Source organism: Novosphingobium sp. CF614 (assembly GCF_900113255.1).
Lineage (GTDB): Bacteria > Pseudomonadota > Alphaproteobacteria > Sphingomonadales > Sphingomonadaceae > Novosphingobium.
The window spans coordinates 57,672-465,515 of sequence record NZ_FOOR01000002.1; the positions used below are offsets into that span (position 1 = coordinate 57,672).

Consider the following 407,844-nt stretch of genomic DNA (forward strand, 5'->3'; position numbering starts at 1 on the left):
TATGACATGAGGCGCTTGCAGGCCGTGGTAAATGCACCCATCACCGATTGGGCGCGGCTGCGACTGGGCGCGGATTATCAGAAGGCCCGAGGCTACCTGCACAACGTCTCCGGGATCGGCCCCGAGCACTTCGCGGACACAGACTACATCGCGCTGCGCGGCAGCCTGGTGCTCGATCTCTCGCCCAACCTCGAGAACTACACGATCGTCAGCTACCTGCACTCGGACAACAACGGCAATCCCGGGCAGATCTTCCGGGCGAATCCGCTCGACGTGAGGCTCGCCGCGGCGGCCAGGCCACAGATCGCCCGCCTCCTTGCGAGCGGCAACCCCTGGCAGATCGAGCAGAAGCTCATCAATCCGGAAGTGAAGACCAAGTCGTTCCAGGCCATCAATACGACGACGCTGACCGTGAGCGACAGCCTCACCGTCAAGAACATCTTTTCCTATGCGACTTTCATCCAGGACGTGCGGCAGGACGCCTATGCGACGAACTTCATCATCCCTGGAACACAGGCCTATATATCGACCGGCTTCGCTTTCGCTCCCGACGGCTATCACACCAACGATCAGAACAATCTGACCGAGGAATTGCAGCTTCAGGGCCTGGGGGCGGACGGCAAGCTGAACTACCAGGTGGGCTTCTACTACGAACAGAGCACACCAGGCAGCGAAGTCGCCTCGGCCTCTCCAGGCGCTTTCGCCGAGTGCCTCATCAGTGGCTTCACGTCGCTCGAGACGTCACGCTGCCGCAGGGGCCGATCGACCCCGCAGTACGGCTCGATCAAGTTCGTCAACATGGCGACCTATGCCCAGGCGACTTACGCCCTGACCGAGCAGATCAAGACGACTGCCGGCATCCGCTACACCTATGACCGTTCATGGGGCAAATCGCGCGGCTACATCTACACCTATTCCCCGACGACACCCGGCACGTTCGTCGCGCCCACGTTGACCAGCTGCGGCGTCGGCTATGCCCTGCCGGATTGCACCTTCTCGGCGAAGACATCGAGCAAGAAGCCCACCTGGACGCTGAACCTGCAATACAATCCGAGCGACGACGCGATGGTCTATGCGACCTATTCGCGCGGCTATCGCCAGGGCGCCGTGACGCCATTTTCCGTCGCCGGCATCCCGACGTTCGATCCCGAGAAGGTCGACAACTATGAGATCGGCGCCAAGCTGAGCTTCCACGGCCCCATTTCCGGCAATCTCAACTTGGCCGGCTTCTATGCGAAGCTGGCCAATCAGCAGCTCCAGGTCGGACTGCAGAACGCATCCACCGGGCAGAATGCATCGTCGATCTACAACGCAGGCAAGTCGCGCATCTATGGCGTTGAAGCCGACGGCACGATCCGGTTCGGCAATGCGATCCGGGTGGACGGCTCGCTTGCCTATATCAACAGCAAGCTGCAATCGATCGACCTGCCGACTTCGTTCCCCGGCTTCGACGTCGTCTTCGCCGCGGCGGTAGCGGGCGACGAACTGCCGTTCACTCCGAAGTGGGGCGGCAACGTCAGCACCACGTTCACGGCGCTCGACGATGCTCTCGGCAAGCTGGAGCTGAGCGCGACCTATCGCTACAATTCATCTTATGCCACGGCCGCATCGAACGCGAGCGCCCTGCCCATCCGCGCGACACCGGTGAAGCAAGTAGACCTCAACGTCGACTGGTACGACGTGGGCGGTGCCCCGGTCGATCTTTCGCTGTTTGCGACCAACCTCACGAACCAGTTCACCCGAGGGATTGTCGTGCCGCTGATCGGCGTTCTCGGCTATGATCCGCAGTACGTCGGGCGGCCGCGGATGTACGGCGCACGGGTTCGCTACAGGTTCGGCAAGTGAGCCAGGACGAGCGGGCATGACACGAGCGCCCGCCTCTCAACGCTTGCTGCCCCGGTGCCGATCGTGCCCGGGCAGCAAGCGCAATTCCGGCGGAGTTTGCACCTGGCGCCGCGAGCGCCGCCATCGCATCGCTTCATGTTATCGCGCCCTGCGATCGGGTGGATGAAATTTACGAGGCTGTCGGAAATACGAATGAACAAGGGAGTGGGAGATGCTGGACACGCAGCGCACGAATGACGCCGATGCGCTTGGCGCGAACACGTCGCACGGCCCACCCGTGATGCGGATATCCGCCGCCAGCTGGTACGCACTGCTGATGCTCGGCCTTATCAATTGCTTCGCCTATACGGACCGCATCGGGCTTTCGATCCTGATGGAGCTCATCAAGCACGACCTGCATCTGTCAGACGCGCAGCTCGGCATCGTGTCGGGCCTGGCCTTCACGCTGTTCAACGTCATCCTTGGCATACCGCTCGCCTGGGTCGCCGATCGCTACTCGCGCGTGAAACTGATCTCCATATGTCTTGCGCTATGGAGCGGGATGACCGCCTTGAGCGGTCTGGCACAGAGCTATGCCCAGCTCTTCCTCACCCGCGTCGGCGTCGGCATCGGGGAAGCCGGCTGCCACCCACCGGCCCATTCGCTGATCGGCGACATCTTCCCGCGCGAGAAGCGAGCGCTCGGCGTCGGTCTGTTCAATGCGGGCGCCGCCGTCGGGGTCGCGGGCGGCATGGCGCTCATCGGCCTGCTCGGCGAACGCTTCGGCTGGCGCGGGGCGATGCAGATAGTCGGCCTGATGGGCCTGCCGCTGGCGCTGCTGACACTCTTCACGCTGCGAGAACCACCCCGACCGGCACTGCACAAGGAGAATGCGGAAAGTGCGCTCCGGTCCGTGAGCGCGCTGCTGCGTCGCCCCTCCTTCCTGCACCTGGTGCTTGCGCTGTCGATCGCACTGGTCGGCACCCAGGGTTTCTCGGTTTGGGCGCCGACCTTCCTCATGCGAAGTTTCGGCATGGGTATGGTCGAAGTGGGCGCATGGATCGGAGGCATCACCGCCGCCTTCGCCGTGTTCGGTACGGTGTTCGGCGGTGTCATCATCGCGTGGCTGTTCCCTCGGGATGCCCGGTGGGAGGTGTGGCTGCCGGCCGGGATGGTGACGATATGCGCACCGCTGTTCTTCCTGATGGTCCTGGCGCCGAAAGCGTGGATCGTGCTGCTGTTGAAGGCTTTCAACACGTTCTTCGGCGCGATCGGATCGAGCGTCGCGATGACAGCGGTTCAGTCTTTCGCGGAGCCGCACCGACGGGCGACGGCGGTGGCGATCGCGCTGCTGGTCACGTCGTTGCTCGGAACCGGTGCGGGCCCCTACCTGATCGGGCTCGCCAGTACGATGCTCGAGCCGACGTTCGGCAAGGAAAGCCTTCGATATGCGCTCCTGGTCACGCCAGCGATGCTCGTCTGGTCGATCGTCCATTACATGATCGCCCTGCGCACGGCAGTAAGGGACCGCGTGAACTGAGATCGAGGTACGCCGATACTGATGAAATTGCGGACAGATTGCGGGGATTGCCCGAGATAGACTTGGCGATGGCGCCTTCTGCGATGTAGATGGTCGGCCCGCTGGCGCCAACAGTCATGCGCACCAGGAGTGATGGTGGACAAATCTTCAGCAAATGACCCGAAGTCTCGGAACGCCGGACCTGGCAAGTCCTCGACAAGCGCCGACCCGGGGCGTCGTCCCGGTGGAAAGATGCGCCGGACCGAAAAGGTTTCCGAAGTGATCGCCCGCGAGATCGTCCGGGACAGCCGGGGTTTCCCCCCCGGCACGATGCTGCCGCCCGAAGCCAAGCTGCTCGAGCGGTATCGCGTCAGCAGGCAGTCGCTGCGCGAAGCGCTGCGGATGCTTGAGGTTCAGGGTCTGGTCGTCATCCGGCCCGGCCCGGGCGGCGGGCCGATGATCGCCGAGGCGGATAGCTGGCATTTCGGCCGCATGGCCTCGCTTTATTTCCATCTGGCCGGCGCGACCTACCGGGACACGCTCGAGGCCCGGCTCATCCTCGAGCCGATGGTCTGCGGCATCATCGCCCAGAAGCAAGATCCTGAGCATATCCAGGCCCTGAAGAATTATCTCGAGTCCTCGAAGACCACGATGGAAGGCAAAGTGCCGCCATCGTCCTTCGAAATCTCGAAGGAGCAGGAAACCGTCCTCGAATTCCATGCCATGCTGATGACCATGGTTGGCAATCCGGTGATTACCCTGCTCGCGCGGTCGATCCAGGACCTGCGCGTCGATCCTACGGGCAATCACGCGGGACATCTGGAAGGCGACATCCTGCTCGTTCACGACATGATCGCCCGCGCCATCATCGAAGGGCGATCGGCGCAGGCCGAGCAACTCATGCGCGAACACATCCAGGAATTTATCCAGTATGAGCTGGATAACGACCCAGCTTATCTGGAGCAGACCGTCTCCTGGCGCTGATCCGCAAACCGGCTGATCTGTCCTTCCAAGCAGGAAAGCTGGCCATGTTGATCTGGTATTCGAAGCACCGGGCTACCATCAATTCCCGGCATAGTTTCCTATCCCGCGACAGGCAGGCCGTGCCTCAACGAGAGATATTGTCGGATCTGCTTTTCGTCGTCGATGAAGCGCCGATCGGCCGAAAACCTTGCCTTGACCGACTCGGGAACGGAGGAGTCCTCGGCAAGGACGAGGACCGGTACGGACTGATGTTCCGCGCCGATCAAATCGATGATTGCCTGCCGCGGCCGCGGAAACTCGATATAGGTGATCGCCAGTTTCTCTCGCAGTTCCGGGAAGAACCCCAGCATTCCCTCGACTGAAACGGAATCGCCGCAATAGAACGGGCCGAGCCCCGCGTTCACAAAACCGGGTTTCATCAGGAAAAGCTGATCTCTCACATCGATCTCCACTGTCGTCAGAATGATCTGCGCAGACGCTGCCAGCCGATGACGACGCCCGTCACACTGAACGCAAAGCCCACCAGCATCAGCACAAGGACAAGGCTTTCCCGCAGCAGGGGACGATTCGCCAGCCCGGGGAAATTGAACGTATGCAGCCCGTAATATATCCAGGCATAGACTTTGCGGCTGCCGTCCATCACCGTGAGCATGCGCCCATCCGCGCTGTCGACGCAGATATCGGGCCGGACGCCTGCCGGATCGGTCAACAACATCGCCGTGGCCGGCCATCCTTCGGCAAGCGCATAGATATTCGAAGGCGATACGCCCAGCGCCCGGATCCCGCCACCCGCCGGCCAGGCCGAACGGGCACCCTGTTCGGCAAGTTGCAGCAACGCGGCTTCCGAAAGGGGGCGGCCATGCGAGGTAACGCGCATCAAGCTTCCATCCGCGCGCCAGGCCGTTGCCGCAGGCTGTCCAGCAATGACCGAGAAGTCGATTTCCCGGGCCTGACCCATTCCTTGCAGATCCCTGGCATCAAGTCCGACCAGTCCCCGGGCGAGCGGAAGGCCCGCGTAGCGTGCCAGTTCATCGGCGGTCGGCTGTCCGCGCGAGAACAGGCGGCCATGGTCCATCGAAAGCCAGCCGCTCAAAATCCACGTCAGCACGAAGATACTGGCAAACAGGCCCAAAAGATGATGCCAGCGCATCCACTTGAGACGATAGAACGTCAACGACGGCTTGCGCTGCTTCTGCGCGGCCAGGGTACGGACGATGCCGAGAACGGTTCCCGCGATCGCCACCAGCATGGCGACGAGCGAGAGATACCACACGGTCCTGTCCCAGGCGGTGAAATTCGAACGCACCGGCGTAAAGTAGACCCAGTGAAGCACCGCGCCGGCCCAGTTCCAGGCCCGGTCCGTTGCCGTCGTGCGTTGTACCAGTTCGCCGGTCACTGCCGACAGATAGTACTGCGTGCCCGGCCGGTCTCCTGCATCGATACGATGGAACGGGCGCAGCGGATCGAAGCGATTGTGCACGATCCATTGATCGTAGTCGAAGGCAGGGGTCGTCCGCGTCCCTTGTCCGATCGCCTGCCTGGCGATCGCCGATGCCTCTGACGGCGAAAGCCGCCGCAGGCGTTGGCCCGTTCGCGCATCGATGGCGACGACACCCTGCCCGGACGATACGATGTACGCGGGCGCGTTGCCGCGCTGCACGAGCCGCAAACCGTCCGTGCTGTCGCCCACTTTCGCCGCCGCCTGAGCCGGGGAAATCCCGACGGCCGCAAGATCGATCGGCGCTTCCAGCCTGAGCTGTTCCGGGCGCGAGAGCGAAGGGAACGGCTTGAACAGAAGCACCGCGCCGCTGGCGAACCACATGGCGAACACCAGGCATGTCGCGATCCCCAGCCAGCGATGGAACCAGGCGATCTGCTTGACCGCCTGGTTCCATCGCCGTGCCTTAGAAGCGACCAAGGAAACTTACCTCGATACGGCGAGGCTCACCCAGGACAACCTGGGTGGGATAATAGATATCCGCCCACTGCACGAAGGTCTGGTTCCATACATTGTTGACGCGTCCGGTGACCGAGATATTCGGCGACACCTCATAAGTCGCATAGACGATACCGGTCGCATAGGACTTCAGGACAAGATCGTTGGCCGTATTGCCATAGCGCTTGCCGACGTATTTGACCCCGCCGCCCATTTCCAGCGGAAGTCCGCCGACGTTGCGGTAGGAGGTCCAGACGTTGCCGACCCAGGCAGGGACATTGGGCGGCGTGTTGCCGGTCGCGGCGATGCCGTAGTTGGGATCGACGAAATCGCCGTACTCGGCATCGACGTAAGTGCCGCTCGCGATGAGGGTCCAGTCGTTGGTGACTTTGAACTGGCCCGAAAGCTCCACACCTTTCGAGGTCTGGCTTCCGACATTGCTGAGCGTGTCCGTGCCGACGAGAGTCAGGATGTTCTTGCGCTTGATGTCATAGGCACTGAGCGTGAGCGACCCGCGCCCATCCATCAGGTCTGCCTTCAGGCCGCTCTCGACTTGATGGGAAGAGCTGAGACCGAAGTTCTGGCTGGCGTTGACCAGAAAGATGTTCGAACCCACGGGATCCTTGCCGGTGCTGTACGATACATAGGCCGTGACCATTGGCGCCAGATCGTAGACCAGCCCCGCACGCCAGTTGAACAGCTTGTAGGTGCGCTTGAAGCTGCTGCCAGCGTTGAAGCTGCCGTCCACGTTATAGTTTTCGCGGGTCAGATAGAGATTTTCCGCCCGCAGGCCCGTGACCAGTTTCAATGACGGGGTCAGGCTCAGCACGTCCTCCGCGAACAGTGCAGCCTGATCCCAGCGGGTCGGACTGACGCGCTTCGCGATGGGCCCGAACAACCCTGGATCGGGGTTGCTCGGGTCCACGCTGTCGCCATCCGGGAACCCGCGGGAACGGATGAAGTCCAGATGGCTGTAATCGACGCCTGCAACGATTTTGTTTTGCAACCCGAAGAGCTGGCTGTCGAATGTCGCACTGAACTGATCGCCGATCAGATCCTGATTATGGAAGACGAAGAACCGATCCCGATCGATCAGCTTGGTCGTGCTGTTGTAGGAATAGACCTCGGCATTGACCCACTGGCGTTCGGCGTGGAACCAGTAGGCGGTATTGGACAACGTCAGGTTGTCCGACACTTTCCAGTTCAGCACCAGCTTCGGCCACACCTGCCAGCTCTTGTCGCGGCTGTCGGAGACGTTGTAATTGACGAAGCGCATCGCCCGGTCGACCACCATACCGCTCGAGGACGAGAGGATGCCCGGGATCGGATCGGTCGCATCGGCAGCCGGGACCAGCGGCGTGCCGAAATAGTTCGACAGATTGTCCTTCAGGTAATCGACGCTGAATTCGAGCGAGAAGTCCTTGGTCGGCTGGTAGAGCAGCGCCCCTGTGGCGTTGAGCGAATTGGAACCTGCGTCCTTCACGTAACCGTCGGTGGTGTGATAGCTGGCATCGAGCCGCAACGCGACATCGTCGCTCAGCACCTTGTTGCCGCCGAAGCCGGCGCTGACGGTGTTGAACGTCGCATAGGAGCCCAACGCCTGGAAGCTGTCGCCGGTGAAATCAGGATGCTTGTTGACGATGTTGACGGCGCCGCCGATCGCGCCCTGGCCGTACAGGACCGATGCGGGGCCCTTCAACACATCGATGCTGGCAATGTTGAAAGTGTTGCCCGGCCGGTTAATCATGTTGGCGGGGCCGAGATAGAGCCCGTTGTGCAGGATGGTAATCTGCTCGCCGGTGAAGCCGCGCATGGAGAAAAGCGACGGGTCGCCGGGCGAACCGCCCGATGTAACGCCGGGCAGGCTGACCGTGGCTTCCTCGACCGTGCGGAAACCACGGGTCAGGATTTCGTTGGAATCGATCTGATCGATCGTCGCCGGCGTTTCGCGCACAGACAGGCCCAGGCGGCTGCCGGTGGGAAGGGCGGCATCGAGCTTACGCAGCTTCCAGCCGGTGACGGTGATGGTGGAACCGTCCTCGGCTTCATCTTCTTTTGCCGAGGCGCTCTGGGCATGGACCTGGAGCGGAAAGAGGTAGGCGGCGGCGACCAACGACGACCCGACGGCCCAGCGGGAAATATTATTGCGCATACTTCAACCCCCTTGGTGATCGAATATCCCGTCCCGCGTTTGTCTTTATTTGTATAGTCAAATGAAAGTTGACGAGCTTTGGCAAGTGCGTCAAGAGGGTGTCGCGAAATTTTTTTGCGGTTGCGAAGGCGCGTGGGAAATTTCCTGGCGCGCCGTTGCAGGCAGTGGATTTCTATAGATATTTTCTCCCATCGCAGCGCAGGCGGTAATGGAGGCAACGATCGCTACGAAGAGGGTCAGGGAATCTGCCATCGGGCCGATCGAGGCCGCCGCGATTCCGCCGCTGGATGGCGAAGGACCGCTTTGGTTGCAGATTCGCAGGTCGATGGCGCTGGCCATTTTGAATGGCGACTGGCCAGCGGGAACCCGCCTGCCCTCCGAACTTTTCCTGACCAACCACTATGCGACGGCGCGCATGACGGTGAACAAGGCGATCCAGAGCCTTGCCACCGAAGGCTTGGTGGAACGCCGCCCGAAGATCGGCACGATCGTCACCGGCCGCGCACGCGAGCGCCCCGTACTCGAGATCTGGGATGCCGCCAATGCCGTGCGCCGCGATGGCGGGCATTACGGCTATCGGCTGCTAAGTTGCGGCATGGTGCCCGAAGGTTCGCCCATCCGCGCCGAACATGGCCTGGAGGCGCACGCACCAGCGATCCAGATGCTGTGCCTGCACCTTTCCAACGGCAAGCCGTTTCAACTTGAAGAACGGCTGGTCAATGTCGATGCCGCGCCCAGGATCACCTGCCAGCCGCTGGAGGACGTAAGCCCGGGCCAATGGCTGCTTGCCCATGTGCCATGGACGGAGGCCAAGCACCGCATCACGGCGCGCGGCGCCACGCCCATGGTCGCCGAGCATCTGGCGCTTGAGGAAGGGGAAGCCTGTCTGGTCGTCGAACGGCGCACCTGGAACGAGGATGTTCCCGTCACCTTCGGCCGCTTCTGGTATCCGGGGGACGATCACTGCCTCGAAGGCCGCTTCCGCCCTTCCTGGTGAGATCAGCCCATCGCTGCGACAGCGGCGGCGTGAAAGCCGCAAGCGTCGCCCTGGATTGCCAGTGCGGCAGCTACAGGAGTGAGGTTTCGTTTGACTTGGGTCCGTTATAGGATAGGGGGGTATGCTATGTCGCACCTCAGCAAGGATAACGATGCCCTCGTCATGCGCGTGCGCCGGCTTGTCGGGCAACTGCAGGCCGTCGAGCGCGCCCTGGTCGCGGGTGAGGATTGTTCGACGACGCTGCATCTCACCGCCGCCGCGCGCGGAGCCCTCAACGGGCTCATCGACGAACTTATCGAATCGCACGTGAGAACGCATGTCGCAGCGCCCGATCTTGAGCCGGAAGAACGTGAGCGGGGCGTCGAAGCTCTGATCGCCGCCATCCGCCGCTATGCCAAGTAGAAAGACCCCGCATGGCAACCCAGCCGGAAATTGACCGCTTCGTGCACGATCACGATTTCCTGGGCGCATCGCACGACGAGAATGCCCGCCGCACCCTCTGGGTCGTCGCGCTGACGGCCGTCATGATGGTGGGCGAGATCGTGGCCGGCTATGTCACCGGATCGATGGCGTTGCTGGCGGACGGCTTCCACATGGCGACCCATGCCGGAGCATTGAGCGTTGCCGCGACTGCCTATGCCTATGCCCGTCGCCACGCGCACAATCCCGCCTTCAGCTTCGGCACCGGCAAGGTCGGCGATCTCGCCGGCTTCGCCTCGGCCTTGGTGCTGGCATTGATTGCGCTCGGGATCGGCGTCGAATCCTTCCTGCGCTTGTTCAATCCGATCACCGTGGCTTTTGGCGAGGCGACGGTGATCGCGGTCATCGGCCTCGCCGTGAACATCGCCAGCGCGCTACTGCTGTCGGGCCATCATCATGCGCACGACCACGATCACAGCGACGGGCATCATCACGGACATGGGCATCACGGACATGGGCACGGCGACAACAATCTCCGCTCGGCCTATCTGCATGTGCTGGCCGATGCCCTGACGTCGGTGCTGGCCATCGCCGCGCTTCTGGCCGGCCGCTATCTGGGCTGGGTCTGGCTCGATCCAGTCATGGGCATGGTTGGCGGCATCGTCATTGCGCGCTGGTCGTGGTCCCTGATGAAGGATACCGCCTTCGTTCTTCTGGACCGCACCGACCCGCATATTGCCCAGGAGGTGCGCGAGGTTATCGAAGGGCCGGGCGATGCGCGCATCACCGATCTCCACATCTGGCGCGTCGGCCCTGACGCTCATGCTGCGATCATCGGCGTGGCGGCAGCGGACATCTCGATAAGCGCGATCGAACTGCGCGATCGTCTGATACCCGTGCACGAGTTGAGGCACGTTACGATAGAGCGATATTGAGACGATAGAGTGATACTGAGGCAGGGAATTTGGCCTTGATGCGGGTTCGGCACCACGCAATTCCGTGCCCATCCGCGTTCATACCCGCAGATCGCCGCCTCTCGAAACCTCCCCTCCCGCGCGATTGACGATGGCGGCAACGTGCAGCCAGGCGACGGAGTAGCCGTCAAGCGGTCCGCCCGGCCATCAGGCAGTCGACGAAGCCAACGGCCGCCGGTTCGAACCGCGCAACCCGATCTCGAGCGAAATCGTGACGCGCGCGGCCTTCGCACGAAGACATGTGAATTCCGGCGATCGACCTCCCCGGCTCCCAGCCCGTACACCGAACCCGATCGCCACCCCCTCCTCCCGATCAGGCGTTTGAAACTTTCTCGTGGGGAGTCGGGCACCTCGCGGTGTCTCAGGGTAGAAGCAAGGCCCCCGGCATCCGCTTCGCACACCCCGCAACGGCCTCAGCCCGCACCTGAGCCAATATGAAATGGATAGACGTGACGTTTCTCGTGAACGCCCTGCCGAACATCGCGGCCAACTCGATGGCCTGGGCCGTTAAGACTTCCGCATCGGGCTTCACGCCCACGATCAGCAAGACCCGGTCAGCATAATGCCCGCTTCGCACCCCTGACCTGGACTGCACGAATGGACATCAAGGAATCGGGTTCGCGCCGGCGAACGGCGCTGCCGAATATCGTCCGCTGGCAGGCAGTCATGCTCGGCAGCGCGCTCTGCCTGGGTGGTTGCGCGACAGCACCGCCGATCCGGCCGGCTTCGGTCGAGTTGCCGGCGGCCTATGACGCCGCCGGTTCTGCCCTCCCGGCGGCCACGCTCGACCGCTGGTGGATGCTGTACGACGATGCGCAATTGCAGGAACTGATCGACAGTGCACTGGAACGCGGCTTCTCGGTGCGCGAAGCCTTCGCACGGCTGACCGAAGCGCGAGCCACGCGCGCCTCCGCACTCTCGCGCTTCGGCCTGCAAGGCAATGCTCAGCTCACGGGTGAAATCCGCAAGACCGACAATCTCTCGACCAGCAATCTCGACATCTCCGGCATCCCGGGTCTCGAATCGCTTACCAGTCTCTTTGCGCCAAGCATGACGAAGACCGCCGGCGCGTCCCTGCCGATCAGCTGGGAACTGGACCTGTTCGGTCGTCGCGGCGTGAGCAGGGACGTGGCGGATGCGGACCTCGCCGCCGCGCGGTTCAACTATGAGAGCGTTCGCGCCATGCTTGCCGCCGACGTCGCGCGGGGCCTGTTCGAGGCACGCGGCTTGGCCGCGCAGCTCGACGATGCGCACGCCCATGAGCGGATACAACGCCGGCTGTCCGAACTTGTCCGCATGCGTGCGGAACGCGGGCTCGCGGCGACTTCCGAAATAGACCGGGTGGAAAGCGATCTGGCGCAGGCGCAAGCGCAGGCCGCCGACCTCGCAGGTGCCCTGGACGCGAGCCGGCGCGCGCTGCTGGTGCTGATCGGATCGGGCACAGCACCGATCGGGAGCCTGCCCATCGCCGCGACCGAAACGCGCATGCCGCAGGTGCCGCAAAGCCTTCCCGGCGATCTGCTGGTCCGGCGACCGGACATACGCGAGGCAGAAGCCCGCCTCGCCGCGCAATCCGGCAATGTGCGCCTTGCCGAGTTGGCTTTCTATCCGACGATCACGCCCCAGGTGACGCTCGGCTACAATACTCAGACGGGCGGCCTCGCGAGCACGGCGGTGTTCGGCGCGATCGGCGGCAACATCCTCTTGCCGATATTCGATCGCGGACGCCTCAAGGCCGAACTGGGAGGCGCAAGCGCACGAGCCGAACAGGCGGTGCTTGCCTATGAGCGCATCGTCCATACCGCCTATTCCGAAGTGGACCAGGCCCTCACGCGCCTTGCCGCCGATCGCCAGCGTGTCGGCACGCTCGAAGCAGGGCTCGCCCGCGCGCAGCGTGCCTACGATGCCGCCCTCCTGCGATATCGGCGAGGCCTGTCCGATCTGCAGGAGGTGCTCGACGCCGAACGAACCTTCCGTTCGGCCCGGACCGCACTCACCAGCGCGCGGGTCGATGCCCTGCAGCGCTCGGTCCAGACTTTCCAGGCACTCGGCGGCGGCTGGGCCGCAGAGCAAACGCCGCAACAATCCGGGATATGACCATGAAGACCCACCTGTCGCAAACGGTGCTCTTGCTCGCCTTCGCGCTTTCGGCCTGTTCCGGCGACACCTCAAGCACGAAACCCAAGGACACGGAGAAACTGGCGAACCCGCGCGCGGTCTCTGTCGCCCAGGTCGAGATGCGCCAAATCGGTGGAGCCCTGACCGCTTCGGGCCTCCTCGTACCGTATGAGGAAGCCGCGGTGGGATCGGAGTTGTCCGGCTTCCGGATCGCCGCGGTCATGGTCGATGAAGGCGCGGTCGTGCGTAAGGGGGAACCCCTCGCCCGCCTCGATCCGACCTTGATCGAAGCGAAGATCGCACAGGCCCGCGCGCAGCTGGCCCAGGCCAGGGTCCAGGCGGGCCAAGCCCAGGCCGAAGCGGGGCGCGTGCGAGGCCTCGATGGGTCTGGAGTCCTTTCCGACGAACAGATTGCGACCAGGCGCGCGCAGGCGGACAGCGCCGGGGCCGCGGCCACGGCGGCCGAAGCCCAGCTCAAGGATCTTCTCACGCAGCGGATGCTGATGACGATCCGCGCACCGGTCGGCGGGATCGTGCTGGAGCGTGCTGCACGTCCCGGCGCGGTAGCGAACGGAAGCGGCGATCCCCTGTTCCGGATCGCGCGGGACCGCCGCATAGAACTCGATGCCGAGATTCCCGAAGATGCGCTGATTGCGATCGGTCCCGGTACGAAGGCGCGCGTGTCGTTACCCTCGGGCATACAACTCGACGGCATGGTCCGCCGCGTATCGCCGCGCGTGGATTCCGGGACAAAGCTTGGCCGCGCGCGTATCAGCCTGCCGATCGATCCCCAGGTTCGCACTGGCGGCTTCGCCCGCGCGGAGTTTCAAAAGTTGCCTCGCATGGCCGCCGCCGTTCCGGAAAGCGCCCTGCAGTTCGAAGCCGGCGGCAGTACGGTGATGGTGATCGGTGCCGACAATCGCGCGCATTCGCTGGCGGTTCGCACGGGTGAGCGCGCCGATGGATGGGTCGAATTGCTTGACGGGCCGCCGCCGGGCACGCGCGTCGCGCTGGGCGGAGCGGCCTTCCTGCTTGACGGGGATCGGGTCGAACCGGTCAAGCCGGCGACGGGCAAATAGTCGATGCGCATTTCCGCATGGGCCATCCGCAATCCAATTCCGGTCAGCGTCCTCTTCATCCTGCTGCTGCTGGCCGGCGTGGGCGGCTATCTCACCCTGCCCGTCAAGCTGCTTCCGGACGTGTCTTTCCCGAGCGTCGAGGTGTCGGTGACGCTGAACGGCGCCGCGCCCAGCGAAGTGGAAACGCAGATCACCCGCGAGGTCGAAGCCGCAGTGTCCAACATCGCGGGGGTCGACCATGTGCAGTCGACCATCACGCTGGGCAAGTCGAGCACCACGATCGACTTCGACATCGGGGAAGATCCGCAGCGGGCGAGCGATGAGGTCCGGGCCGCTATCGAACGCATTCGTGACGCGCTGCCGCGCGAGATCGAAGAACCCGTGGTGTCCCGGCTCGAATTCGAGAGCGAACCGGTCGTCGTCTACGCCGTGTCCGCACCCACCATGTCCGATGTGGAACTGAGCTGGTTCGTCGACGAGATCGTGACCAAGCGCCTGACGGCGGCCAAGGGCGTCGGACAAGTGCGGCGACTGGGCGGCGTCGATCGCGAAATCAACGTGACGCTCGACCCCCAGAAAATCGCCGCGCTGGACCTGACCGTCCCTGCGATCAACAATGCCCTGCGCAGCTTCAACGTGGACGTGCCCGGCGGCAGCGTCGACGTGGGAGGACGCACGCAGACCGTGCGCGTCCTCGGTGCCGCCGACACGGTGGAAAAGCTGCGGGAAACGGTCATTCCCACCGGTGACGGGCGCCAGATCCGGCTTGGTAACGTCGCCACCGTGACCAGCGGAGCCGCCGAGCGAACCCAGCTTGCGCAGTTGGAGAACCAGCCGGTCGTCGCGTTCCAGGTCATGAAGACCAAAGCCGCCTCGGACGTGGCGGTGGAGGACGAGATGACGAAAGCGGTGGCCGAGATCCAGGCCGAGCATCGCGACATCGCGTTTCGCAAGCTGCTGTCGGGCGCCCAGAGCACGCGCGAAAGCTACTATGCCACGGTAGGCAGCCTGATCGAGGGCATGCTGCTGGCGGCAGTCATCGTCTTCATGTTCCTGCGCGAATGGCGCAGCACGATCATTGCCGCGATCGCCATGCCGATCTCGCTCATCCCGACCTTCGCGGCCATGGCCGCCCTGGGATTCAGCCTGAACATCATCACCCTGCTCGCGCTGACGCTGGTGATCGGCGTGCTCGTCGACGATGCCATCGTCGAGATCGAGAATATCGAGAAGCGCATCGAGGCGGGCGAAACGCCATATCAGGCGGCCTTGGAAGGCGCGGACGCGATCGGTCTGGCGGTCATCGCGACGACCATGGCGATCGTGGTCGTCTTCATGCCGGTATCGTTCATGCCGGGCATGACCGGGCGCTTCTTCCGCGAGTTCGGTCTCACGGTCGCCATATCCGTGCTGTCCTCTCTCCTGGTCGCGCGCCTGCTTACGCCGCTGCTGGCGGCCTACTTCCTGAAGAGCAGGGCAAAGCCTCACCCCCGCAAGCCTTTTGGCGGCCCCTACCGGCGGGCGGTGGAATGGGCACTGGCCCATCGCTGGCTGTCGCTGGGCGGCGGGGCCGCGCTGTTCGCCGCATCGCTGTGGCTGGCGACCACGCTGCCGACGGGCTTCACGCCCGAACGCGACAGTGGAACCTTCGATATCCAGGTCGAGGGTCCCCCCGGCGCAAAGCTCGAGGAGATGCGCCGTGCGACAGCAATACTTACCGAAACGCTTCATAGGCAGGCCGACGTAGACCTCGTCTTCACCTCCATCGGCAGCGGCGGCAGCGTTGGGTCTGGAACTGTCACGGTACTGCTCAAGAAGGATCGGGCACACACCACGCAGGAGTTCCAGGCTGCAATCCGGCCTTTGCTGCTCAAGATCCCGGACCTTCGCCTGAGCTATGGCGCCGGTGGCAACGGCGGCTCGGTCGTCCAGGTCATCCTGTCCGGGGAAGACGGCAATGCGCTCGCGGGCGCCGCGCTCGCCCTCGAACGCCAGATGCGCGCGCTGCCCGAGCTTGCCAATGTCCACCAGCTCGCGCCGCGGCCAGCCGCTGAACTGGTAGTGCGGCCCAGGCCCGACGAAGCGGCCCGGCTTGGCGTTACGGCGGAAGCGCTCGCGGCGATCATCCGCGTTTCAACCATGGGCGACGTCGATGCCAACACCGCCAAGTTCAACGACGGCGAGCAGCGGCTTGCCGTGCGGGTGCGGCTGCCCGACAGTGCTCGGGGCGATCTCGACACGATCGCCAACCTTCGTGTGCCGCTCGCAAGCGGTGAAGCGGTCCCGCTCTCAGCGGTAGCGTCATTGAGCTTCGAGCCCGGCGTCACCCGCATCGAAAGGTTCGATCGCGAACGCCGCGTCACCGTCCAGGCGGAACTGAACGGCGTGTCGATCGGCCAGGCATTGGCGAAGATCGACAGCCTGCCAATCCTCCAGCAGCTTCCCGATGGCATCACCCGCCCTGCCTTCGGGCAATCCGCGGACATGGCGGAACTGTTCGGCGGGTTCATCGGCGCCATCGTCGCGGGCGTTGCCCTGATATTCGCGGTTCTGGTGCTGCTGTTCCGCAGCTTCTTCAAGCCGATCACGATTCTCGCGGCGCTGCCACTCTCGCTGGCTGGGGCTTTCGGGGGCCTCGCGCTTGGCGGCGCCGCCCTCAATCTGCCGGCATTGATCGGCCTGCTCATGCTCATGGGACTGGCCGCCAAGAACTCGATCCTGCTCGTCGAACATGCCATCGAATCCGAACGTGCCGGCGTCAGCCAGCACGACGCGCTGATCGAGGCCTGCCGCGATCGGGCGCGCCCGATCATCATGACGACCTTTGCCATGGCTGCCGGGATGGTCCCGACAGTACTGGGTCTGGGTGAAGGGTCCGAGTTCCGCGTGCCGATGGCACTGGCCGTCATCGGCGGGCTGATCTCGTCGACGGCTTTGTCGCTGGTGCTCGTGCCCGTCGTCTACGAGGTCATCGACGACCTTGAAAGGCGGATACGGCCGCGCCTGGCCCGTCTGGTCACCGCCGTGGAAGGCCCGGTGCGGACAAGGCCCGGCTGATCCACCATGACGGGCGCTTGAGGAGATGCCTTTACGGCGAACGCCGAAACAAGATGCAATGGCGGCTCGGGACTTGCCGCCGGTTTCGGTCAATCCGGCCGGTAGGCGCGGGACCGCCTTCGAAGTACGCGTAACAGGATTTACCGGTTCACGGTATTATGAAGTATCTGTTTTTCAAGGAAAATATGGTGCCGCAGAAGGGACTCGAACCCCCGACCCCAACATTACGAATGTCGTGCTCTACCAGCTGAGCTACTGCGGCGTGCCGGCTGTCCTGCAGGTGCAATACGGACGGTGGGCGGGGGCGGCCTTTACCGGGGGGTGGGGGCTAGTGCAAGGGCCTTTGCTGCGCAGGCGCGGATTCGAATGCCTGGCGCACGTCTTTCCGGCCGGTTTCAGCGAGCCTCGGCGATGAGCTTCGATGCATCGGGGCTGCTCCAGTCGTTGCCGCCGGTGTAGCGCCATACTTCCTTGCCCTGGTTGTCGAACAGCACTGTTACCGGCAGGTTGCCGCCGTAGCGGAAGCCAAGGTCGCCCTTTTCGTCGAGCCAAGGTTCGATGTGGTCGAGCTTTCGGCGGCGCAGGATCTCCACCACCTTGTCGGCCTGACCCATGTCCTGCGAAATCGGCAGCACGGTGATGCCAAGCTCGTTTTCCCTGGCGATCAAGGCATCCAGCGTGGGCATCTCGGCGATGCAAGGCGCGCACCAGGTGGCCCAGAGGTTTATCAACAGCGGCTTGCCCTTGAACGAAGCGAGGTCGAGGGTTTCCCCTGTGTTGTCGACCAGGATGGTCGCCGGCAACAGTTCGCCCTTGTGCGAACGGTCGAGCTTGCCGGCATTGCCGTCCGGCCCGGCCTGCTCGCCTCGAGGCGCGGTTTGGGAAGCCTGCGGTTGCGCGTCCTCACCGCTTTGCCTATCGCAGCCGCCCAGCAGGGCCGATGCTCCCGCCAGCGAACACAGGACGAGCGACTTGAGCGATTTGGAAGACAGCAAGGCGGGGGGCTCCAACCAGATGTGGGGCGGACGGTTCGCGGCTGGACCGTCTGCGATCATGCGCGAGATAAATGCCTCGATCCCCTTCGACAAGGCACTGTGGCGGCAGGACATCGCCGCCAGCAAGGCACATGTCGCGATGCTGGGCGCCTGCGGCATCGTTTCGAGCGAGGACGCGGTGACGATCCGCGACGGGCTCGACCAGGTCGCCGCCGAGTACGAGGTGAACGGAGTGCCCGAGAACTGGGATCTCGAGGACATCCACATGACCACCGAATCGCGCCTGGCCGAACTGATCGGCCCGGCGGCCGGGCGCCTGCATACCGCACGCTCGCGCAACGACCAGGTGGCGACCGACTTCCGGCTTTGGGTCCGCGACGCGATCGACCAGGCCGACACCGGGCTGGAAGCACTCCAGGTCGCACTTGTCACGCGCGCCGGTGAACATGCCGATTCGATCATGCCCGGCTTCACCCACTTGCAAACCGCGCAGCCGGTCACGCTTGGCCACCACCTGATGGCCTATTACGAGATGATCGCGCGTGACCGTTCGCGGTTCGCCGATGCCCGGAAGCGTATGAACAGGAGCCCGCTCGGCTCGGCGGCGCTGGCCGGCACCGGCTTTCCGATCGACCGCGAGATGACCGCTCAGGCGCTCGGCTTCGACGCGCCGACCGCCAACAGCCTGGACGCCGTGTCCGACCGCGACTTCGCGCTCGACTACCTGATGGCCGCGAGCCAGTGCTCGCTGCACCTCTCGCGGCTGGCAGAGGAATTCATCATCTGGGCGAGCCAGCCTTTCGGGTTCGTGGCCCTGCCGGACAGCCTTTCCACCGGCAGTTCGATCATGCCGCAGAAGAAGAACCCCGACGCGGCGGAACTGGTACGCGGCCACGCCGGACGCATCGCCGGCTGCCTGACCGGGCTGATGATTACCATGAAGGGCTTGCCGCTGGCCTATTCGAAGGACATGCAGGACGACAAGCCGCCGGTCTTCGAAGCCGCGAGCCTGCTCGCCCTGTCGATCGCGGCGATGGCCGGCATGGTCGGCGAAACGCGCTTTCGCACCGATCGCATGCGCGCCGCCGCCGAACTGGGCTTCGCCACCGCCACCGACCTGGCCGACTGGCTGGTGCGCGAGGGCGACATCCCCTTCCGCGAGGCGCATCACATCACCGGCGCCGCGGTGAAGCTGGCCGAGAGCCGGGGCATGGCGCTCGACCAGTTGCCGTTGGAGGATCTCAAGGCCATCGACAGCCGCATCGACGAGCGGGTATTCAAGGCCCTCTCGGTCGAGGCATCGGTCGCCGCGCGCAAGAGCCACGGCGGCACCGCGCCCGAGCAGGTGCGCCTGCGCGTGGCCGAAGCCCGCGCCGCGCTGGGTATGGAGTGATGGACATGCGCAAGGTTTCCGCCCTGGTCCTGCTTGTGGCGCTCGCCGCCTGCGGCCAGCGCTCGGCGCTGGAGTTGAAACCGGGCCAGCAACTGCCGCCCGCGCCCTATGGCCGCGCGGACAAGCCGGGCCCGGCCGAACTGCTCGAACCGCCCACGCAGGCCATTCCCGAACGCAGCGTCGAGCTGCGCACCCGCTCCGAGCAGCGCGAGGACGATCCGTTCGATCTCCCGCCTCCCGAGCCGCCAGAACCCGAACACGACTGACAGGCTTGCCATGGATCATTTCGAATTGAAGAACGGCGAACTTTGCGCCGAACAGGTGCCGCTGGCCGAAATCGCCCGCGAGGTCGGCACGCCCGTCTATGTCTATTCGCGCGCAACGCTCAGCCGTCATGCCAGGGTCTTTCGAGAAGCGCTTTCGGCGCTGCCCAAGGTGCACATCGCCTTCGCCGTGAAGTCCAACCCGAACCTTGCCGTGCTGCGGCTGCTGGCCAAGGAAGGATACGGCGCCGACGTCGTTTCGGAAGGCGAGATGAACCGCGCGCTTGCCGCCGGGATCGCGCCGAAGGACGTCGTGTTCTCGGGCGTCGGCAAGACTCGCGCCGAACTGATCGCGGCGGTGCGCGCCGGGATCGGCCAGTTCAACCTGGAAAGCGAGGAGGAAGGCGTCGAACTCGCCGGGATCGCCGCCGCCCTGGGCAAGACCGCCGCCTGCGCACTGCGCGTCAATCCCGATGTCGATGCGCGCACGCATGCCAAGATCTCCACCGGCAAGGCGGAGAACAAGTTCGGCGTGTCCCATGACCGGGCTTCCGGCATCTATGCCCGGCTCTCGGCCTTGCCGGGCCTGGATATGCGCGGCCTTGCCGTGCACATCGGCAGCCAGATCGGCGACCTCGAACCCTCGCGGCAGGCTTTCCTCAAGATGGGCGCGCTGATGAATGCCTTGCGCGTGCAGGGCTTCAAGGTCACGCACATGGACCTAGGCGGCGGCCTTGGCGTACCTTACAAAGCGGGCGAGCAGCTGCCCACCCCCGCCGACTACGGCGCCATGGTGACCGAAGTCGCGCTCGGCTGGGGCGTCACGCTGATGTTCGAGCCGGGGCGCGTCATCACCGGCAACTCGGGCGTACTGGTGACCGAAGTGGTGCGCGTGAAGCGCGGGGCGGGCCATCCCTGGGTGGTGGTCGACGCGGCGATGAACGACCTTGCCCGGCCGGCAATGTACGATGCCTGGCACGATTTCGTGGCGGTGAAGCCAAGCGGCGAAACCATGATCGCCAACATCGTTGGCCCGATCTGCGAGAGTTCCGACACTTTCGCCCTGGCCCGAGAGATCGATGCGGTCAGGGTCGGGGATCTTGCCGTTTTCCGTACCGCCGGCGCCTATGGCGCGACGATGGCCAACACCTACAACTCGCGCGCGCTGGTGCCCGAGGTGATGGTCGATGGCGACAAGTGGGCCGTGGTCGCCAGCCGCATAGAACCGGCGACGATCCTTGCCGCCGAACAAGTGCCCGAATGGCTGGATTGAGCGACGGGGGAGGCTGAGCGTCATGATCGATCACCTTCCCTTGTTCCACCGCATCGCCGGCCGGCCGGTCGTGGTGCTGGGTTCGGGCGAAGCGGCAGAGGCCAGGCGGCGGTTGGTCGCACGCGCTGGCGGATCGGTGATCGGCGATCTGGGCGAAGGCATCGAGCGCGGCGCGCGGTTCGCTTTCATCACCCACGAGGATGATGCGGCGGCGGAAAGCGACGCGATCCGCGCGCGCGGCGCCGGTCTTCTGGTCAATGTCACGGACCGGCCGGGCCTGTGCGATTTCACCGTTCCTTCGATTCTCGATCGCTCGCCGGTTCTGGTTGCGATCGGCACTGGCGGCGTCTCGGCGGGGCTGGCCAAGCAGCTGCGCCTGCGGCTGGAACAGATCGTGCCGCAGTCGCTCGGCGCGCTGGCCACGGCGCTCGGCACGGCGCGCGAGGCCTTGCGCGCGCGTTTCCCCGATGCCGGAAATCGCCGGCGCGCGCTCGACGCCGCGCTTGCGCAAGGGGGACCGCTCGATCCGCTGGCACCCGGCGGCGCGGACCGCATGGAGGACTGGCTGGCCGGCGCGAGCACCATCGCCGGAGAAACGATCGAGATCGTCCTGCGCAGCGACGACCCGGAAGACCTGACCTTGCGCGAGGCCCGCTTGCTGGGAACCGCCGATCTTGTCGCGTTCGAGACCGGGGTCGCGCCGCAAATCCTCGATCGCGTCCGCGCTGACGCGAAGCGAGTGACTATTGCCCCCGCGCAAGTCCCGCCTGCCGGCGATGGCCTTGTGATCCTGCTGCGTGCGTCCGATTGCCCGTGTTAACCACGACGTATTTGTTGCATCCATGCCACTATCCAGCGTGAAATAGGCTCCGGCAAGGTGCGCCTTCCGCTCATTACAATATTTTAATTGAGGAGAAACTGCTGATTGAGGCAAGTTTTCGAATGCTCTTGGTGTTCGAATTGCTGCTTTGAGGGTCGTGGACGTGTCGGAAAACAAGGGGCCCAAACTGCCCGGGATCGATCGCACGGCCTTGCCCGATCTCGATGTGCTCACCGGTGTCTTCGGTAGTCTTAACGATGTTCGCCGCCGCGATGCCGACGATGACAATCACGCCGAGCTGATGCCCTGCCTCTATCCCTTCGTTTTCCCGGATTGAAACGCCGCAGATGCGGATCCACGATGCGCTGGTGACGCTCCGCCGTGGCAGTGCGGAATGGGAACGGGGACAGATGGCCCTGGCGAACGGGCTCACCACCTGGCGAGCCGATCGCACGGTTGCGCCGGTGCTCGCCGCGCTGGAACGCTTCGGTGACGGAACCGCGCTGGAACAGTGTCCGCCGCTGGCCCGGCTGTTCAGTGCCGAGAGCACGCACGCGATGGATATCGCCGGCAGCTTCGTCGCCGCCGGGCTGCCCGGTCTCGCCGCGCACCCGCTGGGCCAGATGCCGCTGCTTCACAGCAATCGGGATGCGGCACCCGCGCTGGTGCTGGCCAGTTCCGGCCGGGCAAGCCTGATGCTTGCCGTCTATGACGGGGCGGCGCTGGAAAAGCTGCCCGCGCCCAAGACCGCGAAGTTCGTGCCGCGAGAAACCTGGATTCATGTGCTTGCCGGTTCGGGAACGGCGGATCACATTCTGCTTCGCGAAGAGCAAGGGAACCGCGCGATCCTGCAATCCGGCAGGCTCGCTCTCGACCCCAGCCTGGTGCTTTACCGCTACGGCCCGCGCGAGTCCCTGCAGGTGCGCCGCGCCAGCGGGGGCCTGGTGCTACTGCGGTTGCAGCGTCAACTCGTTGAGCAGGAGCCCGCGCGCGAGTACCGCCTGCCCGACGGCATCCTGCTCCACCAGGCGGCGGCGCGGACGCGGGATACGCGCTGGGAACTGGCCCTGGCCCTGCTCGGCCGCATGGAACGCAAGGACGCGGTCGCCCGCATGGCTCGGATCGCCGCCGGCGAGGCGGAACAGTCCGTAGGTGAAGGTGCGCGCTGGCAGGCGGTGCGCGAAGTTCTCGCGCTCGATACCGGTGCTGGCCTGCAATTGCTGCAACGGCTGGCGGATCGCGCAGATGATCCGCTGTCGGGACCGGCCGTGGCCCTGCGCGCCTCATTGCTTGAAACATGGCCGGAACTGGAAGGAGCGGCGGCGTGGCCCGGGTAATCGCGGTGCGCGATCCGACACCGGCCTCGCTGGAAGAATGCATCGAGGCGCTCTCCACCTGGGGGTTCGATCCGGCCGAGGAGGAGAGCCTGTCGCACGCGGCGAACTGGCTGAAACGGCTGGGCAACAATACCCGGTTCCTGGGTGATGCGCTTGTCGACATGCTCGCCGGGCGCGGGCCGGCGGCCATGGACGCGCCGATGATGCAGGCCAGCGGCGGCAACCGCATCATGCTTGCCCCGCCCGGTCGCGGCAAGTTCATCATCAGCGCGGAGATCTGGCCTTCGATCGACGAACATGCCCTGCGCGCGAGCGGGCCGGAAGCCGTCGGCTATGGGATCGTTCGCGATCATAACTTCGACTTCCTCACCTTGGGCTATTTCGGGCCCGGCATCGCGGTGGACGATTACGAGTACGACTACCAATCGGTGACCGGGTGGCGCGGCGAGCCGGTGATGTTGCGCCCACTCGGCCGCTCCCGGCTGGAACCAGGGCGCCTGGTCCACTACCGCGCCCACCACGACATCCTTTGCCTGCACCCGCCCGAATCGCTTTCGGCAACGCTGACGCTGTCGCATACCCACGCGGTTCACGGCTGGCTGGACCACTATGTATTCGAACGCAGGAAAGGCAGTGCGGGGGCTTTCCGCGTCGCCGAAGCGCTGGGCCACGGCCCAAGCGAAACCTTCCTGCGCATCGCCGTGGCCCTGGGGGGCGAGGAGGCGAGCGACCTTGCCCGCCAATTCGGCAGGCACCACCCCAGCGATCGCATGCGCCTCACCGCCTGGCGCGCGCTCGCCGGCGTGGCCGCGAACGACGCGGCCCGCGACGAAGTCTGGCGCGAAGCGGAAGGATCGGGCAGCCGCCTGGTCAGCCAGGCAGCCAAACGGGCGCGCGGAGATCCCGCGTTCGCGGCGAAATCGCCTCGCACCGGCTCGGCGGGCGCCAATGCCGTGCCGGCGCTCACGCCGTCGGCGGGCGGCGTCGATAGCTGAGCGCTTCCGCAACATGGATGCGCCCCACCGCTTCCGACCCCGCCAGGTCGGCGATCGTGCGCGCCACCCGCAGGATCCGCGTATAACCCCGCGCCGAGAGCCGCATCGCCTCCGCCGCTTGCAGCAGCAGCTTGCGTCCGGCCTCGTCCGGCGTGGCATGCGCTTCCAGCGCGTCGCCATCCAGTTCCGCATTGGTGCGAAGCGGCGTGCCTTCGAGCCGCGCCGTCTGGACCCTGCGGGCGCGCGCCACTCTTGCGGAAACTTCGGCGCTGCCCTCCGCCGTGGGCGGCAGAGCGAGATCGGCGGCGCGTACCGGGTCGACCTCGACATGCAGGTCGATACGGTCGAGCAGCGGACCCGAAACCTTGCTCTGGTAGTCGGCGGCGCACTTCGGCGCGCGTGAGCATGCCAGCGTCGGATCGCCGAGGTGCCCGCAGCGGCAGGGGTTCATAGCACAAATTAACTGTACCCGCGCCGGGTAGGTGACGTGGGCACTGGCGCGGGCGACAGTCACTTCGCCGGTCTCCAGCGGCTGCCGCAGCGAATCGAGCACCTGGCGCTGAAATTCGGGCAGCTCGTCAAGAAACAGCACGCCCAGGTGCGCCATCGAGACTTCGCCGGGCCGCACTTTCAAGCCGCCGCCCGTCAGCGCCGCAATCGAGGCCGAGTGATGCGGCGCGCGATAAGGGCGAGCGCGGCTGATCCGCCCGTTCTCCAGCGCGCCCGCGACCGAGGCGACCATGGAAACTTCCAGCGCTTCGGCCGGGGTCAGTTCGGGCAGGACCCCGGGCAGGCAGGCGGCGAGCAGCGACTTGCCCGCACCCGGGGGACCGACCATCAGCAGGTTGTGCGCCCCGGCCGCGGCGATTTCCAGCGCGCGCCGCGCCGTTTCCTGGCCTTTCACCTGCTTCAGGTCCGGCCCGCGCTGAGGCGGATCGGCACGGCCGGGTTCGGGCGGCGGCAGCACCTGCGTGCCTTTCAAGTGGTTGAGCAGGCTGATGAGGTTGGGCGCGGCGATCACCGGGACGCCTCCGGCCCCGCCGCTTACCCAGCTCGCCTCCGAACCCTGGGCGGCGGGGCAGATCAGGCCCTTTTCGGCTTCGTGCGCGTGAAGCGCGGCAAGCAGCACGCCGGGCGACGGGATCACGCGCCCGTCGAGGGCGAGTTCGCCCACCGCCACGAAGTCCGCCATCTGCTCGGCATCGACGATCCCCATGGCGGCGAGCAGCGCCAGCGCGATCGGCAAGTCGTAATGCGATCCTTCCTTGGGCAGGTCCGCCGGTGAGAGATTGATGGTGATGCGTTTGGGCGGCAGCGCCAGGCCCATCGCGGTAAGCGCGGCCGAAACGCGTTGCCGGCTTTCGCCCACCGCCTTGTCCGGCAGGCCGACGAGCGCGAAAACCGGCATTCCGGGGGCGACCTGGCACTGCACTTCGACCGTGCGCGCCTCCAGCCCGAGATAGGCTACGGTCGAAACCAGCGCGACCATGGAACCCCCTTTTCGCAAGAATTACAGCACGCAAGTCTCGCTCTATTACCGCATTGTGTCGCAGGCGAAGGCAGCTAATTCATCCCTTACAACGTTTTAACTGCATTCCTCATCACTTGGGTAAGAGCATCGGCCGCATTTTCAGGGCATGCGCTCGTCCACTGCATTCCTCGCGTTTTTGAGCCTGATCGCCGTGTCCCCCCTGTCGGCGCAGACCATCGATTACGAGGCCGTCGAAGTGGATGCCGACCGTTTCGTCGGCGGTGGCGAGCGCACCCTCCCGCTCCAGTTGACGTCGGTGCCTTCCGCGGCGATCCCGGCGAGCCTTTCCGCCTACGGGCCCTTCCGCGTGCTCGACGAAGGCAGCGCGGCCCTGGTCGACGTCACCGACGGCGGCAGCCCGGCGCAGTTCGCCGCGATGCTGCGCGACCACCCGGGCATCGCCACGATCGAAATGATCGAATGCCCGGGCACCGAGGATGACCTCGCCAATCTCCGGCTTGGCCGCATGATCCGCGAAAGAGGCATCGCCACCCATGTCCCGGCGGGCGGCTCGGTGCGCTCGGGCGGGGTCGAGCTGTTCCTGGCCGGCGCACACCGCTCCGCCGATCCCGGCGCCGAGTTCGCGGTTCACTCTTGGATGGACAATACCGGCCTTGAACCCGGCGACTATTCCACGAATGCGCCCGAGAACCGGCGCTATATCGACTACTACCGGCAGATGGGCATGAGCCCGATCGAAGCCGAGGCTTTCTATGCCATGACCAACTCGGTTCCGTTCGAATCGGCCAAGTGGTTCGGCACCGGCGTGATGGGGTTGTGGGTCGAACTGGACCGCGATGCGACCGGAAACATGGCGCCGCGGACGGCCCCGGCGATGGCTCGGTCCTTGACTCCAGACCCCCGCTCCAGTAACGGCGCGCGTCTGTGATCGGTCGTCCCGTGCGGGCGGCCTTTTTGTTCGGGCCTTTCGGGGCCGCATGGAATTTCGAGGACTGACATGAAGCGCACTTTCCAGCCCAGCCGCCTTGTCCGCGCCCGCCGTCACGGCTTCCGCGCCCGCTTGGCGACCGCCGGTGGCCGCAAGGTGCTTCGCGCCCGCCGCGCTCGCGGCCGCAAGAAGCTTTCGGCGTAATCGGTCGGCAGCGGCAAGGGCACCCGCCCCTGCCCCGACCACATCCCGACAAATCAAGCACGGCACCGGCTCACGCCCCTGCCCCCGGCCTCCCATGAACTGTTGGCACTGGGAGCCGGAACAGGGGCGCGGGCCGGTGCCGTCTTGCGTCCCGCCGGCGGGAGAATCCGGTGATTCCGGTTCCGCCGCATCGGCAATCGCGATAGACCCTTGCGCCATGCCCGCCCCCTACACCGTTCTGACCCGCCGCTCGGACTTTCTCGCCGCCAATCGCGGCCTGCGAGTCGCGCGGCCGGGGTTCGTCCTGCTGGCAAATGCCAATCGGGGGCAAGGGCGGCGCGCCGGCATCACCGTCACCAAGAAGATCGGCAACGCCGTCGTGCGCAACCGCATGAAACGCCGCTTCCGCGCCCTGCTGCGCGAGGTGCTGCCCGCGCATGGTCTTGCCGATACCGACCACGTGCTGATCGGACGCGAAACCGGTGTGGAGCGCGAGTTCTCGTTGCTGCGGGAAGAACTGGTGGCGGCGCTTGCCCGCGCCGGCGCGGGCAAGGGTGATCCCGCCCGGCGCAAAGGCGCACCGCGCAAAGGAAAGCGGTGATTGAGAAGGTTTCTCGCCTTTCTCGTCTCGATGCCCAGCCTGCTGCTGATCGGTGTGGCGCGGGCCTGGCAGCTCGGTCCCTCCGTGATCCTGCCGCCGACCTGCCGCTATACGCCGTCCTGCTCGCAGTATGCGATCGAGGCGGTGAGAAGGCACGGTGCGATTAAGGGTGGATGCCTGGCGATATGGCGTCTATTGCGCTGCCAGCCGTGGGGGGGGCACGGTCATGACCCCGTACCGGATTAACGAGATCATGGACGGCCCGGCGCGCCGTCGCTGACGCGAATACGACAGGAAGTGCCTTCGTGGATAACCAGCGCAACATCATCCTCGCGGTCCTGCTGACCGCGCTTGTCCTCTTTGGGTGGGAAACCGGAGTCGGCTATTTCTACCCGCAGGCCAACAAGCCGGCCCAGGTTGAGCAGGCCAGCGGGGCGCAGAAGACGGCGAGCCCGATCAAACCGACACGCGAAGGTGGCCTGCGCGACGCGTCCGAGGTCGCGCTCGAGCAGCAGGATCTCAAGACCGCGCTGAGCCATGGCGGCCGCGTGCCGGTGGCGGCGCCGGGACTGTCGGGCTCGATCAACCTTACCGGTGCGCTGATCGATGACCTCGTCATCAACCGCCACCGCGAGACGGTGGAGAAGAATTCCGGCCCGGTGCGCATCTATTCGCCCGTCGGCACCCCCGCGCAGCAGTTCGCGCAGTTCGGCTGGGTTGGCGAGGGTGTTACCACGCCCAATGCCAATACCGTCTGGGCCGTGCCGGGCGGAGCCAGGCTGACGCCGTCGACGCCGGTTACCCTGACATGGAACAATGGCGCCGGCCAGACTTTCGCGATCACGCTCAAGATCGATGGCGACTACATGATAACCGCCGATCAGAGCCTGGAGAACAAGGGCCCCGCGCCGGTCACCGTCCAGCCCTTCGGCCTCGTCAACCGTACCGACGAGACCGCCAGCCTAGACAGTTTCAATGTTCATTCCGGCCCGATCGGTGCCTTCGACGGTTCGGTCAGTTTCGGCACCAATTACAGCGACGTCGTCGATGCCAAGACCGTCAAGGAAGATGGCAATGCCGACTGGATCGGCTTTACCGACGTTTACTGGATGTCCGCCCTCGCCCCTGTCGGAGCCAGGGCCCAGGGCACTTTCCGTTCGCTGGACGAGCATCTCTTCCGCGCCGATCTCGTCTATGACCAGGTGGTCGTCCAGCCGGGCCGGAAGCTCACGCGCGAAACCAGGCTGTTCGCCGGTGCCAAGGAACATGAAGTGCTCGACGCCTATGAAAAGCAGGGCATCGCCAACTTCGGCCTCGCGATCGACTGGGGCTGGTTCCGCTGGTTCGAGAAGCCGATCTTCTGGCTGCTGGTTAAACTGTTCTCGCTCACCAGCAACTTCGGCGTGGCGATCATCCTGCTCACCCTGATCGTGCGCGGCATCATGTTCCCGGTCGCGCAGCGCGGCTTTGCCAGCATGGCGGCGATGCGCGCGATCCAGCCGAAGATGAAGGCCATCCAGGACCGCTACAAGGACGACAAGGAGAAGCAGCAGCGGGAGATCATGGCGCTCTACAAGAAGGAAGGCGTGAACCCGCTTTCGGGCTGCCTGCCGATGTTCCTTCAGATCCCGGTCTTCTTCGCGCTCTACAAGACCCTGATCCTGGCGATCGAGATGCGTCACCAGCCCTTCGTGCTGTGGATCAAGGATCTGTCCGCACCCGATCCGCTGCATATCCTCAACTTGTTCGGCCTGCTGCCGTTCGACCCGCCGGGATTCCTGGCGATCGGCATCCTGGCACTGCTGCTGGGCGTGACGATGTATTTCCAGTTCAAGCTCAACCCGGCGCAGATGGACCCGACCCAGCAGCAGATCTTCGCGCTCATGCCCTGGTTCATGATGTTCGTGATGGCGCCGTTCGCTTCGGGCCTGCTGGTCTACTGGATCACCTCGAACATCCTGACCATCGCGCAGCAGAAGTATCTCTACAGCCGTCATCCGCAATTGAAGGCACAGGCCGAAAAGGAAGCGCAAGACAAGACACGCACCCTCGACCGAGAGAAGAGCAAGGCCTGACGTGGAAGAAACGCCGGACGATCAGACCGAACGCGCGCGCAAGCTTTTCGCTGGACCGGTGGCTTTCCTCAAGAGCGCGCCCGCGCTCAAGTTCCTGCCGGAACCGGACGTGCCGGAGATCGCCTTCTGCGGGCGTTCCAACGTCGGCAAGTCCTCGCTGCTCAACGCGCTCACCGGCAGGAAGACGATCGCGCGCACTTCGGTTACGCCGGGGCGCACGCAGGAGCTGAACTTCTTCGATGTCGGCGATCCGCTGCGGTTCCGCCTGGTCGACATGCCCGGATACGGTTTCGCCAAGGCCCCGCCCGCCGTCGTCGAGAAGTGGCGGAGACTGGTGCGCGACTTTCTGCGCGGCCGCGTCGTGCTCAAGCGCACGCTGCTGCTGGTGGACAGCCGCCACGGCGTGAAGCCGGTCGATGCCGAGATGATGAAGATGCTCGACGAGGCGGCCGTGGGCTACCGCGTCGTCCTTACCAAGGCGGACAAGATCAAGGCGAGCGAGCTGGAGCAGGTTCATGCCGCGACCCTGGCCGAAGCGCGAAAGCATTCCGCGGCTTTTCCTGAGGTGTTTGTCACGAGTTCGGAAAAGGGAATGGGTATAGAAGAACTGCGCACGGCCGTGATTGGCGACGTGGAACTATAAAGCCGGCCCCCGCGCATCCGGAAAATCCACGCATTTTCGCCATTATGACGATTGCGTGACACAATCGGCTCGAATAAGGGCACGCGCCGGGAGGGTGCCAAGGAAGGGGGGACATCTCGCCAATGCGACAGATTGCCGTTCTTCCCTATCGCACCCTGGGCGCGGCCGTGGATGCGCCGATCCAGATCCTGCTGATTACCTCGCGCCAGACGCGCCGGTGGGTCATTCCCAAGGGCGGGCTCATGAAAGGCCTGCCGCCTCACGCCGCCGCCGCGATCGAGGCGGAGGAGGAGGCCGGCGTGCTCGGCGCCGCCTGCCCCACGCCGCTGGGCTCCTACCGCTACCGCAAGCGCCGCAGTTCCGGCGCTTCGGTGTGGGTGGACGTGGACGTGTTTCCGTTCGCGGTGACCGAGGAGCTTGAAACCTGGGACGAGCAGCACCAGCGCGAGCGCCGCTGGTTCTCGCTCGCCGAGGCCGCCCGCGCGGTTGATGAGGAAGACTTGCGCGCGCTTATTCGCAGTTTCGGCGCGCGCGAATTTCGCGCCGCCGCCAGTCCCGCCCGCCTGATTGGGGCGATGGCCGACAAGATGGCCGACAAGACAGGGGTCAATACGATGTTCGCCTGGTTCCAGAAGCTCATGCCGGTGCAGGGCAATTTCTTCGACCTGTTCGAAAGGCAAGCCGCGACGCTGGTCGCCGGGGCGGACGCGCTGGCGCGGCTTGCGCAGGGCGGTGCCGGACGCGCGCAGCACATCCGCGAGATCGAGGAACGCGAACACGACGCCGACGATATCACCCGCGAAGTGCTCCAGACCGTGCGCCGCAGCTTCCTTACCCCTTTCGACCGCTCGGCGATCACCAGCCTGATCTCGACGATGGACGACGCCATCGACGAGATGCAGCAGACCGCCGGGGCCGCCGATCTCTACGAGGTCGTGGAGTTCGAGCCGGAAATGCGCGACATGGCCGCGATCATCGTCGATGCCGCACGCCTGACCGCGGAGGCCATGCCGCTGCTGCGCCGGATCGCCGAGAACGGCCACCGCCTGCATGAACTGACCGAGCGGCTGGTACGCATGGAAGGCCATGCCGATGAAATCCACGCACGGGGCCTCAAGCGCGTGTTCAAAGCGAGCGCCGGAAGGGACCCGCTGCACTTCGTCGTCCGGCAGGAGATGTTCAAGCGGCTCGAACGCGTGGTCGACCGTTTCGAGGATCTTGCGAACGAGATCGACGGTCTCGTCATCGATCACGCCTGATCGGGCCCGGCCATGGATCATAGTCTTGCCTTGCCGCTTCTGGCGGGCCTTGTCGTGCTGGCGCTGGCGTTCGATTTCCTGAACGGCCTGCACGACGCCGCCAATGCCATCGCCACCGTGGTCGCGACGCGGCTGCTCTCTCCGGTCATGGCGGTGCTGTTTGCCGCCGCCGGCAACTTCGCGGCCTACTGGTTCGTCGGCCTCCACGTCGCCGAGACGGTGGGCAAGGGCATCATCGACAAGGATGCGGTCACCCCCGCGGTGGTGTTCGGCGCCCTGGTGGGGGCGATGTTCTGGAACGTCGTCACCTGGGTGAAAGGCATTCCCTCCAGTTCCAGCCACGCGCTGATCGGCGGTCTGCTGGGCGCCGGCATGGCCCATGGCGGCTTCGGCGTGGTGGAAAGTTCGGGCACGAACAAGACCGTGATCGCGATCTTCCTGTCGCCGATGATCGGCTTCGGCATCGCCATGCTGCTGATGCTGCTGACGAGCTGGCTGTTCAAGGGCATCTCCCCGCGCCACTCGAACCGGACCTTCCAAGGCCTGCACCTTGTTTCCAGCGCAGCCTACTCGATCAGCCACGGCGGCAACGACGCGCAAAAGACAATGGGCGTCATCGCCGTGCTGCTCTATTCGACCGGACACCTTTCCGGCGGCTTCCACGTGCCCGGATGGGTCGTGCTGTCCTGCTACACCGCGATCGCGCTGGGCACGCTCTCCGGCGGATGGAAAATCATCAGGACGATGGGCTCGAAGCTCACCAAGCTCAACCACCATTCCGGCTTCTGCGCCTCCACGGCGGGCTCGGTCGTGGTGTTCGGGGCGAGCGCGCTGGGCATCCCGGTCTCGACCACCCATGCGATCACCGGCTCGGTTGTGGGCACCGGTGCCGCCCGCCGTGCCAGCGCGGTGCGCTGGTCGGTGGCAAGCCGGGTGATCGTCGCCTGGTTCATCACCATTCCCGCCAGCGCCGCCGTGGGCGCACTGTTCTATGCGCTGACGTTGCTGTTCTGATTCGCGCGTTCATTCTCGACAGGACGCGCGGGAACCACTAGGTCCAGCCCGATCCCAGGTTTCCGGAAGCGAGACTCTACCTCTCTTCGTCGTGGCGAGGCGGTCACGCCGCCGAAGCGATCCAGGGCCGCGGCCACAACGCCCTGGATCGCCGCGCCGCCTTCGGCGGCTCGCATTGGCGAAAGGAGAAGGCTATGAATTCCGATCGATGGAACTTGTCATAACGCCAGAGGGACCCCCGCCCGTGAAGCTCATCATCGGCAACAAGAACTATTCAAGCTGGTCGCTGCGCGGCTGGCTGGCCTGCAAGCAGTCCGGCCTCCATTTCGACGAGATCACCGTCCCGCTCTATGGCGAGGACTGGGAGGACACCAAGCACAGCTCCGACGATCTTGCCCCCTCGCATGGCAAGGTGCCCATCCTGTGGGACGGCGATGCCGTGGTGTGGGACAGCCTGGCCATCATCGAATACCTGGCCGACAAGGTCGGGCGTGATCGTTTCTGGCCCAAGGCCGACGATGCCCGTGCGATGGCGCGCTCGATGGTGGCGGAAATGCATTCCAGCTACCTGGCGCTGCGCCGTTCGTGCCCGATGAACATCCGCGCGCGGGTCGCGGGGGCAAGGCTCGACGAGGAAATACGGGCCGACATCGTGCGCATCCTCACGCTCTGGGCCGAGGCGCGAGCCCGTTTCGGCAAGGGCGGGCCGTTCCTGTTCGGAACTTTCAGCGCCGCCGACGTGATCTACGCCCCCGTTGTCAGCCGCTTCCTGACTTACAGCATCAGCGTTCCCGGTTTCGCGCAGGCCTACATGCAGGCGGTCTGGGAGCACGAATGGATGCAGCAGTGGATCGCCGCCGCCGAGGCCGAGGACTGGGTGATCGAGCAGTTCGAAATGCCGATGGCCTGACATGATGCTTCGCGGGATCGTCCTGCTGCTTGGCATGCTCGCGGGCTTGTGGTCCGCGCCGGCATTCGCCTGGGGGGCCTATGGCCACCGCACCGTCGCCGCGATCGCGATGGAGAACGTCTCCCCGCGCACCCGCACGCGCATCGGCGGCCTGCTGCGCGCCGAGCGCGACCTGGTGACCCCCGCGTGCCCGGTGAAAAGCCTGGAAGACGCCTCGGTCTGGCCGGACTGCATTCGCGGCGAAGGCTGGCGCTGGGCCTACACGTTCCCCTGGCACTACCAGAACATCCGCGTCTGCGCGCCGTTCGACATCAAGGCGAACTGCGCCAACGGCAGCTGCGTCAGCGCGCAGATCGAGCGCAATGCCCGGCTGCTCGCGGACCGGCGCCTGCCCGTCGGCGAGCGCCTGGAAGCACTGGCTTTCCTCGTCCATTTGATTGGTGACCTGCATCAGCCGCTGCATGTGGGCGAGAACGAGGATCTGGGCGGCAACAAGGTCAAGGCCGACTACGGCATCGCGCCGGGCGGCAATCTCCACGCGATCTGGGACGGGGCGCAGGCCGAGCGTGCCATTTCCTCCGCGCGGCCTTCGTTGGCACGCCGCTACAGCGCCGCCGAGAAAACCCGGCTCGCTACCGGCACGGTGGAGGACTGGGCGCGCGAATCGTGGCAGGTCTCGCGCGACTTCCTCTACCCCGCGGCCTTCGGAAAGCTGCCCTGCGGCAAGAAGGAAGCAGACAAGATCGTCTGGACCGAAGCGGCGATCGAGCAGGCGATCCCCATCGTCGACGAACGCGTCGAACGGGCGGGGCTGCGGCTCGCAAGGATGCTGGACGAGGCGCTGGGATAATACGCTGTTCGTCGCCACTAACCTACCGCATCCGCGCGGTCGGATAAGGCGTGCCGTCCTTGCGGAAATAGCCGTCGCCATCGAACTGCATGTCGATGTCCGAATAGGCGCCGGTGCCGTCGCGGTTGCCGGCGCTGATGGCTACGAAGCTGCAATCGACGTCGCTCTCGTTAATCAGCTGGTGGCCGTTGGTAACGCCCTTGGGCCATGCGCAGACGTCGCCGGACCTGAGCACGATTCGCCCCGTATCCTCGACCAGCACGGCTTCGCCGGTCAGCATTATCAGCAGTTCGTCCTCGTGATCGTGCCAGTGGCGCTGGCTGGACCAGGCGCCTGGTTTCAGGACGACATGGCTCGCCCCCATCTCCGTCAGCCCGCCGGCAGGTGCGAGACGGCGCCACCAGCGGCCCGCCACGGGCTCATGGAATGGTGCCGGATAGCCGGTGGCGTTGGATTGCGGAATCGCTTCAAGGTCGAGCTTGGGCATGGTCGTTTCTCCGGCAAACTATGGTCTTCGCGCTATGGTTTTCGGGGGCGGCTTGTGCGATGGCACACGATATGTCCCAGACCGCGCCTCTGACTTCAAGCGTCACCGAGCTTGCCGAAGCCCTGATCGCGTGCCCGAGCGTAACCCCCGCGACAGGCATGGTGTTCGATTGCCTTGAGGAACAGCTTACGCCGCTCGGCTTCGACGTGGCTCGCTTCGTCGCCGGCGAGGCGCCCGATGGCCCGGTGGAAAATCTCCTTGCCGTGCGCCGCGGCCCGGTCGGTTCGCGCCACTTCGCCTTCGCCGGCCATCTCGACGTGGTGCCGCCGGGAGAAGGCTGGACCACCGCGCCGTTCCTGCCGCAACGGCGGGGAGAGCTTCTCTATGGCCGGGGCGCGGTCGACATGAAGGGTTCGATTGCCGCGATGATCGCCGCCGCCCGGGACATTCCGAAGGAGGCCGGCACGATCAGCTTCGTCATCACCGGCGACGAGGAAGGACCGGCACGCTTCGGCACCCTCGCCCTCATCGACCTGATGCGCAAGCGCGGCGAGATCCCGGACCTGTGCCTGGTCGGCGAGCCGACTTCGGTGCACCGGCTCGGCGATACGGTGAAGATCGGTCGCCGCGGCTCGATCAATGTGTTCCTCGATGTCGAGGGCGTGCAGGGCCACGTCGCCTATCCGCACCTGGCCGACAACCCGATCACCCGCCTGGTGGCGATGCTGGCCGAATTGAAGGCGATGGCGCTCGATGCAGGGACCGACTGGTTCCAGCCGTCCAATCTCGAAGTGACCGACCTTACGGTCGGCAATCCGGCGCACAATGTCATCCCGGCCAAGGCGAGCGCGCGCATCTCGATCCGCTTCAACGACCTGCACACCGGCGCCGAGCTGGGCGAGCGGGTTTCCGCGATTGCCGAACGGCACGGCGGCACCGCGCGGGCCCTGGTTTCCGGCGAGGCCTTCCTGACCCAGCCCGGCGCGTTCTCTGCCATCCTGGCCGAGGCGATACGGGGCGAAGCCGGCATCGAGCCCGAGCTTTCGACCAGCGGCGGCACTTCGGACGCACGCTTCCTCAAGGATCTCTGCCCGGTGATCGAGTTCGGCCTGTGCAATGCGACCATGCACAAGGGCGACGAGGCAGTGGCGATCGAGGACCTGGAGGCGCTGGCCCGGATATATCGCCGGGTTGCCGAAGCCGCTCTGAAAGCTGGACAATAGCCCCGCCGCTTGCAAGTCTAGGCGGGACGCGCCGGTATCGATGGCGGCAAGGGGACAAGCGCGAATGACCGACCTGGTGGAAACCGACGGACCTGCCCGGACAGGGCACGCGGGCTTGCAATGGTGGATTCTGATCGGCTTCGCCACTGGGCTGATCTGCGGTCTGCTTGCCTATACGTTCGCGAACGATGCACCCTGGGTACAGGCGCTCATCAGCTATGTCACGATCCCGATCGGCCAAGTCTTCCTGCGCCTGCTGTTCATGCTCGTGATACCGCTGCTGTTTTCCGCATTGGTCATCGGCATCGCCGAGATGGGCGAGATCCGCGCGTTACGCAAAGTCGGCGTCGCGACGCTGGTCTATACCTTCATCGTCTCAGGCATCGCGGTCGTGCTGAGCCTGCTGATCGTCGACACGCTGCGGCCGGGGGACGGTGTCGATCGCCAGGCGGCCCAGGAACTGCTGGCGAAAAGCGCCGATGCCGCGGGCAGCATCGTCCAGTCGTCCGCGAACGCCAAGACCGGTGTCGAGGCGGTACTCGGGCTGATCCCGTCGAACGTCGTCACCGCCATGAGCAACAACGACATCCTGGCGGTGATGTTCTTCGCGCTGTTCTTCGGCATCGGCCTGCTGATCGTTTCGACACCGCGCACGGCCGTGCTCAAACAGACGATCGAGGGCGTGTTCGAAGTGGCGATGAAGTTGATCGGCATCGTCATCAAGATGGCGCCGCTGGCGATCTTCTGCTTCATGTTCAACCTTGCCGCGCAGTTCGGGTGGGACTTGCTGTTCAAGCTCGCGGCCTATGTCGGCGTCGTCCTGCTGGCGCTGGCGGTGCAGATGTTCGGGGTGTTTCCCGCGCTGCTCGTCTTCGTCGCGCGCAAGAACCCCATCGCCTTCTTCCGCGAGACGCGCGAGGCCAGCGTGATGGCCTTTTCCACCGCCAGCTCCAACGCGACGCTGCCGACCGCCCTGCGCGTCGCGGACGAAGAGCTGAAGCTGCCGGGCCGCATCGCCCGCTTCGTGCTGACCATCGGCGCCACTGCCAACCAGAACGGCACCGCCATGTTCGAAGGCGTCACGGTGCTGTTTCTGGCGCAGTTCTTCGGGGTTGAACTCGATCTCAGCCAGCAGCTCTTCGTAATGCTGATCTGCATCCTTGCCGGCATCGGCACCGCGGGGGTTCCCGCCGGTTCGCTGCCGGTCATTGCCCTGATCCTGGGCGGCGTTGGCGTGCCCCCCGAAGGAATCGGACTGATCGTCGGCGTCGACCGGTTCCTCGACATGTGCCGCACCACGCTGAACGTCGTGGGCGATCTCGTCTGCGCGACAGTCATTTCCGCGTTGAGCCAAGAACAGCGTGACGGCATCGAGGACACGGCGAACGATGTTTGAGGGATGCCGCCAAGGGGCCGCGCGGACCTTGGCGAGCAATTCGCCGCCATCCTGGGCCCTCGTGGGCCTCGTTCTTAGTGCCGGATGCCTTAATTCGCCAGTTTCACCGGTACGAACGGCCCCATCCCGCAGCCGGCGCCGCGCTGGTAGCTGCCGCCGTACTGCTGTAGCGGATAAATGATGTCCGTCCGGCACAGCTGCGACAGCGAGGTCGCGTAAGTAAAGGTATCGGCCGCTTTCAGCCCGCCGCAAGTGTTGGGCAGGGTGACGCGCCAGGCCTTGCTGCCGACCGGACCGATGAAGTCGATCGTCCGGTCGTCACGGATGCGGGTGCTGGAGAACTGATTGATCTGCAGGCAGTCCTGCGCCGGCCCGATCGCTTCGGCGGCCGGAGCAACGGGCGGCGTCTCGCCGGGCGCTCCCCCGGTGCAGGCGGCAAGCGCAAGCGGGGCGGTGAACAATGCGGCCTGACGGATGATCTTCACGGCAACCTCCTCCTTTTTCCCGGCGAATCGGCGGCAGGAAAATTACCGGCCTTCCTTCAGGCGGAGGCTCCGGTCCCTGGCCCTGGACTTTGTCTTTTCGCCGGTGCGTGGAGTATCTTAGGCTTATGGCCGCACAGATCAACCACCGGGCAGCGCCAGCACTCGGGCGTACGCGCCTTGCAGATGTAGCGCCCGTGCAGGATCAGCCAGTGGTGCGCTCCGACGCGAAACGGGCCCGGGACTTTCTTTTCGAGCTGCTTTTCGACGGCAAGCGGCGTCTTGCCCCTGGCAAGGCCGGTACGGTTGCCGACACGGAAGATATGCGTGTCGACCGCGAAGGTTTCGGCCCCGAAGGCGCAGTTCATCACGACGTTGGCGGTCTTGCGCCCGACCCCGGGCAGTTCGACCAGCGCATCGCGATCGGCAGGGACCTCTCCGCCATGGTCGCGCACGAGGATTTCGGAGAGGGCGATGACGTTCCTGGCCTTGGCGTTGAACAGGCCGATGGTCTTGATGTGCGCCTTCAGCCCCTCTTCCCCCAGGCTCAGCATCTGTTCTGGCGTCTTCACCGCGCGAAACAGCGCCCGCGTCGCCTTGTTGACGCCTACGTCGGTCGCCTGCGCCGACAGCACCACGGCGACGAGAAGCTGATAGGTATTGCCGAACTCCAGCTCGGTCTCGGGCGCGGGATTGAGTTCGGCGAGCCGGCGGAAGAATTCAAAGATATGGTCCTTCCTCAAAGCCCCAGCACCTCGGGCATGGTGTAGCGGCCCGGCTGCTTGTCCAGCAGCCACTGCGCGGCCTTGATCGCGCCCTTCGCGAAGATTCCGCGGTTCTCGGCAATGTGGGAGAGAGCCAGGCGCTCGTCATCGGCAAGGAAGTGGACGGTATGTTCGCCCGCCACGGTGCCGCCGCGCAAAGCCGCGAAGCCGATCGTGCCAACCTCGCGCTTGCCGGTGATGCCGTCCCGGCCCCGCACGGCGTTCTCGCCCAGGTCCGCGCCGCGCCCTTGCGCCGCCGCCGCGCCAAGCAGCAGCGCCGTACCCGAAGGCGCGTCCACTTTCATGCGGTGATGGGTCTCGACGATCTCGATATCCCAGTCCTCGCCGAGCCGGCTGGCCGCCTCGCGCACGAGATGGGCGAGCAAGGTGACGCCGAGCGAGGTGTTGCCGGTCTGGAGCACGGCAATGGTCTCGGCCGCACTGTCGATCAGCCAGTGATGACGTTCCTCGAGCCCGGTGGTCCCGATGACGATCGGCACGCCCGCCGCCATGGCGGCATCGAGATTGCCTTCAAGCGCGCTCGGGCTGGAGAAGTCGATCAGGACATCGCAGACCCCGGCCAAGACCGCGACGTCACCGCCCCGGCCAACGCCGCCGGCAAGGTCTTCACCCATTCCCGCAACGGCCGCCTGCAGAGCCTGCCCCATGCGCCCCATGTTGCCGATGATTCCGATTCTGGCCATTGCTTATCCCTTCAATGGCCCGCTTCATGGTCGCGATACCCGCGTTGCGCAATATCATGACGACCGGAAACGCGTGGGTCCCGGCCATAATCGCGGCTTCGCCTCGCGCTCCCCGTTCAAACCGTTATGACGGATTGGACCAAGCGCGCCTCGATCGGCGACTGGAGGTGGTAGCCTTGGAAGAGATCGCATCCCAGCGTCATGAGCAAGCGCCGCTGCTCTTCGGTTTCGACACCCTCGGCGACGATGTTCAGCCGCAGCGCACGCGCCAGGCGAATGATCGCGTCGATCAACGCCACCGCCTCTTCGCTATGTTGCAGGTTGCGGATGAACGAACGGTCGATCTTGATCTTGTCGACCGAAAAGCGCTTCAGCGCCCCGAGGTTGGAATAACCGGTTCCGAAATCGTCGAGCGTGATACCGAAGCCCATGGCCTTCAGTTTGGCGATGTTTTCGAACGGCACCCCGGCATCGTTGAGAAGCGACGTCTCGGTTATTTCGAACTCATAGCGGCTTGGACTCACGCCATGACGCTGGACGAGATCGGCGACCGTCGCGGCGAAATCCGGCGATCGAAGCTGCAGCGGCGAAACGTTGATGGCGATGCACAGATCCTGCCAGTCAGCGGTTTCTGAAAAGACCATTTCCATCACGAACTTGCCCAGTTCGACGATCAGGCCCGCGTCCTCGCAAAGCGGGATGAACATGGCGGGCGACAAAGGACCGATTTCGTCGTGATCCCATCGCAGCAGCGCCTCGAGACAGACCGTGCGACCGTCGACATCCTTTTCGGGCTGATACACCATGTACATCGAACGGTCGTGCAGGGCCTGCCTGAGGTCCCGCTCCATCGCGACACGCTTGCGCTGCGCCGCATCCATCTCCGGTTCGAAGAAGGTCATGCGATTGCGCCCGGCCTGCTTGGATCGGTAGAGCGCGATATCGGCCTGGCGCAAGGCCTCGGCCGGTTCACACCGAGGATCGGCAATGACCGTCACCCCGATGGAACAGCCGATATCCGCCAGGCCCGCGTCCAGATGGAAGGTGTTCTCGAACTGCCGGAGCACGCGTTCCGCCAATCGCGACGCGCTCCGCGGCGAACTTTCCGATTGCAAGATGACGAATTCGTCCCCGCCAAGCCGGGCAACCGTATCGTTGTGCCGCAAGATGGTTTGCAAGCAAGTGCCCACCTGCCGGATCAGTTCATCGCCAGCGGGATGCCCGAGAGTGTCGTTCACTTCCTTGAACCGATCGAGATCCAGGCAGTGCACGGCAACCACGCCGCCATGTCGCTGGGAGTGGATGAGCATCTGAGTCAGGCGCTCGAACATCAGCGCGCGATTGGGAAGCCCGGTCAAGGGATCGTGCAGCGCGACGTGGCGAGCCCGTGCCTCGCTGGCGATCAGGTCCCGGGTGAGTTCGCTGCTCCTGCGCAGCACGATCCAGGCGAGCGAGGCGAAGAAGGCCACTATCGTGACCAGAATGAACGGCAGGCGCTCCGCGATTTCCCGCGACGGTGCCAACGGCTGCCATGTCAGGCATGCCGCCGGGCGGCCCGAATGGTCGCGCAGGGGCGCGGAAGCAAGGCTCGCGGGAGCCCCGCAGCCCGCCAGGACCCCCAGGCCGGTAAGATGATGCATCCCTGAAAACCGCGCCAGCATGGGTTTGTCTACCGCGATGTCGGCGATGAGGAAGCCTTTGCCGGACCGGGATGGGGCCGTGATTCGCAGCCACGTCCGCTGGTCCTCGACGAAAGTGGAAATGCCTCGCCGGGCAATGGCCTGCGCATCGAACCACGCACGGACATCCTTCGATCCCGTCACGGTTTCCAGCGGAGCCTCGACACTTTGCCTTGTCAACGCCCGATTCCCCCCGCGGACTGCGTTTTCCGTCTGGTCCGAGGCAAGCAGCGAGACGAACAGGGCCTGGAACTCCTTGGACTGCTTGTCCCAGCTCTCCGTCACGATCATGCGTTCATAGGCACGGGCCACCTCGCCGATCTGTCCCGCCATGTAGATGATGGCGAAGCACAGAAGAGCCAGCGCCCCCACGATGAGCGAGATCACGAGCCGGAACATGCGAATTCGGCGCTTGTCCGTATGGCTCATTGCTTCGGAACTCACGACTTGACAGTGCCCATGACAAGATCCCTCGGCGTTGCACGCCCCCCGCGCGGGTACAACACTCCCTTTCCCAGTCGGCATGGTAGCACAGGCAGTCTTGCCAGGTTGCTAATATGAACCAGGTGAAACGATGCTGCGCCTGTTGAGCGTTTCCCAGCCGCGTCGACTTGGCACGGCCAGCCAATCCGGGCATTGATCGGGCATGACCCACGCGAACATCGTCGTACTGACCGGGGCGGGCGTTTCCGCCGAAAGCGGTATCGACACCTTTCGCGATGCCGGAGGGCTGTGGGAACGGCACCGCGTCGAAGACGTGGCGACGCCCGAAGCCTTCGAGCGCGACCCTGATCTGGTCCTGCGCTTCTATGACATGCGGCGCGAAGCGATACAGGCCAAGCAGCCGAATGCCGCGCACTTCGCGCTGGCGAAGCTGGAGAGGGCATGGCCGGGCGACGTCCTGATCGTTACCCAGAACATCGACGACTTGCACGAACGCGCGGGCGCGCGCCGGGTGCTCCACATGCACGGCGAGCATCTCAATGCCTGGTGCACCGCTTGCGATGCACGCCCACGCTGGACGGGGCCGCTGATCGGGCGCCCGCCATGCCCGGAATGCGGGGAGAGAATGCTCAGGCCCGATGTCGTCTGGTTCGGCGAGATTCCCTATCGCATGGACGAGATCTTCGCCGCGCTGCGCGAGGCGCACATGTTCGTCTCGATCGGCACTTCGGGCGCGGTCTATCCCGCAGCGGGTTTCGTGCGCACCGCGCGCGATCTTGGCGCGGCCACGCTCGAACTCAATCTGGAGCCGAGCCAGGGCACGCTGTGGTTCGATGAAGCGCGCCACGGCCCCGCGACCCAGGTGGTGCCGGCGTGGGTGGAGGAAATGCTGGCCCAGGCGGGCGAATGAGAAACATGCGAACGGCGCTGGCGGCGAAATGGGAAACGACATTGCCGTGAACCCGGATTCTCCGCCCGGCCAAATCGGGGAATATCAAACGGTGGAACCCGGCTTTCCGCCACATCCCCTGCAATCCTGGTCCCTGGCGATTCGCAGGGCGCGCATCGAGGGCGCCAGCCCGTCGATCAGGTGCAAGGTGCCGAACTGCGGGTCGCCGAAAGCCGCGCGGCCGGCGAGCAGGACGCGAATCGCATGCATGGCGGCGAAAGTACCGACCATGCCCGCCATCGCGCCCAGCACGCCATCGCCGGCGCAAGTATCGCAATCCTGGGCATCGAAGGCGTCGCCCACGAAACAGCGGTAGCAGGACTCGCCCGGCAGATGTCCGGCGAAGTTGGCAACCTGGCCCTGGAACCGGCCGATCGCGGCGCTGGTCAGCGGTATGTCGAGCTTTACACAGGAATCTGACACCGCCAGCCGAGTCGCGAAGTTGTCACACCCGTCCAATACGAGACTCGCGCCGGAGAGGACCTGAGCAGCGTTGTCACCCCCCACTCGCGCGACGACTGCATCGACCCTAAGGCCAAGATCAAAACGCCGCACCCACTCGGCCGCCGTTTCCGCCTTGGGCTGGCCGACATCAGACGGCGTGTAAATCGTCTGGCGCTGGAGGTTGCTGACGTCGACGACGTCATCGTCCACCAGCGTCAGTCGTCCTATGCCGGCTGCGGCCAGGTATTGCAGTGCAGGACTGCCGATCCCGCCGCAGCCGACAAGCACCACATGCGCGTCGGCCAGCGCGACTTGCCCTGCCCCGCCCAGTTCGGGAAGGACGATGTGCCGCGCGAAGCGCGCGAGCCGCTCGGAAGGGAGGCTCACGCCGCGCCCGTATCCTCGGGCAAGCGTTCCCTGATGAAGCCATGCAGGCCAAACCACCATTGGGTGGCGATCACCCCGCCTTTTGCCGGCTGCAACATGCCCAGCATCATGAACAGCGCCAACGGCACCAGGATCGCGACCATCGCCAGCGGCCCCAGTTCGAAATCCAGCGAGAGCGCGATAATCAGCGGCGCCATCAGGTGGCCGGTGACGAGGATCGCAATATAGGCCGGGAAGTCGTCAGCCTGCTGCGGACTGAGATCCAACGTGCAGACCGGACAGCGATCGAGCGGTTTGAGCCATTTGCGAAACAGGCGGCCCTCGCCGCAACGCGGGCATTTGCCACGCATGCCCCGCAGGGCGGCTTGGGCGAAAGTGGCTGGAATCATGGCTGCTCACCTACAGCAACCGGGCCGGTCGGTGAAGCCGCAAAAGGTTGATGCGCAAGACACCCGGGACGTCGGGGGGGTGGGGGACGGCGGGTGCCTTGCGCATCTGAGTGAACCGGGGGGAACTCAGTCCATTGCGGCGTAAACCCGGTTGCGGCTGCCGTTCTTGGCTTCTCCGAGCGCGGCATCGGCCCGGCGGACAGCATCGCCGAATTGAGCGAAAGTGCGTACCGGCGCGAGGCCGCAGGAGAAAGTCACCGGCCAGCCCTGGGCGCTCAAGCTTTCGTCGAGAGCGACCGACGCACGCAGGCGTTCCATAATCATGCGGGCTTCATCGAGCACTGTGTTCGGCAGGAGAACCGCGAACTCCTCGTCCTCGCGGCGCGCTACCACGTCGCTGCGGCGCAGCCCATCCTCCAGACGCCTGGCGATCGACTTGAGCAGCTGTTCGGCGGCGGCCTGCCCGAACTGGTCATTGATGAGCTGGAAATGATCGATGCCGATCAGCACCAGCACCGCGTTATGCTCACCTTGCAGCACTTCTTCCGCCGAATCGAGAAAACCCTGATTGTTGCGGATACCCGTGAGCGGATCGCACTCGACGGGTCTGGTCGGTTCACGCTCGCGCTCAACCCTGCCGGTCGATTCTTTCGCGGCCGTATCTTTCGCAAACACGGTGACGCCGTCGAGCAGGTCGTTGCCGCCGCGCGGGATCGCCTGGAGCATGGTCGCGGCTCTGGCGACGGGGGACAACAGCCCGTGAATGGCAGCCAGGCCAATGCCGGTTGCGACCAGCGTAGCCGCAAGCAGCATGACAAGCGTGGCCACCTGCCATTCGCCGGTAATAGCCTGGAAGGCGATACTGGCGATGAGTGGAACGTGAATGGCCGCAAGGCAGACCAGCAACAATCGTCGCTCGTAACTGCGCGGAAAAAGAAAGGCGGCGACATTGTAAAAACGCATCGAGGAGCCTCATCGTGACACGGACGCGAACGAACGTGCGGAACTTACGACAAGGCTAGTCAGTAGCATGTCACCAAGCTGCGATATTGGTCGAATGCGACAGAATATGCCGATGCATACGTTTTAATTCAGCATGAGATCGCGGTATTGCTGAAAATGGCAGGGCAGAACCGCCGCTCAACAGGGTGCGAGTGAGTCTTGATGGTTAATAGAATATAACTTTGCTTCTGCGTTTGAATACGCGAAGCATGCCGTTGCAGCAAAGGAGCGAGGGCTTGTTGTCACAGCGGTTCGTCAGGCGGGGTCGACCGCGCGTCGTTGGACGCATGCAGGCCCAAGCGCGCCAGATGGAGCGCCTTGTTCAAAAGCCTGTGGATGACCGCAGGAAATCCCGGGGATGGATCAGCTTTCGAGTTGCCGCAACAGCGAACGCACGTCGCCGTCCATGTCCGCATCGCGCGTGCGCAGTTCCTCGATCAGGCGCACCGCGTGGATGACCGTCGAATGATCGCGCCCACCGAACTTGCGGCCGATTTCGGGATAGGATCGCGGGGTCAGGACCTTGGCGAGGTACATCGCCACCTGGCGCGGACGCACGACCGCGCGGGCGCGGCGCTTGGAACTCATTTCGGTCCGGTCGATCCGGTAGAACTGGCAGACCGTGCGCTGGATCTCGTCGATGGTGATGCGCCTGCGATTGGCCGAAAGGATATCGGTAAGCTGTTCCTCGGCCAATTGCAGCGAAACGGTCTGACCGGTAAGCTGGGCATAGGCGATCAGCTTGTTGAGGCCGCCCACCAGCTCGCGCACATTGCGATTGATAGTGCGCGCAAGGAATTCGATGACGTCGGCGGGCACCTCGATCGAAGCGAAGCGCGTAAGGCGGTTTTCCAGGATCGAGCGGCGCAGTTCGATGTCCGCCGGCAGGATATCGGCGACAAGGCCCATCGACAGGCGCGAGAGCAGGCGCGGCTCGACCCCGTCGAGCGCCTGGGGCGCGCGGTCGGCGGCGAACACCAGCCGTTTGCCTTCGGCAAGCAGCGCGTCGATCGTATAGAGCAGCTCTTCCTGTGCCGACGCCTTGCCGATGATGAACTGAATGTCGTCCACCAGCAGCAAGTCGAAGCCGCGCAGGCGCGATTTGAACTCGATCATCTGATTCTGGCGCAGTGCCTGGACGAACTCGACCATGAAACGCTCGGCCGAACAGTAGAAGATCCGGGCGTGCGGGTGATTGGCAAGATAGGCGTGGCCGATCGCATGGAGCAGGTGGGTCTTGCCCTGGCCTGTGGCCGCCTTGAGGTATAGCGGCGAAAACTGCGGCGCCTCGGTGGCGGCCACCCGCTGCGCCGCGTTGAACGCCAGCACGTTCGCGGTGCCTGTTACGAAAGTCGCGAAAGTCTGCGAGGCATCGATCCCGGCCGGCCCCTGGCCGAGCGAGGCGAACGATTCGCCCGCCAGCGCGGCCGAGAGCGAATCGGCGGTGCCATGTGCCGAATCATTGGCCGGCGCGCTGCTCGGACGGCCACCGCTGCCCAGGCGCAGTTCAGGCAGTTGGCGGCGGCCGGGATGGACGAGGATGCGCACGTGGCGCACGTCGGGACGCGCGATCTTCCAGGCCAGCGAGAGACGATCGGCGAAGCGGTCCGTCACCCAGTTGGCCGAGAATTCGGTCGGCAGGTAGAGATCGAGCGTGCCCGTCTCCTTGCAATAGTTGCCCGGCTGGATCGGTTTGATCCACTGACTATGCGCCTGGTGCCCCAAGTCCTTGCGCAAGCCTTGGCTGATGTCCGCCCAGTCGGCCGCCAGATTCACGGCTTCCTGATCCTCTTCCATCGCCACTCGCACCGCCTTAGACTTTCTGTTTGCCAGATGATTTGCGCCCTGACCCGATGAAGAACCCGACACCAGCATTAACTCCTCTGGCTCGTGTGACCCCAAGCGCCCGCATCGAAACCGGTTTCAATCGAAACGCGAGCAAAACGAGACGCGGGCAAAAACGCCCCTCAACCGCAAACGCAGGTTTGCGGTTGTTGTTTCATCTGCTTTCGTTGTTTCCCCGGCCAGTTCCGCAACGGCCGGCACCCCTTGTAGGAAGCTGTTTGCCCGACAGGCAATATGGGGCGGGACAAATAAAAAAATTTTTGGCGGTTGACTCACGCATGAGTGCCCAATTTCCGTCACGAAAATGTTTTATACTTAAAAATCAGTGTCTTCTGCGACGCGGTGCGGCGAATCGCAGCGATTCCGGGCACTTGCCCCATGGCGTGTTGCAGCGCAGCTAAAAAAGGGAACGGAGCCGGAGATCATCTCTCCGGCTCCGTTCCCTTTTCGTCCTCAAGGCAGGCGCCGAACGCCCGCCCGGAAGGACCGACTCGGCGGCTGATTCAGAGCGAGGCGACGCGCTTGGTCAGGCGCGACATCTTGCGCGCGGCCGTATTCTTGTGGAGCACGCCGCGGGCAACGCCGCGCGCCAGCTCGGGCTGGGCTGCCTGGAGAGCCTCGGCAGCAGCGGTCTTGTCGCCACCCGCGATCGCGGCTTCCACTTTCTTGACGAAAGTGCGGATGCGGCTGACGCGGTTGATATTGATCTCCGCCCGGCGCTCGTTGCGGCGGATGCGCTTGCGGGCTTGCGGCGTATTGGCCATGAATATTCCTCTGTCTGGCCGCCCTGCGGCCCATTGCCTGATCGAATCTCGGGTGGCGAGCGGACTCGCCGGAAAGCGCGCCCCTTAGCGGTGGACCCGCCTCGCGTCAACCCGCCGGAGACGCCGCAAACCGCCTATTTCTGGCATTTGCGGCACCAGAAGGTGCTGCGTCCGCCCTGCACCAAGCGCAGCACCGGGGCGCCGCAACGACAGGGCTCCCCTTCTCGCCCGTAAACCTGCCAGGCGGCGGCGAAATAGCCGAGTTCGCCCGAGGGCTGCGCATAGTCGCGGATGGTCGATCCACCCGCCGCGATCGATTCGGTAAGTACCGCGCGGATCGCCGGGACCAGGCGGGCGAGCGCGGCGGCACCGACGCGCCCGGCTTCCTTGTCAGGGCGTATCCCGGCACGGAACAGTGCCTCGCACACGTAGATGTTGCCCAGCCCGGCGATCACGGACTGGTCGAGCAGCATCTGCTTGATCGGGGCCACACGCCCGGCAAGCGCAAGCGCAAGCTGCCGCGGGCTCAGCGCCTCGCCCAGCGGCTCGGGACCGAGGTTCGCGAAAGGCCCCCAGGAATCGAGCGCGGCAGTGGCGACCAGGTCCACCGAACCGAACCGCCGCGCGTCGTTGAGCGCCAGCACGTGGCCCGCGTCGGTCTCGATCACCAGGTGGTCGTGCTTCTCCGGCCGCTCCGGCTCGATCCGCCAGCGCCCGGACATGCCGAGGTGGAAGACCATGGTCCGTTCGCGGTCGGTATGGATCAGACCATACTTGGCGCGCCGCCCCATCGCAGTGACGCGCGCGCCGGTGAGCGCCTGAACGAGATCGGGGGGAAATGGACGGCGCAAGTCCGGCCGATTGACCGAGACGCGCGCGATCCGCCGGCCTTCGAGAAAGCGGGTGAGGCCCCGCACGGTGGTTTCGACTTCGGGAAGTTCGGGCATCGGCCACTGCGTTAGCGGGATTGCCGTGCCGAGTCATGGCCGAACCGATCCAGCGCATCCAGGCTGCCGGGACCATGCGTCCGGGATCCGTTCGATCGCCCCGGCTTTACTCTACTCAATTGGTCGACAATAGGCCTCGCTTCACCTCAACATCATTGTCTATCAAAAAAGTTGAGATAATCCGGAGGTGTCGGGACCGTGATCCGGGTCGACCGAGCTGTTACGCGATCAGGAGTCTGGTTTATGGCCGGCGACACAGCCGCTAGTGTGGTAGAGTTAAGCCAGGCCGTCATCCCAGGGCCGTTTCTGGGCCCCAAACAGGCTGCCGGTTTGGACCCGGCACTTGAACGCCGGGCAGCAAGCCCGGCAATGCCCGGCGTATCTGGGCCCAGCGTATCTGGGATGATGGATTTCTGAAACCTTGCAGGCACTTGACTGATGGCCATCAGTCAAACCTCTTCTCGACCGTCGGCGACACCCGATGGAACCCTTTCTCGTGACGAAATTTCCAGTTCTACCCAGTTTCTACAAAGATCCAGTTGGACACCACGCGGAGACAACACCATGCTGAGACGCCGCCAGTTCATTGCCGCCACCGGCGCTTTCATTCTGGCCGCCTGCTCCGGCCAAGGGGGTGACGGCAAGGCCGGAACCGTGGAAATAACCAACGTCAGCTACGATCCGACCCGCGAACTCTACGAAGCGATCAACCCGGCATTCGCGGCCTATTGGAAACAGAAGACGGGGCAGACCGTCAGCTTCCGGATGAGCCACGGCGGCTCGGGCAAGCAGAGCCGCGCGATCATCGACGGGCTCGATGCCGACGTGGCGACCCTCGCGTTGGCCTATGACATCGATGCGATCGCCGACAAGGGCAAGCTCCTGCCGGCCGACTGGCAAAAGGCGCTGCCCGACAACAGCGCGCCCTATACTTCCACCATCGTTTTCCTGGTGCGCAAGGGCAACCCGAAGGGTATCAAGGATTGGGGCGATCTGGTGAAGCCGGGCGTCGAAGTCATCACCCCCAATCCCAAGACCAGCGGCGGCGCGCGCTGGAACTTCCTTGCCGCCTGGGCCTACGGACGCAAGCAAGGCGGTTCGGACGCGGCAGCCGAAGCCTATGTGAAGAACCTCTTCGGCCACGTCCCCGTGCTGGACAGCGGGGCGCGCGGCTCCACCACGACTTTCGTCGAACGCGGCATCGGCGACGTGCTGCTGGCCTGGGAAAACGAGGCGCTGCTGGCCGAGAAGGAACTCGGCAAGGGCAACTTCCAGATCGTCGTCCCTTCGATCTCGATCCTCGCCGAACCCTCGGTCGCGGTCATCAGCGCGAATGCGAAGAAGCACCACGTGGAGGAAGCAGCCAAGGCCTACCTGGATTTCCTCTACACGCCGGAAGCGCAAGTCGCGATCGCCCGCAACTTCTACCGCCCGCGCGACCCCAAGATCGCCGAGCAGTTCAAGGCGACGTTCCCGCCGATCCCGATGGTCACCGTCGACAAGGATTTCGGTGGCTGGAAGGCGGCCCAGAAGAAGTTCTTCGATGACGGCGGCGTGTTTGACCGCATCTACGCCCAGAAATGATCCGTCCTTCCTTCTCCTCCAGTCGAGCAGGCCACTGCAGATGCCATCACATAGTCCGTCCACGATAAAGAGGCCGCCCGGAAGCTGGCGACAACCTTCCGTCCTCCCCGGCTTCCGGCTGACCTTCGGGCTCAGCGTGACCTGGCTTACCCTCATCGTCCTCATCCCGCTCGCCACCATCTTCATGAAGTCGGCGGGAATGGGGTGGCACGAGTTCGTCCAGGTCGGCCTCTCCAACCGCGCGCTGGCGGCCTATCGGCTGAGCTTCGGCACGGCGGCGGTGGCCGGGCTGGTCAATGCCGTGTTCGGCCTGCTGGTGGCCTGGGTACTGGTTCGTTACACTTTCCCCGGCCACAAGGTCGTGAGCGCCCTCGTCGATCTGCCTTTCGCGCTGCCCACGGCGGTGGCGGGCATCGCCCTGACCGCGATCTACGCGCCTAACGGCTGGATCGGACAGTACCTTGAGCCGCTGGGCATCAAGGTCGCCTTCACGCCGCTCGGCATCATCGTGGCGCTGGTGTTCATCGGCCTGCCCTTCGTGGTGCGCTCGGTCGAGCCGGTGCTGGCGGACCTGGGCAAGGACGTGGAGGAAGCCGCTGCCACGCTTGGCGCGAGCCGCCTGCAAACCTTCAACCGGGTGATCTTTCCCGCGATCTTTCCAGCCCTGCTAACCGGTTTCGCGCTCGCCTTCGCGCGCGGGGTGGGCGAATACGGATCGGTGATCTTCATTTCCGGCAACATGCCGGGACGCACTGAAATCGCGCCGCTGCTGATCGTCACCCAGCTTGAGCAATACGCCTACAACGGCGCCACCGCGATCGCGACGGTGATGATGCTGGCCTCGTTCGGCGTGCTCCTCGCGCTCAACCTGCTGCAGGCGGCGCGCCGCCGGAGGTACGGGGCATGACCAGACGGCGCACCACCACGGAAGGCACCGCCGCCCGCCGCCTCCTCATCGCGCTGGCGCTGGCCTTCCTCGGCTTCTTCCTTCTGCTCCCGCTCATCGCGGTGTTCAGCGAGGCATTGAAGCAGGGCATCGGCCCTTTCCTCGACGCGGTCACTTCCGACGACGCATTGTCCGCGATCCGTCTGACCTTGCTGGTCGCCGCGATCAGCGTGCCGGTCAACATGGTCTTCGGCGTCGCCGCGAGCTGGGCGATCACCAAGTTCCAGTTCCCGGGCAAGAGCCTGCTCATCACGCTCATCGACCTGCCGTTCTCGGTCTCGCCGGTCGTCTCGGGCCTGATCTTCGTGCTGCTGTTCGGCGCACACGGATGGTTCGGCCCGTGGCTGGCGGAGCACGACGTCAAGATCATCTTCGCGGTGCCGGGGATCGTGCTGGCGACGGTGTTCATCACTTTCCCGTTCATCGCCCGTGAACTGATCCCGCTGATGATGGAGCAGGGCAAGGACGACGAGGAAGCCGCCATTTCGCTGGGTGCCAGCGGCTGGCAGACCTTCTGGCACGTCACCCTGCCCAACATTCGCTGGGGCCTGCTTTACGGCGTCCTGCTCTGCAACGCGCGCGCCATGGGCGAGTTCGGGGCGGTCTCGGTGGTTTCCGGCCATATCCGGGGCGAAACCAACACGATGCCGCTGCATGTGGAGATTCTCTACAACGAATACGACTTCGTCGGCGCCTTCGCCGTCGCCTCGCTCCTCGCCTGCCTCGCACTGGTGACGCTTGTCGCCAAGACCGTGCTGGAATGGCGGTTCGATATTCACGGGAGTGCCAAGCATTGATCCGAATTCAGAACATCACCAAGCGCTTCGGCGACTACTTGGCACTCGAGGGCATCGACCTGGAGATCGAGCCTGGCGAGTTCATCGCCCTGCTCGGCCCCTCGGGCTCGGGCAAGACCACGCTGCTGCGAATCATCGCCGGCCTGGAATTTCAGGACAGCGGCCAGGTGTTCTTCAACGGTGACGACGTCTCCGAACGCGGCGTCGGCGAGCGGCATGTGGGCTTCGTGTTCCAGCAATACGCGCTGTTCCGCCACATGACCGTGGCCGAGAACGTCGCCTTCGGCCTCTCGGTGCGCAGGAAGGACCGACCGTCCAAGGCGGACATTCGCGCCCGCGCCGAGCATCTGCTGCGGCTTGTCCAACTGGATGGGCTGGGACACCGCTATCCCGGGCAGCTGTCCGGGGGTCAGCGCCAGCGTGTCGCGCTCGCCCGCGCGCTCGCCATCGAGCCCCGCCTGCTGCTGCTGGACGAGCCCTTCGGCGCGCTCGACGCCAAAGTGCGCAAGGACCTGCGCCGCTGGCTGCGCGACCTGCACAAGCAGATGGGGCTGACCTCGATCTTCGTCACCCACGACCAGGAGGAAGCGCTCGAACTCGCCGACCGGGTGGTGGTGATGGATCACGGCCGGATCGACCAGGTCGGCACGCCCGAGCAGGTCTACATGGAACCGGCCACACCATTCGTATCGCACTTCGTGGGCGAGACGAACCTGCTGCCTTCAGGCATCCATGTGCGTCCCCATGACATCGAGATCGTGGCCGACGGCGGCCTGCCGGTCATGATCGACAACGTCTTTCGCAAGGGGGGCGTCTGGCGCATCGAAGGCACCATCGCGCAGCACGACCAGGTGGTGGAGATCGATCTCGACGCATCGCTCGTCGCCCCCGCACCAGGTGAAACCGTGCAGATCCGGCCGCGCCGGGTCCGCAATTTCCAGGAATGAGGATTATCCCCATGAACGTTTCCCGCTCCCATCCCTCGCTGCCGCCGGACGCGGCGAAAATCATCGAGGAAAGCATCGCCAGCGTGCGCGAAGCCCTTTCCAGCCTGCGCTACGGCAACATCTCGCTCACGGTTCACGAAGGCCGTGTCGTCCAGATCGACGTGACGGAAAAGAAACGGTTCAAACCGAGCTGATCCCTCGCATCAACGTTCGTCACCACCTTTCACGCGTCAACCGGACCACTGGAGACCACGTGACCCTTCCCAAGAGGATTACCGATGATCTCCCGTGCCATACTGCTGGCCGGCGCCTCCAGCGCCGCGCTGTTCACCGTGCCCGCGCTCGCGCGCGAGGCCGTTTCCGTTAAATCCGCCTCCACCGAATCCGAAAGCACCGCGCCGCAGCAGCACACTTCGGCCGGCACCGGCGCCGACGATACCGGCGATACCATCTTCGTCACCGCCCGACACCGGACCGAATCGAGCCAGGAGGTTCCACTGGCGATTTCCGTGGTCGGGGGCGATCACATCGACGCCACCGGCTCATTCAATGTCGGCCGCCTGCAGCAGCTTACGCCCACGCTCCAGTTCTATTCATCGAACCCGCGCAATACCGCCGTCAACATCCGCGGCATCGGCGTTCCGTTCGGCCTGACCAACGACGGCATAGAGCAAGGTGTCGGCATCTATGTCGACGACGTCTATTACTCGCGCGTCGCCTCGGCCACATTCGACTTCCTCGATGTCGCCCAGATCGAGGTACTGCGCGGGCCGCAAGGCACCCTCTATGGAAAGAACACCACGGCCGGCGCGATCAACATCACCACGCGCCAGCCTACCGACACCTTCGAGGGCCGCGCCGAAGTCTCGGTCGGCAATCTCGGGTTCAAGCAGGCCAAGGCTGCGGTCTCCGGCCCGCTCTCCGACAGGCTTTCGGCACGCATCGCCATGTCCGCGACGAACCGCCACGGGACCATCCACAACGTCACGACCGACCGCCAGATCAACGAGCAGGACAACCTGGGCCTGCGCGCGCAAGTGCTCTGGAAGCCCACCGACAGCCTCAAGGTGACTCTGGCGGGTGACTATTCCTACCAGAACCCGGAGTGCTGCGGCACGGTCTATGTCCGCACCGGGCTCACCCAGCGTGCACTCAACCGGCAATACGCAGCCCTGGCGGCCGCGCAAGGATACGCCGTGCCAAGCACCGACCCGTACGATCGCCTGACCGACCTCGACGCCTCGCTGAACGCCAGGAACAAGATGGGCGGGACCTCGCTGCGCGCGGTCCTCGATACCGCGGCGGGAACGCTGACTTCGGTCACCGCTTGGCGCTTCTGGGATTGGAAGCCGGCGAACGACCGGGATTTCACCGGGCTGCCGATCACCACGCTGTCGCAGAACCCGTCGAAGCAGGATCAGTACACGCAGGAACTGCGCTTCAACCATGAAGGCGACAAGCTGGGCTTCGTCTTCGGCGCCTTCGGGTTCTACCAGAAGGTCGTCACCACCGGCACCCAGCGGCAGGGGACGGCGGCAAGCGCCTGGCTACTGAACCCGTCCAGCGCGCTGTCGAAGGACCCCGCCGTGCTTGACGGCCTGACGGCCGCGAACGACATCCGCCTCAAGAACACCAGCGCCGCCCTGTTCGGGCAGGTCAGCTGGAAAGTCACCGACCGGCTGACCATCCAGCCCGGCGCGCGGCTGAACTATGACAAGAAGGACGGCTACTACAATTCGGTGGTGACCAACGGCGCGGGACAGCCCGTCACTTTCGCCAGCACCGATCCACGCATCGTCGCCCAGCGCGGCGTGCTGGCACCGCAGTTCTTCACGGCGCGCTTCAGCGACTGGAACTTCAGCTACGACCTCAACGTCAGCTACAAGGTCCGGCCCGGCGTGCTGCTCTACGCGACTTACGCGAAGAGCTTCAAGTCGGGAGGAGTCAATCTCAACGGCCTGCCGGCCGACGCTTCCGGCGCGCCGCTGCTGGCCGCCGCCACGGTGAAGCCGGAATCGGTCGATCATTACGAAGCGGGCATCAAGACCGAGTTCTGGGACGGCAAGGCGATCCTGAACATCTCCGCCTTCCGCACCGAGATCGCCGATTACCAGGCGCTGGTCACCAATGGCCAGCTCGGCGTGCTGCGCGGCTATCTGGCCAATGCCGACAAGGTGCGCACGCAAGGTGCCGAATGGGATTTCTCGGTGCGGCCGAGCGAACGCTTCAACGCCTATGTCAACGGCGCCTATACCGACGCCACCTACCGCAAGTTCGTCGACGCGCCGTGCCCGCCGGAACTGTCTGGCGGCACCACGGTGACCGCCGGCCAAACCGCGAGCGCGCCCGGCACGCCGGGCGGCTTCAGCCCGGAATCGTGCGATATCTCCGGCCAGCGCTTGCCGGGCGTTTCGAAGTGGTCGCTGTCCTGGGGGGCGGAAGGCAATGTCCCTGCGGCACTGCTGGGGCAGGACGGGCAAGTCTACCTTGGCGTGGACGGCAATTACCGTTCGCGCTTCTCGTCCAACCCGTCGCCTTCCGACTATACCTGGATCAGGGGCTATGCCCTCACCAACGTGCGGCTCGGCTTCCGGACGGACAAGGGCTTCGACGTATTCGGCTGGGTGCGAAACGCCTTCGACATGGACTATTTCGAGCAGCTTCAGGTCCCCAGCGGCAACACCGGCCTGATCGTAGGCAATCCCGGCGATCCGAGAACCTGGGGCTTCACCATCAAGGCCGAGTTCTGAAGCGGGACAGCGGGACGTGGTCAGCCGTGAGAACGCCGGCGACGTGGCGGCGGCTCAAGCGCAGGGCTTGCCTTGTACCAGGTCTCTTCGATCGGAACTCTTGTTCCCTCCTTCCCTTCGTCGCCCGCGAACCGCCGAAGGCAGTGCAGCAACCCAGGGTGTCGGCCAGGGCGGTGTGGCGCCGCCCTGGCTTGCTTCGGCAACTTCGCCGCCTCGCGGGCGACGAAGGGAATAGCGCGAAGAGGCCTGGTATCAACCGCCCTCTGGAACGACACACCGCCCTGGCGAATGCCGGGAGCGCTGCGTCATCGACACCGCCTTGCGTCAGGCCTCCAGCGGTCCCGGATCAAGTCCGCGAAGCAGGGTCCATCGAACGGGCCACTGCTATTACTTTCCCGATTCCCGGCTCGCCGGATGATTCCATCCAGCTCGAAATCACCCTAGGCCCCGACCAGTCCCTTGATCGCGCTCTCGAACAGAGCGCGGCCGTCGGTGCCGCCGTGGGCCGTCTCGATGGCCCGTTCGGGGTGCGGCATCATGCCCAGCACATTGCCCGCCGCGTTGAGCACGCCGGCGATCTGGCGGGCCGAGCCGTTGACGTTCTCGGCATAGCGGAACGCCACCCGGCCCTCCCCTTCCAGGCGGTCCAGCGTATCCGCGTCGGCGTAATAGTTGCCGTCATGGTGCGCCACGGGGATGCGGATCACTTGTCCCGCCTCGTACCCGCCGGTGAAGAGTGACTGGGTGTTCTCCACGATGAGCGGCGCGTCGCGGCAGACGAAGCGGATGCCCGAATTGCGCAGCAGCGCGCCCGGCAGCAGGCCGCTTTCCGTCAGCACCTGGAAGCCGTTGCACACGCCCAGCACCGGCACGCCCTGCTCGGCCGCCGCGATCACCGCCCGCATCACCGGCGAGCGCGAGGCGATGGCGCCGCAGCGCAGATAGTCGCCGTAGGAAAAGCCGCCGGGCAGCGCGATGAAGTCCAGCCCTGCCGGAAGATCGGCATCGCCGTGCCACACCCGGTACGGCGCGGTGCCGGAAATCGCCTCCAGCGCGACCGCCATGTCACGGTCGCAGTTGGAGCCCGGGAAGGTGATGACGGCGGATCGGAAGGCCATCAGGCGGCCACCTTTTCGATCCGGTAATTCTCGATCACCATGTTGGCGAGCAGCTTGCGGCACATGTCGTCGAGCGCCTCGTCGGTGACGCTGTCCGCCACGTCGAGTTCGAACAGCCGGCCGGCGCGCACGTCGTTGACGCCGGCAAAACCGAGTCCTTCGAGCGAATGGTGAATCGCCCGCCCCTGCGGATCGAGAACACCGGGCTTGAGGCTGACGTGGACGCGGACTTTCATCGCAGGGCCTTTCGCTGGTCGCGGGCAGATTCGTTCGATGCGCCTATGACTCCGCAGGCGCGCCGGAGCAAGCCGTGCTATGGGCGGCGCTGTCGATCCGGGCAAGCATTGGCCCAAACGGAGTTTTGCATGACCATTTCCTTCGCCGGCCAGGTTGCCATCGTCACCGGTGCGGGCAATGGCCTGGGCCGCGCCTATGCCCTGGAACTGGCGCGGCGCGGCGCGAAAGTCGTTGTCAACGACCTGGGCGCCGCGCGCGACGGCACCGGCCATTCGGACGCCGCATGCGCGGTGGTGGAGGAAATCCGCGCGGGCGGCGGCCAGGCCATGGCCGACGGCGGCGACGTCTCCGACCATATGCAAATGGAAGCGATGGTCGCGCGCGCGCTCGAGGCCTGGGGCGGCGTCCACGTGCTTATCAACAATGCCGGAATCCTGCGCGATCGCACGTTCGCCAAGATGGACCCGGCCGATTTCGAACTGGTCCTGCGCGTTCACCTGCTCGGCACCGCCTTCGCGACCAAAGCGGTGTGGAACACGATGCGCGAACAGAACTATGGCCGCGTGCTGATGACCACCTCCTCCACGGGCCTGGGCGGCAATTTCGGCCAGGCCAACTACGGCGCGGCCAAGGCGGGCGTATTGGGGCTCGCCCGCACGCTGCGGCTCGAAGGCGCCAGGCACGACATCCGCGTCAACTGCATCGCTCCCACCGCCGGCACCCGGATGACCGCCGACATCTTTCCGGAGGAAGCCTATAAAGCCTTCGAGCCGGACAACGTCGTGCCGGCAGCCGTCTATCTGGTTTCGCGGGATGCCCCCACCGACGCGATCGTCGCGGCGGGCGGCGGCGTGTTCCAGAGCGCCTTCGTCACCATGAACCAAGGCGTCCTGCTTCCCGAAGGCGAACGCAGCGCCGAAGGCTTCGCCGCCGCCTGGAACCGCATCCGCGACCGCCGGGGCGACCACGTCCTCGAAAATGGCATGGAGCAATCGCATCATGCGCTTTCGATGCTGAACCGAGCGCGCGGCTGACCCGATCCCCTCAATCTTCAACTATCTTCAGCAGCTTGCGCTCCAACGGGCTGAGCACGCCCGCGAGTTCGTGCCCGCGCCGCAGCACCTGGCCGGCCTCGCCGAACAGCGTCCACATGCCCTGGCGCGAGCGCAGGGCCGGGCGCTTTTCGATGCGCGCCTGCGGTCGCTCCGCGGCGCGCCGGAAAGCGCTGAACTGGGCAGCGTCCCTGCCGAAATCCATGGCATAATCACGCCACAGCCCGGCGGCGACCATGCGACCGTAGAGATCAAGGATACGCTGGAGTTCGATCCGGTCGAAACCGATCTGCGAGGGTGCCCGCCCCGGAAAGGCGACGACACCGCCTGGAAGGGATCCGCCGGCGATCGGACCCGCCGCCATTCAGGTCAAAGACCCTTGCAAGCCGGCTCGCTCGGCTTTTCAACCGCACGCTCCGACGCTTCGTGGCTGGCGTCGACCAGCGCCTGGACTTGCGCACGCAGCGCCGCGACCTGCTCCTCCAGTTCGTCCACGCGCTGGTTGCCGACCGGCTCACACGGTTCCTTGCAGGGCGTGCCATAGGGCATGAAGTCCTTCGCCCAGGTCTCGGCCTTGACCAGTGTCGAGCGTGCCTTGACGCCGATCATCGTCGCCCCCTCGGGCACGTCCTCGGTCACGACCGCGCTGGCGCCGATCCGCGCGCGCCTGCCGATGGTGACCGGGCCGATGATCTGCGCGCCGGAACCGACGATGACATTATCGAGCAGGGTCGGGTGACGCTTGCCGCCAACGCCGTTGGTCGGGTTCGAACCGCCCAGCGTCACGCACTGGTAGATGGTCACGTTGTCCCCGATCTGGGCCGTTTCGCCGATCACGGTGAAGCCGTGGTCGATGAAGAAGTTCTTCCCGATCGTTGCCCCCGGGTGGATGTCGATCGCGGTAAGGAAGCGCGAAAAGTGGTTGACCATGCGCGCCAGGAAAAACAGCCGCGCCCTGAACAGGCCATGCGCGATCCTGTGCCAGAACAGCGCCCATACGCCGGGATAGAGCAGCACTTCCCAACGCGAACGCGGCGCCGGGTCACGCGCGACGACGGAATCCAGATAGCGGACAAGATTACCCAGCATCGCCCGTAACTCCCATCAATCGACCCGCGTTGCAACCATTCGGCCTGTCATGGCGCAAGCGCGGCCCGCATTCCTCCTTAGAAGTCGCCGCCTTTAGTCTCAATCAACGCGTCGCGCCAGATCGCCATTGTCGGCGCCTGCTTCCGCTCCAGGCTGAGCCGGTCGATCGCGGCGACCAGACGTTCGACGCCCAGATGGCTACGTTCGCATCGTCCTACAAGATATTGGGTTGCGGATTGGTCAAGAACCAGCCCGCGCATTTCGGCATGGACTTCCATCAGCGCCGCAAGCATCTCGTCATCGGGTTCGCCGATCTCCAGTTCCAGCGCCGCGCCCAGCCGCGAGGCGAGATCGGGCAGGCGGATATGCCACTGCCCCTCGCCCGTGCCGCGCTTGTCGCCGGTCACGATCAACAAGGGCCGGCCCGTTTCCTGCGCACGGTTCCAGCGGTGAAACAGCGCGTCCTCATCGACGCCCCGCGCATCGTCGACGGCATCGCCCAGCCCGGTCTGGACGAACCACCGGGCCAGCAGCGACTTGCCCGAGCGCGGCGGACCGGTGAGCACGGCGGTGTGGAACGGCCATCGGCCCGGCTCCATCAGCGCGTCGAGCACGGCGGTATTGGCATTGCCGACGACGATGCGTGGCGGACTGTCGCTCGCGGAGGACAGCGGAAGGGCGATCTGCCTCACGGCTCGATGCCCCTAGCGACTGATTTTCAGCGCGCCGCCGCCGCTCGAAACCTTCCAGCCCTGCGCGCGAAGGGCAGCGGCAAGGCGTTCCGATCCACCCGCAACAGTCACGCGCATCACCGAAGTGCCGCCGATCGCCAGGCTTACGGTCGCCGCGCCTTGCACCCCCGGCGTGCCGCGCACCGCTGCCAGCGCCGCATCGACAGCGGCGGCATCGGGTGTCGCGAACTGGACCGAAACGATCTCGGTCGCCCCGGCGGTGACATTTTCCGGCTGGATGGTGGGTGCGGCCGGCGGGGCCGTGCCGGGCCGCATGCCATCGTCCTGCGGCATCAGCGCGGTCCGCAGCTGCTCGAAGGCACGATCAAGCGTGACGCGACCGCTGTTGAGCGTCGGATCAGGCTGGAGCAGCCCTTGCGCCAGCGCGTCGCGGTACAGCCCGTCCACCCGCAGCACGGCCTGGTCCAGCATCTTGGGCAGGTCCTGCTCGCTGTTCGCCGTCATCGTGAAACTGCCGAGGAACTTGTCGTCAAGGCCGTAGCGCGCCGTGAATGTTCCCTTGATCGGCCCCCCCGGCCATTGCCGCTCCAGCCGCGCGACCGGAACGACCACCTCGGCGGCGTCAAACTGCCCGAGCACGGTGCGCCACCACAGGCGGCTGCGGCGACCGGGCTGGCCAGCGGTGAGGATCAGCGATTCGCCGCCCGCGCCGACCGGCCTTACATAGTCCACCGGGCTTGCCGCGGCCTGGAATTCCGCCCATGCCCGCTGCCAGGGCCCGCGCACTTCGAACACTTGCCCCACGCCAGCCGAGTAGAGCACCGGGATCACCAGCATCGGCACCGAACGCGGGCCGGTTCCCGCCGAACTGCCGACATACTGCCCGGCCTTGCTCTTGTCGAAGATCACGCCCAGCCGGCCAATGTAGCGATGCGGGCCAACCTGTTCCCGTTCGATCACCACCGAGGAAACCATCGCGTCGATCGATTCGGCCGGCATGTCGGGCCCGCCGAGTTTCTTCCAGGCCTGCTGCTCGGCCAGTTTCCAACCCTCGATCCGGGCTTCGGCGCCGCTCTTGCCGGAGACGTCCACCTCTATGCCGTTGACCTGGATATCCTCGGAATTGGCGAGCGGCGCGATGCCGCGATCACCCTCGATCTGCGCCACGAGACGGGCGCCGCCGATGCCCGCGAGCGCCAGCACGGCCGCGGCCGCCAGCATCGCCGCCGCGCGCTTGCCCTGCCCTTTGCGGACAGGCCGCAGGAATTTGGGGGAGATCGTGATCGCCATTGTCGAAACCGGGGGCCTTTTGCCCAAACGGCGATGGAAATCCAAGAAGTAAAGCGCTAGGCGGCGCGAATGTCCGACGATAACCTTCCGAAGAGCTACAGCTACGAGCAGGCCGGCGTCTCGATCGCGGCCGGAAACGCGCTGGTCAAGGCCATCGCACCGCTGGCGAAAGCAACGGCCCGCCCCGGCGCGGACGCCGAGCTTGGCGGCTTCGGCGGCTTCTTCGATCCGCGCGCGGCGGGCTACAAGGATCCGCTGCTAGTCGCCGCGAACGATGGCGTGGGCACCAAGGTCAAGCTCGCCCTCGATCATGACCGGCACGACCGGATCGGCATCGACCTGGTGGCCATGTGCGTCAACGATCTGATCGTGCAGGGTGCCGAACCGCTGTTCTTCCTCGACTACTTCGCCACCGGCAAGCTGGAAAACGGCGTCGCGGAGCGGGTCGTGGCCGGCATTGCCGAAGGTTGCCGCATGTCGGGCTGCGCGCTGATCGGCGGTGAGACCGCGGAAATGCCCGGCATGTACGCGGCGGGTGACTACGACCTCGCGGGTTTCTGCGTCGGCGCCGTGGAGCGCGGCGAGCAACTGACCGGAGACAAAGTGGCGACGGGCGACGTGCTGCTGGGCCTGGCATCATCGGGCGTGCATTCGAACGGCTATTCGCTGGTGCGGCGCCTGGCGGCGGACAAGGGCTGGAAGCTCGATCGTCCGGCGCTGTTCGACCAGGAAGCGCTGCTGATCGACCTGCTGATCGCGCCCACCCGCATCTATGTGAAAAGCCTGCTGCCGTTCATCCGGGCCGGGCGGATTCACGCCCTGGCCCATGTGACCGGCGGCGGCCTGCTGGAAAACGTGCCGCGGGTATTGCCGGCCGGGCTGCACGCCCGGATCGACGCCGGCGCCTGGCCCCAGCCGCGCCTTATGGCCTTCCTCCAGGCGCAGGGCCATATCGAGCCGGCCGAGATGGCGCGCACGTTCAACTGCGGCATCGGCATGGTGCTGGCGGTTCCCGCCGACGATGCCGGCGCGCTCCAGGCCGACCTGGAAGCGGCCGGGGAGACCGTCTTCGTCATCGGCGCGATCGAGCCGGGCGACAAAGGCTGCACGGTTCAGGGCTCGGCCGAAGTCTGGAGTGCGCGGGAAGGCTGGGAAGCCACGCACCTCGCCTAGAGCCAGATTTCGCCCGGAGGAGTAAGCGATGCTGAACCGAATTCAGCATGATGAAGCAAGGACCCGGAAAGCATGAACCGCGCCAAGGTCGCCGTCCTGATTTCCGGCAGCGGCACCAACATGGCGGCGCTGCTCTATGCCAGCCGGGCGAAGGACTGCCCTTACGAGATCGTTCTCGTCGCCGCCAACGACCCCGCGGCGAAAGGCCTCCAACTCGCCGAAGCCGAAGGCGTCGCGACTTTCGCGCTCAGCCACAAGGGCATGGCTCGGGCCGAACATGACGCGGCGATGGATGCCGCGATCCGCGGTTCAGGCGCGCAGTGGGTGGCGCTGGCCGGCTACATGCGCATCCTGACGTCCGGGTTCGTGGCCGAATGGGAAGGCCGCATGGTCAACATCCACCCTTCCCTGCTGCCCAAATATACCGGATTGCACACGCACCAGCGCGCGATCGAGGCGGGCGACAGCCATGGCGGCGTTACCGTCCACCTCGTCACCGCCGCGCTGGACGATGGCCCGATCCTTGGCCAGACGCCCGTGGCCATCCTGCCGGGCGACACGCCCGAAACGCTCGCCGCGCGGGTATTGATCGCCGAACACCAGCTCTATTCGCGCTGCCTGGCCGAACTGGTCACGCGCGAATCGCGTCCGGAGTGGCTGCTCGGACAAGTCCGGATACGCGCCCTGGCCCTGCCCGAGGCCGATGAGATTCTCAGCCACGGCATGCCGTGCTTCGGCATCGTGAAAGGCAAGAAGTTCGCGTATTTCTCCGCCGATCACCACGGTGACGGCCGCGTCGCGCTGCTCGTCAAGATCAGCGGCGCGGACGAACAGGTGATGCTGATCGAACAGGACGAGGAGCGCCATTTCCGCCCCGCCTACTTCGGCGACGGCTGGATCGGCATCCGCCTTGACCTTGGCGACAACGACTGGGAGTCGATTGGCGACCGGCTCGCCCGCTCGTGGCGGGCGGTGGCGCCAAAGAAACTCACCGCGCTGATGAACGCGGCCGACGAATTCTGATCCGTCAGGTCCTGCCCCAAGTTCATGCCCCGGTTCACGCCGGCGTGCGCCGCGCCTCGCGAATCACGGCACCGAGCCGGTCGAGCAAAGCAAGCCGCTCCCTCTTGAGTTCCTCCACGCGCATATCGGAAGCAGCTTCAAGCTGAGCCTCGATCCGCATGATAACGTGGTTGACCTCTTTGTACCGGTCGGCAAGCGCCGAGAAATGTCCCTTCGTCTTGAGCCGATGCAACAGGTCAAGATCGTCCGGAAATTCGACGGCAAGATCGTGGGGCTTATGCGACATCCCGGCTCCCTCTCGGCTGCAATGCACCCAGTCCTAGGCGCCGCGCGCCCACGGCGCCTTGCGCGAAATCAACCCCGCACCGGCCGGATCAGATTTCCGAGTAATCCACCATCGGCCGGCTTTCACGGGTGCCGCGGTAAAGCTTGTCCGGCTCCTTGGGATCGCCGGCAATCATCACGTAGTCATCATGGACTTCCACCAAAGTGCCGACGAAGGGAAAGCCCACCAGGCTGCCGTTGACGCGGTAGCTGACAATATCGCCGATCTTGAAAGCCTTCTCGTCGAAGTTGAATTCGAACGGACAAGCCTCGCCTGCCTCACCCATGCCTTGCATCGCAGTTCTCCTTTGGGGGTAAACTACCGCAATGGCCCAGCCTCGATCAAATGCAAATGACTCAAGCCCTGGCCTCGACCGGTTCAGTGCCCTGCGAAATCAATCAGGCCGCGCTGCGGACTGGGGGCAATGTCCTTCGTCCGCCTTGTCTTCAGCTGGGGAGCAACGTGCGGTGGCCTGGACGCCGGAGGAGGAAGCCGCAACGGCATCGCCTTTGGCAGGCGCCACGCCGTTTCGGTCCCCACCGACGGTTTCCGCATCGAATACGCGGTGCGAATCGCATCCTGCCAGGACGAGGCCGAATGCAAGCGGAGCCGTTCCGGTCATCCGCCGCATCCGAATGCTGACCGGCGACTTGCCCCGCCTTGCCGAGGCGATCATTGCCGTGCGGCAGCCTTGGTCGCCGCGGAGCCGGGCGAAGCTTGCTGCTTGTCCCTATGCGCCGCATGCGATGTCAGCACCGCGCCGGCAAAGGAAATCGTGGCGGCAACAAGAAACGTCCAGCGGATCATGGTCAGGCCCCTTTCGGAAAGCCGGATATGCCACGGGCAGAACCATCACCACACCAGCATTCGGCTATCGGAGCAATTTCTAGGACCATCAACGATTCGCGGCAAAGGAAAAGGCCGCCAAATCCGGCGGCCTTCCTCATTGTTACCAATAATTAATCGGCAATCAGCCGACGATTTCTTCCGGCTTGAAGAAATAGGCGATCTCGATCGCGGCATTTTCCTCCGAGTCCGAACCGTGGACCGAGTTGGCCTCGATGGATTCCGCGTAAGTCTTGCGGATGGTGCCTTCGTCGGCGTTCTCGGGGTTGGTGGCGCCCATCACGTCGCGGTTGCGCTTCACGGCGTCCTCGCCCTCAAGCACCTGGACCACGACCGGGCCCGAAATCATGAACGCGACAAGGTCGTTAAAGAACGGACGTTCCTTGTGGACCGCGTAGAAGCCCTCGGCCTGCTCCTTGCTCATGTGGATGCGCTTGGAGGCAACGACGCGCAGGCCGGCCTCTTCCAGCATCCTGGTCACGGCGCCGGTCAGGTTGCGGCGGGTGGCGTCGGGCTTGATGATCGAAAAGGTGCGGGTAACCGCCATGTCGGGTTCCTTGCTGAATTGCGGGCGAAATCAGGGACGAAATCGAGGAGTTGTAATCGTTCGCGCGGGGCCCCTAGCCGGGTTTGCGGGGCGCCGCAAGAATAGGTTCATCCCGCCTTCACCCAGCGCCCGCCCTCTTGCTTCCAATATTCCTGTTCAATGCCCTGCCGCCCGCGCAGGTCGCGCCAGACCCGGCGCGCTTCCTGCACGGTGGCATCGTCGAACAAGTAGAACGTGCGCGCGAAAGGCTGCTCCCCCTCGCGCCACACCCCGTCGGCAAGGGCAAGGTAGGTGGCCCGGTTGGCGGGCCGGGGGACTTCGGACAGGAGAATCGGCTGGCGATCCTCCTGTCCCTCGCCGGCATGGCCGTTGGCCAGGAACGTCTCGCCCCCGAGCGACCAGAGCGCGCGGGAAATACGGTCTCGCTGCGGCGCGTCGGCGGACACCACCAGCAGCCGCCTGCCTTCGGCAAGCGTCTTGCGCGCGATCAGCGGCAAAACCGCTTCCGCAGGATCGCGGCTGAGCTGATAGAACAGCACGCGCACCTACCGCGCGCCCGTCAAGCCTCGAGCGCGTCGCGCACGAAGCGGTCGAGCAAACGCACGCCGAACCCGGTCGCACCCTTGTCCCAGGTCGCGCCCGGCTTGTCGGCCCACACGGTGCCGGCGATATCGAGGTGCGCCCAGGGCGTATCGTTCTCGATGAAGCGCTTGAGGAACTGCGCGGCGGTGATCGAACCGCCGAAACGGCCGCCGACGTTCTTCATGTCGGCGATCGGGCTTTCGAGCTGCTTGTCGTAGGCGGTGCCCATCGGGAAACGCCAGAGCCGGTCGCCGGTGGCCTCGCCGGCGGCGGACAACGCCGCCGCGAGTTCATCGCTGTTCGAAAACAGGCCGGCATATTCGTGCGCGAGCGCGGCGATGATCGCGCCGGTCAGCGTCGCGAGATCGACGATCCGGGTCGGAGAGTATTCGCGCTGTACCCAGGTAAGCGCGTCGCACAAGACCAGGCGGCCCTCGGCATCGGTGTTGATGACCTCTATGGTCTGGCCGGAAAGCGAGGTCACCACGTCACCCGGGCGCTGGGCATTGCCGTCGGGCATGTTCTCCACGAGACCGCAGACGCCCACCACGTTGGCCTTGGCCTTGCGCAGCGCGAGCGCGAGCATGGTGCCGGCCACCGCGCCGGCCCCGCCCATGTCCCACTTCATGTCCTCCATCCCCGCAGGCGGCTTCAGGCTGATGCCGCCGGTATCGAAGGTCACCCCCTTGCCGACGAAGGCGACCGGCTTGCCGCCCTCCGCGCCGCCGCTCCATTCCATCACCAGCAGCCGTGCCGGACGCACCGAGCCTTTGGCGACGCCGAGCAGCGATCCCATGCCGAGCGCGGCCATTTCGTCATCGTCCAGTACCCGGATCTTCAGGCCGGTGCCGTCCATCTTCTCCCGGCAACGCGCGACGAACGTCTCGGGATAGATGGTATTGGCCGGTTCGGTAACGAGTTCGCGCGTGAACGCCACGCCGGTCGCCACCGCCTGCTCGATTTCCCACAGTGCCTCGGTCCCTTCGGGCGCGCCGACCACCAATATCCGGTCAAGGCTTGGCTTCTTGTCATCGGTCAGCTTGGTACGATAGACGTCATGCCGCCATGAACGCAGCACCGCGCCCAGCAACGCGCCGCCGGCTTCCTCGGCGGAGAGGCCCGCACCGGTAAGGTCCAGCGTCAGTTCGGCCTCGCCCGAAACCAGGTATTTCGCCACGATCGCCGCGCCGGCCTTCTCGATCGCGCCGCTGCGGTCCTTGGCATCCGCCGCGCCGATCCCCGCGAGCGCGATGCGCACGACCTTGCCATCCCGTTCGGCAAACCCTTCGAACATCTGCCCGCCCTTGCCCGAAAAGCGCGCCATCTTCGCAGCCTCGGCCAGGACCGGCTCGAGATCGGCGGGCACCGCGTCCTGATTGACGAGACGGGCAACAAGACGCGCGGGTGAGGGAGCCGACGCGTCGAGGAACTGGATCTGCATGGAATCTCCTGGAATTTCGCGGTGGAGCGCCGAACTTGTGCGCTTCACCGCATGACTGGATTGCAGTTAGGCACAGGCGATGCGATAGGCAAGCCATGGTCCCCGCCGCGCAGAACCTGCCGCAAGCCTCGGAGCGTTTCCACATCAAGCGGAAACGCTCTTCATCTTTGGCGATCGCATTTTCCGAACCCTCGACCGTAAACGACCGGGTTGAAGATGCTCCAACCCGCCGCTTGCGCTCCGCTTCACTGGGTATTCTCGCCCTGGGGATCGTGACTGGCGCGGCGCCTTACGCCGCGTGGGCACAGGATCTTTCGCGCCCGGTGGACACCGCTCCGCTGGAAGGACAACCACCCGCCCCGCCATCCACCTCCGCCGACGAAGAACATATCGCCTTCGTCGCCGATACCGTCGATTACGATCAGAATGCCGAACAGGTTACGGCGAACGGCAATGTGATCCTGCGCCGCCAGCTGCAGTCGGTACGCGCGGACACGGTCACGTGGAACCGCAAGAGCGGCCAGATCGTCGCCAGCGGCAATGTCCGCCTCGTCGACGATGACGGCAACCAGCTCTACACGGATCGCGTCGAGCTGACCGACGAGCTCAAGACCGGCATGATGGAGAACCTGCTGCTGGTCCTGCGCGAAGGCGGCAGGCTGGCAGCGATGAAGGGCGAACGCATCGCCAACGGCGACGTCGTCCTCAGCCACGCGGCCTATACCGGATGCAGCGTGGTCGACAGCGACGGCTGCCCCAAGAAGCCGACCTGGCGCGTCGTCGCGAAGCAGGTGATCTACAGCGATGCGCAAAAGCGCGTGCGCTTCAAGGCCGCCCGGCTCGAGCTGTTCGGCGCGCTGCAGGTGCCGTTGCTGGGACTGACAGTCAGCACCGATGGCCGCGCGGTATCCGGGTTCCTGGTTCCCGACTTGCGTTCAAGCCCATCCAACGGCATCGAGATACGCCAGTCCTACTACTGGAAAATCGCCGAGAACCGCGACCTGACCGGCAGCCTGTCCGCCTATACGAAGGCAGCACCGATGGCGTCGGTCGAATACCGTGCCCTCACCGACAAGGGTGCCTACCAGATCACCGGTTACGCCACAGCGAGCAACAGGATACCGATCTTCGGTTCCGGCTCGGCGCCCGCGGCCGGCAGCCAGAACGCCTTTCGCGGCTACGTCTTCGCCAACGGCAGGTTTCAGCTCGACGACAACTGGAGCGTGACCGCCTCGATCCGGCGCGCGACCGATCGCACTTTCCTGCGCCGCTACGACATCAACCGCGACGACCGCCTGCGTTCGATGATCGATATCGAGCGGATCGACCAGGACAGCTATTTCTCGTTCGCCGGTTACGCCACGCAGACCATGCAGGCCGGCCGCGACCAGGGGCTGATCCCGGTCGCGCTGCCGGTGCTCGACTATCGCCGGCGCTTCGACGACCCGGTGCTGGGCGGCAAGATCGAAACGCAGTTCAACACGCTCGGCATCAGCCGCAGCGCCGGACAGGACACCCAGCGCGCGTTCGCCAGCACGCAATGGACGCTGCGCAAGATCACCGGTCTCGGACAGGAAGTGATCCTGACGGGGCTTGCCCGGGGCGACGTCTATCATTCGGACCAGAACGCCGCGACGAGCACCGTGATCTACCGCGGCGATCCGGGCTGGCAAACCCGCGCGATCGCGCTTGCGGCGATCGACGTGAAGTGGCCGCTGGTCGGCGAGGCATTCGGCGGCACCCAGGTGCTGACGCCGCGCGTCCAGCTGGTGGCCAGCCCGACGGTGCGGAACCTGGAGGTTCCGAACGAGGATTCGCGCGCGATCGAGCTGGAAACCGGCAACCTCTTCGCGCTCAACCGCTTTCCGGGCTACGATCGCATCGAGGATGGCGTCCGCTTCACTTACGGCTTCGACTGGCAGTTCGAGCGCCCGCGCTGGCGGATCAAGACCACCATCGGCCAATCCATCCGCCTGAGCAACAAGCCCTCCCTGCTGCCCGAAGGGACCGGACTCACCAACCGGACGTCCGACATCGTCGGCCGCACCGAAGTGCGCTACCGCGACTTCATCAACGTGATTCACCGCTTCCGCATCGACAAGGACAGTCTGGCGGTACGGCGCAACGAGTTCGACGCGGTCATCGGCAACACCAACACCTACTTCGAGATGGGCTACACCAAGCTCAACCGGGACATCTCCAGCGAGATCGAGGATTTGCAGGATCGCGAGGAAATCCGCGCCGCCGGCCGTATCGCTTTCGCGAACTACTGGTCGGTGTTCGGCTCCGCGGTGGTCAACCTGACCGACCGCACCGAAGATCCGACATACGGCTCCGACGGTTTCCAGCCCCTGCGCACGCGCCTGGGCGCCGCCTACGAGGATGACTGCCTGGAAATCGCCGTCACCTGGCGCCGCGACTACGAGGCGACCGGCGACGCCCGGAGGGGCGACTCCTTCCAGATCCGCTTCAGCCTCAAGAATATCGGCGTGAGGTAAGGATTTGGCATCGTGCCTGGCGCCGGCGCGCCGATCCGGGGATTGCCCTGGGCCTGGCTTCTCGCGCCCGTTGGCAGCCCGGTGCAAAGCCGCTATCGGGTGCGCTCATTTTCGGTTAAGCCGCAGCACGGCAGGAGCCTGGGACGGATGCGGCAAGCGACTGCGACACGGTTCCTGCCCATGAATGATCCGGCCGGGCCGGTTGAAGACGGGATTGAGATCACGGTGCAAGCAGTCAATCGCAGCAGGTTCATCAGGCGCGCGTTCATCTCCATCGGCAGCCTGGCGGCGCTGGCGGGCGGTCTCGCTGCTCCAGCGACGCTGGCCCAACAGGCCCCACAGGGCGAGATCGTCATTCCGGACGACGTCAAGATCTTCGGCAACGACAATCCCAACATCCGCCGGGCCACGGCAGTGGTGAACGGCGCCGTCATCACCGGCACCGATGTGGACCAGCGCCTCGCGCTGATCGTCGCGGCCAATCAGAGCAAGATCGGCGACGACGAGATGAAGCGCCTGCGGTTGCAGGTGCTGCGCAACCTGATCGACGAAACGCTGCAGATCCAGGAGGCCAAGGCTTCCGATGTAGAGGTGAGCCAGGCGGAGGTCGACCAGTCCTATGCCCGCGTCGCCGCGCAGAACTTCAACCAGAACACGGAAGCGATGGATGCTTATCTCAAGCGGGTCGGCTCCTCGCCGGATTCGCTCAAGCGGCAGATTCGCGGCGAGCTTTCGTGGCAGCGGCTGCTTCAACGCAATGTCGCGCCCTTCATCAACATCTCGGATGACGAGGTGAACGAGATGCTGGCGCGGCTCAAGGCCGCCAAGGGCACCGACGAGTATCGCCTGGGTGAAATCTACCTCTCGGCAACACCCGATGCGCGCCAGCAGGTTCACGACAACGCTTCGCAGATCGTCCAGCAATTGCGCCAGGGCGGCAGCTTCGTCGCCTATGCCCGCCAGTATTCGCAGGCTTCGACCGCGGCGGTGGGCGGCGACCTGGGGTGGATTCGCCTGGCCCAGCTTCCCAGCGAACTGGCGACAGTGGCGCGCGAAATGCAAACCGGCCAGCTGGTAGGTCCGATCGAAGTGCCCGGCGGCTTCGACATCCTCTACCTGATCGACAAGCGCCAGGTCCTCACCGCGGACCCGCGCGACGCCGTCCTCGCGCTCAAGCAGATCTCGATCTCGTTCCCCAAGGGTACGACCGAGGCCCAGGCGGGAGAGCGGGCCGAAGCCTTCGCCACCACCATCAAGACCGCAAAGGGCTGCGGCGACGTGGACAAAGTGGCCGCCGGGATCGGCGCGCAAGTCGTGGCCAACGATCAGGTCAAGGCTCGCGACCTGCCTCCCCAGATCCAGAACTCGATCCTTCAGCTCTCCCCCGGCGAGACCTTGGCGCCGTTCGGTTCGCTCGAGGACGGCGTGCGTATCCTCATGCTGTGCGGCCGTGACGATCCGCAGGCCGACAGCGGTCCGAGCTTCGAGCAGCTCCAGGCGCAGATGGAGGACGACCGCGTGAACAAGCGCGCGCAAATGTACTTGCGCGACCTTCGGCGTGACGCGGTCATCGAATACAACTGATCGACTTGGGGGCGGCTGAGATCGTGTCGGCCCCGCTTGCCGTTTCACTCGGCGATCCGGCCGGCGTCGGCCCCGAACTGATCGCCGAGGCCTGGCTGCGCAGGGGCGAAGCCGGCCTTGCGCCGTTCTGCGTCGTGGGCGGCGCCACCGTGCTGATCCACGCGGCAGGCTCGCGCGGCGTTGAACTCGACGTCAGGCAAGTCCGATCGCTTGCCGAGGCAGGCGAAGCGTTCGGCGCGGCCCTGCCGGTGATCGACTTCGAGCACGATTGCCCGCCCTCCCTGGGATCGCCCAGCCGCGAAGGTGCCCGCCTGGCGCTCCATTCGCTGACCCGGGCGACGAGCCTGGCGCTGTCGGGCGAGGCCAGCGGGGTGGTCACCGGGCCGATCGCCAAATCGAAGCTCGCCGCCGAGGGCTTCACCCAGCCCGGGCAGACCGAATTCCTCGCCGATGCCTGCGGCTTGCCGCATGAGGATGCGGTGATGATGCTGGCCGGCCCATCGCTGCGCACCGTCCCGCTCACTGTCCATGAACCGCTCGCCGCCGTGCCCGGCCTCATCACGCGCGCTCTGATCGAGCACAAGGCCCGCATCGTCGCGCGGGCTCTCGCGCGCGATTTCGGCCTGCCCGATCCGCGCATCGCCGTGACCGGCCTCAACCCCCACGCCGGCGAGGATGGCCGCATGGGACGCGAGGATATCGCCGTGATCGCCCCCGCCATCGCCGCGCTACGGGCAGAGGGGCTTTCCATCACCGGCCCCCATCCCGCCGATGCCCTTTTCGCCGCGCGTGAGCGAAATCGTTACGATGTGGCCTTGTGCATGTACCATGACCAGGCGCTGATCCCCATCAAGACGCTGGACTTCGACCAGGGCGTGAACGTCACGCTTGGCCTGCCGATCGTGCGCACCTCGCCCGATCACGGCACCGCCTTCGCCATTGCCGGCAAGGGCCTGGCGAGCGCCGGGGCCATGATCGCCGCGCTGCGCATGGCGGGCGAATGCGCCGGCAGGCGAACTGCCAGCGAGGCCGGGTGAGCACCGGCACGCCCCCTCTCCCGCCCCTGCGTGAGGTCATCGCGAAGCATGGCCTTTCCGCCAGCAAGGCGCTCGGCCAGAATTTCCTGTTCGACGAGCAATTGCTTGGCCGGATCGCCGCGATCCCCGGCCCGTTGGACGGGGCCGACGTGCTGGAAATCGGCCCTGGCCCCGGCGGCTTGACGCGTGCCTTGCTACGCGTCGGCGCCAAAGTCACCGCGATCGAAATGGATCGCCGTTGCCTGCCCGCGCTCGCCGAAGTCGAGGCTGCCTTTCCGGGCAGGCTCAAAGTGATCGAGGGCGATGCGATGAAGATCGCCCCCGCCTCGCTGTTCGGCGGTCCCTATCATGTCGTCGCCAACCTGCCGTACAATGTCGGCACGGCGCTGTTCATCGGCTGGCTCGCGGGAGAGGGCTGGCCGCCTCAGTGGCGCTCGCTGACACTGATGTTTCAGGAGGAAGTCGCGCGGCGCATCGTCGCCACGCCGAATACGTCCGCCTACGGCCGCCTTGCCGTGCTGGCGCAGTGGCGTGGGCAGGCGAAGCTGGCGATGAAAGTCCACCGCAGCGCGTTCACCCCGCCCCCAAAGGTCATGTCGGCGATCGTCCATGTCGTGCCGGGCGAAGCGCCGCCGGGCGTATCCATGCGCGTGCTCGAGCGGGTGACCGAGGCCGCCTTTGGCCAGCGCCGCAAGATGCTGCGCCAGAGCATCAAGGGCGTGCCCGGTGCGCTGGAAGCACTCGAGACACTCGGCATCGATTCCCAGCGCCGCGCCGAGACGCTCTCGATCGAGGAATTCACCAGCCTAGCAAGGATTCTGAGCTGACCTGCGGCCCGCACCCGCCTCGTCATCGATGGGGGATCAGGAATCCATCATCCAGAACAGGGCCCAGGCGAGGCCGGTCGCGGCGAGAAACAGCGCCCACGACCAGTAGAAGTCGTGACCCTGGATGAAAGTGTGCTCGATGGCCAGCATGCCGCCACGCGACCCGTTCGACCCCAGAATGCCCGAAACGATCCAGGTCAGGAGGAAGCCTGGTATCAGCGCCTTGATGAAAGCCATAAGATTTGCCCGCCCTGGTGTTTCCCCGGCGGAGCTTTTCGCATTTCCTGGTTAATTTCGCGTTAGTCGCCCACGCTATTCCGCGATTTCCGGAGGGATGCCGCCACCTCTCGCCGCGTTGCTGCTTGTGGAAAAACACGTGGATGACTGGTGGACAGGCTGTCGGAAACCTCGCCGCCGCTTGTCGACACAAAGAAGGGGAGCACAACGGCTCCCCCTCCTTCATACGATCGGCGATGCTGTTACGCCCCCCGCTTAAACCGGCGGCACCGGCTGCGGCGGCGCGTCCGGATCTTCCTCATGGACTTCGATCAAGCCCCGGCCGACATGGCTGCGGCTGCGGCTGTAGAGATGGTAGACCACCAGCCCGATCAGTGCCCAGCCGAAGAACAGGGCGATCGTTTCGATCGACAGGCTGAAGAACAGATAGATGCAGCCCAGGATCGCCAGCGGCGCCGTAACCATGATCGCGGGAGTGCGGAACGGCCGGACCCGGTTCGGATCGGTTCGCCGCAGCACCAGCACGGCGATCGAAACGGCCGCGAACGCGAACAGCGTGCCGGAGTTTGAAACGTCAGCCAGCAGCCCTACCGGGAAGAACGCGGCGAACAGCGCCACGAACACGCCCGTGAGCATCGTGATGATATGAGGGGTGTGGAATTTCGGATGCACTTTCGAAAACATCTCGGGCAACAGGCCGTCGCGGCTCATCACGAAGAAGATACGGGTCTGGCCGAACATCATCATCAGAATGACCGAAGGCAGCGCGATGATCGCCGCGGCGCCGACAAGCCACCCGACGAAAGGCCAGCCGACCTGCTTGAGCGTCCATGCCAGTGCCTCCTTCGAGCAGACCACGGCATTTTCATGGATCGCCGCGCAGGCCTGCGACAGCGCGGGCGTGCCGGGCGACAGCACTTCGCCCCCCGAACCGTAGACCGGTTGCGCGCCGACCGTCCCGATCACACCGGCGGCGACGAGCATGTAGAAGATCGTGCAGATGGCAAGGCTGCCGATCAGGCCGATCGGCATGTTGCGCTGCGGATTGGTGGTCTCCTCCGCCGCGGTCGAGACCGCGTCGAAGCCGACGTAGGCGAAGAAGATCGAAGCCGCGGCGCCCGAAATGCCGGCAAAGCCCAGCGGCGCGAAAGGTGTGAACTGCCCGGTCCGGAGCACTGGAAGCGTCAGGATGACGAACATCGACAGCGCGAGGATCTTGATCGCGACCAGCACCGCGTTGACGCTCGCGCTTTCCTTGGTGCCCTTCACCAGCAGCGCCGTCACCAGCGCCGCGATCAGCATCGCCGGCAAATTGATGATGCCGCCGTCGAACGGCCCGCGCACGAGCGCATGGGGGACGTTTATATCGAAGCTCGTATTGAGCCAGCCGATGAAATAGCCCGACCAGCCGACCGACACGGCGCCCGCCGCGATCGCGTATTCCAGGATCAGCGCCCAGCCGACCATCCACGCGACCAGTTCACCCATCACCGCGTAGCTGTAGGTATAGGCCGAGCCCGAAACCGGCACCATCGCCGCCATTTCGGCATAGCACAAGGCCGCCACCGCGCAGACGAAGCCGGCGATCACGAAGGAGAGCATCATGCCCGGCCCCGCTTTCTGCGCGGCTTCGGCGGTGAGGACGAAAATACCCGTGCCGATCACCGCGCCGATCCCCAGCATGGTGAGTTGGAAGGCTCCGAGCGAGCGATGGAGTGATTTTTTCTCGGCCGTCGCCAGAATGGCATCAAGCGGCTTTACGCGTCCGAACATGCGTGGACCCCCGGATTTATGGATCACGCGACGCTAACGACATGCGAAGGCTTGGCAAGAGCGAAGAGCAGGCGGTTCCCCAGCTTTGTCGATCCCCGCGCGCTGGGGTTTGCCCCGGTCGGGCGGCGGCGCTACAAGCCCTGCCATGTCCACGACCTTTCAACTCGATACCGCGACCAGTCGCGCCAACCCCACGCCCGCGCCGATGAAGCGGTTGACCATTCCCGCGATCCAGCGCCGCAAGTTCGAGGGCAAGACCGAGGAACCGCTGGTCATGCTCACCGCCTATACGGCGCGCCAGGCGCAACTGCTCGATCCGCACTGCGATATATTGCTCGTCGGGGATTCGCTCGGCCAAGTGATCTATGGGCTGCCTTCGACCCTGCCGGTGACGCTGGAGATGATGATCGCCCACGGCGCCGCCGTGGTGCGCGGCTCCTATCACTCGGTGGTCATCGTGGACATGCCGTTCGGTGCCTACGAGGCGAGCCCGCAGCAGGCCTTCGCGGCGGCGAGCCGGGTCATGGCCGAAACGGGGTGCGCCGGGGTCAAGCTCGAAGGCGGCCAGGCCATGGCCGAAACGATCGCCTTCCTGACCCAGCGCGGCATTCCCGTCATGGCCCACGTCGGGCTGACGCCGCAGGCGGTGAACGCGCTGGGCGGCTATGGCGCGCGGGGCAGGAGCCAGGAGGAACACGCCAAGATCATCGCCGACGGCCAGGCCATCGCCGATGCCGGGGCCTTCGCCGTGGTGGTCGAAGGCGTGATCGAACCGATCGCCATCGCCATGACGCAGAGCGTCGAAATCCCGGTGATCGGCATCGGCGCTTCGGCCCGGTGCGATGGTCAGGTGCTCGTCACCGAGGACATGCTCGGCATGTTCGAGCGCGTTCCCCGCTTCGTGAAGCGCTATGCCGACATTGCCGGAATGATCTCGGAAACGGCGGCGAAATATGCCGAGGAGGTGCGGAGCCGCACGTTCCCCGGGCCGGAACAGACATATCAGCCGAAATAGGCCGCTCGCCGCCGATCGCGCCCAGTTCCGTCGCCCCGTTCAGCCCCGCCGCCTCGCCCGTAGCTGCTCGCGCGCTTCGGCGATCAGCGGGGTATTGCCCACCAATGTCTGCGCCTTGTCCAGCAGCGCGCCTGCTTCCGCACGCCGGATACCAAGCGCGACATAGCTATAGGCCAGCGCCTGCGTAGCCAGCGGACTGGCGCGCTGCAGGCGATAGGCCGCCAGCGCGCTGTCCCGCGCCGCCTCGAAATCGCCCTCGCTGGCCTGGACCATCGCCAGGTCGGAAAGCAGCTGCACGTCGCGTCCGTCGCCATTGTCGCGAAGCCACGAGAGGATCGCCTGCGCACGCACCGCGTCACCGGTGCCGATCGCCAGCCAGGCGGCGGCACGCAAGGCAGGGCGACTGGTCGGGTTCTGAAGCAGGTAGCCCTCGACGAGTTCCTCGCCGCCCCTCAAGTCACCGGCCATCGCAAAGGCTTCGAAACGGCGCCTGAACAAGCTTTCGGGCATCCGGATCTCCGCCGCCGCCGCATAGCGCGCCTGAGCCGCCCGCGCATTGCCCAGCGCGAGCTGGACGTCGCCGGCCAGGGCCTGGGCGTCATAGAAACCGGGATCGGTGCCGCGCGCGGCTTCGGCCTGTGCCTGCGCGGCGGCGCCCTGTCCGCCGGCGAGCAATGCGCCGATCGCGCCCTGGCCGGGCACCACCCGCAGCGGCGGCACTTGCGCGTGCGCCGCGCGGTCGAGCAGTTCACCGGCACGCTGGCGCTCGCCCAGCGCCTCGTAGCTGCGCGCGACCACGGTCAACAGGTAGGGCGAGGCATCGTCGTGGGCGAGGTCCCCGGAAAAGCGCAAGGCGACGTAGCGGTACTCGCCGCCCAGGTAGATGGCGCGGGCGAGCAGGTCCTTGGCCTGGCGGCAATCGGGCTTGGCGCGCAGCACGGCTTCCAGCGCCTCGGCCGCCGCCGAGGGATTGCCCGCAGCGATCTCGACGACGCCGCGCAGCATCTGGACGCCCGCTTCCCGATCGAGCTTGCCGCCGGTGCGCGCCAGCAGCCCGCGCGCGAGTTCGTAATTGCCTGCGCGCGCCGCGATCACTGCCTGGAGATAGTAGGCACGCGGGTTCTTGGGGCTTAGTTCGAGCACCCGCCGGGTCACCGTCAGCGCCTCGCTCGCCCGGCCCAGTTCGCCGAGCGTCGCGGCATATTCGAGCAGGACCGAAACGTCCTTGGGATCGCGCATGATCGCCTGCTCGAACCACGGGATCGCGGCCATCAGGCCATAGCGATCGCGCACCAGCTGCCCGCCGAATTCGAGCGCGCGCACGTTGTCCGGCTCAAGCGCCAGCGCATGTTCGGCCGCCGCGATCGCCAATCCGTGCTCGCCGCCCGCGTAGCGCAGGCGCCCGATCTCGACCCACAGCGAGGCGTCCCGGGGGATCAATGCCAGCGCCTTGTCGTAAGCGCGGCCCGAAGCCGGCAGGTTGCCGTCGAGCCGTTCGAGCAGCCCCAGCGCGCGCCAGCCCTCGGCCGCGCTCGCGCGTGAGAAGTCGCCCGACGCCAGCCATTCGCGCGCGCGTTCGCGGTCATCCTGAGCGAGGTAGGCCTGCCCCATGAACGCGGCGACCTGGTTGCGCGCCGTGCCGCTTTCGAGCGCGGCGCGCAGCTTCATTTCGCCGTCGATGCCGTCCCCGCGCGCCAGCGCCGCGCGCGCCTCGCCGATCAGGGTCTTGCCGATCAGGGCCTCGCCTTGCGGACGCTGCCCGACGACGGGACTGGAGAGCAGCGCAAGCGGCAAGGCCAGGGCCGCCAAGGCCAGCCATCCCCTACGCCGCCCGGTCTCCCCCCGCCGGAAGGGATCAGGATTGCAGGTCGTACTGCTTGAGCAGGTCATAGAGCGTGGGCCGGCTGATTCCGAGCATCTTCGCCGTGCTCGAGATATTGCCCTCGCTGCGGGCAAGCGCGTGACGGATGACCTTGCGATCCGCCTGTTCGCGCGCGGTCTTGAGGTTGAGCGCGTTGATTACTTGCTCGTCCGGCTCGGCAAGGTCGAGGTCGGCGGCGCAGATGAGCTTCTCGTCGGCCATGATGACCGCGCGCTTCACCCGGTTTTCCAGCTCACGCACGTTGCCCGGCCAGCTCCAGGCGTCGATCGCGGCGAGCGCGTCGGAGGCGAAGCCGCGCACGCGCGGGTTCATTTCCTTGGCGTAGCGGTTGAGGAAAGCCTTCGCGAGCAGGGTGGCGTCGCCCGGCCGTTCGGCAAGACTGGGAATCTTCACGACAATCTCGGCAAGACGATAATACAGATCCTCGCGGAAGCGCCCGTCCGCGATCATCGCTTCAAGATCCTGATGGGTGGCGCATACGATCCGGGTATCGACGGCGATCGATTCGCGCGATCCCACGCGCTCGATCACCCGTTCCTGCAGGAAGCGCAGCAGCTTGACCTGGAGCTGGAGCGGAATGTCGCCCACTTCGTCCAGGAACAAAGTACCGCTGCCGGCCTGCTCGATCTTGCCCGGCGTGGTCTTGACCGCCCCCGTGAAGGCGCCCTTCTCGTGCCCGAACAGCTCGCTTTCGAGCAAGTTCTCGGGGATCGCCGCGCAATTGATGGCAACGAACGCCCCCTTGGCCCGGTCGCTGGCATCATGCAGCCCGCGCGCCAGCAGTTCCTTGCCGGTGCCGCTGGCGCCCAGCAGCATGACCGAGACATTGGTGTTGGCGACACGCTCGATGGTGCGCGCGACGCGGATCATCTCCGGCGCGGCGGTAATCATCCGGCCGAGCACTTTCTCGTCCTTCTCGATCTTGGCGGCGAGGCGGCGGTTTTCGTCCTCCAGCTTGTGAAGCTGCAGCGCCCGCCGCACGATCAGGCCCAGCGCATCGATGTCGACCGGCTTCTGGTAGAAATCGTAGGCTCCGCGCGCGATGGCCTGGAGAGCGCTTTCACGCGCGCCATGACCGCTGGCGACGATGACCTTGGTATCGGCCTTGAGCGCCATGATCTCGTCAAGCACCGCGAAACCTTCGCTGGTGCCGTCCGGGTCGGGCGGCAGGCCGAGATCGAGCGTCACCACGTCGGGCATTTCCGAGCGCAGCAGGGCCAGCGCGCTGGCGCGGTCGCCGGCCACCAGCACTTCGAAATCCTCGTAAGCCCATTTGAGCTGCGCCTGGAGGCCGGCATCGTCCTCGACGATGAGCAGCTTGGGAAGCGCCTTGGGCCGGGTCTCAATCATCACGCTACCCTCTGATCCTGACTTGCGATGTTCTGGAGGATGTCACTGGCCGCCGCGAGCGGGACTTGCACGACGAAGCGCGAGCCCAGGCCTTCGCGCGATTCCACTTCCAGCCGCCCGCGCATCGCCCGCACCAGTTCGCGGGCTTCGAAGGCGCCGATGCCGAAGCCCCCGCTCTTGGTCGAGACGAACGGCTTGAACAGCCGGTTTCGGACGAATTCGGCGCTCATGCCGCAGCCGGAATCGAGCACTTCGAAGCGGGCGTTGAGTCCGTCGATCGACACCGAGACGAAGACCGGATTTTCGGGGCGGCTGGCGTCTATGCCGTTCTGCACGAGATGGACCAGTACCTGTTCCAGCGAATGGCGATTGGCAGTAACCGTCACGTTCCGCGTTTCGGCCAGGACCACTTGCGGATTGCCGCCGAAACGCTCCATGACGGTGGCCAGCACCGCGGCCGCCGGAACCTGTTCCAGCTTGTCGACCGCCCCGGTGCCGTAGCGGGAGAGGCGCGCGATCAGCGCATTCAGCTTTTCGGAGGAATTGCGCAGCGTGACAAGCATGTCGGCACGGAATTCAGGCTTGTCGGCATGCAGTTCGGCATTGCGCGCGAGCAGGCTGAACTGGCTGGCGAGATTCTTGATGTCATGCATCACGAAGGCGATGCGGCGGTGGAAATCCTCGAAGCGGCTCGATTCGGCAAGCGCTTCCTGGCTCGCGTTCTCGGCAAGGTAACTTGCGACCTGCTGGCCGATCACGCGCAGGAGATCGAAGTCCTCCCAGTCGAACTTGCGCACCAGTTGCGGCCGGGCCAGCACCACCATGCCCACCAGCCGCTCGTAATGGACGAGCGGGATCAGGGCCCAGGCCCGGGTATCCTCGATCAGCCAAGCCGGGATCTCGATGTCCACCGCCAGCGCGACGACACCGGCGCGCGCTTCGTCGAGATCGGCGATGAAGCCGGTACGCTCGAAATAGCCCAGCGCGCGCTGCGGGACGGCAATCGCGGGGACTTCTATCTCCAGCCAGTTCCAGCGCGACGCAAGCGTGAGCTCGCCCTGCTCGCCCGGGGTCAGCAGCAATCCGGAAGGACTGTCGAACACGTCGGCGACGGATTGCACCACGCGCTCGCCCAGCGGCAATGCCGCCTGCCCGCCGCTGCCGATGGTGCGGGTGAAGCGGAGCCACTCTTCGCGGTAGTCATAGCGATGCTGGAAGAAATGCTTGGCGAGCGTCACCTTGAGCCAGCCCCGCACGCGGCGCGAAGGCAGCACCACGAGCGCCACGGCGCTCGCGAGCGTCAGGAACGCCAGCTCGATCAGGCGCGCAAAGTCGCCTCCGGCATAGGAAAGCCACTGCGCCACCGCCACCATCGCCACCAGGTAGAAGCCGATGACCAGCAGCGAGAAGGTCTGGAACGTCACCGCTCGCGACGGGCGCAGGCGCAGGGCATCGCCGTTCCTGGTGGCGGCAAGCGCGAAGCAGCCCGTCAGCACGATCACCGCAAGCCCCCGCAAGGCGGCGATCTCCACCGGCCAACGCGCGGCCAGGTAGGCGATGGTGTAGAGATTGAGATCGAACGCCCAGAGCACGGCCAGCCCGCTCGCAGGCCAGCGCAACCCGGGCCGTGTCTCGCGCGGGGCGCCGGCATAGAGGTTATGGACCAGCACCAGCCCGCCCACGGTCACCAGCAGGCGGAACATCACATTGAATTCGAACGCCACGTGCGCGACGTCGCGATCGAACCCGGTGCGCGGCAGCCCATAATCGACACCCAGGTGCAGCAGTTCGACGCAGGCGAGCGCAACGATCACCGGCCTGATCGGGGCCACGCTGGCGTGGCGGCCATCACTCGCGAAAAGGCGAAAGATCACGAAGAGCCAGGCGAGATTACGGGCGCTCTCCGCCACCGCTGGCAGCACCGTGCCGGAATCCGAGGCCGATGCGGAAGCAACCGCCAGGCACCAACCCGCGGTGACGAACAAGGCGACCAGGATCGCCGCGCCGGCGCCGTCGAAGCGCGCGCGGCGCGGCCAGAGCCAGATCGCCAGGCTGGCCAGGGCGATCGCTCCTGTCAGATCGAACATGACGCCGATCGTGATCCACAGACCCGCACCGCCCGCCATCAGCGCGCGCCCTCGCTCCACAGAACGACACGGAGCGTCTGCAGGATGATGAGGAAATCGAGGAAAGGCGTGTAGTTCTTGGCGTAGTAGAGATCGTATTCGAGCTTCTGGCGCGAATCGTCGATCGAAGCGCCGTAGGGGTAGTTGATCTGCGCCCAGCCGGTAATGCCCGGCTTCACCATGTGCCGCTCGGCGTAATAGGGCAGCTGCTCTTCCAGGTCGGCGACGAATTCCGGACGCTCGGGCCGGGGGCCGACGAAGCTCATCTCGCCCTTGAGCACGGTCCAGGCCTGGGGGAGCTCGTCTATCCGGACCTTGCGGATGAACTTGCCGACGCGGGTGATGCGCGGATCGTCCTTGGACGCCCACTGCGCGCCGGCCACTTCGGCATCGGTGCGCATCGAGCGCAGTTTCACGACGTCGAAGTTCTGGCCGAACAGCCCGACCCGCGACTGGCGGTAGAAGGCCGGGCCCTTGCTGTCGATCTTCACCAGCAATGCGAACAGCAGGATCACCGGCGCCGTGACCAGCAGCAGCAGCGCGCTGGCGGCGATGTCGAACAGGCGCTTGGCCGCGCTCGAAATGGCGCGGCCCGCGGAGAAGCCGTCGGAGAAGATCAGCCAGCTGGGATTGACGGTATCCAGGTCGACACGGCCGGTCTCGCGCTCGAGAAAGCTGGAGAACTCGTTGACGTGGACGCCGGCGGTCTTGATCCGCAGCAGATCCTTGAGCGGCAGCGCATTGCGCCGCTCCTCCAGTGCCAGGACCACCTCGCTCACGCCCAGGTTCTCGACATAGCGCGTGAGGTTGTGGATCGCCGCGCGGGCGATGGCTTCCTCGACGACCGGCCGCGCCTCGCTCATCGAGATGTAGCCGACGATGGCGAATCCCGCCTCCGGTCGCTCCCCCAGCACGCGAAGACGCTGCGCCCGGTTGCCCGCGCCCAGCACCAGCACCCGGCGGCGAAACGCGGAAGTGCCGAGAAAACCGCCCAGCAGCAGGCGATTGAGTATCAGCAGCACGATCGCGAAGGCCATCGAATAGGCCAGCGTCGAGCGCCAGAAGTTCTGCCCGCCGACCAGGAAGTCCACGAAGGCAAGCGCGATCACCCCCAGCGAGATCGCCACCAGCAGCCGGGCGGCGGCGAAGCGCATCGAGCGCAGCGATTCGGCCCCGTAGACCCCGACCGAGACCATCGAGAGCACGATCACCGCCGCGAAGGCCGCGTGCGAGCCGAGCCGGCTGGCCAGTTCACCCGAATCGATGCCGATCTGCCCGGCGCGCAGCCGCCACGACATCTCGTTGGCCCCGGCCAGCAGCAACAAGTCCACCAGCCCCAGCAGCACGACCGCATGCGGAATGTAATGTTTGAACAGACGAATCATCGTCGAATTAAGCCGTCCTTCGAGGGCCGTTGCCGGCTCGGAAGGCCTGCCTAGGCCAAAGGCGTAAAATGTCGGTAAATCTGACAGGACATTCCGCAAGGAAAGGAATAGCCGGCAAAATCGCAAGGCAGCGCCGCGCCAGGGTGTCGGCGTGGTTTACACACGCGGGATTCGCGCCCGGCCGCGATCATTCCCGGCGCGGACGCTCGGCGAGGCCTTCCGGCGATGGCGGCGAGCCGCCGGCCGCCCGCGCTGCCGGCTACTTCGCCATCAGTCGCAGCGCGGTGAGCACCAGTGCCCGCGAACCCGAGGCGATCACCTTGTCCGCCTCCGGCGCCCAGAACGGACTGTGCAGCGAAGGCAACGAAGGGCCCCCCGCTTTGGCGGCGGCGATCTTCTCCACCGGCGAACCGCCGACCCAGAAGATCACCGATTTGATGCGATCTTCATCCGCGCGGCGAAATTCACCGAAATCTTCTCCGCCCATGACCGGGGGAACAATGGTGGCCCGGTCCTGACCCATCTTCTCCTTGAGCGCGGCGATGGCCTCCTCCGTGAATTCAGGTGAGTTCCAGGTGGCCCGCGTGTGCGGTTCAAGGACGGTAACCTCGGGCATCAGGTTCTCCGGCACGCCGGAAGCGATGGCCTCGCCCCGCGCGATGCGCTTGATGCCGTCTATCAGTTTCGCGCGCGTCTCGTCGGAATAGCTGCGCACGGTCAGTTCCAGCTTGGCGTGGTCCGAGATGATGTTGTGCTTGGTCCCGGCGTGAAACGATCCAACCGTCACCACCACCGGATCGAGCGGCGAAATCTCGCGGCTGGACAATGTCTGCAGCTTCATCACGATCGCGCTGGCAAGCACGATCGGGTCCTTGGTGGTCTGCGGATAGGCCCCGTGGCCGCCCACGCCCTTCACCAGCAGGTCGAGGCTGTCGACATTGGCCAGGGCCCAGCCCTTGGCGGCCCCCACCACGCCCGAGGGCAGCTCGGGCGTATCGTGGAAGGCCAGCGCGTAGTCCGGCTTGGGAAAGCGCGCATAGAGCCCGTCCTTGAGCATCTCGCGAGCGCCCAGCCCCACTTCCTCGGCCGGCTGCCCGATCATCACCAGGGTGCCCGACCATTCGGCCTTGCGCGCCGCCATGAGCCGCGCGGTCTCGATCCAGGCGGTCATGTGGGTATCGTGGCCGCAGGCGTGCATGATCCCGCTTTCGACGCCGGCGGTGGAAACCCCGCGCTGCTTCGAGGCATAGGCCAGCCCGGTCTGCTCGGCCACCGGCAAGCCGTCCATGTCGGCACGGATCAGCACGGTGGGGCCGGGTCCGTTCCTCAGGACCGCGACGATACCGGTCCTGCCCACCTTCTCGGTCACTTCGAAACCAGCCGCCCGCGCGGCCTGCGCCATGATCCCCGCGCTGCGCACTTCCTGGAAGCTGAGTTCCGGATGCGCGTGGAGATCGCGGTAGATGCCCATCAAGCCGGGCATGTCGGCCGCGATTGCGGCGGCGAGGGGATCGCTGGCGGGTTGCGCGATGGCGGCCGACGGACTGGCGAAAAGCGCCGCGGCGGCGGCAAGCAGCAGGGTTTTCATGCCGCCAGCCTATGAGCACCATCACCTGCCGGCAAGTGCCTCGAGAATCCCGGGCCAGATGCGAACGAGCCGTCATGCTTGCGCAGGCCGAGGCCAGCCACTAAAGCGACGGCACGGAATTTCGAGCCCCTTATCCGCGGAGAATAAGTAATGGCGACCGCGCCGCAAAATCCTGCCCTGCCCCTGTTCTACAAAGACCTCATCCCGCTCAATTCGCAGCAGCACGCGAACTGGAAAACGCGCTCCACCGACAAGGCGACTTGGCTGATCGGGGTCAACTCGGTGCCGCTGACGGTGGAGGAATTCCCGCAGGCACAGCGCAATTTCCCGATCGTCTTCACTTCCGGCGACGAGCCGATCCCGCTGGTGCTGATGGGCATGAACGAAGGCGTGAACGTCTTCGTCGACGCGGATGGGGCCGTGAACACGCCGGTTTACATCCCGGCCTATGCCCGCCGCTATCCCTTCATGCTGGCCAAGCTGCGCCCGGATGCCGAGGAACTTTCGCTGTGCGTCGATCCGACCAGCGATCTGGTCGGCGATATCGAAGAGGGCGAGGCCCTGTTCGCCGGCGCCGAACCGACCGACGCGACGAAGAACATGCTCAAGTTTTGCGAGAACTTCGAGATCGCGGGCACCAAGACCGGCAATTTCATGGCGGAGCTCAAGAAGCACAACCTGCTGATGGACGGCGAACTCAATATCGACACCGGCAACGGCCAGCCGCCGTTCAATTACCGCGGGTTCCAGATGGTCGACGAAACGAAGCTGCGCGAAATGCGCGGCGATATCCTGCGCCAGTGGAACCAGAACGGACTGTTGCCGCTGATCTATGCCCACTTGTTCTCGCTCGACCTCGTGCGGGACATCTTCGGCCGGCAGATGGCCCAGGGCAAGATGCCAGCCGTTTCCCTAAATTCCTGATTTAAAAGAAACTTTATCAAATCTGGGCGGAGGTTATGGCACTTTTGTCACACCCCCGCCCAATTCGTCAGACACTGCAAAGCCGCGCTGGACAAATCGCGCATATTTTGCGTCAATGAATCTCTTGAATATCGCCACGGGCTTGCGTATGTTGGCAATGCCTGATCGGCGCTACCCTCATGGCCCGGTCAGGTCGGTGCACATCGTGCACCTCCTCCCTGAACCTTGGCCACCTCGCGCATTGCGCGAGGTGGTTTTTTAATGGCACCGTCGCCGGGCGTCACCCTGCCGGAACCCGGCGTGAAAGCCGATCACCGGCAGGCGATGTGAGGAAACGGGCGTTCGCTGCCCGGCGTTGACGCCACGATTCCCGGAAGTCGAAGCAATCCAGGGCAGCACTGCATTCAGCGGCCCACAAAGACGAAACGAGGGGGAAGCAAGAGTTCCGATCAACGGAATTCGGTATCAGAATCGAGCGGGGACGGCGCGGATTCCCAAAAGCGTACTCGGCGGCACGCGCGCGTCTTCACGCCCGGCGCGAGCCGGGATCGAAGGGCCTACGACAGCAGGAAGAAACCGAGCGCCGCCCAGCAGCCCATGCACAGCACAATCGCGACGATCAAACCGCGCGCATCATGCTCCGTCTGGCCATCACCAGACCGCTGCCCAGACCGCTGCGACGCATAGACGGTGCCGGCCACCATTCCCCGGTCGAGGTCAATGGCTCCATCCGGGCCATGTTCGAGCCCGATCATATTCTTGTCAGCGACCTTCATTTTGCATCCTCGCTTCCTCGGATACGGTCATGAAGCCCGGGAACCCTTCCCGGCTATCCATTCCATACCCGCGGGCGCGCACCTCTTGGCGTCGCGCCCCAGTCCCTTGCTGGCGCCAGTGTAACAGAATCTACGGAATCTGGCCAGAACCGCTATCTTGCTTTCATAATTTTAATTGCACGCCGTGAATTGCATGATAATTATGAAATTGAGGTGTATATTTACAAGGTTGAGCACATAACGATCGCCTCATACCTGGCGATTTTTGCACCGCACAAGACTCGTCATCGCTGGAATCTTGTCGATAAAATGGCCACCCTCGCTATGACGAGAGCATTCTCGCCGCAGGGCAGCAATCGGGATCGCAGACGATTGTCGCGCACGCGGCCGCGAAGCGCGATCGCCTCTTTTCCCCCATTTCAGCGGGAACAAGCGATGCGGGAAAACGCGATTCGATCCTTCAACCCGGCCCGCCCGTGCAGGGGGCGGCAGGCGCGGACTTGCTGAGCCCAGGCGAGGGTCCTAGGCTGGCGGGCATGAACGGCAAACCGCAACTCAAGATCAAGGTCCAGATCCATTGCGGGGACGAGATCGCCATGGGCCCCGGCAAGGCGGACCTGCTGGAGGCGATCCGCGAACACGGATCGATCTCGGCCGCCGGCAGGGCGATGGACATGAGCTACCGCCGCGCCTGGCTGCTTGTCGATGCCATGAACCGGTGCTGGGACGCCCCACTGGTCCATACCTCGCCCGGTCGCGCCCAGGGTAGCGGCGCAAGGCTCACGGAGATGGGAGAACAGGTTCTGGCGCACTACCGCGCATTGCTGAAAACCCTGCATGGCGCGGCGCAGGACGAGCATCACGCGGTGCTGGCGCAACTGCTCCTTCCCCAACCGCGCGCAAGCCAGAAAGCCTGAGCCCGCCAGTCTTGCCTCGTCGCAGCGTGGCGCGATGCAAGATCATGCATAGGCGCTTTTCATCCGCGCCCTCTCCATATACAGGTGAATACAATATCCACCCGGGGAATACCGAATGCGCAAAGCCCTCGCTCTTTTCGTCACTTTGCTGGCCATGCTGGCCGCGCCGATCACGCTGGCGGCCGCGCGGAAGGAAGCGCCGCTGGTTCTCGCCGCCGCCAGCCTCCAGGAATCCATGAGCGCGGCCGCCAATGCCTGGGCCGCGAAGGGGCATCCGCGCCCGCGCGTGTCCTTCGCCGGATCCTCCGCGCTGGCCCGGCAGATCGAGGCCGGAGCGCCGGCCGATCTCTTCGTCTCCGCCGATGAGCCGTGGATGGACGAAGTGGAAGGCAAGAAGCTGCTGCGCACGGGGACCCGGATATCGTTCCTGCGCAACACGCTGGTCCTGATCGCGCCGCGCGGAAGCGCTGTAAAACTGACGATCCGCCCCGGCATGCCGCTTGCCGCGGCGCTGGGGCCCGGCCGTCTCGCCATAGCGGACCCGGGCGGCGTACCCGCAGGCATCTACGCCAGGCAGGCCCTGACCAGGCTGGGCGTGTGGAATTCGGTGCAGGACAAGCTCGCGCCGGCCGAGAACGTGCGCGCCGCGCTGGCGCTGGTCAGCCGCGGCGCGGCACCGCTCGGCGTTGTCTACGGCACTGATGCCAGGGCCGATCCGGGCGTCAGGGTCCTGGGCATCTTCCCGCAGGCCAGCCATGATCCGATCACGTATCCGGTGGCCCTGCTCGCGTCCTCGCGCAATCCGGAAGCGGAGGGATTCCGCCGCTTCCTGATTTCCAGCGAAGGCAAGGCGGTGTTCCGCCGCTTCGGCTTCGGCACCAGATAGGCCGCGCGTGCGGGGGCTTTCGCCGGACGAATGGGAGGTCCTGACGCTCTCGCTCAAAGTCAGCGGGGTCGCCATCGTCGCGGTATTGCCGCTGGCCTTCGTGCTCGCCTGGATTCTCGCCCGGTGGCGGTTTCCAGGCAAAGTGCTGCTGGATGCCCTGGTGCACCTGCCGCTGGTGCTCCCGCCGGTGGTGACGGGCTGGCTACTGCTGCTGGCGTTCGGCACCAACGCCCCGCTCGGCCGCTTTTTCCAGCAGACCATCGGCCTCACCTTCCTGTTCCGCTGGACCGGGGCCGCGCTGGCGGCCGCCGTCATGGCGCTGCCGCTGATGGTCCGCGCGATGCGGCTATCCCTCGAAGCGGTCGACCGGCGTCTGGAGAGCGCCGCGCGCACCCTGGGCGCCGGCCCCTGGCACAGGTTCGTGACGGTGACCCTGCCGCTGACCGCACCGGGCATCCTCGCCGCGCTCGTCCTCGGGCTCGCCCGTTCGATCGGCGAGTTCGGCGCGACGATAACTTTCGCCTCGAACATTCCGGGCGAGACGCAGACACTGCCGCTGGCGATCTACAGCGCGTTGCAGCGTCCCGGATCGGACTTGCAGGTGGCGCGACTGGCAGTGCTTTCGGTGTTGCTTTCGGTCGGCGCGCTGGTCCTCTCCGAATGGCTCGCCCGGCGCAGCGGCCATGGAAAGGGTCGCCATGTCCTTTGATATCGACGTGACGATGACGCGTGGAAGCACGCGCATGGCCCACGAATTCACCACCGGACCGGGCCTGACCGCGCTATTCGGCCCTTCGGGCGCCGGCAAGACCAGCCTGCTCGACGCCGTCGCGGGCCTCGTCCGCCCGATCGAAGGACGCATCGCCGTTTCGGGAACGGTTCTGTTCGACCGCTCGCGGCGGGTCGATCTCAAGCCCGAGCAGCGGCAGTGCGGCTATGTCTTCCAGGATCTGCGCCTGTTCCCGCACCTCACCGCGCGCGACAACCTGCTGTATGGCTGGAAGCTGGCGAAACCCGAACACCGCTGGCTCTCGCTGGACATGGCGCTCGATTTTCTCGGCATCGGCCACCTGCTCGATCGCATGCCCGCCACGCTGTCGGGCGGCGAGGCGCAACGCGTCGCGATCGGGCGCGCGCTGTTGTCGGGGCCGCGCTTCCTGCTGATGGACGAACCGCTCGCCTCGGTCGACGCCGATCGGCGCGAGGAAATCCTGGGCCTGATCGAGCGCATCCGCGACGAACTGGAACTACCGATCCTTTACGTCAGCCACGACCGGGCCGAAGTCGAACGCCTGGCCCACCGGATCATTCCGATCGAACCCGGCACGTGATGCCAGCCTGCTCGAAATAGCGACACGGACACGGCAGAGGTGATAATGCGCCAAACCGCATGGCAGGAAGCAGTCATGACCAACTGCAAAGTTGGTGCGGGCGGTCGGACTCGAACCGACATGGATTTCTCCGGCGGATTTTGAGTCCGCTGCGTCTACCATTTCGCCACGCCCGCAACGTGGACTTCGCTACTTAGCAGGTCCTCAACACTTCTTCCTGGCACTCCCCATGGAACCGTCAAGAACCAACCCAAACTCAGTCGTTCGCGTCCGCCATGCCGCAAAGAGGCACGCAAGCTCCAGGCGGCCCGCTTAGCGGCACCGCCCTCCGCGCTCAAGTCAATCCTTGAGCGCGCCTGCCAGGATCTTGTGCAGGCGCGAATGCAGCGAATCGTTGCCGGCCAGGATCTCCGCATCGCAATAAGGCAACGAACGGCCCTTCCAGTCGGACACGAAGCCTCCGGCCTCGCGCACCAGCAGGCAGCCCGCCGCCGTGTCCCAGGGCTTGAGCCCGGCTTCCCAGAAGCCTTCGTAGCGGCCGGCGGCAACCCAGGCGAGGTCGAGCGCGGCCGAGCCGAAGCGGCGGATACCGGCGACCTGCGGGGCGAGCGCATGATAGATCCGGCTCCACTGCCCCACATCGCCGTGTCCCGCGAAAGGAATGCCGGTGGCGATCAGGCTCTCGTCCAGATGGCGGCGCGAGGAAACCCGCAGCCGGCGATCCTGCAGCCAGGCCCCGCGCGATTTTTCCGCCCAGAAGCTGTCGTCGGTGACTGGCTGGTAGACCAGCCCGGCGATGACATCTCCCCAGCCCTTGCCGTCCAGGCGCGGCTCCTGGACCGCGATCGAGATGGCGAAGTGGGGGATGCCGTGCAGGAAGTTGGTGGTTCCATCGAGCGGATCGACGATGAAGCGCGGCTTGGCCGGATCGCCCTCGATCTCGCCGCCTTCCTCGAACAGGAAGCCCCAGTCGGGCCGCGCCGCGCGCAGCTCGTCCCAGATCGTGCGCTCGGAAGTCTGATCGGCCTTCGAAACGAAATCCGAGGGACCCTTGCGGCTCACCTGCAGGTGCTCGATTTCCCCGAAATCGCGACGCAGGCGGCCACCGGCCTTGCGGGCGGCTTTTTCCATGACGCGGATGAGACCGGAAATTGCGGCCATGGCGTTCTACTTTGCTCCTGGAAACCGGCCTGGGCCGGGCTTGCTCATCGACCGGTCGGCGGCGTTTTGCCGGCGGTGCCGGATGGGCCCTGTTCCGGATGATAGCCGCAGATCCGCACCATCACGCTGAGCAGTTCGCTGGGATTGTCGCGATGGATCTTGCCGGGATTCTCGGCGATCACCTTGTCCATGGAATCGGTGATCTTGCCTAGCGAATTGTTGTAGAGGCACCCCACCAGCGCGCCCTTGACCGGCTGCTCCACCTTGTCCGACTGCAGGCCGCTAATCAGGACCTTGAGGTAGAGCATGGCGTCTTCCACCTGGGACTTGTCGGTGGTGGGCGCCGGCTTGGGGGGAGCCTTGGCCGGCGTGGCCGCGAATGCGCTGCCCGCACCCAGCACCAGCGCCGCCGAAGCCATGATCGTCGCGATATGTCGCATCAGTCTGCCTTTCTGACGTAAGTCTTTTCGTAAACGTCGACAACGATGCGGGTGCCGCTTTCGATGTGCGGCGGAACCATCACGCGCACGCCGTTGTCGAGCACGGCGGGTTTGTAGCTCGAAGAGGCCGTCTGCCCCTTCACCACCGCATCGGCTTCGACAATGGTGGCTTCGACCTGTTCGGGCAACTCGACGGAGATGGGGCGTTCTTCCCACAGTTCGAGCAGAACCTGCATGCCGTCCTGCAGGAACGCGGCGGCATCGCCGAGCAGGTCGGCCGGCAGCGTGATCTGCTCGTAGGTCTCGGTGTCCATGAACACCAGGTCGTCACCCTCGGCATAGAGGAACTGGAAGTCCTTGGTATCGAGGCGCACCTTCTCGACAGTGTCGGCGCTGCGGAAGCGCACGTTGGTCTTGCGGCCATCGATCAGGTTCTTCATTTCCACCTGCATGAAGGCACCGCCCTTGCCGGGCTGGGTGTGCTGCGTCTTCGCGACTTTCCAGATGCCGTTTTCGTATTCAAGGATGTTGCCGGGACGAATGTCGACGCCGCTGATCTTCATGGGTTCGTGCCTTCGATGGGAAAGAACTTGTAGCCAAAGTGCTTGTTGACAGGATCGGTGCCGGCCTTCCGGCCAAGCGACCCAGAAAGCCTGCGCCCTTAGACGAGCCTCGCGGCTGTGGCAATTGCTTCGCGCCGATGCTAGCCCATGGCCATGAGCCACCGTCGTTCACCGCGCTCCATCGCCCGCGCGATCGCTTTCGCCCTGGCCTTTGCCGTGGGTTCGCCCGCCACGGCGCTCGCCGCGCGGGAGGCGCCGCCCCCACCCGTTCCTGGCGGCAAGATCGGCACTCTCGCGCTTGGCCGCTATGCCTGCGAGTTGCCGGGCGATGCCGGCGGCCCGGCCGGCAAGCCGATGCCCGACTTCAATTTCCGCATCGCCAATGCGTCGAGCTACAAGGCTGGCGGAATCCGCGGCAGCTATCTTTATACCGATGATCGCGTCATCATGACCGGCGGCAAGCTGAAGGGCCTCAGGCTGCACCGCATTTCCGAAGGTTTCCTGCGCCAGATCGCCGAGGACGGCAGCGACGGCGAGATGCGCTGCGTGCTGATCTCGCGCAAATGAGGCGCGCGTCCCGCCGCGGCGCGCTCATCCTCCCCCGACACGCGGCAGGACGATTACTTCCGCGGCCGGAGAGAGAACCCGCGACCAGTCGGTCTCGATAACGCCATCGACCGCGAAGTGCACGCGCGGCTGCGCGATCGCGGCGAAACCGGGCGCCAGGGTATCGAGTTTCTCGACAAGATCGAACAGGTTGTGCGCTTCCAGCGCCAAGCGATCAGTGCGGAAGAACTCCTTGTCGAACGGCGGCATCACCATGATGCGCACGCGCTTTCACCCTTGCGGATGAAGCGCGGCGTGGACCCGGTCGGGCGCCATCGGCAGATCGCGCAGGCGCTTGCCGGTAGCCCCGTGGATGGCGTTGGCGACGGCGGCCAGCGGCGGCACGATCGGCACTTCGCCCACACCCTTCACGCCGTAGGGGTGATCGGGATTGGGAACCTCGACCATGACCGTGTCGATCATCGGGACGTCGGAGGCGACCGGCATGCGGTAATCCAGGAACCCCGCGTTATCCAACCTGCCGCTCGCGCCGTAGACATAGGCCTCGTTCAGCGCCCAGCCGATGCCCTGCACCGCGCCGCCCTGGATCTGGCCTTCCACGTAGTCGGGGTGGATGGCGGTGCCGACATCCTGGATCGCGGTGTAGCGCACGATCCTGACGTGCCCGGTTTCCGGATCGACCTCCACATCGCAGATGTGGGCACCGAAACCGGGCAGCCAGCCGGCCGCGTTGATGGCCGAAAGCGCCGCGATCGGACCGCCCGAATGCGATGCGCGCGCGGCGATCTGGCCGGCGGTCGCCCGCGTTCCGGCTTTTTCGCCGGCGATGCAGACCGCTTCGCCGTCACTCCACTCGACGCTGCCCGCCGGCACGTTCCATTGCCGCGCCGCACGCTCGCACAGCGTCCGGCGGACCGCCTGCGCGGCCTCGACGACGGCCTTGCCGGTGGCGAAAGTGGTGCGGCTGCCGCCCGTCACCATCGACACGCCGATCGAAGCGGTATCGGCGACGATGCAGCGCACCTGCTGGTAGGGCACGTCCAGCACTTCCGCCGCCATGATCGCCATCGCGGCGCGGCTGCCGCCGATGTCCGGGCTTCCGGTCGCGACCGTGAAAGTGCCGTCCTCGGCCAGGCTGACGACCACGGTCGAAGGCCCGCCGTAGTTGCCCCAGTAGCCGCCGGCGATGCCGCGCCCCTGGTTGGGGCCGAGCGGCGCCGACCAGTGCGGGTGCGCCTTGGCGGCTTCCAGGCATTCGATCCAGCCGATCCGGCCCCAGGGCACGCCCGAGGTCTGGGGATCGCCCTGCGCCGCCGCGTTCCTCAGCCGCAGTTCGAGCGGATCGATGCCCAGCTTGCCGGCCAGTTCGTCGATCGCGCTTTCGACCGCGAAGTTGACTTGCGGCGCGCCCGGCGCGCGATAGGCCTTGGCGGCGGGGCGGTTGCACAGCACTTCGGTGCCGATGACGCGGGTATTGGCGATGCGATAATGCCCGATCGCGGAAGCCACGCCGGCCGCCGCGTCGATCGCCGGAAAGGCGCCGGAGTGGTACTTGAACTCGACATAGGCGGCCTTGAACAGGCCCTGGGCATCGGCGCCGATGCGCACCTCGATGATCGCGCCCGGCGCCGGGCCGGAGGCGCGGAACACCTCGTCGCGGGTCATCGCCAGGCGCACCGGCCGGCCCGACTTGCGCGAGAGGATCATCGCCACCGGCTCCAGGTAGACGGTGGTCTTGCCGCCGAAGCCGCCGCCGATCTCAAGCGGCATGACGCGGATGTCCGCTTGCGGGATCGCCAGCACCGAGGCGGTGAGCGCGCGCACCGCGAAGTGCCCCTGGGTCGAACACCAGATCTGCGCCTGCCCATCCGCGTTCCACGAGGCGACGCAAGCATGCGGTTCGATGTAGCCTTGGTGGACCGGCTCCATCGTGTAGCGCCCCGAAACGGTGAACGCGGCATTCGCCAGCGCGGCATCGACATCGCCGAAGCCCATCTCCAGCCGCATCGAGGCGTTGGAGGGCTTTTCCGGCCGGGGCTCCACCCCTTTGGTGAACATGTCCGCGTGAAGCAGCGGCGCGCCTTCGGCCAGCGCTTCCTCGAGCCCGAGCACGAACGGCAGCTCCTCGTACTCGACCGCGATCAGCGACAGCGCTTCACGGGCGATCTCCGGCGTCGTCGCGGCGACAGCGGCCACCGCGTGGCCTTCGTAAAGCACTTTGTCGAACGCGAGGCAGTTGCGCGCGACATGGATGATGTCAGAGGCCCCCTCGCCCACGTGCATGACCAGCGATTGCAGGGTCGGGAAATCGCGGCCCGTCGCCACCGCCTTGACGCCGGCGAGCGCTTCCGCCTTCCGGGTATCGATCGAGGCGATCCGGGCGTGGGGATGCGGGCTCCTGAGGATCGCGCCCCAGAGCATGCCAGGCGCCTTGAAATCGGGCCCGTAGAGCGCTTTGCCGGTAACTTTGTCGACCCCGTCCGGGCGCACCGGCCGCGTGCCGACGTGGCGAAACTGCTTGATCGTCACGGGCGCGTTCATGCGGGCGTCCTTTCCTGGCGAAGCTGCGCCCCGGCATCCATCACCGCGCGCACGATCTTGTCATATCCGGTGCAGCGGCACAGGTTGCCGGCCAGCCAGTAGCGCACCTCGGTCTCGGTGGGGTCCGGATTGCGATCGAGCAGCGCCTTGGCGGCGACGATGAAGCCCGGCGTACAGAATCCGCATTGCAGCGCGGCGTGTTCGAGGAACTTCTGCTGCACCGGATGCAGCACCGATCCTTCGGCGACACCCTCTATGGTCCGGACGGCGCGCCCTTCGGCCTCGGCGGCGAAGACCAGGCAGGAGCAGACCATCTCGCCATCGAGCACCACCGTGCAGGCCCCGCAGTCACCCGAACCGCAGCCTTCCTTGGAGCCGGTCAGGCCCAGGCTATCGCGCAAGGCATCGAGCAGCGAGGCGGCGGGATCGCAGAGGAACTCGGCGGCGTCGCCGTTGACGGTGGTGGAAACGTGAATACGGCTCATCGGCTGATACCTCGAACGGCTTGGGCCCGACCGGCGGCGATCAGGGCGGCGCGGCGGGCCAGCACGCCGGCCATGGCCTTGCGGTAGGAGACGGTGCCGCGCTTGTCGTCGATCGGGTTGCTGGCGGCCTGCACCGCCCGCGACATCGCGGCCAGCACATCGTCGTCCAGCCGCGATCCGACCAGCGCCGCGCCCGCTTCCTCCACCAGCATGACCGTCGGCCCGACCGCGCCGAGCACCACGCGCGCCGCCATGCAGGTGCCCGCCGCGTCGAGCACGAGGCAAACGCCGGTGCCGACCACGGCGATATCCATCTCGGTGCGCGGGGTGGCGCGCAAGTAGGCATCGCCCCCGCCTTCGCGCGGGACCGGCAGGCGGAATTCGACCACGAACTCACCGGGCCCGAGCGAGGTGCGCCCCGGCGCCACCGGAACCGCCTCCACCGGAACCTGGCGCACGCCGCCGGGCCCGGCGATCACGCAAGTCGCCCCGGCCGCCACCAGCGCGGGGACGCTGTCGGCCGCCGGCGAGGCGTTGCAAAGGTTGCCGGCCATCGTCGCGCGGTTGCGGACCTGCACCGAGCCGATCAGGTTCGCCGCCTCGACCACGCCGGGCCAGGCCGCCGAAAACGCCGCATCCCCCTTGAGCGCGGAGCACGGAGTCGCCGCGCCGATGACGAACACATCGCCCTCGCGCCGCACGCCGGACATGCCCTCGATACGCTTGAGGTCGATGACGGCACCCGGAGCGATGCGGCCCGAACGCATCTGCACGATCAGGTCGGTTCCTCCCCCCAGCGGCAGCGCCGAGGGATCGGCGGCGAGCAGGGCGATCGCCCCGGTTATGGTATCGGGTGCATGGTAGGCTGGTGACGGCATTGCGCTTTCCCGCCGGCCGATCCGGCCCCTGGAAGGTTGGACCTCCCCGGGGATTCGTCAACCGCCTTTGAGGTGTGTTGATATTTGGCCCGTGCGAAACCGTTAACCCCGGCCTGACCGATGCCGGGCCCCGGGAACGAGGCTCAATCTCCGTGCTTCGCCGTTGCAGGTCGACGAAGGGAAGGCATCGTGGGCCCGGCCCCGGCGGCGACAATCGAGGCGACAATCGAACTGCCCTTGCGCGCGGATTGCGGTATGCTCCGCCCGAATTCGCGCCCTGGTCCCCATTGACGCGAAGAAGGGAGATCTGCGATGCCGTTGGAACCCTATCAGATCCTCACCAATTCCCTGATGGCGATGCGGCCGGGCAGCGACGACTGGGGCGGCGTTCTCCACGAACTCGAAGCGATCTGGCGGCAGCGCTATCCCAAGCGAAGCCTGGACTCCTGGAATCCCGCCACAAGGACGGGCAAGCGGGCCGCTTCCGATCTCGTCTGGGTAAGCCTCAACGAATTCGGCATGCTGGACAAGCATGGCATCGCCTACCTTTTCGACATCGTCGGCGAACGCCTGGTCGGCGCCTACATGGTGAGCCAGGGCAAGAACCCGGTTTCCCGCAAGGGCGAGCCGGACGATCGGCTCAAAGGGCATCCGCTCCACGATTCGTCGCTGTTCGACCGCGGCCACACCATCGCCCACACGCTGGGCGGCGGCTGCGACATCAACGTCGTGGCGCAGAACAGCACCGTGAACCGCAGCGGGCGCCGAAGCATGGCGACCGGCTTCCGCACGCTGGAGCGGCGGGCCGTGGAAACGCCGGGTTCGCTCTATTTCGTCCACTGGCTCTATACCGGCGCGACCGGAGGCGAACAGGTTCCCACCGGCGTCGAGCAGGGCCTGCTGCTGCCCCGCCAGGCCCCCGAAGTCTACCGCTTCGACAACTGACCATGACCGGCGGCGCCGGTGGACGAATGGCGGCGAGCCTGCCCGCCGCGGTTCACGTTCGGTGCATTCCTGCTTCATCGCGGCCTCCCTGAAGATCGAGGAAGAACTTGCCATAACGGACATCATGTAGGAAAGAGAAAAACCAAATCGGTTTTACAAAGAGGCTCCCGTGATTAACCGCATCCGCGACATCCGCCTGCAGAAGGGCCTGACGCTGGCCGATGTCGCCGCCACCTGCCAGCCGCCGACGACCGCGCAGACGATCGGCCGGCTCGAAACCGGGATGCGCAATCTCTCGCTCACATGGATGAACCGGATCGCCGCCGCGCTGGAAGTGGAGCCCGAACTGCTCCTGCGCAGCGAGGGGGGCGAACCGCCCCGGATCGTGGCGGTGCTGGGCGAACAGGGCGCCGAGGCCGCGCGCGGCGATATCGAACCGGTGCTGCCCAGCGCGCTTTCCACCGGCGCCCCGTGGCTGGTGCTGGTGGTCGAGGCGTCCTGCGGCGAATACCGCGCCGGCGACCAGGTCTGGCTGCGCCAATACCCGCCCGAGGACGCCGCCCGACTGGTGAACCGCGACGTGTTCGCCCCGCGCCCCGCCGGCCGCTTCGCGTTCGGCCGGCTCCTCGATCAGGAGGAGGGACAGATCGTCCTGCTGCCCCCCGCCAGCGGCCAACGGCGGATTGCGGTGGAACATCCCCCGTGGCTGGCCGTTGCCGAGATGCTTGTCAGGAAACTCTAAAGGGCGCTACGACCGATCCTGCCCATGCGCATCCTCTCGATCGCCACGCTCTTCCCGAATCCGGTGAAGCCTTCCTTCGGTGTCTTCGTCGGCAATCAGATGCGCGCCGTCGTGGCGCGCGGCGATATCGAACTGACGATGGTCAGCCCGATCGGCATGCCTCCCTGGCCGTTTTCAACCCGCCCCCCTTATGCCCGCCTGCGCGACATTCCCGAAGTCAGCGAGGCGGTGGGCATCAAGGTATATTATCCGCGCTTCACGCTGTTCCCGAAGATCGGCGGCGATTCCAATCCGGGGCGCATCGCCGGCGCGGTGCTGCCCCTGGTGCGCGAACTGCACAAGGAGAAGCCGTTCGATCTTGTCGACGCGCAGTTCTTCTTCCCCGACGGGCCCGCCGCCGCGATCGTCGCGCGCGCGCTGGGCCTGCCGCTGACGATCAAGTCGCGCGGGGCGGACATCCATTTCTGGGGACAGCGCCCGCGCGCGCTGGAGCAGATGAAGGAGGCGGCCGGGCAGGCCGCCGGCCTGCTGGCGGTCAGCCAGGCGCTGCGCCAGGACATGATCGACCTGGGCATGCCGGCCGAGCGCATCGGCGTGCATTACACCGGGCTGGACCGCGAGAAGTTCCACCCGGTCGAGCGCGGGGCCGCCCGCGCCCTGGTCTCGGCAATGCCTAACCTCGGCATCTGGCCCGAAGGGCCGCTGCTGGTCACTCCGGGCGCGCTGATCCCGCGCAAGAGCCAGCGCCTGGTGATCGAGGCGCTGGCCCACTTGCCCGACGCCCGGCTCGCGCTGGCCGGCGTGGGCGAGGACGAGGCGAACCTCCGGGCCCTGGCGAAGCGCCTGGGCCTGTCCGAGCGCGTCCACTTCCTGGGCCTGGTGGGGCACGACCTCCTGCCCCACGTGCTCTGCGCCGCCGACGTGCTGGTGCTCCCCTCGGCGAGCGAGGGCCTGGCCAACGTCTGGATCGAAGGCCTGGCCTGCGGCACGCCGATCGTCATCCCCGACATCGGCGGCGCGCGCGAAATCGTGCGGGACGAGACCGCCGGCCGGATCGCCCCGCGCACCCCCCAGGGCATCGCCGACGCGGTGGCCCAGATCCTCGCCGCCCCTCCCAGCCAGGTCGAGGTGGCCGAAAACGTCAGCCGCTTCAGCTGGGGCGTCAACGCGCAGAACATCGTGCGCTTCTGGAAAGACGTGCTGGACGGCAATCCGGTGCACGTAGGGGAACCGCCCGCCCTCGCCGAAGCCGCCGAAACCTGATTCCAAGTCTCTGTGAGCGAGACTCGTCTCCTCCTTCTCTTCCCCTGCGCCGCCAGGACGGTCGCCGGGACGTCAGGGCACGCGCGCGTCCAGTTCGGCCAGCCAGACCGCCGCGCTGGCGTCCGAAGGCGCGCGCCAGTCCCCGCGCGGGCTGAGCGCGCCGCTGGAGGAGACTTTGGGGCCGTTGGGAATCGCCGAACGCTTGAACTGGCTGAAGGTGAAGAAGCGCCGCAAGAACTTCTCCAGCCAGTCGCGGATCGTCGCAAGGTCGTATTCGTTCTTGCGGCTTTCCGGAAAGCCGGCCGGCCAGCCGCCCCGCGCCGCCTCGCGCCAGGCGTGCCAGGCAAGGAAGGCGACTTTCGAGGGCTTCTGTCCGAAGCGCATCACGTGGTGCAGGAAGAAGTCGTTGAGTTCGTAGGGGCCGATCTTCGCCTCGGTGCTCTGGATCGCCCCGTCGGCGCCGGCCGGCACCAGTTCCGGCGAGATTTCGGTATCCAGGATCGCGAACAGGATCGTGCCCGTCGCCTCGTCGAAACCCCCGGTCGTCGCGCACCAGCGGATCAGGTACTGGATCAGCGTCTTGGGTACGCCGGCGTTGACCGCGTAGTGGCTCATCTGGTCCCCCACGCCGTAAGTGCACCAGCCCAGCGCCAACTCGGACAAGTCGCCGGTGCCGATCACGAAGCCGCCGTGCTGGCTGGCGAGGCGGAACAGGTAGTCGGTGCGCAGGCCGGCCTGGACGTTCTCGAACGTGACGTCGTAGACCGGCTCGCCGCCTTCCTTCCCTTTGGCAGCGAAGGCATGGCCGATGTCTTCCAGCATCCGCGTGGCGGCGGGGCGGATGTCGATCTCCTCCGCCGTGACGCCCACTGCCCGCATCAGCTTCCAGGCGTTGGACCTGGTGCCGTCGCTGGTGCCGAAGCCGGGCATCGTATAGCCGCGGATGAAGCCGCGCGGCAGGCCGAGCCGGTCGCAGGCCTTGGCGGCGACGATCAGCGCATGGGTGGAATCGAGCCCGCCCGAAACGCCGATCACCATCGAGCACGCGCCCGTCGATTCGAGCCGCCGCATCACGCCGTCGACCTGGATGTTGAACGCCTCGTAGCAATCGGCGTCCAGCTTGTCGGCGCGGTCGGGCACGAAGGGGAAGCGGCTGACCGGGCGCACCAGGCCGATGTCGCCGCCGTGCGGCGCATGGCGGAACGGCACGGAACGGAACGTCTCCTCCGGGCGCCCGGCGGCCTCCGCCGCATCGTTGAACGTGGGGATGCGCAGCCGGTCCATGACGATCCGCTCGCAATCGATATCGGCCACGCAGAGTTCGGGGTTCAGCGAAAAACGCGCGGATTCGGCAAGCAGGTCGCCCAGTTCGTAGATCACCCCCTGCCCGTCCCAGGCCAGGTCCGTGGTGCTCTCGCCATGGCCCGCCGCGCAGTAGACGTAGGCCGAGGCGGTGCGCGCCGATTGCGAGCGGCACAGCATGTGCCGCTCGTCCGACTTGCCGATGACGATGTTGGAGGCCGAAAGGTTGCACAGGATGGTCGCCCCGGCCAGCGCCCCCAGCGAGGACGGCGGCGTCGCGGCCCAGAAATCCTCGCAGATCTCGATGAAGAAGCGGAAATGCGGCAGGACTTCGGAGGCGAAGACCAGATCGGTGCCGAACGGCACGTCCTGCCCGTTCACGCGAATCGCCTGGCTCCGGATCGCCTTGCCGCTGGCGAACCAGCGCTTTTCGTAGAACTCGCGGTAATTGGGCAGGTAGGACTTGGGCACCACGCCCAGCAGCCGGCCGTGGGCCACGGCCAGCGCGCAGTTGTAGAGCCGCCCCTTGCGCATCAGCGCGGCGCCGACCAGCAGCACCGGCGAAAGTTCGGCGCTGGCCTTGACGATATCGGCGATCGCGCCTTCCACCGCCTCGATCATCGCCGCCTGCAAGTGCAGGTCGTCGATCGCGTAGGATGACAGGCACAGTTCGGGGAAGACCAGCAGGTCCACATGCGCCGCGTGGGCCCGCCGCGCCTCGGCCAGAACGGCGTCGCGGTTGAAGGCGACATCGGCCGTGCGTACTTTCGGCGTGGACGTGGCGACCCGCACGAATCCGTGCTCGTGCATGGCGTGGAAGGGGTGGCTGCGCGCTTCGCTCATAGGGCCACATTCCCTGACAGGAACGCGCGCCGCTGGCAATCTGCGCCGAGCGAATCCTCTTGCCCGCCGCGCATGTCACCCTAAATGCGAATGCCATGCGCAGCCTTGAAGACATCCGCGAAGAGTACGAATTCCTCGACGGCGACGAACGCTATCGCCTGCTCATCGAGCTGGGCCGCGAATTGGACGCGATGCCGGACGCGCTCAAGACCGACGCCACCAAAGTGCGCGGCTGCTCCGCCAGCGTCTGGGTCTACCCCACCGCGCGCGAGGACGGCACCCTGCACTTCCTGGCCGACAGTAACGCGGCGATCACCAAGGGTATCGTCGCCCTGGTGATTTCCGCCGTGCAGGACAAACCCGCCGCGACAGTCGCGCAGACCGACATCGCCGCCGCGCTCGAACCATTCGCGCTGAAGAAGCAGCTTTCGTCCAACCGCACGCAGGGCGTGCCCAACATGATCGCGCTGATCCGCGAAACCGCCGCGCGCTATGCCGCCGCCTAGAGCAAACAGCCCGAAATCCGAATCGAGACCCGCTCACCCTGAGCCTGTCGAAGGGTGTCGGACCCGGCGCCGCGCCAGCGTTTTTCGACGGCGCCGGGGCGAGCGGAGGTCGGGCAGATTTCCAGCACGGCGCGTTATGCCCAATCCCATCGATCGGGACTCGCGTTCTCCTTGCTTTCGTCGTTGCGAGCCGCCGAAGGACAGGGGATGGGCTTGGCGCGGCCCATTCAGCGCAGCCCGGCATCGGCCGTGAAAAAGATTAGCCGCCCGGTCTGGCTCGCGGCGGGGATCGTCTTCACCGTGCTCGGCACGATCGGCATTTTCCTGCCGGTCATGCCGACGGTGGTGTTCTACCTGCTGGCCGCCTCGTGCTTTTCAGGGAGCCACCCGGAATGGGCCGAGCGGATCTACCAGCATCCCACCCACGGCCACCACTTGCGCGAATGGCGCGATCGGCGGGCGATCAGCCGCAAGGGCAAGCTGGCGGCGATCCTGGCGATGGGCCTGAGCGTGCCGTTCACCTACTTCACCCTCGGCTGGCCCTGGGTGCTGATCCCGGCCGCGGTGCTGGCGATCGTCGGGCCCTGGATATGGACGCGCAACGAGTAGACGACGCGCCTGCGAGGGAGAAACGAGCCTCGCTTCAAGCGACCCGGAATCAATCCCCCACCGCGTCCCGCAGCACCGCGATCCCCGCCTTGCGCTGTTCACGCAGTTCGCGCTTGAGCGCCGCCGGGTCGCGGGCCACGACGAAGCCGAAGCTCACGCCGCCTTCCTTGCCGATCGTGGCGTGGTGGAGCCGGTGGGCCTGCACCAGTCGCCGGGCGTAGCCGCGCCTGGGCACCCAGCGGAAATAGCGCTGGTGGACCAGCCCGTCGTGGATCAGCGTATAGATCACCCCGTAGATCAATACGCCAAGCCCGATCCACGTCCCCGGCTCCCACGCCCGCTCGCCCATCGCCAGCGGCGATCCCAGCGCGAACATCGCGATGCTCAGGGCCGCGCCGACCAGCGCGTAGCGATCGTTCCGCTCCAGGATCTTGCCGTGCGGCTCGTGGTGGTCGCGGTGCCAGGCCCAGCCGAACCCGTGCATCACGTACTTGTGGCTCGACCAGGCCACGAATTCCATCGCCGCGACCGTGGCGAGGAAGACGAGCATGGCGGCAAGCGGCGGCATGGGACCTTCCATAACACCGCGCGCGGCGCGCGGCTATCGCGGCAGCAGCGGACCCACCGGGCGTGTCGCGGCGGCGCGGACGAGGCATTCCGCCGTCTCGCGCGGCCGGCTCAGGAACGGCGAGTGGGAGGCGTCGATCACCAGCGGCTCCACCCCCAGCCGATGGGCCATGTACTCGCGCTGCCGGGGCCGGGCGACACGGTCCTGCAGGCAATGGACATAGCTGCGCGGCGGATCGGTTCGCCAGAAGCGCGGCAGGTTCACGATCTCCTGGAGGAAGCCGATCGGCATCGGCGTCAGCCGCTCGAACGCCCAGCGCGCGCTGTCCTCGTCGCAGTCATGGTAGAACATGGCCCAGGTCTTCGCGAAATCGACGCATTCCATGGCCCCCTGGGCGTTGATGGCGATGGCGCTTTCGGTCCCGGAATCGTCGGCGGCCATCTGCGTGCCGCCGCTCTCGTCGGTTTCGAAGACCGGGCTGTCGCGCCCCGCCTCGATCAGCGACTTGCCTTCGACCGGCGGCAGGCCCGCAAGGTAGACGAGGTGCCCGATCCGCTCGGGCACGGCGTCGGCGGCAAGGGTTATGTCGTAGCCGCCGGCCGAATGGCCGACCAGCACGTCGCCCGGTTCGATCACCTCGACCAGCGCCTGTCGCCGCGTGGCAAGGGTCACTTCTTCCTCGGCGCGCGTGGCGTGCCCGGGCAGATCGATGGCGATCGCCTGGTGGCCGAGCGCCCGCAATTCGGGAATCACGCGTTCCCAGCACCAGGCACCGTGGAGCCCGCCATGAACCAGCACGAACCGCATCCATCTTCCCCTATCGATCGCCGGCCGTCGCGCCGGCATTGCGGGCGAAGTGTGCAGGCGAACATGCCCGAATGCAATGGGGGGACGGAGGGGGGACCAGGGGGGTATGGCGGGGGTACAAGCGGGGGACGACAGGGGTACAGGGGGAATGCGGGTGCAGGCCAGCCCCGCCCAAAGGCAGGACATGCCTGCACCCGACTTGTGCCTATCGTGCTTCCCCTCCCTTCGGGTCGCGGCGGGAAGCTACTGCCTTCGGCTTGCGACTCTTAGTTACAAATGCCGACAGAACTGTGACCGATGAGTCTTCTGGCGTTCATCTTCAAACTCATATTCATGAATGCACGGGATCACCCCCGCTCGTCGAAACAAGGATCGAAAACATGCCTGCCTTTACCAAGCCCGCCCCCAGGTTCGCCCCCAAGTCCACTTTCGCCAAGATCATCGCCCCGGCCCTTGCCGCCGTGCTCGCGCTTGGCGCCGTCGCCCCGGCCCAGGCCGCCACGCCCTATGAGCGGCAGCATCACGAACAGACCGACCGCCATGGCGGCGACCATCACCAGGCAGGCCGCCACACCGCCTCGCGCGGGGCGATGATCCGTTCGGACATCAACGACTTGCGCCGCGACATAGACCGCGCCTCCGCCCGCCGCATGATCTCCCAGCGCGAGGCCGCCGGCCTGCGCCGCGACACCGCCGGGATCCAGCACCTCTATGCCGACTATGCCCGCGGCGGCCTTAACGGACGGGAACTGCAATCGTTGCAGCGCAAGATCGACCGCGTGCGCGGCGCGCTCCACATGGAACGGCACGATCGCGACAACCGCCCTTCCCAAAGCGGGCATCGCCGCTGAGGGCCGGCGCGGTCGCTGAACGCGGCAGCCCGATAGCCGCAAAGACGCGCTCGTGCCGCTTGAAATGCGGGACGGGCGCGCCTAATCGCCTCTCATCATGACCACGAAACCGCGCACGCTCTACCAGAAGATCTGGGACGCTCACGTCGTCGACCAGCGCGACGACGGGACTTGCCTCGTCTATATCGACCGGCATCTCGTCCACGAAGTGACCAGCCCGCAGGCCTTCGAGGGCCTGCGGGCCGCCGGCCGCACCGTGCGCCGCCCGGATCTCACGCTCGCGGTTCCCGACCACAACCTGCCGACCACCGCGCGCAAGGACGCCCAGGGCCATGTCCTGCCGATCGCGGACCTGGAAAGCGCGACCCAGCTGGCCGCGCTCAGGACGAACGCGCCCGAGTTCGGCATCCGCTACATCGACGCGACCGACCGCGAGCAAGGCATCGTCCACGTCGTCGGCCCGGAACAGGGTTTCTCGCTGCCCGGCGCCACGATCGTCTGCGGCGACAGCCACACCGCCTGCCACGGCGGCGTCGGCGCGCTGGCCTTCGGCATCGGCACCACCGAGGTCGAGCACGTGCTGGCGACGCAGACGCTGCTGCTCAAGCAGAGCCGGACCATGGAAGTGCGCGTGGAGGGCAAGCTGGGCGCCGGCGTCACCCCCAAGGACGTGATCCTGCACGTGATCGGCGTGATCGGCACTGCCGGCGGCACCGGCCACGTGATCGAATATCGCGGCAACGTGTTCCGGGAAATGTCGGTCGAGGGCCGCCTGACGGTGTGCAACATGTCGATCGAAGGCGGCGCCCGCGCCGGCCTCGTCGCGCCCGACGAAACGACTTTCGCCTATCTCCAGGGCCGCCCCTATGCGCCCGCCGGCGCGGACTGGGACAAGGCCGTGGCCTGGTGGAAGAGCCTGGCGACCGACGAGGGCGCCACCTTCGACAAGTCCGTCGCGATCCGCGCCGAGGATATCCAGCCGACCGTGACCTGGGGCACCAGCCCGGAAGACGTTTCCGCGATCGGCGGTCTCGTCCCCGCGCCGGAAGACTTCGCCGATGCCTCCAAGCGCGATGCCGTCAAGGTCAGCCTCGAATACATGGGGCTGGCGCCGGGCACCAGGCTGACCGAAGTCGAAGTGCAGAACGTCTTCATCGGATCGTGCACCAACAGCCGGATCGAGGACATCCGCGCCGCCGCGCAAGTGCTGAAGGGCCGCCACAAGGCGGCCGGCGTCAAGTGGGCGATCGTCGTCCCCGGCTCGGGCCTGGTCAAGGCGCAGGCCGAGGCCGAAGGGCTGGACAAGGTCATCATCGAGGCGGGCCTGGAATGGCGCGAGCCGGGCTGCTCGGCCTGCCTCGCCATGAACCCCGACAAGGTCCCCCCCGGCGAACGCTGCGCCTCCACCAGCAATCGCAACTTCACCGGCCGCCAGGGCCCCGGTTCGCGGACTCACCTGATGAGCCCGGCCATGGCGGCGGCGGCGGCGGTGACGGGGCGGCTGACAGACGTGCGCGAACTGGTAGGATAGGAAACATGTCCGACGAACCCGACAACTCGCTGGCCACCCGGGCCGCCATCGCCGCCGGCGCCGCCGCGATCGGCTCGGCCGCGATCGCCGCCGCGCTGCTCTTCGTGAAGCGCCGCAGGAACCGCGCCAACGAAAAGCCGCCCCACCCCGAACAGGCGCCGGAAACGGACTGAGGAGGCCGATTGATGGAACCGATCGCACACGTCGCCGGCCGCGCCATTCCGTTCGGGCGCAAGAACGTCGATACCGACGTCATCATCCCGGCGCACTGGCTCAAGACCATCACGCGCGAAGGGCTCGGCAAGGGCGCGTTCGAAGCGGTCAAGAAGGAGCCCGGCAACGTCTTCGCCGATCCCGAATACGCCGGCGCGCCGATCCTGATCGCGGGCGACAACTTCGGCTGCGGCTCCAGCCGCGAGCATGCGGCCTGGGCGCTGCTGGACATGGGCATCACCTGCGTGATCGCGCCAAGCTTCTCCGACATCTTTTCCGGCAACGCCTTCAAGAACGGCATTCTCACCGTCGCGCTGCCGCAGCAGGCGATCGACCGGCTGCTGGAAGTGGCGAAGACCGATCCCGTCGACATCGACCTTGAGACGCAGACCGTCACCACCCGCTTCCAGGACCGCTTCGCCTTCGAAATCGATCCCTTCCGCAAGCACTGCCTGCTGAACGGCCTCGACGAAGTGGGCCTGACCATGGCCCAGGGCGAAACCATCAGCGCGCACGAGGCGAAGACCAGGGCCGAACTGCCGTTTCTGGCGCGCACGCCGGCCAGCGTGGACTGACCTTCCCCTTCCCTTCGTGGATTGCGGGCGGCGATCCACGGCATGTGCGAACCGCTCTGGATTGCTTCGCCGTCTGCGGCGGCTCGCAATGACGAAGGCAGGGAGAACTTAGCGTTCCGATCAATGAGATTGAGTCGAACAAAGCGGCAGGGCTTGCGGCACAAGCGCGTGCCTCAATCTCGCGGCGGCCACCGGCGGCGTGCATGAAGCACACGCAGGATGCGCACTGCCTGCTCGGAGACATCATAGACGAGCAGATAGTTGCGATGGACGATCAACTCGCGCGTGCCCGCCATGCGCCCTGGGCGACCGAGCGCCGGGTGCGAAAGGAGATTTCGCGCCTTGCGCGTGAACATTTCGTCGAGCGCCAGAGCCGCGACGGGGTTCTCATTCGCGATGTGCTCGCGCGCGTCGCGGCGATCCTGGCGTGCTTCCACTGTCCAGAAAAGCTTCACGCTTGACCAGGGATCCTATGCCGCATCTTCTCCCGCCATGCCTCGGCTTCGGCCTCCACCTCATCGTCAGGGACTAAATGGCCCGCATTGGCCGAATCCAGGCCAATCTGGACCTGACGACGGAACCAGCCATCATGCTCGGCCGCTTCTCGCTGGCCGGCGACATAATCGCGCATAAAATCACGGATAAGTTGCGCGCCCGTGCGGTCGTGGGCCTTGGCGGCTTGGGCAAACGCGCCTTTTAGGGCTTCGTCGACTCGAAATGTGAAGGTTGCCTCGCCCATGCGAATGCACTCCTGTGTTACACCGGGAGTGCATTGTAGCACGCTTTCCGCTTACCCCAAAAGGCTCGATCGCGATCGTCTGTGTGTGTCTGCGGAGAATAGCCTTCGAACTGCGTCCAATCAGGTGTCAGGCCTTGGATTCGGCATGGCGACCTCTCCTCAAGCGGCGTCCTGCAACGGGCGCACGGCTGGCTGCACGTGCTGGCGTGCGCGCCAAAGATCGTAGTTTGCCTGCATGGCAAGCCACGCGCGCGCCGTGCTCGCGCCTGCTTGTTCGAGCCGCAGCGCCAGATCGGGGCTGATTGCGGCCTTGCCGTTCAACACGCGCGAAAGGGCGACCCGCGACATCGCGAGCCGACTGGCAGCCTCGGTAACGGACAGGTTCAGCACCGCGATGACTTCATCACGAAGCAGTTCGCCGGGATGGGGAGGGTTGTGCATCATTGTCATGGCCTCAATGGTAGTCCTGATAATCGACGAGTTCGGCGTCGGTGCCGACAAAGCGGAACGTGACGCGCCAGTTGCCATTGACCCAGACCGACCATAGAAGGTCTCAAGCCCTTGTGCGGAATCCGATTATCATGCCCGCCTGTATCTCGTAACTGCCTACGACCTCCTGCCTGGGATGACGACAATCAGGTGGATCGCGGGCCATCGGCGCTTGGCGCCTGCCCGTCCCCCCTTCCATGCACCGCCACCATAAGAAAACCTGCCCCCGCAAGAGCGATTGCCCGGGGCCGGCGGACGAATCGGGATTGAACCGGATCAACGCGCGCCGTATCGGCAGTGATGGAAAAGCAGGACCCGGACTGCCCGGGATATTCATTCGAGGATTTTCGATGACGAGTTTCCAGGACCGCGAGCGCGGCGAAGAAGCCAAGTACGCACACGACGCCGACATCCAGTTCCGCATCCAGGCCCGCCGCAACCGCCTGCTGGGCGAATGGGCGGCCGGGCGCATGAAACTCTCGCCGGCCGAGACCGAAGCCTATGCCAAATCGGTGGTCCAGGCCGATTTCGAGGAATCCGGCGAAGAAGACGTGATCCGCAAGCTGCTGGGCGACCTCATCGGCGCCGGCGTCGAGACCACCGAGGCCGAAGTGCGCACCGCGCTCGAGGCCAAGCAGGTCGAGGCGCGCCGCGCCTTCCTCGGCGAAGCCTGACACAACCCCGGGCCCGGCACCCCCGGGCCCGATACGAACCGGAGACCGGCCATGGCGATGTCCGCCAGCGAGATCGAATCGCTTATCCGCGGGGCGCTGCCCGATGCGCAAGTGACCATCACCGACCTTGCCGGGGACGGCGATCACTACGCGGCGCACGTCGTATCCTCCACCTTCGCCGGAAAACCGCGCGTGGCCCAGCACAAGATGGTCTACGAAGCGCTCGGCGGCCGCATGGGCGGCGCGCTCCATGCCTTGCAACTGACCACCGCCATTCCCAACTGAGGTCTGGAACACGCAAGAGGCCCCCCAACATGTCCGACGTCAACGCCCGCATCGGCGAAATTGTAAACAGCAACGACATCGTCCTGTTCATGAAGGGAACCCCGCTGTTCCCGCAGTGCGGCTTCTCCAGCCGCGCCATCGCCATCCTCGAGCATCTGGGCGTGCCCTATGAGAGCGTGGACGTGCTGCAGGACATGGAAATCCGCCAGGGCATCAAGTCGTTTTCCGACTGGCCGACGATCCCGCAGCTCTACATCAAGGGCGAGTTCGTGGGCGGCAGCGACATCATGATGGAAATGTACGAAGCGGGCGAGTTGCACCAGCTCCTGACCCAGGCGGGCATCGCCGCCCAGGGCTGAACGCCCGGCGCGTTTCCACCCGGCGCATCGCGCCCGGAATCCGCTCCATACCCAATCTCAGTGATCGGAACTCTCGCTTCCCTTTCGCTTGGTCATTGCGGGCGCGGCAATCCGAGGCGGAGCCAAACCGCCCTGGATTGCCGCGCCCGCAATTGACGAAAGGGGAAAACGAGTCTCCGCCCGGGAGGCCCGGTATCAACCCCGCTCACCCTGAGCTTGTCGAAGGATGAACGGGTCTCAGAATGTTCGGGAGGGTTTGCTCGGGGAGGCGGGGCCGGGAGACTTGTCGGCCCCGCCTCTGTCGAGACTGCTTTGGGGTACGTGATTGGTATAAGCACAAGCCGTGCCAAATAATATTTTCCCTGAATTTCCGTCCTTTCCTGGCACGATTTGTCCGCTCGCGAATGCGTGGATGTAAAGCATTCCGACAGGGGCTTGCCGCGATCGGCATTTCTTTTCCGCTTGCCTGCCGGCGGCTGGCGCGCGAAAGCCCGGCGATGCACGCGACCGCTCCTTCAGACCAGCCGATACCCGCGCATGGCCCCGCCGTGGTCCCCGCCGCGACCGTCGTGATCTTTCGCCGGCCCGCGGATGGCGGCGCTCCCGAACTGCTGATGGTCCAGCGCGCGCGGGAAATGCGCTTTGCCGGCGGGGCCGCCGTGTTCCCCGGTGGCCGCGTGGACCCCAGCGACCGCGAACTCGCGCGGCGGCTGATGCCGGATGAAGCGGAAGAGATCGCCGCCGCCCGCATCGCGGGAATTCGCGAAACGCTGGAGGAGACCGGGCTGATGATCGCCACGCGCGCGCCGATCAGCGCGGGGGAAGCGGCGGAGGCGCGGCGCATGCTGCTGGAGAGCGGCAGCCTGGCGCCCGTGCTGCGGCACTTCGGCTGGGAACTGGCGCCAGAGGCCCTGACGCTTTACGCGCACTGGTGCCCCTTGCGCGACAAGGCCTTCGACACGCGTTTCTTCGTGACCGATCTGGGCACCGGCGCGGTCGAAGTGACGATCGACGAGACCGAGAACACGCGCCTGTTCTGGACCAGCGCGGCCAGCGCGCTCGAAATGGCGCGCCGCGGTGAGATCAGCGTGATCTTCCCCACCCATCGCAACCTTGAACGGCTGGCGCAGTTCTCCTGCTTCGCCGACGCGCTGGCCGACATCGCCGCGCACCCGGTATCCCGCATCCATCCCCACCTTGAGCAGCGCCTGGACGAGGAATGGCTGGTGATCGCCGACGGCCACGGCTATCCGGTCGTGGGGCAGCCCAAGGCGACTTCCAAGCGCGGCTGAGCGCACGAGGTGGGGGGCGGGACGGCGGCGCGCCAACGGTCCTTCGACAAGCTCAGGACGAGCGGGGGCAGCGCCTATTTTCGGTTCTCGCGCCCGACGTGTTCAGCGGTATCCGGGTGTTCAGAACTCCGACCAGTCGGAATTGTCGACAACCTGCATCGCGGCGGCGGCCGGCATCGAGCCGCCCCGGGCGGCCCGGCCCGGGCGCGCGGCGCGCGCGGGGGCGAAGGGCACGACGGTTTCGTCGCCGATCCGGAAGCCGCCGACCAGCGCCGCAAGGGCATCCGCCTCGCTCGCCAGGCTGCGCGCCGCCGCCGTCGATTCCTCGACCATCGCCGCGTTCTGCTGGGTCACCACGTCCATCTTGCCTATCGTCTCGTTGGTTTGGCGCAGCTTGTTCGACTGGTCGGACGAGGCGGCGCTGATATGGGTCACCACCTGGGTGGCGGTATCGATGCGGCCGATGATCGACGTCAGCGCATCGCCGGTCTTGCGCACCATGTCCACGCCCGAAGCGACTTGCGCGGAACTGGTCTCGATCAGCGCGCGAATGTCCCTGGCCGCGTCGGCGGAGCGCTGGGCCAAGCCGCGCACCTCGTTGGCGACGACCGCGAAACCCTTGCCCGCATCGCCCGCGCGCGCCGCCTCGACACCCGCATTGAGCGCCAGCAGGTTGGTCTGGAAGGCGATCGAATCGATCACCGAAATGATCTGGCCGATTTCGGCGGTCGATTTCTCGATCTGCTCCATCGCCGAAACCGCCTGGCCAACCACTTCGCCGCCGCGCCGTGCCTCGCTTACCGCGGCATCGACGCCCAGGTGCGCCTCGGCCGCGCTCTGCGCGGTATCGCGCAGCGCCGCGGTGAGAACACTGACCGCGGCCGCGGCCTGGCCCAGTTCGCTGGCATGATGCTCGGTGCGCTGGGCCAGGTCGTCGGAAGCCTGGCTGATCTCCATCGAACCGGTGCGGATCGCGTGGGTCGAACGCGAGACCGACTGCATCGCGTCGCGCAGGCGCGCGGCAGTGGCATTGAAATCCTGCTCCAGCCGCCGATAGGCCGCGCCCAGCGCGGGCAGCGCCACCGTCAGGTCGCCATCGGCCATCGCGCGAAGCCGGTCGCCGACCAGCTCGATCATCTCGCGCGCCTCTTCGTCGCCGCGTTCCTTGTCGCGCAGCGCGTCGCGCAGCCGGGCGGCGGCGCGGGCCAGTTCGCCCACCTCGTCCTCGCGGTCCAGATATTCGATCGGCTCTTCGAAGCGGCCGCTTTCGATCGCGCCGATCGCCGTGCGCAGCGAATTCAGTTCGTCGCCGATGCTGTTGCGGATGGCGCGGGCCAGCAGATAGGATACCAGCCCCACCAGGCCGGCAAGCCCCACGGTCAACGCCATGACCCACTTGGACAGGCTCTGCTGCGTCGCCGCGATCGCTTCGCTGCGCGCTATCACGGGTTCGCGAATCTTCTCGATGCTGTCATCGACGTCGTTGCCGATGGCGGTGACGCGGTCCAGCGCCGCCTTGTCGGTCCCGCCCTGCGCGAAGGCCGCTTCGGCCGCGGCGAGATAGTCCCTGGTCTTGCCGCCGACGATATCGACCTGCGCGATTTCCTCCACGGCCGCACGGCTGCGCGTATTCGCGATCGAAGTCCCGAAGTCCTTCGCGTTGCTCTGCCAGCCTTCCCTGGTTTCGTCCGTTCCGAATACCGCGTTGCGGAACACGTCCCGTTCAAGCGAGGCGAAATCCTTTTCAAGAAGCGCCGCGTAAAGCGCCTCCTGCGAGGTCGCCTCGTCAAGCGTGAGCATCCGCAGCGACAACAGCGAGCCAATCACGACGGTGGCCACAAGGCACAGCGCCAGGACCACCGCCGCCACCGATTGCAAGGCAAGCCGGCGGGTGATCGATTGACGGCGCAGCCAGCTGGTGCCCTGCGCGGACGCGAAAGCCATGGACGTTTTACCCTTTCCTCCAGAATGCGTCGGAGATCACGGCGCAAACCGTTCTCCGCAGTCCGCGAGGATAGGTGCGGCTTCCTGAATTTCGGACTCTCGCATCGTTAAGCGATTGCCCTGAGGCGAATGGTAAATTCTGGCCGGGCCGGCCCCCGGTCCGGCTCATGCCGGCGAGCCCGCTTCCGGCGGCTATGCGGCCTTCGCGGCCGCCGCGAATCGCCGGGCCAGCACCGCGCAGACCATCAGCTGGATCTGGTGAAAGAACATCAGCGGCAGGATCACCGCGCCCACCTGCGTCGGCGCGAACAGCACGCCGGCAAGCGGCACGCCGGTGGCCAGGCTCTTCTTGGAGCCGCAGAACAGCAGGACGATGCGATCCTCCCGGGCAAAGCCCAGCGCCTTGCCGATCAGGACCGCCGCGATCATCACCGCCGCCAGCACCGCCAGCGAGAGCGCGGCGATCAGGCCGAGCTCGCCGGGGGTGACCCGGCCCCACAGCCCTTCCAGCACCGCCGCCCCGAACGCGGCATAGACCACCAGCAGGATCGATCCCCGGTCCACGTAGCCAAGGACCTGCTTGTGCCGCGTCACGAAGCCGCCGATCCACGGCCGCAGGAAGTGGCCGGCCAGGAACGGCAGCAGCAGCTGCACCGCGATCGCCACCACCGGATCGGTCGAAAACCCGCTCTGCCTGCCGGTAATCAACAGCGCCGTAAGCAGCGGCGTGGCGAAAATGCCCGCCAGGTTCGAGAACGAGGCGCTGCACACCGCGGCGGCGACGTTGCCCCCGGCGATCGCGGTGAACGCGATCGAGGACTGCACCGTCGAGGGCAGCAGGGTGAGGAACAGCACGCCCGTCGCCAGCGCCGGATCGAGGCCCGGGATCGCCTGCACGCCAAGGCCGATCAGCGGGAACAGCACGAAGGTCAGCGCCATGGTCGTCACGTGCAGCTTCCAGGCCCGCGCGCCATCGACGATCGCCTGGCGCGAGAGCTTGGCACCGTGCAGGAAGAACAGCAGCGCGATCCCCGCATCGGCGATCCCGCCGGCGATGTCCGCCCAGATTCCGCGCGCCGGCAGGATCGAGGCAAGGCCGACGGTGCCGACCAGCAGCAGCAGGTAAGGATCGATGTTCAACCGCGCGAGCAACCGGTTCACGGCCGCAGCCACTTGTGCTCGCGATACCATTGCGCGGTGGACCTGAAGCCCTCGCGCGTTTCGATCCGCGGCGCCCAGATGGCGGCGGGCACCGCCGCCTCGGGCGAGGCCACCCAGTCCGGATGGCTGTAGTAAGCCGCGCGGTCCATCGTCATCTTGGCCTTGGTGCCGCGAAAGAAGCCGTCCAGCCGCGCCGCCCATTCCAGCGCCCCGCGCGACAGTCCCAGGACTTTCGGGCGCTTGCCCACCGCCCCGCCGATCGCCCGGGCGGCCTCATGGTGATCCCATCCCCCGGGCCTGCCGTCGTCCGGTTCGAACATGCGGCCCGAAACCGCATCCCCGCCGGAAACCAGCGCGACGAGCAGCCGGGCAAGATCCTCGACATGGATCATCGAGGCGCGGCCCTCGCGCGGGACGGGGACCACCCCCCAGCGCGCGGCGCGGAACAGCTCGAACATCTCCTTGTCATGCGGCCCATAGATCGCCGGCGGCCGCACGATCGTCCAGTCGAGCGGGCTTGCCATCAGCAGCTTTTCCGCGCGCGCCTTCGACGCGCCATAGGCGGACAGTTCCGGCTCGCGCGCGGAAAGCGACGAGACATGGACGAAGCGGGGTATGCCCTTGGCGATCGCCGTCTCGATCAGGTTGAGCGTGCCGGTGACGTTGCCTTGCTCGAAGCCCGCGGGATCGGGGGCGTTGATGACCCCGGCCACGTGGATGGTCGCTTCCACCCCGCGCGTCAGTTCGGAAAGCGAGGCGGTGTCCGCCAGTTCGCCCCGCACCCATCGCACGTGCTCTCGCGCCGGCTGCTCGCGGCGGGTCAGCGCCCGCACCGCATAGCCGGCAGCCAGCACCGCATCGAGCGTGGCCTGCCCGACGAAGCCGGTGGCGCCGGTGAGCGCCACGGTGGGACGGTCGGTTTCGATCACGGCGTAAGGCCTTTCATCACGAGCTGGTCGCGGTGAACCACCGAGGAACGCGGCGCGTAGCCGAGCACGGCGGCCTGATCGCTCGAATGGAGGCCCCGGATCGCGGCGCATTCGGCCGCGTCGTATTCAGACAGGCCATGCGCGAGCACCCGGCCCTGCTCATCGTGGATCGCCACGGGATCGCCGCGTTCGAACACGCCTTCCACCATCGATATCCCCTTGGCGAGCAGGCTGGATCCGCGCGACAGCGCCGCGGCGGCCCCGGCGTCGACCACCAGCGTGCCCTTGAGCCTGAGCCGCCCGCCCAGCCAGGCCCGCTTGGACCCGCCGCGCACGCCGGCCTTGCGGCGCGGCAGGAACAGCGTGCCGACGCCGTCCCCGATACCACCCTGCATGCCCTGCCCGGCGATCCGGGCCACCGGCCGATCGTGCTGGCCATTGCCGATCACCAGGCAGATGCCCGCCAGTTCGGCGATCTCGGCCGCCTGGAGCTTGGAAACCATCCCGCCCGAACCCATGCCGGAGTTCGATTCCGCGCTGGCCATGGCATGGACTTGCGCCGTCACGCCCTCGACCACGGGGATCATCCGCGCACCCGCTTCCCGGGGATGGCGATCATAGAGCCCGTCGATGTCGGACAGCAGCATGACCGCGCTCGCCTGCGCCGCCTGGGCCACGCGCGCGGCAAGCCGGTCGTTGTCGCCGAAGCGGATTTCCTGGGTGGCCACCGAATCGTTCTCATTGACAACCGGCACCGCGCCGGCATCGAGCAGCCGCGTCAGCGTGGCGGTGACGTTGAGGTAGCGGCGCCGATCCTCCAGGTCATCGAGCGTAAGCAGCATCTGCGCGGCGATCAGTCCGTGGCTGCCCAGCAGTTCCGCCCACAGGCCCGAAAGCGCGATCTGGCCGACGGCGGCGGCGGCCTGCGCATCGGCAAGCGATCCGCGCCCGCCCTTGTCCAGCCCCAGGGTCGCCGCCCCGAGCGCGATCGCGCCCGAGGACACCACGATCACCCGCTGCCCGCGCGCGCGCGCCTCGGCGATCTCGGCCACCAGCCCGGCAAGCCACTCGCGCCGCACCCCTTCCTTGCCGACCAGCAGCGCCGAGCCGACCTTGAGCACAAGGAGCGGGCACTGGGCCTTGTCGGCAAGATCGGAAAGACGGGTGATCGGCATGGGAACGCCAGCCTCTAGGAGAAATGCCGGCCGGTGGGAAGCGGGGTGTGGCGGGGCTTCGACAAGCTCAGCCCGAGCGGGATCGGGGGATGGCGGCCAGCGCATCGCGCCCGCAACTCAGATCGGCGACCAGGGTCTTTCGTCCGCCTCTTCGCGCTCGCCTTCGGGCCGTTCCGTCACTGTCGCGGCGGGGAGGTATTCGATCACCGCGTCCAGCAGCCTGGACATGCCCTTGCCGGTGGCGCCGGAGATCGGGAACACTTCGTCCGCGCCGGCCTTGAGCAGTTCCCTGGCATAGTCCGCCGCCAGCGCATCGTCGACGAGATCGATCTTGTTGAGGGCGACCAGGCGCGGCTTGTCCGCCAGGCCTTCGCCATAGGCTTCCAGTTCCTCCTCGACGATGCGCATCGCCTCGACCGGATCGGTGCTGGAGATGTCGATGAGGTGGACGAGCACGCGGCAGCGCTCGATGTGGCCGAGGAACCGGTCGCCAACGCCGGCGCCGTCGGCCGCGCCCGCGATCAGGCCGGGAATGTCGGCGAGCACGAACTCACGGTCCTTGTGGCTGACCACGCCGAGCTGCGGGCGCAGCGTGGTGAAGGCGTAGTCGCCCACTTTGGCCTTGGTGTTCGACAGCGTGTTGATGAAAGTGGACTTGCCCGCGTTGGGCATGCCGACAAGACCGACGTCGGCAAGCAGCTTGAGCCGCAGCCAGACCCACATCTCCTGCGCCGGGATCCCCGGCTGGTGCTGGCGCGGCGCCCGGTTGGTGCTGGTCTTGTAGCTGGCGTTGCCCCGCCCGCCCATGCCGCCTTCGAGCAGGACCACGCGCTGACCGGCCTCCACCAGATCGGCCAGCACCGTCTCGCGGTCCTCGTCATCGATGACCTGGGTGCCCACCGGCACCTTGACGACAAGGTCCTTGCCCGCCGCGCCGTTGCGGTTCTTGCCCATGCCGTGGCCGCCGCGCGGGGCCTTGAAGTGCTGGGTATAGCGAAAGTCGATCAGGGTATTGAGCCCCGCCACCGCTTCGAACACCACGTCACCGCCCTTGCCGCCGTTGCCGCCGTCGGGCCCGCCGTACTCGACGTATTTCTCGCGCCGGAACGACACGGCGCCGGGCCCGCCGGCGCCGGAGCGGATGTAGATCTTGGCCTGGTCGAGAAAGTGCATGGAATGTCTGTCCGACGGTTGGATGCGGCGCCTGCTGGTCCGCCAAAACGCGAACGGCCGCAGCAGTGTGCGGCCGGCCGGCGGGAATATCAATTACTGGTGGAGCCGAGGGGGATCGAACCCCTGACCTCGTCATTGCGAACGACGCGCTCTCCCAGCTGAGCTACGGCCCCGTTCCAGTATCGTCACGCCGCGGTCCCGCCGCTTTGCGAGGCGCCCCCTTAGCGAAGAGAGCCCCGCCATGAAAGAGCTAAAATGCGCAAAGCGAAGATTAGAGCATAGAACCCGGCCTTACTGCACATAGCCCTCCCGCCGCGCCATGGTCTGCTGTTCGGAGGGACGCACCGTGATAAACCCGCCGCCATAGCGCGCCTGCCAGGCGGCAAGATCGGCGCGGTACTGCTCGTAACTGTCGAAGAACGCCTTGAACGGCGCTTCCATCTTGGCAAGGCCGGAGAACGAGTAAGCCTCGAACTGGCTGGGATCGACGGTCTGGAGTTCGATGGTAAGCTCCATCGCCGCCTGGCAGAAGCCGGTATCGACCGGCGGCAGCGAGAAGAAATTATAGACCTGGGTCTGGTAGCTCTCGAACGCGACAACCGCCGCCCGGCCGGTGTGCTGGGTCCTGAAGCTGCGGTCGATTTCCTTGTACGCGGAATCGAGCGGCTTGGCGTAAAACGCCAGGAAGCGCTTGTACCCCGCGAGAATCGGGGCGTACTGCGGCTCCACGCAGTTGAGCGCGGCGACGTTGTAGGCCGAACGCAGGTTCCATACCGCCTGCGAGGTGGAAATCCCGGTGTTGACCGTATGACGCACGCCATCCTGGGTGACCGGCGGAATGGTCATTTCCGGCGGCGCGCCCATCGGCGGGGCCGGCATCGGCGGGATGACGACCACCGGCGGCGGCGGCGGGGGCGGCGGCTTGGTCGCGCAGCCCGACAGCACCGCCATCATCAGGGTCATGGCCGAACCCGCCAGCAGCGGTAGCCCGCGACCAAGGCCTTTGAATTTGAGGTTTTCCACCCGTCAACTTCTCCAATCTCAGCGCCCGAACCCTACCCTCCGCCGGCCACAAAGGAAATGCCCGGTGCGACGAAACGCACCGGGCATCCTAACCAGTTGATTCTTAGGCTGTGGATTACCCGCGCACGGTTCCCGCGCGGGTGAAATCTCAGTCGCGCTGGCCCAGGAAGCTCAGCAGGAACTGGAACATGTTGATGAAGTCCAGGTAGAGGCTGAGCGCGCCGAGCACCACCGCCTTGCCGACGAATTCGGTGCCGCGCAGCTGGTAGTACTGGTTCTTGAGCATCTGCGTGTCATAGGCGGTGAGACCCGCGAAGATCAGCACGCCCAGGACCGAAATCACCAGTTGCAGCACCGTCGAGCCGACGAAGATATTGATGAGCATCGCCACCAGGATGCCGACCAGGCCCATCAGCAGGAACGTGCCGAAGCCCGACAGATCCTTCTTGGTGGTGTAGCCGTAGAGGCTCAGGCCCGCGAAGGCCGCCGAAGTCGCGAAGAAGGTCGTCGCGATCGAGCTTGCGGTGAAGACCAGGAAGATCGTCGAGAGCGACAGGCCCATGATGACCGCGAAGCCCCAATAGAGCATCTGCAGCGTCGAGGTCTGCATGCGGTTGGCGCCGTAGCTCATCGCGAACACGAACCCGAGCGGGGCCAGCATGACCAGCCACTTGAGCGGCGAGTACATCATCTGCTCGGCCATGCCCGACCGCGCGAAGAGCAGCGCGACGATGCCCGAAAGCAGCACGCCCGAGGCCATGTAGTTGTAGATCGACAGCATGTGACGGCGCAGCCCCATGTCATACGAGACTTGGCCGGCAGTGCGTCCGTCAAGGCTCGGAGACGCACCGAAGCCCGGACGGGGCTGGGGGTCGTTCCAATTCGCCATTTCAAACTCCCTTTCGCGGGGCATCTTCCGCACAACGCGGACCCCGCACAGACGCAATATCGGCGTGAGCGGTTAAAGTTTCAAGAAAAACCGGACCGGAACAATTGTGTCAAAATGTATGCCGCCGCCGAAAGCCCGTTCCAGGCGGGCGCCCCTGTCCGATTCGGTTGATCGGAAGGCCTGCTTCCCACCGCTTCGACCCTCGCGAGCCGCCCAGCAACGTGCACGGGGAAAGAATTGCGAGACCGTCAGCCCTTGCGCGCCGCCGCCGCCATTTCGGCATTGCGGTCGCGCGAGGCGGCCATCGCCTTGGCGACGACTTTGGCCAGCGCCCCCTCGGCATCGAGCACGTCGAGCCCGGCGCGGGTGGAGCCGCCGGGGCTGGCGACTTTGTCGGCCAGCTCGCCCGGCGAGAATTCCGATGTCCCGGCCAGCAGCGCCGCCCCTTCGACCATGGCGAGCGCGAGGCGCCGCGACTGCCCCTCATCGAGCCCGAGCGCGACGGCGCCGGAGGCCAGCGAATCGATGAAGCGATAGACGAAAGCCGGCCCGCAGCCGGCAAGCGCGGTGACCGCGTCGAAGAGATGTTCTCCCGCCAGCCATTCGGGCGTGCCGAGCGGCGCCATCAGCGCGGTGACGGCGGCGCGGCCGGTCTCGTCAAGGCCGCGCGCGTCAAGCGCGATCGGCGACTTGCCGATGGCGGCGGCCAGATTGGGCATGATCCGCACGATCGCGCCGGCCCGGGGAAAACGCGCGGCGAGGCTGGCGAACTCCACGCCCGCGAGAATGGAGAAAAGCACCGTCTCGCGCCCCGCAAGCGCGGCGAGCGCCGGTGCGACATCGTCCAGCCCTTGCGGCTTGATCCCCAGCAGGATCGCATCGAACCGCCCCGTCGGCAGTTCGCGCAGCAGGGTCACGCCCTCCGGCAACCCGGTGCGACAGGGATCGACCACGGTGAAGCGCGAAGCGGGAATGCCGCCGGCGAGCCAGCCGGACAGCATCGCCCCCGCCATGTTGCCGCAGCCGACGAGCAGGATGTTCTGAAAGCGGTTCATGACGCGCCGCTTAGACCAAATTCCATGGATCGAAAATCTTGCCCCCTCATTCTTCCCCTTGTTTCGTCATTGCCGCACCGCCTGCGGCGGCTCGCAATGACGAAAGGAGAAGACGAGTCTCACTTGAAGAAACTTGATATCGGGCCGGCGCACGCACGCTGCCAAGGGCAAGCCCGCGGCGGCGTCAAGCTTCCCCGGCGGCGTCCACCAGCGCGGCGGCCAGCGCCTCGGCCGGGGTCTTGTCGCCCCACAGGATGAACTGGAACACCGGGTAGAAGCGGTCGCATTCCTCGATCGCGGCCTCTACCACCAGCTGCGCCTGCCCGGGGCCGAGCAGGCCATCCTCGCCCAGCATCAGCCCGTGGCGGTAAAGCACCACGCCGCCGTTCGACCAGACATCGAAATGGCCCAGCCAGAGCTGCTCGTTTATCAGCGCCAGCGCCTCGAACATCGCCGCGCGCTTGCCGTCGGCAACGCGGATGTCGGGCAGGCAGAGGAGTTGCAGCACCCGGTCCTCCGCGCGCCAGATCGCCTGGAACTGGTACGTGGCCCAGGCCCCCTTCACTTCGGCGGAAATCTCGTCCTCGCCGGAATATTCGAAAGGCCAGTCGTGCGCTTCGAACAGCGACGCCAGCATTTCCACGGGGGCGGAGTCCTCTTCCCGGTCGATATCGTTCTGAACCGTCCTCATAAATTCCGACATAAGCCCTTCCGCGAATTCACCCGCATGGATGCTGTGCCAGGGCAGGAAAGCACAATGCCGGCAACCGCGATCACCTGCGCATAACTGCACAAGGCTGTTAACAGCGTGTGGATAAGACTAATCGAAACTTAATCGGCCGGCAAAACCGGCGCCGCCGCCCGGCTAATTCTTCGGCAAGGCGTCAACCACCTGGCCGGCCGGACTCGTCCACGGCAGTGCGTCGTCGATCCCGGCCTTCTTCAGATCCACGATGAACTGGTTGGCGGCCTTCTGGGTTTCGAACGGGCCGGCGAGCACGCGGTTGGTGCGGCCCATGTCGCTCACATAGGCTTGCCGCCCCTTGAACAACGCCGGCGCCTGCTTCGCGCGGCGGCGCCAGTCGAAGGCGATCGCGTCCTTGTCCCGCCCGACGCCAATCTGCACCCAGATGCGGCTGGGATGCGCGGGAGGCGCCGGCTTCTTGGGCTTGGGCTTTTCCACCGGCTTCCTTTCCTCGACCTTGGGTTCCGGTTTCGGTTCGGGGCGGGCCGGCTCGATCTTGCTGATGTCGACCGCGCCGGGGACCGGCGCCGCCTGTGTCGCCGGCTTGCCGAAGTCGGCGAATATCTCCGCGAGCGACGGCTGCGCCGGCCCCGGGACGGCCGGTGCGGGAATCGCGGAGGAAGGCGGTGCGGCGGACGTGCTTTCAGCGATGGGCTGGACGACGGGCGCGGAGGAAACGGCCGTCGGCGTTGGCGGCGATGCAGGCGCGGGTGTCGGCGCAGGCGCAGCCGACACCGCCGGACCGCCGCCCTGCGTGGCCGGCAGACTGGCGAGATCGAAGCCCGGCGCGGGAGCCTTGGCGGGGGCCTTGACGGGGGACGCAGGCGGCGCCTGGGTAGCCGCCTGGACCGGCGCGGGCGGGGTGGTGGCCGCTCCGGCAGAAGCCAGCGCAACCTTCTGCGACGGGGCGGGCGCAGGCGCGGGTTGGGCGGCCGCGGGCGAAAGCGCTGTGCTTCGCGCGATCGGCGGCAATTCACCGGTGCTTTCGATCGCGGGCCTGGGTTCCGGCGGGACCACCCGGTCAGGATCGGCCGACGCCGACGGCGTCTTGCGCGACGAGCCGGTACGGGTCGCTTCGCCGGCTTGCGCCCCGGCGGCGCGGGCCGTGTTCGACGCGATCCTCGTCCTGCTCGAAGGCTTCTTGTCCTTGGCCCCTCGCCCCCCATCGAGCGGCTCGCCCTTGGGAACCAGGCCGGAGTCCGCCGCGGCGACGCGCGGCGGGGCATAAGCCGCTATGCGCGCATCGTCGCGGCCGATTTCGGAAGCACGCGGAAACCGGCCGAGATTGGCGGCGGCGGCCTGCTGCGCCTTGGTCAGGCGCGGCATGTAGCGCAAATAGGGCGCAATGCTTTCCGCCAGTTGCGGGGGCAGGATCGTCTCCGCGACATCGACCGCCTGCTTGGCGTCCCCGCCGATCGCAAGCGCGAAGGCCCGCGCGCGCCAACCCGGCTTGTCCTGCTTGCGCAGCAGCGGCATCAGCGTCGCTTCCGCCGACTTCTGGTCCCCGGCCATCGCCTGGCTGAGCGCGAGCCGCAGGCGCGCCTCGTCGTTCTCGCCCGCCGCCATCGCCGCCGCATAATAGCGCTGCGCCGTCGCGTTGTCGCCCACGAGGTCATAGGCGAGGCCGCGATCAGCGGCGATCCGCGCCGGAGCCGCGCCGGCCTTCTCGGCGGCGTCGAAGTAGGGGATGGCGCTGACCGGATCGCCGGTCATGACGTAAGCCCCGGCCAGCCCCGCCTTGACCCGGGGATTGTCGGGGGAAATCTTGTCCGCCCGGCGGTAGAAGCCGATTGCCGCATCGAAATCGCCAAGACCGCGCGCCGCTTCGCCCGCGTCGATCAAGGCCGTTATATCGCGCGGATCACGCCCGAGCCGGGCAAGCGCGGCATTGAGGCGCTGGCTCTCGATACTGGGCAAGGACTGGACCACGGGCCGGGAAACCACCGGCGCGCCTTGCGCCAGGGCCAGGCCCGGCCAGCCAAGGCAGTAGCCCGCCGCCGCTCCCGCCACCAACCGCCAAAGCTTGAGCTCGACCCGCAAGACCCCGGACATCCCTGCCAAACGACAGGCGCGTGCCGCCTGTCCAAAACACCGTGCCAAAACACCGCGCCAAAACACGGCAACCGGCCGGCCGCCGATGAAGCCGCTATCGGATGCCGCCGATGAACCTCATGCGAACGGCCCGGGGCCCTTGGCGGCGGATCGCCGCCCGCATGCGGCGGTCCGCCGCGCGTGCGTTCCGGCCGCCTACTGGTTGTTCTGCCTGCCGAGGAAGCGCGGAATGCTGATGGAAGCGCCATCGCCGTCCTCGCTCTCGGGCGATGGGTCGCTCGCGCCCGGCTTGGGGCGGGAAAGACTGGTCATCCGCTCGAACAGGGTGCTGCCACCGCCCGGCGGCTTCGGACGCGCCGAGAGGTCGGCCGGCTGGGCGCCGCGCGGCGCGCTGGCCTGTCCGCCGTCGAGCAGCAGTTCGTCCTGCCTCCGCGTCGGCGCGAAGGAAGCCGTTTGCGGGAACGCCGTTTCGGGCTGCGCCTCTTGCGCGGCGCCAAGCTCGAGCGGCTCGGCGCGCGAGCCGGCCAGGCCGGAGAGGCTGGCATAGTTGCCCGATCCGGCCCCGTCTTCCTCCGGCCCCTCTATTTCATCGCCCGCGCCCAGTTCCAGCTCGGCGGTCGGCCGATAAGGTTCCGGCGCCGACGCCGCGATGGGCTGGGGCTCGCGGCGCTCGAACGGTTCCGGCGCCGGAGGCGTTTCGGTGTACCTGGGCGCGGCAGGCGCTGCGGATGCCTGCATCCCCGGGCGCACCGGCCCTCGCGAGGCGCCGAGATTCATCGGGCGCGAAGCGATCTCGGCCTGCTCAGCGCTCTGCTCGATGCCGGTGGCGACCACCGAGACGCGGATCTTGCCCTGCAGGTCCGGATTGAAGGCGGAACCCCAGATGATGTTCGCGTCGCTGTCCACCAGTTCGCGGATGTGGTTGGCGGCTTCGTCGACTTCGAGCAGCTTCATGTCGTCGCCGCCGATGATCGAGATGATGACGCCCTTCGCGCCCTGCATCGAGACGCCGTCGAGCAGCGGATTGGCGATGGCGCGTTCCGCTGCCTCCAGCGCGCGGTTCGGGCCTTCGCCCTGCCCGGTGCCCATCATCGCCTTGCCCATTTCGCCCATCACCGATCGCACGTCGGCGAAATCCAGGTTGATAAGGCCGGGCATGACCATCAGGTCGGTGATCGAACGCACGCCCTGCTGCAGCACTTCGTCGGCAAGCTGGAAAGCCTCCTTGAAAGTGGTCTCCGCCTTGGCGACGAGGAACAGGTTCTGGTTGGGGATGACGATCAGCGTATCGACATGCTTCTGCAGTTCCTCGATGCCGGCATCGGCGGAACGCATGCGGCGCGTGCCTTCGAACAGGAACGGCTTGGTCACGACGCCGACGGTCAGCACGCCCTTTTCGCGCGCGGCCCGGGCGATGATCGGCGCCGCGCCGGTGCCGGTGCCGCCGCCCATGCCGGCCGCGATGAAGACCATGTGCACGCCTTCCAGGATGCGGTCGATCTCGGCAATGGTTTCTTCCGCCGCTGCGCGGCCGACTTCGGGGCGCGAACCGGCGCCGAGGCCCTGGGTGATGTCGGGCCCGAGCTGGATCCGCGTCTCGGCGATCGAATTGTTGAGCGCCTGCGCGTCGGTATTGGCGACGACGAAGTCCACGCCCTCGATCTGGGCTTCGATCATGTTGCCGATCGCGTTGCCGCCGGCGCCGCCGACTCCGATCACGACGATCCGCGGACGAAGCTCCTCGATCGCTGGCGGTCCGATGTTAATGCTCATTTCGCTCTCCTGGCAGACGCGCTGGCAACCGCCTGGCAACCGCGCGCGCGAAGAAATTTCCTTGACCGGCTTGATTGCACGCTTCGACTCGTGGAGGCAAAGCGTCATAAACCTTTGTCCACAGCCAAAGCCGCCAGCCAAGGGGTTTCTTCGACACCCGCTGTCCAGACCGTGAACCGGTCAAAAATACTCTTTCAGCGCCTGATAGACGCGGCCGACCATGCCCAGCCCGCTCAAGCGGACGGTGTTCTGCCCGCTCCGGCTCATCGCGCGAATGTCGACCGGATCGGCGGCAGCATATAGCACGAGACCGACCAATGTGGAAAATCCGGGCTTCACATGCGCCTCCGCCAGTCCCGTAAGATGCGGCACGCGGCCGATGCGCACCGGCTTGCCGATCGCCGCCTGGGCATAGTCGGCCAGGCCGACCAGTTCCGCGCCGCCGCCGGTGAACACCACCTGCTTGCCGCGCTGGCCGTTGAAACGCATCAGCTTGAGCGCCTTGTTGACTTCTTCCATCAGCATGCCGAGCTGGCCGGTGATGACGCCGATCAGTTCCGCGCGCGGGATGCGGTTCTTGTCGTCGGCATGACGCGCGATCGGGCCCGAGCCCTCCTCGCCCGGGGCGTTGACCGGAATCATCTCGCGGTGGTCGTGCGGGCTGGCGATCGCCGAGCCGTTGACGCACTTGAGCCGCTCCGCCTGGAACCGCCGGATGCCGAAGGCCGAGGCGACGGCATCGGTGATGTCGGCCGAGCCCATCGGAATCGCCACCATGTCGGTCAGCATGCCGTGCGAATAGACCGCGACATTGGTGACTTCGGCCCCGAATTCGACCAGCGCCACGCCGAGGTCGCGTTCCTCGGGCGAAAGGCAGGCGTGGCCCGCCGCGATCGGGGAGCCCACGACCGCCTCGACCTCAAGATGCGCGCACTGCACCGCCTCGGTAAGATTGCGGATCGGTGCCCCGTCGGCCAGCATGACGTGAATGTCGACGCCCAGCCGCTCGGCATGCAGCCCCTTGGGATTGGCGACGCCGTGGGCACCGTCGAGCCGGTACTGCGCGGGCTGGGCGTGGAGCACCATGCGCCCGTCCGGCTGGATCACGTCGCGCGCGGAGACGAGCAGCTGGTCGATGTCCTCCCGCTCGATGCGCCGCCCGCCGATCTCGGCATCGAACTGGTCGATGCGGCTGGCAAGGCCCGCGCCGGAGCAGCCGATCCAGACTTTCTGCACGGCGGTATCGGCCATCTTCTCCGCCCGGTCGATGGCATCGCGCACCGCGTAGGTGGCGGCGGCCATGTCCGTCACATAGCCGCGCTTGATCCCCTGGCTGGCGCGGTGGCCCGAGCCGAGCACGACCATGTCGCCCATCTCGTTGATCCCCGCGACGATCGCGGAGATCCGGAACGATCCGATATTGACCGCGCCGAACACGCGGGTGATCCGGGGGGCTGCCATTACCGTTCCTCCGCCATCATGGATTCTCGCTTCCCGCCGCATGCGCGACGGCGCCGGCCTTGAGCGCCAGCTCCTCGCCTTCCTCGTCGGGCACGCGCAGATAGATGCGGTCCCGGGCGCGCATGTCGAAAGCGGTGACTTTGCCGCCGAGCAGGCGATTGGTGCCGTCGAGCCGCGCGAACGTGACGAGCGCGCTGGCCGATTCCCGATCGCCCTCGGGCAGGGCGAGCACCTGCCCGGTCTGGAACGTCAGGTTCCAGCGCCGGTTGCCGATCCACTCCGCCTCCGCCACGCGCGGCTTGAGCGCCGGGGCCGCCTCCAGCAGGTGCGAGAGCGCCACCACCTGCTGCCCGGCGCCGAGGCCCGAGACTATGAGCTTGCCCGCCGCCTGCTTGCGGCTGATGACTTCCAGCTCGTGCCCGGTCTCGTCGATCAGCACGAAGCGATCGGCCTTGCGCAGCACCGCGTGCGGATCGCGCTCCACGATGTCGATGACGAGCGTGTCGGGCAACTGGCGCGAAACGCGGGCATCCTTGACCCAGGACAGTTCGAGCAGTTCGGCGCGCAGCCGTTCGAGATCGACCAGCGGCATGGCCCGGTCGCGCTCGGCCAGGGCCTTTTCGTAGACCTTGAGCTCGTTGATGTTCTTGACCCCGCGCACCTCGACGCGCTTGACCTCGAAGCCGGCCTCGGCGGCGATCTGGGTCAGCTGATAGCTCGCCATGGTCGGCAGCCCGGCCATCGAGGCGACCACCCAGGCGAGCACCGCCGCGCCGCCCAGTATCGCGGCAAGGAAGATCCGGTGCAGCTGTTCTTCCGAAAACGGCAGCCAGCCCATGGCCATGTCGACCACGGAACCGGTGCGCGCCTGGGCCTGGCGGACCTTGACCTTGGTGCCGTGGGCCGCCGCGGCCTTGCGCGCGGTCTTGGCCTTGCGCCGGATCGTCGTGCTCATTTGGCTCGCCCCCCTGCCCCGCGCGCGTCTTCAAGCGCCTCGACGATGATCGCCTCGACAAGATCGGGATAGTCCATGCCGCAGGCGCGCGCCTGCTCGGGCACGAGGCTGAGCCGCGTCATGCCGGGCTGGGTGTTCACCTCTAGCAGGAACAGGCCCTCCACGCCTTGGCTATCGTCCCAGCGGAAGTCCGAACGGCTGGTGCCCTTGCAGCCGAGGAGCTGGTGCGCCCGCAAGGCCAGGTCCTTGCAGGCGGCGGTGATCTCGTCCGGGATCTCGGCAGGGCAGACATGCTCGGTCATGCCGTCGGTGTACTTGGAATCGAAATCGTAGAAGCCCGACTTGGGCTTGAGTTCGGTGACCAGCAAGGCCCGGTCGCCGATCACGGCGGTGGTCAGTTCGCGGCCGCGAATATAGGGTTCCGCCAGCAGGCGATCGAATTCCTGCCACGGCCCCTTGGCGTCGCGGCCGATCGGATTGCCGTAGTTGCCTTCCGCGGTGACGATCGCCACCCCCACCGAAGAGCCTTCGTTGACCGGCTTGAGCACATAGGGGCGCGGCAGCGGATCACGCTCGAACAGCGTCTCGGTCTCGACGATGCGGCCGCCCGGCATCGGGATGCCGTGGGGCACCAGCGCCTGCTTGGTCAGTTCCTTGTCGATCGCGATGACCGAAGTGGCCAGCCCCGAATGGGTGTAGACCAGCCCCATCAGGTCCATCATGCCCTGCACCGTGCCATCCTCGCCCGGCGCGCCGTGCAGGGCGTTGAACACGACGTCGGGCGCCGCCTCGGCAAGGCGCTGCGCGACATCGCGGCCCATGTCGATGCGCGTGACCGTGTGGCCCTTGCCCTCCAGCGCCTCGGCCACGCCTTCGCCGCTCATCAGCGAGACCGGCCGCTCGTTCGACCAGCCGCCCATCAGGACCGCGACGTGGAGTTTGGGGAGGGTCACTTGGGGATACCTACTCTTTGAATTTCCCATTCGAGCTCGACGCCCGAGGTTTGCTTCACGCGCCGGCGCACTTCCTCGCCCAGCGCCTCGATCTCGGCGCTGCTGGCCTCACCGGTGTTGATGAGGAAGTTGGTGTGTTTCTCGCTGACTTGCGCGCCGCCCATGGCGAGCCCCCGGCAGCCCGCCTGGTCGACAAGCTGCCAGGCCTTGTGGCCCGCCGGATTCTTGAAAGTCGAGCCGCCGGTCCGCGAGCGCAGCGGCTGCGAGGCTTCGCGGCTTGCCGAGATGCGGTCCATCTCGGCCTGGATCGCTTCGGGATCGCCGGGCCGCCCCCGAAAGCGCGCGGCGACGACGATCGCCCCTTCGGGCAGCTCGGAATGGCGATACCTGTAGCCGAGGTCGGCATTGCCCAGCACGACCAACTCGCCCGATCGCAGCACCACGTCGCATGTCGTAAGGATGTCCTTGACCTCACCCCCATAGGCGCCGCCGTTCATCCGCACGAAACCGCCCACGGTGCCGGGGATCGAGCGCAGGAATTCAAGCCCGGCAACGCCGCTGTCCCGCGCGGTGGAGGAGACCAGGATGCCCGAGGCCCCGCCGCCGCAATCGAGCGTGACCGCATCGGTGCGCGTCACTTTGGCGAAGGCCTTGCCGAGCCGCACCACCACGCCCGGCACGCCGCCGTCGCGCACGATCATGTTCGATCCCAAGCCCAGCGCCATGACCGGAACCGAAGGATCGAGGCCGCGCAGGAAGGCTTGCAGGTCGCCGATGTCCTTTGGTTCGAACAGCCACTCGGCCGCTCCGCCGGACTTGAACCAGACCAGCGGGGCCAAAGGGGCGCCGGGGGTGAGCTTGCCCCTGACCCCGTTCGTGTCGAGCGAAGTCGAGACACGAACGGAGCCGGGCTCGATTTCCGGCGTCACGCAGCCCTCCTCGCCAGAATCGCGTCAGCCAGCCCGGCCGCCCACCTGGTGATGTCCCCCGCGCCCAGGCACACGACCATGTCGCCGGGCTGCGCGCTGCCCGCAAGCGCGTCCGCCAGCGCATCGGGCCCGGCGACGACTTGGGCCGAGCGATGCCCGCGCGCTTTCATGCCTTCGACCATGACGTCGGAATTCACGCCTTCGATCGGCTGCTCGCCCGCCGGATAGACCGGGGCGGCATAGACCACGTCGGCATCGTTGAAGGCAGCCTGGAAGTCCTCCATGTGATCGCGCAGGCGGGTGTAGCGGTGCGGCTGGACCACCGCGATGACGCGGCCCTTCACGCCCTCTCGCGCGGCGGCGAGAACGGCGCGGATCTCCACCGGGTGGTGGCCGTAGTCGTCGATGATGGTGACCCCGCCGACTTCGCCGACTTTGGTGAAGCGGCGCTTGACCCCTCCGAACTTGGCGAACCCGGTCTGGATCACCGCGTCGCCGCAGCCCATCTCGACCGCGACGCCCACGGCGGCCAGCGCGTTCTGGACATTGTGGCGGCCCGGCATCGGCAGTTCGATCCCCGCGATCCGGCGGAAGCTGCCGTCACGCTGGCGCAGCGCCACGTCGAAGCGGTTTCCGCCCGGAACCGGGGTCACGTTCTCCCCGCGAATGTCCGCCTGCGCGGAAAAGCCGTAAGTCACGACGCGGCGATCGCGCACCTTGGGGATCACCGCCTGCACTTCGGGATGATCGATGCACAGCAGCGCCGCGCCGTAGAACGGCACGTTCTCGATGAACTCGACGAAGGCATCCTTGACCCGGTCGAACGAGCCGTAGTGATCGAGATGCTCGGGATCGATGTTCGTCACCACCGCGATGGTGCCGTCGAGCCGCAGGAACGAGCCATCGCTCTCGTCCGCCTCCACCACCATCCAGTCGGATTCGCCCAGCCGCGCGTTGGAACCATAAGCGTTGATGATGCCGCCGTTGATGACGGTCGGGTCGATCCCGCCGGCGTCGAGCAGCGCGGCGACCATCGATGTCGTGGTGGTCTTGCCGTGGGTGCCGGCCACCGCGACGGTATTCTTGAGCCGCATCAGCTCGGCCAGCATCTCGGCGCGGCGCACCACCGGGATGCGGTGCTCCAGCGCATGGACCACTTCCGGATTGTCACGCTTCACGGCGGTCGAAGTGACGACCACGGCCGCCCCTTCCGCGTTTTGCGCGGCATGGCCGATCATGACCTTGATCCCGCGTCCGCGCAGGCCCTCTACCACATAGCCTTCGGCGATGTCGGAACCCTGCACCGAATAGCCGAGGTTGTGCATGACCTCGGCAATGCCCGACATGCCGATGCCGCCGATGCCGACGAAATGGATCGTGCCGATGTCCGTGCCGACACCTTTCATCGGACGCTTCCGCGCGCCAGCTCCGAGACCAGATCCGGCGCCCGTTCCCGGGCCAGCGCTTCGCCGCCCTTGGCAGGCGCGGCCTGCTTTTCCATGCGGATCACATCCATGATCGGTGCCCCGCCGAAGCTCTCGACAAGATCGGCAAGGTCGCTCGCGGCGTTGGGATAGCCGCAGTTCCAGGCGCCGTGCGCGGCATTGGCGAGCGTTTCGGGATGCTGCGCCATGGCCTGGATCTGCTTGGCGAGCGCGGTGGCGGTAAAGTTTTCCTGCCGGATCGCCCGCGCGCCGCCCGCCGCCACGATCTCACGGGTGTTCGCCGCCTGGTGATCGTCGGTGGCGATGGGCAGCGGGACGAGAATGGCGGGACGGCCCACGGCGGTCAGTTCGGCGATCGTCGAGGCTCCCGCGCGGCCGATGAACAGGTGCGCGCCGGCAAGCCGTTCGGCCATGTTCTCGAAATACGTGGCAAGCTCGGCGGGGATGCCGTGGCCGGCATAGCGCGCGCGCACCGCCTCTATATCCTCGGCGCGGGACTGCTGGATGACCTGCAGGCGCGAACGCAGCGCCGGCGGCAGCATGGCGAGACCGTCCGGCACCACTTCCGAAAGCACCCGCGCGCCCTGGCTTCCCCCGGTGACGAGGATACGCAGGAGGCTTTCACCGGTGAATTCGGGGAACGGCTGGTCGCGCAGCGCCAGGACGTCGGCCCGTACCGGATTGCCGACCAGGGTGACCTTGGCCTCATGCCTGGGATCGAGCCGATCGACCTGCGCGAACGCAGTGGCGATGGCGTCCACCTTGCCCGCGAAGTAGCGGTTGACCCGGCCCAGCACCGCGTTCTGTTCGTGCAGGACCGTCGGTATCCGGGCGGACGCGGCCGCCAGCAGCGTCGGCAGCGCTGGATAGCCGCCGAAACCGACCACGGCGGACGGCTCGAAGCTTTCGAACAGGCGCAGCGCCATGCGCCGCCCCTCCAGCACGCCTTTCGCGCCCTTGAGCCAGCCGAGCGGGTTCAGCCCGGCGATGCGCCCGGGCGGCAGCACGTGCGCGGTCAGGAACGCGGGCTTGCCGGGGATCGCGGCGCCGCGCCGGTCGGTCACCAGCGCGACATGATGGCCGCGCGCGTTGAGCTCGACCGCGAGCGCGAAGGCGGGAATAAGGTGTCCGCCGGTCCCGCCGGCGGCGAGGACATAGTGGCGGGAAACCAGGCTCATTGACTCTCTCCAACGGCGCGCAGCGAAAACTTCTCGCGCTGGATGAACGGATTGCGGCGCGTGATCGCCAGCAGCAGGCCCATGCACAGGCACATCGCAACGGTCGATGAACCGCCGTAGCTGATGAGCGGCAGGGTCATGCCCTTGGACGGGAACAGCTGCAGGTTGACAAGGATGTTGATGAAGGCCTGGCCCCCGAACTGCGCGGCGAAGCCCGAGGCGGCCAGGACGGTGAAAAGGTCTTCCTCTTCCACCAGGCGCAGGATCACGCGGATCAGGATCGTCAGATAGACAATGACGATCGCCATGCAGGCCAGCAGTCCGAATTCCTCGCCGACGACCGAGAAGATGTAGTCCGTATGCGCCTCGGGAAGCGCCAGCTTGCGCGTGCCCATCCAGAAGCCCAGGCCGGTCCACCCCCCGTTGAGCAAAGTGCGCTGGGCAAGGTCCACCTGATCGAACGCGGTGCCCCCGAACAGGAAGTTGTCGATGCGGTTCCGGCCGTTGTCGTAAGTGAAGTACATCAGGACCAGCCCGGCGATGCCCATGCCAAAGAACATGCCGATGCGCCTGATGTCTATCCCCGAAAGCAGGATCAGCACCAGGAACGTGCCCGAAAACAGCATGGTCGAGCCGAAGTCGGGCTGCAGCATCAGCAGCAGGCCCAGCACGCCCATCAGGCCGAAGCACAGCCCCACCACGGGAATCCGCGGATCCCGCGCGCGCCACGAAAGGATCCAGGCGAGCAGGATGGGAAAGCCGCACTTGAGGAATTCCGATGGTTGCAGCGAAATGCCCAGATGCAGCCAGCGCCGCGCGCCGTTCACTTCCGAACCGACGAACGGCACCAGCACCAATGCCGCGAACATCGCCCCCCCCAGCACGATGCCCAGCCTCCTGGCGCCGTCCTTGCCCAGGGTGGAGGCCCAGAACATCGCGCACAGACCCAGGATCTGCCAGCGCAGATGCAGGGAAAAGAAGTAGAGATCCGGCAGCTTTTCCTTCGCGGTCGACAGCCGCCGCGCGCTGGCCGGGGAACCCGCCGCCACCGCCACCGCGCCGATCGCCATCAGGATCAGCACCAGGACCAGGGTGGCGCGATCGATTTCCTGCCACCAGATCGCCAGCTGGCCGCGCCGGTTGCGGTTGTAGCGGGTGCTCCCGGCGCCGGGGCTCGGGGCGATGCTGGCCATCAGGCGCCCTCCCCGGCCTGGTCGTCGGGGGCGAGCAGCGCCTCGACGATCTGGCGAAAGGCCTGGCCGCGCGCTTCGTAGTCCCGGAACTGGTCGAAGCTGGCGCAGGCCGGCGAAAGCATGACGATGTCGCCCGGCTTCGCCGCCGCCATCGCCTCCCGGATCGCCTCGGCCATCATCTCGGAGCGATGGACGCGCGTGTGGGGCGCCAGGATTTCGGCGAAGCGGGGCCCGGCGTCACCGATGGTATAGGCAGCGGCGATATTGCCGAAGTAGGGCGCGCATTCGTCCAGGTCGTCGCCCTTGGGCAGGCCGCCCAGGATCCAGTGCACGCGGGGCTCCGGGCTGGGCGGAAAGGCGGCGAGCGCCGGAGCGGCCGATGCCGGGTTGGTCGCCTTGCTGTCATTGATGTAGATGACGCCGTTCGCCTCGGCTACGCGTTCCATGCGGTGGGGCAGGCCGCGAAAGTTGCGCAGCGCCTTCTTCCACTGCGCCTTCCTGATCCCCAGCGCCTCGAGAATGGCGACCGAGACCGCCGCGTTCTGCAGATTGTGCGGCCCTTGCAGCGAGGGCCATTCCTTCTGCAATTCGGCAAGCTCGCTGCCGTCGACGAGGCGGACCAGGCCGGGTGCCCGGCGCGACGCCTCGATGCGGGCGATGGCGCGGGTCTCGCGATCGCCGGTGCCGAACACCGCGCTGCGTTCCTTGCCCTGCATCTCGAACAGCCGCGACTTGGCGGCGGCGTAGCCTTCGAAGCCGCCGTACCGGTCGAGATGGTCGGGCGTGATATTGAGCAGCGCGGCGACCTCGCAATCCAGGGTGCGCGTCAGATCGATCTGGTAGCTCGACAGCTCGAGCACATAGACGCCGCCTTCCGGCAGCGGATCGGTGCTCAGGACCGGCACCCCGATATTTCCGCCTACCCGAGCGGGCACGCCGGCGCTTTCCAGCACATGGTGGACGAGCGAGGTCGTGGTGGACTTGCCGTTCGTCCCGGTGATGCCGACGACGCGGTGGGGAGGCAGGCTCTCGCGGGCGATCGCGAAGAGCTCGATATCGCCGATCACCGGGACGCCGGCGCGCGCGGCCGCCTCGGCAATGGGATGCTGGTTGAGGGGAATGCCGGGCGAGACGACGACGCCGGCGTAGCCGGCAAGATCGGCCGCGACCGGATCGGCCAGTTCGACCTTGCCGCAATCGACCCATTCGCACAGGCCCTGCCTGGGCTCGTCGCGGCTGTCCCAGGCCAGGACGTGCGCCCCGCTCGCCACCAGCGTCGCGACCACGGCCTGCCCCGATCGGGCAAGGCCAAGGACCGCGTAACGCTTGCCGGCGAAGGCGGGGGAGACGATCACACGCCGGTCCCTATCGCAGTTTCAGCGTGGCCAGGCCGATCACGGCCAGGACCAGCGAGATGATCCAGAAGCGGATGACAACGGTCGATTCCTTCCAGCCGAGCTGCTCGAAATGATGGTGGATCGGCGCCATGCGAAACACCCGGCGCCCGGTCCGCTTGAACCAGAACACCTGAATGATGACCGAAGCCGCCTCCAGCACGAAAAGGCCGCCGACCACCGCCAGCACGATCTCGTGGTGCGCGGCGACGGCGATGGCGCCCAGTGCGCCGCCCAGCGCAAGGCTGCCGGTGTCGCCCATGAACACGGCGGCGGGCGGCGCGTTGAACCACAGGAATGCCAGGCACGCGCCCATGATCCCGGCGCAGAAGATCGCCAGCTCGCCCGCGCGCGGCACGTGCGGGATGCCGAGATAGGTGGCGAAGTCGACGCGGCCCGCGAGATAGCAGATGATCGCGAAAGTGCCGGCGGCGATAATCACCGGCATGGTCGCCAGACCGTCAAGCCCGTCGGTAAGGTTCACCGCGTTGCCCGCCCCGACGATCACGAAGGCGGCGAAGACGTAGTAGAACGGCCCCAGCGGGATGTACCGGCCCGACAGGAACGGGACGTAGAGGTTGGTATTGAGCTGCGAGACGATGATCCACGCGGCAACCCCCGCCACCACGAATTCCATCAGCAGGCGCACGCGGCCGGGCACGCCCTTGTGGCTGCTTTTGGAGACCTTGTCGTAATCGTCCATGAAGCCGATCGCCCCGAAGCCGACGGTCACCGCGATGCAGGCCCAGACGAACGGATTGCTCATGTCCATGTAGAGCAGCATCGAGCAGATCAGCGCGGTCAGGATCATCAGCCCGCCCATCGTCGGCGTGCCGCGCTTGGCGAAATGGCTCTGCGGGCCGTCGTCGCGGATCGGCTGGCCCTTGCCCTGGCGCACCCGCAGCATGTTGATGAACTTCGGGCCAATCACCAGGCCGATCAGCAAGGCCGTCATCAGCGCCGCGCCAGAGCGGAACGACTGGTAACGGAAGAGGTTGGAAAGACCCTCGAATTTCAACCATTCGGCAATGAGATACAACATCTTCCGGGGGCGTCCCCTTACCCTTCCTGCTTGCTTAGCATCGTCACGAGGGAAGCCAGACCCACCGAATTCGAACCCTTGACCAGGATGGCGTCATCCCGCTCCAGCCCGAATGCACGCAGGGTATCCATGGCATCCCGCACATTCGGGCAATGCGCGAAGGCCACCGTTTTGCCAAGCGAGTTGGGGTCCGATTTCCCCAGTTCGCGGGCGAGCGCGGCCATTTCCTCGCCGACCAGGACAGCATAGTCGACCCCGGCCTCGCGGACCGGCGCCGCCAGGGCGGCGTGATAGTCCGGACCGTGGCTGCCAAGTTCCTTCATCGCCCCAAGCACGGCGATGCGCCGGCGCGCCGGCGTCCGGCCGAGCTGCGCCAGCGTGGCGCGCATCGAGGCGGGATTGGCGTTGTAGCTTTCGTCGATCAGCAGCGCCTTGCGCTGGCCGCTGGCGTCGGGCTCGCCGCCGGGCACGTCGATCTCCAATCGCGCGCCGCGCCCCGGCAGGCCGCCCATCTCGGCCAGCGCGACGCCCGCCGCGCCAAGGTCGCCCTTGACCGCGCGCACCGCGGCCATCACCGCCAGCGAGTTCATCACCTGGTGCTCGCCGGGCGCCGCCACCGTGTAGCACACGCGCCGGTCGCCCATGTCGACGGTCACCAGCGAGCCACCGCCGATCGCGGCGACGGTATCCAGCAAGCGCACGTCGGCATCCTTCGCCTTTCCGAACGAGACCACGGCGGCGCCGCATTCCAGCGCGGCTTCCTTCAGGCGATTGAAGTGCGCGCTGTCGGCCGGGATCACGGCCGTGCCGCCGGGCTCGAGGCCCTGGAAGATCTCCGCCTTGGCGTCGGCGATGGCTTCCTCGGATCCCAGCATCTCGATGTGGGCGGGGGCGATGGTGGTGATGACGGCGACGTGCGGACGCACCTGGCGGGTCAGCGCGGCGATCTCTCCGGCATGGTTCATGCCCATCTCGAACACCGCGAAGCGCGCGCGGCTCGGCGTGCGGGACAGGCTGAGCGGCACCCCGACATGGTTGTTGTAGCTCTTGACCGAACGATGCGCGTCGCCCCGGCTGGTGCGATCGAGCGCGGCGAAGATCATCTCCTTGACGCCGGTCTTGCCCACCGAGCCGGTGACGCCGATCACCGGCCCCCGCGTGCGCAAGCGCGCGGCGGCGCCGAGCCGCACCAGCGCGTTCAGGGTGTCGTCGACCAACACGTGGGGACCATCGACCGGCCGATCGACCACGACCGCCGCCGCGCCTTTGGCGAAAGCCATCTCGACGAAGCGGTGGCCGTCGGTGCTTTCGCCCTTCAGCGCGAAGAACAGGTCGCCGGGCTGCACGTCGCGGCTGTCGATCTCGACGCCCGAAACCGCGAATTCGGCATTGGCGGTGCCCTTCATGACACGGGCGAGGCTGACCGCATCCCACAGGACGTGCGGGTTCTCCTCGGCCGCTTCGACAGGCCAGTCAAGAATGCGGACTGCTGCGTTCATCGTCATGTTCCTCTCAGCGTGCCAGCCATTTCCCTGGCCACGGTGACATCGTCGAATGGCAGCACGCGCACGGCGTCGCCGCTGCCGATGATCTGCCCCTGTTCGTGCCCCTTGCCGGCGATCAGGACGATGTCCTTCGCCCCGGCTTCGGCGATGGCGGCGCCGATGGCCTCGCGCCGGTCGCCGATTTCCCGCACGCGCGCCGAATCGGCGACGCCGATGCCGGCAAGCACCATGGCGCGGATCGCCGCCGGATCTTCCCCGCGCGGGTTGTCGTCGGTGACGATCGCGAGGTCCGCACCCTCGCTCGCCACCCGGCCCATTTCCGGGCGCTTGCCGCGATCGCGGTCGCCGCCCGCGCCGAACACCGCGATCAGCCGCCCCTGGACATGCGGGCGCAGCGCGGCGATGGCGGCTTCCAGCGCGTCCGGCGTATGCGCATAGTCGACATAGACCGGCGCGCCCACCGGCGAAATCGCCGCGCGTTCCAGCCGCCCCCGCACCGTCACCAGCCGCTTCATCGCATCGAAGGTCGCGTCCGCATCGCCGCCGGTCGCCAGCACCAGCCCGGCGGCGACGAGCGCGTTGGCCGCCTGGTAGGCGCCGATCAACGGCAAGTCGATGATCCGCGCCTTGCCGGCATGCTCGATCTCCAGCCTTTGCCCGAGCCCGCCCGGCTTACGGCCCAGGAGGCGGATGTCCTCCCCCGTCGCGCCCACCGTGAACAGCTTCAGGCCGCGCGCCCGGGCATGCTCTACCGCGCTGTCCGACCAGGCATCGTCGGCCCAGATCACCGCGGTGCCGCCGTCGGCCACCACTTCGCCGAACAGGCGCATCTTCGCGGCGAAGTAATCGTCCATGTCGGCGTGATAGTCGAGATGATCGCGCGAGAGGTTGGTGAAGGCCGCCGCCGCCACGCGCGGGCCCTCGATCCTGAACTGCGAAAGGCCGTGGCTGGAAGCCTCGTAGGCGACATGCGTCACGCCCTCTCGTGCAAGGCCGGTAAGATTGGCCAGGAACGTCACGATATCGGGCGTCGTCAGCCCGGTGGAGACGCTTTCATCGCTGGTGGTGACGCCCAGCGTGCCGATCGAAGCGGCGCGCTGCCCGGCCATGCGCCAGATCTGGCGGGTCAGCTCGACGGTGGAAGTCTTGCCGTTGGTGCCGGTGACCGCGACCAGCATTTCCGGAACCGGCGTGTAGAAGGGCGCGGCAACGCGGGCGAAGAGGCGGCGCGGCTCGGGATCGGCCAGGTGGACGGCGCCCTCCACTTTCGCCTCCGGCCGCGCAACGATGGCAACCGCACCCGCCTCGATCGCGGCGGCGATGAAATCCTCGCCGTTGAACCGCGCGCCCGGGAAGGCGCCGAACACGGTGCCGGGCGCGACCTTGCGGTGATCGATGGCGAAACCGGTGACATTGGCGTCCGGGCCGGCGAAGGGCAGGCCGGCGGCAGCGCAAAGGGCGGAAAGTTTCATTCGCCTTCGGCTCCCTGCGGGATCAGTGGCTTGAGATCGGAAATGTCGATGTCGCGCGTCTCGTCGGGCATGATGCCCAGCAGCGGGCCGATGCGCGGAACGACGCGGCTGACGACCGGCGCGGCGTTGAACGCGGCGGTGCGCTGAAAGGAGGTCGCCTCGGTGCCCTGCGGTTCATCCATCATGGCGATGACGACGTAGCGCGGCCGGTCCATGGGGAAGGCGGCGGCGAAAGTCGAGATCAGCGAATGGTGGCGATAGCCGCCCACGCCCGGTTTTTCCGCGCTGCCCGTCTTTCCGCCGACGCGAAAGCCCGGTGCCTCCGCCCTGCGACCGGTGCCGTAGGACACGATCATGCGCAGCAGCTGGCGGATGCGGGCGCTGGTGGAAGCCTTGAACACGCGCCGCCCGGCCGGAACTTCCGAGGGATCGAGCTTCCTGAGCGTGGCCGGACGCCAGATTCCGCCGTTGACCATCGCCGCATAGGCCGATGCCAGATGCAGCGGCGTCACCGCGATGCCGTGGCCGTAGGACACCGTCATCGTGCGCAGGCGCGGCCATTCGCCGCTCGGCCAGAGCGGGAAACCGCGCGCGGGCAGCTCGATATAGGGCCGCTCGTTCATTCCCAGCGCTTCCATCGTCTGCTTCAGCCGCGCGCCACCCAGTTCATCCGCGATCTGCGCGGTAACCACGTTTGAAGAGTGGATCAGCGTTTCCGGCACGTTGAGCGATGCCCCGAAGCTGTGGCTGTCATGGATGGTGAAGCCGGCGATATGCAGCGGCGTGGCGGGCCAGCGGCGGCCGAGATCGGTGATCGTTCCCGCATCGAGCGCCGCGGCGATGGTGATCGGCTTGAACGCCGAACCCAGTTCGTAGACCTGGTTGGTCACGCGGTTGAAGCCATGGGGCACGTCGCCGGCGCGGGCCTGCGCGTCCGAAATGGTCATGTCGCCGGGCTCGACGTGATTGGGATCGAACGAAGGCAGCGAGGCCAGCGCCAGCACTTCGCCCGTATCCACGTCAAGGATCAGCCCCGCCGCGCCCTTCGCCCGGCTGAGCGCCATGCCCCTGGCCAGTTCGTCCTCCAGCGCGCTCTGCACCCGGAAGTCGATCGACAGCACGGCCGGATGCGTGCGGCCCTCCGCGCTGATGAGCTGCGTGTCGAAGGCCTGTTCCATGCCCACCTGGCCTTTGCCGTAGCTGTCGACATAGCCCAGGACATGCGCCGCCATCGAACCCTGGGGGTAATAGCGCGTCGTCTCGCGCGGGAATTCGAGCGCCGGTTCGCCCAGCGCGTGAATCTTGTTGGCCTCCTCCGGAAGGATCGACCGGCGCAGGTAACCCGGCTGGCCCGCGACCAGCTTGGCGATCAGTTCCCGGCGATCGAGTTCCGGGAATATGCGCAGGAGCCCGTCGGCCACTTCCTTCGGAGAATGGATCAGCGGCGAGCCTTCCGTCATCGCCTTGGGATTGTACCACAGCGAATAAACGCGAAAGTCGCGGGCCAGCGGCACCCCGTTGCGGTCCACGATCTCGCCCCGGTCCGGGATCAGCGCATTGCCCAGTTCATCGCGGTGCGGCCCGGCGCCGGTCACGCCCAGATAGCCGATACGCGCGAGCGCGCCCGCCCCGACCAGCGCGAAGACGCCCAGCACCCACAGGGTCCGCAGCTTGGCGACCAGCAGCGAACGCTGCCGGACATTGACCAGCTTGCGCCGACCGGCGGAGGCCGCCGTCGGAATCGCCCCGATGGGAAACGCCGGGGCGTTCACTGCGCGCCGGCCTCCGCCACTTCGATGCGGGCCAGCCGCTTGCCCAGCGCGGCGGCATCGCGCACGAGTTCCGCGCGCTCGGGATCACGGCCCTTCGGAGCCTTCGCGGCGGGCTCGGCCGGAGCGGCCGGCGCGGCGGTGGCCCCGGTCACCGGAGAAACCATCGCCAGCAGCGAGGAGCCGGTGTCCGGGGAGACGGGTTTTTCGGCATTGGCATAGCGGATCGGCTCCGGCGCGCCGGGGCCCGCCGCCGTGCCCAGCGCCGCGAGCTGCCGTTCGCCCTCGATATATTGCCCGGCCCCGGGCGCCTTGTAGCCGAACTCCAGGTCGTTCAGCTGCTTGAGCGCCTGCTGGTTGGACCGGGTCTGGAACTCGGTCTGCAGGAAATCGATGTCCTGCTGCACCCAGACCGTCCGTTTCTCGGCGTCGCGGACCTGGCTCTTCACGGCGTTGACCCGCAGCGTCAGCGCGATCGTCAGCGCGCCGCAGATCATCAGCACGGAAATCCAGCCGATCGAGCGGATGCGGTCGCTGGTGAGGTTCATGCGGCACTCCTGTGAAACGTTCGGGCGGGGGCTTCGGTGCGCACGGCGCTGCGCAAGGTGGCGGAACGGGACCGCGGATTCGCGGTCAGTTCGGCCTCGCCGGGACGCACGCCCTTGGCGACTTGCGCGAATGTCGGGGCGGCCCCGGCGGCGATTTGCGGCAGATGGCGCGAGGTGGACCGGCCGGCACCGCTGGCATCGCGCAGGAAGTGCTTGACCCTGCGATCCTCCAGGCTGTGGAAAGCGACCACGGCCAGCCGGCCGCCGGGGCGCAGCAAGGCCTCGGCGGCGGCCAGCCCGGCGTCGAGTTCGTCGAGTTCGCCGTTCACATGGATGCGGATCGCCTGGAAGCTGCGCGTCGCCGGGTCCTTGGGTGCGCCCGGGCGATGGCCCAGCGCCTTGCGCACCACGCGCGCCAGTTCGCCGGTGGTGGTCAGCGGCCGCGCGGCGACGATGGCGCGGGCGACGCGGCGCGACTGGCGCTCTTCCCCGTAGAGGTAGAGCACGTCGGCGATCTCGGCTTCGTCGGCTTGGTTGACGAAGTCGGCGGCGGAAGGGCCTTCCCGGCTCATGCGCATGTCGAGCGGGCCGTCCGCCGCGAAGGCGAAGCCGCGCGCGGCCTGGTCGAGCTGCATCGAGGAGACGCCGATGTCCATGACCACGCCGTCGACCCGGTCGATCCCGGCCTCCGCCAGTCCCTCGGCCATCTCCGAAAAGCGGCGCGGATGGAGCACCAGGCGCGGCGGATCGCTTTCCAGCTCCGGCCACTTCCCCGGATTTCCCCGGATCGCGGCGATGGCATCGGGATCGCGATCGAACGCGTGGACGGTCGCCCCGGCATCCAGCAGCCGGCGGGTATAGCCGCCCGCCCCCAGCGTCGCATCGACGATGAGGTCGCCGCCCTGGGGGTTCAGGGCGGCGACCACCTCCTGGAGGAGCACGGGAACATGCGGAACGGCGGCGTTCATTTCTTCTTCGCCCTGGCCAGTTCGGCATCGGCGAACGAGCAGCAGGTGGCGATGACGCCCTCCATCTCGGGGTCGTCCGCGAGTTTGTAGAGCTCTTCCGGATTCCAGATCGTGAAGAACCTGCCGACGCCCTGGAAATAGAGCTGGTCCTGGATATTGGCGAGGCTGGCCAGCGCTTCGGGCATGACGAAACGGCCGCTGGTATCGAACGGCGTGGGCGTGAAGGTATAGAGCTGCATGGCCCGCTTGTCGCGGTTGAACGGGCGCTGGGCGGCGTCGGCGCGGGCCTGCTCGGCGTCGAGCTGGGCTTCGAAGTCGGCGACCCGCGAAAGACCGAAGCCGACCAGGCATTTCCATTCGGAATGCTTGGCCAGGCAGATCACGTCCTTGCCGCTCGATTCGCGCACGGTGGTGCGCAGCGCGTTGGGCAGCACGAAGCGGTTCTTGTCGCGTAGAAGCGAAAAGCCCTGCCCGCTGTAAATATGTGGCTGCCCCGCCATGCCGCCCCGTTTCACCCCTAAGGTATCCGTCTCGAGAATGACCAACCCCGCCCCAGCCGCGCACCCGCGCGGCTGGGCTCCGCGCCCACGCGGGACACGGCGAGACTCAGCCATTTCGATTGGCTCCATCCATATAACGGGAAATGCGGGGAACAAAGGGAATTATAGGGATTTGCGGGAATTAATCCACAATTCTGGTCAGATAACGGGAACATCCGGGAACCGTTCGTCACTCGCCCGGTATCCTGATTCAGAATATTAATATTTTTATTTCAATTAGTTATGACGGAATCGCAGGGGATTCCCGAATATCCCCGCCATGGCCTTTCCGGGCAGTCGGACCGGGATGCGGCCACACCCGGCAATCGGTGTAAAAACCCGCGCATTTTCGCAGTGCGGCGCCGGAAACCGCCGCGACTCGCGCTTGTCCCGCGCAGCGGCTGGCCAGTGGATCATCGCTTCCCCGATTTTCCCCGGCTGATGCCAAATCCCATGGATCGGAACTCTTGTTCCCTCCTCCCTTCGAAGGACTTGGCACGAGAGCCTCACAGGTTCCATCGACGCCGTTGTCATGCCCCACGACCACCGGGGGACCACCGGGGGACCAGGGGGGGGGGGGGGGGGCGGGGGGGGGGCACGGGGGGGTCCAGGCGGAACCCGGGCGTGCCCTTAAGGCCGCTCGGTTCCACTGTCGCTGGGGGTCGGCGTGGGGCTGGGATCGGCGGCCGGAACGACGCCGATGTCGGCAAGCGGATCGGTGGCCGGCTTCTGGGGCCTGGCGTCGACGGCGACCACGTCGTGGATCGGGTCCTGGGTATCGGTCAGCTTGGCGCGGTCCATGATGATGTTGGCCAGCCCGACGATCAGCAGCATCGCGCAGAGTCCGAACAGCCCCACTTGCAGGCGATGCACCGCCTGCGCGCGCAGCTCGCGCGCGCCCGGCGCCGCAAAGTGGCGAACGGTGGTGACCGGCTCGACCATGCCGGGGATCACCTGGGGCGGAATGTGTCCTGCCATCGGCAAGACGTTTACCTCAGCTTGCGAGCCAAGGGAAGACCGGCAATCCCTTCGCCTCCAGCCAGGCGGCGTTGTAGAGCGAGGAGAGATAGCGAAAGCCGGTGTCGCACAGGATCGTCGCCACTCGCGATCCGGGCCCCAGCCGCTTGCCCAGCATCACCGCGCCGGCGACGTTGATGCCCGAGGACAGCCCCAGGCACAGTCCTTCCTCGGCAAGCAGGCGGCGCACCCATTCCAGCCCTTCCTCGTCAGAGACGCGGAACTGGGTGTCGATCGGGGCGCCTTCGAGATTGGCGGTGATGCGCCCCTGCCCGATCCCTTCCGCGACGGAAGTGCCCTCCGCCTTGAGCTCGCCATGGGCATAGTAGTTGTAGAGCGCGGCGCCGTGCGGATCGGTGAGCGCGATCGTCACCTTCTCGTCGAAGGCCTTCAGGCCCAGCCCGGTGCCGGCGATGGTGCCGCCGGTGCCGGCCGCGCAGGTGAAGCCGTCGATCCGGCCTTCCATCTGCGCCCACAGTTCCGGCGCGGTGCTTTCGATGTGGGCCTTGCGGTTGGCGATGTTGTCGAACTGGTTGGCCCAGACCGCGCCCTCGGTCTCCTCGGCCAGGCGGCGCGAGGTGTGGACGAAGTGCCCGGGGTTGGAGAACGGCGCCGCCGGCACCAGCACCAGTTCGGCCCCGAGCGCGCGCAGCGTGTCCATCTTCTCGCGCGATTGCGTCTCGGGCATCACGATCACGGTCTGGTAGCCCAGCGCATTGGCCACCAGCGCCAGGCCGATCCCGGTATTGCCCGCCGTGCCTTCGACGATGGTGCCGCCGGGCTTCAGCAGCCCCCGGCCTTCGGCGTCGCGCACGATCCACAGCGCCGCCCGGTCCTTCACCGAGGCGCCGGGATTGGCGAATTCGCACTTGCCCCAGATTTCGCAGCCGGCCGCCGCGCTGGGCCCCTTGAGCAGGACCAGCGGCGTATTGCCGATAAGATCGAGCGTGGAGCGCTTGGGCGCCGGGGCGATCGTCGATGCTGTCATGGCCGCGAGAGTTACGAAGCGGGAACGCAAGGCGCAAACGAATTGCGCCTTACCCATCCCAAATCAATCTTCCAGCGCCGATCAGTCTTCCTGCGCGATGGTGACCTTGCAGCCTTCCAGGGCGGCAGTCACCGGCACCTGGCAGGACAGGCGCGAATATTCGTTGCGGTGGCCCGAACTGTCGAGCAGGTCGTTCTCGTCCTCGCTCATCGGCGGCAGCTTGTCCATGTAGGCGGGATCGATGTGGACATGGCAGGTCGCGCAGGAGCAGCAGCCGCCGCACAGCGCCAGCAGTTCGTCGAAGCCGTTGTCACGGATGGCTTCCATCAGGGTGCGGCCTTCGCTGGCCTCGACGTTCGATTCCTCACCCGAATGATTGACGACGATGATCTGCGGCATTGTTTCCGAATCCCCTTTGATGCGCGGAGCATTGCAAATACGGCGGGCACATGCAGTGGTATGCGCGTTTGTCGCAGGCTGCTAAAGGCTGCGCCCCGCTTTTGCAAGGCAGTCGAATCCATGGGCCTGACCACCGATCAACTTAAATCCGGGCTCGACGCGATCGCCGGTCGGGAGCCGGCCATCGCCCGCGCGCTGGAGATCGCCGGCTACCCCGAGCCGCGTATCCGCCCCACCGGCTATGCGACGCTGCTGCGCACGATCGTGGGCCAGCAGGTGAGCGTCGCGGCGGCGGCATCGGTATGGAGCCGGCTGGAAGCGCTGCTGGGCGAGGGCCTGCCGCCCGAAACCCTGCTCGCCGCCGATTTCGAGGCGCTGCGCGGCTGCGGCCTGTCACGTCAGAAGCAAGGCTATGCGCGCAGCCTGTGCGAACTGGTCGCGGCCGGCGCGCTGGACTTCGACGCCCTGCCCCGCGACGACGAGGAAGCCATCGCCCAGCTCGTCCAGATCAAGGGCATCGGCCGCTGGTCGGCGGAGATCTACCTGCTCTTCGCCGAAGGCCGGGCAGACATCTGGCCGGCCGGAGACCTTGCCGTGCAGGCCGGTCTCCACCGGATCCTGGGCCTGGAGGCCCGCCCGGACGAGAAGCAGACCCGCGCCCTGGCCGAACGCTGGCGCCCCCACCGCGGCGCGGCGGCGATCTTCACCTGGCACTGCTACAACAACCCGGCGCTGTGAACCGGCCGCCGCCGCGTGACGCCGGAACCGGCGCGGCGCGGGGCCGAAAGCCATCGCGGGAGGGATTGCCGCCGCAACGCCGCCCCAGCGGAATGCGCGCCTGGAGAATGCCCGCCCGGCCGGGTTGCTAGAGACGCTCCAGCACCGGCACCAGCTCGTCGAAGTGGTCGATCACCGCCGCCGCGCCCAGTTCGCGTGGCGGCAGGTCGCTGAAGCCGAAGCTCACCGCCACGCAAGGGATGCCCGCCGCCGCCGCCGCGCGCGTATCGTAAGTGGTGTCGCCGATATAGGCGGCCCGCCCGCCGCCGCCGCGCGCGATCATCAGTTGCAGCAGGTCCGGCTTCGGCTTCCCCCTGCCCGGCCCCAGCGTATCGCCGCCGATGATCGCGCAGAACCGATCCGAAAGGCCCAGTTCGGCGAAAATCTTCACCGCGAAACGCTCCAGCTTGTTGGTGACGACCGCGATCCTCGCCCCGCGCGCGGCAAGCTGGTCAAGCATCGCCTCGCCGCCCGGGAACAGCCGCGTCTCGGCGGAAATGTTGCGTTCGTAGAACGCCAGCAAGGCCGCGTGCAATTGCTCGAAGCGGGCCTCGTCCGGCAGGCCGCCGGTCGCCTCGAACGCCCTGGTCAGCATCTTGCGCGCGCCCCCGCCCACCATGGCGCGCACCTGCGACGCGGGCACGCCGCGGCGTCCGTCCAGCCCCAGCGCGTGGTTGACGGCGTGGGCCAGGTCGCGGTGGCTGTCCAGCAGGGTTCCGTCGAGATCGAACCCGACGATGTCGAAAGGAAACGCTGTCATGCCCGGCCCAGTGGCGGCTTGGAGTGGAATCCGCAACAATTTGCTGGCACATGGAACGCATGACCCCTGCCGATACCCCGCTTGCCATCGTCGTCCTCGCCGCCGGCAAAGGCACCCGCATGAAAAGTAACCTGCACAAGGTGCTCCACCCGATCGCCGGGCGGCCGATGCTCGAACACCTGCTGGAAAGCGCGCGGGAACTCGCGCCCGAACGCCAGGTCGTGGTTGCCGGGCACGGGCGCGAGCAGCTGGAGGCGGCGCTGGGCGCGCGCGCGGTGATCGCGGTGCAGGAACCCCAGCTCGGCACCGGCCACGCGGTCCAGCAGGCCGAGGGCGCCCTGGCCGGGTTCGCGGGCGACGTGCTCATCCTCTACGGCGACGTGCCGTTCGTCCGCGCCGCGACCATGCGCGCGATGATCGACCGGCTCCATGCGCCGGACGCGCCCGCCGTCGTCGTGCTCGGCTTCACGCCGGAAGACCCGCTGCAATACGGCCGCGTGCTGGCGCATGACGATGGGCGGATCGCGATGATGGTCGAATACAAGGACGCCAGCGAGGAACAGCGCGCCTGCCGCCTGTGCAATTCGGGGCTGATGGCGGTCAAGTCGGCGGATCTGTTCGCGCTGCTCGCCCAGCTCGGCAACGACAATTCCCAGGGCGAGTACTACCTGGTCGACATCGTCAACATCGCCACGCTCGAAGGGCGGCCATGCGCGGTGATCGTGACCGACGATCCCGACGAAGTGGGCGGCATCAACAGCCGCAGCGAACTCGCCGAGGCCGAGGCACGCTGGCAGCGCCAGCGGCGCATCGCGGCAATGGCGGACGGCGCCACGCTGATCGCGCCGGAAACCGTGTTCTTCGCCTGGGACACCCGGCTGGGACGCGACGTCACGATCGAGCCGAACGTGGTGTTCGGCCCCGGGGTGCAAGTTGCCGACAATGTCACGATCCACGCATTCTCCCACCTCGAAGGCGCGACGCTGGAAAGCGGCACTTCGATCGGACCCTATGCGCGCCTGCGCCCCGGCGCCGTGCTCAAGCAGGGCTCGCGCATCGGCAACTTCGTGGAAATGAAGAACGCGGTGCTTGGCGAAGGGGCCAAGGCCAATCACCTCACCTACCTGGGCGATGCGGAAATCGGCGCCGGCGCGAACATCGGCGCGGGCACCATCACCTGCAACTACGACGGCTATTTCAAGCACCGGACGGTGATCGGCGAGCGTGCCTTCATCGGCTCCAACAGCGCGCTTGTCGCCCCCGTGAAGATCGGTGCCGACGCCATCGTCGCGGCGGGCAGCGCCGTCACCCGCGATGTCGCCGACGGCGAGCTCCGGCTGGTGCGCGGCGAGCAGCTCGTCAAGCCGGGCTGGGCCGACCGCTTCCACGACGCGATGAAAAAGAAGAAGGCGGAGCAGAAGAAATAGGGTTCGGCTTCATGCCGGCCTTCGCCGGCCTTGTCCTTCAGCGCCTCCCTCGCTCAGCGGCGCAGGCCTGCGGCTGACATCAAATCTCTCGGGGCGAGGCGGCGAAGCCATGACGAAGGAAGAAGGCGGGGGAAACCTGGTATTCGCGTCCGGTAGAGTCATCCGGGGCCGAAGGGGTGCCGGGCGATCCCGCTACGAGCCGATCGCCAGCTTGCGGGCGATGTAGCCGAGTTCGCTCTTCGCCACTTCACTGTTCGGATCGTATTCCTGCGACTTCCGGAACAGCCGTTCCGCCTCTTCGAAGGCGCCCATTTCGATCCGGTTGTAGCCCATCCCGCGCAGCGCCCGCGCCGCGATCGCGGCATCGGGACCGGCCTTGTCCTTGTCTACCACGTCCCAGGCATGGGCGAACAGATCGTAGCTCTTGCGCCATTCCCGCCGCGATTTGAAGAGTTCGGCGTATTCATTGGCATAGTGCGCGTTGTCCGGCGCCATCTCGGTCGCCAGCCTGAGTTCGGGTTCGGCCAGGTCGCCCCGCCCCAGGTCGATCAGCGCGAAGCCCTTGCCGAAATGCGCGTCGCAGACGCAGGGATCGAGCGCGATCGCTTCGGCGGCCTTCCCGGCCTTGGTCCCCGAACCCAGGCACAGCCGGGGCCGCCGATCGCCCGCGTACCGGGCGTCGCTGGCGGCGATCACCCGGTCGAACGCTTCGATCGCCTGATTCGGCTTGCCGGCCCGGATGAAATCGAACCCGGTGCTGACCTGCGCGCGCGCTTCGGCATCGAGACCGGCGACCGGGCCGGCGAGCGATGCGCTGCCCTTGTCGTCCGCCATTGCCGGCGCGGTGATCGCCGATATTCCCGCAATGGCCTGCAAAATGGCCAGCCGAGGCAACGGTCGTTTCAAGCCTTTCTCTCCCGTCTTGTAAAAGACAGGTTCGAAGCTATCCCAATCGGGCCGTTTCACAAACCTGAAACGAAGTTGTTCCAGCTTCCCCAGACTCAGCGGAGAGCCCTAAATGCCCAACAGCCCCTGGAGCCATGCACGCAGTTCCTCCATCGCCGACGATGTCGATTTCGAGATCAAGGGCCAGGAACTGCAGTTCATCGAGATCGAGCTCGACCCCGGCGAAAGCGCCGTCGCCGAGGCCGGCGCGATGGTGTGGAAGGATTCCGACATCGACATGACCACCGTTTTCGGTGACGGTTCGGGCGATCAGGGCGGCGGCTTCATGGGCAAGCTGCTGGGCGCCGGCAAGCGGCTGGTGACGGGCGAGAGCCTGTTCACCACCGTGTTCACGCATCGCGGCCAGGGCAAGGCCCGCGTCGCCTTCGCCGCGCCGGTGCCGGGCGTCATCCTGCCGATCAAGCTGGACGACCTTGGCGGGCGGCTGATCTGCCAGAAGGACGCCTTCCTCTGCGCGGCCCGCGGCGTCTCGATCGGCATCCAGTTCCAGCAGCGGATCATGACCGGCCTGTTCGGCGGCGAGGGCTTCATCATGCAGAAGCTGGAAGGCGATGGCTGGGTCTTCGTGCAGATGGGCGGCACCGTGATCGAGCGCGAGCTTCGCCCCGGCGAGGAACTGCATGTCGATACCGGCTGCGTCGCCGCCTTCACGCCCGGCGTCGATTTCGACGTGATCCGCGCGGGTTCGGTCAAGTCCATGATCTTCGGCGGCGAAGGCGTGTTCTTCGCCCGGCTGCGCGGGCCCGGCAAGGTGTGGATCCAGTCGCTGCCCTTCTCGCGCCTGGCCGGCCGCATGCTCGCGGCGGCCGGATCGCGCGGCGGCCAGAGCCGCGGCGAGGGTTCGGTGCTGGGCGGGCTCGGCAATCTGCTCGACGGCGATTGAACTCCGCTTGTGCTTGATATCAGTATGTGATATCAAGATATCATGACACGCATCCTGGCAGACCTTCCGGACGAGGACATCCGCTGGCTGGACGCGCGCGCCGCCGAACTCGGCAAGTCGCGCGCGTCGGTGCTGCGTGAGGCGGTGAGCACATATCGCGCCGAATCCTCCAAGGATTGGATCGATCGCGGCTTCGGATTGTGGAAAGATCGAACCGATATCGGGGATGCCGTCGAGTGGCAGCGACGCGAACGCGCGGGCTCGACGCGGCCTTGGGACTATGATTACGAGGAAGTGCGCAGTGAATTCCCGGACCTGTTCGACGAGCAGGATGACCGAGAACACGAACATTATCGCAAGGTCATGGGCGAGGATGCATTCGCCCCCCGTCAGCCGAGACCGGATGACCTTCAGCGGTGACTACGATCGCGTTTGACGCCAATATCGTCATCGACGCACTCTTGGGAATACCGGCCGCACGGACCGAACTGCGCCGCGCGGCCTCGGGTGGGCGACGCGTCTGGATCAGCCGAATGGCCTGGATCGAAGTAATGTCCAAGGGAGAAGGCAAAGCGCTGCAGGAAACCGAAGCGTTCCTCTCGGGCTTCGCCATCGACGAGATCGACGAGGAGATTTCGACTCGCGCCGCCGGCCTCAGGCGTGAACGGCCGCGCCTGCGTTCGCCCGACGCGATCATTCTCGCCAGCGCGCTCGTGCGCGGCCGCATCCTCGTCACCCGCAACACCAAGGATTTCCCGGCGGCCATGCCGGGCATCCGCGTGCCCTACACTCTTCCTACTCCCTAACGCCCAACCCTCTAACGAAAGCGCGTCATTCATGTGCGGAATCATCGGCATCGTCGGCAAGGAAGACGTCGCGGACAGGCTGGTAGACGGCCTCCGGCGCATGGAGTACCGCGGGTATGACAGCGCCGGGGTGTGCACCGTGCACGATGGCCAACTGGTGCGCCGCCGCGCCGAAGGCAAGCTGCTCAACCTCATCAAGGAACTCGTGCGGGATCCGGCCCCCGGCCTCACCGGCATTGCCCACACCCGCTGGGCCACCCACGGCGCGCCGACCGCCGCCAATGCCCACCCCCACGCGACCGCCGAGCTGGCGCTGGTGCACAACGGCATCATCGAGAACTTCAAGCCGCTCCGCGAAGGGCTGGAAGCGCGCGGCCGCACGTTCGAAAGCCAGACCGACACCGAAGTGGTCGCCCACCTCGTTTCCGAGCGGGTCGAGGCGGGGCTCTCGCCACAGGATGCGGTCAAGGCCGTGCTGCCCCTGCTGCGCGGCGCCTTCGCGCTCGCCATCGCCTTTCGCCGGTTCCCCGACATGCTGATCGGCGCCCGCCTGGGCTCGCCGCTGGTGGTCGGCTATGGCGAGGGCGAGACCTACCTCGGCTCGGACGCCCTGGCGCTTGCGCCGCTGACGCAGCGGATCACCTACCTCGAGGAAGGCGACTGGGTGGTCATCACCAGGGCCGGGGCGCAGATCTTCGATGCCGACAACCGCCCGGTGGAACGCGAGGTGGTAACCTCGGGAGCCTCCGCCGTGGCGATCGAGAAGGGCAACTACCGGCACTTCATGCAGAAGGAGATCTTCGAGCAGCCGACGGTGGTGGCCCAGACCCTGCGCAGCTATATCCGCCAGGTGGACCAGTCGGTGGCGCTGCCGCAGATCGACTTCGACTTGTCCGCGATCAGCCGCATCACCATCGTCGCCTGCGGCACCAGCTACTACGCCGGCATGGTCGCCAAGTACTGGATCGAGGCATTCGCCCGGCTGCCGGTCGACATCGATGTCGCCAGCGAGTTCCGCTACCGCGATCCCGTGCTCGAACCGGGCGGCCTGGCGCTGTTCATCTCGCAATCGGGCGAGACCGCCGACACGCTGGCGGCGCTGCGCCACTGCAAGGCGGCGGGACAGACCATCGCCGTCGTCGTCAACGTGCCCACCAGCACCATGGCGCGCGAGGCGGACCTGCTGCTGCCGACTCACGCCGGGCCGGAGATCGGCGTCGCCTCCACCAAGGCCTTCACCTGCCAGCTCGCGGTGCTGGCGGCACTGGCCGCGCACCTTGCCGTCAGGCGCGGACGGATGGACCGGGCGGAAGAGACCGCCGTCGTCCACCAGCTCGTCGAGACGCCGGCCTGCCTCAACGCCGCGCTCTCTCACGACGAGGAGATCGCCGCCATGGCGCATCTCATCGCGCCGGCCCGCGACGTGCTCTACCTCGGCCGGGGTCCGGACTATCCGCTGGCCCTGGAAGGCGCGCTGAAGCTGAAGGAGATCAGCTATATCCATGCCGAGGGCTATGCCTCGGGCGAGATGAAGCACGGCCCCATCGCGCTGATCGACGAAGCGGTGCCGGTGATCGTGCTCGCCCCGTCCGGGCCGCTCTTCGAAAAGACCGTGAGCAACATGCAGGAAGTGCGCGCGCGCGGCGGCAAAGTGGTGCTGATCTCCGACGCCGAGGGCATTGCCGAAGCCGGCGAAGGCTGCATCGCCACGATCGAGATGCCCAAGGTCCACCCGCTGATCGCGCCGCTGGTCTATGCGGTGCCGGTGCAGCTGCTTGCCTACCACGTCGCCTGCGTGAAAGGCACCGACGTGGATCAGCCGCGCAACCTGGCCAAGAGCGTCACCGTCGAATAACCGCCCCTCCGGCAAGGAAACAACGGCCCGAAAACAACCGCAAGACCTTTACCGGGTAATAACTCTTCGTGCGGTATTCTAGCAGGTGTGAACGCAAGGTCGCTTCAAAACAAAGTCCTTCCCAAGGAACTTCCCATCCTCGCCGTGCTTGGCCTGTCCAGCCCCGCCGGAGGGGACTGGGCGCGCCTGCGCGGCCTTCAATATTCGAGCCTGGGCAGCGCCGCTTCGATCCGCCTGGCCACGCAAGGCGCGGCCGTGCTGGCCACCGCGGCACTGTTGCAGCGTCAGATCCATGTCGCGGCGATCCTCGGCTGGGCCGCCATGGTGGCCGCCACGCTGTGGCAGAATTTCCGTATCGACCGATCGCTCGCCGATGCCGACCAGCGCCGGATGTCGCGCCACGAAGTCCAGACGCTGATGGTCGGCGCGGTGGTCAACGGCCTGGCCTGGGCGATGCCGCTGGGCTGCTTCGGCCTTTTCATCGCGCCCCAGGCCCAGATCAAGATATGGACCGTGCTGGCGATGCTGATGACCGCATCGGCGATCCTGCTGCCCGCCGTGCCGATGAGCACGCTGCTGTTCGCCGGCATCGTCGGCGGTTCCGCGGCGGTCTATTTCCTGTTCGCGGGCATCTACGACATGGCCGGCATCGTGCTGGCCTTCACCGCCACCATCTTCATCGGCGCGATCGAGGGCGGGCGGCGCTATATCGCCACCAAGATCGCCGAGGCCGGCATGCTCGAAAAGGACGAGGTCGTCTCGCTGCTGCTGCGCGAATTCGAGGAAGGCGAGGCCGACTGGCTGTGGCGGACCGACACCGCGCGGCGGGTACGTTCCGTCTCGCCGCGCTTCGCCTATGCCCTGGGGCGCGATGCCGCCGAGGCGGAAGGCATGCCCTTCATCCAGCTGATCGCCGGAGCTGCCTGGGAAAGCGAGCAGCTGCCCTCCAGCCTGCACGACCTTGCCGAGCGCCTGAAGCGCCGCGAGTATTTCTCCAACCTGCTGGTGCGCGTGACGGTCGGCGGCGAGGCGCGCTGGTGGGAGCTTTCGGGCGCCCCCCGGTTCGACGAGCACGGCGTGTTCGACGGGTTTCGCGGCGTCGGCTCGGACGTTACCGAGGCGCGCGAGAATTCCGACAAGATCGCCTGGCTCGCCCGCTACGACACGCTGACCGGGCTGCCCAACCGCATGATGCTGACCGAGGCGCTGGGCGATGCCCTGGCTTACGCGGAGCAATGGCGCTCGCGCTGCGCCTTCCTGATGATCGACCTCGACCGCTTCAAGGCCGTCAACGACACGCTCGGCCATGTCGTCGGCGACCAGTTGCTGGCGCGCGTTTCCGATCGCCTCAAGGAACTGATGAGCGAGAACGAGCTGTGCGGCCGCCTGGGCGGCGACGAGTTCGCCGTCGTGATCCGCGACGCTTCCGATCTCGGGCGCGTCGACCGCGTCGCCCAGCAAGTGATCGCGCGCCTTTCGCAGCCTTATGAAATCGACCACCACACGCTCTACGTCGGCGCCTCGATCGGCTCGGCGATCGGCCCGCGCGACGGCTCCACCGTCGAAACGCTGATGCGCAGCGCCGACCTGGCGCTCTACCGTTCCAAGGATGCCGGCGGCAACGCCCACTTCACTTACGAACCGGCGCTGCACGCGCATGCCGAGGAACGGCGCATGCTGGAATTCTCGCTGCGCCGCGCGCTCGATCGCAACGAGTTCTCGCTTGCCTATCAGCCGGTGGTCGATGCCCAGAGCGAGGCCATCGTCGGCTTCGAAGCCCTGCTGCGCTGGAACTGCGCCGAGCAGGGCCCGGTCACTCCGGCCAAGTTCATCCCGCTGGCCGAGGACACCCGCCTGATGGTGCCGATCGGCGAATGGGTGCTGCAGACGGCCTGCCGCGAAGCGAAGAACTGGCCCGAGCACGTGCGCGTCGCGGTCAACGTCTCGGGCGAACAGCTGCTCGATCCCAATTTCGCCGCCAGCATCGTCGGCGCGCTGTCGCAAAGCGGCCTCTCGCCGCGCCGCCTCGAGATCGAGGTGACCGAGAGCATCTTCCTGCGCGATGCCGGCCTTGCCCGGGCGGCGCTCGAACAGATCATGGGGCTGGGCTGCGGCGTGGCGCTCGACGATTTCGGCACCGGCTATTCCTCGCTCGGCTACCTGCGCAAGCTGCGCTTCTCGACCATCAAGGTCGACCGCTCGTTCGTGCACGGCGCCGCGACCGGCAACCCGGAAAGCCTGGCGATCATCCGCGCGGTCGTGGCCATGGCCGAAAGCCTCGGCATGTCGACGACCGCCGAGGGCGCCGAAACCGAGAAGGAAGTCGAAGTGATCCGCAAGCTCGGCTGCCGCCGGATCCAGGGCTACTTCTTCGGCCGCCCGATGCCGGCGAAGGAAGCCGAGGCGCTGTTTCGCAGTCCCCTCTACCTGGCCAGGCAGAACGTGGCATAGGCCGCACCGGCCGTCCGCGCGCGGGCGCAGCCGTCGAAGCAGTCCAGGGCGGGCGTCGAACCGTGCTGGCCAAGACCACCCGGCCGACGACACGCTTCGGCTGATTTCCCGGGCGCCGCGTCAAAATGGCGGGAACCAGGCGTCACGCGGTCTTTTTGACGGCTTGTCACAACCGGGAAAACGCATTTGTCCGCGACATCGTCCGACACGAAGGTAACAGCAGCGGCGGGAACAGCAGCGGCAATTCGCTACGATGCCATTTCCATCGCCCGGGTCATTTGCATTCTGGGTGTCGTCTATGTCCATGCCTGGACGGGCCTGGACGGGAACGCGCTGCAACTGGCGCGCGGGACCCCGCAGGAGAACTTGCGCTGGGTCCTGATGGAGGCCTTCGGGCGCAGCGCCGTGCCCCTGCTCGGGCTGGTATCCGGGTGGCTGGTGGCGGGGTCGGCCCGCACGCGCGACTGGCGGCGCCACGTCGCCCGCAAGGCACGGACGATCCTTGTGCCGATGGTCCTGTGGAACGCGCTGGCGCTGGCGCTGGTATGCGGAACCGCGTGGCTTTTCCGGCTTCCGGCGCCGACCCCGCACTCGCTGGGATGGGTGATCGAGGAAATCTTCATTCTCACCCGCAATCCGGACGTCGATGTGCAGATGCCCTTCCTGCGCGACCTGTTCCTTTGCATGGTCGCGGCGCCGCTGCTGGTGCGCATGCCCAATCGGATGCTGGGCGTAGTGATCGCGCTGGCGGCGGCGTGCCAGATCCTGGGCGCGGGGCCGCCGGTGCTCATGCGCCCCGCCACGCTCATGTTCTTCACGCTCGGGATCGCCGCGCACCGGGGCGGCGTGGCCGAGCGAACGGCAACCTGGCCGCTGCCGCTTGCCGCGGTGCCCTTCGCGGTGCTGATGCCGGTGCAGCTGTGGCTGGCGCTATCGGCGGACGCGCCGCGCGCCGGCGCCTGGGTGTCGGGACTGGACCTGCTGGTGCGGATCGCCGCCTCGCTGTGTTTCTGGCGCGTTTCGTGGGCGCTGGCACGGTCTTCGGCACGCGGCGCCTTGTTGAAGATCGAGCCTTTCGTCTTCCTGCTGTTCTGTTCCCATCTGATCCTGATCTGGCTGGGCGGCCCGCTGCTCGGCCAGGTGTTCGGCAAACTCGGCGCGCCGGGCTATCCTGCTTACCTGCTGGTGCAGCCGCTGCTGGTCCTGGCCTGCGTCATCGCGCTGGGTTCCTTGCTGCAACGGGCGGCACCGGGACTGGCCGGGGTGTTGAGCGGCGGGCGCCTGAAGCCGCGAGCCGAACGGCGCGGGCAGCACGGGAAGCGCCTTCCGGCCCTTGATCCGCACCGCGCCTGACGGCGCGCGGATCGCGGGCCCCTGGTCCCGACGGAATCTTCACGATTTTCGCACGCTGTGGCGCGATGGGCACGAAGGTGCGGGATGGCAGCGGTGCTGGCCGGAACGGGTCGGCAACCCGCCGCAGCAGCAACGGAATGGAATCGGCGGCGATTCTGCCGCCTGCCTGGAAAATGCCCGTCAAGAATAGACGCTGCGAATAGGTGAAGCATAAATGCTACACTTGTGACCCAATCCACGGCGAATTCCAAAATAGGTGTTGCCCCATAGGCGATTGCCCTCAAGTAATGCCCACAACCTGGGCACTAACCCGGCCCGGGCACACCTGTGGCGGGCGTTTTCAGGATCGGCATCCCGGCTTGACCGGAAGGATTTTGCCCCGCGCTTGGACTTAACGGCGTCTGGGGGACAAAAGATGCATTCGATCACAACTTCGCGTCAATCGTTGCAGCGCGCCCTGCTGCTTGGTTCGGTGGCCGGCCTCGCACTCGGCTCGGCACAGGCGCGCGCGCAGGCCTATGGCCCCGAGGTGCCGCCGACCGGCGCTTACCTGGAGGCCCAGTCCGGCAGTTCCGGCGGCAACCTGATCGCCATCCCGGCTTACCAGACGGCCAAAGTCACCCCCGATCCGCAGATCGTCGTCGCCGATCCGGGCGATTCCGATACCAGCCTCGATCCCACCGGCATCAACGGCGTCGGCCAGATGGTGACCGATATCGGCGGCGGCTTCATCGGCCTGTGCACCGCCACCCTCATCAACCCGCGCACGGTCGTCTTCGCCGCACACTGCGTCAACGACGAGGCGGCGACCGACTACGGCGCCGCGAGCGGCGGCACCCCGATCGGCTTCGGCTTTGCCGCCGACACCTTTTCCGGCGTCGGCAACTGGTACTTCGGCGGCTACCAGACCGACACCGCCGGCGCCTTCTACAACGCCAACTACGTCGCCTACAATCCGGGCTCGCTGGAGCCCGCGGCGGCCCAGTTCCTCTACAGCGACGTCGCCCTCGCCTCGCTCGACACGCCTGCCGCCGACATCCCGACCTGGGCGATGCTGTTCTCGCCGCTGCCCGATCCGGGCACGATCGGCGCCGACGGCACCGGCTATCACGTCGGGATCACCGGCTATGGCCGCAGCGGCAGCGCCACTACCGGTTCGGCCTTCGGCATCGACTTCCGCCGCCGTTCGGCCGAGAACATGATCGGCGCGCTCGCCAGCCTCGACCAGTTCGAAGATTTCCTGTTCGGCCCGGGCGCCGGGGTAAACCCGCAGAACCTTTACTGGATCGACTTCGACGATCCGCTGCGCGGCACCGCCCAGGCCAGCCCCTTCGACTTCAACGCCTGGCGCGACAATGCCACGCCCAACGAAGGCACCACCGCCAGCGGCGATTCCGGCGGTCCGCTGATCCTTGACGATACCTACGACGTCAAGGTCATCCTGGGCGTGCTCTCGGGCGGCTATACCCGCTTCTTCTTCGGGCAGCCCGCCAATGGCTACGGCACCGCCAGCTTTTACCAGCCGCTGTACCTCTACTGGGACTGGATCGCGGCCAACAACCCCTACCACTATGCCTCCGCGAAGGCCGGCAACGGCGCCTGGGAGGATCCCCAGCACTGGACCTCGACGCTCGATCCCAACTACATGGTGATCGACGCTGACGGCAACCTCGTCAACGGCGTACCGACCACGCCCGGCGAAGGCGCGACCGGCAACAGCGGCACGTTCGGACAGGCCTGCTTCCAGACCACGGCGTTCAGCGATTGCTACGACATGGCGACCGGCACCGAGACGGTCACCGGCGATCCGATCGGCACCGCGACCAACGACAAGGCCGTCGGCACGCTCGCCGGCTTCGACGCCGTGCGCGAGGCCCAGGCCTCAAGCGAAGGCGCTGCCACGCTGCCCTCAGCCACGCTTGCCAACGGGCTGCCCGGCGCCACCGGCTTCGTGCCGGACAACGACGACGGCGACCGCACTTCCGCCACGCCGCCGCGCTACTTCGACATCACCCTCTCGGCCGCCGGGATCACCACGCTTGCGAGCGCAGTCACGATCGACCGCTTCACCATGACCGGGCCCAGCGCCGCGCTCGACATTGCCGCCGGCGGCTCGCTCACCAGCCTGATGTCGATCAACCAGTACGCGGGCATGGTCCGCGTCAACGGCAGCCTGTCCACCAACGGCGACTACTTCCTGCTCAGCGGCGGGCTGCAGGGCAGCGGCACCATCAACACCCCGTACTTCACCAACCTGGCCGGCGTGATCGCGCCGGGCGGCATCGGCACGATCGGCACGCTGACCTTCAACGGCAACCTGATCCTGTCCTCGGGCAGCACCTACCTCGCCGATATCGGCGCGGGCGGCACCTCCGACCTGATCCGGGTCCAGGCGACCACGTTCGATGAGGGCGAAGGCGACGGCGACGGCGAGGTGATTGGCACCGCGCTGACCCCGGTCGACGGGATCGCGAGCCTGGGCGGCACGGTCGCCCTCGGCGTCGTTCCCGGCGCGATGGTGCGCGATGGCGACGCGTTCAGCATCCTGACCGCCGAGGGCGGGATCGAGGGCGAGTTCGACACCGCGACCCCGATCAGCGCGATCCTCACGCCGGTGCTGAGCTATGACGCCGGCACCGTCACCGCGGTCCTCGAGGCGGGTCTCTATGCCGACGTCGTCGCCCCGGGATCGCCGGTGCAGAACGCCTTTGCCCAGTTGCTCGACCAGAACCGCGTGCAATACGGCACTTACGCCGGGCTTTATGGCCCGCTGGACCTGCTCTCGGTCGCCGGGGTGCAGGGCACGCTGGAAAGCTTCGCCCCGCGCGAACAGCCGCTGCTGCAATCGATGGGCACCGCGGCGCTGGAAACCAACAACCGCTTCATCCGCGACCGCCTCGCCATGATCGTCGACGGGTCGCAAGGCGGCACCCTCTCCTATTACGGCAACCCTGGCAGGGCCATGGCGGCGGCCGGGACCAGCAGCGGCGGAGGAACCGACAGCGCATCGATGGCCGCGGCGAACACGGGCACGCCCTCGGCGACGGTCGAGAATGCGCTGCCCGAGGATCTCAGCGCCTTCATCGCCGGCGGCTATATCGACGGCAAAAGCGATGGCGCGCCGACCGCGGTGCCCTATGCCGGCGACAAGTTCCACGGCTACTACATGGCCGCCGGCCTCGAGAAGAGCTTCGACGACAGCGGCTCCATCGGCATGGCGCTGTCCTATACGATGATGAAGGGCCAGCCGGGATTCGCCGGCCGGTCGGTCAAGGGCAACCTGTTCCAGCTCAGCCTCTACGGCGCCAAGCGCTTCAAGGGCGGCATCGGCCTCGACGCGCAGATCAACGCCGGCAGCTACGATCTCAAGACCGCGCGCACCGTCTCGGTCGGCGAAACCAGCTGGGACTTGCAGGCGCAGGACACGCCCTTCACCCTCACCGCGGAAGTGGGCGCGAGCGCGCTGACAAGCCTCGCCCCGGCGATCACAGTAACCCCGCGCATCGCCCTGCGCTACTCCGACATCCAGTTCACCCGCACCAAGGAGAGCGGCGGCGGCCCGGCACTGCAGTACGAGATGGACGACTACGAGAGCCTGCAGGGCCGTGCCAGCTTGCGCATCGAAGGCACGGGCAAGATCCGCCCCCACCTGATCGGCACGTTCGTCCACGATTTCGAGGACAAGCCCGGCTTCTTCGGCGCCAACTTCGTCGGCGGCACGGGACCGGACGCCCTGTTCGCGCTGCCGGGCAGCGACCGCGACTGGGCCGAAGTCGGCGTGGGCCTGACCACTACCGGAAAGGTCGCCTTCTCGCTCAACGCCGAGACCGTCATCTGGCGCTCCGACCTGAGCTACCAGTCCTACCGCGGGGCGATCACGATCTCGTTCTGATTTGCAGGATGGCCCCCCCCCGCGCCGATCGACCGAGCGGCGCGGGGGGGCATCATCTTGAAAGGAAGAGGTGGTTCATACCAAGTCTCTTTGAGTGAGACTCATCTCCCCCTTCGGCGGCTCGCAATTGACGAAGGCAACGGGAACAAGGGGGTCCGATCAATGAGACTTGGTTTGATCCGGTATCTTGCCGACAATGAGGTTGTCGCGCCAGGCGCCGCTGCCGTCCAGGCCGATGGCTCCGGCCTCAACACGCCTCGGCATCGGCGTAAGTCGGGATGTCGTTCAGCTTGGCCATGTACTGCCGCAGTTCGTTGAACGGCGCGTGGATCTTGCGCAAGGTGCGGACCGGGCCGCCGCCTTCGACGTAGTGGCGGCTGTGCTGGATCGACATGTTGTCCCAGATCACCAGATCACCGGTGCGCCAATGGTGCTCGATAATCAGTTCGGGCTTGTAGATATGCGCGAACAGCCGGTCGAGCAGCGCGTCGCTCTCGGCCTTGGGCAGGCCGATGATCTCGCGTGTCTGCTGTTCGCATACATAGAGCATCGTCTGCCCGGTACGCGGATGCCGCATTGCGACCGGGGTGATCGTTTCGTGCGGGCGCGCCCAATCCGGCTGGATCAGATCGGCCTCGTAACCGGTGTTGCCCCGCCCCTGCCGGCCGCTTTCGTGGCGCGCGGTAAGCCCCTCGAGGCGTTCCTTGAGATCGTCGGGAAGCGCCGCCCAGGAATGGACGGTGTTGACGAAAGTGGTCGGCGCGGCCCCCGGCTCGACTTCGACTCCGTATAGCGAAGGCGTCTGGAACGGCAGCTCGGACCAATGCATGTCGACATGGTAGAGCAGGCGGCCATAAGGCGCGCCGCCGTCTTCCTCCTTGTTCGAGACATAGCCGAAGCCTTCGGTGTTGATGCCCGCCAGCTTCGACATGTCCCCGCCATAATGCAGGGCCTCGATCACCCGGTGCTGGGTGGCGACATCGACGTCCACGTCGCGGAACACCAGGACGCCGGCCTCGTCGAAGGCCCGGCACATCTGCGGCCAGGCATCGGCGCCGATCTCCTCCTTGAAATCGATGCCCTGGATCTCGGCGCCCACGGTCGGGCTCAGCTTGCGGATTTGAAGTTGTGTCATGGCGTCACTCCTCGCCCGGGCATCGCGCCCGGGCCCTGATCGATTGTGCTGGCGGTTGTACTGGCGCTCAGGCGGCCATCGCCTGCATGCGGGCGATGGCTTCGCCGACGGTGTGCGAGAAGCTGACCGGGGGCAGTTCTTCCGCCCGGACCGGCGTAGCCATTTCCTCGACGCTCGGTCCGACGCGATCGGCGATCGTCTGCAGCATATCGAGATCGAAGCCATAGAGCCTGGCGGCGTTGAGCGAGGTCATCGCCCGCACTTCGTCTTCGGGAAGATCGTGGAACAGCAGCCGCACCGCCAGCTTGTTGTGCGGGAAGCTGCCCTCGTGGTGCGGATAGTCGCTGCCCCACAGGATCCGGTCGACGCCGATGTCGTGGCGGGCGCCAAGGTCCTTGCGCACCAGCAGCGAGGGCGCGATGTACATGTTGCTGCGCCAGTGTTCGGACGGCAGCCTGGTCATGCCTTCGACCGCCCGGTGATAGAGCGGGTAAGCGATGGTGCCTTGCTGGCGGCCCATGATTACCGAGCCGTCCAGCCGCTTGAGCTCGTCGGGGATCCAGGCGCAGCCGGTCTCGGTGATGATGAACCGCAAGTCGGCAAAACGCTCGAACACGCCGCCGATCATAAGGTGCGAAAGGGTGCGCTGGATGAACATCGCCGTTTCATAGACGCCCACCGCGATCGCGGCGGGGCCGGTCTGCTCGGTTTCCGGCGGGCCGACGCTGGCCGAATGGCGATGCACCGGCATCCCGTAGTCGACGCAGGCCTTCCAGAACGGATCGAGCCGGCGCTCGTAGAGATTGACGATGCTGAGCTGATGATCCGACGGAACGATGATTCCGGCCAGGCCCTGTTCGCGCGCCCATTTTACTTCGGCGATGGCGTCGTCAAGGTCGTTGAGGAAAACCTGCGCAAGCCCGGCGCGGCGCCCCGGAGCCTTCCTGCAGAAATCGACCAGCCAGCGGTTGTGCGCCTGCACGCCGGCCCACAGCCGGCGATAGTCCGCAGCATTGGTGGGGGACGGAGCGGTAACCGCGCCCGAAGGATAGAACGGGGGAACCGTGTTCGGATAGATCACCTCGGCGACCGTGCCCTGGCCTTCGAGGATCGTCACCCGTTCCTCGCTCTCCCAGTTATAGGGCGAGGAAGCCGAGGAAACGCCGATGCGCAGCCCTTCATCGTCGGTATCGGCAAGCTCCTTGTCGAAATCGGCCCAGGGGTCATGGAAATCCCTGGCCCAATCCTCGAACTCCTGGTGGAATTCGCTGGCGAGGTAAGGCTTGTAATCGCGGATGCTGGCTCCGGCATGGCCGTCGGAGTTGATGAGAACATAGTTGCGGGACTTGAATCGGGCACTGTCCATAAGGCTATCCTCCGAGCAGACGGGCGGCGGAAAATCGGAAAGCCAGATCGGCGATCCGCGATCGTTCGCACCACTTCGGCGGGACTGTCCGCCCCGCTCCTTGCATAGTGTATGCTATATTTCGGCACTCAAAATTGATGCCGGTCAAAATTGCCGGCGCGGATTTCCTGTAGGCATGGCGCCCATGCGGACCGAAGAGCCAGATGCAGCCGATCAACGGCGCATGCTCCGAAGCCATGATTGGAGGATTGCAGCATGACACACCTGGAGGTCCGGGAGCTTTCCCCGGAATTCGGCGTCGAAGTCCTGGGTTTCGACCCGAAGGCACCGCTCGACGACGCGACCCGCGAACAGCTTCGCGACCTGTTCGACACCAGGCGCCTGCTGCTGTTCCGCGATATCGACCTTTCGCACGAAGAGCAGGCCCGGCTGTGCACCATGCTGATCCGCAAGGGCGAGGCCGAAACCATCGAAGCGATGGGTTCGCGCGAATCGTTCATCTCCAACAAGCTCGACGATGGCATCGCGCCGTTCGGCCGGTTGCAGTTCCATGGGGACACGATGTGGGCAGACAAACCCTACCAGGTGCTTTCGCTGTACGGCACCGATGTCCAGCAGCCCGCCGCGCCGACGATCTTCGTCGATGCCGTCGGCGCCTGGAAGACCCTGCCCGAGGATCTGCGCCGCCGGGCCGAAGGCCGCGAAGTGCTGCAGACGGCGGGCGCCGTGCGGCGCGGCAACATGTCCGGGGTTCTGCTCACCGAAGTGGAGAACCCGCCATCGACCGTCACCCGCATCAATTACACGCACCCGCGCACCGGCGAGACCGTTCTCCATATCTGCGAACAGATGACGCGGAACGTCCTGGGCATGTCGGACGCGGAAAGCGAGGATCTGCTCACCAGCCTGTTCGCGCATCTCTACCAGCCCGAACGGCAGGTCGGGCATGACTGGCGCGAGGGCGACCTGGTGGTGTTCGACAACATCGCGCTTCAACACTCACGCGCGCGGGTGTCGAAGGAGGGGCCGGCGCGGACCTTGCGCAAGGTCGCCAGCCCGATGCCCAGGCTGCGCCCCGACCAGTTGCCCCGCTGGAAGGCGGAAGCGGCCTGAGCAGCCGGGTGCCCGCGGCGATCCTTGCCAGGGCACGGCCTCCACGGACCGGCATCCCGCAGGCGCGCCGGACCTGCGCATGACATCGCGCCCCGGGGCGCGAAAAGAGGATTTTGAAATGAAAGTCATCGATATCGATCCGGAACTTCTGCGTCGCTACGCGGAAGCGTCGATCCACGCCGGGAACGAGGCATGGACTCACATGGAGGCCGAATTCGTCGGCAATGTCGACGGGCTGATGGAAACCCTGGTCGACAAGGAACCGCTGGCCTACACCATCGTCCCGCAGATCTTTCCGGACGGCAGCGTCAAGTCGCCGATCAGCAGCACCTTCGCGGGTGTCCGCGAATGCTACGTCTTCGTCCGCGGGCGCAGCGACCTTCTGAACGTCGAGCTGGTCAACGAGATCCGCGGCGGCTGGTACGACTTCCAGGTCGGCGTCAATACCGGCCGCGTCCGGGGTCAGGACAAGATCACCAACAGCGTCACCATCGGCGTCTTCCCGGTTTCCAGCGGCAAGGGCATCACCGGGGAACTGGTATGGGTGATGACGCCGCGCGAACGGCTCGGCACCGGTCCGGCGCCGACCACGCCGGCGCTCGAGGGCTTCGACGGGCGCCGCCAGCTCCTGGCACTGCACAAGCAGTTCCTCGACGGCTACCGCGCCAATGACGTCGAAGCCATCGTCGCGACGATGAACGACGGCGTGCAGGCCAATATCCGCGACTACGTCAACGACACCGGCACGCTGATCGGCATCGAGAGCAAGGAGGATTACCGCGCCTACCTGAAGGCGTTCTTCGCCCGGTTCGAAGTCCTGAAGGTCGACCATCTGCAGCGCCTGAGCGAAGACTGGTACTTGTTCGCCGAGACCCGCATGGAACTGCGCGAACGCAGCGGCCAGCGGCGCGAGTTCGGCATTCACACGGCCGAATTCTTCGTACCCGCGAAGGACAACCGCATCATCGTGCAGACCGGCCACGGCACCGACCTGCCCTGAAGGCACTGGAATGGCCGTTCCGCTGAGTTCGGGAGCTGCCTTGAAACTACGAGGGACTTCACGAGCCGGATAATACCCGGTCTCGTGGAGAGAGACTCAGCTTTTCCCTTCTACCAAATCTGATTGATCGGAACTCCTGTTCCCTTGCTTTCGTCATTGCCGCGCCGCCTTCGGTGGCTCGCAATGACGAAGGGAACAGGAGTTCCGATCGGTGACTTGGTACAAGGCCGGGAATACCGCGGATCGGTGGCGGAAAGGCGCGCGCTGCCTATGAAGGAGAAGTGCCGGTCGGCGGGGTCAGCCTCAGGTGCAGCGCCGTCAGGCCGTGGATGATAAAGCTCTCGTCATACGTCAGGTCGGCCACGCCATTGGGATGCCGATCGCGGTCAATGTCGATATTGGAGGTCGACGCCAGGAGTTTCTCCATGATGATCCGCACTTCGGCGCGCGCCAGCGGGGCTCCGGCACAGGTGTGCTTGCCGCGCCCGAAAGCCACGTGTTCGGCGATCTTGGGGCGACCGATCCTCAGCTCGTTCGGGTTTTCCCAGCGGCGCGGATCGCGGTTGGCCCCGGCAATGGCGATCATGATCTTCGATCCCGCCGGGATATGGACGCCGCCCACCGTGGCGTCCTTGCGCGCGAGCCGGCCCTCCTGCTTGGTCGATCCTTCGAGGCGCAGCACCTCCTCGAGGAACGCCGGGATCAGCGTGAGGTCAGCGCGCAGCCGGTCCTGCAGCTCGGGCTGGGCGATAAGGAACTTGACCGCGGTTCCCAGCAGCTTGGCACTGGTATCCTGGCCCGCGCCGAACATGAACATGCCGAGCTGGACGAGATCGTGCGCCTCGGGGATCGTGCCGTCGTTATACTTGGCAAAGGCGAATTCGGTAAGGATGTCGTCCTGCGGATTGGCGCGCCGGTCGGCGATATAGCCCCAGAAGTACTTGGCCATGATCGTGAAGGGGCTGTGCGCCGGATCGCCCGTCACCTTGCCGTCGATGCTGCCCGGCGGGGGCGCCGCGGCGATGGCGTCCATGAAGACCTTGCGGTCCTCCATCGGCACCCCCAGCAGATCCGCCACCACCATCGTCACGAACGGCGTGGCGATCTCGCTCATCAGCTCAACCTTGCCCTCGGCGACCGCCTTGCCCACCATCTCGCCGCAATAGCGGTTGATGAATTCCTCGCTCGCCTTCAGGCGCGACGGGACGAACAGCGTATTTATGAGCGCACGCAATTTGGTGTGGCGATCATCGTCCATGTTGGAAACCAGGTCCCAGCCGACGAAGTGCTGGCGGTGGGCGGCGATCTGGTCGTTGATATCGGGGCCGTCGGGGGTGAAGGGCAGCGGCGAGCCGGCACCTTGCAGGTTGATGATTGCCGAGAAGGCATCATGGTTGCGCATGATGGCCAGCGCCTCTTCGAAGCCGGTGACGACATAGTAGTCCTGCCCTTCCGGCTTGTAGATCGGGCCCTTCTCACGGACCGCGTCGAAATAGCCGTAAGGATTCCTCAGGACCTCGTAGTCCGTGTAGTAGTCGCGCTCAGCCAGTGCCTGCATGTCCCTGCTCCGATTGCATCGTCCGGTTTGTCAATTGGCTTGCCATCAAGGCCATGCTGCTGCTTTCACTGCAACGATGAACGCAAGGACGACACCAGATCCGGATTTGTGCGATACCATGTCGCATAGTCTGTCGGGAGAGTGCGGGTCAAGCCCGAAGGACGCGCGCGCGGTGCGTTCGGGCACTGCGCTGCGCGAGGCGCTGTTGCGGCTGCTCGAACGCCGGGCATTCGAACAGATCACGGTGCGCGACATCTGCGCCGAGGCGGGCGTCCATTATGCGACGTTCTTCCGCCACCACGCCAGCAAGGAAGCGCTGCTCGACCATGTCGCCGCCGACCAGATGGCGCGGCTGGTCGAACTGACCATGCCGATCAAGGAATCGGGCGATGATCGCCGCGCGATCCTGGTGCTTTGCCGCTATGTCGAGGACCACCGAGTGCTCTGGTCGGTCCTGCTCAACGGCGGCGCCGGCGCGACCATGCGCGCGGAGTGGCTGCGCTATACACGGCAGGTCACGGGCGCGGCGAATCCGGACAGCTGGCTGCCGAGCGAGCTGGGCACGATTTGCACGACCAGCCTGATCGTGGAAACGATCTCCTGGTGGCTACGACAGGAAAAAGACGCCTGGCCGCCCGATCCCATTGCCGACATCATCCATCGCCTCGTAACAACCTCCATCGCGTCGCGAGGCCCGATCGAAAGATAGCGGGAATCCAATCAGCGATCTAACGATCTCAATTAGTGTCTATTTCTGATATGATTCGCATGTCGGCCCATCAATGGTGCCCACATCAAGCAAAAGAAGCGGCGAGACCAAGCGCCGCACCGAAGTCGTCCGCATCTTTCCGAACGAGGCCGCGATCACGCCCTCATCGGCGCCATCCCCGTGGAACAGGGCGACGAATGGGCAAAGGAAAAGCTATAGACACAACCGTCATTCTCCGGCTCCTCGGACTGATCCATGAGCCGACTTCGGGCGCAATTCGCGCTTGCCTGGGCACAGTCAGTCCGGCTGGCAGGATGCTGCGACCCATCCTCGCACGGGCGCGTCGAATTGAAACAGGCTGCCGGCCAATGGCTGTCCAGCGAGCGCGTTCGAGTCGAGGCCGATCCGAGCAGTGGTCACGAAGGCGGTGGTGAGGTCAGGACCTCCGAACGCAAGCTTGGTCACCCGTGCGCAAGGTAGCGCAACGTGCAGCATGACCTCGCCCTGTGGCGAATAGCGGCGCACCCCCCATCCGTCCCACAGCCCCACCCACAGGCAGCCCTCGGCATCGGTGACCACGCCATCAGGATAGCCTTCGGCCGCGTTCAGTTCGATGAAGGGTTCGCCGCGTTCGAGCATCGGGTCTTCGCCGGGATCGAAGCGCCAGATGCGCCGCGAGCCTGAGTCGGCAACGTAGAGAACCTTGCCGTCGGGACTGAACGCGGGCCCATTGGTAACCACCGCCCGCAACGCGGTGGGTCGGATCTGGGTGCCGACAAATCGGAAGATCGATCCGGTGGGAAGATTCTCCTCATCGTCCATCGTGCCGAACCACAGGACTCCGTCGGGACTGAGCGTGCCGTCGTTGATGCGATTGTGGCGAGGCATATCCACTTCGGCCAAGGTTTCGCCGGGTCCGGTGCCGTCCAGGCGGTACAGGCGATGGCCATCACCGACCACAGCCGTACCGTTTGCCGCCGGCACGATAAATCCCGGCTTCCCTCCGGCATTCACCGATTCCCCCGTGCCGGTCGCGGGATCGAAACGATGAATATGACCCTGCTTGATGTCGACGAAGCGAAGCGACTGGTCGGCGGCGAACCATACCGGTCCTTCGCCGAGCAGGCATTCCAATCGCCAGGCGACTTCGGGCACGATGCTCATGGCGCGGACAGCCTTTCGGCGATGTCGGCCTGCGGCAGCGGGTTCCAGTCGAACGCCGGTCCCGAGGCCCTGGTGGCGACCTGCAGCGACGCTTCGATCAGCCTCAGCGGCGCCAGATCCGCATCGCTGCTCCCGCGGTCGATCAGGTCCGCGAATGCCCGGTAGAGGTACGAGTATTCGGCACGGTCGAAATCGGTCGCGCCGCCTTCCACTTCAAGCCGGTGGCCCCCGCACCCCAGCACCAACGAACCTTGCGTGGTCTCGACCGCAATATCCCAGCGCGGCTCTCCCGCGTGAAGGAAATCGAGGCTCGCCCGGCCGGGCGCACCGGCATAGTCGAGCATGATCTCGGCGGCGACCGGCGCCTGCCTGCCGGCCGGCACCGTCAGGTGCGCGGCGGCTATTCTCAGCGGGCCCGGAAGAATGGCCGTCACGATGGAGAAGGCATTGATCGCCGGATCGAATACGCCAAATCCGCCCTCGGCAAGCAGCCAGTCCTGGCCCGGGTGCCAGCAGCGGATGTCTTCGTGCCAGGTGATCGAAAGCCCGGTGACCTGACGATCCGCCAGCCAGTCGCGGGCGAGCGTGACTCCGCCTGCCATGCGCGAATGCCAGGCCGCGTAGAGCGTGACTCCGGCCTTGTCGGCCTGTTCGATCAATCCTTGCGCTTCGGCACTCGTGGTCGCCGGCGGCTTTTCGAGCATAACGTGCCACCCGGCAGCGATCGCGCGCCGGGCAAGGTCGGCGCGTACGCCGGGCGGAGTGCAGATCGCCACCGCATCGAGCGCCGGGCCATGCGATGCCAGCACGTCGATCGACGCAAAGGCAGGAACGTCGGGCAGGGCATGGACCGGATCGACCGTCGCCACCAGGTCGAACCGGCCGTCGGCCAGGATCGCCGGCAGGTGTTGGTCGCGTGCAATTTTACCCAGTCCGATGATCGCGATCCGGTTCTGTCCTTGCCTTGTCATCCCGGCACCTCTATTTATCATATAAATTGGCGATAACGATCATCTGGCGGCTTGGCAATCCGCGCCGGGATAGAAGAGGACACGAATGACCAGAAGCTCACCTGATGCAAGTCGGCGGCTGCGCAGTCGCGCCTGGTTCGACGAGCCGGGGAATCCGGACATGACGGCGCTCTACATCGAACGCTATCTCAATTTCGGATTGAGCCTCGAAGAACTGCAGTCGGACCGTCCGATCATCGGCATCGCCCAGACCGGCAGTGACCTGTCGCCCTGCAACCGCCACCACCTTGTCCTGGCCGAGCGCGTGCGCGACGGCATTCGTGAAGCCGGCGGGATCGCGATCGAATTTCCGACTCATCCCATCCAGGAAACCGGCAAGCGTCCGACCGCCGGGCTCGACCGCAACCTCTCGTACCTCAGCCTGGTCGAAGTGCTGTTCGGCTATCCGATTGACGGCGTGGTGCTGACCATCGGCTGCGACAAGACTACGCCCGCCGCGCTGATGGCGGCTGCCACCGTCGATATCCCGGCAATCGCGCTGTCGGTCGGGCCGATGCTCAATGGCTGGCACGAAGGCAAGCGGGTCGGCTCCGGGACGATCGTGTGGCACGCGCGCCAGTTGCTGGCGGCCGGAGAAATCGATCAGAAGGGCTTCATCGAGATGGTCGCCTCCTCGGCCCCCTCGACCGGATACTGCAACACCATGGGCACGGCGACGACGATGAATTCGCTGACCGAAGCGCTGGGCATGTCGCTGCCCGGTTCGGCGGCGATTCCCGCGCCTTACCGCGACCGCCAGCAGTGCGCCTGGGAAACCGGGCGGACCATCGTCGAAATGGTTTGGGCCGACCGCAAACCGTCGGACATTCTCACCCGTCCTGCCTTCCTCAACGCGATTCGGGTCAATTCGGCAATCGGCGGCTCGACCAACGCGCCGATCCATCTCAACGCCATCGCCCGCCACGCCGGGGTCGAACTGACGCTCGCCGACTGGGAGCAGCACGGCCGCGATATTCCGCTGCTGGTCAACCTCCAACCGGCCGGCGAATACCTGGGCGAGGATTATTATCGCGCGGGCGGTGTTCCGGCGGTGATGGGTGAACTGCTGCGCGCCGGGCTGCTCGACGGTGATGCCCTGACCGCGAGCGGAGCAACGGTGCGCGACAACGTGAACCCGTGCGCGACGCGCGACCGCGAGGTAATCCGTCCCATGTCCGATCCGCTCAGGCAAGCTGCCGGGATCACCGTGCTCTCGGGTAACCTGTTCGACGCGGCGGTGATGAAACTCTCGGTGATTTCGGACGATTTTGCAGCGCGTTATCTGTCCGATCCGGAGCAGCCCCGCGCGTTCGAAGGCAAGGTCGTGGTATTTGATGGCCCAGAGGACTATCACGCACGGATCGACGATCCGGCGACCGGGATCGACGCCAGTACGATCCTGGTGATGCGCGGCACCGGGCCGATCGGCTATCCGGGCAGCGCCGAAGTGGTCAACATGCGCCCACCCGCCGGATTGATCCGTTCGGGAATCCACGATCTGCCGTGCATCGGTGATGGCCGCCAGTCGGGCACCTCCGGAAGCCCCTCCATCCTGAATGCCTCGCCCGAGGCGGCGGCGGGCGGCGGTCTGGCGCTGCTGCGCGATGGGGATCGTGTGCGCGTCGATCTCGGTGCGCGACGGGTCGATGTGCTGATCGATGAGGCCGAACTGGCGGCACGGCGCGAGGCGCTGGCGGAATCGGGCTTTTCCCTCCCTCCATCACAGACGCCGTGGCAGGAACTGCATCGCCAGACTGTCGGTCAGCTCGCCACCGGCGCAGTGATCGAATCCGCGGTCAAGTACCAGCGCATCGCCCACATCGGCCTGCCCCGCGACAGCCATTGACCTGCGGGGCCACGCCCGTGGTCGTTACCCGTCGACCAAATCGAGCACATTATCGATCAGCAGCGCCGCGCAGGCGCGTGCGCGCTCCGGGTCGCGCGCCTCGATCGCATCGGCGACGTCGCGGTGCTCGGCAATGCTGGCGGTATGGCCCTTGATCCGGTTGGTGAAGCGGATCGAAGTGGTCAGCGCGGTGGCGACGACTCTGGAGAATTGAAGGAAGAAGGGATTGCCCGAGGCGGACAGGATCGCCAGGTGAAAGGCGATGTCGGCGGCGAGCGGATCGTCCTCGCCGCGCTCGGCGGCGCGCATCCGCTCGAGTTCGCGGTAGACCGTATCGATCGCGGCCCCGTCGCGAGCGGTGGCGGCGAGTGCGGCGGCCTCCGGCTCAATCCCGCGTCGCAGCTGGGTGAAGTGCCGCAGTACCTCGATCGAAAACTTGCGTTCGAGCAACCAGCGCAGCACATCGGGGTCGAACAGGTTCCACGCCTGGAACGGCTGGACCCTGGTGCCCTGCCGCGGCTTGGCCTGGACCAGCCCCTTGGCGGTGAGCATCTTCACCGCCTCGCGCGTCACCGAGCGGCTGACTCCGTAGGCGCGGGCGATCTCGGCCTCGGTGGGGAAGGGACGCATGTCATAGCGGCCAGTCACGATTGCCTTGCCCAGCGCGTCCAGCATGCCCTGCGTCAGGTTGCGCTTGGCGTCGCCCGCCTGCCCCTCAAGCTCAATAGCCGTGCTTTCCATCGCTCCCCTTTGCAGCATCGTTATGCCTCTGTCACTCACGCCCTAATTTGCCCGACTGGACATTGTCAATTTATCATATAAATCGTGCTGTTCTAAAGCCGGGGTGCATGACGGGAGTTTTGGGGTGAGCGGATTGGCAACAATCGACGTGGTCGTCGTCGCAATATACGCGCTTGCGATTTTCGCGCTGGCGCAATTCGTGTCGCGGGAAAAACCCGGGCACGAAAAGAACACGTCGGACTATTTCCTCGCCTCGCGCAACCTGCCGTGGTGGGCGATCGGCGCCTCGCTGATTGCGGCCAACATCTCGGCCGAACAGATCGTCGGCATGTCGGGCTCGGGCTATGCGATCGGCCTCGCGATCGCCTCCTACGAATGGATGGCGGCGGCAACCTTGCTGATCGTCGGCAAATGGTTCCTGCCGATCTTCCTCGAAAACGGCATCAGTACCATGCCGCAGTTCCTTGAGCAGCGCTTCGGAACCACGATCCGCACCGTGATGGCACTGTTCTGGCTGGCGCTTTACGTTTTCGTCAACCTCACGTCGATCATCTGGCTGGGTTCGATCGCGGTGACCAAGGTGGCCGGGATCAACCAGGACGTGGCGCTGACGGTGCTTGGGCTGTTCGCCCTGCTCTACCAGTTGCGCGGCGGACTCAAGGCGGTGGCGCTGACCGACATCGTCCAGGTCTCGTTGCTGGTCATGGGAGGTCTCATCATCGCCGCGCTGACGCTCGACAAGATCGGCGCGGGCGGGGGAATCGCGGCGGGCTTCGCAACGCTGGTGCACCGCGCGCCCGACCATTTCCACATGATCCTCAAGGCTGGCGATCCGCACTACAAGGACCTGCCGGGGCTGTCTGTGCTGATCGGCGGAATGTGGATCGCCAATCTCTCATACTGGGGCTTCAACCAGTACATCATCCAGCGCGCGCTGGCCGCCAAGAGCATCGGCGAGGCGCAGAAGGGCATAGTCTTCGCCGCCTTCCTCAAGCTGGTCATGCCGATCATCATTGTCCTTCCGGGGATCGCCGCGGTGGTGCTGGCCCCCGGTCTCGCCAAGCCCGACGAGGCCTACCCGACGATGATGGAGCTGCTGCCACCCGGACTGCTGGGCCTGGTCTTCGCCGCGCTGGTCGCCGCGATCATCGCCTCGACCGCGTCCAAAATCAATTCGATCGCGACGATCTTCACGCTCGACGTCTATGCCAAGTTCCGCAAGGGCGCGCCGCTTGGCGAGCGGCACCTGGTGCGCGTCGGCCGGATCGCGGCAAGCGTCGCCATTGTCATCGCCATCCTGACCGCGCGCCCGCTGCTGGGCAGCCTCGACCAGGCGTTCCAGTATATCCAGGAGTTCTCCGGCTTCGTCACGCCGGGCATCACCATCATCTTCCTGCTCGGCCTGTTCTGGCCGCGCGCGACCGAAGCCGGCGCGCTCGCCGGCGCGCTCGCCTCGGTGATTCTCAGCCTGCTGTTCTGGTGGCCCGCCGCCTGGGGCGGCAGCACCGTGCTCAACGAGGTGCCGTTCATGGACCGGATGGGCCTGGTCTTCCTCGCCTCACTGGCCCTGGCAGTGGTCGTTTCGCTCGCACGGCCCGCGCCGGCCGCCAGCAATCGGATCGTGATGGCCGGCGTCTCGTTCCACACCACCCGCGGTTTCAACCTCTCCGCGATCGGGGTGGTGGTGATCCTCGCGGCGCTTTACACCTGGTTCTGGTGATGACCGACTCCTTCCTTGCGGTCGACTGGGGCACCACCAACCGCCGCGTCTACCGGATCGAGCAGGGCATCGTTCGCAGCAACGTGCGTGACGACAGGGGCATCGTTGCCGTCCCGGCCGGCACTTTCGCGGACGAGATCGCACTGCTGCGCGCACGGCACGGCGACCTGCCGATGCTGCTCGCCGGGATGATCGGATCGAACCGTGGCTGGCACGATGCGGGTTATGTTTCCGCTCCGGCACGTCTGGAAGATCTCGCTGGCGGGCTCAAGCGGATCGACGCGCGCACGGCAATCGTTCCTGGCGTGTCGCGGATCGAGGGCGCTCGCGGCGAGGTCATGCGCGGCGAGGAGGTGCAATTGCTTGGCGCTGCGGCCGCCGGGCTGGTTCCGCCCGACGCGCAACTTTGCCAGCCGGGCACGCATTGCAAGTGGGCGCGGCTCGAACGCGGCGCGCTCACCGATTTTGTCACCGCGATGACCGGCGAGATGTTCGCGCTGCTCAAGGCTCATGCCCTGATCGGGCAGGAAATGACCGGCGTCGTGCATGCCGGTCATGCCTTCCGCGAAGGCGTCGGGGAGTCGCGGCGCAACGACCTGCTCGCGTCGCTGTTCTCGGTGCGTCCCGCAGCCTTGCTCAACCTGCGCCCGTGCGAGGAAATCGCGTCCTTTGTCAGCGGCCTGCTGATCGGTGCGGATTGTCGCGCCCATGCGGCGCGCGGGCCGGTGCACCTCCTTGCAGATCCCGCCCTCGGCGCGCTCTATTCCGCCGCGCTCATGGAACTGGGCAGCCAAGCAGTAATGATCGACAGTCACGATGCCTTCGTCGCGGGGATCGTGCGCATCCGGGAGTTGAGCCGATGACCCTTGCATTCGCCGATGCCTTTACGCGCTGCCCGCTGGTCGCGATCCTGCGGGGCGTAAGGCCCACCGAAGTTGAGGCCATCGGCGAAACGCTCGTCGATGCCGGCTTCACGATCATCGAGGTGCCGCTCAATTCGCCCGATCCCTTCGACAGCATCGAAAGGCTGGCGCGGCGGCTGGAAGGCCGCGCGTTGGTGGGCGCGGGCACGGTGCTTACAGTGGGCGACGTGGCGCGGCTGCGCGATGCCGGCGGAGGAATCGCGATTTCGCCCAACACCGACGTCGCGGTCATCGCCGCTAGCGTCGCGGCCGGACTGGTCTCGATGCCCGGCTATTTCACTCCCTCGGAGGCATTCGCGGCGTTCAATGCCGGAGCGAGCGCGCTCAAGCTGTTCCCGGCCGAAGCCGCCAGCCCCGCCGTGCTCAAGGCGCAACGCGCGGTGCTGCCCAAGGCCTTGCCGGTGCTGGCCGTGGGCGGAATCGTGCCCGAGGGCATGGCGCCTTGGCTGGCAGCCGGCGCGAACGGCTTCGGGCTTGGCTCAGCGCTCTACAAGCCCAGGATGCCTGCTGCCGATGTCAGCGCGGCGGCGCGGGGCTTCATCGCGGCGCTGGAGAAGGGATGATTGCCTTCGTTGCGGGCCGATAGTCGCGCTCGAGGAACTGCACCACCGGCAGTACCTCATGGCGACGGAGGCTGAACCAGGCAGCGTTTTCCCAGTTCGTTCCCGTGCCCCAGCGGGTCTTGCACTTGGTCGATAGCCAGTCGGGCGCCCAGTAGTTGACCCCGATCCCGCCGTTGTCGACCACGGTCTGGGTCAGCGCGATCATATAGTCGCGCTGGCCTTCGGGAGTCGCCGGATATTGCGGGAGCAGCACCGAAGGATCGCCCAGCAGGTTGGGCGATGAATCGGCTCCTTCGAAGGTGAAGGGGTAGGCCGTCTCCACGACCATGACCTGCGCTTGGTAGCGCGCGCCAACCCGCGCGATCGTCGCGCCGAGTTGGGCAAGGCTTTCGACCGACCACTTGCGATAATAGCTGATGCCGATGATGTCGTAGTCGAGCACGCCGGCCACGGTCGCATCATCGAACCACGGCTCGACATTCTCGGGCTGGGCGATGTGGAGCATGACCTTGGGCCTGATCGCCGAAAGCCGGCCGGCATCGCGCACGGCCTTGACCCCCGCATTGAGCAGCGCGGCATTGCGCTTCCAGTCGATCGGCTGCTCCTTCCTGCCGCCCATCAGTTCCGGGTTGGTCTCGTTGCCAACCTGCACCATCTCGGGCATCAGCCCTTCGCCGTCGAGCTTGCGCAGCGTATCGAAGGTGAACTGATAGAGCGCCTTTGCCTGCTGGTCGGTATCCATCCCGGCCCAGGCGGCGGGAACCAGCTGCTTTTCGCCATCCGCCCAATCGTCCGAATAGTGAAAGTCGAGCAGCACCTGCAGCCCGGCCGAACGGGCGCGGCGAATGGTTTTCTCGACATCGGCAAGGTTGCTGTAGTTCGTCCAGGTGGGGTTGTTCCACAGCCGCACCCGCACCAGATTGCCGCCCGCCTGCTTGAGCACGGTGAAAGGATCGGTGCGTTTGCCGTGGCTGCGATAGATCGCGCCGCAATCCTCCATCTCGTTCGCGAACGACAGGTCGGCGCCAAGATAGAGGCCATCGGCACGGCCATTGCCGGACTGGGTCCCATGGCTGGCGACGGGTGCAGCCGCGAGAACGGCGGCTAATGGCAGGGCAAGGGCGCGCAGGTTCATAATCACCGATCCTTGACGACGGTCATGCCAGGACGAAAAGGGCTGTCGTTGCCGGTTTCAGGCCCGGTGCGTCGACCCGCACCGTCACCGTGCCCGGGCCCGCCTCCGACTGGACGATAAGCTGCGCGAGCCCGTTGAACAGCGCAGTGGGCTGCGGGCCGGTGCCCTTGGCGAGCGGATCGCCGTTGCCGGTTGCGATCAGACGACCGGGCCCGTCGAGGCTGACCGAAAACGGCAGGTTGGCCGTCGGCACCTCGAGCCCCTTGGCATCGCGAGCGCTCACGGTCAGCACGGCCGCATCGCGCCCGTCGGCGAGCAGGCGCTTGCGATCCACACCAAGCGCAAGCGCGGCCGGCGCGCCGGTCGTACGGCGCCGCGCATTCGCCACCAATCGCCCGCCGCGCCAGCCCTTGGCGCTGATCTCGCCCGGCTCGTACGGTACTTGCCAGGCCAGGTGACGGTTAAGCACCACGGCCTTGCGTCCCTGCGACACGCCATTCGCGAACAGTTCCACCGCATCGCAGTTGGAATGGACCCAGACCTCGACCGGCTGCCCCTCGCGCCCGGCCCAGTTCCAGTGTGGAAAAAGATGGATGAGCGGCTCCTCGCGCCGCCACCAGGCGCGGTAGTACCAGAAGTTGTCCTTGGGAAAGCCGCAGATATCGGCGGCGCCGAAATAGCTCGACACGCTCGGCCATTCGGGGAACGGCGTGGGCTCGCCGTGGTAATCGAAGCCGGTCCAGATAAAGCCGCCGGCGATGTAGGGCGCATCGGCAACGATGGTCCACCATTCCTCGGCGGTGGTCGCCCACCATGGATGCTCGGTATCGTAGGCGCGCAGCACATGCGCGGCGTTGTCATTGAAATAGGCGCCCCGGGTGGAAACGGTCGAGCCCGTCTCGGTCCCGATCACCGGCCGGTCGGGGAAGCGCCTATGCCAGTCGGGGATCTGGCTGGTGCGGTAGTTGAAGCCGACCACATCGACTGCCTCGACCGCGCCCTTGTCGAAACTGTTGTCGAAGGCCTGGGTGATGGCGCGGGTCGGATCGCGCCTGCGGACCGCGTCGGCCAGATGCTGCGAGATCAGCTTGCCACGTTCGGTGCCCTGCTGCGGCTCCTCGTTGCCGATCGACCACAGGATCACGCTCGGATGGTTGCGATCGCGCCGTACGATGCGATCAAGCTCGTCGATCCCTTGTTCCGAAGTGGTGTTGAGCCGCAGCTCGTCGATCACCATCATGCCCATCTCGTCGCAGGCATCGAGAAAGGTGCTGGACGGCGGATTGTGCGCGACGCGCCAGGCGTTGGCCCCCATCTCCTGCATCCGCGCTATCCGCCAGCGTTCGAGCGCGGGCGGGATCGCGGTTCCGGTTCCGGCGTGGTCATGATGATTGCACACGCCGAGCAGCTTCACCGGCACGCCGTTGAGCAGCATGCCGCGTTCAGGGTCGAAGCGCACGTCGCGCACACCGAAGCGCGTCGCGACCGAGTCGAGCAAGCCGTCGGGGCCATGCAACTCGCTCACCAGCACGTAGAGCGCCGGGGTGGTCGGCGACCATAGACGCGGCGCGGCGATGGCGCCTGTGGTTTCGAGCCGCGCCTCGGCGCCAGGTTCGATCGCAGCGGTGCACGGCGGCAACAGCGCTACCGTTCGCCCCTCGGCATCGCGCACTGACTGGCGCAGCTCTACTTTGGCCGGCCCGGTGCCGGTGTTGCTGACGCTCGCGCAGACCTTCAGATTTGCCGCACCGCCGCCGGGCGTCGCGATCGCCTGCACGCTCCATGGCGCGATGTGCACCTGCGAGGCAACCACAAGATGCACGTCCCGATAGATCCCCGCGCCTTCGTAGAACCAGCCCTCGCCGAGCGAGACTTCGACCCGCAGCGCAAGCTGGTCCGGACTGCCATCGGTGTTGAGAAAGTCGGTCACATCGACAACGAACGGAGCGTAGCCGGACGTTTCCTCGGCAACGATGTAGCCGTTGACCATCACCAGCGTGTCGCGGAATACGCCGTCGAACTCGAGCCAGACGCGGCCTGCGGGCCGGTTTTTGGGGAGCTCGAGCTTGCGGCGATACCAGCCCACGCTATTTTCGGGAAAGGCGCGGCCGATGGCGCGAAATCCATGCGCGGCGGCGGCATCGCGCTGATCCTCGGGAGGCGGCGAGCGCGGCGGCGCGAATGGTAGGCTGTATGCCCAGTCATGCGGTACGCGGATTTCCGTCCAGCCCGATTCATCGAATCCGCTCTGTGCCGCGGTTACCGTGCCTGCCTTGGCATAAGTCCGCTGGTCTTTGCCAAAGCCGAAATCAAGGGCGGTGTCAGCGGCATGGCCGAGATGGAAACGCCACCCCCGGTCAAGCAGCAGGCGCATGCGGGCAGGCGAGGCTTCGGATGCCAACACCTTGTCGGCCCGCAGCGCGACTGAGCCCGCGCCCGCAGCCACTGCGCTGTTCTTGAGCAGCGTGCGCCTATCCAATTCGAAGCCGATCATACCATTCACCCGAGACATCCATTCTTATCGTATAATTATGGCAGACTCGGCACCGCATGCAAGTCCGGCTGACTTGCCCACGGGCTTCCGAGCGGGATTACCTGCAAAATTCAAAAATATATATATTTATCAGTGTCATAAAAATAGAACGAGCGCCGCTCGCTCCGCATGGGCAATTCGGCTTGACGCTTGAAGGCTGTCGCCATATTAAATATGATAAATAACGATCGGACTACCAGGGAGGGATCGATGCGACTTGGCGCCTTTGCCGCAATCTCATTCACCAGCGTGCTTGCCATTGCGGCGGCGAGCGTGCCGGTCCATGCGCAATCTACCGAAACGTCGGTGAGCGACGGCAGCGATGCCGATGTCATCACCGTCACCGGCATCCGCGCCTCGCTGCGCGACGCCCTGCAAGCCAAGCGCGCGTCGGCCAATGTCGTCGAGACGATTTCCTCCAAGGACATCGGCGCGCTTCCGGATGTCACCATCGCCGACGAGCTGGCGCGCCTGCCGGGCGTCACCGCCACGCGCGATCGCGGCAATGCCAGCCAGGCGGTGGTGCGCGGCCTGGGGCCGCGTCTCGTGCTGGGGCTGGTCAACGGGCGCGAAGTCGCCTCGTCCGAGCCGGACCGCAATGTGCGCTGGGAGATATATCCCTCGGAAATCGTCTCGGCGGTCACGGTCTACAAGTCGCAATCGGCCGACCTGATTGCCGGCGGCGTCGCCGCGACGATCGACATCCAGACCAACCACCCGCTCGACTACTCGGGCCCGGCGCTGACCGTGCGCGGCGGTGCGCTCTACAACGATGGCGGCAAGGACATCCCCAACTATTCGGGCTGGGGCATGCGCGGCAGCGCGCAGTATGTCGCCAAGCTCTCCGATACGCTGGGGCTGCTGGTTGGCGGTACTTATCAGAAGCAGAAGAACGGGTATCCCTCGTTCCAGGGCTGGGGCTACAACACCCCCGATACCGGCAACCCGCCGACCCTGGACGGAAATCCGATCAACGCGCCGTGGGGAGCGCAGACCGAAGTCAAGGCACTGACGGAAACCCGCTGGAGCGCCACCGGCGCGCTGCAGTGGAAGCCCGACGACCGCTGGGATGTAAATCTCGATTTCCTCTATTCGAACGTCAAGATCGACGAGCACCAGTTCCAGCAGTGGTATGGCCGCTCCAACGGATGGGGCGACTGGGGCGGCACGATCGGTGCGCCCGGCGACATCTACCAGAATGGCAGCTACACGCTGATAGGCAGTGACATCGTCGCCGCCGATCTCAACAACTATTCCTCGGTGACCAATGTCCTTGCCCGCTACACCGAGGACAAGAGCCTGCTCGCGACCGGGTTCAACGCCAAGTACAGCGACGATGACTGGACCGTAAAGTTCGACGGGTCCTATTCGCGCGCGCGCCGCCACAACATCTGGCAGGCGGTGACGACCGAAACCTATCCGGCGAGCACCAGCTTCTCCACCGGCGCGGGCCATGCACCGTCGGTCACGACCAGCAACGATCCGGCCGATCCCGCCGCGCAAACCGTTCCCAGCTATTACCCGGGCCTCAGCGATGGCCCGCAGTATCTGAACGATACGCTCGGCGCGGGTCAGATCGACATCTATCACAACCTGGCGGACGGCTTCTTCACCGGCTTTGGCGCGGGCCTGCGCTATTCCAACCGAGTCAAGAGCTTCCATGCATCCACTTCCTCGGTATCGACCAACACCGGGTCGGGGGTTTACATTCCCTCGATCATGCTGAGCGGATTCAGCGTCAACGGCAGCGGCGGCTTCATCGCGCCCAATCTTCTCTACGGCAGCTTCGAGGACATTGCGGCCTATGCCCTGACCTTTGGCACGCCCGCCGAAGATCCCTCGCGGTACTGGCGGGTGCGCGAGGACGATTTCGAAGGTTATATCAAGGCCGATTTCGCCGGCAGCATGGGGGCGGTTCCGTTCACCGGCAACCTGGGCGTCCGGTTCGTCTCGGTCGATACCCATTCCTATGCGAACCAGGGCCTGACCTATTGGGACGGTACGCAAAACGTCACGAGCTATTCGCCAGTCGTGGCATACGCCCATTATTTCCGGGCACTGCCCAGCCTCAACGTCAATTTTGACCTGACCGAGCAGGTGAAGCTGCGCGCCGGGGTAGCGCGGGTGATCTCGCGCCCGCCGCTCGACGAACTGCGCGCCTCGCGATCGCTGTCCTATTATCCGCCCAGCTACCTTGCCGGCTCCGGCGGCAACCCGAACCTCAAACCGTTCATGGCGACCCAGGGCGACCTCTCGCTCGAATGGTATTTCGGCAAGGACGCGCTGCTGGCGGTCGCGGGCTACTACAAGAAGGTCGATACCAACATCGGCTACACCTCGTTCCCCCAAGAGATCAACGGCACCACCTATACGATCACCGGGCCGGCCAATGGCCCGGGCGGACACATCCTGGGCGCTGAGGCGACCTTCCAGATGCCGTTCTCGTTCATTCCGGGGCTGGAAAACTTCGGCGTCTATTCGAATGTCGCGCTGGTCGATTCGAATATCAAGGAACTGGCGCCCGCCAGCAATCCGTTCAACGCGGTGGGTCTTGCCAAGTTCACCGGCGAGGTGGACCTATGGTATTCGCACGCCGGCCTCGACGCACGCGTCGCATTGAAGCACCACACCCCGTTCACCGTGATCTACGGCTGGGACGCCTCGCAACTCACCCGGCTTGAATCCGAAACCACTCTGGGCGCGAGTATTTCCTACGAAGTGGTCAAGAACGTCACCGTGCGACTGCAGGCCAACAACCTCACCAACCAGGCCGCGCGCTTCTATTGGAACAACGACCCACAACAGCTTGCCCGCTTCGAGAAATATGGGCGAAGCTATCTGATGGACCTCACCATCAAGTATTGATCGTCAAGCACAGGAAGGGGCGCGGTTACGTATCGCGATCCCTTCCGCGGACAGGCCGGCATGTCGCACGGCTTGTAGGCCTTCAGACGCGGCTTGGCGCCGCGAATCGCTATATCTGTCAAAGGTATAGACGGGGCCTTTCCGTGACGTGGCCCCAGGTTGGGGGCCACGAGCATTTCTGAACCCGTTAATCCCGCAAAGTGGCCCCAAGTTTGGGAGCTGTCCCGGAATTTCACGCGATCCAATGGCCCGGACAAAGCAAAAAAATACCGCGGATTTCAGCGGGTTGCAAAGCCCCGCATGGACGTCGGTGGATGGTAGGATGGAGCGGGTAGCGGGAATCGAACCCGCATAGCCAGCTTGGAAGGCTGGAGCTTTACCACTAAGCTATACCCGCTCGTTCCGGCGCGAGGGCCGGGGCTTGATTGGCCTGGCCGCCGCTTGCCACGAATTTCGCCGCTTCGTCAACGGCTGTCTTTGGGCGCTCTTGCGAAGGGTGTGATCGGTCGTCATGCGGCTAGAGGGAATCGTCCTATTCTCTCGCAAGTGCAGCGATGATAGCATCGCCGGCGAGCTGATGAGGATTCTCACGACCATGAACGCATCACGGACACGCACTGCGATGGAAACCCCGGCGGCGGCGCGGCGGCGCACGCCGCTTGACCTGCTGATGAATTCGGGGCTGGGCAAGCTCCTGCGCGGGATCGGCGTGGCGCCGCGGCAGAACAGCGGGGAGAGCCTGCTCGACCTGGCCGACGCGCTGCTTTCGCTGCGCGGGCGCGCCTCCGGGCCGGCGCTCGCCTCGGCCTTCTTCGATCTCTACGAGGCCAGCGACCTGGCCGCGCGGCAGGACTTCCTGGGCAAAGTGCACGACATGCATCCGGCCGACGCGGAGGCGATCGACAAGGCCATCGCCAAGTGGAACGCGAAGCGCGACGAGGGTGCCGCGCTGGCGCTCAACGCCGCCAGCGAATCGCCGAGCGCGCGGCTGATAAACCAGCTCAACCTGGCGCCCCAGGGCACCCAGCGCCTGATCGGCATGCGCGAGGACCTGCTGGCGGCCAGCGCGACGCCTGGCCTCGCCGCGCTCGACCGGGAGCTGGAGAGCGCCTTCACCGCGTGGTTCAACGCCGGCTTCCTCGAACTGCGCGGGATCGGCTGGGATTCGCCCGCCGCGCTGCTGGAACGCATCATCCGCTACGAAGCGGTGCACGAGATTCACGGCTGGGACGATTTGCGCAGCCGCGTGGAGCCGATCGACCGGCGCTGCTACGGTTTCTTCCACCCGCAGATGCGCGACGATCCGCTGATCTTCGTCGAAGTGGCGCTGACGCCGGAACTGCCGGGCGCGATCCACCAGATCATCGCCGAGGGCCGCCAGCCGATCGACCCGCGCGAGGCCACCTGCGCGATCTTCTATTCGATCAGCAACTGCCAGGTGGGGCTGAAGGGCATTCCCTTCGGCAATCACCTTATCAAGCGCGTGGTGGGGCTGCTGAAGGAAGAACTGCCGCACCTCAAGACCTTCGCCACGCTTTCGCCGGTGCCGGGCTTCGCCAAGTGGCTGGCGAAGGAGCAGGAGCCGGGCGCCAGGATGCCCGGCGCCAAGGACTTGCGGATGCTTGCCGCGCGCTACCTCGTCACCGCCAAGGGCAAGGGCAACCAGCCGATGGATTCGGTGGCGCGCTTCCACCTGGGCAACGGCGCGCGGCTGGAGGCGGTCCACGCCAATGCCGACCTTTCGCCCAACGGGCAGAAGCAGTCGCACGGGGTCATGGTCAATTACCTCTACGACCTTGCCGACATCGAGGCGAACCTCTTCGCGCTTACCGAGCTCGGCGCCGTCGCCACGTCGAAGACGGTCCAGGCGCTCGTCGACGAGGGCGATGGCAACGGCAGGAAAGGCGGCGGGAGGAAGGCGGGGGCCGCCAAGGACGCGGTGCCCGCCTGAGCATCGATCGCCGATTCGTCATCCGGCGTCCCCCGGCTCGCCCCGGGACCGCCGCCGGTCCGGTGACTCCGGTGACAGGGCGCGGTCAGTGCCCTTCGAACGCCATCAGGGCGTGGACGGCGAGGCCGGCCGCGCGCAGGCGGGCGGCGCCGCCGAGGTCTGGCAGGTCGATCACGAACAGCGATTGCGAGACCGACCCGCCGGCGCTGCGCAGCAGCTCTACGGCGGCGAGCGCGGTGCCGCCGGTGGCGATGAGATCGTCGACCAGCACTGCCCGCGCGCCTTGCGGCACCGCGCCCGGATCGACCTCCAGCGTATCGGTGCCGTATTCCAGCGCATAGTCGATCGCCAGCACCGGGACCGGCAGCTTGCCGGGCTTGCGCACCGGCACGAAAGGCAGTCCGAGCCGGGCGGCGACGGCGGCGCCGAAGATGAAGCCGCGCGCCTCGATGCCCGCGATCAGCTCTGCCCCGGCGTCGCGCGCGCGGTCGGCCAGCAGGGCGGTGGCGGCGGCGAAGCCCGGACCGTCGCCGATCAGCGTGGTCACGTCGCGAAACAGGATGCCCGGCTTGGGAAAGTCCGGAATCGTGCGGATGAGGAGCTTGAGATCGTCGGCGGTCACGTTCGTCTCATCATCCAGGCGTCATCCCGGACTTGCTCCGGGACCGGTGGCGGTGTCCACGCGGGCGGCCCCTAGGCAGGGCTGCGCCGAACGGGCGCCACCGGTCCCGGCATTGGCCGGGAGGACGATGACCTCAATGCTTCTTGCCGGCCCAGATGTTGCGGTACGACATGTAGCCCAGGATCGTGGCGAAGAGCAGGAAGCCCAGCACCGCCCAGCCGGTCTGCTTGCGCTTCTCCAGCGAAGGTTCGGCGGTCCAGATCAGGAACGCGGAGACGTCCTTGGACATCTGGTCGACGGTGGCCTTGGTGCCGTCACCGTAAGTGACCTGGCCTTCGCTGGTCAGCGGCGGCGCCATCGCCAGGTTCAGGTTGGCGAAGTACGGGTTGTAATGCAGGCCGTTGGGGGTCTTCGCGTCCGGGAATTCCTTCAGCAGCGCGGCTGGCTGCGCCTGGAAGCCGGTCAGCAGCGAATAGACATAGGCCGCGCCATCGTGCCGGGCCTTGGTCATCAGCGACAGGTCGGGCGGAACCGCATTGTTGTTGGCGGCGCGCGCGGCGATGTCATTCGCGAAAGGCTTGGGGAAATAGTCGGTCGGCGTGCCCGGGCGCATGTTCGCCTCACCGGTGTTCGGGTCGGTGCCGGCGACCTGGAAGCCCGCCGCGATCGCCTTCACTTCGGCTTCGCTGTAGCCCAGCTGCGCGAGGTCGCGGAAGGCGACGTGGCTGAGCGAGTGGCAGGCCGAGCAGACTTCCTTGTAGACCTGGAAGCCGCGCTGCAGCTGCTGCCTGTCGAACTTGCCGAACGCGCCGTCGCTGGCGAAGCGGACGTGCTTGGGCAGGAGGTGGAACTCGTGTTCGACGGTTACCGCGGGCGGCTCGGTGATCTGCGTATACGCGCCCTTGCCGAAGGACCAGGCCAGGGCCGCCGTGAAGAACAGCCCGACGAGGATCGAGAGAATGCGTGCCATGTCTTTCGTCTTTCGTTCCAGCTGTTTATCGAGCGGTGGGAGCGAGCTGCGCCGCTTCGTCCTTGCCGAGAACGGCCTCGGTGATGGAGTAAGGCAGCGGCAGCGGCTTCTCGATCGCCGAGACGACCGGCAGGATGATGAGGAAGTGCGCGAAGTAGTAGAGCGCGGCGAGCTGGCTCATCATCACGTAGGGTTCCGCAGCCGGCGCGCCGCCGCAGTAGAACAGCACCAGCATCGCCGGGATCAGGCCGAACCAGAAGAACTTCTTGTAGGTCGGGCGGTATGAGCCGGAACGGACCGGCGACTTGTCCAGCCAGGGCAGGAAGAACCACACCAGGATCGCGCCGAACATGGCGAGCACGCCCATCAGCTTGGCCGGGATGAAGAAGAAGTCCTGGGTGAAGGCGCGCAGCACCGCGTAGAACGGCCAGAAGTACCATTCGGGAACGATGTGCGCCGGCGTGCTCATCGGGTTGGCCGGAATGTAGTTGTCCGGGTGGCCCAGCGCGTTCGGGAAGAAGAACAGCATCATGCAGAACAGGAACCCGAAGGCGCCTACTGCCCAGCCGTCCTTGGCGATGTAATAAGGATAGAAGGGAACCGTGTCGCTCTCGCTCTTCACCTCGACCCCGGTCGGGTTCGACGATCCCGGGATGTGCAGCGCCCAGATGTGCAGGATCACCACGCCCACGATCACGAACGGCAGCAGGTAGTGCAGCGAGAAGAAGCGGTTGAGCGCGGCATTGTCCGGCGCGAAGCCGCCGAGCAGCCACTGCTGGAGCGGCTCGCCGACGAACGGGATGGCCGAGAACAGGCCGGTGATGACCTTGGCGCCCCAGAAGCTCATCTGGCCCCAGGGAAGCACGTAGCCCATGAAGGCGGTGGCCATCATCAGCAGGAAGATCACGACGCCCAGCAGCCACACCATCTCGCGCGGGGCCTTGTAGGAGCCGTAGTAGAAGCCGCGGAAGATGTGGATGTAGATGACGACGAAGAACGCCGAGGCGCCGTTGGCGTGCGCGTAGCGCATCAGCCAGCCCCAGTTCACGTCGCGCACGGTCATCTCGACGGTATCGAACGCCACCGCCGTGTTGGCCGCGTAGTGCATGGCCATGACGATGCCGGTGACGATCTGGATGACCAGGCAGATCAGCGCCAGGAAACCGAAGTTCCAGAAATAGTTGAGGTTGCGGGGAACGGGATAGCCCGAACCGACCGAGTTGTAGACGAGGCGCGGCAGGGGCAGCTTCTCGTCCATCCACTTCATGAAGGGGTGGCTCGGCTGGTATTCATTGGCCCAGGGAAAGCTCATGATCGTGATCCTCTCGCTTGGCTTCAGCCGATCTTCACGACGGTATCGGAGGCGAACTCGTATTCCGGAACCTCGAGGTTCTTGGGCGCGGGGCCCTTGCGGATACGGGCGGCGGTATCGTAGGAGGAACCGTGGCAAGGGCAGAAATAGCCGCCGAACTCGCCCTTGGCCTCACCCTCGCCGGCGCCCAGCGGCACGCAGCCCAGGTGGGTGCACACGCCCATGGTGATGAGCCAGTTTTCCTTGCCCTCCTTGGTGCGCTCGCCCAGCGTCTGGGGATCGCGCAGGGTGGCGGCATCGACGGCATTCGCCTCCGCGATTTCCTTCGGCGTCAGGTTGCGCACGAAGACCGGCTGCTTGCGGAACACCGCCTTGATCGCCTGGCCCGGCTTGATCGAGGAGATGTCCACCTCGGTCGAAGAAGCCGCGAGAACGTCGGCGGAGGCCGACATCTGGCTGACCAGGGGGATGACAACCCCAACGCCAGCGACACCCGCCGCGCTTACCGCGGCGATATTGATGAAATCGCGCCGCCGCACGCCATCTTCTTCTGCCATGTTAGCCCTTGCCTTGCTCTACGACTGTCTTGCTTTCGACAACCCACTGCCGGGGGACCGGCAGCAGGCCAAACTGCTGACCAATGCTACGCCTGGTTCCCCCTGGAACGGTGCCCGGACCGGGCGCGCCCCGGGCCGATACCGACTTGGCGCGCCTGATATACGCGAAAGCCGGCCCTGCCAACCGCCTTTTTGGCCTATCCTCAGGAGAGCGGGAAAGCACGGGGATTCGGGCGATCCGGCCGGGATGAATCGCGCAAAATCGATAGGATGCCCTTCCGCGCCGTTGCGGATCGGACACGCCGTGCTTCAAGCTTCCGTCATCCCGGGCTCGCCCCGGGGACTGGTGGCGGAACGGCTTGTCCGGAGGCCCGTTTTCGACTCGATCGGTAAGTCCTCCCGCGCCGGACTTGGATTAGTTCATAACCTATTTGGTTACATTTGTCAAGATTAAAAGTCCAGCCGCACCACGTCATCCCGCTCCCAACCCGATGACCGAAATCTGGCGGCCATAGGCGGCCTCGCCGCGATGGGTGGCGCGGCGGAAGGAGAAGAAGCGGTCGGGCACGGCGTAAGTATCGAGGCCCAGGCGCTCGACCCTGGCGACGCCCGCCGCCGCGAGCCGGGCGGCGACATAGCCTTCGAGGTCGAACTGGTGATGGCCCGCGCGACCGGCGGCGAAGAAGCGGGCATTGCCGGAATCCCGCGCGCCCAGCCGGTCGAAAAAGGCCTGGTCGACTTCGTAGGAGGCCTGGGCGATGCAGGGCCCGATGGCCGCGACGATGCGTTCCGGCCGCGCGCCGAGCCTGGCCATCGCCGCGATGGTGCTGTCAGTCACGCCGCCGACCGCGCCTTTCCACCCGGCATGCGCGGCGCCGACGACGCCCGCCTCGCGGTCGGCCAGCAGCACCGGCGCGCAGTCCGCGGTGAGCACGCCGAGCAGCAGCCCCGGCCGATCGGTGACGAGCGCATCGGCATGCGGGCGCTCGCTTTCGGACCAGGGATCGGCGCCCACCGCGACGCAATCGGGCGAGTGGACCTGGTAGACCGTCACCAGCCGCGCGCCCGCCAGCACGGCGGCGGCGGCACGGGCGCGATTCTCGGCGATCAGCGCGGGATCGTCGCCCGATCCGTGGCCGACGTTGAGCCCGGCCACCTCGCCCCGGCTCACCCCGCCCCGACGCCCGAGGAACCCGTGCGGCAAGCCTTCCAGCAGGGCCGCGCGGTTGACCTCGACCGCTTCAGCCAAGGCTCTTGGTCACCTGCTCGAGCACGTCGCGCGAAAGCGCGGGCTCGGCGGCGATCCGCTCCAGCTCGGCGCGCATCAGCACCGCGCGGGCCGGCTCGATCCGCCGCCAGCGGCCCAGCGAAGGCACGAAGCGCGCGGCGGTCTGCGGGTTGATCGGGTCGAGCCGGCGAATCAGGTCGCCGATCAGCCGATAGCCCTCGCCGCCCGCGTCGTGGAACGCCACGGGGTTCATCGCCGCGGCCATGTAGAGCGCGCGCGCGCGGTTGGGATTGCTCATCGTGAAGTCGCCATGCCCGGCCAGCGCGCGGACATGCTCCAGCACGTGCGGATGGAACGCGCCGGCCTGCAGCGAGAACCACTTGTCGATCACCAGCGCGTTGCCCTGGTAGCGCTGGTGGAAGTCCGCCAGCGCCTCCGCCCGCTCCGGCACGTCCAGGCTGGCGAGGACCATCAGCGCCCCCTGGCGGTCGGTCATGTTGTCGGCCGCGTGGTACTGCGCGATCGCGCGCCGCGCGCCTTCGCCCGCATCCCCGGCGGCGATGTAGTTCAGCGCCTGGGTCTTGATCTTGCGCGCGCCCCGCGCCGCCGCGTCGCGCCCATAAGCCACGCCCACCGCACGGTCGTGCAGGGCCGCCAGCGCCGCCGCGCATTCGCGGCCGAGCCAGGCCTTGAGCGCCTCGCGCTCGGCATGGATCGCGCCCGGATCGGCGACCAGCAGCTGCTCGGCAAGGTAGCTTTCGGCCGGCAGGATCATCAGCTCGCCGCGCATCAGGTCGTCAAGCGCGGGATCGGCGAGGACCGCCGCGAAAGCCGCGCCGATCGCCGCGCGCCCCGCGCCCCGCTCCGCCTCCGACAGCCCGCCGCCGACCGCCGCGACGAGGTGCTGGACGACCAGGTTCTGCATCGCCTCGTAGCGGGCGAAGGGATCGTCGTCATGGGCGGCCAGGAACACCAGGTCCTGCGCCGGGCGCTCGAACTCGATCGCCACCGGCGCCGAGAAGCCCCGGTTGATCGAGAGCACCGGCGGCTTGGCGAATCCGTCGAACACGAACGTGTCGCTCGCCTTGTCGAGCACGATCAGGCGCTCGCCGGAATGGGTGCCGGTGTCGCGATCGAACAGCGCCAGGCGCAGCGGGACCGGCACCGGCTGCTTGTCCGGCTGGCCCGGCGTGCCCGGCACCGTCTGCGTCGCCGTCAGCACGGCCCGGGTGCCGCCATGCTCGAGCCGGATGGAGAGCTGCGGCGTGCCGGCCTGCGAATACCACAGGCGGAACCGGCCCAGGTCCAGCCCGGTGCCGTCCTCGATCGCCCTGACGAAATCCTCGCAGGTCGCGGCCTCCCCGTCGTGGCGCGCGAAGTAGAGGTCGGTGCCTTCGCGAAAGCGCTCGGGCCCCGCCATGGTGCGCATCATGCGGATCACCTCGGCGCCCTTGTTGTAGACGGTGGCCGTGTAGAAATTACTGATTTCCTGATAGGAATCGGGCCGGATCGGATGGGCGAGCGGCCCCGAATCCTCCGGGAACTGGGCGCTGCGCAGCACCCGCACGTCCTCTATCCGCTTCACCGCCGCGCTGCCCATGTCGGCGCTGAACAGCTGGTCGCGCAGGACCGTGAAGCCTTCCTTGAGGCTGAGCTGGAACCAGTCGCGGCAGGTCACGCGGTTGCCCGACCAGTTGTGGAAGTATTCGTGGCCGATCACCCCCTCCACCGCGTCGTAATCGGCGTCGGTGGCGGTTTCCGGATCGGCCAGGACATAGCGGGTGTTGAAGACGTTGAGGCCCTTGTTCTCCATCGCCCCCATGTTGAAGTCGGCAACGGCGACCACGTTGAACAAGTCGAGATCGTATTCGCGCCCGAATGCCTGCTCGTCCCACTTCATCGAGGCGATCAGCGAATCCATCGCGTGGCGGGTGCGGCCTTCGTCACCCGGACGGACCCAGATGTTGAGGTCCACCTTGCGTCCGCTCATGGTCGTGAAAGTCGCATGGTTGGCGACGAGGTCGCCGGCGACCAATGCGAAGAGATAGCTCGGCTTGGGCCAGGGATCGTGCCACTCGGCCCAGTGCGTGCCATCGCCGTTCTCGCCCTGGGCGGTGCAATTGCCGTTGGCGAGCAGGATCGGGAACCTGGCCTTGTCCCCGCTCATCCGCACCCGATAGATCGAGAGCACGTCCGGCCGATCGGGGAAGAACGTGATGCGGCGGAAACCCTCGGCCTCGCACTGGGTGCACAGCATGCCGTTCGAGGCGTAGAGGCCCATGAGCTGGCTGTTGCCGGCCGGGTTCACCGCGGTTTCGACTTCCACCAGGTGCTGCGCGCCGGGCAGGTCGAGCAGCAGGTCCGGCCCGTCCAGGCGCCAGTCGTTGACATGCTCGCCATCGACCTTGAGCGAAATCGGGGTGATCTGGTCGCCGTTGAGCCGCAGCGTCACGGCGCCGTTGCCGGCCGGGTTGCGCCGGACCGCAAGCTTCGAAGTGACCCGCGTCTCATCGATGCCGAGCCGGAAGTCGAGCGTGATTTCCGGCACCAGCCACGCCGGCGGCAAGTAATCCTCGCGATGGATCACCGGCGGCGCCTGCGGCGGCGGCGCGGCATCGGCGATCTGGGTGTTCTCATCAGGTTCGGCGGGTCTGCTGGCTATGTCCATGCCGCCTACTTAAAGCCTCGCGGCATGATTGCCAGCGTTTGCCGTCATCCAGAACGCGATCGGCAGAACGCGATCCGGCTGTACATGATCCGGCCGAACGGGATCCAGGATAGCGGAATGCTGTTCACTCCGCCGGCGAAAGGCATTACGCGCCGCCCATGCCCCGCATTTTCATCTTCGGCCTGGGCTATGCCGCGCGGTTTATCGCCGCGGGTCTCGAAGCGCGCGGCTGGGAAGTGATCTCGACCGGGCGCGAAGGCACCCTGGCGTTCGACGACGAAGGCTCGGTGCGCGTCGCGCTGGCCGATGCGGACCAGGTGCTGTCCTCGGTCCCGCCGGGCAGCGCGGCGCGCGGCGAGCCGCTCGACCCGGTGCTCGAACGCTACGGTCCGGCGCTGACCGGCAAGGCGCTGTCCTACCTCTCCTCCACCGGCGTCTACGGCGATACCGGCGGTGCCTGGGTCGACGAGAGCGCGCCGGTCGGCAGCGGCCGGCGCACCGCGCGCAGCCAGGCGGACGCGGCGTGGCTGGCGCGCGGCGCGCGGGTCCACCGCCTGCCCGGCATCTACGGACCGGGCCGCTCGATGCTCGAACGCGTGATCGGGGGCCGCGCCCACCGCATCGACCTGCCCGGCCAGATCTTCAGCCGCGTGCACGTGGAGGACATCGCCGCCGGTGTGATCGCCGGCTTGCGGGCGCCGGGCGGCGCCTACAACCTTGCCGATGACCTGCCCTGCGGCCAGAACCTGCTGGTGGAGGAAGCCTGCCGCCTGCTCGGCATCGCGCCGCCGCCGCTGCAAGGGATCGAGGAAGCCGGCCTCTCCCCGATGGCGCGCGGCTTCTATGCGGAGAACCGGCGCGTCGCCAACGGCAAGGCGAAACGCGTGCTGGGCTGGCGGCCGCGCTATCCCGATTACCTGGCGGGCCTGCGCGCGCTGAGCGCGACGATCAGCCCGGCCATCGCCAGCACCGCGCCGGCAACCGCCAGCAGCGACCAGCGATAGCCTTCGAACAGCGTGGACAGCAGCATCGCGATCACCGGCGTCGCCACCCCGTTGTAGGCCGCCTTGCCGGCCCCCAGCTCGCGAATGAGGTGGAAGTAGAGCGGGAAGGTAATCACCGAACCAAAGATCGCCAGATAGGCGACCCCCGCCAGGTAGGAAAGCCGCATGTCGATGACGGGCGGCCCGGCCACGACGAAGGCGAGAACCACGTCGAACGCGAGGCCCCAGATCATCGACCAGGCCATCAGCGGCACCGCCGATGTGCGCCGCGCCGCCGGGCCGGCCTGGAGCACGTTGGCGGCCGAGGCGGCAAGCAGCCCGAACACCGACAGCACGATGCCCCACAGGACCCCGCCCTGTGCGGGCGCCATGCGCGCTTCGTGCAGCAGCAGCAACGCGATCCCGCCCACCGCCACCAGCGATCCCAGCATGAAGCGCCCGGTCACCGGCGTCCCGAGGAACAGCCGCGACAGCGCGGCATTGGGCACCAGCAGCAGCGCGTAGAAGACAGCGACCAGTCCCGAAGTCAGCGAATGCTCCGCCTGGTAGACGAACTGGTAGTTGCCGCAGAACTGGGTCAGCCCGATCAGCACCGCGAGCCGCTGCCCGCCGGCCGGCAGGCGCAGCGATTCGCCGCGCATCCACGCCAGCAGGCACATCGCCGCGCTCGCGAGCAGGAACCGCCAGACGATCGTCCATTCCGGCGGTATGGCGGCGATCTGGTCCTTGATGACAAGCCAGGTCGAACCCCAGATCAGCGCGACCAGCGCGAAAGGCACCACCACCCCTGCACGCATTTCCGGCCGCATTCCGGCCTGCCTCTCCGAAGGCGCGCTCATAGCGCCGCGATGGCGCGCGCCAGCGCCGTCACGTGCTCGGCCCGGGCATCCCACGCGGCGACCAGCCGCGCCGCGCCCTCGCCCCAGTCGTAGAACGCGAAGCCCCGCGCGCGCAGCGCCGCGCGCTCGGCCGGGGTGCAGGAAAGGAACACCTCGTTGGCCTCCACCGGGTGCAGCAGGCGGCCGGGCGCGGCGGCGGCGATCTCGGCGGCGGCGGCATTGGCGGCGCGCGCGTTGCCGAGCCAGAGATCACCTTCCAGCAGCGCCAGGATCTGCGCGGCCAGGAACCGGCCCTTGGACTGCAAGTGCCCCGCGCGCTTGCGGCGATAGCGGATCGTGCGGGCGGCCTCGGGATCGAAGAACACGATCGCCTCGGCCCCCAGCCCGCCGTTCTTGACGAACCCGAAGCTGAGCGCGTCGACCCCGGCGCAGGCCTGCCCCGGCGCGCAGCCGAGAAAGGCGGCCGCATTGGCGAAGCGGGCGCCGTCCATATGCAGGCCCAGCCCGCGCGCCTTGGCGAAGGCGGCCAGCGCCGCGACTTCATCGGGACGATAGACGCAGCCGTATTCGCTCGCCTGGGTGATCGAGATCGCGTGCGGCTGCACCTGGTGGACATCGTCGCGGATCGGGTCGATCACGGCCGCGACGGCGCGCGGCGTGATCTTCGCGCCCTCCCCGCCGGCCAGCAGCAGCTTGGCGCCGTGCAGGTAGAAGCCCGGGGCGCCCGCCTCGTCCATCTCGATATGCGCCTCGCGGTGGCAGACCACGGCGCCGTGCGGCGCGACCATCGATGCCAGCGCCAGGCAGTTCGCCGCCGTCCCGGTCGCCACCCACAGCACCGCGCACGCGCGCCCGAACAGCGCGGTGAACGCCGCGTCGAGTTCGCGGCTGAGCGCATCGCCGTCATAAGGCGCATCGGCGGCGTCGGCCGCCATCATCGCCCGCCACACGGCGGGATGGACGGCGGCGGCATTGTCGGAGAGGAACTGCATGGCCATATGCCTGCGAGCCGGCAGGCGCGGCGTCAAGCGCCGGCACCGAACCCGGCATCGAAACGAGGAAACTGCCATGGTCGGCATTACCATTACCAAGCACCAGGCCGGACCCGCCGGCGAATACCAGGCGCATGTCGCCGACAGCGAGGCGATCGGCCGCCTCACCTGGGTGGAACGCGAAGGCGTCCGCCATGCCGAACATACCCTCGTCCCCGAGGCGATCGGCGGGCGCGGCGTGGCCGGACGCCTGGTGGAGGCGATGGTCGCCGACGCCCGCGAAAACGCCTTCAAGATCGCGCCGGCCTGCACATATGTCGCCGCGGCCTTCCAACGGCACCCGGAATGGGACGACGTGAAGGCGTGATGCCCGCCAGCATGGCGTAATACCAAGCTGCGTTGATGGGAACTCATCAATGCAGCTTATGGTATTACTGGCAGGCGAGGCACTCGTCGTAATCGGTCGTCTCGCCGATCTCGAACTTGGGCGCCTCGGGCGTGTTGTCCGCCTCGACGCCGCCGGCGAAGCCGGCGCGCTGCACGGACTTGGAGCGCAAGTAGTAGAGCGACTTGATGCCCTTTTCCCACGCCTGGAAGTGCAGCATCATCAGGTCCCACTTGTCGACGTCGGCGGGGATGAACAAGTTCAGCGACTGCGCCTGGTCGATATAGGGGGTGCGATCGGCGGCGAATTCCAGCAGCCAGCGCTGGTCGATCTCGAAGCTGGTCTTGTAGACCGCCTTCTCCTCCGGGCTGAGGAAATCGAGGTGCTGGACCGAACCGCCGTTCTCCAGGATCGAGTTCCACACATTGGTGGAATCCTTGGATTTGCTGGCGAACAGCTTTTGCAGGTAGGGGTTCTTCACCACGAAGCTGCCCGAAAGCGTCTTGTGGGTGTAGATATTGGCGGGGATCGGCTCGATGCAGGCCGAAGTGCCGCCGCAGATGATCGAGATCGAGGCGGTCGGCGCGATCGCCATCTTGCAGGAGAAGCGCTCCATCACGCCCTGGTCGGCGGCGTCGGGGCACGGCCCGCGCTCCTTCGCCAGCAGCATCGAGGCCTCGTTGGCCTTCTGGTTGACATACTGGAACATCTGCAGGTTGAGCGCCTTGGCCATCGCGCTTTCGAAGGCGATGCCGCGCTTTTGCAGATAGGAATGGAAACCCATCACCCCCATGCCGACCGAACGTTCGCGCGATGCCGAATACTTGGCCCGCGCCATCTCGTCGGGCGCGCGGTCGATATAGTCCTGCAGCACGTTGTCGAGGAAGCGCAGCACGTCCTCGATGAAGCGCTTCTCGCCCTTCCACTCCTCCCAGGTCTCCAGGTTGAGCGAGGAAAGGCAGCACACCGCCGTGCGATCGTTGCCCAGGTGGTCGCGCCCGGTCGGCAGGGTGATTTCCGAGCACAAGTTCGAGGTCGAGACCTTGAGGCCCAGGTCGCGGTGATGCTTGGGCATCATCCGGTTCACGGTGTCGGAGAAGACGATATAGGGCTCGCCGGTGGCAAGGCGCGTCTCGACCAGCTTCTGGAACAGCGCACGGGCATCGACCTTGCCGCGCACCGAGCCGTCCTTGGGGCTCTTCAGCGCGAACTCGGCGCCGTCGCGCACGGCTTCCATGAATTCGTCGGTGAGCAGCACGCCGTGATGCAGGTTGAGCGCCTTGCGGTTGAAGTCGCCGGAAGGCTTGCGGATTTCCAGGAACTCCTCGATCTCGGGGTGCGAGACGTCGAGGTAGCAGGCGGCCGAGCCGCGCCGCAGCGAGCCCTGGCTGATCGCCAGCGTCAGCGAATCCATCACCCGCACGAACGGAATGATGCCGCTGGTCTTGCCGTTGAGGCCCACCGGCTCGCCGATGCCGCGCACCGCGCCCCAATACGTGCCGATGCCCCCCCCGCGCGAGGCGAGCCAGACATTCTCGTTCCAGGTGGCGACAATGCCTTCGAGGCTGTCGTCGACCGAATTGAGATAGCACGAGATCGGCAGGCCGCGCCCGGTGCCGCCGTTCGAGAGGACGGGCGTGGCGGGCATGAACCACAGCCTGGAGATGTAGTCGTAGAGCCGCTGCGCGTGCTCCTGGTCGTCGGCATAGGCATCGGCGACGCGGGCGAAGAGATCCTGGTACTTCTCGCCCGGCAGCAGGTAGCGATCGTCCAGCGTCTCCCTGCCGAAATCGGTCAGCAGCGCATCGCGCCCGGCATCGAGGACGATCGCGAAGCGGCGATCGTGGATCCGCTTGGAATCGCCCTGCGCCGCCTTCTTCGGCGCCTCCACCAGATCGGCGGTTGCGGTGTCGGTCTTGTCCATGACGATTGCCGGGCTCCCGCCCGTCTCCTTATTCAAACCAGCCTTCAAATCGGCCTTCAAGTCACCGGCACCCTTCGAAGCGGCATCGCGCGGGGCATAGAGTCCTTCCATCTCGACCTGGCCTCCTTCCGCGTGGCTTGCATCGTAGCCGGCCACATGACCGTCGTTTCCGTTCCTGAAATCCACTCGTCGCCCCCAATGCCAATCAAAGCCAGTGCCATTCAAAGCCAATGCCATCCAAAGTATGTCATCAAACCGCCGCGGAGCGGGTTCACAGCCGAAGGCAATGGCCTGGCGGCGCTGGCGCGAGTCGACGGACGACTCGAAGGGTCGCGAACGCCCCGCATACCAGAACCGGCACAAAAAGAGAACGGTTAAGTCCCCGCCTGACCCTATATCTCTGACCTTTGTCTCCGACCCGTGGCCCCGTCGGTCATCGCGCTTTCCCGACCTGGAAACGCCGCCGCCGGGCCCCCTGCCCGATCCATGCGACTTTCCTAGGTATTGAGGCCCGGCGACCGACGCGCCACAACCCATAGTGCCCGTTCTGCAAACGGGCGCAAGAGGGTGAAGTCCGGGTTAATGCGGAGCACCGGCCCGGACCGGACGGCCCCCGGCACCGTGCGACGCGTGGGAAGTCCTCCATCCATCGCCGGCGCAAGAGTCTAAATCGCGGTCATGCGCAGAAATTTTTCCACATAAATTGCCGACGAACCGAATCACGTTTGCGACGAACCGAGTCGGCCTTCGCGGTGTGTCAAGGCCGCGGCAAGCGAATACGAGGGGCTATCGGACGCGGGCCCGAAGCCACCGCATACAGCGGCAGGCTTCCATTCAGGGCGCGCCGCGGCCATATGTCGAACCGGCTATGCCGCTGGCAGAACCGGGCGTGCGGCACGGCGCGGAACATGCGATGTGGGATGGCCCGATCACCCGGCATTCATGGACCGGGAAGGCACATCACATCGCGGCAGAAGGACAAGCCCCCATGTTCAACATCATCGGCGCCATCATCAGCGGTCTGGTCATCGGCGTACTGGCACGGTTCTTCTATCCGGGCGCGGTCGAGATGGGCTGGATCGCGACCATCCTGCTCGGCATCGGCGGTTCGCTCGTCGCCGGCCTGGTGACCAGCCGCGGCCAGCGCGACTTCAGCCGCGCCGGCTGCCTCGCCTCGGTCCTTGGCGCCCTGGTGCTGATCTTCCTCGGCCGAATGCTCCACATCGGCTTCTGACCTTCGCCGCGGGCGGTGCATTTCCGGCTCGACGCTCTCAAGCCAATGGCGCCGAAGATCCGTAACGGCGGTTCTTCCGATGGGGAGGCGGCGATGGGGAATCGGCGATCGGGAGCGTTCCGGACAATTACCGAACAGCTCTCGCTTCGGATTTTCGGTGTCTTGCTCTAGTCCTCCCGCATGCAGGCAATACCGAGTCCCCTTGATCCGAATGCGCCGGGCCCCTTCCCTTCGGGGAAGGCCGCCGATGCGCGGTCGACGGGATTCGGCATGGGCCGGATGAATGGTCTCGGCCGGCTAGCCCTGTCGTCGGGAGCCGCGCTGTTCCTCGCCGCCTGCGGCTCGGCCGACAATTCCGCGCTGGACGTGGCCGTCATCGGCGCGCCCGACGATCCGTTCCAGGGGGGAGTCAGGCTGACCACCGCCGGCCAACTGGTCCGCGCGGCGACGGTCGAGGGGCTCGTCGCCTTCGACGAGCAGGGCCGCGTGATCCCGGCGCTGGCGGATCGCTGGATCGTTACCGACGATGGCCAGAGCTATATTTTCCGCCTGCGCGAAGGCAACTGGGCGAACGGCGATCCGATCACCGGCGATTCGGCCAGGAAGGCGATTGAGGCCGCGCTCGATTCGCTCGATGGCACGCCGCTCGCCTTCGACCTGTCGGGGATCGACGAAATCCGGGCCATGGCCGGCCGGGTGATCGAGATCAGGCTGCGGCAGCCGATGCCCTACCTGCTGCAACTCCTGGCCCAGCCCGAACTTGGCCTCTATCACGAGAAGCGCGGCGCCGGACCGATGACGCTGGAAAAGGCGCCGGGCCTGGCGCAGCTCCAGCCGATCGATCCGGCCAGGCTGGGGCTTCCCGCCGTGGAGGACTGGTCCGCGCGCACGCGCCGGATCGAACTCCATGCGCTGGGCGGCCAGGCCGCGGTCGACAAGTTCAACGACGGCGATGTCGACCTGGTGCTGGGCGGGCGCATCCAGGATTTCACCCTTACGCGTTCGGTGGGTATCCTGCGCGGGACGATCCAGCTCGATCCGGTGCTGGGGCTGTTCGGGCTCCAGGTGATGAACGACGAAGGCTTCCTGGCGGACCCCGCCAATCGCGAAGCGCTGGCGATGGCGATCGACCGCGAGGCGCTGATGGCGCCGTTCGGTGTCGGCGGCTGGGGCCCCACCACGCGCGTCGTCGCCCCCAGCCTGGCCGGCGATCTCGGCACCATCGGAGAGCGCTGGAGCGGGCAGTCGCTCGACGAACGGCGGCAGGTGGCGAAGGCACGCGTGCATGCCTGGCAATCCGGGGGCGGCGGGAACGAGGGAACGGTGCCGGACACGAATGCGGTGGGCGGCGCGGCGCCGGCGACCCCGGCCGGCGTGCACGTGCGGATCTGGCTGCCCGAAGGCGAAGGCTCGCAAGTCCTGTTCGACCGGCTGTCGAGCGATCTCGGCACGATCGGCGTCACGCTCGAACGCGCGAAGGCGGTCCAGGCGGCCGATCTCATGCTGGTCGACGATGTCGCCCGCTATCCGCGCGCGGCCTGGTATCTCAACCGGCTGTCCTGCGCCGCCCGGCGCGGCCTGTGCTCGCCGGAAGCGGACGCCCGGGTCGCGGAAGCCGACAAGGCCACCTCGCCGCCGGAACGGGCCGCGCTGCTGGCCGAAGCCGAAGCCGAACTGACCGCCGCCAACGTCTTCATACCCTTCGGCACGCCGATCCGCTGGTCGCTGGTGCGCGGCAGCGTCGATGGCTTCGCCGCCAACTCGTGGGGCTGGCACCCCTTGATGCCGCTGGCCCGGCCGCCCAGATAGAGGGAGGCGGCATAGGCCGGTGGTTGAGAGGCAACGCTTTGATGGCAGGATCGAATTCTACGCGGCGGCTCGATTTCGAGCTGCCATTGGGTAACGACCCGCTATCGATCCGGCGCCGTATCGAAGCGATGGAGCGGGTGCTGGAGCGCGCGTTCACGGTGCCCGGAACCCGCCGGCAAATCGGCCTGGACGCGCTCGTGGGGCTGGTGCCCGTCGCCGGGGACGTGATCTCGGCGGCGCTGGGGCTGTACCTGGTGTGGGAAGCGCGCAACCTGGGCATGTCCCGATGGCAGCTCGCGCGCATGACCGCCAACGTGGGCTTCGATACGCTGGTCGGCGCGGTGCCGGTGGCGGGCGACCTGTTCGACTTCCTGTTCCGTTCGAACAGCCGCAACCTGCGGATCATCCGCAAGCATCTCGACAAGCATCATCCCCATACCCGCGTGATCGACGCTTGACGCGTCCGCGCCCTTCGACAAGCCCAGGGCTAGTGGGGGTGGGGCAGATTTTCCCATGCCAGGCTTCGCCGCCTCGTTCGGGCGAAGGGAAGGGAACAGGAGTTCCGATCAATGATACCTGGTATAAGGTCCCGCGCATGAAACGCATCTTGTGCCCGCTTCTCGGGCTGCTCGCGCTCGGGGCCTGCGGGAAATCCGATTCCGGTAGCGGGCCGGGCGGCGTCACCGCGGGCGAGGCGCGCGCGCTGGACGAGGCGGCGGCCATGCTCGACGAACGGCGCCCGCCGGCCGAGGCGCTCACCCCCTCGCAGGCGCAATGGCCGCAAGGCAGCGCCACCGAGGCGGGGGAGTAGGCGCATACCGGATCTCATCGATCGGAACGCTTGTTCCGCTTTCCTTCGCCATTGCGAGCCGGCGGAGGCTGCGCGGCGATCCAGCGGGTTGCTTTGCGACCCGAGAGACTTGGCATGGGGCCCCAAACCGGCCCATCGCCAACGAAAAAGGGGCCGCGCCTGGCGCGGCCCCTTTTCCTGCTTTCGCGTCGTCCGCGAGGTGCCGATCAGTCTTCCTTGAGGAAGGCCGGCATGTGGTTCGGATCGCCGCCGCCGGTGTCTCCGTCGCGCCGGGGGCCACGATCGCCGCGCGGACCGCGATCGCCGCCACGGCCGCCGCCGCCATCGCGGCGCGGACCACGACGGTCACCGCCGCGATCGCCGCGGTCGCCACGCGGCTCGCGCGGTTCGCGGGGCGGGCGGGTGTCTTCCAGTTCCGCGCCGGTTTCCTGGTCGACCACCCGCATCGACAGGCGAACCTTGCCGCGGTTGTCGATCTCGAGGACCTTCACGAAGACCTCCTGACCTTCCTTGACGACATCGGTCGGCTTCTCGACGCGCTCGTTCCTCATCTCGGAGACGTGGACGAGGCCGTCCTTGCCGCCCATGAAGTTCACGAAAGCGCCGAAGTCGACGATGTTGACGACCTTGCCCTGGTAGACCTTGCCGACTTCCGCTTCCTCGACGATGCCGAGGATCCACTTCTTGGCGGCCTCGATCTGATTGATGTCCGAGGACGAGATCTTGATTACGCCTTCATCGTCGATGTCGACCTTGGCGCCGGTCTCGGCGACGATCTCGCGGATGACCTTGCCGCCGGTGCCGATGACGTCGCGGATCTTCGACTTGTCGATCTGGATCGTCTCGATGCGCGGGGCGTGGGCCGAAAGCTCGGTACGCGCCGAGCCGAGGGCCTTGGTCATTTCACCCAGGATGTGCGCGCGGCCGGCCTTCGCCTGCTGGAGCGCCTTGCCCATGATCTCCTTGGTGATGCCGGCGATCTTGATGTCCATCTGCATCGTGGTGATGCCTGCTTCGGTGCCGGCCACCTTGAAGTCCATGTCGCCGAGGTGGTCCTCGTCGCCCAGGATGTCCGAAAGGACGGCGAACTCGTCGCCTTCCAGGATCAGGCCCATGGCGATGCCCGAGACCGGGCGGACGACCGGAACGCCGGCGTCCATCATCGAGAGGCAGCCGCCGCAGACGGTCGCCATCGAGGACGAGCCGTTGGACTCGGTCACATCCGAGAGGACGCGGATGGTATAGGGGAAGTCCTCCTTCTTGGGCAGGACCGGATGCAGCGCGCGCCACGCCAGCTTGCCGTGGCCGATTTCGCGGCGGCCCGGCGCGCCGAAGCGGCCGACTTCACCGACCGAATAGGGCGGGAAGTTGTAGTGCAGCATGAACGACGAGTAGGACAGGCCTTCGAGGCCGTCGATCATCTGCTCGCTATCCTTGGTGCCCAGCGTGGTGGTGCAGATCGTCTGCGTCTCGCCACGCGTGAACAGCGCCGAACCGTGCGTGCGCGGCAGGAAGCCGACGATCGATTCGATGGGGCGGACCTGGTCGAGCTTGCGGCCGTCGATGCGCTGGCCGTCCTTGAGGATGGCGCCGCGAACGATGTCCGCCTCGACCTTCTTCATGGTCTTGATGGCGACCATCTGGGTCTGCGGGCTTTCCTCCGCGAAAGCGGCCTTGGCCTTGGCGCGCGCTTCGTTGAGCGCGTTCGAGCGGGCCGACTTGTCGGTCAGCTTGTAGGCGGCGGCAACGTCGGCGCCGATGGCGGCCTTGAGCTTCGCCTTGATGTCGGCGGTATTGTCCGACAGGTCGACTTCCCAAGGCTCCTTGGCGGCCTTTTCGGCAAGGTCGATGATGAGGTTCACGACCTTCTTGCATTCGTCATGCGCGAACATGACGGCGCCGAGCATTTCTTCCTCGGTCAGTTCCTTGGCCTCGGATTCGACCATCATCACGGCCTCGCCGGTGGCGGCGACGACAAGGTCGAGCCGGCCTTCGGCCAGGGCCGCTTCCTGCTTCGGGTTCAGCGTGTAGGCACCATCGACGAAGCCGACGCGGCAGGCGCCGATCGGACCCATGAACGGCACCCCCGAAATGGTGAGCGCGGCCGAGGCGGCGATCATCGCGACGACATCGGGCTCGGTCTCGCCGTCATAGCTGAGGACCTGCGCGATGCAGTTGATCTCGTTGTAGAAGCCTTCCGGGAACAGCGGGCGCACCGGACGGTCGATCAGGCGGCTGGTCAGCGTTTCCTTTTCGGTCGCGCCGCGCTCACGCTTGAAGAAGCCGCCGGGAATGCGGCCGGCGGAAGAGAATTTTTCCTGGTAGTGGACGGTCAGCGGAAAGAAGTCCTGGCCTTCCTTCACCGACTTGGCGGCCGTGACCGCGCAGAGCACCACGGTTTCGCCGTAAGTGGCGAGGACCGCGCCGTCGGCCTGACGGGCAATGCGGCCGGTTTCCAGAGTGAGGGTCTTTCCGCCCCACTCCATCGATACGGTTTTCACGTCGAACATTTGGTTTTCCTCAGCCCGCCGGCCCTATTGCCTGGCGGGGTTTACTGCCGGGGATTCCGTCCCGGTCCGGTGCGGGGCATCTATCGCCCCATTTGGCTCGAACTCCGCCGAATTGCGAAGCCCGCCCCTTCTTTACCTTGTCCCTGCCCTTCCCATGCGCGCCAAGGCAAGCGCTCAGGACAAACCGTCCATCGGACGGGCGGGGATGGCGCAAAACGTAAACGGCCCGCCGAGGCGGGCCGAAGTTTCACGTCATTTACGCAGACCAAGCTTCTGGATCAGTGCATTGTAGCGCGCGACATCCTTCTTCTTGAGATAGTCGAGCAGCGAGCGGCGCTTGTTGACCATGGCCAGCAGGCCGCGACGCGAATGGTTGTCCTTGTGGTGCGTCTTGAAGTGTTCGGTCAGGTTGACGATACGCTCGGTAAGGATCGCGACCTGGACTTCCGGACTGCCCGTGTCGCCCGTGGCGCGCGCGTTGTCCGAAATGATTTCCTGCTTCTTTTCAGCGGTAACCGTCATGCATTCTACTCCGCGACATCCGAAAGGTTGAATCCCCTGACGACGCGGGCTGCTCCGCCCGAAAGCTCCACCAGCGCGACCGGAACAATGCCTTCACGCGCCCAATGCAGCCCGTCATCCTGGGGCAATCCGGTCAGAACACGGCCCTGGCGGACCGCCCTTGCCTGCTCCGGATCGAGGTCGATGGCCGGGATGTCGTCCAGCCCCGCCTCCAGCGGCAAGAGTATCTGTTCAAGAGGCGCGCCCTTACCCACTTCGTTCAATTTGTCCAGCGAAATCGCGTGCGACAGGGCGAATGGGCCGGCCTGGGTGCGCCGAAGCATGGTGACCGTGCCGCACGTATCCAGCGCATGCGCGATATCGCGCGCCAGCGAGCGGATATACGTGCCCTTGGAGACATGGGCACGGAGGGTGAGGCTCTCAACCAGTTCAACCTCCCCGTTCGTGTCGAGCGAAGTCGAGACACGCGGAACCTGCGCCAACGTGTCTCGACTTCGCTCGACACGAACGGGGCTCAGTTCAAATATCTCCACCCTCCGCGCCTCCAGCGCCACGTCCCGTCCCGCCCGCGCCAGGTCATAGGCGCGTTCCCCATCGACCTTCAGCGCCGAATAGGCCGGCGGCACCTGCGCGATCGGCCCCGTGAAGCGCCGCAGCACCGCCTCGATCCGCTCCAGGGTGGGGCGCGTGTCGCTGCTGGCGATCACTTTGCCCTCCAGGTCGAGCGTATCGGTCTCCTCGCCGAAACGGACGGTGAATTCGTAGGTCTTGCTGGCATCGAGCATGCGCCCGGTCAGCTTGGTCGCCTCGCCCAGCGCGACGGGCAGCACGCCGCTCGCCAGCGGGTCGAGCGTGCCGCCATGGCCGACCTTGACCTTCTTGCCATGGCCCGCTTCCCGCAAGTTGCGCTTCACCGCCGCGACGGCCTGGGTCGAGCCGAGCCCGACCGGCTTGTCGAGGATGATCCAGCCGTGCGGCACCGGGGGAAGCGTCATCGCGCCCCCATGTGCGCCCGCGCCGGATTGGTCAACGGCGGGTGCGGATCACTTCTTCGCCGGCGGCCGGTCAACCTTCTCGAACGCGGCGAAGGGCCTCAGCCGCCGGCGATGAACCGTGCCAGTTCGTAATAGTGCCCGCTCATCCAGATCACCGGCGGCAGCACGACGCGTTCCACCACGCCCCAGCCGGGAAACAGCGCCGGGATCACCAGCAGCAGCACGAACAGCAGCGGAAAGCCGAACGGCCGCAACCGGGCATAGCCGCGCGCCGCCGCGCGCGGCAGCAACCCCTCGGCTATGTGCGAACCGTCGAAGGGCGGCAGCGGCAGCAGGTTGAACAGTGCCAGGAACACGTTGACTACGATGAAATTGTTGAAGTTTTCCGCCAGGAACCGAAGGAACGGCCCTTCATTGTCGCCGGCGTAGCGCACCAGCAGGCCCAGCAGCACCGCGCCGATCGCGGCCAGCACCAGGTTGGTCGCCGGTCCCGCCGCCGCGACCGCCATCATCCCCCGGCGCGGATTGCGCAGCCGCCCCTTGCTGACCGGCACCGGCTTCGCCCAGCCGAACGCGGCATGCGTGGTAAGCCACAGGATCGCCGGCAGGATCACGGTGCCGAAGGGATCGACGTGACGCAGCGGATTGAGGCTGAGCCGGCGCTGCTCGCGCGCGGTCGGATCGCCGAGGGCCAGCGCCGTCCAGCCGTGCGCGACCTCATGGAACACGATCGCAACGATGAGCGGGATGATGAGCGCCGCGACCTGCAGCAGGGTTTCGTTCATGCCCGCTATCTAGGAACGGCGGGAGCCGCGCGCAATCGATCCGCTGCTCAACGCCCCATCGCCTCGCTGAAATGGCGGCGGCACAGGGCGATGTAGCGGTCGTTGCCGCCGATCTCCGCCTGCGGGCCTTCGCTGACCGCGTTGCCCCGGGCATCGACGCGCAAGTTCATCGAAGCCTTGCGCCCGCAGTGGCACACCGCCTTGAGCTCCACCAGCGTATCGGCGATCCCCAGCAGGACCGCCGAGCCGGGAAACAGTTCGCCGCGAAAATCGGTGCGCAGCCCATAGCAGAGCACCGGGATGCCCGCCTTGTCGGCGATGTCCGCGCATTGCCACACCTGGGCGGGGGTGAGGAACTGCGCCTCGTCCACCAGCACGCAGGACAATGCCGCCTCCGCATGGACCGCCCCGACCCGCCCGAACAGGTCGGTGCCGGCCGCAAAGCGGTGGGCGCCGGCATGCAGCCCGATGCGGCTTTCGATCGCGTGCGCATCGCCTTCTCCCGCGCCGCGATCATCGATCGCGGCGGTCCACAACATCGTGCGCATGCCGCGTTCGTTGTAGTTGAAGTTCGCCTGCAACAACGTGGCGGACTTCCCCGCGTTCATGCTGGCGTAGTAGAAATAGAGCTTGGCCATCGCGGTTGGGGATAACACCTCGCGCTGCGCCATGCACGGGATTGCCGGGGTTTCTCCCCGCTTGGATGAAGTTAACCATCGTCCTGTAACGGATCGTGCTGAAAGCGGTGGAGTTGGGCATGAAGAGAGTAATCGCCATGTGCGCGGTGTTCGGGCTCGTCGCCCTGATCGCCGCCTACGTCGCGCTGGCGCCCCATGCCCCTTCGCCTGGTTCCGACAATGCCCGCGGCGCCCTGGCCGTTCTGGACACCGCGGCGGCGCAATTGATCGCCATCCGGGGACGCGGCGCGGCGGTGCTCGGACTGCTGGTGCTGGGTATCGTGCTCTCGTTGCTGGCCGCATCGGCGATCGGCGGCGAGAGCTCGGAAAAGGCACCCGGCGCGCAGCCCGGGCTCCGCAAGCGGCCACGGCCCGATGTCCCCGAACCGGGTCCGATCTGGCGTCCCGAAGCGCTGTCCCAGGAACAGCGCATCGCCGGCCTGCGCCGCCGCGCCGCCGGTGAACAGGCGGAGGCGCCGCCACCAGCCTTGCCATTGCCGCGCCCGGTGGTGCTGGTACGCAAGCCGCGCGAACGCGACCGTGACTGGTTCGGCGATCGCAGCTGGCTGGGCGGACTGCCCCGGCTGGGCGAGGCCGCATGGCCGCGCGACGGCGGGGGCACGCCCCTGCCCTTCGCCGCCCAGATCGACTTCGCCGAACTCGCCGCCGCCCATCCGGACGGTTCGCGGGATAGCATGCTGCCCGGGACCGGCTCGCTCGCTTTCTTCCTGGGCACCGGCGCCGTCGTCGCGGTGCCGCCGGGAGAGCACGACTTCACCGATCCGCCGCGGGATCTGCCGCCGGCCTTCGACGAGGGCGGATACCCGTTCCCGGCGCGCGCGAATCGCCTGAGCCGCCATTTCTTTCCGTTCTGGCCGGTCGAGCCGCTGCTGCTGGACCTGCCCGAGGACCTCCGCGATCCACACGACCCCCGGCGCGACCCCCCGCGTGACGATGCCATTGCCAAGGCCATGGCCAATCTGCTTTCGGCGCATGCCGGCCCGCGCGACCATGCATTCGCCGCCGGGGACGGCGCGCAGGCGGCGCCCGCGCTGTGGTGGCACGGGGCAAGCCATCTTGCCGATCGGCTTCACCTGGCGCTGGAAGGCTCGTCCCGGCTGGTCGCCCTGCGGCGGGACAAGCTGCGGCAGGCGGAGGAAGCGCTGGCTTTGCTCGAGGCGCAGCGGGATCCCGAAGAGCCCCGGCCCGAAGAACGCCGGCCCGAAGCCGCGCGGATCGAAGCCGCCCGGCGGGACCTGGCGGAAAGGCAGGCCGATCTTGCCGCGATCGAAGCCCACCGCGAAAGCCTGCCCAGGATGATCGCGGCGATGGACGGGTTCGTCGCCGGCCGCCCCCCGTGGCAGCGGCTGACGCCCCAGGAATACGGCGTCGTCAAGGATCTGCTGGCCGAACTGCACGCCGCCTACGGCGATCTGGTGCAATACCACGTACCCCACGAGATCGCCGAACTGACGACGCTGTCGCTGCGAGCCATGGTCACCGGCGCACCGGACGCGCTAGGCGCGATGCCCGAGGAGGACCTGGCCCGGATCAACCGCGACTACCGCCTGCCCATCCTGCACCCGCACCAGATGTTCGGCCTGGGCGGCTGCCAGCAATCGGCGCGTGACGAGCACCGCCAGGACATTCTCCTGCTCCAGCTGGGCTACGACGACATGATGGAATGGCGCTGGGGCGAGATGGGGCTGTTCCAGTTCTGGATCAGCCCCGCCGACGCCGGGGCAGGCAACTGGAGCGCGGCGGAACTGACTTTCGCGTGCGCCTGAAAGCGAACCTGTCGGCAGTGAGGACGAAAGTGACTGGAGGGGAACTCGCGACCATCATCATCGAGAATCCTTGGCCCGTTCATGGGTCCCGCACCGTGCTGTGTCATGACAGCCCCTGTCAATCGACATGATCGCAACAAGCGTGTAAGGCCCGAGAAATGAATGCCAACCCGGCCACCCCCCTGCTCGATACGGTTCCCGCACCCGAAGACCTGCGCAAGCTGAAGCCCGGCCAGCTGCGCCAGCTTGCCGACGAACTGCGCGCCGAGATGATTTCCGCCGTGGGGCAGACCGGCGGGCATCTCGGTTCGGGCCTCGGCGTCGTCGAGTTGACGGTGGCGATCCACTACGTGTTCGATACCCCGCGCGACCGCCTGGTCTGGGACGTCGGCCACCAGGCCTATCCGCACAAGATCCTGACCGGCCGGCGCGACCGCATCCGCACGCTGCGCCAGGGCGGCGGCCTGTCCGGCTTCACCAAGCGCAGCGAAAGCGAATTCGATCCGTTCGGGGCCGCGCACAGCTCCACCTCGATCTCGGCGGCGCTGGGCTTCGCGGTGGCCAACAAGCTGAAGCACGAGCCGGGGCGCGGCATCGCCGTGATCGGCGACGGCGCGATGAGCGCGGGCATGGCCTACGAGGCGATGAACAACGCCAAGCCGGCGGGCAACCGGCTGATCGTGATCCTGAACGACAACGACATGTCGATCGCGCCGCCGGTCGGCGGGCTTTCGGCCTACCTTGCCAAGCTGGTGTCCTCCCGTCCGTTCCTCAACATGCGCGAACTGGCGCGCAAGATCTCCCGCCGCCTGCCCGAACCGCTGCACCGCGCCGCCCGCAAGACCGACGAATTCGCGCGCGGCCTGGCCATGGGCGGCACTTTGTTCGAGGAGCTGGGCTTCTACTATGTCGGCCCGGTGGACGGCCATAACCTGGACCAGCTGATCCCGATCCTGGAAAACGTGCGCGACGCGGAAGTCGGCCCCTGCCTGATCCATGTCGTGACCAAGAAGGGCAAGGGCTATGCCCCGGCGGAGGAATCGGCCGACAAGTACCACGGCGTGCAGAAGTTCAACGTCGTCACCGGCGAACAGGTCAAGGCGCCGGCCGGCCCGCCCAGCTATACCGGCGTCTTCGCCCAGGCGCTGATCGCCGAGGCGCGGCGGGACGAAACGATCTGCGCGATCACCGCCGCGATGCCCTCGGGCACCGGGCTCGACAAGTTCGGGGCCGCCTTTCCCGATCGCAGTTTCGACGTCGGCATCGCCGAACAGCACGCGGTGACGTTCGCCGCCGGCCTGGCCGCGCAAGGCATGCGCCCATTCTGCGCGATCTACTCCACCTTCCTGCAGCGCGCCTTCGACCAGGTGGTGCACGACGTGGCGATCCAGAACCTGCCGGTGCGCTTCGCCATCGACCGCGCGGGCCTGGTCGGCGCCGACGGCGCGACCCATGCCGGCGCGTTCGACATCACGTATCTGGCGACGCTGCCCAACATGGTGGTCATGGCCGCCGCCGACGAGGCGGAGCTGGTGCACATGACCCACACCGCCGCCCGGCACGACGCCGGCCCCATCGCCTTCCGCTATCCGCGCGGCAACGGCGTGGGCGTGCCGCTGCCCGAAACGCCGCTGCTGCTGGAAATCGGCAAGGGCCGGGTGGTGCGCGAAGGCACCAAGGTCGCCCTGCTCTCGCTCGGCACGCGCCTGGGCGAGGCGCTGAAGGCGGCGGAAACGCTGGAGGCCAAGGGCCTGTCGACCACGGTGGCCGACTTGCGCTTCGCCAAGCCGCTCGACACCGACCTGATCCGCCGCCTGATGCTGGGCCATGAAGTGATCGTGACGATCGAGGAAGGCGCGATCGGCGGCCTGGGCGCCCACGTGCTCACCATGGCGAGCGACGAGGGGCTGACCGATCCCGACAGCGCCGGCGGCGGCCTGAAAATCCGCACCATGCGCCTGCCGGACCTGTTCCAGGACCAGGACAAGCCCGAAGCCCAATACGACGAAGCCGGCCTGAACGCCCCCCAGATCGTCGACACCGTCCTGAGCGCGCTGCGCCACAACAGCGCCGGGGTGGAAGAAGCCCGGGCTTGAGGGACGGCGGCGGGCGGGAGACACCCGCCTGCCCACCCAACCGCGCTCGCCCAGGGCATGATGCGGCTTGCCCGATTTCGTTTCCGGGGGTCACGGAAGAGTGGCGGGGTGTCGATACATCGCAGCGCAATCGGCCGCACGGCGGCCCGCCGAATATTACCCCCGCGCCTCACTCTCGCTCTCGGAGATGCCGATCTCGTCGGCCAGGGCGGAGCAGGCCGCGTGCAGTGCGGCCGCGGCGTGGACCGCCGGAAACATCAGGCCAAGCCGGTCATACAGGGAAATAATCTCGCGCAGCGCGTCGATGGAGGCTCGAAGAGCATCCTCCGGGGAAGCACCTTTTGGGAACATCTGCTCAATATCCATCCGAGTCGACTTACCCCGCGCGGGTGACCCTTAAGCGCACTAGGGATAAGAACCTAACGCCTCTCTTCCCCGATCCGACGAAGCTGTGGAAATGCAATCGATTGTGCAAAAAGATGCACCGAAGTATGTTCCATAACGGAGTAAAATCGGTTTACTAATGGTTAGCGCGGTCGAAACCGCGAGGGGGCGCTATATGCACAAAAACACACATGAGAGGGGTAATACTTCCCCCTCGATCAATGCGATGATCGACGAAACCAACTTTGATTCGAATAGCACGAATTCCGATTTTCTGCAAAACGGCACTGAAAATCTTCCCAATTTGGCGTTAAATCAATATCTTTTGCGCCGTAAGCGTGATGACCTGTTCAAGAGCGATATTTTCAGCGATCCGGCCTGGGACATCCTGCTCGATATCTATATTTCGGAAAAGGCAGGCAAGGCCGCCAGCGTCGCGAGCACTTGCGCCGCGGCCCGCGTTCCCGTGTCGACCGGATCGCGCTGGATCACAATTCTGGTCCAAAATGGATATGTTGCGCGCCTTGACGATCCGGCGAACGCCGAAAGCGCGCTTCTGAGCCTGACTTCCACGGCCCATCAAGCGTTGGACACCCTGTTCCCGCCCTGCGAGGCCGAGCGGACCTGACGCGGTGGCGGGCCCGCCTTGAGCCCGCTTGGCCCCTGGTTGGTCCCCGGTCGGTCCCCAGGTGGTCCCCGGTCGGGGTATGGTCGGGCCCGGTTGAGCGCAGGCGCCGGGGAGCGACGCGAAAGATCGGTTCCTTTCGGCCGCCGGCGTGATAGGATTTATCTATCGTAGTCCCGCCGGGAAAGCCCTATGCAATTGAGAGCATTGCGTTATTTCGTCACGCTGGCGCGCGAGGAACACTTCGCGCGGGCGGCGGACGCCTGCGGGATCACCCAGCCCACGCTCTCATCGGCGCTTGCCGCGCTGGAAGGCCAGCTCGGCAAGCGCCTGGTCGAGCGGGACCGGCGCTATATCGGGCTGACCGCGGAAGGGCGGGCGATGCTGCCCTGGGCGCAGCAGCTGCTCGCCGCGCACGAGGGCATGGTCCATGCGGTGGAAGTGCTCGACGGGCCGCTGCGGGGGGAATTCCGGCTCGGCGCGATCCCGGCGGCGATGCCCTGCGTCGGCCGGTTCACCGAGGCGCTGCTCCAGGCCCATGCCGGCATGACGCTCTCGGTCCGCTCGCTGACCTCGCGCGAGATCGTGCATGCGATCGAGGCCTTCGAGATCGACGCGGGGATCACCTATCTCGACCACGAGCGGCCCGCCAACGTGATCGCCGTGCCGCTCTATGCCGAGCGCTATGTGTTCGTGACCGCCGCCGGCAAGCGCCGGGCGCGGGGCGGGATGAGCTGGGAAGACGTGGCCCGCCACCCGCTGTGCCTGCTGCACCAGGGCATGCAGAACCGCCGCATCCTGGACGGCCTGCTGAGCGGGCACGGCCTCTCCGTCACCCCGCGCGCGACGGCGGACAGCTACATCGCGCTGCTCGCCATGGTCCGCTCCGCCCGCCTGGCGACAGTGATGCCGGACCGCTACGTCGCCCTCATCGAAGGCGCGGACTGGGCCAGCATCCACCCGATCGCCATGGACACCCCGGTCAGCCGCATCGCCGTAATCGTCGCCGACCGCGCCCCCCTGAACCCCAACGCCGCAGCAGCCCTCAATTGCGCGCGCGGGATCGCGACCGGGATTGATTGATAGTATCTATCAAGCATCGCCGTAATCAATTTGACCACCCGCCCGCGATGCATCAGCGTGGCGGCGAAGAGAAACGCGCCATGCCGGAAGCCGTGACGAAAGCCATGCCAGAACTTGCCGAGATCCAGACCGTCATCGACCGTTTCGCGCGAAACGGCATGCGCGGCGCCTTGCTGCCCTTGCTGCATGCATTGCAGGAGGAATTCGGCTTCGTCGATCCGCAGGCGGTGCCCCTGATCGCCGAGGCGCTCAATCTCAGCCGCGCGGAAGTGCACGGCGTGGTCAGCTTCTACCCCGATTTCCGCGAACAAGCGCCCGCGCGCCATGTCGTGAAGCTGTGCCGCGCCGAAAGCTGCCAGTCGCGCGGGAGCGCCGCGATCGAGGCGGAATTGGTCCGGCGCCTGGGCATCGGCATGGGCGATGCGCGCCCGGACGGGCAGGTCGCGCTGGAACCGATCTATTGCCTGGGCCTGTGCGCCATCGGCCCCAACGCGCTGGTCGACGAACGCCCGGTCGCGGGCATAGACCGCGCCGCGGTGGAGCGGATCGTTGCCGAGGTGACGGCATGACTCGCGTCTTCGTCAGCAGGGACATGGCCTCGGTCGCGCTCGGCGCCGACGACCTGGCCCAGGCCTTCGCGCGCGCCGGCTGCGAGGTGGTGCGCACGGGCGGCAGGGGGCTGTTCGCCATCGAGCCGCTGGTCGAGGTAGAGACTTCCGAAGGCCGGATCGCCTACGGCCCGGTCGGCCCCCGGGACGCCGCCGCCGTGCTCGATGGCACTCATGCGAACCGCGTCGGCGTGACCGCGGAGCACCCGTTCTTCGCCCGCCAGCAGCGCTTCACGTTCGCGCGCTGCGGCGTGATCGATCCGCTCAGCCTGGCCGACTATGCCGAGCATGGCGGGTGGAAGGGCCTGGAAGCCGCCTTCAGACTGTCACCGCAGGAAGTGGTCGACGCGGTCAAGGCATCGGGCCTGCGCGGCCGGGGCGGCGCGGGCTTTCCCACCGGCATCAAGTGGCAGACCGTGCGCGATGCCGAGGCGGACGAGAAGTTCATCGTCTGCAATGCCGACGAAGGCGACAGCGGCACTTTCGCCGACCGCATGCTGATGGAAGGCGATCCCTATTGCCTGATCGAGGGCATGGCGATCGCCGGGCACGCGGTGGGCGCCGGCCATGGCTACATCTACATCCGCAGCGAATATCCCTTCGCGGTTCGGACCATGCGCGATGCCGTGGCCCGTTCGGCGGGAAGGATCGCGCCGTTCACGCTGGAAGTGCGCGTGGGCGCCGGCGCCTACGTCTGCGGCGAGGAAACGGCGCTGCTCGATTCGATCGAGGGCAAGCGCGGCCAGGTGCGCGCCAAGCCGCCGCTGCCGGCGATCGAAGGCCTGTTCGGCAAGCCCACCGTCATCAACAACGTGCTCAGCCTTGCCGCCGTGCCCTTCATTCTTTCCGAGGGAGCCGAGGCCTACGCCGAGGTCGGCTTCGGCCGTTCGCGCGGCACGATGCCGGTGCAGATCGCCGGCAACGTCAGGAACGGCGGGCTCTGCGAGATCGGTTTCGGGGTGACGCTGGGCGAACTCGTGAACGAGATCGGCGGCGGCACCGCCAGCGGCCGTCCGGTGCGCGCGGTGCAAGTGGGCGGGCCGCTCGGCGCCTATTTCCCGCCCGCGATGTTCCACCTGCCTTTCGATTACGAGGCTTTCGCGGCGGCGGGCGGCCTTATCGGCCATGCCGGCATCACCGTGTTCGACGATACCGTGGACATGGCGCGGATGGCGCGCTTCGCCATGGAGTTCTGCGCGGTGGAGAGCTGCGGCAAATGCACCCCCTGCCGCATCGGCTCGACGCGCGGCGTGGAACTGATCGACCGTATCGTCGCCGGAGCGCCGCGCGGGGCCGGCATGCTGGAGATCATGCCGCAGATGCGCAACGCCCGGACGGCCGCGCGCACGCAGGACGAGGAAATCGCGCTGCTGCGCGATCTGTGCGACACCATGAAGTTCGGCTCGCTCTGCGCGCTGGGGGGCTTCACGCCCTATCCGGTGCTGAGCGCGCTCGACCATTTCCCCGAGGACTTCGGCGGCGCTTCCGCGCTGCCCGAGGCTGCGGAGTGACCGCGATGTGCATTGACCGAAACGCATATCCTTCTTCGTCATTGCAAGCCGCCGGAAGCGGCGGGGCCCGCAATGACGGCGGGGGAAGGGCAATACGTTACATTCTGGCAGTAGACATATGACGTTCACCCGCGAAAAGGACTTTGGAACCCCGGAAGCGATGGGAGCGGCGGTTTCGCTCACCATCGACGGCCAGGAAGTCTCCGTCCCCGCCGGCACCTCGATCATGCGCGCGGCGGCGATGGTCGATACCGCGATCCCCAAGCTTTGCGCCACCGACAGCCTCGAAAGCTTCGGTTCCTGCCGGCTCTGCCTTGTCGAGGTCGAAGGGCGAAGCGGCTATCCGGCCTCCTGCACCACGCCGGTCGCGCCGGGCATGGCGGTGCGCACGCAGAGCGACAGGCTGCGCAAGCTGCGGCGCGGCGTGATGGAACTCTATATCTCCGATCATCCGCTCGACTGCCTTACCTGCGGCGCCAATGGCGATTGCGAGTTGCAGGACATGGCCGGCGCGGTGGGCCTGCGCGACGTGCGCTTCGGCTACGAGGGGGAAAACCACCTCGAAGGCTGCAAGGACGAGAGCAATCCCTATTTCACGTTCGATCCCACCAAGTGCATCGTCTGTTCGCGCTGCGTGCGCGCCTGCGACGAAACGCAGGGTACGCTCGCCCTAACGGTCGACGGACGCGGCTTCGCCAGCGGGATTTCGGCCAGCCAGGACGAAAGTTTCCTCTCCTCCGAATGCGTTTCCTGCGGCGCCTGCGTGCAGGCCTGCCCGACTTCGGCGCTGATCGAGAAGACCGTGATCGAGATCGGCACGCCCGACCGCGCGGTCGTCACCACTTGCGCCTATTGCGGCGTCGGCTGCACTTTCCGCGCGGAAATGCGCGGGGAAGAGCTGGTGCGCATGGTCCCGTGGAAGGAAGGCAAGGCCAATCACGGCCATTCCTGCGTCAAGGGCCGCTTCGCCTGGGGCTATGCCCAGCACCGCGACCGCATTCTCAATCCGATGATGCGCGGCTCGGTGGACGAGCCCTGGCGCGAAGTCTCGTGGGAAGCCGCGATCGCCCGCGTCGCATCCGAATTCCGCCGGCTGCAGAAGGAACATGGCGCCCGCGCGATCGGCGGCATCACTTCCAGCCGCTGCACCAACGAGGAGACTTTCCTTGTCCAGAAGCTGGTCCGGCAGGGTTTCGGCAACAACAACGTCGATACGTGCGCGCGCGTCTGCCACTCGCCGACCGGCTATGGCCTGAAGACCACGTTCGGCACTTCGGCGGGCACGCAGGACTTCGACAGCGTGCGGCATGCCGACGTGATACTGGTGATCGGCGCCAACCCGACCGACGGCCACCCGGTCTTCGCCAGTCGCATGAAGAAGCGGCTGCGCGAAGGCGCGAAGCTGATCGTCGTCGATCCGCGCCGCATCGACATGGTGCGCTCCCCGCATATCGAAGCGGCATTCCACCTGCCGCTGCGGCCGGGCACCAATGTCGCCGTGCTTACGGCCATGGCGCACGTCATCGTCACCGAAGGACTGGTGAACGAGACCTATGTGCGCGAACGCTGCGATACCGACGCCTATGCCGAATGGGCCGAGTTCGTCTCCGAACCCGCGCGTTCACCCGAAGCGGTAGAAGACCTGACCGGCGTTCCCGCCGCCGACCTGCGCGCGGCGGCCAGGCTCTATGCCACCGGCGGCAATGCCGCGATCTACTATGGCCTGGGCGTCACCGAGCACAGCCAGGGCTCCTCCACCGTCATGGCCATCGCCAACCTTGCCATGGCCACCGGCAATGTCGGCAAGGACGGCGTCGGCGTGAACCCGCTGCGCGGCCAGAACAACGTGCAGGGCGCCTGCGACATGGGCAGCTTCCCGCACGAGCTTTCAGGCTATCGTCACGTTTCGGACAGCGCCGCGCGTTCGCTGTTCGAACGGGACTGGGGCGTCAGCCTTGATCCGGAGCCGGGCCTGCGCATTCCCAACATGCTCGATGCCGCCACCGACGGCGCTTTCAAGGGCATTTTCATCCAGGGCGAAGACATCCTCCAGTCCGACCCCAACACCACCCACGTCGCGGCGGGACTGGCGGCGATGGAATGCGTCGTCGTGCAGGACCTGTTCCTCAACGAGACGGCCAACTACGCGCACGTATTCCTGCCGGGATCGACCTTCCTGGAGAAGGACGGGACTTTCACCAATGCCGAACGCCGCATCCAGCGCGTGCGCAAGGTGATGGAGCCGAAGAACGGATATGCGGACTGGGAAGTGGTGCAACTCGTCGCCCATGCCATGGGGCTCGATTGGAACTATACCCACCCTTCGCAGATCATGGACGAGATCGCGCGGCTGACGCCGACTTTCGCGGGCGTGAACTACGCCGTGCTCGACCAGCGGGGCTCGCTGCAATGGCCGGTGAACGCCGCCGCGCCCGAGGGAACGCCGACAATGCACATCGATCATTTCGTACGCGGCAAAGGGAACTTCGTGGTCACCGACTATGTCCCCACCGACGAGCGCACCGGGCCGCGCTTTCCGCTGCTGCTCACCACCGGGCGCATCCTCAGCCAGTATAACGTCGGGGCGCAGACGCGGCGCACCGCCAACGTCGAATGGCATGAAGAGGACCGCCTGGAGATCCACCCGCACGATGCCGAGAATCGCGGCATCCGTGACGGCAACTGGGTCTCGCTCCGCAGCCGCGCGGGCGAGACCACTTTGCGCGCGAAGATCACGGACCGGGTGGCGCCGGGCGTGGTCTACACCACCTTCCACCACCCCGACACGCAGGCCAACGTCATCACCACCGACTTTTCCGACTGGGCGACCAATTGCCCGGAATACAAGGTGACGGCGGTGCAGGTCATGCCCTCCAACGGCCCCTCCGACTGGCAGAGGAGCTACCGCGCCCAGGCCGAGGCAAGCCGCCGGATCGAGCCGGCCGAACCCGCGGAGTAAGCCGGCGATGATGAGCAACGACCAGCGCCTCGTCCACATGGCCGGGCAGATCCTGCGCAACTTCGCGGCGCAGGGCCGGGAAGAAGCGATCGCGGCGACGGCCGAACATCTCACCCTGTTCTGGGCCCCGCGCATGAAGGCCCGGGCGATCGCCATGCTCGAAGAGCCCGGCGCGGAATTGCCAGAAGAGGTGCGCGCCGCCTTCGCGGCCTTGCGGCACCCAGCCTGAATCGGACAGCCTGAATCGGGCAGGCTGAATCGGACAGGCCGGTCAGCGCACCCGCTGGTAGAGCACGGAACCACCGGAGCGGGCCAGGACCCGCCAGCCCGGCACCGGCAGTTCCGGCGTGTGCCATACGATCCACAGGTAGGGGATCGCCGCGGGCACTTTCGCGGCACTGTCCAACAGGGGTGTCGCATCGTTGCACGATTCGCCGATCTCGATGGTCGAAGGGTCGCGGTCGAACGCTCCGGCGGCCGGGTTGTGAATCCGCAGCAGCTGTCCGCCGGACATCGCGAACTGGTCGTTGGCGAAGGCATGCCGGCGCGTCAGCGCGTAGCTGGCGATGTGCATGTCGCGCACCCGCCCCTGGAGCACGAATGTCCGGCAGGGGAGGGCACTGAACGAAACCAGCTGCGCGCCGCGCGGCAGCGAATCCAGCACTGCCAGCTCCTGCTTGAGCTGGCGATCCCACATGGCCATGCTCAGGGTGGTTCCGGCCAGGCGCACGCCGAAGAACGCCAGTCCCGCCAGCGCCAGCCAAGCCATGTGCCTCGATGCGAGGCGCGGCCGTGCCGCGATCAACGCCAGGGCGAAGATCGTGGGCGTCATGCGCATGTCGGCATAGTAGGAGCCGTAGATCCAGCCGGGCAACAGCCAGAACACACCGAACAGCACGATCGCGCCCAGTGCCAATCCCTTGTGCAGCGCAGTGGCCTTCGAACGCCAGGTGAACACGATCAGGACGAACAGGGCGAACGCGCAGAAATTATCGAACGCCGTCCAGCGATCGGCGAGCACATTGACGAGGAAATACAGCTTCTCGGCCACGAGAAAGAAGCCTTGCGTCGGCAGATGCTCCGGACTGTGCGGCCAGAGCAGGCTCAGGATCTGCGGCAGCAGCAGGCACGAACTGGCCACGAACCCGCCCGGCAGCGCGCGCCGAAGATTGCCGGTCTGCTCGTACCGCGCGGCCAGTTCGCAGCAGCCCACCAGCAGGCACAGCACCGCCCAGCCGGCAAGATGGCTGATCCACACCGCGCAGGCGACGGCGCCGAATATGAACCAGCGCAGCACCGGCCGCGCGGCCATGCGCGGCGTGATCCACAAGGCCAGCGCCAGCGTCGCCAGCGCGACCGCGAAAGTGAAGTTGAGGAAGCCGTACTGGAACGGGTTCCCGTAGGCGAGCGGCAGCGCGAACAGCGCCGTCGCCGTCACGCGCCCATGCGCCGCGCGCGAGAGCAGCAGGTAGCCCGCCGCCTGCATCGCGACGACAAGCATCGCGATCGCCTTCATCGTCGGTTCGAGCCCCAGCAGCGGCTCGATCACCCAGGCCAGCAGGTCCGTGCCGAGATTGGGGATGAGGTTCCATTCGAAGCCGTACCACCGCGTGATGTCCGCCGACCGCCCATCGTCCATCTGGACCATGATGCGCGACATGTGCGCGGGCAGGTCGGTCAGCGGTGGCACGGCGGGATAGAGCAGCGGCACCACCGCCAGCACCACCAGCAGCGGCCACCAGCGCGCGGCCGCCCATCCGCTCCGCACCTCGGCCGCTTGCACGAACGGTTCTCTCGAATAAGCGTTCACGCCGACTCCGCCTCGACGCGAAAGACATAGCGGCGCGAGAGCAGGAAGAAACAGACGGAGTAGACGACCATGCCCGCCCCCTGCCCGATCAGGCTCTCGCCGAAGCCGATGCCCCGCATCAGCGTCAGCACCGCGAGGTTGGCGCCATAGGACAGCACGAAAACGATCACGAAGCGCCGCGCCTCAATGCCCGCCACCGGCCCGCGCTGCCCGAAGGTCCAGGCGCGGTTGAGTACGAAGGACAGGCACAGGCCGATCGAGTAGCTCGCAGCATTCGCCAGGTAGTCCCCCGCCCCCGCGCGCAGCAGCACCGCAATGATGGCAAGACCCACCAGGGTATTGGCAAGGCCGACCAAACCGAAACGGACGCCCGATTTCAGCATGGCACGCCGGCGCCGGATTCAGCCATGCACATCGACGGGTACGGCCGGCATCGCCGAAGCGGGAACCCGCCCGGCCGCACCTGTCTGCGAGCGCATCTCGCGCACGATGAACAACGGCCGGCGCTTGTTCTCCAGATAGAGCCGGCCAAGGTAGTCGCCGAAGACGCCGAGGATGAAGAGCTGCACGCTGCCCATGATGAGCACGACCGCCACCGTACTGGTCCAGCCGACGATGGTTCCGTCCTGAAACCAGCGGAAGATCGCCCAACCCAGCATCGCGAAGCCGATCAGGCCCATCACCATGCCCAGGTGCGAGGCCATGCGCAGCGGCAGGGTGGAAAAGCTGGTGATCGCATCGAGCGCGAGGCGGATCATGCGGGTGAGCGGATAGTGCGTCTCGCCCGCCGCGCGCGGATCGCGCTCGTATTCGATGGCAGTCTGTTCGAAGCCGATCCAGCTCACCATGCCGCGAATGAAGCGAAAGCGTTCGGGCATGGCGTTGAGCTGGTCGACGACACGGCGGGTCATCAGGCGGAAGTCGCCGGTGTCGAGCGGGATCTCATGGTCGGCAAGGCGGTTGAGCAGCTTGTAGAACAGCGAGGCGGAGCCGCGCTTGAAGGCGCTTTCCCCGTGACGCCGGATGCGCTGGCCATAGACGACGTCATAGCCCTGCTCGATCCTGGCGACCATTGCCCCCAGCAGCTCGGGCGGATCCTGCAAGTCGGCGTCGATCATCATCACCAGCGCGCCCCGGCTCACCTGCAACCCGGCGGTAACCGCAAGCTGGTGGCCATGGTTGCGCGAAAGATCCACGCCCAGGATGCGCGGGTTGCGCTTCACGAGGTCGCATATCACCGGCCAGGTACGATCCTTCGAGCCATCGTTGACCAGGATGATCTCATGGTCCTCGCCGAACACGTCGGTGCAAGCGGCCGAAAGGCGCTTTTCCAGCATTTCGAGGACCGCTTCCTCGTTATGGCACGGCACCACCACCGAGAGACGCGGGCACGCCTGCGCGGCGAACGGCATGATCGGCCCCATCTTCATAGTCACGGTCCCCGCAAGACTTGCTGCACCGATACGCTCTATCGGCCACCTGTGGTTAACCGAGCGTAAAAGGCGAGCCATGCGATCAAGCCCGGCCGTTATCCCCCATTCGCCCGGGGACCCCTGGCGGAACTTCTCGGCGTGCCCTTGCAGCGGTGCAGAGCGGAAACACCGCCAGCTGGCCCGGGATGACCTTTGATTACGTATATTCCCCTGACATCGAGCCACCTTCGATCAACCTTGTTTGCTTATCCGCTGGCAAGGTTCTGTCGGGCGTGAAGGAAGCGGGATGAGCGGACTGGAATCGCTCCTGATTAAGGCGAAAGGCGCGGCGAAGCGCGGGGAGACCGAAGCGGCGCGCGCGATCTATCGCCAGGTGCTCGACAAGCACCCGCGCAATCCCCGCGCCCGCGCCGCTTTGGAGGCGCTGGAAGCCGCCAGCGACAGCCCTTCCCAGCAGCAGTTCGACGTGATGGTCACCGCCTATCGGGCGGGCCGCATGGACGAAGTCGCCCGCCGGGGCCATGCCCTTGCCGAGGCGTTCCCGCGCGCGCATGGCGTGCACAACCTGCTCGGCGCCGCGCTCTTGGCGCTGGAGGACAACGCGGGGGCGGAAACCGCGTTCCGCCGCGCCATCGAGGCGGACCCGCAGCCGCGGGCCAGCTACAACAACCTCGCCATCGCGCTGCGCAAGCAGGGCCGCCTGGCCGAGGCCGAGGCGACCTACCGCGAAGTCATCATGCGCGCGCCCGATTATGCCGACGCGCGCTACAACCTCGCCAACCTGCTCCAGCTGTCGGATCGCGACGACGAAGCCGCCGAGCATTTCGCGGCCGCCATCCGCATCGATCCCGGCTATGTCGACGCGCACTACAACCTCGGCAACCTCAAGGCCAAGGCGGCCTTGCGCGAAGACGCCTTGGCCTGCTTCGCACAGGCCGTGCGGCTGCGCCCCGGCCATAGCGACGCGCACAACAACATGGGCGCCGAACTGCTCGCGCTGGACCGCGTCGACGAAGCGCTGGCGGCTTATGACCGGGCGCTCGCCGCCAATCCCGCGAACGCGCAGGCCCTCATCAACAAGGGCAAGGCCCTGGTGCTCAAGGGCGACGAGCCCGGCGCCATCGCCGCGTTCCGGGGGGCGCTCGCGCTCGATCCCGGCGACCGCTCGGCGCGGCTGCAAGCGCTCTTCGAGGAAGCGCATATCTGCGACTGGCGCTCACGCGGGGAGTTCGTGCTGACCGAGGGGCCGGAGGCGGCAGCGGTCCAGCCCTTCGCCTCGCTGCCCTTCATCGACGACCCGGCGCATCAGTACCGCCGCTCGCTGGCCTGCGCGGCGCAGATGTTCCCGCCGGCGCCGGCGAGCCTGCCCGATCCCGCCCCGTCCACCGACGGCCGCATCCGCATCGGCTACTTCTCGGCCGATTTCCATAATCATGCGACGATGTACCTGATGGCCGGGTTCTTCCGCGAGCACGACCGCGACCGCTTCGACGTGCGGCTCTACAGCTACGGCCCCCGGCGCGAGGAAGACCGTGCCCGCGCCGACCTGCGCGGCCATGCCGATGCCTTCACCGAGATCGGCGCGATGCGCGACGAGGACGTCGTGGCTCTCGCCCGCGCCGACGGGCTCGACATCGCAGTCGACCTCAAGGGCTATACCCGGGGCACCCGCACCCGCCTGTTCGGCCGCCGCCTGGCCCCGGTGCAAGTCAGTTTCATGGGCTATCCCGGCACCATCGGGCATCCCTGCATGGACTATTTCATCGCCGATCCCGTGACCATGCCGCCGGGCGCGGAACGCTTCTTCAGCGAGAAGATCGTGCGGCTGGCCCATTGCTACCAGGCCAACGACGACAAGCGCCAGATCGTGCCCGACACCAGGGGCCGCGCCGGCTGGGACCTGCCGGAACAAGGCTTCGTCTTCGCCAGCTTCAACCACACCTACAAGATATCCCCGCGCGAATGGGACATCTGGATGGGCCTGCTGCGCGACGTGCCGGGCAGCGTGCTGTGGCTGCTGCGCTCAAACCGCTGGGCCGAGGACAACTTGCGCCGCGAAGCCCAGGCGCGCGGCATCGATCCGGCGCGGCTGGTATTCTCTCCCTCGGTGCCGCACGGCGAGCATCTGGGCCGGCTCGCCCATGCCGACCTGTTCCTCGACACGTTCGCCGTCAACGCCCACACCACCGCGAGCGACGCGCTCTGGGCCGGCCTTCCGGTCCTGACGCTGGCCGGCCGGCAATTCGCCGCCCGCGTCGCGGCCAGCCTGGTCCATGCCGTCGGCCTGCCCGAACTGGCGGTCGAGAGCGAAGCGGCCTACGCCGCGCTCGCTCTCGAACTCGCCCGCGATCCCACGCGCCTGTCCACCATCCGCAACCGCCTCACCGCCGATCGCACCAGCCAGCCGCTGTTCGATACGACCGGCTATACGCGGCGGGTCGAAACCGCCCTGGCGCGGATGCACGAACGGCGACTGGACGGGCTGGCCCCGGACCATTTCGCGGTGGCGTGACGGTTTGATTTGATGGGCTGGATGCGTGGCTTCTTCCTTGTACGCAGTTCCTCGGCGCGAGACTCAGCTATTCCCTTGCTTCGTCTTTGCGAGGGGCGAAGCCGCCGAAGCAATCCAGGGCAGGCTCAACCACCCTGGATTGCCGCACCGCCTTCGGCGGTTCGCAACGACGAAGGAAGGGGATAATATCGATGGCCCGTTCGATTGACTCGTCTTCCCCGACTTGATTCGGGACGACGGGTCATTCCAAAGGATGGTTTGATTGGGGCTGACTGAACAAGGGTGACGGGGAAAGGCCAGGCCGGCATCGCCCAAAGCATCACCAAAACGGCAGGCTCTCGTCCTGCGTAAGCAACTCAATCACGATCGACGTACTTCGTTTCAAGGAAGCGGCCGCGGGTCGCCAGGGCGTCGAGGTCGTTGCGGGACAGGTCGTGGCTCAGCGTCTCGATCTGGTCGGAGATGACGCCCAGGCCGTCTATCAGTTGCTCGGACGGCGTGGCGCCGGCCGGGCCCGGCTGGGCGCGTAGCGATGGCGGGATGCGGGTGTAGCTGTCGACCAGCGCCGGCAGATGCTCTGACAGGAGCTTGCGCACCTCGCGCGCGGCGGGACCGCTCTCTTCCAATGCGGCGAGTTGCGGGGCGATCTGCTCCAGCCTGACGCCGATCATGTCGATCGCGTCCAGCGCGGCGGCGGGCAGCGCGCGGCGCTTGCCTTCCAGCCACAGCTCGGCCGAGCCGGCCAGTTCGGGCAGGCTCGCGCTGTCGAGATCCTCGGCATGGAGGCGCGGCGTCGCCGGGTAGATCGCCAGCACGAGGAACACGGCGATGCCCAGCAGCAGCGAAAGCAGCGTCGCCATGAACGACAGTCCGCCCAGCACCAGCCCCGCCACCAGCGCGGCGATCCAGACGCCCGACAGCGCCAGGAAGGCGCGGCGGAGGCGCCGCAGCCGAAAGCGCCAGCGCTCCTTGCGAGCGTTGTAGAGCCGGATCGCGCGCTGGCGCCGGGCGGCGCGGACGATCTCCTGCGAAACGCGGGCGGGCACTTGTGCCATCGCTTCCTAGTCCAGGACCTCCAGCAGCGACTTGCCGCCCTTTTCACCGATGGCGACGCCTTCGGACTGGCCCTGGGCACGGGCGATGTAGGCCTTGGACTTGCCGACCTCGCCTTCCAGCGCGGTGACGGTCTGCTTCATCGAATCGAGCGCCTTGAGCTTGAAGGTGTCGATCGAATCCATCGTATCGTAGATGTTCTGGAACGCGCGGCTCAATGTCTCGAGCGGAATCGTCGATCCGGCGGCCTGGGCGTGGATGCGCGCGGTGTTGTCCTTCAGCATCTGGCCGGTGCCGTCGATGATGTTGGCGGTGGTGGTGTTGAGCGCGGTGATCTGGTCGAGCACCAGCTTCTGGTTGGCCATCGCCTGGGCCACGGTGACGGCCGTGCGCAACGCGCCGACAGTGGTGGTGGAAGCGCGATCGATGCCCTTGATGAGTTCCACGTTGTTCTTCTTGACCAGGTCGAGCGCGAGATAGCCCTGGACCGACACCGCCATCTGCGTCAGCAGATCCTGCGTGCGCTGGCGCACGTAGAACAGCGCGCCCTCCCTCACCGCCTTGGCCTTGGCGGGATCGGTGTGGTCGAGATCGGCGGCCTTCTGCTCCAGCGCTTCGTCCAGTGCCTTGGACATGAAGACCATCTGTTCCAGCTTGCCCATGGTCGCCCACAGGTTCTGCCGCTCCACGTCGATCGCGGCGTTGTCCATCAGCAGTTCGTCCTTGCCGCCTTGCAGGCGCGCCAGGATCGCGCTGATGTGGCTCTGCGCGCTCTTGTAGCCGTCGAAGTAGTTGCGCAGCTTGGAGCCGAACGGGATCACGCCGAAAAGCTTGCGCGGGGCCAGCAGGTCGCCCTTGGTGGAAGGGTCGAGATCCTCGACGGTGCGGCGCAGTTCGGCCAGGTCGGTGCCTACGCCCGCGTCCCGGTCCATCGCGCGCACCGGACGGTCGAGGAAACGGTTGGAGTGGCCGGCAGCCTCGGCGATCTCGCGCCGGCCCATGCTGGTGATCTGGTCGACCCGGCGGCCGAACTCGGGCGAATTGGAATCCTGCGCGACGAGATCCTCGACGAACTCGTCGACCCGCACTTGCAGCTTCGACTTCTGCTCGTCGCCCACCGGCACAAGGCCGGCGGCGCGCTCCGCCTGTACCACGGGCACGGGGTCTGGCGGGGTGAGCTTCAGTTCACCCAGGGCAGCCTGGTCGGTCGCAACAGCCATCGATGGAAGTCCTTGTCCTTCGCCGAAACCCGGAAACCGCCCGAATCTAGGTTCGCCGCCGCAGCACTACAAGAAAAACCGGACGAGGCCCCGCTCACTCGTCGACGAACGGCGATTCTCCATCGACGCTCGCCAGCAACACCGAATCCTCGCGCGCCACCACCGCGAGCGCGAGCCCGGCCGCCGCCGCGCGGCGCACCGCGAGATCAGTCGGCGCGGAAATCGTCACCAGCAGCGGGCAACCGGCGCGCACGGTCTTCTCCACCAGTTCATAGGAACAGCGCGAGGTCATGACGATGAAGCCCTGCGCCGCGTCATCCCCCGCGCGGGCCAGGGCGCCGACCAGCTTGTCGAGTGCATTGTGCCGGCCCACGTCCTCCCGCACCGCGACGACCGTGCCGCTCTCGTCGCAGAACGCGGCGGCATGGGTGGCCCGGGTCAGGTTCCCAAGCCGCTGGCGCGCGCGCAGGCCGTCAAGCCCGCGCCGGATCGCCTCGGGCCTCGCGGCGCTGGCCCGCGCCAGCATCGGCAGCGGCCGCAGCGCCGCCTCGACGCCCTCTATCCCGCAGATGCCGCAGGAGCTGTCCCCCACCCGCCGCCGCGCGCGCTCCAGGATCGGGCCCAGCCGTTCGGCCGGCAGGTTCACGCGCGCTACATGGCCGATGCCCCAGGCGCCGCTCTCCACGGTGTGGAGCGCCACCGCCCCCACTTCGCCCGCCGTCGCCAGGCCCTCCGCCATCAGGAAACCGGTGACGAAATCCTCGAGGTCGAGCGGCGTCGCCATCATCACCGCATAGGCGATGCCATTGGTTTCGATCGCGATGGGCGCTTCGACGGGAATGAGGATCGTCTCCGCCTCGCCCGGCGCCGGGCCGTAAGCGCTGCGCCGTACCCGCGCCCGTGCAGTACCCCCGGTGGCATCCGACTGTTCCAGATCGCTGCTCCAACGGATTGAATTGGCTTCCTTCGCCTGGCACCCCGCGCGTGATCGGGAACCGCTGGCGATTGTTCGGCGTGGTTTCCAGGCGAGGCTCCCTGTAAACACCGCCAGCGGTCGCGGAGCAAGCGCGGGATGACGACATGGCCACGACACCCCGTTCCCGGCGATGCGGTGTCATGCGTGTTTGCCCACAGGCAAGGCCAATTTGGCTTGGACAATGGAGGGGTTTCATCTAAACGGGCGCGCCTCGGGCCGGCGTCGCGCATTCGATCCCAGGGCAAGCGGGCCAGAAAAGCAGGCAGGCCGGAGAAGCACGGATGTCCGCCGGAACGTGATGAGATGCGGCCACGGCGGCCGTTCTCCCGCCTATTTCGCAGGATTGGTACAAACCGGAATGAGTTGGCTCAGCAAGGTACGCAAATCGCTTTCGAGCCTGGCGAAACGCGATACGCCAGACAACTTGTGGATGAAGTGCCCGAACTGCGGCGAGATGCTGTTCTCCCGGGACTTCGAGGCCAATCTTTCGGTATGCCCGCGCTGCGGGCACCATGGCCGCATCGGCGCGAAGGCGCGCTTCGACCAGATTCTCGATCCCGGCTACGCGGTGCTGGCCTCCCCCAAAGTGGCGGAGAACCCGCTGAATTTCCGCGACACCAAGAAATATGCCGACCGGCTCAAGGCCGCCCGCGCCGCCAATCCCTATCCCGACGCCCTGACCCACGCCTTCGGCACGATCGGCGGCGCCAAGGCGGTGCTGGGCGTGCAGGACTTCGCCTTCATGGGCGGCTCGATGGGCATGGCGGTGGGCGAGGCCTTCGTCGCCGGCGCCGGGCGCGCCCTGGCCGAGAACTGCGGCTACGTGATCTGCACGGCGGCGGGCGGCGCGCGCATGCAGGAAGGCATCCTCTCGCTGATGCAGATGCCCAAGACCACGGTGGCCACCCGCCGCCTGGCCGCCGCCGGCCTGCCCTATATCGTCGTCCTGACCGACCCCACCACCGGCGGCGTCACGGCCAGCTACGCCATGCTGGGAGACGTCCACATCGCCGAGCCGGGTGCGCTTATCGGCTTTGCCGGCCAGCGCGTGATCCAGGACACGATCCGGGAAAAGCTCCCCGACGGTTTCCAGCGCGCCGAGTACCTCCATGCCCACGGCATGGTCGACATGGTGGTCCACCGCCAGGACCTGAAAGGCACGCTGGCCATGCTGCTCGGATACCTTGAACGAAAGGAAGTCGCGTGAATATCGATAGCGCCCTGGTGCGCGAACTTGCCGAACTGCTGGCGGAAACCGGCCTGTCCGAGATCGAGGTGGCGGACGGGGAACGCAAGATCCGCGTCAGCCGCCAGATGATCCAGGCGATGAGCGCGGCGCCCGCCCTGCCGCTGGCGCCACCGCCGCCGGCGGGCGCTCCGGCAGTCGTTCCCGCCGCCGAGGCAGCGCCCGCCGCGCCGCCGGTCGATGCCGTCAAATCGCCGATGGTCGGCACCGTTTTCCTGGCGCCGGAGCCGGGGGCGCCTGACTTCATCTCGGTGGGCAAGGCCGTGAAGGCGGGCGACGTGCTGCTGATCGTCGAGGCCATGAAAGTGATGAACCAGATCACCGCGCCCAAGGCCGGCACCGTGACCGCCATCCTCGTCGGGAACCAGCAGCCGGTCGAATACGACCAGCCGCTCGTCGTGATCGGCTGAGGACGCACCGCTCATGGGCATTTCCCGCCTGCTGATCGCCAACCGCGGCGAGATCGCGCTGCGCATCCACCGTGCCGCGCGCGAAATGGGCATCGAAACGGTCGCGGTTCATTCGACCGCCGATGCCGACGCCATGCACGTGCGTCTCGCCGACCACGCGGTATGCATCGGGCCCCCGGCCGCGAAGGACAGCTACCTCAACGTCGCCGCGATCATCTCGGCCGCCGAGATCACCCAGGCCGACGCGATCCATCCCGGCTATGGCTTCCTTTCGGAAAACGCCAGGTTCGCAGAGATCGTCGAGGCGCATGGCATCGCCTGGGTCGGCCCCAAGCCCGAGCACATCCGCACGATGGGCGACAAGGTGGAGGCCAAGCGCACCGCCGGCGCGCTGGGCCTGCCGCTGGTGCCCGGCTCCGACGGCGCGATCGAGGACGTGACCGAAGCGAAAAGGCTGGCCGGGGAGATCGGCTACCCGGTGCTCATCAAGGCCGCCTCTGGCGGCGGCGGGCGCGGCATGAAAGTGGTGCAGAACGCCGGAGAGCTGGAAAGCCAGATGGGCCAGGCCCGTTCGGAAGCCAAGGCCGCGTTCGGGGACGATACCGTCTACATGGAAAAGTACCTCGGCAACCCAAGGCACATCGAATTCCAGATCTTCGGCGACGGCCAGGGCAACGCGGTGCACCTGGGCGAGCGCGACTGTTCGTTGCAGCGTCGCCACCAGAAGGTGCTGGAAGAAGCGCCCTCCCCGGTCCTCACGCCCGAAGAACGCGACCGCATGGGCGGCGTGGTCGCCAAGGCCATGGCCGACATGAGCTATCGCGGCGCCGGCACCATCGAATTCCTGTGGGAAGACGGCGCGTTCTACTTCATCGAGATGAACACCCGCCTCCAGGTGGAGCATCCCGTCACCGAGGCGATCACCGGTGTCGACCTGGTGCGCGAGCAGATCCGCGTCGCGGAAGGCCGCCCGCTGTCGTTCGCGCAGGACGCCATCGAGTTCAAGGGCCACGCCATCGAATGCCGCATCAATGCCGAGGATCCCTGGACCTTCGCGCCTTCGCCCGGCCTGGTCTCCAGCTATCATGCGGCAGGCGGCATGAACGTGCGCGTCGATTCGGGTCTCTATGCCGGCTACCGTATCCCGCCGTACTACGATTCGATGATCGGCAAGCTGATCGTCTCCGGCCGCACCCGCGAAGGCGCGATCATGCGCCTGAAGCGCGCGCTGGAGGAAATGGTGATCGAAGGCGTGAAGACCTCGATCCCGCTCCACCAGGCATTGCTGGAGGACCCGGAATTCAACAGCGGCGACTATACGATCAAGTGGCTGGAAGAGTGGCTGGCCAGGCGAAACGGCTAAGCCTCGTGGTCGAAATGCAGACTGGACAAGCATGAATTCCTTCCTCGACTTCGAAAAACCGATCGCCGCCCTGGAAGCGCGCATCGCGGAATTGCGCGCGACGGCCAGCGACAGCGCGCTCGACATCGGCGGCGAGATCGCCAAGCTGGAGAAGAAGAGCGCGGGAATGCTCGCGGCGACTTACGCCAGGCTCACGCCCTGGCAGAAGACGCAGGTCGCACGGCATCCGCTGCGGCCGCACTTCCTCGATTACGTGCGCCTCGCCTTCACCGATTTCATGCCGCTGGGGGGCGACCGCCGTTATGGCGAGGACGCGGCGATCATCGGCGGGCTGGCCCTGCTGGGAGACCGCAAGGTCATGCTGATCGGGCACGAGAAAGGCCACGATACCGCCAGCCGCATCCGCCACAACTTCGGCATGGGCAAGCCCGAGGGCTATCGCAAGGCGATCCGCCTGATGGAAATGGCGAGCAAGTTCGGCCTGCCCGTGGTCACGCTCGTCGATACCTCGGGCGCGTTCCCCGGCATCGAGGCCGAGGAACGCGGCCAGGCGGAAGCCATCGCCCGCTCGACCGAGGCGTGCCTGGCGCTCAAGGTGCCGATGGTCGCGGCGATCGTCGGCGAGGGCGGCTCGGGCGGGGCTGTGGCGCTGGCCAGCGCCAACCGGGTGCTGATGCTCGAACACGCGGTCTATTCGGTGATCTCGCCCGAGGGTGCTTCCTCGATCCTGTGGCGCACGGCGGACAAGGCGGCCGATGCCGCCACCGCCATGAAAGTGACCGCGCAGGACCTGCTCGATCTCGCGGTGATCGACGCCATCGTGCCCGAGCCGATGGGCGGCGCGCACCGTGACCCGGCCCAGGCGGCCCGCGCGCTGGCCGATGCGCTGGCCGATGCGCTGGCATCGCTGGAAGGCGGGAGCCCGGCCGACCTCGTGCGCCAGCGCGAAGAGCGCTTCCTGGCGATCGGGTCGCTGTGACACGCGGCGACCAGGGCGGAACTTGAACGCGACGCTCTAATTTTCCGTGCACTGCGTCCGGTTAATGGCAATGGACGCTCCCCCGTCCAGCCGATAGTCGGAATGCCCGACGGAACCCGCCAGGCTGACCACAGCCATGCGCTGCGGCGGGCCGGCAAACGGGGTCGAATATTCCAATGAGCCTGATACGGCGTCTCACTCCCAGCAGCATCGCGCTCGCCCTCAGCGCGCTGGTCACGGCGGCGTCGGTCTATGCCGCCGCGCTGGACCACGAAACGGCCCCGGCCGCAACCGTGGGCGACGTCGTCCAGGCACGGGCGGCCATGATCGAGCCGATGCTGGACCAGTTCTGCTCGCGCTGCCACAACGACATCGACAGGATCGCGGACCTTTCGGTGGAGGATCTGAAGGCCGACGACTTGCGCACCGGTCGCCATGCCGAGGAGTGGGAGAAGATCCTGCGCCGCGTCGCCGCCGGCGAGATGCCGCCGCACTCCAAGCCCCAGCCCGATCCGGCCCAGCGCGCCGCCTTCGTGCAGTGGCTGGATTCCTCGCGGGCCGGCTACGTCGCCGCCAATCCCGACCCCGGCCAGGCGACGATCCGCCGCCTCAACCGCGCCGAATATGCCAATGCCGTGCGCGACCTGCTTGCGATCGACGTCGATTTCAGCGGCGAACTGCCGCAGGACAATTCCGGCTTCGGTTTCGACAACATCGCCGACGTGCTCACCGTCTCGCCCACGCTGATGGAACGCTACATCGCGGTCGCCGGCAAGGTCGGCCGCCTGACGACCGGGCTCACCTCGCGCCGCGAGTTCGTGACGACCTACCAGGTCCCCAAGGACGGCTCGACGATGAACTCGGGCGTGCCCGCCTACAACGAACGGGCCAGCGCCGACCTGCCGCTCGCCTCGCGCGGGGGCGCCGCCTTCCGCTACTTCGCCCGCTATGACGGCGAGTACGAAATCGCCGCCTGGCTCAATTCCAACACCAACAACGAGACCGACCGCCTCACCGAGGATCGCTACAGCCTGCGCGTGTCGATGAAGGCCGGATCGCACCTCGTCGGCTTGTCCTTCCGCCGCCAGACTTGGCCCGACGAGAGCGTGCAGACGCTGCGCAACACCACCGACGCGGTGCCGCTGCCGCTCGATCCGCCGGGGATGCTTCCGCTGGACGTATGGGTGGACGGGACACGGGTCAGGACGCTGGAGGTCCCGTCCTATCGCATGCACCCGCGCTACTCGCAGCGGAACTTCCCGCGCGACGTGCTGCAGATCGACGTGGCCGGCCCCTATCACGCGGTCGGCATCGCCGACACGCCAAGCCGGCGCGCGGTGTTCCTGTGCCGGCCGAACAAGCCCTCGCAGGAACAGGCCTGCGCTCACCGGATCGTCTCGACGCTGGCCCGCCGCGCCTGGCGCCGTCCGGTCGGCGAATTCGACGTGATGCCGCTGATGCGAATCTATGCCCAGGAACGCGCCGCTTCGGACTTCGAGCACGGCATCGAGGCGGCGCTGGAGGCGATCCTCGTCTCGCCCGAGTTCCTGTTCGTGGTCGAGACCGATCCGCAAGGCAGCCTGCCCGGCAGCACCCACACGATCACCGACCTGGAACTCGCCACCCGCCTTTCGCTGTTCCTGTGGAGTTCGATCCCCGACGAGCGGCTGCTCTCGCTCGCCGAAACGGGCAAGCTGCACCAGCCCGCCGTGCTCGATGCCGAGATCGCCCGGATGCTGGCCGATCCCAAGGCCCAGGCGCTGACCGCCAATTTCGCCGGGCAGTGGCTCTATTTGCGCAACCTCGACCAGCAGCGCCCGGACATCGCCGTCTTCCCCAAGTTCGACACCCGCCTGCGCAGCGCCATGGCGACCGAGACCGAGATGTTCTTCGCCAACGTGCTGCGCGCCAACCGGCCGGTGCTGGATTTCATCTCCGCCGACTACACCTTCCTCAACCAGCGCCTGGCCGAGCATTACGGCATTCCGGGCGTGACCGGCCCCGCGTTCCGCAAGGTCGGCCTCGATCCCGCCTGGCATCGCGGCGGGCTGCTGGGGCAGGCCAGCATCCTGACCGTCACTTCCTATGGCAACCACACTTCGGTGGTGAAGCGCGGCAAGTGGGTGCTCGACAACATGCTCGCCGCGCCGCCACCACCGCCGCCGCCGGACGTGCCCGCTCTGAAGGCCGAGCACGACGGGCGCCTGCTGACCGCGCGCGAACAGCTTGAACTGCACCGCTCCAACCCCAGCTGCGCGGCCTGCCACGTCAAGATGGACCCGCTCGGCTTCGCGCTGGAGAACTTCGACGCGGTCGGCGCCTGGCGGACCAGCGACGTCGGGCAGGCGATCGACAACGCCGCGACATTGCCCGACGGCACCAGGTTCACCGGGCTTTCCGGCCTCCAGCGGATCCTGATGGACCGCAAGGACGAATTTACCCGCGCCTTCACCGAGCGGCTGATGACTTACGCGCTCGCCCGGGGCCTGGGCCCGCAGGACATGCCCGCCGTCCGCGCCATCGCCGGCGATGCCGCCGCCGACGGCTACCGTGTGCGCACGATCGTCCGGGGCATCGTCTCCAGCGCGGCCTTCACGATGCGCAAGACGCCGCAGCCGTTCAAGGCCGTCCGGGCGGACAGCTCGGCGGCGTCCATCGACACGCTTTGGACGAGCGGAGGGGGAACGATGCGTTCTTTTGCAACGGGAAGCTCCTTCGCGATCCCCTCGGCAGGGAGACCAATGAAATGAGGATCATTCGCAAGCCCCTCGCCCGGCGCACCGTGCTGCGCGGCCTCGGCACCACGATGGCGCTGCCTTTCCTCGAAGCCATGATGGGCACCGCCCGCGCCGCCGATATCGCCCAGCGTCCCAAGCGCCTCCAGGTCTTCTATTCCCCCAACGGCATGACCATGCCGGGCTTCCAGCCGGCCGGCACCGGCTTCACGCTGCCGCCGACGCTCGAACCGCTTGCCCCGCACCGCGACACGATCGCCGTCATCAGCGGCCTCGGCCACCCGCAAGCCGCCGCCATGGGCGATCGGCCTGCCGGCCATGGCCGATCGTGCCCCGCCTTCCTGACCGGCGCCCACGCCAAGCAGACCGAAGGGCCGGACATCCGCTGCGGCGTGTCGATGGACCAGGTCTTTGCCGCCCACCTGGGCGATGCGACGCAGATCCCCTCGCTCGAACTCGGCATCGACCAGGCGAGCCTGCTGGGCAGTTGCGACATCAATTACTCCTGCGCCTATACCAACGGCATCTCCTGGCTGACGCCGACCGTGCCGCTGCCGGTCACCGCCAACCCGCGCGCCGTCTTCGAAAGGCTGTTCGGCGACGGCGAGGCGCTGGACGAGAAGGGCCGGCTCGCGCAGCTGCGGCGCCAGTCCTCGATCCTCGATTTCGTGATGGAGGACACCGCGCGCCTTTCCGGCCGGCTCGGGATGGAGGACCGCCGCAAGCTGGGCGAATACCTGGAGGCCACCCGGGCCATCGAAAAACGCATCCAGCGCGCCCAGGCCTCTCCCGCGCAGGCCGCCACGATCGAGCAGCCGGCGGGCATTCCCGAAGACTTCGCCGAGCACGTGAAGCTGATGATCGACCTGCAAGTGCTGGCGATGCAGGCCGATATCACCCGGGTGGGCACTTTCATGATCGGCCGCGAACTTTCCAACCGCACCTATCCCGAGATCGGCGTGCCGGATTCGCACCACATGCTCAGCCATCACGGCAACAATCCGGAGAAGGTGGCGAAGCTGGCGCGGATCAACCGCTTCCACATGGAATTCTTCGCCTACATGCTGCAGCGGATGAGGGAAACCAGGGACGGCGAGGGATCGCTGCTGGATCGAACCCTGGTCATTCGCGGCTCCGCCTTCGGCGATTCCAACGAGCATGACTTCATGGACCTGCCGGTGGTTGTGGCCGGCGGGCTGGTGAAGGGCGGACGCCACGTGACGGTGAAGCCCGGCACGACGATGTCCAACCTGCTGCTGGCCGGGCTCAACCTGCTGGACGTACCGGCGACCACGTTCGGCGACAGCACCGGGCCGCTTCGGGAACTGGCCGATGCATAGCGTCTTTCGGGAACCGGTCGCTACTCCTTCCCGGGGGAGATTCGATTCCTCCCGGAAAGGGTTCGCCGGCGCGCTGCTCGTGGCGGTCGCCCTTCCGTCCGCCGCATGTGCCCGCGAGCAGGCGAACGCCGCGACGCTGGCCAGCGCCATCGCGGCGGACGATGTGGCAGGGGCCACGGCGGCCCTCGCCCACGGCGCCAATGCCAGGGCGCCGCTCGGCTACGGCGAAAGTCCGCTGGCCCGCGCGGTGGAGACGCAGGACCCGGCGATGGTCGCCGCGCTGCTGCGCCACGGCGCGAAACCGAACACGGCGGACGCCGGGGGCGTAACGCCGCTCATGCTTGCCTGCGAGCGCGGCAACGGCGCGATCGTCGGCCAGTTGCTCGATGCCCGGGCCGACGTGCGCCGGGCCGCGCCCGACGGCACCACCCCGCTGGCGGTCTGCGCCCGCTTCGGCCCGGCCGCCGCGACCTCGCGCATGCTGGCGATGGGCGCGAAGGCCGAAACCGCCGACGCGCGCGGGCAGACGCCGCTGATGTGGGCCGCCTCGGCGGGCAATGTCGAGGCGGTGGCGGCGCTGCTCAAGGCCGGCGCGCAAGTCAACCGGATCACCCAGGCCGGCTTCACACCCCTGTTCTTCGCGATCAAGGGCGGAGGATCTGAAGCTGTCCGCATGCTGCTGGACGCGGGCGCCGATGCCGGCCATCGCGGCCCCGAAAACACCAGCGCGGCGCAGCTTGCGGCCTATCAGCAAAACTGGGCGGCGGCCGCGATGCTGGTGGAACGCGGCGCGGATCTGGCAGAGCGGGATCGCAACGGCAACCAGTTGCTCCATGCCGCTGCCGCCGGGGGCGATACCGCGTTGGTATCCCTGCTGCTGGCCAAGGGCGCCGATCCCAATGGCCTGACCGGCGCTTCCCGGATCACCTGGGTCACGGAGGCCAACTTCGGAGTGCCGCCGCCGCCCGTCCCGCCGACGCCGCCACTGCTGCTGGCGGCGCGCAATGGGCGGGTCGAGGCGATGAAGCTGCTGGCCGCCGGCGGCGCCGACCCCCGGTTCGTCGCGGCGAACGGAACCAACGTGGTGCTCGCCGCCGCGCATGGGCACAGCGCCGCCGCGCTGGACTATGCCTTGAGTCTCGCGCCCGATGCCAACGTGGCCGACGCTGGCGGCGCCACGCCGCTGCATCTCGTGCTGGACGGCGGCCTCCATCCCGAACTGGAGGCCATGCTGCGTGTCCTGGCCAGCCATGGCGCGCGCACGAACATCCCCAACAAGCGGGGCGCCACGGCCGCGCAAGCCGCCGAAAACGGCCTTGCCGGCGTGCGGACGATCTATGCCCAAGTCTTTGCAGACCGGCCGTCCCCCGTGCTAACGGTCTCGCGCAATTGAATCCCTTATCCATGCTAGGACAGGACGATCGCATGATTCGAACCAAGCCCTTCACTCTCGCCGCCATCGGCGCCTTCGGCTTCGCCGCGCTGGTCGCGAGCGGGACCCTGGCCACCGCCGCCCCTTCGGCCAGCGCCACGATCTCTGCCCGGCAGGCCAACTTCAAGAAGATCGGCGGGGCGATGAAGACGCTCAAGGACGAGCTGGGCGGCAGCGCGGACAAGGTAAAGATGCTGACCGCCGCGAAGACGATCGCGGCAGTCGGGCGGGCGCAGGTGAAGCTGTTCCCCGCCGGGACCGGCCCCTCCGCCGGGGTCAAGACCGACGCCCTGGCCGCTATCTGGACCGACCGTGCCACGTTCGACGGGCATATGACCAAGTTCATCGCCGAGGCGGACAAACTGGTGGCCGCTGCCGGGCAAGGCAATGCCCAAGCGGTCGGCGCGCAGTTCAAGGCGATGGGCGCGACTTGCGGCGCCTGCCACCGCCAGTTCCGCGCCGACGACTGACACCGCGAGGGGGAGAGCGATGACCGAAACGACGACTGGCGGATCGACCCGGATCTGGGACTTGCCGCTGCGGCTGTTCCACTGGCTGCTGGTCGCGCTCGTCGCGTTCTCGTGGTGGAGCGGCGAGAATCACGAGATGGACTGGCACCGCCTCTCGGGATACTGTGTGCTCGCGCTGCTGGTGTTCCGCGTCTGGTGGGGCTTCGTCGGATCGCGCACTGCGCGTTTCGCCCAGTTCGTGCGGGCGCCGGGCACGGTGCTGGCTTATGCCAGGACACTGGGAACACGGCCCGGCCATGCCGCCGACGGGCACAATCCGCTCGGCGGCTGGAGCGTGGTGGCCATGCTGGCGGCGCTGGCAGTGATGGTCGCCGCCGGACTGTTCGCGGTCGATGTCGACGGTCTCGAATCGGGCCCGCTGGCCGATTACATCAGCTTCGACCAGGGCCGCGCCGCCGCCGAAGTGCATGAGGCAGTGTTCAACCTGATGCTGCTGCTGATCCTGCTGCATGTTGCCGCGATCGTCTTCTACCTCGGCTTCAAGCGGCTCAACCTGGTGCGTCCGATGATTACCGGGCGGCGCGCCAGGAGCGAGGGCGACAGCGAGCATGGCGCGGCGGCGGATGTCCGCTGGTCCCCGATGCTGGCGCTGGCCGGGATCGTGATCGCCGGCGCCGTGGCCTGGGCTGTATCGACTGGGTTTCGATAGAGTTTCAATTCCAGGCCGAATCGAGGCGGACACCACAGGGGTCTAACGGGGGTACAACCGGGGGACCAACCCGGCTATGCCCCAGTCCGGAGCCCGGTCCGGCCCGGCACCAGCAGGTTCAATCCCACCGCCGTGACCGCCGCCGGCAGCACGCCCGAGCCGAGCAGGATGCGCAGCGTCTCGGGCAAGTGCTGGAGCGCTTCCGGTTCAAGCTGCAAGCCCAGCGCCAGCGAAAGCGAGACGCCGAAGATCAGCATGTTGCGCTGGGTCCAGTCGACCCCGGCAAGCATCGAGGTGGCGGCGGAGGCGACCATGCCGAACATGACGATGACGCCGCCGCCCAGCACCTCGATCGGGATCGTGGTGATGACCGCGCCGACCTTCGGGAGCAGCCCGCAGGCGATCAGGAACAGCGCGCCGATGGTCACCACGTGGCGGCTCATCACGCCGGTGATGGCGATGAGGCCGACGTTCTGGCTGAAGGTGGTGTTGGGCATGGCGCCGAACACGGCGGCCAGCGCGGTGCCGACGCCGTCGGCGCAGACCGCGCCGGAAAGCTCGCGGTCGGAGGCGGGCCGGCCGGCGTTGCCTTCGCAGATCGCGTCGACATCGCCGATCGATTCGATCGACGAGACGAAGCCGGTCAGGCAGAAGCCCACGATCGCCGAGGCCGAAAGCGCGAAGCCGAAATGGAACGGCATCGGCAGCATGACCAGCCCAGCCGAAGCGACCGGGGCGAAGTCCACCCGCCCCATCGCGAGCGCCGCGCCGTACCCCGCGAGCAGCCCCAGCAACACCGCGGCGGTCGACCAGATGCCGCGAGCGAAGAAATTGAGCCCCAGCGTCACCGCCACCACCACGCCCGCCAGCAGCCAGCTCTGCCACGCGCCGAACGCCGGGGTTCCCACCGCCGGGACGCCGCCGGCGGCGTACTGCACGCCGATGCGCATCAGCGAGAGGCCGATCATCAGCACCACCAGGCCGGTAATCATCGGCGGCAGCGCGAAGCGGATCCTGCCCACGAAAAAGCTCAGGCCGGCGTGGAGCAGCCCGCCAAACAGCGCGGCGGTGGTCAGCGCCGCCATCGCCGCCACGCCCTTGCCCGCGACGATCGGGATCATGATCGGGATGAACGCGAAGCTGGTTCCCTGCACCAGCGGCAATCGCGCGCCCACCGGGCCGAAGCCGATGGTCTGGAGCAGCGTGGCGATGCCGGCGAACAGCATCGCCATCTGGATCATGTAGATCATTTCCGAAGTGTCCGCCGCGCCGTATCCGAACCCGGCCGCGCCGGCGACGATGATCGCCGGGGTCATGTTGCTCACGAACATCGCCAGCACGTGCTGGATGCCCAGCGGCACCGCCACCGCCAGGCCCGGGAAGTAATCGGGATCGCGCGCCTGCGCGGGGGTCATCCCGGCGGCGACAGTGGGAGCGATCGAGGTTGCCGGCGTGGTCATGGCGTCCTTTCGATGGTCAAGCGAGGCTCATCAGCCGTGCGAGCGAATGCGTGGCGGCGCGCACCACCATGTCGCGGCTCACCGTGACGAGATCGCCGCCGCGAACCACGGCGCGGCCTTCCACGAAGAGGTCGCGCGCGCCGGAAGGCGGGCACAGCACCAGCGCCGCGACGGTATCCCAGGCCCCCGCCGAAGCGATATCCGCCATGTCCCAGACGGCGAGATCGGCGCGCTTGCCCGGCTCGAGCGAGCCGCAGTCCGCCCGGCCGAGCACTTGCGCCCCGCCGCGCGTCGCCAGCCACAGCGCCTCGCGCGGGTCGAAGGCGTCGGCGCCCAGCTTCAGGCGCTGCAGCAGCATGGCCTGCCGCGCCTCGTTCAGCAGGTGCCCGCCGTCGTTGGACGCCGATCCGTCCACCCCCAGCCCCACCGGCACCCCGGCATCGATCATCGCGCGCACCGGCGCGATTCCGGAGCCGAGCCGGCAGTTCGAACAAGGGCAATGGGCGGCGCCGGTGCCGGTCCGGGCGAACAGGCCGATCTCCTCCGCGTCGAGCTGCACGCAGTGGGCATGCCACACGTCCGGCCCGGTCCAGCCCAGGTCCTGCGCATACTGGCCGGGGCGGCAGCCGAACCGTTCGAGCGAGAAGGCCACGTCGTCCGCGTCCTCGGCAAGGTGGGTGTGCAGCATCACCCGCTTGTCGCGCGCCAGCAGCGCGGCTTCGCGCATCAGATCGGTACTCACCGAAAAGGGCGAGCACGGCGCCACCGCGACGCGCAGCATGGCGCCTTCGGCAGGATCGTGGAACGCGTCGATCACGCGCACGGTATCGGCCAGGATCGCCGCTTCGTCCTCCACCACGCTGTCCGGCGGCAGGCCGCCCTTGCTTTCGCCCACGCTCATGCTGCCGCGCGCGGCGTGAAAACGCAGGCCCACCTCGCGCGCGGCATGGATCGAATCGTCCAGCCTCACGCCGTCGGGGAACAAGTAGTGATGATCCGATGTCATGGTGCAGCCCGACAGCGCCAGTTCGGCCAGGCCGAGCTGGGTCGCGGCGAAGACGTCCTCGGGCCGGTAGCATGCCCAGATCGGATAGAGTCGCTTGAGCCAGCCGAACAGCGAGACGTTGATCGCGCCGGGCAGCGCGCGGGTCAGCGTCTGGAACAAGTGGTGGTGGGTGTTGACGAGGCCGGGCGTCACCACGCAGCCGCGCGCGTCGATCACTTCGTCCGCCTCCGCGGCCAGGGGCGCAAGCTCGGCGCTGGTCCCGACCGCGACGATCGCGCCGCTACGCCAGGCGACCGCGCCGTCCGCGATCTCGGCCCGGGCATCGTCCATGGTGACGAGAATGTCGGCATTGCGGACGAGCGTGAGCACCGTTCCGCTAGTCATCCGGCACCAGACTTCGCTTCATCCAGACTCGTCGCCCTGAACTTGTTTCAGGGCCCATCATACCTGCTGGCCTGGAGTAGCGAAGGGATCCGAACCCGGTGTCCGAGCCTCGTTCAAACGGCAGTGCCAGGTCTCGAAATGGATGCTGAAACAAGTTCAGCATGACGATTCATCGGAAAATTGAATTGTATTCGGCGACATCACGGCGTCCCGAACTCGTACTTGTCCCAGTGGCCGAGTAGCTCGTCGACCACTTTCGAGCCGACCGTATAGAGGTTCTCCACCGCCGCCTGCAGTCCGGCATAGCCCTCGTTCTCGCGCAGCAGATAGCTGGCCGCGTCCACGCCCGGCGGCGGCATCGTGTAATTGCTGCCCGCACGCAGCACCAGCACACGGTCGCGGTCGGCGCGGCCGATCTCGCTCAAGTAGGTCAGCGAGGTCATGACCCCGGTGTCCTCCATGGCCGAAGTGACGAACTCGCCCTTGCCGCTGGTCCAGTAGCGCACCCAGGAATTGGCCCAATCGGTCATCAGCTTGCCGTGCCAGAACGTCATCGCCGAAAGCTGATCGCCTTCCAGCACGAAGGGCGGTTCCTGCGCGTGGGGGTCGTCGGCGAAGCGCGCGCGCTCGGCGGCGATCGCCTCGCTATCGGGCAGTTCGATGTCTTTGGTGAGATTGTAGGCCCAGGTTTCCAGCGTGGGATTGATCCGGAACATCTCCCCGCCGGAAGGATCGGGCTTGCTGGAGGTATCGTTCGGTCCCTGGGTCTGGCGCGGGAAATAGCCGAACTTCCAGTCGGCCGGAATCTCGCGCGGATCGATCTCGTGCGCCAGGTCGCCATCGACGACATAGCGCGCCCAGGCGACCGAGCCGATCGAGGCATCCTCCGGATCGATCCCGGCGATGCCCGCCACCAGCCAGTAGGCCTTGCTCAGGTCGAAACGCGGATCGAGCCCGAGCGCCATGGTCGCGGCGGTGGAACGCGCGGTGCCGATGCCGGTGACCATGCCGAGCACCTGGGTTTCGGGGTTGTAGTAAAGATCATGGAACGATTGCGGGAAGGGAATGCGCATGGAAAGCGCGCGCCGTTCCTTCCAGAGCTGGAATTCGCCCGCCGTGTCGCCCTCGTCCTGGCCGATCTCGAACAGCGAGACGATCACGACCTTGACCGGCAGCGGCGTCTGGCAAGGCCCGCCCGGGTCGCAGGCGGAAATATCGGGAACCGGGGGCGCATCGGCGAATGCGGCCCCGTTCGACAGGCACAGGGCCAGGCAGGCACCCATGATCGTCGCGACGCGCACCAGGAACTGCATGCGAATACCTCTTTCAGGAACGAGGGGCGCCGGGATGAACCGGCGCCCCTCGCCGTTGGAAGCTGTCAGGCCGTGAATTCACCTCGCTTCACGAGACCCGATGATACCCGATCTCAGTGATCGGAACTCGTGTTCCTCTCCCTTTCGTCATCGCCAGTCGCCGAAGGCGGTGCGGCGATCTCGCGGGCGACGAGAGGGGGAGATGAGTCTCATCCCAAGAGATCGGGTATACGTCATCCGGCCTCAGAACTTGTACGAAATCGTGCCCTGGAAGCTGCGCGGCAGTTCCGGGAGGACGATCGTCGAGCCGAACAGTTCGGTGAAGTTGGCGCGGAAGTACTTCTCGTCGGTCGCGTTCTTCACCACCATTCGGAACAGCCACGGCCCGGTCTCATAGGAAGCGCCCAGGTCGACCTTGGTATAGGCGGGAAGCTTCACCACCTTCGACTGGCCGGAATAGACCGAATCCACCGAGACCATGCTGGCCGACAAGGCAATGCCGTTGTCGAACTTGTAAGTGCCGGTCAGCGAAAAGAGGTTGGTCGGGATGCCGGCGCGGCGGGCGTCGCTCTTGCTGTTGATCGGCAGCAGGCCGATCGGCTGGCCACCAAGGTACAGCGTCGGGTCGGAAACGTTCGCCAGATCCTCGATGCCCCAGAAGCTGAACGTGCTGCCATTCTCGATCGAGGTCAGGTTGTACACCTTGGTGCGGGTGTAACCACCGGTCAGCAGCAGGTGATCGTCGACGGCAAAGCGGAACTCGGCCTCCAGGCCCTTGGTCTCGACCGCCTGGTTCACCGTGATCGACTGCGCGCTGTAGTCGGTGCGCTTCTGCTTGTACATCGAGACCGCCGCATAGAGGCGTTCGTCAAGCCACGTACCCTTCAGGCCGGCCTCGTAGAGCTTGGATGCCGAAATCCAGGTGCCGGCGGCAAGGTTTTCGGGATCGAGCTCGGCGCCCTGTCCCGCGATCACGACCGCCTGGCGCGCGGCGGTGACGTAAGGGATCAGGCCGAAGGGCAGCTTGTACGAAGCGCTGGCCGACCAGGACCAGTCGCCATCGGTATCCTTCGCGCCGGAGAAGCCGGGATCGGATTCCATCTTCGCGATGTTGTAGTTGGAGACGCCCTTGATCCGGTCGTAACGGGCGCCCAGCGTGACATCGAGCCCGAAGTTGAAATCGAGATCGACGAGGCCGGCGAAGGCAAGGTCGGTGTAGTGGCCGCTGACATAGCCGGTGTAGTCGCAGTCGCATTCGGTCGACAGCAGGCGGTCGCTGAGCGGCGTGTAGCCCACCGTCAGGTCCACGCGGTGGAAGTATTCGTAGTTGAAGTCGTCGCCGTGCTTGAAGTTCGTGTAGCGGATCGACGGGGAGAGCTGGAACGAGAACTTGCCGGCGCTGCTCTCGAAGCTCTTCGAAACGACGATCTTGTCCTCTATCACGTAGGAATCGTGGAACTGCGAGAAGCCATAGGCATTCTCGTTCAGGTTCTCGTAGCTGTCGTAGAACAGCTGGTTCTTGATCTCCAGGTCGTCAGGCCCTTCCCAGATCAGGTCGGCATAGAACGTCGTGGCATCGTTGTTGAGCACGTCGTCCTTGCCGGTCAGCGTGTTCTTGCGGCTGAGCTTGGTGGTGCCGGTGTTGTTCAGCTGCAGCAGCGGATTGGTATAGCAGGCGTCGGTGGCCGAACCCGGGAAAACGCCGCCGCCGCAGGCAAAGGCGCCGAAGACCGAAAGGCCGGAGCCGTCATTCGCGGCCAGGATCTCCTGCTGCGAGATCTGGCCATCACCGTCCGTATCCGGAATCGCCGTAGCCGCGCCGGTGATGTAGGTGCCGTTGTCGACCAGGTCCTGCGTCAAGCGGTTCCAGCCGCCGTTCTGCTGGCCGCGATAGCGGTGATACATGCCGCCGAACTCGAGCCGCAGCGAGGGCGTAAGATCGGTGTCGAACGCGGCCTGCAGGATCGTCTGCTTGGTCGACATATTGCGGTAATAGCTGCCGGAATCCTCGATTTCGGCATAGAGGCTGTAGCCGAATTCCTGGCTGCCGAGCTTACCAGGGCCCCGGATTTCGGCGGAGAGATCGGCCTTGTTCCAGCTTCCGCCGGTAAAGCTGATCTTGCCTTCCGGGGTGGACATGAGCGAACCGCCCTTCACGCGCGCGGACTTGGGAACGAAGTTCATGTAGCCGCCGGTCTTCGACGGGCCATAGATCGGCGAGGCCGGTCCGCGCACGATGTCGATGCGTTCGGACGCGCCGATCGGCGTGGGGTAGTTGCCGGGGTTGTCGAGGCGGCGAACCCCGCGGAAGTAGATTTCGCCGGGCGTGCCGCGAATGTCGAGCGCGCCGCCGACGCCGAAGAACGAGTTGGTGAAAGTGCCCGGCGCCTGCGCGACAAGGTCATAGATATCGGTGATGCCGAAGCGCTCCATCTGCTCCGAACTGATCGTCGAGGCCGAGCGCGGCGTTTCGACCAGCGTCTTGTCGAAGCCGAAGACGGTGCCGACATCGGCGATCGGCAGGGCTTCGAGCGAACCCTTGACGACGATCTCGTCGCTGGCGGGCTCCTCCTCATCCGCCGCCAGCGCGGGCGATGTCAGCGCGGTGCAGCAGAACAGGCTGGCGGCAAGCGCGAGAAGTGGTTTGCGCAGCGCACTATGCTGCGGTGCGATATCAAATGGTGCGTCAACGGACATATTCGTCGCCATCGTGTCTTACCCCCTGAAGCTGGCGCGCAAGCCGTTCCTGGCTTCCCGCCGCGCTTTCGTGTTGTGACCCACCTCTCCCGTTCGAACGTTATGTTTGTTGCAGTGCATCATTACATGGATCGCCGCATTGGCGAAGACCTGTCCTCCTAGGAATCCTGTGGATGCTTGAAACGGCCGAGCCCGTGCTCGAACCGGTCGAAACGGCCTTCAAGATCGGCCTGAAGGCGGGCTTTCTCGCTCGATGCGAGGAACGTCTTGCAGCGATCGTCCGCCAGCGAGGCCGAACAGGCCTCCACCGCGGTTCCAAGCCTGCCCTGGCGCCACAGGCTGGCGCCCGGCACGAAGGAATATTCCAGGCTCGCGCGCGCCGCCGCCTTGAGATCGGCATAACCCAGGCCCTGCTCGGTCGCGGCGCGGCGGTATTCGTTGGTCATGTCCGAGCGCAGCACGCCCTCGTCGTCGGTGGAAATCACCACGGGAACGCCCATGCTGCGATAGAGCGCGATCGGATGCTCGCCGCCCCTCACTCCCAGGATCACCGCGTTGCTCGTCAGGTTGATCTCCACGGCAATGCCTTCGCGCGCCATGCGGGCCAGCGTTTCGGGCGCCGTATCCTCATAGGCGATGTCGGTGCCGTGGCCGATCCGCCGCGCGCCGGAAGCCACGGCCTGGGCGATGTGGTCCCCCAGCTCGCGCGGACGCACCAGGCCCAGCGTCAGTTCGCCGGCATGCATCGATACCTTCACGCCGGGATACTTCGCTTCCAGGAAGCGGAACATCGCCATGTGCAGGCCATAGTCGCGCAAGGCGACGGGATCGTCCTCCGGCATGACGATGTTCACCCCGACGAAGCGCGGATCGCGATGCGCCAGCGCGAAGCCGGAGATCAGCGAGCGGAAGGCGACGGCCGGCGCCATCCCGCGCCAGGCGAAAGTCAGGTAGTGGACCGCGACGCCGCAGGCGGGTTGCGCCGCCGGGGTGCCGCAAGCCATGATCCGGCGCGCGTCCGCCTCCTCGCGGTCGACTTCGGCCATGGCCTTGCCGAGCAGTGCCTCGACCGCGCCGGCCTCGCGCCTATACACCGCGCCGAGGCCGGCCTCGTCGAGCGGCTCGTCGCCGGCGGCCATCGCATATTCGGTGAGCACGCGCGGGTTGTGCATGAGCTCCAGGTAGCTCACCTGGTTGCGCGCGGCGCTGGCGCGGGTGACCGCCAGCCAGCGCCCGACATCGGCGACATAGGCCGGGCCGAACTTGTCGAAGCTGGAGAAGAACTGGGTGTGGCCGGAAACCTCGTCCGCCCCCACCCCTTGCTGCACGCCGCGCGTCGAGAGCGAATCGATCAGCCGGGCATAGGCGAAGGGCCGGCGCTCGCCCATCGCCGCGATGGTGCGCTCGCTCGGGCACGGCGGCGGGACGATGCGCTGTTCCGCTTCATCGGCGCACATGCCCTTGCCGGCCGCCGTTTCGAGAAAATCCTCGGCATAGACGCTGCCGCCCAGGTGGTTGTGCAAGTCGCCGCCCTTGGGCATCGCCTGAAGAAACACGCGCAGGCGCGCGGCGTTGCCGGAAACCGCATCGAACATCGCCGAGGCCGCCGCCTCGCCGGCCGGGTCGGCACGCGCCGCCCCCGGTGCGAGCAGCAGCGCCTGGCCCGCCATGCAGGCCAGCGCCAACGCGCGCAGGCGTGCCCCCGGGGGGCGCTCGTTTCGACTCGTCACCATTAACCAGACCCCGCGATCGGGAACGCGCGGCCAGCCATGCCTAACGGGCCGGAGTGGAGTTGCGCCCCCTTGCCGAAATCCGGCGCCGAACCTGCGGCGCCGAACATGCGGAAAACGGCCGGCATCCGCCCTCCGGGGAGGATCGGAAAACGAATGCCGGGCCGGCCGCACCTTTCGGTGTTGTCCCGGTGGTAGGCACTTGACTGGATGCGATCAAACGCAATGAATCCTACACTCCGTTGCAAAAATTAGAGCAGGTGGGTAAAGCGGGCCCATGCCGGCGTTTTCGCGTTTTCTTCGCTACTTCATGGCGGTCGGCCGGCTCGGCTCGATCCGCAGGGCCGCCGACGAGCTCAACGTCTCGGCTTCGGCGATCGCCCGCCAGATCCTGAACGTCGAGGCGGAAATCGGCATGCCGCTGTTCGAGCGCCTGCCCAGCGGCCTGAGGCTTACCGCAGCCGGCGAAATCATGATGGGCGCGGGCAACCGCTGGCACAAGAACATGATCGACATCCGCGCGCAGATCGAGGATCTGCGCGGCCTGAAGCGCGGCCATGTCGACATGGCGATCATCGATGCGCTGGCCAAGGGCCATATCCCCGCCGCGATCCGCGCCATCCAGAGCCGCTACCCCGGCATCACCGTGAGCGTGAAAGTTCTGGAGAACGACGCGGTACGCAAGGCGGTGGCGAGCGGAGAGGTGGACTTCGGGATCCTGTTCGAGCCGCAATCGTACCGCGACCTGACCGTGCGCGCCTTCGTGGAAGTGGTGCTGGGCTTCGTCACCCCGGCGGGCCATCCGCTGGGCGACCGGCGCGAGGCGCGGTTTTCGGCCTGCACCGGCTCCCCACTGATCCTGCCCGCCGAACCGCTCGCGGTGTGCCAGCAGGTCGCGGTGCTGGAAGGCACGACCGGGATGGAACTGGACCGCAAGGTCAGCTCCGACAATATCCAGATGATTACCTCGCTGATCCTCGAAGGCGTGGGCATCGGCGTGCTCACCTCGCTCGATGTGATTACCGAGATTCGGGCGGGGCTGCTCTCGTTCACGCGCATCTCCGATGCCCTGCTGCGGCCGATGACGCTGGCGCTATGCACGAATTCGGCGCGCACGCCTTCCTATGCCGCAAGCATCGTGCTGGGTGAGATCGAGAACGGCTTCGCGCAGCTCAGCTACCCCGCCTCGATGCACCGGAACGCGGAAAACGGCGATTGATGCGCGCGCCCGCGATTGCGCGCGCCATTCGAAAAATATAATCGGAAGGTTCTCCCGACATCTTCCGGACAGGATTCGCGACCGATGAGCCCGACTGCCGAGCCCGAACTGCACTATCTTGAATATTATGAGGACTTCCTGGCGAAAGTCCGCGTGCTGTCCCGCAAGGTACGCGAAAGCGGCTGGCTGCCCGAATTCGTGATCGGCGTCGGCCGGGGCGGCCTGGTGCCGGCGGTCTACATCTCGCACCAGCTCGAACTGCCGATGCTTTCGATCGATCATTCCTCGAAAGTCCCGGGTTTCGCCGACGAACTGCTCGCCAAGGTCGCGGCCATGACCACGCAGGGAACCCGCGTGCTCTTCGTTGACGACATCAACGACAGCGGCGGCACCATCGACTATATCCGGGGCCTGCTGGCGGGGAACGGCTACGCGGCGGAAAACCTGCGCTTCGCGGTGGTCATCAACAACCAGAGCTCCAAGGTCGAGGTCGACTTGTGGGCCGACATGATCGACCGTGCCGAGGACAAGCGCTGGTTCGTCTTTCCCTGGGAAGCGGTCGGCACCAGGGAAAGCATCGTCGACGAGGCGCTTTCCGTGCCCGAACGCCTGTCCTGACCCTAACGGCCTGATCCTAACGGCCTGATCCTAAAGGAAAGAAATTCCGGCAAATGCGCATCTGCGTCTATCTTGGCTCCTCCCCGGGCCGGCATCCCTCCTATCGCGAGGCGGCCGAACGGTTCGGCACGTTGCTGGCCAGGCGCGGCATCGGCCTGGTCTACGGCGGCGGCCAGGTCGGCCTGATGGGCGTGATCGCCGATGCCGTCTGCGCGGCGGGCGGCGAAGTGATCGGCGTCATCCCCGAAGCCCTGCGCGCCCGCGAAAAGGACCACCACGGCATTACCGAACTGCACGTCGTCAAATCGATGCACGAGCGCAAGGCGCTGATGGCCAAGCTGTCCGACGGGTTCGTCACCCTGCCGGGCGGCATCGGCACTTTCGAGGAAATGTTCGAGGCCTGGTGCTGGTCGCAGCTCGGCTATCATGCCAAGCCGGTGGGGCTGCTCAACGTGGGCGATTTCTACGACGGCCTTATCCAGTTCGTCGACAAGATCGTCGCCGAGGGCTTCCTGCAGGACCGCCACCGCGCGATGCTGCTGATCGAGCGCGACCCCGAAGTCCTGCTGGACCGCATCATCAAGTTCATTCCGCCCGAAACCGAACACTGGCTGCACGAAGGCGAGAACTGAAGGTCGATGCCGCAACGCCTTGCTCTCACCGCGCTGGTTGTCGCCGATTACGACGAGGCGCTTGCCTTCTACGTCGACAAACTGGGCTTCGAACTGCGTGAGGACAAGCAGCTGACACCGGAAAAGCGCTGGGTCGTCGTCGCGCCCCAGGGCAGCGATGGCGCTCTGTTGCTGGCACGCGCGGCTAATAATAGGCAAAGCGGCACGGTCGGCAATCAGACCGGTGGACGCGTTTTCCTGTTCCTCGAAACCGATAATTTCGCGCGCGATCATGCCGCTTATACCGAACGCGGCGTGCGCTTCGTGCGCGAACCGGCTAGCGAGCCATACGGGACGGTGGCCGTATTCGAGGATCCTTACGGCAATCTATGGGATCTGATTGAACCGAAAGCCGGACAGCCCGCAGGGAGCGAAGCAACGATATGACCGCAACACCGCGCCAGATCGTGGAAACCTGGGTCGAGCGTTTCAACGCCGCCGACGTGGACGGCCTTGCCGCGCTCTATGCCGAGGATGCCGTCAACCATCAGGTCACGCAGGAACCCGTCGAGGGCCGCGAGGCGATCCGCGCGATGTTCGAACGCGAATTCGCGGCCGCCGAGATGGTCTGCCTGGTCGAGGCGATACACGAGGCGGGCGAAGTCGCCGCGCTCGAATGGCGCGATCCGCTGGGCCTGCGCGGCTGCGGCTTCTTCACCGTGCGCGGCGGCCTGATCGCGTTCCAGCGCGGCTACTGGGACAAGCTCTCGTTCCTGAAGATGCACGGGCTGCCGATCGCTTGACCGCCGGTCGGGCGGACGGAGTCAGGGCGAAGGGCGCCTGGCGCCCTCGGCCATGGTTTCCACCATCAACGCTCCCAGCCGCCCGGCGTCGATCGCGCGCACCACGTGCGCCTTCCGTTCGCCGATGCCCGGCTGATAGTGCTCGCGCCAGCTCAGCATGTCGCCATAGGCCGGCCCGAACTGGGTGTCGTAGTCGACATAGAGATCTTCCGCGTCGGTGGTCATGCCGGGATCGAGGACATAGCCGGCGGCGATTTCGTCCCACAGTGGAAAGCCCGGCTCCATCGCGGCGATGAACTTGCCGAGATCGGGCGCCGCGGCCTTGCTCATCCGCGCGATCAGGTCGGGGGTGAGCTGGGTGGCGGTGGAGGGATCGACGGGAATTACCGTCAGCTTGCGCCAGGGGCTGCGCGAGACGATACTGGCCGCCTCGGGATCGAAGCGTGCGTTGAACTCGCGGCGCGGCGAATTGGCGAATTCGCGCGCGAACTGCTCGGCCGAAACGTTGTCCAGCGCCCGATGCGGGTTGAGGCTGCCACCCATGTAGACCAGCTCTCCCACCAGCGACGCGAATTGCGGGTCGAGCCGCTGCGCCAGGGCAAGGTTGGTCAGCGGCCCGCAAGCGACGATCGTGATCTGTCCGGGATACTTGCGGACCATGCGGATCAGGAAATTGGCGGCGATCTCACCGGACGCCTTCAGCTTGGGATTGCCCTCGGGCAGGTTCACCGGATCGGCGGGGCCGAAATAGGCCGGCGTGCTCTGCTGGGTAGGCTCCACCCACTGCTTCATCCAAGCGCCCTTCCAGGTCAGCTTGCCGTAGAGCGCCTCCCAGCGATCGGTGAGGACCTCGGAATTGAGCAGCGGGTAAGTCGCGCCCTCGGCAACCGGAACGTCGGGACGCTGCGCGATCTCCAGGCCGCGCAGCGCCATCGCGGTCGCGCGGTTGGCCCAGGTATTGCCGGAAACCGTAGTGATGCCGACCACGTCCACCTGGCTGCTTTCCAGCAGCATGAGATGCATGAGCCCGAAGCCCTCGTCGTCGATGATGACCTTGCGCTTCGCCGTATCCGCATGCGCGGGGCCGAAGGAAAGCGCCACGATGCCGCAGAGCGCGAGAATCGCGCGAAGGAACCGCGCCATCAGGCGTATGCCGCCACGTAGGCGTCCAGCTTCTCCAGATGAAGCGCGACCGCCTCCGGCGGCAGGAACGATCCGGTGAAGCTGTTGCGCGCCAGGGCCACGATCTCTTCACGGTCGAGCCCGCGCGCCCGCGCCACCGCCCGGAAATTGTCGCCGATGTAGCCACCGAAATAGGCCGGATCGTCCGAATTGATGGTGGCCTTGAGCCCCAGCGCCAGCATCCGGTCGATCGGGTGACGGGCAAGGTCGTCCACCACGCACAGCTTGAGGTTGGACAGCGGGCAGACCGTCAGCGTCATCCGCATCTCGGCCAGCCGGTCTACCAGCACCGGGTCCTCCAGTGCGCGATTGCCGTGGTCGATGCGGTCGGCATGGAGCAGGTCAAGCGCCTGGTAGACATATTCGGGCGGTCCTTCCTCGCCGGCGTGGGCGGTGATCTTCAATCCCCTGTCGCGCGCGGCGGCGAAGACTTGCGCGAACTTGAGCGGGGGGTGGCCGACTTCGGAGGAATCGAGGCCGACCGCCGCGATGCGGTCAAGCCAGGGTTCGGCCGCTTCCAGCGTGGCGAAGGCCGCTTCCTCCGACAAGTGGCGCAGGAACGAGAGGATCAGCTTCGAGGTCATGCCATGCTCCGCCTCGGCTTCGGCCATGGCGGACAGCAGGCCCTCTATCACTTCGGAAAAGGCAATTCCGCGATCGGTATGGGTCTGCGGGTCGAACATGATCTCGGCATGGACCACCCCGTCCGCCGCCGCACGCGCGAAGTAAGCGGCGGCAAGGTCGTGGAAATCCCGCCGGGTGCGCAGCACGCCCGCCCCGGCGTAGTAGATGTCGAGGAAATCCTGCAGGTTGGAAAAGGCATAGGCCGCCCGCACTTGCTCGACCGAGGCATAAGGGATGTCGATCCCGTTGCGCCGCGCCAGCGCGAACATCAGCTCGGGCTCGAGGCTGCCTTCGATATGCAGGTGGAGTTCGGCCTTGGGCAGGCCGGCGATGAAGCTGTCGAGGTCGGTCATCAATTGGTCCTTCGCCAGGCGCATTCGCCCAGCACGTAAGTGCGCGCGACGACGCGGTCGTCGCCCAGGATCTGCAGTGCGAACAGGCGTTCGGCCAGAGCCGCCCCGTGCGTGCGGCGCGCCAGCAGCGGCGTCGCGGCCTGGTCCAGCACCACGAAGTCGGCCTCCTGCCCAGGCTCCAGCGCGCCCACCCGGTCCTGGATGTGCAGCAGCGCGGCGCTGCCGGCGGTCGCCAGGTAGAGCGCGCGAAACGGGTCGAGCCGCTCCTCGCGCGCCAATGCCGCCTGATAGGCCAGGCCGGCGGTACGCAGCAGCGAGAAGGACGTGCCGGCCCCGATATCGGTGCCGAGGCCAAGGCGCACCCCGTGCCGGTCGGCCCGTCCGAAATCGAACATGCCCGAACCGAGGAACAAGTTGGAACTGGGACAGACCGCGATCCCCGCCCCGCTCTCATGCAGCCGGCCGCAGGCGCGCTCCGACAAGTGAATGCCGTGCGCGAAAACCGAGCGCGGCGTGACCAGGCCGAAACGGTCGTAGGCGTCGAGGTAATCGACCGCCTGCGTGAACCGCGCCTCCACTTCCGCGCATTCGCGCAGGTTCTCGGCAAGATGGGTGTGCATCAGCACGTCCGGGTGCTCCGCCAGCAGCGCGCCGGCATCGGCGAGCTGCGCGTCGGTCGAGGCAAGCGCGAAACGCGGCGTCACCGCGTAGCCCAGCCGCCCGCGCCCGCGCCAGCGCCGGATCAGCGCTTCGCTCCCGGCCCGGCCCGAGGCCACCGTGTCGCGCAGGCCCTCGGGGCCCAGGTCCATCAGCACCTTGCCGGAGACGATGCGCATCCGCCGCTCCAGCGCCGCTTCGAACAGCGCGTCGACCGACTGTTCGTGCACGGTGGGATAGACCAGCGCGCTGGTGGTGCCGTTGCGCAGCAGTTCGTCCAGGAAGAAGCCAGCCACTGCATCGGCATGCGCCTTGTCGGCAAAGGCCATCTCGGCCGGGAAGATGTGCTTTTCCAGCCAGTCGAGCAATTGTTCGCCGTAAGAGGCGATGCGGTCGGTCTGCGGGTAATGGACATGCGCATCGACGAAGCCGGGAACGACCAGCCCCGGCAGGGTCTCGATCGGGACCTCGGAAAGGCTGTCGGCGAGTTCCGCGTAAGGACCGCGCGCGATGACGAGCCCGTCCTCCACCACCAGCAGGCCGTCTTCCTCGTAACGCACGGCATGGGGGATGTCGCGCGGGTCCTGGTCGACCGAAAGCAGTTCGCCGCGATAGGCACGGATCATGGCCGCGCTCCGCCTCGGCCGGGATTCGCGCGGAGGCGCGGAGACGCGGAGAGAGTGTTTTGGGCTGATGCACGCAGAGACGCAGAGACGCGGAGAAGATAGGTTTCGCGGCGCAGCCGCTTTCCGTCGCCACGACGCGTTTTACAGCGAGCAATGAATGGCAGGAGACCTGCGGTGCGACGGAACGTCTCTGCGTCTCTGCGTCTCTGCGTGCTTTTTTTGTTTCGCTTCTCTCTTCGCGTCTTCGTGCCTCCGCGTGCGACGCCGCACGGGAAGAGAACGGCGTGGAGGAAAAACGCCCCGCCCATCATCGCCCCCTCAGTTGCAGCAGCTGCGCCAGCACGGCAATGGCGATCACGTCCGGCTCCTTGCCCACCACCCCGGGCATGCCGATCGGCGCGGTGAGGCGCGCCAGCGCGTCCTCGGCAATGCCGTCGGCCAGGAGCCGCGACTTGAACCGCGCGATCTTGGTCGCGGAGCCGATCAGGCCGATGAAGGCCACCGGGTCGCGCCGCAGGGCGGCGAGCGCCAGGTGGTAATCGAGCGGATGATCGTGGGTGAGGATAAGGATGGCGGCATCCGCCGGCGCTTCCGCGACGCAGTGGGCGATGTTTTCCTCGCCCATCACCGTGACCCCATCGATCGCGGCCTGTTCGGGCCGGGTATCGAACCAGGCGAGCTGGAGCGGCAGGCCGGTCACGTGCCGGGCGATGGCCTGGCCGACATGCCCGGCGCCGAACAGATAGACCGGGCGCGGCCGCTCGCCCACCGGCTCGACCAAGCGCGCGCCTTGTCCGGGCCGGTCGCCGCGCGCGGATTGCCGCGTCGCGGTCTCGCGCTCGAACACTTCGCGCAGCACCGCGCCCTCGCCAAGCGTGGTCGCCAGCATGCGCCCCGGCTCGGCGTCGTGGAGCCAGCCCAGCGCCTGGGGGTCGAGATGCTCGATCAGCAGGCGTACGCGCCCGCCGCAGCACTGGCCGAGCAGCGGGCCGAGCGGGTAGTCCTGCACCCGCCATGTGCCCTCCGGAAGATCGAGGATCGCGCGCGCCTGCTCGGCGGCGCGGAATTCGAGCTGGCCGCCGCCGATGGTGCCTTCCAGCCGGTCCGCCCGGACCAGCATGCGCGTGCCCGCCCCGCGCGGCGCCGAGCCCTCGGTCGCCAGCACCGAGATCATGGCGCAAGGCTCCGGTCCGAGCCGGCGCAGCCAGCCGATCCACTGCGTCATGGCAGCCCGTGCCCTGTCTGGCGGTACTCCGCGATGGCCTTGAGAATACGCTCGGGCGTCGCCGGCGCATCGAGCGGCGGCAGGCCGCGCTTGCCCGGCACTGTCGCGGCGATCGCGCGGTTCAGCGCCGAGAATACCGAGATCGCCAGCATGAACGGCGGTTCGCCCACCGCCTTGGAGCGGTTGATCGTCGGCTCCACGTTCTCCCCATCCCACAAGGCGATGGTGAAGCGCCGGGCGCGGTCGGAGGCGGTCGGGATCTTGTAGGTCGCGGGCGAGTGGGTGAGCAGGCGGCCCTGGTCGTCCCACACCAGTTCCTCGGTGGTCAGCCAGCCCTGCCCCTGGACGAAGCCACCCTCGATCTGGCCCAGGTCGATCACCGGATTGAGCGAGCGGCCCACGTCGTGGAGGATATCCACCGCCAGGACCTTGTGCTCGCCAGTCAGGATGTCGATCGCGACTTCGCTGACCGACGCGCCATAGGCGAAATAGTAGAACGGGCGGCCCTGGTGCGCGTCGCGGTCATACTCGATGCCGGGCGTGGCGTAGAAACCGGTCGAGGAGAGCGAAATCCGGCCGAGATGCGCCTTTCGCGCGACTGCCGCGAAATCCAGCGTCTCGGCCCCGACCAGCACGCCACCGGGAGTGAAATGCACTTCCGTCTCTTCTCGGCGGTAGGTACGCGCGAGGAAGGCGGCCAGCCGCTCGCGGATCGCCATGGCCGCGTTGTAGGCCGCCATGCCGTTGAGATCCGCGCCGGAACTGGCCGCCGTGGCCGAAGTATTGGGCACTTTGTCCGTGCGGGTCGACGTGACCCTGACGACGCCGAGCGGGACACAAAACACGTCCGCGACCACCTGGGCGACCTTGACGTAGACACCCTGCCCCATCTCGGTGCCGCCGTGGTTCACCTGGATCGAACCGTCGGCATAGACGTGCACCAGCGCGCCTGCCTGGTTGAGGTGGGTGGTGGTGAAGCTGATACCGAACTTCACCGGCGTCAGCGCGATGCCCTTCTTGATGACCGGGCTCTTCGCGTTGAACGCATCGATCGCCCGGGCCCGCTCGTCGTAGCGGGACGTCTCGCGCAGGCGGGCGATCAGTTGCGGCGCGATGTTGTCCGCCACCCGCATGCCGTACTGGGTCACCTCGCGGCCGGGCCCGTAGAGGTTGGCCTGCCGCACTTCGAGCGGGTCCTTGGCCAGGTGCGCGGCGACATGATCGATGATCCGCTCGATCGCCAGCATCCCCTGCGGCCCGCCGAAGCCCCGGAACGCGGTGGCGGAGACCGTATGGGTCTTGAGCCGCTCGGAAACGATCTCGACATCGGGCAGGAAATAGCAGTTGTCGGCGTGGAACATCGCCCGGTCGTTGATCGCCGGCGAGAGGTCCACGGTCGCGCCGCAAGGAGAGGCGAGGTGCAGCCGGAGCCCCAGCAGGTGGCCCGCGTCATCGAAGCCGACGTCATAGGCCACCTCGAAGGGATGGCGCTTGCCGGTCATCACCATGTCGTCGTCGCGATCGCAGCGGAACTTGGCGGGGCGGCCGGTCTTCGCGGCGACCAGCGCGGCGGCCCCGGCGAAGAGCGCGGCCTGCGTCTCCTTGCCGCCGAAAGCCCCGCCCATGCGCCGCACTTCCACCGTCACGTCGGCCGATGAGCGGCCCAGCATGTGCGCGACGAGGTGCTGCACTTCGCTGGGATGCTGGGTGGAACTGAGCACATGCATCTGCCCGTCCTCGCCCGGGGTCGCCACCGCGACCTGGCCTTCGAGGTAGAAATGGTCCTGCCCGCCCATCTCGAAGCGGCCCGAAAGCCGGTGAACGCTGGATTCCAGGGCAGAGGCGGCATCGCCGCGCGCCATGCGCTGCGTGGGTTCGATCAGCGAGCCGGCCGCGCGCGCCTGCGCCGCGGTGATCGCGGCGGGCAGCGGCGCGTATTCGATCCGGCCGAGCCGGGCCGCCAGCCTCGCGGCGCGCTGGCTGGTCGCGGCGACCAGGAACACCGCCTGACCGTGGCACAGCACCTCGCCGTCGGCAAGCAGGCGGTCGTCGCCCGCGAACGGGCTGACGTCGTTGGCGCCCGGGATGTCGGCGGCGGTATAGACCGCGACCACGCCCTCTGTCGCGCGCACCGCCGAAAGGTCCATCGCCGCGATCCGCGCATGCGCCTCGCCCGATTGCCCGAAGGCCAGGTGGAGCATGTCCGCCGGCTCGGCCAGGTCGTCGGCATAGCGCGCCTCGCCGGTGACGTGGATGCGCGCGCTGTCGTGCGGGTGCCGGGGCTTTTCCAGCACTTTCCAGGCGGGATCGCGCTCAGCCATCGAGGCCCTCCAGGTCGAGCACCGAGATCGCCTGCCCCTGTTCGCGCAGCCAGAGCCGGCGCAGCAGGTTGGCGGCGGCTTCCAGGCGGTAGGCGGAAGAGCCGCGCACGTCGCTGAGCGGCGCGAAATCGTGCCCGAGCGCCTGGGCGGCAGCCTCGATGGCCGCCTCGCCGAAGGGCTTGCCGGTCAGTGCCGCCTCGCAGGCCCCCGCCCGCCTCGGGGTGGCCGCCATGCCACCGAAGGCCACGCGGGCGCGGGTGATGGTGCCGTCCTCCACCGTCAGCGCGAAGGCGCCGCACACCGCCGAGATATCGCTGTCGAACCGGCGCGAGAGCTTGGCGATGTGGATCACCGTTCCGGGGCCGGGCCGGGGAATCCGGATCGATTCCACGAACTCTCCCGGGCGGCGGTCCTGCTTGCCGTAATCGAGGAAGTACTCCTCCAGCGGCAAGGTGCGCCGGCCCGCCATGCCGCGCAGCGTCAGCTCGGCGCCGAGCGCGATCAGCGCCGGCGGCCCGTCGCCGATCGGCGAGCCATTGGCGATATTGCCGCCCACCGTCCCGGCATTGCGCACCTGGAGGCCACCGATACGGCGGACCAGCTCGCCCAGGTCCGGATGAAGCCGCGCGAACGGCGCATGGACATCGGCATAGCGCGCACCCGCGCCCAGGGTGATCGCCTCGCCGGTTTCCTCAATCGCGGCGAGATCGGCCACGTCACCCAGGAAGATCACCGTATCCAACGTCTTCAGGCCCTTGGTCACCCACAGGCCGACATCGGTGGCGCCCGCGACCATGCGCGCGTCGGGATGCCGCGCCAACAGCGCGGCGAGTTCGTCCTTGGAACGCGGCGCGAACCACTTGCGGCCCCGCCATTCGCCGGACGCGCCCTCGGCGGCGATCCCCGCCAGCAGCGCGGCCAGCGCCGTATCGTCGCGCACGATCCGGTCCACCGCCTCGCCCGCCGCCAGGATCGGCCCGTAGCCGGTGCAACGGCACAAGTTGCCGGCGATCACATCGGCGACCGGCAGCTCGCAGCCGCGCGCGCCGATCGCCCGCCCGTGCAGCGACATCACGAAGCCCGGCGTGCAGAAACCGCATTGCGAGGAACCGTTGGCGGCCATCATGGCCTGGAGCGGCGCAAGGGGGGAATGACGAGCTTCACGCGAATCCTCCCCGTTCCGGGGATGGACTTCGGCCGCGGCGTCCGGCTGGTTTCCCAAACTCTCCACCGTCATCAGCGCCTTGCCGTGCAGCATGGGCAGGAACTGGATGCACGAATTGACCGCGCGCCACCGCACGCCTTCGCTCGCCAGTTCGCCCACCAGCACCGTGCAGGCGCCGCAGTCCCCTTCGGCGCAGCCTTCCTTGGTGCCGGTGCGGCCCATCCGGTAGCGCAAGTGATCGAGCACGGTCGCGGTCGGATCGACCTCGGGAAGATCGATCACCGCGCCATCGAGAACGAAACGCATCGCCACCTCAGCTACCCCGGTAAGTCGAATAGCCGAAAGGCGAAACCAGCAGCGGCACATGATAATGGCCGACCGGATCGGCGATGCCGAAGTCGATCCGTACCACGTCGAGGAACGGCGGTTCGGGCAGCACCGCGCCGCGCCCGCGGAAGTAATCCGCCACCGCGAAAGTCAGGCTATAACAGCCCGACGACACGTCCGGCAGGCCGGGGCAGCGCCCATCGGCATTGGTCTCGCCTTCGAAAAGCACCGTCCCCGTCATGGTCGCCAGGGACAACGCCACACCGGCGGCGGGGCATCCGTGGGCAGTGTCGAGGACATGGGTCGACAGGCTGCTCACGCCGCCTCTCCCTGTTCGGGTGTCGGCCATTCGCCAAGGAACTCGGGATCGTCGTAGGCCAGGAAATCGGCGACCAATTCGTCCTGGTCGTCAAGGAACAGCTGGTCGGCCACGCCCGTTATCAGGCGCGGCAACGCGTTGTGGAGGCCCGAGAGCGCCGAGGCCGAAAGCCCCAGGCTGACGAGCGCCGAATAGTTGAATGCGAACAGGCCGCGCAGCCGGGCGCCGTCCGCGCCCTCGCGCGGGAGGAACTCGAAAGCCTCGCCCAGATAGGGATGGGCATCGATCAGCGCGTTGCGCTGGCCCGATGCCGGCGTCACCCGGTCCCCCCAGCGGGCGATGAGATCGGCCACGTCCGCCAGTTCCGGGCGCAAGCCGGGATCGCTGAGCAGGCCGGTGGAGATCACCACGAAGTCGAACTCATGAAAGCCGTGCGGCGTCGTGACCCGGACCAGTCCGTCCTGCCCGGCGACCACGTGCTCGGCAACGTCGAGCCAGGGTGAGCCCAGGTGCAGCGCGAAGCCGGGCCAGGCGGCGGCGCGTTCGAAGGTATCGTTGGTCGGCGGCTGGTTGTGGCCCAGGAAACAGTCCATCGCCGCATACTTGGTTTGATCGTCGAGCGCCGGATAACGCGCGGTGAAGCCCACCTTCTCCATGAACCGGATCGGGTTGACGCGCGGCAGCTGCTTGCGGCGCATGAAGACTTCGGCCGCCGCCACGCCGCGCGTCAGCGCATGGTTGGCATTGTCGAAGGCGGAGGCGCCACCGCCCAGGATGCCGATGCGCTTGCCGTGCAGCCGGTCGAAATCGATGGGCTCGCTGGTGTGCGCCCAGAGCGCCTTGGGCAGGTTGTCGCGCACCATCGCCGGCGTGTGCCATTCGCCGCCGCCCTGAATGCCGGTGGACAGCACCACCTTGCGCGCATGCTCCACCGCGCCGCCGGCGAAGTGGAGGCGGTGCAGGCCCTGCCCGGGCAGCGGCTCGATCCGCTCCAGCCTGGCCAGGTTCTCGACCGGGATGTCCAGCACGCGGCGATACCAGCGCAAGTAGTCCATCCAGTCGCCGCGGGCGATCTTGTCGACCGCCTCCCAGCCCGCGCTGCCGTGCCGGGCTTCCCACCAGGCGCGGTACGTCAGCGAGGGAATGCCGAAGTCGATCGGATTGAGCGCCTTGGGCGTGCGCAGCGTGACCATGCGTGCGTACGTTTCCCAGGGCCCTTCGTAGCCCGCCGGGTTCTCGTCGAAGACCATGACATTGGTCACGCCCTCGCGGCGCAGCCCGAAGGCGACGGCAAGCCCGCACTGGCCGCCGCCGATCACCGCGACATCAAGCGCCTTCTCGCCCTCGACCAGGCGCGGGCGCACCCATTCGGGGCGCTCGAAGCCGATCACGTCAAGCTCGCGCGCAAGCCGCGTTTCCAGCGCTGCAAGGCCGATGGCGTCGGATCCGGTCATGTCAGGTCCTTCAGGCGCAGGCGGACGATCTCGCCGATCTGCTCTATCGCCGCCGCGATTTCCGCCTCGCGATCGTTGCCGAGGCGGCGTTCCATGGCGGCGAGGATACCAGCCTTGTCGGTCAGGCGCACGCAGATGATGAAAGGAAAGCCGAAGCGGTCGCGATAGGCCGCGTTCAGCGCATGGAAGCGTTCGTATTCCTCCGGAGTCAGGCGATCGAGCCCGGCGCTGGCCTGCTCGGCGGTGCTGGCCTCGGTCAGCGTCCGGTCGATCGCGGCCTTGCCCGCCAGCTCGGGATGGGCACGGATCAGCGCCAGCCGTTCCTCCGGCGTCGCCTGCTCCACCACGGCCATCAGGTCGGCATGACGATCGCCGCTGGAAGGCCGCGCGTCGGCGCGCTGCTCCACCCAGGGGCTGTGCTCGAACAGCGCGGTCAAGACGTGCTCCCTTCCAGGCTGACATGCGCGGAGACGACTTTCCAGCCCTCCGGGAACTTCACCCAGGATTGCGTCTGCCGGCCGCGCCGGTCCGACCCTTCACGGAAGAATTCGGCATCGGCGGTGGCGAAACCGTCGCCGTAGACGGTGATGGCGACACGGCCCAGCTTGCGCCTTGGCGAACCGCCGCGCCCCTTGCGGAACTCCCGGATCGCCTCGATGCCGTAGAGCACTTCGCCCACGCCGTAGCGGTTGGTGGTGGGGGCATCGTGGAACAGCGCGTCCATCGCCGGGATATCGTCCTCCATCAGCGCGCGCTCGTATTCGTGGAACGCCTCGGTCACCTGGGCGTGGAGGACGGGGTCGTCGATCTTCACGTTTGCTCTCCTGGGTGCGGATGCACCTCCATCCAGTGGCGGGCGATGTCGATGCGCCGAGCGACCCAGGCGTGGCCACTGGCGGTCACGTGATCCAGGAAGCGCGCGAGCCAGCGCGCGCGCCCGGGCTTGCCGGCGATGCGGCCGTGCAGGCCCACCGACATCATCCGCCCGCCTTCCTCGACAAGCTGGTCGAAGCTGTCGCGCATGTGGCGGAAGAACTGCTCGCCCTCGGTAAAACCGTTGTAGGCCACCATCTTCATGTCGTTGACGTCCAGCGTATAGGGAACGATCAGCTGGGGCCGGCCGTATCGCGTATCCCAGTAGGGCAGGTCGTCGGCATAGGAATCGGCGTCGTAGACGAAGCCCCCCTCCTCGGCGACGAGCCGCGCCGTGTGGGGCGATGTGCGTCCCTGATACCAGCCCAGCGGACGGCTGCCGGTAAGCCGGGCATGCAGGGCGATCGCCTCGGCGATATGCGCGCGCTCCACGTCCTCGGGCACGGTCTGGTAATCGATCCAGCGCAGGCCGTGGCTGGCGATTTCCCAGTCGGCGGCGAGCATGGCCCGCACCGCTTCGGGGTTCATCTCCATGGCCTTTGCCACGCCGAACACGGTGACCGGCAGGGCCCGCGCGGTGAAGATCCGGTGCAGCCGCCAGAACCCGGCGCGGCTGCCGTATTCGTAGAGGCTCTCCATCGCCATCGCCCGGTCCGGATGGCTCCCCGCGCCGACCATTTCGGACAGGAACGCCTCGGAACCCTGGTCGCCGTTGAGGACGCTGTTCTCGGCGCCTTCCTCGTAATTGACGACGAATTGCACCGCCACGCGGGCACCGTTCGGCCAGCACGGATCGGGGGGCGCGGCGCCGTAGCCGACGAGATCGCGGGGGAGGCTCATGCGCGCTCATCCCGAGCTGGTCGGAGGGCCCAAGCCTCCAGCGCGGCCGGCACCGCCTCGCCCAGCGGCAGCGCGAAGCCCTGCATCCGCAGGCATGCCTCCAGCGCGGCCAGGGTCAACAGCACTTTGTGCTTCATGGCGTTGTAGCCCATCGCGCCGATCCGCCAGATCCGGCCTTGCAGCGGGCCGAAGGCAGTGCCGATCTCGATCTCGAACAGCTCGCGCATGGCCCGGCGCACCGCCTCGCCGTCGACGCCCTCGGGGATGTGGACGCCGGTGACGTTGGCCATGCGGTGGGCGTCGTCGCCGAACACGGCAAGGCCCATGGCGCGCAGGCCCGCCGTCATCGCCCGGCCTGCGTTCGCATGACGGGCATATCGCGCCTCCAGCCCCTCGCCCAGCGCGATGCGGGCGCACTCGCGTGCGGCATAGAGCATCGAGGTCGCCTCGGTATGGTGGTTGAGGCGCTTTTCGGACCAGTAGTCCATTATCATCGCCAGGTCGAAATAGTTGGAGCCGATGCGCGGGCCCGCGCCGTCCTTGATGTCGTCGCGGCGGATGCCCTGCTCGACGTGGCGACGCTTGCCGATATGCGCGGCGGCGTTGTCCGAAATGGTGATCGGCGCCGAGCCCGAGGGCCCGCCCAGGCACTTCTGCAAGCCCCCGGTGACCACGTCGACGCCCCAGCGATCGGCGGCGAGCTCCATGCCGCCGATGGTCGCGGTGGCATCGACATAGCTGAGCGCGCCCGCCGCGCGGCACAGTTCGCCCAGCCCCTCCAGCGGCTGCGCCATGGTGGTGGAGGTGTCCCCGTGAATCGTCGCGACAAGGTGGGGCGAGGTGCGATGGATGGCGGCCGCGATGACCTCCATCGGCACGACCTCGCCCCAAGGCGCGTCTACCGTCTCGATGCAAGCACCGATACGGGTGAGTATCTCCGTCAACAGCAGGCCGAAGCGGCCGAAGTTGACGACAAGCACGGTATCGCCCGGCGCCACCATGCTGACCAGCGCCGCCTCGATCCCCGCGCGCGCGGTGCCGTCGACCAGCATGGTCCAGCGGTTCGCGGTGCCGAAGATCGGGCGATAGAGCGCCATGACCTGCTCCATGTAGCCGGTCATCTCCGGATCGAACTGGCCCAGCAGGTCGGCGCTCATCGCCCGCAGCACGCGGGGGTGGGCGTTGATCGGGCCGGGGCCCATCAGCAGGCGCTGCGGCGGGTCGATCTCCCCGAACAGGAGAGGATCAAGTTCCAGGCTCACGTTTCCTCTCCCCAATGGCGTTCGAGCCGCTCGATGAAGCCGAGCATGACCTTGAGCGCCACTTCCGCGTCTTCGGTTTCGACATGCTCGGCCGGATTGTGGCTCACCCCGCCCCGGCAGCGGATGAACAGCATCGCGGTGGGGCATAGCGCGGCCATGTTCATGGCATCGTGCCCCGCGCCCGAAACGAGCCGCCGCACCGGCTGCCCGGCAGCGAGCAGGGCATCGTCCATCAGGTCCATCAGCGCCGGATCGCATGGGCTGGCGGGCAGGTCGTGGATGCGCTCGGCGGCGATCTCGAGACCGCGGGCCTCGGCGATTTCCGCGATGCGCGCCAGGATCGCCTCGGCAACGGCATTGCGGCGCGCCTCGATGCCGGAACGCACATCGATGGTGAAGCGTACTTCGCCGGGAATGACATTGGCGGCGCCGGGCAAGGCCTCGATCGTGCCCACCGTGGCGACGGCATCGGAATTGTCCCCGCGCGCGATCTGCTCCACCGCCAGCACCATCGCCGCCGCCCCGGCCAGCGGATCGCGGCGCAGGCGCATGGCGGTTGTGCCCGCATGCCCCGCCATGCCCTTCACCGTCACCGCGTAACGCAATTGCGAGGCGATCCCGGTGACGGTTCCCACCGCAAGGCCGTCGGCCTCCAGTACCGGGCCCTGCTCGATATGGGCTTCGAGGTAGGCCAGCGTGGAGCCGGGCGCACGGCGCGCGGCCAGATAATTGCCCTCCCCGTTCGTGTCGAGCGAAGTCGAGACACGTTGCGCTCGCGTGTCTCGACTTCGCTCGACACGAACGGAGGCAAGAGCTTGTTCAAGGGAAATGCCGTCCGCGTCCGCCATGTCGAGCGCGCCCGCATCCAAGGTTCCCGCCACCGCCCGGCTGGTGAGCATGGCGGCGGGAAAGCGCGAGCCTTCCTCGTCGCCGAAGGCATAGATCTCGATCGGGAACGGCATGCGCCGGCCCTGCCCGTGGAGCGCGGCGACGCATTCGATGCCGAGCATGATCCCGAGCGGCCCGTCATAGCGCCCGCCGTCGCGCACCGAATCGAGATGGCTGCCGATCATCAGCGCGGGCGCGCCCGGCACTTCGCCCTCGAAGCGGCCGACAAGGTTGGCGGCGGCATCGCGGCGCGCGGCCATGCCCGCCGCTTCCATCCAGCCGGCGATGGCCTCCTGCGCGGCCGCGTAGGCAGGTGTCAGGTAAGCGCGGTAGAGCCCTTCCGCCATGTCGCTGTAGGGCGCGACGCCCAGCGCATCGCACCGCGCCACCGCGCGCGCGCCGCCCGGGGGCAGGCCGCTCACCATGCCGCCACCCCGCCGTCGCTGCGCGGATCGCTGGCGCCTTCGAAGGAACCATCGGCCAGGCGCACCACCGCGCCGGCATGGCCCATCATCGCGGTTTGCGGGCCGACGCGCTCGACATCATGCCCGGCCTCGGCAAGCGCGGTGTACAACGCTTCGTCGAACCCGTCCTCCAGCTTGAGCGTAGTCGATTGCTCGCCCCAGGTGCGTCCCAGCAGCCAGCGCGGCGCGCTGATCGCTTCCTGCAGATCGACGCCAAAGCGGGCATAGCGAGAGAACAGCGCCGCCTGCGTCTGCGGCTGCCCTTCGCCGCCCATGGTGCCGTAGGCCATGACGCGGCCATCGTCGAACACGGCAAGCGCCGGATTGAGCGTGTGGAACGGCTTGCGGCCCGGCCTCAGCGCGTTCCAGCCCTGCTCGGCGAGACGGAACGAGCTGCCCCGGTTCTGCCAGGTGATCCCGGTGCGCGGCAGGACTAAGCCGGAACCGAACTCGAAGTAAGTGGACTGGATGCACGAGACCACCCGCCCTTCCCCGTCCGCCGCGCCGAACCAGCAGGTGTCGCCCCACTGCGGCGGCTGCGGCCAGGGCAGCGCACGCGCCGGATCGATGCGCCTGGCCAGATCGTTGAGCGCCCGCGCATCGTCGAGCCAGAACTGGAAATCGAAATCGGTATGGGCCGGATCGCCGACATGCGCATCGCGCAGAAGGAAGGCCTGCTTGGTCGCCTCGACAAGCCCGTGGACATGATCGAAACCGTCCGCCGCCTCGGCCCCCAGCCGATCGAACAGGGCAAGGATCATCAGCGAGGCGAAACCCTGCGTCGGCGGCGCGCTGTTGTAGAGCCGGGCGCCGTTGATCGAGACGTGGAGCGCCGTTGGCCGCGTCGCTTCGTGCGCGGCCAGATCCGCCAGCGAAACCGGGCTGCCCAGCGCCGCCAGATCCGCGGCGATCAGCGCGGCGAGATCACCGCGATAGAAATCATCGAGGCCATTCGCGGCCAGCTTGCGCAAGGTCTCGGCCAGGATCGGCTGGCGCAGCACGTCACCCTCGGCAAGCGGGCGCCCTTCGGGTTCGAACACTTGCGCATAGGCACCGGGCTGGCCGCGCAGTTCCCCGCCCTTGGCCGCCGCGATCGCGGCCCCGCCCGCCGTCACCGCCACCCCCTGCTCGGCATGGTCGATCGCATCGCGCAGCAGGCGGCCAAGCGGGAGCGCGCAGCCCGGCCCCGCCAGCGCCGCCGCCCAGGCGGAGATCGTGCCCGCCACGGTGTTGGCCGCCAGCGGGCCGCGCGCGGGAACCGCGTCCAGCCCCTGGTAAAGCGCCAGGTCCGCCGTCCCGGCCGCACCGCCGCAGCCATGGATCGAACGGACCGCGCCGTCCGGCTCGCGGATCACCCAGAACCCGTCGCCGCCGATCCCGGTCATATGCGGATAGACCACCGTCAACGCGGCGGCGACGGCGACGCAGGCCTCCACCGCGTTGCCGCCGTCCCTCAACACGTCGCACCCCGCCCGCGCCGCAAGATGATGCGGCGCGGTGACAATGCCCTGGCTGCCGGTAACGGTCTTCATCGACGGATCCTTAGTCAGGCAGCGCGGCGAGGAAGGCACGCACGACATGCGCGGAGTTCACCGAGGCGAGATGCTCGAACGTGTCCTCCATGTTCTTTTCCCGGTCGCCGCCGGCAAGATCGGAAAGGCTGCGGAACACGATCGTCGGCACCTGGTTGGCATAGGCCACCTGGGCCACGGCGGCACTCTCCATGTCGAGCAGCCGCGCGTTCCAGGCGGAATGGAGATATTCGCGGAACTTGGCGTTGTCGGCGAAGACCCCGGCGCTTACGCCTCTCCCGCCGACGACGACCTTGGGCTCGCGCGGCAGGCACAGTTCGGAACCGGGCAGCGCGCTCTGCGAAGGCGGGACGCAGCGCTCCATGGTGATCGTCGGCGCCACCTTGCGCGCCAGCGCCAGCAGGCCGGGGTCCATCGCGAAAGTGTAGTGGCGTGCCGGCGCTTCCACCGCATTGCCCACGCGCACGCCGCGCGGATACATGAATTCCCAGTTCGCCGGCGCGGCGGGATCGATCGGCTCGGGCGAACGCCAGCCTTTCCTGTCCCGCCGGGCGAAATTGACCTCCAGGTACTGCCCCCAGTCCTCCGCGACGACGACGTCGCCGATCGAAAGCGCGGGATCGACACCGCCAGCGATGCCGGAAAAGACGATCCGGCGCACGGTGAAGCGATCCAGCACCAACTGGGTGTTCATCGCCGCGTTGACCATCGAGACCCCGCTCTGCATCAGCAGCACCGGTTTGCCTTCCAGCGTGCCGGTCAGGTAGGTCATGCCGTTGAGCTTGTACTCGGCCGGCCCCTGCACCGCGCCGACGAGCGCATTCCATTCGGGCTGGTAGGCGGTCATCACCAAGGTGCGCGGGGTCGCGTCCAGCCGCTCGGCCAGCGCGGGGGTGGCGATCAGCGCCAGCAGCGCGGCGAGGCATTGCGCAATCCGGCGCATCAGGCCGCTCCCATCCACACGAAGCGGGCGATGAACAGCAGCGCCAGCACCAGCAGAAACCAGTCTTTCCTGGTGATCGTCCCGCGCACCAGCTTGAGCGCGGCGTGGGCGGTGATGCCGAAGGCGAGGCCGTTGGCGATCGAAAAGGTGAGCGGGATCATCGCCACGGTCAGGAAGGCCGGGATCGCCGAAAGCGGGTCTTCCCACTCCACTTCGGCAAGCGGCAGCAGCATCAGGCCGCCGACGATGATGAGCGCCGGCGCGGTGGCCGCCAGCGGGATCACCTGCGCATAGGGCGCGACGAACATCATGGCCAGGAACAGCAGGCCGGTGACGACGGCGGTCAGGCCCGTGCGCCCGCCCGCCTGGACGCCCGCCGCGCTCTCGACATAGCTGGTGACGGTGCTGGTGCCCGCCATCGAGCCGACGATGGTGGCGGTGGCATCGGTGATGAGGATGCGGTTGAGGCGCGGGATGCGGCCGTCCTTGTCCATCAGCCCGGCACGCTTGGTCACCGCGACCAGGGTGCCGATATTGTCGAACAGGTCGACGAACAGGAACACGAACAGGATTTCCAGCAGGCCCAGGCCATGTTTGCCGGTAAGCCCGAAGACACCGCCGAGATCGAGCTGGAAGGCGGTGCCGGTAAGCGCGGCCAGCGAATAGGGCTCCGGGCTGACCGAGACCATGCCGAAGACCCAGCCGGCCAGCGTGGTCGCCAGGATACCGATCAGCATCGCGCCGCGCACGTTCCACACGCTGAGCGCGCCGATCAGCACCAGGCCAAAGATCGCCAGCGCCGCCCCCGGCGCCTTGAGATCGCCCAGCGCCACGAACGTCGCCGGATTGGCGACGATGATCCCGGCATCCTTGAAGCCGATGAAGCCGATGAACAGGCCGATCCCGCCGGCCACCGCCGCGAAGAGGTAATGCGGGATCGAATTGACGATCAGCTGGCGCACGCCGGTCAGCGTCAGCACCAGGAAGGCGACGCCCGAAATGAACACGCAGCCCAGCGCCACCTGCCAGGGCACGCCCATCTGCTGCACCACGGTGAAGCTGAAATAGGCGTTGAGCCCCATGCCCGGCGCCAGTGCCAGCGGGGTGTTGGCGACCAGCCCCATCAGGATCGAGGCGAAAGCCGCGGCAAAGCAGGTCGCCGCCGCCACCGAGGCGACCGGCATGCCGGCGCTGCCCAGGATCGCCGGGTTGACCAGCACGATATAGGCCATGGTCAGGAACGTGGTCATGCCCGCGAGCACTTCGGTGCGCGCGGTGGTGCCTCTGGAGGAAAGCGCGAACCAGCGCTCCAGCGCGCCGGGGGGAGGCCCGGCCTCGGGCATGGGTTCCATCGTCTGTGTCTGCGTCACGCTGCTGCCCCCTAAGCCGCCCCGGGCGGCGATGCTTTGCCGGCAATGACTGCCTCGCGCGGAGATCCTGCCCCGGCGGCGGCCGTTCCCGGCGGTATTGTCGATCCGATCACGCCCCGCGCCTCCAGCCCGGCAGCGAAGCGAAAGAGAGCCGCTTCCCCGCCCGGCCCGCCGATCAGCTGCAACCCGAGCGGCAAGCGCCCCGGACGGTAGAGCGGAACCGCCAGCGACGGCAATCCGATAAAACTGATCGGCTGGGTATGAATGCCCAGGTCCGCCCGCGCCGGCACCAGGGCGCCGTCGATCACGATGCGCGGATCGTCCACGCGCGGCGCCGTGCAAGGGGTGGCCGGGGCCAGCAGCACGTCGAAACCGGCGATGAGCGCGGCGATCCGCGCGCGGTACACGGCGCGATACGCCTGCGCTTCGGCGTAAAGCTCGCGCGGCAGCAGCGCCCCGGCTATCAGGCGGTCGCGCGTCTGCGGATCGAAGGCCATGGCGTCGCGCGCCAGTGCCTCCCGGTGCAGCGCGCCGCCCTCGAACGCGGTGATGAGGAACGCGGCCGAGCGCGCGCGGGCGATCTCCGGCAGTTCCACCAGCGGCGCACCGGGGGCGATCGCATCGATCGCCGCGAGTTGATCGGGGTCGGCATTCTCGCGGAAACGACCGCCCAGCCGGGCGACACGCAAGGGGGCATCGTCCGGCGCGAGGTTGCGGCCGGCGAGAACTTCCCAGACCAGCCGCAGGTCGGCGGCCGTGGCGGCGAACGGCCCGGTATCGTCGAAGCTCTCGGCAAAGGGAAACACCCCGCCAAGCGGCAGGTCTCCATGCGTGGGCTTGAGGCCGTAAGTCCCGGTGAGGCTGGCGGGGACCCGCACCGATCCGTTGGTATCGGACCCGAGCGAGAAAGGGAGCAGCCCGGCGGCGACAACCGCCGCCGAGCCGCCCGAGGAGCCGCCAGCAAGGCGGGAGGGATCGTGCGGATTGCGAGTGGTGCCATAGGCCGCGTTGATCGTTGCGAAGCCATAGGCGAACTCATCCATGTTGAGCGTGGCGACCAGCACCGCGCCGGCCGCGCGCAGGCGCGCCACGGCTTCGGCATCGCCGGTCGCGGGTGGAGCATCGGCGTAGAGAGCGGAGCCGGCGGTGGTCGGCAGGCCGGCCACGTCGAACAAGTCCTTGACGCCGTAGGGCACGCCGGCGAGCGGGCCGGGATCGCGTCCGGCCGCGACCATCGCGTCGACGCGCCTCGCCTCTTCGCGCGCGCGGTCCTCCAGCAGGCGAGTCACCGCGCGTAGCACCCCTCCGCGCGCGGCCAGGGCGGCCAGGCATTCATCGAGCACCTGCCCGGCGCTCAGGCGCCCGGCGCGGACGGCGCCCGCGATCTCGACCGCGCTTCTCATCGTGGGCCTTCCCGCAGGCGCTCGGCATGATCGGCCAGCAGCGCCAGGTTGGCGGCGACGCCCGGCGCGCACGCCTCGGGAATCGCAATCCCGGCCCGCGTCGACGCGGCCGCGATTTCCTCGTCGCCGCGGGGGACTTTCAACGCGGCCGGCGTCTCGCCAGCCTCGGCCCCAGGCGCAACCTCGGCAGCGCGCGCGAAGCGGGCCGCGAGCCAGGCGCAGACGAACAGTTGCAACTGGTGGAAGATCATCAGCGGCAGCACCACCATGCCCACTTGCGCCGGCGCGAACAGCGCCCCCGCCATCGGCACGCCCGAAACCAGGCTTTTCTTGGAGCCGCAGAAGAGCAGCACCACCGCATCTTCCCGGGGCAGGCCGGCAAGCCGCGCGGCCAGGGCGTTGACCGCCATGATCGCCGCCAGGATCACGGCGGAAAGCACCAGCAGCTCCGCCAGATCGGCAAAGTTGAGCACCTTCCAGATGCCGTTGACCACCGCCGCGCTGAACGCGGAATAGACCACCAGCAGGATCGAGCCGCGATCCACCGGCATCAGGATCGCCTTGTGCCGGTCCACCCAGGTGCCGATCAGCGGGCGCAGGAAGTGGCCGGCCAGGAACGGCACCAGCAGCTGCATGACGATGCTGCGCACCGCCTGCCAGTCTCCACCCAGTCCGCCCCGCGCCGACTGGATCAGCACCCCCACCAGCAGCGGCGTCAGCACGATGCCCAGCAAGTTGGAAAGCGAGGCGCTGCACACCGCCGCCGCGACATTGCCGCGCGCCATGGCGGTGAAGGCGATCGAGGACTGCACGGTCGAAGGCAGCAGCGTCAGGAACAGCACGCCGGAAAGCAGCAGGGGATTGATCCAGCCCTGCGCCAGCCGCGCCGCCGCCAGCCCGGCGGCCGGAAACAGCAGATAGGTCGATCCGAGCACCAGCAAGTGCAGCCGCCAGTTGCCGATCCCCGAGAGGATCGCCGCGCGTGAGAGCTTGGCGCCGTGGAGGAAGAACAGCAGCGCGATCGCCAGGTCGGCGAGCACGTCGAACCCGTCCGCCGCCGCCCCCCGGACAGGCAGCAGCGAGGCCGCCGTCACCACGGTGATGAGGCAGAGCAGAAAGGGGTCAATGGACGGAATGAACGACGCGCGCCGCATAAGCCATCGTACCTGCCCGCATGCCCCCTGTCGATCAAACGCAATGATCCGCACGGATCGTTGCGAAAAAGGCAGCACCCCGCGCCGGAGTCATACTGACCTGCGTCGATAAGAACTCACCCGCTTTTCCTTCGTCTTTGCGAGCCCGCGAAGCGGGTGAAGCAATCCAGGGCAGCACGAACCGCTCTGCCCCCTGGATTGCCGCGCCGACTTCGGCGGCTAGCAAGGGGGAAATGAGTCTCACTCAAAGAGACTTGGTATCAGGCCTTCAACCGCTCGGTCAGACGCTGTGCATGCCAGGCGACATGCTCGGCCATGAAGGTGGAAATGAAGTAGTAGGAATGGTCGTAGCCTTCGCGCATGCGGATCGTCGCGGGCAGGCCGGCCTTCTCGCAGGCCTCCACCAGAAGCGGCGTCTTGAGCTGCTCCTCCAGGAACCCATCGGCGGCGCCCTGGTCGACGAGCAGGTCGGGCAGGCGCGCGCCGTCCGCGATCAGGGCGCAGGCATCGTATTCGCGCCAGGCCGCGCGATCGGGGCCGATGTAGCCGGTCAGCGCCTTGTCCCCCCAAGGGCAGTTCAAGGGGCTGACGATCGGCGCAAAGGCACTGACCGAACGGAACCGCGCCGGATCGCGCAGCGCGATGGTCAGCGCGCCGTGGCCGCCCATCGAATGGCCGGTGATCCCCTGGCGCGCCATGTCGGCGGGGAATTCGGCACCGATCAGCGCGGGCAGTTCCTGCTCGATGTAGGAACGCATGCGAAAGTTCTTGGCCCAGGGTTCCTGCGTGGCATCGACATAGAAGCCTGCCCCCTTGCCGAAGTCATAGCCCTCGTCGTCGGGCACCTCGTCGCCGCGCGGGGAAGTATCGGGCGCGACGAAGATGATCCCCGCCTCGGCGCAGGCCGCCCGGTACTCGCCCTTTTCCGTCACATTGGCATGGCTGCAGGTCAGCCCCGAAAGATACCACAGCACCGGCAGCTTCACGCCCGGCGGATGGGGCGGCACGAAGACCGAGAATGTCATCGGCGTCCCGGTCTGGGCGCTTGGGTGCGTATAGACGCCTTGTATGCCGCCGTGGCTGCGGTTGGCGCTGACCTGTTCCATCCGATCGCTCAGACGAAAACGTAGGCGCAGATCTTGTTGCCTACCGGATCGCGCAGATAGGCGGCATAGGCCCCGGGCAGATAGTCGCGCGGACCGGGCTGGCCCTCGTCGGTGCCGCCGTTGGCGATGCCGGCGGCGTGGAAGGCATCGACCGCGGCCGGATCGGCGGCGGCGAAGCCGATGGTGCCGCCATTCGCGAAAGTCGCGGCCTCGCCGTTGGCCGGAAGCAGGACGAGCAGCGCCGGCTTGTCCTTGCCGTAAATCACTGCCTTTTCACCCGCGGGCCCCATGTTCTTGACGCCGAGCGGCGCGAGGACCGCGTCGTAGAACGCGGTGGATGCCGCCAGATCATTGGCGCCAAGGCAGATATGCGTCAGCACCGAATCGCATGAAAGCATGGTTCTTCTCCTAAGGTTGAGCCGTTCTTCAGAATACCACGACCGAACGGATGCTCTCGCCCGCGTGCATCAGGTCGAAACCCTTGTTGATGTCTTCGAGCGTGAGGACGTGGGTAATCATCGGGTCGATCTGGATCTTGCCGTTCATGTACCAGTCGACGATCTTCGGCACGTCGGTGCGTCCCTTCGCGCCGCCGAACGCGGTGCCGCGCCAGTTGCGGCCGGTGACGAGCTGGAACGGCCGCGTGGAGATTTCCTTGCCGGCTTCCGCCACGCCGATCACGATCGAGGTGCCCCAGCCGCGATGGCAGCATTCCAGCGCCTGGCGCATCACCTCGGTATTGCCGGTGCAATCGAACGAATAGTCCGCCCCGCCGTCCAGCATGTTGACGAGATAGGGCACGACATCGCCGACTTCCCGGGGGTTCACGAAATCGGTCATGCCGAACTTGTAGCCCCATTCGGCCTTGCCGGGATTGACGTCGACGCCGACGATCCGGTCCGCCCCCGCCAGCCTGGCGCCCTGGATCACGTTGAGCCCGATCCCGCCCAGGCCGAAGACGACCACGTTGTCGCCGGGCCGCACTTTCGCCGTGTTCACCACGGCGCCCACGCCGGTGGTCACGCCGCAACCGACATAGCACGACGCCTGGAACGGAGCGTCCTCGCGGATCTTGGCGACGGCGATCTCCGGCAGCACGGTGAAGTTCGAGAAAGTCGAGCACCCCATGTAATGGAAGATCGTCTGGCCTTTGTAGCTGAAGCGGCTGGTGCCGTCCGGCATCAGGCCCTGCCCCTGGGTGGCGCGGATCGCGGTGCACAAGTTGGTCTTGCCCGAGAGGCACGATTTGCACTGGCGGCATTCGGGCGTGTAGAGCGGGATGACGTGATCGCCGGGCTTCACGCTGGTCACGCCCGCGCCGACCTCGCGCACCACGCCCGCGCCCTCATGCCCCAGGATCGAGGGGAAGATGCCTTCCGAATCGAAGCCGTCGAGCGTGTAGGCGTCGGTATGGCAGATGCCCGTCGCCATGATCTCGACCAGAACCTCGCCCGCCTTCGGGCCTTCGAGGTCGACTTCGACGATCTCGAGCGGCTTCTTGGCTTCGAAGGCAACGGCGGCGCGGGTCTTCATGGCATTGTCTCCTGTCTTTGCGGCGGGGTTCTAGCGCCTTGCAGGATTGCCGTTAATGGGCGTTGTCGGGAAAAGTGCTATAATTTCACGGCCGGGCCGATTGAATCGGCGAAACCAGTGTCACTGAGGAACAAGCGATGGACGTCCGCCGCGAATCCGACAGCATCGGCGAGATCGATGTGCCCGCCCAGGCCTATTGGGGCGCACAGACGCAGCGCAGTATCGAAAACTTTCCCTTCGGCCCCGCCGAACGCATGCCGATCGCGATCGTCCGCGCGCTGGCGCTGGTCAAGCAGGCGGCGGCACGGGTCAACCGTTCGCATGGGCCGGCATGGGGCCTCGACGCAGGGATCGCCGACGCGATCGAGACCGCCGCCGGCGAAGTCGCCGCCGGCATGCTCGACGACCAGTTCCCATTGGTGATCTGGCAGACCGGCAGCGGCACCCAGACCAACATGAACCTCAACGAGGTGATCGCCGGGCGCGCCAACGAGATCCTCACCGGCCAGCGCGGCGGCAAGGCTCCGGTTCATCCCAACGACCACGTCAACCAGAGCCAGTCCTCCAACGACAGCTTCCCCACCGCGCTGCACGTGGCGGCGGTGCTGGACGTGGACGAGCGGCTGATCCCGGCGCTCGACCGGCTGTGCGGCGCGATCGACGCCAAAGCCCGGGCGTGGCGCGATCTGGTCAAGATCGGCCGCACGCACCTGCAGGACGCGACCCCGATCACGCTGGGACAGGAATTCTCGGGCTACGTCCAGCAATTGCGCGACGGCCGCGAGCGCATCCTCGACGCCGAACGCTTCGTGCTGCGCCTGGCGCAGGGCGGCACGGCGGTCGGCACCGGCCTCAACGCACCGGAAGGGTTCGCGGACGCCATGGCCAAGGAACTGTCCGGACTGACCGGCCGGGACTTCATCGCCGCCCCCAACAGGTTCGAAGCGCTCGCTTCCAACGACGCCCTGGTGCAGCTTTCGGCCACGCTCGCGACGCTCGCCGTCTCGCTGACCAAGATCGCCAACGACATCCGCCTGCTCGGCTCCGGCCCGCGCTCGGGGCTGGGCGAGCTGGAATTGCCGGCGAACGAACCGGGCAGCTCGATCATGCCCGGCAAGGTCAATCCCACCCAGTGCGAGATGCTGACCATGGTGGCCGCGCAAGTGATCGGCAACCATCAGGCGGTGACCGTGGGCGGCCTGCAAGGCGCGTTCGAACTCAACGTGTTCAAGCCGTTGATCGGCGCGGCGGTGATCCGCTCGATCGATTTGCTCGCGGTAGGCATGGCCAGCTTCGCCGAGCGCTGCGTCGAGGGCATCGAGCCGAACCGCGCGCGCATCGCCGAACTGGTGGACCGCTCGCTGATGCTGGTGACCGCGCTCGCGCCCGAAATCGGCTACGACCAGGCCGCGCGGATCGCCAAGCACGCCCACGCGCACGGACAGACCCTGCGCCAGGCGGCGCTGGCGCTGGGTCTGGTCGACGCGGAGACTTTCGACCGGCTGGTCCGTCCGCAAACCATGGTCTGATCCCGGGCCGCGATGAAGGGAACGCATCAAGCCCCTCCCCGTCAGGGGAGGGGAGAAGAGTCGCAATCGGTTGGTATCAGTCGTCGCTACCGGCTCCGGCAGTGGCGCTGGCGTTCACGCCCAGGCTGGCGGAACCGTTCCTGGAAGCCGAAGCACCGGTCGAGCCGGCGGCGCTCCCGTTGCCGGACCCGGCCTTGGCCGAGCCCTTCGCCGAGCCCCCGGCCGAACCGCTCGCGCTGGCGTTCGAGCCGGAACTGGCCGCGTCGCGAGCCTGGCCGCCCACGGCCGCGGCGCTGCCCATCGCGGCATTGCTGGCGCCGCCCACGAGTTGCGAGGCGGTGCCGGCGGGGTTGATCGGCAAGGTCGAGGCACCGGTCAGGCTGCCCGATCCCGAACCCGACGCGGAGCCATGGGCCCCCGAGCCATTGGCCGAACCCGAAGCCGCGCCCGAAACCGCGCCCGAAACCGCGCCGTTGCCGGCGGCCATCGCACCCGAGCCCAGCGTGCCGGTGGCACCCCCAGCCGCATCGACCAGGCCGCTGGCGCTGGAACGGACATTCGATACCGCGCCAGTAGCCGCTGCCGCAGCAGCCGAGGTATCGGGCGCGGCGACGTTGGGCGTGGTCACTTTCTTGCGTGCCTTGGCGCTGGCGCTGCCGTCCACCGTGGAAGTCACGCTGCGCCCGGCGCGCGAAACGCCGATATCGCCGGCGCCGCCGACGGTGCTGTCGATCGTGCCGCCAATGCCGTCCCCGACACCGCCGATCCCGCCGCCCAGGGTCCCGCCCAGCGTGCCCCCCAAAGCGCCTCCCAGGCCGCCGCCGCCCAGCAGCTGGGCATTGGCCGCGCCGGGCACGGCGAAGAGGGCGAGCGTGGCGATCGCGGTTCCGATAGTGAGCTTGTTCATGGGTACTGCTCCTTCCTTCTGTATCCGTCCCCGATCCGCTTTCGGTCCGGGGTCTCTGGAGGAAGCAACGGATGGCCCTTTCGCTTTCATCCGCGACGGTGCGATTTTTTTTGAATTTTTCTTCAGAGGCCGGATCGGCAGATGTTGCACAGCACCCCGCGCCCGGTCCGGGGCTGGGCCTGGACGGCTTCGGCATCCGCCGCCTTCAGCGCCGATGCTGCGCTGGAGAGCGCGGCGCGGCGCGCGGCGATGCGCGAGGCGGCGAGCGGCGCCGCATAGGACGTGCCGCGCAAGGCCACGCGGCCCCTGCCGGGGACCAGCGCGGACATGTCTGCGCCCGGCGCCGCATAGTCGAGGTGGGCTGCCCGGCCCGCCTCGATCAGCACGCGCCCGGCGCCGTCCACCCCGGTCACCGCGATGACGCCGGGATAGGAAGCGGGATAGGCCGGCGGGGCGGCGGCGCCGTCATTGCCGACGGCGGCCACCACGACGATGCCCTTTGCCCGCGCGGAAGCGACCGCGCGCGCGAGCAACGGATTGGCCGGGCCGATCAGGCTGACCGAAACGACCGTTACGCCCTGCCCCTGCATCCAGCCCAGCGCCCGGGCAATGGCCAGTGCATTGCCGCCCGCCGGATCGGAACCATAGACGTCCGCGCCATAGATCCGCGCCGTGCCTGCCCCGGCCAGCAGCGAGGCGATGGCCGAGGCGTGATCGCTGGCCCGGGGCGCCCCTTTGGCGAAGCCTTGCTGCGCGGCAAGCCGGTCCGAGCCGGCGATGCCGCCGTCGATAATGCCCACGGTGCCGCCGCGCGGCAAACCGCCGGCGCCGCCGCCGCTTTCGCGGGCGCCGCCGGCGGGCCGGCCCGCGGGGAAATGGAGCTGGTCGGCGCTGATCTCGCGGCCCGGCAAGGCCTTGCGCAGCGCCTTGATCGCACGCGCCAGCGATTTGCCCTCCGGCGCTCGCAGGCGCGCGTAGCGCACGTCAAGGCCATCGAGCGCGCCTTGCTCGATCATCGCGTAGCCGTTCCGCCGCGCCACTCCCAGCGCCTCGGGATCGGGATCGAGCAGCAGGATCTCGCCGCGCACCGCCGGCTGATGCCGGTCGTCCCATTCGACGCTTTCGGCATTGTCGGACACGTAATGCGAAAGGCGCTGCAGCCGGTCGCGCGCCAGCCTGCCGATATCGCGCGCCGCTTCGCCCACCGGCTCCAGCGCGGCATCCGCCACGTCGCGTACCGTATCGCGCACGGTGTCGCGCACCTTGCCGACGGTGCCCAGCGGATCGACCGGCAGCGACGCCGAAGGCACAACGCCGCCCAGTTGTGCGCTCGCCGGCCCGCCGGCAAGCGCCAGCAGCGCCGCCGCGATTGCCAGTCCCTTGGTCGTCCATCTGCCCATAGTCTTGTCCGATAGCAAAAATCGTAGCACTCAGGGATGAAACGAAGCTGTCCAACCGTTTCATCCCCAGGCAAGAAAAGTCGATGGGCACGAACCGCTTCTGCGAAGAACTGACTGCGCTGCTGCCGCGCCTGCGGCGGTTCGCGCGCGGGTTGACGCATGATGCCGCCGATGCCGACGACTTGTGCCAGCAAACCATAGAGCGCGCGCTCAAGGCCCGCCAGCAATGGCAGGAAGGAACGCGACTCGATGCTTGGGTATACCGGATCATGCGCAACCAGTGGATCGATGAAGTACGGGCAAGGACGCGGCGCTCGCAGACTTTCGTGCACGAGGACGAAGGCATGAACGTCGGCACCACCGGCGACAGCGATGCCGAAAACCTGGTGGAGCTGGGCAATATCGGCCGCGCCCTCGCCCGCCTGCCGGAGGAACAGCGCGAGGCGGTGGTGCTCGTGCTGGTGGAGGGCTTTGCCTACAAGGAAGCCGCCGAAATCATCGGGGTGCCGCAGGGAACGCTGACCTCGCGGCTCGGACGCGGGCGCGAGGCGCTGCTGCGCGCATTGGGGGAAGCGGCATGAACGTGACTCGCGAGGAACTCATGGCCTATGCCGACGGCGAGCTTTCGGGTGCGGAAGCGGCGCGGGTGGAAGCGGCGGTGGCCGCCGATCCGGCGCTTGCCGAACGGCTGGCGGCCGAACGGCGACTGCGCGAAGCCCTGCAAGGCCATCTGGACCCGGTGGCCGAAGAGCCGGTGCCCGACGCCCTGGCCGCGATGATCGCGGCGGCGCGCGAGGACGATTCCAGGATCGTCAGCATGGCCGCCGCGCGGGCCGAACGGGAGGCGAAGGTCGTCCGGCGCCCGTTCCTGCCGCACTGGGGCTCCGGCCTTGCCCTCGCCGCCTCGCTGGTGCTCGGGCTGATGCTGGGAACGCAGCTGAATTCGGGCGGTTCGATCGCCGAACGGAACGGAGCGCTGGTGGCGTCGGGCATGCTGGCCAAGGGGCTCGACACCCAGCTGGCATCGGCCGGGGACGAAGGCGGGCCGCTGCGCATCCTGACCAGCTTCCAGCGCCACGACGGTGACTATTGCCGGGTGTTCGAAGCGGCCGCGACGTCCGGCATCGCCTGCAAGGACAACGCGGGCTGGGTGTTGGAGCGCACCATGGCCAACGGCAGGCGGCAAGCGAGCGAATATCGCCAGGCCGGCTCAGCCGAAAGCGACCTGATGACCGCTGCCCAGGACATGGCGCAAGGCGCGCCGCTCGATGCCGACCAGGAGCAGGCGGCGAAGGCGAAGGGGTGGAAGAAGTAGTACCAAGTCTCTTGCAGCGAGACTCACCTCCCCTTCGCCTCCCGCGAGACGGCGAAGCCGCCGACGCAACCGAGGGTGGAGCCAACCGCTCAGGATTGCCGCTCCGCCATTTGCGACACCGCCGCGCTCACGCCTTCGGGCCGCGCCATCGCGGCGCCGATCAGCAGCAGCGCGGGGCCGTCGCCGAGCGCGGTGCGCGCGGCCAGGGGCAGGAGGTCAAGGCGGGTGTTGAAGTGGCGCTCGGTCGGCAGGCTGGCGCTTTCCACCAGCGCGACCGGGGTATCGGCGGCGAGCCCCGCCGCGATCAGCCTGGCCGAAACCTCGGCCGCCGCCGCCTTGCCCATGTAGACCGCCAGTGTCGCCTCCGGATCGGCGAGGCGCGACCAGTCGAGGTCGAGCGCTTCCCCGGCGCGGGCATGGGCGGTGACGAATGTCAGCTTGCGGGCTAGGCCGCGCAGCGTGAGCGAGGCGCCGAGGCTGGCGGCGGCGGCGCTGGCGGCAGTGACGCCGGGGCAGACGCGCACCGGCACGCCGGCGGCGCGGCAGGCGTCGAGTTCCTCGGTGGCGCGGCCGAAGATCGCCGGATCGCCGCCCTTGAGGCGCACGACTTTCTCGCCGGCCAGCGCGGCATCGACGATCAGCTGGTCGATCGTCGCCTGATCCTTCGAATGGCGGCCCGAACGCTTGCCGACGTGGACGAGACGCGCCGAGGGCGCCGCCATTTCGAGGATGCCGGGCCCGACCAGTGCATCATGAAAGACCACGCTCGCCTCTCCGATCAGGCGCTCGGCCTTGCGGGTGAGCAGTTCCGCGTCGCCCGGGCCGGCGCCGACCAGCCATACGGACCCTGGAGGAAAATCGGTCATTCGGCGGCTTCCCGGTCCAGGGTTGAAAACACTTCGAGCAACTTGGCGATGGCCGGCCGGCACGATCCGCAATTGGTGCCCGCGCGGGTGCATGCGCCGATTTCGGGAACGGTCGCGGCACCGTCGTTGACGGCGGCGGCGATCTCCATCTCGCCCACGCCGTGGCAGACGCAGACGATCGGGCCGCGATCGGGCAGCGGCGTGCTCGGCCGTCCGGCCAGCAGCTCCGCCGCGCTCGCCCGGTCGAGGCCGAGCTGGCTCGCCGCCCAGCCCCTTGGGGGAAGTTCGCCCGAGCGGGTGAGATAGGCCGCCGCACCCAGCGTACCATCCCCCCCGCGCACCGCGATGCGGCGCATGCCGCGCACGATGTCGGCGACTTCCAGCCGTTCGCCGTCGGGCAGCAACGCATCGATGTCGATCGTCCCGTCACCGGCGAGTTCATAGAGCCAGCCCGCCTTCACGCGCGAGCGGGTCCAGTAGAGCAGGCCTTCGGGCGCGATCACATCGCGGCGGACTACGAAGGCGCGCCACTCGGGCGACAGGGCGACGACACGCGCGGCGCTGTTCTTGAAACCGGGCTGGCCGGAAACGGGGTCCACCGCCTGCGTGGGCAGGCGGTTGGAGCGCCCTTCCCCGGCCATGGCGTCGGTCCAGTGCATCGGCACGCAGATCTCCCCGCGCCGCTGCCCGTCGGACAGGCGGACGCGATAGACCGATGCGCCGCCGGCGGTCTCGACCCGGCCCAGGCCGCCGTCGACCAGGCCCAGTTCCAGCGCGTCGGCGGGATGGACTTCCAGCAGCGGTTCGGACCGGTGCTGCGACAGCGTGGGCGAGAGGCCGGTGCGGGTCATCGTGTGCCATTGGTCGCGGTAGCGCGCAGTGTTGAGCCGCAGCGGGAACTCCGCGCTCGTTTCCGGGGCCGGCGGCGTGGTCGAAACCAGCCGCGCCTTGCCCGAGGGCGTCGGAAAGCGCGCGGACATGGGTAGCTCGCCGCCCCACTGGAACGGCTCCATGGCGGCGTATTGCGGGTCGCTGATCCCGGCGTGGCCGGTGAGATCGAGCACTTTGCCCCGGGCCTTGGCCAGCTCGGTCATCCGTGCATATTCGCGGAAGACATCGGCGGCATTGTTCCAGGCGAAGCTTTCCGCCCAGCCCATGCGCGCGGCCACGTCCGCCACGATCTTCCAGTCGGCGCGAGTCTGCCCGGGAGCGGCGAACAGCGCGCGCTGGCGGCTGATGCGCCGTTCCGAATTGGTGACGGTGCCGTCCTTCTCTCCCCAGCCGTGCGCGGGCAGGCGGACATGGGCGAAGCGGCCGGTGTCGGTATCGGCGATGATGTCGGAGACCACCACGGTCGGGCAGCGCGCGAGCGCCTCGCGCACGAAGCCGCTGTCGGGCAGCGAAACCGCCGGGTTGGTGGCCATGACCCAGAGGAACTTGATCCGCCCCTCGTGAACCGCCCGGAACATGTCCACCGCCTTGAGCCCGGGCCCGGAGCAGATGTTCGGCGCATTCCAGAAAGCCGCCGCGTCCGCGCGCTCTTCCCGGGAAAAGCCCAGGTGGCACGCGAGCATGTTGGCCAGTCCCCCCACCTCGCGACCGCCCATGGCATTGGGCTGACCGGTGATGCTGAACGGCCCCGCGCCGATCCGGTTGATCCGGCCCGTCGCGAGGTGGAAGTTGATGATCGCGTTGCCCTTGTCGGTGCCGCAGACTGACTGGTTCGCGCCCTGGCTGAACAGGGTGACCATGCGCGGGCGTTCGGCGACGAGGTCGCACAATGCCGCGAAGGCGGTGTCGGGCACGCCGGGCGGGCAGGACAGGTTCTCCCAGAACCCCTCGTCCGCCTCGACATGGGCGGCAAGGTACTGATCGTCCACCACGCCGCGCCGCCGCATCTCGGCGAGCAGGGCGTTGAACAGCGCGATGTCGCCATCGGGCGCGACCGGCACGTGCAGATCCGCCTGCTCGGCGGTTTCGGTGCGGCGCGGATCGATGACGACCAGCTTGGTCCCGCGCTTTTCGCGGGTCTGCTCCAGCCGCTGCCAGACGACCGGATGGCACCACGCCGTGTTGGAGCCGACCAGCAGCACCAGGTCCGTCTCGTCGAGGTCCGTATAGGAACAGGGCACCACGTCCTCACCGAAGGCGCGGACGTGCGCGGCCACCGCGCTCGCCATGCACAGGCGCGAATTGGTGTCGATGTTGCCGCTGCCGACGAAGCCCTTCATCAGCTTGTTGGCGGCGTAGTAGTCCTCGGTCAGAAGCTGGCCCGAGACGTAGAAGGCCACGCTGTCCGGCCCATGCTCGGCGATGCATTCGCGCATGCGGCCGGCCACCAGATCGAGCGCCTCGTCCCAGCCCGCTTCCCGATCACCGATCATCGGGGCCAGCAGCCGGCCTTCGAGCGCGACGGTCTCGCCCAGGTGCGTGCCCTTGGAGCAGAGGCGTCCGTGGTTCGCGGGATGCGTGCGATCCCCGGTGATGGCGACCCCCCGATCGCCATCACCGAAGCCCTCCCCAACCTCGGCCACGATGCCGCAGCCGACGCCGCAATAAGCGCAAGTCGTGCGGATCGCCGCCACGACGCTCAGGCCGCCTCGGCCGGAGCACCCTCGCCGATCACGGCGGAGCGCAGCAGGTAGATGCGGCCGGCATCGACCTTCAGCGGAATGGTGGGAACGCAGCCCTCGTCATCGCCCAGCGCCTTGCCGGAGCGCAGCGAGATGTTCCAGTTGTGCAGCGGGCACGTGACGACATCGCCATGGACGATGCCCTGGCTGAGCGGCCCCTGCTTGTGCGGGCACCTGTTGAGAAGCGCGAAGAATTCGTTCCGCATCGTGTGGAACACCGCGATTTCCCGCGTTTCCGCGCCCGGGCCGCCAATGACCGGCAAGGTGCGGGCGGTGCCCGGTTCGATCTGGGTGACCGGGCCGATATCGAGCCAGTTGCCGATCATCACGCGTTCTCCATCTGTGAACCGGGGAAGGGCCGGAATTCGGCCAGATGCTGGTGCAGCTTGTCGTGCTCTCCCGCGGCCCGCCGGGCCCAGGGATCGTCCTGCATGAACTGCTGCGAATAGCGGAAGCGCGCGGCATAGCGCTGCACCGCGCCCTCCTCGGCCAGCCTGTCCTTGACGTATTGCAGCCCGACGCGCTCGATCCACGGCGCGGTGCGCTCAAGGTAATGCGCTTCCTCGCGGTAGAGCTGGATGAAGGCGGCGCAGACCTCCAGCGCCTCTTCCTCGGTGGCGACCTTGCCGAGCAGGTCGGTAGCGCGCACCTTGATGCCGCCGTTGCCGCCGACATGAAGCTCGTAGCCGGAATCGACGCAGACCACGCCGAAGTCCTTGATCGTCGCTTCGGCGCAATTGCGGGGGCAGCCGCTGACCGCGATCTTGAACTTGTGCGGCATCCAGCTGCCCCAGGTCATCCGCTCTATCTTGACCCCGAGCCCGGTCGAATCCTGGGTGCCGAAACGGCACCATTCGGAACCGACGCAAGTCTTCACCGTGCGCAGCGACTTGCCGTAGGCGTGGCCCGAGACCATGCCGGCGGCATTGAGATCGGCCCAGACCGCGGGCAGGTCCTCCTTCTTGATGCCGAAGATGTCGAGCCGCTGCCCGCCCGTCACCTTGACCATCGGTGCGTTGAACTTCTCCACCACATCGGCGATGGCGCGCAGCTCGCGCGGGTTGGTCAGGCCGCCCCACATGCGCGGAACCACCGAATACGTGCCGTCCTTCTGGATATTGGCGTGCATGCGCTCGTTGACGAACCGGCTCTTCTGGTCGTCCTCGTACTCGCCCGGCCAGGCGCAGAGCAGGTAGTAGTTGAGCGCCGGCCGGCACGAGGCGCAGCCGTCGGGCGTGGTCCAGTGCAGTTCCTGCATGACCTCGGGAATGACCTTCAGCCGCTTCTCCACGATCAGGCGACGCACGTCGTCGTGCGTGAAGCTGGTGCACTTGCACATGGTCCGGGGGCCGGACTGGACGTCGCCCCCCAGCGTCACCGCCAGCAGGCTTTCGACAAGGCCGGTGCACGAACCGCAGGAGGCCGAGGCCTTGCAACTGCCGCGCACCGCGTCGAGCGAGCAGGCGCCGGCGAGGATGGTCTTGACCACGGTGGCCTTGGAAACGCCGTTGCAGCCGCAGATCTCGGCATCATCCGAGAGGGCGGCAACGGCGGCGTTAGGGTCCGCGAGCGCACCCCCGGACGCGAAAGCCTGGCCGAAGATCAGCGCCTCGCGGATATCGGAGACATCCTCGCCCTTCTTCATCAGGTCGAAATACCAGGAGCCGTCGGCGGTATCGCCGTAAAGCACGGCGCCGATGACCTTGCTCTCCTTCACGATCACGCGTTTGTAGACCCCGCGCGAGGCATCGCGCATGACGATGTCCTCGCAGCCTTCCCCGCCGGAGAAATCGCCGGCGGAGAACACGTCGATCCCCGAAACCTTGAGCTTGGTCGACGTGACCGAGCCCTGGTAGCCGCTGGGCGCCTCGGTGACGAAGTCCGCCAGCGCGCGGCACATGTCCCACAGCGGCGCGACCAGGCCGTAGCACATGCCCCGGTGCTGCACGCATTCGCCGACCGCCAGGATCGCGGGATCGGAAGTGACCATGTGGTCATCCACCATGATGCCGCGCTCGACTTCGACGCCGGCCTCGCGGGCCAGCACCGTGGCGGGACGGATGCCGACCGCCATGACGACGATATCGGCGGGCAGCTCGGTGCCGTCCTCCAGGCGGACGCCGGCGACCATCCCGTCCCGGCCCACGATCTCCTTGGTGTTGGCTCCGGTCAGGACGGTCTGGCCGCGACGTTCCAGCTCGGTCTTGAGCAGCCAGCCGGCCGCCTCGTCGAGCTGGCGTTCCATCAGCGTGGGCATGAGGTGGATGACGGTGACCTTCATCCCGCGCAGGGACAGGCCATGCGCGGCTTCAAGGCCGAGCAGGCCGCCGCCGATGACCACGGCCCGGCCCTGCTCACCGTTCGGGCCGCCCTTCCCCGCCGCCTCGAGCATCTTGTCCACGTCGTCGAGGTCGCGGAAAGTGACGACGCCGCCCAGGTCCTTGCCGGGCACGGGGATGATGAAAGGGTCTGAACCGGTGGCGATCAGCAGGCGGTCGTAAGGTTCGACCCGGCCCGAAGCGGCGATCACGCGCTTGTGCTCGCGATCGATGCTTTCCACTTTGTCGCCGGAGACCAGGGTGATGCCGTTCTCGTCGTACCATTCCTGGCCGTTGATGACGATCTCTTCGAAGGTCTTCTCACCCGCGAGCACCGGCGAGAGCATGATGCGGTTATAGTTCACGCGCGGCTCGGCGCCGAAGATGGTGACGGCGAAACGCTCCGGATCGCGGGCCAGGATCTCCTCCACGGCACGGCAGCCCGCCATGCCGTTGCCGATCACCACGAGCCTTTCCCTGTCCTGGCCGGCAGGCGTGCCCTTCTCGAAGTTCATCGGTGCATTCACGTCACGTCTCCGTTCGCGACGCGCACAAAAAAAACCGCCTCGAGCTTTGTCCCTGTCGGGAAAAGCACGGGCGGCTTCGTTGCCACGCGTCTGTCAGTCTGAAGGCGAGGCGCTCAAATCGTCCATCGGCGGACAGCGCTCTCTCGCTGAGTACCCTTTAACCGATTCGGCATGGCGCGGGCAAGATGGTTTTTTGCAGTGCAGCAGTGAAAAGGGATTTGACACGCCCCGGCAGGGAAAACTTCACCTTTCGCCGTCCGCGCAGGCGGCAATTGCGGACATCGATGCGCAAGCCGGGGCTTTCGCATATGCGTCAGACCAAATGAACGCAGCATCTCCCCTTCCCTTCAGGGTGGACAGGGGAGATGATGCGCGGTCGATCAAATCGGGTATTCGTCATTGCGGCCACCCAGGCAATCCGGGGCGGCGCCGAACCGCCCCGTCGGAATGCCCGCCGAGCCCTTTCCGGCGGCGGATCACGCCGGTCAGTAGGCGAATTCGAGTTGCAGCCAGAACTTCTCCACGTCCCCGGCGGCCGGTGTCACCGCATTGTAATTGGCGTACTTGGCAAGGATCGAGAACTGATCGACCTTGAAGCCGATCTGGGCGTCCCACTCGGTGCCAAACTCGATGCCGCCCACGTCGCTGTCGAACTGGTGATAGATCACCTGGGCATTGACGCCCTTCACCGCGCCGAGGTCTCCGAACTTGTAGGCGACCGATCCGTAGGCGTCCTGGAGGCCGGTGGCGGGCGTGGTCAGGAACACGTCGGCCCAGCCGTTGAACTTGTGGAGCGTCGCCAGCGGGGTCTGAAGCGAGAAGCCGTTGTCCGAACCCAGCACTTCGTAGCCGCCCGCCACGCGCAGGGCCTTGTAGGACAGGCCGGCTTCACCGGCCGCGTAGTCGGCCGAGTAGTTCTTGACCGGGTTCTTCCAATCGTCCTGCTTCGCGTAGGAGCCGGCCAGGTCTAGCTTCAGCGCTTTCGAAAGCGGCAAGGTGGTGGTGGCGCGCAGGCCGATGGTCTTGCTCGAATTGGCGATCTGCAGCGGATCGTCGTAGTTCAGATAGTAAGCGAAGCCCTTCAGGTTGACCGGGCCGAGCGCGGTGCCGGCGCCGACGAAATAGAAGTTGCCGTCATAGGCCTGGCGCGGTCCCGCGTCCTCGCCGAAGATGGTGCGCTGGCTCCACGAATATGTCGCGTCGAGCGCGACCGGGCCGAACTTGGCCTCGCCGCGAACGGCATCGAAAGTCTGCTCGTTCTGCCGCCAGGCGACCGAGCCGACCCAGCGCTGATCGTCGAGGTTGATCCGCTGGCGGCCGATGGTGACGCCGTTGCCCTTTACCTTGTAGGAAAGCTGGATGCGGTTCAGATCGATATTCTCGGGATCGGGAATGACCGAATGGACCCCAGGGTGCGACTGGCCCGATCCGGGAACGGCGAACGGAAAGGCATTGTAGCTGTCATCGATCGCCAGGGTGCCTTCACCTTCGACCAGCAGCGAGAGGTTGTGCAGCTTGAACTCGGCGCCCGCGCGCAGGCGCATGGTCACCGCGTCGGCATCGAGCTTGAGGCCGTCCTGGTCGACATGCTCGTAGCGCAGGCGGCCCTCGACGATCGGATCGATGGTGAGATCGTCGCTGACCTTGACCGGATCGCCGGTCTTGGCGGCGGCCGGCGCGGCAATGGCGAGCGATGCGCCGAGGGAAACGGTGGCGGCGGCAAGTGCGGCAAGCGAAAGTGCATTCTTCATAAGCGTAGCCCTCCGAAGGGCGCCACCCCTGGCGCCCTTTCCAAACTGGATCGAAGGCAGACGCCGTTGCCCGCCGCTTCACTCCCCTCCCGGGCTCACTCCCGGCCCTTCCCTTGCGCGTCGGACAGCGAACCTCCTTGTCCGCCGCCGCCCCTCACGAGCGCGCGCTTGCTTGTCCTCGATGCTTCTTGCTGCCGCCGCGTCCGGCGACAATCGCTTCCTTCTCAGCCGGCCCGTGCCTCAGGCCTCCTTCGCGGCCGGCCCATGCCTCAGGCCGCCTTGGCGGCCGGCCCATGATCGTATTCGGCCAGGAAATGCAGCACTTCCTGCCGGTAGTGATAGAACTGCGGATGATCGAGCAGCGCCTTGCGATCGCGCGGGCGCGGCAGGTCCACCTTCAGGATCTTGCCGATGGTGGCGTTGGGGCCATTGGTCATCATCACCACCCGGTCGGCCAGCAGGATCGCCTCGTCAACATCGTGCGTGACCATGATCGCGGTGACCTTGGTGCGGTTCCAGGTCTCCACCAGCACGTCCTGCAGATCCCAGCGGGTGAGGCTGTCGAGCATGCCGAAAGGCTCGTCGAGCAGCAGCAGGCGCGGGCTGAGCGCGAAGGCGCGGGCGATGCCGACGCGCTGGCGCATGCCGTTCGACATCTCGGCCGCCATCTTGTCCTTGGCATCGCCCAGGCCGACGCGGTCGAGGTAATAGTCGATGATGTCGCGCCGCTCGGCCTTGCCGGCGTGCGGATAGACCCGCTCCACGCCCAGCGCCACGTTCTGGCGCGCGGTAAGCCAGGGCATCAGGCTGGGCGCCTGGAACACCACCGCCTTGTCCGGCCCGGCCACGTCGATCTCGTGGTTGTCGAGCACGATGCCGCCCGAACTGATCGCGTTGAGGCCCGCCGCCATCGTCAGCACGGTGGACTTGCCGCAGCCGGAGTGGCCGATCAGCGAGATGAACTCGCCCTTGTCCATCAGCAGGTTGAAATCCTCGACGACGGTGAGCGGCCCCTTGGGCGTGGGGTAGACCTTGTGGAGCTTGTAGAACTCCAGGTAGCGGCGCTCGACCGCGCTGCGTCCGGCCTCGAGGTAGGCCCGCGGCAGTTCCGCCTCCTTCCTGCCGGCGAAGAGATCGAGCGGGGCGACCTGGGGCAGCTCGACGCTGCTCTCGCCCACGCTCGAGCCCTGTTCGTTGAGCTTGCCGAGGTAGGCGACGATCGCCTTGCGCAGCGACTGGAAGTGCACGTCGTCGTTCACCGCCTCGCGGTCGCGCGGGCGCGGCACGTCGACTTCGAAAATCTGGCCGATGGTGGCGGAAGGGGCCGGTGTCAGGATCGCGACCCGGTCGGCCAGCAGCAGCGCTTCGTCCACGTCGTTGGTGACGAGGATGATGGTGCGCTTCTCTTCCTTGCGGATACGCTCGATCTCGTCCTGAAGCTTGGCTCGGGTCAGTGCGTCGAGCGCGGAAAGCGGCTCGTCGAGCAGCAGGATCTCCGGCTCCATCGCCAGTGCCCGCGCCACCGCCACGCGCTGGCGCATGCCGCCCGAAAGCTGCGCCGGCTTGCGGTCCATCGCATGGCCCAGGCCGACCAGTTCGACCTTCTGCTTCACCAGCGCGGCCCGCTCTTCCCGCGAACGGTCCTTGTGAACCGCGTCGACGGCAAGCGCGACGTTCTTTTCAACCGTCAGCCACGGCAGCAGCGAGTAGGACTGGAACACCAAGCCGCGATCCTTGCCGGGACCGTCGATCTGCTTGCCCCGCAGCAGGATTTCGCCCTCATCGGGCTCGATCAGGCCGGCGACGGCCGAGATCAGCGTGGTCTTGCCCGCCCCCGAGAAGCCGAGGATGGCGATGAACTCGCCCTCCTCGACATCGAGGTCGATGCGATCGAGAACCCGGGTGACGCCGCCGGTCTGGCCGCCCTTGTTCTTCGAAACGTAGGACTTGCTGATGCCCCGGAGCGAGAGGATCGTGGCCATGGCTGCTGTTCCTGTTCTCTTGGTCTGGACCGGTTTCGTGTGGCGTTGGTATGGCGTTGGTGTGGGGTCGGGCCCCGTCCGGTGCCGGCTTCAGACGGTGCGGTTGCGGCTGACGAAGGCCTGGAGCATCATCATGATCCGGTCGAGCGCCACGCCGATCAGGCCGATCACCACGACGGCGACCATGATGCGGGCCAGCGACTGCTCGTTGCCGTTCTGGAACTCGTCCCACACGAACTTGCCCAGGCCGGGATTCTGCGCCAGCATTTCCGCGGCGATCAGCACCATCCAGCCCACGCCCAGCGAAAGCCGCATGCCAGTGAAGATATAAGGCAGGCTGGAAGGCAGGACGAGCTTGGTCAACCGCGCGAACCAGCCCAGACGCAGCACGCGGCCGACGTTGATGAGGTCTTTGTCGATCGAGGCCGTGCCCACCGCCGTATTGATAAGCGTCGGCCACATCGAACACATCATCACCACAATCGCGGAGATCACGAAGCTCTTGGGCAGCGTCGGATCGTCGCTGGTCATCGACGCGGAGATCACCATGGTCACGATCGGCAGCCATGCAAGCGGGCTGATCGGCCGCATGACCTGCACCAGCGGGTTGATCGCCGCGTTGAAGCGCTTCGACATGCCGGCGACGAGGCCCAGCGGCACCGCCGCCAGCGAAGCCAGCACAAAGCCCATCGCAACCGTTTCGAGCGAGGTGAAGATCTGATCGATGAAAGTCGGCGGACCGGTGTAGATAGAACCCGCCGCCACGGCCGCGGCCGCCTCCGCGCGGGCGGCGGAGTATTCACCCATCAAGCCGACGAAGGCGTTCCAGACATCGCCCGGTCCCGGCAGGGTGCCGAGCGACGTCTGGACCATCGGAGCCAGCAAGGCCCATAGCGCGAGGAAGGCGCCGACGCCGGCCACCGGGGGCCAGGCCGCTTCGAACAGCGCGCCCCCCGAAGGCAGCCTGGCGGCAAGGCCGGGGCGCCGGCCGGAGGGCTTGGGCGCCCCGTCTTCTTTGGTGACCGCCGCAGCGACGGGCGGATCGACTTCCTGAGTCATCGTGAATTCGTCTTTTCTCAGTGGTGCGGCGGTCATGACAGCAGTTCCTTACTTGACGCCGGCGGGCGTAACCTTCTGGCCATCCTTGAGACCGATGGCAAAGCTCGCCGCGTAGGCAGCGGGCTTGTGCGCATCGAAGGGCACGCCGTCGATCGCCTTGCGGGCATAGACGCGGAAACCATCGGTCTTCGGGAAGGCGGCTGCATCGGCCTTGCCGTCCGAGACCAGCGACGCGGCGGCGGCCTCGTAGATATCGGGACGATAGACGGCCTTGGCGGTATCGAGATACCACTGGTCGGGCTTCGATTCGGCGATCTGGCCCCAGCGGCGCATCTGGGTCAGGAACCAGATCCCATCGGAGTAGAACGGATAGCTCGCCTGCTGGTCGAAGAACAGGTTGAACTCGGGAGCGGGGCGGGTATCGCCGCCGCCGAAAGTGAACTTGCCCGTCATCGAGGCCAGCAGCACCTTCTCATCCGCGCCGACGTATTTGGAGTTGGCCAGCATCTTCACCGCCTCGGGCCGATTCTTGCCGCCGTCGGCATCAAGCCACATCGACGCGCGGATCAGGGCCCGGACCAGCGCCTTGACGGTCTTGGGGTTCTTTTTCGTGAACTCCTCGGTCAGGCCGAAAACCTTGTCGCCGGTGGTGCCGGCAATGTCCGGATCGACGATGATCGGCACGCCGATCTTCTTGGCGACGGCAGCCTGGTTCCAAGGTTCTCCCACCGAATAGCCGTTGATCGTGCCGGCTTCCATCGTCGCCGGCATCTGCGGCGGCGGCGTGACGGAAAGCTGGACGTCGGCGCCGGTGAGGCCGGCCGTATCGCCCGGCAGGTAATACCCCGGGTTGAGCCCGCCGGCCGCGAGCCAGTAGCGCAGGACGTAATTGTGCGTGGAGACCGGGAACACCATGCCCATCTTGAAGGGCTTGCCGTCCGCCTTGAACTTGGCGACGACCGGCTTGAGCACCGCGGCCGAGACCGGGTGAATCACCTTGCCGTCGGGCCCCTTCGGCAGGCTCGGCGCGATCATGTCATAGACCTGGTTCGATATCGTGACGCCCTTGCCGTTCAGATCCAGGCTGAAAGGTGTGATGAGCTTCGCCTTGCCGCCGATCCCGGCGCCCGCGGCCAGGACCTGGCCGGCGAGCATGTGGGCGCCGTCAAGATCGCCGCTGACGACACCGTTCAGCAGCACTTTCCAGTTCGCCTGCGGCTCCAGCGTGACGTTCAGGCCTTCATCGGCAAAGAAGCCCTTCTCCTTGGCCACCACCAGTGGGGCGATATCGGTCAGCTTGATGAAACCGAGCTTGAGATTGGCCTTCTCGACCGCCCCGGCGGCCACCGGCGCCTTCTCCTCAGAACCCTTGCTGCCGCAGCCAGCCAGAGCAACGCTCGCCAGCAGCGCCACCACCGCTGCCCTACGCGTGAAACCGAACCCCCGATCCATGCTCATTGAAACCACCCCACGCTGGCGGCAAACGCAAAAACCGCCTCGACGCAAGTCCCATCGGGACTACATCGGGCGGCCACGTTGCCACTGATTGCTGAAAGCCGCAGACCGGTTCTGTTTCGCCCCCGTCCTTGGGGGACAACCGCTCTGCGTCAACGCGTGTTTAAGCGATTCGCCCCGTCGGCGTAAAGCTCTTTTTGCAGCGCAGCAGTCGAAAGCCTTCAGGCCATGCGTGCGATATACCCTTCGATGTCGTGCGGATCGAACACCATTCCATCAAAGAAAACATTATTTTCCAGCATGATAGAACCCTGCTGGGTGCCGACCACGGTGCGCGAGGCAAGGCTGCCTTCGACCTTCGAACTGGCACCGGGCAGAGGTTCCCCCGTGCCCAAGAGTGCACTGCGGTACACATCCGGGCGGAACACCCGGGCGGCCTTGCGGGCATCTTCGGCGTCATAGGGAATACCATCCCAACGCACCATCTGGGTATAGAGCCACTCCGCCTGGCTCACCCATGGAAAGTTCGCGGCCTCGCGGTACTGGAACATGAAATCGGGATAGTGGACGAGCGGCCCGTCGCGCGCGATCAGCAGCTGGTCCGAGATGGCCCGGCGGATCAGGTCGGCGGAGCCGTCAAGATACTCCGCCCGCGCGAGAATTTCGGCATTGAGCTCCCAGTTGGCGGGATCCACGAAATGGGCGCCGGCCCGGCACAGCGCCCGGATCAGCCGCAGTACCCCCTCGCGCTTTTCTTCCAGCACGCTTTCGCGCAGGGCCAGGACCTTTTCCACCCCGCGCCGCCAGATCTGCGCGGTCGAGAGCACGATTTCGCCCGCGCCCTGTTCCACCGCCACGCTGTTCCAGGGCTCGCCGACGCAAATGCCGTCCACTTCGCCCTGCTTGAGGGCATCGGCGCAGAACGGCGGCGGCACCGTGGTGATCTCTACATCGTGATCGGGACGAATGCCGCAGGCCACCAGCCAATACCGCAGCATGTAGTTGTGGCTCGAATAGCGATGGACCACACCGAACGTCAGCGGCCGGCCCTCTCGCCGCCGCTCCTCGGCGATGATCTTGAGCGCCGCGCCGACCGCCGCCGGCATGCCCATCCCGCCTCCGGGCCGGACTTGCCGCGCCAGTTCGGGCCGCAGCGTGATCGCATTGCCGTTGAGCCCCAGCACGAAAGGCACCGACAGCGGCTGGGCCGGCCGGCCCCGGCCCAGCGTGGCGGCGATCGCCAGCGGAGCGACCAGGTGGGCGGCGTCGCTGTGGCCGTAGAGCAGGCGATCGAGCACCGTGGCCCAGCTCATGTCCTTCACCAGCCGCAGCGAGACACCCGCTTCCTCGGCGAAACCATGCTCGTGCGCCAGGATCGGCAGGCAGGCGTCGACCAGGGGCAGGAAGCCGATTGTCAGTTCGGTACTCACGTCGAAGATCCCCCAAGATGGCCCGAACCCATCAGGCATTCCCCATCAGGTTATGTGCCGTGACGATGGCTTCGGCGATGTCGGCGATACGCTTGCCCTGGTTCATCGCCGCCTTGCGCAGTTCCGCGTAGGCCTTGGGCTCGGGCAGGCCCCGACTGTCCATCAGGATACGCTTGGCCCGGTCGATCGTCTCGCGCTCGGCCAGCTTGCCCTTGGCCTCCGCCAGGTCCTGTTGCAGGCGCGAGAAGGCATTGAACCGGGTTACCGCCAGGTCGAGGATCGGCCGGATGCGTCCCGGCGAAAGCCCGTCCACCACATAGGACGAAACGCCTGCCTCCACCGAGGCGACGATCGATTCGTCGTCCGATTCGTCAACGAACATGGCGATCGGGCGCTGCAGCGCGCGGCTGACGATGAAATATTCCTCCAGCACGTCTCGCGACGGATTTCCCAGATCCATCAACACGATATCCGGATCAATCTCGCCGATGCGCGCCAGCAGCCCGCGGCGTTCTGTCACGACGAACAGCTCGCAGTCATCGATCATGGCAAGCCCCTCCCGGATGATGGAGGCGCGTGCGGCGCTTTCGTCGATGATGGCAATGCGCATGCCGCGGCTTGTGCAGTGCAGCACCCCCGGTTGGCAAGAGGGCGCGGCATCTGGACCCATTCCCAATCGAACGGACGAACCTGGCGCATCTGATCCGAAACGGGCGCAATTGCGATAAACACCGCCGGCGTTTCCAGGCTAGGCATTCCGCGATGCACAACGCCCCGCGTACCGAGATCGGTCGCGAGCAACGGCTACACATGGCTGGAGTTCAGAAATTTGCAGCGCACCACTCCGCCGCCTTCCCGATACGATGACGGCGGCTCGGCCGGGAAACCACCGGCGGCGAATGGCTGACCGCATTCCGGCGCAGCGGGGCGGGCCGGGGCCGGGTGGACTGGTAGTGGTGCTCGGAGGCGGTATCGCCGGGCTGGCGGCGGCGGACAGGCTGAGCCAGGCGGGCTGGCGGGTGCGAATCGTCGAGAAGGACCGGCGCTGCGGCGGCGTCCACCGCGCGCGCCAGATCGGGCCGTACACTTTCGGCGTGGGTTCGATCTTCTATGAAGAGAACGCCCGGCTCTTCGATCTGGCCCCGGGTCTCAGGAACTTGTGTCCGACAGTGATGCGGGTCCAGCGCCGCATCGCGCCCGACGGCGCGATCCTTCACTACCCGCTCGAACCGCGCGAGTTCCTGCGCCAGTCCCCGCTGCGCCTGGCGCGATCGGTGGTGGACCTGGCGTGGTCGCGCCTGTGGGTTCGCCGGGACGGGACGCTCGATGCCATCGCGCGCCAGCGGCTGGGCGGATCCTTCTTCGAAAGCACGGGCCTGGCATCCTACATTTCGCGCTTCCATCACGTGTCCCCGCGCGAGATCGACGAAGTGTTCTTCTTTCGCCGCATGGCCTACGTCGAACGCTTCACCCGGATCGGCGCGCTGGCACGGTCGGCCGCGCGCTCCCTGCTCTCGCGCGCGCCGGTCAACCAGCGGACGCGGCGGCCGCTTCGCGTGCGCCCGCGTGAGGGCTTCGAGCCCATTTTCGAACGGATCGAACGGCGCCTTGCCGCGTCCGGGGTCGAGTTCTCGCTGGGCGACGCGCTGCTGTCGCTGCGGCGCGAGGGCGGGCTGTTCCACTTGCGCACCGCATCCGGCTCCTGCTTCGCCGAAGCGGTGGTGAGCACGATCCCGCTGGACAGCCTGCACCAGGCTATGTTCGGCGTCGGCAGCGGCCTGGTCTCGCTCGACATGACGACGCTTTTCGTTTCCGCCGCGCATCTCGACCGGCGGCTCGGCAACGTGCTGTTCAACTTCCACCCGCGCGGCCAGTGGAAGCGGGCCACGATCTATTCGCGCATCTATCCCGATGCCGCCGGGCGGGATGGTGGTTTCGACCGCGAATTCCTCGCGGTCGAAACCACCATCCCGCCCGGCGGAAGCCACGATCCGCAGCGCATCTTCGAGGATTTCCGCAAGCATATGACAGTGCTGGGACTGGCCCGCGACCTCACGCTCGAAGGGCACGAACGCGTGGAGAACTGCTATCCGCTCTATACCCCCGGTTCGGGCGCGATTCTGGAACAGGCGTTGCACCGGATCTCGCGATCGGGGATCATCCTGGCCGGCCGCCAGGGCCGCTTCGAATACCTGCCGACCTCGAGCGGCGTGATCCTGCGCGTGATGCAGGAACTGGACGCGGCCGGCCTCTTCGCCGCCGCTCCGGAAATGGCGGCCTGAGGCGGCCATGAACAACATGCGCTTCACCGGCGGGGAAACAATCGAGGGCATGCGGCAGCCGATGTCCCCACCCCCCCATGTCCTTCGCGGCCCCGGCATCAAGCCCCGCCGCAGCGCAGCGCGGGTGCGCATCTTCAACGTCAAGTACAGCCCGAACCTGGGCGACGGCCTGCTTTCCGAATGCCTCGAGCAGGCCCTGATCGACGGCGGGGCCGATCCCGATACCTGGTCGGTCGACCTGGCCGGGCGCACTGCCTACGGCCCGGGATCGCCGGGCCGCTCGGCCCGGATGCGGCTGCTGGGCGCCGTTCCCGATCCCCTGCGCCGCCTCGCCATTCGCGCCCCGCTGGCGATCGCGGCGCGGCGGTACTGGCGGCCGCACTATCGCCGGTCGCTGGACGGGGCGGACTGCGTGGTCATCGGTGGGGGCAACCTGATCGCCGACCTGGACCTCAACTTCCCGACCAAGATCGCGCTCGCGGTCGAGGAAGCGGCGCGGCGCGGCCTGCCGGTCTTCATCTACGGCTGCGGCGTGTCCGGCGGCTGGAGCGCGCGCGGCCGGGCATTGCTGGAAGGGGCCTTGCGTCACAAGGCGATCCGGCGCGTCTTCGTGCGCGACGAACGCTCGCGGCGGATATGGAACGAGTTGGCAGGGACGGCGGCCGGCCTGGAAGCCACGCTGGTGCGCGATCCAGGGCTGATGGCCGCGGAACGTTACGGGCTGCGACCGGCGGCACGAACCGGCAAGCCGCCGGTCATCGGCCTTAACCTGACCAGCCACCTGGCACTGCGCTACCATTCCGAACGGCCCCCTTCGCCCGCCGCTCTCGACGCATGGTATCTCGACCTGGCACGGTCACTGATCGGGCAAGGTCACACGGTCGCGGTGTTCGCCAACGGCAGCCCGGAAGATCGCGCCTGCGCGCAGAGGCTGCGGCCGGCGTTCGAGGCGCTCGGCGGTGCGGCGATCCATTTCCCGGAAGCGCACACGCCGCAGGAACTGACCCACCTGATCGCCGGCTTCACCGCGATCGCCGCCTTTCGCATGCACGCCATCATCGCCGCCTACGCCTGCGCGGTGCCGTTCCTGGCGCTCGCCTGGGACCCGAAGCTGGAGGCCTTCCTGCAGTCGGTCAGCCGCGAGGGATGGCTGTGCCGGCCAGCCGATACGCTCGCGACGGTCGCCGCCGGGCAGCTGCTCGAGGCCATGCACGGCGGCATTCCCGATGCCGAGCGCAAGCTCGTGGTCGCCCAGGCACGGCGGGGCGTGGCGATGCTGCAAGAAGAAATCGCGCGGGCGCTGGCCCGGTGATGCGGATCGTTGCGTCATGCCAAGTTGCTCACAAGCCTCCCTTCGTCGTTGCCGCACCACCCGCAGCGGCTGGCAACGACGAAAGAAGAAAATGATTCCCGGTTCACGAGTCTTGGTATCACGCATCGCCTGCTCCCTGGCCGCGATCACCGCGACCATGCCCGCCGACGCGCCGGTCCAGCAACGGCAGGCTTCGTCCACCGCCGCCCCCATGCGGCTGGGCGCCGCATCGAACTTCTCGCAAGGCTGGAGCGAGCGGACCTGGCGCGCCGCGCTCGACTTGCCACTGCGCCGCCTGCGTGACGGCATCCGCTGGGCCGATGTCGAACGCACGCCCGGCCAGTACCAGTTCGACAAGCCGACCACCACCTGGCCCGACCGGTTCCCGGACGGCGGTGCCGGCATCACCCTGACGCTGAACTGGGGCAACCCATTGTACGATGACGGCGAGACGCCGCATTCACCCCAGGCGCTGGCCGCTTTCGGCCGTTTCGCCGCGGCGGTCACCCGCCGCTTTCCCCATATCGACACGCTGGAAATCGGCAACGAGATCAACGGGAGCAACTTCGTTTCCGGGCCCGTCAAGGACGCCGGCCTGGCCGAGCGGGGGCGATACCACCTGGCCATGGTGCGCGCCGCCGCCGCGGCGGTTCGCAAAGTCCGGCCGGACGTGCGCGTGATCGGCGGCTCCACCCATTCGCTGCCCGCCGGCTTCCTGTGGCCGCTGCTGGACATGCCAGGCGCGGGTGCCATCGAAGGGCTGGCCGTGCATCCCTATACGACGCCGATCGACCAGTTGCCCGCCCAGATCGGCCTGCTGCGCCGGCACGGACCGGCGGCCGCGCTTCCGCTGCACGTCACCGAGTTCGGCAGCGAGGACACCCGGCGGGCGGCCGACGACCTGATGCGCGGCTATGCCACGCTCGCGGCGCTGGGTGCCGCCGAGATGGACTGGTATCCCTTCAACGAGCGCGGCGACGGTCTGGTCCCGCTGGTGGGCCGCGACGGCATGCTGACCGATGCCGGCAAGGCCTTCCGCTTCATCCAGTCGCGGCTGGCCGGGCTTGCCGCGCGCGACACCAGCCCCGACCGATTTACTTCCGTCCGCGCGTTCGGCCTCGATACCCAGGTGCTCTGGGGGGCGCCGCGCGCCGTCACCATCGATGCCGCGAAGGTCACCGCCTTCGATGCGGCGGGCGCGCGCCTCGACCCGCGCGGGCTCTCCCTGCGGGAGGACCGGGCGCTGGTCCTGATCGGCCGGGAACCGCTGGCGGCGGGCCAGTCGATACGCCTGGGATGCAATCCGCTGATCGCCGACAGCTTCCACCAGTTCGGCTATCCTCAGCCCGGGCCTCTGCCCGGGCCCCTGCCCGGCGGATCGCAAGCTCCCGGGGACGGGTTCGCGCGCTTCGTCCGTGTCGCCGGCCGCGAGATGCCGTTCGAAGTCATGCCCGGGCAACAGCGCGCCGGCGTACCCTGGACGCCCTATCTCGGGCGAGCGGGCATGGCCAACCTGCGCCTGATGGCGGATACCATGCTTCCGGCCATAGGCGGGAAGGACGGCGCGATAATCCACCGCTACCTGGCCGGGCGCGATGCCCGCGTGCGGCTGGTGGCCGAGTTTACCGTCTCGCAGGACAGCGCGGACGGAATCACCGTCGCGCTTGCGCGAGACGAGCGTGAAATCCTGGCGCGGGCGGGAAGCGCGCCGGTCAGGATCGACCTTCACCTGACGCTGCGCAAAGGCCAGACCCTCACCCTGTCAGTCGGCCCCGGTGCCAATGCGCGCGGCGACACCACGCGCTATCGCATCCAGGTCTTCGACGAAGGCCGATGTCCGAAAGACGCATCCCCGGAATCCTGATTCCCGATTCGCCCTGACAGAACGATTCCGCGGGACGATTCGCCTCCACGGCACCGACGGAAGGCGATCGGGGCCCCCCAATCCGTCCATGAAAGCGAAAAATTCCTGCCCGAATGAGGGAAGCCGGCGGTTTCCATCGCCAGCTTCCTGCCGGGTTCGCATCCGTAAACCTGCCTGGTTCCAGCGCCCAACCGAGCGCCCGCGCACGCGATCACAGCGCGAGGCGATCCGAAGCTTCCGCCCATGGTTAATATTTTCGGACCGGCCCGGATGGCGAGCGCAGCGATAGCGCAGCGATAGCGCAGCGATAGCGCCGCGATGCGGTCCGCACCGGTTTAATCGAAGTATTACGTGTATGCATTTTTCCATATTAAAAATGAAAAGTCATGAAACTAATACTGGTACTTCGTAGTTAATTTCGATTTACCGCACCCATATAGGCCCCGTTCAGCACCATCCCATACCCGTCATAGCGTCGCCGATTTCGGTAATGTAATGCCGAAATTCAATGCAGATCGCTACAGCCACGGGATCGCCTCATGACTGACACAAACAAAATCCAGCCTACGGGCAATACGACTTCACCCAATGCTTATTTCTTCAATGATACTTACGAAAAAAAGGAATGGTATCTTGATGGGTCCGCGCTTTCGCCCCTCAGCATCAATATTTATTCGGTGTGGAAGGATTACAACGGCGCGGGCGTCAAGATTGGGGTCATCGATTCGCAGATCGACTTTCGCCACAAGGATCTGAGCAAGGCCTACGACACGTCGCTGGACTACAATTTCGCGCTGGCCACGGGCCAAGTCTCGATCACCGACGGCAACCTGCCTTATTATCACGGCACCGCCGTCGCCGGCGTGATTTCCGCCCAGGCCAACAACGGGCTCGGCACGGTCGGCATCGCGTCCGGCGCGACACTGGTCGGCATGGGGATCGATTACAACTCCAGCGGGTGCGTCGACCAGATCGTTTCCGCGCTGAGCGCCTCGACGAAGGTCGATGTCGTCAACAACAGCTGGAGCTTCGTTTCCAACTTCGAGGACGACTTCAACAAGCATCCGGAATACGCCGAGGCGCTCAAGCATGCCGTCACCAGCGGGCGCGACGGCCTGGGCACTTCGGTGGTGTTCGCCGCCGGCAACGCGGGAACCAGCGGCACCTCCAACTACCACAACTTCCAGAACTCCCCCTACGCCATCGCCGTGGGCGCGGTGAATGCAGACGGCACCCCGGCCTGGTTCACCAGCCTGGGGGCCAACGTGCTGGTTTCGGCGGCGGGTTCGGGCGTCTATACCACGACCTTGAAGGACCGCTTCGCCGACTACAGCGGCACTTCGTTCGCCGCCCCGGCGGTGACGGGGGCGGTCGGCCTGATGCTGCAGGCCAATCCCGATCTGGGCTACCGCGACGTACAGCAGATCCTGGCCTATTCGGCGCAGCGCGAGGGGCTGTCGAACACCGCCAATTTCGGCGACGGCTGGCGTACCAACGGCGCAGCCAACTTCAACGGCGGCGGCCTGCATTTCAGCGACGCCTTCGGATACGGCTTCCTCAACGTTCACGACGCCGTCCGCCTGGCGGAAACCTGGACCCGGCAGCAGACTTTCGCCAATCTCGCTACAGTGAGCAAGTCGGTGCAAATCGACAAGGAACTGGTCGCCGGCTCGAACGATCACATTTCCGCGCAGATCAAGGTCGACCAGGCCATCGGCATCGAGCACGTCCAGCTCGCGCTGGACCTGCGCTGGGTCGATACCGGCAACCTCGACGTCTACCTCACTTCTCCGGACGGCACGACCGTGCGGCTCGTCTACGACTTGCCCGGTGAGGATCGCGCCGGGAGCCTGCGCAACTTCACCTTCGATTCGGTGGCATCGATGGGCGAGCAATCGGCCGGGACCTGGACGATCGACGTCTACAACCGCGATCCCGCCGCGACCGCCAAGGACGGAACCCCGCTTACCGGCCTGTTCGAGGATGCGACGCTGACGATCACCGGCAGCGCCGACAATCCGGCCAACGACACCTACATCTACACCGATGAATTCGGCACGCTCTACCACGGCGCCGATCTCGCAAGCCGCAGCGTGCTCAACGACAGCGACGGCGGCAACGACACCGTCAACGCCGCGGCGCTTACATCGAACGCGATCATCGACCTTTCCGGTTCATCGAAGACGGTGATCGCGGGCGTAACCCTCTCGCTTGCACCGAACACCATCGAGAACGCCTTTGGCGGCGACGGCAACGATACCCTGATCGGCAGCAAGGCGGCCAACCTGCTGAGCGCCGGACGCGGCAACGACGTGGTCTACTTCAGTTCCGGCAACGACACGCTGGACGGCGGCCAGGGCCAGGACCGCCTGGTGGTGAACGCCAGCTTCGGCAGCGTCACCGGCCATGTCACCGCCGGCGGCGACGTGACGATCTCGCTCCACGCCGGCGAAGTCTCGACGGTTTCGAACGTGGAGAGCTTCGTATTCTCCGACGCCACCTACTCCTACGATCAGCTGCTCAAGATCTTCACGCTCACCGGTGATACGGCGAGCAGCCGGGCCGGAACCACGTCCGATCCGGACGTGCCGGCCGGCGGAGGATCCTCGCAAGGCGATTCCGGTCAGCAGGGCTCCGCGATCGATATCCCCGGCAACTTCGACGAGACCACGCGCGCCTACGCCAAGACCTTCACCGGGACCGGCAGCGGCGAGAAGATCAATGGCAGCGACGCGGCCGACCTGATCGACGGCAAGGACGGTGCCGACAACCTGCTAGGCAATACCGGCGACGATGCCCTTTACGGGCGCGATGGCGATGATCGCCTGTCCGGCGGGGCCGGCCACGACTACCTGAACAGCGGGACCGGCGCCGACAAGCTCTATGGCGACGCCGGCGACGACAAGCTGCTCGGCTCCGTCGGCGACGACCTGGTGAAGGGCGGCGAAGGCAGCGACTGGATCGAAGGCGGCAGCGGCGCCGACCGGCTCTACGGCGATGCCGGCGCCGACACCTTTGTGTTCAACCTGTCCGATATCGACGCGCTCGACATCGTCTACGATTTCAACGCCGGCGAGGGTGACCGGATCCTGGTCACCGGCCTGGGCGCCAATCCCGGCGCCACGTTCGATTTCGTCAGCCGCGGCAGCAGCGTCTACCTGGAAATGCACGTCGGCGGCGAGAGCTACGACATCGCACGGATCAAGGGCGACGACATCGACCATCTGGGCACGAGCATGAGCACGAACGATCTGGGCATTCTCTGGGCATAAGCCCCGCGAGAGAGCCCGGTCGGGGCGAGGCGGCGGACTCCGGGGGGACCCCGCCGACACGGACCGATGCTGACGGGGGAACCACATCGGACCAGCGCCAGGGGCCTCGGGAAACCGGGGCCCCTTCCTGTTGCGGCCCGCTTCGCCGATCGGAGTTGGCGCCGGACATTCTCCCCACGGCGGCAGCGCCCCGGTCGAACGGGATGTCGCCCCGCCTTTGAAACGCCAAACGAATCCGTTTTGAACCGTCAGCACGGGGTGTTTCGAATAGTAATATCCTATAATCGCAATATACAATCGATTAAATAGGTTATAGCAATGTAAATAGAAATACCTGATTAATATCCATTTCGGACTTAGTCCGTCAGTTCGTAATCGAGATCAATTTAGAATATGTTGCCAACTGTTAATAATACCGATTATTACTCCGTTCATCTCGAACGGGGCTCGATTCGCCGATAACAGGTAACGAGGGTAGCCGGCACCACGTGATCGAGAGGCACTACCGAAACAGTGCGAACTGACACGCAGATTCACGCAGGGCAGCAGACTGAAAGGAAACTCTTATGCCAGTAATTAACGGAGACTCCGCCGGAAATAAGATCTCCGGCACCGCCGGCTCCGACGTCATCGATTCCGGCGGCGGGCTTGACGCCGTGCATGCCGCGGGGGGTGACGATACGGTTATTGGCGGCGCCAATCGAGATCGCCTCTACGGTGATGACGGCAACGACCTCCTGAACGGCGAAGGATCCAACGACAAGCTTTACGGCGGCACCGGCGACGATACCCTGCTCGGCGGCGGCCAGGACGACCGCCTCTACGGCGGCGACGGCAGCGACGTCATCAACGGCGGCGATGACGACGACGTTCTCTATGGCGACAATGCCGACGACGCCAACGACAGCGAGGGCTATGCCGATACCTTCCTGTTCGATTCCGCGGACGGCACCGACAAGGTGTTCGACTTCGAACATGGGATCGACCAGGTCCACCTGACCAGCGGCGGCACGTACTCGCTCGCTTATACCGGCTCAGGCAATACGGTCCTCACTTACGGTTCGACCACCGTCACGTTCTATGACGAGCTTCTCGACGCATCCGACATCGTCGTGCTCTGACAGTCCGAACCGGCGATACCGGGGCGGACCATGAATGGGGAGCGGCCGCTACCGCTCCCCATTTTCGCGCCAACAACGCGATGCCGCTCGATCATTGCACCCGGTTTGGCGGCAATAGCCCCCTTGAACGGGGCTCCCGTCAAAGGCCCCGCGTTCGAGCGGGAGCCTTGGCGCCAGGGATCGCCGGGACTTCGCCGCGGTTTCCGCCCCATCGAACCGGCGATCATCGGGCTGGGAAAATAGGCTCATATCGGAGCCTACTCATTTTCCAGGCCACGAACGCTGTCGGTACAGTCCGGACAAGCCGCGAATCGCGCAATTCTGGAGGCAGGTTTGAACAGGGTATCCGGTCAGGCACATCCCGCTCTCGAAGCGACGGGCGCCACATGCGGCAAGCCGACGCCCAATCTCTTCATCATCGGCGCATCGAAATCGGGATCGAGCGCGCTCCATGCCTACCTGAATGCCCATCCCCAGATCCGCATGAGCACGGAGAAGGAGCCCTGCTTCTTCGTCGACCAAGGCGAGTTGGAAAGCGCCTGGCCGATCATGGCGCGCCAGCCCTGTTCGCACGACTGGGACGCCTATCTCGATCTCTGGAGAGGCGGCGAACAGGCGCGATATCGCGGCGAAGGCAGCGTCTACTATTCGCAGGCCCCCCACCGCGCCCAGGTCCCCGCCCGGATCGCCGCCGCCAGCCCGGATGCCCGTTTCATCTATACCGTGCGCGAACCGGTGACGCGGGCGATCGGCCATTACTGGCAGCGCTTCAAGGAATTCCAGGAACCGCTGGGCATCGAGGCCGCGATGCGCGATAATCCGCTCTATCGCGATACCTCGGACTACGCGCTGCAATTGCAGGCCTACCGCGAACATTTCGACGCGTCCCGGATCCACGTGATCGTCGCCGAGGACTTGCGCGCGCATCGCCGCGAAGTCCTGGCGAAGTGCCTGGACTGGCTTGGGCTGGAGCCGTTCGAATACACGGAAACGCAGCTTGCCGATCGGCATCGCTCGCCGCCCACCAGCCGTCGCCAGCGGTTTCCCTTCGTCAGCCGGATCAGGAATTCCGGACTCTGGTCGGTCGCCCGCGAGCGCCTGCCCGCCGGCATCGTCAACCACTTGCGCGCGGTTTCGACGGTCTCGTTCGACAAGCAGCAGGTGGATGAGCGCGGCGCGCGCGCCTACCTGGCGCAATACCTCACACCTCGCCGCGCCGCGTTCGAGGACATGATCGGGCGGCGCATCCCCGCCTGGGATCCGGCCTGAACCGATGAGCCGGCATCGCCCGCCGGGGCACCGCATGCGCCGCGCCCGGCCATGAACGCGGTGCCCATCATACTGTTCTGGACGCTCGCGATCTGGGGCCTGCTGAGCCGGGGCCCCGTCCTGATCTACCTGTTCTTCGCGAGCATGCCGGTGGGCGCCTTCGCGGCCGTTCCCACCACCCTTACCGGAGGGCTGACATTCACGGCGACGCCGATCGTGGCGCTGCTGCTGATCCTGCGGACATTCCTGCGCCGCGACGGTCCGGCCACATTCCTGACGCTCGCCGTGCTGCCGCGAAGGCTGATGCTGCTGACGCTGTTCTGGCTGGTCGCCGGGATCGCGACGGCGTTCATGCCGCGCCTGTTCGCGGGCACGGCCATGGTGGTGCCGGTCCGCGGCATGATCGGCGCCGCCGTTCCCCTCCAGCCGACGCCGCAAAACGTCTCCCAGTTCGCCTACCTCACGATCGCGGTGTTCTCGGTCTTCGCCTTCGCCCGCCTTCTCCGGTCTCCCGCGATGCGCCAGCATGCGTTCAGGGCCTTGTGCCTGGGCAGCCTGGTTGCCGTCATCACCGGGCTGCTGGACTATGCCAGCCAGTTCCTGCCGCTGGCACCGCTGCTCGAACCGTTTCGTACCGCCAGCTACGCGCTGCTCACCGATATCGAAGTGCTGGGTTCGAAGCGTATCGTCGGGCTGATGCCGGAAGCCTCGGCCTATGGCGGGCAGTGCCTGGCATTCCTGAGCGCGCTCTACTTCTATCGCCGCGCCATTGCCGACGATCGCCTGCGAGAATTCTACGCCCCGATCCTGCTCGGCCTGCTGGCCATCTGCGCCTGGCTGTCGACCTCTTCCGGAACCTATGTCGGCCTCGGCTTGCTGGTGGTGGTCGCGGCGCTGGAGTGGTTCCTGCGGATCAATGCCAACGAACGCAGCGGATCCATCCATCGCCGTGGGCTGGCGGGCGAAACGTCGATCGCCGTTTCCACCGTGATCGCGCTCGCCCTGCTGACCATCCTGCACCCACAGATCCTCGATCCGATCCATTCGCTCGTCCAGCGCATGGTGCTGGAAAAGGAAAGCTCGAGTTCGTTCGAAGAGCGGGGAATGTGGCGTTCCGTGGCCATCGCCAGCCTGGCCCAGACCCACGGCTTCGGCGTGGGCCTGGGCGGCACGCGGGCATCGAGCAGCGTGGTCGCGGTCTTCAGCAGCACCGGCATCGTCGGCGGCGCGCTGTTTTACGCTTTCGTGCTGCAAAGCCTTCTACGACGGGGCGCTTCGATCGAAAGCCAATCCATCGTTTCGGCCTTCCGCTTTTCGTTCATCCCGACTTTCATGGTGTCGCTGATGGTTGGTGATGCCGACTTCGGCGGGATCATCGCCTTCGGCTTCGGCATGTCGGCCGCGCTGGCCATCGCCGGGGCGGGCCAGGCCGCTTCATCCCATCGTCCCGGACCCACTCCGGGATCGTTCGCGGTCATTCGGCAGAACAACCTTCCCGCAAGGTCGCGTGTAAACACAGCCGGCGGTCCGGGATGAGCGACGGGATGACAGGGACGCTTTTCGACAAGCTCCGGGTTTCAGCCTTCCGGTTCACCGATCAATCGCCCGTCAGTTCCTTCTCGAACTCCTGCCGGCGCAGTTCGATCAACCACAACACCGCGAACAGCATCAGCCAGACCGGCCAGAGCAAGGCATCGCGCGCGTCTCTTCGGAATCGGCCGGGAACCGGCACCGGCCCCTGGATGCGGAAGAAGCACAGGGCGGCAAGCGCCCACCCCGCCAGATAGATGCCGATCGCGACCAGAAATCCCTCGATCATCGCGCCCGCCTACATTTCCAGGATCCGGCGCGGGTCCACCCGGCCGCGCAGACAGTCGATCACGGCCAGCACATTGCCCAGCAGCCGCCCGCGCCGATCGATCAGCGGTTCGGGCTTCACGCTCCGCACCGCGTTGGCGAGCAGGTTCTTCGCCATCAGCCGGTTCCCGAAACCGCGGCGCATCGTGCCCTTGCGCTTCAAGTAGACCACGTTGGCGACTTGCGAGTATCCCAACCGCTTTCCGGAGGTCCGCCCGCCGCTGACGCCCAGGTGGACGCCGGTCACGCCCGACGATGAAATCTGCCGCCCCTTGCGCCCCAGCCGATTGGTGAAATCGACATCTTCCTGCCAGCCGTAGAGCGGCAGGTTCTCATCAAAGCGCAGCCCCTGGGCGGCGGCGACGCGAATGGCCATGTTGCAACCGTAGAGTTCCCGGCGCTGGACCACGGCGGGGGGAAACCGCGCCGGCCGGCCCGCGATGATCGCCTGGGCCTCCTCGATCGAATAGCCGCCGCGCAGCACGCCGTCGGCCAGAAGTTCGCCGGTGATCCCCACCACGCGCGGATCGGCCTCGAAATGCGCCTCGACGTTCGCGATGTAGTCGGGCGAAGGGATGAAATCGTCGTCGAAATAGATCACGATGTCCGCCCGGCCCTCAAGCACGGCCAGGGCCCGGTTGCGCTGGCGGCAGAGGCCTTTTTCGCAGAACAGCACTTCCGGCGAACCGCGCGTCCGTTCCACGCCGGAAACGTCCCCCGGCGTGACGCTCACCACAACGATGCCATCCGCCGGCCGAGTCTGATCGGCGAGCAGATCCGCCGTGCGGCGCACCAGCTCGGCGCGGCCCACGGTCGCGATCACGACGAAGATCCTTGGCAATTCAGCGCCTCCTGATGCGATCGGCCGGGCTCATGCTTCGCTCAGCGCCGGAGCGGGCCGTTTGAACTGCTTGAGAAAATTCGACAGGCGCCGCTGCAGGCCCCGCTCGATGAAAAGCGCGAAGATGCCGGCAAGCACGGTGCACAACACCGCGGTCAGAATGACGCCGGCCGCCGGCGGGATATTGCCGCGATAGGCCAGGCCCAGCAGGAAGCCGCCGATGATCTGGTTTATCAGGTAGAGCGGATAAGTGAGCAGGCCGGCGATCGTCGCGAACCGGACGAACCGGGGCCCCGATCCGACCCGGCCGAGCACGCAGGCGCTCATGACCAGCGTGACCCCGCCCCACACCGCCGACGCCGCCACGGGGTCCTGACCGAACTCTGAAACGCCCACGTTGGACAAGGCCGCATAGTAGGTCGCAACCAGCGAAACCAGATAGTTCGCCGCGAACACCACGAGGTTCGCGGCCACGCTGCGGCGCATGAACAGGCCGTAGAGCGAGGCTCCGACGACGAAGTAGCAATTCGTGGAGATCAGCGTGACCCGCAGCTTGTAGGATGAAGCCGCGCCGGCCAGCCGGTGTCCCGCTTCCCCCAGCGCCCCCGCCTCTCCCGCGAGGACCGCGCCCCAGAACGCCAGGTTGAAAACCGTCATCACCAGGGTGATCGATGTCATGCGGCCGATCATTCCCGTCCTTATGAACACGAAGATCGCCGCATAGAACATCGCTTCCGCCACCAGCGTCCAGACCGCGCCGTCCACCCAGGGCCCAATCGGGAACAGGATCATCGAACGCAGCATCCGCACCGCAAGCTCCGCCGGTCCAAGCACGCCGCAGGCCAGCAGGACCAACGCCGACAGGACAGAAAAGACCCATAAGGCAGGTGCGATCCGCGTCACGCGCCCGATCAGGAAATCGGCGGCGGATTTGTCCTGCGCCGACATCAGGATCACGAACCCGGAGATCACGAAGAATATCTGGACGCCGACCCAGCCGAGGCTGGCCCAGGCGGTGGCGTCCGCGAACACCACCGGGTTGCCGACCACGGCCCTGATGCCACGCGAACCTTCCGCTTCGGCCCAGGACAGGAAAACGAGATGGTAGAACATCACCGCCTGCGCGGCCAGCAGGCGCATCACGTCGAGCGAGGAGACCTCGCGCGTTCGTCCCGTGCTCATATATCCTCCCGATGGGTTGCGGCCGGCGCTCGCCCGGCGGCCCGCCCGCCCGCCCTGATGACACCGTGGTAATGGGCCAGGATTTCGTCGGCCCAGCTTTCCTCGCTGTTGCACAGGTCGCGGTAGCCCGCGTGCCCGGCCAGCGACATCGCCGCTACTTGTCCGTCGTCGGCATGGAGCCGCGCCATTGCCGATGCGAAGGCGGCGGCATCGGCGGTATCGATCGCCAGGCCGAAGCCGGCGCGCGCGATCTCGCCGGCCACCAGCGCGCGGTCGCTCACGATCGCGGGAACGCCCGAGCCGATCGCCTCCAGCGCGACCAGCCCGAACGGTTCGGACCAGCGGCTGGGCATCACCGCGACGCGAGCCCGCGAAAGCATGCGCGCCAGGCCGGAGCGATCCTGCCGCCCGACGAAGACGGCCGCGGGATTGAGCGCGCGGATGCGATCCACCTCGCTGCCTTCGCCGACGAACACGATCGGCAGGCCGGCGATCCGGGCGGCCCGCGCGGCAAGATCGGCGCCTTTCTCCACCGAGATGCGCCCGATGAAGAGCACGCCCCGGTTTCGCTCCGCGCACACGCGCTCGGCGCACGGCGGGGTCACGGGATTGCGCACGGGAAACAGCTTGGCCCGGGGCCATTGGCCGATCGCGAAATTATCCGCCTGGCCGGGATGGATCAGCAGCAGCCGGCTGGCCCCGGCGACACCGCCCTGCAAGCCCCGCCGCAACCCTTCGCGCCCCGAACGCCACAGCTTCTGCGCATAGGAGGACTTGTCGCACTGGCTGCGCAGGCACGCACCGGAAAGCGGCACTAGGGCGCAATCGCGCTCGGCGGCGTAGTTGAAGAAGCCGCCGTTCGGGCAGCAGTTGAAATAGTCGTGCCCGTGCAGGATCACGCGGCCCGCCACCGGGCGCAGCGCCGCGAATACGGCGGGCGTGAGGATCTTGGACCAGCCGTGGACGTGATAGACGGTGCCCGGCGTGTCGTTGCGCCGGATCCAGTCGCGCGCGCTGGCATGGACCGAACGGTTGTAGAGGCCCAGCGTCAGCGCCCCCAGCCTGGACCGGTCGAGCAGGGCCTTCCCGCCGAGCGCGACGAACTCGACATCCCGGCGGCGGAAATTGGCGCCGGAATCCCCCGCGAAGAACGTCACCGGGATATCGCGCGCGCGCAGTTGCCCGATCAGCACCTGGACGAGATGCGAGGCACCGCCCAGGGCCTCGCTGAAATCGTGGAACAGCACCACGCGTTCGGGCCCGCCGCGGGACATGAAGGGCTCGTGCCGCATCCCCGCGCTCCTCAGAAGTACCGCGGCTCGATCCTGACGGTATCGCCCGGGAGCACCGCGGCGCCGCTGGTCAGCTTGTAGGCGGCTTCGGAAGCCTCGCCGGCGTGGCGGACATAGACCACGTTCTCGTTCGCGCGGTAGGTGAAGCCGCCCGCCTTGGCGACCAGCGCCTGGACCGACATCTGCCGGGTATAAGCATATTCCCCCGGTTTCTCCACTTCGCCCAGGATGTAGATCGGCCGATAGCTCACCACGTCCAGGTTGATCTTGGCGTTGCGCACGTATTCGCGCCCCAGCGTCTCGGTCAGTTCGCCGCGGAGCTGGGCCAGCGTCTTGCCGGCGGCCTTGACGTCCCCGACCATCGGCAGGCCGACCATGCCTTCCTCGTTGACCACATATTCGCCGGAGAGGCCTTCTTCCCGGAACACCTCGAGCTTGAGCCTGTCACCGGCGGAAAGGCGATATTCGGCAACGTCGACGCTCGGCAAAGCGGTGCTCGCGGTGGACGCGCACCCCATCAGCATCGCGCAGCCGACGGCGGCCGGGATGACAGCTTGAACGATCGTGCGAAGCGGCATTGCGGGCCCTTTCATAAAAGCTAGAAAGTTCATATGTTTACGTATAACCACAGCGAAACGACCAAGTGGGCCCCAATGGGGGACCAGGGTGGGACGACAGGGGGACCAGGCACCGCACCCGGCATCACGCCACCAGCCGCGATGCGCGGCGGTAGTAATCGAGCGCCTCAAGGATCCCGGTCGCGAAGGCCTCCGGCGAAAACCGGGCGGCGTTCGCCACCGCGTCCTGCGGGTCGAACTGCGGAAGCCACGCCTCGAAACGGTCGATGGCATCGCACAGCGCGTCAACCGTCTGTTCGGGGAAGAACAGCCCGGTCCGGCCTTCGACGATCGAATCGACCGCACCCCCGTGGCCATAGGCGATGACCGGACGGCCACTGGCATTGGCCTCCACCGGGACGATGCCGAAATCTTCCTCCGGCGTGAAGACCAGCGCCTTGCACGTCGCATAGGCCGCCTTCAGCTCGGCGAAGCTCAGCCGCCGGCGCACCTCGACATTGGGCCCGGCGTGGGAGGAGACATATTTGAACATCTCGCCGTCGCCGACCATCAGCGCCGGCACGCCCAGGCGGTTGAATGCTTCCAGCGCGATGTCGGCGCGCTTGTAGGGAGTCATCTGGCTGACCCACAGGTAGCGGTCGGTGACCTGTTCCACCGGCTGGTAGGCATCCACCGTGACCGGAGGGTGCACCACCCGCGCCTCCCGCCCCCAGACCTTGCGGATGCGGCGGGCGATGAAGGTGCTGTTGGCGATGATGCCGTCCACCCGGCTGGCGGAGCTGACGTCCCATTGCCGCAGGCGGTGGAACATCGTGGGCATCATCATGCGGCTGAGCCCGCCCGCCGAAGCCTTGTAGTCCTGATAATGGTCCCACAAGTAGCGCATCGGTGAATGGCAGTAGCAGACATGCAGGGCGTCCGGGCTGGTGATGATCCCCTTGGCGGGGCCGGATTCGCTGCTGATGACCAGATCATAGCCCCGCAGGTCGAGCTCCTCGAGCGCCATCGGCATGAGCGGCAGGTATTTCTGGTAATGCCTGCGGGCGCCCGGCAGCCGGCCGACGAAAGTCTCGCGCACGTTGGCGGCGCGGATCTTTTCCGACACTTTGTCCGGATCGTAGACGTGGGTGAACACATCGGCGCCGGGAAACAGGTCCAGCAGCCGTTCCAGCACGCGCTCGCCGCCGCGCATGGCGATCAGCCAATAATGCACGATCGCGACCCGGGGCGCGAGGCGCGGTGCAACCCAGGGCGGCACGGAGAGGCCCGCGCCGGTCACGCGTAGTACCGCCGGTACTGTTCGTAGAAGCTGGCCGCGTCGGTGCCGCCGAAGCGCACCTGCTTCTTCATGTCGACCAGGTTGAGCACGATGCCCAGGTCCTTGATCGTGCGGATCGGCAATTGCCGCACCGCCGCGCTTATCACCCGGTCGATCGTCCTGCGCCAGCGGACCACCAGCACCACGTTGTCCGCCAGCGAGACGATCTCGCGCGATTCCGCGATCGGCAGGATCGGCGGGCAATCGAGGATGATGACGTCGAAGTCCTCCCTCAGGCGCGCGATGACGCGGTGCAGGCGGCCGCGCTCGGTCAGCCGCTCGCCCTTGGGGAATGGCCGGGTGATCGGGATCACGCGCATGGTCGAATGCGCTTCCTGGTACTGCGCGATCCGGCCGGTTTCCGAGTGCAGTGCCTCGTGGAGACCCGGCGCGCCATCGGCCAGGCCGAACTGCTTGCTCAACTGCGCGCGGATCACGTCGCAATCGATCACCGCCGCGCGCTCGCCCGCCATGGCGAGCGCGCGGCCCATGCAGGCCGCGATCGTCGACTTGCCCTCGCCGGGGATCGCCGAGGTGATGGCGATGACCTTGCACGGCCCCGAGGCCGCCTGGCGGATCGAGACGATGACGTTGCGCAGCGCCTCGGAGAAAGCGCCGTCGGGATATTCACGCACCGTATCGAGCGGCGAGCCGGCGTGCGGGTCCACGGTGCGATAGGCCGGCACGAAACCCAGGCCGCGAATGCCCAGGCGGCCCTCGACATCGTCGAGCGTGGTCAGGCCGCGATAGGAAAGCTCCGAGACGATCGCCAGCATCGCGCCGAGCAGGACGCCCACCACCAGCCCCAGGGCCAGGTTGAGCACCAGGTCGGGCGATTCGGGCAGGATCGGCACGTTGGCGGCGGAGATCAGGCGTGCGGTCGGCTGCTCCGATCCGCTGCCCGCCACCACTGCGCTATAGCGATCGAGGTACGACTGGTAGAGCGTCTGCGCCGCCTGCGCGCGCTTTTCGAGATCGGCCAGAGCCACCAGCGCGCTATTGTCCGTGCTGAGCTGCGAGCGCGTGCCGCTGCGGCTGGCGAGCAGCGAGGACAGCCGCTCCGCCGAAGCCTGCGCGCGCGATTCCAGTCCTTTCAGCGAACGGTTGACCTCGGCCGCGATCTGCCGGTCGATATCGACGATCTGCCGGCGCACCGTGACCAGGTCCGGGTTGCCATCGAAGTAGCGCTGCGACATGTCGCGTTCGCGGATGACCAGCTGCGCGCGCTGCGCCCGCAAGGCCGAAACCACTTGCGAGGCGGCGGCCTCTCCCACGCCGTCCGCCCCGCCCGAACGCAGCTGTCCCCGCGCGCTGGAAAGCGCCGCCGCGTCCTGCGCGGCTTCCGCGCGCGCGGCGGCGATCTGCTGGTTGTAGGTGGAGATCTCCTGCTCGGTCAGGCTGGTCGCGGCCGAACTGAGCAGCCCGGTGCGCACCCGGTAGGATTGCACCGCGGCGAAAGTCCGGTTGGCGGCCTGGCGCAGTTCGTCGACGCGGGTCTGCAACACCCGGGCGGCGGTGGCGTTGGTGCGGGCGCGTTCGCGGGCATCGTCGGTCGTGAACAGGCGCGCGTAAGTATTGGCGACGGAGGCGGCGCGGCGCGGGTCCGAATCGTCGAAGGCAATGCGCAAGTTGAACGATTCGCCGACCCGCGCGACATCGAGGCGGGTAATCAGATAAGTGACGGCCGCTTCGCGAAACGCCGGCGAGGCACTGTCGACACCCGCCGCCGCGCGCCCGCGCCGGATGCCGAGCGTGGCAAGGATATTGTCCAGCGCCGTTCGCGGCTCGGCCACGTCGGCGCGGAAACCCTCGTCCTCGAGCAGCCCGGTCCGGTCGAGCACCTGGCCCGCCATCTCGCGCGAGCGGATCAGTTGGATCTGCGTCTCCACCTCTTCCGATCGCGTCGGGCCCTCGTTGACCTGTTCGTCATCGTTCGGCACCACTTCGGTGGAGCGCGTAATCATCACCACATCTGCGCTGGAGCGATAGATCCGGGGCAGCGCGGTCGTCCAGACCAGCGCGAGCACCACGCAGATCGCCAGCGTCAGGAACAGAACCTCACGGCGCCGCCGCAGCATCGCCAGCAGCAGCCGCACCGTTATCTGCTCCTCGGAAGCCTCATGGAAGGCTGCGCCATCCGCGATGACTTGCGGAACGCCGCCTCGGGGCTCGTAGATAGCGGGAAGGTTCAAGCGCAAAACTCCCTCGGGCCCTCTAGGCGCCCGGCGTGACGGTGATGCCGAGGCCGGCGCCGAACGAGGTGAACGGATTGACGAGCGGCGCGCCGCGGACCTCCTGCCGCAGGAAATCGACGTAGGCTCCCACCGACACGCCCCGGTTCAGCCGGTACTGGGCCCGCAGCCGCATCGACTTGCGCCAGGTTCGGGTATCGGCTTCGCTGAAATCGCCCCGTTCCAGCCCCGCCACGGCGGAAAGGCGCAAATTGCGCAGCGGGTCGTAGTAGGCGCTCAGCATGAAGGCATCGGCCAGGATACCGCCGACCCGAAGGTTGCCGCTGTTGCGGAACGTCCTGCTCGCCTGCGCCCGCAACGTCACCAGCGGCGTGACGTACCACTGCACGTCGGCCCGGAAGGTCAGCCCCTGGAAATCGCGATAGGCCGGCGGCGCGTAGTCACGTGACTGGTAGCCCACGCCCACCTCGCCGGAAATGACAGGCGAAAGCTGCCCGCGCAGTCCGACCATGACCTGGTAGCCGCGCGAATCCCGCCGCAAGGCCGTGGGCGCCGAGGTGGAATCGATATCTTCATAGGCGCCGGCGGCAAAGGCCGAGACCAGGCCCGAGAAATCATAGTCGAGCCGGACCTCGCCGCGCAGCGTGCGCGTGTCGCGAAAGGACTGGTCTGCCGTCCCGCCGCCGGTCAACGCCACCGGGTCATAATCGACGCGCTCGTATCGCAGCGCCGGAGCGAGGCGGAAGCGGCCGAGTTCGAGCCGGGTGCCAAAGTCGCCCGCGAGCCGGTCATAGCTGATCGGTTCGGCCGCATCGAGCGCCGAGCCAGCGGTGCTGCGCGGTTCGATCAGGTGCGAAAACTCGATCGAGACCTTGGCCGCATGCCGGGCACCGAAGTCCAGTCGCCCATGCCCGGCCAGCGCGAATTCCGCGCTGTTTTCGGTCCGGTAGCGGGAAAAACGCCGCAAGGTGCCGGCGGCCGAAAAGTCAAGCTCGTGGCGCGGCAGGTCGGCGCGCAGGGCCAGCGACGGCATCACCGTGGCCAGCGCCGCCGCCTTCGCATCCGGACGATTGAACACATTGCCGTCATACCCCGCGACGATCGAGACGCTGGGCTGCGCGAAGACCGGCCCGACCAGGATCGGGCGCGGCCGATAGGCGGGCTCGATCCGGGCGCCCGCCACGTCGTCCCGGTCGAGTTGGGGCTCGATGACGATCGAGGAACCGGCGCCGACCGTCTGGGCGACGGCAAGCGCCGGCGCCATCACCGCTCCCGACGACACCGCCAGCCTGGCAAGACCATTCATCCTGCTCACCTTGCCCAGACACGGGAAATTGAGAAAAACCCCACGAATATCTCCAAACGGATCCGGGGAAATTCCGGCCGCTTCATCAAAAATGCCAATGTCCATTATATACTTCCGACATCGGATGGAAAAATCCAACGCCGGCAATCGATCTTGGCGACTCATCGTAAGTAAATCTGCGTGTCGTCTGGATCTTCCAATGACACTCAGGACTTCTGTCTAATGAGTATCGCGACTATTCGCGCAGCGCGCGCTTGAATTGATCCGAAAGGGGGCGAATAATGTATTGCAGGATCGTTCGCTGCTGGGTCTGGATGAACACTTCGACCGGCATACCCACCGAAAGACGCACCTTTCCAAGCTTCCTGAACTCTGCATCCGGAATGGAGACAGTGGCCGAGTAATAGGATGCGTTGGTGGCCTGATCGATCGAGCGATCGGCCCCGACCCGGGTCACCGTGCCGGTGAGCTCGGGCGTGGTGCGCATGCTGAGCGCGGTAAAGCGCAAGTGCGCCGGCTGCCCCACCACGACGCTGTCGATGTCCGTCAGCTTCACTTGCGCCCGGACCACGAGGCGATCCAGGTCGGGGACGATTTCCATGAGCGCCTCACCGGCCGGAACCACGCTGCTCACGGTGCGGACCCGCAGCTTGTCGACGATGCCGTCCTGCGGCGCGCGGATCACGGTGCGGTCGTTCTGGTCGCTGGCGGCGGCCTCCTGCTTGCGCAAGTCCGAAATCATCGCCTGGACTTGCGCAAGCTCGAGCGCCGCCTCGCTGCGCGCGGCGCTGCTCACGGAAGCCATCTGCACTTGCAGCTCGCCGATCCGCGCCCGCGCCTCGGTCATGCCCGAAACGGCGGCCGCCTTCTGGGCCTGTACCCCCACCGCCGCGCGTTCGAGCGCGTTCAGGCGATCGAGCGTGGTCAGGCGTCCTTCGTAGAGCTGGCGGGTCTGGGCCAGTTCCTCGCGCACCAGTCTTTCCTGCCGTTCGTAGGCGTCGGCCTGGCTGGCGTAAGTGGCGATCTCGGCGCGGCTCTGGGCGATGCGGGCCTGAAGCTGTCCGAGCTGGTCCCCCCGCGCGCGCCGCGCCAGCGCCAGGCTGCGGCGTTCGTCCTCCATCGCCGCCCCGACCCCCGGATCGCCCGCCTTGCGGACCAGTTCCCCGGGATAGGCAATCGTCGCCGCGCCGCTCTGGATCGCGCGGAGCCGCGCCGCCCTGGCCAGTAACTGGTCCAGGTTGAGGCCGGTATATTCGGCGGCGGCGCCCGAAACCCTGCTGTCCAGCCGGATGAGCGCCTGGCCTTTCCTCACATGATCCCCGTCCCGCACCAGGATGTCGGAAGCGACACCGCCGAACGGATGCGAGATCTCCTTGACGTGCGTCTCCACCGTCACTTCGCCCGGCGCGATCACCGCCCCCGCCATCGGCAGGAACGTGATGAGCCCGCCGATGCCGAGCACCAGTAATGCCACCGTGCCAAGGCCAAGCCGCACCAGCCGGGAAAGCCCTCGCTCGGCGGCGGCCGCGAACACGCCGTCCACGGGCGCGAGCGCACGCCCGGACAGGTCCGGGACGATCCGCACCGGAGGGTTCATGGCTGCCCTGGGCGCATGCACGCGCCCTCTCCGGCGCGGCGCGGCGGCGCGGCGTCCTTCGCCCCCTGTACGCGTTCGGGTGGTACGCGTTCAGGGCTCGGATCCACGAGGCCCGCCATCATTCGCCGACCTGCGCGGCCATGTCCGCCTCCTCGCGCTTGCTCTCGCTCCGGGAAATCGGCGCGGGCGGTCTCATTCGGGTCTGGAATTCCTCGCGTGTCTCGAAGCGTTCGATCCGGCCGTTGTTCATCACCATGATGTGGCTGACGTGGGCGATCACGCTGGGACGATGGGCGATCACGAGCACGATCCCACCCCGCTCGCGCACGCGCTTGATGGCCTGGCCCAGCGCCATCTCGCCTTCGTAGTCGAGGTTGCTGTTGGGCTCGTCCAGCACGATCAGGAACGGATCGCCGTAGAGCGCGCGGGCCAGCGCGATGCGCTGGCACTGGCCGGCCGAGAGCCCTCCCCCCTGCGGGCCGATCAGGTAATCGTAGCCGCCGTCGAGCCGGACGATCAGGTCATGGCAATCCGCCGCCCTGGCCGCCTTGAGAATCGCTTCGCGGTCGGCATCGGGGCGGAAGCGGGCGATGTTCTGGGCGATCGTTCCTTCGAACAGCTCGATCGACTGCGGCACATAGCCGATGATCCGCGCGATCTGGTCCGGCGACCACTGTTCCAGCGTCGCCCCGTCCAGCCGCACCGAACCGCGCAGCGCCGGCCAGACGCCGCAGACGATCCGCGCCAGCGTGGTCTTGCCCGATCCGCTTCGCCCCACCACCGCCAGCGCCTCGCCCGCCTCCAGCTTGAAGGCCACGTCGGCGAGCGTCACCGTGCGCGTGCCCGGCGGCGCGGCAGTCACCCCGGCCACCGAGATGCCGGCATTCGGGAACTCCAGCCCCATCGGTTCGACCTGATGGGGAACCGCATCCAGCAGTTCGCGCAGCCGCCCCAGCGCCTGCCGGCTCGACACCATGCCCTTCCAGTTGGCGATCACCTGCTCGACCGGCGCCAGCGCGCGGGAAGACAGGATCGAGCTGGCGATGATGATGCCGCCGGTCGCGCTGCCCTCGATCACCAGGTAGGCGCCCAGCGCCAGCGTGGCCGACTGCAGGAGCATGCGAAACGCCTTGGTCACGCCCGACATCGTGCTGGAAATATAGGAGAAGCGATCGTTCGCCCGCAGGTACTCGGACTCCGCCGCATGCCATTCGCCGCGCCGCGCCCCGGCCATGCCCAGCGCCTTGAGCGTTTCCGCGTTGCGCAGGGTGGCATCGGCCAGGCCCGCCCGCCGCGCCCCGGTGCGCATCGTCGCCAGCGCGAGCGGCTCGGTCATGCGGTTGTTGAGCAGCATCAGCGAGACCAGCACCAGGACGCCGGCCAGCGCGAGCAGGCCCAGCGACCAGTGGAACACGCCGAGGATCAGAAGGTACACGGCAATCCACGGCAGGTCGAGCACCGCCAGCGGACCCGGACCCGAAAGATAGGCGCGCACGGTATCGACATCGCGCACGATCTGCGTGCCGCCCGGCATCGTCCCCCGCGTCAGTTCATAGCGTGAGATCACGTCCAGCACGCGGTCGCTGATCGATCGCATGAACAGCGAACCGACATGGACCATGATGCGCCCCCGGATCACGTCGAGCGCCGCCTGGAACGCATAGGCCAGCGTGACCATCACCAGCAGGCTGACCAGCGAAGGCACGCTGCGGCTGGGCAGCACGTCGTCATACGTCAGCAGCATGAAGAACGAGCCGGAAAGCAGCAGCACGTTGTAGACGCTGCTGATCGCGACGATCGGGAGCAGAACACGCCGCATCGGCGCGATCGCGGCCTTGAGCTCTGCCGAAAGCCGAACGGCGAAAATCATAATTACGTCCTGACTGGAACAGTCTCACGCTGCGTTACAACAACTCCGCGTATAAATTACCACAACCAATACATCAGTTTTGGGGATTGTGGCCGCGAGGTCTATCGTTCGAAGGGAACGAATATGCGTAAATACCTGGGCATTATTACTAGTCCGCAGATTTGCGTATACATACCCCTCTTGTTCACCTGCACACCCGTTCAAGCCGATACGCTGGAACAAGCGCTTGCCGCCGCTTACGCGAACAATCCCTCGATCCAGGGCAGCCGCGATCTTGCCAGCGCGTCCGACGAAGTCGTGGTCCAGGCCAGAGCGGCCTACGGGCCAAGCCTGAGCGTCAGCGCCCGCCACGCGTTCACCGCCGCCAGGATTCGCGGGACCACGCTGCCGTCTGAAAGCGAGGGCTTCGGCACGTCCGCCGAGCTTTCGCTTTCCCAGCCCCTGTTCACCTCCGGCCGCCTTGCCGCCGGCCTGGACGCGGCGATGGCGGCGCGGATGGTCGAGCGCGAGAAGCTGCGCGCTGGCAGCCAACAGTTGATCCTCGACGTGGTCAATGCCTATGTCTCGTTGCAGCGCGACATCGAACTCCACGGAGTCGCGGTGGAGATCCACGAACTGCTGCGGCAGCAGCGCGACGTCACCGCCGCCCGCTATCGGCTGCGCGATTCGACCGAGCCCGACGTCGACCAGACCGTCAACCGGCTGGAACTCGCCGCCGGCCGAGTGATCCTGGCGCGCTCCACCGTAGAGGCCAGCGCGGCGCGCTATCGCAACCTGGTGGGCGCTTATCCCGCCGCCCTGGCCCCCCTTCCCGCGCTGCCCGACCCGTCGACGCTGGAAACACTCTATGTCGAGGCGGAAACGCACAATCCCACGCTTGCCGCCGCCAGGTTCACCGAGGCCCGCTCCCGTGCGCTCGTCGGCGCGGCGCGCGCGGACATGCGCCCGCAAGTAAGCGCGTTCGCATCCGCGGCGCGCAGTCCGCTGACGCCCTACCAGAACACCCTGCGCGAGGAGTCGGTGGTCGCCGGCGTCAGCCTGTCGATGCCGCTCTACTCGGGCGGCCAGCTGTCCTCGGCGCTGCGCGAGGCGATCGACCGCAACCTGGCCGACCAGCAGTTCGCCGAGCAGGCCCGGCGCGACATGCGCGAGACGCTCGCCACCGACTGGAGCCTGCTGCGGGCCTCGGCCGAGGCGATGCCGCGCTACGATGCCGCGGTCGACGCCGCGGAACGCGCGGTCGCGGGTGTCAAGAAGCAGGAGACCTCCGGAATCCGCACCTTGCGCGATGTCCTCGACGTCACCAACGACCTGCTCGCCGCGCGCACCGGCGCGGTCCAGACCCGCGCCGAGATGTACTTGCGCCGGGTCGCGGTGCTGCGCGACGCGGGCCTGCTCTCGATCGAGATGTTCGCTGCCGTCCAGCCCTACGATCCGGACAGCCGCAGGGCGGGCATCGCCTACCTTGCCGGCCTGCCGCTGCGCCCCGCCATCGAGCCGGCGGACCGCCTGTTCCTTTACGACCACGTCGAGCAGGCGCCCGTCCAGCGCGAGGATTCGCCCGGGTATGGCTGGTCGGACGAGGCCGGCGACCGGAGCCCGGATTGATCCGGATCGGAGACGATCCTTGGCCACCCGCGCCCAGGGCCAGGTAGTTACGCGCCCTCACCGGAGGATGCACGGCGCCATGTTCGTTCCCAAACCCCTCGATCCGCAATGCCACGAAGCGCGATCGGCCGGGCGGCGAGCGGCGGGACTGCTTGCCCTGCCGCTGTTCGCCGCCGCCTTGTCGGTTCCGGGGAACCCCGCCGGACACGCCGATCGGATCCGCCGCGCGGCGAATGCACCCGCCGCCAGCGATGTTGCGCCCCCGCCCGGCCTGTCGCCGATGGACCTGATCGAAATCCCGCGCGACGATGCCCGGCGCCTCAACGCCGCCGTCCCCTTCTCACGCGCGCCCAATCCGGCGGCACCGCCGTTCCATTTCGCGGGCGACGACACCAGCCGCCTGCGCGCGATCGACTGCCTGGCGAGCGCCGGATACTACGAGGCCGGCGGCGACCTCGAAGGCCAGCGCGCGGTGGCGCAAGTGGTGCTCAACCGCATGCGCCACCCGGCGTTCCCCTCCACCATCTGCGGCGTCGTCTACCAGGGCTCGGAGCGCGTCACCGGCTGCCAGTTCACCTTCACATGCGACGGCGCCATGGCGCGCCGGCCGGTTCCCCGGCTGTGGGAGCGGGCCCGGGAAATCGCGAAGGCGGCACTGGACGGCAGCGTCTATGCCCCGGTCGGCCTGTCGACGCACTACCACACCGACTGGGTCATGCCGGTCTGGAGCGGCAGCCTCGACAAAGTCGCCAGCGTGCGCACGCACCTGTTCTTCCGCTGGCGCGGCTCTTGGGGCCGCCCCGGAGCCTTCACCAAGCCGGTCTCGGCGACCGAACCGGTGGAGCACAAGCTGGCCGCCCTTTCGCCCTGGCATCGCTCCGGGGAAGGCGGCACGGCGTTTCCCCGTCTCGCGATCGAGCCGGTCATCGACGACGGCGCATCCGGCCCGGACCCCGTATCCGCGCTGGCGGGGATCGACTTGCGCGGCAGCCTGCTGCGGCTGGCGCACCCCCAGGGCGATGCCTTCGGCTTCCTGGTGCCGCGCGCCTATCCCGGCTCGCTTGGTCTCCTCGCGCTCGACGTGTGCCGGGGCCGCGCGTTCTGCAAGGTCATGGCTTGGACCGATCCGGAGGCGATCCCGCAAGGATTTCCCATCCCCTTCGAGGCGCGGCGCAACATGGCCTTCCTCTACGTCCACGACAGCGCCCGCCACGGAGCGATCATCGCCTGGAACTGCGATATCTTCCCGCGCGAGGACCCGTCCGAATGCCTTTCCACCCAGCTCAGCCAATGGGACGCCATGCGCCAGGCCGCCAGCACCGCGCCCCATGGCCCGACGATGTGACCGACGGTCTTGCACGACCGTCCGCGCGAAACGGATCGCTGACCGTGCCAAAATGCAGAACCATCAATCCCGGATCAAATCCGTAATGACCTGTATACGCGAGCCATATGCGAACGCTTCAAGCCGGACGCACTGGGCCATTCGGTACGAAACCGAGGCAATTCGATTTGCGGGAGGGCCCGGGCGGGCGTAATCGCGGGATCGGTTGTACGGCGCCCGCATTCCAGCGGCAGGTTCGGGAACCCAAAGATAACGAATCGAGAGGTCGCATGAACAGGCTTGCACGCCACACACTCGTCACCTGCCATCTTGGCGACAGGATTTCGCTTCGCGGCTGGGCCGTCGCCATCGGCGCCGGCCTTGGCCTCTGGTGGATCCTGCTCAGGTTGGCATAGCCCTGCCGGGCTTCAATAGGACCCGCGCGCGAAGACGACGGCCGGGACCGTCTTGCACAGCAGCCAGGTGTCGAGCATCAGGCTTTTGCGCTCGACATAAGAGACGTCCATGGCGACGCGCTGCTGGTAGGTGGTGTCGTTCCGGCCGCTCGTCTGCCACAGGCCGGTAAGGCCCGGCCGGACCAGGCAATAGTATTCGAAGTGGGGGCCATAGCGCTGCACCTCGGTCTCGACGATCGGCCGGGGACCGACGATGCTCATGTCTCCCGTCAACACGTTGATGAGCTGGGGAAATTCGTCGAGGCTGAGCTTGCGCATCATCGCCCCGATCGGCGTCACGCGCGGGTCCGACTTGAGCTTCTGCGTTTCTTCCCATTCGCGCCGGGCTTCGGGATCGGCCCGCAGGTGCTCGCGAAGGATGGCCTCGCCGTTCACTTTCATCGAGCGGAACTTGAAACAGTCGAACTGCCGCCCCCGGTAGCCTACCCGGCGATGCGCGAAGAAGATCGGGCCCGGATCGCTGGCGTAGAGGACTACTGCCAGCAGGACCAGGAACGGCAGCACGACAAGGAGGACGAGAGCGGCGACCACGATATCGAAGCCGCGCCACATGCAGGCTTCCAGCATCGAAATGGGTCGTGGCGATATACTTGCATGTTTCGTGGGCCGCGCCCCGTAGGTCATCGGGGTAGCGCACACCTGCTCAACCGTTTCCACCGCTTGTTCCTCCCTGGAATCGGACGAAGGGGTAGATTACCGTCCGATTAACCAAGGCTATCACTGGGAATTTTGCGCTCGCAACAAGAGTTATATTCAGTTCGGTTTATTTCGGATTTGATTACTGAATATAATATGTTGTCCATTACATATAAGCATAGATACTTATATTTGTCATATGGCCGGGAGACTTCCGTGCGGGAAACCGGGTGGGAACGGACCATCTTTTCCGCAATGCGGAATGAACCGGCGGCGCACGGAAAGCTCGATAATGGAAACGAGCCCGCGCCCTGGCATCAGGCCAGGGCCCGATCATCCTCGAACAAGGCAGCGAGCCGCCGGTAGCGCTCCCGCGCCGCGTCGGCCAGACCGGCGGGCAGGTCGAGCGGCGCATCGTCGCGGGCCGGACCGGACAGCGCGGGATCGATGCGCGTATGTCGCCCGCTGACCAGCGGATCGCCACCACCGCCCCGGCGGGACGCCGCCAGGCTCACGTAGCGGTTCTCCAGCGGCGGCAGAAAGCCCAGCCGCGCGGAAATCGCCGCCAGCGCACGGTCCGGTTCCCGGACGAGCGCCTCGTGCGTCAATCCGATCCGTCGCCGCGCGGGAAACTTGTGCCAGAGCGATTCCAGCGCCGCGAGCCGTTCGACATAGTAGGCCCCGGCCTCCGCCTGGGTGGCGTATTCGCCGCGATCCAGTCCGGCGAAAAGCCTGACGATCGAATGGATGGCATCGCCCGGCCGGCGTACCACGAAGATCGCCCGCGCCTCGAAGAATTCGGGCGGCGCGTCCCGATCGTGCCGGGAATGCAGGATCTTGTCGAAAAGACAGCCCGCCCGCGGGTTCCAGCCGCCACGGCGCATCTGGTTGAGCGCCAGCTGTCCCGGCGAACTCGGTCCGCCGTGGCGCACGTGCGCTTCCCCGTATCCGCTCACGTCCGCCCGCGAACACAGGATGTTCGAAAGCGCGGTCGATCCGCACCGCATGTGGGCGAGAATGAACACGCAGTGGCGGTAACGGTATCGCGGCATCGAGTGGCCGAGCAGCCAGCCAGCGGTTCGTTTTCCGGATTCGCGCAGCACCTGGATCATGGAGAAGAGGGACCTTTCTGAACCGACGCACGGAACGCCGATGCACGGAACGATAATCCCTTCGATGCCGGGTTCCCGCCGGGAATTAGCTCCATCCCGGCTGCAATTCGAATTCGCCCGGCGCCGCCGGATGATAGAAGGAACCTGCACATCGTGGACAGGGGAACGCGGCACTGACGGGCGACGAGATGAACTGAACAGGCCGGCGCGATCGGCCGCGTCTTTCACGGCACCCGCCCCCCCCCCCCGCGCGGATGCCACTTCGGACCGTGGTGGCGAGATACGTTTATGACCATGATCGGCGCAGTATGGAAAAGGCGCGATTTGCGTTCCGCCGGCCGGCAAGGCGGCAAGGCCCTGTTCGCCTTCACCGCGCGCTCGCTGCAACAGGTCTCCACCCTGCTCATTACGCTGCTGGCCGCGCGTTTCCTGCTGCCGGCGCAATACGGCGTCTACAGCCTGGGCGTGGTGTTCGTCATCCTGGTCCAGACGATGACCTACACCGGGTTCTACCAGTTCATCCTTACCGCCAAGGAAGAGGATAGCTTGGTATTGTCCACCTGCTTCTGGCTGATCGCCGGGCTGGTCTCCCTCGCTTCGCTGCTGCTGGCGCTGGCCGCCTATCCGCTGGAACGGCTGTTCCATGCAGAGCCGCTGGGCAGCGTGCTGGTGCTGCTGGCGCTGGCCCAGCCGCTCGCCAGCCTGGGCGCATGGTCTTCCGCCGCACTGCTGCGGCGGGGCGAGACCACGCTCAATTTCGCGATCATGTTCGCGCAGAACCTCGTCGCGCTGATCGGCGGCGCGGCGCTGCTGTGGTTCTGGCATTCGATCTATGCCCTGGTCGCGTTCCGCTACCTGCGGGTCGTTTCCGGCGCGATCCTGTTCGCGACGTTCGGGCGGGACTGGCCCAGCCTGGTCTTCAGCAAGGACCTGGCGATCAAGGCCACCGCGTTTTCCGGCGGCCTTTACGGCTCGCGCCTGCTGAACTTCCTGGCGCGCTACGCCGCCGACCTGCTGCTGGGCATGCTCCATTCCCCGGCGGCGGTCGGCCTCTACCGCTTCGGCAACCGGGTGGCGACCGGCGCGACCGATATCTTCAACCAGCCGATGAGCAATTTCGCCGCCACCCAGTTCGGTGCCGCCGCGCGGCGGGACCAGGACCTGGCCGTGCTGCTGGGCCGGTTCGCGGGAACGATCACCATGCTGAGCGGGATCGTCGGCGCGGTCGTGATCGTCTTCGCGCATGACGTGATCGCGATCTTCTTCCACCCATCGTACCTACCCGCCCTGATCGTGACTTACGCCCTGGCCATGCGCGGCGCGGCGGGGGTGGGCCAGATGCTGGTCGAACCCGCCTTCTCGGCGCTGGGCAGGACCGCGTGGGTCATGATGTTCGATCTGGTTTCGACGGTGATTTCGGTCGCGGCGATCTTCGTCGCCTCGCCACTGGGACTGGAGGCGCTGGCCTGGACGCAGGCATTGGTCGTGCTGGGCACCACCTTCTGGGCGTTCCACCTGCTGCGCTGGCGGGGCCATATCCGGATCGGCGGCGCCGTGCGGAATTTCGCCGGCGCCATAGTTCTCTCGGCGGCCTATGGGCTGGTCCTCCACCTCGTCTACCGGCAGGCGATGCCCCGGCTGCCGGTGGGCAGGATCGAAGCGCTGGGCCTGGGCCTGGCGGCGGCGGCCGTGCTGGGGCTGGCGGCCCTGGCGCTCGCCGCGCGGCTGCGTGTGTTCAGCCTGCGGGCATTTTCGGGGTAGGCCGAAAACGCACCAGCGACAGCTCCCGCCTTGAACCCGCGCTATTCGCCGGCCGGCTTCTTGCGCGGCGCGCGCATGCGCTTGGGCTTTTCAGGGGCAGGCGCATCGCCCGACAATGCATCCGCCTGCGGGGCTTTGGGAGCCTTGGCGGACGCGGGCTTTCTGGCGGAGGGCTTGCGGGCGGTGGGCTTGCCTGCCGGCTCGGGTTCGCCGGTGATCTGCTTCACCGCCTTTTCGGGCGTCACGAAAACATCCTCGCCCCTGGCCTTGCGGCCGATCGAATACTTGTAGATCACATAGGCGGAAGCGCCGCCTACGGCCCACCTGAGCAGCTTCATCGCGTGTCCTCTCCCATCCAGCGGGGTCGAACCGCCACCCTAACCGAATGTGATACGCATGTAACCTGCCGCCCGGCCTTCGGCGATCCATTCACGGCTCGGGGCGGGCTGGTGAACGCGATCCCGCACGCAGGGATCGCTCGCGGGACCGGTCACACCGGCCGACACGCGTTAACTTTCACTGCCCGCCAGTCCTGAGCCGGGACACGAACGTCTGCGCTCTGGCGCTCAACCGCCGATTGCGCGATGGTCGGCGCCTGAATTCAGGCAGATTCGCCAGGGAATCGATCACGTGAACGGACGCATCTTCCTCGCCTCGGGCTTCCTGGCCCTCGCCGCGATCGTCGGCGTGCTGGTCATGGCTGCGTCGCCGTCCCGGCCCGAGCCCGCCTCGCTCGCCGAAGCGCGGGTGGCTGCCGCAAAAACCTCCACCCCAGCAGTGGCGCCGACCGCCGCGGCGCCGGCACCTTCGACCGCCGCCAAGGACGAACCTTTCGTCATCAAGCGCATCCTGCCGATCGATGGGCCGATCAAGTACGGCGAATGGCACTGGAACGACAAGGACGTGCCCAAGGGCCCGATCGTCATCACCGTCGATCTCGACGCGCGCGTGCTCTCGGTGTTCCAGGGCGGGTACGAAGTGGGGGCCACCGCCGTCCTGCTCGGCACCGAGGACAAGCCGACCCCGCTCGGCGTGTTCCCGATTACCCAGAAGGACCGGGACCACGTCTCCAACATCTACACGGGCGCCCCGATGCCCTACATGCAGCGGCTGACCGACGACGGGATCACCTTGCACGGCTCCAAGGTGGAACTGGGCTACGCCAGCCACGGCTGCGTCGGCATGCCCGAAGCCTTCGCGGCCAAGCTCTTCGCGGTCACGCACCTGGGCGACAAGGTCTACGTCACGCGCGGCAAGCAGGTGGGCCTGGGCGACAACCTCATCGGCGGCTGATCCTCATTCCTTCCGTTTCGCCGCTCTCACCGGCGCCTTGGCGAAACTCCACCCGCCCGCGTTGGGCCGCGCCACCAGATCGCCGATAGAAGCGGGCCGGCCTTCGCAGAGGGTATCGAACAGCCGCGCCACCATGCCGCCGCGCGGTTCCTCCCCGTCAAGTTCCCGCACGATGCGCGCCACCACGCGCAGCGCCACCGCGCGCGGCGCCTGCGGGCGATACCTGAGCCCCATCGGCTCCTTCTTCACGCATGAGCGCCATTCCAGCGCCGCCATCCAGTCAAGCGCGGCGTCCGCCTCGGCGATGTGGGCGGCACTGCGGGCGATCGCGGCGACATCCAGCCAGTCCGCACCCCTCAGCGCCTTGCGCACGCGCACCCGATCGAAGCGGTCATTGGCATTGCTGGGATCCTCAACGGCGGCAAGCCCGGACGCGCGGACCACTTCCGCCAGTTCGGCGCGACGCCAGTCGAGCACCGGGCGCAGCAGCGGGATCGCCGTTTCCGGTACGATTCCCCGCGCCCGCGCGCCGGCAAGACCGGCCACGCCGCTCGCCCGGTTGAGCCGCATCAGCAAGGTCTCGGCCTGATCGTCGGCCTGATGCGCGGTCGCCAGCGCGGCCAGGCCGCGCTCGTCCAGCCAGCTTGCCAGCGCCGCGTAGCGCGCCAGCCTGGCCTCCGCCTGGAGATTGCCGGCAGCGACATCCACCTTGAGCGTGGCGTGAGGAACGCCAAGTTCCTGGCAGGCCCGCGCCACGCCGGCAGCCTCGCCCGCGCTTTCGGGGCGCAGGCCATGGTCGACCGTTGCCGCCTCAACCCGCCCTGGCAGCACGGCCTGCGCGAGCAGCAGCAGCGCCATACTGTCCGGCCCGCCCGAAACCGCCAGCCCCAGTTTGGCGCCGGCCTCTCCCGCGCCCTCCGGCCAGACGGCCTCAAGACCGGTCCGGAATCGCGCCAGCGTTTCCGCCGCCGGGCCGCGATCAGCTACAGGAAAGCCCATTGCGGGTGGAATCGTAAAGGCCTTTCAGGCGTCCGGCGGCCTCAGCGGCGTAAGTCTGGCCGAATTCGGCAAGGGCGATGCAGGCACGCTTGGCATCCTTCATCTGCTTCATCGTGACGGCAAGGTAGAGCAGGCTGTCCGGCGCCCGCTCGCCACGCTTGTCGGTCTGGTAGTTCTGCAGGAACCACTTGGCCGCCTCGCTCGGATTGCCATCTTCGAGATAGGCACGGCCGAGCAGGTTGCGGCCCCAGCTGCCGCGGGGATGCCTGGGATACTTTTCGAGAAACAGTTTCAGCTGCTGCTGGGCTTCGGGATAGAACTTGGCCTCCCACAGGCGGTAGCCATAGCTGTATTCGTCGTCGCCCGGATCGGCGGTCTGCGGCTTGACCACGGCCTTGACCGCTTCCACGCGAGCCGAAGACGGGGCGGCGGGCTTCGGCTTGGGGGTCGGCGCCGGCGGCGGCGCGATCGGCTTGGCGGAAGCGCCGCCGGTCATGGCGTCGAGGTTGGACTGCGCCGCCGCCGGCGGGGTCACGACGGGCGTCGCGGCCGCCGGTGCCGGTCCCGCGGCGAGCTTGGCCTCAAGCTGGTCGATCCGGTTGGTGTTCTGCTCGACCTGGGAAGTCAACCGCGCCATCTGGGCTTCGACCGCGTCCATGCGGGTCAGCAGGTCGGTAACCGGGGTCGTCGCCGGTTGGGCCGGAGTGCCGGGCGAAGTCGGGGTCGGCGTGATCTCCGGTTCGAAGAACTTGCCGCCAGGCCCCGGGAAGACCTTGCGCTGCAGGGCGCGCACTTCGGCCTCCACTTTCTTCAGGCGCGTATCGGTGCTCTCCTGCGCCAGCGCGGGCACCGTTCCGCCGGCCAGGATCGACGCGGCGGCCACCGTCGCCAGCAAGCGACCGGACCGCATAGCCCCTAGTGAACCTTTCATCGCCAATTCAACTCCGTGCCAGAATGTTCCGCCGCTTTTCGCCCCCTCGTGTCGGCAGCGGCGGACGGAACCGGAAATTAACCAAGCAAGCTTTCCCGCGTTTGTTGCCGCAAGCGCCTCGGCCTGTCGAGGGCGCCTAGTTGGAAACCGTGGAAAGCGGATCGGCCGGATGCGGCGATTGCGGCATGGCCGAACCCAGCGGGCGGCCGGTGCTGGTGGCGGGGCTTGCCGCCGCCGTCGTGGATTCCACCGGCGTCGGTTCGATGGCTGCATCGGCCGGTCGGGGTGAGCCGGTCGTGGGCCGGCGCATGCCCGATGGCCTCGATGCGGGGGCCTGGGGTGCTGGCAAGGGCTGGCTCGCCGCTGGCGACTGGGCAGGAACGGCGCGCGCCCGGACATCGGCGGGCATCAGCGAAATGCCCGACATCGTCATCGGCCGCTCGGCCAGTCGCGGCACGGCCTTTCCGCCGACCGTCAGCTGGAGTGCGTCGGGCCGGCCGGTGCGCAGCTGCGGCCCCCGCGCATCGGCGGGCACCGTCCAGCTTTCGCCTTTGGCCAGTTCCTTCACCAGCAGCATCGCGCCGCCGGCATCGGTGACGCTCACCCACACATTGTCGGCGGTTGCCGTCAGGACCACCGGCTCACCGGCGGGTGACGGCCGGGGGACCGGCAAGGCCGCCGGAAGGCTCGCCAGCGGCGCGGGCGCCTCGTCGGCCAGGAGATCGGGCAACTTGCCTTCGGGCGAGAGGAAGCTGCTCCAGAACAACAGCAGCAGGCCGATCACGACGACCGCCCCCCCGCCCGCCAGCCAGGCCAGCCGCATCGGCGGCACCCGCGCCGGATCGCCGGGCTCGAAGCTCGGCGCGCCTTGCGGGCGCTCGACTTTCTCGGCATCGATCTGGCGGCGCACGGTCTTGGCCATCTCGGCCTCGTCAAGGCCGATCGCGCGTGCATAGGCCCGCGCGAAGCCGACGGCATAAGTGCGGGCGGCAAGGTCGCCGAAGCGATCCTCCTCTATGGCCAGCACGTGACGCTCGGCGATCTTGGTCCGGAAGGCAATGTCGGCGCGGCTCAGTCCCGCGGCTTCGCGTGCCATGCGAAGCTGGCCGCCGGCTGTCTTGGGACGATCAGCCCAACCCTGATTTTCTACCTGTTCCATTCCACCCCGGGGGACTTGGTGAGTGTGCGACCTAACGGACACTAACCAAACCGCCCCGTCGCCCAAAGTCAATCAGTCCCCGGGCAATCGCGTGAATATTATGCGGCGGATAATGCGCGTTTCGCGGCCGATACCATCGGATTGCGACACACCGGTGTCAATCCACGTGTATGTCTCGCTCGGCCGCCCAGGCGGACATCGTCGCGCGCAGACTGGGTGGCGGCGCGGCAAGCCATCCCGCCATGGCCTCTCCTATCTCGCGAAGATCGACTTTGCCGACCAGTTCCTTGATCGGACCCACCGAGGCCGGCGTGATCGACATGCGGCGAATGCCCAGGCCCAGCAAAGCCAACGCCTCCAGCCGGCGCCCGCCCATTTCGCCGCAAACGCTGATGTCGACGCGAAAATCCTCAAGATTGCGCACCACCCGCTGGATGAACCGCAGGATCGCCGGGCTCAGCCAGTCATAACGCTCGGCAAGCTTGGGATTGGAACGATCGGCCGCGAACAGGAACTGCGTCAGGTCGTTGGTGCCGATCGAGAGGAACGAGATCTTGGGTGCCAGCAGGTCCAGCTGCTCGGCCATGGCCGGCACTTCCAGCATGACGCCATAGCGAATGGCTTCGGGCAGCACTTTCTTCTGCTGCTTGAGATAGGCCAGCTGCCCGTCGAACACCGCCTTGGCCGCGTCGAACTCCCACGGCTCGGCGACCATCGGGAACATGACGTAGAGATTGCGGCCCGCCCCCGCTTCCAGCAAGGCGCGCGCCTGCGCCTTGAGCAGGCCGTCGCGCTCCAGCGCCACGCGCAGCGCGCGCCAGCCCATCGCCGGGTTCTCCTCACCCTCGCCGTCGTCGTGGCGCAAGTAGGGTAAAGTCTTGTCGCCGCCGATATCGACGGTGCGGAAGATCACCGGCTTGTCCCCGGCGGTGTCCATGACATCGCGGTAGAGACGGGTCTGGCGCTCACGCTGGGGCAGCGTGGCCGAAACCAGGAACTGGAACTCCGTGCGAAACAGGCCCACGCCGTCGGCGCCGGTCAGGCTGAGATTGGCGATATCGTCGCGCAGCCCCGCGTTTATCATGAGATAGACACGCTGCCCATCGCGCGAGGTCGGCAGCACATCGCGCAGCGCGGCGTAGGCCGCCTGCCTTTCGCGGCTCTTGGCGAAACGCGTCTCGAACGCCTCGATGATGCCGGGCGAGGGACGCACCGTGGCGATGTCATGATCGGCATCAAGCAGCAGCTGATCGCCCTCGCGCACGACCCCGCGCAACCCCCGCACGCGGCCCAGCACTGGAATTCCCATCGCCCGGGCGACGATCACGACGTGGCTAGTGAGCGAACCCTCTTCCAGGATCACGCCCTTGAGGCGGCGGCGATCGTACTCGAGCAGTTCGGCCGGCCCGAGGTTGCGCGCGATCAGGATCGCGTCGTTCCTGAGGCCCATCGAGGCCGCGGTGCCGATCTGGCCCGAGACGATCCGCAGCAAGCGGTTCGCCAGGTCCTCCAGATCGTGCATCCGGTCCGCCAGCAGCGGATCGTCGATCTGGCGCATGCGCATGCGGGTGCGCTGCTGCACGCGTTCGATCGCGGCTTCGGCGGTGAGGCCGGAATCGATCGCCTCGTTGATCCGGCGCGTCCAGCCTTCGTCGTAGGCGAACATGCGGTAGGTCTCCAAGACCTCCTCATGCTCGCCGCCGACGCCGAATTCGGCCTGACCGGCCATGCGGTCGATCTGCTCGCGCATCTTGTCGAAGGCCAGGATGACGCGCTGGCGTTCCGCCTCCGTATCCTCGGCGACGACATGCTCGATCGTCACCCGGGGCTGGTGGAACACGGCCACGCCCGAGGCCAGCCCCTTGACCAGGGTCAGTCCGCGCAGCTGCTCCGGCCCGGTCTGCCCGGCGCCGAAGGCCCCGGCGTTTTCCTCGTCGATCAGGTCGGCATTGACGATGAGTTCGGAAAGCACCATCGCCACCGTCTGCAGCGCCTCGATCTCGACTTCCTCGTAGCGGCGCGGTTCGACATGTTGCACGCACAACACGCCCACCGCCCGCTGACGCCGCACGATCGGCACGCCTGCGAACGAATGGAACTTTTCCTCGCCCGTTTCCGGCCGATAGGAGAAGTCCGGATGCGCCGCTGCCTCGGCAAGATTGAGCGTTCCGATCTGGTCGGCGATCGTGCCAACCAGGCCTTCTCCCACCGCCATGCGGGTGACGTGGACCGCTTCCTGTGCCAGGCCGCGCGTCGCGAACAGTTCCAGCATCCCCTCCCGCAGGAGATAGATCGAGCAAACCTCGCTATCGAGGCATTCGCCGATCACTTCCACCACGGTGTTCAGCTTGGCCTGCGCGTGGCTGCGCGAAGCCATGACCTCGTGGAGGCGGGTGAGAATGTTTCGTGCTGCTTCGACGGCTCCGCTGGTCATGCCGTTGCACCTAACCCAAAGCGAGCCCTTTGGGAACGCAGCGGTGCCGACAAATCAGCTTGTTCCGACGATATCGCGCAATCCGGAATCGGCGATCAGAACCGCACGATTTCCTCCTTGAGCCTAAGCTTTCGCTTCTTGAGCGCCTGGATCAACGCGGCATCAGGCATGGGGCGGCTCATCTCATCGTGGATTTGCCGTTCGATACCGGCATGCTTGAGCTGCAAGGCACTGACGTGCGAACTATCCATGGACGGTTCCTCCTCTAAGGAAGCCGGACCCAGCCGAATAACCCGAATTGGCGACTCGGCATTAGTGGTCCGGCGCGAAACGGATGGAACCATATCCAGTCCGTCTTGCGAAGAGCATGAATGCTTCATATCGGTGAATCGCGTGAATCCTGCGCTGGGCAGGAACGCGCGGCGCTGCCGCGGGTATGGCACGATTCAGACGAGGAATTCCGGCGTGACCGAAGAGGAAATGCGCAAACGCCTCGAAATCCTGCGGGTCGAGCATCGCGACCTCGATGCCGCGATCGACGCGCTCCTGGCTTCGGGGTCGAGCGACCAGATGCAGATCGCGCGACTCAAGAAGCGCAAGCTGAGGCTCAAGGACCAGATATCCCAGATCGAGGACTATCTGATCCCCGACATCATCGCCTGATCGCCGCCGGCCGGCCCTGGTTGGCGTACATGCCGGGATCGGCCGACCGCCTGTTTCCGGTTAACCTGTGTTCACTATGAACCGTTCCGATCGGGGACAGCGGAAATTTTGCCCCGGATTTTTACCATTGGGCAGTTGCCGCCGAGTCGCGGCTGGGAAATATGGACCGGAGATGTCCGAACCGGTCACCATAAACCCGCGCATCATCGAAGCGCTCTATTGCGAGGCACTCGTCCTGTCCGACGAGGTTCGCAATGCCTTCACGCTGTCCGGCCGATTGGAACGGGTTGGCGCGGACCAGGATCTCGCGCGCGTGGCGCTTTCGGCGGAAGGCCTGCGCACGACGACGCGGATGATGCACGCGATCGCCTGGCTGCTCAATCATCGTGCCTATTTCATGGGGGAAATCAGCGAGTTCCAGCTTCGGCATCACGGCCGCCTGTCTTCCGAGATGCGGCTTTGCGAACCGGACCAAGTGGCGTTGCTGGATCCAAGGATCGCCGAACTGGTGGAAACCACCCGCCGCTTCTACGATCGCCTCCTGCGCCTCGATCACAACTGGCGGCTGACCGGACAGGGCCAGTCCAGCGCCATCCAGCGGCTGCGCGAACGGATCGAGCGGCGCCTGGCGAGCTGACGCGGATTCATCATTAACGGCCGATGCGGATTCCGCCTTCCGCGCAGACCCATGGCGCGAGTGGAGCGGCGGGAATGGCTCGACACGCCTCCCTACAATGCCCATATCGCATCCATGGACGCTTCACGGGACATCGAAGGGCCTTATGCGGTGGCCGAGCACGCCGGCCAGTTGGTGCGGCGCGTGCTCGCGCGCAATCCATCGCCGTTCACCTATACCGGCACCCAGACCTATATCGTCGGCGATGCCGGGGAAGTGGCGGTGATCGATCCTGGCCCGGACCGGCCCGAACATCTTGAGGCGCTGATCGCGGCCATCGGCGATGCCCGGGTTCTGGCGATCTGCTGCACCCATACCCATCGCGATCACTCACCCGCCGCCGCGTCGCTTTCGGCCAGTACCGGCGCCCCGATCGTCGGCTGCGCGCCGCTGGTGCTCGACGATGACGGCCCGCGCGCCGATGTCGCTTTCGATCCCACCTACCGTCCCCACCGCGTGCTCGCGGATGGCGAGGCGATCGCCGGCGAAGGCTGGACCCTTACCGCCGTCGCCACGCCCGGCCACACTTCGAACCACTTGTGCTTCGCGCTCGAAGAAGCCGGCGCGCTGTTCACCGGCGATCATGTGATGGGCTGGTCGACAAGCGTGGTTTCCCCACCCGATGGCGACATGACCGCCTACCTGGCAAGCCTGCAGAAGCTGCATGATCGCATGGGGGATACCGTCTACTATCCCGCGCATGGCCCCGCCGTCGAAAAGCCGCGCCAGCTGGTGCGCGGCATGATCGGCCACCGCCGCAGCCGCGAAAAGCAGATCCTGCGCCAGATCGAGGCGGGGCGCACCCGGATCGCGGACATGGTGCCGCAGATGTACAAGGGCGTGGACGAAAGGCTCTGGCCCGCCGCCGGCCGTTCCGTGCACGCGCACCTGATCGACCTGGAAAGGCGCGGCGTCACCATGCGTGACAAGGACAACTGGACGCTCGCCGAACCGTAATCGTCGCTCGTCGATGAAAGTATTGGGACCAAGCCGCGTTTGCGATTATTCCCCTGCGCTTCCAAAGCAGGAGGGATTTCATGGCAAGCGTTGCAGACGCGCGGGTTGCGCGCCTTTCATTCTGGCAGAAGATGACGATCGGCATCTCTGCCTTCATCGTTTTCGGTTTTGCGCAGTTCGGCCTGCGGGGCATGGTGGATTACCAGCATGCCCCGCTGGTCATGCATCTTCATGGCATGGCGATGCTGGCGTGGCTGAGCCTGCTGGTAACGCAATCGCTGCTGGCCGGCCGCGGCGGGCTTGCCCTGCACCGCAGGCTCGGCTGGGCCAGCGCGGTGCTGCTGCCGCTGATCGTGGTACTCGCCAGCCTCACCTGCCTTACCGCGATCCGCAGGGGCATATTTCCCCCGTTCTTCACCGCGCCCTATTTCCTCGCGCTGGTCCACGTCAGCGTGGCGATCTTCGCCGCCATCGTCGCCACCGCCGTCGCCCGGCGCGGACAAGCCGATTGGCACAAGCGCCTGATGGTCGGCTCTACCGTGTTGCTGATGGAGCCGGCACTGGGCCGTATCCTGCCGATGCCGCTGATCCTGCCTTGGGGCGAATGGCTGTCGATGGTGATCCAGCTCGGCGTGGTCGGCCTCATCATGCGTCACGACCGCAGGGAACTGGGACGCATCCATCCCGCGACAACCGCGGTCGCGACCGCCGTCGCCCTTTCGCACGTGCTGGTCGAACTGCTGGCGATCACGCCCTGGTGGATCGCCTTCACCGCGCGCGCGGCCGGCGCCTGAGCCTGTATTTTATCCTTGGGTCCCGGCCCCCGCATCCCTAGATAGACCGCGCCCCGGCGTCAGCGCCGGGGCCAGGACGAAAAAGGGAATGCCATGACCGTAATGCCCGCCGACCTTTCCGGAATCGACGTGCGCGCCGAAATCGAACGGCTGCGCAAGGAACGCAACGCGGTCATCCTGGCGCACTACTACCAGAAGCCCGAGTTGCAGGACCTCGCCGACTTCGTGGGCGACAGCCTGGAACTGTCGCGCAAGGCAGCCGAGACCGATGCCGACGTCATCGCCTTCTGCGGCGTCAAGTTCATGGCCGACACCGCCAAGATCCTCTCGCCCGAAAAGATCGTCGTGCTGCCCGACCTGGAAGCCGGGTGCAGCCTGGAGGATTCCTGCCCGCCCGAAAAGTTCAAGGCCTTCCGCGAGGCGCACCCCGATCACATCGCGCTCACCTACATCAATTGTTCGACCGAGGTGAAGGCGCTTTCCGACGTAATCGTCACCAGTTCCAGCGCAGAGACGATCCTTGCGCAGATCCCCAGGGAGCAGAAGATCATCTTCGGTCCCGATCGGCACCTGGGCGGCTACCTCAGCCGCAAATTCGGCCGCGAAATGCTGCTCTGGCCGGGCGTGTGCATCGTCCACGAGGCTTTCAGCGAGACCGAGCTGATGAAGCTCAAGGCCCAGCACCCCGGCGCGCCGATCGCCGCGCACCCGGAATGCCCGCCGCACATCGTTGATCACGCGGATTACGTCGGATCCACCAGCGGTATCCTGAACTACGCCAAGACCATGCCGGGCCAGACCCTGATCGTCGCCACCGAGCCGCACATCATCCACCAGATGGAACTGGCGCTGCCGCACAAGACCTTCATCGGCGCCCCCGGCGCCGACGGCAACTGCAACTGCAACATCTGCCCCTACATGGCGCTCAACACGCTGGAGAAACTCTATCTGGCGTTAAGGGACCTGACGCCGCGGGTGGAGATCGAGGAAGGGCTGCGGCTGGCAGCGAAGAAGAGCCTGGATCGCATGCTGGAAATGGCCAGCGGGACGGTGGGCAAGGGGGATTTGGGCGGGCGGTGAGCGAAGCTGCGGGGGCGGAAAAGGTCGCCCGCTGGATCAGGAATGATCCGCTTCGCTGGAACCTGCTTGGCCATGTGCGGGCGCTCGATCTCCCGGATTGCCAGATCGCCGCCGGCTTCGTCCGCGACGCTGTCTGGGCGATCCTCCACGATCAATCGCCCGATCTTGCCGGGGACGTAGACGTGATCTGGTTCGACGCGACCAACACCGCCGAAGAGACGGATCGCTCCATCGAAGCCCGACTTCGTGCTGAAGTGCCGAACATCCGCTGGTCCGTGAAGAACCAAGCGCGCATGCACATCGACAATGGAGACGCGCCTTACCGTTCCTCGGAAGACGCAATGCGCTTCTGGCCGGAAACAGCCACCGCTGTTGCCGCGCGCCGCACGCAGGACGATCGTTGCGAAGTGATCGCACCGTTCGGTGTTTCCGACCTGCTGACGCTCACGCTGCGCCCGGCCGGTGACTTCAAGGACAGGAAACGGGCGATCTTCGAGCAGCGGGTGGAAGCGAAAAACTGGCTGACCCGCCTCCCCCGCCTGCTACTGACGGGCTGAACCTTACCCCGCCATCACCCGCCGCACCATCTCCGGCTCCGCCTCGATCACCTTGAGATAGGCGCGCACGGCCGGCGGAGGCATGTGTCGGGCCAATTCGTATTGCCTGAGGTTCGCGACCGGAATGCCGAAAGCGTTGGCGAATTCCTGCTGACTCATGCCCAGCCGGTGGCGCAGGATACGAAAGCGACGGCCCATGTGCGCACGCTCCAGCCCGGCAACGCTGACGTCCCGATCTTCCGGGTCATTCGGGTCAGCGGGAATAGCGATCGTAGTCTCTTTGTTCACCTGCGTTGCTCCTCCTGACGGAGATCAATCGGATACGTTCTCCGCGCCAGACGTGAACGGCCGTGTAGAGCTTTCCATCGACACGGCCCACCGCCTTCCATCTCTCCTCCTCATCGTCGATCCGGATGGTCGGCGCGAGAACATGAAACGGATCATCGAACACCCGCATCCCGAACGCCAGCCGCAGCCCGTGCTTGAAACGGTTGGCCTCGTCCTTGGCAGGGTCGCATTCGAACTCCATGCCGTGCGACTATGTGAATCACATATAGCATGGGAAGTTAACAGATGTCCATCAGCCATCGGCTTCCCGCCACTCGCCCGGTGCCAACCCGGCCAGCGTCCAGTCCCCCACGCTCCAGCGCACCAGGCGCAGCGTCGGGTGGCCCACGGCGGCGGTCATGCGGCGGACCTGGCGGTTGCGGCCTTCGCGGATGGTCAGGCGCAGCCAGCAATCGGGCACCGACTTGCGATAGCGCACTGGCGGATCGCGCGGCCAGAGCCCGGGGTCGTCGATCCGTTCGGCCTCCGCGGGGCGCGTCGGGCCGTCCTTGAGGATGACGCCCTTGCGCAGGGCCGCCAGCGCCGCGTCGCCGGGCAGGCCCTCAACTTGCGCCAGGTAGGTCTTGGGCATCTTGAAGCTGGGATCGGCGATCCGCGCCTGCTGGCGCCCGTCGTCGGTGAGCAGCAGCAACCCCTCGCTGTCCCGATCGAGCCGGCCGGCGGGATAGACGCCCGGCACGTCGATGAAATTCGACAGCGTGGCGCGCGGCGTCGGCGAGCCGGCGTCGGTGAACTGCGAAAGCACCTCGTAGGGCTTGTTGAACAGGATCAGGCGCGCCACCGGCTTACTTGCCGTCGGCCTTGGCCAGCGCGAGCGCGCCCGCCAGCAGGATCATGCCGATCACGTCGCCCGAAGAAAGCGTCTCCCCAAACACCAGCCAACCGGCCAGCGCCGCGATCGCCGGCTGCGCCAACAGGGCCAGGCCGATCACCAGCGGCGGAAAGTGCCGCAGCGCATAGATCAGGCCGCCCTGCCCCACCAACTGGCTGGTCACGGCCAGGACCAGCAGCGGCCGCCAGTCGTGAGGCATGATCGCCTCGCCCTGCAACCAGGCGATCCCCAGCATGACCGGCACGCTCGTCAGCATCGAGTAGAGCAGCAGCGAATAGTTGCCGATCCGCTCGCGCACCGATCCCAGCATCAGGATATAAATCGCATAGAGCAGCCCGGCGAGCAGGCAGAGCAGGTCTCCGACCAGGTTGCCGCGGCTGATTTCGAGCGATCCGCCCATCAGCAGCGCCGCCCCGGCCAGCGAAGCGAGGATCGCCGTCAATTCGAGCAGGCGCGGCGCCCGGCGCGCGGCGATGAGCCCCCAGGCCATCAGGATCACGCCGCCGCCATTGCCGAACAGCGAGGCATTGCCCAGCTTGGTGCGCTCGATGCCGATATGCCACGCGGCAAGGTCGAGCCCGAAAGCGATGCCGCCGCCCAGTACGACGAGCAAGGCCGCCCCGGCCACGCGGCGCTGGGCAAGCGGCTCGCGCATCGAGAGCGCGAAGATCACTGGAAAGGCGAGCACCAGCCGCCAGAACCCGGCCGCCACCGGCCCGGTATCGGCGAGGCGCACCAGCATCGCGCCAAGCGCGAGGCCGAAGTTCGCGATCAGCAACACCGCCAGGTGGCGCACGGTCCAATCGTACCCGGAACGATGCGGTTGCGTGATGGTGCTGGGCATCACCGTGCCCTAGCCGCGCCAAGGGCCCGGCGTCCAGCCGCTCGGCAGGGACGAGGCAAGGAAGGGGGAAGCGCCGGCGCGCGGGGTTGGGGGGCTTGCGCGCCGGCGCGCAGTTACAGGCTTATCGCTTCGGCGGTCGGGGGTGATAACAGCCGCGCCAGCCTGTCCCTGAATTTCCGTTTCCGTTGTCTCAGCCTTGCGATCTCCAACGGATCGGCAAAGCGCTCTCTCCTGGCCCTGGCCAGCAGAGTGTCGAGCTTCTGGTACTGCTCGAGCATTCGGAACATGCGTTCGGTCATTCTCAATTCCCTGTCGAACGGGTTTGGTTCGATCGGGAGAGCCGGTGCGAAGCTCCGGAAAAGCCGGAGCCCTGGGGAACCTCGGACAGTATCTTGCCGGGTCCTGCATCGGTATCACCCGATGCGGTCCGACATCACGAGACGCGGAATTTGCCGGAGCCTTCCAGCCAAGTCCCGCGCCGCGCCAGAGGGGCCCGGTCCGCGCGCTTTTTTTAGGTCCTAATCGCTCCGCTTTCAAGTCCAATCGAGCTTTTGCCCGATTCCGGCAGCGACGCCGCCCCTGGCGAGCAAGCACGCGGGAGTAAGGAATGCCCGCCTTTTCGTCCCGCCACGGAACGCGGCCAAACCCGTTTACACCTTGGCATGCCGGACGGGATAAGGTCCCGGCATGATCCGGCTTCCCCGACTCGCCTTCGCCCCCATCGCGCTGCTGCTGGCCGTCCAGCCGGCAGAGTTCGTCTCGGCCCAGAACGCCTCCGGCGCCGCACCTTACACCATCGTGGAGACCGGGCGGGGCTATGCCAGCCTGCAGGATGCGGTGAACGCGATCGGCGAGGGGCGCGGCACCATCCGCTTCGCCTCGTTGCGCTTTGCCGACTGCGCGGTGCAGGGCGCCGGGGAGATCACCTACCAGGCGGCCGTCCCCGGTCAGTCGGTGCTCGACGGCACCGCGTGCGAGGGCAAGGGCGCGCTCGTCCTGCGCGGGCGCGGCGCCCGGGTGGAGGGCCTGGTCTTCGCCAATATCCGCGTTTCCGACAAGAACGGCGCCGGCATCCGCCTCGAACGCGGCAACCTGGCCGTCTCGCAATCCTGGTTCCGCGACAGCGAGCAAGGCATCCTTACCGCCGACGATCCGGCCAGCACCATCACCATCGACAAGTCCACTTTCACCCGGCTCGGCACTTGCGAGGGTTCGGGCTGCGCGCATTCGCTCTATGTCGGCAACTACGGCGCCCTTACGGTGACGCGCAGCCGGTTCGAGGCGGGCACCGGCGGCCACTATGCCAAGACCCGCGCCGCCAGGATCGCCATCCTCAATTGCAGCTTCGACGATTCGCGCGGCCGCGCCACCAACTACATGATCGACCTCAGCGACGGCGCCACCGGCCGCATCGCCGGCAACTGGTTCGTGCAGGGCCGCGACAAGGAGAATTACTCCGCCTTCATCGCCGTCGCCGCCGAACATCGCAACCATCCCTCGGGCGGGCTGACGGTGGAGGACAACAACGCCCGCTTCGCCCCCGGCATAGACCGCCGCAGCGCCTTCGTGGCCGACTGGTCGGGCGACGCCGTGCGCCTGGGCGTCAACACGCTCGGCCTGGGCCTGGTGCGCTACGAAAAACGCTGAACGGCGCGGTCGCGGCGAGCCGCCACGCTACAGCAGGTGCCCGGTCCGGTCCCGCTTGGTCTCCAGATACCGCGCGTTGTGGGGATTGGGGGGAAGCTGGTGGGGGACGCGTTCGATCACATCCACGCCCACGGCGCGCAGGGCGCTGACCTTGGCCGGGTTGTTGGTCATCAGCCGGATCGCGTGGACGCCGAGCAGGTCCAGCATCCGCGCCGCCACTGGGAAATCGCGCGCCTCGGTGGGCAGGCCCAGGCGGTTGTTGGCGTCCACGGTGTCGAAGCCGAAGTCCTGCAACCGGTAGGCGCGCAGCTTGTTGATGAGGCCGATGCCGCGCCCTTCCTGCCGCAGGTAGAGCAGCACGCCCCAGCCGCCACGCCCGGCCTCCTCGGCCATGGCGCGTAGCGCGGCGTCGAGCTGGGGACCGCAGTCGCATTTCAGGCTGCCCAGGATGTCTCCGGTAAGGCATTCGGAATGCAGCCGCACCAGTGGCGGGCGGTTTCCGTCCTGCGTGCCGATGACCAGCGCGACATGCTCGCGCAAGTCGTCGAGCGCGCGGAAGGCGATGATCTCGGCGGTCTCGCAGGCGGCGACCGGAAGCCTCGCGCGCGCGGCGATCGCCAGACGGCGGGTGTCCTTCCACGCGGCAAGGTCGGCGGGTGAGACGCCCTGCGCTTCGCCGGCCGGCGCGGGAGCGACCAGGAAGGCCGGCAGGATGCCCGCGAGCCGCGCCAGTTCCATGGCGGCGCGCGCGGCCTCCGGGTCTTCCAGGGGTTCGGCGGCGAAGGGCCCCTTCATCGGATGGGCGAGATCGAGCGCCGGATCGGCGACCGCGCGCGCGGTTTCGAGATCGAAGGCCTGTGCCGCGCGGATCAGCACCGGCGCTTCCGGCACGGCGGCCTCGCGCTGGTTGGCAAGCTTGAGAGTGACCGCGCGCGCGGCCGAGATCAGCATGCGCTGGGCGCTCGTGCAGGGCGCGAAGCCAGTCTCGGCGGGGAGCAGGACATCGCCGGCGTCTGGCCCCTCCCCCACCCGGACCGGCCAGCCATGGCGCAGCGCGTCCAGCGCCAGCGCCACCCGGCGGGCGCCGGGCGAAGGCGGCGGCTGGTTCAGAGATCGAACTCCGTTATCAGCGGCACGTGGTCGCTGGGCTGGTCCCACCGCCGGGTTTCCTCGACGAAGCGATGCGCGCGGGCCTGCGGCGCCAGTTCGGGCGAGGCCCACATGTGGTCAAGCCGGCGGCCCTGGTCCTTGGCCCGCCAATAGCTGCGATAGGACCACCAGGAATAGTTGCGCTCGGGCGCCGGGATGAACCGCCGCCCCAGATCCACCCAGCCATGGGCGTCCTGGAAACGCGCCAGCGTCTCGATCTCGATCGGCGTATGGCTGACGACCTTGAGCAGCGCCTTGTGATCGTAGACGTCGCAATCGAGCGGGGCGATGTTGAAATCGCCGACGATCAGGGTGGGCCGGTCGATCTTGTCCGCCCAGCGCGTCATGCGGCCGATGAAGTCCAGCTTCTGGCCGAACTTGGGATTGACCTCGCGGTCGGCCACATCGCCGCCGGCGGGGATGTAGACGTTCTCCAGGACCAGTCCGCCAGGCAGTTCCACGCCGACATGGCGGGCCTCGCCATTGTCCTGCCAGTCATGCCGGCTGAACTCGGTGAACGGCAGGCGAGAGACGGTGGCGACGCCGTGGTAGCCCTTCTGCCCGTGCACCGCGCGATGGGTGTAGCCCAGCCGCTCGAACATCTCGTGCGGGAAGAGATGTTCGGCGACCTTGATCTCCTGCAGGCACAGCACGTCGGGTGCCTGCTCGGCAAGGAAACGCTCGACCTGGTCGAGGCGCAGGCGGACGGAATTGATGTTCCAGGTGGCGATCTTCATGCGCGTGGCTTTAGGCACGCCTTGGCCGAAATGCCAGAGGGCCCTTCCGAATGCCCCTACCGAGCCTCCCGGAACGGCACTGGCGGGAAATGTGCACCGAAAAACAGAAAACCCTCGAGCCGGGGGCAGAGGCTCGAGGGTTCCTGTAAGCGTTCGTCACGCTATTGGCAGTACGGCCGGTTCAGGAGGCGTGGGCAACAGGGGGGAAACCCGCCTCAAGCCGTACTGACCAGTTCAATCTAGGACCGATTGCCTTGCTGGCAAGTGAACGGAATTCAGGAAATTGTCGCAGTTTGTCGCTTGGCGAGCACGATCTGCGGCGGACCGTTGCCCCCTGTCGACGAGTCCTATCGGTGAGTCCGGGGACGCGGATCGTTCCAGCGGAAATCGTTGTCGCTCACCGGTGCACCATAGCGCTGGTTGGACAGCGCGATGGTGGTGCGCTGGTTCTGCGAATCGAGCGCGACCCAGTAACTGAGCTCAAGCCCGCCCGGCGCGGAAGCCTTGCGCGTGAAGATCAGCGTAATCACGCCGTACTCGGGATGCGCGGTATCGCGCACTTCCACGCTGATGACATTGGGATTGCCGGTGGGCATGGCCTTGCCGTACCGGGCGACGTCGCGGCGCGGATCGAGCAGCGCGCCCAGCGGGCTGTTGCTGATCGGCCAGCGCTGCACCTGGTTGACCGCATAGTCGATCAGGGTCAGCGCCTTGCCGTCACCCACGATCAGCATCCGCGCGCTCTTTTCGTACTGGAAGCGGATCCGGCCCGGGCGCTTGAGCGTGAGTGTCCCTCGCAGGACCTGGCCGTTGCGATCGGTCTGGACGAAATCGGCCTTCATGGTCGAAATCGCGCGCAGCGCGGCAACCGCCTGGTCGAGCTGCGCCGCGTCGGCTGCCGATGCGGCAGCGCGCGCCGGTGCGGCAGGAAGGAGGGCAGGAACGCAAAGCGCGGCCAAAGCGGCCGCGCCAACGCAAGAACGAAAGGTCTTCTGGATCGGGTTCATGGCTTCCCTGATGGGTACACCGCCTTGAACCGACCGTGAACCCTTACTTGATCTTGGCTTCCTTGAACTCGACATGCTTGCGCACGACGGGGTCGTACTTGCGGAAGTTCATCTTCTCGGTCGTGTTCCGGGGATTCTTCTTGGTGACGTAGAAAAATCCGGTGTCGGCGGTCGAGACCAGACGGATCTTGACAGTTGCGGGCTTCGCCATGGCGGTTTCCTGTAATCTCTCGTTTCAAGCCGCCCTGGCAGGCCGGCGTGTCCGTTGAAAAACTTCGGGCGGCAACAATGCGCCGCCCTTCAAGGCTGCGGCCCATGCGTCAGGGCCGCGTGAAAGTCAAGCGGATGGGAGGCGCTCAGTCCGGCTTGAAGGGTTTGATCGGCTCGAGAATGCCGAATTTCTCCTTCTTCGGCTTTTCCTCCAGCGGCGGCATATCCAGATCGGGGGCATCGCAACGGGTATCGGGAAGATGGTCGAGCAGGTCGCGAATCAGGGTGAGGCGGCCGCGCCGCTGATCGTTGAAGTCGACAAGGGCCCAGGGCGCGTGCTTGGTATGGGTGGCTTCCAGCATCGCCTCGCGCGCCTTGGTGTATTGCCCGTATTTCTCGCGCGCGGCGAAATCGATGGGTGAGAGCTTCCAGCGCTTGAGCGGGTCTTCCAGGCGTTCATGCAGGCGTTCCTCCTGCTCCGCCTGGTCGCAGGTCAGCCAGTACTTGAAGAGCAGGATGCCATCGTCGGTCAGCAGCTTCTCGAATACCGGCACATGGCGCAGGAAGGCGTCGACCTGTGCCGGGGTGGCGAACCCCATGACCTTCTCCACCCCGGCGCGGTTGTACCACGAGCGGTCGAACAGCACGATCTCGCCGGCGGCGGGAAGATGGGGCACGTAGCGCTGGAAATACCACTGGCCCTGCTCGCGCTCGCTTGGCGCGGAAAGCGCGATGGTGTGGCACTGGCGCGGATTGAGGCGCCCCGAAATCGCATTGATGACCCCGCCCTTGCCGGCGGTGTCGCGCCCTTCGAACAGCACCAGAATGCGCGCGCCGGTGGTCTTGGCCCAGCGGGCCATGCCGGCAAGCTCCTCCTGCATGGGTTCGAGCAGGGCCTCGTATGCCTTGTGCCCCAAGGTTTCGGAGTGCCCCTTGCCCATCCCGAGCGGCCGTCTCAGACCCGCGAGAGCAGGAACAGCGCCGCCACGCCCACAACAATGCGATACCACGCGAAGGGCGCGAAGCCGGAGCGGCTGACGAAGGCCATGAACGCCTTGATGACGACCAGCGCGACGACGAACGAAACCACGAAGCCGATCGCGATCTGGTTCCAGCCCACCGGGCCCAGGCCGGCGGCAAGCTGATGGCGCGCGCCCCACAGCTCCAGCGTGGTGGCGCCCATCATCGTCGGCACTGCCAGGAAGAAGCTGAATTCAGCGGCGGTGCGTCGTTCCACCCCCATGGCGAGCGCGCCCATGATCGTCGCGCCCGAACGGCTGACGCCGGGCACCATGGCCAGGCACTGTGCAAGGCCAACGCCGATGCACTGGGACACGGGAAGTTCCGCAACCCCCGTCAGCGGACCCGGCCTGGCCACTTTCTCGATCGCGAGAATAGCGATTCCGCCCGCGATTAGCGCCCACGCGACGACCGAAGGCTGGCCCAGCAGGGCTTCGATCTGGTGCCTGAGCGCGAAGCCGAGCACGGCGGAGGGCAGGAACGCCAGCAGCACGTTGCGCACGAATCGGATCGAGACGGGATTGAGCCTGAACAGCCCCATGCCCACCGCCCAGAACGTGCGCCAGAACTGCACGATCACCGCCAGGATCGCGCCTAGCTGGATGACGATGTTGAACGTCGCCCACTGATCGGCGTTGAACCCGAACAGGACAGTGGCAAGGATGAGGTGCCCGGTCGAGGAGACCGGAAGGAACTCGGTGAGACCCTCGACAATGCCGAGGAGGATCGCGGTGAATGTCAGGTCCATCGGCGGCAGGTCATGCCGCACCCGCCGGACAAGTCAAGCCGACACATGCTGCGGTGCGAAATTTGTAGGCCGGAAAGGCCAAATCCGCGATTTCACCAAATCCGCACGCGTTGCTCGGGCGGCAGGTAGAGCTTGTCGCCCGGCTTGACGTCGAAGGCCTTGTACCACTCGGCGAAATTGCGGACGATGCCGTTGATCCGGTATTGCGGCGGCGAGTGCGGGTCGGTCACCAGGAACTGGCGGGCCTGCTCCTCGCGCACCTTGCTGCGCCAGACTTGCGCCCAGGCCATGAAGAAACGCTGGTCGCCCGTGAACCCGTCGATCACCGGGGCCTCCTTGCCGTTCAGCGAGAGCCTGTAGGCGCGGTAGGCAAGGCTGAGGCCACCCAGATCGCCGATGTTCTCGCCCATGGTCAGCTTGCCGTTGACGCAGGTCTTGCCTTCGTCGAACGGGCAAAAGGCGTCGTATTGCGCCTCCAGCTTGCTTTGCAGCTTCTGGAACGCCGCCTTGTCGGCGGAGGTCCACCAGTCGCGCAGATTGCCGCTGCCGTCGGACTTGGCACCCTGATCGTCGAAGCCGTGGCCCATCTCGTGGCCGATCACCGCGCCGATCGCGCCATAGTTGACCGCCGGGTCCGCCGAAAGGTTGAAGAACGGCGGCTGCAGGATCGCCGCCGGGAAGACGATCTCGTTCATCGTCGAGTTGTAATAGGCGTTGACCGTCTCGGGCAGCATGCCCCACTCGGCCCGGTCGACCGGCTTGCCTATACGGTTCATGTCGAAGTTCGCCTGCCATTCCCCGGCACCGACCGCATTGCCGAGCGGATCGGTGGGAGAGAAGGCGAGGCCTTCGTATTCCTTGAACTTGTCCGGCGCGCCGATCTTGGGGGTGAAGGCGTCCAGCTTGGCCTGGGCCGCCTTGCGGGTATCGGCACCCATCCACTTGAGGTCCTGGAGGTTCGCGGCCATCGCCTTGCGCAAGTTGGCGACGAGCGCTTCCATCGCCGCCTTCTGCTCGGGCGGATAGAACTTCTCGGCATAGATCCTGCCCAGCAGTTCGCCCGCCTGGTTCTCCACCGCGCCGATGCCGCGTTTCCAGCGGGCGCGCTGCTGGGGCTGGCCCGTCAGCGTCCGGCCGTTGAAATCAAAGGAAGCCGCGTCGATGTCGCTCGGCAGGACAGCGGCGTGATCGCCCAGGAAATGCGCCGCGAGATAGGCCTGCCAGGTCGCCACCGGCACCGTATCGAGCAGCTTGGCGATCGCCGGCATGCCGGCACCGAACAAAGCGCCCGCCTTGGCGGCATCGATGTTCGCCGCCTTGAGTTCTTCCGGCGTGGGCGGCATCTCGCCGACGATCACGTATTCGGCCTTCGCGGCGCCGGTGGCTTCGAGCAGGCTCTTCACCAACCCGGGCGAGCCGAGCGCCTCGAACTCCGCGATCGACAGCCTGTTGTAGGTAAGATCGCGGTCGCGTGCGCCGGCGCGGTCCCAGTCGACCTGGGCGATTCGCGTTTCGAGCGAAAGCACCGCCTTCGCAGCGCCCGCGGGATCGGCGTAGCCCGCCTTGCCGAGCAGGAAGCCCAGGTAGCCCAGGTACTTCGCGCGGATATCCTGGGAACGCTGGTCGTTCTTGAGGTAATAGTCCCGATCGGGCAGGCCCAGCCCGCCGATATTGGCATGCAGCGCGTAGATGTCGCTCTGCTTGGGATCCGCGTCGACCCACAAGGTGACTGGCGAAGCGAAGCCGGGGGCGCCGAACAGCCGGACGATATCGTCCGCATTCTTCGCCGCGAATATACGGTCGAGATAGGGCCGCGCCGGCGCCAGGCCCGCCTTGTCGATCGCGTCGGTATCGATGAAGGCCTTGTAGGCGGCCGCGACCCGCGCGTCGTCCGTGCCCGGGGCGGGACTGGCGGCGAGCAGGCCGTCCAGGATCGTGTGGAGGCGCTCTTCGGACAAGTCGCGCAGATCGATGAACGCGCCGGCACGCGTGCGATCGGCCGGCAGTTCGACCGAGGCGTTCCACTTGCCGTTGACATATCCGTCGAAGTCGTCGCCGGGCTTGATCGCGGCCTCCATCCATTGGGTCTGGATGCCGAAGCGGCCCCAGTCCAATGCCGGGGCAGGAGCCGGGGATGGCGCGTCGGCGAAAGCCGGGACGGCCGAAAGCGAGAAGACAATGGCGGAAACGCCCACCGACGCGGCTAGGGCACGGCCCAGGAAATTGCGCATGCATGACCCTTCTTCGGGAGAATCAAGGGACCGGCCGCGACGGACCGATCATAACCGCGCAACATAATTGCCCAGCCGCGCAACGCCAGCCTCAAAATGTCGTTAGCCGAGCGGAATCAGCGGTTCGTCGAACTGCAACGAGGCCAGCCGCGCATAGAGGCCGCCCGCGCCCGAAAGGCTCTCGTGCGTGCCCTGTTCGACGATGCGCCCGCCATCCATCACGACGATGCGATCGGCCTTGCGCACGGTGGCCAGGCGGTGCGCGATCACCAGGGTGGTGCGGTTCGCCATGAGCCGTTCGAGCGCATCCTGCACCAGCCGCTCGCTTTCAGCGTCGAGCGCGCTGGTCGCCTCGTCCAGCAGCAGGATCGGCGCGTCGCGCAGCAGCGCGCGGGCGATCGCGATGCGCTGGCGCTGGCCGCCCGAAAGGCGCGCCCCGCCCTCGCCAAGAAAAGTGTCGAGCCCTTGCGGCAGCGCACGCAGGAAGCCCTCGGCATTGGCCGCGCGCGCCGCTTCCCAGACCGCGGCGTCGTCCGCCTGCCAGTTGCCATAGCGCAAGTTGTCGCGCGCCGAGGCGGCGAACAGCACGCCGTCCTGCGGCACCAGGGCGATACGCTGGCGAATCTCCGCGGGATCGGCCGATGTCAAGGGCACCCCGTCAACCTTGATGACGCCGCTCTGGGGATCGTAGAAGCGCTCCGCGAGCTGGAACAGCGTGGACTTGCCGGCGCCCGAGGGGCCGACGATCGCCACCGTCTCGCCCGGCTCCACGGTCAGGCTGAAATCATGCAGCGCCGCCAGTTCGGGGCGCGAGGGATAGCGGAAGGTCACGCGTTCGAAGGCGAGCTTGCCGCGCGCCGGCAGCGGCAGCGCCAGCGGGCGGTCGGGCGCGGAGATCGCCGGGCGCTCATGCAGCAGCTCGTCCAGCCGGCTGGCCGCGCCGGCGGCCCGCACGAGGTCTCCGTAGACCTCGCTCAGCGAGCCGAACGAGCTGGCGACAACCGCGCCGGACAGCACGAAGGCGGCGATCGTGCCGCTGCTGATCCTGCCAGTGGCGACATCGATGGCGCCCTGCCACATCAGCAGGGTGAGCGAGCCGAACACCAGGACCATGATGATCGCGGTCATGACCGAGCGGAGCCGGATGCGGCGCTTGGCGGCGGTGAAGGTACGCTCGACCGCCGCCTGGAAACGCTCCGCCTCGCGCCGTTCCTGGTTGAAGGCCTGAACGATCTTCATCGCACCCAGGACTTCGGTAATCATCGTGCCGACATCGGCGACACGGTCCTGGCTGCTGCGCGAGGCCTTGCGCAGCAGCCGCCCCATCAGCACGATTGGCACCACCACCACCGGGATCACCAGCAGCAGTTCCGCCGTCAGGCGCGGCGCCAGGTAGAACAGGTAGCTGGTGCTCATGATGGCGATCAGCGCATTGCGCAAGGCGATCGACACGGTGGTTCCGGCCACCATCTCGATCAGCGCGGTATCGGATGTCATGCGCGAGGAAATCTCCGCCGGGCTGTTCTGCTCGAAAAAGCTGGGCGGCATGCGCAGCAGGTTGGCCTGGACGTCGCGGCGGATGTCCCCGACCACGCGTTCGCCCAGCCACGAGACGAAGTAGAACCGCACCGCCGTGCCAAGCCCGAGTACGGCGATCACCGCCAGCATCGCCAGGAAGGCGTGATTGATCTCCGTTATCTGCGATTCCGGGCCGAAGCCCTTGTCGATGATCTGCTTGAACCGGCTGGGAATGTAGGACGTCGCCGCCGAAGTGGTGAGCAGCGCCAGGCCCGCTATCGCCGCATGCGTGGGATAGTGCAGCGCCCGCTGCCACACCATGCGCAAGGACCCGAGGCTCCTGCCGCCGCGCGGCGCGGCGGGCTGTGTCGTGCTGGTTTCGCGATCCGGCGCGGTGGCCGTGCCCTGGTTGGCGTCCATGCGCGCGCCCTTACAGTCTCCGCGAGCCAAGGGGAAGACCCATGCCCGCCCCGGGGCTCGCCATGCGAGGGAGCATGAGGGAGATTCGGTATTGCCGCATTGCACAAAGAGTGGTTAGCCCCCAAGTGGAATATCAGGTTCGCGCGGCCATGGGGCCGCGCCAGGAGAAGTATCTTGCTCTACAACGCGTATGAACTGCAGCGCACCATGCTCAGCGGTGCCGCGGCATGGGCTTCCGTCACTTCCGAAATGCTGTCGAATCCAGCGCTTCCCATCGGATATCTGGGATTCGGCCCGGTCATGGCCTCGGCCCTTGACGTCTTCGCGCATGCCGCCATGCCGCGCGGCAAGCCGGAATTCGGCATCGAGCGGATCGAAGTCGGCGGCAAGGCCCACAACGTCACCGAATCGATCGTGCTGCGCCGCGCCTTCGGCAATCTCCTGCGCTTCGATCACGAAGGCCTGCCCGCCGATGCGCCGAAACTGCTGATCGTCGCGCCGATGAGCGGCCACTACGCCACCCTGCTGCGCGGCACCGTGGCGCGCATGCTCGAAAGCTGCGTGGTCTACATTACCGACTGGGCCGACGCCAAGATGGTCCCGGCAAGCGCCGGCCGCTTCGACCTGGACGACTATATCGACTATGTGATCGGCTTTCTCGAGCACATCGGCCCCGGCACCCACATGCTGGCGGTGTGCCAGCCCTCGGTCCCCTCCTTCGCCGCCGCGGCGGTGATGGGCCAGCACGAGCATCCGTGCCGCCCCGCCACGCTGACGATGATGGGCGGGCCGATCGACACCCGCGAGGCGCCCACCAGCGTCAACGACGTCGCCATGCAGCAGCCGCTTTCGTGGTTCGAGCACAACGTCGTCGCCACCGTGCCGATGACCTACCCGGGTGCCGGTCGCAAGGTCTATCCCGGTTTCCTGCAGCTGGCCGGATTCATGGCGATGAACCTGGGCAGCCACATGATAAGCCACTTCGGGATGTTCAAGCACCTGGTCGAAGGCGACGGCGAGAGCGCGGCGGCGACCAAGGCGTTCTACGACGAATATCGCTCGGTATGCGACATGACCGCCGACTTCTATCTCCAGACGGTCGAGCACGTGTTCCAGCGCCATTCGCTGCCAAAGGGCGAATTCGTCCACCGTGGCGAGGTAATCGACCTGGGCGGCATCCGCGACACCGCGCTGCTCGCCGTTGAGGGTGAGAAGGACGACATCTCGGGAATCGGCCAGACCAGGGCCGCGCTGCACCTTGCGCACAACCTGCCGGACAGCCGCAAGAAGTACTTCCTTGCCGAAAGCGTCGGCCACTACGGCATCTTCAACGGCAGCAAGTGGCGCACCCGCATCGCGCCGGTGCTTGAGGACTGGATACGCCAGCACCAGAAGAAGCGGCTCAAGATCGTGGCCTGAACTTCCGGTCGTCCCCGGCTTGTCAAATACCCAAGCTTATCGATCGGGACTCTTGCTCTCCTTGCCTTCATCATTGCGAGCCGCCGTAGGCGGCGCGGCAATCCAGAGTGTCGGCCAGGACGGTAACTGCCCTGGATTGGTTCGGCGGCTTCGCCGCCGCGCGGGCGACGAGGGGGGGGGGGGGGGGGGGGGGGGGGGGGGGAGACGAGTCTCGCTTCAAGAGACTTGGTAGAAGATCACTGGGGCGCAGCGCCGGAAGCGCTGGATCGACACCCTTCGACAGGCTCTGGGTCAGCGGATCCGGGTTCGGATCGCGTGTTCCTTGGTTCAGTTAGAGCACGCCGAATAGCAGGATGGCCAAACCCACCCAGAACACCAGCGAGGATACCACGGCGATGGCCAGGCCGAGGGCGATGTGCCGGTCATCCTCGTCGGGCAATTCCGCGGTTGCCCTGATCGCGAGCCATTCCGGCAGGGTATTTTCGTGGTGACGCTGCACGTTCGGTGCTTCGATGCGGGGGCGTTCGATGTCGAGCAGCATGTGGTAGAATCCCAGGGACCGGACGGCTTCGATCAGTAGCCTCGTTATGCCTTAATCAGATGTATTGGTAATAGGTAATGTACCCGATCAGCCGCCGGCCTTTCCGGCCAGCAGGGCCGGTGTCAGCACTTGCGGCAGTTGCTCGGCCCTGCCGCTGCGATCGTACCAGACGTAGAGCGGCACCCCGGCCGCGCCCTGGGCGGTGAGATAGCGGGTGATCCCGGGATCGCGGCGAGTCCAGTCCCCGCGCAGGACGATCACGCCGGCCTTGTCGAAGGCCGCCTTGGTCTCCGTGCGCTCGATGGCGACGCCCTCGTTGACTTTGCAGGTCAGGCACCAGTCGGCGGTCATGTAGACGAACACCGGCCTGCCGCTGCGGCGCGCCTCGGCCAGCACCTCCTCGCCGAAAGGTCTCGCATCGAGGATGGATTCGATCCGCGAGGGCGGCGGCGCTGGCTGAGGGAGCAGCAGCGGTCCGGTGAGAGCGAACATCACAGCGGCGAACGCCGGCACGGCGGCGGTCTGGCCCCGGCGCTGCCGCCAGCCCAGCCACGCGAGGGCAGCCACCACCATGCCGGCGCTGACAAGCGTGAGGGCGGCGAAACCGGCGCCGCCCACCTTCCAGGCCAGCCAGGCCAGCGCCGCCACCGTCAGCGCCATCGGCAGCGCCATCCAGCGGCGGAATTGCACCATCCAGGCGCCCGGCCGGGGCAGCCGCGTCCTCAGCGCGGGCACGAAAGCCACGGCCAGGAACGGCAGGGCGATACCCACCCCCAGTGCCGCGAACAGCAGCAGCGCGGGCAGGACTGGCAGCAGCAGCGCCGCGCCCATGGCGGAGGCCATGAACGGCCCCGTGCAGGGGGTGGCGACGAAGGCGGCCAGCAGCCCGGTGGCGAAAGCGCCCTGGGTATAGCTGCGCGGCGAACCCGTGCCGACAAAGCCGGGCACGGCGAATTCGAACAGCCCCAGCAGGTTCGCGGTGATCGCCGCCGCCAGCAGCAGCAGCGCGACGACGACCAGCGGCTCCTGCAACTGGAACGCCCAGCCGACCTGCTCGCCCCCCGCCCGCAGCGCCAGCAGCAGCGCGCCCAGCGCCAGGCAGGCGGCGATCACGCCGGCCGCGTAGGCCAGCCCTTCGATCCGCGCGTGCGCCTCGCTTTCGCCGGCCCGGGCCAGGCTGAGCGCCTTCAGGCTGAGGATCGGGAAGACGCAGGGCATGACGTTGAGCAGCAGACCGCCCGCCAGCGCGGCCAGCAGCAGCCACGGCAGGGCGGGCAGCTTCGGGGCCTCGCCGCTGAACACCGGCACGCCGCCCTCCGGCACTTTGCCGGGCCTGCCCGCGAAGGAAACGCCGTTGCCGGCTTCGTCGAGCTTGAGCACGCCGCTGACCGCATCGCCGCCGCGCGGCTCGAACCTGGCGCGCGGGATCGTCACCAGCAGCAGGTCTCCCTTGCGCGCGAAGAGCTGCGGCGCGGCATAGTCGACCAGCTTGTCCTCGCGGATGAAGACATGCGGAGAAACCAGCTCCACCGAGGCCGGCAGCGGGATCGCGAGGCGCAGGTCCCGGTCGCCGAGCGCCATCGCGGCTGGTCTGTCGAGCGGGGCGGGGAGGCGGCGGCCCCATTCGCCGAAATCGGCGGGCGGCGGAGCCTGGTCGGTGCGGGCGGAAGTGATGGCCACTTCCGCAGCGAGCCGTGCGCTTTCAGGCACGCAGATCTGGTCGGTGCAGGCCAGCCACTGCGCTTTCACCCGCACCGGCAGACGGCTTCCGGGCGCGGCATCGGCGGGCATGCTGAAAGGGACGAGGACCGCGTATTCGCTTTCATAGACGTGGTTCATCAGGCCCTGAACGAGCAGGGTCTGGGGCACCGGATAGCGCGGCTCGCCCGTTTTCGCGCCCTTGGGCAGGGACCAGTCGAGCTGCATGCCGAGCCCCGCGTCGCCGGGATTCACCCAATAGCCGTGCCAGCCCGGCGCCGGCGTCATGCGGATCGCGAGCTGTGTTTCCGCGCCCGGCGCCGCCGCTGGGCCGGCGATCAGCTGCGCGGCGATATGATTGGGCTCCGCACGGGCAGTGCCGACCAGGCCCAGAAGTATCAGGACGTGACACAGGAATGCCATGGACAGGCAATAACGGCGCGAGATCATCAGGCTTCCGTGCGTTGGGCGGCCCTTGCGCCGGTTGCGCAATCCGTTCATCGACGCATCTGCCCGCATTGATCCGACATTTCAAGGAACCTCCCCCCGATGCGCTCCGTTCTCCGTTCGGTCGTCCTCCCGCTGATCGCCCTCTCCGCCGCCCTTTCACCCCTGCCGTCCCTTGCCGATCCGGCACCCGCCGCCAGCCCGGCCCCGGCCGAAGCGCCCGCGCGGCCGCCCCGGCTGATCGTCGCCATTTCGGTCGACCAGTTTTCCGCCGATCTCTTCGCCCAGTACCGGGAGCATTTCTCGCATGGTTTCGCACGGCTGTTGACCGGCGCGGTGTTCCCTTCCGGCTTCCAGTCGCACGCCGCGACCGAGACTTGCCCCGGCCACTCCACGCTGCTCACCGGGGTGCACCCGGCGCGCACCGGGATCATCGCCAACAACTGGTTCGCTCCCGGCATCGGCCGCAAGGACAAGCAGGTCTACTGCGCCGAAGACGAGACCAACCCACAGAGCACTTCGGAAGAACCCGTGGTCTCGTCCGGACACCTCAAGGCGCCGACCCTGGGGGACCTGATGAAGCGGAAGAACCCGGCCGCGCTCAACGTCGCCGTCTCGGCCAAGGATCGCGCGGTGGTTATGATGAGCGGCCATACCGCCGACGCCGCGTACTGGTTCAAGGGCAAGGGCTTCACCAGCTTCGCGGACCGCGCGCTTTCGCCCGCCGCCCAGGCGGAGAACGCGGCCCTGGCCGATGCCATCGGCCAGGGCGCGGGCGCGTTGCCGATGCCGGACTGGTGCGCCTCGCTCGACCGGGCGCTGCCGCTCGGAGACTTTTCGATCGGCACTTACAGGTTCCCGCTCAAGGCCGGCGACTTCAAGGGCTTCGCCGCGAGCCCGCGCATGGATGCCGCCACCACCGACATGGCCGTGCGCCTGGTGGACGAGACCGGGATGGGCAAGGACAATGTCACCGACGTGCTTTCGGTCAGCTACTCGGCGACCGACAAGGTCGGCCATGCCTATGGCACCGAAGGCGTGGAGATGTGCATCCAGATGGCGCAGCTCGACCGGACCATCGGCACCCTGCTCGACGCGCTCGATGCGCGCGGGATCGATTATCTCGTCGTGCTGAGCGCCGATCACGGCGGCATCGACGCGCCCGAGCGGCTTCGGGAGCATGGCGTGCCCGATGCCTCGCGGCTCGACCCGGCGCTCACCAGCGCGGCGCTGTCCGAGGCGGTTTCCAGCGAGACCGGGATCACCGCGAAGTCCGGCCCGCTGCTCTACGGCGCGGGTGGTTCGGGCGACATCTGGCTGGCCGACGGGCTGAGCGGCAAGCAGCGCAGGAAAGTGATCGCCGCGCTTGTCGCCCGGCTCAAGGCCAATCCGCAAGTCGCGGCGGTCTACACCGCCGACGAACTGGCCAAGGTCAGGGTTCCGCGCGGCAACCCGCAGGACTGGACGATGATCGAGCGCGTCGCCGCTTCGTTCAATCCCGCGCATTCGGGCCAGGTGCTGATGATGACCGGGCGTGCGGTCGTGCCCGGCACCAAGCCGGTTCCCGGCTATACCGCCACCCACGGCAGCCCCTGGGACTATGACCGGCGCGTGCCGATGCTGTTCTGGCGCAAGGGGCTGACGCACGAGGAGCAGCCGCAGCCGGTCGAGACCGTCGACATCGCGCCGACCCTGGCCGCGCACATCGGGCTGCCCGAGCCAGTGGGAACATGGGACGGCAGGTGTCTCGACATCGACGGTTCGCGGGCCGATACCTGCGCGCGATGAGCGACTCGGATACCAATGCGAAGCCCGCGGGCGAGACCCGCGACCTGACTATCCTGGGCGGCGGCCTCGTCGGCATGACGCTGGCACTCGCCGCCGCCCGGGCCGGGATCACCAGTCACGTGATCGACCGTGCCGACCCGGCGGACCTCGTCGCCGAGGGCGCGGACGGACGCGCCTCGGCGATCTCGACCGCGAGCTGGAACCTGTTCCGCAACATCGGCATCGCCGAAAGCCTCGCGCCGCTCGGCTGCCCGATCGATTCGATCGCCGTGACCGACGGGATGAAGCCGGGCCGAATCGATTTCACACCCAAGCCTGGCGGGGAATTGCTCGGGGGTTCGCTCGGGCGCATGTTCGCCAACCGCGACTTGCGCATCGCGCTGTTCGATGCCGCGCGCGGCGAACCGAACATCGCCTGGCATGTCGGGACCGAGGCGGTGCGCCGCGATCGCGGCCCGCACAGCGTCGAGGTGGAACTGGCGGACGGGCACGTACTGCGCGCCTCGCTGCTGGTCGCGGCGGAAGGCCGCCAGTCGCCCACCCGCGACGAGGCCGGCTTCGCGCTCGCCAAGTGGGACTACCAGCACCGCGCGATGGTGACGGCGCTGTTTCATGACAAGCCGCACGAAAACACGGCCTGGGAAATCTTCTACCCCGCCGGCCCCTTCGCGCTGCTGCCCCTGCTCGACGATGCCGAAGGCCGCCACCGCAGCGCGCTGGTCTGGACCGTGGCGGAGAAGGACGCCGCCGGGGTGATCGCCATGAACGACGCGATGTTCGTCAACGAGGTTGCCGGGCGCATGCACGGGGTGCTCGGCGCGATCTCGCTCGCGGCGCCGCGCATGAGCTATCCCTTGCGCTTCCACCACGCCGGCAAGGTCGTCGGCCAGCGTCTCGCGGTGATCGGCGATGCCGCGCATGGCATGCATCCGATCGCCGGACAGGGCCTCAATCTGGGCCTGCGCGACGTTGGCGCGCTGGTCGAGGTCCTGGCCGAGGGCATGCGGCTCGGCCTGGAGCCGGGCGACGCGCAGCTGCTCGCCCGCTACGAGAAGTGGCGCAGCCTCGATGCCTTCATGGTCATGTCCGTTACCGACGGCCTGACCCGCCTGTTCGGCGTTCCCGGCCGCCTGCCCAGCGCCGCGCGCCGCCTGGGCATGGGCGCGGTGCAGCGCCTGCCGGCCCTGAAGCGCTTCTTCATGGACGAGGCCCGGGGAATGTCGGGTAAGCTGCCCGCGCTGCTGCGGGGCTGAACCCGATTCCCACTTCGGGCGAGACAACCGCGTTTTGTTGATATGGCGCAATGACGCCGCGAGATCGGCGCCATACACGCGGTGCCGTTCCCCATCGCCACCGCGTCCGGCACGGCCTTGAAAGCGGCCTGCGGGCGTCGCCGTGCGGCGCCATATCCGGGCGTCTTGGGGACCTCATTCAAAGAAATGCGAACGAATGTCATTAGCGTTGACAGTGCGATCGATTCGCAATAGCGGTCCGCCCACCAAATGGGGGGAACCAGCTAAATGTCCAATTCATTGTTCACGTCTGTCCGTGCAGTTCCTGTCTCGCTAGCCGCCGCCATGCTGATGGCCGGGCCCGCCTTCGCCGCGGAGGATACCGGCGAGGCCGATCGGGCGGACCAGGATGCCATCCTGGTCAAGGGCCAGCACGAGGAAATCGACCTTCCGGTGGTGCGCGGCCCGATCATCGACGTACCGCAGATGGTCAACGTCATTACCACCGAGACGCTGCGCGATCGCCAGGTGATTTCGCTTGAGCAGGCGCTGCGCAACGTGGCCGGCGTCACCACGCAGATCGGTGAGGGCGGGGTCGTCAACGGCGACCAGTTCTTCATTCGCGGCCAGTCGGCGAAGAACGACATTTTTACGGACGGCCTGCGCGATTTCGGCGCGTTCACGCGTGACAGCTTCAACTATGAATCGGTTGAAGTCCTGAAAGGCTCCTCCTCCACGGCCTTGGGCCGGGGCGTGTCGGGCGGCGCGATCAACACCACCTCGAAGGCGCCCGCCACCACCGATTTCTTCAGCATGAACGGATCGGCGGGTTCGGCGAATTACGGCCGCGTCACCGTGGATGCGAACAAGGCGCTCACCGACAGTATCGGCGTTCGCCTCAATTTCATGGCTCACCAGAATGACTCGGCCGACCGCGATCTGGTCGAATCGAGGCGCTGGGGCTTCGCGCCCGCCGTCGGCATCGGGATCGGCCAGCGCACCAGCCTGACCCTGGTCTACTTCCATCAGGAAGAAACCCGGGTGCCGGACTATGGCGTGCCGGTGGCGGTTACCACGCCGACGGACGACATTGAGCTTCCGGTCACCGAGCTTGGCGTGCCGCGTTCCAATTTCTACGGCTACACAGCAGATACCGACAGGGTCAACGTCCACACCGTGACCGCGAAGTTGCGGCACCAGGCAAATGACTGGCTGAGTTTCACCAGCGATACGAAACTGGGTGTTTACAAGCGCTATTTCCGGCAGACCGTAGCCTCCTGCCCGGCCGCGACCTGCGGCAATCTGCTGATCGACGGCAATACCGCGACTGTTCCGGTCGCCACCATGGGTGGTCCCGGCCCCTATGACCAGACCACCAAGGGCATCCAGAACGTCTCGACCGCGCTCATCACCAAGCCCATCGGCGGCATGCGCAACGAACTGGTGCTGGGGATCGACTTCTCCTACCAGACCAATGACCGGACCCAGTTCAACTACGCGGCGACTCGCGCGGCCAAGGACCTGTTCGATCCGGCGCACGATCCGTCGCCCGCCCTGTCGGCGACGCTCAACAACATCCGCGACACGCGCGGCACCGACATCTCCTTCTTCATCGACGAGCGGCTTTGGTTCACGCCCGAATTCTCGGTGGATGCCGGGCTTCGCTTCCAGCATTTCGTCAATCGGCAGGACCAGACCAGCTACGCCGTCCTGACGTGCAACGGCGTGGGCAGCACCACCGCCATTGACTGCGATTTCACGCGCAAGTCCGTGCACAATCTTTGGAATCCCAAGGTTTCCGCGATTTGGGAACCGTCCGACGATGCGAGCTTCTATGTAAGCTACAGCAAGGCGGCCGTCCCGCCGGGCAATTCCATCGGCAATGGCGACGCACTGTCCGCGCTGGCCACCAATGGCACCATCAGTACGGCCGACCTCGACCCGGAAAAGACCGAGACTTTCGATATCGGCGCCAAATTCGGGCTGTTTCACAACAAGCTGCTGGTTCAAACAGCCGTGTACCAGATCAACCGGGACAACGCGAAAGAGACCGACTCCAGCGGCAATCTCTTTGCGTCGTCGGAGCCCAAGCAGCGGCTTCGCGGCTTCGAACTGGGCCTGAGCGGCGCTGTCAGCAAGGAACTGCTGCTGACGGCCAACTATTCCTATGTCGATGCGGAAATCCGCGAATCCTTCTCAAGCAACGTGGTGGAAGACAGCGTCGGCAACCAGGTCCGCTATGTTCCCAAGCACGCGGCGTCGGCCTGGGCAACCTGGAAACCGGTGGACGGTTCCCTGGCCGGCCTGGAGGTTGGCGGCGGACTCAACTACCAGTCCAAGGTCTATCTCAACAACCTCAACACCCAGGTGGCGCCGTCTTATGTCGTGTTCGATGCCTTGCTGGGTTACGATTTTGGTAATTACCGCATCGCGCTCAACGGCTATAACCTGACCGACAAGCTCTATTATGCCCAGGTGAACGGCGGCCGGGTGCTGCCCGCCGCAGGCCGCACCTTCGTGGCGACGCTGGGTGTTGCCTTCTGATCCCGCGCCCGGGCAGAAGACCGGGGGACCGGCCGCATGGCCGGCCGGTCCTCCACCGCTTTCCCGAAGGACTTCGCCATGCTGATCCGCATTCCCGGCCTGCTCTCGCCCGAGGAGCTGGCCCATTGCCGCAAGGTACTGACCGAGACCGCCTGGGTCGACGGGCGCGTCACGGCCGGGGTGCAGTCGGCGATCGCCAAGCACAACCTGCAAGTCCCGGAAGATGCACCGCAGGCGCAGGCGCTGGGTCAGATCATTCTCAAGGCGCTTGGCACGAACGTGACGTTCAACGCCGCCGCGCTGCCGCTGCGCGTGTTTCCGCCGCTGTTCAACCGCTATGACGAAGGCATGGGCTTCACCGCCCATGTCGACAACGCGATCCGCTACGTCGCCAGCGCGCGCCAGCGCATACGCACGGACGTGTCCTCCACCCTGTTCCTCAGCGAGCCCGACGAATACGACGGCGGCGAACTGGTGATCGAGGACAGCTATGGCGAGCAGCGGGTGAAATTCGCCGCCGGCGACCTCGCGCTCTACCCCGCCGACAGCCTGCACCGGGTGGAACCGGTGACGCGCGGAAGCCGCTGGGCCGCGTTCTTCTGGAGCCAGTCGATGGTCCGCGACGATGCCACCCGCGCGCTGCTCTACAACTTCGATCGTTCGATCACGCTGGTCCGCGCCGAACTGGGGGACGGCCATCCAGCGGTGCTGGGCATTACTTCCACCTATCACAACCTTCTCAGGAAATGGGCCGAACTGTAAATGGCTTTTCGTTTCAACCAGTCGGGCCTGCTGTTCGTCCCGGTCAAATGGCAGCGCGTGGCCTTCGTCCGCTGGCTGCGGCGCATTCACGCCTGGACCGGTTTCTGGGGGGCGATCCTGTTCTTCATGCTCGGCCTGTCCGGCATCCTGCTCAATCATCGCTCGATCATGAAGCTGGACACCGGCGAACCCGTGGAAGTTAGCGCGATGGATATTGCCGTGAACCCGACGCTCCTGCCCGATCGCGATGCGCTTGGGCGCTGGGCGGCAAAGGAATTCGGCCTCACCGCCGAAGCCCGCCCGCCGCGCCGCAAGGGCGGCGGGGAAGACGCGCCAAAGGGGCGCAAGAGCTTCCTCGGCCGGGAACGGCAGGAGGCCGAGAAGTGGGAGCTGGCGTTCTCCCAGCCCAACGGCAGGGTCACCGTGGAATACACGCCGGGCTCGCGCAGCGTCTCGGTCCGGCAGGACGCGGAAAACCTGCTCGGCGTCCTGAAGAACCTGCACAAGGGCACCGGCCTCGGCGTCCTGTGGGTACTGTTCCTCGATACCATCGCCGGGGCGCTGGTGGCGATGAGCCTGACCGGCTTTCTGCTGTGGACGCGGCTGCACGGCAGCCGGATCCTGGCCGGCGGGATCGTCGCCGCCAGCCTCGGCCTGGCCCTGACCGCGGCCTGGCCTCACCTCCTGTAGGCCGGGCGGAGGCGCCCGCCCGGCCGACCGGCCGATTTCAGATCCAGCCCGCCGTCCGCGCCAGCAGCCACAGGCCGATCGCCAGGAACAGCAGCGCCGCGATCACCCGCACCACTCCCAGCGGCACGCGCTTGATGATCTCGTGGCCGAGGAACACAGCGGGTACGTTGGCGATCATCATGCCCAGCGTGGTGCCGGCCATGACCGGCACCACGCTTTGAAACCGGGCGCCCAGCGCGATCGTCGCCAGCTGGGTCTTGTCCCCCATCTCCACCAGGAAGAAGGCGATCGTGGTCGCCAGGAAGGGGCCGAAGCGGCTCGGCCGGCTCCCTTCGTCTTCCTCGATGCTGTCGGGGATCAGCGTCCATCCGGCCATCACGATGAAACTGGCGGCCACGAGGTAGCGAAACCACCGCCCATCGAGGAACGAAGCCGCCTGCTCCCCGACCAGCGCGGCAAGGAAGTGGTTGGCCAGGGTTGCCACGAGAATCCCCGCGACGATCGGCCAGGGGCGTTTGAAGCGCGTCGCCAGGACGATCGCCAGCAGCTGCGTCTTGTCGCCGATCTCGGCCAGCGCGACCACGACGGTGGAGGTGAACAGGGCTTCCAAGCGAATTCTCCAGGCCGGGCGGAGCGAAGGCACAACAGCGCGCGCGGAACCCGCCCGGCCGAGCGGAACCGCAAGCGCCATTGGTCTCGCCCGAACGGTTGCCCGCCCTCCTGTGCGCCACGGCCTCTCGGCCGAGTGTGTTGACGACAGGTTCCGCCGGAAGAAAAGGCGGACGACTACTCCCCAGATGACAATGACCGTCCTAGGCAAGGAGACGGCCCCTGGAAAGAGAAAAAAGGCCCGGCCGCATCGCTGCGACCGGGCCGTTGAGGTGCCGTCGGGAAGGCAGGGACCTCCCGGTGAGGAAATAGTTCAGAAATTCAATTGCGCGGAGAACGAGATGACCGTGCCGACGTCATAAGTGTTGAACTCGACGGTGTTGTCGCCGCTGGTCTGGTACTCGCGGTGGCGCGTGCCCAGCAGGTTGCGCGCCTCGAATTTCAGCTCAACCTCCTGGCCGAGGAAATCGGCGCCCTCGCGCGCGACGAAATCGAGCTGGATGCCAGGCTTCTCGATGATGTCGGGCTGCGCCACCGAGCCGTTGAGGCCGCGGCTGACCACGCGCTCACTGGCGAAGCTGACGAGCAGGGTCTGCTGCGAGAGACGTTCGGTGTTCTCCAGGCCGAGCTGCAGATTCGCCAGATGGTCCGATTGGCCGGTGAGCGGCTCGCCGTCGCGAAAGTAGTCGGTCGCAATGCTGGACGATGCCGCATAGACCGCCACGCTGTCACCTGCCGAAACTTTCAGCTTGGACTTGCTGTAGGTATAGTTGGCGACGATCACGGCGCGGCGGTCGGTCAACCAGCCACCGGCATCGGACAAGTCGAAGTACTTCGTCGCTTCGATCTCGGCGCCGTAGAGCTGCGCTTCCGGCGCATTGGCGTAGCTGGTGACGAGATTGTCCGAAAGCAGCGTGATGAAGGCCTCGATCGGCTTGTCGATCTTCTTGTAGAAGCCGGCGATCGACAGGCGCTGCTCGGGCGCGAAGTACCATTCGAGACGAGTCTCAGCGTTGTAGAGCTGGCTGTCGGTGAGCAACGGATTGCCCAGGTACTGGCGATTGCTGTCCGGATCGAAGAACGGCTGGTAGATCAGCTCGCGAAACTGCGGGCGGGCGATCGTCTTGGAACCGCTCAGGCGGAATTGCAGATCCGGCTGAATCTGCCAGGTCAGCGTGGCCGCGGGCAGCCAGTATTCCTTGCGCAGCGCGGGCGTCGGCGTGTAGTTCGGCGGCGTGGTGAAGACTTGCACGGCAGCGACCGCCTGCCTGGCCTTTTCGAAGCGAACACCGGCGTCGAGGCTCAAGGCGTCGGTGAACTGCACGTTGGCCTTGGCGTAGCCTGCCCAATTGCGCAGCTTGCCCTGAAACGCCGGGGTCGCTTCGTCCGGCTCGATCAGGTCGATGCCGCCCACGGTCGTGCCGCCGCTGGTGGTCCCGATGACCAGCCCGGGCGACAGCAGCAGGTCCGGCCGGAGCACGCTGGCCTCGGTTGGGAAAGTACTGGAAGCACGGAACAGGAACTGGCGGCGCGAGCTGACGCGGTTGGTGTCGCTGAAAGCGCCGCCGACCGTCGCCAGGATCGAGGATGTAACCGCGTAGCTCACATCGACCCCGGCCGACCACAGATCCTCGTTGAGATCGGAGAAGGTGACGCTCGCCTCGCCATTGTTGCCATTCAGGCGATTGACGAAGAGCTGGCCATATGGATCCGCCGTCGTATTGGTGCGCACATATTCGAAGAACGTTTCGTAAGGCGCCTCGCGTTGCGAATTGGCATAGCCGCCGCGCAGATCGACTGAAAGGCCCGGGGCCAGCTTGAATTCGCCGACGAACTGCGTGTCGATCAGCTGGCGCTCATACCAGGCAGTGCTCTGCTGCATGTAGTCGACAGTGGTCTGGTTGCGCTGGCCGACGCCGAGGCGGCCCTGCTTGATGGTGTCGCGGATATAAAGGTTGGTCCAGCGGATCTTGTTCTGCCCAAATTCCAGGCCCAGGCCCAGCAGGCCGTTGGCGACAATGCGATTGTCGGTGGTGATGCGATTGAAATCCGTTTGCAGGGTCGAAAGATCGTCGCTGAACGAGGTCTGCTGGCGGGCCTGTCGGTTCGTCCACTTGTTGCTGAATCCGGCCGCGGCAATCACGCCGAGATCGGCACCGCCCAGGTCGAACGAAGTGCCGGCCGTGATCGATGTCGAATAGTTCACCGGCAGGTCGCGGACCTTCTGCAGCGTCGCGCGGCTGAAGCGGACGAGCTGCGCGCCGATCGCGCGGGTATCGACCGTACCCGAATTCATCGAGGCGCCGCTGTCGTAGAATGCCTGCAGTGCCGGAGGAACGTCGCGGCTGCCGTTGTCGAAACCGGTCCAATCGCTTTGGGCGCCGAAGTAGCTGTAGCCGAATTCGCCGGTGGTTTCGGAATCGACCTGGAAGCCGCCGCCGATGGTCAGGAACGATTCGGTCGGGACCGCCTTGGTGGTAAGGTTGATGACGCCGCCGCCGAACTCGCCGGGAAAGTTGACCGAATAGCTCTTCTGGACCAGCGAGGATGCGATCACGCCGCTCGGGAAGATGTCGAGCGGAACGACGCGGCGCAGCGGTTCGGGGCTGGGCAGCGGCGAACCGTTGAGCAAGGCCAGCGAATAGCGGTCGCCCAGGCCGCGCACGTAGACGTAGCCCGAACCGACGACGCTGAGACCGGTGACGCGGCCGAGCGCGCCGGCGATATTGCCTTCGCCGGTGCGCGCGATTTCCGCGGTGGTCAGCACCGAGACAACCTGGTCCGACGATTTGACGACGTTGCGGCTGCGCGAGCCGGTTACGATGATGTCGCCACCGCCGGGCACCGAGATATCGGGCTGGGCGGGTTCGGCCGGCTCTTCCCCGGCCGGCGGCGTATCGGCCGGGGCCGGGTCGGTGGCAGGCCCAGGTTCGCTCTGCGCGAACGCCAGGCTTGGCGAAACGATGGCCGACGTTATCAAGAGAGTGCCGGCGAGCCGCGACGTCAAGGACATCGGAATTCCCCTAGTTCCAAATGCAAGGACGGGGGCAGCCATTGCGGCTGCCCCCGCGTTGAGCCAGGCAGCCCGGTCTCAGGTGATCGGCAGCGAGGTGCAGTCACCCGAATTGCCCGAGCCGAAATCGGCGGTCGAGCTGTTGCAGGTCCAGCCGGCATACCAGGTGTCGCTGGAGTTGCGCACCGCGCCGATCCAGGTGGTGGTATCGAAGAAGGACGACACGGACTTTGGATCAGCGGCGGTGAAGCCGCTCTCGTTGGTGCCGTTGACGAAAGTGCTGGTCAGCGTGCTGATGAATGAAGCGTTGTTGTTGTTGGCGGAGAACACGTCCGCGATGGAAGCTGTGTCCGTCGTGTTGCCGCTGGCAAGATACTTGCCCGAGTTACACTGCATCGCGACCGAGAACGCTTTGAGCGTCGCTTTCTGAGCGTCCGTTCCAGAGAAGTTCATGCGAACACATTCGTTGTTCGGCGTGACGATCAGGCCATTGACCCAGGTGGTATCCGAATTGCCGCGCAGCAGGACGGAAGCCAGATCCGCGCCTTCGTTGTTGCTGCTGGTCGCGGGCTGCAACGCGGTAAAGTTGGCTACCGCCAGCTTCGTGCGCGGCGTCTCGCTCTCTTTGCCGTTGCTGTCGATTTCCATCAGCGCGTCGCCGGCGCCCGAACGCTGCATCAGCAGGGCATACTGAACGTTCATCTGCGCGCCGGTATCGACATCGAGGCTGTCGTCGTCGGCGCCGACCGAGATGTAGTACTTCATGTTCGGGCTGCCGCCGAACCATTCCGAACCGTCGTCCGAGCTGTTGTAGCTCTGGATGTGGTCAATCGTGGTGCCGGTGCCCACGCCTTCACCGGTGAGCGACTGCAATTCCACGTTCGAGCCCAGGATGAAACCCGAGTAACGGATCTGGACGTACTTCATGACGCCAGCGTTATACGCGGCGTCCGCGCCGCCGAAGCGCGCCGGGTTGGGCGAACCTTCGGTCTGGCGTTCACAAGTGCCGCCCGCGACGGTGCCGGCTGTGCAGTCGGTAACCGGGGCACGGCCCATCAGCACGACGCCGCCCCACTGGCCTTGCGAGGTTTCGCCGTTGAGGCCCAGGATGTTGTCGCGGCTGGTGAAGATGATCGGCTTTGTGGCGGTACCTACCGCGTTGATCTTGTTGCCACGATTGACGGCAAGCCAGGACTGTCCCGTACCGCCGAAAAGGATCACGCCCGGCTCGATCGTCAGGGTGACATTGGTGTCGGCGGTCAGCGAGGTTGCCGTACAGCCAACTGTCAAGCTTGCGGGATCCGTGAGCGGCGCCGCTGTGGTCGGGGCGGAAAAGCCGCCGTCGCAGCCGACGTCGACGCGGCCGTTCATCTGATAGACCAGGCCGGTGAGCTTCGGCAGGGTCGAAGACTGGCGGATCACGCTGGGCAGGCTGCACACGCGCCAGGTGCCGGTCGGGCCGCTGATGGTGCCGGCGTCGGTCAGGCCTTGCGGGTCGGAGATCGTGGGGCAGCCGGAGGCGGGGGTGACGGTCGGCGTCGGCGTCGGGGTTGCCGTCGGAGTCGGAGTGGGTGTGGGCTGGATGATTACGTCACCGCCGGTGCCGGGCGAAGCGATGTCGCTCGGGCCGCAGCCGACAAGCGCCAGCGAGCTGCAGCCGACAAGCAGCATTCCATGGAAATTTCTCACGTTGATTCCCCCGTGTTCAGGTCGAACGAGGCGGCGACTCCGCCTTCGCTATCTGGGGCGTCTAGGCTGGGGGGGTGACAGTTTGTTGGCGCTACGGTGACAGTAATATTCACTTATACGACAATAGTATGACATCCTTTCCCTCGCTGCCGCCGGGCGGGCCGCGACTCGGCGGTGCTGGCCGCGTTCACAGTAAAATTGCAGTTTTATGACATTTGCGTCATTTTGTTGCGGAATCGTGTGGCAGGGCGGACGATGCCTGCAATCGATACCTATAAGTCGGAGAGCGCCATGTCCCTTACCGTCCTCATCACCGCCGCCCTCTTGGGCCAGTCGGCCTTCTCGCTCGCGGCAGAGCCGCCCGGCACGGCAAAGGCGCCCGATGTCGCTTACGAAGAGCTTGCGGCTGGCCGCTCCGACGCTGCGCTGCGCAAGCTGGAGGCAAGCGGTGCCGCGCAGTCGAACGATCCGGCCGCGCTGATAAACCTGGGCGCCGCCTATGCCGCCGCCGGCAAGACCGACAAGGCGATCGCAGCCTACCGCGCGGCGATTTCCAGTCGCGACCGCTACGACCTGCAACTCGCCAACGGCACCTGGATGGATTCGCGCCTGGCCGCGCGCACCGCGCTCAAGAGCCTGCTGGCCGCGAACGCCCAGGCCTCGCGCTGAGTCCGCCGACGCGGGTTTCCGACCCGGCGCCGGTGCCCGCGCGGTCCTGTTCCGCCACCCTTCCGGTCGCGCCACATTATAAGAATTACTGTGCTTTCGGGGAGTGGAAGGCGTCGGCATTGTCCGGCGCCTTCTCTTTTGTCGTAAACTTGCAATGAATCCATTGAGCTGCAACAAGTATGTAAATTTGGCCACGGCCTCGTCACACACTTGTCATCAGCGTGGCGCAGTGGGCGCTCATATGGAGGGCATGGTGATTCGACACACTCAAATTTCGCGCCGCGGGTTTCGCGGAATTTCCGCCGTTCTCGCCGCTGCCTGGGCAGTGCTCAGCCCTTCCCTGGCCCAAGCCCAGGCGGTGGCGCGCGACCCCGCCGGTTCGGGCCCGATCGTCGCCGCGCTCGGCTGGTTGCAGGGCACGCTGCTCGGCAACGTGGCCACCGCGGTCGCGGTCATGGCGGTGGCGGCGGTGGGCTTCATGATGCTGACCGGCCGGATGAACTGGCGCTTCGGCGCCACCGTCATCATCGGCGTGTTCATCCTGTTCGGCGCCGGCGCGATCGTCTCGGGCATCCAGTCGGCGGCAGTGGGCTGAGGGCGGGGTGATGGCCCTCGCGCGCTATCCCGTCCACCGCGCGCTCACGCGGCCGCAGATGTTCGCGGGAGTGACATACAGCTTCTTTATCATCAACGCCGCGGTGACGACGGAGATATTCCTCATCACCAAGAGCTTCTGGGCGCTGCCCGCGGCGCTCGCGATCCACGGGGCGGGCTACCTCGCATGCTTGCGCGAACCCCGGGTGTTCGACTTGTGGATCGCCAAGGTCAGCAGATGTCCCCGCGTCGCCAACTGGCAGCGCTGGGGCTGCAACAGCTACGCGCCCTGAGCGGCGGCTGGGAAGGGAAATCATGGCCAAGAGCATGAAATCGCCGCTGAAGGGCCCGATGGCGAGATTTGCCGCGAAGGAAGTCCTCGCCGGCGACCGGCTGCCTTACGCCGCCCTGGTCGACGAGAACGTGGTGCTGCTGCGCGACGGTTCGGTGATGGTTTCGCTGATGGTTCCCGGTTTCGCCTTCGAGACGGCGGATACCGACGAGCTGAACGCCCATGTCGCCACGCGCGAGGTGCTGCTGCGCTCCTCGCTCGATGCACGCTTCGTGCTTTATCACCACGTCATCCGGCGCCGTGTCGAGATCGAACTCGATGGACACTTCGAGGATCCCCTGGCCGCGCACATCGACGCGCGCTGGCGGGCGCGGACCGGTTCGGGCGCGCTCTTCGTCAACGACCAGTTCATCACCCTGGTGCGCCGCCCCGCGCGCGGCAAGGCGGGCTGGGCGGACAAGCTTTCACGCCTGATGAAGAACAAGGGACACGTTCCGGCCGATGCCGATCCCGCCGACGTGCGCGCCTTGCGCGCCGCCGCATCCGCCATGGTTGCCTCGCTGGGGGCCTATGGCGCGCGCCTGCTGGGCGACTACCAGGGCCAGGCCGGCGCGTGCTCGGAAGTGCTCGAACTGCTGAGCGCGCTCTACAACGGCGAGATGCGCCCGGTGCGCCGCCCCGCCGAGGACACCGACATCGGCCACATGCTGCCCTACCGCCGCGTCAGCTTCGGGATGGACGCGCTTGAACTGCGCGGCGCCAATGGCAGCGCGTTCGGTTCGATCGTGTCGCTCAAGGACTATCCCGATTCGACCGCGCCCGGCCTTACCGACGCGCTGCTGCGGCTTCCTTGCGAATTGGTGCTGACCGAAACTTATGCCCCGTGCGACCGCCAGATCGCCCGCGAGCGCATCGACCTTGCCATCCGCCGGCTGCGTTCCGCCGACGAGGAAGCCATGGCCGAGCGCCGCGAGATGAGCGCCGCGCGCGATTCGCTGGGCACCGGCGCGGTGGGCTTCGGCGATCATCACCTTTCCGTGCTGGTCCGGGCCGATTCGCTCGACGCGCTTGACGAGGTGACGGCGCTGTGCGCCGCCGCGCTGGCCGATGCCGGCGCCGTCGCCGTGCGCGAGGAGGTCAACCTGGAGCCCGCCTTCTGGGGGCAGTTGCCGGGCAACGAATCGTTCATCGTGCGCCGGGCGCTGATTTCCAGCGCCAACATGGCCTGCTTCGGCAGCCTGCACGGCTTCGCCATGGGCCAGGCCAGCGGCAATCACTGGGGCGACGCGGTAACGCTGCTGGCCACGACCAGCGCAACCCCGTTCTTCTTCAACTTTCACCAGGGCGACCTTGGTAACTTCACTGTCATCGGTCCCTCGGGTTCCGGTAAGACGGTTGTCATGAACTTCCTTGCCGCCCAGGCGCAGAAGTTCGCGCCCCGCACCATCCTGTTCGACAAGGATCGCGGCGCCGAAGTATTCCTGCGCGGCATCGGCGGCACGTACAGCCGCGTCGCCGCCGGCCACCCGACCGGCTTCAACCCGCTCGCGCTGCCCGACAATGCCGCCAACCGCGCGTTCCTGCGCGACTGGCTGGGCGTCCTGCTCGAAGCGAAAGGGCCGGAGGAGCTGGCCACGATCGCCGGCGCGGTCGACGCCGCCTATGCCAACGATCCCTCGCTGCGCCGCCTCTCGCACTTCCGCGAGCTGCTGGCGGGCGCGCGCCGGCCCGAGCCGGGCGACCTGGCCGGCCGTCTCGACGCCTGGCTCGTCGCCGGTCCCAATGGCGGCGGCGAGCACGGCTGGCTGTTCGACAACCAGCAGGACCGGCTCGACCTGTCCTCGCGGGTGCTCGGTTTCGACATGACCGCGCTGCTGGAAAGCCCGCGCCTGCGCACGCCGGTGATGATGTACTTGTTCCACCGCATCGAGGAACGCCTCGATGGCGAGCCGACGATGATCCTGATCGACGAGGGCTGGAAGGCGCTCGACGACGAGGTCTTCGCCGCGCGCATCCGCGATTGGCTCAAGACGCTGCGCAAGCGCAACGCGCTGGTCGGCTTCGCCACCCAGTCGGCGCGCGACGCGCTGGACAGCAGGATCGCCACCGCGCTGGTCGAGCAGACCGCGACGATGATCTTCATGCCCAACGCCCGCGCCCGCTACGAGGATTACTGCGAAGGCTTCGGCCTTTCGCAGCACGAACTCGACGTGATCCGCACATTGCCCGCGCACTCGCGCTGCTTCCTGATCCGCCAGTCGGACGCCTCGGTGGTGGTGCGGCTCGATCTTTCGGGCATGCCTGAGGTGCTCACCGTGCTTTCCGGCCGCGAAAGCACCGTGCGCAAGCTGGACCAGCTGCGCGAACGCTATGGCGACCAGCCCTCGGCCTGGTATCCGGCGCTCACCGGCATGCAGTGGCCGGGCGATGCCGAGGACGGCGAGCTGTGGATCCAGGCGGCCGAGTGACCCCGTCATGAGCGCCGCCTGCGAACAGCTTACCGAAGTCGCTTCCGCCGGAGTCTCCCCAGCGCTGCGCGCGGTGGACTGCGTGGCCAACGAGATGGCCGCCAGCGCGTTCGGCCGCCTGTTCGGCGCGGGCGGGGCGATGGGGCCGGTGCTGACCATCCTGCTCACGCTCTACATCGCCTTCTTCGCCTTCTCGCTGCTGACCGGCCGCACCAGCCTGGGTGTCTCGGCGCTGACCCCGCGCATGCTGCGCCTGGGCGTCGTGCTGACGTTCGCGACCAGCTGGATCGCCTATCAGGGCGTGGTCTGGAACCTCGCGATCGGCGGGCCGGACTGGATCGCCGCGCTGCTGATGGGCGCCAAGGGCTCGGCCACGCAGCTCTTCGGCGATCGCATCGATATCGTGTTCGGCGCGATCAACGATATTTCCCAGGCTTCCGCCGGAGAGGGCGCGGCGCCCTCTGGCGGCCCGGCTTCGGCCCAAGGCCTGTTCACGCCCGAAAGCGTGATGTGGATGGGCGCGCTGCTGCTGCTGCTCGGCACCGTGGGCGTGCTGCTCACCGCGCGCATCGCGCTGGCGGTGCTGCTGGCGGTCGGCCCCATCTTCGTCGTGCTGGCGCTGTTTGGCGGTACGCGGGGGCTCACCGTCGGCTGGCTGCGCGGCGTCGTGCTGACCGCGGTCACCCCGCTGTTCGTCGTCCTGGGCGGCGGCATCACCCTGGAACTGCTGGTGCCGATCATCAACCAGCTGGTCCAGAGCGCCAACATGGGCGAGCTTGACGGACGCGCCGCGATGGCCTTGTTCCTGGTCGCGTCCGTGCACGTCGCGCTGATGGTCATGATCGTCAAGGTCGCGGCGACGATGGTTTCGGGCTGGCGGGTCTTCGGTCTTGCCGGCAGCGACGACGAGCGCTCCAGCGGCGCGCGCGGCGGACAGGACACGGCGCCGGCTCCGGCGGCCTCGATGCCCACGTCGAGCCCGCTCGCGGCGACGCAGCAGCGCCGTGCCCCCGTGGTTGCCGCCAGTGCGGCGGCCATGGGGGATGCCGCTTATCACGAGAGTAATGCCGCAATGCGTTCAAGCGAGCGCCGAACCGTGGTAACGCAAGTGACCGGCGGCGGAATCGAACCACTTCGCCACGGGGAGAATGGAACGCGCGCGCGGGGGATCGGCAGCCGGTTTCGCAGCGCGTCGAACGATACCGGCAAGCTGCCGGCGAAGGAGAAGACACGATGAAGCGCCGCAAGGCTCCCGTTCTCGCGCCCGTTCTCGCGATGGCCGCGATGCTTGCTGTTACGCTGGCCGCGCCCGCCCGCGCGGACGACGACCGGCTCGTCGAGCACACCTACAGCGACAAGGAAGTCGTGCGGATCGAAGGCAAGGCCGGGATCCAGGCGGCGATCGCTTTCGGTGACGGCGAATCGATCGAGAATGTCGCGGTCGGCGATTCGCAGACCTGGCAGATCACGCCGAACAAGCGGGCCGACCTGCTCTTCGTCAAGCCGCTGGAAGCCGCCGCGCGCACCAACATGACGGTGATAACCAACCGCCACACCTATTTCTTCGATCTTGTCGCCTCGCCCAAGGCCAAGCCGCTCTACATGCTGCGCTTCACCTACAAGGATCCCAAGAAGGACACCGGCAAGGCCGCGCCGCGCATCGATGCCGCGCCGGGTGCCGCCCTCGCGGAACTCGATCCGGCCGAGCAGGCGCTGGCCGCCGGCGATCCTTCGGAGCTGCCCGCCGATCCAACCACGCTCAATTTCGCCTGGAAGCGCACCGGATCGGCCAGGCTGCTGCCCTCGCGCGTCTACGACGACGGCAACGCCACCTACCTGCTCTGGCCCGAGAAGTCGGCGGTTCCGGCGATCCTGGTCCAGAACGAGAAGGGTGAGGAAGGCCCGATCAACTACGCCGTGCGCGGCACCACGATCGTGATTTCCGAAGTGCCCAGGAAGATCATCCTGCGCGCCGGGCGTGCCTTCGCCGAACTGGAGAACGCCCGCGACGATGCCGCCTCGGCCAAGGCGGCGATGGCCGCGAACACGCCGAACCTCACGACAATACAGGGGAACTGACAGATGGCGCCCAACTCCTCCATTCGTGAGCGCATCGCGCCCGGCACCGGCACCGATCCGCGCGACGGCGAGGGTGCGCAGGTCATCGATCTCGCCACCCGCAGCGTGCTGCCGCAGGTTACGCAGCGCAAGCGCGCCGACGGGCTGGGCCTTGCCGCCGGCGTGCTGATCGTGGCGGCGCTGGGCGGCCTCACCTTGTGGTCGATGGATTCGGTGCGCAGCGGCAAGGTCGATACCGCTCCCGGCCAGCCGGCCGACGCGGCATCGCAGCTCGGCGTGCCGGTTCCCGCCCCCGCAGCCCTGCCGGCACCGGAACAGAAGCCCGCCGCCGCGCCCGCCGAATTGCCGGCACCGGCCCCCGCCCCGGTGCTGGCGGCGCCGCCCGCGACCAATCCGGCGGCCGGGCTCCAGGCGAACCGCTATGCCAACCCCACCGTGGTCTTCGACGCCGGAACGGGTGCTGCCGGCGCCGCGCCGATCGCCGGTCCCGCCGGAGAGGCCAAGGCCAGCGGCAACGCCAACGACGATTTCTCCGCGCGCCTGGCCGGCTCGGGCACGACCGCCGCGGCGGCGCGCTCGTTCGATCCGGCCACCACGGTGACGCAAGGCACGCTGATCCCGGCGGTGCTGGAAACCGCGATCGACACCGACGTGCCCGGCTATGTGCGCGCCATCGTTTCCACCGACGTGCGCAGCTTCGATGGCCGGCACGTCCTCGTCCCGCGCTCGTCGCGCCTGATCGGCCAGTACAAGAGCGGGCTGACCGCGGGCCAGAAGCGCGCCTACGTGATCTGGACCCGCCTGATCCGTCCGGACGGCGTCTCGGTGAACCTCGGTTCGCCCGCCATCTCCTTCGGCGGCGAGACCGGCCTTGCCGGCAAGGTCAACAGCCACTTCTTCGAACGCTTCGGTTCCGCCATGCTGCTCTCGGTCGTCGGCGGCCTCAGCTCGATCGCTTCGAGCGGCGCCAGCGTGGTGGTCGGTGGCGGCCAGTCGGCGGCGGCGGCGGCGGTCCAGAACAGTTCCAGCGTCGGCCCGACGATCCGCGTCCGCCAGGGCGAGCCGATCCGGGTCTTCACCGCCAAGGACCTGGACTTCAGCCAGGTCAAGTGACGCATCATGGCGAATGTCCTTACCTTGCAGCCGGAGCGTGCTTCGGCGCCCATAACCATGGCTGAACCCGACGCGCCGGCGCCGCGCAGCGTCTATCTCGATGCCTACCTGGCGCCCCTGCGCCCCTGGCTCGAGCGCGAGAGCGTTACCGAAATCCTGGTCAACCGCCCGGGCGAGATCTGGATCGAGGACGGCGCGCACCCGGGGGCCGCCATGCAGCGTATCGCGCTGCCGGAAATGGACGATCGCCTGCTCCAGCGCCTTGCCGAACAGGTCGCGCGGATCAGCCACCAGGGCATCAACCGCGAACACCCGTTGCTTGCGGCGACCCTGCCGGCCTACGGCAACCAGTCGGGCGCGCGCATCCAGCTGATCGGGCCGCCGGCGACCCGGGCCAACTGGGCGATGGCGATCCGCCGCCATCGCCTGCTCGAACTGCCGCTCGACGCCTATGATCGCGGCCCGATCGCGCCCGCGCGCGAAGAGCCGGCGCCCGATCCCATGGCCGAGCCGATCGCCTTCCTGCGCGATGCCATCCGCCGCCGCCGCACGATCCTGATTTCGGGGGGCACGTCGACCGGCAAGACCACCTTCCTCAATGCCATGCTTTCGGAAATTCCGGAGCACGAGCGCGTCGTGCTGGTGGAGGATACGGCCGAACTGCGGCTGCCCGGCGCCAACGGGGTCGGCCTGATCGCGGTCAAGGGCGAGCTGGGCGAAGCCAAGGTTTCGGCCAACGACCTGCTGCAGGCCGCCTTGCGCCTCCGGCCCGACCGGATCGTGCTGGGCGAGCTGCGCGGATCCGAGACGGTCAGCTTCCTGCGCGCGATCAATACCGGCCACCCCGGATCGTTCTCCACCGTCCACGCCAACAGCCCGCGCGGGGCGCTGGAGCAGATCGCGCTGATGGCGATGCAGACCGGCATCGGCCTGACCCGCGCCGAGACGCTGGAATACGCGGCCTCGGTGATCGACATCGTCGTCCAGCTCGACCGCCTGGAAGGCAAGCGCGGGATCAGCGCGATCGCGGAGAGCCGCTCGCTGGTGCAGTGAGCGGCATCACGCCGCCGCGTGGCTCAAGCCTCGATCAGTACGCCGCCCGTCGCCTCGACGCTCCATTCGAGGCCCAGCCATTCGGCCAGCGCCTTGAGGTCCTTGCTGATTCCGCCATTGTAGAGCGGCCGGGCGGATTCCTTGAGCGAAAGGACCAGTCGGCCGTTTTCCAGCGACAGCGCCGTCGATGCCAATCCCGCCTGGGTTCCGCCGGTAAGGCGGCGGCACAGGCGCACCGCCAGGCCCCAGCCGATCGCCCTGTCGAGATCGGCCTTGTCGGCCAGGCGGGTGAATTCCGGCGGGATCGCGGTGAGGCCCGAATTGGCGAAGACGGTCATCGCCATCATCCCGCGTCCGCGCATGTCGAGCCCGATCCAGCGCTTGCGCAGCGCCCAGGTCAGCGCTTCCTCGGTGCGCATGTTGGGTTCGGTCCGCATCGCCGCCAGCGCCAAAAGGCTGGCGGCCTTGCGCAAGTCCCCGTCCCGCGCGGCGTCGCGGCAGGCCGGGGCGGTCCAGGCGGCGACGCCGCTGGCATCGTCCAGCGAGACCCGCGCGTTCAGCGCGAAGGCGGCGACGCTGGCCAGCATCGGGCTTTCCCGTTGGATGTCCTTGGGCAACTGCATGTGCAGCAACCCCTCGCGCAGGCCCCAGGAAGAGAACACCAGGCGCGAGGGCCTGAGGCTGGCGATCAGCTGCGTCAGCAGCGCGGCGGCATCGGGCAAAGTGGCGAGCCGCGCCGAGGAGATGCGCGGATCGGGATCGTCGATCCGGCCTTTCGCGAACAGGCGGGCAAGGTGCAGGGCCTCGGAGGCGGGGAGCTGGAAGCCATGCGGATCGTCGACCGGCCACTGGAGCACGCGCATCGCCTGGAGCGCCAGCGCGCGCCACGATCCGCCGACGATATAGAGCGGCAGGTCGCGGCCTTTGCCCCAGCCCCTGGCCTTGAGGCCGGCACGCACGGATGCGGCGAATTTCTGCGGGCCGGCGGCGCGCATGTCCGGCAGGCGCAAGGTGCCGAACGGCAGGGTGATGCCGCCCGCGCATGCCTCTCCATCGATCTCGACCAGTTCGAGGCTGCCACCGCCGAGATCGGCGGCGATCCCGCGCGCGCCGGGGAAGGCGGCGATCACGCCGGCGGCGCTGGCGCGGGCCTCCTCCTCTCCCGAAAGCAGGCGCGGCGCCAGGCCGAAACCGCGGACGGCATCGAGGAATTCGGCCCCATTGGCGGCATCGCGCGCGGCGGCGGTGGCGACGCATTCGACATTGTCGACGCCCAGCAGCCGCAGCAGGGCCGCGAAGCGGGCGAGCGCGGACAGCGCGGTACGCATCGCCTTGTCGGAAATCGCGCCGGTCCGGCCCAGGTCCTTGCCCAGGCGCGCGCTGACTTTCTCGTTGAGGATCACCACCGGTGCGCGCGGCGGGCCGTTGTAGACGACCAGCCGCACGGTATTCGAGCCGATGTCGATGATCGCGCGCTTTTCGCTGCTGAGGCTGATGCCGATCATTCCGTTCAGACTAATCACAGGAGTGACGAATCACACTTGGGCGAATCACCTTGCCCATGCTCCGGGCGGTTCGGTGCCCCTATGTCAGATATTGCCGCGCCTTAGCGAGAGCTTTGGCACCTTTCGTCCACTGGCGAGTGAAGCGCCGCGACCGGAAAGCGATGGATTGGTCATGAAATAGCGGTGCAGGTTGAAGGGCTTGTCGACCTTTCCGACCCGATCGCAGGTCCCGTCCGGCCGCAGGATCCAGCTCTGCTCGGTATCGAGCAGGTTCGCCAGCATGACCTGGTCCAGCACCTGGTCGTGCACGGTCTTGTTGCGCATCGGCACCATGATCTCGACCCGGCGGTCGAGATTGCGGCTCATCCCGTCGGCCGAGGTGATATAGACCTTGGCGCGGCGGTTGGGCAGGTGCGCGCCGTTGGCGAAGGCCCAGATACGGCCGTGCTCAAGGAAACGGCCGATCACCGACTTGACCGCGATGTTCTCCGAAAGGCCGGCGATCCCCGGCCTCAGGCAGCATATCCCGCGCACCACCAGGCTGATGTCGACCCCGGCCTGGCTGGCGGCATAGAGCCGATCGATCAGTTCCGGATCGGTCAGCGAGTTGAGCTTGGCCCAGATCTCGGCGGGCTTGCCGGCCCGGGCATGCGCGATCTCGGCATCGATCAGCTCGTAGAGCTTCGAGCGCAGCGAGATCGGCGAGATCGAAAGAAGCTCGGTGCGCTTGGGCTCGACATAGCCGGTGATGAAGTTGAACAGCCGGCCGACGTCGCGCCCCGCCGCCGGATCGGCGGTGAAATAGGACATGTCGGTATAGATGCGCGCGGTGATCGGGTGGTAGTTGCCGGTGCCGAAGTGGCAATAGGTGCGGTAGCCCCCGCTTACCCCGTCGCCCTCGCGCCGCACCACCATCGAGACCTTGGCATGGGTTTTCCAGTCGACGAAGCCGTAGATCACCTGGACCCCGGCGCGTTCGAGCTGGCTGGCCCAGAGCAGGTTCTGCTCCTCGTCGAAGCGGGCTTTCAGCTCGACCACGGCGGTCACCGACTTGCCCGCCTCGGCGGCGGCGATGAGCGCGGCGATGATCCCCGATTGCTTGCCGGCGCGATACAGCGTCTGCTTGATGGCGATCACGTCCGGATCATGCGCGGCCTGGCGCAGGAAGTCGATCACCACCTCGAAGCTCTCGTAGGGGTGCTGGATGACGATGTCCTTCTCGCGGATCGCCGCGAAGATATCGCCGTCATGCTCCAGGATGCGCTCGGGATAGCGGGGCGAATAGGGCTCGAACTTCAGCTCGGGCCGGTCCTCGTCGCAGATCGCGGCAAGGCCGGAGAAGCCGATGAGCCCGCCGGTCTTCATGATGAGCGCCTTGTCCAGCCCGAGCTGGGTGCGCAGCAGCTCTTCGGCGGCCGGGTCGAACCGGCCCTGCAATTGCAGCACGATCACCAGGCCCCGCCGGCGGCGCTGGATCGCGGTGCGGTAATAGCGCACCAGATCCTCCGCATCCTCCTCGATCTCGATGTCGCTGTCGCGCAGGATGCGGAACACGCCGTGGCCGTTGAGGCGAAAGCCGGGGAACAGTTCGGCGGCGCGGCGGCAGATCAGGTTCTCGATGCTGATCCAGGCAGCGCCCTCGCCCGGAATGCGCACGAAGCGCGGCAGCGGCGCGGGGATCAGCACCATCTCCATCACCGGCGCATCGTCGGCGATGCGGGTGAGCGAGAACAGCACGCCGATGCCCTGGTTCGCGACGAATGGAAAGGGATGCGCCGGATCGATCGCCTGGGGCGTGATGACCGGCATGACATGCTCCAGGAAATAATCCTTGAGCCAGCGTTCGCGGGCGGGCTCAAGCTTCTCTTCGCCCAGGACGGCGATCCCGGCGCCGGCCAGCTCGATCTTGAGGCTGGCCCATACTTTCTGCTGGATCTCCTCCAGCTCCAGCACTTTCTCGTGCGTGGCGGCGAGCGCCTGCGAGGGCGTCATCCCGTCGATCGAGACTTCCTCGATCTGGCGGCGCACCTGCCCGGCAAGGCCCGCCACGCGCACCATCAGGAACTCGTCGATGTTGCTGCCGGAAATCGAAAGGAAGCGCAGCCGTTCGAGCAGCGGATAGTCGGGATTGGTCGCTTCGGCCAGGACGCGTTCGTTGAAGGCCAGCCAGCTCAGCTCGCGATTGAAGTAGCGCACCGGCAGGCTTCCGAGCTGCGACGTCTCGCAGACTTCCGCTGCTTCCGATTCGCCGCGAATTTCGAGCATGTCCGAGGTTTTCACATCCATGTCCCTTGCATGCCATGATGACGATTGCGCGACAATCGCTGGGGTCGGCGGAACGATCGACGACGGCGGGCAGCGCGGAATCGGCGATCGTTAAGAACGTTTATAACCTATATGGTTCTAAATGTCAAGAGCTTTCGCCGATCGAGGGCTTCGGAGCCCCGGCCGGTAAACATCGTTGCAGTGCAGCATTGTTTGGCGCAATGTTCGGGCAATGATTAAGGCCGCTCTGCACCATCTCACCCGCTACCGCTATTCGCGGCGCATCAGGCTGGGCCCCCAGGTGATTCGGCTGCGGCCAGCGCCGCACAGCCGCACGGCGGTGCCCAACTATTCGCTCAAGATCAGCCCGCCCGAACATTTCCTGAACTGGCAGCAGGATCCGCACGGCAACTGGCTGGCGCGCATCGTCTTTCCCGAACCGATCGATCACTTCTCGATCGAGGTGGACCTGCTGGCCGAACTCGCGGTCATCAACCCGTTCGACTTCTTCGTCGAGCCGGAAGCGGAGGAATACCCGTTCGCTTATTCCGATGCGTTGAAGGCGGACCTGGCGGCCTATTTCGAGGTCGAGGAGCAAGGGCCGCTGTTCGAGGAGCTGGTGGCCGGCCACGCCGGCCATGAAGGCCGCACCGTCGATTTCCTGGTCGATATCAACCGCCGGCTCCAGCAGCGCATCAACTACGTGATCCGCATGGAGCCGGGCGTGATGACGCCGGAAGAGACGCTTGCGGCCGGAATCGGATCGTGCCGCGATTCCGCCTGGCTGCTGGTGCAGCTGCTGCGCCGCCTGGGCTTTGCCGCGCGCTTCGTCTCGGGCTATTCGATCCAGCTCGTGGCGGATGTCATCCCGAAGGAAGGGCCCAAGGGCGTTCTGGAGGACGTGACCGACCTGCATGCCTGGGCCGAGGCCTATGTGCCCGGCGCCGGCTGGATCGCGCTCGATGCGACTTCGGGCATGTTCGCGGGCGAAGGGCACATTCCGCTCTGCGCCACGCCGCATTACCGTTCGGCCACCCCCATCGAGGGCATGGCCGAACCCGCCGAGGTCGATTTCCACTTCGAGATGGGCGTTTCGCGCATCGCCGAGGCGGTGCGCATCACCCGGCCCTTCACCGAGGAACGCTGGCAGGCGCTGCTGGAACTGGGCGACCGGGTGGACGCGGACATGGACGCGGCCGGCGTCAACCTCACCATGGGCGGCGAGCCGACTTTCATCGCCGCCAGCGACTTCGAGGCGCCGGAATGGAACGGCGCCGCCGTCGGCCCGACCAAGGGCGCCTATGCCGACAAGCTGATCCGCCTCCTGCGCCGCAAGTTCGCGCCGGGCTCGCTGCTTCACCATGGGCAGGGCAAGTGGTATCCGGGCGAGACTTTGCCCCGCTGGGGCTATTCGATCTACTGGCGCAAGGACGGCGAGCCGATCTGGGGGGATGACAGCCTGATCGCCGGCGAACGCGCGCTGGAAAGCGGCGACGATCCCGATCCGCTGCCCACCATCGACGTAAGCGCCGCCGAGGACCTGCTGCGCGAGGCGGCGCAGGGGCTTGGCGTCGAGCCGGACTTCGTCCAGGCCGTCTACGAGGATGCGGAGGCCTGGGCCGGCAAGGAAGACGCGCTGCCGATCAATCTCACCCCGCTCGACGCCAAGGTGGAGGACGAGGAACTCGCGCGCCGCTTCAAGCGGGCCTACCGGCGCGGGCTGGACAAGCCGATCGGCTTCGTGCTGCCGGTGCAGCGCTGGAATTCGGCCGACCAGTCGATCCCGCGCTGGCGCAGCGAACGCTGGAAAGTGCGCAAGGGCGTCCTCACCGCGGTGCCGGGCGATTCCGCCATCGGCTACCGGCTGCCGCTGGGATCGCTGCCCTGGGTCCCGCCTTCCGAATTCCCCTACATCCACCCGCGCGACACCGCCGCCCCGCGTGAGCCGCTGGGCGATTTCCGCCGGCAGGTGATCGAACGCGGCAGCGAAATGCGCGAGGCGGGCACCGCTGGAAACGGGGGCGGGAGCGGCCGCGACGGCATCGGGCGGGGGGACCAGCGCAGCGAACGCGTGGCGATGCCGGAACAGGCGGAGCAGGCCTTCGGGCATCAGGAAACGATCGAGGGCGCGGTGCGCACCGCGATGACGGTGGAACCGCGCGGTGACTACCTCGCCGTGTTCATTCCGCCGACCGAATGGCTGGAGGACTATCTCGAACTGGTCGCCTCGATCGAGGTCGTCGCCCGCAAGCTCGGCCTGCCGGTGCGTATCGAGGGCTATCCGCCGCCGCCCGATCCGCGCCTCACGGTGTTGAAGGTCACGCCCGATCCCGGCGTCATCGAAGTGAACATCCACCCCTCCACCAGTTGGCGCGAGACGGTGGAGATCACCGAGACGCTCTACGACTGCGCGCGCGAAGTGGGCCTCACCGCCGACAAGTTCATGGTCGACGGCCGCTCGATCGGCACCGGCGGAGGCAACCATATCGTGCTGGGCGGGCCCAGCCTGCTCGACAGCCCGTTCATCCGCCGGCCGGACCTGCTCAAGAGCTTCGTCACCTACTGGCAGCGCCATCCTTCGCTCAGCTACTTGTTCTCCGGGCTGTTCATCGGCCCGACCAGCCAGGCCCCGCGTATCGACGAGGCGCGCCACGACGCGCTTTACGAACTGGAGATCGCGCTGGGGCAAGTGCCCGGCCCGGACATGCAGCAGCCGCCACCCTGGGTGGTGGACCGGCTGTTCCGCAACCTGCTGGTCGACGTCACCGGCAATACCCACCGCACCGAGATCTGCATCGACAAGCTGTTCTCGCCAGATGGCCCCACCGGCCGGCTCGGCCTGGTCGAGTTTCGCGGCTTCGAAATGCCGCCCGACGGCAAGATGAGCTGCGCCCAGCAACTGCTGCTGCGCGCGCTCGCCGCGTGGTTCTGGAAGGATCCGGTGCAGGGTCCGCTGGTGCGCTGGGGCACGCAGCTACACGACAGGTTCATGCTCGGTCACTTCGTCTGGACCGATTTCATGGACGTGCTCGACGATCTCGCGCGGGCCGGCTACCGCTTCGATCCCGCCTGGTTCGAGGCGCAGCGCATGTTCCGCTTCCCGGTCCACGGCGAAGTCGAGGGCGGCGGCGTCATGCTGGAGATCAGCCACGCGCTGGAGCCGTGGAACGTGCTGGGCGAAACCGGCGCGATCGGCGGCACCGTGCGCTATGTCGACAGTTCGACCGAGCGGTTGCAGGTCAGGGCCACCGGGCTCGTCGCCGGCCGCCACGCCATCACCTGCAACGGCCGCCGCGTGCCGCTCACCGCGACCGGGCCGGGGGAAGGCGTCGGCGGGGTGCGCTACAAGGCCTGGTCGCCGGCCGAATGCCTGCATCCGATGCTGCATGCGCACCCGCCGCTCACGTTCGACATCTACGACTTGTGGAACGGACGCTCGCTGGGCGGCTGCGTCTATCAGGTCGCGCATCCCGGCGGGCGCAATTACGATACCGTTCCGATCAACGGCTACGAGGCGGAAGCGCGGCGCAAGGCCCGGTTCCAGGATCACGGCCATTCCCCCGGCTCGCTGCCGCTCCCGCCCGAGGAAGCCGCCAGCGAGTTTCCCTATACGCTCGACTTGCGCCGCCCGGCCCGGCTGGTGTGAACCATGGCGTCCAGGCCGCCCGAAAGCACTGTCGAGCGCCCGTCCGAGTGGCTTGAAGGCTATCCGGTCGAGGCCGCCGGGGGTGATCTCTTCGTCGATGCCGCCAGCCCGGTCTCGGCACGCTGGAAGGCCGTGGCCGGGGGGCTGGCCGCGCTTTCCGACGGCGATCCCGCCGCCTTGCAGGAAATGACGAGCCGCCACGCGGCGGACCTGGGCCTGACTTTCCGCGTCACCGGCGACGAGGACGAGCGGGACTGGCCGCTCACCGCCATGCCGCTCATCATCGGGGCCGACGAGTGGGCGGAAGTGGAGCGCGGGCTGATCCAGCGCGCGACGCTGCTGGAGCAGCTGGCCACCGATATCTACGGCCCCCAGCGGGTGGTCAGGGAGGGACACCTGCCCGCCGCGGTGATCGCCGGCAGTCCGTTCTTCGCGCGCAAGATGCTGGGGCGCAGCCCCAAGCAGGGTCACTTCATCCATGTCTATTCGGCCGACCTGGCACGGGGGCCGCGCGGGCAGTGGCGCGTGCTGCAAGACCGTGTGCGCATCGCCAGCGGCGTCGGCTACGCGCTCGAGAATCGCCTGGCGATGAGCCGTACCGCCGGCAACCTGCTGGTCGACAGCCATGCCCGGCGGCTCTCCGAATTCTTCGCGCAGATGCGGGACGGCATGGCGGCGGCCTGCCACCGCGAGCGCCCGCGCGTGGCGCTGCTGACGCCGGGGCGCTTCAACCAGACTTACGCCGAGCAGGCCCACCTGGCCCGCTATCTCGGCCTGCCGCTGGTGGAGGGGCGCGATCTCAGCGTGCTCGACGATCGGCTCTATGTCGGCACCATCGCCGGGCCCAAGCGGGTCGACGCGGTCTGGCGCTGGATCAACACGACTTCGCTCGATCCGCTTTCATTCGACGCCAAGTCGCAGCTCGGCGTCGCCAACCTGTTCGACGCATGGACCACCGGCGGCGTGGAGATGGTCAACTGGCCGGGCGCCGAAGTGCTCGAATCGGCCGCCTTCTCCGCCTTCATGCCGCGCCTGTGCAAGGTCTTGCTGGGCGAGGCACCGATCCTGCCCAATGTCGCCACCTGGTGGTGCGGGCAGGCGGCGGAAAGCTCCACGGTCGGCGCACGGCTGGACGAGCTGGCGCTGCTGCCCGCCTTCGGCCAGGCGGTGGAGGGCCTGCCCGGCCGCCAGCTGGTGGCCGGCGCCGATCTTGCCGAAGCCGAACGCAAGACCCTGCTGGAAGCGCTGCGCCGCCGGCCCATGGACTATTGCGGGCAGGAGATCGTCCACCTTTCGACCACTCCGGCGATCATCGACGGCGCGATCGTGCCGCGCCCCTTCACGGTGCGCGCGTTCGTCGCGCGCAGGGCCGACGGCAGCTGGACGGTCATGCCCGGCGGCTTCGCGCGGCTGTCCTCCAGCAACGCGCTTCCCACGTCGCTGATGGGCGCGGGCGATCTTTCCGCCGACGTCTGGGTGGTGGACGAACGGCCGACCGGGCAACACGCGTCGGCACGGCCGGCCGAAGAGCCGCCGATTTCGCGCGGGGGCGGCATTCTTGCCAGCCAGGCTGCGGACAACCTGTTCTGGTTCGGCCGCTACAACGAACGGGCGGAGATGGTGGTGCGGATCGTGCGCGCCATCCTGGGCAGCTCGATGGAAGGAGACAGCGGGCTCGAGCCGGAGGACGGCGTGCTGTCCAGCCTGGTCGGCCTGCTGCTGGACTTCGGCGCGATCGACGCGGCGACGGTGGGCCGGCCGGCGGCGGCGGCCTGCGCCAAGGCCCTCACCGAAACGCGCCTGCCGGGCGGCGTCGCCACGCTGATGCGGCGCCGGCTGCAAGTAGGCCTGTCGCTTCGCGAACGCTTCGCCCGCGATTTCTGGCGCATCGTCAGCCGGCCGATGCCCTCGATCGACGTCGATCGCCCGCAAAGCATGCTCAGCAGCGCGCGCTGGCTGACGGAGCATTTCAGCGCGCTCGCCGGGCTGATCTCGGAGAACATGGTGCGTTCGGCGGCGTGGCGCTTCCTCGAAATCGGGCAGCGGATCGAGCGCGCCCAGGCGATCTGCCGGATCGTCGGCACGCTTTCGGGCGAAAACGGCGAGGCCGGGGGCGCCGCGCTGGGCGTGCTGCTGGACTTGTGCGACAGCCAGATCATCTATCGCAGCCGCTACCTGACCGCGCCGATGGCGAACCCCGTGCGCGACCTGGTCCTGCTCGATCCGGACAATCCGCGCGCGCTCAAGTTCCAGGTGGCCGAAGTGGTTTCCCACCTTTCGGCGTTGCCCAGCCTGCGCGACGACAACATCCCCGAACCGCCGCTGCGCGCGGCGCGCGCCTTGCTGGGCGAACTGGAAGCCGCGCTCGCCCCGGACATGACCGCCGAGCGGTTGCAGGCGATCGAGGCGCGGCTCCTGGAGCTGTCCGACGAGATCTCCGCGCGCTATTTCCTGCAGTTCGACCGCGAGGAGGCGGAGAAAAGGACACGGCTGCTGTAGGGCGCGCCGGGACCGGCCTGAATAGGGGAGAAGAGTCGCAATCAACGCATATTGGTATTACCCGGCTAAAGCCCTAGGGCAGTGTTGAGCAGTCATACCAAGTCATTGATCGGAAATCCTGTTCCCCCCTTCGTCGCCCGCGAGGTGGCGAAGGGGGATGTGTCTCACTTCAAGGGACTTGGTATCAGTTTTGGATCGTGTGACCCGATGCGCTATTCCGTCAGCCACATCACCACGCTGAAATATGCCGCCCCCGTGCGGCTCGCGCAGTTCAACATGCGGCTGCGGCCGGCGGACTGGCCGGGGCAGACGGTCAGCGACTACGTTCTGGGCATCGAGCCGCAGCCGGCGCAAGTGCACGATGGCGAAGGCGGATATCACGTCAACGAGACCCGCTTTTCCATGCACGAGCCGATCGACCGGCTGCAGGTCGAGAGCCGCTTCACCGTGGAGCGCGAGCCGCTGCCTTTCTTCGTCGCCGACGCCACCGGGCCGGACCTTGCCGAGCTTCGCGAGCGGGCGATGAAGCTGCCCGATCTTTCCGCCCTGGCGCCCGCCTCCTACATCTTTGCCTCGCCGGTCGCCGCGCCCGAGCACGACATCGCGATGTGGGCAGGCGCCTTCCTGGACGAAGCGATGCCGGTGATGGAGGCCGGCCGGGCCCTGATGCGGGCGATCCACGATGAATTCACTTTCGATTCCAAAGCGACCTTCACCGATACGCCGCCGATCGAGGCGTTCCGCCGCCGCCGCGGCGTCTGCCAGGATTTCAGCCACGTCATGATCGTCGCCGCGCGCGCCCACGGCATTCCGGCTGGCTATGTCAGCGGCTACTTGCGCACGCTGCCGCCGCCGGGGCGGGAACGGCTGGTGGGGGCCGACGCGATGCACGCCTGGGTCAATCTGTGGTGCGGCGAGGAACTGGGCTGGGTCGGCTTCGATCCGACCAACGCAATGCTGGCCGATGCCGACCACATCTTCATCGGCATGGGCCGCGACTATTCCGACGTCGCCCCGCTCGACGGCACGTTCCGGGGAACCTCGGCGCAGACGATGTATTTCTCGGTGGACGTGGTGCCGCTGGAGTGAAGCGCCGGCAAGCCCGGAACGACGTCGATGACCCGACGCCTGCCTGAGACCGCCGGTCGGAGGCGGCTGGAACGGTGCATTCGATTGTGCTATTCTTGCCACCATGGATCGGTCGCTGGGACGAAGAACAGTTCTCAAGGGTGGTTTGGCGGCGGGGATGGGCCTGGCCCTGTCCGGCCGCGCCCTGGCGAGCGAAGCCGCTGCGGCGGCAACCGGGACAGGGTTCACCACCGGGGCAGGATTCACCACCGGGGCCAGCGCCTTCGCGATCACGCCTTACGAACGGCGCGTCCTCGATATCGCGGCCAGCCAGGTCCAGCGCGTCGGCACGAGGGTGTGGCGGTCCGATATCGTCGGCGTCGCGGACTTCGCACAGCCTTCGTGGAAGCCGCGCCTGCATTTCGCCAATATCGAAGCGGGGACGGTGCGCTCCTTCCTGCTCGCGCATGGGCGTGGTTCCGATCCGGAACACAGCGGCTGGCTGCGCAGTTTCTCCAACATGCCCGGGTCCGAGGCCACCTCGCGCGGGGCTTTCCTCACTTGCGAGTGGTATCAGGGCAAGTACGGCACCTCGATCCGGCTGGTCGGGCTCGATTCGGACAATTCGATGGCGCTCAATCGCGCGATCGTGATGCATCCGGCGTGGTACGTGGATCTTTCGATGATCGCGAAATGGGGCAAGCTCGGCCGCAGCGAAGGCTGCTTCGCGATGAGCAACACCGATTTCAACGAAGCGCTGTGGCACTTGTCCGGCGGACGCCTGCTGTTCGCCGACCGCATCGGCGAAACCTGAACCGGGGCCTGAACCGGGGCCTGAACCGGGGCCTGAACCGGCCCCCACTCCGAGGTTAGACACCTTGGCGAGGCGGTGTTACGGGGCAGGCATGGAAGGCGAGATCAGCAACGCGGATTGGCCGGTTTTCGGCTGGATCGACGATATCCGTCCGGCCCTGGCCGATGCGGTCGGCGCCGGCCGGCCGGCCGCGCTGGCGACGCTGTACAAGGTCGAGGGCAGCGCTCCGCGCGGGCCGGGCGCGCAAATGCTGTTCACGCCGGGCGGGGACGGCGGCATCGCCGCGAGCGGCTATTTCTCCGGCGACTGCATCGAAGGCGACGTCGCCAACCACGCCGCGCAAGTCCTGGCCGATGGAGAGCCGCGCCGGCTGCACTACGGCATGGGCAGCCCGTGGATCGACATTCGCCTGCGGTGCGGCGGCGCGCTGCACGTGCTGGTCGAACGCCTCGCCCCCGGCGACGAGGCCGTCCGCGCCTTGCTGGACCACGCCCGCGCACGGCGCTCCTGCACCTGGAGCAGCGACGGCGCGGCGCGCGCCGTCAGCGCGGAGGCCGGCGCGCTGCTCCACCTGTCGGAAGACCCGTTCCGCATCGCCCGCCGATACGATCCGCCGCGCCGGCTGATCGTATCGGGCGGCGATCCCGGCGCGCTGGCGGCCGCGCACCTTGGCACGCTCGCCCGCTTCGAGACGATCCTGGTGCGCCCCCAGGGGCCCGAGGCGCCGCCGCCCTTCCCGGTTTCCCGGTACTTGCGCGAGGAGCCCGCCGAAGCACTGGCCCGCCTGGGCGTCGATCGCTGGACCGCCTACCTGGGCGCCACGCACGAAGACCATCACGACCTTGGCGGCTGCCTTGCGGCGCTGCGCGGGGGCGCCGGCTATGTCGGCATGATCGGCGCCCGATCGCGCGCGCCAGGCCGGCGGGCCGCCCTCGAAGCGCAAGGGGCAAGCGGCGAGGAACTGGCCGGGCTGCATCTTTCGCCCGGCATGCCCGGCCTCGGCAAGTCGCCATGGGAAGTGGCGACCGGCATCATCGCGGAAATCATGCGGGCGCTCAATCCTGCGCGCGAGCGCGCGTGACACTGGCCTGCGCGCAACCGCGCGCGACGCTGGTCGCGGTGGTGCTGGCGGCGGGCAGCGCGACCCGCTTCGGCGGCGACAAGCTTTCCGCCCCGCTCGATGGACAACCGCTGCTGTTCCACGCCATCCGTGCCGCCCGCGCGGCGCCGGTCAGCCGGGTGATCGTGGTCGCCCGGCCCGGCCTGGAAACCGGCGCGTGGGCCGGGGCGCCGGCGGTCGAGGTGGTCCGCCTGGCAAGCGCCGCCATGGCCGATTCGCTCAAGGCGGGAATCGCCGCGGCGGGCGCGGCGGACGGGGCCTTCGTCTTCCTGGGCGACATGCCCGCCGTCCCGCACCAGGAGGCCGCGCGGCTCGCCGGGCTGCTGGGCCGCGCCTATGCCGCCCTGCCCCGGCACGAGGGGCGCCCCGGCCACCCGGTGCTGCTTTCGGCCCAGGCCTTTCCCGACATCGCCCGCCTTGCCGGCGACGAAGGCGCGGGCCGGCTCCTGCGCGCCCGCGCGGATGTCGTGTTCGACGATTGCCCCGACCCGGCGATCCATCTCGACGTGGACCTGCCCGAAGACCTGGAGCGGCTGGCGAAGCGGGACCGATAGCGCAAGGAACACGAAATCGGAATCGAGACCCGCTCCCAGAAACCGGATAACAACAGACCTGCCCGCTTTTTCAGGCCCGCCCGGTCGCGTTCGAAAGCAAGGCCGGATCGATGCCCTCGGCGCGCCAGGTGGCCATCCAGCGGGCTTCGGGCGGCGTATCGAACAGCACTTCGCGGTGGCCTTCGGCGGCGTACCAGCCATGTTGGCGCATCTCGCTTTCGAGCTGGCCGGCACCCCAGCCGGCATAGCCCAGCGCCATCAGCCAGTGGCTCGGCCCGCGCCCCTCGGTGATCGCGTAAAGAACGTCGAGCGAGGCGGACAGCGCGCAAAGCGGCTGAACCTCTATGGTATCGCCCCCGCCCCAATCCGTCGAATGCAGGATGAAACCCCGCCCCGGCTCCACCGGGCCGCCATTGAGCACGGCACAGTCCGGCGCCATGCCCGGGTCCAGCCCCAGCTCCCTGAGAATCTCATGGAAACGCACGCGCGCGCGGACATGGCCGATACCGATGCCGAGCGCGCCGTGTTCGTCGTGCACGCACATGACCGTCACCGAACGTTCGAAGCGCGGATCGAACATGCCGGGCATCGCCAGCAGGATCCGTCCGGAAAGGTACTGCTCCCTTGTCACGCCCATGAGTGTAGTCGCTTGGCGGGCGAGGGCAAGATAGGTGGCGTCCCGGACGGTCTGGGAAACGAGCCGCGCCCGCTTGCCTGCCCGCGAACTTTCCCTATGAAGTCGGCCCCGATGGAGCTGGCATGAACCTTCCGCGATCCCGCGCCGCCCTGGCAGGACCGATCCTGGCACTCGGCATGTTCGCCGCCGGCCCGGTCCAGGCCGGCGCATCCGACCGGCGCGACGACGGGACCCAGGCCGCCGCGATCCTGGTGACCGGCCACGGGCTCGAGGATGGCCCGGCCGTCCCGGCCTATGACGTGGCGACGATCGGGCGCGGCGCGATCACCGCCAGCCCGTCCGGACGGATCGAGGATGTCTTGTCCGCGATCGCGGGGTTCCAGCAGTTCCGCCGGACGGACAGCCGGGCGGCAAACCCCTCCGCGCAGGGCGTGACGCTGCGTGCGCTGGGCGGCAATGCCTCCAGCCGGGCGCTGCTGCTGCTTGACGGCGTACCCGTCGCCAATCCGTTCTTCGGCTATGTCCCGCTTTCCGCGCTCAGTCCCGACCGGCTTTCCACGGTGCGGGTGACGCGCGGGGGCGGCGCCGGTGCTTTCGGTGCCGGCGCAGTATCGGGGACGATCGAGCTGACCAGCGCCGGGCCGGACGAGATCGGCGCGTTGCAGGCCGCCGCCTTGGTCGACCAGCGCGGCGAGACCCAGCTTTCGGCCACCGCCGCCCCCCGCCTGGGCCAGGGTTTCGTCGTCGCCAGCGGGCAGTGGGACGGCGGGCTGTGGGACAGGGGGCAGGGTTTCTGGACGACGCCGAAAGACCAGCGCGTCGCCGCTTCGGCTCGCGCGGCCTATGAAAGCTGGTCGGGCTCGCTGCGCGCCGTCGCCCCGCTGACCGACACGATCGAGATCCAGGCATCCGGCCTTGCCTATCACAATGCGCGCACGCTGCGCTTCCAAGGCGCCGATTCGACATCCTCGGGCCAGCAGGCCAGCTTGCGCCTGGTGGGCCGGGGTGAGTGGCGGTTCGACGTTCTGGGCTATGTCCAGGCGCAGGATTTCTCGAACGTCGTCATCAGTTCCTCAAGCTTCAAGAAGACGCTCGACCAGGCGAAGACGCCGACGCTGGCGGTGGGGGGCAAGGCGGAGCTGCGCCCGCCGGTGGGTGCGGCGCACGTGCTGCGCCTGGGCGCCGACCTCCGGCTTGCCGAGGGACACCTGGTGGAAGTGCCCTACACCGCCGGCGCGCCCAGCGGCTTTCGCCGTGCCGGCGGCGACCAGTCGAACCTGGGCCTCTACGCCGAGGACGACTGGACCTTGGGCGCATTCGTGCTCACCGCCGGCTTGCGCGCCGATCGCTGGACCATCTGCGGCGGCTTCTTCCGCGAGCTGAACGCGGCGGGCGCGGTCAGCCAGGACACGACCTTCCCCAACCGCTCGGGCTGGAACGCCAATGCGCGCGGCGGCCTCGTCTGGCATGCGGGCAAGGCGCTGTCGCTGCGCGCCGCCGCCTATACCGGCATGCGCGTGCCCACGCTCAACGAACTCTACCGCCCCTTCGTGGTGTTCCCGGTGAGGACCGCGGCCAACGCCGCGCTGAAGCCGGAGCGGCTGCGCGGCTACGAGGCGGGAATTGACCTGCATCCGGCACCGGGCCTGTCGCTGTCGCTCACCGCCTTCGACAACCGGCTCGAGGACGCGATCGCCAACGTCACCATCGGCACCAACTTGCGCGAGCGCCAGAACGTCGATGCCATCCACGCGCGCGGGATCGAGGCTTCGGCCGACCTTTCGCTGGGCCAGGTCAGCCTGAACGGCTCGCTTGCCTGGACCGATTCGAAAGTCGAGGCGAGCGGCGCGCAGGCACCGCTCGACGGCATGCGCCCCGCGCAAGTGCCCAGGCTCGCCACGAGCGCGACGCTTGCCTGGGCGCCGCGCCCGGGCTGGCGCCTGGCCGCCACGCTGCGCCATCTGGGCGCCCAGTACGAGGACGACCTGCAAGCCGATACGCTGCCCGCCGCGACCACCCTCGATGCCTACGCCCTGCTCCCCCTCGCCGGCCCGTTCTCGCTGGTGCTGCGCGGCGAGAACCTGGCCGATGAGACGGTGGTGACTCGCAACCAGGCCGGCTCGATCGACCTCGGCACGCCGCGCACGCTGTGGGCCGGGATCAAGGTGGGCTTGCGGTGACGGCGGGGGACTGGCCCCGGCGACCGCGAGCGCCTAAAGACCCCCAATGCCGCGCCTGACCGTCAACGACCGTCCGATCGAATTCGACATGGATCCGCGCACGCCCCTGCTCTGGGCGCTGCGCGATGCCGCCAATCTCACCGGGACCAAGTACGGCTGCGGCGTGGGCGATTGCGGCGCCTGCATGGTCATGGTGGACAGTGCGGCGCTGCGTTCGTGCCTGATCTCGCTGGCCGAATGCGAAGGCCGCTTCGTCACCACCATCGAGGGTCTTTCGCACGACCGCTCCCACCCGGTGCAGCAGGCGATGGTGGCCGAACAGGCGATCCAGTGCGGTTTCTGCACCCCCGGCATCGTCATCAGCGGCGCGGCGCTGCTGGCGCGCAACGCCAATCCCAGCGAGGCCGAGATCAGGGAGGCGATTCCCAACTTGTGCCGCTGCGGCGTCTATCCCCGGCTGGTGCGCGCGATCCAGCGCGCCGGCGCCGTCACCCGCCGCGAGGAGACGATCAGCGCCGCACCCGCCCCTGGCATCACGCGCGAAGATGCGGCAAGGGCGGTTCCGGCGATGGCGCCCGAACCGCCGCCGCCACCCACAGGACCATGAGGAGACAGCCATGAAGGCAACGATCTGGCACAACCCCAATTGCGGCACTTCGCGCAAGACGCTGGCGATCCTGCAGGAGACGCCCGGTGTAGAGCTGGAAGTGGTCGAATATCTCAAGACTCCGCCCAGCGCCGACAAGCTGGCGCAGCTTTATCGCGATGCCGGGATCACGCCGCAACAGGGCCTGCGCCTGCGCGGCACCGACGCCGCCGAGCGCGGGTTGCCGGAAGCCGGCGATGCCGCCGTGCTCGCCGCGATGGCCGCCGAACCGATCCTGATCGAACGCCCGCTGGTGGAAACCGACAAGGGCGCAAGGCTCTGCCGGCCCCAGGAAAAGGTTCACGAAATTCTGTGACGAACCGCTCGTTTATCCAAACGGCCCGTCCCCACCGCCTTGCAATGCGGGTGGTAATCTGCCACCGCATGGCACATTCGTGACACGATAACAGTGCGAAAGCTTCCGCCAGCATGACCAGTACCGAGCTTACCCGAGAGGCGCTGCCCCAGAAGATCAAGCGGAAGATCAAGCAGGGGTTGGGGCCCTGGGGGATTTTCCTGGAAGGCTTCCTGCGCAATCCGGTGATGGTCGGTTCCATCGTGCCGTCCTCGCGCTTTACCATCAACCGCATGCTCGCGCCGGTGGATTGGAACACCTGCAAGCTGTTCGTCGAATACGGGCCGGGCGTGGGCACATTCTGCCGCCCGGTGCTCGACCGGATGCGCCGCGATGCGACCTTGCTGGTGATCGACACCAACCCCCTGTTCATCGATTACCTGCGCCGCACCATCACCGACAGCCGCTTCGTCGCGGTGCATGGCTCGGCGGCGGACGTGGAGGCCATCGTGCGCGCCCACGGCCACGAGAAGGCGGACTACGTGCTGTCCGGCCTGCCGTTCTCCACCCTGCCCGAAGGCGTCGGCCCGGCGATCGCGGCGGCGACCTACCGCGTGATCCGCAAGGGCGGCGCGTTCCTGGTCTACCAGTTCACGCCCAAGGCCCGCTCCTTCATGGCCCGGCACTTCAAGCGCATCGACAACGCCCTGGAGCCGATCAACGTACCGCCTTGCTTCATGTACTGGGGCTGGAAGGACGAAGACGAGGGCTGAGCCGGAAGGGAAGCGGAAAGCCTTCTCCCCAGCGAGCGGCCTGACGCGCGAGCGGCGTGGTTCGCATTTTCGGTGCGAAACTCCGGGCCATCGGGAGCCTGCCAAATCTCGTTGATCGGAACTCTTGTTCCCCTTCCCTTCGCCCCCCTTCCTTCGTCATTGCGAGCCGCCGCAAGCGGCGCGGCAAGCCAAGCTGTGGGCCAGGGCGGTTTAGTGTTGCCCTGGATTGCTTCGGCGGCTGCGCCGCCTTGCCATGACGAAGGGAGGAGATGAGCCTCGCTCCAGGAAACTTCGCATTACTCGAACGTGTGCGAAATCTCCTCGGGCGAGGGCCCGGCGAGCTGCCGGTGGGTATAGGCCAGGACGGCGATCAGGATCACGCTCGATACCGCGCCGATCGCGCCGGACACGACGCCGGTGAACAACGTCAGGGCCTGACCCTGACCGGCCAGCAGCGCCACCGGGCCGATCAGCGCCAGCGTCACCACGAAGGCAACCGCGACATAGCCGATCGCAAGCATCAGGTAGAAGCCGAAGAGCCGCAGGCTGTTGTGCCGGGTCAGCCGCCACGAGCGGACCATGGCCGTGACCGGGTTGCCGATTCGTTCGTTGACCACGGTCGGCACCACCAGGGAAAGCTTCACCCAGACATAGACCACGCCGACCAGCAGCGCGACCATGGTCACCACCGTGGCAACGCCGGTCCCCGCGATCAGCCCCAGCAGGCCGCCCAGCACCACCCCTATCGCCATCGACGCCAGGAACATGCCCAGCATCGTCAGCAGCATCGTTGCCACCAGCGTGGGCAGCGCCTTGAGCGCGGCGACGATCGCCTCTCCCACCGTCGGGCGGCCCCGGTCGCTCAGCAGCGCCATGACCGAGAGATATCCCACGCACTGGACCAGCAGGCCGCCGATCCCGAAGCCCACGAACAGGCCCAGGTTGTCCACGAACATCCGCTCGACCACCTGCGGCTTGCCGAAGGCTTCCAGCATCCGGGTCTGCACTTCGGTGAGAAACATGGTCGAAAGCAGGGTGGGCAGCAGGAAGAACACACCCGCGACCGGCACCAGCACCTGTCGGTTGGCGTTCACCGCCGCAATCGCGTCGAGCCAGGCCCTGTTGCTGTCGAACTTCATCGCGTACTCCCGGAGTCCTGCCCTGCAGGCTGTCTAAAGGCACTTGATAACCGCATGGAATGACGCCACGCAACGCGCCATGACGATTCCCGCCACTCTTCCCGGTGATATCGAGCTGCGCGTGTCGGACGGTCCGGTTCCATACCGCGCGGCGCTGGAAGAAATGACGGCGCGCAATGCCGCCATCGCGGCGGGCGAGGCGCACGAACTGGTGTGGCTGCTGGAACACCCGCCGGTCTATACCGCCGGCACCAGCGCGGCATCGGCCGAGCTGCTCGATCCGCGTTTCGAAGTGGTCGAGGCGGGGCGGGGCGGGCGATATACCTATCACGGCCCGGGCCAGCGCGTCGGTTACGTCCTGCTGGATCTTCGGAAGCGCGCCCGCGACGCGCGCGGCTTCGTCCATGCGCTTGAAGGCTGGGTGATCGAAACGCTGCGCGATTTCGGCGTGGAAGGGTTCCGTTCCGAAGGCCGGATCGGCATCTGGACCACCGACATCGACGGGCGCGAGGCCAAGATCGGCGCGATCGGCGTGCGCATCCGCAAGTGGGTGACAATGCATGGATTCGCGGTGAACATCCGGCCGGACCTGTCGCACTTTGCCGGAATCGTTCCTTGCGGTATCGAGGAATTCGGCGTGACCAGCCTTGCGCGCCTTGGCCGCGAGGTCGATTTCGCCACTTGGGACCGGGCGCTGGTGGCCAGGGCCGCAAGCTTCCTCGGCGCCCTGGAAAGCCCCTGTTCCCGGGAGACCGCCTGAATGAAAGCCTCCATCGCCCTTTCCCTTACGATCGCGGCGAGCCTCGCGCTCGGCGGCTGCGGAAAGCAGGAGCCCGACCGATCGGCGGCGCCTGGCGGCGAGATCCTGCCCCGCTCCGCCAGCGACGACATGCTGCCCTACGACATCGTGCGCTCCCAGCCGCCGCTCGCCAACCCCGATGCCGGAAAGAGCGCCGGCGATACCGGCCCCAGGGCGGAGGCATCCGCAAGCGTCGACGAGGCCGACGACCCGGTGATCGAAGAAGCCGCGGTCCCGGCCGACGAGGAATAGCGAACCATCGTCCCGGGCTCACCGCGCGGCGACGGAAAGCTTACAGCATCTTCTCATAGATCGCGTATTCGCGGTTAACTTTGCTGTCGATGGCGTCGGCGATCGCGACCATCCCCTGGTTGTCCTCGAGGATCCAGCCGATTTCACCCCGCTTCGCGGCGAACTTTTCGACCGCGGCACGGCGGATGTACTCGATCATCATGAAGGCGAGCTGGCTGGCGAGGCGCGAGGCCTGCAGTTTCTTGCGCACGCCCATCAGCGGCACCCGCATGTCGGCGGGCCGGGGCTTCCTAAGCCACAGCAGCAGCTTCATCAGGCCCAGGATCGATGGCTTGCCGTTCCGCCCGTTGACCCGCATCTGCATCCCGTTGAGATCGGGCAGCGTCATCATGAAGGCCACCGGCTCGCCCTCGTACTCGGCTATGCGGATCAGTTCGGGATGGACCAGGGGCTTGAGCGCCTTTCCGGTGTAGGCGATTTCCTTGTCGGTGAAGGGAACGAAGCCCCAGTTATCCGACCAGGCATCGTTGAGGATATCGCAGATGATCGCGGCTTCGCGGCCAAAATGCTTCAGCTCCACCTCGCGGATGCGGATCTTGGCGTTCTTTTCGCCGGAGGCGATGATGCGCTGGATGAGCGGGGGATACTGCTTCGTGACATCGAGATCGTAAGTGTAGAGCGTCTTGACCCGGCCATAGCCGGCGCCTTCGATCCAGCCCTGGTAGGCGGCGTTGTGATGCGCCATCATCACCATCGGCGGATGATCGTGGCCCCGCACCTGGATGCCCGGCTCCTCCCACACCGACAGGTTCATCGGCGCCAGCACCCGCGTCATGCCCTGCGCCCGGAGCCAGGCCTCGGCCGCCGCGATAAGCGCGCGCGCGGTACTCTCGTCCTCGGCCTCGATCGCGCCCCAGTTGCCGGTGCCCGGCCCCATGCCCTGTTCGACCGGCTGTTTCAGCGCCTGTTCATCGATATGCGCCGAAATCCGACCGACGATCCGGCCGCTGCGCCGGGCCAGGAACAGCTGCACGCGGGCATGGTCGAAGAACGGGTTCTTGCCGGGCGTGAACTTCGAAATCTCTTCCGAGCGCAAGTTGGGCACCCAATTTTGATCTGCCGCATTGAGCCGATAGGCGAAGTCCACGAAAGCGGCGCGATCAGCCTTGCTGGAAACGGGCGTGATGACTAGTTCGGAATTGGCCACGATGCTGCCTTTGTTCCAGCCTATGGGATATGCTGGCGCGCGAAGTGCGGCGGGCGGCGGTAACTTGTCAAGCAGGGCAGCGCCAGCGCACTCGACAAACCCGATCGCCGACGCGTTTTTACCCGGAAGACTTTGGAATTTGAGCGCATGATTGCCCAGGACCTGATCGACCAGCCCCGGCCCGCGCCGCCTCCGGAACCGACCGGACGAACGGCCGCGACCTGGCATTCGCAGATCCCCGACGACAAGGAGATGCTGCGCGCCGCCGTGGAACTGACGCGCGACCTCGCCGCCGCCCGCGCGGGCATCTACTGGCCCGACATGCTGGCCTCGGCGGCGCTCGGCTATGCCGCGCTGGCCGGCGCGATCCTGCTTGCGAGCCCGCTGGCGGCGCTGGCCTGCGCGATCCTCGCGGCGCTGGCGCTCTATCGCGCGCTGCTGTTCATCCATGAACTGACCCACATCCACAAGGACGCCCTGCCCGGCTTCCGCTTCGCCTGGAACCTCCTGGTCGGCATCCCGCTGCTGATCCCCTCGTTCATGTACGAAGGCGTGCACACGCAGCACCATGCCCGCACGCGCTACGGCACTGTCGAGGATCCGGAATACATGCCGCTGGCATTGATGAAGCCGTGGAGCCTGCCGGTCTTCGCGCTCACGGCGATCCTGCTGCCGCCGGCGCTGCTGGTGCGATCGGCGCTGCTGGTTCCGCTGGGGGTAGTGATCCCGCCGCTGCGCAAGCTGGTGTGGGAACGCGCATCGGCGCTTTCGATCAATCCGCAGTACCGCCGCCGCCCGCCCGAGGGCGCCTTCGCGCGGATGGTGTTCTGGCAGGAACTGGGCTGCTCGGCCTGGGCCATCGCGGTGCTTGCCGCGAGCTTCGCCTACGGCTGGCGGCCGCTGGCGATCGCGCTGTGCGTGGTCTCGCTCACCGCCTTCCTCAACCAGGTCCGCACGCTCGTCGCGCACTTGTGGGAGAACGACGGCGAGGCGATGACGGTGACGGCGCAATATCTCGATTCGGTCAATGTCCCCCCGCCCGCGCTGCTTTCGCCGCTGTGGGCGCCGGTCGGCCTGCGCTACCACGCGCTGCACCATCTGCTGCCCTCGATGCCGTATCACGCGCTGGCCGAATGCCACCGCCGCCTCTCGGCCCACCTGGGCGCGGACACCACTTACGCGAGGGCGAACTACAAGGGCCTGCTGCCGCTGGTCTCGCGGCTGGTGCGCAGCACGATGCGTGCGGGGTAAGGGGCGCGAGCCGCGGTAGCGCGGCGCCCTCGAGGCCCGGCCGGCCCTATTCCTCGGTCCGGATCAGCACCGTCTCGCCGATGAGGGCGAAGAGCACGAACGGCGCCCAGGCCGCCACCAGCGGCGGATAGCCGCCGAAATTGCCCATCGCCAGCGCCGCGTTGTCGAACACGAAATAGGCGAACCCCAGCCCCATGCCGATCACGGCACGGATCAGCAGCTGCCCGGAGCGCGCCAGCCCGAAGGCGGCGACGGCGCCCAGCAGCGGCATCAGCGCCGAGGAGAACGGGCCCGCAAGCTTGTGCCACCAGGCCGCGTCGAGCGCGCTGGTCCGCCGGCCCGCGATCCGCAGGGCCTCGATCGACCTGGCCAGCGTGAAGATGTCCTGTGCATCGGCATCCACTTTCGAGATCAACACCTTGCCCGGCGTGATGCCGGGCGCGACGGTGGTGGAGGGAAGCTTCGCGGTCGCCGTGCCCGCCACCTGGAAGCGCACCGGGTTCTCCAGCTTCCACCCCGGATTCGCGTAAGTCGCGCGCGGGCTGCGCAGCTGCTCCACGATCATGTCGTTGTCGTCGCGGCGGTAGAAGGTGACCTCGGTCATGACCATGGCGGCACCGCGCCCGGTCAGCGTCTTCGCCAGCAGCAAGTCGCGTCCATCGGACATGTAAAGGTTGTTGCGGACCCCGGTATCCTTGGGCAACGGTCCATAGTCGACCGCCTGCCAGGCATCCAGCGCCGCATTGGCGCGGGTCACCACCCGTTCGTTGAAAGCGAAGCTGAAGCAGGAAATCACCAGCGCCGTCAGGATCAGCGGCGCCAGCACCTGGTGCGCCGAAAGCCCGGCCGCCTTCATCGAGACGACTTCGCTGTTCTGGTTCAGCGTGGCCAGCGTGATGATCGTCGCCAGCAGCACCGAATAAGGCAGGAACCGCGCGATCAGCTGGGGCACGCGCAGCAACACGTAATGGAGCAGCTGCATCTCCCCGTTGCCCGAATAGGCCAGGATGTCACCACTTTCGCCCAGCAGGTCGAGCACCTGCAGCACCATCACCAGCATCAGCAGGACCGCCAGGATGCGGGTGACGAACAACCGCGCGAGATAGATCGTCAGCGTGCGCGAGGGGAAGAATTCAAGCTGCATGTCAGATCGGGTCCGCCGGGATGGGCAGGATGGGGCCGCGCCGCTTGCGGCGCAGGAGGGACTTGAGCCGCTTGATTACGGTATCGGACGCCTTCTCCAGCCAGCCGATCGCCTGCCCGCCCGGCACATAGGCGACGCGCCAGTACATCCACAGGATCAGCAGGGCGAGCACCAGGAACGGACCCCACAGGCCCAGGACCGGGTTGATCCGCCCCAGCGAAGCCACGTCGTTCGCGTACTGGTTCACCTTGTGATAGGCCACGATCATCACGATCGAGACGAACAGGCCCAGTGCCGAAGTCGAGCGCTTGGGCGGAATCGCCAGCGCCACCGCCAGCAGCGGCAACAGCAGCATCATGACAACCTCGACCATGCGGTAGTTGAAGTTCGCCTGGCTGGAGACGCGCTCCTGCCTGGGCAACTGGTCGTTCCAGCCCAGCTTCATCAGTTCGGGCAGCAAGTATTCGCGATCCTGCCCGCCGCGCTTGCGGAACTTCTCGATCGCCGGCAGCTCGATCGGCAGGTCGTGGCGGGTGAAAGTCAGGACGCGCGGCTGCTGCCCGGGCATGTCCTGGATGATCTGCCCCTGCTCCAGCCGCAGGATGATCGTGTCGGGCGATCCCTTGAGCGCCAGGAACCGGCCCTCGCGCGCGGAAATCGACAGCACCTGGCCCTTGGCGTTGGCGACGCGGGCGAAAATCCCCATCAGCCGCCGGCCGTCGTCCTGGCTCTCGTCAATCCTCAGCGCGATGCGGTCCTTCAGCGTGGTGAATTCGCCGACCTTGATCGAAGCCCCCAGCGCGCCGGACTTGAGCTCGTAGTTGAGTTCTTCGTAATAGTAACGCGACAGCGGCTGCAGATAGCCGACGATCGCGAAGTTGAAGGCGACCAGCACCAGCGTGATGACGTAGGGCACGTACAGCATGCGGGTATAGCTCAGGCCGACCGCGCGCATGACGTCGAGTTCGCTGCTGGTCGCCAGTTTGCGGAAGGCGAGCAGGATGCCCAGCATCAACCCCAGCGGTATCGCCAGGCTGGCGTATTCGGGCAGCATGTTCGCCAGCATCTTGAAGACGACACCCACCGGGCCGCCCTCGGTGGCGACGAAGTCGAACAGCCGCAGCATCTTGTCGAGGACCAGCAGGGAGGCCGCAAGCAGGAAGATCCCCAGCATCGGCATCAGCACGAGGCGGAAGATGTAGCGATCGATGGCGCTTGGGAATCTCACGTAGGCGTCGTCACAAAACCATCCTTCCCCGGCCCTTAACGGACAGGCGGCGGAGGACAAAGCGAATTGTCGTCCGGGCGCATGCCGACGCGGACCGCCGGAGAGGCTCGGCGGCGGCGGGAGGATTACAATGCTGTAGTCCAGCAAAGCATCATCCCACCTCGGCCCTCAGATGCGCTATGCAGGGTCAAAGAACAGGCGCCGAACGAATCCGAGACGATCGATCAAGCGGCAGCCCGGGGGCAAACAGGAAACCGGAGGAAATCAGGATGAACATGCGGGAAGGACCATCCACGCCAGCGCTCGACGCTTCGCGGTTCGGCGAAGCCTTCGCGGTCCGGAAGGCCGCGTTCACTTTGGCCAGGCGCAGTACTTCGGAACTGGCCCGCCCGCCGGTGTGGAATCTCGGTGTCGTGGAAGCGGATCCGTCGCTGGCCGCGCAAGCCAAGCGGTTCGCCCGGCATGCCGAGACCGCTCCCGCGGACCAGGAAGCGCGGATCGTGCGCGAGACCATGATCGTCATCCGCGCCTGGGCCAGTGCCGGCGCGCCGGAGGCCTGGCTGGCACGGGAAAGGGAAGTCCAGGCACTGCTGGGGGACGATCGCGCCGCGCCGGCGCTCGCCAGCCTGCTGCCTGCCGGCAGCCTATGGCAGGCGCGGTTCGGCGGCGACGGCATCTGCGAGGTGAAAATGACCATCGGCGCCGCGCGCGGGGCACCGCCGGGTCATGGCGATACACTCGCCCTCGCGCTGTCGGCGGCGCTGTTTCGCGCCATTGCCTGGCATTGCGGCAGGAACTGAAACGGAAAGAGGCGGCGGGCCGCCAGGGCGGGAAACGATCAGGCCTTTTCCAGCGTGCACTGGAGCGGATGCTGGTTCTGCCGGGCGAAATCCATCACCTGGTTCACCTTGGTCTCAGCGATTTCATAGGGAAAGATGCCGCAGACGCCCACGCCCTTCTGGTGGACATGGAGCATCACGCGAGTCGCCTGCTCCAGATCCATCTGGAAGAAACGCTTGAGGACCATCACCACGAATTCCATCGGAGTGTAATCGTCGTTGAGCATCAAGACCTTGAACTGGCTTGGTTTCTTCGGTTTGGTGCGCGTCTTGGTGGCGATGCCGACCTGTTCGTCCCCATCGCTCCCACGGTCCGAATCGCCATCGGTCCCCGCAAGCAAAGGCCAGGGACGAGCGTGTTCGGAATCGGCGATCAGGGAAATCATGGCTGCCAGAATATCGTACCGGGGCACCTGTCTTCAAGATGCCCCGGTCGAGTTTATCGAACTTGCAGCTCCGCCGACCGGATCGACGGGGTTCCCCCGACCAACCGGAAGGCCTTCAACGCATCACAGCGAGGTGGATCGCACCTTTTCCATCGCCATGCTGACGCGGCCGGAAATCGGCGCCATCACGTCGCTCATCAGCTTGAGCATCGTTTCGCTGTTCTTCGAACCATAGGCAACGGCGCTGTCGAAATTCTTGCGCATCATCTCGCCCTGGACCTTGAAGAAATCGGTCGGCGACTTGGCGGCGGCGAGTTCCTTGATATCGCCGGTCATCGTCTCGAACGCACTGCGGCTTTCGGCGACGATCTCGGACCCGATGCTCTGCACACCTTCAGCCAGGATCTTGCCTGATTCCATGATGGCTTCGACGTTGCCTTTGGTGAAATCGCCGGCCTCGCCGAGCATGACGGTGCTCTTTTCGAAAGCGGCCTTGGCCTTGGCCTGGGCCTCGGTCATCGCGTCCTGGAAGCCGGAAAAATTAGCGCTCATGTCCATTGTCTTTTCCTCGAGCATGAAGTTGGTGAAAAGTCCTGCGAAAGCGGGTGTTTTGGTAAAAGCGGTCTCTGCCGCCTTGGAAGTGGCCGCCTTCGGACTTGCAACGGCAATAGCCGCCTCCTCCGTTCCCTTGGCAACCTTGGCAGCCGGCTCGGCCCCTGTGGCCTTCGCCGGAACAACTTTCTCGATCGGCCGGGGCTTCGCCTGGACGACCGGTGTGGATTTCGCGACCGGCTTGATCTTGGGACCCGGCTTGATCCTGGGCGCCAGCGCGGCGATCTTGGCGGCGGCCGGCTTTGGCTCCACGGCTTCGCTCCGCTTGAGAGGCTTGAGAGGCTTGAGAGGCTTGGCCTTGGCGGGCACGACCTTGCCGGTCTCTGCTTTGCCGGTCTCTGCTTTGGCGGCCGGAGCGGGGGACTTCACAGGCACCGCCTCGGCGGCAGCCTTGTAGGCCTTGTCGGCGCTATCGATGTCCTTCGGGTCTTCGTTTGCAGCCATTTGATCTGTCCAGCGGTCGAGGAGTTTTTGAACGTCGAACAGGATCCGGCACGGTCTGGCGCGGTCTTCGAGTCGACTCATCGTTGCTGCGTTGCAAAATAGGTTTTTGCGCCGGCGAAGTCAACACAATTTTGCTGCACTGCACAAAAATGTTGCAGTGCAGCATAGGCGGCATGCCGCACATGGCGGCCGCCCGCTCCGGGGTGATCCGGGGGTGAGTGTCACCCGCCTGCCGAACCGTCCCGGCGCCCGAAAGTTCCCGGCGGACCCATGGCAGCGACCCGTCCGGTCTCAGCGCGCCATGACGTAGCGCCCCGGCGCATCCTCGATCACCCGGTCGCCGCGACCGCCGGGGCGGCGCTTGCCGCGCGCCGGGACCAGCGCCCGATCGAGCGCCTCGATCCACGCACGCCAGTGCGGCCACCAGCTGCCCGGATGTTCGCGGGCCCCGGCGACGAAATCCTCGAGCGTCTCGGGCGAGCCCTCGTTGGTCCAGTACTGATACTTGCCCGAGGAAGGCGGGTTGACCACGCCGGCGATGTGCCCCGAACCGGCGAGCAGGAAAGTCCGCGGGCCCGCCAGGTAGCGCATCAGCTTCCACACGCTTTGCGGCGGCGCGATATGATCCTCGCTTCCGGCCTGGATATAGGCCGGCGTCGCGATCCGGTGGAGATCGATGGGCACTCCGCAGGCCTGCAGCGAATCCGCCACCACCAGGCGATTGTCGCGGTAGAGATCGCGCAGATAGTTGCGGTGCCACTTGGCGGGCAGGTTGGTGACGTCGCCGTTCCAATGCAACAGGTCGAAGGCTGGATGGTCCTCGCCTTTCAGGTAGTTCTTCTCGACGTAGCTCCAGATCAGGTCGTTGCCGCGCAGCACGTTGAAGGTCGCCGCAAGGTAGCGGCCGTCGAGATATCCTTCCGGCGAGAGCTTGCCGATCGTTTCGATCTGCTGGTCGTCGATGAAGTTCTTGAGGTCGCCTGCCTCCTCGAAATCGACCTGGGCCGTCAAAAATGTGGCGCTGGCGACCATGCCGGCCGCCTCCTTGCGCGCCAGCACCGCCAGCGTCGCGGCAAGCGTGGTGCCGGCCACGCAGTAGCCGATGGTGTGGACCGAAGGCACGCCAAGCCGCCCGCGCACGAAATCGATCGCCTCGATCTGCGCGCCGATGTAATCGTCCCAGGCCAGGTCCGCCATCGAGGCATCGGCGGACTTCCAGGATACCATGAAGACGCTCAGGCCTTGTTCCACCGCCCAGCGCACGAAGCTTTTCTTCGCGTTCAGGTCCAGGATATAGTAGCGGTTGATCCACGGCGGAAAGATCAGCAGCGGGGTCTTGAGCACCTTGTCGGTGGTCGGCGTGTACTGGATGATCTGGTAGAGCGGCGTTTCGAACACGACCTTTCCGGGCGTCACCGCGATGTTCTCGCCCAGCACGAAGGCCTTGGGATCGGTATGCGTGAGCTGGCCCTTGCGCAGATCGTCAAGCAGGTTCTCGAAGCCGCGCACCAGGCTCTCGCCGCGCGTCTGGCTGGCCTTCTCCAGCGCCACCGGATTGGTCAGCGGGAAGTTGGCGGGGCTGAGCGCGTCGGCGATCGTGCGGGCCGCGAACACCAGCTGCGCCTTCCTGGCCGGCTCCAGCCCGTCCATCGCCTCGGCCATCCCCACCATCTGCTCCGACAACATCAGGTAGAGCTGGTGCAGCAGCGCGAAAAACGGCTGCCGGCGCCATTCGGGATCGTCGAAGCGCCGGTCCTTGCGCGGCAGACGGGGATCCTCGGCGGCACCACCCTCGCCCCCCGGGCCGATGCCGTATTGCCCGAGCACCGCATCGACGAGCGCGACGCCCTCTTCCCACAGCTTGCGCTGGATCTGCGGGCTTGCGAGCGGCAGCTGCCGGAACACCGCCTCCGCCGTGGCGATCCATTTCATCGGGTCGGCATAATGCGGCGGCTTGTCGGAGGCCTTGTTGAGCTGCTCGACCTGGAATTCGGTCCAGATCGCATGCATCCGGCTGGCGATCTCGGCCCAGTGGATCGCGGCCTTGGCTTCCGGCGTACCTTCCTGCGGGGCGAGATTCCCGAACAGGGTAGTCAGGCCCTGGGCCTGTTTGCGCATCAAGTCCGTCATCAGTTCGCCGGCGTCGCTGGCCATGGGGTCCTGGGCTCCCTATAATCGCGAGAGAAGTCATAAGCCCGCATTCCGGCCTGTCGAGTCCCCCTCCCCCACATCGGAGCCCATGTCGCCCCCCGCGCGGACCGGCGACAATCGCTCGCCGGAATTCACCACCCGGACGCAACCTGGTCGATCGCCCATTTGCGCCCGGCGCGTATTCCCCTACAGGGACGATCGCGGCAATCCCGCCGCGCAATGGAATCATCGAGGTCATGGAAGACGAGTTCTACCGCATCAAGCGACTGCCGCCCTACGTCATCGCCGAAGTCAACGCGATGCGGCATGCAGCACGCCAGGCGGGCAAGGACATCATCGACCTCGGCATGGGCAATCCCGACCTGCCCCCGCCCCAGCACGTGATCGACAAGCTGTGCGAAGTGGCGCGAAAGCCCAATGCCCACGGCTATTCGCAGTCGAAAGGCATTCCCGGCCTGCGCCGCGCCCAGGCCAACTACTACGCCAACCGCTTCGGCGTCGAACTCGATCCCGAACGCGAGGTGGTGGTGACGATGGGCTCGAAGGAAGGGCTGGCCAGCCTCGCCACCGCGATCACCGCACCCGGCGACGTGGTGCTGGCGCCCAACCCCAGCTATCCGATCCACACTTTCGGCTTCATCATCGCCGGGGCCACGATCCGCTCGGTGCCGACCACGCCGGACGAGAACTACTGGCGCTCGCTGGACCGGGCCATGGCCTTCACGGTGCCGCGCCCCTCCATCCTGGTGGTCAACTACCCCTCGAACCCGACGGCCGAGACCGTGGATATCGCCTTCTATGAGCGGCTGGTCGCCTGGGCGAAGGAGAACAAGGTCTGGATCCTGTCCGACCTTGCCTATTCGGAACTCTACTATGACGGCAATCCCACCCGTTCGATCCTCGAGGTGCCCGGCGCCAAGGACGTGGCGGTGGAATTCACCTCGATGAGCAAGACTTATTCGATGGCCGGCTGGCGCATCGGCTTCGCGGTCGGCAACCAGAAGCTGATCGCGGCGATGACGCGGGTCAAGTCGTACCTCGACTACGGCGCCTTCACGCCGGTCCAGGCGGCCGCCTGCGCGGCCCTGAACGGCCCGCAGGATATCGTCGAGCGCAACCGCCAGCTCTACCAGAAGCGCCGCGACGTGATGGTCGAGGCGTTCGGCCGGGCCGGATGGGATATCCCCAGCCCCAAGGCCTCGATGTTCGCATGGGCGCCGCTGCCCCCCGCGCTCAAGGAAATGGGCAGCCTGGAATTCTCCAAGCAGCTGCTCACCCATGCCGAAGTCGCGGTCGCGCCAGGCGTGGGCTATGGTGAAGACGGCGAGGGTTTCGTGCGAATCGCCATGGTCGAAAACGAGCAGCGCCTGCGCCAGGCCGCCCGCAACGTGAAACGCTATCTGGCGTCCATGGGCGTGAATATTCCCGCAATCTGACGCCGGATCATCCCGGCATAGGGCCAACATGGGGAAAAACCACAGGAACAGCCTGTAAGATTTTACGAGTTGTTCCCGAGGACCCTAAGCGACGATTGTTCCCCCGCGACATTGCCTTTCGGCAACGAGGCGGGGGAACGATGAGGTCTGCGAATCTGCGCGGGAGCGACGCGCTCCGATTTCGTTGGCTGGGGTCCGGACGGATCCCGGCCGGCTTCGACTTGCGGCGTTGCGGCTGGGTGCTGGATGACAGGCACGAGCCCGGCCCCGAATGCGTGGAAATAGTCGACGGGGGCGATCTGGACGGCCCGGATTGGATGAGGATGCTCATGTCCCACAGCGTCGAGATGCGGCGCTCCGCCCTGGTCGTCGGCGTCAGGCGGGCGCACGAACGGGCCATGCTGCTGCAGGTCGGCTTCGGCGATGCCGTCACCGACGCGGTCGATATCGAGGAACTGGGGGCGCGTGCCGGCCGGATCGCCGAGTTGACGCACTGGTTGCCGCGCCGGCGCGATCTAGGTGGCCTCCAGCTCGACCTGCTCGCTCGCGAAGCCTATGCCAACGGCAAGCCGCTCAACCTCAACCCACGGGAATTCTCGTTGCTCTGGCGGCTCGCCGAAAGCCCCAATCACGCCGTCAGCAAACAGATGCTGATCCATGACGTATGGCGCCTGGGCTTCGTGCCGGAAACCAACAGCATCGCGGTTCACATGTCGCGGCTGCGCCGCAAGCTGACTTTCGTGGGCCTCAGGGGCGTGATCGAAACGGCTCCGGAAGGCGGGTATTGCCTGCGCATGGACGACGCGAATGATGGACGGGAAGCTTTCACGCTCGAGCCTCCGCGTCCGGCGGTGCCGCCGGCATCGACGTCCGCCGGGGGCCATGCCGTGCTCTAACGGTTCAAGCGCGGATTGGTCAGGGCCGCGAGGTCACCCGGCGTGTTGATGTTCGGAACCGCGATCGGCAGCTGGATCCGGCGGGCGCCGACCAGTTCGGCGAAATGCAGCATCGAATGCCGTTCATCGCTGTGCAGCAAGGCTTCCAGCCGCGCGGCGGACGCGGCCGGCCAGAGCCCGATCACGGGCTGTGCGGCCAGGCATGCCGGCGCGGGCGAAAGCCGTTCGAGCAGATCGTCCGGAAGCAAGGCGGCATCCACCCCGCAACTCAGCACCGCCTCGTAACCTTCATCGAGCGCATGATGCAATGCCGCCGCCAGGCCGCCGAGCGGCCCCATCCCGGGACGCGGCCAGTCCGGAAGGGTCGGTGCCGGCGCAGTCTCGCGCCCCACGACGATCACCTGTTCGCAGCATCCCGCAAGGGCATCGACCGCCAGGGCGATCAGGGTACGCCCATCCAGTTCGGCCAGCGCCTTGTCGCTGCCGAACCGGCTCGCTGCACCCCCGGCAAGGACGGCTCCGAGAATCATGGACAATGCTCCGCGGCCGAGGGGAAGGACAGGAAAAGGCCGTGCGGCAGCATAACCGCAGAAACCCGCCGAAAGAAAGCACCGAACCCTCGCCCGCTCCCCGTACCGCGCGAAGACGGCAGCCCGCGGCAGGGGGAACAGCACTGCCCCCGGACGACGCGCTCCATGGTGTCCATGGCCCAATCGCCGCCGATCACGCGAATCGGAGTTGCGCCCCGCCCGTTCCATTGCTAGGCGCGCATTCCTCCACACGGATGGCCCGATGGCGGAGTGGTGACGCAGCGGACTGCAAATCCGCGCACGCCGGTTCGATTCCGGCTCGGGCCTCCATTTCCGCTTCCAGAGACGTCCACAGACGTTCGGAAAGTGGCTGATTTCCGCCGTTTTTTGTGATATGCTTGCCAAGCAAATCCGGACGGCTCCACCCTCTTCCGAGTACAATGTTGGTACAGATGATGGACCGCCCGCCGAGCAACTCTTGGGAGGTCCATCATGGCAGAAGGCAGCAGTCGCAGAACCGGTCTCACCGCGAACGCGGTGAAAAACGCAAAGCCGAAGGAAAAGCCGTACAAGCTCTCTGATCGCGACGGCCTCTACCTCCTCATCAAGCCGACCGGCGTTCGGTACTGGCGGATGAATTACCGCTTCGATGGACAGCAGCGAACCCTGTCGTTTGGTCGCTGGCCTGAGATACTGCTGGGCGAAGCACGTGAAATGCTTCTTGAGGCGCGGCGCAAGTTGGCCAAGGACATCGATCCAGCCGAGCAATCGAAGCTCGACAAGATCGCCAAGTCGCTGGCCGCAGCCAACACCTTTGAGACTATCGCAGAGGAATGGCTCGATAAGATCAAGAAAGAGGGAGCGGCGCCGCTCACCATCAAGAAGGCGCGGTGGCTCCTTGGCAAAACCTACGCCGCAATCGGTCGCCGCCCGATTTCCGAGATTTCAGCACATGAGCTTCTCTTGGTCTTGAAAAAGGTGGAGTCCACCAAGCGTTACGATACCGCCAACCGGATCCGCAGCACCTGCAGCCAGGTATTCCGCTACGCCATTGCTACAGCGCGCGCTCAACGGGATATCGCGGTAGACCTGCGCGGCGCGCTCATCACGCCGCGTGAACAACATCGTGCCGCCATCACGACGGCCAGTGAAGCCCCCGCATTGCTGAGGGCAATCAAGGACTATGATGGCAGCCCTCTCACTCAAATCGCGTTACGCCTTCTTCCGCACCTGTTCGTTCGCCCTGGCGAGTTGCGATGGGCCGAATGGAAGGAATTTGATTTCGAGCAGGCCATTTGGACGATTCCAGATTTCAAAATGAAGATGCGCCGTCCTCACGCGGTGCCATTATCGCGGCAAGCGCTGGCCATCATAGGTGAGATTGACCACGACGCCGCCTATAGCAATTTCCTATTTCCATCTCTGCGGGCGCTGGATCGCCCCATGTCGAACAACACGATCAATGCGGCCCTCCGACGACTGGGCTATTCCAAGGATCAGATGACCGGCCACGGCTTCCGCGCCATGGCGGCCACGCTCCTCAATGAGATGGGAACCTGGAACCCCGATGCCATCGAACGCCAGCTCGCACACGCAGACGGCAATTCGATCCGACGCGCCTATGCGCGAGGCCAGTATTGGGATGAGCGGGTTCGGATGATGCAGCACTGGTCGGACTACCTTGAGCAGCTCCGCGACGGTGCGACCATTTTGCGGCCGAAGTTCGGGCACAGCGGATCGTGATCCCGAGGTAGATCGTAAAGAGCTCGGCGGCGATAATTGGCCGATCTCGGTACGGTAGGTTCCAGGCGGGAAAGTGGCGTAGCCGCCCCACCTCGGTGTAAGATGCCGAAGGCAGGTCTCGCCTTGATTGCGGTCGTTCACGGTCTCAAAACCGAACGCTGAAACCGGACATTCATTCACTTGGCGAATCAAGGATGAAACCCGGGCGGAAGCAGTCGTTCGGCTTAAGAAAGATGCGTGGGCTCAGAGACACTCGAATGATCGGCGAGATTTTCAAGGACAAAGCCGTAGACCGCTTGCAAAGGTTTCCCCACGCTGCTCGTAAGCGGCTTTCCAGCGGTAAAAACTTGAGCGGCCCACACCGAAGTAGCGGCATGTCTTGGTCACATGGCGGCTCTTTTCGGCGTAAGGGAGCACCTTGAACTTACGCTGAACCTTGAGTTCTTGGTTGGTTGTCGGATACCTCCTCCTTGCAGCAGATCGGCCTTATGGAAAAGGTCCCGCGAGTCCGTACAGTCCTGCAAATACTGAACAAGCGCAGAGGAATTGATTTGACAGGTATTTGCGAAACCTTATGAATATTGACAAATCAGTCGGGGGAATGCCTCGTGATAGATGAAGCAAACGCGTCGAATTTTCCACTAGATTTCGACGCCACCACAATTTGCGATTCGCCTTGGGCATCGAGCACTGGAGAAAGGCCCGGCTTGGTTTCTCGCGTCAAGTCGTTCTTCGAACTTGCTCAAGTGGCAAGCGTGATTGGCGAAGATGATAGAACTACCGAACTTTACACGAAGAACATTCCAGAGCGGCTTGTCTGCTCGCTCGAGATTCGAAAGCAGGGCCGTCTTTACCATGGTACCGGCTGGATGGCCGGTCCGCGCCTCGTGCTGACCTGTGGTCACAATGTGCATCATGACGATTTCGCGGGGTGGGCAGATTCGATAGACGTCATCCCCGGTCGATCTGAAGCGGACACGCCCTTCGGCAAGGTGACTGCGACGCGGTTCTCGGCACATCCCAAATGGGTCCAGTCACACGACGTGACTTCCGATTTTGGATGCATCCACCTCGATCTTCCAGTGGGAGATAAGATCGGCTGGTTTGCTGTGGCAATGCCCGGTCCGGCACAAGTCGGTCAGCCAGTCGTGTGCTCGGGCTATCCGGATTTCGATGCCTCGTTCACTCGCCAGCGGCGCGGGCAAGGCGAGGTCGTCTGGGTCGACGGACGCAGATTGTATCATGATGTCGACACCGACAACGGGGAGAGCGGATCGCCGATCTGGCGCTTGGCCGATGTACAATCGCCGCCCGAGGTCTTTGCGGTTCACGGATACGAGAAGGTCTACGTGCCCGCAGCCGATGGCCGGGAAGCGAATGTCGCGACATTGATCGATGCCGATCTTTACGCCTTGGCGAAGCAGTGGCGGGCGGTCACGCCCTGAACAATTATACGCAGAACGAAGGGGGAGGGGCATGCAAAGATTGACCAGATTGGGGTCCGTCACGATCGGGCTGATGGGGGTTGCACTTGGTTTGGCTGGCTGCGCCAAAGAAACCAGCAAGACTGAGGCCGCAACGGCTGAAACCCCGATGCTTTCGGGCAAGATGTTCGTCGATGCTAAAGGCGAACTTTCGCCTGAGCTGCGCGGCGTGGTCAAACGCGGCCCCGACTATGTTCCGATCGCCGAGGATCCGGAGCAACTGTTCGACCGGCTTCAAGGCTCAATGGCCGATCGCCGGGCGGCAGCATGGAAGATTGTCGAGCAGATGATCTCCCCGCAAAGCTTCACCGCCAATGGAGTGATGTTCCAGATCCCACTTTGGCACACGTGGTACGAGGGGGCGTCCAATTCATCTGACGACCCCCAGAATCCTCAAGTCCCCGTGAACGCCGAAGTCTACCAGAAGATCGACCTGTTCTATTCCAAGTTGAAAGCTTGCAAACAGGTGGCCGGCGGAAAGTGCGCCAAGACCTACGATCAGCTTGCCGAGGAGACGATGAACGATGTCGGCGGCGGCACCGGTTCGAAGAACATGGTATCGAGCCTGACCGATGCCAACATGAAGCAGACTCTGGCCCAGCTGGCCGGGGTGGCCGACGAGCACCTTGGGACAGGCTTTACCGTGTTCAGTCCGTCGTTCGTCGGACATCTGCTCGCCCAGTCCAAGGGCGTGATGAATTGCGCCGACAAGGCACCGCAATTCAAGGCGGATACGCCGCCGCCGTCCGCCACCCAGTTCAGTCCCTGTCTGACAGAATTTCCGCGTTCGGCGGTCATGGTCAAGGCGCAATGGACCCCCGAAGACTTTGCCAACGCAGCCCACGTTACCGATTCGAACCGGATGGGGAACCTGTTCAACGAGCCGCGCTGGGGGCGCGGAACCCCGGCACCGTTTGACGCCAAGAAGATGTACACGATCGAAACCAAGGAAGGCCATAAATGGGGGCTGCGCTCCATCCACTTCTCGACCAAAGATACCCGTGAATGGGTCTGGATTACGCTGTGGTGGGATCCGCAGCCAAACACCGACTTCGGACAAGACCGTCCGGCCTCGATCAGCGGGGTCTGGGCGAACTACAAGATGTGTGTGACCAGCTCGTTCAATGAGCGCGATCCGCAGCCGTGGCAGTCGTTCACAGCTTCCGCCCCTTTGCTCGCCGGCGCGCTCAAGGCCAACTATAGCGCACTGGCGGCAGCCAACACCGCAGCCGGCGGTGACCCAAACCACCTGACCACCTGGTGCAGCAACCCGAACGTCGAAGTGCATCCGCAAAATCATAAGACGAACTGCATAGGCTGTCACCAATATGCGGGATCGTGGAATGCGGCGACCAATGACATGACCGAATTTGACCAGACGTATCAACCGAACGACGTCAACTTCCCGCAACAAGGGCGCGATCGCCATCGGCGCACGTTTCTTTCGGACTTCACCTGGGGAGTTGCGCTCTACGAAAATATTCCAAACCGGGTTCGCGCGGCGCGAAGCAGATACGGAATTACAGCAACTGAGTGAGGGTAAGCCGATGGAACTGGAAACACCGATTTCCTTCGCGAATGACATCGCCGTGCTGTTCACCGATCCCGATGTTGGGTGCATGAACAGCCGAATACAGCTGCGCGACTATGCAGTGATGTCCAACCCGACAGGTAACGAGGATTTTGCAGATCATGCGACGGCCCGCAATGTCCTCGACCGGTTGTCGCAGCCTGGAGGGCCTTTGCGCATGCCTCGGGGGCGTCCGCCATGGCCGCAAGCCGACATCGCCCTGTTCGCTCGGTGGATCGAGCAGGGCTGTCCGCCTTAGGATTTGCCGGGTCCTTTTTAGACGCAACGTGAACTGACGCCTTGAACCCGGTCATTCGCGCTCAATTTCGACGTGATCGATTCTTGCCGTTCGTTCAGCACGCTGTAGCAATGGCGGAAAGACTTGGGCTGGGACAAGGACGAACCCGCTTCGCGGGAGGGGTGCTTGGGGTGAGGTCGCGCCGTATTTGCAAGGCTTTGGGCGAGACGGCGTCGTCATGAGATTGTGAGGT

Annotated in this window: 360 protein-coding genes, 5 tRNA genes, 3 pseudogenes and 1 riboswitch (1 of these 369 cut by a window edge); of the genes and pseudogenes, 167 read left to right on the forward strand and 201 right to left on the reverse strand. The window is 66.7% G+C overall.

The window, feature by feature from the left end:
- The 3 genes from BM052_RS03145 to BM052_RS03155 form a co-directional block, all read left to right on the forward strand.
- On the forward strand, positions 1–1,845 hold the 3' portion of the coding sequence (locus BM052_RS03145; protein WP_177198305.1) for a TonB-dependent receptor. It extends 438 nt beyond the left edge of the window; the window shows 1,845 of its 2,283 coding nt (coding positions 439–2,283); its start codon lies off the left edge, out of view; the stop codon is at positions 1,843–1,845.
- Positions 1,846–2,056: 211 nt separating this feature from the next.
- Positions 2,057–3,364 (forward strand): spinster family MFS transporter, encoded by a 1,308-nt coding sequence (locus BM052_RS03150; RefSeq protein ID WP_091143166.1) that lies wholly within the window; start codon positions 2,057–2,059, stop codon positions 3,362–3,364.
- A gap of 258 nt (positions 3,365–3,622) precedes the next feature.
- On the forward strand, positions 3,623–4,327 hold the full coding sequence (locus BM052_RS03155) for a FadR/GntR family transcriptional regulator (RefSeq protein WP_177198306.1): 705 nt from the start codon (positions 3,623–3,625) through the stop codon (positions 4,325–4,327).
- A gap of 98 nt (positions 4,328–4,425) precedes the next feature.
- Here BM052_RS03155 and BM052_RS03160 read toward each other — a convergent pair whose 3' ends face one another.
- The 4 genes from BM052_RS03160 to BM052_RS19810 all read right to left on the reverse strand — a co-directional run bounded on the left by BM052_RS03160 (position 4,426) and on the right by BM052_RS19810 (position 8,754).
- Entirely contained in the window at positions 4,426–4,779 is a 354-nt protein-coding gene (locus tag BM052_RS03160) for a DUF3088 domain-containing protein (protein ID WP_218151511.1), read from the reverse strand.
- 5 nt (positions 4,780–4,784) lie between these two features.
- Entirely contained in the window at positions 4,785–6,245 is a 1,461-nt protein-coding gene (locus BM052_RS03165; RefSeq protein ID WP_255405923.1) for a PepSY domain-containing protein, read from the reverse strand.
- Positions 6,232–8,415: a TonB-dependent receptor gene (locus tag BM052_RS03170; RefSeq protein ID WP_091143171.1), complete on the reverse strand. Its 2,184-nt coding sequence runs from the start codon at positions 8,413–8,415 to the stop codon at positions 6,232–6,234. The genes BM052_RS03165 and BM052_RS03170 overlap by 14 nt, the downstream gene beginning before the upstream one ends.
- A gap of 90 nt (positions 8,416–8,505) precedes the next feature.
- The gene (locus BM052_RS19810; protein WP_177198302.1) at positions 8,506–8,754 is read right to left on the reverse strand and encodes a hypothetical protein; all 249 of its coding nucleotides are present in this window, start codon (positions 8,752–8,754) and stop codon (positions 8,506–8,508) included.
- On the opposite strand from BM052_RS19810, the gene BM052_RS03175 reads away from it, so the two are divergent.
- From BM052_RS03175 to BM052_RS03205, 6 genes are all read left to right on the forward strand, one after another.
- On the forward strand, positions 8,741–9,412 hold the full coding sequence (locus BM052_RS03175) for a UTRA domain-containing protein (protein ID WP_255405924.1): 672 nt from the start codon (positions 8,741–8,743) through the stop codon (positions 9,410–9,412). The genes BM052_RS19810 and BM052_RS03175 overlap by 14 nt on opposite strands.
- 126 nt (positions 9,413–9,538) lie before the next feature.
- A complete protein-coding gene (locus BM052_RS03180) occupies positions 9,539–9,814 on the forward strand; it encodes a metal/formaldehyde-sensitive transcriptional repressor (RefSeq protein ID WP_091143173.1) in 276 nt (91 codons plus the stop codon).
- An 11-nt stretch (positions 9,815–9,825) separates the two neighbouring features.
- Positions 9,826–10,767, forward strand: a complete 942-nt coding sequence (gene dmeF, locus BM052_RS03185) for a CDF family Co(II)/Ni(II) efflux transporter DmeF (RefSeq protein WP_091143176.1) — start codon at positions 9,826–9,828, stop codon at positions 10,765–10,767.
- 636 nt (positions 10,768–11,403) lie between these two features.
- Positions 11,404–12,903 carry an efflux transporter outer membrane subunit gene (locus BM052_RS03195; RefSeq protein ID WP_091143181.1) on the forward strand — a complete coding sequence of 500 codons (1,500 nt, stop codon included), beginning with the start codon at positions 11,404–11,406 and terminating at the stop codon, positions 12,901–12,903.
- The gene (locus BM052_RS03200; protein ID WP_091143183.1) at positions 12,900–14,003 is read left to right on the forward strand and encodes an efflux RND transporter periplasmic adaptor subunit; all 1,104 of its coding nucleotides are present in this window, start codon (positions 12,900–12,902) and stop codon (positions 14,001–14,003) included. Before BM052_RS03195 ends, BM052_RS03200 begins: the two co-directional genes overlap by 4 nt.
- A 3-nt stretch (positions 14,004–14,006) precedes the next feature.
- Entirely contained in the window at positions 14,007–17,060 is a 3,054-nt protein-coding gene (locus BM052_RS03205) for an efflux RND transporter permease subunit (protein ID WP_091143185.1), read from the forward strand.
- A gap of 186 nt (positions 17,061–17,246) precedes the next feature.
- On the opposite strand, the gene BM052_RS03210 is transcribed toward BM052_RS03205, so the two are convergent.
- Positions 17,247–17,322, reverse strand: a tRNA-Thr gene (locus BM052_RS03210).
- A 133-nt stretch (positions 17,323–17,455) separates the two neighbouring features.
- Entirely contained in the window at positions 17,456–18,055 is a 600-nt protein-coding gene (locus BM052_RS03215; RefSeq protein WP_091143882.1) for a TlpA family protein disulfide reductase, read from the reverse strand.
- Between the two features lie 19 nt (positions 18,056–18,074).
- Between BM052_RS03215 and argH the strand changes: the two genes are divergently transcribed.
- The 7 genes from argH to BM052_RS03250 all read left to right on the forward strand — a co-directional run bounded on the left by argH (position 18,075) and on the right by BM052_RS03250 (position 24,136).
- Complete coding sequence (gene argH, locus BM052_RS03220) at positions 18,075–19,448, forward strand: argininosuccinate lyase (protein ID WP_091143188.1); 1,374 nt, start codon at positions 18,075–18,077, stop codon at positions 19,446–19,448.
- Positions 19,449–19,453: 5 nt separating this feature from the next.
- The gene (locus BM052_RS03225; protein WP_091143884.1) at positions 19,454–19,714 is read left to right on the forward strand and encodes a lipoprotein; all 261 of its coding nucleotides are present in this window, start codon (positions 19,454–19,456) and stop codon (positions 19,712–19,714) included.
- 10 nt (positions 19,715–19,724) lie between these two features.
- On the forward strand, positions 19,725–20,984 hold the full coding sequence (lysA, locus tag BM052_RS03230; RefSeq protein ID WP_091143191.1) for a diaminopimelate decarboxylase: 1,260 nt from the start codon (positions 19,725–19,727) through the stop codon (positions 20,982–20,984).
- 22 nt (positions 20,985–21,006) lie between these two features.
- On the forward strand, positions 21,007–21,804 hold the full coding sequence (locus BM052_RS03235; protein WP_091143193.1) for a precorrin-2 dehydrogenase/sirohydrochlorin ferrochelatase family protein: 798 nt from the start codon (positions 21,007–21,009) through the stop codon (positions 21,802–21,804).
- Positions 21,805–21,967: 163 nt separating this feature from the next.
- A complete protein-coding gene (locus BM052_RS03240) occupies positions 21,968–22,141 on the forward strand; it encodes a hypothetical protein (RefSeq protein ID WP_177198307.1) in 174 nt (57 codons plus the stop codon).
- Positions 22,142–22,151: 10 nt separating this feature from the next.
- Positions 22,152–23,141, forward strand: coding sequence for a hypothetical protein (locus BM052_RS03245; protein ID WP_091143198.1), 990 nt, complete (start codon positions 22,152–22,154; stop codon positions 23,139–23,141).
- Positions 23,129–24,136 carry a transposase gene (locus BM052_RS03250; RefSeq protein WP_255405925.1) on the forward strand — a complete coding sequence of 336 codons (1,008 nt, stop codon included), beginning with the start codon at positions 23,129–23,131 and terminating at the stop codon, positions 24,134–24,136. The genes BM052_RS03245 and BM052_RS03250 overlap by 13 nt, the downstream gene beginning before the upstream one ends.
- Here the strand turns inward: BM052_RS03250 and BM052_RS03255 are convergent.
- On the reverse strand, positions 24,105–25,625 hold the full coding sequence (locus BM052_RS03255) for a YifB family Mg chelatase-like AAA ATPase (RefSeq protein ID WP_091143201.1): 1,521 nt from the start codon (positions 25,623–25,625) through the stop codon (positions 24,105–24,107). The genes BM052_RS03250 and BM052_RS03255 overlap by 32 nt on opposite strands.
- A 148-nt stretch (positions 25,626–25,773) precedes the next feature.
- Here BM052_RS03255 and BM052_RS03260 point away from each other — a divergent pair, with 148 nt between their 5' ends.
- The 10 genes from BM052_RS03260 to BM052_RS03305 all read left to right on the forward strand — a co-directional run bounded on the left by BM052_RS03260 (position 25,774) and on the right by BM052_RS03305 (position 34,112).
- Complete coding sequence (locus BM052_RS03260) at positions 25,774–26,556, forward strand: alpha/beta hydrolase (protein ID WP_255405926.1); 783 nt, start codon at positions 25,774–25,776, stop codon at positions 26,554–26,556.
- 69 nt (positions 26,557–26,625) lie between these two features.
- Positions 26,626–26,760 carry a 50S ribosomal protein L34 gene (rpmH, locus tag BM052_RS03265; protein ID WP_091143203.1) on the forward strand — a complete coding sequence of 45 codons (135 nt, stop codon included), beginning with the start codon at positions 26,626–26,628 and terminating at the stop codon, positions 26,758–26,760.
- Positions 26,761–26,977: 217 nt separating this feature from the next.
- Positions 26,978–27,361: a ribonuclease P protein component gene (gene rnpA / locus BM052_RS03270; protein WP_091143204.1), complete on the forward strand. Its 384-nt coding sequence runs from the start codon at positions 26,978–26,980 to the stop codon at positions 27,359–27,361.
- 30 nt (positions 27,362–27,391) lie between these two features.
- Positions 27,392–27,607 carry a membrane protein insertion efficiency factor YidD gene (gene yidD, locus BM052_RS03275; RefSeq protein WP_091143206.1) on the forward strand — a complete coding sequence of 72 codons (216 nt, stop codon included), beginning with the start codon at positions 27,392–27,394 and terminating at the stop codon, positions 27,605–27,607.
- 59 nt (positions 27,608–27,666) lie between these two features.
- A complete protein-coding gene (gene yidC, locus BM052_RS03280; protein WP_091143209.1) occupies positions 27,667–29,436 on the forward strand; it encodes a membrane protein insertase YidC in 1,770 nt (589 codons plus the stop codon).
- A gap of 1 nt (position 29,437) precedes the next feature.
- Entirely contained in the window at positions 29,438–30,079 is a 642-nt protein-coding gene (yihA, locus tag BM052_RS03285) for a ribosome biogenesis GTP-binding protein YihA/YsxC (protein ID WP_091143211.1), read from the forward strand.
- 122 nt (positions 30,080–30,201) lie between these two features.
- On the forward strand, positions 30,202–31,338 hold the full coding sequence (locus BM052_RS03290; RefSeq protein WP_091143214.1) for a DUF47 family protein: 1,137 nt from the start codon (positions 30,202–30,204) through the stop codon (positions 31,336–31,338).
- 12 nt (positions 31,339–31,350) lie between these two features.
- Positions 31,351–32,352 carry an inorganic phosphate transporter gene (locus BM052_RS03295; protein WP_091143216.1) on the forward strand — a complete coding sequence of 334 codons (1,002 nt, stop codon included), beginning with the start codon at positions 31,351–31,353 and terminating at the stop codon, positions 32,350–32,352.
- A 244-nt stretch (positions 32,353–32,596) separates the two neighbouring features.
- A complete protein-coding gene (locus tag BM052_RS03300) occupies positions 32,597–33,262 on the forward strand; it encodes a glutathione S-transferase family protein (protein ID WP_091143219.1) in 666 nt (221 codons plus the stop codon).
- Between the two features lie 4 nt (positions 33,263–33,266).
- Positions 33,267–34,112 carry a S1/P1 nuclease gene (locus BM052_RS03305; RefSeq protein WP_091143886.1) on the forward strand — a complete coding sequence of 282 codons (846 nt, stop codon included), beginning with the start codon at positions 33,267–33,269 and terminating at the stop codon, positions 34,110–34,112.
- A 22-nt stretch (positions 34,113–34,134) separates the two neighbouring features.
- Here BM052_RS03305 and BM052_RS03310 read toward each other — a convergent pair whose 3' ends face one another.
- A complete protein-coding gene (locus BM052_RS03310; protein ID WP_091143220.1) occupies positions 34,135–34,599 on the reverse strand; it encodes a cupin domain-containing protein in 465 nt (154 codons plus the stop codon).
- Between the two features lie 71 nt (positions 34,600–34,670).
- Between BM052_RS03310 and dapE the strand changes: the two genes are divergently transcribed.
- Together dapE and BM052_RS03320 are read left to right on the forward strand one after the other, a co-directional pair.
- On the forward strand, positions 34,671–35,822 hold the full coding sequence (gene dapE, locus BM052_RS03315) for a succinyl-diaminopimelate desuccinylase (RefSeq protein WP_091143223.1): 1,152 nt from the start codon (positions 34,671–34,673) through the stop codon (positions 35,820–35,822).
- A gap of 64 nt (positions 35,823–35,886) precedes the next feature.
- Entirely contained in the window at positions 35,887–37,218 is a 1,332-nt protein-coding gene (locus BM052_RS03320; protein WP_091143226.1) for a dicarboxylate/amino acid:cation symporter, read from the forward strand.
- A gap of 89 nt (positions 37,219–37,307) precedes the next feature.
- On the opposite strand, the gene BM052_RS03325 is transcribed toward BM052_RS03320, so the two are convergent.
- The 4 genes from BM052_RS03325 to BM052_RS03340 form a co-directional block, all read right to left on the reverse strand.
- Complete coding sequence (locus BM052_RS03325) at positions 37,308–37,703, reverse strand: hypothetical protein (protein WP_091143229.1); 396 nt, start codon at positions 37,701–37,703, stop codon at positions 37,308–37,310.
- Positions 37,704–37,759: 56 nt separating this feature from the next.
- Entirely contained in the window at positions 37,760–38,443 is a 684-nt protein-coding gene (nth, locus tag BM052_RS03330; RefSeq protein WP_091143231.1) for an endonuclease III, read from the reverse strand.
- On the reverse strand, positions 38,440–39,168 hold the full coding sequence (dapB, locus tag BM052_RS03335) for a 4-hydroxy-tetrahydrodipicolinate reductase (RefSeq protein WP_091143234.1): 729 nt from the start codon (positions 39,166–39,168) through the stop codon (positions 38,440–38,442). The genes nth and dapB overlap by 4 nt, the downstream gene beginning before the upstream one ends.
- Positions 39,169–39,284: 116 nt before the next feature.
- Positions 39,285–41,276, reverse strand: coding sequence for a putative bifunctional diguanylate cyclase/phosphodiesterase (locus tag BM052_RS03340; protein WP_177198308.1), 1,992 nt, complete (start codon positions 41,274–41,276; stop codon positions 39,285–39,287).
- 217 nt (positions 41,277–41,493) lie between these two features.
- Here BM052_RS03340 and BM052_RS03345 point away from each other — a divergent pair, with 217 nt between their 5' ends.
- Positions 41,494–42,201 carry an NAD-dependent deacylase gene (locus BM052_RS03345; protein ID WP_091143240.1) on the forward strand — a complete coding sequence of 236 codons (708 nt, stop codon included), beginning with the start codon at positions 41,494–41,496 and terminating at the stop codon, positions 42,199–42,201.
- An 84-nt stretch (positions 42,202–42,285) separates the two neighbouring features.
- Here the strand turns inward: BM052_RS03345 and BM052_RS03350 are convergent, their stop codons facing one another.
- From BM052_RS03350 to mutM, 6 genes are all read right to left on the reverse strand, one after another.
- On the reverse strand, positions 42,286–43,071 hold the full coding sequence (locus BM052_RS03350; protein WP_177198309.1) for a HesA/MoeB/ThiF family protein: 786 nt from the start codon (positions 43,069–43,071) through the stop codon (positions 42,286–42,288).
- Entirely contained in the window at positions 43,068–43,460 is a 393-nt protein-coding gene (locus BM052_RS03355; protein ID WP_091143244.1) for a DUF983 domain-containing protein, read from the reverse strand. Before BM052_RS03355 ends, BM052_RS03350 begins: the two co-directional genes overlap by 4 nt.
- Positions 43,461–43,586: 126 nt before the next feature.
- Positions 43,587–44,423 (reverse strand): GGDEF domain-containing protein, encoded by an 837-nt coding sequence (locus tag BM052_RS03360; protein WP_091143247.1) that lies wholly within the window; start codon positions 44,421–44,423, stop codon positions 43,587–43,589.
- 402 nt (positions 44,424–44,825) lie between these two features.
- Entirely contained in the window at positions 44,826–46,259 is a 1,434-nt protein-coding gene (dnaA, locus tag BM052_RS03365; protein ID WP_091143249.1) for a chromosomal replication initiator protein DnaA, read from the reverse strand.
- Positions 46,260–46,810: 551 nt separating this feature from the next.
- Positions 46,811–47,071 (reverse strand): 30S ribosomal protein S20, encoded by a 261-nt coding sequence (gene rpsT / locus BM052_RS03370; protein ID WP_091143252.1) that lies wholly within the window; start codon positions 47,069–47,071, stop codon positions 46,811–46,813.
- Between the two features lie 134 nt (positions 47,072–47,205).
- On the reverse strand, positions 47,206–48,018 hold the full coding sequence (mutM, locus tag BM052_RS03375) for a bifunctional DNA-formamidopyrimidine glycosylase/DNA-(apurinic or apyrimidinic site) lyase (RefSeq protein WP_091143255.1): 813 nt from the start codon (positions 48,016–48,018) through the stop codon (positions 47,206–47,208).
- A gap of 564 nt (positions 48,019–48,582) precedes the next feature.
- Between mutM and BM052_RS03380 the strand changes: the two genes are divergently transcribed.
- The 6 genes from BM052_RS03380 to BM052_RS03405 all read left to right on the forward strand — a co-directional run bounded on the left by BM052_RS03380 (position 48,583) and on the right by BM052_RS03405 (position 55,042).
- A complete protein-coding gene (locus tag BM052_RS03380) occupies positions 48,583–49,602 on the forward strand; it encodes a sulfate ABC transporter substrate-binding protein (RefSeq protein WP_091143257.1) in 1,020 nt (339 codons plus the stop codon).
- Between the two features lie 40 nt (positions 49,603–49,642).
- The gene (gene cysT, locus BM052_RS03385; RefSeq protein WP_091143260.1) at positions 49,643–50,509 is read left to right on the forward strand and encodes a sulfate ABC transporter permease subunit CysT; all 867 of its coding nucleotides are present in this window, start codon (positions 49,643–49,645) and stop codon (positions 50,507–50,509) included.
- Complete coding sequence (gene cysW / locus BM052_RS03390; protein ID WP_091143261.1) at positions 50,506–51,345, forward strand: sulfate ABC transporter permease subunit CysW; 840 nt, start codon at positions 50,506–50,508, stop codon at positions 51,343–51,345. Before cysT ends, cysW begins: the two co-directional genes overlap by 4 nt.
- Positions 51,342–52,292 carry a sulfate/molybdate ABC transporter ATP-binding protein gene (locus BM052_RS03395; protein ID WP_218151512.1) on the forward strand — a complete coding sequence of 317 codons (951 nt, stop codon included), beginning with the start codon at positions 51,342–51,344 and terminating at the stop codon, positions 52,290–52,292. Before cysW ends, BM052_RS03395 begins: the two co-directional genes overlap by 4 nt.
- 11 nt (positions 52,293–52,303) lie before the next feature.
- Entirely contained in the window at positions 52,304–52,486 is a 183-nt protein-coding gene (locus tag BM052_RS03400; protein WP_091143265.1) for a YezD family protein, read from the forward strand.
- A gap of 84 nt (positions 52,487–52,570) precedes the next feature.
- The gene (locus BM052_RS03405) at positions 52,571–55,042 is read left to right on the forward strand and encodes a TonB-dependent receptor (protein WP_091143269.1); all 2,472 of its coding nucleotides are present in this window, start codon (positions 52,571–52,573) and stop codon (positions 55,040–55,042) included.
- Between the two features lie 440 nt (positions 55,043–55,482).
- Here the strand turns inward: BM052_RS03405 and purQ are convergent, their stop codons facing one another.
- Positions 55,483–56,160 (reverse strand): phosphoribosylformylglycinamidine synthase subunit PurQ, encoded by a 678-nt coding sequence (gene purQ / locus BM052_RS03410; protein WP_091143271.1) that lies wholly within the window; start codon positions 56,158–56,160, stop codon positions 55,483–55,485.
- Positions 56,160–56,396, reverse strand: coding sequence for a phosphoribosylformylglycinamidine synthase subunit PurS (gene purS, locus BM052_RS03415; protein WP_091143273.1), 237 nt, complete (start codon positions 56,394–56,396; stop codon positions 56,160–56,162). The genes purQ and purS overlap by 1 nt, the downstream gene beginning before the upstream one ends.
- Before the next feature lie 129 nt (positions 56,397–56,525).
- Between purS and BM052_RS03420 the strand changes: the two genes are divergently transcribed.
- Positions 56,526–57,431 carry an SDR family NAD(P)-dependent oxidoreductase gene (locus tag BM052_RS03420; protein ID WP_091143275.1) on the forward strand — a complete coding sequence of 302 codons (906 nt, stop codon included), beginning with the start codon at positions 56,526–56,528 and terminating at the stop codon, positions 57,429–57,431.
- A gap of 10 nt (positions 57,432–57,441) precedes the next feature.
- Here the strand turns inward: BM052_RS03420 and BM052_RS03425 are convergent, their stop codons facing one another.
- From BM052_RS03425 to BM052_RS03440, 4 genes are all read right to left on the reverse strand, one after another.
- On the reverse strand, positions 57,442–57,813 hold the full coding sequence (locus BM052_RS03425; RefSeq protein ID WP_091143278.1) for a DUF2794 domain-containing protein: 372 nt from the start codon (positions 57,811–57,813) through the stop codon (positions 57,442–57,444).
- A gap of 5 nt (positions 57,814–57,818) precedes the next feature.
- Positions 57,819–58,538 carry a serine O-acetyltransferase EpsC gene (epsC, locus tag BM052_RS03430; protein ID WP_091143279.1) on the reverse strand — a complete coding sequence of 240 codons (720 nt, stop codon included), beginning with the start codon at positions 58,536–58,538 and terminating at the stop codon, positions 57,819–57,821.
- 77 nt (positions 58,539–58,615) lie between these two features.
- On the reverse strand, positions 58,616–59,230 hold the full coding sequence (locus BM052_RS03435; RefSeq protein WP_091143282.1) for an HdaA/DnaA family protein: 615 nt from the start codon (positions 59,228–59,230) through the stop codon (positions 58,616–58,618).
- Positions 59,231–59,242: 12 nt separating this feature from the next.
- Positions 59,243–60,520, reverse strand: a complete 1,278-nt coding sequence (locus BM052_RS03440; RefSeq protein WP_091143284.1) for a hypothetical protein — start codon at positions 60,518–60,520, stop codon at positions 59,243–59,245.
- 69 nt (positions 60,521–60,589) lie between these two features.
- On the opposite strand from BM052_RS03440, the gene purM reads away from it, so the two are divergent.
- Complete coding sequence (gene purM, locus BM052_RS03445) at positions 60,590–61,693, forward strand: phosphoribosylformylglycinamidine cyclo-ligase (protein WP_091143287.1); 1,104 nt, start codon at positions 60,590–60,592, stop codon at positions 61,691–61,693.
- Positions 61,694–61,765: 72 nt separating this feature from the next.
- Positions 61,766–62,716: a phosphoribosylglycinamide formyltransferase gene (gene purN, locus BM052_RS03450; RefSeq protein WP_091143289.1), complete on the forward strand. Its 951-nt coding sequence runs from the start codon at positions 61,766–61,768 to the stop codon at positions 62,714–62,716.
- A 34-nt stretch (positions 62,717–62,750) separates the two neighbouring features.
- Here purN and BM052_RS03455 read toward each other — a convergent pair whose 3' ends face one another.
- From BM052_RS03455 to BM052_RS03475, 6 genes are all read right to left on the reverse strand, one after another.
- On the reverse strand, positions 62,751–63,002 hold the full coding sequence (locus tag BM052_RS03455) for a YdcH family protein (protein ID WP_091143291.1): 252 nt from the start codon (positions 63,000–63,002) through the stop codon (positions 62,751–62,753).
- A gap of 88 nt (positions 63,003–63,090) precedes the next feature.
- Entirely contained in the window at positions 63,091–63,336 is a 246-nt protein-coding gene (locus BM052_RS03460) for a hypothetical protein (protein WP_091143294.1), read from the reverse strand.
- A gap of 377 nt (positions 63,337–63,713) precedes the next feature.
- Positions 63,714–63,848: a hypothetical protein gene (locus tag BM052_RS20195; RefSeq protein ID WP_255405928.1), complete on the reverse strand. Its 135-nt coding sequence runs from the start codon at positions 63,846–63,848 to the stop codon at positions 63,714–63,716.
- 163 nt (positions 63,849–64,011) lie between these two features.
- Positions 64,012–64,434: a nucleoside-diphosphate kinase gene (gene ndk / locus BM052_RS03465; protein WP_091143295.1), complete on the reverse strand. Its 423-nt coding sequence runs from the start codon at positions 64,432–64,434 to the stop codon at positions 64,012–64,014.
- A gap of 107 nt (positions 64,435–64,541) precedes the next feature.
- Positions 64,542–64,979 (reverse strand): DNA polymerase III subunit chi, encoded by a 438-nt coding sequence (locus BM052_RS03470; RefSeq protein ID WP_091143298.1) that lies wholly within the window; start codon positions 64,977–64,979, stop codon positions 64,542–64,544.
- Between the two features lie 14 nt (positions 64,980–64,993).
- On the reverse strand, positions 64,994–66,457 hold the full coding sequence (locus BM052_RS03475; RefSeq protein ID WP_091143301.1) for a leucyl aminopeptidase: 1,464 nt from the start codon (positions 66,455–66,457) through the stop codon (positions 64,994–64,996).
- A 95-nt stretch (positions 66,458–66,552) separates the two neighbouring features.
- Here BM052_RS03475 and BM052_RS03480 point away from each other — a divergent pair, with 95 nt between their 5' ends.
- The 4 genes from BM052_RS03480 to rsmA all read left to right on the forward strand — a co-directional run bounded on the left by BM052_RS03480 (position 66,553) and on the right by rsmA (position 72,403).
- A complete protein-coding gene (locus BM052_RS03480; protein WP_091143304.1) occupies positions 66,553–68,955 on the forward strand; it encodes an LPS-assembly protein LptD in 2,403 nt (800 codons plus the stop codon).
- Positions 68,956–69,180: 225 nt separating this feature from the next.
- On the forward strand, positions 69,181–70,539 hold the full coding sequence (locus BM052_RS03485) for a peptidylprolyl isomerase (RefSeq protein WP_091143888.1): 1,359 nt from the start codon (positions 69,181–69,183) through the stop codon (positions 70,537–70,539).
- Between the two features lie 23 nt (positions 70,540–70,562).
- Complete coding sequence (gene pdxA / locus BM052_RS03490) at positions 70,563–71,576, forward strand: 4-hydroxythreonine-4-phosphate dehydrogenase PdxA (RefSeq protein ID WP_091143890.1); 1,014 nt, start codon at positions 70,563–70,565, stop codon at positions 71,574–71,576.
- A complete protein-coding gene (gene rsmA, locus BM052_RS03495; protein ID WP_255405929.1) occupies positions 71,573–72,403 on the forward strand; it encodes a 16S rRNA (adenine(1518)-N(6)/adenine(1519)-N(6))-dimethyltransferase RsmA in 831 nt (276 codons plus the stop codon). The genes pdxA and rsmA overlap by 4 nt, the downstream gene beginning before the upstream one ends.
- A 36-nt stretch (positions 72,404–72,439) precedes the next feature.
- On the opposite strand, the gene BM052_RS03500 is transcribed toward rsmA, so the two are convergent.
- Complete coding sequence (locus BM052_RS03500) at positions 72,440–72,640, reverse strand: hypothetical protein (RefSeq protein ID WP_091143309.1); 201 nt, start codon at positions 72,638–72,640, stop codon at positions 72,440–72,442.
- A 255-nt stretch (positions 72,641–72,895) separates the two neighbouring features.
- Positions 72,896–74,413 carry an amino acid permease gene (locus BM052_RS03505; RefSeq protein WP_091143311.1) on the reverse strand — a complete coding sequence of 506 codons (1,518 nt, stop codon included), beginning with the start codon at positions 74,411–74,413 and terminating at the stop codon, positions 72,896–72,898.
- A 145-nt stretch (positions 74,414–74,558) separates the two neighbouring features.
- Here BM052_RS03505 and panB point away from each other — a divergent pair, with 145 nt between their 5' ends.
- Positions 74,559–75,428, forward strand: a complete 870-nt coding sequence (gene panB, locus BM052_RS03510; RefSeq protein ID WP_091143313.1) for a 3-methyl-2-oxobutanoate hydroxymethyltransferase — start codon at positions 74,559–74,561, stop codon at positions 75,426–75,428.
- Positions 75,429–75,467: 39 nt separating this feature from the next.
- Here the strand turns inward: panB and BM052_RS03515 are convergent, their stop codons facing one another.
- The 5 genes from BM052_RS03515 to BM052_RS03535 all read right to left on the reverse strand — a co-directional run bounded on the left by BM052_RS03515 (position 75,468) and on the right by BM052_RS03535 (position 83,759).
- The gene (locus tag BM052_RS03515) at positions 75,468–77,237 is read right to left on the reverse strand and encodes a tetratricopeptide repeat protein (RefSeq protein ID WP_255405930.1); all 1,770 of its coding nucleotides are present in this window, start codon (positions 77,235–77,237) and stop codon (positions 75,468–75,470) included.
- 46 nt (positions 77,238–77,283) lie between these two features.
- Entirely contained in the window at positions 77,284–78,660 is a 1,377-nt protein-coding gene (prsR, locus tag BM052_RS03520; RefSeq protein WP_091143317.1) for a PEP-CTERM-box response regulator transcription factor, read from the reverse strand.
- Positions 78,660–80,786, reverse strand: coding sequence for an XrtA/PEP-CTERM system histidine kinase PrsK (gene prsK, locus BM052_RS03525; RefSeq protein WP_091143893.1), 2,127 nt, complete (start codon positions 80,784–80,786; stop codon positions 78,660–78,662). The genes prsR and prsK overlap by 1 nt, the downstream gene beginning before the upstream one ends.
- Positions 80,786–82,171: a TIGR03013 family XrtA/PEP-CTERM system glycosyltransferase gene (locus BM052_RS03530; protein WP_091143318.1), complete on the reverse strand. Its 1,386-nt coding sequence runs from the start codon at positions 82,169–82,171 to the stop codon at positions 80,786–80,788. The genes prsK and BM052_RS03530 overlap by 1 nt, the downstream gene beginning before the upstream one ends.
- A 259-nt stretch (positions 82,172–82,430) precedes the next feature.
- Positions 82,431–83,759: an amidohydrolase gene (locus BM052_RS03535; RefSeq protein ID WP_091143321.1), complete on the reverse strand. Its 1,329-nt coding sequence runs from the start codon at positions 83,757–83,759 to the stop codon at positions 82,431–82,433.
- Between the two features lie 150 nt (positions 83,760–83,909).
- On the opposite strand from BM052_RS03535, the gene BM052_RS03540 reads away from it, so the two are divergent.
- Positions 83,910–84,683, forward strand: coding sequence for a SapC family protein (locus BM052_RS03540; RefSeq protein ID WP_091143322.1), 774 nt, complete (start codon positions 83,910–83,912; stop codon positions 84,681–84,683).
- Between the two features lie 557 nt (positions 84,684–85,240).
- Here the strand turns inward: BM052_RS03540 and BM052_RS03545 are convergent.
- Positions 85,241–85,459: a hypothetical protein gene (locus tag BM052_RS03545; protein ID WP_091143325.1), complete on the reverse strand. Its 219-nt coding sequence runs from the start codon at positions 85,457–85,459 to the stop codon at positions 85,241–85,243.
- 536 nt (positions 85,460–85,995) lie between these two features.
- On the opposite strand from BM052_RS03545, the gene BM052_RS03550 reads away from it, so the two are divergent.
- The 4 genes from BM052_RS03550 (at position 85,996) to BM052_RS03565 (ending at position 88,593) form a co-directional block, all read left to right on the forward strand.
- A complete protein-coding gene (locus tag BM052_RS03550) occupies positions 85,996–86,376 on the forward strand; it encodes a winged helix-turn-helix domain-containing protein (protein WP_091143326.1) in 381 nt (126 codons plus the stop codon).
- Between the two features lie 115 nt (positions 86,377–86,491).
- Positions 86,492–87,262: a molybdate ABC transporter substrate-binding protein gene (gene modA, locus BM052_RS03555; RefSeq protein WP_091143328.1), complete on the forward strand. Its 771-nt coding sequence runs from the start codon at positions 86,492–86,494 to the stop codon at positions 87,260–87,262.
- A 7-nt stretch (positions 87,263–87,269) separates the two neighbouring features.
- Positions 87,270–87,971, forward strand: coding sequence for a molybdate ABC transporter permease subunit (gene modB / locus BM052_RS03560; RefSeq protein WP_091143330.1), 702 nt, complete (start codon positions 87,270–87,272; stop codon positions 87,969–87,971).
- Positions 87,961–88,593 carry a molybdenum ABC transporter ATP-binding protein gene (locus tag BM052_RS03565; RefSeq protein ID WP_091143332.1) on the forward strand — a complete coding sequence of 211 codons (633 nt, stop codon included), beginning with the start codon at positions 87,961–87,963 and terminating at the stop codon, positions 88,591–88,593. Before modB ends, BM052_RS03565 begins: the two co-directional genes overlap by 11 nt.
- A 92-nt stretch (positions 88,594–88,685) precedes the next feature.
- On the opposite strand, the gene BM052_RS03570 is transcribed toward BM052_RS03565, so the two are convergent.
- From BM052_RS03570 to efp, 4 genes are all read right to left on the reverse strand, one after another.
- Positions 88,686–88,769, reverse strand: a tRNA-Leu gene (locus BM052_RS03570).
- A gap of 163 nt (positions 88,770–88,932) precedes the next feature.
- Positions 88,933–89,754, reverse strand: coding sequence for an inositol monophosphatase family protein (locus BM052_RS03575; protein WP_091143334.1), 822 nt, complete (start codon positions 89,752–89,754; stop codon positions 88,933–88,935).
- 44 nt (positions 89,755–89,798) lie between these two features.
- A complete protein-coding gene (locus BM052_RS03580) occupies positions 89,799–90,194 on the reverse strand; it encodes a hypothetical protein (RefSeq protein ID WP_091143336.1) in 396 nt (131 codons plus the stop codon).
- The gene (gene efp, locus BM052_RS03585) at positions 90,194–90,757 is read right to left on the reverse strand and encodes an elongation factor P (RefSeq protein WP_091143338.1); all 564 of its coding nucleotides are present in this window, start codon (positions 90,755–90,757) and stop codon (positions 90,194–90,196) included. Before efp ends, BM052_RS03580 begins: the two co-directional genes overlap by 1 nt.
- A 147-nt stretch (positions 90,758–90,904) precedes the next feature.
- Between efp and BM052_RS03590 the strand changes: the two genes are divergently transcribed.
- The gene (locus BM052_RS03590) at positions 90,905–91,324 is read left to right on the forward strand and encodes a hypothetical protein (RefSeq protein ID WP_255405934.1); all 420 of its coding nucleotides are present in this window, start codon (positions 90,905–90,907) and stop codon (positions 91,322–91,324) included.
- A gap of 24 nt (positions 91,325–91,348) precedes the next feature.
- Here BM052_RS03590 and BM052_RS03595 read toward each other — a convergent pair whose 3' ends face one another.
- Genes BM052_RS03595 through BM052_RS03610 form a run of 4 tightly spaced genes read right to left on the reverse strand, consistent with a single transcriptional unit; the run spans position 91,349 to position 95,228 of the window.
- Complete coding sequence (locus BM052_RS03595) at positions 91,349–91,579, reverse strand: MoaD/ThiS family protein (RefSeq protein WP_091143898.1); 231 nt, start codon at positions 91,577–91,579, stop codon at positions 91,349–91,351.
- Positions 91,580–91,594: 15 nt separating this feature from the next.
- Positions 91,595–93,865 carry a xanthine dehydrogenase family protein molybdopterin-binding subunit gene (locus BM052_RS03600; RefSeq protein WP_091143341.1) on the reverse strand — a complete coding sequence of 757 codons (2,271 nt, stop codon included), beginning with the start codon at positions 93,863–93,865 and terminating at the stop codon, positions 91,595–91,597.
- The gene (locus BM052_RS03605; protein ID WP_091143343.1) at positions 93,862–94,350 is read right to left on the reverse strand and encodes a (2Fe-2S)-binding protein; all 489 of its coding nucleotides are present in this window, start codon (positions 94,348–94,350) and stop codon (positions 93,862–93,864) included. The genes BM052_RS03600 and BM052_RS03605 overlap by 4 nt, the downstream gene beginning before the upstream one ends.
- A complete protein-coding gene (locus BM052_RS03610) occupies positions 94,347–95,228 on the reverse strand; it encodes an FAD binding domain-containing protein (protein WP_091143345.1) in 882 nt (293 codons plus the stop codon). The genes BM052_RS03605 and BM052_RS03610 overlap by 4 nt, the downstream gene beginning before the upstream one ends.
- A 312-nt stretch (positions 95,229–95,540) precedes the next feature.
- On the opposite strand from BM052_RS03610, the gene BM052_RS03615 reads away from it, so the two are divergent.
- The 3 genes from BM052_RS03615 to BM052_RS03625 all read left to right on the forward strand — a co-directional run bounded on the left by BM052_RS03615 (position 95,541) and on the right by BM052_RS03625 (position 98,178).
- Positions 95,541–96,173 (forward strand): DNA/RNA non-specific endonuclease, encoded by a 633-nt coding sequence (locus BM052_RS03615; protein ID WP_091143348.1) that lies wholly within the window; start codon positions 95,541–95,543, stop codon positions 96,171–96,173.
- Positions 96,174–96,342: 169 nt separating this feature from the next.
- Positions 96,343–96,915 (forward strand): helix-turn-helix domain-containing protein, encoded by a 573-nt coding sequence (locus tag BM052_RS03620; protein ID WP_091143350.1) that lies wholly within the window; start codon positions 96,343–96,345, stop codon positions 96,913–96,915.
- 24 nt (positions 96,916–96,939) lie between these two features.
- Positions 96,940–98,178: a glycosyltransferase gene (locus BM052_RS03625; RefSeq protein WP_091143352.1), complete on the forward strand. Its 1,239-nt coding sequence runs from the start codon at positions 96,940–96,942 to the stop codon at positions 98,176–98,178.
- A gap of 72 nt (positions 98,179–98,250) precedes the next feature.
- Here the strand turns inward: BM052_RS03625 and BM052_RS03630 are convergent, their stop codons facing one another.
- Positions 98,251–100,323, reverse strand: coding sequence for an NAD(+) synthase (locus tag BM052_RS03630; protein ID WP_091143355.1), 2,073 nt, complete (start codon positions 100,321–100,323; stop codon positions 98,251–98,253).
- Between the two features lie 95 nt (positions 100,324–100,418).
- Here BM052_RS03630 and BM052_RS03635 point away from each other — a divergent pair, with 95 nt between their 5' ends.
- Together BM052_RS03635 and BM052_RS03640 are read left to right on the forward strand one after the other, a co-directional pair.
- Positions 100,419–100,829, forward strand: coding sequence for a SufE family protein (locus BM052_RS03635; protein ID WP_091143358.1), 411 nt, complete (start codon positions 100,419–100,421; stop codon positions 100,827–100,829).
- Positions 100,830–101,078: 249 nt separating this feature from the next.
- Positions 101,079–101,438 carry a YbaN family protein gene (locus BM052_RS03640; protein WP_091143901.1) on the forward strand — a complete coding sequence of 120 codons (360 nt, stop codon included), beginning with the start codon at positions 101,079–101,081 and terminating at the stop codon, positions 101,436–101,438.
- Positions 101,439–101,487: 49 nt separating this feature from the next.
- On the opposite strand, the gene BM052_RS03645 is transcribed toward BM052_RS03640, so the two are convergent.
- A complete protein-coding gene (locus BM052_RS03645) occupies positions 101,488–102,006 on the reverse strand; it encodes a sterol desaturase family protein (RefSeq protein ID WP_091143904.1) in 519 nt (172 codons plus the stop codon).
- A 33-nt stretch (positions 102,007–102,039) separates the two neighbouring features.
- Complete coding sequence (locus BM052_RS03650) at positions 102,040–102,813, reverse strand: alpha/beta fold hydrolase (protein WP_091143361.1); 774 nt, start codon at positions 102,811–102,813, stop codon at positions 102,040–102,042.
- A gap of 380 nt (positions 102,814–103,193) precedes the next feature.
- Here BM052_RS03650 and BM052_RS03655 point away from each other — a divergent pair, with 380 nt between their 5' ends.
- From BM052_RS03655 to leuD, 4 genes are all read left to right on the forward strand, one after another.
- On the forward strand, positions 103,194–103,664 hold the full coding sequence (locus tag BM052_RS03655; protein WP_091143363.1) for a hypothetical protein: 471 nt from the start codon (positions 103,194–103,196) through the stop codon (positions 103,662–103,664).
- Positions 103,665–103,761: 97 nt separating this feature from the next.
- Positions 103,762–105,195 carry a 3-isopropylmalate dehydratase large subunit gene (leuC, locus tag BM052_RS03660; protein ID WP_091143365.1) on the forward strand — a complete coding sequence of 478 codons (1,434 nt, stop codon included), beginning with the start codon at positions 103,762–103,764 and terminating at the stop codon, positions 105,193–105,195.
- A 5-nt stretch (positions 105,196–105,200) separates the two neighbouring features.
- Positions 105,201–105,368, forward strand: coding sequence for a hypothetical protein (locus tag BM052_RS19815; protein ID WP_177198310.1), 168 nt, complete (start codon positions 105,201–105,203; stop codon positions 105,366–105,368).
- Between the two features lie 12 nt (positions 105,369–105,380).
- On the forward strand, positions 105,381–105,983 hold the full coding sequence (gene leuD, locus BM052_RS03665) for a 3-isopropylmalate dehydratase small subunit (protein WP_091143367.1): 603 nt from the start codon (positions 105,381–105,383) through the stop codon (positions 105,981–105,983).
- A gap of 173 nt (positions 105,984–106,156) precedes the next feature.
- Here the strand turns inward: leuD and BM052_RS03670 are convergent, their stop codons facing one another.
- From BM052_RS03670 to BM052_RS20200, 4 genes and pseudogenes are all read right to left on the reverse strand, one after another.
- Positions 106,157–106,438 (reverse strand): type II toxin-antitoxin system RelE/ParE family toxin, encoded by a 282-nt coding sequence (locus BM052_RS03670; RefSeq protein WP_091143370.1) that lies wholly within the window; start codon positions 106,436–106,438, stop codon positions 106,157–106,159.
- Positions 106,435–106,722 carry a CopG family ribbon-helix-helix protein gene (locus BM052_RS03675; RefSeq protein WP_091143373.1) on the reverse strand — a complete coding sequence of 96 codons (288 nt, stop codon included), beginning with the start codon at positions 106,720–106,722 and terminating at the stop codon, positions 106,435–106,437. Before BM052_RS03675 ends, BM052_RS03670 begins: the two co-directional genes overlap by 4 nt.
- A gap of 159 nt (positions 106,723–106,881) precedes the next feature.
- The gene (locus BM052_RS03680) at positions 106,882–107,172 is read right to left on the reverse strand and encodes a HigA family addiction module antitoxin (RefSeq protein WP_091143375.1); all 291 of its coding nucleotides are present in this window, start codon (positions 107,170–107,172) and stop codon (positions 106,882–106,884) included.
- A gap of 4 nt (positions 107,173–107,176) precedes the next feature.
- Positions 107,177–107,227 (reverse strand): annotated as a pseudogene (locus BM052_RS20200) (Killer protein); the annotation flags it as partial.
- A 334-nt stretch (positions 107,228–107,561) separates the two neighbouring features.
- On the opposite strand from BM052_RS20200, the gene BM052_RS03690 reads away from it, so the two are divergent.
- The 4 genes from BM052_RS03690 to BM052_RS03705 all read left to right on the forward strand — a co-directional run bounded on the left by BM052_RS03690 (position 107,562) and on the right by BM052_RS03705 (position 109,821).
- Complete coding sequence (locus tag BM052_RS03690) at positions 107,562–107,885, forward strand: DUF1476 domain-containing protein (protein WP_091143378.1); 324 nt, start codon at positions 107,562–107,564, stop codon at positions 107,883–107,885.
- Positions 107,886–107,936: 51 nt separating this feature from the next.
- Entirely contained in the window at positions 107,937–108,170 is a 234-nt protein-coding gene (locus tag BM052_RS03695) for a BolA family protein (protein WP_091143381.1), read from the forward strand.
- 29 nt (positions 108,171–108,199) lie between these two features.
- Positions 108,200–108,529, forward strand: a complete 330-nt coding sequence (grxD, locus tag BM052_RS03700; protein ID WP_091143382.1) for a Grx4 family monothiol glutaredoxin — start codon at positions 108,200–108,202, stop codon at positions 108,527–108,529.
- Positions 108,530–109,026: 497 nt separating this feature from the next.
- A complete protein-coding gene (locus tag BM052_RS03705; protein ID WP_091143906.1) occupies positions 109,027–109,821 on the forward strand; it encodes an NUDIX hydrolase in 795 nt (264 codons plus the stop codon).
- 120 nt (positions 109,822–109,941) lie between these two features.
- Here BM052_RS03705 and BM052_RS03710 read toward each other — a convergent pair whose 3' ends face one another.
- The 30 genes from BM052_RS03710 to BM052_RS03855 form a co-directional block, all read right to left on the reverse strand.
- Complete coding sequence (locus BM052_RS03710) at positions 109,942–111,765, reverse strand: methyl-accepting chemotaxis protein (protein ID WP_091143385.1); 1,824 nt, start codon at positions 111,763–111,765, stop codon at positions 109,942–109,944.
- Between the two features lie 192 nt (positions 111,766–111,957).
- Positions 111,958–112,926, reverse strand: a complete 969-nt coding sequence (locus BM052_RS03715) for a bile acid:sodium symporter family protein (RefSeq protein WP_177198311.1) — start codon at positions 112,924–112,926, stop codon at positions 111,958–111,960.
- Positions 112,923–113,855, reverse strand: coding sequence for an NAD-dependent epimerase/dehydratase family protein (locus BM052_RS03720; protein WP_255405939.1), 933 nt, complete (start codon positions 113,853–113,855; stop codon positions 112,923–112,925). The genes BM052_RS03715 and BM052_RS03720 overlap by 4 nt, the downstream gene beginning before the upstream one ends.
- A complete protein-coding gene (gene proB / locus BM052_RS03725; protein WP_091143391.1) occupies positions 113,852–115,030 on the reverse strand; it encodes a glutamate 5-kinase in 1,179 nt (392 codons plus the stop codon). Before proB ends, BM052_RS03720 begins: the two co-directional genes overlap by 4 nt.
- A 117-nt stretch (positions 115,031–115,147) precedes the next feature.
- On the reverse strand, positions 115,148–116,203 hold the full coding sequence (gene obgE, locus BM052_RS03730) for a GTPase ObgE (RefSeq protein ID WP_091143393.1): 1,056 nt from the start codon (positions 116,201–116,203) through the stop codon (positions 115,148–115,150).
- Positions 116,204–116,300: 97 nt separating this feature from the next.
- Positions 116,301–116,376 (reverse strand) — tRNA-Ala (locus tag BM052_RS03735).
- Between the two features lie 118 nt (positions 116,377–116,494).
- Positions 116,495–117,226, reverse strand: coding sequence for a hypothetical protein (locus BM052_RS03740; protein ID WP_091143395.1), 732 nt, complete (start codon positions 117,224–117,226; stop codon positions 116,495–116,497).
- Between the two features lie 148 nt (positions 117,227–117,374).
- Entirely contained in the window at positions 117,375–118,115 is a 741-nt protein-coding gene (locus BM052_RS03745) for a Bax inhibitor-1/YccA family protein (protein ID WP_091143397.1), read from the reverse strand.
- 248 nt (positions 118,116–118,363) lie between these two features.
- A complete protein-coding gene (locus BM052_RS03750) occupies positions 118,364–119,170 on the reverse strand; it encodes a pyrroline-5-carboxylate reductase family protein (RefSeq protein WP_091143400.1) in 807 nt (268 codons plus the stop codon).
- Positions 119,171–119,354: 184 nt separating this feature from the next.
- Complete coding sequence (locus tag BM052_RS03755) at positions 119,355–119,873, reverse strand: type III secretion system chaperone family protein (RefSeq protein ID WP_091143403.1); 519 nt, start codon at positions 119,871–119,873, stop codon at positions 119,355–119,357.
- A gap of 162 nt (positions 119,874–120,035) precedes the next feature.
- The gene (locus BM052_RS03760) at positions 120,036–121,955 is read right to left on the reverse strand and encodes an SPOR domain-containing protein (protein ID WP_255405941.1); all 1,920 of its coding nucleotides are present in this window, start codon (positions 121,953–121,955) and stop codon (positions 120,036–120,038) included.
- Positions 121,956–122,162: 207 nt separating this feature from the next.
- Complete coding sequence (gene ftsZ, locus BM052_RS03765; protein WP_091143908.1) at positions 122,163–123,740, reverse strand: cell division protein FtsZ; 1,578 nt, start codon at positions 123,738–123,740, stop codon at positions 122,163–122,165.
- Between the two features lie 180 nt (positions 123,741–123,920).
- Positions 123,921–125,201, reverse strand: a complete 1,281-nt coding sequence (gene ftsA, locus BM052_RS03770) for a cell division protein FtsA (protein ID WP_091143407.1) — start codon at positions 125,199–125,201, stop codon at positions 123,921–123,923.
- A gap of 16 nt (positions 125,202–125,217) precedes the next feature.
- Entirely contained in the window at positions 125,218–126,156 is a 939-nt protein-coding gene (locus BM052_RS03775; RefSeq protein ID WP_091143409.1) for a cell division protein FtsQ/DivIB, read from the reverse strand.
- Positions 126,153–127,109 carry a D-alanine--D-alanine ligase gene (locus tag BM052_RS03780; RefSeq protein WP_091143412.1) on the reverse strand — a complete coding sequence of 319 codons (957 nt, stop codon included), beginning with the start codon at positions 127,107–127,109 and terminating at the stop codon, positions 126,153–126,155. The genes BM052_RS03775 and BM052_RS03780 overlap by 4 nt, the downstream gene beginning before the upstream one ends.
- On the reverse strand, positions 127,106–128,038 hold the full coding sequence (gene murB, locus BM052_RS03785; protein WP_369821491.1) for a UDP-N-acetylmuramate dehydrogenase: 933 nt from the start codon (positions 128,036–128,038) through the stop codon (positions 127,106–127,108). The genes BM052_RS03780 and murB overlap by 4 nt, the downstream gene beginning before the upstream one ends.
- Positions 128,035–129,444 (reverse strand): UDP-N-acetylmuramate--L-alanine ligase, encoded by a 1,410-nt coding sequence (gene murC, locus BM052_RS03790; RefSeq protein WP_091143415.1) that lies wholly within the window; start codon positions 129,442–129,444, stop codon positions 128,035–128,037. Before murC ends, murB begins: the two co-directional genes overlap by 4 nt.
- On the reverse strand, positions 129,441–130,661 hold the full coding sequence (gene murG, locus BM052_RS03795; RefSeq protein ID WP_091143419.1) for an undecaprenyldiphospho-muramoylpentapeptide beta-N-acetylglucosaminyltransferase: 1,221 nt from the start codon (positions 130,659–130,661) through the stop codon (positions 129,441–129,443). Before murG ends, murC begins: the two co-directional genes overlap by 4 nt.
- Positions 130,658–131,854, reverse strand: coding sequence for an FtsW/RodA/SpoVE family cell cycle protein (locus BM052_RS03800; RefSeq protein ID WP_091143420.1), 1,197 nt, complete (start codon positions 131,852–131,854; stop codon positions 130,658–130,660). The genes murG and BM052_RS03800 overlap by 4 nt, the downstream gene beginning before the upstream one ends.
- Positions 131,854–133,209 carry a UDP-N-acetylmuramoyl-L-alanine--D-glutamate ligase gene (gene murD, locus BM052_RS03805; RefSeq protein ID WP_091143423.1) on the reverse strand — a complete coding sequence of 452 codons (1,356 nt, stop codon included), beginning with the start codon at positions 133,207–133,209 and terminating at the stop codon, positions 131,854–131,856. Before murD ends, BM052_RS03800 begins: the two co-directional genes overlap by 1 nt.
- A 10-nt stretch (positions 133,210–133,219) precedes the next feature.
- Positions 133,220–134,290, reverse strand: coding sequence for a phospho-N-acetylmuramoyl-pentapeptide-transferase (gene mraY / locus BM052_RS03810; RefSeq protein ID WP_091143424.1), 1,071 nt, complete (start codon positions 134,288–134,290; stop codon positions 133,220–133,222).
- Between the two features lie 17 nt (positions 134,291–134,307).
- Complete coding sequence (gene murF / locus BM052_RS03815; protein WP_091143427.1) at positions 134,308–135,789, reverse strand: UDP-N-acetylmuramoyl-tripeptide--D-alanyl-D-alanine ligase; 1,482 nt, start codon at positions 135,787–135,789, stop codon at positions 134,308–134,310.
- A gap of 2 nt (positions 135,790–135,791) precedes the next feature.
- Complete coding sequence (locus BM052_RS03820) at positions 135,792–137,267, reverse strand: UDP-N-acetylmuramoyl-L-alanyl-D-glutamate--2,6-diaminopimelate ligase (protein WP_091143430.1); 1,476 nt, start codon at positions 137,265–137,267, stop codon at positions 135,792–135,794.
- Positions 137,264–139,039 (reverse strand): peptidoglycan D,D-transpeptidase FtsI family protein, encoded by a 1,776-nt coding sequence (locus tag BM052_RS03825; protein WP_091143433.1) that lies wholly within the window; start codon positions 139,037–139,039, stop codon positions 137,264–137,266. Before BM052_RS03825 ends, BM052_RS03820 begins: the two co-directional genes overlap by 4 nt.
- Entirely contained in the window at positions 139,036–139,584 is a 549-nt protein-coding gene (locus BM052_RS03830; protein WP_091143435.1) for a hypothetical protein, read from the reverse strand. The genes BM052_RS03825 and BM052_RS03830 overlap by 4 nt, the downstream gene beginning before the upstream one ends.
- Positions 139,581–140,552 carry a 16S rRNA (cytosine(1402)-N(4))-methyltransferase RsmH gene (gene rsmH / locus BM052_RS03835; protein ID WP_091143437.1) on the reverse strand — a complete coding sequence of 324 codons (972 nt, stop codon included), beginning with the start codon at positions 140,550–140,552 and terminating at the stop codon, positions 139,581–139,583. Before rsmH ends, BM052_RS03830 begins: the two co-directional genes overlap by 4 nt.
- Positions 140,549–141,052, reverse strand: coding sequence for a division/cell wall cluster transcriptional repressor MraZ (locus BM052_RS03840; protein WP_091143439.1), 504 nt, complete (start codon positions 141,050–141,052; stop codon positions 140,549–140,551). The genes rsmH and BM052_RS03840 overlap by 4 nt, the downstream gene beginning before the upstream one ends.
- Before the next feature lie 669 nt (positions 141,053–141,721).
- Positions 141,722–142,069 (reverse strand): hypothetical protein, encoded by a 348-nt coding sequence (locus BM052_RS03845; RefSeq protein WP_369821492.1) that lies wholly within the window; start codon positions 142,067–142,069, stop codon positions 141,722–141,724.
- A gap of 16 nt (positions 142,070–142,085) precedes the next feature.
- Complete coding sequence (locus BM052_RS03850; protein ID WP_091143445.1) at positions 142,086–143,096, reverse strand: cysteine synthase A; 1,011 nt, start codon at positions 143,094–143,096, stop codon at positions 142,086–142,088.
- Between the two features lie 81 nt (positions 143,097–143,177).
- Positions 143,178–143,495: a 2Fe-2S iron-sulfur cluster-binding protein gene (locus BM052_RS03855; protein WP_091143446.1), complete on the reverse strand. Its 318-nt coding sequence runs from the start codon at positions 143,493–143,495 to the stop codon at positions 143,178–143,180.
- Positions 143,496–143,615: 120 nt separating this feature from the next.
- Here BM052_RS03855 and BM052_RS03860 point away from each other — a divergent pair, with 120 nt between their 5' ends.
- The gene (locus tag BM052_RS03860) at positions 143,616–144,233 is read left to right on the forward strand and encodes a DNA-3-methyladenine glycosylase family protein (protein WP_091143449.1); all 618 of its coding nucleotides are present in this window, start codon (positions 143,616–143,618) and stop codon (positions 144,231–144,233) included.
- Positions 144,234–144,360: 127 nt separating this feature from the next.
- On the opposite strand, the gene BM052_RS03865 is transcribed toward BM052_RS03860, so the two are convergent.
- Complete coding sequence (locus BM052_RS03865; RefSeq protein ID WP_091143451.1) at positions 144,361–145,032, reverse strand: HAD-IA family hydrolase; 672 nt, start codon at positions 145,030–145,032, stop codon at positions 144,361–144,363.
- A gap of 59 nt (positions 145,033–145,091) precedes the next feature.
- Here BM052_RS03865 and glmU point away from each other — a divergent pair, with 59 nt between their 5' ends.
- On the forward strand, positions 145,092–146,459 hold the full coding sequence (glmU, locus tag BM052_RS03870; protein WP_091143913.1) for a bifunctional UDP-N-acetylglucosamine diphosphorylase/glucosamine-1-phosphate N-acetyltransferase GlmU: 1,368 nt from the start codon (positions 145,092–145,094) through the stop codon (positions 146,457–146,459).
- Positions 146,460–146,651: 192 nt separating this feature from the next.
- On the opposite strand, the gene BM052_RS03875 is transcribed toward glmU, so the two are convergent.
- A complete protein-coding gene (locus tag BM052_RS03875) occupies positions 146,652–147,365 on the reverse strand; it encodes a tetratricopeptide repeat protein (protein WP_255405944.1) in 714 nt (237 codons plus the stop codon).
- Between the two features lie 112 nt (positions 147,366–147,477).
- On the opposite strand from BM052_RS03875, the gene BM052_RS03880 reads away from it, so the two are divergent.
- From BM052_RS03880 to BM052_RS03910, 7 genes are all read left to right on the forward strand, one after another.
- Entirely contained in the window at positions 147,478–148,308 is an 831-nt protein-coding gene (locus BM052_RS03880) for a TIGR00266 family protein (RefSeq protein ID WP_091143453.1), read from the forward strand.
- 42 nt (positions 148,309–148,350) lie between these two features.
- Positions 148,351–148,728, forward strand: a complete 378-nt coding sequence (locus BM052_RS03885) for a ribbon-helix-helix protein, CopG family (protein WP_091143455.1) — start codon at positions 148,351–148,353, stop codon at positions 148,726–148,728.
- Entirely contained in the window at positions 148,725–149,114 is a 390-nt protein-coding gene (locus BM052_RS03890) for a type II toxin-antitoxin system VapC family toxin (RefSeq protein WP_091143457.1), read from the forward strand. Before BM052_RS03885 ends, BM052_RS03890 begins: the two co-directional genes overlap by 4 nt.
- 31 nt (positions 149,115–149,145) lie before the next feature.
- Positions 149,146–150,969: a glutamine--fructose-6-phosphate transaminase (isomerizing) gene (gene glmS / locus BM052_RS03895; RefSeq protein ID WP_091143459.1), complete on the forward strand. Its 1,824-nt coding sequence runs from the start codon at positions 149,146–149,148 to the stop codon at positions 150,967–150,969.
- Between the two features lie 144 nt (positions 150,970–151,113).
- The gene (locus tag BM052_RS03900; RefSeq protein WP_091143917.1) at positions 151,114–153,420 is read left to right on the forward strand and encodes a putative bifunctional diguanylate cyclase/phosphodiesterase; all 2,307 of its coding nucleotides are present in this window, start codon (positions 151,114–151,116) and stop codon (positions 153,418–153,420) included.
- Positions 153,421–153,606: 186 nt separating this feature from the next.
- Complete coding sequence (locus BM052_RS03905) at positions 153,607–154,773, forward strand: acyltransferase family protein (protein ID WP_091143461.1); 1,167 nt, start codon at positions 153,607–153,609, stop codon at positions 154,771–154,773.
- A gap of 415 nt (positions 154,774–155,188) precedes the next feature.
- A complete protein-coding gene (locus BM052_RS03910; protein WP_091143463.1) occupies positions 155,189–158,665 on the forward strand; it encodes an autotransporter domain-containing protein in 3,477 nt (1,158 codons plus the stop codon).
- A 247-nt stretch (positions 158,666–158,912) separates the two neighbouring features.
- On the opposite strand, the gene BM052_RS03915 is transcribed toward BM052_RS03910, so the two are convergent.
- Together BM052_RS03915 and BM052_RS03920 are read right to left on the reverse strand one after the other, a co-directional pair.
- A complete protein-coding gene (locus tag BM052_RS03915) occupies positions 158,913–159,800 on the reverse strand; it encodes a TauD/TfdA dioxygenase family protein (RefSeq protein WP_177198312.1) in 888 nt (295 codons plus the stop codon).
- A 67-nt stretch (positions 159,801–159,867) separates the two neighbouring features.
- A complete protein-coding gene (locus tag BM052_RS03920) occupies positions 159,868–161,166 on the reverse strand; it encodes an amidohydrolase family protein (protein ID WP_091143467.1) in 1,299 nt (432 codons plus the stop codon).
- 255 nt (positions 161,167–161,421) lie between these two features.
- On the opposite strand from BM052_RS03920, the gene BM052_RS03925 reads away from it, so the two are divergent.
- Entirely contained in the window at positions 161,422–162,279 is an 858-nt protein-coding gene (locus BM052_RS03925) for a TauD/TfdA dioxygenase family protein (RefSeq protein WP_091143470.1), read from the forward strand.
- A gap of 118 nt (positions 162,280–162,397) precedes the next feature.
- A complete protein-coding gene (locus BM052_RS03930; RefSeq protein WP_091143472.1) occupies positions 162,398–163,279 on the forward strand; it encodes a nuclear transport factor 2 family protein in 882 nt (293 codons plus the stop codon).
- Positions 163,280–163,547: 268 nt separating this feature from the next.
- On the opposite strand, the gene BM052_RS03935 is transcribed toward BM052_RS03930, so the two are convergent.
- On the reverse strand, positions 163,548–164,837 hold the full coding sequence (locus BM052_RS03935) for a cytochrome P450 (protein ID WP_091143475.1): 1,290 nt from the start codon (positions 164,835–164,837) through the stop codon (positions 163,548–163,550).
- Between the two features lie 172 nt (positions 164,838–165,009).
- On the opposite strand from BM052_RS03935, the gene BM052_RS03940 reads away from it, so the two are divergent.
- Positions 165,010–165,546, forward strand: a complete 537-nt coding sequence (locus BM052_RS03940; protein ID WP_255405945.1) for a TetR/AcrR family transcriptional regulator — start codon at positions 165,010–165,012, stop codon at positions 165,544–165,546.
- A 97-nt stretch (positions 165,547–165,643) separates the two neighbouring features.
- A pseudogene (locus BM052_RS19820) lies at positions 165,644–165,759 on the forward strand (transposase); the annotation flags it as partial.
- 84 nt (positions 165,760–165,843) lie between these two features.
- Here BM052_RS19820 and BM052_RS03945 read toward each other — a convergent pair.
- Positions 165,844–166,710 carry an SMP-30/gluconolactonase/LRE family protein gene (locus tag BM052_RS03945; protein ID WP_091143480.1) on the reverse strand — a complete coding sequence of 289 codons (867 nt, stop codon included), beginning with the start codon at positions 166,708–166,710 and terminating at the stop codon, positions 165,844–165,846.
- Positions 166,707–167,681 carry a Gfo/Idh/MocA family protein gene (locus BM052_RS03950; protein WP_091143482.1) on the reverse strand — a complete coding sequence of 325 codons (975 nt, stop codon included), beginning with the start codon at positions 167,679–167,681 and terminating at the stop codon, positions 166,707–166,709. Before BM052_RS03950 ends, BM052_RS03945 begins: the two co-directional genes overlap by 4 nt.
- An 85-nt stretch (positions 167,682–167,766) precedes the next feature.
- On the opposite strand from BM052_RS03950, the gene BM052_RS03955 reads away from it, so the two are divergent.
- The gene (locus BM052_RS03955; RefSeq protein ID WP_091143485.1) at positions 167,767–169,566 is read left to right on the forward strand and encodes an IlvD/Edd family dehydratase; all 1,800 of its coding nucleotides are present in this window, start codon (positions 167,767–167,769) and stop codon (positions 169,564–169,566) included.
- Positions 169,567–169,590: 24 nt separating this feature from the next.
- Here BM052_RS03955 and BM052_RS03960 read toward each other — a convergent pair whose 3' ends face one another.
- The gene (locus tag BM052_RS03960; protein WP_091143486.1) at positions 169,591–170,307 is read right to left on the reverse strand and encodes a FadR/GntR family transcriptional regulator; all 717 of its coding nucleotides are present in this window, start codon (positions 170,305–170,307) and stop codon (positions 169,591–169,593) included.
- 124 nt (positions 170,308–170,431) lie between these two features.
- On the opposite strand from BM052_RS03960, the gene BM052_RS03965 reads away from it, so the two are divergent.
- The 3 genes from BM052_RS03965 to BM052_RS03975 are packed head-to-tail and all read left to right on the forward strand — an operon-like array spanning position 170,432 to position 173,513.
- The gene (locus BM052_RS03965; protein ID WP_091143489.1) at positions 170,432–172,027 is read left to right on the forward strand and encodes a sodium/sugar symporter; all 1,596 of its coding nucleotides are present in this window, start codon (positions 170,432–170,434) and stop codon (positions 172,025–172,027) included.
- Positions 172,027–172,890, forward strand: a complete 864-nt coding sequence (locus tag BM052_RS03970) for a 2-dehydro-3-deoxygalactonokinase (protein WP_091143492.1) — start codon at positions 172,027–172,029, stop codon at positions 172,888–172,890. The genes BM052_RS03965 and BM052_RS03970 overlap by 1 nt, the downstream gene beginning before the upstream one ends.
- Positions 172,887–173,513 (forward strand): 2-dehydro-3-deoxy-6-phosphogalactonate aldolase, encoded by a 627-nt coding sequence (locus BM052_RS03975; protein ID WP_091143494.1) that lies wholly within the window; start codon positions 172,887–172,889, stop codon positions 173,511–173,513. The genes BM052_RS03970 and BM052_RS03975 overlap by 4 nt, the downstream gene beginning before the upstream one ends.
- On the opposite strand, the gene BM052_RS03980 is transcribed toward BM052_RS03975, so the two are convergent.
- Entirely contained in the window at positions 173,488–174,648 is a 1,161-nt protein-coding gene (locus BM052_RS03980) for a glycoside hydrolase family 53 protein (protein ID WP_091143496.1), read from the reverse strand. The genes BM052_RS03975 and BM052_RS03980 overlap by 26 nt on opposite strands.
- A 22-nt stretch (positions 174,649–174,670) precedes the next feature.
- Positions 174,671–177,142, reverse strand: coding sequence for a beta-galactosidase GalA (galA, locus tag BM052_RS03985; RefSeq protein ID WP_091143499.1), 2,472 nt, complete (start codon positions 177,140–177,142; stop codon positions 174,671–174,673).
- Between the two features lie 249 nt (positions 177,143–177,391).
- Here galA and BM052_RS03990 point away from each other — a divergent pair, with 249 nt between their 5' ends.
- Positions 177,392–180,046 carry a TonB-dependent receptor gene (locus BM052_RS03990; protein ID WP_091143501.1) on the forward strand — a complete coding sequence of 885 codons (2,655 nt, stop codon included), beginning with the start codon at positions 177,392–177,394 and terminating at the stop codon, positions 180,044–180,046.
- Positions 180,047–180,369: 323 nt separating this feature from the next.
- On the opposite strand, the gene BM052_RS03995 is transcribed toward BM052_RS03990, so the two are convergent.
- A tRNA-Gly gene (locus BM052_RS03995) sits at positions 180,370–180,443 on the reverse strand.
- A gap of 198 nt (positions 180,444–180,641) precedes the next feature.
- On the opposite strand from BM052_RS03995, the gene BM052_RS04000 reads away from it, so the two are divergent.
- Entirely contained in the window at positions 180,642–181,997 is a 1,356-nt protein-coding gene (locus BM052_RS04000; RefSeq protein WP_091143920.1) for a malonyl-CoA decarboxylase, read from the forward strand.
- 85 nt (positions 181,998–182,082) lie between these two features.
- Here the strand turns inward: BM052_RS04000 and BM052_RS04005 are convergent, their stop codons facing one another.
- The 6 genes from BM052_RS04005 to pepN form a co-directional block, all read right to left on the reverse strand.
- Positions 182,083–182,619 (reverse strand): adenine phosphoribosyltransferase, encoded by a 537-nt coding sequence (locus tag BM052_RS04005; RefSeq protein ID WP_091143504.1) that lies wholly within the window; start codon positions 182,617–182,619, stop codon positions 182,083–182,085.
- Between the two features lie 133 nt (positions 182,620–182,752).
- Positions 182,753–183,589 carry a cytochrome c1 gene (locus tag BM052_RS04010; RefSeq protein ID WP_091143507.1) on the reverse strand — a complete coding sequence of 279 codons (837 nt, stop codon included), beginning with the start codon at positions 183,587–183,589 and terminating at the stop codon, positions 182,753–182,755.
- Positions 183,590–183,614: 25 nt separating this feature from the next.
- Positions 183,615–184,901, reverse strand: coding sequence for a cytochrome b (locus BM052_RS04015; RefSeq protein ID WP_091143509.1), 1,287 nt, complete (start codon positions 184,899–184,901; stop codon positions 183,615–183,617).
- Positions 184,902–184,924: 23 nt separating this feature from the next.
- A complete protein-coding gene (gene petA, locus BM052_RS04020) occupies positions 184,925–185,458 on the reverse strand; it encodes a ubiquinol-cytochrome c reductase iron-sulfur subunit (RefSeq protein ID WP_091143511.1) in 534 nt (177 codons plus the stop codon).
- Positions 185,459–185,930: 472 nt separating this feature from the next.
- Complete coding sequence (pgeF, locus tag BM052_RS04025; protein WP_091143512.1) at positions 185,931–186,707, reverse strand: peptidoglycan editing factor PgeF; 777 nt, start codon at positions 186,705–186,707, stop codon at positions 185,931–185,933.
- Positions 186,700–189,354 carry an aminopeptidase N gene (gene pepN / locus BM052_RS04030; RefSeq protein WP_091143515.1) on the reverse strand — a complete coding sequence of 885 codons (2,655 nt, stop codon included), beginning with the start codon at positions 189,352–189,354 and terminating at the stop codon, positions 186,700–186,702. Before pepN ends, pgeF begins: the two co-directional genes overlap by 8 nt.
- A gap of 158 nt (positions 189,355–189,512) precedes the next feature.
- Between pepN and BM052_RS04035 the strand changes: the two genes are divergently transcribed.
- Positions 189,513–190,358, forward strand: coding sequence for a Rossmann-fold NAD(P)-binding domain-containing protein (locus tag BM052_RS04035; RefSeq protein ID WP_091143516.1), 846 nt, complete (start codon positions 189,513–189,515; stop codon positions 190,356–190,358).
- Here BM052_RS04035 and BM052_RS04040 read toward each other — a convergent pair.
- Positions 190,268–191,167, reverse strand: a complete 900-nt coding sequence (locus tag BM052_RS04040) for a DMT family transporter (RefSeq protein WP_091143921.1) — start codon at positions 191,165–191,167, stop codon at positions 190,268–190,270. The genes BM052_RS04035 and BM052_RS04040 overlap by 91 nt on opposite strands.
- A 26-nt stretch (positions 191,168–191,193) precedes the next feature.
- On the reverse strand, positions 191,194–192,189 hold the full coding sequence (locus BM052_RS04045; protein WP_091143924.1) for a threonine aldolase family protein: 996 nt from the start codon (positions 192,187–192,189) through the stop codon (positions 191,194–191,196).
- 76 nt (positions 192,190–192,265) lie between these two features.
- Between BM052_RS04045 and BM052_RS04050 the strand changes: the two genes are divergently transcribed.
- The gene (locus tag BM052_RS04050; protein WP_091143927.1) at positions 192,266–192,556 is read left to right on the forward strand and encodes a GNAT family N-acetyltransferase; all 291 of its coding nucleotides are present in this window, start codon (positions 192,266–192,268) and stop codon (positions 192,554–192,556) included.
- Positions 192,557–192,620: 64 nt separating this feature from the next.
- Here BM052_RS04050 and BM052_RS04055 read toward each other — a convergent pair whose 3' ends face one another.
- Positions 192,621–194,684 carry a ribonucleoside-diphosphate reductase subunit alpha gene (locus BM052_RS04055; RefSeq protein WP_091143519.1) on the reverse strand — a complete coding sequence of 688 codons (2,064 nt, stop codon included), beginning with the start codon at positions 194,682–194,684 and terminating at the stop codon, positions 192,621–192,623.
- Between the two features lie 802 nt (positions 194,685–195,486).
- Here BM052_RS04055 and BM052_RS04060 point away from each other — a divergent pair.
- From BM052_RS04060 to BM052_RS04075, 4 genes are all read left to right on the forward strand, one after another.
- Positions 195,487–195,732, forward strand: a complete 246-nt coding sequence (locus tag BM052_RS04060) for a GlsB/YeaQ/YmgE family stress response membrane protein (RefSeq protein ID WP_091143928.1) — start codon at positions 195,487–195,489, stop codon at positions 195,730–195,732.
- 270 nt (positions 195,733–196,002) lie between these two features.
- Positions 196,003–197,541, forward strand: a complete 1,539-nt coding sequence (locus BM052_RS04065) for an ABC transporter substrate-binding protein (RefSeq protein WP_255405947.1) — start codon at positions 196,003–196,005, stop codon at positions 197,539–197,541.
- 41 nt (positions 197,542–197,582) lie between these two features.
- Positions 197,583–197,999: a DUF4112 domain-containing protein gene (locus tag BM052_RS04070; RefSeq protein ID WP_091143521.1), complete on the forward strand. Its 417-nt coding sequence runs from the start codon at positions 197,583–197,585 to the stop codon at positions 197,997–197,999.
- Positions 198,000–198,136: 137 nt separating this feature from the next.
- On the forward strand, positions 198,137–198,352 hold the full coding sequence (locus tag BM052_RS04075) for a hypothetical protein (RefSeq protein ID WP_091143523.1): 216 nt from the start codon (positions 198,137–198,139) through the stop codon (positions 198,350–198,352).
- A 206-nt stretch (positions 198,353–198,558) separates the two neighbouring features.
- Here BM052_RS04075 and pnp read toward each other — a convergent pair whose 3' ends face one another.
- The 5 genes from pnp to BM052_RS04100 form a co-directional block, all read right to left on the reverse strand.
- A complete protein-coding gene (pnp, locus tag BM052_RS04080) occupies positions 198,559–200,862 on the reverse strand; it encodes a polyribonucleotide nucleotidyltransferase (protein ID WP_091143524.1) in 2,304 nt (767 codons plus the stop codon).
- 252 nt (positions 200,863–201,114) lie between these two features.
- Positions 201,115–201,384: a 30S ribosomal protein S15 gene (gene rpsO, locus BM052_RS04085; RefSeq protein ID WP_091143527.1), complete on the reverse strand. Its 270-nt coding sequence runs from the start codon at positions 201,382–201,384 to the stop codon at positions 201,115–201,117.
- A 5-nt stretch (positions 201,385–201,389) separates the two neighbouring features.
- Positions 201,390–202,379, reverse strand: coding sequence for a tRNA pseudouridine(55) synthase TruB (gene truB, locus BM052_RS04090; protein WP_255405948.1), 990 nt, complete (start codon positions 202,377–202,379; stop codon positions 201,390–201,392).
- Between the two features lie 98 nt (positions 202,380–202,477).
- On the reverse strand, positions 202,478–203,164 hold the full coding sequence (locus BM052_RS04095) for a site-2 protease family protein (protein WP_091143530.1): 687 nt from the start codon (positions 203,162–203,164) through the stop codon (positions 202,478–202,480).
- Between the two features lie 47 nt (positions 203,165–203,211).
- A complete protein-coding gene (locus BM052_RS04100; protein WP_091143532.1) occupies positions 203,212–203,802 on the reverse strand; it encodes a thymidine kinase in 591 nt (196 codons plus the stop codon).
- Between the two features lie 119 nt (positions 203,803–203,921).
- On the opposite strand from BM052_RS04100, the gene BM052_RS04105 reads away from it, so the two are divergent.
- Positions 203,922–205,628 carry a DUF1963 domain-containing protein gene (locus BM052_RS04105; protein WP_091143534.1) on the forward strand — a complete coding sequence of 569 codons (1,707 nt, stop codon included), beginning with the start codon at positions 203,922–203,924 and terminating at the stop codon, positions 205,626–205,628.
- A gap of 158 nt (positions 205,629–205,786) precedes the next feature.
- Positions 205,787–207,724, forward strand: a complete 1,938-nt coding sequence (gene dxs / locus BM052_RS04110; RefSeq protein ID WP_091143536.1) for a 1-deoxy-D-xylulose-5-phosphate synthase — start codon at positions 205,787–205,789, stop codon at positions 207,722–207,724.
- Between the two features lie 156 nt (positions 207,725–207,880).
- Here dxs and BM052_RS04115 read toward each other — a convergent pair whose 3' ends face one another.
- Complete coding sequence (locus tag BM052_RS04115; RefSeq protein WP_091143538.1) at positions 207,881–208,090, reverse strand: hypothetical protein; 210 nt, start codon at positions 208,088–208,090, stop codon at positions 207,881–207,883.
- A 244-nt stretch (positions 208,091–208,334) separates the two neighbouring features.
- On the opposite strand from BM052_RS04115, the gene BM052_RS04120 reads away from it, so the two are divergent.
- From BM052_RS04120 to BM052_RS04145, 6 genes are all read left to right on the forward strand, one after another.
- Positions 208,335–208,736 (forward strand): MarR family winged helix-turn-helix transcriptional regulator, encoded by a 402-nt coding sequence (locus BM052_RS04120; RefSeq protein ID WP_091143540.1) that lies wholly within the window; start codon positions 208,335–208,337, stop codon positions 208,734–208,736.
- A 189-nt stretch (positions 208,737–208,925) separates the two neighbouring features.
- Positions 208,926–209,816: a LysR family transcriptional regulator gene (locus BM052_RS04125; protein WP_091143543.1), complete on the forward strand. Its 891-nt coding sequence runs from the start codon at positions 208,926–208,928 to the stop codon at positions 209,814–209,816.
- A gap of 104 nt (positions 209,817–209,920) precedes the next feature.
- Positions 209,921–210,385 carry a formate dehydrogenase subunit gamma gene (locus tag BM052_RS04130; RefSeq protein ID WP_091143935.1) on the forward strand — a complete coding sequence of 155 codons (465 nt, stop codon included), beginning with the start codon at positions 209,921–209,923 and terminating at the stop codon, positions 210,383–210,385.
- A complete protein-coding gene (locus BM052_RS04135) occupies positions 210,382–211,935 on the forward strand; it encodes an NADH-ubiquinone oxidoreductase-F iron-sulfur binding region domain-containing protein (RefSeq protein ID WP_091143545.1) in 1,554 nt (517 codons plus the stop codon). Before BM052_RS04130 ends, BM052_RS04135 begins: the two co-directional genes overlap by 4 nt.
- Before the next feature lie 118 nt (positions 211,936–212,053).
- A complete protein-coding gene (fdhF, locus tag BM052_RS04140; protein ID WP_091143547.1) occupies positions 212,054–214,894 on the forward strand; it encodes a formate dehydrogenase subunit alpha in 2,841 nt (946 codons plus the stop codon).
- 10 nt (positions 214,895–214,904) lie between these two features.
- Positions 214,905–215,123, forward strand: a complete 219-nt coding sequence (locus BM052_RS04145) for a formate dehydrogenase subunit delta (RefSeq protein WP_177198314.1) — start codon at positions 214,905–214,907, stop codon at positions 215,121–215,123.
- Between the two features lie 42 nt (positions 215,124–215,165).
- Here the strand turns inward: BM052_RS04145 and BM052_RS04150 are convergent, their stop codons facing one another.
- From BM052_RS04150 to BM052_RS04160, 3 genes are read right to left on the reverse strand one after another with little or no spacing between them, the layout of a single operon-like run.
- A complete protein-coding gene (locus BM052_RS04150) occupies positions 215,166–216,677 on the reverse strand; it encodes a hypothetical protein (RefSeq protein ID WP_218151513.1) in 1,512 nt (503 codons plus the stop codon).
- Between the two features lie 23 nt (positions 216,678–216,700).
- Positions 216,701–217,087, reverse strand: coding sequence for a GtrA family protein (locus tag BM052_RS04155; RefSeq protein WP_091143553.1), 387 nt, complete (start codon positions 217,085–217,087; stop codon positions 216,701–216,703).
- Between the two features lie 18 nt (positions 217,088–217,105).
- Positions 217,106–218,134: a glycosyltransferase family 2 protein gene (locus BM052_RS04160; protein ID WP_091143556.1), complete on the reverse strand. Its 1,029-nt coding sequence runs from the start codon at positions 218,132–218,134 to the stop codon at positions 217,106–217,108.
- A gap of 289 nt (positions 218,135–218,423) precedes the next feature.
- Between BM052_RS04160 and BM052_RS04165 the strand changes: the two genes are divergently transcribed.
- Positions 218,424–220,649, forward strand: a complete 2,226-nt coding sequence (locus BM052_RS04165) for a tetratricopeptide repeat protein (protein WP_091143557.1) — start codon at positions 218,424–218,426, stop codon at positions 220,647–220,649.
- Between the two features lie 356 nt (positions 220,650–221,005).
- On the opposite strand, the gene BM052_RS04170 is transcribed toward BM052_RS04165, so the two are convergent.
- From BM052_RS04170 to fdhD, 3 genes are all read right to left on the reverse strand, one after another.
- Positions 221,006–221,704, reverse strand: coding sequence for a hypothetical protein (locus BM052_RS04170; RefSeq protein ID WP_091143560.1), 699 nt, complete (start codon positions 221,702–221,704; stop codon positions 221,006–221,008).
- A 6-nt stretch (positions 221,705–221,710) separates the two neighbouring features.
- Positions 221,711–222,922 carry a toxic anion resistance protein gene (locus tag BM052_RS04175; protein WP_091143561.1) on the reverse strand — a complete coding sequence of 404 codons (1,212 nt, stop codon included), beginning with the start codon at positions 222,920–222,922 and terminating at the stop codon, positions 221,711–221,713.
- A 94-nt stretch (positions 222,923–223,016) separates the two neighbouring features.
- The gene (gene fdhD, locus BM052_RS04180; protein WP_091143937.1) at positions 223,017–223,856 is read right to left on the reverse strand and encodes a formate dehydrogenase accessory sulfurtransferase FdhD; all 840 of its coding nucleotides are present in this window, start codon (positions 223,854–223,856) and stop codon (positions 223,017–223,019) included.
- A gap of 400 nt (positions 223,857–224,256) precedes the next feature.
- On the opposite strand from fdhD, the gene accD reads away from it, so the two are divergent.
- The 9 genes from accD (at position 224,257) to BM052_RS04225 (ending at position 234,582) form a co-directional block, all read left to right on the forward strand.
- The gene (gene accD / locus BM052_RS04185) at positions 224,257–225,105 is read left to right on the forward strand and encodes an acetyl-CoA carboxylase, carboxyltransferase subunit beta (RefSeq protein WP_091143564.1); all 849 of its coding nucleotides are present in this window, start codon (positions 224,257–224,259) and stop codon (positions 225,103–225,105) included.
- The gene (accB, locus tag BM052_RS04190) at positions 225,102–225,554 is read left to right on the forward strand and encodes an acetyl-CoA carboxylase biotin carboxyl carrier protein (RefSeq protein WP_091143565.1); all 453 of its coding nucleotides are present in this window, start codon (positions 225,102–225,104) and stop codon (positions 225,552–225,554) included. The genes accD and accB overlap by 4 nt, the downstream gene beginning before the upstream one ends.
- Before the next feature lie 13 nt (positions 225,555–225,567).
- Positions 225,568–226,917, forward strand: coding sequence for an acetyl-CoA carboxylase biotin carboxylase subunit (accC, locus tag BM052_RS04195; protein WP_091143568.1), 1,350 nt, complete (start codon positions 225,568–225,570; stop codon positions 226,915–226,917).
- Positions 226,918–226,948: 31 nt separating this feature from the next.
- Positions 226,949–227,896: an acetyl-CoA carboxylase carboxyltransferase subunit alpha gene (locus BM052_RS04200; protein WP_091143569.1), complete on the forward strand. Its 948-nt coding sequence runs from the start codon at positions 226,949–226,951 to the stop codon at positions 227,894–227,896.
- Positions 227,897–228,072: 176 nt separating this feature from the next.
- Positions 228,073–230,646, forward strand: coding sequence for a DUF1592 domain-containing protein (locus BM052_RS04205; protein WP_091143572.1), 2,574 nt, complete (start codon positions 228,073–228,075; stop codon positions 230,644–230,646).
- Positions 230,643–231,971, forward strand: coding sequence for a DUF1552 domain-containing protein (locus BM052_RS04210; protein ID WP_091143575.1), 1,329 nt, complete (start codon positions 230,643–230,645; stop codon positions 231,969–231,971). The genes BM052_RS04205 and BM052_RS04210 overlap by 4 nt, the downstream gene beginning before the upstream one ends.
- Before the next feature lie 79 nt (positions 231,972–232,050).
- The gene (locus tag BM052_RS04215; RefSeq protein WP_255405950.1) at positions 232,051–233,364 is read left to right on the forward strand and encodes an ankyrin repeat domain-containing protein; all 1,314 of its coding nucleotides are present in this window, start codon (positions 232,051–232,053) and stop codon (positions 233,362–233,364) included.
- A gap of 32 nt (positions 233,365–233,396) precedes the next feature.
- On the forward strand, positions 233,397–233,873 hold the full coding sequence (locus BM052_RS04220) for a c-type cytochrome (protein ID WP_091143579.1): 477 nt from the start codon (positions 233,397–233,399) through the stop codon (positions 233,871–233,873).
- Between the two features lie 19 nt (positions 233,874–233,892).
- A complete protein-coding gene (locus BM052_RS04225) occupies positions 233,893–234,582 on the forward strand; it encodes a cytochrome b/b6 domain-containing protein (protein WP_177198315.1) in 690 nt (229 codons plus the stop codon).
- A gap of 74 nt (positions 234,583–234,656) precedes the next feature.
- Here BM052_RS04225 and BM052_RS04230 read toward each other — a convergent pair whose 3' ends face one another.
- The 5 genes from BM052_RS04230 to BM052_RS04250 all read right to left on the reverse strand — a co-directional run bounded on the left by BM052_RS04230 (position 234,657) and on the right by BM052_RS04250 (position 243,175).
- On the reverse strand, positions 234,657–236,042 hold the full coding sequence (locus tag BM052_RS04230) for a uracil-xanthine permease family protein (RefSeq protein ID WP_091143581.1): 1,386 nt from the start codon (positions 236,040–236,042) through the stop codon (positions 234,657–234,659).
- Positions 236,043–236,058: 16 nt separating this feature from the next.
- Positions 236,059–237,432 (reverse strand): 8-oxoguanine deaminase, encoded by a 1,374-nt coding sequence (locus tag BM052_RS04235; RefSeq protein ID WP_091143584.1) that lies wholly within the window; start codon positions 237,430–237,432, stop codon positions 236,059–236,061.
- 200 nt (positions 237,433–237,632) lie between these two features.
- Positions 237,633–238,745 (reverse strand): purine nucleoside permease, encoded by a 1,113-nt coding sequence (locus tag BM052_RS04240; RefSeq protein WP_255405951.1) that lies wholly within the window; start codon positions 238,743–238,745, stop codon positions 237,633–237,635.
- Positions 238,746–238,988: 243 nt separating this feature from the next.
- Positions 238,989–241,442, reverse strand: a complete 2,454-nt coding sequence (locus BM052_RS04245; RefSeq protein ID WP_177198316.1) for a TonB-dependent siderophore receptor — start codon at positions 241,440–241,442, stop codon at positions 238,989–238,991.
- A gap of 158 nt (positions 241,443–241,600) precedes the next feature.
- Positions 241,601–243,175 (reverse strand): adenosine deaminase family protein, encoded by a 1,575-nt coding sequence (locus BM052_RS04250; RefSeq protein ID WP_091143588.1) that lies wholly within the window; start codon positions 243,173–243,175, stop codon positions 241,601–241,603.
- Between the two features lie 274 nt (positions 243,176–243,449).
- Here BM052_RS04250 and BM052_RS04255 point away from each other — a divergent pair, with 274 nt between their 5' ends.
- From BM052_RS04255 to BM052_RS04275, 5 genes are all read left to right on the forward strand, one after another.
- Positions 243,450–244,391: a LysR family transcriptional regulator gene (locus BM052_RS04255; RefSeq protein ID WP_091143589.1), complete on the forward strand. Its 942-nt coding sequence runs from the start codon at positions 243,450–243,452 to the stop codon at positions 244,389–244,391.
- Positions 244,392–244,475: 84 nt separating this feature from the next.
- A complete protein-coding gene (locus BM052_RS04260; RefSeq protein ID WP_091143592.1) occupies positions 244,476–245,009 on the forward strand; it encodes a phosphoribosyltransferase in 534 nt (177 codons plus the stop codon).
- A 53-nt stretch (positions 245,010–245,062) separates the two neighbouring features.
- On the forward strand, positions 245,063–245,641 hold the full coding sequence (locus BM052_RS04265; protein ID WP_091143594.1) for an LOG family protein: 579 nt from the start codon (positions 245,063–245,065) through the stop codon (positions 245,639–245,641).
- Between the two features lie 6 nt (positions 245,642–245,647).
- Positions 245,648–246,067 carry a VOC family protein gene (locus tag BM052_RS04270; protein ID WP_091143596.1) on the forward strand — a complete coding sequence of 140 codons (420 nt, stop codon included), beginning with the start codon at positions 245,648–245,650 and terminating at the stop codon, positions 246,065–246,067.
- Complete coding sequence (locus tag BM052_RS04275) at positions 246,064–246,423, forward strand: nuclear transport factor 2 family protein (RefSeq protein ID WP_091143598.1); 360 nt, start codon at positions 246,064–246,066, stop codon at positions 246,421–246,423. Before BM052_RS04270 ends, BM052_RS04275 begins: the two co-directional genes overlap by 4 nt.
- 21 nt (positions 246,424–246,444) lie before the next feature.
- On the opposite strand, the gene BM052_RS04280 is transcribed toward BM052_RS04275, so the two are convergent.
- From BM052_RS04280 to BM052_RS04380, 21 genes are all read right to left on the reverse strand, one after another.
- Positions 246,445–247,566, reverse strand: coding sequence for a nucleoside hydrolase (locus BM052_RS04280; RefSeq protein ID WP_091143601.1), 1,122 nt, complete (start codon positions 247,564–247,566; stop codon positions 246,445–246,447).
- Entirely contained in the window at positions 247,566–248,582 is a 1,017-nt protein-coding gene (locus tag BM052_RS04285) for an adenosine deaminase (protein ID WP_091143943.1), read from the reverse strand. Before BM052_RS04285 ends, BM052_RS04280 begins: the two co-directional genes overlap by 1 nt.
- A complete protein-coding gene (gene guaD, locus BM052_RS04290) occupies positions 248,582–249,865 on the reverse strand; it encodes a guanine deaminase (protein ID WP_091143603.1) in 1,284 nt (427 codons plus the stop codon). Before guaD ends, BM052_RS04285 begins: the two co-directional genes overlap by 1 nt.
- Before the next feature lie 307 nt (positions 249,866–250,172).
- Positions 250,173–251,090 carry a xanthine dehydrogenase accessory protein XdhC gene (gene xdhC / locus BM052_RS04295; protein WP_091143605.1) on the reverse strand — a complete coding sequence of 306 codons (918 nt, stop codon included), beginning with the start codon at positions 251,088–251,090 and terminating at the stop codon, positions 250,173–250,175.
- A complete protein-coding gene (xdhB, locus tag BM052_RS04300) occupies positions 251,087–253,411 on the reverse strand; it encodes a xanthine dehydrogenase molybdopterin binding subunit (protein ID WP_091143607.1) in 2,325 nt (774 codons plus the stop codon). Before xdhB ends, xdhC begins: the two co-directional genes overlap by 4 nt.
- Positions 253,404–254,888 (reverse strand): xanthine dehydrogenase small subunit, encoded by a 1,485-nt coding sequence (gene xdhA, locus BM052_RS04305; RefSeq protein WP_091143610.1) that lies wholly within the window; start codon positions 254,886–254,888, stop codon positions 253,404–253,406. The genes xdhB and xdhA overlap by 8 nt, the downstream gene beginning before the upstream one ends.
- A gap of 1 nt (position 254,889) precedes the next feature.
- Positions 254,890–255,222 (reverse strand): hydroxyisourate hydrolase, encoded by a 333-nt coding sequence (gene uraH, locus BM052_RS04310; protein ID WP_218151514.1) that lies wholly within the window; start codon positions 255,220–255,222, stop codon positions 254,890–254,892.
- Positions 255,219–256,676 (reverse strand): FAD-dependent oxidoreductase, encoded by a 1,458-nt coding sequence (locus BM052_RS04315; RefSeq protein WP_091143615.1) that lies wholly within the window; start codon positions 256,674–256,676, stop codon positions 255,219–255,221. Before BM052_RS04315 ends, uraH begins: the two co-directional genes overlap by 4 nt.
- Complete coding sequence (uraD, locus tag BM052_RS04320; RefSeq protein ID WP_091143617.1) at positions 256,673–257,113, reverse strand: 2-oxo-4-hydroxy-4-carboxy-5-ureidoimidazoline decarboxylase; 441 nt, start codon at positions 257,111–257,113, stop codon at positions 256,673–256,675. The genes BM052_RS04315 and uraD overlap by 4 nt, the downstream gene beginning before the upstream one ends.
- Positions 257,110–257,490, reverse strand: coding sequence for an oxalurate catabolism protein HpxZ (gene hpxZ / locus BM052_RS04325; RefSeq protein WP_091143620.1), 381 nt, complete (start codon positions 257,488–257,490; stop codon positions 257,110–257,112). Before hpxZ ends, uraD begins: the two co-directional genes overlap by 4 nt.
- Positions 257,487–258,389: an allantoinase PuuE gene (gene puuE, locus BM052_RS04330; RefSeq protein WP_091143623.1), complete on the reverse strand. Its 903-nt coding sequence runs from the start codon at positions 258,387–258,389 to the stop codon at positions 257,487–257,489. The genes hpxZ and puuE overlap by 4 nt, the downstream gene beginning before the upstream one ends.
- Complete coding sequence (locus tag BM052_RS04335; protein ID WP_177198330.1) at positions 258,386–259,591, reverse strand: pyridoxal-phosphate-dependent aminotransferase family protein; 1,206 nt, start codon at positions 259,589–259,591, stop codon at positions 258,386–258,388. Before BM052_RS04335 ends, puuE begins: the two co-directional genes overlap by 4 nt.
- A 56-nt stretch (positions 259,592–259,647) precedes the next feature.
- Positions 259,648–260,964 (reverse strand): allantoate amidohydrolase, encoded by a 1,317-nt coding sequence (locus BM052_RS04340; RefSeq protein WP_091143628.1) that lies wholly within the window; start codon positions 260,962–260,964, stop codon positions 259,648–259,650.
- Positions 260,958–262,535 carry a gamma-glutamyltransferase family protein gene (locus tag BM052_RS04345; RefSeq protein WP_091143630.1) on the reverse strand — a complete coding sequence of 526 codons (1,578 nt, stop codon included), beginning with the start codon at positions 262,533–262,535 and terminating at the stop codon, positions 260,958–260,960. Before BM052_RS04345 ends, BM052_RS04340 begins: the two co-directional genes overlap by 7 nt.
- Positions 262,536–262,545: 10 nt before the next feature.
- Complete coding sequence (locus BM052_RS04350; protein ID WP_091143632.1) at positions 262,546–263,478, reverse strand: 5'-methylthioadenosine/S-adenosylhomocysteine nucleosidase; 933 nt, start codon at positions 263,476–263,478, stop codon at positions 262,546–262,548.
- Positions 263,478–264,821, reverse strand: coding sequence for an NCS2 family permease (locus BM052_RS04355; RefSeq protein WP_091143635.1), 1,344 nt, complete (start codon positions 264,819–264,821; stop codon positions 263,478–263,480). Before BM052_RS04355 ends, BM052_RS04350 begins: the two co-directional genes overlap by 1 nt.
- Before the next feature lie 38 nt (positions 264,822–264,859).
- Positions 264,860–266,251: an AtzE family amidohydrolase gene (locus tag BM052_RS04360; RefSeq protein ID WP_091143636.1), complete on the reverse strand. Its 1,392-nt coding sequence runs from the start codon at positions 266,249–266,251 to the stop codon at positions 264,860–264,862.
- Positions 266,248–267,405 (reverse strand): bile acid:sodium symporter family protein, encoded by a 1,158-nt coding sequence (locus BM052_RS04365; protein ID WP_091143639.1) that lies wholly within the window; start codon positions 267,403–267,405, stop codon positions 266,248–266,250. The genes BM052_RS04360 and BM052_RS04365 overlap by 4 nt, the downstream gene beginning before the upstream one ends.
- Positions 267,406–267,665: 260 nt before the next feature.
- Positions 267,666–268,511 carry an S-formylglutathione hydrolase gene (fghA, locus tag BM052_RS04370; RefSeq protein WP_091143640.1) on the reverse strand — a complete coding sequence of 282 codons (846 nt, stop codon included), beginning with the start codon at positions 268,509–268,511 and terminating at the stop codon, positions 267,666–267,668.
- An 8-nt stretch (positions 268,512–268,519) separates the two neighbouring features.
- Positions 268,520–268,909 carry a VOC family protein gene (locus tag BM052_RS04375; protein ID WP_091143643.1) on the reverse strand — a complete coding sequence of 130 codons (390 nt, stop codon included), beginning with the start codon at positions 268,907–268,909 and terminating at the stop codon, positions 268,520–268,522.
- A 28-nt stretch (positions 268,910–268,937) separates the two neighbouring features.
- Positions 268,938–270,044: an S-(hydroxymethyl)glutathione dehydrogenase/class III alcohol dehydrogenase gene (locus BM052_RS04380; RefSeq protein WP_091143646.1), complete on the reverse strand. Its 1,107-nt coding sequence runs from the start codon at positions 270,042–270,044 to the stop codon at positions 268,938–268,940.
- Between the two features lie 137 nt (positions 270,045–270,181).
- On the opposite strand from BM052_RS04380, the gene fumC reads away from it, so the two are divergent.
- Positions 270,182–271,573 carry a class II fumarate hydratase gene (gene fumC, locus BM052_RS04385; RefSeq protein ID WP_091143648.1) on the forward strand — a complete coding sequence of 464 codons (1,392 nt, stop codon included), beginning with the start codon at positions 270,182–270,184 and terminating at the stop codon, positions 271,571–271,573.
- Between the two features lie 76 nt (positions 271,574–271,649).
- On the opposite strand, the gene BM052_RS04390 is transcribed toward fumC, so the two are convergent.
- On the reverse strand, positions 271,650–272,480 hold the full coding sequence (locus BM052_RS04390) for a hypothetical protein (RefSeq protein ID WP_091143651.1): 831 nt from the start codon (positions 272,478–272,480) through the stop codon (positions 271,650–271,652).
- Positions 272,481–272,602: 122 nt separating this feature from the next.
- Positions 272,603–273,880 (reverse strand): S8 family serine peptidase, encoded by a 1,278-nt coding sequence (locus BM052_RS04395; RefSeq protein WP_091143654.1) that lies wholly within the window; start codon positions 273,878–273,880, stop codon positions 272,603–272,605.
- Between the two features lie 83 nt (positions 273,881–273,963).
- Here BM052_RS04395 and BM052_RS04400 point away from each other — a divergent pair, with 83 nt between their 5' ends.
- Both BM052_RS04400 and BM052_RS04405 read left to right on the forward strand, forming a co-directional pair.
- Positions 273,964–274,461 carry an RNA polymerase sigma factor gene (locus BM052_RS04400; RefSeq protein WP_091143657.1) on the forward strand — a complete coding sequence of 166 codons (498 nt, stop codon included), beginning with the start codon at positions 273,964–273,966 and terminating at the stop codon, positions 274,459–274,461.
- Entirely contained in the window at positions 274,458–275,195 is a 738-nt protein-coding gene (locus BM052_RS04405; RefSeq protein ID WP_091143658.1) for a zf-HC2 domain-containing protein, read from the forward strand. Before BM052_RS04400 ends, BM052_RS04405 begins: the two co-directional genes overlap by 4 nt.
- A gap of 89 nt (positions 275,196–275,284) precedes the next feature.
- On the opposite strand, the gene cobA is transcribed toward BM052_RS04405, so the two are convergent.
- The 10 genes from cobA to BM052_RS04455 all read right to left on the reverse strand — a co-directional run bounded on the left by cobA (position 275,285) and on the right by BM052_RS04455 (position 289,826).
- Positions 275,285–276,061, reverse strand: coding sequence for a uroporphyrinogen-III C-methyltransferase (gene cobA / locus BM052_RS04410; protein ID WP_091143661.1), 777 nt, complete (start codon positions 276,059–276,061; stop codon positions 275,285–275,287).
- Positions 276,058–278,646 (reverse strand): nitrate reductase, encoded by a 2,589-nt coding sequence (locus BM052_RS04415; protein ID WP_091143663.1) that lies wholly within the window; start codon positions 278,644–278,646, stop codon positions 276,058–276,060. Before BM052_RS04415 ends, cobA begins: the two co-directional genes overlap by 4 nt.
- A 5-nt stretch (positions 278,647–278,651) precedes the next feature.
- Complete coding sequence (gene nirD, locus BM052_RS04420) at positions 278,652–279,020, reverse strand: nitrite reductase small subunit NirD (protein WP_091143665.1); 369 nt, start codon at positions 279,018–279,020, stop codon at positions 278,652–278,654.
- On the reverse strand, positions 279,020–281,527 hold the full coding sequence (nirB, locus tag BM052_RS04425) for a nitrite reductase large subunit NirB (protein WP_091143668.1): 2,508 nt from the start codon (positions 281,525–281,527) through the stop codon (positions 279,020–279,022). The genes nirD and nirB overlap by 1 nt, the downstream gene beginning before the upstream one ends.
- Positions 281,528–282,024: 497 nt before the next feature.
- Positions 282,025–283,290 (reverse strand): alginate export family protein, encoded by a 1,266-nt coding sequence (locus BM052_RS04430; protein WP_091143671.1) that lies wholly within the window; start codon positions 283,288–283,290, stop codon positions 282,025–282,027.
- 269 nt (positions 283,291–283,559) lie between these two features.
- Positions 283,560–285,272, reverse strand: a complete 1,713-nt coding sequence (locus tag BM052_RS04435; protein ID WP_091143672.1) for an ABC transporter ATP-binding protein — start codon at positions 285,270–285,272, stop codon at positions 283,560–283,562.
- Between the two features lie 90 nt (positions 285,273–285,362).
- Positions 285,363–286,367, reverse strand: a complete 1,005-nt coding sequence (locus BM052_RS04440; RefSeq protein ID WP_091143675.1) for an ABC transporter permease — start codon at positions 286,365–286,367, stop codon at positions 285,363–285,365.
- 12 nt (positions 286,368–286,379) lie between these two features.
- Positions 286,380–287,789, reverse strand: a complete 1,410-nt coding sequence (locus tag BM052_RS04445; RefSeq protein ID WP_255405952.1) for a CmpA/NrtA family ABC transporter substrate-binding protein — start codon at positions 287,787–287,789, stop codon at positions 286,380–286,382.
- Between the two features lie 218 nt (positions 287,790–288,007).
- On the reverse strand, positions 288,008–289,216 hold the full coding sequence (locus BM052_RS04450) for a CmpA/NrtA family ABC transporter substrate-binding protein (protein WP_091143678.1): 1,209 nt from the start codon (positions 289,214–289,216) through the stop codon (positions 288,008–288,010).
- 31 nt (positions 289,217–289,247) lie between these two features.
- Entirely contained in the window at positions 289,248–289,826 is a 579-nt protein-coding gene (locus tag BM052_RS04455) for an ANTAR domain-containing response regulator (protein WP_091143679.1), read from the reverse strand.
- 289 nt (positions 289,827–290,115) lie between these two features.
- Between BM052_RS04455 and BM052_RS04460 the strand changes: the two genes are divergently transcribed.
- From BM052_RS04460 to BM052_RS04490, 7 genes are all read left to right on the forward strand, one after another.
- Entirely contained in the window at positions 290,116–291,498 is a 1,383-nt protein-coding gene (locus BM052_RS04460) for an FAD-dependent oxidoreductase (RefSeq protein ID WP_091143682.1), read from the forward strand.
- 7 nt (positions 291,499–291,505) lie between these two features.
- A complete protein-coding gene (locus BM052_RS04465) occupies positions 291,506–292,810 on the forward strand; it encodes a polysaccharide pyruvyl transferase family protein (RefSeq protein ID WP_255405953.1) in 1,305 nt (434 codons plus the stop codon).
- A gap of 112 nt (positions 292,811–292,922) precedes the next feature.
- Positions 292,923–294,674 carry a hypothetical protein gene (locus BM052_RS04470; protein WP_255405954.1) on the forward strand — a complete coding sequence of 584 codons (1,752 nt, stop codon included), beginning with the start codon at positions 292,923–292,925 and terminating at the stop codon, positions 294,672–294,674.
- A gap of 539 nt (positions 294,675–295,213) precedes the next feature.
- Entirely contained in the window at positions 295,214–297,946 is a 2,733-nt protein-coding gene (locus tag BM052_RS04475; protein WP_091143684.1) for a S8 family serine peptidase, read from the forward strand.
- A 566-nt stretch (positions 297,947–298,512) separates the two neighbouring features.
- The gene (locus tag BM052_RS04480) at positions 298,513–299,067 is read left to right on the forward strand and encodes a calcium-binding protein (protein WP_091143686.1); all 555 of its coding nucleotides are present in this window, start codon (positions 298,513–298,515) and stop codon (positions 299,065–299,067) included.
- Positions 299,068–299,400: 333 nt separating this feature from the next.
- A complete protein-coding gene (locus tag BM052_RS04485) occupies positions 299,401–300,336 on the forward strand; it encodes a sulfotransferase family protein (RefSeq protein WP_255405955.1) in 936 nt (311 codons plus the stop codon).
- Between the two features lie 51 nt (positions 300,337–300,387).
- Positions 300,388–301,872, forward strand: a complete 1,485-nt coding sequence (locus BM052_RS04490; protein ID WP_177198317.1) for a hypothetical protein — start codon at positions 300,388–300,390, stop codon at positions 301,870–301,872.
- Between the two features lie 61 nt (positions 301,873–301,933).
- Here the strand turns inward: BM052_RS04490 and BM052_RS04495 are convergent, their stop codons facing one another.
- The 10 genes from BM052_RS04495 to BM052_RS04540 all read right to left on the reverse strand — a co-directional run bounded on the left by BM052_RS04495 (position 301,934) and on the right by BM052_RS04540 (position 314,369).
- On the reverse strand, positions 301,934–302,155 hold the full coding sequence (locus BM052_RS04495) for a hypothetical protein (protein ID WP_091143690.1): 222 nt from the start codon (positions 302,153–302,155) through the stop codon (positions 301,934–301,936).
- A 9-nt stretch (positions 302,156–302,164) separates the two neighbouring features.
- The gene (locus tag BM052_RS04500; RefSeq protein ID WP_091143692.1) at positions 302,165–303,034 is read right to left on the reverse strand and encodes a glycosyltransferase family 2 protein; all 870 of its coding nucleotides are present in this window, start codon (positions 303,032–303,034) and stop codon (positions 302,165–302,167) included.
- Between the two features lie 30 nt (positions 303,035–303,064).
- Entirely contained in the window at positions 303,065–304,216 is a 1,152-nt protein-coding gene (locus BM052_RS04505; protein ID WP_091143695.1) for an acyltransferase family protein, read from the reverse strand.
- On the reverse strand, positions 304,213–305,508 hold the full coding sequence (locus BM052_RS04510; RefSeq protein WP_255405957.1) for a glycosyltransferase family 4 protein: 1,296 nt from the start codon (positions 305,506–305,508) through the stop codon (positions 304,213–304,215). Before BM052_RS04510 ends, BM052_RS04505 begins: the two co-directional genes overlap by 4 nt.
- Before the next feature lie 11 nt (positions 305,509–305,519).
- The gene (locus tag BM052_RS04515) at positions 305,520–306,086 is read right to left on the reverse strand and encodes a polysaccharide biosynthesis/export family protein (protein WP_255405958.1); all 567 of its coding nucleotides are present in this window, start codon (positions 306,084–306,086) and stop codon (positions 305,520–305,522) included.
- 124 nt (positions 306,087–306,210) lie between these two features.
- Entirely contained in the window at positions 306,211–307,278 is a 1,068-nt protein-coding gene (locus BM052_RS04520; RefSeq protein WP_091143956.1) for a glycosyltransferase, read from the reverse strand.
- An 83-nt stretch (positions 307,279–307,361) separates the two neighbouring features.
- Positions 307,362–309,596 carry a GumC family protein gene (locus BM052_RS04525; protein WP_091143697.1) on the reverse strand — a complete coding sequence of 745 codons (2,235 nt, stop codon included), beginning with the start codon at positions 309,594–309,596 and terminating at the stop codon, positions 307,362–307,364.
- 22 nt (positions 309,597–309,618) lie between these two features.
- Positions 309,619–310,902: an outer membrane beta-barrel protein gene (locus BM052_RS04530; RefSeq protein WP_177198318.1), complete on the reverse strand. Its 1,284-nt coding sequence runs from the start codon at positions 310,900–310,902 to the stop codon at positions 309,619–309,621.
- A gap of 235 nt (positions 310,903–311,137) precedes the next feature.
- Positions 311,138–312,499 (reverse strand): HlyD family type I secretion periplasmic adaptor subunit, encoded by a 1,362-nt coding sequence (locus tag BM052_RS04535; protein ID WP_091143702.1) that lies wholly within the window; start codon positions 312,497–312,499, stop codon positions 311,138–311,140.
- Positions 312,500–312,617: 118 nt separating this feature from the next.
- Positions 312,618–314,369 carry a type I secretion system permease/ATPase gene (locus BM052_RS04540; protein ID WP_091143704.1) on the reverse strand — a complete coding sequence of 584 codons (1,752 nt, stop codon included), beginning with the start codon at positions 314,367–314,369 and terminating at the stop codon, positions 312,618–312,620.
- 180 nt (positions 314,370–314,549) lie between these two features.
- Between BM052_RS04540 and BM052_RS04545 the strand changes: the two genes are divergently transcribed.
- The 3 genes from BM052_RS04545 (at position 314,550) to BM052_RS20205 (ending at position 317,717) form a co-directional block, all read left to right on the forward strand.
- Positions 314,550–315,977, forward strand: a complete 1,428-nt coding sequence (locus tag BM052_RS04545) for a TolC family outer membrane protein (RefSeq protein WP_255405959.1) — start codon at positions 314,550–314,552, stop codon at positions 315,975–315,977.
- A 79-nt stretch (positions 315,978–316,056) separates the two neighbouring features.
- Complete coding sequence (locus tag BM052_RS04550; RefSeq protein ID WP_091143708.1) at positions 316,057–317,322, forward strand: cell wall hydrolase; 1,266 nt, start codon at positions 316,057–316,059, stop codon at positions 317,320–317,322.
- Between the two features lie 269 nt (positions 317,323–317,591).
- A complete protein-coding gene (locus BM052_RS20205) occupies positions 317,592–317,717 on the forward strand; it encodes a hypothetical protein (protein ID WP_255405960.1) in 126 nt (41 codons plus the stop codon).
- A 12-nt stretch (positions 317,718–317,729) separates the two neighbouring features.
- On the opposite strand, the gene BM052_RS04555 is transcribed toward BM052_RS20205, so the two are convergent.
- Both BM052_RS04555 and BM052_RS04560 read right to left on the reverse strand, forming a co-directional pair.
- Positions 317,730–318,344: a sugar transferase gene (locus tag BM052_RS04555; RefSeq protein ID WP_091143711.1), complete on the reverse strand. Its 615-nt coding sequence runs from the start codon at positions 318,342–318,344 to the stop codon at positions 317,730–317,732.
- A gap of 386 nt (positions 318,345–318,730) precedes the next feature.
- Positions 318,731–319,525, reverse strand: coding sequence for a sulfotransferase (locus BM052_RS04560; RefSeq protein WP_091143712.1), 795 nt, complete (start codon positions 319,523–319,525; stop codon positions 318,731–318,733).
- A gap of 288 nt (positions 319,526–319,813) precedes the next feature.
- Between BM052_RS04560 and BM052_RS04565 the strand changes: the two genes are divergently transcribed.
- Positions 319,814–321,286 carry an oligosaccharide flippase family protein gene (locus BM052_RS04565; RefSeq protein WP_091143715.1) on the forward strand — a complete coding sequence of 491 codons (1,473 nt, stop codon included), beginning with the start codon at positions 319,814–319,816 and terminating at the stop codon, positions 321,284–321,286.
- A gap of 41 nt (positions 321,287–321,327) precedes the next feature.
- Here the strand turns inward: BM052_RS04565 and BM052_RS04570 are convergent, their stop codons facing one another.
- Complete coding sequence (locus BM052_RS04570) at positions 321,328–321,624, reverse strand: hypothetical protein (protein WP_091143718.1); 297 nt, start codon at positions 321,622–321,624, stop codon at positions 321,328–321,330.
- 292 nt (positions 321,625–321,916) lie between these two features.
- On the opposite strand from BM052_RS04570, the gene BM052_RS04575 reads away from it, so the two are divergent.
- On the forward strand, positions 321,917–322,579 hold the full coding sequence (locus BM052_RS04575; protein WP_091143719.1) for a L,D-transpeptidase family protein: 663 nt from the start codon (positions 321,917–321,919) through the stop codon (positions 322,577–322,579).
- 3 nt (positions 322,580–322,582) lie between these two features.
- Here BM052_RS04575 and tilS read toward each other — a convergent pair whose 3' ends face one another.
- The 5 genes from tilS to BM052_RS04600 all read right to left on the reverse strand — a co-directional run bounded on the left by tilS (position 322,583) and on the right by BM052_RS04600 (position 328,353).
- On the reverse strand, positions 322,583–323,578 hold the full coding sequence (gene tilS, locus BM052_RS04580; RefSeq protein WP_091143722.1) for a tRNA lysidine(34) synthetase TilS: 996 nt from the start codon (positions 323,576–323,578) through the stop codon (positions 322,583–322,585).
- Positions 323,559–324,488: a tetratricopeptide repeat protein gene (locus BM052_RS04585; RefSeq protein ID WP_091143724.1), complete on the reverse strand. Its 930-nt coding sequence runs from the start codon at positions 324,486–324,488 to the stop codon at positions 323,559–323,561. Before BM052_RS04585 ends, tilS begins: the two co-directional genes overlap by 20 nt.
- 157 nt (positions 324,489–324,645) lie before the next feature.
- Positions 324,646–325,605, reverse strand: a complete 960-nt coding sequence (locus tag BM052_RS04590) for a helix-turn-helix domain-containing protein (protein WP_255405961.1) — start codon at positions 325,603–325,605, stop codon at positions 324,646–324,648.
- A 220-nt stretch (positions 325,606–325,825) separates the two neighbouring features.
- Entirely contained in the window at positions 325,826–328,102 is a 2,277-nt protein-coding gene (gene ptsP, locus BM052_RS04595; protein ID WP_091143729.1) for a phosphoenolpyruvate--protein phosphotransferase, read from the reverse strand.
- 95 nt (positions 328,103–328,197) lie between these two features.
- Positions 328,198–328,353 carry a YdcH family protein gene (locus BM052_RS04600; RefSeq protein WP_091143731.1) on the reverse strand — a complete coding sequence of 52 codons (156 nt, stop codon included), beginning with the start codon at positions 328,351–328,353 and terminating at the stop codon, positions 328,198–328,200.
- Positions 328,354–328,567: 214 nt separating this feature from the next.
- Between BM052_RS04600 and BM052_RS04605 the strand changes: the two genes are divergently transcribed.
- From BM052_RS04605 to BM052_RS04630, 6 genes are all read left to right on the forward strand, one after another.
- Positions 328,568–328,765, forward strand: coding sequence for a YdcH family protein (locus BM052_RS04605; RefSeq protein ID WP_091143958.1), 198 nt, complete (start codon positions 328,568–328,570; stop codon positions 328,763–328,765).
- 172 nt (positions 328,766–328,937) lie between these two features.
- Complete coding sequence (locus BM052_RS04610) at positions 328,938–329,402, forward strand: DUF1465 family protein (RefSeq protein WP_091143733.1); 465 nt, start codon at positions 328,938–328,940, stop codon at positions 329,400–329,402.
- Positions 329,403–329,516: 114 nt separating this feature from the next.
- Positions 329,517–330,398, forward strand: coding sequence for an MBL fold metallo-hydrolase (locus BM052_RS04615; RefSeq protein WP_091143961.1), 882 nt, complete (start codon positions 329,517–329,519; stop codon positions 330,396–330,398).
- Positions 330,399–330,478: 80 nt separating this feature from the next.
- Positions 330,479–331,192, forward strand: coding sequence for a hypothetical protein (locus tag BM052_RS04620; protein WP_091143735.1), 714 nt, complete (start codon positions 330,479–330,481; stop codon positions 331,190–331,192).
- Positions 331,193–331,285: 93 nt separating this feature from the next.
- On the forward strand, positions 331,286–332,272 hold the full coding sequence (nadA, locus tag BM052_RS04625; RefSeq protein WP_091143737.1) for a quinolinate synthase NadA: 987 nt from the start codon (positions 331,286–331,288) through the stop codon (positions 332,270–332,272).
- Positions 332,269–332,829, forward strand: coding sequence for a nucleotidyltransferase family protein (locus BM052_RS04630; protein WP_218151515.1), 561 nt, complete (start codon positions 332,269–332,271; stop codon positions 332,827–332,829). Before nadA ends, BM052_RS04630 begins: the two co-directional genes overlap by 4 nt.
- Positions 332,830–332,832: 3 nt before the next feature.
- On the opposite strand, the gene BM052_RS04635 is transcribed toward BM052_RS04630, so the two are convergent.
- From BM052_RS04635 to BM052_RS04655, 5 genes are all read right to left on the reverse strand, one after another.
- Positions 332,833–333,117, reverse strand: coding sequence for a helix-turn-helix domain-containing protein (locus BM052_RS04635; RefSeq protein WP_255405962.1), 285 nt, complete (start codon positions 333,115–333,117; stop codon positions 332,833–332,835).
- Complete coding sequence (locus BM052_RS04640; protein WP_091143741.1) at positions 333,083–333,358, reverse strand: BrnT family toxin; 276 nt, start codon at positions 333,356–333,358, stop codon at positions 333,083–333,085. Before BM052_RS04640 ends, BM052_RS04635 begins: the two co-directional genes overlap by 35 nt.
- Before the next feature lie 51 nt (positions 333,359–333,409).
- Positions 333,410–333,958, reverse strand: coding sequence for a pseudouridine synthase (locus tag BM052_RS04645; protein ID WP_091143744.1), 549 nt, complete (start codon positions 333,956–333,958; stop codon positions 333,410–333,412).
- Between the two features lie 4 nt (positions 333,959–333,962).
- Positions 333,963–334,853: a DMT family transporter gene (locus BM052_RS04650; RefSeq protein WP_091143746.1), complete on the reverse strand. Its 891-nt coding sequence runs from the start codon at positions 334,851–334,853 to the stop codon at positions 333,963–333,965.
- A 113-nt stretch (positions 334,854–334,966) separates the two neighbouring features.
- A complete protein-coding gene (locus BM052_RS04655) occupies positions 334,967–335,152 on the reverse strand; it encodes a DUF465 domain-containing protein (RefSeq protein ID WP_091143748.1) in 186 nt (61 codons plus the stop codon).
- A gap of 388 nt (positions 335,153–335,540) precedes the next feature.
- On the opposite strand from BM052_RS04655, the gene BM052_RS04660 reads away from it, so the two are divergent.
- Positions 335,541–336,500: a hypothetical protein gene (locus BM052_RS04660; protein WP_091143751.1), complete on the forward strand. Its 960-nt coding sequence runs from the start codon at positions 335,541–335,543 to the stop codon at positions 336,498–336,500.
- Between the two features lie 27 nt (positions 336,501–336,527).
- Here the strand turns inward: BM052_RS04660 and ribA are convergent, their stop codons facing one another.
- From ribA to BM052_RS04700, 8 genes are all read right to left on the reverse strand, one after another.
- A complete protein-coding gene (gene ribA / locus BM052_RS04665; RefSeq protein WP_255405963.1) occupies positions 336,528–337,574 on the reverse strand; it encodes a GTP cyclohydrolase II in 1,047 nt (348 codons plus the stop codon).
- A 32-nt stretch (positions 337,575–337,606) separates the two neighbouring features.
- The gene (gene xth / locus BM052_RS04670; RefSeq protein WP_091143756.1) at positions 337,607–338,386 is read right to left on the reverse strand and encodes an exodeoxyribonuclease III; all 780 of its coding nucleotides are present in this window, start codon (positions 338,384–338,386) and stop codon (positions 337,607–337,609) included.
- 347 nt (positions 338,387–338,733) lie between these two features.
- Positions 338,734–339,393 carry a LolA family protein gene (locus tag BM052_RS04675; protein ID WP_091143758.1) on the reverse strand — a complete coding sequence of 220 codons (660 nt, stop codon included), beginning with the start codon at positions 339,391–339,393 and terminating at the stop codon, positions 338,734–338,736.
- Positions 339,394–339,436: 43 nt separating this feature from the next.
- On the reverse strand, positions 339,437–339,604 hold the full coding sequence (gene rpmG, locus BM052_RS04680) for a 50S ribosomal protein L33 (protein WP_039391223.1): 168 nt from the start codon (positions 339,602–339,604) through the stop codon (positions 339,437–339,439).
- 145 nt (positions 339,605–339,749) lie between these two features.
- The gene (gene ppk2 / locus BM052_RS04685; protein ID WP_091143759.1) at positions 339,750–340,544 is read right to left on the reverse strand and encodes a polyphosphate kinase 2; all 795 of its coding nucleotides are present in this window, start codon (positions 340,542–340,544) and stop codon (positions 339,750–339,752) included.
- Positions 340,545–340,558: 14 nt separating this feature from the next.
- Positions 340,559–341,371, reverse strand: a complete 813-nt coding sequence (locus tag BM052_RS04690) for an undecaprenyl-diphosphate phosphatase (protein WP_091143762.1) — start codon at positions 341,369–341,371, stop codon at positions 340,559–340,561.
- A gap of 92 nt (positions 341,372–341,463) precedes the next feature.
- Positions 341,464–343,602 carry a M13 family metallopeptidase gene (locus BM052_RS04695; protein ID WP_091143763.1) on the reverse strand — a complete coding sequence of 713 codons (2,139 nt, stop codon included), beginning with the start codon at positions 343,600–343,602 and terminating at the stop codon, positions 341,464–341,466.
- A gap of 102 nt (positions 343,603–343,704) precedes the next feature.
- Entirely contained in the window at positions 343,705–345,540 is a 1,836-nt protein-coding gene (locus BM052_RS04700) for an ABC transporter transmembrane domain-containing protein (RefSeq protein WP_091143766.1), read from the reverse strand.
- Positions 345,541–345,714: 174 nt separating this feature from the next.
- Here BM052_RS04700 and BM052_RS04705 point away from each other — a divergent pair, with 174 nt between their 5' ends.
- Positions 345,715–346,959 (forward strand): polyhydroxyalkanoate depolymerase, encoded by a 1,245-nt coding sequence (locus BM052_RS04705; RefSeq protein WP_091143769.1) that lies wholly within the window; start codon positions 345,715–345,717, stop codon positions 346,957–346,959.
- A gap of 331 nt (positions 346,960–347,290) precedes the next feature.
- On the opposite strand, the gene BM052_RS04710 is transcribed toward BM052_RS04705, so the two are convergent.
- On the reverse strand, positions 347,291–347,500 hold the full coding sequence (locus BM052_RS04710; RefSeq protein WP_091143770.1) for a hypothetical protein: 210 nt from the start codon (positions 347,498–347,500) through the stop codon (positions 347,291–347,293).
- Positions 347,501–347,587: 87 nt separating this feature from the next.
- Positions 347,588–349,648, reverse strand: a complete 2,061-nt coding sequence (locus tag BM052_RS04715; RefSeq protein ID WP_091143965.1) for a protein-disulfide reductase DsbD family protein — start codon at positions 349,646–349,648, stop codon at positions 347,588–347,590.
- A gap of 99 nt (positions 349,649–349,747) precedes the next feature.
- Here BM052_RS04715 and BM052_RS04720 point away from each other — a divergent pair, with 99 nt between their 5' ends.
- The 5 genes from BM052_RS04720 to BM052_RS04740 all read left to right on the forward strand — a co-directional run bounded on the left by BM052_RS04720 (position 349,748) and on the right by BM052_RS04740 (position 356,661).
- On the forward strand, positions 349,748–351,433 hold the full coding sequence (locus BM052_RS04720; protein ID WP_091143773.1) for an alkaline phosphatase family protein: 1,686 nt from the start codon (positions 349,748–349,750) through the stop codon (positions 351,431–351,433).
- Positions 351,430–352,686 (forward strand): FAD-dependent monooxygenase, encoded by a 1,257-nt coding sequence (locus BM052_RS04725; RefSeq protein ID WP_091143775.1) that lies wholly within the window; start codon positions 351,430–351,432, stop codon positions 352,684–352,686. Before BM052_RS04720 ends, BM052_RS04725 begins: the two co-directional genes overlap by 4 nt.
- A gap of 267 nt (positions 352,687–352,953) precedes the next feature.
- A complete protein-coding gene (locus BM052_RS04730) occupies positions 352,954–355,209 on the forward strand; it encodes a TonB-dependent receptor (protein WP_091143776.1) in 2,256 nt (751 codons plus the stop codon).
- 78 nt (positions 355,210–355,287) lie between these two features.
- Positions 355,288–355,971: a Fe2+-dependent dioxygenase gene (locus BM052_RS04735; protein ID WP_091143968.1), complete on the forward strand. Its 684-nt coding sequence runs from the start codon at positions 355,288–355,290 to the stop codon at positions 355,969–355,971.
- Positions 355,972–356,661 (forward strand): PepSY-associated TM helix domain-containing protein, encoded by a 690-nt coding sequence (locus BM052_RS04740; protein WP_091143779.1) that lies wholly within the window; start codon positions 355,972–355,974, stop codon positions 356,659–356,661. It abuts the gene before it with no gap.
- Positions 356,662–356,698: 37 nt separating this feature from the next.
- Here BM052_RS04740 and BM052_RS04745 read toward each other — a convergent pair whose 3' ends face one another.
- The 3 genes from BM052_RS04745 to BM052_RS04755 form a co-directional block, all read right to left on the reverse strand.
- Positions 356,699–357,271, reverse strand: coding sequence for a TMEM165/GDT1 family protein (locus BM052_RS04745; RefSeq protein WP_091143969.1), 573 nt, complete (start codon positions 357,269–357,271; stop codon positions 356,699–356,701).
- A 16-nt stretch (positions 357,272–357,287) separates the two neighbouring features.
- A riboswitch (yybP-ykoY riboswitch) is annotated at positions 357,288–357,469 on the reverse strand.
- Between the two features lie 114 nt (positions 357,470–357,583).
- Positions 357,584–360,283 (reverse strand): TonB-dependent receptor domain-containing protein, encoded by a 2,700-nt coding sequence (locus BM052_RS04750; RefSeq protein WP_091143781.1) that lies wholly within the window; start codon positions 360,281–360,283, stop codon positions 357,584–357,586.
- Positions 360,284–360,361: 78 nt separating this feature from the next.
- A complete protein-coding gene (locus BM052_RS04755) occupies positions 360,362–361,954 on the reverse strand; it encodes a hypothetical protein (RefSeq protein ID WP_369821493.1) in 1,593 nt (530 codons plus the stop codon).
- Between the two features lie 309 nt (positions 361,955–362,263).
- Here BM052_RS04755 and BM052_RS04760 point away from each other — a divergent pair, with 309 nt between their 5' ends.
- From BM052_RS04760 to virB11, 8 genes are all read left to right on the forward strand, one after another.
- Positions 362,264–362,641 carry a hypothetical protein gene (locus tag BM052_RS04760; RefSeq protein ID WP_091143972.1) on the forward strand — a complete coding sequence of 126 codons (378 nt, stop codon included), beginning with the start codon at positions 362,264–362,266 and terminating at the stop codon, positions 362,639–362,641.
- Between the two features lie 250 nt (positions 362,642–362,891).
- Positions 362,892–363,236 (forward strand): TrbC/VirB2 family protein, encoded by a 345-nt coding sequence (locus tag BM052_RS04765; RefSeq protein WP_177198319.1) that lies wholly within the window; start codon positions 362,892–362,894, stop codon positions 363,234–363,236.
- A gap of 10 nt (positions 363,237–363,246) precedes the next feature.
- Entirely contained in the window at positions 363,247–363,528 is a 282-nt protein-coding gene (locus BM052_RS04770) for a VirB3 family type IV secretion system protein (protein WP_091143786.1), read from the forward strand.
- Between the two features lie 22 nt (positions 363,529–363,550).
- Positions 363,551–365,995 (forward strand): VirB4 family type IV secretion/conjugal transfer ATPase, encoded by a 2,445-nt coding sequence (locus tag BM052_RS04775; protein WP_091143788.1) that lies wholly within the window; start codon positions 363,551–363,553, stop codon positions 365,993–365,995.
- Positions 365,996–366,002: 7 nt separating this feature from the next.
- The gene (locus tag BM052_RS04780) at positions 366,003–367,232 is read left to right on the forward strand and encodes a TrbL/VirB6 family protein (protein WP_091143791.1); all 1,230 of its coding nucleotides are present in this window, start codon (positions 366,003–366,005) and stop codon (positions 367,230–367,232) included.
- Positions 367,229–368,074, forward strand: a complete 846-nt coding sequence (locus BM052_RS04785; protein ID WP_091143793.1) for a TrbG/VirB9 family P-type conjugative transfer protein — start codon at positions 367,229–367,231, stop codon at positions 368,072–368,074. Before BM052_RS04780 ends, BM052_RS04785 begins: the two co-directional genes overlap by 4 nt.
- A gap of 3 nt (positions 368,075–368,077) precedes the next feature.
- A complete protein-coding gene (locus BM052_RS04790; protein ID WP_091143796.1) occupies positions 368,078–369,187 on the forward strand; it encodes a TrbI/VirB10 family protein in 1,110 nt (369 codons plus the stop codon).
- A 6-nt stretch (positions 369,188–369,193) separates the two neighbouring features.
- A complete protein-coding gene (gene virB11 / locus BM052_RS04795; protein ID WP_091143798.1) occupies positions 369,194–370,240 on the forward strand; it encodes a P-type DNA transfer ATPase VirB11 in 1,047 nt (348 codons plus the stop codon).
- Positions 370,241–370,263: 23 nt separating this feature from the next.
- Here the strand turns inward: virB11 and BM052_RS04800 are convergent, their stop codons facing one another.
- Together BM052_RS04800 and BM052_RS04805 are read right to left on the reverse strand one after the other, a co-directional pair.
- A complete protein-coding gene (locus BM052_RS04800) occupies positions 370,264–371,745 on the reverse strand; it encodes a Ppx/GppA phosphatase family protein (protein WP_091143800.1) in 1,482 nt (493 codons plus the stop codon).
- A gap of 84 nt (positions 371,746–371,829) precedes the next feature.
- The gene (locus BM052_RS04805) at positions 371,830–374,010 is read right to left on the reverse strand and encodes an RNA degradosome polyphosphate kinase (protein ID WP_091143976.1); all 2,181 of its coding nucleotides are present in this window, start codon (positions 374,008–374,010) and stop codon (positions 371,830–371,832) included.
- Positions 374,011–374,242: 232 nt separating this feature from the next.
- Here BM052_RS04805 and BM052_RS04810 point away from each other — a divergent pair, with 232 nt between their 5' ends.
- The 6 genes from BM052_RS04810 (at position 374,243) to BM052_RS04835 (ending at position 383,711) form a co-directional block, all read left to right on the forward strand.
- Positions 374,243–377,656 (forward strand): transglutaminase family protein, encoded by a 3,414-nt coding sequence (locus BM052_RS04810; protein WP_091143803.1) that lies wholly within the window; start codon positions 374,243–374,245, stop codon positions 377,654–377,656.
- Positions 377,657–377,659: 3 nt separating this feature from the next.
- The gene (locus tag BM052_RS04815) at positions 377,660–380,155 is read left to right on the forward strand and encodes a circularly permuted type 2 ATP-grasp protein (protein WP_091143805.1); all 2,496 of its coding nucleotides are present in this window, start codon (positions 377,660–377,662) and stop codon (positions 380,153–380,155) included.
- A gap of 207 nt (positions 380,156–380,362) precedes the next feature.
- Positions 380,363–381,244, forward strand: coding sequence for a transglutaminase family protein (locus BM052_RS04820; RefSeq protein ID WP_091143807.1), 882 nt, complete (start codon positions 380,363–380,365; stop codon positions 381,242–381,244).
- Between the two features lie 157 nt (positions 381,245–381,401).
- The gene (locus BM052_RS04825; RefSeq protein WP_091143809.1) at positions 381,402–382,037 is read left to right on the forward strand and encodes a murein L,D-transpeptidase catalytic domain-containing protein; all 636 of its coding nucleotides are present in this window, start codon (positions 381,402–381,404) and stop codon (positions 382,035–382,037) included.
- A gap of 91 nt (positions 382,038–382,128) precedes the next feature.
- The gene (locus tag BM052_RS04830) at positions 382,129–383,118 is read left to right on the forward strand and encodes an XdhC family protein (RefSeq protein WP_091143811.1); all 990 of its coding nucleotides are present in this window, start codon (positions 382,129–382,131) and stop codon (positions 383,116–383,118) included.
- A complete protein-coding gene (locus BM052_RS04835) occupies positions 383,115–383,711 on the forward strand; it encodes a nucleotidyltransferase family protein (RefSeq protein WP_255405968.1) in 597 nt (198 codons plus the stop codon). Before BM052_RS04830 ends, BM052_RS04835 begins: the two co-directional genes overlap by 4 nt.
- Before the next feature lie 70 nt (positions 383,712–383,781).
- Here the strand turns inward: BM052_RS04835 and BM052_RS04840 are convergent, their stop codons facing one another.
- Positions 383,782–384,348: a YqgE/AlgH family protein gene (locus tag BM052_RS04840; RefSeq protein ID WP_177198321.1), complete on the reverse strand. Its 567-nt coding sequence runs from the start codon at positions 384,346–384,348 to the stop codon at positions 383,782–383,784.
- 122 nt (positions 384,349–384,470) lie between these two features.
- Between BM052_RS04840 and BM052_RS04845 the strand changes: the two genes are divergently transcribed.
- From BM052_RS04845 to BM052_RS04860, 4 genes are all read left to right on the forward strand, one after another.
- Entirely contained in the window at positions 384,471–386,528 is a 2,058-nt protein-coding gene (locus tag BM052_RS04845; RefSeq protein ID WP_255405969.1) for a TonB-dependent receptor plug domain-containing protein, read from the forward strand.
- Between the two features lie 46 nt (positions 386,529–386,574).
- Positions 386,575–387,135, forward strand: coding sequence for a (2Fe-2S)-binding protein (locus tag BM052_RS04850; protein ID WP_091143816.1), 561 nt, complete (start codon positions 386,575–386,577; stop codon positions 387,133–387,135).
- A gap of 10 nt (positions 387,136–387,145) precedes the next feature.
- Complete coding sequence (arsC, locus tag BM052_RS04855; RefSeq protein ID WP_091143819.1) at positions 387,146–387,490, forward strand: arsenate reductase (glutaredoxin); 345 nt, start codon at positions 387,146–387,148, stop codon at positions 387,488–387,490.
- Between the two features lie 113 nt (positions 387,491–387,603).
- Positions 387,604–388,242, forward strand: a complete 639-nt coding sequence (locus BM052_RS04860) for a class I SAM-dependent methyltransferase (RefSeq protein ID WP_091143821.1) — start codon at positions 387,604–387,606, stop codon at positions 388,240–388,242.
- A 296-nt stretch (positions 388,243–388,538) separates the two neighbouring features.
- Here the strand turns inward: BM052_RS04860 and BM052_RS04865 are convergent, their stop codons facing one another.
- Positions 388,539–389,381, reverse strand: a complete 843-nt coding sequence (locus BM052_RS04865) for a lipoyltransferase (RefSeq protein ID WP_091143823.1) — start codon at positions 389,379–389,381, stop codon at positions 388,539–388,541.
- Between the two features lie 79 nt (positions 389,382–389,460).
- Between BM052_RS04865 and lipB the strand changes: the two genes are divergently transcribed.
- Together lipB and BM052_RS04875 are read left to right on the forward strand one after the other, a co-directional pair.
- Positions 389,461–390,141: a lipoyl(octanoyl) transferase LipB gene (gene lipB, locus BM052_RS04870; protein ID WP_091143826.1), complete on the forward strand. Its 681-nt coding sequence runs from the start codon at positions 389,461–389,463 to the stop codon at positions 390,139–390,141.
- On the forward strand, positions 390,142–390,432 hold the full coding sequence (locus BM052_RS04875; protein WP_091143828.1) for a hypothetical protein: 291 nt from the start codon (positions 390,142–390,144) through the stop codon (positions 390,430–390,432).
- A gap of 40 nt (positions 390,433–390,472) precedes the next feature.
- Here BM052_RS04875 and BM052_RS04880 read toward each other — a convergent pair whose 3' ends face one another.
- Entirely contained in the window at positions 390,473–391,639 is a 1,167-nt protein-coding gene (locus BM052_RS04880; RefSeq protein WP_091143830.1) for an N-acetyltransferase, read from the reverse strand.
- A 147-nt stretch (positions 391,640–391,786) separates the two neighbouring features.
- Here BM052_RS04880 and BM052_RS04885 point away from each other — a divergent pair, with 147 nt between their 5' ends.
- Entirely contained in the window at positions 391,787–392,890 is a 1,104-nt protein-coding gene (locus tag BM052_RS04885; protein ID WP_091143832.1) for a fatty acid desaturase family protein, read from the forward strand.
- A 46-nt stretch (positions 392,891–392,936) separates the two neighbouring features.
- On the opposite strand, the gene lptG is transcribed toward BM052_RS04885, so the two are convergent.
- Both lptG and lptF read right to left on the reverse strand, forming a co-directional pair.
- Entirely contained in the window at positions 392,937–394,034 is a 1,098-nt protein-coding gene (gene lptG, locus BM052_RS04890; RefSeq protein ID WP_091143835.1) for an LPS export ABC transporter permease LptG, read from the reverse strand.
- 1 nt (position 394,035) lies between these two features.
- Positions 394,036–395,262 (reverse strand): LPS export ABC transporter permease LptF, encoded by a 1,227-nt coding sequence (gene lptF / locus BM052_RS04895; RefSeq protein WP_091143837.1) that lies wholly within the window; start codon positions 395,260–395,262, stop codon positions 394,036–394,038.
- Positions 395,263–395,531: 269 nt separating this feature from the next.
- On the opposite strand from lptF, the gene BM052_RS04900 reads away from it, so the two are divergent.
- On the forward strand, positions 395,532–396,062 hold the full coding sequence (locus tag BM052_RS04900; RefSeq protein WP_091143839.1) for a hypothetical protein: 531 nt from the start codon (positions 395,532–395,534) through the stop codon (positions 396,060–396,062).
- Positions 396,063–396,100: 38 nt separating this feature from the next.
- Here BM052_RS04900 and clpS read toward each other — a convergent pair whose 3' ends face one another.
- The 3 genes from clpS to BM052_RS04915 all read right to left on the reverse strand — a co-directional run bounded on the left by clpS (position 396,101) and on the right by BM052_RS04915 (position 399,697).
- Positions 396,101–396,487, reverse strand: a complete 387-nt coding sequence (gene clpS / locus BM052_RS04905) for an ATP-dependent Clp protease adapter ClpS (RefSeq protein WP_177198322.1) — start codon at positions 396,485–396,487, stop codon at positions 396,101–396,103.
- A gap of 123 nt (positions 396,488–396,610) precedes the next feature.
- The gene (locus BM052_RS04910; RefSeq protein WP_091143842.1) at positions 396,611–397,543 is read right to left on the reverse strand and encodes a phasin family protein; all 933 of its coding nucleotides are present in this window, start codon (positions 397,541–397,543) and stop codon (positions 396,611–396,613) included.
- Between the two features lie 291 nt (positions 397,544–397,834).
- Complete coding sequence (locus BM052_RS04915) at positions 397,835–399,697, reverse strand: PHA/PHB synthase family protein (RefSeq protein ID WP_091143843.1); 1,863 nt, start codon at positions 399,695–399,697, stop codon at positions 397,835–397,837.
- Between the two features lie 233 nt (positions 399,698–399,930).
- Here BM052_RS04915 and BM052_RS04920 point away from each other — a divergent pair, with 233 nt between their 5' ends.
- Both BM052_RS04920 and BM052_RS04925 read left to right on the forward strand, forming a co-directional pair.
- Complete coding sequence (locus BM052_RS04920; RefSeq protein WP_091143846.1) at positions 399,931–401,130, forward strand: LL-diaminopimelate aminotransferase; 1,200 nt, start codon at positions 399,931–399,933, stop codon at positions 401,128–401,130.
- A gap of 329 nt (positions 401,131–401,459) precedes the next feature.
- Entirely contained in the window at positions 401,460–402,026 is a 567-nt protein-coding gene (locus BM052_RS04925) for a winged helix-turn-helix domain-containing protein (RefSeq protein WP_255405970.1), read from the forward strand.
- Here the strand turns inward: BM052_RS04925 and BM052_RS04930 are convergent.
- Positions 402,023–402,556: a molybdenum cofactor guanylyltransferase gene (locus BM052_RS04930; RefSeq protein ID WP_091143849.1), complete on the reverse strand. Its 534-nt coding sequence runs from the start codon at positions 402,554–402,556 to the stop codon at positions 402,023–402,025. The two genes, BM052_RS04925 and BM052_RS04930, sit on opposite strands and share 4 nt — an antisense overlap.
- A gap of 256 nt (positions 402,557–402,812) precedes the next feature.
- On the opposite strand from BM052_RS04930, the gene BM052_RS04935 reads away from it, so the two are divergent.
- Together BM052_RS04935 and BM052_RS04940 are read left to right on the forward strand one after the other, a co-directional pair.
- Positions 402,813–402,886, forward strand: a tRNA-Cys gene (locus BM052_RS04935).
- A 162-nt stretch (positions 402,887–403,048) separates the two neighbouring features.
- Positions 403,049–404,299 (forward strand): tyrosine-type recombinase/integrase, encoded by a 1,251-nt coding sequence (locus BM052_RS04940; RefSeq protein WP_091143851.1) that lies wholly within the window; start codon positions 403,049–403,051, stop codon positions 404,297–404,299.
- A 306-nt stretch (positions 404,300–404,605) separates the two neighbouring features.
- On the opposite strand, the pseudogene BM052_RS19345 reads toward BM052_RS04940, so the two are convergent.
- Positions 404,606–404,728 (reverse strand): annotated as a pseudogene (locus BM052_RS19345) (helix-turn-helix domain-containing protein); the annotation flags it as partial.
- Positions 404,729–404,907: 179 nt separating this feature from the next.
- On the opposite strand from BM052_RS19345, the gene BM052_RS04945 reads away from it, so the two are divergent.
- The 3 genes from BM052_RS04945 to BM052_RS04955 are packed head-to-tail and all read left to right on the forward strand — an operon-like array spanning position 404,908 to position 407,612.
- Complete coding sequence (locus BM052_RS04945) at positions 404,908–405,744, forward strand: trypsin-like serine peptidase (protein WP_143084739.1); 837 nt, start codon at positions 404,908–404,910, stop codon at positions 405,742–405,744.
- A gap of 31 nt (positions 405,745–405,775) precedes the next feature.
- Positions 405,776–407,320, forward strand: a complete 1,545-nt coding sequence (locus tag BM052_RS04950) for a hypothetical protein (protein ID WP_143084740.1) — start codon at positions 405,776–405,778, stop codon at positions 407,318–407,320.
- A gap of 10 nt (positions 407,321–407,330) precedes the next feature.
- Positions 407,331–407,612, forward strand: coding sequence for a hypothetical protein (locus BM052_RS04955; protein ID WP_091143858.1), 282 nt, complete (start codon positions 407,331–407,333; stop codon positions 407,610–407,612).
- Positions 407,613–407,844 lie beyond the last annotated feature (232 nt).

Coding starts and splice junctions, on each gene's coding strand:
- BM052_RS04565 (WP_091143715.1), top strand. CDS start 319,814: ATGACCATGATCGGCGCAGTATGGAAAAGGCGCGATTTGCGTTCCGCC.
- efp (WP_091143338.1), bottom strand. CDS start 90,757: ATGAAGATCAGCGGCGTCGACATTCGTCCCGGCAACATCCTTGAATAC.
- BM052_RS04220 (WP_091143579.1), top strand. CDS start 233,397: ATGATTCGAACCAAGCCCTTCACTCTCGCCGCCATCGGCGCCTTCGGC.
- BM052_RS03625 (WP_091143352.1), top strand. CDS start 96,940: ATGCGCATCCTCTCGATCGCCACGCTCTTCCCGAATCCGGTGAAGCCT.
- obgE (WP_091143393.1), bottom strand. CDS start 116,203: ATGCACTTTCTCGACCAGGCCAAGATCTACATCCGCTCCGGCGCCGGC.
- BM052_RS03500 (WP_091143309.1), bottom strand. CDS start 72,640: ATGGCTTTCATCAAGGCGCTGATACCAGGCTTCCTCCTGACCTGGATC.
- BM052_RS03600 (WP_091143341.1), bottom strand. CDS start 93,865: ATGAACGCGCCCGTGACGATCAAGCAGTTTCGCCACGTCGGCACGCGG.
- BM052_RS04355 (WP_091143635.1), bottom strand. CDS start 264,821: ATGCCCGAGGCCGGGCCTCCCCCCGGCGCGCTGGAGCGCTGGTTCGCG.
- BM052_RS04790 (WP_091143796.1), top strand. CDS start 368,078: ATGGCGCCCAACTCCTCCATTCGTGAGCGCATCGCGCCCGGCACCGGC.
- BM052_RS03755 (WP_091143403.1), bottom strand. CDS start 119,873: ATGTCGGAATTTATGAGGACGGTTCAGAACGATATCGACCGGGAAGAG.
- BM052_RS03255 (WP_091143201.1), bottom strand. CDS start 25,625: ATGGTCGCGCTGGTTTCGACCGTAGCCTATCTCGGGCTGGAGGCGCGC.
- BM052_RS04015 (WP_091143509.1), bottom strand. CDS start 184,901: ATGAGCTTTCCCTGGGCCAATGAATACCAGCCGAGCCACCCCTTCATG.
- BM052_RS04770 (WP_091143786.1), top strand. CDS start 363,247: ATGGCCCTCGCGCGCTATCCCGTCCACCGCGCGCTCACGCGGCCGCAG.
- rpsO (WP_091143527.1), bottom strand. CDS start 201,384: ATGACGGTTACCGCTGAAAAGAAGCAGGAAATCATTTCGGACAACGCG.
- BM052_RS03260 (WP_255405926.1), top strand. CDS start 25,774: ATGCGCTCGTCCACTGCATTCCTCGCGTTTTTGAGCCTGATCGCCGTG.
- BM052_RS04615 (WP_091143961.1), top strand. CDS start 329,517: ATGGACGCTTCACGGGACATCGAAGGGCCTTATGCGGTGGCCGAGCAC.
- BM052_RS03245 (WP_091143198.1), top strand. CDS start 22,152: ATGCGGATCCACGATGCGCTGGTGACGCTCCGCCGTGGCAGTGCGGAA.
- BM052_RS03345 (WP_091143240.1), top strand. CDS start 41,494: ATGACCCACGCGAACATCGTCGTACTGACCGGGGCGGGCGTTTCCGCC.
- BM052_RS04405 (WP_091143658.1), top strand. CDS start 274,458: ATGAACGTGACTCGCGAGGAACTCATGGCCTATGCCGACGGCGAGCTT.
- prsR (WP_091143317.1), bottom strand. CDS start 78,660: ATGATTGAGACCCGGCCCAAGGCGCTTCCCAAGCTGCTCATCGTCGAG.
- pepN (WP_091143515.1), bottom strand. CDS start 189,354: ATGGACATAGCCAGCAGACCCGCCGAACCTGATGAGAACACCCAGATC.
- arsC (WP_091143819.1), top strand. CDS start 387,146: ATGAAGGCAACGATCTGGCACAACCCCAATTGCGGCACTTCGCGCAAG.
- guaD (WP_091143603.1), bottom strand. CDS start 249,865: ATGATCCGTGCCTATCGCGGCGAACTGCTTTCGGTCGACCAGGACCCG.
- BM052_RS04875 (WP_091143828.1), top strand. CDS start 390,142: ATGAAAGCCTCCATCGCCCTTTCCCTTACGATCGCGGCGAGCCTCGCG.
- xdhC (WP_091143605.1), bottom strand. CDS start 251,090: ATGACGCAGTGGATCGGCTGGCTGCGCCGGCTCGGACCGGAGCCTTGC.
- BM052_RS03455 (WP_091143291.1), bottom strand. CDS start 63,002: ATGTCGCATAAGCCCCACGATCTTGCCGTCGAATTTCCGGACGATCTT.
- BM052_RS19810 (WP_177198302.1), bottom strand. CDS start 8,754: ATGGCCAGCGCCATCGACCTGCGAATCTGCAACCAAAGCGGTCCTTCG.
- BM052_RS04240 (WP_255405951.1), bottom strand. CDS start 238,745: ATGCAGTTCCTGGTGCGCGTCGCGACGATCATGGGTGCCTGCCTGGCC.
- BM052_RS04210 (WP_091143575.1), top strand. CDS start 230,643: ATGAGGATCATTCGCAAGCCCCTCGCCCGGCGCACCGTGCTGCGCGGC.
- BM052_RS03960 (WP_091143486.1), bottom strand. CDS start 170,307: ATGGAAAGCACGGCTATTGAGCTTGAGGGGCAGGCGGGCGACGCCAAG.
- BM052_RS04435 (WP_091143672.1), bottom strand. CDS start 285,272: ATGGCCACGATCCTCTCGCTCCGGGGCATCAGCAAGTCCTACGTTTCG.
- BM052_RS03295 (WP_091143216.1), top strand. CDS start 31,351: ATGGATCATAGTCTTGCCTTGCCGCTTCTGGCGGGCCTTGTCGTGCTG.
- BM052_RS04075 (WP_091143523.1), top strand. CDS start 198,137: ATGAAACGCATCTTGTGCCCGCTTCTCGGGCTGCTCGCGCTCGGGGCC.
- proB (WP_091143391.1), bottom strand. CDS start 115,030: ATGCCGATCACCCGTCTTTCCGATCTTGCCGACAAGGCCCAGTGCCCG.
- BM052_RS03380 (WP_091143257.1), top strand. CDS start 48,583: ATGCTGAGACGCCGCCAGTTCATTGCCGCCACCGGCGCTTTCATTCTG.
- BM052_RS03880 (WP_091143453.1), top strand. CDS start 147,478: ATGCCCAACAGCCCCTGGAGCCATGCACGCAGTTCCTCCATCGCCGAC.
- BM052_RS04925 (WP_255405970.1), top strand. CDS start 401,460: ATGTCCCACAGCGTCGAGATGCGGCGCTCCGCCCTGGTCGTCGGCGTC.
- BM052_RS04765 (WP_177198319.1), top strand. CDS start 362,892: ATGGTGATTCGACACACTCAAATTTCGCGCCGCGGGTTTCGCGGAATT.
- BM052_RS03945 (WP_091143480.1), bottom strand. CDS start 166,710: ATGAGCATCGTGCCCGAAGTCGCCTGGCGATTGGAATGCCTGCTCGGC.
- BM052_RS03320 (WP_091143226.1), top strand. CDS start 35,887: ATGACCGACCTGGTGGAAACCGACGGACCTGCCCGGACAGGGCACGCG.
- BM052_RS04455 (WP_091143679.1), bottom strand. CDS start 289,826: ATGCGCATTGCCATCATCGACGAAAGCGCCGCACGCGCCTCCATCATC.
- BM052_RS04175 (WP_091143561.1), bottom strand. CDS start 222,922: ATGGCTGTTGCGACCGACCAGGCTGCCCTGGGTGAACTGAAGCTCACC.
- BM052_RS04445 (WP_255405952.1), bottom strand. CDS start 287,789: ATGAGCATGGATCGGGGGTTCGGTTTCACGCGTAGGGCAGCGGTGGTG.
- BM052_RS04275 (WP_091143598.1), top strand. CDS start 246,064: ATGACCGCAACACCGCGCCAGATCGTGGAAACCTGGGTCGAGCGTTTC.
- mraY (WP_091143424.1), bottom strand. CDS start 134,290: ATGTTGTATCTCATTGCCGAATGGTTGAAATTCGAGGGTCTTTCCAAC.
- BM052_RS03955 (WP_091143485.1), top strand. CDS start 167,767: ATGACCAGAAGCTCACCTGATGCAAGTCGGCGGCTGCGCAGTCGCGCC.
- BM052_RS03235 (WP_091143193.1), top strand. CDS start 21,007: ATGATCGATCACCTTCCCTTGTTCCACCGCATCGCCGGCCGGCCGGTC.
- BM052_RS03595 (WP_091143898.1), bottom strand. CDS start 91,579: ATGGTGATGCCGCCGTTCGACAAGGAGTTCTTCCGCACTGATCGCTTG.
- mutM (WP_091143255.1), bottom strand. CDS start 48,018: ATGCCCGAACTTCCCGAAGTCGAAACCACCGTGCGGGGCCTCACCCGC.
- BM052_RS03425 (WP_091143278.1), bottom strand. CDS start 57,813: ATGGCGGCGGGTCCGATCGCCGGCGGATCCCTTCCAGGCGGTGTCGTC.
- cysT (WP_091143260.1), top strand. CDS start 49,643: ATGCCATCACATAGTCCGTCCACGATAAAGAGGCCGCCCGGAAGCTGG.
- ndk (WP_091143295.1), bottom strand. CDS start 64,434: ATGGCGGTTACCCGCACCTTTTCGATCATCAAGCCCGACGCCACCCGC.
- purQ (WP_091143271.1), bottom strand. CDS start 56,160: ATGGCCTTCCGATCCGCCGTCATCACCTTCCCGGGCTCCAACTGCGAC.
- BM052_RS04115 (WP_091143538.1), bottom strand. CDS start 208,090: ATGGATATTGAGCAGATGTTCCCAAAAGGTGCTTCCCCGGAGGATGCT.
- BM052_RS04915 (WP_091143843.1), bottom strand. CDS start 399,697: ATGGCCAGCGACGCCGGCGAACTGATGACGGACTTGATGCGCAAACAG.
- BM052_RS03930 (WP_091143472.1), top strand. CDS start 162,398: ATGAAAGTCATCGATATCGATCCGGAACTTCTGCGTCGCTACGCGGAA.
- BM052_RS04740 (WP_091143779.1), top strand. CDS start 355,972: ATGGCTTTTCGTTTCAACCAGTCGGGCCTGCTGTTCGTCCCGGTCAAA.
- BM052_RS04900 (WP_091143839.1), top strand. CDS start 395,532: ATGAACATGCGGGAAGGACCATCCACGCCAGCGCTCGACGCTTCGCGG.
- BM052_RS04530 (WP_177198318.1), bottom strand. CDS start 310,902: ATGAATGGTCTTGCCAGGCTGGCGGTGTCGTCGGGAGCGGTGATGGCG.
- BM052_RS03635 (WP_091143358.1), top strand. CDS start 100,419: ATGCGCAGCCTTGAAGACATCCGCGAAGAGTACGAATTCCTCGACGGC.
- BM052_RS03690 (WP_091143378.1), top strand. CDS start 107,562: ATGACGAGTTTCCAGGACCGCGAGCGCGGCGAAGAAGCCAAGTACGCA.
- BM052_RS04490 (WP_177198317.1), top strand. CDS start 300,388: ATGAACGCGGTGCCCATCATACTGTTCTGGACGCTCGCGATCTGGGGC.
- BM052_RS03680 (WP_091143375.1), bottom strand. CDS start 107,172: ATGACAATGATGCACAACCCTCCCCATCCCGGCGAACTGCTTCGTGAT.
- ptsP (WP_091143729.1), bottom strand. CDS start 328,102: ATGACCAGCGGAGCCGTCGAAGCAGCACGAAACATTCTCACCCGCCTC.
- BM052_RS03855 (WP_091143446.1), bottom strand. CDS start 143,495: ATGCCGCAGATCATCGTCGTCAATCATTCGGGTGAGGAATCGAACGTC.
- BM052_RS04640 (WP_091143741.1), bottom strand. CDS start 333,358: ATGGAGTTCGAATGCGACCCTGCCAAGGACGAGGCCAACCGTTTCAAG.
- BM052_RS20195 (WP_255405928.1), bottom strand. CDS start 63,848: ATGATCCGCTGGACGTTTCTTGTTGCCGCCACGATTTCCTTTGCCGGC.
- BM052_RS04170 (WP_091143560.1), bottom strand. CDS start 221,704: ATGGCACAAGTGCCCGCCCGCGTTTCGCAGGAGATCGTCCGCGCCGCC.
- BM052_RS03915 (WP_177198312.1), bottom strand. CDS start 159,800: ATGACACAACTTCAAATCCGCAAGCTGAGCCCGACCGTGGGCGCCGAG.
- BM052_RS03180 (WP_091143173.1), top strand. CDS start 9,539: ATGTCGCACCTCAGCAAGGATAACGATGCCCTCGTCATGCGCGTGCGC.
- BM052_RS04585 (WP_091143724.1), bottom strand. CDS start 324,488: ATGCGGTCCGGTCGCTTGCTGGCGACGGTGGCCGCCGCGTCGATCCTG.
- BM052_RS04120 (WP_091143540.1), top strand. CDS start 208,335: ATGATCGACGAAACCAACTTTGATTCGAATAGCACGAATTCCGATTTT.
- BM052_RS04695 (WP_091143763.1), bottom strand. CDS start 343,602: ATGCGCAATTTCCTGGGCCGTGCCCTAGCCGCGTCGGTGGGCGTTTCC.
- BM052_RS04750 (WP_091143781.1), bottom strand. CDS start 360,283: ATGTCCTTGACGTCGCGGCTCGCCGGCACTCTCTTGATAACGTCGGCC.
- modA (WP_091143328.1), top strand. CDS start 86,492: ATGCGCAAAGCCCTCGCTCTTTTCGTCACTTTGCTGGCCATGCTGGCC.
- ppk2 (WP_091143759.1), bottom strand. CDS start 340,544: ATGGGCAAGGGGCACTCCGAAACCTTGGGGCACAAGGCATACGAGGCC.
- BM052_RS03405 (WP_091143269.1), top strand. CDS start 52,571: ATGATCTCCCGTGCCATACTGCTGGCCGGCGCCTCCAGCGCCGCGCTG.
- BM052_RS03175 (WP_255405924.1), top strand. CDS start 8,741: ATGGCGCTGGCCATTTTGAATGGCGACTGGCCAGCGGGAACCCGCCTG.
- BM052_RS03655 (WP_091143363.1), top strand. CDS start 103,194: ATGCCTGCCTTTACCAAGCCCGCCCCCAGGTTCGCCCCCAAGTCCACT.
- BM052_RS03750 (WP_091143400.1), bottom strand. CDS start 119,170: ATGAACCGCTTTCAGAACATCCTGCTCGTCGGCTGCGGCAACATGGCG.
- BM052_RS04010 (WP_091143507.1), bottom strand. CDS start 183,589: ATGGCACGCATTCTCTCGATCCTCGTCGGGCTGTTCTTCACGGCGGCC.
- BM052_RS04495 (WP_091143690.1), bottom strand. CDS start 302,155: ATGATCGAGGGATTTCTGGTCGCGATCGGCATCTATCTGGCGGGGTGG.
- BM052_RS04480 (WP_091143686.1), top strand. CDS start 298,513: ATGCCAGTAATTAACGGAGACTCCGCCGGAAATAAGATCTCCGGCACC.
- BM052_RS03990 (WP_091143501.1), top strand. CDS start 177,392: ATGCGACTTGGCGCCTTTGCCGCAATCTCATTCACCAGCGTGCTTGCC.
- nirB (WP_091143668.1), bottom strand. CDS start 281,527: ATGAACTTCGAGAAGGGCACGCCTGCCGGCCAGGACAGGGAAAGGCTC.
- xdhB (WP_091143607.1), bottom strand. CDS start 253,411: ATGGCTGAGCGCGATCCCGCCTGGAAAGTGCTGGAAAAGCCCCGGCAC.
- BM052_RS04510 (WP_255405957.1), bottom strand. CDS start 305,508: ATGCGGCACGAGCCCTTCATGTCCCGCGGCGGGCCCGAACGCGTGGTG.
- BM052_RS04805 (WP_091143976.1), bottom strand. CDS start 374,010: ATGCTCGAAATTCGCGGCGAATCGGAAGCAGCGGAAGTCTGCGAGACG.
- BM052_RS04735 (WP_091143968.1), top strand. CDS start 355,288: ATGCTGATCCGCATTCCCGGCCTGCTCTCGCCCGAGGAGCTGGCCCAT.
- BM052_RS04720 (WP_091143773.1), top strand. CDS start 349,748: ATGCGCTCCGTTCTCCGTTCGGTCGTCCTCCCGCTGATCGCCCTCTCC.
- BM052_RS04155 (WP_091143553.1), bottom strand. CDS start 217,087: ATGCTGAAATCGGGCGTCCGTTTCGGTTTGGTCGGCCTTGCCAATACC.
- BM052_RS04690 (WP_091143762.1), bottom strand. CDS start 341,371: ATGGACCTGACATTCACCGCGATCCTCCTCGGCATTGTCGAGGGTCTC.
- BM052_RS03195 (WP_091143181.1), top strand. CDS start 11,404: ATGGACATCAAGGAATCGGGTTCGCGCCGGCGAACGGCGCTGCCGAAT.
- BM052_RS03150 (WP_091143166.1), top strand. CDS start 2,057: ATGCTGGACACGCAGCGCACGAATGACGCCGATGCGCTTGGCGCGAAC.
- BM052_RS03545 (WP_091143325.1), bottom strand. CDS start 85,459: ATGAAGGTCGCTGACAAGAATATGATCGGGCTCGAACATGGCCCGGAT.
- BM052_RS04460 (WP_091143682.1), top strand. CDS start 290,116: ATGGCTGACCGCATTCCGGCGCAGCGGGGCGGGCCGGGGCCGGGTGGA.
- leuC (WP_091143365.1), top strand. CDS start 103,762: ATGACCACGAAACCGCGCACGCTCTACCAGAAGATCTGGGACGCTCAC.
- BM052_RS04440 (WP_091143675.1), bottom strand. CDS start 286,367: ATGACCGCCGCACCACTGAGAAAAGACGAATTCACGATGACTCAGGAA.
- BM052_RS04045 (WP_091143924.1), bottom strand. CDS start 192,189: ATGCAGTTCCTCTCCGACAATGCCGCCGCCGTCCATCCCGCCGTGTGG.
- nirD (WP_091143665.1), bottom strand. CDS start 279,020: ATGATCGGCAACTGGCTCGATATCGGCCCGGTCACCCAGATCGAACCG.
- BM052_RS04260 (WP_091143592.1), top strand. CDS start 244,476: ATGAGCCCGACTGCCGAGCCCGAACTGCACTATCTTGAATATTATGAG.
- ftsZ (WP_091143908.1), bottom strand. CDS start 123,740: ATGAGCATTAACATCGGACCGCCAGCGATCGAGGAGCTTCGTCCGCGG.
- BM052_RS04760 (WP_091143972.1), top strand. CDS start 362,264: ATGTCCCTTACCGTCCTCATCACCGCCGCCCTCTTGGGCCAGTCGGCC.
- BM052_RS03540 (WP_091143322.1), top strand. CDS start 83,910: ATGGCGACCGCGCCGCAAAATCCTGCCCTGCCCCTGTTCTACAAAGAC.
- dapE (WP_091143223.1), top strand. CDS start 34,671: ATGTCCCAGACCGCGCCTCTGACTTCAAGCGTCACCGAGCTTGCCGAA.
- BM052_RS04400 (WP_091143657.1), top strand. CDS start 273,964: ATGGGCACGAACCGCTTCTGCGAAGAACTGACTGCGCTGCTGCCGCGC.
- BM052_RS03650 (WP_091143361.1), bottom strand. CDS start 102,813: ATGCGGTTCGTGCTGGTTCATGGCGGGCTCCACGGTGCCTGGTGCTGG.
- purS (WP_091143273.1), bottom strand. CDS start 56,396: ATGAAAGTCCGCGTCCACGTCAGCCTCAAGCCCGGTGTTCTCGATCCG.
- BM052_RS04620 (WP_091143735.1), top strand. CDS start 330,479: ATGGCAAGCGTTGCAGACGCGCGGGTTGCGCGCCTTTCATTCTGGCAG.
- BM052_RS04910 (WP_091143842.1), bottom strand. CDS start 397,543: ATGGCTGCAAACGAAGACCCGAAGGACATCGATAGCGCCGACAAGGCC.
- BM052_RS03860 (WP_091143449.1), top strand. CDS start 143,616: ATGGGCCTGACCACCGATCAACTTAAATCCGGGCTCGACGCGATCGCC.
- BM052_RS04270 (WP_091143596.1), top strand. CDS start 245,648: ATGCCGCAACGCCTTGCTCTCACCGCGCTGGTTGTCGCCGATTACGAC.
- BM052_RS04815 (WP_091143805.1), top strand. CDS start 377,660: ATGGCGTCCAGGCCGCCCGAAAGCACTGTCGAGCGCCCGTCCGAGTGG.
- grxD (WP_091143382.1), top strand. CDS start 108,200: ATGTCCGACGTCAACGCCCGCATCGGCGAAATTGTAAACAGCAACGAC.
- BM052_RS03745 (WP_091143397.1), bottom strand. CDS start 118,115: ATGGCGAATTGGAACGACCCCCAGCCCCGTCCGGGCTTCGGTGCGTCT.
- BM052_RS03950 (WP_091143482.1), bottom strand. CDS start 167,681: ATGACAAGGCAAGGACAGAACCGGATCGCGATCATCGGACTGGGTAAA.
- BM052_RS04780 (WP_091143791.1), top strand. CDS start 366,003: ATGAGCGCCGCCTGCGAACAGCTTACCGAAGTCGCTTCCGCCGGAGTC.
- BM052_RS04265 (WP_091143594.1), top strand. CDS start 245,063: ATGCGCATCTGCGTCTATCTTGGCTCCTCCCCGGGCCGGCATCCCTCC.
- BM052_RS03505 (WP_091143311.1), bottom strand. CDS start 74,413: ATGTTCGGACGCGTAAAGCCGCTTGATGCCATTCTGGCGACGGCCGAG.
- BM052_RS04660 (WP_091143751.1), top strand. CDS start 335,541: ATGATCCGGCTTCCCCGACTCGCCTTCGCCCCCATCGCGCTGCTGCTG.
- BM052_RS03290 (WP_091143214.1), top strand. CDS start 30,202: ATGCGACAGATTGCCGTTCTTCCCTATCGCACCCTGGGCGCGGCCGTG.
- BM052_RS04560 (WP_091143712.1), bottom strand. CDS start 319,525: ATGATCCAGGTGCTGCGCGAATCCGGAAAACGAACCGCTGGCTGGCTG.
- BM052_RS04395 (WP_091143654.1), bottom strand. CDS start 273,880: ATGGGCAGATGGACGACCAAGGGACTGGCAATCGCGGCGGCGCTGCTG.
- dmeF (WP_091143176.1), top strand. CDS start 9,826: ATGGCAACCCAGCCGGAAATTGACCGCTTCGTGCACGATCACGATTTC.
- rpmH (WP_091143203.1), top strand. CDS start 26,626: ATGAAGCGCACTTTCCAGCCCAGCCGCCTTGTCCGCGCCCGCCGTCAC.
- nadA (WP_091143737.1), top strand. CDS start 331,286: ATGACCGTAATGCCCGCCGACCTTTCCGGAATCGACGTGCGCGCCGAA.
- BM052_RS04070 (WP_091143521.1), top strand. CDS start 197,583: ATGGCAGGATCGAATTCTACGCGGCGGCTCGATTTCGAGCTGCCATTG.
- BM052_RS03550 (WP_091143326.1), top strand. CDS start 85,996: ATGAACGGCAAACCGCAACTCAAGATCAAGGTCCAGATCCATTGCGGG.
- lipB (WP_091143826.1), top strand. CDS start 389,461: ATGACGATTCCCGCCACTCTTCCCGGTGATATCGAGCTGCGCGTGTCG.
- BM052_RS03775 (WP_091143409.1), bottom strand. CDS start 126,156: ATGAGCACGACGATCCGGCGCAAGGCCAAGACCGCGCGCAAGGCCGCG.
- BM052_RS04600 (WP_091143731.1), bottom strand. CDS start 328,353: ATGGATAGTTCGCACGTCAGTGCCTTGCAGCTCAAGCATGCCGGTATC.
- BM052_RS03615 (WP_091143348.1), top strand. CDS start 95,541: ATGCCGTTGGAACCCTATCAGATCCTCACCAATTCCCTGATGGCGATG.
- BM052_RS04245 (WP_177198316.1), bottom strand. CDS start 241,442: ATGTCCGTTGACGCACCATTTGATATCGCACCGCAGCATAGTGCGCTG.
- BM052_RS04775 (WP_091143788.1), top strand. CDS start 363,551: ATGGCCAAGAGCATGAAATCGCCGCTGAAGGGCCCGATGGCGAGATTT.
- BM052_RS04135 (WP_091143545.1), top strand. CDS start 210,382: ATGACTCGCGTCTTCGTCAGCAGGGACATGGCCTCGGTCGCGCTCGGC.
- BM052_RS04840 (WP_177198321.1), bottom strand. CDS start 384,348: ATGGGCGTGACAAGGGAGCAGTACCTTTCCGGACGGATCCTGCTGGCG.
- BM052_RS03355 (WP_091143244.1), bottom strand. CDS start 43,460: ATGATTCCAGCCACTTTCGCCCAAGCCGCCCTGCGGGGCATGCGTGGC.
- fumC (WP_091143648.1), top strand. CDS start 270,182: ATGGACGTCCGCCGCGAATCCGACAGCATCGGCGAGATCGATGTGCCC.
- BM052_RS04065 (WP_255405947.1), top strand. CDS start 196,003: ATGGGCCGGATGAATGGTCTCGGCCGGCTAGCCCTGTCGTCGGGAGCC.
- truB (WP_255405948.1), bottom strand. CDS start 202,379: ATGACGCTTCCCCCGGTGCCGCACGGCTGGATCATCCTCGACAAGCCG.
- BM052_RS03970 (WP_091143492.1), top strand. CDS start 172,027: ATGACCGACTCCTTCCTTGCGGTCGACTGGGGCACCACCAACCGCCGC.
- BM052_RS04535 (WP_091143702.1), bottom strand. CDS start 312,499: ATGAACCCTCCGGTGCGGATCGTCCCGGACCTGTCCGGGCGTGCGCTC.
- BM052_RS03695 (WP_091143381.1), top strand. CDS start 107,937: ATGGCGATGTCCGCCAGCGAGATCGAATCGCTTATCCGCGGGGCGCTG.
- BM052_RS04930 (WP_091143849.1), bottom strand. CDS start 402,556: ATGATTCTCGGAGCCGTCCTTGCCGGGGGTGCAGCGAGCCGGTTCGGC.
- BM052_RS04375 (WP_091143643.1), bottom strand. CDS start 268,909: ATGCTTTCATGCGATTCGGTGCTGACGCATATCTGCCTTGGCGCCAAT.
- BM052_RS04360 (WP_091143636.1), bottom strand. CDS start 266,251: ATGAGAAGCGCGGTCGAGATCGCGGGCGCCGTCCGCGCCGGGCGCCTG.
- BM052_RS04940 (WP_091143851.1), top strand. CDS start 403,049: ATGGCAGAAGGCAGCAGTCGCAGAACCGGTCTCACCGCGAACGCGGTG.
- BM052_RS04730 (WP_091143776.1), top strand. CDS start 352,954: ATGTCCAATTCATTGTTCACGTCTGTCCGTGCAGTTCCTGTCTCGCTA.
- BM052_RS04800 (WP_091143800.1), bottom strand. CDS start 371,745: ATGATCGGCATCAGCCTCAGCAGCGAAAAGCGCGCGATCATCGACATC.
- cobA (WP_091143661.1), bottom strand. CDS start 276,061: ATGACCGATTTTCCTCCAGGGTCCGTATGGCTGGTCGGCGCCGGCCCG.
- dapB (WP_091143234.1), bottom strand. CDS start 39,168: ATGGCCAGAATCGGAATCATCGGCAACATGGGGCGCATGGGGCAGGCT.
- BM052_RS04345 (WP_091143630.1), bottom strand. CDS start 262,535: ATGAAGACCGTTACCGGCAGCCAGGGCATTGTCACCGCGCCGCATCAT.
- BM052_RS04920 (WP_091143846.1), top strand. CDS start 399,931: ATGGAAGACGAGTTCTACCGCATCAAGCGACTGCCGCCCTACGTCATC.
- BM052_RS04845 (WP_255405969.1), top strand. CDS start 384,471: ATGAACCTTCCGCGATCCCGCGCCGCCCTGGCAGGACCGATCCTGGCA.
- BM052_RS04710 (WP_091143770.1), bottom strand. CDS start 347,500: ATGCTGCTCGACATCGAACGCCCCCGCATCGAAGCACCGAACGTGCAG.
- BM052_RS04475 (WP_091143684.1), top strand. CDS start 295,214: ATGACTGACACAAACAAAATCCAGCCTACGGGCAATACGACTTCACCC.
- lysA (WP_091143191.1), top strand. CDS start 19,725: ATGGATCATTTCGAATTGAAGAACGGCGAACTTTGCGCCGAACAGGTG.
- BM052_RS03630 (WP_091143355.1), bottom strand. CDS start 100,323: ATGAGCGAAGCGCGCAGCCACCCCTTCCACGCCATGCACGAGCACGGA.
- cysW (WP_091143261.1), top strand. CDS start 50,506: ATGACCAGACGGCGCACCACCACGGAAGGCACCGCCGCCCGCCGCCTC.
- virB11 (WP_091143798.1), top strand. CDS start 369,194: ATGGCGAATGTCCTTACCTTGCAGCCGGAGCGTGCTTCGGCGCCCATA.
- BM052_RS03885 (WP_091143455.1), top strand. CDS start 148,351: ATGACACGCATCCTGGCAGACCTTCCGGACGAGGACATCCGCTGGCTG.
- BM052_RS04950 (WP_143084740.1), top strand. CDS start 405,776: ATGCAAAGATTGACCAGATTGGGGTCCGTCACGATCGGGCTGATGGGG.
- BM052_RS04035 (WP_091143516.1), top strand. CDS start 189,513: ATGCCCCGCATTTTCATCTTCGGCCTGGGCTATGCCGCGCGGTTTATC.
- BM052_RS04505 (WP_091143695.1), bottom strand. CDS start 304,216: ATGAGCACGGGACGAACGCGCGAGGTCTCCTCGCTCGACGTGATGCGC.
- BM052_RS04160 (WP_091143556.1), bottom strand. CDS start 218,134: ATGAAGATGGGGCCGATCATGCCGTTCGCCGCGCAGGCGTGCCCGCGT.
- BM052_RS03225 (WP_091143884.1), top strand. CDS start 19,454: ATGCGCAAGGTTTCCGCCCTGGTCCTGCTTGTGGCGCTCGCCGCCTGC.
- clpS (WP_177198322.1), bottom strand. CDS start 396,487: ATGATTTCCCTGATCGCCGATTCCGAACACGCTCGTCCCTGGCCTTTG.
- BM052_RS04590 (WP_255405961.1), bottom strand. CDS start 325,605: ATGGCACGCGAAGCCGCGGGACTGAGCCGCGCCGACATTGCCTTCCGG.
- BM052_RS03850 (WP_091143445.1), bottom strand. CDS start 143,096: ATGACAGCATCGACGATCGCCCCGGCGCCCAAGCGCTCCACGCTCGAT.
- BM052_RS04555 (WP_091143711.1), bottom strand. CDS start 318,344: ATGCTGGAAGCCTGCATGTGGCGCGGCTTCGATATCGTGGTCGCCGCT.
- BM052_RS04390 (WP_091143651.1), bottom strand. CDS start 272,480: ATGAACAAGCTCACTATCGGAACCGCGATCGCCACGCTCGCCCTCTTC.
- murF (WP_091143427.1), bottom strand. CDS start 135,789: ATGAACGCAGCAGTCCGCATTCTTGACTGGCCTGTCGAAGCGGCCGAG.
- purN (WP_091143289.1), top strand. CDS start 61,766: ATGAACCGCGCCAAGGTCGCCGTCCTGATTTCCGGCAGCGGCACCAAC.
- puuE (WP_091143623.1), bottom strand. CDS start 258,389: ATGAGCCTCCCCCGCGATCTCGTCGGCTACGGCGCCGCGCCCCCCGAT.
- accC (WP_091143568.1), top strand. CDS start 225,568: ATGGGCATTTCCCGCCTGCTGATCGCCAACCGCGGCGAGATCGCGCTG.
- dxs (WP_091143536.1), top strand. CDS start 205,787: ATGAATGCCAACCCGGCCACCCCCCTGCTCGATACGGTTCCCGCACCC.
- BM052_RS04250 (WP_091143588.1), bottom strand. CDS start 243,175: ATGGTGACGAGTCGAAACGAGCGCCCCCCGGGGGCACGCCTGCGCGCG.
- yidD (WP_091143206.1), top strand. CDS start 27,392: ATGCCCAGCCTGCTGCTGATCGGTGTGGCGCGGGCCTGGCAGCTCGGT.
- BM052_RS04865 (WP_091143823.1), bottom strand. CDS start 389,381: ATGAAGTTCGACAGCAACAGGGCCTGGCTCGACGCGATTGCGGCGGTG.
- BM052_RS04340 (WP_091143628.1), bottom strand. CDS start 260,964: ATGGTGAGCGGCCTGCCCCCGGGCGGCGCGCGCGCGGTGGCGCGGTGC.
- BM052_RS03920 (WP_091143467.1), bottom strand. CDS start 161,166: ATGGACAGTGCCCGATTCAAGTCCCGCAACTATGTTCTCATCAACTCC.
- BM052_RS04725 (WP_091143775.1), top strand. CDS start 351,430: ATGAGCGACTCGGATACCAATGCGAAGCCCGCGGGCGAGACCCGCGAC.
- accD (WP_091143564.1), top strand. CDS start 224,257: ATGAGTTGGCTCAGCAAGGTACGCAAATCGCTTTCGAGCCTGGCGAAA.
- BM052_RS03590 (WP_255405934.1), top strand. CDS start 90,905: ATGGCCATGAGCCACCGTCGTTCACCGCGCTCCATCGCCCGCGCGATC.
- rpmG (WP_039391223.1), bottom strand. CDS start 339,604: ATGGCGAAGCCCGCAACTGTCAAGATCCGTCTGGTCTCGACCGCCGAC.
- BM052_RS04610 (WP_091143733.1), top strand. CDS start 328,938: ATGTCCGAACCGGTCACCATAAACCCGCGCATCATCGAAGCGCTCTAT.
- BM052_RS03610 (WP_091143345.1), bottom strand. CDS start 95,228: ATGCCGTCACCAGCCTACCATGCACCCGATACCATAACCGGGGCGATC.
- BM052_RS04430 (WP_091143671.1), bottom strand. CDS start 283,290: ATGAAGAATGCACTTTCGCTTGCCGCACTTGCCGCCGCCACCGTTTCC.
- BM052_RS03840 (WP_091143439.1), bottom strand. CDS start 141,052: ATGGCGGGGCAGCCACATATTTACAGCGGGCAGGGCTTTTCGCTTCTA.
- BM052_RS04700 (WP_091143766.1), bottom strand. CDS start 345,540: ATGGACGCCAACCAGGGCACGGCCACCGCGCCGGATCGCGAAACCAGC.
- ftsA (WP_091143407.1), bottom strand. CDS start 125,201: ATGGCAGCCCCCCGGATCACCCGCGTGTTCGGCGCGGTCAATATCGGA.
- BM052_RS03575 (WP_091143334.1), bottom strand. CDS start 89,754: ATGGCCGCAATTTCCGGTCTCATCCGCGTCATGGAAAAAGCCGCCCGC.
- BM052_RS03800 (WP_091143420.1), bottom strand. CDS start 131,854: ATGGCCAGCATCGCCCCGAGCCCCGGCGCCGGGAGCACCCGCTACAAC.
- purM (WP_091143287.1), top strand. CDS start 60,590: ATGTCCGACGATAACCTTCCGAAGAGCTACAGCTACGAGCAGGCCGGC.
- BM052_RS04785 (WP_091143793.1), top strand. CDS start 367,229: ATGAAGCGCCGCAAGGCTCCCGTTCTCGCGCCCGTTCTCGCGATGGCC.
- BM052_RS03460 (WP_091143294.1), bottom strand. CDS start 63,336: ATGCAAGGCATGGGTGAGGCAGGCGAGGCTTGTCCGTTCGAATTCAAC.
- BM052_RS04165 (WP_091143557.1), top strand. CDS start 218,424: ATGAGCGGACTGGAATCGCTCCTGATTAAGGCGAAAGGCGCGGCGAAG.
- BM052_RS04230 (WP_091143581.1), bottom strand. CDS start 236,042: ATGACCACGCCGGCAACCTCGATCGCTCCCACTGTCGCCGCCGGGATG.
- BM052_RS03820 (WP_091143430.1), bottom strand. CDS start 137,267: ATGAAACTTTCCGCCCTTTGCGCTGCCGCCGGCCTGCCCTTCGCCGGC.
- BM052_RS03475 (WP_091143301.1), bottom strand. CDS start 66,457: ATGCAGATCCAGTTCCTCGACGCGTCGGCTCCCTCACCCGCGCGTCTT.
- BM052_RS04825 (WP_091143809.1), top strand. CDS start 381,402: ATGGGCCTGGCCCTGTCCGGCCGCGCCCTGGCGAGCGAAGCCGCTGCG.
- BM052_RS03580 (WP_091143336.1), bottom strand. CDS start 90,194: ATGCGACATATCGCGACGATCATGGCTTCGGCGGCGCTGGTGCTGGGT.
- BM052_RS04100 (WP_091143532.1), bottom strand. CDS start 203,802: ATGGCCAAGCTCTATTTCTACTACGCCAGCATGAACGCGGGGAAGTCC.
- BM052_RS04040 (WP_091143921.1), bottom strand. CDS start 191,167: ATGCGGCCGGAAATGCGTGCAGGGGTGGTGGTGCCTTTCGCGCTGGTC.
- BM052_RS03710 (WP_091143385.1), bottom strand. CDS start 111,765: ATGGCTTTCGCGTCCGCGCAGGGCACCAGCTGGCTGCGCCGTCAATCG.
- glmS (WP_091143459.1), top strand. CDS start 149,146: ATGTGCGGAATCATCGGCATCGTCGGCAAGGAAGACGTCGCGGACAGG.
- BM052_RS04105 (WP_091143534.1), top strand. CDS start 203,922: ATGAAGAGAGTAATCGCCATGTGCGCGGTGTTCGGGCTCGTCGCCCTG.
- pnp (WP_091143524.1), bottom strand. CDS start 200,862: ATGTTCGACGTGAAAACCGTATCGATGGAGTGGGGCGGAAAGACCCTC.
- BM052_RS03480 (WP_091143304.1), top strand. CDS start 66,553: ATGGTCCCCGCCGCGCAGAACCTGCCGCAAGCCTCGGAGCGTTTCCAC.
- BM052_RS04820 (WP_091143807.1), top strand. CDS start 380,363: ATGCGCTATTCCGTCAGCCACATCACCACGCTGAAATATGCCGCCCCC.
- fghA (WP_091143640.1), bottom strand. CDS start 268,511: ATGGAACAGGTCAGCGCCAACCGCAGCCACGGCGGCATACAAGGCGTC.
- BM052_RS04280 (WP_091143601.1), bottom strand. CDS start 247,566: ATGGCGCGGTTCCTTCGCGCGATTCTCGCGCTCTGCGGCATCGTGGCG.
- BM052_RS03205 (WP_091143185.1), top strand. CDS start 14,007: ATGCGCATTTCCGCATGGGCCATCCGCAATCCAATTCCGGTCAGCGTC.
- BM052_RS04255 (WP_091143589.1), top strand. CDS start 243,450: ATGCCGGCGTTTTCGCGTTTTCTTCGCTACTTCATGGCGGTCGGCCGG.
- BM052_RS20205 (WP_255405960.1), top strand. CDS start 317,592: ATGAACAGGCTTGCACGCCACACACTCGTCACCTGCCATCTTGGCGAC.
- BM052_RS03340 (WP_177198308.1), bottom strand. CDS start 41,276: ATGAGCCATACGGACAAGCGCCGAATTCGCATGTTCCGGCTCGTGATC.
- petA (WP_091143511.1), bottom strand. CDS start 185,458: ATGGCAGAAGAAGATGGCGTGCGGCGGCGCGATTTCATCAATATCGCC.
- BM052_RS04235 (WP_091143584.1), bottom strand. CDS start 237,432: ATGACTAGCGGAACGGTGCTCACGCTCGTCCGCAATGCCGACATTCTC.
- BM052_RS04095 (WP_091143530.1), bottom strand. CDS start 203,164: ATGAACGAAACCCTGCTGCAGGTCGCGGCGCTCATCATCCCGCTCATC.
- BM052_RS04205 (WP_091143572.1), top strand. CDS start 228,073: ATGAGCCTGATACGGCGTCTCACTCCCAGCAGCATCGCGCTCGCCCTC.
- BM052_RS04860 (WP_091143821.1), top strand. CDS start 387,604: ATGACCAGTACCGAGCTTACCCGAGAGGCGCTGCCCCAGAAGATCAAG.
- BM052_RS03440 (WP_091143284.1), bottom strand. CDS start 60,520: ATGGCGATCACGATCTCCCCCAAATTCCTGCGGCCTGTCCGCAAAGGG.
- BM052_RS04125 (WP_091143543.1), top strand. CDS start 208,926: ATGCAATTGAGAGCATTGCGTTATTTCGTCACGCTGGCGCGCGAGGAA.
- BM052_RS03975 (WP_091143494.1), top strand. CDS start 172,887: ATGACCCTTGCATTCGCCGATGCCTTTACGCGCTGCCCGCTGGTCGCG.
- prsK (WP_091143893.1), bottom strand. CDS start 80,786: ATGGCGGGCGGTGCGGGTCTGTGGATCACGATCGGCGTCATGTTCGAT.
- BM052_RS04550 (WP_091143708.1), top strand. CDS start 316,057: ATGTTCGTTCCCAAACCCCTCGATCCGCAATGCCACGAAGCGCGATCG.
- BM052_RS03310 (WP_091143220.1), bottom strand. CDS start 34,599: ATGCCCAAGCTCGACCTTGAAGCGATTCCGCAATCCAACGCCACCGGC.
- BM052_RS03830 (WP_091143435.1), bottom strand. CDS start 139,584: ATGAACCTCACCAGCGACCGCATCCGCTCGATCGGCTGGATTTCCGTG.
- BM052_RS04715 (WP_091143965.1), bottom strand. CDS start 349,648: ATGATCTCGCGCCGTTATTGCCTGTCCATGGCATTCCTGTGTCACGTC.
- BM052_RS04885 (WP_091143832.1), top strand. CDS start 391,787: ATGATTGCCCAGGACCTGATCGACCAGCCCCGGCCCGCGCCGCCTCCG.
- BM052_RS03170 (WP_091143171.1), bottom strand. CDS start 8,415: ATGCGCAATAATATTTCCCGCTGGGCCGTCGGGTCGTCGTTGGTCGCC.
- BM052_RS04380 (WP_091143646.1), bottom strand. CDS start 270,044: ATGAAGACCCGCGCCGCCGTTGCCTTCGAAGCCAAGAAGCCGCTCGAG.
- BM052_RS03925 (WP_091143470.1), top strand. CDS start 161,422: ATGACACACCTGGAGGTCCGGGAGCTTTCCCCGGAATTCGGCGTCGAA.
- murC (WP_091143415.1), bottom strand. CDS start 129,444: ATGAAAGGTGTCGGCACGGACATCGGCACGATCCATTTCGTCGGCATC.
- BM052_RS04830 (WP_091143811.1), top strand. CDS start 382,129: ATGGAAGGCGAGATCAGCAACGCGGATTGGCCGGTTTTCGGCTGGATC.
- BM052_RS03645 (WP_091143904.1), bottom strand. CDS start 102,006: ATGCCGCCGCTTGCCGCCATGCTCGTCTTCCTCGCCACGGTCGCGGCG.
- BM052_RS03845 (WP_369821492.1), bottom strand. CDS start 142,069: ATGGCAGGACACATTCCGCCCCAGGTGATCCCCGGCATGGTCGAGCCG.
- murG (WP_091143419.1), bottom strand. CDS start 130,661: ATGAGCCTGGTTTCCCGCCACTATGTCCTCGCCGCCGGCGGGACCGGC.
- BM052_RS04650 (WP_091143746.1), bottom strand. CDS start 334,853: ATGCCCAGCACCATCACGCAACCGCATCGTTCCGGGTACGATTGGACC.
- BM052_RS04225 (WP_177198315.1), top strand. CDS start 233,893: ATGACCGAAACGACGACTGGCGGATCGACCCGGATCTGGGACTTGCCG.
- tilS (WP_091143722.1), bottom strand. CDS start 323,578: ATGGGCTTTCCTGTAGCTGATCGCGGCCCGGCGGCGGAAACGCTGGCG.
- BM052_RS04130 (WP_091143935.1), top strand. CDS start 209,921: ATGCCAGAACTTGCCGAGATCCAGACCGTCATCGACCGTTTCGCGCGA.
- BM052_RS04955 (WP_091143858.1), top strand. CDS start 407,331: ATGGAACTGGAAACACCGATTTCCTTCGCGAATGACATCGCCGTGCTG.
- BM052_RS04145 (WP_177198314.1), top strand. CDS start 214,905: ATGAGCAACGACCAGCGCCTCGTCCACATGGCCGGGCAGATCCTGCGC.
- BM052_RS04350 (WP_091143632.1), bottom strand. CDS start 263,478: ATGCGCCGGATTGCGCAATGCCTCGCCGCGCTGCTGGCGCTGATCGCC.
- BM052_RS03910 (WP_091143463.1), top strand. CDS start 155,189: ATGCATTCGATCACAACTTCGCGTCAATCGTTGCAGCGCGCCCTGCTG.
- BM052_RS03305 (WP_091143886.1), top strand. CDS start 33,267: ATGCTTCGCGGGATCGTCCTGCTGCTTGGCATGCTCGCGGGCTTGTGG.
- galA (WP_091143499.1), bottom strand. CDS start 177,142: ATGATCGGCTTCGAATTGGATAGGCGCACGCTGCTCAAGAACAGCGCA.
- BM052_RS04050 (WP_091143927.1), top strand. CDS start 192,266: ATGGTCGGCATTACCATTACCAAGCACCAGGCCGGACCCGCCGGCGAA.
- BM052_RS03935 (WP_091143475.1), bottom strand. CDS start 164,837: ATGCAGGCACTGGCTGAGCGCGACTACTACACGGACTACGAGGTCCTG.
- xth (WP_091143756.1), bottom strand. CDS start 338,386: ATGAAGATCGCCACCTGGAACATCAATTCCGTCCGCCTGCGCCTCGAC.
- BM052_RS04810 (WP_091143803.1), top strand. CDS start 374,243: ATGATTAAGGCCGCTCTGCACCATCTCACCCGCTACCGCTATTCGCGG.
- BM052_RS04060 (WP_091143928.1), top strand. CDS start 195,487: ATGTTCAACATCATCGGCGCCATCATCAGCGGTCTGGTCATCGGCGTA.
- BM052_RS03360 (WP_091143247.1), bottom strand. CDS start 44,423: ATGCGTTTTTACAATGTCGCCGCCTTTCTTTTTCCGCGCAGTTACGAG.
- BM052_RS04515 (WP_255405958.1), bottom strand. CDS start 306,086: ATGCCGCTTCGCACGATCGTTCAAGCTGTCATCCCGGCCGCCGTCGGC.
- BM052_RS03565 (WP_091143332.1), top strand. CDS start 87,961: ATGTCCTTTGATATCGACGTGACGATGACGCGTGGAAGCACGCGCATG.
- BM052_RS04570 (WP_091143718.1), bottom strand. CDS start 321,624: ATGAAGCTGCTCAGGTGGGCCGTAGGCGGCGCTTCCGCCTATGTGATC.
- BM052_RS04655 (WP_091143748.1), bottom strand. CDS start 335,152: ATGACCGAACGCATGTTCCGAATGCTCGAGCAGTACCAGAAGCTCGAC.
- BM052_RS03530 (WP_091143318.1), bottom strand. CDS start 82,171: ATGATTCGTCTGTTCAAACATTACATTCCGCATGCGGTCGTGCTGCTG.
- epsC (WP_091143279.1), bottom strand. CDS start 58,538: ATGCTGGGTAATCTTGTCCGCTATCTGGATTCCGTCGTCGCGCGTGAC.
- BM052_RS04520 (WP_091143956.1), bottom strand. CDS start 307,278: ATGCGCGGCGGCGAGCGCGTGCTGGAACGGCTGCTGGACCTGTTTCCC.
- lptG (WP_091143835.1), bottom strand. CDS start 394,034: ATGCAGCTTGAATTCTTCCCCTCGCGCACGCTGACGATCTATCTCGCG.
- rnpA (WP_091143204.1), top strand. CDS start 26,978: ATGCCCGCCCCCTACACCGTTCTGACCCGCCGCTCGGACTTTCTCGCC.
- BM052_RS03200 (WP_091143183.1), top strand. CDS start 12,900: ATGACCATGAAGACCCACCTGTCGCAAACGGTGCTCTTGCTCGCCTTC.
- BM052_RS04315 (WP_091143615.1), bottom strand. CDS start 256,676: ATGACCGGATCCGACGCCATCGGCCTTGCAGCGCTGGAAACGCGGCTT.
- panB (WP_091143313.1), top strand. CDS start 74,559: ATGTCCACGACCTTTCAACTCGATACCGCGACCAGTCGCGCCAACCCC.
- leuD (WP_091143367.1), top strand. CDS start 105,381: ATGGAACCGATCGCACACGTCGCCGGCCGCGCCATTCCGTTCGGGCGC.
- glmU (WP_091143913.1), top strand. CDS start 145,092: ATGACCCCTGCCGATACCCCGCTTGCCATCGTCGTCCTCGCCGCCGGC.
- argH (WP_091143188.1), top strand. CDS start 18,075: ATGTGGGGCGGACGGTTCGCGGCTGGACCGTCTGCGATCATGCGCGAG.
- BM052_RS03865 (WP_091143451.1), bottom strand. CDS start 145,032: ATGACAGCGTTTCCTTTCGACATCGTCGGGTTCGATCTCGACGGAACC.
- BM052_RS04000 (WP_091143920.1), top strand. CDS start 180,642: ATGAACGCATCACGGACACGCACTGCGATGGAAACCCCGGCGGCGGCG.
- BM052_RS03675 (WP_091143373.1), bottom strand. CDS start 106,722: ATGGGCGAGGCAACCTTCACATTTCGAGTCGACGAAGCCCTAAAAGGC.
- BM052_RS04755 (WP_369821493.1), bottom strand. CDS start 361,954: ATGCTGCTTGTCGGCTGCAGCTCGCTGGCGCTTGTCGGCTGCGGCCCG.
- BM052_RS03420 (WP_091143275.1), top strand. CDS start 56,526: ATGACCATTTCCTTCGCCGGCCAGGTTGCCATCGTCACCGGTGCGGGC.
- BM052_RS19815 (WP_177198310.1), top strand. CDS start 105,201: ATGTCCGACGAACCCGACAACTCGCTGGCCACCCGGGCCGCCATCGCC.
- BM052_RS03705 (WP_091143906.1), top strand. CDS start 109,027: ATGCACGCGACCGCTCCTTCAGACCAGCCGATACCCGCGCATGGCCCC.
- BM052_RS04675 (WP_091143758.1), bottom strand. CDS start 339,393: ATGAACCCGATCCAGAAGACCTTTCGTTCTTGCGTTGGCGCGGCCGCT.
- BM052_RS03535 (WP_091143321.1), bottom strand. CDS start 83,759: ATGAAAACCCTGCTGCTTGCCGCCGCCGCGGCGCTTTTCGCCAGTCCG.
- BM052_RS04335 (WP_177198330.1), bottom strand. CDS start 259,591: ATGGGCCCCGGCCCGATCAACGCCCACCCCCGCGTGCTGCGGGCGATG.
- BM052_RS03605 (WP_091143343.1), bottom strand. CDS start 94,350: ATGAGCCGTATTCACGTTTCCACCACCGTCAACGGCGACGCCGCCGAG.
- dnaA (WP_091143249.1), bottom strand. CDS start 46,259: ATGGAAGAGGATCAGGAAGCCGTGAATCTGGCGGCCGACTGGGCGGAC.
- BM052_RS04850 (WP_091143816.1), top strand. CDS start 386,575: ATGCCGCGCCTGACCGTCAACGACCGTCCGATCGAATTCGACATGGAT.
- rpsT (WP_091143252.1), bottom strand. CDS start 47,071: ATGGCCAATACGCCGCAAGCCCGCAAGCGCATCCGCCGCAACGAGCGC.
- BM052_RS04285 (WP_091143943.1), bottom strand. CDS start 248,582: ATGACCGACCTCGACAGCTTCATCGCCGGCCTGCCCAAGGCCGAACTC.
- fdhF (WP_091143547.1), top strand. CDS start 212,054: ATGACGTTCACCCGCGAAAAGGACTTTGGAACCCCGGAAGCGATGGGA.
- BM052_RS03400 (WP_091143265.1), top strand. CDS start 52,304: ATGAACGTTTCCCGCTCCCATCCCTCGCTGCCGCCGGACGCGGCGAAA.
- BM052_RS03980 (WP_091143496.1), bottom strand. CDS start 174,648: ATGAACCTGCGCGCCCTTGCCCTGCCATTAGCCGCCGTTCTCGCGGCT.
- BM052_RS04365 (WP_091143639.1), bottom strand. CDS start 267,405: ATGCGGCGCGCGTCGTTCATTCCGTCCATTGACCCCTTTCTGCTCTGC.
- BM052_RS04465 (WP_255405953.1), top strand. CDS start 291,506: ATGAACAACATGCGCTTCACCGGCGGGGAAACAATCGAGGGCATGCGG.
- BM052_RS04540 (WP_091143704.1), bottom strand. CDS start 314,369: ATGATTTTCGCCGTTCGGCTTTCGGCAGAGCTCAAGGCCGCGATCGCG.
- BM052_RS04200 (WP_091143569.1), top strand. CDS start 226,949: ATGAATTCCTTCCTCGACTTCGAAAAACCGATCGCCGCCCTGGAAGCG.
- rsmH (WP_091143437.1), bottom strand. CDS start 140,552: ATGAACGCCGCCGTTCCGCATGTTCCCGTGCTCCTCCAGGAGGTGGTC.